404 protein-coding genes, 1 other RNA gene, 5 pseudogenes and 1 riboswitch (1 of these 411 only partly in view) are annotated in these 455,067 nt (G+C 64.6%); of the genes and pseudogenes, 171 read left to right on the top strand and 239 right to left on the bottom strand.

Features of this window, described 5'->3' with window-relative positions; translation table 11 throughout:
• From I3J27_RS28170 to I3J27_RS28190, 5 genes are all read left to right on the top strand, one after another.
• On the top strand, nucleotides 1-1,269 hold the 3' portion of the coding sequence (locus I3J27_RS28170; protein WP_270162137.1) for an epoxide hydrolase family protein. Its footprint begins 57 nt before the window's first position; the window shows 1,269 of its 1,326 coding nt (coding positions 58-1,326); its start codon lies off the left edge, out of view; it ends in the stop codon at nucleotides 1,267-1,269.
• A gap of 263 nt (nucleotides 1,270-1,532) precedes the next feature.
• Nucleotides 1,533-2,492, top strand: coding sequence for a helix-turn-helix transcriptional regulator (locus tag I3J27_RS28175; RefSeq protein ID WP_270162138.1), 960 nt, complete (start codon nucleotides 1,533-1,535; stop codon nucleotides 2,490-2,492).
• 97 nt (nucleotides 2,493-2,589) lie between these two features.
• Complete coding sequence (locus I3J27_RS28180; protein ID WP_270162139.1) at nucleotides 2,590-2,880, top strand: hypothetical protein; 291 nt, start codon at nucleotides 2,590-2,592, stop codon at nucleotides 2,878-2,880.
• Nucleotides 2,881-2,986: 106 nt separating this feature from the next.
• On the top strand, nucleotides 2,987-4,192 hold the full coding sequence (locus tag I3J27_RS28185) for an NAD(P)/FAD-dependent oxidoreductase (RefSeq protein WP_270162140.1): 1,206 nt from the start codon (nucleotides 2,987-2,989) through the stop codon (nucleotides 4,190-4,192).
• Nucleotides 4,193-4,243: 51 nt separating this feature from the next.
• Entirely contained in the window at nucleotides 4,244-5,161 is a 918-nt protein-coding gene (locus tag I3J27_RS28190; RefSeq protein WP_270162141.1) for an MBL fold metallo-hydrolase, read from the top strand.
• A gap of 97 nt (nucleotides 5,162-5,258) precedes the next feature.
• Here the strand turns inward: I3J27_RS28190 and I3J27_RS28195 are convergent, their stop codons facing one another.
• The 3 genes from I3J27_RS28195 to I3J27_RS28205 all read right to left on the bottom strand — a co-directional run bounded on the left by I3J27_RS28195 (nucleotide 5,259) and on the right by I3J27_RS28205 (nucleotide 11,873).
• On the bottom strand, nucleotides 5,259-7,844 hold the full coding sequence (locus tag I3J27_RS28195; protein WP_270162142.1) for an EAL domain-containing protein: 2,586 nt from the start codon (nucleotides 7,842-7,844) through the stop codon (nucleotides 5,259-5,261).
• A gap of 207 nt (nucleotides 7,845-8,051) precedes the next feature.
• Nucleotides 8,052-9,350: an MFS transporter gene (locus I3J27_RS28200; protein WP_270162143.1), complete on the bottom strand. Its 1,299-nt coding sequence runs from the start codon at nucleotides 9,348-9,350 to the stop codon at nucleotides 8,052-8,054.
• 93 nt (nucleotides 9,351-9,443) lie between these two features.
• Nucleotides 9,444-11,873, bottom strand: coding sequence for a bifunctional diguanylate cyclase/phosphodiesterase (locus I3J27_RS28205; protein ID WP_270172908.1), 2,430 nt, complete (start codon nucleotides 11,871-11,873; stop codon nucleotides 9,444-9,446).
• 286 nt (nucleotides 11,874-12,159) lie between these two features.
• On the opposite strand from I3J27_RS28205, the gene I3J27_RS28210 reads away from it, so the two are divergent.
• Nucleotides 12,160-13,326, top strand: a complete 1,167-nt coding sequence (locus tag I3J27_RS28210) for an ABC transporter substrate-binding protein (protein WP_270162144.1) — start codon at nucleotides 12,160-12,162, stop codon at nucleotides 13,324-13,326.
• Here the strand turns inward: I3J27_RS28210 and I3J27_RS28215 are convergent.
• From I3J27_RS28215 to I3J27_RS28225, 3 genes are read right to left on the bottom strand one after another with little or no spacing between them, the layout of a single operon-like run.
• Nucleotides 13,323-14,300: an NAD(P)-dependent oxidoreductase gene (locus tag I3J27_RS28215; protein WP_270162145.1), complete on the bottom strand. Its 978-nt coding sequence runs from the start codon at nucleotides 14,298-14,300 to the stop codon at nucleotides 13,323-13,325. The two genes, I3J27_RS28210 and I3J27_RS28215, sit on opposite strands and share 4 nt — an antisense overlap.
• Before the next feature lie 12 nt (nucleotides 14,301-14,312).
• Complete coding sequence (locus I3J27_RS28220) at nucleotides 14,313-16,166, bottom strand: TRAP transporter large permease (protein WP_270172909.1); 1,854 nt, start codon at nucleotides 16,164-16,166, stop codon at nucleotides 14,313-14,315.
• Between the two features lie 22 nt (nucleotides 16,167-16,188).
• Nucleotides 16,189-17,220, bottom strand: coding sequence for a TRAP transporter substrate-binding protein (locus I3J27_RS28225; RefSeq protein WP_270162146.1), 1,032 nt, complete (start codon nucleotides 17,218-17,220; stop codon nucleotides 16,189-16,191).
• A gap of 421 nt (nucleotides 17,221-17,641) precedes the next feature.
• On the opposite strand from I3J27_RS28225, the gene I3J27_RS28230 reads away from it, so the two are divergent.
• Both I3J27_RS28230 and I3J27_RS28235 read left to right on the top strand, forming a co-directional pair.
• Entirely contained in the window at nucleotides 17,642-19,132 is a 1,491-nt protein-coding gene (locus I3J27_RS28230) for a caspase family protein (protein WP_270162147.1), read from the top strand.
• Nucleotides 19,133-19,342: 210 nt separating this feature from the next.
• Nucleotides 19,343-21,016 carry a SulP family inorganic anion transporter gene (locus I3J27_RS28235; RefSeq protein WP_270162148.1) on the top strand — a complete coding sequence of 558 codons (1,674 nt, stop codon included), beginning with the start codon at nucleotides 19,343-19,345 and terminating at the stop codon, nucleotides 21,014-21,016.
• A gap of 179 nt (nucleotides 21,017-21,195) precedes the next feature.
• Here I3J27_RS28235 and I3J27_RS28240 read toward each other — a convergent pair whose 3' ends face one another.
• The 3 genes from I3J27_RS28240 to I3J27_RS28250 form a co-directional block, all read right to left on the bottom strand.
• Complete coding sequence (locus I3J27_RS28240) at nucleotides 21,196-21,552, bottom strand: hypothetical protein (RefSeq protein ID WP_270162149.1); 357 nt, start codon at nucleotides 21,550-21,552, stop codon at nucleotides 21,196-21,198.
• A 99-nt stretch (nucleotides 21,553-21,651) separates the two neighbouring features.
• A complete protein-coding gene (locus I3J27_RS28245; RefSeq protein ID WP_270162150.1) occupies nucleotides 21,652-22,962 on the bottom strand; it encodes a Spy/CpxP family protein refolding chaperone in 1,311 nt (436 codons plus the stop codon).
• Between the two features lie 100 nt (nucleotides 22,963-23,062).
• A complete protein-coding gene (locus tag I3J27_RS28250) occupies nucleotides 23,063-24,487 on the bottom strand; it encodes an FAD-binding oxidoreductase (RefSeq protein WP_270162151.1) in 1,425 nt (474 codons plus the stop codon).
• An 84-nt stretch (nucleotides 24,488-24,571) separates the two neighbouring features.
• On the opposite strand from I3J27_RS28250, the gene I3J27_RS28255 reads away from it, so the two are divergent.
• On the top strand, nucleotides 24,572-25,078 hold the full coding sequence (locus tag I3J27_RS28255; RefSeq protein WP_270162152.1) for a thioesterase family protein: 507 nt from the start codon (nucleotides 24,572-24,574) through the stop codon (nucleotides 25,076-25,078).
• A gap of 14 nt (nucleotides 25,079-25,092) precedes the next feature.
• On the opposite strand, the gene I3J27_RS28260 is transcribed toward I3J27_RS28255, so the two are convergent.
• Entirely contained in the window at nucleotides 25,093-25,263 is a 171-nt protein-coding gene (locus I3J27_RS28260; RefSeq protein ID WP_014493008.1) for a DUF1328 domain-containing protein, read from the bottom strand.
• 249 nt (nucleotides 25,264-25,512) lie between these two features.
• On the opposite strand from I3J27_RS28260, the gene I3J27_RS28265 reads away from it, so the two are divergent.
• The 9 genes from I3J27_RS28265 (at nucleotide 25,513) to I3J27_RS28305 (ending at nucleotide 33,885) form a co-directional block, all read left to right on the top strand.
• Nucleotides 25,513-28,092 (top strand): ATP-dependent helicase, encoded by a 2,580-nt coding sequence (locus I3J27_RS28265; RefSeq protein ID WP_270162153.1) that lies wholly within the window; start codon nucleotides 25,513-25,515, stop codon nucleotides 28,090-28,092.
• Entirely contained in the window at nucleotides 28,092-28,382 is a 291-nt protein-coding gene (locus I3J27_RS28270) for a type II toxin-antitoxin system HicB family antitoxin (RefSeq protein ID WP_270162154.1), read from the top strand. The genes I3J27_RS28265 and I3J27_RS28270 overlap by 1 nt, the downstream gene beginning before the upstream one ends.
• An 88-nt stretch (nucleotides 28,383-28,470) precedes the next feature.
• Complete coding sequence (locus tag I3J27_RS28275) at nucleotides 28,471-28,884, top strand: hypothetical protein (protein ID WP_306417029.1); 414 nt, start codon at nucleotides 28,471-28,473, stop codon at nucleotides 28,882-28,884.
• Nucleotides 28,884-29,555, top strand: a complete 672-nt coding sequence (locus tag I3J27_RS28280) for an OmpA family protein (RefSeq protein ID WP_270162156.1) — start codon at nucleotides 28,884-28,886, stop codon at nucleotides 29,553-29,555. The genes I3J27_RS28275 and I3J27_RS28280 overlap by 1 nt, the downstream gene beginning before the upstream one ends.
• Nucleotides 29,556-29,707: 152 nt before the next feature.
• Nucleotides 29,708-30,244: an Mpo1 family 2-hydroxy fatty acid dioxygenase gene (locus I3J27_RS28285; protein ID WP_270162157.1), complete on the top strand. Its 537-nt coding sequence runs from the start codon at nucleotides 29,708-29,710 to the stop codon at nucleotides 30,242-30,244.
• Between the two features lie 29 nt (nucleotides 30,245-30,273).
• Nucleotides 30,274-31,305 carry an NAD-dependent epimerase/dehydratase family protein gene (locus I3J27_RS28290; protein WP_270162158.1) on the top strand — a complete coding sequence of 344 codons (1,032 nt, stop codon included), beginning with the start codon at nucleotides 30,274-30,276 and terminating at the stop codon, nucleotides 31,303-31,305.
• A 27-nt stretch (nucleotides 31,306-31,332) separates the two neighbouring features.
• Nucleotides 31,333-31,959, top strand: coding sequence for a methyltransferase family protein (locus I3J27_RS28295; RefSeq protein WP_270162159.1), 627 nt, complete (start codon nucleotides 31,333-31,335; stop codon nucleotides 31,957-31,959).
• Nucleotides 31,960-32,228: 269 nt separating this feature from the next.
• Nucleotides 32,229-32,438 (top strand): hypothetical protein, encoded by a 210-nt coding sequence (locus I3J27_RS28300; protein WP_270162160.1) that lies wholly within the window; start codon nucleotides 32,229-32,231, stop codon nucleotides 32,436-32,438.
• Between the two features lie 142 nt (nucleotides 32,439-32,580).
• The gene (locus I3J27_RS28305) at nucleotides 32,581-33,885 is read left to right on the top strand and encodes a PQQ-dependent sugar dehydrogenase (RefSeq protein WP_270162161.1); all 1,305 of its coding nucleotides are present in this window, start codon (nucleotides 32,581-32,583) and stop codon (nucleotides 33,883-33,885) included.
• A gap of 3 nt (nucleotides 33,886-33,888) precedes the next feature.
• Here I3J27_RS28305 and I3J27_RS28310 read toward each other — a convergent pair whose 3' ends face one another.
• Both I3J27_RS28310 and I3J27_RS28315 read right to left on the bottom strand, forming a co-directional pair.
• A complete protein-coding gene (locus tag I3J27_RS28310) occupies nucleotides 33,889-34,713 on the bottom strand; it encodes an aspartate dehydrogenase (protein WP_270162162.1) in 825 nt (274 codons plus the stop codon).
• A 38-nt stretch (nucleotides 34,714-34,751) separates the two neighbouring features.
• Nucleotides 34,752-35,669 (bottom strand): LysR family transcriptional regulator, encoded by a 918-nt coding sequence (locus I3J27_RS28315; RefSeq protein WP_270162163.1) that lies wholly within the window; start codon nucleotides 35,667-35,669, stop codon nucleotides 34,752-34,754.
• A 126-nt stretch (nucleotides 35,670-35,795) separates the two neighbouring features.
• Here I3J27_RS28315 and I3J27_RS28320 point away from each other — a divergent pair, with 126 nt between their 5' ends.
• Entirely contained in the window at nucleotides 35,796-37,094 is a 1,299-nt protein-coding gene (locus I3J27_RS28320) for an MFS transporter (RefSeq protein WP_270162164.1), read from the top strand.
• A 21-nt stretch (nucleotides 37,095-37,115) separates the two neighbouring features.
• Nucleotides 37,116-38,189 (top strand): tartrate dehydrogenase, encoded by a 1,074-nt coding sequence (locus I3J27_RS28325; protein WP_270162165.1) that lies wholly within the window; start codon nucleotides 37,116-37,118, stop codon nucleotides 38,187-38,189.
• Nucleotides 38,190-38,230: 41 nt separating this feature from the next.
• On the opposite strand, the gene I3J27_RS28330 is transcribed toward I3J27_RS28325, so the two are convergent.
• Nucleotides 38,231-39,079 (bottom strand): tetratricopeptide repeat protein, encoded by an 849-nt coding sequence (locus tag I3J27_RS28330; RefSeq protein ID WP_270162166.1) that lies wholly within the window; start codon nucleotides 39,077-39,079, stop codon nucleotides 38,231-38,233.
• A gap of 79 nt (nucleotides 39,080-39,158) precedes the next feature.
• Nucleotides 39,159-39,782: a FecR family protein gene (locus I3J27_RS28335; protein ID WP_306417030.1), complete on the bottom strand. Its 624-nt coding sequence runs from the start codon at nucleotides 39,780-39,782 to the stop codon at nucleotides 39,159-39,161.
• Nucleotides 39,783-40,260: 478 nt separating this feature from the next.
• Here I3J27_RS28335 and I3J27_RS28340 point away from each other — a divergent pair, with 478 nt between their 5' ends.
• Nucleotides 40,261-44,352, top strand: coding sequence for a VCBS domain-containing protein (locus I3J27_RS28340; RefSeq protein ID WP_270162168.1), 4,092 nt, complete (start codon nucleotides 40,261-40,263; stop codon nucleotides 44,350-44,352).
• A 29-nt stretch (nucleotides 44,353-44,381) separates the two neighbouring features.
• On the opposite strand, the gene I3J27_RS28345 is transcribed toward I3J27_RS28340, so the two are convergent.
• Entirely contained in the window at nucleotides 44,382-45,308 is a 927-nt protein-coding gene (locus I3J27_RS28345; RefSeq protein WP_270162169.1) for a LysM peptidoglycan-binding domain-containing protein, read from the bottom strand.
• 168 nt (nucleotides 45,309-45,476) lie between these two features.
• Nucleotides 45,477-45,956 (bottom strand): MarR family winged helix-turn-helix transcriptional regulator, encoded by a 480-nt coding sequence (locus I3J27_RS28350; protein ID WP_270162170.1) that lies wholly within the window; start codon nucleotides 45,954-45,956, stop codon nucleotides 45,477-45,479.
• Between the two features lie 100 nt (nucleotides 45,957-46,056).
• Between I3J27_RS28350 and I3J27_RS28355 the strand changes: the two genes are divergently transcribed.
• Nucleotides 46,057-47,265 (top strand): ABC transporter substrate-binding protein, encoded by a 1,209-nt coding sequence (locus I3J27_RS28355; protein WP_270162171.1) that lies wholly within the window; start codon nucleotides 46,057-46,059, stop codon nucleotides 47,263-47,265.
• A gap of 15 nt (nucleotides 47,266-47,280) precedes the next feature.
• Nucleotides 47,281-48,459 (top strand): cytochrome P450, encoded by a 1,179-nt coding sequence (locus I3J27_RS28360; protein WP_270162172.1) that lies wholly within the window; start codon nucleotides 47,281-47,283, stop codon nucleotides 48,457-48,459.
• 129 nt (nucleotides 48,460-48,588) lie between these two features.
• Here the strand turns inward: I3J27_RS28360 and I3J27_RS28365 are convergent, their stop codons facing one another.
• A complete protein-coding gene (locus I3J27_RS28365) occupies nucleotides 48,589-49,209 on the bottom strand; it encodes a CGNR zinc finger domain-containing protein (RefSeq protein WP_270162173.1) in 621 nt (206 codons plus the stop codon).
• Nucleotides 49,210-49,331: 122 nt separating this feature from the next.
• On the opposite strand from I3J27_RS28365, the gene I3J27_RS28370 reads away from it, so the two are divergent.
• A complete protein-coding gene (locus tag I3J27_RS28370) occupies nucleotides 49,332-50,183 on the top strand; it encodes an alpha/beta fold hydrolase (protein WP_270162174.1) in 852 nt (283 codons plus the stop codon).
• Nucleotides 50,184-50,243: 60 nt separating this feature from the next.
• On the opposite strand, the gene I3J27_RS28375 is transcribed toward I3J27_RS28370, so the two are convergent.
• Nucleotides 50,244-50,963: a hypothetical protein gene (locus I3J27_RS28375; protein ID WP_270162175.1), complete on the bottom strand. Its 720-nt coding sequence runs from the start codon at nucleotides 50,961-50,963 to the stop codon at nucleotides 50,244-50,246.
• 288 nt (nucleotides 50,964-51,251) lie between these two features.
• On the opposite strand from I3J27_RS28375, the gene I3J27_RS28380 reads away from it, so the two are divergent.
• Both I3J27_RS28380 and I3J27_RS28385 read left to right on the top strand, forming a co-directional pair.
• Nucleotides 51,252-52,175 (top strand): ABC transporter ATP-binding protein, encoded by a 924-nt coding sequence (locus I3J27_RS28380; protein WP_270162176.1) that lies wholly within the window; start codon nucleotides 51,252-51,254, stop codon nucleotides 52,173-52,175.
• On the top strand, nucleotides 52,172-52,933 hold the full coding sequence (locus I3J27_RS28385) for an ABC transporter permease (protein WP_270162177.1): 762 nt from the start codon (nucleotides 52,172-52,174) through the stop codon (nucleotides 52,931-52,933). The genes I3J27_RS28380 and I3J27_RS28385 overlap by 4 nt, the downstream gene beginning before the upstream one ends.
• Nucleotides 52,934-53,018: 85 nt before the next feature.
• On the opposite strand, the gene I3J27_RS28390 is transcribed toward I3J27_RS28385, so the two are convergent.
• Nucleotides 53,019-53,342, bottom strand: a complete 324-nt coding sequence (locus I3J27_RS28390; RefSeq protein ID WP_270162178.1) for a hypothetical protein — start codon at nucleotides 53,340-53,342, stop codon at nucleotides 53,019-53,021.
• Between the two features lie 326 nt (nucleotides 53,343-53,668).
• Here I3J27_RS28390 and I3J27_RS28395 point away from each other — a divergent pair, with 326 nt between their 5' ends.
• Nucleotides 53,669-54,451 (top strand): L,D-transpeptidase, encoded by a 783-nt coding sequence (locus I3J27_RS28395; RefSeq protein ID WP_270162179.1) that lies wholly within the window; start codon nucleotides 53,669-53,671, stop codon nucleotides 54,449-54,451.
• Nucleotides 54,452-54,523: 72 nt separating this feature from the next.
• Nucleotides 54,524-55,507, top strand: coding sequence for a glycerophosphodiester phosphodiesterase (locus I3J27_RS28400; protein ID WP_270162180.1), 984 nt, complete (start codon nucleotides 54,524-54,526; stop codon nucleotides 55,505-55,507).
• A gap of 31 nt (nucleotides 55,508-55,538) precedes the next feature.
• On the opposite strand, the gene I3J27_RS28405 is transcribed toward I3J27_RS28400, so the two are convergent.
• Nucleotides 55,539-57,818, bottom strand: coding sequence for a spermidine synthase (locus tag I3J27_RS28405; protein ID WP_270162181.1), 2,280 nt, complete (start codon nucleotides 57,816-57,818; stop codon nucleotides 55,539-55,541).
• Between the two features lie 183 nt (nucleotides 57,819-58,001).
• On the opposite strand from I3J27_RS28405, the gene I3J27_RS28410 reads away from it, so the two are divergent.
• The 3 genes from I3J27_RS28410 to I3J27_RS28420 all read left to right on the top strand — a co-directional run bounded on the left by I3J27_RS28410 (nucleotide 58,002) and on the right by I3J27_RS28420 (nucleotide 60,151).
• Complete coding sequence (locus I3J27_RS28410) at nucleotides 58,002-59,612, top strand: phytoene desaturase family protein (protein WP_270162182.1); 1,611 nt, start codon at nucleotides 58,002-58,004, stop codon at nucleotides 59,610-59,612.
• A 139-nt stretch (nucleotides 59,613-59,751) separates the two neighbouring features.
• Nucleotides 59,752-59,910, top strand: coding sequence for a hypothetical protein (locus I3J27_RS28415; protein WP_270162183.1), 159 nt, complete (start codon nucleotides 59,752-59,754; stop codon nucleotides 59,908-59,910).
• Nucleotides 59,903-60,151 carry an RNA-binding protein gene (locus I3J27_RS28420; RefSeq protein ID WP_270162184.1) on the top strand — a complete coding sequence of 83 codons (249 nt, stop codon included), beginning with the start codon at nucleotides 59,903-59,905 and terminating at the stop codon, nucleotides 60,149-60,151. The genes I3J27_RS28415 and I3J27_RS28420 overlap by 8 nt, the downstream gene beginning before the upstream one ends.
• Here the strand turns inward: I3J27_RS28420 and I3J27_RS28425 are convergent.
• Nucleotides 60,111-61,388, bottom strand: a complete 1,278-nt coding sequence (locus I3J27_RS28425) for an nSTAND1 domain-containing NTPase (RefSeq protein WP_270162185.1) — start codon at nucleotides 61,386-61,388, stop codon at nucleotides 60,111-60,113. The genes I3J27_RS28420 and I3J27_RS28425 overlap by 41 nt on opposite strands.
• Nucleotides 61,389-61,515: 127 nt before the next feature.
• On the opposite strand from I3J27_RS28425, the gene I3J27_RS28430 reads away from it, so the two are divergent.
• Nucleotides 61,516-62,397, top strand: a complete 882-nt coding sequence (locus tag I3J27_RS28430; protein WP_270162186.1) for an IS1 family transposase — start codon at nucleotides 61,516-61,518, stop codon at nucleotides 62,395-62,397.
• 251 nt (nucleotides 62,398-62,648) lie between these two features.
• On the opposite strand, the gene I3J27_RS28435 is transcribed toward I3J27_RS28430, so the two are convergent.
• Nucleotides 62,649-62,804, bottom strand: coding sequence for a Flp family type IVb pilin (locus tag I3J27_RS28435; protein ID WP_249141939.1), 156 nt, complete (start codon nucleotides 62,802-62,804; stop codon nucleotides 62,649-62,651).
• Nucleotides 62,805-62,968: 164 nt separating this feature from the next.
• Here I3J27_RS28435 and I3J27_RS28440 point away from each other — a divergent pair, with 164 nt between their 5' ends.
• Nucleotides 62,969-63,856, top strand: coding sequence for a 50S ribosomal protein L11 methyltransferase (locus I3J27_RS28440; protein WP_270162187.1), 888 nt, complete (start codon nucleotides 62,969-62,971; stop codon nucleotides 63,854-63,856).
• 124 nt (nucleotides 63,857-63,980) lie between these two features.
• Here I3J27_RS28440 and I3J27_RS28445 read toward each other — a convergent pair whose 3' ends face one another.
• Nucleotides 63,981-64,160: a hypothetical protein gene (locus I3J27_RS28445; protein WP_270162188.1), complete on the bottom strand. Its 180-nt coding sequence runs from the start codon at nucleotides 64,158-64,160 to the stop codon at nucleotides 63,981-63,983.
• Nucleotides 64,161-64,347: 187 nt separating this feature from the next.
• Here I3J27_RS28445 and I3J27_RS28450 point away from each other — a divergent pair, with 187 nt between their 5' ends.
• Together I3J27_RS28450 and I3J27_RS28455 are read left to right on the top strand one after the other, a co-directional pair.
• Nucleotides 64,348-66,177 (top strand): aminopeptidase P family protein, encoded by a 1,830-nt coding sequence (locus I3J27_RS28450; protein ID WP_270162189.1) that lies wholly within the window; start codon nucleotides 64,348-64,350, stop codon nucleotides 66,175-66,177.
• Nucleotides 66,178-66,499: 322 nt separating this feature from the next.
• Complete coding sequence (locus tag I3J27_RS28455; RefSeq protein WP_270162190.1) at nucleotides 66,500-67,774, top strand: multidrug effflux MFS transporter; 1,275 nt, start codon at nucleotides 66,500-66,502, stop codon at nucleotides 67,772-67,774.
• 94 nt (nucleotides 67,775-67,868) lie between these two features.
• Here I3J27_RS28455 and ligA read toward each other — a convergent pair whose 3' ends face one another.
• The 19 genes from ligA to rsmH form a co-directional block, all read right to left on the bottom strand.
• The gene (gene ligA / locus I3J27_RS28460; protein WP_270162191.1) at nucleotides 67,869-70,016 is read right to left on the bottom strand and encodes an NAD-dependent DNA ligase LigA; all 2,148 of its coding nucleotides are present in this window, start codon (nucleotides 70,014-70,016) and stop codon (nucleotides 67,869-67,871) included.
• Between the two features lie 138 nt (nucleotides 70,017-70,154).
• The gene (gene recN / locus I3J27_RS28465) at nucleotides 70,155-71,828 is read right to left on the bottom strand and encodes a DNA repair protein RecN (RefSeq protein ID WP_270162192.1); all 1,674 of its coding nucleotides are present in this window, start codon (nucleotides 71,826-71,828) and stop codon (nucleotides 70,155-70,157) included.
• Nucleotides 71,829-71,852: 24 nt separating this feature from the next.
• Complete coding sequence (locus I3J27_RS28470; protein ID WP_270162193.1) at nucleotides 71,853-72,740, bottom strand: outer membrane protein assembly factor BamD; 888 nt, start codon at nucleotides 72,738-72,740, stop codon at nucleotides 71,853-71,855.
• Nucleotides 72,741-73,002: 262 nt separating this feature from the next.
• Complete coding sequence (gene lpxC / locus I3J27_RS28475) at nucleotides 73,003-73,965, bottom strand: UDP-3-O-acyl-N-acetylglucosamine deacetylase (RefSeq protein WP_270162194.1); 963 nt, start codon at nucleotides 73,963-73,965, stop codon at nucleotides 73,003-73,005.
• A 364-nt stretch (nucleotides 73,966-74,329) separates the two neighbouring features.
• Nucleotides 74,330-76,141: a cell division protein FtsZ gene (ftsZ, locus tag I3J27_RS28480; RefSeq protein ID WP_270162195.1), complete on the bottom strand. Its 1,812-nt coding sequence runs from the start codon at nucleotides 76,139-76,141 to the stop codon at nucleotides 74,330-74,332.
• Nucleotides 76,142-76,228: 87 nt separating this feature from the next.
• A complete protein-coding gene (gene ftsA, locus I3J27_RS28485; RefSeq protein ID WP_270162196.1) occupies nucleotides 76,229-77,551 on the bottom strand; it encodes a cell division protein FtsA in 1,323 nt (440 codons plus the stop codon).
• The gene (locus I3J27_RS28490; protein WP_270162197.1) at nucleotides 77,548-78,576 is read right to left on the bottom strand and encodes a cell division protein FtsQ/DivIB; all 1,029 of its coding nucleotides are present in this window, start codon (nucleotides 78,574-78,576) and stop codon (nucleotides 77,548-77,550) included. Before I3J27_RS28490 ends, ftsA begins: the two co-directional genes overlap by 4 nt.
• A 349-nt stretch (nucleotides 78,577-78,925) precedes the next feature.
• Nucleotides 78,926-79,912 (bottom strand): D-alanine--D-alanine ligase family protein, encoded by a 987-nt coding sequence (locus I3J27_RS28495; RefSeq protein ID WP_270162198.1) that lies wholly within the window; start codon nucleotides 79,910-79,912, stop codon nucleotides 78,926-78,928.
• 22 nt (nucleotides 79,913-79,934) lie between these two features.
• A complete protein-coding gene (gene murB / locus I3J27_RS28500) occupies nucleotides 79,935-80,855 on the bottom strand; it encodes a UDP-N-acetylmuramate dehydrogenase (protein WP_270162199.1) in 921 nt (306 codons plus the stop codon).
• A gap of 4 nt (nucleotides 80,856-80,859) precedes the next feature.
• Nucleotides 80,860-82,263 carry a UDP-N-acetylmuramate--L-alanine ligase gene (gene murC, locus I3J27_RS28505; protein WP_270162200.1) on the bottom strand — a complete coding sequence of 468 codons (1,404 nt, stop codon included), beginning with the start codon at nucleotides 82,261-82,263 and terminating at the stop codon, nucleotides 80,860-80,862.
• Nucleotides 82,264-82,384: 121 nt separating this feature from the next.
• Nucleotides 82,385-83,485 carry an undecaprenyldiphospho-muramoylpentapeptide beta-N-acetylglucosaminyltransferase gene (gene murG / locus I3J27_RS28510; RefSeq protein WP_270162201.1) on the bottom strand — a complete coding sequence of 367 codons (1,101 nt, stop codon included), beginning with the start codon at nucleotides 83,483-83,485 and terminating at the stop codon, nucleotides 82,385-82,387.
• 144 nt (nucleotides 83,486-83,629) lie between these two features.
• Nucleotides 83,630-84,781, bottom strand: a complete 1,152-nt coding sequence (ftsW, locus tag I3J27_RS28515; protein WP_270162202.1) for a putative lipid II flippase FtsW — start codon at nucleotides 84,779-84,781, stop codon at nucleotides 83,630-83,632.
• Between the two features lie 239 nt (nucleotides 84,782-85,020).
• Nucleotides 85,021-86,421 (bottom strand): UDP-N-acetylmuramoyl-L-alanine--D-glutamate ligase, encoded by a 1,401-nt coding sequence (gene murD, locus I3J27_RS28520; RefSeq protein ID WP_270162203.1) that lies wholly within the window; start codon nucleotides 86,419-86,421, stop codon nucleotides 85,021-85,023.
• A complete protein-coding gene (mraY, locus tag I3J27_RS28525; protein WP_014492955.1) occupies nucleotides 86,421-87,524 on the bottom strand; it encodes a phospho-N-acetylmuramoyl-pentapeptide-transferase in 1,104 nt (367 codons plus the stop codon). Before mraY ends, murD begins: the two co-directional genes overlap by 1 nt.
• Nucleotides 87,525-87,684: 160 nt before the next feature.
• Nucleotides 87,685-89,064, bottom strand: coding sequence for a UDP-N-acetylmuramoyl-tripeptide--D-alanyl-D-alanine ligase (locus I3J27_RS28530; protein ID WP_270162204.1), 1,380 nt, complete (start codon nucleotides 89,062-89,064; stop codon nucleotides 87,685-87,687).
• Nucleotides 89,061-90,533 carry a UDP-N-acetylmuramoyl-L-alanyl-D-glutamate--2,6-diaminopimelate ligase gene (locus tag I3J27_RS28535; protein ID WP_270162205.1) on the bottom strand — a complete coding sequence of 491 codons (1,473 nt, stop codon included), beginning with the start codon at nucleotides 90,531-90,533 and terminating at the stop codon, nucleotides 89,061-89,063. The genes I3J27_RS28530 and I3J27_RS28535 overlap by 4 nt, the downstream gene beginning before the upstream one ends.
• Nucleotides 90,534-90,616: 83 nt before the next feature.
• A complete protein-coding gene (locus tag I3J27_RS28540; RefSeq protein WP_270162206.1) occupies nucleotides 90,617-92,359 on the bottom strand; it encodes a peptidoglycan D,D-transpeptidase FtsI family protein in 1,743 nt (580 codons plus the stop codon).
• Nucleotides 92,356-92,748 (bottom strand): cell division protein FtsL, encoded by a 393-nt coding sequence (gene ftsL, locus I3J27_RS28545; protein WP_270162207.1) that lies wholly within the window; start codon nucleotides 92,746-92,748, stop codon nucleotides 92,356-92,358. The genes I3J27_RS28540 and ftsL overlap by 4 nt, the downstream gene beginning before the upstream one ends.
• A 3-nt stretch (nucleotides 92,749-92,751) precedes the next feature.
• On the bottom strand, nucleotides 92,752-93,741 hold the full coding sequence (gene rsmH, locus I3J27_RS28550; protein WP_270162208.1) for a 16S rRNA (cytosine(1402)-N(4))-methyltransferase RsmH: 990 nt from the start codon (nucleotides 93,739-93,741) through the stop codon (nucleotides 92,752-92,754).
• A 544-nt stretch (nucleotides 93,742-94,285) separates the two neighbouring features.
• Here rsmH and I3J27_RS28555 point away from each other — a divergent pair.
• Complete coding sequence (locus I3J27_RS28555) at nucleotides 94,286-95,068, top strand: N-acetylmuramoyl-L-alanine amidase (protein ID WP_270162209.1); 783 nt, start codon at nucleotides 94,286-94,288, stop codon at nucleotides 95,066-95,068.
• Nucleotides 95,069-95,109: 41 nt separating this feature from the next.
• On the opposite strand, the gene I3J27_RS28560 is transcribed toward I3J27_RS28555, so the two are convergent.
• A complete protein-coding gene (locus I3J27_RS28560; RefSeq protein WP_270162210.1) occupies nucleotides 95,110-96,342 on the bottom strand; it encodes an RNA polymerase sigma factor in 1,233 nt (410 codons plus the stop codon).
• A gap of 22 nt (nucleotides 96,343-96,364) precedes the next feature.
• On the bottom strand, nucleotides 96,365-96,718 hold the full coding sequence (locus tag I3J27_RS28565; RefSeq protein WP_270162211.1) for a YciI family protein: 354 nt from the start codon (nucleotides 96,716-96,718) through the stop codon (nucleotides 96,365-96,367).
• A gap of 149 nt (nucleotides 96,719-96,867) precedes the next feature.
• Between I3J27_RS28565 and rnpB the strand changes: the two genes are divergently transcribed.
• An RNA gene (rnpB, locus tag I3J27_RS28570) (RNase P RNA component class A) lies at nucleotides 96,868-97,298 on the top strand.
• Between the two features lie 57 nt (nucleotides 97,299-97,355).
• Here the strand turns inward: rnpB and I3J27_RS28575 are convergent.
• Both I3J27_RS28575 and I3J27_RS28580 read right to left on the bottom strand, forming a co-directional pair.
• Nucleotides 97,356-98,069 (bottom strand): alpha/beta fold hydrolase, encoded by a 714-nt coding sequence (locus I3J27_RS28575; RefSeq protein WP_270162212.1) that lies wholly within the window; start codon nucleotides 98,067-98,069, stop codon nucleotides 97,356-97,358.
• Nucleotides 98,070-98,141: 72 nt separating this feature from the next.
• Nucleotides 98,142-98,570 (bottom strand): DUF983 domain-containing protein, encoded by a 429-nt coding sequence (locus tag I3J27_RS28580; RefSeq protein WP_270162213.1) that lies wholly within the window; start codon nucleotides 98,568-98,570, stop codon nucleotides 98,142-98,144.
• 79 nt (nucleotides 98,571-98,649) lie between these two features.
• On the opposite strand from I3J27_RS28580, the gene I3J27_RS28585 reads away from it, so the two are divergent.
• Nucleotides 98,650-100,020, top strand: coding sequence for an aminotransferase-like domain-containing protein (locus I3J27_RS28585; protein ID WP_270162214.1), 1,371 nt, complete (start codon nucleotides 98,650-98,652; stop codon nucleotides 100,018-100,020).
• 290 nt (nucleotides 100,021-100,310) lie between these two features.
• Entirely contained in the window at nucleotides 100,311-101,054 is a 744-nt protein-coding gene (locus I3J27_RS28590) for a sulfite exporter TauE/SafE family protein (protein WP_270162215.1), read from the top strand.
• On the opposite strand, the gene I3J27_RS28595 is transcribed toward I3J27_RS28590, so the two are convergent.
• The 6 genes from I3J27_RS28595 to I3J27_RS28620 all read right to left on the bottom strand — a co-directional run bounded on the left by I3J27_RS28595 (nucleotide 101,051) and on the right by I3J27_RS28620 (nucleotide 110,550).
• A complete protein-coding gene (locus tag I3J27_RS28595) occupies nucleotides 101,051-102,331 on the bottom strand; it encodes an O-antigen ligase family protein (RefSeq protein WP_270162216.1) in 1,281 nt (426 codons plus the stop codon). The two genes, I3J27_RS28590 and I3J27_RS28595, sit on opposite strands and share 4 nt — an antisense overlap.
• Nucleotides 102,332-102,420: 89 nt before the next feature.
• Nucleotides 102,421-103,827 (bottom strand): MATE family efflux transporter, encoded by a 1,407-nt coding sequence (locus I3J27_RS28600; RefSeq protein ID WP_270162217.1) that lies wholly within the window; start codon nucleotides 103,825-103,827, stop codon nucleotides 102,421-102,423.
• A 57-nt stretch (nucleotides 103,828-103,884) separates the two neighbouring features.
• Entirely contained in the window at nucleotides 103,885-105,684 is a 1,800-nt protein-coding gene (locus tag I3J27_RS28605; protein WP_270162218.1) for an ABC transporter ATP-binding protein, read from the bottom strand.
• A gap of 477 nt (nucleotides 105,685-106,161) precedes the next feature.
• Nucleotides 106,162-107,340, bottom strand: a complete 1,179-nt coding sequence (locus tag I3J27_RS28610) for an IS481 family transposase (RefSeq protein WP_270162219.1) — start codon at nucleotides 107,338-107,340, stop codon at nucleotides 106,162-106,164.
• Nucleotides 107,341-107,462: 122 nt separating this feature from the next.
• Nucleotides 107,463-109,046: a DHA2 family efflux MFS transporter permease subunit gene (locus tag I3J27_RS28615; protein WP_270162220.1), complete on the bottom strand. Its 1,584-nt coding sequence runs from the start codon at nucleotides 109,044-109,046 to the stop codon at nucleotides 107,463-107,465.
• A 181-nt stretch (nucleotides 109,047-109,227) separates the two neighbouring features.
• Nucleotides 109,228-110,550, bottom strand: a complete 1,323-nt coding sequence (locus tag I3J27_RS28620) for an HlyD family secretion protein (RefSeq protein WP_270162221.1) — start codon at nucleotides 110,548-110,550, stop codon at nucleotides 109,228-109,230.
• A 195-nt stretch (nucleotides 110,551-110,745) separates the two neighbouring features.
• Between I3J27_RS28620 and I3J27_RS28625 the strand changes: the two genes are divergently transcribed.
• Nucleotides 110,746-111,381 carry a TetR/AcrR family transcriptional regulator gene (locus I3J27_RS28625; protein WP_270162222.1) on the top strand — a complete coding sequence of 212 codons (636 nt, stop codon included), beginning with the start codon at nucleotides 110,746-110,748 and terminating at the stop codon, nucleotides 111,379-111,381.
• 54 nt (nucleotides 111,382-111,435) lie between these two features.
• Complete coding sequence (locus I3J27_RS28630) at nucleotides 111,436-111,771, top strand: DUF6665 family protein (protein ID WP_270162224.1); 336 nt, start codon at nucleotides 111,436-111,438, stop codon at nucleotides 111,769-111,771.
• A 10-nt stretch (nucleotides 111,772-111,781) separates the two neighbouring features.
• On the opposite strand, the gene I3J27_RS28635 is transcribed toward I3J27_RS28630, so the two are convergent.
• From I3J27_RS28635 to I3J27_RS28645, 3 genes are all read right to left on the bottom strand, one after another.
• Nucleotides 111,782-112,369, bottom strand: coding sequence for a histidine phosphatase family protein (locus I3J27_RS28635; protein WP_270162225.1), 588 nt, complete (start codon nucleotides 112,367-112,369; stop codon nucleotides 111,782-111,784).
• A gap of 1 nt (nucleotide 112,370) precedes the next feature.
• Entirely contained in the window at nucleotides 112,371-113,582 is a 1,212-nt protein-coding gene (locus I3J27_RS28640; RefSeq protein WP_270162226.1) for an extensin-like domain-containing protein, read from the bottom strand.
• A 293-nt stretch (nucleotides 113,583-113,875) separates the two neighbouring features.
• Nucleotides 113,876-114,775: a DUF2147 domain-containing protein gene (locus I3J27_RS28645; protein WP_270162227.1), complete on the bottom strand. Its 900-nt coding sequence runs from the start codon at nucleotides 114,773-114,775 to the stop codon at nucleotides 113,876-113,878.
• A 195-nt stretch (nucleotides 114,776-114,970) separates the two neighbouring features.
• Here I3J27_RS28645 and I3J27_RS28650 point away from each other — a divergent pair, with 195 nt between their 5' ends.
• Both I3J27_RS28650 and I3J27_RS28655 read left to right on the top strand, forming a co-directional pair.
• Complete coding sequence (locus tag I3J27_RS28650) at nucleotides 114,971-115,756, top strand: DUF2147 domain-containing protein (RefSeq protein WP_270162228.1); 786 nt, start codon at nucleotides 114,971-114,973, stop codon at nucleotides 115,754-115,756.
• A gap of 274 nt (nucleotides 115,757-116,030) precedes the next feature.
• Nucleotides 116,031-117,500 (top strand): FecR family protein, encoded by a 1,470-nt coding sequence (locus tag I3J27_RS28655; protein ID WP_270172910.1) that lies wholly within the window; start codon nucleotides 116,031-116,033, stop codon nucleotides 117,498-117,500.
• A gap of 343 nt (nucleotides 117,501-117,843) precedes the next feature.
• Here the strand turns inward: I3J27_RS28655 and I3J27_RS28660 are convergent, their stop codons facing one another.
• Together I3J27_RS28660 and asd are read right to left on the bottom strand one after the other, a co-directional pair.
• Nucleotides 117,844-118,419, bottom strand: coding sequence for an NUDIX hydrolase (locus tag I3J27_RS28660; protein WP_270162229.1), 576 nt, complete (start codon nucleotides 118,417-118,419; stop codon nucleotides 117,844-117,846).
• 67 nt (nucleotides 118,420-118,486) lie between these two features.
• Nucleotides 118,487-119,350 (bottom strand): archaetidylserine decarboxylase, encoded by an 864-nt coding sequence (gene asd, locus I3J27_RS28665; protein WP_270162230.1) that lies wholly within the window; start codon nucleotides 119,348-119,350, stop codon nucleotides 118,487-118,489.
• 35 nt (nucleotides 119,351-119,385) lie between these two features.
• Between asd and I3J27_RS28670 the strand changes: the two genes are divergently transcribed.
• Complete coding sequence (locus I3J27_RS28670; RefSeq protein ID WP_270162231.1) at nucleotides 119,386-121,050, top strand: aminotransferase class III-fold pyridoxal phosphate-dependent enzyme; 1,665 nt, start codon at nucleotides 119,386-119,388, stop codon at nucleotides 121,048-121,050.
• A 317-nt stretch (nucleotides 121,051-121,367) separates the two neighbouring features.
• On the opposite strand, the gene I3J27_RS28675 is transcribed toward I3J27_RS28670, so the two are convergent.
• The 3 genes from I3J27_RS28675 to I3J27_RS28685 all read right to left on the bottom strand — a co-directional run bounded on the left by I3J27_RS28675 (nucleotide 121,368) and on the right by I3J27_RS28685 (nucleotide 123,931).
• On the bottom strand, nucleotides 121,368-122,027 hold the full coding sequence (locus I3J27_RS28675; protein WP_270162232.1) for a hypothetical protein: 660 nt from the start codon (nucleotides 122,025-122,027) through the stop codon (nucleotides 121,368-121,370).
• Nucleotides 122,028-122,153: 126 nt separating this feature from the next.
• Nucleotides 122,154-122,843, bottom strand: coding sequence for a class I SAM-dependent methyltransferase (locus tag I3J27_RS28680; RefSeq protein ID WP_270162233.1), 690 nt, complete (start codon nucleotides 122,841-122,843; stop codon nucleotides 122,154-122,156).
• Nucleotides 122,844-122,878: 35 nt separating this feature from the next.
• The gene (locus I3J27_RS28685) at nucleotides 122,879-123,931 is read right to left on the bottom strand and encodes a glycosyltransferase family 4 protein (protein ID WP_270162234.1); all 1,053 of its coding nucleotides are present in this window, start codon (nucleotides 123,929-123,931) and stop codon (nucleotides 122,879-122,881) included.
• 276 nt (nucleotides 123,932-124,207) lie between these two features.
• Between I3J27_RS28685 and I3J27_RS28690 the strand changes: the two genes are divergently transcribed.
• The 3 genes from I3J27_RS28690 to I3J27_RS28700 all read left to right on the top strand — a co-directional run bounded on the left by I3J27_RS28690 (nucleotide 124,208) and on the right by I3J27_RS28700 (nucleotide 125,996).
• Complete coding sequence (locus I3J27_RS28690; RefSeq protein WP_270162235.1) at nucleotides 124,208-124,924, top strand: L,D-transpeptidase; 717 nt, start codon at nucleotides 124,208-124,210, stop codon at nucleotides 124,922-124,924.
• A gap of 111 nt (nucleotides 124,925-125,035) precedes the next feature.
• Entirely contained in the window at nucleotides 125,036-125,455 is a 420-nt protein-coding gene (locus tag I3J27_RS28695) for a c-type cytochrome (protein WP_270162236.1), read from the top strand.
• A 202-nt stretch (nucleotides 125,456-125,657) separates the two neighbouring features.
• Entirely contained in the window at nucleotides 125,658-125,996 is a 339-nt protein-coding gene (locus I3J27_RS28700; RefSeq protein WP_270162237.1) for a GIY-YIG nuclease family protein, read from the top strand.
• Nucleotides 125,997-126,102: 106 nt separating this feature from the next.
• On the opposite strand, the gene I3J27_RS28705 is transcribed toward I3J27_RS28700, so the two are convergent.
• Nucleotides 126,103-126,375: a hypothetical protein gene (locus I3J27_RS28705; protein WP_270162238.1), complete on the bottom strand. Its 273-nt coding sequence runs from the start codon at nucleotides 126,373-126,375 to the stop codon at nucleotides 126,103-126,105.
• Nucleotides 126,368-127,162: a DUF899 domain-containing protein gene (locus I3J27_RS28710; RefSeq protein ID WP_270162239.1), complete on the bottom strand. Its 795-nt coding sequence runs from the start codon at nucleotides 127,160-127,162 to the stop codon at nucleotides 126,368-126,370. Before I3J27_RS28710 ends, I3J27_RS28705 begins: the two co-directional genes overlap by 8 nt.
• 144 nt (nucleotides 127,163-127,306) lie before the next feature.
• On the opposite strand from I3J27_RS28710, the gene I3J27_RS28715 reads away from it, so the two are divergent.
• The 7 genes from I3J27_RS28715 to I3J27_RS28745 all read left to right on the top strand — a co-directional run bounded on the left by I3J27_RS28715 (nucleotide 127,307) and on the right by I3J27_RS28745 (nucleotide 135,607).
• Nucleotides 127,307-128,527, top strand: coding sequence for a helix-turn-helix domain-containing protein (locus I3J27_RS28715; RefSeq protein ID WP_270162240.1), 1,221 nt, complete (start codon nucleotides 127,307-127,309; stop codon nucleotides 128,525-128,527).
• 28 nt (nucleotides 128,528-128,555) lie between these two features.
• Nucleotides 128,556-129,194 carry a Vgb family protein gene (locus tag I3J27_RS28720; RefSeq protein WP_270162241.1) on the top strand — a complete coding sequence of 213 codons (639 nt, stop codon included), beginning with the start codon at nucleotides 128,556-128,558 and terminating at the stop codon, nucleotides 129,192-129,194.
• A gap of 141 nt (nucleotides 129,195-129,335) precedes the next feature.
• Nucleotides 129,336-130,904: a DUF4403 family protein gene (locus I3J27_RS28725; protein ID WP_270162242.1), complete on the top strand. Its 1,569-nt coding sequence runs from the start codon at nucleotides 129,336-129,338 to the stop codon at nucleotides 130,902-130,904.
• Nucleotides 130,905-131,043: 139 nt separating this feature from the next.
• The gene (locus I3J27_RS28730; RefSeq protein ID WP_270162243.1) at nucleotides 131,044-132,141 is read left to right on the top strand and encodes an ABC transporter ATP-binding protein; all 1,098 of its coding nucleotides are present in this window, start codon (nucleotides 131,044-131,046) and stop codon (nucleotides 132,139-132,141) included.
• Nucleotides 132,142-132,189: 48 nt separating this feature from the next.
• On the top strand, nucleotides 132,190-133,248 hold the full coding sequence (locus I3J27_RS28735) for an ABC transporter substrate-binding protein (RefSeq protein ID WP_270162244.1): 1,059 nt from the start codon (nucleotides 132,190-132,192) through the stop codon (nucleotides 133,246-133,248).
• A gap of 269 nt (nucleotides 133,249-133,517) precedes the next feature.
• On the top strand, nucleotides 133,518-134,780 hold the full coding sequence (locus I3J27_RS28740; protein WP_270162245.1) for an ABC transporter permease: 1,263 nt from the start codon (nucleotides 133,518-133,520) through the stop codon (nucleotides 134,778-134,780).
• Entirely contained in the window at nucleotides 134,777-135,607 is an 831-nt protein-coding gene (locus tag I3J27_RS28745; RefSeq protein ID WP_270162246.1) for an ABC transporter permease, read from the top strand. The genes I3J27_RS28740 and I3J27_RS28745 overlap by 4 nt, the downstream gene beginning before the upstream one ends.
• A 78-nt stretch (nucleotides 135,608-135,685) precedes the next feature.
• Here I3J27_RS28745 and I3J27_RS28750 read toward each other — a convergent pair whose 3' ends face one another.
• Both I3J27_RS28750 and I3J27_RS28755 read right to left on the bottom strand, forming a co-directional pair.
• Nucleotides 135,686-136,213, bottom strand: coding sequence for a PRC-barrel domain-containing protein (locus I3J27_RS28750; protein WP_270162247.1), 528 nt, complete (start codon nucleotides 136,211-136,213; stop codon nucleotides 135,686-135,688).
• Nucleotides 136,214-136,436: 223 nt separating this feature from the next.
• Entirely contained in the window at nucleotides 136,437-136,988 is a 552-nt protein-coding gene (locus I3J27_RS28755; protein ID WP_270162248.1) for a hypothetical protein, read from the bottom strand.
• A 180-nt stretch (nucleotides 136,989-137,168) separates the two neighbouring features.
• On the opposite strand from I3J27_RS28755, the gene I3J27_RS28760 reads away from it, so the two are divergent.
• Both I3J27_RS28760 and I3J27_RS28765 read left to right on the top strand, forming a co-directional pair.
• A complete protein-coding gene (locus tag I3J27_RS28760) occupies nucleotides 137,169-137,924 on the top strand; it encodes a response regulator (protein WP_270162249.1) in 756 nt (251 codons plus the stop codon).
• A 13-nt stretch (nucleotides 137,925-137,937) separates the two neighbouring features.
• Nucleotides 137,938-139,266, top strand: coding sequence for an ATP-binding protein (locus I3J27_RS28765; RefSeq protein ID WP_270162250.1), 1,329 nt, complete (start codon nucleotides 137,938-137,940; stop codon nucleotides 139,264-139,266).
• Nucleotides 139,267-139,329: 63 nt separating this feature from the next.
• Here I3J27_RS28765 and I3J27_RS28770 read toward each other — a convergent pair whose 3' ends face one another.
• Nucleotides 139,330-139,545, bottom strand: a complete 216-nt coding sequence (locus I3J27_RS28770) for a hypothetical protein (protein WP_270162251.1) — start codon at nucleotides 139,543-139,545, stop codon at nucleotides 139,330-139,332.
• Between the two features lie 239 nt (nucleotides 139,546-139,784).
• On the opposite strand from I3J27_RS28770, the gene I3J27_RS28775 reads away from it, so the two are divergent.
• From I3J27_RS28775 to I3J27_RS28810, 8 genes are all read left to right on the top strand, one after another.
• Entirely contained in the window at nucleotides 139,785-140,333 is a 549-nt protein-coding gene (locus I3J27_RS28775; protein ID WP_270162252.1) for a lytic transglycosylase domain-containing protein, read from the top strand.
• 96 nt (nucleotides 140,334-140,429) lie between these two features.
• Nucleotides 140,430-140,558, top strand: a riboswitch (TPP riboswitch).
• The gene (locus I3J27_RS28780) at nucleotides 140,546-141,556 is read left to right on the top strand and encodes an FAD-dependent oxidoreductase (protein ID WP_270162253.1); all 1,011 of its coding nucleotides are present in this window, start codon (nucleotides 140,546-140,548) and stop codon (nucleotides 141,554-141,556) included. It overlaps the preceding riboswitch by 13 nt.
• Complete coding sequence (gene thiS / locus I3J27_RS28785; RefSeq protein ID WP_270162254.1) at nucleotides 141,547-141,744, top strand: sulfur carrier protein ThiS; 198 nt, start codon at nucleotides 141,547-141,549, stop codon at nucleotides 141,742-141,744. The genes I3J27_RS28780 and thiS overlap by 10 nt, the downstream gene beginning before the upstream one ends.
• 157 nt (nucleotides 141,745-141,901) lie before the next feature.
• Entirely contained in the window at nucleotides 141,902-142,684 is a 783-nt protein-coding gene (locus I3J27_RS28790) for a thiazole synthase (protein ID WP_270162255.1), read from the top strand.
• Nucleotides 142,671-143,279 (top strand): thiamine phosphate synthase, encoded by a 609-nt coding sequence (locus I3J27_RS28795; protein WP_270162256.1) that lies wholly within the window; start codon nucleotides 142,671-142,673, stop codon nucleotides 143,277-143,279. Before I3J27_RS28790 ends, I3J27_RS28795 begins: the two co-directional genes overlap by 14 nt.
• A gap of 178 nt (nucleotides 143,280-143,457) precedes the next feature.
• A complete protein-coding gene (gene thiC / locus I3J27_RS28800) occupies nucleotides 143,458-145,356 on the top strand; it encodes a phosphomethylpyrimidine synthase ThiC (protein ID WP_270162257.1) in 1,899 nt (632 codons plus the stop codon).
• A 100-nt stretch (nucleotides 145,357-145,456) separates the two neighbouring features.
• A complete protein-coding gene (locus I3J27_RS28805; protein ID WP_270162258.1) occupies nucleotides 145,457-145,978 on the top strand; it encodes a hypothetical protein in 522 nt (173 codons plus the stop codon).
• A gap of 51 nt (nucleotides 145,979-146,029) precedes the next feature.
• Nucleotides 146,030-146,569, top strand: a complete 540-nt coding sequence (locus tag I3J27_RS28810; protein ID WP_270162259.1) for a mismatch-specific DNA-glycosylase — start codon at nucleotides 146,030-146,032, stop codon at nucleotides 146,567-146,569.
• A gap of 226 nt (nucleotides 146,570-146,795) precedes the next feature.
• Here the strand turns inward: I3J27_RS28810 and I3J27_RS28815 are convergent, their stop codons facing one another.
• Complete coding sequence (locus I3J27_RS28815) at nucleotides 146,796-147,233, bottom strand: VOC family protein (RefSeq protein WP_270162260.1); 438 nt, start codon at nucleotides 147,231-147,233, stop codon at nucleotides 146,796-146,798.
• Nucleotides 147,234-147,428: 195 nt separating this feature from the next.
• On the opposite strand from I3J27_RS28815, the gene I3J27_RS28820 reads away from it, so the two are divergent.
• Nucleotides 147,429-148,079, top strand: coding sequence for a glutathione S-transferase family protein (locus I3J27_RS28820; RefSeq protein WP_270162261.1), 651 nt, complete (start codon nucleotides 147,429-147,431; stop codon nucleotides 148,077-148,079).
• Between the two features lie 11 nt (nucleotides 148,080-148,090).
• Here the strand turns inward: I3J27_RS28820 and I3J27_RS28825 are convergent, their stop codons facing one another.
• The gene (locus tag I3J27_RS28825) at nucleotides 148,091-148,636 is read right to left on the bottom strand and encodes an HD domain-containing protein (RefSeq protein WP_270162262.1); all 546 of its coding nucleotides are present in this window, start codon (nucleotides 148,634-148,636) and stop codon (nucleotides 148,091-148,093) included.
• 146 nt (nucleotides 148,637-148,782) lie between these two features.
• Here I3J27_RS28825 and I3J27_RS28830 point away from each other — a divergent pair, with 146 nt between their 5' ends.
• On the top strand, nucleotides 148,783-149,478 hold the full coding sequence (locus I3J27_RS28830; RefSeq protein WP_270162263.1) for a glutathione S-transferase family protein: 696 nt from the start codon (nucleotides 148,783-148,785) through the stop codon (nucleotides 149,476-149,478).
• A gap of 243 nt (nucleotides 149,479-149,721) precedes the next feature.
• Here the strand turns inward: I3J27_RS28830 and I3J27_RS28835 are convergent, their stop codons facing one another.
• Nucleotides 149,722-150,156, bottom strand: a complete 435-nt coding sequence (locus I3J27_RS28835) for a hypothetical protein (protein WP_270162264.1) — start codon at nucleotides 150,154-150,156, stop codon at nucleotides 149,722-149,724.
• A 517-nt stretch (nucleotides 150,157-150,673) separates the two neighbouring features.
• On the opposite strand from I3J27_RS28835, the gene I3J27_RS28840 reads away from it, so the two are divergent.
• From I3J27_RS28840 to I3J27_RS28850, 3 genes are all read left to right on the top strand, one after another.
• Nucleotides 150,674-151,057 (top strand): RidA family protein, encoded by a 384-nt coding sequence (locus I3J27_RS28840; RefSeq protein ID WP_270162265.1) that lies wholly within the window; start codon nucleotides 150,674-150,676, stop codon nucleotides 151,055-151,057.
• 153 nt (nucleotides 151,058-151,210) lie between these two features.
• Nucleotides 151,211-151,471, top strand: a complete 261-nt coding sequence (locus I3J27_RS28845; RefSeq protein ID WP_270162266.1) for a hypothetical protein — start codon at nucleotides 151,211-151,213, stop codon at nucleotides 151,469-151,471.
• Between the two features lie 244 nt (nucleotides 151,472-151,715).
• On the top strand, nucleotides 151,716-151,967 hold the full coding sequence (locus I3J27_RS28850) for a hypothetical protein (RefSeq protein ID WP_270162267.1): 252 nt from the start codon (nucleotides 151,716-151,718) through the stop codon (nucleotides 151,965-151,967).
• 82 nt (nucleotides 151,968-152,049) lie between these two features.
• On the opposite strand, the gene I3J27_RS28855 is transcribed toward I3J27_RS28850, so the two are convergent.
• Nucleotides 152,050-152,535 (bottom strand): J domain-containing protein, encoded by a 486-nt coding sequence (locus tag I3J27_RS28855; protein WP_270162268.1) that lies wholly within the window; start codon nucleotides 152,533-152,535, stop codon nucleotides 152,050-152,052.
• Between the two features lie 111 nt (nucleotides 152,536-152,646).
• On the opposite strand from I3J27_RS28855, the gene I3J27_RS28860 reads away from it, so the two are divergent.
• Both I3J27_RS28860 and I3J27_RS28865 read left to right on the top strand, forming a co-directional pair.
• Nucleotides 152,647-153,414 carry an SDR family NAD(P)-dependent oxidoreductase gene (locus I3J27_RS28860; RefSeq protein WP_270162269.1) on the top strand — a complete coding sequence of 256 codons (768 nt, stop codon included), beginning with the start codon at nucleotides 152,647-152,649 and terminating at the stop codon, nucleotides 153,412-153,414.
• 219 nt (nucleotides 153,415-153,633) lie between these two features.
• The gene (locus tag I3J27_RS28865; protein WP_270162270.1) at nucleotides 153,634-153,882 is read left to right on the top strand and encodes a helix-turn-helix domain-containing protein; all 249 of its coding nucleotides are present in this window, start codon (nucleotides 153,634-153,636) and stop codon (nucleotides 153,880-153,882) included.
• A 109-nt stretch (nucleotides 153,883-153,991) separates the two neighbouring features.
• On the opposite strand, the gene I3J27_RS28870 is transcribed toward I3J27_RS28865, so the two are convergent.
• On the bottom strand, nucleotides 153,992-154,240 hold the full coding sequence (locus tag I3J27_RS28870) for a hypothetical protein (RefSeq protein ID WP_270162271.1): 249 nt from the start codon (nucleotides 154,238-154,240) through the stop codon (nucleotides 153,992-153,994).
• Nucleotides 154,241-154,397: 157 nt separating this feature from the next.
• Here I3J27_RS28870 and I3J27_RS28875 point away from each other — a divergent pair, with 157 nt between their 5' ends.
• Nucleotides 154,398-154,886, top strand: a complete 489-nt coding sequence (locus tag I3J27_RS28875; RefSeq protein WP_270162272.1) for a collagen-like domain-containing protein — start codon at nucleotides 154,398-154,400, stop codon at nucleotides 154,884-154,886.
• A gap of 88 nt (nucleotides 154,887-154,974) precedes the next feature.
• On the opposite strand, the gene I3J27_RS28880 is transcribed toward I3J27_RS28875, so the two are convergent.
• Complete coding sequence (locus tag I3J27_RS28880; RefSeq protein ID WP_270162273.1) at nucleotides 154,975-155,196, bottom strand: hypothetical protein; 222 nt, start codon at nucleotides 155,194-155,196, stop codon at nucleotides 154,975-154,977.
• Between the two features lie 92 nt (nucleotides 155,197-155,288).
• Complete coding sequence (locus I3J27_RS28885) at nucleotides 155,289-155,555, bottom strand: DUF2277 domain-containing protein (RefSeq protein ID WP_270162274.1); 267 nt, start codon at nucleotides 155,553-155,555, stop codon at nucleotides 155,289-155,291.
• Between the two features lie 124 nt (nucleotides 155,556-155,679).
• On the opposite strand from I3J27_RS28885, the gene I3J27_RS28890 reads away from it, so the two are divergent.
• The 3 genes from I3J27_RS28890 to I3J27_RS28900 all read left to right on the top strand — a co-directional run bounded on the left by I3J27_RS28890 (nucleotide 155,680) and on the right by I3J27_RS28900 (nucleotide 157,580).
• Nucleotides 155,680-156,741 (top strand): alpha/beta fold hydrolase, encoded by a 1,062-nt coding sequence (locus tag I3J27_RS28890; protein ID WP_270162275.1) that lies wholly within the window; start codon nucleotides 155,680-155,682, stop codon nucleotides 156,739-156,741.
• Between the two features lie 17 nt (nucleotides 156,742-156,758).
• Nucleotides 156,759-157,100 carry an MmcQ/YjbR family DNA-binding protein gene (locus I3J27_RS28895; protein ID WP_270162276.1) on the top strand — a complete coding sequence of 114 codons (342 nt, stop codon included), beginning with the start codon at nucleotides 156,759-156,761 and terminating at the stop codon, nucleotides 157,098-157,100.
• 126 nt (nucleotides 157,101-157,226) lie between these two features.
• Nucleotides 157,227-157,580: a hypothetical protein gene (locus tag I3J27_RS28900; protein WP_270162277.1), complete on the top strand. Its 354-nt coding sequence runs from the start codon at nucleotides 157,227-157,229 to the stop codon at nucleotides 157,578-157,580.
• A gap of 5 nt (nucleotides 157,581-157,585) precedes the next feature.
• On the opposite strand, the gene I3J27_RS28905 is transcribed toward I3J27_RS28900, so the two are convergent.
• Both I3J27_RS28905 and I3J27_RS28910 read right to left on the bottom strand, forming a co-directional pair.
• Complete coding sequence (locus tag I3J27_RS28905) at nucleotides 157,586-157,828, bottom strand: hypothetical protein (RefSeq protein WP_270162278.1); 243 nt, start codon at nucleotides 157,826-157,828, stop codon at nucleotides 157,586-157,588.
• Between the two features lie 45 nt (nucleotides 157,829-157,873).
• Complete coding sequence (locus I3J27_RS28910) at nucleotides 157,874-159,280, bottom strand: S8 family peptidase (RefSeq protein ID WP_270162279.1); 1,407 nt, start codon at nucleotides 159,278-159,280, stop codon at nucleotides 157,874-157,876.
• A 192-nt stretch (nucleotides 159,281-159,472) separates the two neighbouring features.
• Here I3J27_RS28910 and I3J27_RS28915 point away from each other — a divergent pair, with 192 nt between their 5' ends.
• Nucleotides 159,473-160,075 (top strand): MSMEG_1061 family FMN-dependent PPOX-type flavoprotein, encoded by a 603-nt coding sequence (locus I3J27_RS28915; RefSeq protein ID WP_270162280.1) that lies wholly within the window; start codon nucleotides 159,473-159,475, stop codon nucleotides 160,073-160,075.
• Nucleotides 160,076-160,287: 212 nt separating this feature from the next.
• Here I3J27_RS28915 and bfr read toward each other — a convergent pair whose 3' ends face one another.
• From bfr to I3J27_RS28930, 3 genes are all read right to left on the bottom strand, one after another.
• Entirely contained in the window at nucleotides 160,288-160,776 is a 489-nt protein-coding gene (bfr, locus tag I3J27_RS28920; protein WP_027529403.1) for a bacterioferritin, read from the bottom strand.
• 133 nt (nucleotides 160,777-160,909) lie between these two features.
• On the bottom strand, nucleotides 160,910-161,182 hold the full coding sequence (locus tag I3J27_RS28925) for a (2Fe-2S)-binding protein (RefSeq protein WP_270162281.1): 273 nt from the start codon (nucleotides 161,180-161,182) through the stop codon (nucleotides 160,910-160,912).
• Between the two features lie 161 nt (nucleotides 161,183-161,343).
• Nucleotides 161,344-161,637, bottom strand: coding sequence for a hypothetical protein (locus tag I3J27_RS28930; protein WP_270162282.1), 294 nt, complete (start codon nucleotides 161,635-161,637; stop codon nucleotides 161,344-161,346).
• 136 nt (nucleotides 161,638-161,773) lie between these two features.
• On the opposite strand from I3J27_RS28930, the gene I3J27_RS28935 reads away from it, so the two are divergent.
• Both I3J27_RS28935 and I3J27_RS28940 read left to right on the top strand, forming a co-directional pair.
• A complete protein-coding gene (locus I3J27_RS28935; RefSeq protein WP_270162283.1) occupies nucleotides 161,774-162,097 on the top strand; it encodes a hypothetical protein in 324 nt (107 codons plus the stop codon).
• A gap of 211 nt (nucleotides 162,098-162,308) precedes the next feature.
• Nucleotides 162,309-162,593: a hypothetical protein gene (locus tag I3J27_RS28940; RefSeq protein ID WP_270162284.1), complete on the top strand. Its 285-nt coding sequence runs from the start codon at nucleotides 162,309-162,311 to the stop codon at nucleotides 162,591-162,593.
• Between the two features lie 92 nt (nucleotides 162,594-162,685).
• On the opposite strand, the gene I3J27_RS28945 is transcribed toward I3J27_RS28940, so the two are convergent.
• Nucleotides 162,686-163,912, bottom strand: coding sequence for a lytic murein transglycosylase (locus I3J27_RS28945; RefSeq protein ID WP_270162285.1), 1,227 nt, complete (start codon nucleotides 163,910-163,912; stop codon nucleotides 162,686-162,688).
• 7 nt (nucleotides 163,913-163,919) lie between these two features.
• Nucleotides 163,920-165,569: an energy-dependent translational throttle protein EttA gene (gene ettA, locus I3J27_RS28950; protein WP_270162286.1), complete on the bottom strand. Its 1,650-nt coding sequence runs from the start codon at nucleotides 165,567-165,569 to the stop codon at nucleotides 163,920-163,922.
• A 233-nt stretch (nucleotides 165,570-165,802) separates the two neighbouring features.
• Here ettA and I3J27_RS28955 point away from each other — a divergent pair, with 233 nt between their 5' ends.
• Both I3J27_RS28955 and I3J27_RS28960 read left to right on the top strand, forming a co-directional pair.
• Nucleotides 165,803-166,018 carry a hypothetical protein gene (locus I3J27_RS28955; protein WP_270162287.1) on the top strand — a complete coding sequence of 72 codons (216 nt, stop codon included), beginning with the start codon at nucleotides 165,803-165,805 and terminating at the stop codon, nucleotides 166,016-166,018.
• A gap of 144 nt (nucleotides 166,019-166,162) precedes the next feature.
• The gene (locus I3J27_RS28960) at nucleotides 166,163-167,125 is read left to right on the top strand and encodes a D-2-hydroxyacid dehydrogenase family protein (RefSeq protein WP_270162288.1); all 963 of its coding nucleotides are present in this window, start codon (nucleotides 166,163-166,165) and stop codon (nucleotides 167,123-167,125) included.
• A gap of 72 nt (nucleotides 167,126-167,197) precedes the next feature.
• Here the strand turns inward: I3J27_RS28960 and I3J27_RS28965 are convergent, their stop codons facing one another.
• Nucleotides 167,198-168,397: a L,D-transpeptidase family protein gene (locus I3J27_RS28965; RefSeq protein ID WP_270162289.1), complete on the bottom strand. Its 1,200-nt coding sequence runs from the start codon at nucleotides 168,395-168,397 to the stop codon at nucleotides 167,198-167,200.
• Between the two features lie 370 nt (nucleotides 168,398-168,767).
• Here I3J27_RS28965 and I3J27_RS28970 point away from each other — a divergent pair, with 370 nt between their 5' ends.
• A complete protein-coding gene (locus tag I3J27_RS28970; RefSeq protein ID WP_270162290.1) occupies nucleotides 168,768-169,523 on the top strand; it encodes a hypothetical protein in 756 nt (251 codons plus the stop codon).
• Nucleotides 169,524-169,708: 185 nt separating this feature from the next.
• Here the strand turns inward: I3J27_RS28970 and sseA are convergent, their stop codons facing one another.
• The 3 genes from sseA to I3J27_RS28985 form a co-directional block, all read right to left on the bottom strand.
• On the bottom strand, nucleotides 169,709-170,566 hold the full coding sequence (sseA, locus tag I3J27_RS28975; RefSeq protein ID WP_270162291.1) for a 3-mercaptopyruvate sulfurtransferase: 858 nt from the start codon (nucleotides 170,564-170,566) through the stop codon (nucleotides 169,709-169,711).
• Between the two features lie 214 nt (nucleotides 170,567-170,780).
• A complete protein-coding gene (locus I3J27_RS28980) occupies nucleotides 170,781-171,194 on the bottom strand; it encodes a rhodanese-like domain-containing protein (RefSeq protein WP_270162292.1) in 414 nt (137 codons plus the stop codon).
• A 37-nt stretch (nucleotides 171,195-171,231) separates the two neighbouring features.
• Nucleotides 171,232-172,407 carry a vWA domain-containing protein gene (locus I3J27_RS28985; protein WP_270162293.1) on the bottom strand — a complete coding sequence of 392 codons (1,176 nt, stop codon included), beginning with the start codon at nucleotides 172,405-172,407 and terminating at the stop codon, nucleotides 171,232-171,234.
• A gap of 123 nt (nucleotides 172,408-172,530) precedes the next feature.
• Here I3J27_RS28985 and I3J27_RS28990 point away from each other — a divergent pair, with 123 nt between their 5' ends.
• From I3J27_RS28990 to I3J27_RS29000, 3 genes are all read left to right on the top strand, one after another.
• Entirely contained in the window at nucleotides 172,531-172,776 is a 246-nt protein-coding gene (locus I3J27_RS28990) for a GlsB/YeaQ/YmgE family stress response membrane protein (protein WP_027519717.1), read from the top strand.
• A 96-nt stretch (nucleotides 172,777-172,872) separates the two neighbouring features.
• Nucleotides 172,873-173,715: an AAA family ATPase gene (locus I3J27_RS28995; protein WP_008140272.1), complete on the top strand. Its 843-nt coding sequence runs from the start codon at nucleotides 172,873-172,875 to the stop codon at nucleotides 173,713-173,715.
• Between the two features lie 120 nt (nucleotides 173,716-173,835).
• On the top strand, nucleotides 173,836-175,203 hold the full coding sequence (locus I3J27_RS29000; protein ID WP_270160737.1) for an IS30 family transposase: 1,368 nt from the start codon (nucleotides 173,836-173,838) through the stop codon (nucleotides 175,201-175,203).
• Between the two features lie 819 nt (nucleotides 175,204-176,022).
• Here the strand turns inward: I3J27_RS29000 and I3J27_RS29005 are convergent.
• The 5 genes from I3J27_RS29005 to I3J27_RS29025 form a co-directional block, all read right to left on the bottom strand.
• On the bottom strand, nucleotides 176,023-177,669 hold the full coding sequence (locus I3J27_RS29005) for a GMC family oxidoreductase (protein WP_270162294.1): 1,647 nt from the start codon (nucleotides 177,667-177,669) through the stop codon (nucleotides 176,023-176,025).
• A 14-nt stretch (nucleotides 177,670-177,683) separates the two neighbouring features.
• Nucleotides 177,684-178,277, bottom strand: coding sequence for a GNAT family N-acetyltransferase (locus tag I3J27_RS29010; protein ID WP_270162295.1), 594 nt, complete (start codon nucleotides 178,275-178,277; stop codon nucleotides 177,684-177,686).
• Nucleotides 178,278-178,477: 200 nt separating this feature from the next.
• A complete protein-coding gene (locus tag I3J27_RS29015) occupies nucleotides 178,478-179,404 on the bottom strand; it encodes an SMP-30/gluconolactonase/LRE family protein (protein WP_270162296.1) in 927 nt (308 codons plus the stop codon).
• A gap of 181 nt (nucleotides 179,405-179,585) precedes the next feature.
• On the bottom strand, nucleotides 179,586-180,419 hold the full coding sequence (locus I3J27_RS29020) for an AraC family transcriptional regulator (protein ID WP_270162297.1): 834 nt from the start codon (nucleotides 180,417-180,419) through the stop codon (nucleotides 179,586-179,588).
• Between the two features lie 199 nt (nucleotides 180,420-180,618).
• On the bottom strand, nucleotides 180,619-180,972 hold the full coding sequence (locus tag I3J27_RS29025; RefSeq protein WP_270162298.1) for a hypothetical protein: 354 nt from the start codon (nucleotides 180,970-180,972) through the stop codon (nucleotides 180,619-180,621).
• Nucleotides 180,973-181,156: 184 nt separating this feature from the next.
• On the opposite strand from I3J27_RS29025, the gene I3J27_RS29030 reads away from it, so the two are divergent.
• On the top strand, nucleotides 181,157-181,381 hold the full coding sequence (locus tag I3J27_RS29030) for a hypothetical protein (protein ID WP_270172911.1): 225 nt from the start codon (nucleotides 181,157-181,159) through the stop codon (nucleotides 181,379-181,381).
• A 281-nt stretch (nucleotides 181,382-181,662) separates the two neighbouring features.
• On the opposite strand, the gene I3J27_RS29035 is transcribed toward I3J27_RS29030, so the two are convergent.
• Complete coding sequence (locus I3J27_RS29035) at nucleotides 181,663-182,319, bottom strand: glutathione S-transferase family protein (RefSeq protein WP_270162299.1); 657 nt, start codon at nucleotides 182,317-182,319, stop codon at nucleotides 181,663-181,665.
• 162 nt (nucleotides 182,320-182,481) lie between these two features.
• Between I3J27_RS29035 and I3J27_RS29040 the strand changes: the two genes are divergently transcribed.
• Nucleotides 182,482-183,705, top strand: coding sequence for a polyhydroxyalkanoate depolymerase (locus I3J27_RS29040; protein WP_270162300.1), 1,224 nt, complete (start codon nucleotides 182,482-182,484; stop codon nucleotides 183,703-183,705).
• A 69-nt stretch (nucleotides 183,706-183,774) separates the two neighbouring features.
• Here the strand turns inward: I3J27_RS29040 and I3J27_RS29045 are convergent, their stop codons facing one another.
• From I3J27_RS29045 to I3J27_RS29070, 6 genes are all read right to left on the bottom strand, one after another.
• The gene (locus I3J27_RS29045; protein ID WP_270162301.1) at nucleotides 183,775-184,656 is read right to left on the bottom strand and encodes a hypothetical protein; all 882 of its coding nucleotides are present in this window, start codon (nucleotides 184,654-184,656) and stop codon (nucleotides 183,775-183,777) included.
• A gap of 39 nt (nucleotides 184,657-184,695) precedes the next feature.
• The gene (locus I3J27_RS29050; RefSeq protein WP_270162302.1) at nucleotides 184,696-186,705 is read right to left on the bottom strand and encodes a CHAP domain-containing protein; all 2,010 of its coding nucleotides are present in this window, start codon (nucleotides 186,703-186,705) and stop codon (nucleotides 184,696-184,698) included.
• Nucleotides 186,702-187,961: a hypothetical protein gene (locus tag I3J27_RS29055; protein WP_270162303.1), complete on the bottom strand. Its 1,260-nt coding sequence runs from the start codon at nucleotides 187,959-187,961 to the stop codon at nucleotides 186,702-186,704. Before I3J27_RS29055 ends, I3J27_RS29050 begins: the two co-directional genes overlap by 4 nt.
• 182 nt (nucleotides 187,962-188,143) lie before the next feature.
• Nucleotides 188,144-188,377, bottom strand: a complete 234-nt coding sequence (locus tag I3J27_RS29060; RefSeq protein ID WP_270162304.1) for a hypothetical protein — start codon at nucleotides 188,375-188,377, stop codon at nucleotides 188,144-188,146.
• 215 nt (nucleotides 188,378-188,592) lie between these two features.
• Nucleotides 188,593-189,228: a bacterial transcriptional activator domain-containing protein gene (locus I3J27_RS29065; protein ID WP_270162305.1), complete on the bottom strand. Its 636-nt coding sequence runs from the start codon at nucleotides 189,226-189,228 to the stop codon at nucleotides 188,593-188,595.
• Nucleotides 189,229-189,443: 215 nt separating this feature from the next.
• Nucleotides 189,444-189,743 (bottom strand): hypothetical protein, encoded by a 300-nt coding sequence (locus tag I3J27_RS29070; protein WP_270162306.1) that lies wholly within the window; start codon nucleotides 189,741-189,743, stop codon nucleotides 189,444-189,446.
• Nucleotides 189,744-189,787: 44 nt separating this feature from the next.
• Between I3J27_RS29070 and I3J27_RS29075 the strand changes: the two genes are divergently transcribed.
• Nucleotides 189,788-190,714, top strand: coding sequence for a catalase family peroxidase (locus I3J27_RS29075; RefSeq protein WP_270162307.1), 927 nt, complete (start codon nucleotides 189,788-189,790; stop codon nucleotides 190,712-190,714).
• Here the strand turns inward: I3J27_RS29075 and I3J27_RS29080 are convergent, their stop codons facing one another.
• The 9 genes from I3J27_RS29080 to I3J27_RS29120 form a co-directional block, all read right to left on the bottom strand.
• A complete protein-coding gene (locus tag I3J27_RS29080; protein WP_270162308.1) occupies nucleotides 190,715-191,644 on the bottom strand; it encodes a helix-turn-helix domain-containing protein in 930 nt (309 codons plus the stop codon).
• Nucleotides 191,645-192,009: 365 nt separating this feature from the next.
• Nucleotides 192,010-195,333, bottom strand: coding sequence for an adenylate/guanylate cyclase domain-containing protein (locus I3J27_RS29085; protein ID WP_270162309.1), 3,324 nt, complete (start codon nucleotides 195,331-195,333; stop codon nucleotides 192,010-192,012).
• Between the two features lie 300 nt (nucleotides 195,334-195,633).
• On the bottom strand, nucleotides 195,634-196,149 hold the full coding sequence (locus I3J27_RS29090) for a hypothetical protein (RefSeq protein WP_270162310.1): 516 nt from the start codon (nucleotides 196,147-196,149) through the stop codon (nucleotides 195,634-195,636).
• Nucleotides 196,150-196,486: 337 nt separating this feature from the next.
• Entirely contained in the window at nucleotides 196,487-198,355 is a 1,869-nt protein-coding gene (locus I3J27_RS29095; protein WP_270162311.1) for an ABC transporter ATP-binding protein, read from the bottom strand.
• Nucleotides 198,356-198,550: 195 nt separating this feature from the next.
• The gene (locus tag I3J27_RS29100) at nucleotides 198,551-199,477 is read right to left on the bottom strand and encodes a 2-hydroxyacid dehydrogenase (RefSeq protein WP_270162312.1); all 927 of its coding nucleotides are present in this window, start codon (nucleotides 199,475-199,477) and stop codon (nucleotides 198,551-198,553) included.
• 8 nt (nucleotides 199,478-199,485) lie between these two features.
• Nucleotides 199,486-200,814: an NAD(P)/FAD-dependent oxidoreductase gene (locus tag I3J27_RS29105; protein ID WP_270162313.1), complete on the bottom strand. Its 1,329-nt coding sequence runs from the start codon at nucleotides 200,812-200,814 to the stop codon at nucleotides 199,486-199,488.
• A 40-nt stretch (nucleotides 200,815-200,854) separates the two neighbouring features.
• Nucleotides 200,855-201,730, bottom strand: a complete 876-nt coding sequence (locus I3J27_RS29110; protein ID WP_270162314.1) for an ABC transporter permease — start codon at nucleotides 201,728-201,730, stop codon at nucleotides 200,855-200,857.
• Nucleotides 201,731-201,732: 2 nt separating this feature from the next.
• Nucleotides 201,733-202,683, bottom strand: coding sequence for an ABC transporter permease (locus I3J27_RS29115; RefSeq protein ID WP_270162315.1), 951 nt, complete (start codon nucleotides 202,681-202,683; stop codon nucleotides 201,733-201,735).
• A gap of 27 nt (nucleotides 202,684-202,710) precedes the next feature.
• Complete coding sequence (locus tag I3J27_RS29120) at nucleotides 202,711-204,399, bottom strand: peptide ABC transporter substrate-binding protein (RefSeq protein WP_270162316.1); 1,689 nt, start codon at nucleotides 204,397-204,399, stop codon at nucleotides 202,711-202,713.
• Nucleotides 204,400-204,617: 218 nt separating this feature from the next.
• Here I3J27_RS29120 and I3J27_RS29125 point away from each other — a divergent pair, with 218 nt between their 5' ends.
• Nucleotides 204,618-205,250, top strand: a complete 633-nt coding sequence (locus I3J27_RS29125; protein WP_270162317.1) for a helix-turn-helix domain-containing protein — start codon at nucleotides 204,618-204,620, stop codon at nucleotides 205,248-205,250.
• A 136-nt stretch (nucleotides 205,251-205,386) separates the two neighbouring features.
• A complete protein-coding gene (locus I3J27_RS29130; protein WP_270162318.1) occupies nucleotides 205,387-207,243 on the top strand; it encodes an ATP-binding protein in 1,857 nt (618 codons plus the stop codon).
• Between the two features lie 11 nt (nucleotides 207,244-207,254).
• On the opposite strand, the gene I3J27_RS29135 is transcribed toward I3J27_RS29130, so the two are convergent.
• A complete protein-coding gene (locus I3J27_RS29135) occupies nucleotides 207,255-208,280 on the bottom strand; it encodes an AraC family transcriptional regulator (RefSeq protein WP_270162319.1) in 1,026 nt (341 codons plus the stop codon).
• 187 nt (nucleotides 208,281-208,467) lie between these two features.
• Between I3J27_RS29135 and I3J27_RS29140 the strand changes: the two genes are divergently transcribed.
• The 3 genes from I3J27_RS29140 to I3J27_RS29150 all read left to right on the top strand — a co-directional run bounded on the left by I3J27_RS29140 (nucleotide 208,468) and on the right by I3J27_RS29150 (nucleotide 211,692).
• Nucleotides 208,468-208,917: a cupin domain-containing protein gene (locus tag I3J27_RS29140; protein WP_270162320.1), complete on the top strand. Its 450-nt coding sequence runs from the start codon at nucleotides 208,468-208,470 to the stop codon at nucleotides 208,915-208,917.
• 107 nt (nucleotides 208,918-209,024) lie between these two features.
• Nucleotides 209,025-210,518 carry a flavin-containing monooxygenase gene (locus I3J27_RS29145; protein ID WP_270162321.1) on the top strand — a complete coding sequence of 498 codons (1,494 nt, stop codon included), beginning with the start codon at nucleotides 209,025-209,027 and terminating at the stop codon, nucleotides 210,516-210,518.
• Between the two features lie 100 nt (nucleotides 210,519-210,618).
• A complete protein-coding gene (locus I3J27_RS29150; RefSeq protein ID WP_270162322.1) occupies nucleotides 210,619-211,692 on the top strand; it encodes a hypothetical protein in 1,074 nt (357 codons plus the stop codon).
• A gap of 139 nt (nucleotides 211,693-211,831) precedes the next feature.
• On the opposite strand, the gene I3J27_RS29155 is transcribed toward I3J27_RS29150, so the two are convergent.
• The 4 genes from I3J27_RS29155 to I3J27_RS29170 all read right to left on the bottom strand — a co-directional run bounded on the left by I3J27_RS29155 (nucleotide 211,832) and on the right by I3J27_RS29170 (nucleotide 216,832).
• Nucleotides 211,832-212,713 carry an alpha/beta hydrolase gene (locus I3J27_RS29155; protein ID WP_270162323.1) on the bottom strand — a complete coding sequence of 294 codons (882 nt, stop codon included), beginning with the start codon at nucleotides 212,711-212,713 and terminating at the stop codon, nucleotides 211,832-211,834.
• A gap of 93 nt (nucleotides 212,714-212,806) precedes the next feature.
• On the bottom strand, nucleotides 212,807-214,147 hold the full coding sequence (locus I3J27_RS29160) for a cytochrome-c peroxidase (protein WP_270162324.1): 1,341 nt from the start codon (nucleotides 214,145-214,147) through the stop codon (nucleotides 212,807-212,809).
• A 13-nt stretch (nucleotides 214,148-214,160) separates the two neighbouring features.
• Nucleotides 214,161-215,876, bottom strand: coding sequence for a phospholipase C (locus I3J27_RS29165; RefSeq protein ID WP_270162325.1), 1,716 nt, complete (start codon nucleotides 215,874-215,876; stop codon nucleotides 214,161-214,163).
• A 164-nt stretch (nucleotides 215,877-216,040) separates the two neighbouring features.
• Nucleotides 216,041-216,832: an ABC transporter substrate-binding protein gene (locus I3J27_RS29170; protein WP_270162326.1), complete on the bottom strand. Its 792-nt coding sequence runs from the start codon at nucleotides 216,830-216,832 to the stop codon at nucleotides 216,041-216,043.
• A gap of 248 nt (nucleotides 216,833-217,080) precedes the next feature.
• On the opposite strand from I3J27_RS29170, the gene I3J27_RS29175 reads away from it, so the two are divergent.
• From I3J27_RS29175 to I3J27_RS29190, 4 genes are all read left to right on the top strand, one after another.
• Nucleotides 217,081-218,265, top strand: a complete 1,185-nt coding sequence (locus I3J27_RS29175; RefSeq protein WP_270162327.1) for an efflux RND transporter periplasmic adaptor subunit — start codon at nucleotides 217,081-217,083, stop codon at nucleotides 218,263-218,265.
• A gap of 9 nt (nucleotides 218,266-218,274) precedes the next feature.
• A complete protein-coding gene (locus I3J27_RS29180; RefSeq protein ID WP_270162328.1) occupies nucleotides 218,275-221,433 on the top strand; it encodes an efflux RND transporter permease subunit in 3,159 nt (1,052 codons plus the stop codon).
• Nucleotides 221,434-221,528: 95 nt separating this feature from the next.
• Entirely contained in the window at nucleotides 221,529-222,308 is a 780-nt protein-coding gene (locus I3J27_RS29185) for a DUF4261 domain-containing protein (RefSeq protein WP_270162329.1), read from the top strand.
• A gap of 22 nt (nucleotides 222,309-222,330) precedes the next feature.
• A complete protein-coding gene (locus I3J27_RS29190) occupies nucleotides 222,331-222,741 on the top strand; it encodes a hypothetical protein (RefSeq protein ID WP_270162330.1) in 411 nt (136 codons plus the stop codon).
• Nucleotides 222,742-222,765: 24 nt separating this feature from the next.
• Here I3J27_RS29190 and I3J27_RS29195 read toward each other — a convergent pair whose 3' ends face one another.
• Nucleotides 222,766-225,027: a cation:proton antiporter domain-containing protein gene (locus tag I3J27_RS29195; RefSeq protein ID WP_270162331.1), complete on the bottom strand. Its 2,262-nt coding sequence runs from the start codon at nucleotides 225,025-225,027 to the stop codon at nucleotides 222,766-222,768.
• A 366-nt stretch (nucleotides 225,028-225,393) separates the two neighbouring features.
• Nucleotides 225,394-226,566, bottom strand: a complete 1,173-nt coding sequence (locus tag I3J27_RS29200; RefSeq protein WP_270162332.1) for an MFS transporter — start codon at nucleotides 226,564-226,566, stop codon at nucleotides 225,394-225,396.
• A gap of 60 nt (nucleotides 226,567-226,626) precedes the next feature.
• Between I3J27_RS29200 and I3J27_RS29205 the strand changes: the two genes are divergently transcribed.
• Complete coding sequence (locus tag I3J27_RS29205) at nucleotides 226,627-227,427, top strand: AraC family transcriptional regulator (RefSeq protein ID WP_270162333.1); 801 nt, start codon at nucleotides 226,627-226,629, stop codon at nucleotides 227,425-227,427.
• A 289-nt stretch (nucleotides 227,428-227,716) separates the two neighbouring features.
• Entirely contained in the window at nucleotides 227,717-229,069 is a 1,353-nt protein-coding gene (locus I3J27_RS29210; RefSeq protein WP_270162334.1) for a malonyl-CoA decarboxylase, read from the top strand.
• A 497-nt stretch (nucleotides 229,070-229,566) separates the two neighbouring features.
• On the opposite strand, the gene I3J27_RS29215 is transcribed toward I3J27_RS29210, so the two are convergent.
• The 6 genes from I3J27_RS29215 to I3J27_RS29240 all read right to left on the bottom strand — a co-directional run bounded on the left by I3J27_RS29215 (nucleotide 229,567) and on the right by I3J27_RS29240 (nucleotide 233,975).
• The gene (locus tag I3J27_RS29215) at nucleotides 229,567-229,854 is read right to left on the bottom strand and encodes a GIY-YIG nuclease family protein (protein WP_270162335.1); all 288 of its coding nucleotides are present in this window, start codon (nucleotides 229,852-229,854) and stop codon (nucleotides 229,567-229,569) included.
• A gap of 220 nt (nucleotides 229,855-230,074) precedes the next feature.
• A complete protein-coding gene (tarD, locus tag I3J27_RS29220; RefSeq protein WP_270162336.1) occupies nucleotides 230,075-231,244 on the bottom strand; it encodes a D(-)-tartrate dehydratase in 1,170 nt (389 codons plus the stop codon).
• A gap of 155 nt (nucleotides 231,245-231,399) precedes the next feature.
• Nucleotides 231,400-231,657, bottom strand: a complete 258-nt coding sequence (locus tag I3J27_RS29225) for a DUF3297 family protein (RefSeq protein WP_270162337.1) — start codon at nucleotides 231,655-231,657, stop codon at nucleotides 231,400-231,402.
• On the bottom strand, nucleotides 231,654-232,130 hold the full coding sequence (locus I3J27_RS29230) for a glutathione peroxidase (RefSeq protein ID WP_270162338.1): 477 nt from the start codon (nucleotides 232,128-232,130) through the stop codon (nucleotides 231,654-231,656). The genes I3J27_RS29225 and I3J27_RS29230 overlap by 4 nt, the downstream gene beginning before the upstream one ends.
• Nucleotides 232,131-232,132: 2 nt before the next feature.
• Entirely contained in the window at nucleotides 232,133-233,533 is a 1,401-nt protein-coding gene (locus I3J27_RS29235; protein WP_270162339.1) for an amidase family protein, read from the bottom strand.
• 184 nt (nucleotides 233,534-233,717) lie between these two features.
• A complete protein-coding gene (locus tag I3J27_RS29240) occupies nucleotides 233,718-233,975 on the bottom strand; it encodes a DUF6894 family protein (protein ID WP_270162340.1) in 258 nt (85 codons plus the stop codon).
• Nucleotides 233,976-234,223: 248 nt separating this feature from the next.
• Here I3J27_RS29240 and pqqA point away from each other — a divergent pair, with 248 nt between their 5' ends.
• The 10 genes from pqqA to I3J27_RS29290 all read left to right on the top strand — a co-directional run bounded on the left by pqqA (nucleotide 234,224) and on the right by I3J27_RS29290 (nucleotide 244,380).
• Nucleotides 234,224-234,304, top strand: a complete 81-nt coding sequence (pqqA, locus tag I3J27_RS29245; RefSeq protein ID WP_007595659.1) for a pyrroloquinoline quinone precursor peptide PqqA — start codon at nucleotides 234,224-234,226, stop codon at nucleotides 234,302-234,304.
• A 130-nt stretch (nucleotides 234,305-234,434) separates the two neighbouring features.
• A complete protein-coding gene (gene pqqB / locus I3J27_RS29250) occupies nucleotides 234,435-235,364 on the top strand; it encodes a pyrroloquinoline quinone biosynthesis protein PqqB (protein ID WP_270162341.1) in 930 nt (309 codons plus the stop codon).
• Nucleotides 235,365-235,384: 20 nt separating this feature from the next.
• Nucleotides 235,385-236,140 (top strand): pyrroloquinoline-quinone synthase PqqC, encoded by a 756-nt coding sequence (pqqC, locus tag I3J27_RS29255; RefSeq protein WP_370691987.1) that lies wholly within the window; start codon nucleotides 235,385-235,387, stop codon nucleotides 236,138-236,140.
• Between the two features lie 22 nt (nucleotides 236,141-236,162).
• Nucleotides 236,163-236,474, top strand: a complete 312-nt coding sequence (gene pqqD / locus I3J27_RS29260; protein ID WP_270162343.1) for a pyrroloquinoline quinone biosynthesis peptide chaperone PqqD — start codon at nucleotides 236,163-236,165, stop codon at nucleotides 236,472-236,474.
• Nucleotides 236,471-237,670 (top strand): pyrroloquinoline quinone biosynthesis protein PqqE, encoded by a 1,200-nt coding sequence (pqqE, locus tag I3J27_RS29265; RefSeq protein ID WP_270162344.1) that lies wholly within the window; start codon nucleotides 236,471-236,473, stop codon nucleotides 237,668-237,670. The genes pqqD and pqqE overlap by 4 nt, the downstream gene beginning before the upstream one ends.
• A complete protein-coding gene (pip, locus tag I3J27_RS29270) occupies nucleotides 237,660-238,646 on the top strand; it encodes a prolyl aminopeptidase (RefSeq protein ID WP_270162345.1) in 987 nt (328 codons plus the stop codon). Before pqqE ends, pip begins: the two co-directional genes overlap by 11 nt.
• A 150-nt stretch (nucleotides 238,647-238,796) precedes the next feature.
• Nucleotides 238,797-239,474 carry a DUF4286 family protein gene (locus tag I3J27_RS29275; RefSeq protein ID WP_270162346.1) on the top strand — a complete coding sequence of 226 codons (678 nt, stop codon included), beginning with the start codon at nucleotides 238,797-238,799 and terminating at the stop codon, nucleotides 239,472-239,474.
• Nucleotides 239,475-239,711: 237 nt separating this feature from the next.
• Nucleotides 239,712-241,511 carry an FAD-dependent oxidoreductase gene (locus I3J27_RS29280; protein ID WP_270162347.1) on the top strand — a complete coding sequence of 600 codons (1,800 nt, stop codon included), beginning with the start codon at nucleotides 239,712-239,714 and terminating at the stop codon, nucleotides 241,509-241,511.
• The gene (locus I3J27_RS29285) at nucleotides 241,481-243,328 is read left to right on the top strand and encodes a 2-oxoacid:acceptor oxidoreductase subunit alpha (RefSeq protein WP_270162348.1); all 1,848 of its coding nucleotides are present in this window, start codon (nucleotides 241,481-241,483) and stop codon (nucleotides 243,326-243,328) included. The genes I3J27_RS29280 and I3J27_RS29285 overlap by 31 nt, the downstream gene beginning before the upstream one ends.
• Nucleotides 243,325-244,380, top strand: coding sequence for a 2-oxoacid:ferredoxin oxidoreductase subunit beta (locus I3J27_RS29290; protein ID WP_270162349.1), 1,056 nt, complete (start codon nucleotides 243,325-243,327; stop codon nucleotides 244,378-244,380). Before I3J27_RS29285 ends, I3J27_RS29290 begins: the two co-directional genes overlap by 4 nt.
• Nucleotides 244,381-244,479: 99 nt before the next feature.
• Here I3J27_RS29290 and I3J27_RS29295 read toward each other — a convergent pair whose 3' ends face one another.
• From I3J27_RS29295 to I3J27_RS29305, 3 genes are all read right to left on the bottom strand, one after another.
• Nucleotides 244,480-244,923: a DUF4399 domain-containing protein gene (locus I3J27_RS29295; RefSeq protein WP_270162350.1), complete on the bottom strand. Its 444-nt coding sequence runs from the start codon at nucleotides 244,921-244,923 to the stop codon at nucleotides 244,480-244,482.
• A gap of 17 nt (nucleotides 244,924-244,940) precedes the next feature.
• Nucleotides 244,941-246,470 carry an SUMF1/EgtB/PvdO family nonheme iron enzyme gene (locus I3J27_RS29300; protein WP_270162351.1) on the bottom strand — a complete coding sequence of 510 codons (1,530 nt, stop codon included), beginning with the start codon at nucleotides 246,468-246,470 and terminating at the stop codon, nucleotides 244,941-244,943.
• Between the two features lie 251 nt (nucleotides 246,471-246,721).
• Nucleotides 246,722-247,306 carry an STM3941 family protein gene (locus I3J27_RS29305; protein ID WP_270162352.1) on the bottom strand — a complete coding sequence of 195 codons (585 nt, stop codon included), beginning with the start codon at nucleotides 247,304-247,306 and terminating at the stop codon, nucleotides 246,722-246,724.
• Between the two features lie 192 nt (nucleotides 247,307-247,498).
• Here I3J27_RS29305 and I3J27_RS29310 point away from each other — a divergent pair, with 192 nt between their 5' ends.
• The 6 genes from I3J27_RS29310 (at nucleotide 247,499) to I3J27_RS29335 (ending at nucleotide 250,180) form a co-directional block, all read left to right on the top strand.
• Nucleotides 247,499-248,119, top strand: coding sequence for a hypothetical protein (locus I3J27_RS29310; RefSeq protein ID WP_270162353.1), 621 nt, complete (start codon nucleotides 247,499-247,501; stop codon nucleotides 248,117-248,119).
• 42 nt (nucleotides 248,120-248,161) lie between these two features.
• Nucleotides 248,162-248,611 (top strand): DsrE family protein, encoded by a 450-nt coding sequence (locus I3J27_RS29315; RefSeq protein WP_270162354.1) that lies wholly within the window; start codon nucleotides 248,162-248,164, stop codon nucleotides 248,609-248,611.
• A gap of 114 nt (nucleotides 248,612-248,725) precedes the next feature.
• Nucleotides 248,726-249,049, top strand: a complete 324-nt coding sequence (locus tag I3J27_RS29320; protein ID WP_270162355.1) for an ArsR/SmtB family transcription factor — start codon at nucleotides 248,726-248,728, stop codon at nucleotides 249,047-249,049.
• Nucleotides 249,046-249,477 carry an SRPBCC family protein gene (locus I3J27_RS29325; protein WP_270162356.1) on the top strand — a complete coding sequence of 144 codons (432 nt, stop codon included), beginning with the start codon at nucleotides 249,046-249,048 and terminating at the stop codon, nucleotides 249,475-249,477. Before I3J27_RS29320 ends, I3J27_RS29325 begins: the two co-directional genes overlap by 4 nt.
• A gap of 41 nt (nucleotides 249,478-249,518) precedes the next feature.
• Nucleotides 249,519-249,743: a hypothetical protein gene (locus I3J27_RS29330; RefSeq protein WP_270162357.1), complete on the top strand. Its 225-nt coding sequence runs from the start codon at nucleotides 249,519-249,521 to the stop codon at nucleotides 249,741-249,743.
• Nucleotides 249,740-250,180 (top strand): DUF1801 domain-containing protein, encoded by a 441-nt coding sequence (locus I3J27_RS29335; RefSeq protein ID WP_270162358.1) that lies wholly within the window; start codon nucleotides 249,740-249,742, stop codon nucleotides 250,178-250,180. Before I3J27_RS29330 ends, I3J27_RS29335 begins: the two co-directional genes overlap by 4 nt.
• A gap of 232 nt (nucleotides 250,181-250,412) precedes the next feature.
• Here the strand turns inward: I3J27_RS29335 and I3J27_RS29340 are convergent, their stop codons facing one another.
• The 4 genes from I3J27_RS29340 to I3J27_RS29355 all read right to left on the bottom strand — a co-directional run bounded on the left by I3J27_RS29340 (nucleotide 250,413) and on the right by I3J27_RS29355 (nucleotide 256,180).
• A complete protein-coding gene (locus I3J27_RS29340) occupies nucleotides 250,413-251,948 on the bottom strand; it encodes a SpoVR family protein (RefSeq protein WP_270162359.1) in 1,536 nt (511 codons plus the stop codon).
• Nucleotides 251,945-253,222, bottom strand: a complete 1,278-nt coding sequence (locus I3J27_RS29345; RefSeq protein WP_270172912.1) for a YeaH/YhbH family protein — start codon at nucleotides 253,220-253,222, stop codon at nucleotides 251,945-251,947. Before I3J27_RS29345 ends, I3J27_RS29340 begins: the two co-directional genes overlap by 4 nt.
• 30 nt (nucleotides 253,223-253,252) lie before the next feature.
• The gene (locus tag I3J27_RS29350; protein WP_270162360.1) at nucleotides 253,253-255,196 is read right to left on the bottom strand and encodes a PrkA family serine protein kinase; all 1,944 of its coding nucleotides are present in this window, start codon (nucleotides 255,194-255,196) and stop codon (nucleotides 253,253-253,255) included.
• Nucleotides 255,197-255,496: 300 nt separating this feature from the next.
• The gene (locus I3J27_RS29355) at nucleotides 255,497-256,180 is read right to left on the bottom strand and encodes an STM3941 family protein (protein ID WP_270162361.1); all 684 of its coding nucleotides are present in this window, start codon (nucleotides 256,178-256,180) and stop codon (nucleotides 255,497-255,499) included.
• Nucleotides 256,181-256,504: 324 nt separating this feature from the next.
• Between I3J27_RS29355 and I3J27_RS29360 the strand changes: the two genes are divergently transcribed.
• The 6 genes from I3J27_RS29360 to I3J27_RS29385 are packed head-to-tail and all read left to right on the top strand — an operon-like array spanning nucleotide 256,505 to nucleotide 264,011.
• Nucleotides 256,505-259,354: a bifunctional transaldolase/phosoglucose isomerase gene (locus I3J27_RS29360; protein ID WP_270162362.1), complete on the top strand. Its 2,850-nt coding sequence runs from the start codon at nucleotides 256,505-256,507 to the stop codon at nucleotides 259,352-259,354.
• 13 nt (nucleotides 259,355-259,367) lie between these two features.
• Nucleotides 259,368-260,366, top strand: coding sequence for a phosphogluconate dehydrogenase (NAD(+)-dependent, decarboxylating) (gnd, locus tag I3J27_RS29365; protein ID WP_270162363.1), 999 nt, complete (start codon nucleotides 259,368-259,370; stop codon nucleotides 260,364-260,366).
• A gap of 27 nt (nucleotides 260,367-260,393) precedes the next feature.
• On the top strand, nucleotides 260,394-261,905 hold the full coding sequence (zwf, locus tag I3J27_RS29370) for a glucose-6-phosphate dehydrogenase (protein ID WP_270162364.1): 1,512 nt from the start codon (nucleotides 260,394-260,396) through the stop codon (nucleotides 261,903-261,905).
• Nucleotides 261,905-262,654, top strand: coding sequence for a 6-phosphogluconolactonase (gene pgl, locus I3J27_RS29375; protein ID WP_270172913.1), 750 nt, complete (start codon nucleotides 261,905-261,907; stop codon nucleotides 262,652-262,654). Before zwf ends, pgl begins: the two co-directional genes overlap by 1 nt.
• Nucleotides 262,641-263,171: a gluconokinase gene (locus tag I3J27_RS29380; protein ID WP_270162365.1), complete on the top strand. Its 531-nt coding sequence runs from the start codon at nucleotides 262,641-262,643 to the stop codon at nucleotides 263,169-263,171. Before pgl ends, I3J27_RS29380 begins: the two co-directional genes overlap by 14 nt.
• Before the next feature lie 27 nt (nucleotides 263,172-263,198).
• Complete coding sequence (locus I3J27_RS29385) at nucleotides 263,199-264,011, top strand: HAD family hydrolase (RefSeq protein ID WP_270162366.1); 813 nt, start codon at nucleotides 263,199-263,201, stop codon at nucleotides 264,009-264,011.
• 4 nt (nucleotides 264,012-264,015) lie between these two features.
• On the opposite strand, the gene I3J27_RS29390 is transcribed toward I3J27_RS29385, so the two are convergent.
• Entirely contained in the window at nucleotides 264,016-265,818 is a 1,803-nt protein-coding gene (locus I3J27_RS29390; protein WP_270162367.1) for a glycoside hydrolase family 15 protein, read from the bottom strand.
• Nucleotides 265,819-265,862: 44 nt separating this feature from the next.
• The gene (malQ, locus tag I3J27_RS29395; RefSeq protein WP_270162368.1) at nucleotides 265,863-267,842 is read right to left on the bottom strand and encodes a 4-alpha-glucanotransferase; all 1,980 of its coding nucleotides are present in this window, start codon (nucleotides 267,840-267,842) and stop codon (nucleotides 265,863-265,865) included.
• Nucleotides 267,843-268,046: 204 nt separating this feature from the next.
• Between malQ and I3J27_RS29400 the strand changes: the two genes are divergently transcribed.
• Genes I3J27_RS29400 through treY form a run of 6 tightly spaced genes read left to right on the top strand, consistent with a single transcriptional unit; the run spans nucleotide 268,047 to nucleotide 282,072 of the window.
• A complete protein-coding gene (locus I3J27_RS29400; protein ID WP_270162369.1) occupies nucleotides 268,047-270,005 on the top strand; it encodes a maltotransferase domain-containing protein in 1,959 nt (652 codons plus the stop codon).
• Nucleotides 270,006-270,017: 12 nt separating this feature from the next.
• Nucleotides 270,018-273,311 carry a maltose alpha-D-glucosyltransferase gene (gene treS, locus I3J27_RS29405; protein WP_270162370.1) on the top strand — a complete coding sequence of 1,098 codons (3,294 nt, stop codon included), beginning with the start codon at nucleotides 270,018-270,020 and terminating at the stop codon, nucleotides 273,309-273,311.
• Entirely contained in the window at nucleotides 273,304-275,451 is a 2,148-nt protein-coding gene (glgB, locus tag I3J27_RS29410; RefSeq protein ID WP_270162371.1) for a 1,4-alpha-glucan branching protein GlgB, read from the top strand. Before treS ends, glgB begins: the two co-directional genes overlap by 8 nt.
• Before the next feature lie 3 nt (nucleotides 275,452-275,454).
• Nucleotides 275,455-277,533 (top strand): glycogen debranching protein GlgX, encoded by a 2,079-nt coding sequence (gene glgX, locus I3J27_RS29415; RefSeq protein WP_270162372.1) that lies wholly within the window; start codon nucleotides 275,455-275,457, stop codon nucleotides 277,531-277,533.
• Nucleotides 277,530-279,284, top strand: a complete 1,755-nt coding sequence (treZ, locus tag I3J27_RS29420) for a malto-oligosyltrehalose trehalohydrolase (RefSeq protein ID WP_270162373.1) — start codon at nucleotides 277,530-277,532, stop codon at nucleotides 279,282-279,284. Before glgX ends, treZ begins: the two co-directional genes overlap by 4 nt.
• Before the next feature lies 1 nt (nucleotide 279,285).
• Nucleotides 279,286-282,072: a malto-oligosyltrehalose synthase gene (gene treY, locus I3J27_RS29425; protein ID WP_270162374.1), complete on the top strand. Its 2,787-nt coding sequence runs from the start codon at nucleotides 279,286-279,288 to the stop codon at nucleotides 282,070-282,072.
• A gap of 3 nt (nucleotides 282,073-282,075) precedes the next feature.
• Here treY and I3J27_RS29430 read toward each other — a convergent pair whose 3' ends face one another.
• Nucleotides 282,076-282,393, bottom strand: coding sequence for a polyhydroxyalkanoic acid system family protein (locus I3J27_RS29430; protein ID WP_270162375.1), 318 nt, complete (start codon nucleotides 282,391-282,393; stop codon nucleotides 282,076-282,078).
• A 181-nt stretch (nucleotides 282,394-282,574) separates the two neighbouring features.
• Here I3J27_RS29430 and I3J27_RS29435 point away from each other — a divergent pair, with 181 nt between their 5' ends.
• Nucleotides 282,575-282,739: a DUF3309 family protein gene (locus I3J27_RS29435; protein ID WP_007595743.1), complete on the top strand. Its 165-nt coding sequence runs from the start codon at nucleotides 282,575-282,577 to the stop codon at nucleotides 282,737-282,739.
• Nucleotides 282,740-282,892: 153 nt separating this feature from the next.
• Here the strand turns inward: I3J27_RS29435 and ligD are convergent, their stop codons facing one another.
• Nucleotides 282,893-285,553, bottom strand: a complete 2,661-nt coding sequence (gene ligD, locus I3J27_RS29440) for a DNA ligase D (protein ID WP_270162376.1) — start codon at nucleotides 285,551-285,553, stop codon at nucleotides 282,893-282,895.
• A gap of 119 nt (nucleotides 285,554-285,672) precedes the next feature.
• Between ligD and ku the strand changes: the two genes are divergently transcribed.
• Nucleotides 285,673-286,557, top strand: a complete 885-nt coding sequence (gene ku / locus I3J27_RS29445) for a non-homologous end joining protein Ku (RefSeq protein WP_270162377.1) — start codon at nucleotides 285,673-285,675, stop codon at nucleotides 286,555-286,557.
• Between the two features lie 125 nt (nucleotides 286,558-286,682).
• On the opposite strand, the gene I3J27_RS29450 is transcribed toward ku, so the two are convergent.
• The 8 genes from I3J27_RS29450 to I3J27_RS29485 form a co-directional block, all read right to left on the bottom strand.
• A complete protein-coding gene (locus I3J27_RS29450) occupies nucleotides 286,683-287,372 on the bottom strand; it encodes a response regulator (protein WP_270162378.1) in 690 nt (229 codons plus the stop codon).
• The gene (locus I3J27_RS29455; protein WP_270162379.1) at nucleotides 287,369-290,092 is read right to left on the bottom strand and encodes a DUF4118 domain-containing protein; all 2,724 of its coding nucleotides are present in this window, start codon (nucleotides 290,090-290,092) and stop codon (nucleotides 287,369-287,371) included. The genes I3J27_RS29450 and I3J27_RS29455 overlap by 4 nt, the downstream gene beginning before the upstream one ends.
• A gap of 40 nt (nucleotides 290,093-290,132) precedes the next feature.
• Nucleotides 290,133-290,738 carry a K(+)-transporting ATPase subunit C gene (locus I3J27_RS29460; RefSeq protein ID WP_270162380.1) on the bottom strand — a complete coding sequence of 202 codons (606 nt, stop codon included), beginning with the start codon at nucleotides 290,736-290,738 and terminating at the stop codon, nucleotides 290,133-290,135.
• Nucleotides 290,739-290,849: 111 nt separating this feature from the next.
• Nucleotides 290,850-292,964, bottom strand: a complete 2,115-nt coding sequence (gene kdpB, locus I3J27_RS29465; RefSeq protein ID WP_270162381.1) for a potassium-transporting ATPase subunit KdpB — start codon at nucleotides 292,962-292,964, stop codon at nucleotides 290,850-290,852.
• 17 nt (nucleotides 292,965-292,981) lie between these two features.
• Nucleotides 292,982-294,685, bottom strand: coding sequence for a potassium-transporting ATPase subunit KdpA (kdpA, locus tag I3J27_RS29470; protein ID WP_270162382.1), 1,704 nt, complete (start codon nucleotides 294,683-294,685; stop codon nucleotides 292,982-292,984).
• Nucleotides 294,682-294,810: a hypothetical protein gene (locus tag I3J27_RS29475; protein WP_270162383.1), complete on the bottom strand. Its 129-nt coding sequence runs from the start codon at nucleotides 294,808-294,810 to the stop codon at nucleotides 294,682-294,684. Before I3J27_RS29475 ends, kdpA begins: the two co-directional genes overlap by 4 nt.
• 4 nt (nucleotides 294,811-294,814) lie before the next feature.
• Nucleotides 294,815-294,904, bottom strand: coding sequence for a K(+)-transporting ATPase subunit F (locus I3J27_RS29480; RefSeq protein WP_035698142.1), 90 nt, complete (start codon nucleotides 294,902-294,904; stop codon nucleotides 294,815-294,817).
• Nucleotides 294,905-294,915: 11 nt separating this feature from the next.
• A complete protein-coding gene (locus tag I3J27_RS29485; RefSeq protein ID WP_270162384.1) occupies nucleotides 294,916-295,083 on the bottom strand; it encodes a hypothetical protein in 168 nt (55 codons plus the stop codon).
• A 251-nt stretch (nucleotides 295,084-295,334) separates the two neighbouring features.
• Between I3J27_RS29485 and I3J27_RS29490 the strand changes: the two genes are divergently transcribed.
• From I3J27_RS29490 to I3J27_RS29510, 5 genes are all read left to right on the top strand, one after another.
• Nucleotides 295,335-295,802, top strand: coding sequence for a hypothetical protein (locus I3J27_RS29490; RefSeq protein ID WP_270162385.1), 468 nt, complete (start codon nucleotides 295,335-295,337; stop codon nucleotides 295,800-295,802).
• Between the two features lie 28 nt (nucleotides 295,803-295,830).
• On the top strand, nucleotides 295,831-296,016 hold the full coding sequence (locus tag I3J27_RS29495; RefSeq protein WP_270162386.1) for a hypothetical protein: 186 nt from the start codon (nucleotides 295,831-295,833) through the stop codon (nucleotides 296,014-296,016).
• Nucleotides 296,017-296,114: 98 nt separating this feature from the next.
• Complete coding sequence (locus tag I3J27_RS29500; protein ID WP_270162387.1) at nucleotides 296,115-296,243, top strand: hypothetical protein; 129 nt, start codon at nucleotides 296,115-296,117, stop codon at nucleotides 296,241-296,243.
• A gap of 145 nt (nucleotides 296,244-296,388) precedes the next feature.
• Nucleotides 296,389-297,024, top strand: coding sequence for a uracil phosphoribosyltransferase (gene upp, locus I3J27_RS29505; protein WP_270162388.1), 636 nt, complete (start codon nucleotides 296,389-296,391; stop codon nucleotides 297,022-297,024).
• 33 nt (nucleotides 297,025-297,057) lie between these two features.
• A complete protein-coding gene (locus tag I3J27_RS29510; protein WP_270162389.1) occupies nucleotides 297,058-298,632 on the top strand; it encodes an AMP-binding protein in 1,575 nt (524 codons plus the stop codon).
• 167 nt (nucleotides 298,633-298,799) lie between these two features.
• Here I3J27_RS29510 and I3J27_RS29515 read toward each other — a convergent pair whose 3' ends face one another.
• The 11 genes from I3J27_RS29515 to I3J27_RS29565 form a co-directional block, all read right to left on the bottom strand.
• Nucleotides 298,800-299,711 (bottom strand): flagellin, encoded by a 912-nt coding sequence (locus I3J27_RS29515; RefSeq protein WP_270162390.1) that lies wholly within the window; start codon nucleotides 299,709-299,711, stop codon nucleotides 298,800-298,802.
• Between the two features lie 17 nt (nucleotides 299,712-299,728).
• Complete coding sequence (gene flgK, locus I3J27_RS29520) at nucleotides 299,729-301,501, bottom strand: flagellar hook-associated protein FlgK (protein ID WP_270162391.1); 1,773 nt, start codon at nucleotides 301,499-301,501, stop codon at nucleotides 299,729-299,731.
• Between the two features lie 18 nt (nucleotides 301,502-301,519).
• Complete coding sequence (locus tag I3J27_RS29525) at nucleotides 301,520-301,993, bottom strand: flagellar protein FlgN (protein ID WP_270162392.1); 474 nt, start codon at nucleotides 301,991-301,993, stop codon at nucleotides 301,520-301,522.
• Nucleotides 301,994-302,002: 9 nt separating this feature from the next.
• Complete coding sequence (locus I3J27_RS29530; RefSeq protein ID WP_270162393.1) at nucleotides 302,003-302,263, bottom strand: hypothetical protein; 261 nt, start codon at nucleotides 302,261-302,263, stop codon at nucleotides 302,003-302,005.
• A gap of 3 nt (nucleotides 302,264-302,266) precedes the next feature.
• Nucleotides 302,267-303,532 carry a flagellar hook protein FlgE gene (flgE, locus tag I3J27_RS29535; RefSeq protein ID WP_270162394.1) on the bottom strand — a complete coding sequence of 422 codons (1,266 nt, stop codon included), beginning with the start codon at nucleotides 303,530-303,532 and terminating at the stop codon, nucleotides 302,267-302,269.
• A 31-nt stretch (nucleotides 303,533-303,563) separates the two neighbouring features.
• The gene (locus tag I3J27_RS29540; RefSeq protein ID WP_270162395.1) at nucleotides 303,564-304,232 is read right to left on the bottom strand and encodes a flagellar hook assembly protein FlgD; all 669 of its coding nucleotides are present in this window, start codon (nucleotides 304,230-304,232) and stop codon (nucleotides 303,564-303,566) included.
• Between the two features lie 262 nt (nucleotides 304,233-304,494).
• Entirely contained in the window at nucleotides 304,495-304,767 is a 273-nt protein-coding gene (locus tag I3J27_RS29545) for a hypothetical protein (RefSeq protein ID WP_270162396.1), read from the bottom strand.
• Between the two features lie 171 nt (nucleotides 304,768-304,938).
• Nucleotides 304,939-305,367, bottom strand: coding sequence for a flagellar export chaperone FliS (locus I3J27_RS29550; RefSeq protein WP_270162397.1), 429 nt, complete (start codon nucleotides 305,365-305,367; stop codon nucleotides 304,939-304,941).
• 21 nt (nucleotides 305,368-305,388) lie between these two features.
• A complete protein-coding gene (fliD, locus tag I3J27_RS29555; RefSeq protein WP_270162398.1) occupies nucleotides 305,389-307,071 on the bottom strand; it encodes a flagellar filament capping protein FliD in 1,683 nt (560 codons plus the stop codon).
• A gap of 61 nt (nucleotides 307,072-307,132) precedes the next feature.
• Nucleotides 307,133-307,957, bottom strand: a complete 825-nt coding sequence (locus tag I3J27_RS29560; RefSeq protein ID WP_270162399.1) for a flagellin — start codon at nucleotides 307,955-307,957, stop codon at nucleotides 307,133-307,135.
• A 143-nt stretch (nucleotides 307,958-308,100) separates the two neighbouring features.
• The gene (locus I3J27_RS29565; RefSeq protein WP_270162400.1) at nucleotides 308,101-308,799 is read right to left on the bottom strand and encodes an RNA polymerase sigma factor; all 699 of its coding nucleotides are present in this window, start codon (nucleotides 308,797-308,799) and stop codon (nucleotides 308,101-308,103) included.
• 514 nt (nucleotides 308,800-309,313) lie between these two features.
• Between I3J27_RS29565 and I3J27_RS29570 the strand changes: the two genes are divergently transcribed.
• Genes I3J27_RS29570 through I3J27_RS29580 form a run of 3 tightly spaced genes read left to right on the top strand, consistent with a single transcriptional unit; the run spans nucleotide 309,314 to nucleotide 313,658 of the window.
• Complete coding sequence (locus tag I3J27_RS29570) at nucleotides 309,314-311,728, top strand: hypothetical protein (RefSeq protein WP_270162401.1); 2,415 nt, start codon at nucleotides 309,314-309,316, stop codon at nucleotides 311,726-311,728.
• Between the two features lie 60 nt (nucleotides 311,729-311,788).
• Entirely contained in the window at nucleotides 311,789-313,108 is a 1,320-nt protein-coding gene (locus tag I3J27_RS29575; RefSeq protein ID WP_270162402.1) for a hypothetical protein, read from the top strand.
• A gap of 13 nt (nucleotides 313,109-313,121) precedes the next feature.
• A complete protein-coding gene (locus tag I3J27_RS29580) occupies nucleotides 313,122-313,658 on the top strand; it encodes a hypothetical protein (RefSeq protein ID WP_270162403.1) in 537 nt (178 codons plus the stop codon).
• A 1-nt stretch (nucleotide 313,659) separates the two neighbouring features.
• Here the strand turns inward: I3J27_RS29580 and I3J27_RS29585 are convergent, their stop codons facing one another.
• From I3J27_RS29585 to I3J27_RS29605, 5 genes are all read right to left on the bottom strand, one after another.
• The gene (locus I3J27_RS29585; RefSeq protein ID WP_270162404.1) at nucleotides 313,660-314,907 is read right to left on the bottom strand and encodes an acetyl-CoA hydrolase/transferase family protein; all 1,248 of its coding nucleotides are present in this window, start codon (nucleotides 314,905-314,907) and stop codon (nucleotides 313,660-313,662) included.
• Between the two features lie 9 nt (nucleotides 314,908-314,916).
• Nucleotides 314,917-316,083 (bottom strand): acyl-CoA dehydrogenase family protein, encoded by a 1,167-nt coding sequence (locus tag I3J27_RS29590; protein WP_270162405.1) that lies wholly within the window; start codon nucleotides 316,081-316,083, stop codon nucleotides 314,917-314,919.
• Between the two features lie 111 nt (nucleotides 316,084-316,194).
• On the bottom strand, nucleotides 316,195-317,484 hold the full coding sequence (locus I3J27_RS29595) for a TRAP transporter large permease (protein ID WP_270162406.1): 1,290 nt from the start codon (nucleotides 317,482-317,484) through the stop codon (nucleotides 316,195-316,197).
• A gap of 11 nt (nucleotides 317,485-317,495) precedes the next feature.
• The gene (locus I3J27_RS29600; protein ID WP_270162407.1) at nucleotides 317,496-318,050 is read right to left on the bottom strand and encodes a TRAP transporter small permease; all 555 of its coding nucleotides are present in this window, start codon (nucleotides 318,048-318,050) and stop codon (nucleotides 317,496-317,498) included.
• A gap of 29 nt (nucleotides 318,051-318,079) precedes the next feature.
• Nucleotides 318,080-319,108, bottom strand: coding sequence for a TRAP transporter substrate-binding protein (locus tag I3J27_RS29605; protein WP_270162408.1), 1,029 nt, complete (start codon nucleotides 319,106-319,108; stop codon nucleotides 318,080-318,082).
• A 227-nt stretch (nucleotides 319,109-319,335) separates the two neighbouring features.
• On the opposite strand from I3J27_RS29605, the gene I3J27_RS29610 reads away from it, so the two are divergent.
• The 4 genes from I3J27_RS29610 to I3J27_RS29625 are packed head-to-tail and all read left to right on the top strand — an operon-like array spanning nucleotide 319,336 to nucleotide 322,646.
• Nucleotides 319,336-320,538 carry a CaiB/BaiF CoA transferase family protein gene (locus I3J27_RS29610; protein ID WP_270162409.1) on the top strand — a complete coding sequence of 401 codons (1,203 nt, stop codon included), beginning with the start codon at nucleotides 319,336-319,338 and terminating at the stop codon, nucleotides 320,536-320,538.
• A gap of 44 nt (nucleotides 320,539-320,582) precedes the next feature.
• On the top strand, nucleotides 320,583-321,035 hold the full coding sequence (locus I3J27_RS29615) for a MaoC family dehydratase (protein WP_270162410.1): 453 nt from the start codon (nucleotides 320,583-320,585) through the stop codon (nucleotides 321,033-321,035).
• Complete coding sequence (locus I3J27_RS29620; protein WP_270162411.1) at nucleotides 321,035-321,886, top strand: HpcH/HpaI aldolase/citrate lyase family protein; 852 nt, start codon at nucleotides 321,035-321,037, stop codon at nucleotides 321,884-321,886. Before I3J27_RS29615 ends, I3J27_RS29620 begins: the two co-directional genes overlap by 1 nt.
• Before the next feature lie 19 nt (nucleotides 321,887-321,905).
• The gene (locus I3J27_RS29625) at nucleotides 321,906-322,646 is read left to right on the top strand and encodes an IclR family transcriptional regulator (protein ID WP_270162412.1); all 741 of its coding nucleotides are present in this window, start codon (nucleotides 321,906-321,908) and stop codon (nucleotides 322,644-322,646) included.
• Nucleotides 322,647-323,222: 576 nt separating this feature from the next.
• Here I3J27_RS29625 and I3J27_RS29635 read toward each other — a convergent pair.
• On the bottom strand, nucleotides 323,223-324,023 hold the full coding sequence (locus I3J27_RS29635; protein ID WP_270162414.1) for a fumarylacetoacetate hydrolase family protein: 801 nt from the start codon (nucleotides 324,021-324,023) through the stop codon (nucleotides 323,223-323,225).
• 152 nt (nucleotides 324,024-324,175) lie between these two features.
• Between I3J27_RS29635 and I3J27_RS29640 the strand changes: the two genes are divergently transcribed.
• Nucleotides 324,176-325,663 carry a glycosyl hydrolase family 79 N-terminal domain-containing protein gene (locus tag I3J27_RS29640; protein WP_270162415.1) on the top strand — a complete coding sequence of 496 codons (1,488 nt, stop codon included), beginning with the start codon at nucleotides 324,176-324,178 and terminating at the stop codon, nucleotides 325,661-325,663.
• Nucleotides 325,664-325,668: 5 nt separating this feature from the next.
• Here the strand turns inward: I3J27_RS29640 and I3J27_RS29645 are convergent, their stop codons facing one another.
• The gene (locus I3J27_RS29645) at nucleotides 325,669-326,970 is read right to left on the bottom strand and encodes an MFS transporter (protein WP_270162416.1); all 1,302 of its coding nucleotides are present in this window, start codon (nucleotides 326,968-326,970) and stop codon (nucleotides 325,669-325,671) included.
• 360 nt (nucleotides 326,971-327,330) lie between these two features.
• Here I3J27_RS29645 and I3J27_RS29650 point away from each other — a divergent pair, with 360 nt between their 5' ends.
• Genes I3J27_RS29650 through I3J27_RS29660 form a run of 3 tightly spaced genes read left to right on the top strand, consistent with a single transcriptional unit; the run spans nucleotide 327,331 to nucleotide 331,097 of the window.
• Complete coding sequence (locus I3J27_RS29650; protein WP_270162417.1) at nucleotides 327,331-328,545, top strand: ABC transporter substrate-binding protein; 1,215 nt, start codon at nucleotides 327,331-327,333, stop codon at nucleotides 328,543-328,545.
• A 7-nt stretch (nucleotides 328,546-328,552) separates the two neighbouring features.
• Complete coding sequence (locus I3J27_RS29655; protein ID WP_270162418.1) at nucleotides 328,553-330,286, top strand: FAD-dependent oxidoreductase; 1,734 nt, start codon at nucleotides 328,553-328,555, stop codon at nucleotides 330,284-330,286.
• A 16-nt stretch (nucleotides 330,287-330,302) separates the two neighbouring features.
• Nucleotides 330,303-331,097, top strand: a complete 795-nt coding sequence (locus I3J27_RS29660; RefSeq protein ID WP_270162419.1) for an IclR family transcriptional regulator — start codon at nucleotides 330,303-330,305, stop codon at nucleotides 331,095-331,097.
• A gap of 161 nt (nucleotides 331,098-331,258) precedes the next feature.
• On the opposite strand, the gene I3J27_RS29665 is transcribed toward I3J27_RS29660, so the two are convergent.
• From I3J27_RS29665 to I3J27_RS29700, 8 genes and pseudogenes are all read right to left on the bottom strand, one after another.
• Nucleotides 331,259-332,038 carry an SDR family NAD(P)-dependent oxidoreductase gene (locus I3J27_RS29665; protein ID WP_270162420.1) on the bottom strand — a complete coding sequence of 260 codons (780 nt, stop codon included), beginning with the start codon at nucleotides 332,036-332,038 and terminating at the stop codon, nucleotides 331,259-331,261.
• 57 nt (nucleotides 332,039-332,095) lie between these two features.
• Nucleotides 332,096-332,686 carry a thiamine pyrophosphate-dependent enzyme gene (locus I3J27_RS29670; protein WP_270162421.1) on the bottom strand — a complete coding sequence of 197 codons (591 nt, stop codon included), beginning with the start codon at nucleotides 332,684-332,686 and terminating at the stop codon, nucleotides 332,096-332,098.
• Nucleotides 332,686-333,228, bottom strand: coding sequence for a thiamine pyrophosphate-binding protein (locus tag I3J27_RS29675; RefSeq protein WP_270162422.1), 543 nt, complete (start codon nucleotides 333,226-333,228; stop codon nucleotides 332,686-332,688). The genes I3J27_RS29670 and I3J27_RS29675 overlap by 1 nt, the downstream gene beginning before the upstream one ends.
• A gap of 401 nt (nucleotides 333,229-333,629) precedes the next feature.
• Nucleotides 333,630-334,373, bottom strand: coding sequence for an aspartate/glutamate racemase family protein (locus I3J27_RS29680; protein ID WP_270162423.1), 744 nt, complete (start codon nucleotides 334,371-334,373; stop codon nucleotides 333,630-333,632).
• Between the two features lie 9 nt (nucleotides 334,374-334,382).
• Nucleotides 334,383-335,648 carry an NAD(P)/FAD-dependent oxidoreductase gene (locus tag I3J27_RS29685; protein WP_270162424.1) on the bottom strand — a complete coding sequence of 422 codons (1,266 nt, stop codon included), beginning with the start codon at nucleotides 335,646-335,648 and terminating at the stop codon, nucleotides 334,383-334,385.
• Nucleotides 335,649-335,651: 3 nt separating this feature from the next.
• Nucleotides 335,652-337,313, bottom strand: coding sequence for a thiamine pyrophosphate-binding protein (locus I3J27_RS29690; RefSeq protein WP_270162425.1), 1,662 nt, complete (start codon nucleotides 337,311-337,313; stop codon nucleotides 335,652-335,654).
• Nucleotides 337,310-337,456, bottom strand: a pseudogene (locus I3J27_RS29695) (aminotransferase class I/II-fold pyridoxal phosphate-dependent enzyme); the annotation flags it as partial. The pseudogene I3J27_RS29695 and the gene I3J27_RS29690, both read right to left, overlap by 4 nt.
• Before the next feature lie 30 nt (nucleotides 337,457-337,486).
• The gene (locus I3J27_RS29700; protein WP_270162426.1) at nucleotides 337,487-338,233 is read right to left on the bottom strand and encodes a metallophosphoesterase family protein; all 747 of its coding nucleotides are present in this window, start codon (nucleotides 338,231-338,233) and stop codon (nucleotides 337,487-337,489) included.
• Nucleotides 338,234-338,495: 262 nt separating this feature from the next.
• Here I3J27_RS29700 and I3J27_RS29705 point away from each other — a divergent pair, with 262 nt between their 5' ends.
• Complete coding sequence (locus I3J27_RS29705; RefSeq protein ID WP_270162427.1) at nucleotides 338,496-340,193, top strand: GMC family oxidoreductase; 1,698 nt, start codon at nucleotides 338,496-338,498, stop codon at nucleotides 340,191-340,193.
• Between the two features lie 33 nt (nucleotides 340,194-340,226).
• Nucleotides 340,227-340,688, top strand: coding sequence for a GNAT family N-acetyltransferase (locus I3J27_RS29710; RefSeq protein WP_270162428.1), 462 nt, complete (start codon nucleotides 340,227-340,229; stop codon nucleotides 340,686-340,688).
• On the opposite strand, the gene I3J27_RS29715 is transcribed toward I3J27_RS29710, so the two are convergent.
• On the bottom strand, nucleotides 340,657-342,159 hold the full coding sequence (locus I3J27_RS29715) for a carboxylesterase family protein (RefSeq protein ID WP_270162429.1): 1,503 nt from the start codon (nucleotides 342,157-342,159) through the stop codon (nucleotides 340,657-340,659). The two genes, I3J27_RS29710 and I3J27_RS29715, sit on opposite strands and share 32 nt — an antisense overlap.
• 16 nt (nucleotides 342,160-342,175) lie before the next feature.
• On the bottom strand, nucleotides 342,176-343,516 hold the full coding sequence (locus tag I3J27_RS29720) for an MFS transporter (protein ID WP_270162430.1): 1,341 nt from the start codon (nucleotides 343,514-343,516) through the stop codon (nucleotides 342,176-342,178).
• Nucleotides 343,517-343,723: 207 nt separating this feature from the next.
• Between I3J27_RS29720 and I3J27_RS29725 the strand changes: the two genes are divergently transcribed.
• Entirely contained in the window at nucleotides 343,724-344,371 is a 648-nt protein-coding gene (locus tag I3J27_RS29725; RefSeq protein WP_270162431.1) for a TetR/AcrR family transcriptional regulator, read from the top strand.
• A 183-nt stretch (nucleotides 344,372-344,554) separates the two neighbouring features.
• Here the strand turns inward: I3J27_RS29725 and I3J27_RS29730 are convergent, their stop codons facing one another.
• The 6 genes from I3J27_RS29730 to I3J27_RS29755 form a co-directional block, all read right to left on the bottom strand.
• The gene (locus I3J27_RS29730) at nucleotides 344,555-345,340 is read right to left on the bottom strand and encodes an ABC transporter permease (RefSeq protein WP_270162432.1); all 786 of its coding nucleotides are present in this window, start codon (nucleotides 345,338-345,340) and stop codon (nucleotides 344,555-344,557) included.
• On the bottom strand, nucleotides 345,337-346,149 hold the full coding sequence (locus I3J27_RS29735) for an ABC transporter permease (protein ID WP_270162433.1): 813 nt from the start codon (nucleotides 346,147-346,149) through the stop codon (nucleotides 345,337-345,339). Before I3J27_RS29735 ends, I3J27_RS29730 begins: the two co-directional genes overlap by 4 nt.
• 68 nt (nucleotides 346,150-346,217) lie before the next feature.
• Nucleotides 346,218-347,264, bottom strand: a complete 1,047-nt coding sequence (locus tag I3J27_RS29740; protein ID WP_270162434.1) for an ABC transporter substrate-binding protein — start codon at nucleotides 347,262-347,264, stop codon at nucleotides 346,218-346,220.
• Between the two features lie 22 nt (nucleotides 347,265-347,286).
• Nucleotides 347,287-348,594: an NAD(P)/FAD-dependent oxidoreductase gene (locus I3J27_RS29745; RefSeq protein WP_270162435.1), complete on the bottom strand. Its 1,308-nt coding sequence runs from the start codon at nucleotides 348,592-348,594 to the stop codon at nucleotides 347,287-347,289.
• Between the two features lie 15 nt (nucleotides 348,595-348,609).
• On the bottom strand, nucleotides 348,610-349,326 hold the full coding sequence (locus tag I3J27_RS29750; protein ID WP_270162436.1) for an HAD family hydrolase: 717 nt from the start codon (nucleotides 349,324-349,326) through the stop codon (nucleotides 348,610-348,612).
• A gap of 38 nt (nucleotides 349,327-349,364) precedes the next feature.
• Nucleotides 349,365-350,447, bottom strand: a complete 1,083-nt coding sequence (locus I3J27_RS29755) for an ABC transporter ATP-binding protein (protein WP_270162437.1) — start codon at nucleotides 350,445-350,447, stop codon at nucleotides 349,365-349,367.
• 212 nt (nucleotides 350,448-350,659) lie between these two features.
• Between I3J27_RS29755 and I3J27_RS29760 the strand changes: the two genes are divergently transcribed.
• On the top strand, nucleotides 350,660-351,598 hold the full coding sequence (locus I3J27_RS29760; protein ID WP_270162438.1) for a LysR family transcriptional regulator: 939 nt from the start codon (nucleotides 350,660-350,662) through the stop codon (nucleotides 351,596-351,598).
• A 136-nt stretch (nucleotides 351,599-351,734) separates the two neighbouring features.
• Here the strand turns inward: I3J27_RS29760 and uxuA are convergent, their stop codons facing one another.
• The 6 genes from uxuA to I3J27_RS29790 form a co-directional block, all read right to left on the bottom strand.
• Entirely contained in the window at nucleotides 351,735-352,925 is a 1,191-nt protein-coding gene (uxuA, locus tag I3J27_RS29765; protein ID WP_270162439.1) for a mannonate dehydratase, read from the bottom strand.
• 72 nt (nucleotides 352,926-352,997) lie between these two features.
• A complete protein-coding gene (locus tag I3J27_RS29770; protein ID WP_270162440.1) occupies nucleotides 352,998-354,047 on the bottom strand; it encodes an L-idonate 5-dehydrogenase in 1,050 nt (349 codons plus the stop codon).
• Nucleotides 354,044-355,450: a TRAP transporter large permease gene (locus tag I3J27_RS29775; RefSeq protein ID WP_270162441.1), complete on the bottom strand. Its 1,407-nt coding sequence runs from the start codon at nucleotides 355,448-355,450 to the stop codon at nucleotides 354,044-354,046. The genes I3J27_RS29770 and I3J27_RS29775 overlap by 4 nt, the downstream gene beginning before the upstream one ends.
• 4 nt (nucleotides 355,451-355,454) lie before the next feature.
• Nucleotides 355,455-356,033, bottom strand: coding sequence for a TRAP transporter small permease (locus I3J27_RS29780; RefSeq protein WP_270162442.1), 579 nt, complete (start codon nucleotides 356,031-356,033; stop codon nucleotides 355,455-355,457).
• Between the two features lie 207 nt (nucleotides 356,034-356,240).
• Nucleotides 356,241-357,218, bottom strand: coding sequence for a sialic acid TRAP transporter substrate-binding protein SiaP (locus tag I3J27_RS29785; RefSeq protein ID WP_270162443.1), 978 nt, complete (start codon nucleotides 357,216-357,218; stop codon nucleotides 356,241-356,243).
• A gap of 70 nt (nucleotides 357,219-357,288) precedes the next feature.
• Nucleotides 357,289-358,104, bottom strand: coding sequence for a FadR/GntR family transcriptional regulator (locus I3J27_RS29790; protein WP_270162444.1), 816 nt, complete (start codon nucleotides 358,102-358,104; stop codon nucleotides 357,289-357,291).
• A gap of 143 nt (nucleotides 358,105-358,247) precedes the next feature.
• Between I3J27_RS29790 and I3J27_RS29795 the strand changes: the two genes are divergently transcribed.
• Both I3J27_RS29795 and I3J27_RS29800 read left to right on the top strand, forming a co-directional pair.
• Nucleotides 358,248-359,732, top strand: a complete 1,485-nt coding sequence (locus I3J27_RS29795) for a mannitol dehydrogenase family protein (protein WP_270162445.1) — start codon at nucleotides 358,248-358,250, stop codon at nucleotides 359,730-359,732.
• A gap of 107 nt (nucleotides 359,733-359,839) precedes the next feature.
• Complete coding sequence (locus tag I3J27_RS29800) at nucleotides 359,840-360,247, top strand: nuclear transport factor 2 family protein (RefSeq protein WP_270162446.1); 408 nt, start codon at nucleotides 359,840-359,842, stop codon at nucleotides 360,245-360,247.
• Nucleotides 360,248-360,271: 24 nt separating this feature from the next.
• Here the strand turns inward: I3J27_RS29800 and I3J27_RS29805 are convergent, their stop codons facing one another.
• The gene (locus I3J27_RS29805; protein ID WP_270162447.1) at nucleotides 360,272-361,027 is read right to left on the bottom strand and encodes an HAD family hydrolase; all 756 of its coding nucleotides are present in this window, start codon (nucleotides 361,025-361,027) and stop codon (nucleotides 360,272-360,274) included.
• A 145-nt stretch (nucleotides 361,028-361,172) separates the two neighbouring features.
• Here I3J27_RS29805 and I3J27_RS29810 point away from each other — a divergent pair, with 145 nt between their 5' ends.
• On the top strand, nucleotides 361,173-362,024 hold the full coding sequence (locus I3J27_RS29810) for an SDR family oxidoreductase (protein WP_270162448.1): 852 nt from the start codon (nucleotides 361,173-361,175) through the stop codon (nucleotides 362,022-362,024).
• Nucleotides 362,025-362,147: 123 nt separating this feature from the next.
• Nucleotides 362,148-363,416: a serine hydrolase domain-containing protein gene (locus I3J27_RS29815; RefSeq protein ID WP_270162449.1), complete on the top strand. Its 1,269-nt coding sequence runs from the start codon at nucleotides 362,148-362,150 to the stop codon at nucleotides 363,414-363,416.
• Between the two features lie 58 nt (nucleotides 363,417-363,474).
• Here I3J27_RS29815 and I3J27_RS29820 read toward each other — a convergent pair.
• Nucleotides 363,475-364,337, bottom strand: a pseudogene (locus I3J27_RS29820) (dienelactone hydrolase family protein).
• A 627-nt stretch (nucleotides 364,338-364,964) separates the two neighbouring features.
• On the opposite strand from I3J27_RS29820, the gene I3J27_RS29825 reads away from it, so the two are divergent.
• On the top strand, nucleotides 364,965-365,543 hold the full coding sequence (locus I3J27_RS29825; protein WP_270162450.1) for a MarR family winged helix-turn-helix transcriptional regulator: 579 nt from the start codon (nucleotides 364,965-364,967) through the stop codon (nucleotides 365,541-365,543).
• A gap of 13 nt (nucleotides 365,544-365,556) precedes the next feature.
• Here I3J27_RS29825 and I3J27_RS29830 read toward each other — a convergent pair whose 3' ends face one another.
• A complete protein-coding gene (locus I3J27_RS29830) occupies nucleotides 365,557-366,489 on the bottom strand; it encodes a hypothetical protein (RefSeq protein ID WP_270162451.1) in 933 nt (310 codons plus the stop codon).
• Between the two features lie 818 nt (nucleotides 366,490-367,307).
• Here I3J27_RS29830 and I3J27_RS29835 point away from each other — a divergent pair.
• Entirely contained in the window at nucleotides 367,308-368,078 is a 771-nt protein-coding gene (locus I3J27_RS29835; protein ID WP_270162452.1) for a response regulator transcription factor, read from the top strand.
• A 124-nt stretch (nucleotides 368,079-368,202) separates the two neighbouring features.
• On the opposite strand, the gene I3J27_RS29840 is transcribed toward I3J27_RS29835, so the two are convergent.
• The 38 genes from I3J27_RS29840 to motA all read right to left on the bottom strand — a co-directional run bounded on the left by I3J27_RS29840 (nucleotide 368,203) and on the right by motA (nucleotide 400,184).
• Nucleotides 368,203-368,661 (bottom strand): hypothetical protein, encoded by a 459-nt coding sequence (locus I3J27_RS29840; RefSeq protein WP_270162453.1) that lies wholly within the window; start codon nucleotides 368,659-368,661, stop codon nucleotides 368,203-368,205.
• Nucleotides 368,658-369,167 (bottom strand): flagellar biosynthesis protein FlgN, encoded by a 510-nt coding sequence (locus tag I3J27_RS29845; RefSeq protein WP_270162454.1) that lies wholly within the window; start codon nucleotides 369,165-369,167, stop codon nucleotides 368,658-368,660. The genes I3J27_RS29840 and I3J27_RS29845 overlap by 4 nt, the downstream gene beginning before the upstream one ends.
• A 39-nt stretch (nucleotides 369,168-369,206) precedes the next feature.
• Nucleotides 369,207-369,689, bottom strand: a complete 483-nt coding sequence (locus tag I3J27_RS29850; protein ID WP_270162455.1) for a rod-binding protein — start codon at nucleotides 369,687-369,689, stop codon at nucleotides 369,207-369,209.
• Complete coding sequence (locus I3J27_RS29855) at nucleotides 369,686-370,105, bottom strand: hypothetical protein (RefSeq protein ID WP_270162456.1); 420 nt, start codon at nucleotides 370,103-370,105, stop codon at nucleotides 369,686-369,688. Before I3J27_RS29855 ends, I3J27_RS29850 begins: the two co-directional genes overlap by 4 nt.
• Before the next feature lie 5 nt (nucleotides 370,106-370,110).
• On the bottom strand, nucleotides 370,111-370,863 hold the full coding sequence (gene fliR / locus I3J27_RS29860) for a flagellar biosynthesis protein FliR (protein WP_270162457.1): 753 nt from the start codon (nucleotides 370,861-370,863) through the stop codon (nucleotides 370,111-370,113).
• The gene (gene flhA, locus I3J27_RS29865; RefSeq protein WP_270162458.1) at nucleotides 370,860-372,941 is read right to left on the bottom strand and encodes a flagellar biosynthesis protein FlhA; all 2,082 of its coding nucleotides are present in this window, start codon (nucleotides 372,939-372,941) and stop codon (nucleotides 370,860-370,862) included. Before flhA ends, fliR begins: the two co-directional genes overlap by 4 nt.
• A gap of 78 nt (nucleotides 372,942-373,019) precedes the next feature.
• Nucleotides 373,020-373,286 carry a flagellar biosynthesis protein FliQ gene (gene fliQ, locus I3J27_RS29870; protein WP_014492683.1) on the bottom strand — a complete coding sequence of 89 codons (267 nt, stop codon included), beginning with the start codon at nucleotides 373,284-373,286 and terminating at the stop codon, nucleotides 373,020-373,022.
• Nucleotides 373,283-373,702 (bottom strand): flagellar hook assembly protein FlgD, encoded by a 420-nt coding sequence (gene flgD, locus I3J27_RS29875; protein WP_270162459.1) that lies wholly within the window; start codon nucleotides 373,700-373,702, stop codon nucleotides 373,283-373,285. The genes fliQ and flgD overlap by 4 nt, the downstream gene beginning before the upstream one ends.
• Before the next feature lie 15 nt (nucleotides 373,703-373,717).
• On the bottom strand, nucleotides 373,718-374,137 hold the full coding sequence (flbT, locus tag I3J27_RS29880) for a flagellar biosynthesis repressor FlbT (protein WP_270162460.1): 420 nt from the start codon (nucleotides 374,135-374,137) through the stop codon (nucleotides 373,718-373,720).
• The gene (gene flaF, locus I3J27_RS29885; RefSeq protein WP_270162461.1) at nucleotides 374,137-374,481 is read right to left on the bottom strand and encodes a flagellar biosynthesis regulator FlaF; all 345 of its coding nucleotides are present in this window, start codon (nucleotides 374,479-374,481) and stop codon (nucleotides 374,137-374,139) included. The genes flbT and flaF overlap by 1 nt, the downstream gene beginning before the upstream one ends.
• 61 nt (nucleotides 374,482-374,542) lie before the next feature.
• Nucleotides 374,543-375,589 (bottom strand): flagellar hook-associated family protein, encoded by a 1,047-nt coding sequence (locus I3J27_RS29890; protein ID WP_270162462.1) that lies wholly within the window; start codon nucleotides 375,587-375,589, stop codon nucleotides 374,543-374,545.
• A 3-nt stretch (nucleotides 375,590-375,592) separates the two neighbouring features.
• Nucleotides 375,593-377,068 carry a flagellar hook-associated protein FlgK gene (gene flgK / locus I3J27_RS29895; RefSeq protein ID WP_270162463.1) on the bottom strand — a complete coding sequence of 492 codons (1,476 nt, stop codon included), beginning with the start codon at nucleotides 377,066-377,068 and terminating at the stop codon, nucleotides 375,593-375,595.
• 34 nt (nucleotides 377,069-377,102) lie between these two features.
• Entirely contained in the window at nucleotides 377,103-378,335 is a 1,233-nt protein-coding gene (locus I3J27_RS29900) for a flagellar hook protein FlgE (protein ID WP_270162464.1), read from the bottom strand.
• A 90-nt stretch (nucleotides 378,336-378,425) separates the two neighbouring features.
• Complete coding sequence (locus tag I3J27_RS29905; protein WP_270162465.1) at nucleotides 378,426-379,010, bottom strand: transglycosylase SLT domain-containing protein; 585 nt, start codon at nucleotides 379,008-379,010, stop codon at nucleotides 378,426-378,428.
• Complete coding sequence (locus tag I3J27_RS29910) at nucleotides 378,961-380,289, bottom strand: flagellar hook-length control protein FliK (protein ID WP_270162466.1); 1,329 nt, start codon at nucleotides 380,287-380,289, stop codon at nucleotides 378,961-378,963. The genes I3J27_RS29905 and I3J27_RS29910 overlap by 50 nt, the downstream gene beginning before the upstream one ends.
• Entirely contained in the window at nucleotides 380,286-381,479 is a 1,194-nt protein-coding gene (locus I3J27_RS29915) for a chemotaxis protein (protein WP_270162467.1), read from the bottom strand. Before I3J27_RS29915 ends, I3J27_RS29910 begins: the two co-directional genes overlap by 4 nt.
• Nucleotides 381,476-382,801 carry a MotB family protein gene (locus I3J27_RS29920; RefSeq protein WP_270172914.1) on the bottom strand — a complete coding sequence of 442 codons (1,326 nt, stop codon included), beginning with the start codon at nucleotides 382,799-382,801 and terminating at the stop codon, nucleotides 381,476-381,478. The genes I3J27_RS29915 and I3J27_RS29920 overlap by 4 nt, the downstream gene beginning before the upstream one ends.
• Nucleotides 382,802-382,810: 9 nt before the next feature.
• On the bottom strand, nucleotides 382,811-383,503 hold the full coding sequence (locus I3J27_RS29925; protein WP_270162468.1) for a hypothetical protein: 693 nt from the start codon (nucleotides 383,501-383,503) through the stop codon (nucleotides 382,811-382,813).
• Nucleotides 383,500-385,128 (bottom strand): flagellar basal-body MS-ring/collar protein FliF, encoded by a 1,629-nt coding sequence (gene fliF / locus I3J27_RS29930; protein ID WP_270162469.1) that lies wholly within the window; start codon nucleotides 385,126-385,128, stop codon nucleotides 383,500-383,502. The genes I3J27_RS29925 and fliF overlap by 4 nt, the downstream gene beginning before the upstream one ends.
• Before the next feature lie 304 nt (nucleotides 385,129-385,432).
• Nucleotides 385,433-386,365, bottom strand: a complete 933-nt coding sequence (locus I3J27_RS29935) for a flagellin N-terminal helical domain-containing protein (protein ID WP_270162470.1) — start codon at nucleotides 386,363-386,365, stop codon at nucleotides 385,433-385,435.
• Nucleotides 386,366-386,660: 295 nt separating this feature from the next.
• The gene (locus I3J27_RS29940) at nucleotides 386,661-387,593 is read right to left on the bottom strand and encodes a flagellin N-terminal helical domain-containing protein (RefSeq protein ID WP_270162471.1); all 933 of its coding nucleotides are present in this window, start codon (nucleotides 387,591-387,593) and stop codon (nucleotides 386,661-386,663) included.
• A 270-nt stretch (nucleotides 387,594-387,863) separates the two neighbouring features.
• Nucleotides 387,864-388,793 (bottom strand): flagellin N-terminal helical domain-containing protein, encoded by a 930-nt coding sequence (locus tag I3J27_RS29945; protein ID WP_270162472.1) that lies wholly within the window; start codon nucleotides 388,791-388,793, stop codon nucleotides 387,864-387,866.
• A 264-nt stretch (nucleotides 388,794-389,057) separates the two neighbouring features.
• Nucleotides 389,058-389,798 (bottom strand): flagellar type III secretion system pore protein FliP, encoded by a 741-nt coding sequence (fliP, locus tag I3J27_RS29950; RefSeq protein ID WP_270162473.1) that lies wholly within the window; start codon nucleotides 389,796-389,798, stop codon nucleotides 389,058-389,060.
• Nucleotides 389,795-390,238 carry a flagellar basal body-associated FliL family protein gene (locus I3J27_RS29955; protein WP_270162474.1) on the bottom strand — a complete coding sequence of 148 codons (444 nt, stop codon included), beginning with the start codon at nucleotides 390,236-390,238 and terminating at the stop codon, nucleotides 389,795-389,797. Before I3J27_RS29955 ends, fliP begins: the two co-directional genes overlap by 4 nt.
• A 42-nt stretch (nucleotides 390,239-390,280) precedes the next feature.
• Nucleotides 390,281-390,976 (bottom strand): flagellar basal body L-ring protein FlgH, encoded by a 696-nt coding sequence (gene flgH / locus I3J27_RS29960; protein ID WP_270162475.1) that lies wholly within the window; start codon nucleotides 390,974-390,976, stop codon nucleotides 390,281-390,283.
• A complete protein-coding gene (locus I3J27_RS29965) occupies nucleotides 390,977-391,741 on the bottom strand; it encodes a MotE family protein (RefSeq protein ID WP_270162476.1) in 765 nt (254 codons plus the stop codon).
• A gap of 67 nt (nucleotides 391,742-391,808) precedes the next feature.
• Complete coding sequence (gene flgI / locus I3J27_RS29970) at nucleotides 391,809-392,939, bottom strand: flagellar basal body P-ring protein FlgI (RefSeq protein WP_270162477.1); 1,131 nt, start codon at nucleotides 392,937-392,939, stop codon at nucleotides 391,809-391,811.
• A complete protein-coding gene (flgA, locus tag I3J27_RS29975) occupies nucleotides 392,936-393,391 on the bottom strand; it encodes a flagellar basal body P-ring formation chaperone FlgA (RefSeq protein WP_270162478.1) in 456 nt (151 codons plus the stop codon). The genes flgI and flgA overlap by 4 nt, the downstream gene beginning before the upstream one ends.
• Before the next feature lie 34 nt (nucleotides 393,392-393,425).
• On the bottom strand, nucleotides 393,426-394,214 hold the full coding sequence (flgG, locus tag I3J27_RS29980) for a flagellar basal-body rod protein FlgG (protein WP_270162479.1): 789 nt from the start codon (nucleotides 394,212-394,214) through the stop codon (nucleotides 393,426-393,428).
• 18 nt (nucleotides 394,215-394,232) lie between these two features.
• Nucleotides 394,233-394,562, bottom strand: a complete 330-nt coding sequence (fliE, locus tag I3J27_RS29985) for a flagellar hook-basal body complex protein FliE (protein WP_270162480.1) — start codon at nucleotides 394,560-394,562, stop codon at nucleotides 394,233-394,235.
• Between the two features lie 2 nt (nucleotides 394,563-394,564).
• Nucleotides 394,565-394,981, bottom strand: coding sequence for a flagellar basal body rod protein FlgC (gene flgC / locus I3J27_RS29990; protein WP_270162481.1), 417 nt, complete (start codon nucleotides 394,979-394,981; stop codon nucleotides 394,565-394,567).
• An 11-nt stretch (nucleotides 394,982-394,992) separates the two neighbouring features.
• Entirely contained in the window at nucleotides 394,993-395,394 is a 402-nt protein-coding gene (gene flgB, locus I3J27_RS29995) for a flagellar basal body rod protein FlgB (RefSeq protein WP_270162482.1), read from the bottom strand.
• A gap of 64 nt (nucleotides 395,395-395,458) precedes the next feature.
• Nucleotides 395,459-396,544, bottom strand: a complete 1,086-nt coding sequence (gene flhB / locus I3J27_RS30000) for a flagellar biosynthesis protein FlhB (protein ID WP_270162483.1) — start codon at nucleotides 396,542-396,544, stop codon at nucleotides 395,459-395,461.
• A gap of 13 nt (nucleotides 396,545-396,557) precedes the next feature.
• A complete protein-coding gene (locus tag I3J27_RS30005; protein WP_270162484.1) occupies nucleotides 396,558-397,598 on the bottom strand; it encodes a flagellar motor switch protein FliG in 1,041 nt (346 codons plus the stop codon).
• 2 nt (nucleotides 397,599-397,600) lie between these two features.
• On the bottom strand, nucleotides 397,601-397,984 hold the full coding sequence (gene fliN / locus I3J27_RS30010) for a flagellar motor switch protein FliN (protein WP_270162485.1): 384 nt from the start codon (nucleotides 397,982-397,984) through the stop codon (nucleotides 397,601-397,603).
• Nucleotides 397,985-398,060: 76 nt separating this feature from the next.
• Nucleotides 398,061-398,375, bottom strand: coding sequence for a hypothetical protein (locus tag I3J27_RS30015; protein WP_270162486.1), 315 nt, complete (start codon nucleotides 398,373-398,375; stop codon nucleotides 398,061-398,063).
• On the bottom strand, nucleotides 398,356-399,291 hold the full coding sequence (locus I3J27_RS30020) for a flagellar motor switch protein FliM (RefSeq protein WP_270162487.1): 936 nt from the start codon (nucleotides 399,289-399,291) through the stop codon (nucleotides 398,356-398,358). The genes I3J27_RS30015 and I3J27_RS30020 overlap by 20 nt, the downstream gene beginning before the upstream one ends.
• Entirely contained in the window at nucleotides 399,288-400,184 is an 897-nt protein-coding gene (motA, locus tag I3J27_RS30025) for a flagellar motor stator protein MotA (protein ID WP_270162488.1), read from the bottom strand. Before motA ends, I3J27_RS30020 begins: the two co-directional genes overlap by 4 nt.
• Before the next feature lie 141 nt (nucleotides 400,185-400,325).
• On the opposite strand from motA, the gene I3J27_RS30030 reads away from it, so the two are divergent.
• The 7 genes from I3J27_RS30030 to I3J27_RS30060 all read left to right on the top strand — a co-directional run bounded on the left by I3J27_RS30030 (nucleotide 400,326) and on the right by I3J27_RS30060 (nucleotide 408,788).
• On the top strand, nucleotides 400,326-401,126 hold the full coding sequence (locus I3J27_RS30030; RefSeq protein WP_270162489.1) for a DUF1217 domain-containing protein: 801 nt from the start codon (nucleotides 400,326-400,328) through the stop codon (nucleotides 401,124-401,126).
• A gap of 3 nt (nucleotides 401,127-401,129) precedes the next feature.
• A complete protein-coding gene (gene flgF, locus I3J27_RS30035; RefSeq protein WP_270162490.1) occupies nucleotides 401,130-401,858 on the top strand; it encodes a flagellar basal-body rod protein FlgF in 729 nt (242 codons plus the stop codon).
• Between the two features lie 48 nt (nucleotides 401,859-401,906).
• Entirely contained in the window at nucleotides 401,907-403,232 is a 1,326-nt protein-coding gene (fliI, locus tag I3J27_RS30040) for a flagellar protein export ATPase FliI (RefSeq protein WP_270162491.1), read from the top strand.
• 3 nt (nucleotides 403,233-403,235) lie between these two features.
• A complete protein-coding gene (locus I3J27_RS30045) occupies nucleotides 403,236-403,541 on the top strand; it encodes a hypothetical protein (RefSeq protein WP_270162492.1) in 306 nt (101 codons plus the stop codon).
• A gap of 630 nt (nucleotides 403,542-404,171) precedes the next feature.
• Nucleotides 404,172-404,819: a MarR family winged helix-turn-helix transcriptional regulator gene (locus tag I3J27_RS30050; protein WP_270162493.1), complete on the top strand. Its 648-nt coding sequence runs from the start codon at nucleotides 404,172-404,174 to the stop codon at nucleotides 404,817-404,819.
• Nucleotides 404,820-405,934: 1,115 nt separating this feature from the next.
• Nucleotides 405,935-406,999: a ketopantoate reductase family protein gene (locus I3J27_RS30055; protein WP_270162494.1), complete on the top strand. Its 1,065-nt coding sequence runs from the start codon at nucleotides 405,935-405,937 to the stop codon at nucleotides 406,997-406,999.
• 274 nt (nucleotides 407,000-407,273) lie between these two features.
• A complete protein-coding gene (locus I3J27_RS30060) occupies nucleotides 407,274-408,788 on the top strand; it encodes a helicase HerA domain-containing protein (protein ID WP_270162495.1) in 1,515 nt (504 codons plus the stop codon).
• Between the two features lie 28 nt (nucleotides 408,789-408,816).
• Here I3J27_RS30060 and I3J27_RS30065 read toward each other — a convergent pair whose 3' ends face one another.
• From I3J27_RS30065 to I3J27_RS30105, 9 genes are all read right to left on the bottom strand, one after another.
• Nucleotides 408,817-409,884 carry a HoxN/HupN/NixA family nickel/cobalt transporter gene (locus I3J27_RS30065; RefSeq protein WP_270162496.1) on the bottom strand — a complete coding sequence of 356 codons (1,068 nt, stop codon included), beginning with the start codon at nucleotides 409,882-409,884 and terminating at the stop codon, nucleotides 408,817-408,819.
• A 101-nt stretch (nucleotides 409,885-409,985) separates the two neighbouring features.
• Nucleotides 409,986-410,726 (bottom strand): ABC transporter ATP-binding protein, encoded by a 741-nt coding sequence (locus tag I3J27_RS30070; RefSeq protein WP_270162497.1) that lies wholly within the window; start codon nucleotides 410,724-410,726, stop codon nucleotides 409,986-409,988.
• On the bottom strand, nucleotides 410,723-411,568 hold the full coding sequence (locus I3J27_RS30075) for an ABC transporter ATP-binding protein (RefSeq protein ID WP_270162498.1): 846 nt from the start codon (nucleotides 411,566-411,568) through the stop codon (nucleotides 410,723-410,725). Before I3J27_RS30075 ends, I3J27_RS30070 begins: the two co-directional genes overlap by 4 nt.
• Complete coding sequence (locus I3J27_RS30080) at nucleotides 411,568-413,391, bottom strand: ABC transporter permease (protein WP_270162499.1); 1,824 nt, start codon at nucleotides 413,389-413,391, stop codon at nucleotides 411,568-411,570. Before I3J27_RS30080 ends, I3J27_RS30075 begins: the two co-directional genes overlap by 1 nt.
• A gap of 25 nt (nucleotides 413,392-413,416) precedes the next feature.
• Nucleotides 413,417-414,571, bottom strand: a complete 1,155-nt coding sequence (locus I3J27_RS30085; protein WP_270162500.1) for an ABC transporter substrate-binding protein — start codon at nucleotides 414,569-414,571, stop codon at nucleotides 413,417-413,419.
• Nucleotides 414,572-414,632: 61 nt separating this feature from the next.
• Nucleotides 414,633-415,211 (bottom strand): alkylhydroperoxidase domain protein, encoded by a 579-nt coding sequence (locus tag I3J27_RS30090; RefSeq protein ID WP_270162501.1) that lies wholly within the window; start codon nucleotides 415,209-415,211, stop codon nucleotides 414,633-414,635.
• 14 nt (nucleotides 415,212-415,225) lie between these two features.
• On the bottom strand, nucleotides 415,226-415,825 hold the full coding sequence (locus I3J27_RS30095) for a CMD domain protein (RefSeq protein ID WP_270162502.1): 600 nt from the start codon (nucleotides 415,823-415,825) through the stop codon (nucleotides 415,226-415,228).
• A gap of 32 nt (nucleotides 415,826-415,857) precedes the next feature.
• On the bottom strand, nucleotides 415,858-416,892 hold the full coding sequence (locus tag I3J27_RS30100; protein WP_270162503.1) for a putative FMN-dependent luciferase-like monooxygenase: 1,035 nt from the start codon (nucleotides 416,890-416,892) through the stop codon (nucleotides 415,858-415,860).
• A 150-nt stretch (nucleotides 416,893-417,042) separates the two neighbouring features.
• A complete protein-coding gene (locus tag I3J27_RS30105; RefSeq protein WP_270162504.1) occupies nucleotides 417,043-417,825 on the bottom strand; it encodes a MetQ/NlpA family ABC transporter substrate-binding protein in 783 nt (260 codons plus the stop codon).
• A gap of 219 nt (nucleotides 417,826-418,044) precedes the next feature.
• Here I3J27_RS30105 and I3J27_RS30110 point away from each other — a divergent pair, with 219 nt between their 5' ends.
• Both I3J27_RS30110 and I3J27_RS30115 read left to right on the top strand, forming a co-directional pair.
• Entirely contained in the window at nucleotides 418,045-418,431 is a 387-nt protein-coding gene (locus I3J27_RS30110) for a hypothetical protein (RefSeq protein ID WP_270162505.1), read from the top strand.
• A 329-nt stretch (nucleotides 418,432-418,760) separates the two neighbouring features.
• The gene (locus tag I3J27_RS30115; protein WP_270162506.1) at nucleotides 418,761-420,551 is read left to right on the top strand and encodes a peptide ABC transporter substrate-binding protein; all 1,791 of its coding nucleotides are present in this window, start codon (nucleotides 418,761-418,763) and stop codon (nucleotides 420,549-420,551) included.
• 557 nt (nucleotides 420,552-421,108) lie between these two features.
• Here I3J27_RS30115 and I3J27_RS30120 read toward each other — a convergent pair.
• On the bottom strand, nucleotides 421,109-421,387 hold the full coding sequence (locus tag I3J27_RS30120; RefSeq protein WP_270162507.1) for a DUF2934 domain-containing protein: 279 nt from the start codon (nucleotides 421,385-421,387) through the stop codon (nucleotides 421,109-421,111).
• Between the two features lie 82 nt (nucleotides 421,388-421,469).
• Nucleotides 421,470-421,631 carry a DUF2934 domain-containing protein gene (locus tag I3J27_RS30125; protein ID WP_270162508.1) on the bottom strand — a complete coding sequence of 54 codons (162 nt, stop codon included), beginning with the start codon at nucleotides 421,629-421,631 and terminating at the stop codon, nucleotides 421,470-421,472.
• Nucleotides 421,632-422,008: 377 nt separating this feature from the next.
• Between I3J27_RS30125 and I3J27_RS30130 the strand changes: the two genes are divergently transcribed.
• The 4 genes from I3J27_RS30130 to I3J27_RS39215 all read left to right on the top strand — a co-directional run bounded on the left by I3J27_RS30130 (nucleotide 422,009) and on the right by I3J27_RS39215 (nucleotide 425,327).
• On the top strand, nucleotides 422,009-423,886 hold the full coding sequence (locus tag I3J27_RS30130; protein WP_270162509.1) for a tyrosine-type recombinase/integrase: 1,878 nt from the start codon (nucleotides 422,009-422,011) through the stop codon (nucleotides 423,884-423,886).
• Nucleotides 423,887-424,053: 167 nt separating this feature from the next.
• Nucleotides 424,054-424,239: a hypothetical protein gene (locus tag I3J27_RS30135; RefSeq protein ID WP_270162510.1), complete on the top strand. Its 186-nt coding sequence runs from the start codon at nucleotides 424,054-424,056 to the stop codon at nucleotides 424,237-424,239.
• A gap of 165 nt (nucleotides 424,240-424,404) precedes the next feature.
• Nucleotides 424,405-424,860 (top strand): hypothetical protein, encoded by a 456-nt coding sequence (locus I3J27_RS30140; protein WP_270162511.1) that lies wholly within the window; start codon nucleotides 424,405-424,407, stop codon nucleotides 424,858-424,860.
• Between the two features lie 266 nt (nucleotides 424,861-425,126).
• A complete protein-coding gene (locus I3J27_RS39215; RefSeq protein ID WP_370691988.1) occupies nucleotides 425,127-425,327 on the top strand; it encodes a hypothetical protein in 201 nt (66 codons plus the stop codon).
• Nucleotides 425,328-426,148: 821 nt separating this feature from the next.
• Here I3J27_RS39215 and I3J27_RS30145 read toward each other — a convergent pair.
• Both I3J27_RS30145 and I3J27_RS30150 read right to left on the bottom strand, forming a co-directional pair.
• A pseudogene (locus tag I3J27_RS30145) lies at nucleotides 426,149-426,498 on the bottom strand (hypothetical protein).
• 178 nt (nucleotides 426,499-426,676) lie between these two features.
• Nucleotides 426,677-429,271, bottom strand: coding sequence for a putative bifunctional diguanylate cyclase/phosphodiesterase (locus I3J27_RS30150; protein ID WP_270162512.1), 2,595 nt, complete (start codon nucleotides 429,269-429,271; stop codon nucleotides 426,677-426,679).
• 282 nt (nucleotides 429,272-429,553) lie between these two features.
• On the opposite strand from I3J27_RS30150, the gene I3J27_RS30155 reads away from it, so the two are divergent.
• The gene (locus I3J27_RS30155; protein ID WP_306417031.1) at nucleotides 429,554-430,357 is read left to right on the top strand and encodes a PstS family phosphate ABC transporter substrate-binding protein; all 804 of its coding nucleotides are present in this window, start codon (nucleotides 429,554-429,556) and stop codon (nucleotides 430,355-430,357) included.
• Nucleotides 430,358-430,387: 30 nt separating this feature from the next.
• Here I3J27_RS30155 and I3J27_RS30160 read toward each other — a convergent pair whose 3' ends face one another.
• From I3J27_RS30160 to I3J27_RS30170, 3 genes are all read right to left on the bottom strand, one after another.
• Nucleotides 430,388-431,398, bottom strand: coding sequence for a 2Fe-2S iron-sulfur cluster-binding protein (locus I3J27_RS30160; RefSeq protein WP_270162514.1), 1,011 nt, complete (start codon nucleotides 431,396-431,398; stop codon nucleotides 430,388-430,390).
• Between the two features lie 54 nt (nucleotides 431,399-431,452).
• Entirely contained in the window at nucleotides 431,453-433,195 is a 1,743-nt protein-coding gene (locus I3J27_RS30165; RefSeq protein WP_370691879.1) for an ethylbenzene dehydrogenase-related protein, read from the bottom strand.
• 1,244 nt (nucleotides 433,196-434,439) lie between these two features.
• A complete protein-coding gene (locus tag I3J27_RS30170; RefSeq protein WP_270162516.1) occupies nucleotides 434,440-446,733 on the bottom strand; it encodes an Ig-like domain-containing protein in 12,294 nt (4,097 codons plus the stop codon).
• Between the two features lie 311 nt (nucleotides 446,734-447,044).
• Between I3J27_RS30170 and I3J27_RS30175 the strand changes: the two are divergent.
• Nucleotides 447,045-447,139, top strand: a pseudogene (locus I3J27_RS30175) (transposase); the annotation flags it as partial.
• 54 nt (nucleotides 447,140-447,193) lie between these two features.
• Here I3J27_RS30175 and I3J27_RS39395 read toward each other — a convergent pair.
• The 5 genes from I3J27_RS39395 to I3J27_RS30195 form a co-directional block, all read right to left on the bottom strand.
• Entirely contained in the window at nucleotides 447,194-447,562 is a 369-nt protein-coding gene (locus I3J27_RS39395) for a hypothetical protein (protein ID WP_502868175.1), read from the bottom strand.
• A gap of 505 nt (nucleotides 447,563-448,067) precedes the next feature.
• Nucleotides 448,068-448,358 (bottom strand): hypothetical protein, encoded by a 291-nt coding sequence (locus tag I3J27_RS30180; protein WP_270162517.1) that lies wholly within the window; start codon nucleotides 448,356-448,358, stop codon nucleotides 448,068-448,070.
• Nucleotides 448,359-448,710: 352 nt separating this feature from the next.
• Nucleotides 448,711-448,842: a hypothetical protein gene (locus I3J27_RS30185; protein WP_270162518.1), complete on the bottom strand. Its 132-nt coding sequence runs from the start codon at nucleotides 448,840-448,842 to the stop codon at nucleotides 448,711-448,713.
• 35 nt (nucleotides 448,843-448,877) lie between these two features.
• Complete coding sequence (locus I3J27_RS30190; protein ID WP_270162519.1) at nucleotides 448,878-449,240, bottom strand: hypothetical protein; 363 nt, start codon at nucleotides 449,238-449,240, stop codon at nucleotides 448,878-448,880.
• Between the two features lie 447 nt (nucleotides 449,241-449,687).
• Nucleotides 449,688-449,933: a PilZ domain-containing protein gene (locus tag I3J27_RS30195; protein ID WP_270162520.1), complete on the bottom strand. Its 246-nt coding sequence runs from the start codon at nucleotides 449,931-449,933 to the stop codon at nucleotides 449,688-449,690.
• A 1,053-nt stretch (nucleotides 449,934-450,986) separates the two neighbouring features.
• Here I3J27_RS30195 and I3J27_RS30200 point away from each other — a divergent pair.
• Both I3J27_RS30200 and I3J27_RS30205 read left to right on the top strand, forming a co-directional pair.
• Nucleotides 450,987-452,046: pseudogene (locus I3J27_RS30200) on the top strand (IS110 family RNA-guided transposase).
• A 658-nt stretch (nucleotides 452,047-452,704) separates the two neighbouring features.
• Nucleotides 452,705-453,022: a hypothetical protein gene (locus I3J27_RS30205; protein ID WP_270162521.1), complete on the top strand. Its 318-nt coding sequence runs from the start codon at nucleotides 452,705-452,707 to the stop codon at nucleotides 453,020-453,022.
• A 466-nt stretch (nucleotides 453,023-453,488) separates the two neighbouring features.
• Here I3J27_RS30205 and I3J27_RS30210 read toward each other — a convergent pair whose 3' ends face one another.
• Nucleotides 453,489-453,698 carry a hypothetical protein gene (locus I3J27_RS30210; RefSeq protein WP_306417032.1) on the bottom strand — a complete coding sequence of 70 codons (210 nt, stop codon included), beginning with the start codon at nucleotides 453,696-453,698 and terminating at the stop codon, nucleotides 453,489-453,491.
• Nucleotides 453,699-455,067 lie beyond the last annotated feature (1,369 nt).

The raw sequence follows: 455,067 nt of genomic DNA on the forward strand, positions 1-455,067 counted from the left end.
AGCACCGCCGCGATTGGAATTGCAGCGGCGATTTCGGCGAGCGTGTTTCCCGTGCAGGAGGCGGCGGCCAACGAGAGTGCAATCAGCCCCTTCCGCATCGCTGTATCGGAGGAGGATCTCGTCGAGCTTCGACGGCGCGTGCTGGCGACACGATGGCCCGACCGCGAGACTGTTTCAGATCAGTCCCAAGGTATCCAATTGGCGAAGCTCAGGTCGCTCATGAACTATTGGGGCAAGGAGTACGACTGGCGGAAGATCGAGGCGAAGATGAACGCGCTTCCGCAATTCATCACCAATATCGACGGGATCGACATCCATTTCATCCACGTCCGCTCGAGGCATCCCAATGCGCTCCCCGTCATCATAACTCACGGCTGGCCGGGATCGGTATTCGAGCAGCTCAAGGTGATCGATCCGCTCACGGATCCAACGGCCCATGGCGGCCGGGCTGAAGACGCGTTCGACGCTGTGATCCCTTCGATGCCCGGCTACGGCTTCTCAGGGAAGCCGATCGATACGGGCTGGGGCCCCGAGCGCACGGCGCGCATCTGGGCAGAACTCATGACGCGCCTCGGTTATCGCCATTATGTAGCGCAGGGCGGCGACTGGGGTTCGCCCGTTTCAGGCGCGATGGCACGGCTGGCGCCCGCAGGTTTGCTTGGCATCCATATCAACTTGCCGGCGATCGTACCGCCCGAGATCGCCGCGATCCTCACCGCCGGCGGACCTGCCCCGGCGGGGCTTTCCGACAAGGAACGCGCAGCGTTCGACGCATTCAGTGCGGCCGCCAAAATGGGCAACCGCTCCTACGCGTTGATGATGGGGACACGGCCGCAAACCATCGGCTACGGCTTGACGGATTCTCCCGTGGGTCTGGCAGCCTGGATGCTCGGCCACCCAGGCTTCTCGCATTGGAATTATGACGGTACCGACCCGGAAAAGTCGCGCGACGAGGTGCTGGACGACGTCACGCTCTACTGGTTGACGAACAGCGCGACCTCGTCCGCGCGGCTCTACTGGGAATATAGCGGGCGCAGCCCCGCGCTTGCCGGCCCGGAGAAGACTGCAGAAATCTCGCTTCCGGTGGCCATCACGGTGTTTCCGGGCGAAAGCTATCAAGCCCCGGAGACGTGGGCCCGACAGGCCTATCGCAACCTGGTCTATTTCCACGAGGTCGACAAAGGCGGTCATTTTGCAGCCTGGGAGCAGCCGGAGCTTTTCTCCGCCGAGCTGCGCACCGCCTTCAGACCGCTTCGGCCCGCAATCTAGCCGAGCCGCTGCGAACGCGAGGGTCGCCCTGGCCTGCTCGACACAATGGGCGATCCAGCGGCGAAGGATTCGCGATCGACATTGCCGTATTTTGTTGGTTCCGCCAGCCCCGCCGTGCGTTCACGAAAGCGCGCGGCTGCCTGGAGCAGGATCAGGCAAAGCCGGGCCGATTCAGGCAAGACGACCAGCCGTTGCCGCGCATAGAACGCGCTCCGTTCCGTACAAATACGGATGACTGATCAGAGATCAGATGGAGCCACACTATGACCGGGAGCAACGCACTCATGCGCAATCCGTCGCACAAGGGCTTGCCACCCCTACCCAGCGCACAGCCTGACGATCGCACGACGGCCGAGCGGCGCGCCGCGGATGCGGAGATGGCGCGCGTGCTCAAGACGAAACCGCTTCGCATGGCCTCGGATTCCGACAGCGGCGCGATCGCTTATTGGAAGCACGAGCCGCTGCACGACGTGGTCGAGCCCATGGCCGATCACGTCATCATGACCTACCCTGCCGGCTCGCAGGCTCTGGAACGGCGCACGGGACAGACGGCGGCGATTTCAACGGCACGTCCCGGCGTCGTGACGATCATTCCAGCGGGCTCGACGTCCCGATGGGACATTCACCGGCCCATGCATGTCGTTCAGCTTTACCTGCCGCAAAGGACGCTGCTGCGCATCGCCGATGAAGCCAACGCGGCAAGCCCCGAGGATCTACTGGAACGAACCGGGCATCCCGACGCCATCACCTCGCGGCTGCTGCTGAGCGCGGCCGACGCGCTCGACGGCAGCGCCGCGCTGGACACGCTGTTCAGGCAGCAGTTGACCGATCTTCTCGCCACGCGCCTGCTGGCCGCGCATGTCGGCGTTGCGGCCATACCGCAGCCGACGATCGGCGGGCTGTCACCATCGATCCTGCGCCGCGCGATCGAACGTCTGCGTTCGGATTGCGATGCAGACGTCTCGCTCTCGGCGCTGGCGTCCGATGCCGGTCTGTCGCGCTTCCATTTCTGCCGGTCGTTCAAGGAGAGCACCGGACTCTCGCCACATGCCTGGCTGCGCCAACACCGGCTCGAGCAGGCCATGAACATGCTGCGGGAGAGCGACGAATCGGTCGTCTCGATCGCAGCAGCGCTCGGCTATTCCACGCAGACCGCCTTCGCCGCGGCGTTCAGGAAGCTGACGGGCGAGACGCCGAGCGATTGGCGCAGGCGCGTGCGTTAACAGCAATCCCGCGACAGGCACGGCAATCGCTCTGGGGCAACGGGCAATCTGGTTCGCTACACATCGCAACGTCAGATCATGCAGACGGAGGCAAACGATGAACTGGGAACGTCTTGCGATTGCGCCGCGGCGGAAAGCCATCTCGACGGCGCTCATCTACGGGCTCTCACTGACCGTGCGCTTGACCTCGCCGACAGCCGAGGAGGCCGGGCTACCGGCCGCGCCAAGCGCCCATCCCGCGACGTCGATCCTGATCGATCGGAGCTGGCCCAGCAAAACGACGCTGCCGGTCGCCCTGCGCGGCGGGCCATTGGGTCCGCGAAGCTGCCGCGCGGGATGTGACGGCCCTGCACTGCTGTCCTCGCTGCCGAACTGCACCGCGCAGTAACGGCGTCCCACCTCTCCGCGTCATCATCGATTGCACCAGCTCTGCTCGCATCGCGCGGCGGCGATGACGCGCGCATATCGAACCAACACACTCAGGAGACAACCACATGCGACTGCTCATCATCGGCGCCGGCTTCGCCGGCATGTACGCCGCCCTTTCCGCCGCGCGCCTGCGCGAGATCCAGGGCGCTACGCCGCAAGATCTGGAGATCGCGCTCATCGCGCCGGAGTCGACGCTGGTGGTCCGCCCGCGGCTCTATGAGCCGAAGCCGGAAACCCTGACGGCGCCGCTTCTTGATGTCCTCAATGCCGTCGACGTCGCCTACATCCAGGGCAGCGCCGAGACGGTCAACACCGAAGCGCGGACGGTGCAGATCGCGACGGCCACGGGCACGAAGAAAACCCTGTCCTACGACCGTCTCGTGGTCGCCACCGGCAGCCGCCTGTTCCGCCCCAACATTCCCGGCCTTGCCGAGCACGGCTTCAGTGTCGATTCGCTCGACGACGCCATCGCCCTCGACAGGCATCTGCATGGCCTCGCCGACCGGCCGGCCGTCAACGGCCGCGATACGGTCGTCGTCGCCGGCGGCGGTTTTACCGGCATCGAAGCCGCAACGGAACTGCCCGCGCGCCTGCGCGACATCCTCGGTCAAAACGCCAGGACACGCGTGATCATCGTCGAGCGCAACAGCGCGGTCGCGCCCGACATGGGCGAAGGGCCCCGCCCCCTGATCGAGGAAGCCTTGCGCAAGCTCGGCGTCGAGACAAGGCTCGGGGCCGGCGTCGCCTCGCTCGACAAATCAGGCGTCACGCTCTCGACCGGCGAGCACATCGAAACCGAGACAGTGGTCTGGGCGGCCGGCATTCGCGCAGCACCTTTGACGGCACAGATTCCCGCCGAGCGCGATAATTTCGGCCGGCTGCTGGTGGACCGCGATCTGCGCGTGCCGGGCGTTGCCGGCGTGTTCGCCACCGGCGACGCGGCGCGGGCCGCATGCGACGACGACGGCAATTACGCGCTGATGTCGTGCCAGCACGCCACGCGCATGGGCGCCTTTGCCGGCAACAATGCCGCCGCCGAGCTGCTCGGCGTCCCGACCAGGTCGTATCACCAGAAGGCTTACGTCACCTGCCTCGACCTCGGCGAAGCCGGCGCGCTGTTCACGCGCGGCTGGGAGCGGACGGTCGAGATGGTCGGCGACGTCGCCAAGAAGACCAAGCAGGAAATCAACACCGTCTGGATCTACCCGCCCCGCGCCGAGCGCGCCGCGGCGCTCGCATCCGCCGATCCGGAACGTGTGACCAGCCTCTAACGCAGAAGCCAGAGCTAACCAAGCACCTTCGTCATGAAACAGGAGACCAACATGAATCTGCACAACACCACGTACCCCGTTGCATCGAAACCCGAAGAGCTGGTGCCGTCGCGCTACGCGTTGAAGATCGGCGAGATCGACGTGCTGGTGGTCAGCGACGGCGTGCTGCCGCTGCCGACCACGATGCTGGCCCACAACGCCACTCCGGCCGACCGGGCGAACTGGCTGCACGACATGTTCCTGCCGCAGGACGCTTTCGACTGGGCGCTGAACGCGGTCATGGTCCGCAGCGGCGACAAGACCATCCTCATCGACGCGGGCCTCGGGTCCGACCCGGACCTGCATTTGCCGCGGGCCGGACAGTTGATCAAGCGACTGGCCGCCGCCGGCATCGATCTGTCGGCCGTGACCGATCTGGTGCTGACCCACATGCACATGGACCACATTGGCGGACTGCTCGTCGACGGGGTGAAGGAGCGGCTGCGCAAGGACCTGCGGATCCACGTCGCCGCTGCCGAGGTCAAATTCTGGGAGGCGCCCGATTTCTCCCGCGTCGCCATGCCGCCGGGCTTCCCCGACGCGCTTCGCGCCACCGCCAAGCGGTTCGCGAAGGAGTACCAAGGCCAGCTGCGGCCGTTCGACGAGCAGCACGAGGTTGCGCCGGGCGTCGTCGTCCGCCGCACCGGCGGTCACACGCCCGGACACAGCGTGGTTCGCGTCGCGTCCGGCGGCGAGGCGCTGACATTCGCCGGCGACGCCGTGTTCGCCGTCGGGTTCGAGCAACCCGAGTGGCCCAACGGCTTCGAGCACGACCCCGAGGAAGCCGCGCGCGTTCGTATCCGTCTGTTGCGACAGTTGGCCGACACCGGCGAGATGCTGGTGGCCACACACCTGCCGTTCCCGTCCATCGGCCGGGTCGCAGTCGACGGCGACGCCTTCCGCTGGGTCCCGGCCTTCTGGGACTACTGATCGCCTGTTGAGTTAAGGCCGGACCGGGGCGCGTACTCACCGAGCGAGTTCGCGCCCTGGTGTTGACGTTGCTTGTGAACAGAAGCCCTGGAGCCGACTACGCCGACCGCTTCACCGCGTCGCGACCGCTCGTCGCGACGTCGAGGCGCCCCAGCATCGCCCTCGCCTGCTCGGCGCAGTGCTCGATCAGCCAGCGCTCGAATGCGACGGGAGGAAGCGCGGGCGCGTAGAGGAAGCCCTGCACGACGTCGCAGCCGAGCTCGGCCAGCATCTTGCGCTGGCCTTCGGTCTCGACGCCTTCGGCGACGACGGTCATGCCGAGGCCCTGCCCGACCCGAACCACGGCGGTCGCGATCGCCAGCGCGCCGGCGTCCTGCTCGATGTCGCGCATGAAACTGCGGTCGATCTTGAGCTCGCGGATCGGCAGATGCGCAAGCCGGCTGAGGCTCGAATAGCCGGTGCCGAAATCGTCCACCGAAAGCCCGACGCCGAGCGCGCGGATCGCATGCATCGTCTCCAGCGCGGCGGCGCCGTCCTGCATGAAGGTCCCTTCGGTGATCTCCAGCATCAAGGCATCCGGCGGCAGCTCGTATTCGGCGAGGACGTCCTTGAGCCGCGCGGCGAGCGTGACGTTGCGGAAATTGATCGGTGACAAGTTCACCGACACGGAGGGAATGTCGAGCCCGGCACGGCGCCAGCTCGCCATCTGCCGGCAGGCCTCGCGCACCGACCACAGGCCGATCTGCTCGATCAGGCCGCATTCCTCGGCGAGCGGAATGAATTTTGCGGGCGAGACGTCGCCGAGCGCGGCATCGTGCCAGCGCGCCAGCGCCTCGACGCCGTGGATGGCGCCGTCGCAGCTGCGGATCTGCGGCTGGTAGCTCAGCGTCAGCGCACCCTCCGCGATGGCGCGGCGGAGCGCCGCGATCAGAGCGAGCCGCTGCTCGGCGAGCCCGTTCATCTCGGCGCTGAAGATGCGGTGCGTCGAACGTCCGGCCTGCTTGGCCATGTACATGGCGGCGTCGGCCTGTTGCATCAAGGTGTCGATGTCGGTCGCATGGTCGGGATAGAGACTGATGCCGATGCTCGCCGACATCTGCAATTGCCTGGAGCCAAGCCGCAGCGGCGCCGCCAGCGCCTCCGTGATCCCGGCCGCGACGCGCTCGGCGCTCGCGGCGTTGCGCTGCGGCAGCAGGATGACGAACTCGTCGCCGCCGAGCCGACCCAGCATGTCCTCGGGGCCGATCTGCTCGCGCAGGCGCTGCGCGAGCTGGACGAGCAGCTCGTCGCCCGCGGCGTGGCCGAGCGTGTCGTTGACGTCCTTGAAATGATCGACGTCGAGAAAAGCCAGCGCGACATGGCTGCCGGTCGGGCAGGCATCGATCGCCGTGGTGATCAGGTTGCGCAGTTGCGCGCGGTTCGGCAGGCCGGTGAGGATGTCGTGATAGGCGAGCCGCGCGATCTCGGCACGCGCTTCCTTGCGCTCGATCGCAAAGGCGCCGAGATTGACGCAGGCCTCGACGATGCGCCGGTGCCAGTTGCTCGGCGCGCGCGGCTCCCGATAGTAGAAGGCGAAGGTCGCGATGACCCGGCCGTCCTTGGCCTTGACCGGCGTCGACCAGCATGCGCGCAGGCCGATCGAAAGCGGCATCGCCTTGTAGGGCTGCCAGCGCGGATCGGTCTCCAGATCGGTCGCCAGCACCGGCTCGCCATGAAAAGCCGCACTTCCGCACGAGCCGACGTCGGGGCCGATGGCAACGCCGTCCAGCGCGCGGGAATAATCCTCGGGCAGGCTGGGGCCGCCGAGCGGATGGATCAGGCCGGTGGCATCGACGTGAAGCAGCGAGCAGACCACGTCGGGCGCGATCTCCTCGACGCGGCGGCACAGCCGGTCGGCGATGTCACCGATCGGGACCTCGTCGGCGAGCGCGCCCATGATGAGCTGCTGGAGCGAGCGCAACTGCTTGGTCTCGGTGATGTCCTCGAGCAGTGCGAAGATGTGCTTGACGCGGCCCTTCTTGTCGCGGAAGGCGTCGATCCGCGCACAGACCCAGATCTCCTCGCCGTCCTTGTCGTAGGCGAGCACCTCGACCTCGCCGCGGTGGCCGCCATGCATCAGGCGCTTGACGAGCTTCGCGACGGCCTTGCGATCGGTGTGGCGGCCGGCGATCAGGCCCCCGGCACGGCGGCCCTCGGCCTCCTCGCTGGTGTAGCCAAACAGCGTCGTGAAGGCGGAGTTGACGTAGACGATGTTCTGCTCGGTATCGGTGATGAGCACCGCGCGGTTGGTCTGGTCGGAGACGGCGTGGAGGAGCCCGATCCTGACGCGGCGTTCGGCTTCGGTGGTGACGTCGCGCGCGAACACGATGTGATGGGTCGCGCCATCGACGGTCGCGGAGGACATCGAGACCCGCACCTTGATCCGGCTGCCATCGCGCCGCACGAGGCTGATCTCATCGCGGAAGTCCGAGACCGGATCAGCCTGCAGGAATTTGAGTGTGAGAATTTCGGCATCGCAGCCGAGCACATCAGTGCGTGCCAACTTCCAGATCCGCTCGGCGCTCGCATTGAAATGCGTGATACGGCGCGAATCGTCGACGACGACGATGCCGTCGTCGGCGCATTCGAGCGCGGCGCGCAGCACGTCCGGCATTTCCATCACTGGGCGGTCGGAGGCAGACATCGTTGGACCCGGCGGCATCGGGAAGAAGCGGCAACGGGGCGAGGCTAGCGCTCCGATGGTGTCCAAGACGTTTTTGCAATCGGGTCGCGTCCGGCCAAGCCGCGACATGCTTAACGTTCCGCGAAAGATATGCAGGTAATCCGGTGCGTGCGGAAGCCGGATTTCTGACGCGTTTCTCCCAGCGCGACCACCTCGCTCGAAAGCGCTCTAGTCCGCGGTTCCGGACTTGAGCTTGTGCAGCCGGCCGGCCACGGCGCGCACCTTACGTGGCGCGGCCTGCCAGACCGAGAGTGCCGACAGTCCGCTCATGACAATGGCGATGGCAAAGGCGAGCGTGTAGTCGCCGGTGCGATCATAGAGAAAGCCTGTGAGCCAGGGCCCCGCGGCACCGCCGGCTAGGGCCGCCAGCATGATGGTGCCGAAAATGCTGCCCTGATGCTTGCCCTGGAAAATCTCGAACACCACTGCACCCATGATCGAGGTGAGGCCGTAGCCGAGCGCGCCCTGCGTGAACACCATGAGATAGACGAGCCACAGCGAGGGCTGGAATTTCAGCGCGATCAGCGCGGCGAAGCAGATCGCAAAGCCTGCGCAGCTGATCGCCCACACCCATTCCCGCCCGATCCGGTCGGAGACGTGACCGAGCAGGATCTGGCCGGGAATGCCGAGCAGGCTGACGATGCCGAGCGCCCAGACTGCAACGTTCGGGCTGAAGCCGATGTCGAGCAGAAACTTGGTCTGGTGCACCTGCACCGCGTACCAGATGTCCAGGCCGCTGAAATATCCGAGGGCGATCCACCAGAAGCGCGCGGTCCCGACCGCCCGCTTGAGCGTCCAGTCGGTACGGACCCAGGCGGGATCCACGATGTTGGAAACAGGTTGCGCCGCGCCCGAGGCGTGCGCGGCGTCGCCGTCTGCCTGGAGGCCGATATCCTCGGGGCGCTTGTACAGAAACAGATTGATCGGCGCCAGCACGACCAGGATGAGCAGGCCCATCGCCGTGCAGGCGGTGCGCCAGCCGGTCTGCTCGATCATGTGCTGCACCCACGGCAGCAGCGTCACTGAGCCGATGCCGACGCCGGCAAAGGCAATCCCGATGGCGAAGCCGCGCTTGCGGATGAACCAGTTCGGCAGGAACAGCGACTGGCCGGAATAGCCGAGACAGACCGAGCCGGCGCCGACCATGACGCCGATGGTGACGTAGAGATGCCAAGGCGTACTGGTGAGCGGCGCCAGCAGCAGCCCGCCGCCCATCAGCACGACGCCGAGCTCCATCACCGCGCGCGGGCCGGCGCGGTCCATCAGGCGGCCGATCAGCGGGCTGACGATGCCGGAGACGACGAAGCCGAAGGAGAAAGCACCTGCGGTGACGCCGCGCTCCCAGCCGAACTCCGAGATGATCGGCGGAAAGAACAGCGAGAATGCGGTGCGCGCGTTGACGCCGATGGCCATGGTGACGAAGGTCACGGCGACCACGACCCAGCCGTAGAAGAACGGAAGCCGCATGTTTTTCTTATTTCATCCCTGGACGATCCTAACGACCATCCGGGGCTGCCCGGGTCAAGCGATTTTCGCGTGACGTCCGTTGCGGCGAAGGGCTCAGGCCGCGTCGCGCTGCGAGGTGCGAGCGGACTCGTCGAATTCGATCCTGTCGACCGGCTGTGGGCGGCCGAACAGATAGCCTTGCGCAAAGTTGACACCGAGCGCCGTCAGCCGCTCGAACTCCTCGCGCGTTTCGACGCCTTCCGCGGTGACCGACATGTCGAGGCCGCGCGCCAGCGTCACGATCGAGGCGATGATCGCGGCGCTGCGCGGCTGATGCGTGAGGTTGCGGATGAAGGACTTGTCGATCTTGATCTTGTCGAACGGGAACACGGTGAGATAGCTCAGCGACGAATAGCCGGTGCCGAAATCGTCGAGCGCAAGCTCGATGCCGATGTGCTTCAGCCGCTCCATGAAGGCGAGGTTCTCGACGCCGCGCTCCAGCAGCACCGATTCCGTAATCTCGATCTCCAGCCGCTCGGGCGCCAGGCCTGAATCCGCCAGCGCCGCGCAGATCGTCTCGAACAGCTCGGCTTCCTTGAACTGGATCGGCGACAGGTTCACGGCAACGACGAGATCGGATGGCCAGTTGGCTGCGTCCGCACAGGCGCGCCGCAGCACGAATTCGCCGAGCGGCACGATCAGCCCGGTCTCCTCGGCAAGCCCGATGAACTGGTCCGGCGGGATCAGGCCGCGGCTCGGATGCCGCCAGCGCACCAGCGCCTCGAAGCCGCGACGACCACCGCCGGCGACGTCGACGAACGGCTGGTAGTGCACCTCCAGCTGGCACTGCGCGATGGCATCGCGCAGATCCCCTTCGAGGTTGTTGCGCGCCTCGAGCTCGGCCGACATCGCCTCGTCGTAGATGGTGAAGCAGTTGCGGCCGGCCGATTTCGAGCGGTAGAGCGCGAGGTCCGCCTTCTTCAGCAACTGCTCCTGGTCGCTGCCATGATCCGGCGCGATCGCGATGCCGATGCTGGTGCCGATCTCGACGCGATGGCCGGGCAGCAGGAACGGTTCGGCCACCAGTTTTGCGATCCGTGCCGCCAGCTCGGTCGCAGAGCTGCGCTGATCGTCGCAAGCTTCCTGAATGATCGCGAACTCGTCGCCGCCGAGCCGCGCCAGCACGTCGGTGTCGCGCAGTGCGGATCGCAGCCGCAGTGCCACCTGGCGCAGCAGCGCATCGCCGGCGCCGTGGCCGAGCGAGTCGTTGACGTTCTTGAAGCGGTCGAGATCGAGCATCAGGATCGAGAACGGCAGGCCGCTCACGCTCAACTGGCTGTTCATCAGGTCGAGCCGGGTGAGGAAGAAGGCACGGTTCGGCAAGCCCGTCAGGATGTCGGTCTGGGCGAGCTCCAGCACGCGCCGGTTCGCCAACGACAGCCGCCGCGAGTTGCGGCTTGCGAGCATGAGATAGGTTGCAAGCGACAGCGTCAGCAGCATGCCGACGACGATGACCGCGGCCGCGCGGTCATAAGAGGTCTCCAGCGATCCGCCGGCCGTCGGCACGGCGCGCACCTGCCAGTCGGTATCCCCGATCTTGAGGCTGCCCGACCAGTGCAGCGTCCGCGCGACGTCCCGCATCGACTGCGGCGAGGTGGCGGCCGACGCATAATCCGGCAAGGTTTCTGCCAAGCTGACAATCCGGCCCGTGAAGGGCGGGTAGACGTTCACGCTGACCGCGGGGCTTGCGCCCGTGGTGACGCGGATGGACTGGATCAGCAGCGGCAGGTCGAAGACGCCGACGACGAAGCCCGCCAGATTGCGCCGGCGGTCCACGACCGTGTCGCGCGACGTCCCCTTGGCATAGACGGGAATGGCAACGAGAGCGTCGGGCTGCCGGCCGCCCTCCTTCGGCTCGTACAGGCGCGTGCGAATGGCTGCGACCCGGTCGTTGTCGCGGGCGCGCTCGAGCACCGCGCGGCGCTCCGGAACGGTCGCGTAATCCATGCCGTAGACCGGCGAGGTCTTCGGCTGGGTCGAGTAGAACACCGGGAAATATTCGTCGCTTTGCGGCGCGGTCGCGAAAGCCTCGCCCTGCAGCGACTTGATGCGATAGCCCGACACGCCGTCCGTGATCGCGGCGGCCTCGTAGTCGGCGCGCTCCTTGCGGTTGACGCGTGGCAGCCAGGCGATGCGCAGCATGCCGGGATGACGCTCGAACAGCCGGGCGCTGAAGGTCTCGAACTCGCTGCGGGTGATTTCCTCGTTGGTCGATTCGAACAGCGTGCGCAGCGCGACGAGCCTGGAGATGTACTCGCTCATGCCGTTCTGCATGACGATGACTTCAGTCTCGGCCGCGTTCTCGAACTCGATCCTGTTGACGCGGTCTTCCCATCGCGCCACGGCGGCGGCGCCCACCAGCGAGAACAGCAGACCGACGCCGACCGCGACGAGCGCAGGGCGATAGAGGCCGAGCAGCGGCGCGGCACGCCACCATCCCGTCTTACGCCTCCGATCCTGATCGTTCTGATCCCGACCGCCCATCTTGATCCGCAAGTCCCCATCGCGCGACGGCCAGAACTTCTGGTTGAGCCGCCGATATCACTATCGGACAAGGACCGGGGTTAAGAACCGCACAATTTCGGAACCGGATCGTCCCGCATCACGCGGGTTAGTTAACGATTGCCCCCGCGAATTGCAGCAGTGTGGAGATAAGTTGCCGGTTTTCCCCGGTGTCTTACGGATCGTCGCCGCGGCGCAGGTTAGCGAGCTGTTCAGCCCGCAAGACCTATTGTTCCGGCAACGCCTCCCTCATCCGGCAAGCATCCTCATGACACGATCGCGATTCTCGGCCTGCGTCGCTCTGGCCGTCGCGCTACTCGCCACGGCCAATTTTGCAGCGAAAGGCGGCGAGACCGGGGTCAGCGACGATGCGATCCTGTTCGGCCAGGCCGCCGCGCTCGAGGGCCCCTCCTCCGCGCTCGGACAGCGGATGCGGCAAGGCATCGTCGCGGCGTTCACCGAGATCAACGCCAAGGGCGGCGTCCACGGCCGCAAGCTCCAGCTCGTCAGCCGCGACGACGGCTATGATCCCGATCGTTCGGTGGCGCAGACGCTGCGGCTGATCGAGGACGACAAGGTGTTCGCGCTGATCGGCGCGGTGGGTACGCCGACCGCCATGGCGACGATCCCGATCACCAGCGCCAGGAACATTCCCTTCATCGGCCCGTTCAGCGGCGCCGAATTCCTGCGTGACCTCGAACTTGCCAACGTCGTCAACATCCGCGCCAGCTACGGCGCGGAGGCCGAGGCATGGATCAAGCACCTCACCGAGGATCGCCACTTCACCCGCATCGGCATTTTCTACCAGGACGATTCCTTCGGCCGCGACGGTCTTGCCGGCGTGAAGCGCGCGCTCGCCAAGCGCGGCCTCGAGCTCGCCGCCGAAGGCACCTTCGAGCGCAACACCCGCGCGGTCGGCGCGGCCTGGCGCACGATCAAGCGCGCCGAGCCCGAAGCCGTCGTCATGGTCGGGACCTACGGTCCGTGCGCGGAATTCATCAAGCTCGCGCACCGCAGCGGCTCCTATCCGACGTTCGTCAACATCTCCTTCGTCGGCGCCAACGCGCTCGCCAGGGAGCTTGGCCCCGACGGCGAAGGCGTCATCGTCTCGCAGGTCGTGCCGTTCCCCTGGGATCACTCGCAAAGGCTCGTCGCCGACTACCAGGCGGCGCAGAAGGCATTCGACCCGGCGCTGACACCGGACTTCGTGTCGCTCGAAGGCTATCTCTCCGGCCGCCTCGCGGCCTCGGCGCTGGAAAAGGCCGGACTGAGCCCGACACGCGCGAGCCTGTTGCGCGCCATCAACGATGTCGGCCGCTTCGACATCAGCGGCAACGTCGTCACCGTCGGCATCCGCGCGATCGAGACGCCGCCGAAGGTGTTCCTGACGGTGATCCAGAAGGACGGGACGTTCAGGGCGGTGGATCGGCTTTAGGGCCGCCGCGTCCACCGCTCTGCGTTGACGGCGCCCGGCGGCACCTCGCCTTTGACAATGGCCTCGACCTGCCGCACGGTTTCCAGCGACTGGTATTCGATCGCCTGCGGCGTCAGCCCGCCGACATGCGGCGTCGCAATGACGTTGGGCAGCTTCGCCAGCTCCGGGCTCGGCATCTGGTCGGGTGCGCGGCCGACATCCATGGCCGCACCCGCAATGCGGTTCTCGAGTAACGCCTTGGCGAGCGCGGCCTCGTCTACGAGATTGCCGCGCGAGAGATTGATGAACACGGCATGCTTCTGCATGCGCGCCAGCGCCGCCTCGCCGATCAAATTCTCGGTCTGCTCGTTGGCGATCGCGAGGCAGACGACGTAGTCGGAGCCCGCGAGGAGCTCGTCGAGACTGACGCGCCGGATGGCGCTGTCGCTGACGGTGGCGAAGGGATCGGCCACCAGCACCTCCATGCGCATCACCTTTGCGATTTCGGCGAGGTAGCGCCCGATGCTGCCATAACCGATGATGCCGATCCGGCTGCCGGCAAGCTGGCGGCCCATCCGCGCCTCGACCTTGCGGCCGGCCTGGTAGTCAGCGGTCGCCCGCGACACGCCGCGGGAAAGATCGACCATGAAACCGAGCGCGAGCTCGGCCACGGCCTGCACGAAGCCGGGGCCGGCGCGGGTCACGAGCACGCCGGCTTGCGAGGCCGCCTCGACATCGACGTTGCGGATATCGACCGCGCAGCGGACGAAGGCCCGTAGGCGCGGCAGTTGCGCAAAAATCTCGCCGCGCCCTTCTGTCATGCGATCGGCGACGATGATGTCGGCATCAGCAGCCGCGCGGACGAGGCCGGCCGCATCGAGCGTCTCATCGCTCTCGTGCAGGATCACCTCGGCGGCCGCGCGCAGGCCGTTCAGGCTGCGGTCGCCATAATAATTGCGACGCATCTCCGGCGTATGGGCCAGCAGAACTTTCACGACAACACTCCGTCAGTAGCCGAATGCCCGCGGCAGCGCGGTCGAGAGCCATGGCACGAACGCGATGACGAGCAGGCAGAGGAACAGCAAGCCGAGATAGCCCATGATCGGCTTCACGGTCTGCTCGATCGGCACGTTGCCGATCAGGCAGGCGCCGTAGAGCCCGAGCCCGAGCGGCGGCGCGAACAGGCCGATGCCCATCGCGATGACCAGCACCACGCCGAAATGCAGGGGATCGACGCCGAGCTGCACCGCGACCGGCAGCAGCAGTGGACCGAAGATGATCAGCGCGGCGGCGCCTTCGAGCACCGAGCCCATCACGATCAGCACCGCGATCGCGAGCAGGATGAACAGCCAGGTGCCTGATGTCTTGGACAAGCCCAGCATGAAATCGCCGACCGCATGCGGTACCTGCTGCAAGGTCAGCGTGAACGCCAGCGACTGCGCCGCGGCGACGATGAACAGCACGAGCCCCGCGCGCGTCGCAGCCTGGACAAAACTGTGCGCGGCCGATTTGAAGCCGAGCTCGCGGAACACCACGCTGCCGACCACGAGCGCATAGGCCACGGCGAAGGCCGAGATTTCGGTCGCGGTGGCAAAGCCGCTCTTGAAGCCGAAGAAGATCATGAAGATCAGGCCGAACGAAGCGATCGCGCCGCTCCAGAGGCCCGACACAGGCATCTGCGGCTCGATCTCCTCGGCTTCGGCCGGGGTCTTGCCGAAGATGATGGAGACGACGATCAGGACCAGCGCCATCAGCGCCGCCGGCAACAGGCCGGCGACGAACAGGCCGCCGATCGACAGGTTCGCCACGAAGCCCAGGATGATCAGGTTGATGCACGGCGGAATGGTTTCCGCCATCACCGCGGAGGCCGCGAGCAGCGCCACCGCGCCGCCCGGATTCTGCTTCGAGCGGCGCGCCGCCGGGATCAGCACGGAGCCGACCGCGGCAACGTCGGCCATCTTCGAGCCCGAGATGCCCGAGAACAGCACCATCGAGGCGACCATCACGACGTTCAGGCCGCCGCGCATGCGCCCCACCGCGCGCTGCAGCAGCTCGATCAGGCGCACCGACATGCCGTTGGCTTCCATGAGGTAGCCGACCAGGATGAAGAAGGGGATCGCGAGCAGCACGAAATTGTCGATGCCGCGCGCCATCTGCTGGGCGAAGATTACGCCGGGCAGCGCGCCTTCGACCCAGATGAAAATGAGCGCAGCGAGCGCCAGTGCAAAACCGATCGGCAAGCCGCCGAACAGGGTTGCGAAGAACCCGATCAGCATCAGCGTGCCTGCCGACGGCACCGTGGACGGCGACAAATAATCCCAGGCCAGATACAGGCCGGTCACGATGGCAATCGCAATGACGCCCCTGACGATGACGGGCAGCGGCCTTGCGCAGAGATGGTCGACCGCAAACACCGTCATGAACAGCGCGCCGATCCCCATCGGGTAGAAGGTCAACTCCAGCGGCAGGCCGGATCCGGTGGTCTGCCCCGCCGTCAGCGAACCCAGCTTGACAGCATTGTACGCGACATAGCCGGAGATCAGCACGACCAGCAGCGCGCTCGCGGCATCGACCAGTGCCTGCAACCGCGACGGCAGCAGATCGCGGAAGAAGGACACGCCGACATTCTCGCCGCGCGCGAGCGCACTCGCCGCGCCGAAGAAGGCCGAGCCGACCATCAGGCCACGCGCGACGTCGTCGGACCATTCGACCGGCGCATTGAAGAAGAAGCGCAGCAGCACGGACGCGCACACCACCACGAGATCGGCAGCCAGCAGGACGGCCGCGATCGTGTCGCTGAGGCGAAGCAGCAACGCGATGCTCCCGTGGCGGCCGCCCGAGACGGGCACGGCGGCTGTCATCGCAAGCCCGGATTTGGTCATCTCAAGCTTGCGTCGCGCGGATGATGTCGATGACGGCCTTGGAGTCCGGCCGCGCCTTGATGAAGTTCTCGTGCTGCGGCGCCACGCGCTTCCTGAACGCCTCGCGGTCGCATTCAGCCACCGTCACGCCCTTCTCGGTCAAGGCCGCCAGCGCTTCCTTCTCGACCGCAAGCCCATGGGCGCGGGTGTCGACCGCGGCCTTCTTCGCGGCGTCGAGGAAGCCGTCGCGCAGCTTCGGGTCCATGCGGTTGTAGGTCATGTCGCTGAAGTAGATCGCGAGCGGCGAGAAATTGTGCTGCGTCAACGCATAGAATTTCGCGGTTTCGAAGAACTTGCTGGCCAGGATCGTCGGCGGATCGTGCTCGAGGCCATCCAGCACGCCGGCCTGCAACGCCGTGTAGATTTCGCCGAACGCCAGCGGCGTCGCGGCGGCGCCCATCAGCCGCAGGCATTCGGTGATGACGGGATTTGGCAGGGTGCGGATCTTGAGGCCGGCGAGATCCTCCGGCGTCTTCACCGGCTTCCTCGCCAGCACGCTGCGCGAGCCGAAATTATAGGCCCAGGCGATGATGCGGATGTTGCCGCCCTTGAGCAGCGCATCCTCGATCGGCTTGGCAGCGCCGGAATCGAACGCCTTGGTCTGCTGCGGAAAGCTCGAGAACAGGAAGCCGAGGTCGAAGGTGCCCACCAGCGGCACCAGATTGGCCGAGATCGACGAGCCCGACACCATGAGGTCGATGACGCCGAGCTTCACCGAATTGATGACGTCGATTTCCTGTCCGAGCTGGTTGTCGGGAAAGAAGGCGACCTCGACCTGCTCGCCGAGCCCGTTGCCCTTCAAATTCTTGACGAGGTTGTCGTAATAGACGCGGCCGTTGGCGTATTTGGGATCGTTCGGCAGCGAGGAGGAGCATTTCAGCTTCAGTGTCGCAGCTTCGGCGCGGCCGATGATGGCGGGGGAGAGCACGAGGCCGGCGCTGACCGCCGTCGATGACTTGATGAACGTGCGACGGCTCACGGGCACGATGGTCATGGTGCGGTCTCTCCCTGATTATTTTTTCTTCACCGCGGTCGTTGCCGCGGCCTGTTGCGCAGACTGTATGGCCAAAGCGACGGGGCAGGCAAGGGTAGCGGCCTGCCGCGACAGAACGGTGCCCGGCGACTATCGACAGCATGGGCGCGTGGTGAAGTGGCGGCCGTTTCCCGGGATTATCGATACGGACCCGCCTGCGGCTGGTCGTTGCGAGGCGGACATCGTCGCGCAGCACCGGCGATCGATCCAATCGGCGCATGGATCAATGCGCAATTCACATGGATGGCGCCAGAACGATGCTCCGGCAGACCCCCTGCCCCATTTTGCCGCGTTCGATGCGTGATCCAGCGCACAGACGGCGTCATCGCGAAGACGTAGAAAAGGTGACATCATCGCGCGCATTGCCGACGGAGGTGACATCATGCGCCGTCCAGCCTTTCACAATTTGTTCCTTGCCTCCGGTCTCCTTGCACTCACGCAATTGATGACGCCGACCGACGCCGCCGCCGAAGCCCGGCTCGCGCTGGTGATCGGTCAATCGGCCTATCGCACCGTGCCGGAGCTGCCCAATGCCGCCAACGATGCCAAGGGCATGACGGAACTGCTCGGCAATGCCGGCTTCACCGTCACCACGGCAGCCAACCTGGCGCAGAACGAGATGCGCGCAGCGATCTCGGATTTCGCCGGCAAGGTCAGCACCAGCGGCAGCGATACCGTCGCGCTGGTGTTCTATGCCGGCCACGGGCTGCAGATCGACGGCGAGAACTATCTGGTGCCGGTCGATCTCGATCCCAAGCGCGAGGCCGACATTCCGCTGCAGGGCGTGCGGCTGAACGATTTGCTCAACACGCTCGGCGCGCTGCCGACAAAGGCGCGCATCTTCATGCTGGATGCCTGCCGCAACAATCCGTTCCCGGCGCTCAGCGGCGCCGGCCACGGCCTCGCGATCGTCGACACCAAGGCCGGTGCGCCCGGCTCGTTCATCTCCTATTCGACCTCGCCCGGCGCGGAGGCCGAGGACGGCTCCGGCATCGACAGCCCCTACACCACGGCCGCGCTGACCGTGGCCAAGCAGCCCAATCTGCCGATCGAGGAAGTGTTCAAGCGCATCCGCGTCGCGGTGGCGCAATCGACCGACGGACGGCAGATCCCCTGGGAGAGCTCGTCGCTGACGACCGACTTCAAGTTCTTCGGCGACAGCAGCGGCAGTACGCCCGCTCTTCCGGGCGCCTCTGCCATGGCGCTGGCCAGCGGCACGCGCAGCGTCGCCGACTGGCGCAAGGACTTGCAGGGCAAGCCGGCCATGGTCGCCTATGAGCTGGTGATCACCGACGACACCGTGGAAGCCTATCAGGCCTATATCGAGCTGTACGCCCAGGACACGCGGACGCCACGTGTGCGCACGGTGCTCGAGCGCCGCCGCCAGATGCTGGCGTGGGAGCGCGCGACCGCGATCAACACCCGCGCCTCGTTCGAGGCTTATCTCAACAACTGGGACAACAGCGATCTCGCCACGACCGCGCGCCGGCTGCTGCTCCGCGTGCAGAACCGCAATTACGGCGTGCCCGTCGCAGCCGCGGCGACCCCCGCCCCCGTCGCGGTCGCGATGGCGCCGACCTGCCCGTGCTCGACGCCGCAGGCACCGGCAACGCCGGTCAATCCGAGCGTCGCTCCTGTCATCAAGAAGCGCGTCGACGACACGCCGCCGAAGCGCAAGGTGGTCGAAACGCCGCCGAAACGCCGGCCTGCGCCTCCGCCCGAGGAAGTGGTCTATGAGCGCGCGCCGCCCCCAGGCCCACCGCCCGGCGCCGTGATGCAAGGCATCGGCATCGGTGTCGGAATTGGTCTTGGCATGGGTGGCCATGGCGGTGGCGGCTACGGACGCGGCGACAACTATCGCAGCAGGTACTGAGTTCGTCGCTCCCGATACAAACGAATGTCCGCAGGTCTCCGGCCTGGGGACATTCGCGTTGATGGCGAAAGCAACGACTCTCGTGCCCCGGGCGCAGCGCCCCCGGCGATGCGAAGCGTCGTCCGGTGCGGGATGTTCGCCGTCTGTCGCCCGCGAAGCCGGAAATGCTGTAGTCTGATCGCACCAGGCTTTCCGGGGGATTCCACATCAATGCCGCACGACGCTCACGCCAGGCACGCATGGCCGCTCTTCCGCTCGCTGGCGCCCTACTCCCTGCCGGGCGATCTGATGGCGGGGCTGACGCTGGCGGCGATCGCCATCCCTGAGCAGATGGCTACGGCGCGGCTCGGCGGCTTTGCGCCGCAGATCGGCTTCTTCGCCTTCATGGCGGGATCGCTCGGCTTCGCGCTGCTCGGCGGCAACCGCTTCCTGTCATGCGGCGCCGATTCCACGATCACGCCGATCTTCGCCGGCGGGCTTGCCGCGCTCGCAGCAGCCGGCACGCCCGAATATCAGGGCCTTGCGATCGCGCTGGCGCTGATGGTGGGCGCGATGATGCTCGCCGGCGGCGCCTTCCGCCTCGGCGGCATCGCAAACCTTCTGTCGGTGCCGGTCATGGTCGGCTTCCTCGCCGGCATCTCCGTCCACATCATCGTCTCGCAGCTACCGGGCGTGCTCGGGCTTCCATCACCGGGCGGGCCGACGCTCGATCGCATCGGCGCGCTCGCAACTGAAATCGGCCGCACCAATCCCTTCACATTGTGCATCGGCTTCGGCGTGCTCGCCGTGGTCTTCATCTCCGAGAAGGTCAGCGCCAAAATTCCGGGCGCACTGATCGGGCTGGTCGCCGCGACGCTGGCGACGATCGCGCTCGGCCTCGAAAGCAGGGGCGTCAGCGTCGTCGGCACCGTGCCGGGCGCGCTGCCGCGGCCGACCTTTCCCGAGCTTGCGCCGGAGCTGTGGGTGCGCCTGGTGCCGCTGGCCTTCGTGATCACCGTCGTGGTGATGGTGCAGACGGCGGCAACGACGCGCTCGTTCCCGTCCGATCCTGACAGGCCCGCCGATGTCGACCGCGACTTCCTGGGCGCGGGTGCCGGCAGCGTGCTGTCCGGCCTGTTCGGCGCGTTTCCGGTCAATGCCAGTCCGCCGCGAACGGGCATCGTCGCCGAGACCGGCGGGCAGTCGCAGCTCGCGGGCCTTGCCGCTGCGGCAATCGTGCTGGCACTGCTCGCGTTCGGCACCGGCCTGTTGCAGCACGTACCGGACGCAGCCCTCGGCGGCATCCTGCTGTTCGTGGCGCTGCGCATCATCCGCGTCAAGCAGATCGTCACGATCTACCGGCAGTCCTTCAGCGAGTTTTTGCTGATCGTCGCGACCGCCGCGCTGATCATCGTGCTGCCGATCCAGCAGGGCGCGTTCCTCGGCATCGTGCTGTCGCTGCTGCACGGCATCTGGAGCACGACGCGCGCACGGCTCGTCGAGTTCGAGCGCGTGCCGGGCACCACGATCTGGTGGCCGGCGCATCCGCACATCAGCGGCGAGCGCATCGCCGGCGTGGCCGTGATCGGGCTGCAGGCGCCGCTGTCCTTTCTCAACGCGTCGGACTTCCGAAGCGACGTGGCGAAAGTCTTGGGCACATCGACGCCGCAACTGCTGGTGCTCGAGGCGAGCGGCATGGTCGAGATCGACTTCACCGCCGCGCAGATCTTGCTCGACATGTTCAAGGCATGCAGTGAGCAGGGCGTCACGGTGGCGCTGGCCCGCCTCGAATCGGTGCGCGCGCAGGCCGCATTCGAGCGCTTCAGATTGTTCGATGCCCTGCCCCGCGAGCACGTCTTCCACAGCGTCGACGAAGCCGTGCGCAAGCTGGCGAAAGTGGAATAGCTTTAGGTACTCCGGCGGAGCCGCGAACTCACTGTAACCTCTCCCGCTTGCGGGAGAGGTCGGCGCGTAGCGCCGGGTGAGGGCTTCCTCCTCTAGGGGGTTGTCCCGTTGCGGAGATACCCTCTCCCCAGCCCTCCCCCGCAGGCGAGGGAGGGAGCGCACCGTTCATGCCGCAACACTTATTGTGCCAAGGTCGGGTGATCCCGCTGCACGGTTTCGCGAATCCAGCCGGTGTGGATGGCGCGGAACAGGATCTGCGCGGTCTTGAGGTCGTTTGCCTTCATACAGAGATTCACGATGCGGTGGACCGCGTCGTCGCGCATCACGCCATCAGAGATCTTCATGGCGATTTCCATCGCGACCTTGGCCGCGCGCTCGTAACGCTGGCTTTCACGCTTGTCGCTCCGCGCCGAGCCGGCGGCGCTCGCGGCGGCGCAGATCGCGCGGATGCGTTCGGCGGCCTCGATGTCGCCGAGCGGCCCTTCGATCGCCTCGTCCCAGATGTCCCTCGGCGTTTGCCTCGCGAACCACTTCATCGTCCCGCCACCCGCGGTCTTGCAGACGCGCCCACCATATTGAACCGGATCGAGATCGGCGAGGCGGTTTTTTACGCCATGCCGTTTGGCTTGCGGCGCTCAGGACATGCGGCGCGGGCCGATCGCCTCGAACTGGGCCTTCTGCTCGTCGTTCAGCGTGGCGTAGAAATCGTCGAGCGCCGCCCGCACCGACTTGATGCCGGCCAGCATCATTTCGAGGCGCTTGCGGATTGCGGCCATGCGCGCCGGCGGCGTCATCAGGTCATTGGGCTCGCAGGCCGCCTTGAGCGATGCGCTGGCTTTGGCGCTGGTATCCTGGAGCACCTGGAGTGCCGCGCGCTGGGTGTCGCTCGGATGAATCCTCTCCTCGATCGCGGCGCCCGGCCAATCGAACGCGGCGGACGCGCTGCAATTCTGCACCGACGGACCGCCATTGCTCGATGCCGTCGCACGACGCTGATCGTCGGCCAGCGCATTGAAGCGCGCCTTCTGCTCGTCGGCGAGCGAACCATAGAACTTGTCGAGTGCAGGCTGAACCAGATCGACCGCCTTCTGCATCGCTTCGATCCGCTGCTGCATCGCCGCGAGCCGGCCGGGCGCCGTCGCGGCGGCCAGCGTCGGACAGGACGTGCGGATCAGCGCTGCCGCGTCAATCGAGGCGTTGGCCAGCGCATCAAGATCGGCGCCTTGCGCAACGCTTGGCTGCACCGCATCGGCGATCTGATCGATCGGCAGACCGACGATGGCACGGCGGTCGCTGCCGCAGAGCTGATCGAGCGGAGCGCTGCGCGCCCGCCGCCGTCCCTGCGGCTGTTGCGGCAGATAGGCTGACAACCGATCATAGCCATAGGGGCCGAATATGCCGGCATAGATGTCCGGATAGCCATAGCCCCAGAAGCCGAGCCCGTCGCCCCAGATCGTGTAGTCGTAAAGATCGTTGTAGGCGAACGGCCAGAACAGCGGTCCAACCCAGCCGTAGCCGCCACCCGCATGCTGCCACCATCCGCTGCTTGCCCCGCTCCAACCGGCGAGTGCGGCTGCGGTCGCGATTTGCGCACGCGCTGCGGGATTGCTGATCAGCCGGCCATTCCGGAATGCGCTGGAGTTCAAGGCATTGCGGAAGTTCGCCGGCCGTATTGCTGCATTCCGGATCTGACCGAAGTTCGGACCGCCACGTCGGGCGCCGGTCGCGAACCGCATCCCGCGATGATGTCCGCCGCCATGCGCGTGCCCGCCGCCGTGGCCGTGGAAATGGCCGCCGCCGTGATGACCGCCGCCATGCCCTCCTCCGTGGCCGCCTCCGTGGCCGCCTCCATGTCCGCCGCCATGTCCGCCGCCTTTGGCGACCGCAGCGCCTGCCAGCATGCAGGCAAATGCCACGGCGGCAATTGCAATGACCGGTCGCACCATCGCATCCTCCCGCGCAAAGTCCGGCCATTGAGGCATCGGAACCTGGCGGGAATTGGAACCGGCAAGACTGCCGAAAGTTCCCGGTCCCCGGGCTAGGGCCCTACGCTTCCGGCACAATCTTGCCGGGGTTGAAGATGTTTTGCGGATCGAGCGCCTTCTTCAGTGCCCGCATCGCGTCGAGCGCCTCGGTGCCGAGTTCCGCCTCGAGGTATTTCTGCTTGCCCTGGCCGATGCCGTGCTCGCCGGTGCAGGTGCCGTCCATCGCCTGCGCGCGCTCGACCAGGCGATGCATGAACTCCTCGCCGCGCGCCATCTCGGCCGCGTCGTTGGTGTCGCAGACCAGCGAGCAGTGGAAATTGCCGTCACCGACATGGCCGACGATCGGCGACAGCAGATTGAGCCGCTTGAGATCTTCCTCGGTCTCGCTGACGCAATCGGCAAGCCGCGAGATCGGCACGCAGACGTCGGTTGCAACCACGCCGATGCTGTCGCCGGGGCGCAGCGCCTTGACGGACCAGTAGGCATCGTGCCGCGCCTGCCACAGCTTGGTGCGATCTTCGGGCTTGGTGGTCCAGGAGAAATCGCCGCCGCCGCAGTCCTTTGCAATCTCGCCGAACGCCTTGGACTGCTCGGCGACCTCGATCTCGCTGCCGTGGAATTCCATCAGCAGCAGCGGCGTCTCCGGCAGCGTCAGCTTCGAATAGGCATTACAGGCCTTCACCTGCGCAGCGTTGAGCAGCTCGATGCGCGCCACGGGAATGCCGGTCTGGATCGCCAGGATCACCGCCTGACACGCCCCATGCACGGTCTCGAACGACACCGCGCCGGCCGCGATCGTCTCGGGGATACCGCGCAGGCGGATGGTCAATTCGGAGATGATGCCGAGCGTGCCTTCGGCGCCGATGAACAGATGCGTCAGGTCGTAGCCCGCGGATGATTTCTTGGCGCGCGTGCCTGTGGTGATGATCTCGCCGTCGCCGCGCACCACCTTCAGTGCCAGCACGCTGTCGCGCATGGTGCCGTAGCGCACCGCGTTGGTGCCGGAGGCGCGGGTCGAGGCCATGCCGCCGAGGGACGCGTCCGCGCCGGGATCGATCGGAAAGAACAGGCCCTGGTCGCGCAGATGCTCGTTGAGCGCCTTGCGGGTGACGCCGGGCTGGATCACGCAGTCGAGGTCCTCGGCATGAACCGCGAGCACCTTGTTCATGTCGCGCAGATCGATCGAGATGCCGCCGGCGGGCGCATTGACCTGGCCCTCCAGCGAAGTGCCGGTGCCGAAAGGAATGACGGGCACGCCGTTTTTGGCGCAGATCCGCACCACGTCCTGGATGTCGGCGGTCTCCTGCGCCATCACCACGCCATCCGGCGGCTGGTTGACGATCCACGTGGTGGTATGGCCGTGCTGCTCGCGGACGGCCTGCGAGGTGACGAGGCGGTTGCCGAAGCGCGCGGCAAGCTGCTCCAGCGCGCTCGCGAGGGCTTTCGGCTCCGGCCGCGGCGGATTATTGGTGATGGTCGTACCCACGGACAGTCCTCCCGACAGACGAAACCGTGGCAAAGGACATAAAACCGGTCAAGTCAAGCGACCGGATGCATAACAGGAAGAAACATGCCGGAGACTGCCGCCTCAGCGCCCAATGCAGAGCCCTTCCGCGCCTCGGTCATGCAGATCGAGCCGCAATGGATCGACTATAACGGCCACCTCAACATGGCCTATTACAACGTGATGTTCGACCGCGCGATCGACCAGCTCTGGCTCGAGCTCGGGATGGGGCCGGCCTACATGAAGGAGCGAGGCGGCTCGAGCTTCACCGCCGAATGCCATGTGCGGTACCTGCGCGAAATCCATCTCGGCGATCCCGTGCAGATCATCGTCTGGCTGCTGGAAGCCGACGACAAGCGGCTGCACACGTTCGAGGAGATGCGCCATGCCACCGAAGGCTGGCTCTCGGCCACGTCGGAGAACATGTCGCTCCACATGGACATGAATGCGCGGCGCGTTGCGCCGCTTCCGCCCGATATCCGTGAGCGCATCGCCGAGGTCACAAAAGCCCACAGCGCCGTCCCGCGGCCCGAGGGCATCGGCCGGAACGTGGCGATGCCCTCGAAGCGATAGCACGATCCGGCGCGCTAGATCCTTCGGCCGCGGGCAAGGCCGACCACGGCCGAGACCAGGAACAGAACGACCGCGATGAAGAAGATGATCTTGGCGATCTCGATCGAGGCGCCCGCGATGCCGCCGAAGCCCAGGATGCCGGCGATCAGTGCGATAACCAGAAACGTCACAACCCAGCCAAGCATGGTCAAACCCTCGTCTTGATGTTGTCAGCGTCGACGCGGCTGGCCGCGCCACCTGTCCAGACAATCTCGACGCGGGAACGATGGTTCCGGCCCGCGCAGGCGCGAAATTCGCGCCGGTGTCAGGAACAAATTGCCTTGCCGCGTACGTGGAAAACCTCCTCCTGCCGCCCCATATAGGCAGCAATATAGGCAGCAATCCCTGTTAAGAAGGCTCCCTTCCGCCACCCCGCGGTGCCAACGTGGGGCCAAATGATTCGCATGACCGAGCCGAGCAAAATCACTGACGTCCCCGACCACCAGCCCGCAGCCGGCGGCATCGCCGCGCGTGCGCGCGCCTCGGTGGGCCCGAAATATCTGTCCGGGCTCAATCCCGAGCAGCGCGAGGCCGTGGAGACGCTCGACGGCCCGGTCCTGGTGCTGGCCGGCGCCGGCACCGGCAAGACGCGCGTGCTGACCACGCGCATCGCCCACATCCTCAGCCAGGGCCGCGCCCGTCCCGCCGAGATCCTGTCGGTGACCTTCACCAACAAGGCCGCGCGCGAGATGAAGCATCGGCTCGGCCAGATGCTCGGCCATGCGGTCGAAGGCATGCCGTGGCTCGGCACCTTCCACTCCATCGGCGGCCGCATCCTGCGCACCCATGCCGAGCTGGCGCAGCTCAAGTCGAATTTTACCGTGCTCGACACCGACGACCAGGTGCGGCTCTTGAAGCAGCTCCTGCAAGCCGACAACATCGACGACAAGCGCTGGCCGGCGCGGATGCTGGCCGGCCTGATCGACGGCTGGAAGAACCGCGGCCTGACGCCGTCGCAGGTGCCGTCGGGCGAAGCCGCCGTCTTCGCCAACGGCAAGGGCGGCAAGCTCTATGCGAGCTACCAGGAGCGGCTGAAGATCCTGAACGCCGCCGATTTCGGCGATCTGCTGCTCGAGGACATCCGCATCTTCCGTGAGCATCCGGACATCCTGCGGCAGTACCAGCAGCGCTTCAAATTCATCCTGGTCGACGAATATCAGGACACCAACGTCGCGCAATATCTGTGGCTGCGGCTGCTGTCGCAGGCGCCGTCGAAGCCAACTGTGCCCGCAGTCATTCCGGAACGCATCGAAGAGGCGAGCTCCGACGTGCAATTGCACGTCGCAGAATCCGGCAGCGAGCCCGCAATGTCAGAGCGCGCGGCATTGGCGGCTGCTCCTGCAGGTCCCACCAAGAACATCTGCTGCGTCGGCGACGACGACCAGTCGATCTATGGCTGGCGCGGCGCCGAGGTCGACAACATCCTGCGCTTCGACCACGATTTCCCCGGCGCCAAGGTGATCCGCCTCGAGCGCAACTACCGCTCGACCGGCCATATCCTCGCCGCCGCCTCGCACCTGATCGCGCACAACGAAGGCCGGCTCGGCAAGACGCTGCGCACCGAGGACCACGACGGCGAGAAGGTCACGGTGACGGGCTCGTGGGATTCGGAAGAGGAAGCCCGCGGCATCGGCGAGGAGATCGAGCAGCTCCAGCGCCAGGGCGAGAAGCTCAACGAGGTCGCGATCCTGGTGCGCGCCTCCTACCAGATGCGCGAGTTCGAAGACCGTTTCGTCACGCTCGGCCTGCCCTATCGCGTGATCGGCGGCCCGCGCTTCTACGAGCGCGCCGAAATCCGCGACGCGCTGGCGTACTTGCGCGTCATCAACTCGCCGGCCGACGACCTCGCCTTCGAACGCATCGTCAACGTGCCCAAGCGGGGCTTGGGCGATGCCACCGTGCAGATGCTGCACGACCACGCCCGCAAGCGTCGCATCCCGCTGTTCGAGGCCGCGCGCGCGGTGGTGGAGACCGACGAGCTGAAGCCGAAGGCACGCGGCAGCTTGCGTGAGGTCGTCGCCCAGTTCGACCGCTGGCGCGCCCAGCGCGAGGTCACCGCGCATACCGATCTCGCCCAGATCGTGCTCGACGAGAGCGGCTACACCGAGATGTGGCAGAAGGACCGCTCGGCGGACGCCGCGGGCCGGCTGGAAAACCTCAAAGAGCTGGTGCGCTCGATGGAGGAATTCGAGAACCTGCAAGGATTCTTGGAGCACATCTCGCTGGTGATGGACCGCGACAGCGGCGCCGACGAGGATGCGGTGTCGCTGATGACGCTGCACTCGGCCAAGGGGCTCGAATTCGACAACGTGTTCCTGCCCGGCTGGGAGGAAGGCCTGTTCCCGAGCCAGCGCACGCTGGACGAACAGGGCCGCGCCGGCCTGGAGGAAGAGCGCCGGCTCGGCCATGTCGGCATCACCCGCGCCCGCCGCCGCGCCAAAATCTATTTCGCGACCAACCGCCGGATCCATGGCACCTGGTCGACCACGATTCCGTCGCGCTTCCTGGACGAATTGCCGGCCGCCAATGTCGAGATCACGGAATCCAAGGGCGGCTCGGCCTGGGGCGGCACCGGCGGCTACGGCGCCTCGCGCTTCGACGACATGGAGGCGTTCGGGTCGACCTATTCGACCCCGGGCTGGCAGCGCGCCCAGGCCAACCGCAATCGCGGCGGCGGGCGTACCGGCGGTGGAAGTGGCGGCTTCGAGGAACAGGCCTCGACCTTCTCGTCCTCCGCATCATCCGGACCCGATTTCGGCAGCTTCTCCTCGCGCCGCCGCGGCCCCCTGACCATCGAGGGGGAGCTGGTCGCCAAATCCACCGGCACGACCTCGGAATTCGCGCTCTCCGACCGCGTCTTCCACCAGAAATTCGGCTACGGCCGCGTCACCAGGATCGACGGCAACAAGCTCACCATCGCCTTCGACAAGGCCGGCGAGAAGAAGGTCGTGGACAGTTTTGTGCAGCGGGCGTGATGGCGCAGTACGTTGCCATCATCGAGGACGCGGACCCGGACGACGCCGTCAGCTTATGGTTTCCTGACCTGCCGGGCTGCATTTCCGGCGGCGACGACGTCGACGAGGCACTGGAGAGTGCGCCCGAGGCGCTCGCGTTCTATGCGCAGGAGCTGAGCGCGGACGGCCGCCAGCTTCCGCCGCCGCGGACACTGGACCAGCTCAAGGCCGACCCGGAATTTGCCGACGATCTTGGGAAACACACCGTCGTCCTGATCGAATGGCCGCCCCTCACCGAGGCCGAGGAGTGAGGACTGTTCGCCGCACTGGCCGGATGTTCGACGGTTCTCGCCCGAACAGCCCTTGACCACCGCGAACTTCCCCGTATCAGATGCGCCCATGGTCCGGGGCATCACACTGATCTTGCTGGCATTGGGGATGCCGTCGCTTAGCGCGGCGGAGACCATGAGCTTTGGCGATTCGATCGGGCTGCTGGCCAAGAGCTGCGGTGCGGAAATCGTCGCCAATTGCCGCGGCGTCAACCCGGACTCGACCCGCCTGAAGGAGTGTCTGTCGCGCAACCGCGACGTGCTATCCCCGCAATGCGCGAGCGACTATCTCGGCGCCTTCGACGCGATCCAGAAGCGCGTCGCCGCGCGCGTCACGGTGGCGAACGTCTGCCAGCGCGAGATCGTCAAGGTCTGCGGCGGCTCCACCAAGGAGACCAGCAAGTCGATCCCCTGCCTGGTCTCGACACCCAAGGGCATCAGCAACAACTGCCTGAAGGCCGTTGATGATGCGGGGTATCGCTGATGCGCGCGCCCGGAATGGCCATCACGCTCGGCCTTACACTTGGCCTGGTCCTGCTCGCGGGCACGGCACGCGCGCAGACGGCGGCACCGCCGACCCGCGACGACATCGTGGGCAAGCTCAACCATTTCGAGGAGGCCGCCGAGGTCGATCTTCCCGCGCTGAAGACGCAGGTGATGGAGCGCGCCAAGACCAGGATCAAGAACGATCCGGGTCCGGTGAACCGACCGCTGATCGCGCCTGATCTCGCCAAGCTGCCGACCTTCAACGCGCAGATCCAGTTCGATGCCGACACGCCGATCATCCAGCCGGCGTCCTACCAGACCGTCGGCCGCATCGCGGACGCGCTGGTTCATTCCTCGCTGCTGCCCTACACCTTCCTGATCGTCGGCCATGTCGAATCCAACACGAAGACGCGCGAGGCCAATGCGATCCTGAGCCAGCGCCGCGCCGACGCGATCCGCGACGTGCTGGTCAACACGTTCAAGATCTCGACCAAGCGACTGCACCCGATCGGCCTCGGCGAGGAGCAGCTTCTCGACCGGGCCAGGCCGACCTCGGCCGCCAACGGCCAGCTGCAAATCCAGACCTATGCCAAGCTGCCGGAGGAGGCGCCGGCGCATCCGGCTGCGGCGCCTGCGCCTGCGGCGAAAAAGCCCGCCAAGAAGCGCTGAGCGAACCGCGTCGGCGCGTCGCGGAACCCTTTGAAATCCTAACCCTTTGTGACCTGTCTCACAGCGCGGCTGCACTGTTCTGCGCGACACTCGCGCCGGTTTGTGCACCGCCCTGTCCGGTGCTATAGCCTGTTTTCGCCCTTCCCGCCCCCATGCTGCACGAGACCGACATGGCCAGTTATTTTCAACGCCAACTGGCCGACTACGTCGAATATCATCGCGATCCCTGGAACTGCGCGATGCACGTGGTCGGTATCCTCCTGCTCTTCACGGGCGCCGTGCTGCCGCTCACGCTCGTGCATTTTCCCGTTTTCGGGGTCGAGGTGAGCCTGGCGGTGATTTTGGCGCTGCCGGTGCTGGTCTACTGGCTGATGCTGGACACCGGGGTCGGGCTCGGCATCCTCGCCGCGATGATCGTGCTGCTATCGGTCGCAACCGCGATCGGCAATCAGGTCTCGATCGTCATGATGTGGTCGATTTTTGCGGTGTTGATCGCATCCGGCGTTGCATCGCAAATCGTCGGCCACAGGGTTTTCGAGGAGCGGCAGCCGTCGATGGTGGACCACCCCGCGCATTTCCTGCTTGGACCGATGTTTGTCATGGCAAAATTATTCATTGCATTGGGCTTCCGTCGCGACCTTGCCGCGATTCTGGCGCCTGTTCCGACCAATTCCCTTTCAACCCGATAGCTCTCGACGCGAAACAGCAAACCTTCTGCATGGCTCTCGTACTGGTTACCGGTGGCAGTGGCTTCATCGGACATCATCTCGTAGAAGCGCTCCGCGCCCGTGGGCAGCGGGTGCGTGTGCTCGATGTTCGTCCGCCGGCCGCGGCGAACGCGGAGGTTGAACACGTCGAGGGTTCGGTGCTCGACGGCGCCGCGGTCGATGCTGCGGTTGCGGGCGTCGATCAGGTCTATCACCTCGCCGGCCTGCCCGGCATGTGGGTCGCCAACAAGCAGGATTTTCACGAGGTCAATTGCCGCGGCACCGAGGTCGTGCTCGCAGCCGCGATGAAGCGCGGGGTCTCGCGCTTTTTGCACTGCTCGACGGAATCGATCCTGTTCCCCTATTCCAATCTGAATGGCGTGGCCGCCGAGGAGGCGCTGCAGCCGGCCGACGCGATGCCCGGCGCCTATACGCGGTCGAAGTCGCTCGCCGAGCATCACGCCGCCAAGGCCGCGGCCGCCGGCTTCCCGCTCGTGATCGGCACGCCGACCATGCCGATCGGTGCCGCCGACCACAATCTGACGCCGCCGACCGCGATGCTCTGGTACTTCCTCCAAAAGAAGGTGCAGCCGCATCTCAACTTCCTGGTCAATCTCGTCGACGTCCGCGACGTCGCGCTGGGCCTCGTGCTGACCATGGAGCGCGGCCGCCTCGGCCAGCGCTACATTCTCGGCGGCGACTGCGTTCCGCTCGGCAACATCCTCCGGATGATGTCGGCGATGAGCGGCCGCCGGCAGTTTCCGGTGGTCGTGCCCGGCAGGATCGCCGAGTTCTCCGCGATCATGCTCGAATCCATCTCCGATCACATCACGCGCCGGCCGCCCAACGGCACCGCCGAGGGCGTGCGCATCGCGCTGGCAGCGAGCGACCTCTCGATCGGCAAGGCCCGCACCGAGCTCGGCTACTCGCCGCGCCCGATCGAACCCGTGCTGCGCGAAACCATCACCCATCTGCTCGCCCGCAATGGCCAGCGGCCCTCCGGCGCCATCGAGCATCACGCGCTGTCCTCGCGCGCGAGCTGAGCTTCCCGCCCAACGCAAAGAACCTTCATGTCCTTCGATTTCAGCAAGCTTCTCTCTGTCGCCTGGGGTGGCTGGACCACCACCTGGCCGACGCAACTGCTCGCCCTGATCTGGCTCGCCTGGCTCGCCAGCTGGGTCGGCGCTTCGTTCTGGCAGGGCCGCACCCAGAAGCAGGTGATGACGCTGGAGTCCGGCCGCTACCGCATCCCGATCCTGGTCGGCGGCATCCTGTTCACGCCGTGGACCGCCGAAGTGCTCGGCGAGAAGCCGCTCTGGGTGTTCAGTAACCTGGCCGTCTACATCGTGGCGCTGATCGTGCTCGCCGGCATCTCCTTTACCTGGTGGGGCCGGCTGCATCTTGGCCAGTTCTGGTCGAACACCATCACCCACAAGGAAGATCACCGCGTCATCGACACCGGCCCCTACGGCATCGTGCGCCATCCGATCTACACCGGCCTGATCCTCGGCATGCTGGTGACCGGCATCGCAGTCGGCACGGTGACCGCAATGCTCGGCGCGATCCTGATCTCGCTCGGCATGTGGCAGAAGGGCCGGATGGAAGAAGTGTTCCTCTCCAAGGAGCTCGGCGAAGACGCCTACGGCGCCTACTGCCGCCGCGTGCCGATGATCATTCCGTTCCTGTCGCCGCGGTGAAGTTCAAGCTGCGCGTACTCCTGGCAAAACCCTGATGCCAAACCCGTCATCCTGAGGTCCGAGGTTCGCGATGCGCATGCATCGCGATCCGAGCCTCGAAGGATGCATGGCCGAAATGCAGCCGGGCCGCACATCCTTCGAGGCCTCCGCTACGCTCCGGCGCCTCAGGATGACGGGGATAGATCGGCGCGCCCGGAACCTTCCAAGGAACCACCCCTCCCCATACCCGTTACCCCTCGACACCTGCACCAACCGCAGAGCATCGAGCGATGTCGGACGCCTACGATTATTTTCGCGCGCATGCGATCGCCGCGCTCCGCAAGGCGCGGGCGCTGCCGCCCGGGCGGCCGAAGCAAAAACAACGCACGGTGGCGCGGGTCTATCATCTCCTGTCCAGGGAGGCCGCGCTCGCGCCGAATGTCCATCATCTGGATGATTTTCGCGCGGCACGGCGGCTGGAGCGGCAAATCGGCCGCTGATCCCCGGGCACAGGCCGTCGGCGTTCGTCCCATGCAAATTCGATCGGCTGCCATTCCACGGGAATAGGCCCCGGCGGCGTACCGCACAGGTTGACGTCCGCCCCATCAGCCAGTTGGATGCGCCCGCAAACAGGGGCTTCTCATGACTTTCTCGAGCATCTTCGCGCAGTTCGTTGCGCTCCTCGGCGGCATCGCGCTGCAATGGCGGAAGCTGTCGGGTACCGAGGCCGCACCGGCCTGGGGCCAGACCCCCGCCATTCCCGAAGCGAAACCGCAAGGTGCGATCCCGACGCTGAAGATGCCGACCGCGCGCGGCTGGAGCGAGGGGCAGAAGCCGACCGTCGCGCCCGGGCTCAAGGTCAACGCCTTCGCGACCGGCCTCGACCATCCGCGCTGGATCGAGGTGCTGCCCAATGGCGACGTGCTGATCGCGGAAGCGACGCAGATCGCGGGCGCGCCGAGGTCGGTGTTTCACTATGCGATGCAGGCGACGATGCGGCGCGCCGCGGCCCTCGGCGTGTCCGCCAACCGCATCACGCTGCTGCGCGACAAGGACGGTGACGGCGTCGCCGAGCATCGCGGCGCCTTCATGGAAAACCTCAACCAGCCCTTCGGCATGGCGCTGGTCGGCGACACCTTCTATGTCGGCAACACCGACGGCGTGATGGCCTTTCCTTACGTCGCCAATGCCGACAGCATCACCGCGCCGGGCAAGCGCCTCACGACGTTCAAGCCGAGCGGCCACTGGACCCGCAGCCTGCTCGCAAGCCCCGACGGCAAGAAGCTCTATGCCGGTGTCGGCTCGCTCAGCAACATCGCCGAGATGGGCATGGAGGTCGAGGAAGGCCGCGCCGCGGTCTATGAGCTCGATCTTGCCGCCGGCACGCATCGCATCTTCGGCGCAGGCCTGCGCAATCCCGTGGGTCTTGCCTGGGAGCCCAATACGAACGTGCTCTGGACCGTCGTCAACGAGCGCGACGGCCTCGGCGACGAGACCCCGCCGGATTATCTCACCTCGGTGCGTGACGGCGGCTTCTACGGCTGGCCCTATTGCTACTGGGGCAAGACGGTCGACGACCGCGTGCCGCAGGACCCGGCGATGGTCGCGAAAGCGCTTCAACCCGACTACGCGCTCGGTGGCCACACCGCTTCGCTCGGCCTGTGCTGGATGCCCGCAGGCACCTTGCCCGGCTTCGGAGACGGCATGGTGATCGGCCAGCACGGCTCGTGGAATCGCAGCAAGCTGTCCGGCTACAAGCTGGTGTTCATCCCGTTCGAGAACGGCAAGCCGTCCGGCCCGGGTCGCGACATCCTGTCGGGCTTCCTGTCCCCGGACGAGAAGGAATCCTACGGCCGCCCGGTCGGCGTCGTGATCGGCCCCGACAAGAAGTCGCTGCTGATGGCCGACGACGTCGGCAACGTGATCTGGCGCGTCACGGGAGCGTAAGAATCACGTCCCCACACACAGCGTGGCGCGCTGCTTGCGCAGCAGCGCGATTACCGACAATGCCGTGATCAGCCCGGTCTTGGGATTCTCGGACGGGATGTTCTCGATGCCCATCGAGAACCGCGCCGAATCCGCCTCGACCTCGATACGGTGAACGTTGCGCGTCACGGTGGGATCGGCCCAGACGTGGATCTGGGTGCGATCGGGCCCGATGCCCGCGAGCGACAGCGCAACGGCGACGTTGACGTTCGCCGGAAAGCCTTTTGCGGCTTCGCGCGCGCTGCCCTCGAACAGTTTGAGCGGCTCGCGCAGATTGTCGATGTCGATGTTGTTCTCGACGATGAACGGTGCGCCCTTCAAGCCGTCGATCGGCTTGCGCGTCACCATCTTCACCGAATGAATGGTGCCGACCGCCGCGGCGTTGACGGCATCGAGCCCGATCAGCGCGCCGGTCGGCACGAGAATGCGGCCGCCCTTGGCGCGGGCGAGATCGACGAGATCAAAATTGTCGAGCAGCCCCCCGACGCTGACGACGACGGCGGACCTGCCGCGCCTCACCGCGGGCTCGACGATCGCGCGCAACTGGCTGCTCGGCGCGCATTCGACCACGATGTCGGCGGCCTCGCCGAGTTGGTCGATCGGCAGGACTTTCGGCGTACGATGCAGGCCGTTGAGGAACGCCTGATGCTTGGCGGGATCACGCACAGCAACGGCAGAAAGCGCCAGCCCCTCGATGCCCTGATCGAGCGCGGTTGCGATCTTGGTGCCGATCGAGCCAAGGCCAGCAATGGCAACGCGCAACTCGTTCGAAGCTTTTTGATCCGTCATCGCATCTCACCTTCTCACCAGGCCAATGTCATAGCCGCTCACGCCTCACGCGCATAGCTGCGCAGGCGCGCTTCCAGCACCGCCAGCATGGCATCGCGGGCCGGATCGCGCGAGCCGCGCAGCCATGCCGCGGCGAGCGGCAGCCGGCCGACGGGGCCGCTCTGCTTCGGCCGCAGTGGCACGAAGCGCACGCCCGTCACCGCCATCCGCGTCGTCCAGCGCGGCACGATGGCAACGCCGAGCTTGGTTGCCACCAGATGGATGATGGTCTGCTTCTCGTCGGCGACCTGCACGATGCGCGGCGTCAGCCCGGCCTGCTCGAACAATTTGATGGTGAGGTCGTGACTGTGCGGTCGCGAGCGGCGGTCCGGCACCAGCATCGCCTCCTCGGCGATTTCCGCCAATGCGATCGACTTCTTTCCGGCCAGCGCATGCCGCTGCGGGAACGCCACGATGGCGGTTTCCTGGAGCAGGTCGCGGAATTCGAGCCGCTTGTCCGGCTGGACCGGCGGGCGGACGAAGGCGAGATCGAGCGCGCCGGTTAAAATCTTCGGCAGCAGCCGGATGGTCTTGTCTTCGAGGAGCTGGACCGCAATCTCAGGATGCTTGTCGCGGAAATCCCGCAGCAGCGGCGGCAGCAATCCCGCCGCCGCGCTGTCGATGGCGCCGACCCGCAGGCGCCGCGCGGCGCCCGCGCGCGAGCGATTGCGCAAATTGCTCTCGACCGCCTCGACCTTGGCGAGGATGGCGCGGGCGTCGCGCAGCAGCGTCGTGCCGTCTTCCGTGAGTGAAACGGCCCGCGTCGTCCGGGCGAACAGCCGCGTGCCCAGATCCTCTTCCAGCAGCCTGATCTGACGGCCGAGGGCGGACGGCAGCATCTGAAGCTGCTGCGCTGCACGGCCAAAATGCAACTGCTCGGCCGCCGTCACGAAGCATCGGAGCTGATGCAATTCCATCCTGGTCCTCTCGTCTTCCGGCCTGATTATATCATTTTTTTGTATAAACCAGCGCCAATTGAGTATGCCTCCCGCCCCCGCCTAGGCTCGCTGCCGCACAACGAAAACCGGTTTCAGGAGGTCAGGGTGACGAGCGAGATTCAGACGCGCGTGCTGCGCAAGATCACCTGGCGCATCGTTCCCTTCATCATGCTGCTGTACTTCGTGGCCTTCATCGACCGCGTCAATATCGGCTTCGCCTCGCTGACGATGAACAAGGACATCGGCCTGTCGCCCACCGTTTACGGTTTTGGTGCCGGCATCTTCTTCTGGGGCTATTTCCTGTTCGAGGTGCCCTCCAACATCATCCTGCACAAGGTCGGCGCGCGGATCTGGATCGCCCGGGTGATGATCACCTGGGGCCTCGTCTCGGCGGCGATGGCCTTCGTGCAGGGCGCGACCAGCTTCTACATCCTGCGCTTCCTGCTCGGCGTCGCCGAAGCCGGCTTCTTTCCGGGCATCATCCTCTACCTCTCCTACTGGTTCCCGGCGCGCCAGCGCGCCGCGGTGACCGCGCTGTTCATGGCCGCCGCCCCGCTCTCGACGGTGCTGGGCTCGCCGATCTCGGGCGCGCTGCTGGAGATGGACGGCCTGTTCGGCTTCAAGGGCTGGCAATGGCTGTTCGTGCTGGAGGCGCTGCCGGCCGTGCTGCTCGGCTTCGTCGTGCTGGCCTTCCTGACCGATCGCCCCGAGAAAGCGAAATGGCTTGCCGAGGACGAGCGCCGCTGGCTGGTCGAGACCATGAACGCTGAGACCACCCGCAAGGCTGCAACCGCGAGCCACAGCGTCTGGCGCGGGCTTGCCGATCCGCGCGTGCTGGCACTGGCACTGATCTATTTCGGCACCTCGGCCGGCCTCTACACGCTCGGCGTCTGGGCGCCGCAGATCATCAAGCAGTTCGGGCTGTCCTCGCTTCAGGTCGGTTTCCTCAATGCACTGCCGGCCACCGCCGCCGTCGTCGCCATGATCCTGTGGGCGCGGCATTCGGACCGCACCGGCGAACGCACCTGGCATGTCGTGTGGGCCTGCCTGATTGCGGCTGCGGGCCTCGCCTATGCAGGGCTCGCGGCCGGCGTCGTCGCCGTGCTGGTCGCGCTGGCGCTGGTCAACATCGGCATCTCCTCGGCAAAACCGCCGTTGTGGAGCATGCCGACGCTGTTCCTGTCCGGCCCCGCGGCCGCAGCCGGGATCGCCACCATCAACTCGATCGGCAATCTCGGCGGCTTCGTCGGTCCTGCCATGATCGGCTGGATCAAGGACCAGACCGGCAGTTTTGTCGGCGGACTCTATTTCGTCAGCGGCCTGCTCATTCTCTCGGCGGCCCTCACCCTGCTATTGTCGCGCGCGAAAACCGCGCCCGTCGAACCCGTCTCGCAATCCCACTGATCTCTCAAACGGAGCACCTCCATGCGCACCCATTCGATCGCAGCCATCCCCGCCGACGGCATCGGCCCCGAGGTGATCTCGGCCGGTGTCCGCGTGCTGGAGGCGCTGGCGAAACGCAGCGGCGACCTCGCCTTCACCATCAAGACGTTCGACTGGGGCTCGGACTATTACAAGAAGCACGGCGTGATGATGCCGGCCGACGGTCTCACTGAGCTGAAGAAGTTCGACGCGATCTATTTCGGCGCGGTCGGCGCGCCCGATGTGCCCGACCACATCACGCTGTGGGGCCTGCGCCTGCCGATCTGCCAGGGTTTTGACCAATACGCCAATGTGCGGCCGACCAAGATTTTGCCGGGCGTGGCATCGCCGCTGCGCAATGTCGGTGTCGGCGATCTCGACTGGGTGATCGTGCGCGAGAACTCGGAAGGCGAATATGCCGGCATGGGCGGCCGCGCGCACAAGGGCCTCCCCGAGGAGGTCGGCACCGAGGTCGCCGTGTTCACCCGCGTCGGCGTCACCCGGATCATGCGCTATGCGTTCCAGCTCGCGCAGTCGCGTCCGCGCAAATTCCTGACCGTCGTGACCAAGTCGAACGCGCAGCGCCATGGCATGGTGATGTGGGATGAGATCGCCGCCGAAGTCGCCGGCGAATTCCCCGACGTCACCTGGGACAAGATGCTGGTCGATGCCATGACGGTGCGCATGACGCTGCATCCGAAGAGCCTCGACACCATCGTCGCGACCAATCTCCACGCCGACATCCTCTCGGACCTCGCCGGCGCGCTGGCGGGGAGCCTCGGCGTGGCGCCGACCGGAAACATCGATCCGCAGCGCCGCTTCCCCTCGATGTTCGAGCCGATCCACGGCTCGGCCTTCGACATCACCGGCAAGGGCATCGCCAACCCGGTCGCGACGTTCTGGACCGGCGCACAGATGCTCGAGCATCTCGGCGAGAAGGACGCGGCCATGCGGCTGATGGCGGCGGTGGAGCGCGTCTGCGCGGCCGGCGTGCTCACGCCCGATGTCGGCGGCAAGGCGACGACAAAGGACGTGACGGATGCCGTGATCGACGCGATCCACGGGTCGAACCTCTAACGACTAATTCCAACCAGGCAGAGCCGTCCCGTCGCCCGACATCATTGTACGCCATGGCGGACGAAGTCGTCACCGACCGTGGCCTCGATGATCCTCGCTGCGGAGATGTCGCTATCACCACCGGCTTTGTCACCTCGCCTGAGCCTGGCAAGCCCGCGGCCGTAAAGCGCACTTGCCAGCCTTGGCTCGAGCCGCAGCGCTGAATCGTAGTCATCGATGGCCGCGGGAAGCTGGTTCATCTTCAAATGGATCAGCGCTCGCGAGTCGTAGGTCGCGGCACTGTTCGATCCCGCCTGAAGCGCCCTGTTGCAGTCGTCGAGTCCGGCCTGCAGATTGCCCAGCACCGCCCTGATCCAGCAGCGTCCGCTCCAGGCAAGACTCAAAGTCGGATCGAGACGAATGGCCTCGTCGAAATCGCGAGCGGCACGCTCGTACTGGCCCATTTTGAGGTAGGCTTCCGCGCGGTTGGCGAAGGCGCCGCCATATTTGGGGTTGAGCTTGATTGCCTGGTCGAATGCCTTGACCGCATCGTCATAGGCTCCCTTCCTGAGATACGCCACGCCGCGGTTGTTCACCGGCTTGACGTAATCTCGCGCGAGCTCGATCGCCCGATCGAAATCCCTGATCGCGCGGTCGTATTCCGCCGTTGCGGTATAAGCATTGCCACGATTGTTGTACGCCACAGCCAGCGCATCCGCCTTGGTCTCACCCGAATCAATGAGCGCCGTACAGCCGACGATCCGCGCTTGGGGCGAAATGCGGTCCGCACCGTTGCACTGTTCGATATTCTTGAGCTGCCCATTCTTCTGCGGCTGTTCCGCCAGCGCCGGCGAACAGAGCAACAGCAAGGCGAGAACGAGTGCGACGCGGTCGATGATGGCGGCGCTCATGGTCTTGTCCGTGTCAGGCCCTGCCGGAGCGTCCGCCTCGTTGCCCGACGGCGAGAAGAGATTCCGCCTGAAGATCGCTTCAGCATCCCCGGCAGATGTTCAGCTTGGGAGTGCCCCCCCGTCCGCCCTCGGGCTTCGCGGCAGTTGCGCGCTTCGCGAGCAATTTGCTTTTGCCCTCTTCGATAAGAGTCGAAAACCTGACAGCACCATCATCCGAAATTTCGATATGTGGCGTGGTGCCTCGGATTCCCATGGTTGCGACGGGCGTATCGACCTTCATATCGCCTGTCTCGGCGACCTTGCCGGCAACGAACGTGGCCGCCCCCTTGGTCAGATTGAAGAACGTCGCATTGGACTTGCCGGCCGGTTCGTATACGTACTCGTCCAAAATCATGCGAGCGTTGCTCAACAGATTGAACGACGAGCCATCGCTGAAGTTGATGCCGACCCGGCTGTCGGTTCCGGTTCGAACCACGTCGCCGAGATACACGACGTCGCCGACCTTGGCTTGAGCGGCCCGGCGGGGAAAGTTCGCCTGGACGACAACAGCACCTACGTGCTCGATCGTGACCTCCCCCGTGGCGGTTATGACTTTCCCGATGGGTTTTGGGGCCACATCCTGAACGCCGGGCTTCGCAGGATCGACTTGCGCCTGCGCTGGCACAGCGAGAACATTCGCGAATGCCCAAACGAAACCGGTCACCAAAGCTGCAATCGTGTGCCTGCACATGACCCGCCCTTTCCGAGAAGATCTGGTTCGCGTGGCCGCCTGATGGCTCGGTGAACCTTTCGCTAAGCCCGCACGTCGTGCATCGTGGGTATCTACGATCTAGATCGGGCCTGCGGCAGCCTTCCAGACGGGGTACCTCTTTTTTTCCTTGGACGTTAGTCCCAAGCCATTTGCCCGGCCACCGAAATTAAGTCACATTTCGCGCCGCTCAATCGTCAACTGTCCCCGAGAGACAATACCCGCTCACGTCGAGACGTTGCAACTCCCGTGAGCCCGTCATCCTCTTGGCTATGCCCATAAAGATCAATTTGCTTCATCAGACGTTTTCGGCGTGCAGGCCCAAGGTTGCCAACGCCAATAGATTCTGCCCCGTGGCGAAGGCAAAAACCAACAACAAGAAGACTGCGGCACCGCGCTGAGCCTGATTTGCCCGACCGGCGAGGCCAAAGCCATGTTAGTTGCGTCCGGCGTTGAACCCCGGGATGAGGTCAGCGCGATCCTCCCTCACCGGATCATCGGCATAGTTCAGACAGCGATTGGTTACGCCACTCTCACGCGTGACGCCGGCACCGCCGCTCAAGTCAGCGTTGGCGACCCTGTCTGTCATGGTGACATAATCGAGACTGCCGCGGACGCGCAGATCGGAATTCTGCTGATCGACAACACCGTTTTCAACGTGGGCGGCGGCTCTCGCGTCGAGCTGAGCGATTACGCTTACGATTCCGACGGCGCCGTGCATTCGATCGTGCTTGGGGTCACCCGGGGAAGCTTTTCCTTCGCGGCCGGCCGATTGGAAAACGGCGGCGCTCTGACGTTCGAGACACCGATTGGAAGCATTCGCGGGCGCTCCTATTCGAGCGGTTTCGGCATGTTGACGCTTGCGGCGTTGACCTTCTCGATGATGACGGACGCAAACGCCGCCGACCCGGACGCCACATTCCTGGATGATGACAGGATCACCTACAAGGACCTGCGGCACGGCGCCTTCGAGCTCATCACCAAGGAGCCGGTGCCGCGACACATCATCGTAGAAGATCCCGGCGAGACCGTTGTCCTGAAGAGGATCGGCTCCTCGGTCATCGTGAACCAGGTTGCCAACAGTGCGGCTCGCATGGAGGAGCTACAGGCGGCGCAACAGGACGTGCTCGCCAATCTCACGCGCGGTCCGACGGGATCCAGCACGCCCAATTTCGGCAGCTCGCTCGCGCTGCAGCACATCAACTTTACATCGGATAACACGACTGCGCCGCCAAACCAGCTTCCGCCACAGCCGGTGATCGTCCTCCCATTGGTCGAGCGGCCGTTGCCGACACTGATCCTGCCGGCCGGACCAGTCGAGATCGATACGATCACGTTCGACCAGTTTACCGAGACAAGCGGCACCTTCACCGCCAGCAGCCTGTTCGGCTCCACGCTGACCTACGGCCTCAGCGGAGGGACGGTCGGCACCACGGTCCTGAATGGAGCGACATACGATATCTCGCAGGCCGGTCCGTATGGCACCCTCTATCTCAACAGCACATCCGGCGCCTACATTTTTGTTCCGAACAGCGATGCGATCAATGCCTTGTCGGCGCCGACGACCACAAGCTTTATCGTCACGGTCTCGGACGGCGGGCTCACGGCGAGTCAGACCTTCACCATCGCGATTCATGGCGTCAACGACACTGCCACGATCTCAGGCAACGCCAGCGGCACGGCGGCGGAAGCGGGCGGCGTCGCCAACGCGGCACCGGGTACACCGACCGCGACCGGCACGCTCACGGACACGGACGTCGACAACCCGCCCAACACCTTCACGGCGGTCAGTTCACCGACCAGGAGCACCGGCGGCTACGGCCATTTCACGATGACGGCCGCCGGAGTGTGGACCTACACGCTCGACGACGGCAACAGCTCAGTACAGGCCTTGAATGCCGGCGATACCCTGATCGATACCTTTACAGTGACCAGCATCGACGGCACTCCCCAGGTCGTGACCATCACGATCCACGGCAGCAACGATGCCGCCGTCATCTCCGGCACCGCGACCGGTTCGGTCGTCGAGGCGAGCGGCGCTTCGCCCGGCGCGCCGGTCGCGACGGGCACCCTCGCCGCGGCGGATGTCGACAATCCGGCCAACACGTTCGCGGCCGTCGTCTCGCCGACGGCAAGCGCCCACGGCTATGGCAGCTTCACGATCACCGCGGCCGGGACGTGGACCTACGCACTCGACAATACCAACACCGTGGTGGCGGCGCTCAACAATGGCGACACGCTGACCGACAACTTCACGGTGACCACGGCCGACGGCACGGCACAGGTGGTGACGATCACCATCAACGGCAGCAACGATGCTGCGGTGGTTTCCGGAGCCACGACCGGCTCGGTGGTCGAGGCCGGAGGCATAGCCAATGGCACGCCTGGCACGCAAACTGCGGCTGGCACACTGACCGATGTCGATCCTGACAACACGTCGAACACCTTCACCCCGGTCGGTACGCCGAGGACGAGCGCGGGCGGCTTCGGCACCTTCACCATGACGGCGCTGGGCACGTGGACGTACACGCTCGACAACAGCAACAGCACCGTGCAGGCTCTCAATGTCGGCGATACCCAGACCGATCAGTTCACCGTCACGACTGTCGACGGCACGCCGCAGGTGGTGACGATCACGATCCACGGCACGAATGACGCTGCCGTCATTTCCGGAACCAAGACGGGCTCGGTGCTCGAAGCCGGCGGCATCTCCTCCGGCACGCCGGCTGCGACCGGCACGCTCACTGACACCGACCTCGACAATCCCGCCAATACCTTCACGGCGGTCACTTCGCGCACGGCAAGCGACGGCGGCTACGGCACCTTCACCATGACCGCATCCGGGGTTTGGACCTATACCCTCGACAACAACAACAGCGTGGTGGACGCACTCGATGTCGGCGACACGCTCACTGATCACTTCGCGGTGACGACGATCGACGGCACCACGCAAGAGGTGACGATCGCCATCCATGGCGCCAGCGACGCCGACCCCAACGACTTCGACAATTTGGCGACAGGCGCCACGGTCGTATCCGATGCCCCGTTTGTCTACGGCACTCCTGGAAGCGACAGTATCGCCGGTGGCGGCAACATTCCCCAAACCGTCTACGGGGGCGCCGGTGACGACACCATCAACGGCACCGGCGTGAACGACACCATCTTCGGCGGATCGGGCAACGATACGATCAAGGGCAATAACGGCGATGACGTCATCTACGGTGGATCGGGACAGGACAATATCGACGGCAGCAACGAGAACGACACCATCATCGGCGGGCTCGGCCCGGACAAGCTCACGGGCGGCAATGGCAGTGATGTCTTCGTTTATCTGTCGGCGGCAGATTCCAGTGCGGGCCGGTTCGACACGGTCAGTGACTTCAGATCAGGAACCGACAGGATCGATTTGACGGCCATAGGCGCGCTCGGATTCGTGATCCTGGCTCTGAGCTCCACAAGCACGTCCGTGCCGCCCCACACCATCGCCTGGGTCTACGACAGCTCAGCCAATGAAACCATCGTGTATGTCAATCCAACGGATCAAACTCTCCAGATCGGCGATTCCGGCCTGCTGGAAGTTCATCTCCAGGGCATCGCGACCGTCGATTCGTCGGACTTCATCGTGGACCAAAGCGCGGCACCGGCCCTGGCTGTGAGCGAAGCGATCGATCCGACCGTAGCGATGCAAAGTGACACGACGCTTGTGACGACCAGCACTTCCGACATCTCAACCGGAACGACGGACAGTACCGGCACTCTTTCGTTCGACTGGAGTTCAACCGCGCTCGATGTGAGCTATTCCCGCGATGATCAACCCTGGAGCCGGTGGAGCGACGAGAGCACCGCTTCCACCACGGGCGAGACCGCGACGCAATCCATCGTCTCCGAACCGGCGTACGTTTTGCTTTCGATGGACGGCTTCAGATTTGTCTTCGAACAGACCGAGACCAGCAACAACACCTATCCGAACGGAATTGGTGCGGGCGGCGCGGCGATGGAAAATCATGCCACGCTGGATATCTCTCTGGTCGTGCCGAACGAGCTCCTTGCGACCGACCAACATCTCGGCAATGGCAAGTCTGCCGAGGCTCCTGGCCATGCGCGTGCTGCCGATACCGGGAGTGCAGTTGATGCCGCCTCGCAGAAGGGCCTCGGGAACGGCGACGGCGCTCATTCGATTTCTCCTCAAGCAAGCGAGCACGGTCATGGTCCGACCGAGAGACCGGACGGGCCTCATTCTCAACTGCATTCTGCGGCAGATGGAGCACCCGGCACACACGGAAACTCGCAAGCAAATCCGCACGCGTCGGATGATTCCTTCAAATTCCTGAAGCCGGCGATCGAGAAATCGAGCATCACATTTTTGGACGATGTCCCGGCGCCACCCGGTCATCACGAACACATGGCAAAAGCCGACGAACATGGTGGCGCCGCTTCAGCCACCGACGTTTCGCAGCTGGACCATGGCCTTCACATTGCGGGCGGTTCAGCCGGGCATCATGTGCCGCACGATCTCATCGTGTGACCTTGGCCGGCTGACGGTGGTCTTCGGGGTTACCGCCGCGTCGGCGTCGCCATCGCGGCGGCAGGCTCAGGCGGCGTCAGGTGGCGTGGGACGATGATGGTCTGCCCCGGCGTGAGCTGCGCGTTCTCCGCCAGCGAGTTGCTCTGCGCCAGCGTCCACAGCGGTACGCGATTGGCGGCGGCGATGCTCGCCATGGTGTCGCCGGCGCGCACCGGCAGCCGCACGCCGCTGTCCCATAATTCGACCAGCGTATTCGCAGGCACGAGATAGCGCAGCGGCACGGCATCGGCCTGGCTCTGCACCGGGATGCGCGGCAACTGCGTCACCATGTCGACGATCTGGCGGTGGATCTCGTCCGACTTCTCGATGTTGATGTGCGAGACCCGGCTGTTTTCCTTCAGATCGTAGCTCGCGTAATGGCCGCGATAACCGGGCACGGCCACGACGTCGCCGCCGCCGAGCACGCTGTCGGAGAGGAAGATGTTGATGAAGCGCTCGACGTTGAGCGGCACGTCGCCGGTCGCATGCGCGGGATCGATGGCGATGACGAGGCTGATCGGGATGTTCTCCTTGGCCGCCATTTCGGAGATGACGACCGAGCACAGCCCGCCCATGGAGTGGCCGATCAGCACGATCGGCGCCGGGCTCTCCTTGTAGCTGGTGATGGCGCGATCGCCGATCCACCGGCAGATGGTGAATTCATAGACATTGGCCGAGAAGCCGGCCTTGGTCAGCTTCTCTTCGAGCCGGTCCATGCCGGTCGAGAAGATCGGGCCCATGGCGCCGCGGAACAGGTAGATCTTTGGCGGCGGCAGAGGCTCGACGGGAGCGGGAGGCGGCGCGGTGGCCGTCACGGCCTGGCGCTTCGACTTGGCGGGAGAGCCTGCGGCCGTGCCGATGCCCAGGGCGAGCAGCGCAACCGCTGCCAGCACCACAATTCGCCTTGGATCAAGCATCAGTCCAGCAGTCCCACCACGGGAGGCAAGGGCCTCTCCCAAACTGGCTTAGTGACGGCCGATTTGGCGGATTTTGGGGCATGGAAGCAGCCAGCAACGATCCGCCACACACATGCAGGACTTGACGGGACTTTGCGACGATTGGCCTCAGTTTGCGCTCGCAATCGGCTAAAACGGCAGCATTCGGTTCAGCAATTCGAGCAGCGTGCGCTGCTCGGCCTCGGTGAGCGGGGCCAGCATCTTCCGGTTATAGGGCTCCGTCAGCCTTGCCCCCTCGGCAATGAGCTTTGCGCCCTTCGGCGTGAGCACGAGCTCGACGGCGCGGCGATCGGACTTCGAGCGGTTGCGCTTGATGAAGCCCGACGATTCGAGCTCGTTCAGGATCTTGATCAAATTCGGCAACCGCAGCCGGAGCAGGCTGGCGAGACTGCTCGGCGGCACGCCGGGATTGTCGCGAATGACGGCGAAGATCGCATAGGTCGCGGGCGTCAGGCCCAAGGCGGCGAACTCCTCGTAAAACCCTTCGAAAAATTTCAGCTGCGCGAGGCGCAGCATGAAGCCGGGCGTCCGCTGCAGCGCGCGCAGGTCCAGCGAGTTCTCCATCTGCTGAGCAGGCTTCGCTCCGGGTCTGACGGTTTTCGGGCTCATGATTCTCAATCCAAGGGCGGGCCGAATTGACACTCTCAAAAATAGCTATAAAATATAACTATTATTCAGCGGCACCAAGACCGCACATGGGAGGGACACAATGAACAGCAAATTCCTGCATAAATTATGCATCTTGGCCGCAACTCTGACCGCCGCGCCGGCATTCGCACAGGACGCCGTGAAGATCGGCATCCTGAACGACCAGTCCGGTCCGTTCGCGAGCTATCAGGGCATTGGCTCAGTCGTCGCCGCTAAGATGGCGGTCGAGGATTATGGCGGAAAGGCCGCCGGCAAGCCGGTCGAGGTCGTCGCAGCCGACCACCAGAACAAGACCGACATCGGGATCGGCATCGCCCGGCGCTGGTACGAGAACGAGGGCGTCGATGCGATCTTCGACATCCCGAACTCGTCGATCGCGCTGGCAGTGGCCGGCATGAGCGCCGAGAAGAACAAGGTCTTCGTCGGATCTGGCGCCGGCACGGTGCTCCTGACCGGCGAGAAGTGCACGCCGAACACCGTGCACTGGACCTACGACACCTATGCCTACGGGCGCGGCCTCGGCAAGGCGATCGTGCAGCAGGGCGGCAAGAAGTGGTTCTTCATCACCGCCGACTATGCCTTCGGCCATGACCTGGAAAAGCAGGCGGCCGAGGCCGTCAAGGCATCCGGCGGCGAGGTCCTCGGCAGCGTGCGGCACCCGCTGGGAACGGCCGATTACGCCTCGTTCCTGCTCCAGGCCCAGGCCTCGGGCGCGAATGTCATCGGCTTTGCCAATGCCGGCGACGACACCATCACGTCAATGAAGCAGGCCGCCGAGTTCGGACTGACCAAGGACCACAAACTGGTCGGATTGATCCTGGGCATGAACGGCCTTCCCGCGCTCGGGCTGAAGTTTGCGCAAGGCGCGCAGATCATGAATCCGTTCTACTGGGATCTGAACGACGGCACACGTGCTTTCGCAAAACGCTTCGCCGAGCGCATTCCCTCGAAGGCCTATCCGAACGACATGCAGGCCGGCGTCTATGCCTCGATCATTCACTATCTCAAGGCGGTCGACAAGGCCGGCAGCGCCAAGGACGGCAAGGCCGTCGTCGCCGCGATGAAGGAGATGCCGACCGACGATCCTCTGTTCGGCAAGGGCTATATCCGCAAAGACGGACGCAAGATCCACCCGCTCTATTTGCTCCAGGTCAAGGCGCCCGAGGAGTCGAAATCCACCTGGGATCTGTTGAAGGTCGTCGCCACCATCAAGGGCGAGGACGCGTTCCGCGCCGAGAGCGAAGGCCAGTGCCCGCTGAGCAAGCAATAGGAAGCGGAGCTGATCATGAGCGGCATCGCCTCCAGTCCGGTCGACCCGTTCGCGCCTGACTTCCTGATGGACCCCTACCCTGCCTATGAGGCGTTGCGCGCGCTCGGGCCCGTATTCGCGCTGGAGCGCTATGGCGTGTGGGCGATGGCCGGCTATGCCGAGGTCGAGCCGGCCCTGAAGGACTGGAAGACGTTCATCAGCGGTGAGGGCGTCGGGCTGCACGGGATGAACCCTGCGCTGCCGAAGCCGCTCACGCTCCAGATCGACCCGCCCGACCACGACAAGGGCCGGCGGGTCCTCGGCCGCACGCTGTCTCCGGGCGTCGCAAGGAAGCTACGGGAGACGTTTCAACGGGAGGCGGAGAGGAAGGTCGCGGAGCTGATCGACAAGGGCACGTTTGATGCCGTGAGCGACCTGGCCGAAGCCTATCCCATGAAGGTGTTTCCGGATACGATCGGCATCCGGCCGGATGGCCGCGAGAAGCTGCTGGCCTGGAGCACGTTTGTGTTCGACAGCTTCGGCCCTGACAATGAAATGCTGGCCACATCGCGCAAGGCAGGCCTCGCCGCGCAAAGCTGGATCATGGAATGCTGCGCCCGAGATGCGCTACAGCCCGACAGCCTCGGCATGATGATCTACCAAGCGGCCGATGAGGGCGAAATCAGCGAGCACGAAGCAACCCATCTGGTGCGACCGTTCCTCACCGCCGGGATCGACACCACGGTCAACGGCATCGGCAACACCCTGCTCGCGCTCGCCACGCATCCGGATGAATATCGCAAGCTCCACCACAAGCCTGAGCTGGCGCGCAACGCCTTCGAGGAAGGCCTGCGCTATGATTCACCGGTGCAGACGTTCTTTCGCACCACCTCGCGCGACGTCGAGATCGGTGGCGGCGTGATCCCCGCCCACCGCAAGGTGCTGCTGTTCATGGCCTCCGCCAATCGCGATCCCGCGCGATGGGACGGAGCCGACCGCTTCGAGGTCGAGCGGGTTGCCACCGGGCATGTCGGCTTCGGCGCCGGCATTCACGCCTGCGTCGGCCAGATGATCGCGCGCCTGGAAGGCGAACTGATCTTCAGCGAGCTCGCAAGGCGCGTGAAGACCATCGAGCTCACGGCCGAGCCGAAGCGCAGGCTCAACAATTCCCTGCGCGGGCTGGAGAGCATGCCGATCCGAGTGACGGCTGCCTAAGGCGCGATGAGATTACGATGAATCGTCATCGCGCTTTAGGTTGTTGTTTGAGCATGATCTTTTCGGAAAACCGCTTCGCACTTTTCCGGATCATGCTCTAGGCTGCGCCGCATGTGGCACTGCCCTCGGTCAGTGCCTGTGCTTGAGCCTGTCGCGGTGCGCGGCCTGCTTGGCACGGTTGCCGCAGACCGCCATCGTGCACCATCGTCGCGCGCGTCTGCGGGTGTGGTCGACGAACAGCATCGTGCAGTTATGGCCTTCGCATGCCTTCACGTCGGCGAAATCCTCCTCGCAGACGAATTTCGCCAGCGCTTCGCCGATCGGCAGCAGCAGGGATTGCGGCGATTGCCAGCGCCGTGTCATCCGCAGCGCGAGGCCGTGATTGCCGTCATCATGCCGGGCTTCGATCCGGCTGTAGGCTTCGTCGCGCTCCAGCAGGCTGTTCAGCGGACCGAGCTCGCGCAACGCCTCCGCCGCGAGCGGCCGGCCCGCATGCTCCAGAACGAAGCCACGAAACCATTCGCGCAGGTCGCGCGCCTGATCGGCGGCTTTGTCCAGCTCCCCAGGCCTCGCGCGCGCCTTCAGCGCGTCGAGCTCGTCCGCAGGCACCAGCTTCGCCTGAGTCAGCCAGTCGATCAGACCATTGCCATCGTCGAGCCAATCCACGGGCGTATCGACCGGCGTCGCCACCGAGTTGAGGAAATCGAGACCGAGCGAGTCGGCAATGAACATGGCGGGCGGTCTGTCCATGGGCGGTCCTTGGCTGGCCCGATGAGGCAGCTTAAGTAACCTGTATAATGACGATTGACAAGTTACCCTAAGTTAGTAACCTGATAAATACGATTTGTCAGGTTACAAAAACGGAGACGGTCATGACCCCGACGACCTACCGCACCGCGGATGTCGATGGCTTCAAGGTGTTCTATCGCGAGGCCGGTGCCAAAGGCGCGCCGAAGCTTCTGCTGCTGCATGGCTTCCCGAGCGCCGGTCACATGTTCCGCGACCTGATCCCGTTGCTCGCAGACAGGTTTCACATCGTGGCGCCCGATCTTCCCGGCTTCGGGCAGTCCGACATGCCTGCGCGCGAAACATTCCGCTACACCTTCGACAATGTCGCGCACGTGATCGAGCGCTTCACCGAGGTGATCGGCTTCGACCGCTTCTCCGTCTATGTGTTCGATTATGGTGCGCCGACCGGCTTCCGGCTGGCGCTGCGCCACCCCGAGCGGATCACGGCGATCATCTCGCAGAATGGCAACGCCTATGAGGATGGCCTCAGCGACGGCTGGACCCCGATCAAGGCCTATTGGCAGGACCCGTCGCAGGCCAATCGCGAGGCTCTGCGCGGCTTCCTCACGCCGGAAGCAACGCGCTGGCAGTACACGCATGGCGTCCCCGATCCGACGATCGTGTCACCGGACGGCCAGAACCTCGACAATTTCTATCTCGCGCGCCCCGGCTCCGACGACGTGCAGCTCGACCTGTTCGGCGACTACAAGAGCAACGTTGCGCTCTATCCGGCCTTCCAGGACTATTTCCGCAACCACAAGCCGCCGTTCCTGGCGGTCTGGGGCAAGAACGACCCGTTCTTCATCCCGCCCGGCGCCGAAGCCTTCAAGCGCGACAATCCCAATGCGGTGGTGCAGTTCTTCGACACCGGCCATTTCGCGCTCGAGACGCATGCACGCGAGATCGCGGACGCCATTCGCGCGTTCTTGAGATGACGGGAGAGACGCGGCATCGCGCGCGCCCTCGTCGCGCGCGATGCCGAAGCGTAATGCGCCTTAGTTCCTGGCCGGGGCCGTGGCCGCCGCCGAGCGCGCCTGCCTAGGTGCGCCGGGCTCGGCGACCGGGGCTGCCGGGGCGCGCGAGCGCATGATGGCGGCATCGATCTCGGCGATGACGCGGCGCTGGATCGCCTCGTTCTTGTCGATCGAGATGTGGCCGACACCGGTGCCGCGCACGTCGACATTGTCGAGCTTGCCGCGCAGGCCGACCGCGGCCCGCACCGGCTCGCCGGGGCCGTCGCCGATATAGATGTTGATGTAGCGTTCGGCGCCGGTCGACAGCCTGGTCTTGAACACGGAATCGAGGCCGATCGCGAGCTTCACGGGCACGCCGAGCTGGTTGAGCTTGGCGATCATGTCCGGCAGCGCGGTCGCGCCCGAGGAATGCCCGACCAGCACGATGGTCTTGAGCCGGCCGGCCCTGTAGTTCGCCGCCGCTTCATCGGCGAGCGAGGACCAGGACACGAAATTGGCGACGGTCACCGGAATGCCCTGGGCCTGGAGGCGGGCACCGATCGTGTCGAGGCCGAGCGAGAAGATGTTGAGCACGCCCCGGAGCAGGTAGACATGCGTGGTCGCGGCGGCGGCCTGGCTCGGCGCCGCCCTTGCGGTGGTCGGGCTGATGGCAACAGCTGACAGCAGGAGCAGGCAAATCGCCCACACGCGGATGGCGGACAACTGGCTGGCGCCGGCGGTGTGACGGCCGTTCGGTCTCATCGATCTTTTCCCTGGGGACATGCGCTTTGCGATTGGCCGGAATCGTAGCCACGGCCTGCTCGCAGACGCAACAAAGAGGCGCGTGAGCGGCAAATGTTAGCCGCGGTCCGTGACCATCGCGCAACACTTGCCTGAAACCTGCCACCGAAGAGCCTGTTTTAAGACCATTTTTCTCCCGGCAATTGCGGCCGGGCAAGTGCATTCCTATTTCAGGGCTCCGCTGACCCGCCGCCGAGGTGGGTTCCAGCCTCCCCTCCCCAGCCTTTGCCCCTCTGACTTACGGCCATCATGTCCTCCATCATTTCCGTCGCCAATTTGTCGAAGACCTATGGGTCCGGCTTCAAGGCGCTCAAGAACGTCAATCTCGACATCAAGCGCGGCGAGATCTTTGCGCTGCTCGGCCCCAACGGCGCCGGCAAGACCACGCTGATCTCGATCATCTGCGGCATCGCCAATCCGAGCGAGGGCAAGGTCCTCGTCGGCGGCGAGAGCATCCAGACCTCCTACCGCAAGGCGCGCTCGCTGATCGGCCTCGTGCCGCAGGAATTGCACACCGACGCCTTCGAAAGCGTGTGGGCGACCGTGAGTTTCTCCCGCGGCCTGTTCGGCAAGCCGAAGAATCCCGCGCATATCGAGAAGGTGCTCAAGGACCTCTCGCTGTGGGACAAGAAGGACAACAAGATCATCACGCTCTCCGGCGGCATGAAGCGCCGCGTGATGATCGCGAAAGCGCTGTCGCACGAGCCGCAGATCCTGTTCCTGGACGAGCCCACCGCCGGCGTCGACGTCGAGCTTCGCAAGGGCATGTGGGAGGTGGTGCGCACGCTGCAGCAGTCCGGCGTCACCATCATCCTCACCACGCACTACATCGAGGAAGCCGAGGAGATGGCCGACCGCATCGGCGTCATCAACAAGGGCGAGATCGTGCTGGTCGAGGACAAGGCGACCTTGATGCAGAAGCTCGGCAAGAAACGGCTGACGCTGCATCTGCAGGGCAAGATCAATTCGCTGCCGGACAGCCTCAGCCATTACGAGCTCGACCTCTGCGACAATGGCGCGACGCTGGTCTACGACTACGACACCAAGGGCGAGCGCACCGGCATCACCAGCCTGCTCGGCGACCTCCGCACCGCCGGCATCCGCTTCAACGATCTCGACACGACGCAATCGTCGCTCGAGGACATCTTCGTCGACCTCGTGAGGACGTCATGAATCACCGCGCCATCCGCGCCATCTATCTGTTCGAAATGGCGCGCACCTGGCGCACGCTGCTGCAAAGCATCGTCTCGCCCGTCGTTTCGACCTCGCTCTATTTCGTGGTGTTCGGCGCCGCCATCGGCTCGCGCATCAGCCAGGTCGAGGGCGTCAGCTACGGCACCTTCATCGTGCCGGGCCTGATCATGCTCTCGGTGCTGACCCAGAGCATCGCCAACGCCTCGTTCGGCATCTACTTTCCGAAATTCACCGGCACAATCTACGAGATCCTGTCGGCGCCGATCTCCTATTTCGAGATCGTGCTCGGCTATGTCGGCGCCGCCGCGACCAAGTCGATCATTCTGGGCCTGATCATCCTCGCAACCGCGGGCCTGTTCGTGCCGCTGCACATCCACCATCCGGTCTGGATGCTGGCCTTCCTGGTGCTGACGGCGGTGACGTTCAGCCTGTTCGGCTTCATCATCGGCATCTGGGCCGACGGCTTCGAAAAGCTGCAGATGATCCCGATGCTGGTGGTGACGCCGCTGACCTTCCTCGGCGGCAGCTTCTATTCCATCGACATGCTGCCGCCGACCTGGCGCACGGTGGCGCTGCTCAATCCGGTGGTCTATCTGATCTCGGGCTTCCGCTGGAGCTTCTACGAGATTGCGGATGTCAGCATGTCCGTCAGCATCGGCATGACGCTGGCGTTCCTGGTGATCTGCCTCGCCGTGATCTGGTGGATTTTCCGCACCGGCTATCGGCTGAAGAACTGACGGCCGCCCGTAGCCCGGATGGAGCGCAAGCGTAATCCGGGACGGTTCGGCGTCTGGACGACGCTCCATCCGGGCGACGACGCCATCACCTGTAGCAATGAAAGCGGTGATAGCCGTCATAATAGCCGCGGCAGCGGCGATAGCCACGGTGGGGAATGCCGAACACGCCCTCCACCGCGCCGACGGCCCCACCGACACCGGCGCCGACCGCGCCTCCGACGACACCGCCCACCGGACCGGCGATGCGGTTGCCTTCGTGGGCTCCCTCCTGGGCACCGCGCACGATGCCCTGGGCGTGGCCGGCGTGCGGCAGCGACAACAGCGCGAGCAGGATGGCGGCGGCTGCGAACAGCAGGCGGAGTGGCAAACCGGCCGGCAATGACGCGGCGGCGATACGGGCTTTGTTCATCTTCGGTCCCAAGGGAAGCAAAGGGCAAAAGACGGCGGACGCCGCCTGTCGAGGCTGGTTACGATCAACGTCTGAAGCGGCCGAATGGTTGCACCTTTGTGACGAATTGTCGGCGTTGTGAACGCGCATCCGCTCGCGAAAATGTCAGCATCGCCGCTGTCAGCGCGGCACAAAGCGGCCTTGCTTACGCCGGGCGCCACGTTAACGATGGGCTCGCAGGCTGCTGGAACGAAAGCCGGATTGCAGGCATATTGCACGCCGGGGGACGGAGAGCCGCGGCGCTAGTGTGAACAGGCCCGGAGGCCAGAACTCAAATGCGTTTCCAGATGCGTTCATTTTTTATCGTTTTCACCTCCCTGATGCTTTTGAGCGCCGGCACCGCGCAAGCCAAGGTCGAGATCACCGTCGACAAGGACAATCAGCAGATGACCGTCGCGGTCGACGGCGTCGCGCGCTATCGCTGGCCGGTGTCGACCGGCATCCCCTCGCGCGAGACGCCGAGCGGCGCGTTCCGCACCTTCCGCATGGAAGAGGATCACTACTCCAAGGAATTCGACGACGCGCCGATGCCGCACGCGATCTTCTTCACGAAAGTTGGCCACGCCATCCACGGCACCGACTCGGTCGGCCGTCTCGGCTCGCCGGCGTCGCATGGCTGCGTGCGCCTGTCGCGCCAGAATGCCACGACGCTCTACGCGCTGGTGCAGCAGCAGGGCGTGCTCAACACCACGGTGACGCTGACCGGCTCGGCGCAGGTGGCGCTCGCCCGCAATCCGCGCGGCCGCAACAACAATGCAGTGGCCCGCGCGCCGCAGCAGCCGGCCGAAGAGCAGTACGCCACCACGGGCGATCCCGTGAACCTGACGCCGCCGCAGCAGCCCGCCCGCCCCTACATGCCGCAGGACGACAATTACATCTATCCGGCCGACGGCAGCGACACCGGCGCGCGCTATCCGGCGCCGCGTGGCACCCGCCCGCTCTATGACGCGCAGGTCCATCAGCAGCAGCCGCAACAATACTACAATCAAGGCTATGGCCAGCAGGGCACCTACTATCAGCCTCAGCCCCGGCAGGTTTACCAGCCGCGCGGCTACTACTATCAGAACTGACGCGGCCGTCCGCGGCCGCCGTCAACCGTCGTCGCCGGCCAGCATGAACAACAGATTTCCCTTCGAGGCGCCATGCCATCACGTGCCGCGGCCATTCTGACCGTGCTCTCGACTCTGATAGCGGGACAGGCCATGGGGTTCGACCTCGAGGCGCATCGCGGCGGCCGGGCGCTATTGCCGGAAAACACCCTGCCGGCCTTCGCCAACGCGCTGTCGATGGGCGTGGACACGCTAGAACTGGACGTCGGCGTCACCGCCGATGGCGAGGTCATCGTCTCGCATGAGCGCGGGCTCAATCCCGATCTGGCGCGGGATGCGAGCGGCGCCTATGTGGCCCCGCCTGGCACGCCGTTCGTCAAACTGCGGCTCGACGCGGTCAGGGCCTATGACGTCGGCCAGATCCGACCTGACAGCACCTACGCCAAGCAATTCCCCGATCAACGCGCCGTGCCGGGGACACGCATTCCCACGCTGGGCGAACTCTTCGCGCTGGTGCGCAAGTCCGGCAATACGCGCGTGCGCTTCAACATCGAGACCAAGATCGATCCGAACCGTCCGGACGAGACGCTTGATCCGCAGGGCTTCGTCACCAAGCTGCTGGGGCTGATCGAGGCCGAGGGATTTTCCGACCGCGTCATGATCCAGTCGTTCGACTGGCGGACCCTGAAGCTCGTCCAGCAGCAGGCACCGAAGATGCCGACGGTGTATCTGACGCTGCAGCGCGGCTCGAGCCCAACGGTAGCGCTCGACAAGACCACCAACTGGACGGCGGGATTCAATCCTGCCGATCACGGCGGCTCGCTGCCGCGGACGATCAAGGCCGCGGGCGGTGCGATCTGGTCGCCCTATTTCGGCGACGTGACTGCGGCGCTGATCGCCGAAGCTCATACCGTCGGATTGCGCGTCGTGGTGTGGACCGTCAACAAGCGTGAGGACATGGCGCGCATGATCGAGCTCGGCGTCGACGGCATCATCTCGGACAGGCCGGATTTGCTGCGGCAGGTCGCGGGCGAGAAGGGCATTGCATTGCCGGCGGGAACGCCGGTGGAGCCGTAGGTCTCGTGTCCCGGACGCAGTGCCGCGTCGCCTACTCCCCGTCCCTCAAGCGCCGGTACAGCGCGCCCAGGATGTTGGAATAGTCGTCGGTCCAGACACGCACCCTGTCGTCGGCTTCGGTCTGCTCCCATGATTTGGAGGAGGCGAGCCGGCCGATATCGGCGTCCTCGCGCGCGGAGATGACGACGTCGGTCGAGAAGATGTAATCGCCGTCGCGCCCGGAATCCTCGTTGAAGACCCAGCTCTTCAGATCGTTGGCGTCGGCGATGCCGACCACGACCGTCTCGAGATCGAGGTGCCGGTTGGAGACGTGCATCACCACGGCGCCGTGCGGGGCGAGCTTGTCCTTGTAGATATTCATCGCTTCTTCCGTCGCAAGATGGATCGGGATCGCATCGGACGAATAGGCATCGACGATGATGAGATCATAGGCGCCGTCCGGCTCCTTCGCGAAGGTGAGGCGCGCATCGCCGATCACCGGCTTCAGGCCCGGCATGCAGCTCGAGATGTAGCGGAAATTCTTCGGGTCGCTTGCGGCATCGACCATGGACTGGTCGATCTCGAAAAATTTCCAATCCTCGCCCGGTTCGGCGGCGCAAGTGAGCGTGCCGGAGCCGACGCCGATCGCGGCGACCTTCAGCGGCGCGCCCTTGCGCTCGCGGATCGCGGTGACGGCCTGACCGATGCCGCCGTCCTTGTGGTAATAGGTGATCGGCTCGGGGCGGCCGGTCACCGGCGTGCCGTCATTGTTGCGGAAGCGTTCGGCGCCGTGGATCGTGGTGCCGTGCATCAGCACGTGGAAATAGCCGCCGGGCGTCACCACGATCTTGTGCACGCCGAAGAAGCTGCGCACCGTCGTGACGCGGCCTTCGTCCGCCGGATAAATCCTCGCCAGCGCCAGCGCGAGCACGACGGTGGCAAAGATCTTCCAGCGGCCGGCATTGAGCGCGAGCGCCAGCAGCGCTGCGAACACACCGACGGCGCCGGCGACCCAGACGCGGTGATCCTCGAACCAGGTCGAGAGATTGCCGGTCGTCCAGGACGGCGCAACGAGCGCCACCGCGAACGCGGCGAGCGCCAGCCAGTACCATTTGAGGACACCGGCGAAACGTTCGCTGGCCGACGGGCGGCACAGCGCGGCGAGCGCAATCAGGATCGGATATTCGGCGATCCACGAGAATGTAAAGGGTGCGACGAGGCCGGCGAAGAGCCCGCCGACCATGCCGCCGAACGACAGCGCGACATAGAAGCCGGTGAGATATTTTGCGGCCGGCCGGGTCCGCGCCAGCTCGCCATGGCAGGCCATGGCGATGACGAAGAAGCACAATTGGTGGCCGCCGAGGGTCAGCAGCAGATTCTGCTCGCCGCCGAACGCCAGCAGGAAGATCACGCCCGCGATCGCAACCGGCTGCAGCATCAGCATCCATTTGTGCGGCAACAGCGGCCGCGACTGGAACACCACCACCCAGGTCAACAGATAGAGCGACAGCGGCAGCACCCAGAGCAGCGGCGCCGCCGCGACGTCGGTCGAGATATGCGCGGTGACGGCGATGAGCAGGCCCGACGGCACCGCGGCGAGGAAGATCCAGCGCAGTCGCGTCACCATGCCAGGCGCGGGCGCATTGACGTGCTCGGTTTGCGCGTCGACCATTGCGAGCTTCGGTGATCGCAGCAGCAGCACGCCGCACGCGGCAATCAGGACGATCAGCAGGCCATAGCCACCGGTCCAGAACCGGTTCTGCGTGTGCAGCGTAAATATCGGCTCCAGCAGGAACGGATAGGACAACAGCGCGAGGAAGCTGCCGATGTTGGAGGAGGCATAGAGAAAGTAGGGATCATGCCCGGCAGGATGGCCGGTGCGGACGAACCAGGCCTGCAGCAGAGGATTGTTGGCGGCGAGCGCGAAGAACGGCAGGCCGATCGAGACTACGAACAGGCCGAGCAGCCAGAATGCATAGCCTGACGCCGGCGGCTCGCCATAGGCGGTGGCGATGCCGAGCGGCAGCGTGGCGAAGGCCAGCACCAGCAACACGAGATGCACCGCCACCGGAACGATGCGGTTCCGGACTTGCATCAACAGATGCGCATAGGCATAGCCCGCCAGCAGCAGCGACTGGAAGAACACCATCGCCACCGACCACACCGCCGGCGAGCCGCCGAGCCGCGGCAGCACCATCTTCGTGAACAGCGGCTGCACCGAGAACAGCAAGAGCGCGCTGACGAAGATCGCAGCGGTGTAGACCGTCAGCAGCAGCCGGTTGCGCGATGAGGACGGCTGCTCCGTGGCGGCGGGTTGCACGATCGAATCCATGGAAGCTCCGGCACACAATCCTCCGGCGGGCGCCGGACGCGCGCAATGGAGCACACGGCGCCTGAACGGGCAATAAAGGGTCTCGTGATGTTGCGGCGAGAAATGCCTGATATACAGATGTCATTCCGGGGGCCGGCCCTTCGGACCATCCCGGAATGACAGTGGAACATTTTTGAATCCTGCATGAGCGAAACAGACGTCGTCATCATCGGTGCTGGCCATAACGGCCTCACCTGCGCGGCCTATCTCGCCATGGCCGGCCTGCGCGTGCGCGTGGTCGAGCGCCGCAAGGTGGTCGGCGGCGCCGCGGTCACGGAGGAGTTTCATCCGGGCTTCCGCAATTCGGTCGCGGCCTACACCGTGAGCCTGCTCAATCCGCAGGTGGTCCGCGACTTAGGGCTCGCCGAGCACGGCCTGCAAATCGTCGAACGGCGCGCGCAGAATTTCCTGCCCGCGCCGGATGGCAGCTATCTCCTCACCGGCGAGGGGCGAACGAAGGACTCCGTCGCACGGCTGAGCACGCATGACGCAAACGCGCTCGACGGTTTCTCGCGCGAGCTGGAAGACATCGCCGACGTGCTCAGGCAATTCGTGCTGCGCGCGCCGCCAAACCTGCTGGCCGGCATCGGCACGGCAGCAATCCGCGAGGCCGTGAACGCGCTCCAGAGCGCCAACATCCTGCGCGGATTGACGCTGGAGCAAAGCCGCAGCCTGCTCGACCTCTTCACCCGCTCCGCCGGCGAGATGCTCGACGAGCGTTTCGAGCATGACCTCGTCAAGGCGCTGTTCGGCTTCGATGCCATCGTCGGCAACTACGCCAGCCCTTATGCGGCGGGCTCGGCCTATGTGATGCTGCATCACGCCTTCGGCGAGGTGAACGGCAAGAAGGGCGTCTGGGGTCACGCCATCGGCGGCATGGGCGCGATCACGCAGGCGATGGCGCGCGCCGCGCGCGACCGCGGCGTTGCAATCGACACGGATGCGGGCGTGCGCGAGGTGATCGTCGAGCGCGACCGCGCGGTCGGCGTGATTCTGGAGAACGGCGAGACCATTCGCGCGAAGTATGTCGCGGCCAATGCGAACCCGAAACTGCTCTATACGCGGCTGATCGCAGCCGACGCCCTGCCCCAGGATTTTCTGGCCCGCATCCGGCACTGGAAGAACGGCTCCGGCACCTTCCGCATGAACGTGGCGCTGGACCGCCTGCCTTCCTTCACGGCACTGCCGGGCGACGGCGATCATCTCTCCTCCGGCATCATCCTGGCACCGAGCCTTCCCTACATGGACCGCGCCTATCTCGACGCGCGCGCGCACGGCTGGAGCCGGGAGCCCGTCGTCGAGATGCTGATCCCCTCGACGCTCGACGACACGCTGGCGCCCGCTGGCAAACACGTCGCGAGCCTGTTCTGCCAGCACGTCGCGCCGGAGCTGCCCGACGGCAAGTCCTGGGACGACCATCGTGACGCGGTCGCCGATCTCATGATCGCGACGGTGGACACATACGCGCCGGGCTTTGCGGCCAGCGTGCTCGGCCGCCAGGTCCTGTCCCCGCTCGATCTCGAGCGGCAGTTCGGGCTGTTGGGCGGCGACATCTTCCACGGCGCATTGACGCTGAACCAGCTGTTCTCGGCCCGGCCGATGCTGGGCCACGCCGATTACCGCGGGCCGCTGAAGGGCCTCTATCACTGCGGCTCCGGCGCCCACCCCGGCGGCGGCGTTACCGGCGCCCCCGGCCACAACGCGGCACAGGCGATCCTGCGGGATCACAGGTCGCTGTTCGGAAGCCGTGGATAGGTCTGTGGAGGAGCTGTGGACAGGCTGTCGAGAAGCCTGTGCCAAAGCGGTAGTGTCTCAGTTTGAAATTTAGCTCTCTGGACGAGGGTCGCGCTTGGCTAGTTTCCATGCTATGCTTTGCGCTAAGCATGGATAGAAAATGAAGATCACCGTTCATATTCCAGACGACATCGTTGCTGAGGTCAAAGACCAGCTTCCGCCCCCGGAAATGGGAGTGCTCGAAGCTATCGCGCTGGACGCCATTCTCGGCTTCATTGATCGTCTAAAATCTCCTCCATCGGGAGGTACTGATGCCTAGAGGCCCTAAAGGCGAAAAGCGTCCCGCCGACGCTATCGGCAACGCCATCATGATCGCCAAGATCGCCACCGGCGAGATTGAGGACATGACCACGGATGACGGTAAGAGCGCCGCTGCCGTGGCGCTGGGGCGAATGGGCGGCAAGGTCAGGGCGGAAACGCTAACGCCTAAGCGACGCGTCGAGATCGCCAAGAAGGCGGCTAAGACACGATGGCGGAAAAAAGATCGGGCTGACGTTTAGGCCGGTTTTGCTCAACGATCTTGTTGGAGATAATTTTCCGATTCATGCCCTCCATGATGCAATATGCTTCCATCATGGCTTCTACAAACCTAAACGTGAAACGCCTTGTCTGCCCAATTTTTTTCAAGATTGGCCCTCGCGTAGGCTCGCAAAACTCATTCAAGTGGTACGAGAACGCGGGAACATCGAACTTTTCTCCCGTGATTTCGGAAAGAATGCGGGCGACCGATTTTGCGGTAAACTGTCCAAAGCTATCTTTTTGCGCCAGCGCGCACGCGATAAGTACGTGTTTAAAAATATTGTCCGGCCGCTCTGAGTATACAGCTCGTTCAAAACCGGCCTTGATCGACTGATTGGCATCCAACAGCGCTCGCTTGGATGCCTCTTCGATGTCCTTTCGTTCGATTATAATCGCCTTTCGATCGCAAACGCTCTGCATCGCATGGAGGCCGAGCAAATGGGCGTAGTGAGGCAAGCCCTTGCATATGAAAACGCAATCCCAAATAGCCTCCGAAGTAACTTTTATTCCAGCGCGCTTCAGTCGTCGATTGACGATGTCGATTATTTCACCATCGGACATTCTTGGCATTTCGACTTGCGACAGCGCTCTACCGATAGATTCGTGCCCATGCAGCAAATCTTCCACTGCGTCTGAGACACCTACGATGAAAAACGTGGCATTCACGGCTTCGTCCGAGATCAATTTGATTGTGTCGGAAACCAGATTTTTTGCTCGCTGATCTTTCAGCCGGTCAAATTCATCAACTACGATAATTGGGATGGTTGAGCCTGAAAAATTCTCAAACTCCAGCAGCACATCATCGGGAGTTATTTGGCGTCCTTCGTATAGATCTGAAAGACGGTTTTTCTTTCCGTCCTCCTCAAGAACCATCCGCTTAAATATCTTGGAAAAGAGCGCATTGTAGTCATCGCCATCAGTAACAGCGACGCGGATGTACTGAACTCTGCTTGGACTGGCGTCCGCGACGTACCTAAAAATATTGACGAGAGATGATTTACCGACCCCTCGCTCGCCATAAATCACGGCGTGGCCGCCGGAAAGCCTGATCCGTTGAGCCAGTTTGGCTATCTGTTCTTGCCTACCGGCAAAAAGGTCTTGTTCTTTGATCGCGGTACCTGGGGTGAAAAGCTGCTCCGCTTCACTTCTAAGAGCGGCCCAATCGCCATCGTCCATCGCTTTAATATCTCGAACCATCTGAAAAGGCTGTGGCGCCATGTTCGCCGCCCTTGAATCGCCGTCCGCACTTTAAAATAGCACTAAATAACGGCCGCGCCGCTGTTAAATCGACCAATCAACAGCAAAACATGCTTGACGCTAAGCATAAAAGTTCAGATAGTAGGGCATGAACAAGTTGCCCCTCCAGACCCGCGTTCAAATCCTCCAGATGCTCTGCGAGGGGTCATCCATGCGGTCCATCTCGCGGATCACTGGGGCTTCGATCAACACCGTTTCCAAGCTTCTGATTGACGCCGGGCTGGCTTGCGCCCGCTTCCACGACGAGACGGTGCGCGGCGTGACCGCCAAGGCCGTCCAGTGCGATGAGATTTGGTCGTTCAGTTACGCCAAGCAAAAGAACGTCAAATTCGCCAAGGCCGCCCCGGAGGCCGCTGGCGACGTTTGGACGTGGACGGCGCTGGACGCGGACTCCAAGCTGATCGTTTCTTGGCACGTTGGCGACCGCAGCCAGCATACCGGCATTTCGTTCATGGGTGACTTGAAGGCTCGGCTTGCCAACCGCGTCCAGCTCACCACGGACGGCCACAAGGCCTATTTGAAGGCCGTGGCAGCGGTCGATTTCGACGCCGACTATGCAATGCTGAACAAGATTTTCGCTACGGACTACGCTGGCGCGGGCCGCTACAGCCCGCCCAAGTGCATTGGCGCGATCAAGAACCCGATCATGGGCAATCCGGACCCTGACCTTATCAATACGTCGTTTGTCGAGCGGCAGAACCTGACCATGCGCATGTCCATGCGCCGGTTCACCCGTCTCACCAACGCGTTCAGCAAGAAGTTCGAGAACCACTGCCACGCGCTGGCGCTCTACTTCGTGTTCTACAACTTCTGCCGCGTCCACAAGACGCTGGGCGCGACCCCGGCGATGGCTGCGGGTCTTGTGGACAAGGTGTTGAAGATGACGGACGTGGTTGCGCTGATCGATGCCGCCAACCCGGTCCCGGCTGTTCGCGGCCCGTACAAAAAGGCGGCCGAGATTTCAAACTGAGACACTACCGCCAAAGCGGTAGACGCCTGAACCAGGCTGATCCGGACATCCTGGGGAGAGAGGTCGGTGGAAAACTGCGGGGTCAGCAGGGGATAAGCCAGTGAACAAGCGGGCGGGTGGCCTGTGGACACCCCGAGGCGCGGCCTCCAAAAACGACCTCGCCCGCCAGGGGGGCAACTCCCCGTGCGGGCGATCGTCTGGAAACAGCCTCTAAGGAAAAAACAGCCCCGCTGGGAAAAGGGAGGCGGAAATTACTTCAAGGAGCTGCTAATCGAACCGAACTTGTCGTTCATCGTGGTGCCCAGGCTGTTCACCACGGTGATGATCGCCAGCGCGATACCCGCTGCAATCAGGCCGTATTCGATCGCGGTCGCACCAGACTCGTCCGACCAGAACTTCAAAACCATGCGCTTCAAGACTCGCCTCCGTTTCAATTCCAAGATGCGTTGGCTGGATCCAACATCCGCAAATCTACGGGGCACAAACTGCGGTCAGGTTAACTCGGGAACCGCAAGTTATATGGAAAATCGGGAACAAAAGTTCCAAGAATTGAACCTAATGGAACCCTTGAATGCAGCTTTCCCCTACCCATCGCGCCAGCTTTTCGATCGGGACCGAGCTTGCGGCCAGGCGCGTCGTCGACGTTCTGACAGAGGTGTTTTTCGAGGGCGATGCGGCGGTCGCCGCGTTCGAGCGACCGGACGGACAATGGGATGTCACGCTCCATTTCGCCGAGGCGCCCGACCAGGCCTGGCTGCGCGAACTCGTTGCAACTTCAGCAGGAAATGAGATCGCGGACACCCTCACCTTCGACATTGTCGAGGCCAAGGACTGGGTCAAGGCGAGCCTGGAAGATCTCGTCCCGGTGCCGGCCGGGCGCTTTGTCGTCCATGGCAGCCATGACCGCGACCGGGTGGCGCCGAACAAGCTCAATATCGAGATCGAGGCGGCGCTGGCCTTCGGCACCGGTCATCACGGCACGACGCGCGGCTGTTTACTGCTGCTTGACCATATTCTGAAGAGTTCCCGGCCGCGGAACTTGCTCGACCTCGGCACCGGCACCGGTGTGCTCGCAATCGCGGCGGCGAAAGCGCTGCATCGCGCGGTGCTCGCCTCCGACATCGACCCGCCTTCGGTGCGGGTGGCGGCCGAGAACGCGACGCTGAACGAAGTCGGCACCTGCGTCCGGGTGATCCGCGCCACCGGCTTCGCCGCACCGGATTTTGCCCGATGCGGTCCATTCGACCTGGTGCTGGCCAACATCCTTGCCAACCCGTTAAGGCAATTGGCCGGCCCGATGGTGCGGCATCTCGCCCCCGGCGCCCGTGTCATCCTCTCCGGCCTGTTGACGCATCAGGCTCCTGCCGTGATCGCCGCCTACCGCGCGCGCGGCCTCGTGCCGCTGCGGCACCTCAGGATCGAGGAGTGGAGCAGTCTGTTGCTGCGGAAGGTGTCGTAGGCCAGCACGGGTGCCGTAGGATGGGCAAAGCGAAGCGTGCCCGCCAACTCAATGTCTGATCGATGAAGATGGTGGGCACGGCGCTGCGCGCCTTTGCCCACCCTAAGGCATCACCCTCGCCGCCCTACTCCGCCGGCTTCTCGTCCGGACGCGCCGCGCGCTCGCCCTGCAACGCGCGCTTGGCGCGACGCTCGGCGATGCGATCGATCATCTGGCTGATCAGGCCCCGCGGCTTCTTCGGTCGCGTCGCAGCCGGGGCGCGGCGCGCCGGCGGCGAAATCTTCTCAAACGTAAACGCAGGCATCGTGTGTCCCCTCGCCGTTGAGATGAACCACTTGCTCGAATTTCCCTGTTATCCGGACGAAGCGCAACTGCCGCATCCCTTAACTCCACTCAATTCGAATGGAACATTTTCAAGCACGCTCCATGCCAGATGCGATGCGAATGCGTCTACATTGCGGACTGACCCTCCTGATCCTAAAGTGATCCACATGTTCGAAGCGCATTTCCAGACATTCGAGGAGCCCGAGGCCGGCGTCGCATTGACGGCGCGCCTTTCCGCGCTCCGTGAAGAACTCGCCCGCCGCAAGCTGACCGGCTTCGTCGTTCCGCGCGCCGACCAGCAGCAGAACGAATATGTGCCCCCCTCGGAAGAGCGGCTGGCCTGGCTGACCGGCTTTACCGGTTCGGCGGGATTGGCGGTGGTGCTGACGCATGAGGCCGCGGTCTTCGTCGACGGCCGCTACACGATCCAGGCCGCCAAACAGGTCGATGCCAAGGCGTGGGCCGTGGAATCGCTGATCGATCCGCCGCCGGAAAGCTGGGTGTCGGCGCATTTGAAAGCTGGCGACCGCCTCGGATTTGATCCGTGGCTGCACACTTCTTCGGCAGCCGAGCGCCTCGCCGCCGCCTGCACCAGGGCCGGCGCCGAGCTCGTTGCCGTCGACAGCAATCCGGTCGACGCGATCTGGCAGGACCGGCCACAGCCGCCGCTCGCGCCGGTCGCGGTGCACAGCCTGCAAAATGCCGGGGTCGCCGAGGCCGACAAGCTGGCGCAGATCAAGAGCGAGATCGACAAGCTCGGCGTCGAGGCGCTGGTGCTGTCCGACAGCCATGCCGTGGCCTGGACCTTCAACATCCGCGGCGCCGACGTCGCGCATACGCCGCTGCCGCTGTCTTACGCGCTGGTGCCGAAGGACGGCCGTCCCACCATCTTCATCGACCACCGCAAGCTCTCCAACCTCTCGCGCGACCATCTCGAGCAGTCCGCCGACGTGCGCGATCCCGATGCCATGGCGCCGACGCTGATGGCGCTCGCCAAAAGCGGCGCGGCGATCGCGCTCGACAATGCCACTGCGGCCGACGCGCTCAGCCGGCTGATCGCCGGCGCCGGCGGCAAGCCGGTGCGCGGCAGCGATCCGATTGCGCTGCTGAAAGCGGTCAAGAACGCGACCGAGATCAAGGGCACCAGGACGGCCCACGTGCGCGATGCCGTGGCGCTGGCGCGCTTTCTCGCATGGGTCGATCGCGAGGCACCCAGCGGCAAGCTCACCGAGATCGACGCGGTCGAGGCGCTCGAGACGTTTCGCCGCGACACCGGTGCGCTGAAGGACGTCTCGTTCCCGACCATATCAGGCACCGGCCCGAACGGCGCCATCGTGCACTACCGCGTCACCCGCAAGAGCAACCGGCGCATCGCGCCCGGCGATCTCCTGCTGATCGATTCCGGCGCGCAATATGAAGACGGCACCACCGACGTCACCCGCACCATGGCCGTGGGCGAGCCGACGGCCGAGATGCGCGACCGCTTCACCCGCGTGCTGCGCGGCCACATCGCAATCGCGCGCGCGGTGTTTCCCGACGGCGCCACCGGCGCGCAGCTCGATACGCTGGCCCGGCAATATCTCTGGGCTGCCGGCGTCGATTTCGAGCACGGCACCGGCCACGGCGTCGGCAGCTATCTCAGTGTGCACGAAGGGCCCGCGCGGATCTCAAAACTCGGCACCACGCCGCTGAAACGCGGCATGATCCTCTCCAACGAGCCCGGCTATTACAAGACCGACGGCTTCGGCATCCGCATCGAGAACCTCGAGCTGGTCGTCGCCGCCGAGATCGAGGGCGCCGAGAAGCCGATGAACGCATTCGAGACGCTGACGCTCGCCCCGATCGACCGCCGGCTGATCGATGTCGCGATGCTGAGCCGTGACGAGCTCGGCTGGCTCAATGCCTACCACGCGCGCGTCCGGGCCGAGGTCCGGCCGGCGCTGGACGAGGCGACCAGGGCGTGGCTCGATCAGGCCACGGCGGAGCTGAAGGCGTAGCGCATAGCGCTACGCGAATGGCGCAAGGCTGCTTCCCCACCCCCAGCTGTCATGCCCCGCCTAGTGCGCAATTGCGCACGGGGGCGGGGCATCCAGTACGCCGCGGCCCCTCGATTCAATCACGACGGCCTCTGGAATACTGGATTCCCCGCTTTCGCGGGGAATGACACCGACCTTGTGGTGCGAGTTATCGCGCCCAATCGGTCGCCATCACGCCATCATCATAACCATCCCGAAATCCGTATAGCCGCATTCCGAAACGCCGATATCCGTCTTGCGCGAGCACGCTACAGTCGGATTCGACTTCGAGAGACGGACAATTATGCACGGCATGATCAGCAGGCCGCCGGAAACGGCGAAGAACATCGCGACCTCGCGCGTCGTGTTGTTGCTGCTCGTCGTCATGACCGGGATCGCGCCGATCTCGCTCTACATGCTGGTTCCGGCGCTGCCGGTGCTGGCGACGAATTTCGGCAGCGACATCTCGATCGCGCAGATGACGGTGTCGCTCTACATGGTCGGCATCGCGCTGTCGCAGCTGATCATGGGGCCGCTGTCGGACAGGTTCGGGCGGCGTCCCGTGCTGCTCAGCGGGCTGACGCTGATGGTCGCGGCCAGCATCGGCTGCATCTTCGCGCAAACCCTGCCGCAGCTGATCGCCGCGCGTTTCTTCCAGGCGCTGGGCGGCGCCGCCGGCATGGTGATCAGCCGCGCCATCATCCGCGACATCTACGAGCGCGATCGCGTCGCCTCGATGATCAGCCTCGTGATCGCGGCGCTGATGATCGGGCAGATGGTGTCGCCGCTGACCGGCGGCCTGATCGAAACCGCATTCGGCTGGCGCGCGATCTTCTATGCCATCACGATCGGCGCGATCGTTGTCGCCGTCGGCATCGCATTCGCGCTGCCGGAGACACGCCGCAGCCGCGCCGCCGGCAGCGGCTTCCGCCGCGACATCGGCGTCCTCATTCGCAACCGCGCCTTCGTCGGTTACGTGATGTGCCAGGTGCTGGCCTCGCAGATCATCTTCACCTTTGCCGGCGGCGGTCCCTACATCGTGGTGACGCAGATGGGCCGCAGCAGCGCCGAATACGGCGCCTGGTTCGCAACGACCGGATTCGCGTATCTCGTCGGCAATCTGCTCTGCGTGCGCTTTGCGCCCAGGCATTCGCTGGAGAAGCTGATCTGGTTCGGGCTCGCCCTCCAGCTCTGCGGCAGCCTCGCGAACCTGCTGTGGAGTTTCACCGGCTGGAACGAGGCGCCCATCTGGCTGTTCGGTACCCAGATGATCGTGATGGCCGGCAACGCCTTCGTGATGGCGAATTCCGCGGCCGGCGCCATCAGCATCCGTCCCGAAGCCGCCGGCACCGCCTCAGGCGCGATGGGCTTCCTCCAGCAGGGCATCGGCGCGCTGATGTCGCAGTTCGGCGCCTATCTCGGCGGCCATTCCGCAACGACGCTGCCACTCACCTCCGCGGTGCTCGCGATCTCGCTGCTCTGCGCCTGCATGATGATTTTCGTCGTCCCCCGCCGCGAGGTGATGGTGAGCGAGGCGTTGATCGAGCAGGCGGAGGAGGAAGAGAGCGGGATGATGTGATCCGTCGCGACGCGACGGCTGTCACAACACACTCGGTGTCATCCCCCGCGAAGGCGGGGAATGACGGCGGAGTGCAGGCACGAAGCGCGCCCCCTCACTCCCCGATCAGCGTCAGCCATTCGTCCTCGGTCAGCACCTTGACGCCATGCTTGTTGGCTTCCGCGAGCTTCGAGCCCGCACCGGGGCCGGCGACGACGAGATCCGTCTTCTTCGACACCGAACCCGACACCTTGGCGCCCAACCGCTCCGCGGTGGCCTTGGCTTCATCCCGCGTCATTTTCTCAAGCGATCCCGTGAACACCACGGTCTTGCCGGCGACAGCGGAGTTGCTTTTGGGCTTCTCGGCGTCGACGATCTCGACCTCCTTCGTCAGCCGCTCGACGATGCCGCGATTGTGGCTCTCGCCGAAATAATCGGCGATGCTCTTGATCACGGTGTCGCCGATCTGGTCGAGCGCGTCCATCTCCGCCATCGCCTCCTCGTCGCCCTTGGCGACCTTGAGACAGGCGTCGTGGAAGGCCTCCCACGAGCCGTAGCCGCGCGCCAGCGCCAGCGCCGTGGTCTCGCCGACATGACGCATGCCGAGCGCATAGATGAAGCGCTCCAGCGCGATTCTGCGCCGGCTCTCGATGGCACCGAACAGATTGCGCACCGAGGTTTCGCCGTAGCCTTCAATCTCCTCGAGCTTGAGTTTCGAGTTACGCTTTTCCAGCGTGAAGATTTCGGCGGGCTCCCGCACCCACTCCTCGTCGAAGAAATGCTGAAGCTGCTTCTCGCCGAGGCCGTCGATGTCGAAGGCGCGGCGCGACACGAACAGCTTGAGATGCTCGATCTTCTGATAGGGGCAGGCGAACTCGCCGGTGCAGCGGGCGCGCGATTCTTCCTCGCCGGCGGCCGTCTCCCCGCGGGTGACGTCGGTGTGCAGCGGGCACGGGCACTTTTTCGGGAAGTGGAATTCCTTGGCGGTCTTCGGCCGCTTGTCGAGCACGACGTCGACCACCTGCGGAATGACGTCGCCGGCGCGCTGGATCACGACGGTGTCGCCGATCCGGATGTCGCGGCCCTCGCGCAGCACCTCGCCCTTGTTGCCGATGCCCTTGATGTAGTCCTCGTTGTGCAGCGTGACGTTCTGAACGATCACGCCGCCGACGCCGACCGGCTCGAGCTTGCCGACCGGCGTGAACGAGCCGGTGCGGCCGACCTGGATCTCGATGTCGCGCAGCACCGTCATGGCGCGCTCGGCCGGGAATTTGTGCGCAATGCCCCAGCGCGGCGTGCGTGAGACGAAGCCGAGGCGCTCCTGCCAGTCGATGCGGTCGACCTTATAGACGACGCCGTCGATGTCGTAGTCGAGCCGTGCGCGCTGCTCCTCGATCGCGTGATGGAACGCGAGCAGCTCTTCGACGGAGTGACACAGCTTGGTCAGCGGATTGGTCTTGAAGCCGCAGCGCTCGAACCAGCCGATCATGCCGCTCTGCGTGCCCTCGGGCATCGCACTCATCTCGCCCCAGGCATAGGCGAAGAAGCCCAGGGGACGCGAGGCGGTGATGGTCGGGTCCTTCTGCCGCAGCGAGCCCGCGGCAGAGTTGCGCGGATTGGCGAAGATGGTGTCGCCTGCCGCCTTCTGCCGCTCGTTGAGCGCGAGGAACGCCTTCTTGGTCATGTAGACCTCGCCGCGCACCTCGCAGATGTCGGGGACGTTGCGCCCCCCAAGCTTCTGCGGCACGTCTTCGAGCGTGCGGATATTTGCGGTGACGTCCTCGCCTACCGCACCGTCCCCGCGCGTCGCGGCGGTGACGAGCTCGCCGCCCTCATAGCGCAGCGACATCGAGAGGCCGTCGATCTTCGGTTCGGCGGAGAAGTCGACCTTGTCGTCGTCGAGCTTCAGGAAACGCACGATGCGGCCGACGAAGTCGCGGACGTCCTCTTCGGCAAAGGCGTTGTCGAGCGACAGCATCGGAACGGAGTGCCGCACCTTCTTGAAGCGGCCCGAGGGCGCCGCGCCGACCTTCTGCGAAGGCGATTCCGCGCTGGCGAATTCCGGAAAGCGCTTTTCGATCGCATTGAGACGCTGACGCAGCGCGTCGTATTCGGCGTCGGTAACGCTGGGCGCGTCCTCCTGGTAGTAGCGCTCGTTGTGCCCCTCGATCTCGAGCGCGAGCCGCATATGCTCGACCTTGGCCTGCGGCTTGGTCAGGTCGGCGACGTCGCGAAGCGGTTTGGATTTTGCTGCTCTTGCCATGGTGCTTGGATACGACGGAGCGGGCGGGAGGGTAAAGGCGAGTTCGGCGCTTTGTTCCCCGGATGCTGTGCAGCGACGCTCCGGGTCCCGGGTCTGCGAAGCAGCGCTGCGCGCTGCACCGCGTCCGGGACACGAGACCTAAGCCGTCGCCGCCTTGAGCAGCCGGTCTGCGGCGGCCCTCGCCTCGGCCGTGATCTCGGCGCCGGCGAGCATGCGGGCGATTTCCTCGCGGCGGTGGTCGGCGGCCAATGCATTGACGCGGGTGGCGACGCGCTTGCCTTTGTCCAGCGCGTCCTTGGAGATCAGCAGATGCTGGTCGGCACGGGCGGCGACCTGCGGGGCGTGGGTCACGGCCATCACCTGGACCTTGCCGGCCAGCCGCGCCAGACGGCCGCCGATGGCGTCCGCCACTGCACCGCCGACACCGGTGTCGATCTCGTCGAACACGAGCGTCGGCGCCGAGCCGCGGTCGGACAGCACGACCTTGAGCGCCAGCAGGAAGCGCGACAGCTCGCCGCCGGAGGCGACCTTCATCATCGGACCCGGCTTGGTGCCCGGATTGGTCTGCACCCAGAACTCGACGCGGTCGAAACCTTGCGGGCCGGGCGCGGCCTCGTCGGTCGCGACCTGGGTCATGAATTTCGCGCGTTCGAGCTTGAGCGGGGCGAGCTCGGCATTGACGGCCTTGTTGAGCTTCTCGGCCGATTTCTGCCGCCCGAGCGACAGCTTCTTGGCGGCAGCCGCATAATGCGCGTCGGCCTCGATCGCGGCCTGCTCCAGCTTTTTCAGGCGCGAGGCACCGGCATCGATCAGCACGACGTCGGCGGCATATCTAGCGGCGAGCGTGGCGAGCCCATCGACCGGCGTCGAATATTTGCGAGACGCTGCACGCAGAGCAAAGAGTCGCTCCTCGATGCGTTCGAGCTCGGCCGGGTCGAAGTCGGTGGCGGCAAGCGCGGCCTGGAGATGCTGGTCGGCTTCCTCCAGCGCGTTGATCGCGGTGTCGATCGCCCGCACGGCAGGCTCGACCAGCGCCGGCGAGTTGACGCCGCGGCGCTCCAGCCGGCGCACCGCTGCCGACAACGTCGCGACCGGAGAATGATTGCCGCCGACCGCTTCCTGCGCCTCGCGCAGATCGGAGGCGATCTTCTCGCCCTGCATCATGGTGGTGCGACGGGACGCCAGCGAGGTCTCCTCGCCGTCCTTGGGCGCGAGCTGCTTCAGCTCGTCGGAGGCGTGGCGCAGATAATCGGCTTCGCGCGCGGCGCGCTCCATGCCGGCGCGATGCTCCTCCAGCGCGGTGTTGGCGGTGCGGCGCGCATCCCAAAGCGTCTCAACGGCCGCGACGTCCTTTTCGAGGCCGGCAAAGGCATCGAGCAGGCGGCGGTGGGTGGCGGCATCGACCAGCGCGCGCTCGTCGTGCTGGCCGTGGATCTCGACCAGGGCGGCGCCGACCGCCTTCAGCGTCTGGACGCTGATCGACTGGTCGTTGATGAAGGCCCGGGTGCGGCCGTCGGCGAGTTGCACCCGGCGGAGAATCATCTCGCCGGTATCGTCGAGCCCGTTCTCGGCGAGGATCTTTGCCGCGGGGTGATTTTTGGGGATATCGAAGACGGCGGTGACCTGTCCCTGCTCCGCGCCATGGCGCACGAGGCCGGCGTCGCCGCGGCCTCCGAGCGCCAGTGCAAAGGCATCGAGCAGGATGGATTTGCCCGCACCGGTCTCGCCGGTCAGAACCGCAAGTCCGGTGGCGAATTCGATATCGAGCCGTTCGATCAGGACGATGTCACGGATCGACAGACGCGCCAGCATGGAACCAGATTTCCTAGCCGAGACCTAGAGGCCAATCTTCTTGAAGGTCCGGCTGATCCAGGACCCCTGATTCTCGCTCGGTTCGAGACCGCCGGATTTTACAAGATTATAGGCGTCCTTGTACCAGCGGCTGTCAGGAAAATTGTGCCCGAGCACGGCCGCCGCGGTCTGCGCCTCGCCGACGATGCCGATCGACATATAGGCCTCAGTGAGCCGGAACAGCGCTTCCTCGACGTGGCGGGTGGTCTGGTACTGCGTGACGACGGCCTTGTAGCGGTTGATCGCCGCCGTGTAGTCGCGCTTCTGCATGTAGTAGCGGCCGACATTCATTTCCTTGCCGGCGAGCTGGTCGCGCGCGCCCTCGATCTTGGCCTTGGCCGAGGTCGCATATTCCGAGTTCGGATATTTGCGGTTCACCTCTTCCAGCGCGGCGATCGCCTTCTCGGTGCGGGCCTGGTCGCGGCTGATGTCCGGGATCTGGTCGTAATGGGAGGCGGCGATCAGATATTGCGCATAGGCCGCGTCCGGGCTGCCGGGATGCAGCGTGACGTAGCGGGTCGCGGCGCCGATGCAGCCGTCATAATCGCCGCCCTGGTAGGACGCATAGGCCGACATCAGCAGCGATTTGCGGGCCCAATCGGAATAAGGATGCTGGCGGTCGACCTCTTCGAACTTCTTGTTCGCCGCCTTCATGTCCTTCTTCTCGTTCATGAGGTACAGGCCCTCATTGTAGATCTTGTCGGCGGGCTCCTCGACGAAGGTGTCGTCCTTGGCAGTGAACTTGTCCCACAGCGCCCCGGTGCCGCAGCCGGCCAGCGGCAGCGCGAGCATGATGAAGGTGGCAGCGTGAAGCAGCCCGCGGACTCGAGACGAGACCGGGAGATATCCGCGCGTCATACGCTGTGCCGACATGAATTTAAGCCCTGACGCCCTGTGATGCGGTGTCCGCCAGCCCATGAACCCCGTCACAGGCGCGAAATGGTGCCGTGGTGCCTGCCATGCGACCACGCCGGTGTAACCGAAAAACGATCTTGAACCAACCGGATAGGCAGGCATTTCGCCCGGATTAAGGCGAATGCGCCGCAATCCTAGCCGATCATTGTTACCCGGAGTTTCCCGGAGAAAGCCGCCGCGAAACGACCCCCGGCACAGGGCTCTTCAGGAAAAGGTTTCTTCAGGACACGTCCGGCCCGAAGGCCGCGGCCACCCGGCCGCCGACGATGCTGCGACCGACGTCGCCCACGGGACGCGTGGTGCGGCGGGCCGCCTCGCCCTCGACCACCCGCCAGGCGGTACGGTCGGCGAGCAGCGCGGTCAGGACGGCGTGGTTGAGCTTGTGGCCGCCACGCACCGAGCGGTAGGCGCCGAGCAGGGGCAGGCCGGCCAGCGCGAGATCGCCGATCACGTCCAGCACCTTGTGGCGGACGCATTCGTCGGCGTAGCGCAGGCCTTCGGTGTTGAGCAGCCGCTCCTCGTCGAACACGACGGTGTTATCGAAGGAGGACCCGAGCGCATAGCCCGCGCTCCAGAGCCGGGCAACGTCGGACATCAGGCCGAAGGTCCGGGCGCGGCCGACTTCGCGGCGGAAGCGTTCCGGGCTCAGCTCGAAGTCGTAGCTCTGCTGGCCGATGACGGGATTGGTGAAGTCGATCTCGACCTCGGCACGGAACCCGTTGGCGTAGGGCCGGATCTCGCCGAAGGAGTCGCCGATCTTGACTGAGATCGGCTTCAAAACCTGAATGAAGCGGCGCTGCGCCGGCTGGCTGACTATGCCGGCCTGCTCGATCGCCGCAACGAAGGCCGCGGCGCTGCCGTCCATGATCGGCACTTCCGGACCGTCGATCTCGATGGTGGCGTTGTCGACGCCCATGCCCCGCAGCGCAGCAAGCACGTGCTCGGCGGTGGACACCAGCGGGCCGGTACGATCGCCGAGGACGGTGGCGAAATCGGTTGCGATCACCTGGTCGGCGGTCGCCTGAACTTCGCGGTCACTTCCCTCAAGTCCGGTGCGGACAAAAATAAAACCTGCGTCGACAGGCGCAGGCCCAAGCGTGAGGGTGACGGGAAGACCGGAATGAACGCCTACGCCTGCCACAGAGGCTTGCGCACGAAGCGTTGTTTGCCGGCTAAATTTCATCAGGAACCCGCCCCACTACGACCCACTGCGACTTATACGAGACCCGCCTGGTCGGCCAGTGCCGACGCTTCCGAATCTCCGTATCCCCAAGTCACGGCAAACCATAGTCACTGCCCCAAACAGCGCCAACTCACGCTTTTTTACCGATTGTTACCCCAAACCCGCCGTATTCGCGCCAAGGCTTAACCAAATTGCACCTCGGTTTGGGACCGTTATCGGCAGTTTTACTGAACCATCGAATACGTAATTAATGATTTAAAATCAGTTGTTTGGGCGTGCAATCCGGATATGCACGGGACAAAAGGAAAGGTCCCGGCAAGCTTCCCGCCGGGACCTTTTTTCGTCTGCCTTATTGTAACAATCCTCAGGTCGCCTGGCGCCGCAGGAAGGCCGGGATATCAAGATGGTCGTCACCCTGTGGCGCCGGTGCAACAGGAGCCGGGCGACCATGCACGTCCAGGCCCTGAGGCGCGGGACGGCGGGCATACTCAGATACCGGCTCGCTGGCCGCGATCTGCTGTGCCACGCTCTTCTGCGGGCGACGATCGGGCAGCGGCGGCATCGCGGGACCCGCGGTGCGGGCGGCGACCGGCGGCTCGCTCTCCTCGTCACGGCGGCCGAGGCCGACATTGGCGAGGCGCTGCAGCAGCGACAGGCGGGTCTTTTGCGGGGTCTCTTCTTCAGCCTCGCCGCGGGCCTGGCGAAGCTCGTTCTGGGCCGGCATCGGCAATTCGTCGATACGGGGCATCCGCGGTGCACGGACCGGCGCACGCTCGGCCTGCGGTGGGATGAAGGTATCCGGCGTCATCGGCTCCTGCATCGCGACCGGGGCCATGTCGGGCTCCGGAAACAGGGTCGGCTTCTGCGCGATCGGGCGCACGGTGACGTCGCCATAGGTCTGCGGGGCGGATGCCTGCGGGACCTCGGCAACGGCAGCCGCGATGGCGGCAAGCGCGGCACGCTCGACATTCGGACGCGGCGCGACAGGGGCGGCAGCCTGAGCCGGTGCTGCGGCCGGGATCTGCCCTTCCAACTTCTGGGCGCGTTCGGCCATGCGCTGATTGTCGGCACGCAGACGTGCGGTCAGGTCGGCGAGACGGCTCTCGGCGGCCGCGGCCGGAGCAGCGGGAGCCTGCTGCCCTTGTTGAATCTGCTGCGGCGCTGCGTTCGCGACCGGGGCGCTGGTGGCCTGGCTGTTGCGGGCGATCGCAGCCTGCTCGATGCCGGTGGCGACGACCGAGACGCGGATCAGGCCGTCGAGCGCTTCGTCGAAGGTCGCGCCGACGATGATGTTGGCGTCCTGGTCGACTTCCTCGCGGATGCGGGTCGCGGCTTCGTCGACCTCGAACAGGGTGAGGTCCTTGCCGCCGGTGATCGAGATGAGAAGGCCCTTGGCGCCCTTCATCGAGCTGTCGTCGATCAGCGGGTTGGCGATCGCAGCTTCAGCAGCGGTCAGCGCGCGCTTGTCGCCGGAGGCTTCGCCCGTGCCCATCATCGCCTTGCCCATTTCCCTCATCACCGCTCTCACGTCAGCGAAGTCGAGGTTGATCAGGCCTTCCTTGACCATCAGGTCGGTGATGCAGGCGACGCCCGAGTAGAGCACCTGGTCGGCCATCGCGAAGGCATCGGCGAAGGTGGTCTTCTCGTTGGCGACCCGGAACAGGTTCTGGTTCGGGATGATCAACAGCGTGTCGACCACCTTGTGCAGCTCGTTGATGCCGGCTTCGGCGGTGCGCATGCGGCGGCCGCCTTCGAAGTGGAACGGCTTGGTGACGACGCCGACGGTGAGGATGCCCATGTCGCGCGCGGTCTTGGCGATGACGGGAGCAGCACCCGTGCCGGTGCCGCCGCCCATGCCGGCGGTGACGAACACCATGTTGGCGCCGGAGAGATGGTCGCGCAATTCGTCGATCACCTCTTCCGCCGCCGCCGCGCCGACGTTCGGCTGCGAACCCGCGCCGAGGCCTTGCGTGACCGCCGTGCCCATCTGCACGATGCGCTGCGCCTTCGACATCGTCAGCGCCTGCGCGTCGGTGTTGGCGACCACGAAGTCGACGCCCTGGAGGCCCGCCGTGATCATGTTGTTGACGGCGTTGCCACCGGCGCCGCCGACGCCGAACACGGTGATGCGGGGCTTCAATTCGTGAATATCAGGAACATTGATGCTGATGGTCATGTTTGCCTCTCGATCACGCGCGCGTGGGTTCGCCCCGGCCGTCGGCCGCGGGAGTTGGTGAAATTCGAAGATTGCGGAACCGGTTCATCAGAAGCCCTCGCGTAGCCATCGTCCGACCTTTCCAAAATAGCCGCCCGTCCCTGTCCTGACCTGCTGCCGCGTATGTCGCGGTTCGACATGTTCGTGGTGAACATATTGCGGGTAGACGAGGAGCCCGGCCGGCACCGCGAACGCGGCGTTCTTCGCCTCGTTGGGCAGCCGGCCAAAACCGAGCGGACGTCCGACCCGCACGGGCCGGCCGAGAATCTGGGTGCCGAGTTCGACGAGACCCGTGAGCTGCGAGGCCCCGCCCGAGAGCACGACGCGGCCGTTGGGCTCCGAGGCGAAGGGCGAATCCTTCAACTTGTCCCGAACCATTTCGAAGACTTCCTCGGCACGGTGCTTGACGATGTTGGCGATGGTGGCGCGGGAGACGATCTGCGGCAGATCCTGCTCGTCACCGGCCGTCGGCACAGACATCAGCTCACGCGAGTCCGATCCGCCGGTGATGACGGTCCCGTATAACGTCTTGATTCGCTCGGCATCGGCAATGGTCGCCGAGAGTCCGCGCGCAAGATCCATCGTGATGTGTTGCCCGCCGACCGCAAAACCGGCCGCGTGCACGAAGCGGCCGCCGGAATAGACCGCAATCGTGGTGGTGCCCGCACCCATCTCGACGACGGCCGCGCCGAGATCGGCCTCGTCGTCGGTCAGCACCGACAGGCCGGCCACATAGGGGCTCGCCGCCATGGCTTCGACATTGATGTGGCAGCGCTCCACCGCCAGCATCAGGTTCCGCGCCACGGTGGCGTCGCAGGTGACGACGTTCATGTCGACGCCGAACTGATGCGCGACCATGCCGCGCGGATCGCGGATGCCTTTGACGCCGTCGAGCGTGTAGCCGACCGGCAGCGCGTGCAGCACGGTGCGGCCCTCGCCGGTGGCATGGCGCATGCCGGTGGAGGTGACGCGGCTGACATCGGCCGGGGTCACGGCGCCGCCGCGAATGTCGGCGGCGGCTTCAACCAGCTGGCCGGAAAGCCGGCCGCCGGAAACCGACAGCAGCACGGACTCGACCCGCACCTTGGCCATTTTCTCCGCAAGCCCGACCGCCTGGCGGACCGCCTGCTCGCATTCGCCGAGATCGATCACCGCGCCGGCTTTCATGCCGCGCGACTGGATCTGGCTGTAACCGATCAGTTCCACCGCATGGGTGCGGCCGCGCAGCGCGTCGCTCGGCGCCGACGGCTTCAGCCGCGCGATCATGCAGGCGATCTTGCTGGTGCCGATATCGAGGCAGGCGACGAGGCCGCCGCGCTTGTGCGGCATCGGGCGCGTCTTCGGCGTCTGGGTGCGATCGAGACCGGTCATGCGGCGTCCCCGGCCTTCTTTTTCTTCTTGTCCTTGAACAGGTCCTCGCGCGCCTTGGCGGCGTCGTCGGACAGCTGCACCACCAGACGATCGGGCAGGCGCATGTCGACGGCGACGATGTCGCGGGAGAACAGCCTGTCCTCCTTGTCGAGCTTCGACAGCATCGCCAGCGCGTTGCCGACGTCCTGCTCGGGCAGGCGGATGTCGAGGCCGTCCTTGAGCCTCAGGTTCCAGCGCCGTTCGCCGACATAGATCGCGGCCTTGGTCACCGAATTGATCTGCGGATAGCGCGCCAGCAGCGCCAGGAAATCGCGCGCCTGGGTGTCGGCGCCCTTGCCGACGACGAGCGGCAGCGACAGGAACCGGCGCGAGACATAGGGCTCGAGCACGGCGCCGTCGTCGGCGATGACCGAGAGCCGGCCGGCTTCCTGCCACAGCGCGTACGCCTTGCGCTCGGTGAGCTCGATCATGAGCTGGCCCGGATAGAGCTTCAGCACGGTCGCATCCGCGATCCAGGGATTGGCCTTGAGCTTGTCGCGAACGGCGTCGGCGTCGAGGAACAGCAGTGAGGAACGGCCGCTGACGCCGCCGATCGCCAGAATCTCGTCCTGGCTGAGCTGCTTGCGGCCGTTGATCACGACGGAGGTGATGCGGAAGCCGGCGGAATTGGCCAGCGCATTGCGGGTATCGCTGACCGCCGTGATGAAATCCTGGAGATGGCCGCCCTTGACGATGCCGAAACCGCAGCTCCCCATCAGCAGCAGCACGGTCATGGTGATCCCGACCCGGCGCGGCGCATAGCGCTCGACCAGCGCGACGACGCGCGGCGGCGGCTCGCGCTCGATGGCGGGCCTGGCCTTGGTCCTGGATTTGATCTTGTTCTGGGCAGCAGCGCGCTTTTCAGCGTGCTTGTCCTGCACCCACTCGCGCAGAAGCACGACCGCTCCGATAGCGGCCGCCTTCAGGTCAGCTTGGGGCCTCAGCGATCTGAAAAGCGACCGGGTGAGGCTTCCTGCACGATCCATTGCACGAGCTCGTCAACAGTTTTCCCGCGATACCGCGCGGGTCCTGGCGAATGTGACGTCTCGGTCTTGCCGGGCCGGGTGCTGGTCTTCGGCAGAAGAAGCCTCTCCCCATCAAAGCGTTCGCTGGAGGTGACATCACCCGGGACAGCTCACGCGCCGGCAGCCAAAACGCCATATGCGCCGCCAGCGTTAACCTTCGGACGTCCTGGTAAACAAAAGGTAAAGTTCGTTAACGCCGGATGCGTTTTGCCGAGGCCAGTGAGGCATTTATGCCGCGATCTCCGGCATTTTACCGGATTTGGACCCCAAACCGGGCCATTTCGCCGGTTCGGCCGTTAACCAGTCCTAACTATTTCCGCACGCCCCGCCCGGCGAGCTCGACCAGGCCGCGCAGGAAGTCGACGAATGCGATGCCCTCGGCTTTCAGCGCCTTGGGGTAGAGCGACGACTTGGTCAACCCGGGCAGCGTGTTGGTTTCAAGATAGACCAGGCCCTTGTCGGAGACGATGAAGTCCGAGCGGGAATAGCCGGTGCAGGACATTGCGCGATGCGCCAGCATCGCCTGCTCCTTCAGCGCGGCGGTGATCTCGGGTGCGAAACGCCCGGGGCAGATCTCCTGGGTCGACTTCAGAAGATATTTTGCGGCGTAGTCGAAACTCCCCTCGCCCGGAATGATCTCGATCGGCGGCAGCGCGACGATCGAGCCGTCGGCGCGTTCCAGCACGCCGCAGGTGGCCTCGACGCCGGCGACGTAGGGCTCGATCACATAGTCTTCATGCTGGGCCGCATTGCGGACGGCGACGAGATCCTGCCTGGCGTTGACGAAGATCAGGCCGTAGCTCGAGCCGTCGCGCGCCGGCTTTGCGATCAGCCGGCCGTATTCGGCGAAGGCCTCGTCGATCTTGTCCAGCGCAATGTTTTCAGGCGGCGTCACGCCGCCGAGCGCGGCGAAATGCTTGGCCGCGATCTTGTCGAAGGCGAGATGCGAGGAGGCCGAGCCCGATCCGGTGAAGGGCACGCCGCGCGCCTCGCACATCAGCTGCAATTCGCCGTTCTCCGCGCGCCCGCCATGCAGGCCGAGTACCAGCACGCGCCCTTCCGCCTTGGCCCGGTCGAGTGCCTGCTCCAGCGGAATGCCCGACGTGCCGGGCTTGAACTCGTCCTCGAACGGGCGGGCATGTTCGAGCAGCTGCTTCGATTGCACCACATGCACCTTGTCCTCGACGTCCCACCACCAGAGGTCGGCCTCGGGCAGCGCCTGATGCAGAGCCTGGGCCGAGGCGACCGAAACCAGACGCTCCCGGTTGGAGCCGCCGAAGAGGATGGTGATGCGCATGTTCTCTCGTCGCCTGTCCAAATTAGCCGGGAATTCCGATCCGCTTGATTTCCCAGTGTAGCTCAATTCCGGAATTTGCCTTCACCCGCTCGCGCACGGTCTCGCCCAGCGTCTCGATGTCGTGCGCGGTGGCATCGCCATTGTTGATCAGGAAGTTGCAGTGCATCTGCGAGACCTGCGCGCCGCCGACGCGCAAGCCGCGGCAGCCGGCGGCATCGACCAGCTTCCAGGCGGAATGGCCGGGCGGATTCTTGAAAGTCGAGCCGCCGGTCTTTTCGCGGATCGGCTGCGCGGTCTCGCGATGGGTCTGCACCTCCGCCATGCGCGCGCGGATCGCATCGGTATCCCTGATCTCGCCGCGAAACCGCGCGGAGGTGAAGATGATGGAGGGATCGACGCCGCTGTTGCGATAGACGAACTTCATGTCCGCATTGGAGAAGACATGCTTCGTGCCGTCGCGCCCGACGCCTCGCGCCTCGATCAGAACGTCCTTGGTCTCGCCGCCATTGGCGCCCGCATTCATGCGCAGCGCGCCGCCGATGGTGCCGGGAATGCCGAAGTAGAATTCGAGCCCGCCGATATTCTCGCTCGCGGCCACTTCCGCCACGCGCTTGTCGAGCGCCGCCGCTCCAGCGGTGACGACGTCACCGCTCGCGACTGCGTCGCCAAAGGCACGCGGCGCAAGGCGGATCACCACGCCCGCGATGCCGCCGTCGCGCACGATCAAATTGGAGCCGACGCCGACGACATAGACGGAAACGTCGGACGCGAGATGCGCGAGGAAGTAAGCGAGATCGTCCTCGTCCGCCGGCGTGAACAGCACCTGCGCGGGACCGCCGACGCGAAACCAGGTGAGCTCGGCGAGCGACTGGTTCGCCAGCAGCCGGCCGCGCAACTCCGGCATCGCGGCTTTGAGGTCTGGCGTGATGTCGGGGAAGCTCACCGCCCTACCCCAGCGCCTTCAACTGGTCCGGCAGTGTATACGCCCATTGCGTGATGTTGCCGGCCCCTAAGCACACGACGAGATCACCCGACTTCGCCACGCCCTTGACGATGCCCGCAAGCTCCGATGCCCCCGGCAACGGCACCACCTCGCGGTGACCGTGCGCGCGCAGGCCGGCAACGAAATGGTCGCGGTCGATGCCGTCGATCGGCGCTTCGCCGGCGGCATAGACGTCGGCGACAACAACCGCATCGGCGTCGTTGAAGCAGGTGCAGAACTCCTCGAACAGCGATTGCAGGCGGGTGTAGCGATGCGGCTGCACCACGGCGACGATCTTGCCGTTGGTGGATTCCCGCGCCGCCTTCAGCACCGCGGCGATCTCGACGGGATGATGGCCGTAATCGTCGATCACGGTGACGCCGTTCCATTCACCCGTCTTGGTGAAGCGGCGCTTGACGCCGCCGAAGCCGGCGATGGCCTTGCGGATCGCATCGTCGGACACGCCGAGCTCGCGCGCGACCGCAATCGCGGCCGTCGCGTTGGAGGCATTGTGGCGCCCCGGCATCGGCAGCATCAGATCAGCGATCTCGTGCACGGCGCCGGTCTTGCGATCGCGGAACGCAACCTTGAACTTGGAGCCACCGCCCATCGGGGTCAGATCGACGAACCGCACGTCGGCCTGCGGGTTTTCGCCGTAGGTGATGATGCGGCGATCCTCGATCTTGCCAACGAGGCTCTGCACCACGGGATGATCGATGCACATCACGGCGAAGCCGTAGAACGGCAGGTTCTCGACGAAGTTTCGGAACGCGTCCTGCACGGCCTCGAAGGTCTTGAAGTGGTCGAGATGCTCGGGGTCGACATTGGTGACGATCGCGACATCGGTCGGCAGCTTCAGGAACGTGCCGTCGCTCTCGTCGGCTTCAACCACCATCCAGTCGCCGGCCCCGAGCCGCGCGTTGGAGCCATAGGCATTGATGATGCCGCCGTTGATCACGGTGGGATCGAGCCCGCCGGCGTCGAGCAGAGTCGCGACCATCGTGGTCGTGGTGGTCTTGCCGTGCGTGCCGGCGATGGCGATGCAACTCTTGAGCCGCATCAGCTCGGCCAGCATCTCGGCGCGCCGCACCACGGGAATGCGCCGCTCGCGCGCCGCCATCAGTTCCGGATTGTCGCGCTTGATCGCGGTGGACACGACCACGACCTCGGCGCCATCGACGTTCTCGGCCTTGTGGCCGACGGAGACCTTCGCGCCCTTCTTGCGCAAGCGGTCGAGATTGTAGTTGTCGGAGGCGTCCGAGCCCTGCACGGCATAGCCGAGATTGACCAGCACCTCGGCGATGCCGCTCATGCCGATCCCGCCGATCCCGACGAAGTGGATGGGTCCGATCTCGCGCGGCAGTCTCATGCTCTGTTCCCTGACCTCGCCGCCGGAGAAGGCGGCATCTGGCGAAGGTCACGGCCAAATCAGCCGCGCCGTTCCTACTGGATGCCCCGCTTTGGAAGACGAAGACAAGGGCTTTTTCGCGTCAGATTCCAGCGACTTTGACCACGAGATCGGCGAGCCGCTCGGCGGCATCGAGCCGGCCGGCACCGCGGGCAGCGGTGGCCATGGCCGCGAGGCGCGCGGGCTCGGCGGCGAAGGCGGAGATCTCTGACGCCAACCGGTCGGACGTGAACTCGGTCTGCGGGATGCGGATGGCACCGTCGACCTTGGACAGCACGCCAGCATTGGCGAACTGGTCCTGGTCAATCGAACCGGGCAGCGGCACCAAAATCGAGGGCCGTCCGATTGCGGCGAGCTCGGCCACGGTGCCGGCGCCGGACCGCGACACCACGAGATGGTTGGAGGCAAGCCGCGCGGGCAAATCCTTGAAGAACGGCGCCAGCTCGGCATTGACCTTGAGCTTGTCGTAGACCGCGCGGACGCGGCTCATGTCCTCGTCGCGGACTTGCTGGGTCAGGATCAGCCGGCTCCACAGCGCAGGCTCGAGCCGCTCGATCGCGCCGGGCACGATGTCGGCCATGATGCGTGCGCCCTGGCTGCCGCCGACGACGAGCAGGCGCAGCGGGCCGTTCGCCTCGGGCGCGGCATATGGCACGGCGGCTGCCGCGAGAACCGCCGGCCGCATTGGCGTACCGACGGTCGTGGTCTTGCCCGATAGTGCGGGATCGCGGTCGAGCACGCCGGGCAAGGACGTTGCGATGGCGCGGACGCGGCCCGACAGGAACCGGTTGGCGCGGCCGAGCACGGCATTGGCATCGTGGATGATGCCGGGCACGCCGGCGAATTTTGCCGCGACCAGCGGCGGCAACGTCGGATAGCCGCCGAAGCCGACGACGGCGACGGGCGTCAGCCGCTTGATCAGGCGATACGCAGAGAGCGTGCCGGCAGCCAGCGTGAGGCCGGCATAAGCGAGCTGCAACGGATTGCGGCCGCGCGCGGTCTCGCTCGAGACGACGTCGATCATGTCCTTGCTGAACAGCCCGCTATAGCGCAGCGCGCGTTCGTCGGTGACGAGGCGGACACGAAAGCCGCGCCGGATCAGCTCGACGCCGAGTGCCTCGGCCGGAAACAAATGGCCGCCGGTGCCGCCCGCGGCGAGAAGAATCAGGGGGGACGTGGTCATGGTGGGGGAGTTTTACAGCGTCTCTCTCGTCATTGCGAGCGAAGCGAAGCAATCCAGAGTGCCGCCGCGGAGACAGCCTGGATTGCTTCGTCGCCAGCACAAAATTGCTCCGCAATTTTGTCGCGGGCTCCTCGCAATGACGGCTTAAGCGTAACTCCGCATCGCCTCGGCATGGCCGCTGGCCTCGACCTCGGTGCGCGGGCGCAGGCGCGTCAGGGCCAGCATCATGCCGACGCCATAGGCGAGCGACACGATCGAGGAGCCGCCATAGGAGATGAACGGCAGCGTCATGCCCTTGGCAGGGATGAGCTGGAGGTTGACCGACATGTTGATCGCCGCCTGCACGCCGAACAGGATGGCGAGACCCGACGCGGCGAAGCGCGAGAACATGTCCTCATTGGCATAAGCGCGCGACAGCGTGCGGATGACGACGAAGGCGAACAGCGTCAGCATGGCAAGGCACAGGATGATGCCGAACTCTTCGGCGGCAACCGCGAACACGAAGTCGGTGTGGCTGTCCGGCAGGCTGCGCTTGGCGATGCCCTCGCCCGGCCCGAGGCCGAACCATCCCCCGTTGTAGAAGGCCTCCATGGCGGTATCGACCTGGAAGGTGTCGCCGGAGGCCGGATTCATGAAGCGCTTGATGCGGCCCGCGACATGCGGGACGAACAGATAGGCGCTGAACAGGCCGGCGGCGCCGAGACCTGCCAGACCGAACACCCAGATCATGCGCATGCCCGCAATGAAGAACAGCGAGCCCCACACCATCAGGATCAGCATGGTCTGACCGAAATCCGGCTCCATCACCAGCAGCGAGACCAGCATCAAGAGCAGCACCAGCGCCATCGAGGTCGCGGGCATCTCGGGCCGCTTGGTCGATTCCGCGAACAGCCAGGCCGCGATGACGACGAAGGAAGGCTTGGCGACTTCGGAGGCCTGGATGTTGACGCCGATCAGCGTGATCCAGCGCCGCGAGCCCTTCACCTCCGGGCCGATCGCGAGCGTCAGCACGATCAGGATGATGCTGGCTGCGAAGATGATCAGCGCACTACGGCGGATCGCGCGCGGCGACAGGAAGGAGACCCCGAGCAGCACCAGGCAGGACGGGAGGAGGAACAGCACGTGGCGGCTGAAGAAATGGAAGGGATCGAGCCCGATCCGGGTCGCGACCGGCGGGCTCGCCGCCAGCGACAGGATCACGCCGGTCAGCATCAGCGCCAGGATCGCGCCCATCAGCGGCTTGTCGACGGTCCACCACCACTCGGAAAAGGGGGTGCGTTCTTCACGGGAGAGCATGGGCGGCCGCTTTCGGACAGAGGTCGGTCCATTGGTCGCCGAGGTTGGTTACCGGGGGGTTAAGGAATTGCGGATGGTTGGAGACGATCTCCGCTGCCGCCGCACAACACAATGTCATGCCCCGCGAAGGCGGGGCATCCAGTACGCCGCGGCCCCTCGGCTCAAGCGCGGTCTCTGGAATACTGGGTCGCCCGGTCGAGCCGGGCGACGACAGCGGAGCAAAAGGGCAGTGACCTGCCCTACACCACCGGCTTCACGCCCGGCAGCGCCTGCACCAGTTCGCGGAACTTTGTGCCGCGGATTTCGAAGTTGCGGTACTGGTCGAACGAGGCGCAGGCTGGTGACAGCAGCACGACCGCATCAGTGAGACCTGACGCCTCTGCATCGCGCGCGGCGTGTTCGACGGCGACGTCGAGGGTCTGGCTGATCTCGTGCGCCACCTGCGTGCCGAGCGTGCCCGAAAACTCCTGCGCGGCCTCGCCGATCAGATAGGCCTTGCGGATGCGCGGGAAGTAGCCGGTGAGGCCAGTGATGCCGCCGGCCTTGGGCTTGCCGCCGGCGATCCAGAAGATGTCCGCAAAGGACGACAACGCATGCGCGGTAGCGTCGGCGTTGGTGCCCTTGGAGTCGTTGACGAACAGCACGTTGCCGCAGCGGCCGACCTGCTCCATGCGATGCGCGAGGCCGGGAAAGCTGCGCAAGCCGTTCTGGAGCACCTCCAGGCTGATGCCCATCGCGAGCGCGGCAGCGGCGGCGCAGGCGGCGTTCTGCGCATTGTGCTGGCCGCGTAGCGAGCCGATGCCGCCGAGCTTTGCGACCTCGCTGCGCGCACCGCCCGCAGTGCGCACGATGGTGCCATGCTCGACATGGATGCCGCTCGCCAGCGGATTCCTGACGGAGACGCGCTCGACCTTCTTGCCGGCGCGGTCGAGCCGGTCGGCGATGTCGCGGCAAAAGCCGTCATCGACGCCGACGATCGCGGTGCCGCTTCCTTGCACGCCCGCGACGAGGCGCTCCTTCACCGCGGCGTAATGCGCGATGGTGCCGTGACGGTCGATGTGGTCCTCGCTGACATTGAGCAGGATGCCGACGGAGGGATCGAGCGAGGGCGTGAGGTCGATCTGGTAGGACGACATCTCGATGACGTGAACGCGGCCCATGCGCGGCGGCTCCAGCGACAGGATCGCGGTGCCGATATTGCCGCCCATCTGGGTGTCGTAGCCCGCGACCTTGGTCAGGTGCGCGATCAGCGCCGTCGTGGTCGATTTGCCGTTGGTGCCGGTGATGGCGACGAACGGTGCGTTCGGCGCGTGCCGGCGCCGTTCGCGGCAGAACAGCTCGATGTCGCCGATCACCTCGACCCCGGCCTCGCGCGCCTTCAGTACGCTCCAGTGCGGCACCGGATGGGTCAGCGGCACGCCGGGCGCGAGCACGAGTGCGGCAAAATTCGCCCAGGAGACGTTGCGCAGATCCGCGGTGATGAGGCCGGCCTGCGCCGCCTTGGCGACGTTCTCGGCATTGTCGTCGGCGGCGATCACCTCGGCGCCGCCGGCTTTCAGCGCGTGGCAGGAGGCGAGCCCCGAGCCGCCGAGGCCGAACACCGCGACCGTCTTGCCGGCGAAGGATGTGACCGGAATCATCAGCGCAGCTTCAGCGTCGACAGGCCGGCCAGCGCCAACATCACCGAGATGATCCAGAACCGGATCACGATCTGCGGCTCGGTCCAGCCGAGCTGCTCGAAATGGTGATGGATCGGCGCCATCCGGAAGATGCGCTTGCCCGTGAGCTTGAACGACACCACCTGGACGATGACGGAGACCGCCTCCAGCACGAACAGACCGCCGATCACCGCGAGCACGATCTCGTGCTTCACCGCGACGGCAATTGCGCCGAGCATGCCGCCGAGCGCGAGCGAGCCGGTGTCGCCCATGAAGATCGAGGCCGGCGGCGCGTTGAACCAGAGGAAGCCGAGGCCGGCGCCCAAGAGCGCGCCGCAGAGCACCGCGAGCTCGCCGGTGCCCGCGACATATTTGATCTGGAGATAATCGGCAAACACCGCGTTGCCGGCGAGATAGGCGATCATCGCAAAGCTCGCGGTCGCAATCATAACCGGCACGATGGCAAGGCCGTCGAGACCGTCGGTGAGGTTCACCGCATTGCCGGCGCCGACGATGACGAAGGCGCCGAACACGACGAAGAACCAGCCGAAATGCAGCACGGTGTCCTTGAGGAAGGGTATCGTCAGCGCGGTCGAGGCGGGATCGCGGTTCAACCGCACCAGCGCATAGCAGGCCACCAGCGCGATCGCCGCTTCGATCAGCAGGCGAAGCTTGCTGCCGAACCCGGTCGTGGTCTGCTTGGTCACCTTGAGATAGTCGTCATAGAAGCCGACGAAGCCGAAGCCGAGCGTCACCGCCAGCACGATCCAGACATAGGGGTTGAGCGGATTGGCCCACAGCACTGTACCGACCGTGAGGCCGGACAGGATCATCAGGCCGCCCATCGTGGGCGTGCCTTTCTTGGCGAGATGCGATTGCGGGCCATCGGTCCGGATTGGCTGGCCCTTGCCCTGGCGGATGCGCAGATGGTCGATGATCCAGGGTCCGAACAGGAACACGAACAACGCGCCGGTGACGACGGCGCCGCCGGTCCGGAAGGTGATGTAGCGGAAGACGTTCAGGAAGGTGCGGACGGCACCGAAGCCCGGAAATGTGTTGGAGAGCTCGATCAGCCAGTAAAACATTCAGACGGTCCTATGGCGCCTTTCGCACGCAGCCTTGATCTTGATCCTGGCGTGCCTCACGCGCATTCGCTGGTCTTCATCATGGGGTCGGGCGACCTCCGGGAAAACGACCGGCTTCGCGCCGCAAGGTGGGATTCGGGAACAGCGCCTTCCAAGCAGTTTACGCCTTTGCCTGCAAGGCGGCCACTAGGCCCGGCACAAACTTGTTGACCCAGAACATCTTCTTGCTGCCCTTGACAACCACGACATCGCCTGCCCTCAGCAGATTTGCGACCTCGCTGGCTTTCAGCGTGGCGGGATCGTCGTGCCAGCCGAGGGCCTTGCCAGCCGGCAACACGTCGCGGAGGTGGCGCATCAGGGGGCCGACGCAGTAGACGCCGTCGATGCCTTCGAGATGCTTGACCAGACCGGTATGATAGGTTGGCGCGTCATCGCCGAGCTCCAGCATGTCGCCGAGCACCGCAATGCGGCGGCCACCGGTCACGTTGCGGGCCTGGAGGCTTTGCAGTGCAGCAGCCACGCTGGCCGGATTGCCGTTGAAGCTGTCGTCGATCACGGTGACGCCGCCGACCGCCTGCTCGACGCCGCGGCCGGTCATGATGCCGACCCGGTCGAGCTTGATCGCGAGCGTCGCCGCATCGAGGTTCGCCGCACGGATCGAGGCGAGCGCGGCGAGCGCATTCTGCACGCGGTGCGGCGCGCCCGGCGTCAGGCTGAAGGCGATCTCCTTCTTGCCGATCATGGCCACGACCTGCCAGCTCTCGCCATGCGGCGCGTGCGCGACCTCGTGCACCTCGGCATGCTCGCCGAAACGCACCACCTTGCCCTTCCATTCGGACGCCTTGAGTCCGGCGGGCAGCACCAGCACGCCATCCTCGGGCAGGCCGAGCGCGATCGACACTTTCTCGCGCCTGATGGCTTCGAGGGAGCCGAGCTTCTCCAGATGCACGGGCTGGACGTTGACGACGAGCGCGACCGTCGGCCGCGTCAATTCGCTGAGCCGCGCGATCTCGCCAGTCTGGTTCATGCCCATCTCGACGACCCAGAGGCTGGCATCGGGCTTTGCATTGCACAGCGTCAGCGGCACGCCCCAGAAATTGTTGAAGCTCGATGGGCTCGCATAGGCGCCGGGGTAAGCCGCGAGGAATTCCTTGGTGCTGGTCTTGCCCGCGCTGCCGGTGAGCCCGATCACCGGCCCGCTGAAGCGTGCGCGTGCGGCCCGCGCGAGACCCCAGAGCCCGTCGATCAGCGTGTCCTTGACGACGATCTGGGGAATGCGGATGCCGGCGATCTCGTGCGGCACGATCATCGCGACTGCGCCGGAAGCTTCCGCCTTGTCCGCGAACTCCCAGCCGTCACGCGCGCTGGCGAAGGCCGAGGTGAAGCCGCCGCTCGGCGTGCCGCTCAGCGCGACGAACAGGCTGCCCGGCTTCACCAGCCGGCTGTCCTGGGTGACGAAATCGATCGGCGTGTCCGGAAATGATCCGGCAGCGCCCAGCGCGCGCGCCACCTCGGCAACCGTCCATATTGGCCCGCTCATCTCGTCCTCGACGCTAATGCGGCGGCGACCGCCTCGTGATCACTGAAGGGCAGCACCTCGCTGCCGACGATCTGCCCGGTCTCGTGTCCCTTGCCGGCGACGAGCAGTGCATCGCCTTCTTGAAGTTCCTCGATCGCGGTTCGGATCGCCGCGGCACGGTCGCCGATCTCGCGGGCGCCTTTTGCGGCGGCGAGGATTTCGGCGCGAATGGCTTCCGGCTTCTCGCTGCGCGGATTGTCGTCGGTGATGATGATGCCGTCGGCGTTCTCGGCCGCGATCGCGCCCATGATCGGACGCTTGCCGGCATCGCGGTCGCCGCCGGCGCCGAACACGACGACCAGTCTCCGTTTGGCGTAGGGCCGCAGCGCCTGCAACGCCTTCGCCAGCGCATCGGGCTTGTGCGCGTAGTCGACGAAAACAGGCGCGCCGTTGCGCTCGCCGACCCGTTCCAGACGTCCCTTGGCGCCTTCGAGATGTTCCAAGCTGGCAAGCACATTGGCCGCATCGCTGCCGGTGCCGATGGCAAGTCCGGCCGACACCAGCGCGTTCTCGATCTGGAATTCGCCGACCAGCGGCAACCGGACGGAATAGCGCTTGCCGCGATGCTCGAGCGCGAGCACTTGCGAAAAGCCTTCGACGTCCGCGCCCATAAGGCGAATACCCTCGCCTGCCCCATCGCCGGCGCGGCCAACGGCCATAACGCGCAAGCCGCGCGACTTCGCCGCATCGATCGCTTCCGCCGAGCAATCATGATCGGCCGAGATCACCGCCGCGCCGCCGGGCGCGACCAGCTCGCGGAACAGACGCAGCTTCGCCGCGAGGTAATGCGCGACGGTCGGATGGTAATCCATGTGGTCGCGCGAGAGATTGGTGAAGCCGCCGGCGGAGACGCGCACGCCGTCGAGGCGATACTGGTCGAGCCCGTGCGAGGACGCTTCGAAGGCGAGATGCGTCACGCCCTCGCGCGCGATCTCATCGAGCTGCCGGTGCAGCGCTATCGGATCCGGCGTCGTCAGCGAGCCATAGACCGTGCGCTTCGGCGAGACCAGACCGATGGTGCCGATGCTGGCGGAGGCGTGCCCCAGCCGCTCCCAGATCTGGCGCGTGAACGCCGCGACCGAGGTCTTGCCGCTGGTGCCGGTCACCGCGGCAATCGTCGCGGGCTGCGCGGGGAAGATTTTCGCCGCCGCCAGCGCCAGCGCGCGGCGCGGATTAGCCACCGCGACGAACGGCACCCTGGAGCTGGCTGGCGCATGATCGCCGACGACCGCCACCGCGCCTGCGGCAATCGCGGCATCGACGAAGCGCGCGCCGTCGGTCTTGCTGCCCGCGAGCGCGAAGAAGAGATCGCCCGGCTTGACCGCGCGGCTGTCGAGCGCAACGCCGGTCACCTCGAGCGCCGCGACAGCGGGCTCGAGTGCAGCATCATTGCTCAAAACGTTCTGGCCTAGAAGGTCGCGCAGCTTCATGGTCTTCCAGTCGACATGCCGCGCCGGAAAGCCGAATCGTCAGGAAAAGCCGAATCAGCACCGGCGATGGCCACCCCGGTTGATTACTGGGTTGTCCTGGATGCTGCAAGAATAAGGCGCTCGGACGGCGGCAGGTTGAAACGGGGCTCGATCCCGAGCAGCGGCCCGATGCGGGCAATGACGCTGCCCCCCGTCGGCACCGCATTAAAGCCCGACGTGATGAAGCCATACGTCTCCTTCAGCGGCTGTGGCTCGTCGAGCATGATGAGAATCTGATACTTCGGATCGTCGGAGGGCATGATCGCGGTGAAGGAGTTGAGCACCCGCTTCTTGGCATAGCGGCCGTTGATGACCTTCTCTGATGTGCCGGTCTTGCCGCCGATATAGTAGCCGGGAACATCGGCCTTCTTGGCGGTGCCTATCTCGGCGTTGAGCCGCATCAGATAGCGCATCTTGTCGGAGGTCTCCGTCTTGACCACGCGCTTGGCCATCGCCGCGGCTTCTTCTTCGCTGCGCTTGAGGAACGTCGGAGGAATCAGATAGCCGCCGTTCACCAGTGCGTTGATGCCCATCACCGCCTGTAGAGGCGCCACGGAGAGGCCCTGGCCGAATGCGATGGTCACCGTGTTCAACTCACCCCAACGGCGCGGCACCAGCGGAGCCGCGCTCTCCGGCAACTCGGTACGCAACCGCGTCAACTGGCCCATTTTGGCCAGGAACGCCTTGTGCGCCTCGACGCCCTGGCCGAGCGCAATTCGCGCAGCGCCGATATTGGACGAGTAGGTGAATACTTCCTTGGTGTTGATGAAACGCCCGAGCGAGTGGCTGTCATGGATGGTGAACTTGCCGTAGTGCAGGTTTCCGCGCGCATCCCACATCGAGTTCAGGTTGATCTTTCCGGAATCGAGCGCCATCGCCAGCGTGAAGGCCTTGAAGGTCGAGCCCATCTCGTAGACGCCGGTGGTCAGGCGGTTGATGCGATCAGGATCGTGCGCTTCCTTCGGGCTGTTGGGATCGAAGTCCGGCAGCGAGACCATCGCCACGATCTCGCCGGTCTTGACGTTGGAGATGATCCCGGACGCCGCCTTGGCGTGGTACTTGTCCTTGGCCTTCAGCAACTCGTCACGCAGGGCGTGCTCGACGCGCAGATCGACCGACAGCTCAATCGGCTTCTGCAGGCGGTCGATGGCAAAGCCGGCGCGGTGGAGATCGGCGAGCCCTTGATTATCGAGCCACTTCTCCATGCCGGCGATGCCCTGGTTGTCGATGTTGACGAGACCGATGAGGTGGGCGACCTCGTTGCCGGTCGGGTAGACGCGCTTGTTCTCGCGCAGGAAGCCGACGCCGGGAATGCCCAGCTTGTGGATGTCCTGCTGCTGCTTCGGCGTGATCTCGCGCTTGAGCCAGACGAAGCCCTTGCGCGACTTCAGGCGTTCGCGCACCTCGGCTTCATCGAGGTCCGGCACGGTCGCGGTCAGAAGCTCGATCGCCTCGTCCTTGTCGATGATGCGGCGTGGCTCGCCGAACAGGCTCGACGCCTTGACGTCGGTCGCCAGGATCGCACCGTTGCGGTCGACGATGTCGGGTCGCGCGGTCGCAACCACTTCCTGCGCGGCAGCACGGCGCGCGCTGTGGGCGTCGGCACCGATCGCGAACATCACGAGCCGGCCGCCGATCAGGGCGTAGACCGAGGCAAAGGCGAGCATTGCGAGGCCGACGCGCGCGCGCGCCTTCGCGGCGCGGTCGACATTGCGCCCGTAAAGCAGGCTGCGGATCAGCCGCTGTCGCCAGGGTTCTGTTGGCTTGGCCGGAGTCGCAGCACTCATTGCTTGTCCTCGGACTCGGATACGGAGCCCGTCACCGTATCCGGGTCGCTTGCGGCTTCGATGGTGTTGAGCATGGCCCCGATCGGGTCGGGCTCGCCCGGCCTGAACATCCGCGGCGGACGCTCCGGCAGGTTCTTCAGCTGGTCATATTGCGTGCCGTTGACCGGCTTGAGCGGCAGATGCCGCTCGGACAGACCTTGCAGCCGCAAGGGCGCATCGAGCTTGGCCCATTCGGAACGCAACGAGGCGATCGCGTCGCGCTGCTCGCGGATCTCCGCATGCAGCCGCAGCACCTTCTCGGTGCGCGCCGTGGAGTCCATCTTGATCCGGTAGACATAGGCCGCCGCGAAGATCAGCGCGCCGATGACGAGGAGGTGGATGAAGCGCATGTGCTAGCCGCCCCTCATCACGTCGGAGAGTTTGGGCCAGGACGATGGCTCGTCGTCATCATGCGCGGGCGCCGGGGTGCGCTCGGCGGCGCGCAGCTTTGCGGACCGTGCGCGCGGATTGTTTGCAACTTCCTCGTCTCCGGCAACGACAGGCCGCCGCGTCAGCAGCTGGAAGCTCGGAGCGACTTGCGCCACTTCGGGCAGATGCCGCGAGCCGCCGCCGGTTTTGGAACGCAGGCCAAGGAAATTCTTGACGATGCGGTCTTCCAGCGAATGGAACGAGACGACGACAAGGCGGCCGCCCGGCTTGAGCACACGCTCGGCCGCAGCCAGCGCAGTCTGAAGCTCCTCGAGCTCTTCATTGACGAAGATGCGGAGGGCCTGGAAGGTCCGCGTCGCCGGATGAATGTCGCCGGGCTTGGAACGCACCACCCTGCCGACGAGATCGGCGAGCGCGCGCGTGGTCGTGAACGGTGTCTCCTGCCGGTCCGCGACGATGGCGCGGGCGACGCGGCGCGAATGCCGCTCCTCGCCGAGGAGATAGATGATGTCGGCGAGATCGCCTTCCGAGGCGCGCGCGACGACATCGGCCGCGGTCGGCCCGGCCTGCCCCATCCGCATGTCGAGCGGACCGTCGAGACGGAACGAGAAGCCACGACCGGCCTGGTCGAGCTGCATCGAGGAGACCCCGACATCCATCACGACGCCGTCGACGGCATCGACGCCTTGCGCCGCGCAAACTTCGGCGAGATTGGAGAAGCGGTCCTCGACCAGCGTCAGCCGGCCCGAGGAGCGTTCGACCAGTTCGGCACCACCCGCAATGGCGGTGCGGTCACGGTCGATCGCGATCACGCGGGTTCCCGGCACGTCGAGGATGGCGCGGCTGTAGCCGCCGGCACCGAAGGTGGCGTCGACATAGATCCCGCCCGCGCGCGGCGCGAGATGATCGACGGCCTCGCGGCCGAGAACGGGGATGTGCGGAGCCGAGCTCATGCGCCAAGCCTTCCGACACCAGGCCTTCCGACACCAGGCCTGCCGAACGTCCATGCGCGATTGAGGACGAACAAGCCCATAACGCCTCGAATAATTCCGCGTCGCGGCGGTTCCACGACAAAGCCCTCGTCCAGCACGGTCACCAAGCCCGGTCATCCCGGGCCGCAAACCCAGTGTTCCCAGGGGAATTTGTCGGGCAGCCATGGGATTTCGAGCCAAAAATGCGCTTCGGCCGCCTCAGGACGCGGGTCGGCTCTTCATCTCTCAGTAACGGCCCTTAGCGTTAAGAAAGCGTTGATCGGCGCGCGACAAGTCGAAAAGGTGGCGGGGTGGGTGATGCTTCATCCACACACACAGGCCAAAATGCATCCGTTAACCGCGTCGCACGATTGCGCAGGGTGAAGGGTAAAGGAATAGTAAAGAGAAGGGCTTGGCCCACTCTTCTGTCCCGCTTGAGCTGTTCATGTCATCCGGTTCGTCCACACCGTCTGGATCTGATTCGAAGCGCCAGCGCGTTCTCCCGGTTCCCAAGGCCGCGGCGAACATGCGGACGTTCGAGCCGGATTCCTCGATCGTCTCCGACATCATCCCCTCGCCGAACCATGGCGAGCGCAACAAGGGACGGCAGCCGGACATGATCCTGCTGCACTACACCGGCATGCCCGACGTCGAGGGCGCGCTGGCGCGGCTGTGCACCGCGGGCACCGAAGTGTCGGCGCATTACGTCGTGCTGGAGGACGGCCGCATCGTGCAATGCGTGCCCGAGACCAGGCGCGCCTGGCACGCCGGCGTCTCGTCCTGGGCCGGCGAGGACGACATCAACTCCTGCTCGATCGGCATCGAGATCATCAACCGCGGCCATGACTGGGGCTATCCGGAATATCCGCTGCGCCAGATCGCCGCCGTGATCACGCTGTGCCGCGGCATCATGCTCCGCCGCAAGGTGCCGGCGCACCGGGTGCTCGGGCATTCCGACGTCGCACCCGCGCGCAAGAAGGACCCCGGCGAAAAATTTCCGTGGCATTCGCTGGCCAATTCCGGCGTCGGTCACTGGGTGACGCCCGCCCCCGTCGTGCGCGGCGAGACCCTGATGCTCGGCACCATCAGCGACGAGGTGCTGAGCCTGCAGCAGGCGCTCGCACGATACGGCTACGGCGTGCCGCTGACCGGCAAATACGACGCCGCCACCATGGAAGTCGTCACCGCGTTCCAACGGCACTTCCGCCCGGCGCGGCTGGATGGTGTCGCGGATCATTCGACGCTGTCGACATTGCAGGCGTTGCTCGGGAGCTTGCCGGCGGACGGGACGACGGTCGCGTCGAAGTGACGGCCAAAGAGGCGCTGCGCTGCGTCCGGGGCACGAGTGTCCTACCCCATCTCCCTCACCCGTCGCGCATACAGCCGCCGCAACGGCTCGAGCTGCGTCGCCTCCGTCGCCGCGCGGTACGCCTCGCGCGCTTCGTTTGTGCGGCCGAGCCGGCGCAACAGATCCGCGCGCACCGCGGGTAATAGCTCATAACCGCGCAGCCCGCCGCGCGCAGCGATCGCATCGACGAGATCGAGCGCGCGCGCAGGCCCGTCGACCATCGACACCGCCGCGGCGTGGTTGAGCTCGACCACAGGCGACGGGTTGGTGCGCAGCAGCACCTCATAGAGTCCGGCGATCTGCGGCCAGTCAGTCTCGTCATAGCTCGGCGCACGCGCATGCAGCGCGGCGATCGCAGCCTGCACCGCATAGGCTTGCGGCCGCCCGGGCATCCGTAGCGCGTCCTCGACCAGATGCAGCCCCTCCTCGATCTGCACGCGATCCCAGAGCGAGCGGTCCTGCTCTTCCAGCAACACGACGTCGCCCGCCGAGGTCGCGCGCCCGGCGCGGCGCGCATCGTGCAGCAGCATCAAGGCCAGGAGGCCTTTGATACTGCTGCGATCAGGCATCAGCCGGTCGAGCAAGCGGCCGAGCCGGATGGCCTCGACGGCGAGATCGGGCCGCATCAAATCCGCACCCTCGGTTGCGACATAGCCTTCGGTGAAGACCAGATAGATCACCGCGAGCACGCCATCGAGCCGCGGCTCCATCGCGTCGCGCTCGGGCACTTCATAGGGAATGCCGGCGAGCCTGATCTTCTGCTTGGCGCGGACGAGCCGCTGCGCCATCGCCTCCTCGCTGACCAGGAAGGCGCGCGCGACCTGCGACGTCGAGAGCCCGCCGACGGTGCGCAGCGTCAATGCGACCTGGACCTCGGGCGCGAACGCCGGATGGCAGCAGGTGAAGATCAGCCGCAGCATGTCGTCATCGAGCATGGCCGGCGGCTCGTCGGCGGCCTGCGCGTTCGGCTCGAGCTCGTGCACGAGCGCCTGCTGCTTGCCGCGGAAGGCAATCTGACGGCGGACCCGATCAATCGCCTTGTGCCTGGCGACATTGACCAGCCAGGCACGCGGATTGTCTGGTAGCTCGTTTGCCGGCCAGCGCTCCAGCGCGACCGCAAAGGCATCCTGGAGCGCATCCTCGGCGAGATCGAAGTCGCCGACGAGGCGGATCAGCGTGGCCAGCGCCCGCCCCGCCTCGTCGCGAAAGATCGTGTCAATTTCACCCGGAGTCATGTGTCGGCGCGCGGCCTGGCCGTCACTTGTCGTAGACCCAGATCGGCCGCACCTCGATCGAGCCGATGCGCGCGCTCGGAATGCGCGCGGCAATCTCGATCGCGGCATTGAGATCCTTGGCCTCGACCAGGTAATAGCCGCCGAGCTGCTCGCGCGTTTCCGCGAACGGGCCGTCGGTCGTCAGCGTCTTGCCGTCGCGCACGCGCACGGTCGTCGCGGTCGTGGTCGGCTGGAGCCGGTCGCCGGCCTTGAAATTGCCGTTCTGAATGATGGACTGAGTGAAGGTCTGATATTCCTCCGTCATCTGCTGGCCGGCCGCCGGGCGCATGTTCGCGTACTCGGCTTCGTTCTGGTAGATCATCAGCAAATACTGCATCACTTAACTCCTGTTGCACGGCTGGATCGCCGACATCCAGTCGAACGGGGCACGCTCCCAACGACATCTTCAGGATAAATTATTTGCAGGAAGCGGGCACGGCGATATCGGCTTGACGGAACCGTCACAAATGCCCCATGCGTAAGGCGTCAGTCGGCCGGACGGCCGCTCCGGCAAGCGCCGAAAGGCCGCCGGGGAGGAAAGTCCGGGCTCCCTTGACATACGGTGCCGGATAACGTCCGGCGGGGGCAACCCCAGGGAAAGTGCCACAGAGAACGAACCGCCCGCCGTCGCTGCGCAAGCAGCGTAGGCGGGTAAGGGTGAAAAGGTGCGGTAAGAGCGCACCGCGGCTGCGGCAACGGAGCCGGCATGGTAAACCCCACCGGGAGCAAAACCGAATAGGGACGGCGTAGCGGGCTGTTCGCGAAAGCGATAACGCCGCGGGGCGATGTCAGGCCCGCCGTCCGGGTAGGTTGCTCGAGGCCATGTGCAAACATGGTCCCAGAGGAATGGTCGTCACGTATCGTTCGCGCAAGCGGGCGGTGCCCTACAGAACCCGGCTTACAGGCCGGCTGATATCTTGCAACGAGGGGTTCGATTCTAGCGCATCGGACCCCTCACCAATTTCACCGCTGCTTTACGCCGTGATTTCCTGCAGCGTCTGCATCAGCGCCTCCGGCGCCGTCACATTCGGCGCGTGGCTGGCATCGAGCTCGACATAGCGCCAGCCGTCCTCGCTCTTCGTCCGCTTCGCAAACTGCCCGAACACGTCGCCCGGCGGAATGCGCGTGCAATAGATGTAGCTGCGCGGCACCGCCGCCTCGCCATGCGCGAGCTTCAATCTCGTCTCGAAACATTTGATCGGCATGGCAACGCGGCGCGCGTTGAGCCAGTCGAGATCGGTTTGCGGCGTGTCCGGCGGCGGCGGATTCGGCGGGATGCGGTAGCCGTCGCCGGAGCTTGCTGCCTTGCGCATCGGCTCGCGCCCGCCCTCGTTGAGATCGAACAGCGACTGGCCGTCGCGCGGCACGAAGGCGTCGAGATAGATCAACTGCGTCACGCGTTCACGCGCCCGGTCGGCGACGCCGGTCGCGACCATGCCGCCATAGCTGTGGCCGAGCAGCACGACGTCGCCGAGGTCCTCGAACTTGATGACGTTGATGATGTCCTGGATATGCGTGTCGAGATCGACCGCGGGACTTGCGAGATGCGCGCGCTCGCCGAGGCCGGTATAGGTCGGCGCCACCAGGCGGTGGCCGGCCTGCGCCATCAGCGGATGCATCTTCTTCCAGGCCCACCCGCCGGACCAGGCGCCATGACAGAGCAGAAAAGTCCTCGCGCGTGCAGCCATCGGCGTTTCCATCGTTCTTGTTGATACGATGGAGTGTAGCGGCCGAATGCGCGATGTAAACGCCGCGGCCCGTCAGGCCGCGCGGGTGTTCACCTTCACAAGGACGGGCGCAACCGCCTCGCGCCGCAGCTTGCCCGCCTCAAAGCCGTGCATGCCGATCTGCCATTGCAGGCCGACGATCGAGCCTTTGGTCGGTTGCAGCAGCGCGAGCGAGGCGAACAGCGTCACCGGCAGCCACACGGCCAGTTGCAGCCAGACCGCCGGCGCATAGGCCGTCTCGACCGCGAGGATCGCCGGCACCACGAGATGGCCGACCACGACCATCACGAGATAGGCCGGGAAATCATCGGCGCGCTGGTGAAACAGCTCCTCGCCGCAATGGTCGCAAGCGTCTGCGACCTTCAGGAAGCGCCCGAACATATGTCCTTCGCCGCAGTTCGGGCACTTGCCCAGGAAGCCGCGCCACATCGCCTTCGTGAGAGAGACTGAACCGGCCGCCATGACCACACCTCTTCCTTTTCGACGATCCATACAATAATATCTTGCATCCATACATTCAAAGGATATGGGCCAAAATTGCATGGATTGGACCCCTACAATCTCGGAGCTGAGCGGCCCGCGCTACCAGCGCATCGTCGAGGCCATGGAAGCCGACATCGCCGCCGGCCGGCTGGTGCGCGGCCAGCAGCTCCCGACGCAGCGCGCGCTGGCAAAAGCCCTCGGCATCGACCTCACCACGGTGACGCGCGCCTACACCGAAGCGCGGCGCCGCGGCATCATGGAAGCCCGGGTCGGACAGGGCTCGTTCGTGTCGGAGACCAGCGCGCGCCGCGCGATCGACCTGCCGCATCCGGTCGCGATCGACCTCTCGATGAACGTGCCGCCGCATCCGCTCGAGGCGCAACTCGACGAGCGCATCATCGCAGGAATGGAAGCGATCCGCGCGCAATCGGGCCTGACCGCCCATCTCAACTACCAGCCGCCCGGCGGCAGCGCGCATGAGCGCGAGGTCGCGGCGCGCTGGATGCGCGCCCGCGTTCCGCATGCGCATGTCGACAGGCTCGTGATCTTCCCCGGCACGCAGACGATCCTGTTCAACCTGCTCGCCCACCTTGCGAGGCCAGGCGACGTCGTGCTGACGGAGGCCCTGACCTTCCCCGGCATCAAGGCCGCAGCAGTGCGGCTCGGCGTCAAGCTCGTCGGCGTCGCGATGGACGACGGCGGCATCCTGCCCGATGCGCTGGCGAAGGCGTGCCGCACGCACAGGCCGAAGGCGGTCTATCTCATCCCGACGCTGCACAATCCGACCACCGCGACGCTTCTCCCCGAGCGACGCAACGCGATCGCGAAGATCATTGGGGATGCCGGTACTTTTCTGATCGAGGACGACGCCTACGGCCTGCTCGACCGCGCGGCGTCGCCGATCGCGAACCTCATTCCCGAGCGGACCTATCTCGCAACCACGCTGTCAAAATGCATCGTCCCGGCGCTGCGCGTCGCCTATCTCGTGACGCCCGACAGCGCCGCGCAGCAGGAGATGCGGACTTACCTGCAGGCGACCGTGCAGATGCCGGCGCCGCTGATGGTTGCGCTGGTGACGCATTGGATCGAGACCGGCATCGCCGATCGCATCATCACCGCCATCCGCAACGAGGCGATCGGCCGCCAGCAGCTTGCGCAGCGCGCACTCAAGGGCTTTCAGTTCCTGGCCAAGCCCGCCGCCCATCATCTGTGGCTCCGGCTGCCGGAGGGCCGACCCGACGTCGCGGCTCATCTCCTGCGCAATGGACTCGCGGTCGTCGCCGGCGATGCCTTCACCGTCGACGGAACGCCGCCGCATGCGGCGCGCGTCTCGCTCGGCGCGGCGCGCAACCGGGCGGAATTGACGGAGGCGCTACGTATCCTGGTCGGCGCGCTGCACAGGCCCGCCGACACCAGGCAAATCGTCTAGAGCATGATCCGGACCCGAGGGGCCGCGTCAGCGCAAAGTGTGAAGCGGTTTTCCGACAAGCGCGCGCCGCCGGCGTAAGCTGGCCGCCGTTCAGCACGTCACGACCGGGATGCGCGGCCTGATAGGCCGCGGGCTCGGAAAACTGCGCCTGCGCCATCGTCTTTTGCGAGCGCTCGACCACCGCAGATCACGCTTGCGTGCAGCGCGGATTGACCTGCCCGGCCGCAGCCGTGCTATGCGGACGATGGCGGTCGACAATTCGGGATCGCCCAGGCAACAAGGACGATCCGTTGGGAACGCTCACCTACGTGCTGCTGCTGTTCGGCGCGCTGGCCGGCGGCTTCGTCTCGGGCCTGGCCGGCTTCGGCACGGCGCTGATGGCGCTCGGCATCTGGCTCTACGTGCTGCCGCCTTCGCTGGCCGTGCCGCTGGTGCTGATCTGCTCGGTGATTGCGCAGACCTCGACGCTGCCGTCGATGTGGAAGAGTTTTGATCTTTCGTTGGTCTGGCCGTTCCTGATCGGAGGACTGATCGGCGTGCCGCTCGGAACCATGCTGGTCGCCTCCGCCGATCCCAAAGTGTTCAAGCTGAGCGTCGGCGTCCTGATCCTGATCTTCTCGACCGCTCTCTATCTCAACAAGAAGCCGCTCGCCGTCACGTTCGGCGGCCGGATCGCCGACGGCGCGATCGGCTTTGCCGGCGGCATTTTGGGCGGCCTCGCCGGGTTGTCCGGACCGCTGCCGATCCTGTGGGCCAACATCCGCGGCTGGAACAAACACGAGCGGCGCGGCATCTTCCAGCTCTTCAATTTCACCGTGCTCACCACCGCGCTGGTGTTGCAGACCGCGTCCGGCCTCGTCGAATTCAAGGTGGTCTGGCTCGCAGCTGTCGCCTTTCCGGGCACGCTGATCGGTGCATGGGCCGGCGCGCGCGTCTATCACGCGCTGAACGACAAGCATTTTGGCGACGTCGTGCTCGGCCTCTTGTTCCTGTCGGGCCTGACTCTCGTCTGGAACAGTATCGGCGCGTTCTAGCTGTGTGATTTCCTCGCGGCGAGCGCCATGCCGCCGGCGACGCCGACACCGAGCACGTAGATCCAGCCCGAGGTGAAATCGAACAGATGCGTGTTGAGCAGCGAGGAGAGCATGTTCTGCACCACGACCAGCATGCCGATCCAGCAGGCCAGCCCCTCGCCGCGGAACATCAGGAGATGCGCGATCCACAGCGCGTAGAGGACCAGCACGCCGACGATGCCCCACTGCACGGCATTGCTGAGCGTCTGGTTGTGCGGATTGCTGACGATCTCGCCGCGCAGCGGGTCGATGTCCGCATCGACGGCCACGCTCGCGAACAGGCCGCGGATCGAGCCTGTGCCATGACCGATCAGCGGCGCGTCGGCGATGAAGCGCAAAGACTTTCGCCAGTATTCGAGACGTGAGCCCATGCCGCTGATCGAATTGTTCTCGGCCTCCATGCTCCTTTCATAGTCGCTCTGGAATTTTGCGACGGTCGCGCGCAGATGCGGCGAGACGGCCCACAGCAACACCGCGACCAGCGCCGTCGCCCCGACGGCGATGAGGGCCGCACGCCAGCGCAGATGCAGCAGCGCAAATACCAAGACCAGCACCGGAAGCGTCACCAGTGCCGTGCGCGAAACCACGACGAACATCATGTTGGCGAGAAAGCCGATCGACAGGAGCGCGAACAGCGCCGCAAGCCGGAGACGGCCCTGGCGGACCAGCGCCGCGATCGGATAGACGAGCGCGAGAGCGCAGAGCGCGAACTCCTGGCTCTGGTCGATATAGTTGCGCACCGCGATCCCGCTCTCGACCTGATAAGGGCCGCGCGACAGATAGAGTTTGAGCGACAGCCTGGGATCGATCGCGACCGCGAACGAGTAGAGCATCAGCAGCGCGCAGGAGACCAGGAACGCCGCGAACACCCATTTGCCGTAGGGCCAGCGCTCGAACTGGTAGATCAGCAGCGGGATCACCAGCAGCTTTGCCGGCGGCCCGAGCGCGTGCAGCCGCTCGGCCCAGGGCGCATCCGACCAGAGCGTACCGACCAGCGCCAGGACGAACAACGCGATCGGCAGCAGGCAGACCGGACGCAGCAGCGAGCGGGGGAACTCACGGAGATCGACGAACGCGAAGGCGATCAGCCAGGGCACGAGTGCGAAGGTCACACCCGTCGTGCTCCAGGGCAGCAGCAAGGCGACCAGCGCGACGAAACGGGCCGGCGTGCGGTAGCGCGCCGCCCAGATCGCGGAGAGCCAGGACGCTCGCCCTTGCTCGTTCAACACCTCGGTCATGCCGTTCCTTGCAGATTCGCGGCCCACCCACGGCGCGGCAAACTAGCCGGAGCCGTGGGGCGGGGACAAGCGCGCGTCCACTCGGTCTGCTACGCGGGTTCGCGCATGGGAGGCGCAACCGGCTCGGGACTTGTCGGCTCCGCAACTTTCTCCTGCGCTGGCAGCGCAAGGCGCTTTCCGAACTCGCGGCGCAACAGCCACACGCTCAGGGCGGCCTGGAGCGAGGTCGTCGCGATCGACAAATACCAGACGTGCTCCATCCGGAAGCCCGGCCGCGTCGAGAGCCAGATCGACGGCAGGGAATAGGTGAGGACCCGCATGGCCGAGGTCCACAACACCGGCCTGGTGTTGCCAAGCCCCTGGAACATGCTGGAGCAAGTGAAGATCAGCCCCTGCGCCACCATGTTGAGCGAGACGATGCGCAGAAACAGCGCGGCAACCGCCATCGTCTCCTGATCCCTGGAGAAGCCGGCAAGCAACAGACCAGGCACCAGCTGCGCGAGGATCAGGAAAACAATCATCACGGCGGTCGCGATCAGCGCCGCCTTGACAAAGGTCTCCCGCACCCGCGCGCCATTGCCGGCGCCGAAATTCTGGCCGGCGATGGGTCCCGCAGCAAGGGCGATGGCGAGCGCCGGCATCTGGATCAGGCCGAGGAGACGCGTCCCGATGCCAAATCCTGCCTGGGCAGCCGGGCTGAAAACGCTCAGCACGTAATAACCCACGGCCATGATGACGAAGACCATCACGAACTCGCCGCCGGCAGGCAGGCCGACATTGAGGATCCTCTTCCATTGCCGAAGCTGCGGACGCCATTGCGCAGGCCGGAACGCGACGTAGCGCTCCAGCTTGAGAAAATAGCCGAGCAGCATCAGCACGCCGATGAAGACGGCGATCGAGCTGGCAAGGCCTGCGCCGGCCACACCGAACGCGTGTCCGGTGCCCCAGCCCAGGATCAGGACCGGCGCCAGCGCAATATTGATCGCCACGGCAAGCGCCTGCACCAGCATGCTCGGCCGCACGATGCCGGTCGCCCGCAATGCGGATCCCATCACCTGTGTCGCGAATTGCAGCGCCAGCGCCGGCATGAACCAGAGAAGATAGGTCACGCCGGCGTCGATGGTGGCCTCATCGGCGGCGACTGCCCGCATGTAAGGGCGCGACAATGCAAAGCCCGCGACCAGGGTGAGCACCCCGAACAGCACCGACAGGACGACCGACTGGTTGAAGACGAGGTTGGCGTCGCCGCGGTCCTTGCGGCCGACGGCATGCGCGATCAGCGCCACCGCGCCGACGCCGAGCACCTGCATCAGGGCGTTGACGAGAAAGCCCGCATTGCCCGCCGCAGCGACGCCCGCAATCGCGGCCTCGCCGAGGCCCGAGACGAAGTACAGGTCGACCAGCTGGCAGATCATGATCGTGATCATGCCGACCATGATCGGGGGCGCCATGTGCAGGATGTGTCTGACGATGGAGCCGTGTGTCAGGTCGTTCATGTCATTCCATCCTTTGGCAACGTGACAGCGGGACGTTCCGTCCCGCTGCCGTGCGCCTCACTCCGCTGCTGCGACATGCCCGAGCTCCACCACCTGGCGCTCGAACAGGCCGCGATAGATTCCGCCCGGCTTGTTCGCGAGCACGGCATGGGTGCCTTGCTCGACGATCTCGCCGCGGTCGAACACCAGGATGCGATCGAGGCTGCGCACCGTCGACAGCCGGTGCGCGATCACGATCGAGGTGCGGCCCTTCATCAGCCGCTCCATCGCCTGCTGGATCAGCGCCTCCGATTCCGAATCGAGGCTCGATGTCGCCTCGTCCAGGATCAGCACTGGCGCGTCCGCCAGGAAGGCACGCGCCAGCGCCACCCGCTGCCGCTCGCCGCCCGACAGCTTCACGCCGCGCTCGCCGACTAGGGTGCCGTAGCCCTTCGGCAGGCGCAGGATGAAGTCGTGCGCATTCGCCAGCCGCGCCGCCTGCTCGATCGCCTCCAGGCTGGCGCCAGGCCGGCCATAGGCGATGTTTTCGGCGAGCGAGCGGTGAAACAGGATCGGGTCCTGCTGCACGATCGCGATCTGGCTGCGCAGCGAGTGCTGCGTCGCCAGCGCGATGTCCTGCCCGTCGATCAGCACGCGTCCATCCGTGACGTCGTAGAGCCGCTGCACCAGCTTGACGAAGGTGGTCTTGCCGGAGCCGGAGCGGCCAACGAGACCGACGCGTTCGCCGGCGCGGATCGTCAGCGACAGTCCGTCATAGAGCGGCGCGCGATGGCCGCCATAATGGAACGTGACGTCGTCGAACACGATCTCGCCGCCCTCGATCGCGATCGGCCGCGCCTCGGTCGCGTCGGCAATGCCGATCGGCTCGTCGTGGATCGCCACCAGCTCCTCCATGTCGTTGACCGACCGCTGGAGATTGTTGATGTGCATGCCGACGTCGCGCAGGTACGCGTGGATGACGTAGTAGCTGGTCAGCACATAGGTGACGTCGCCGGGCGAGGCATGCCCTGACATCCACAGCAGCACCGAGCCGCCGATCACGGAGCCCCGCAGGCACAGCAGCAGCGAGAGCTGCGCCATGGCGGTGTAGTTGTAGCGAAACCAGGTCCGCCGCACCCGCACGCGCCAGCGGTTGATGACGCGGCCAAGCCGCGCATCCTCGCGCGCTTCGGCGCCGAAGGATTTCACCACGGCGTTGCATGTCAGCGCGTCCGCCAGCGTGCCGCCGACCTTGGTGTCCCAGGCATTGGAGACACGCGCGGCCGGCGCGATGTAGCGCGTCGAGAACAGCACCGTCATCGTGACATAGACCAGCGCGCCGAGCGCGATCACCCCGCCGAGCGCGGTCCAATGCACGCCGAGCAGGATCATCGATCCGATCAGCACGACCAGCGACGGCAGCAGCGCCAGCAGGATGGTGTCGTTCAAGAGGTCGAGCGCCCACATGCCGCGCGTGATCTTGCGCACGGTGGAGCCGGCGAAGGAATTGGCGTGCCAGTCGGTCGAGAAGCGCTGCACGCGCATGAAGGCGTCCTGCGCGACCTCGGACATGATCTTCAGCGTGAACGGCACGATCGCCTGGAGACCTGCGAGCCGCAGCGCCATCGAGGCCGCGCCGAGCGCCACGATGGCGCCGAATGCGACCAGCGCAGCGTGGCGCGCTTCGGGATCGGACGGCCCGCGCGTCAGCGCATCGATCAGGTGCCCCGAGAACACCGGCATGAACAGGTCGGCGGCGGTCGCCCCCAGCAGGCCGATGACGATGGCAAACGTCCGCCCCGGCTGCTTCAGCCAGTGCCGGAACACGAAGGGCAGCACCACGCGTATCGCCGCGGGCTTCTTTGACAGAGCGGTCATGACATCATCCGGCCGCTTTGGCGCGGGCCGGCTCCATCGATGGACGCAGGCCGGCCGCGAGGGCCGAAACGGCGTCACTTAAGACTGATTTTGACTTGGGAAGCGGAGCGATCGGGACACAAAACCCAATCGAAGCTGGCGGAAAGGGCCTCTAGGAGGCCGAGCAGGTACCGAGCCAGAACATCATCGAGCGCGGGCGTACGATCTGCGAATGCGACGAAATCATGCAAATCTCTCCCCGGTTCGATTGAATGAGGTACGCTTTATAGATGTGCTGTTCGCGATTTGCAACGGGGCTTGCGCGAGATCACGCACGAGTGTTGCATTTTGGTGCGGGGAGCTTGGTGCCTACGCCGCCGCCTCAACCTCCGCTGTCATCCTCCGCGAAAGCGGGGGGATCCAGTACGCCGCAGCGGCTGTGGTGAGAGCGAGCTCGCCAACGCCGGTCTCTGGAATACTGGATCGCCCGCCTTCTGTTCAGACCGGGGACATAGCTGACACCTGTTCGGACACATCACTGACAGGTTGGCCATTGGTCAAGTCGATTGATGCGACCTGCCAGCTGGCGAAGAAGATTCCGTAGCGACCGTCGCGGTCGAGCTGCCTGATGGCCAACTGCTCGCCGCAGAAGGCTTGAGGGACTTTCCACATCTGCCCTTTGAAGGCGATGTAGCTCCGGGTCGAGGAGGCGGTGCGAACGATCTCCCCGGCGTCGTATTGCACCTTCGGCACACGATCGGGCATGGCGCGAGAACTCGGCCGGTAGCGATCGGCGGGGATACCCATGCCGAGGCTTTCATGTGGCCGCTCCAGATTGTAGATCGTGCGCCAGTTGTCGAGGGCGCGCTGAACTTCCGCCAGGGTGCGGAACGTGTGCAGAGCGAACACTTCCGCTTTCAAGCTGCGATGGAAGCGTTCGTTCTTGCCTCGGCCCTGAGGATGGCGTGGCCTGGCGTGGATCACCCTGACGCCGAGCTTGAGCAGCCATACCTTCAGCGAGGTCCAGCGAGCGCCGGACGTGTCGCCCCAGGGAGATCCATTGTCGAGGTAAAAGGCCTCTGGCATCCCATAGCGTCGAAAAGTGTCGGTCAGGTGTTTCTGCACGTCTGGGCGCTGCTCGTTGGCGCATGCCTTCAGACACAGGGCATAGCGCGAGTGGTCATCGACCATGGTGAGCGGATGGCAACGCCTCCCGTCGGCAAGCGGCATGTGACCCTTGAAGTCCATCTGCCAAAGCTGATTGGGCGCATCCTTCTCGAACCGGTGGTCTGAAGGGCTTGGCGAAGCCTTCTCGCTCGGCTTGATCCGCTCATTCCGGCACAGGATCTGATGGACCGTCGAAGGCACAGGCACAGCCTGGCCGTCGCGCTTCAGGCAATGGGCAATCTTGCGCGCCCCCCAGGCTGGATGCTTGTCCCGCACAGCCAGGATTTGCGCCTCCACCGCAGGCTCGCTGCGCCTGGGCATGCTCTTCGGACGACGCGGCTGATCCGCCAGATCATGGTCGCCAGCCTGCCAACGCCGCAACCATTTATAGCCCACGTCAGGGCTGATTCCGAACCGCCGGCACAACTCTCGCCGGTTCGCTCCTTCCTGTAAGGCAAGCCGCACAAACTCGCGTCGCTGATCCATTACCGACACCTCGTTCCAGGGCATGGACGGCCTCCCAAATCGACCAATCCAGCCCATTGTGATGTGTCAGCTATGTCTCCGAACACCCGTCAGTGATCTGTCCGGTCTAAACAGCAGGCGGGCGATGACACCGAGGGTGGGCTGCGTCAATGCGCGTCGCCGCCGCCGGTCAGCGCGGCCGGCTTGTTCAGGAGCGTGACCAGCAGGCTGAGGCCGAGATAGAACAGCGTCAATATGAAGAAGGCATCGCCAAAGCTCATCACAACGGCCTGGCGATGCACCAACTGGGACAGCTGCTTCATCGCCATCAGCGTGGAGTCGCCGAGCCCCTGAAACTTCTGCATGAACATGGTCAGGGTTTCGGTTGCCGTCGCGTTGCCCCAGGTCACGCGCTCCTGGAGGCGGGTGATGTGCAGATCGGTGCGGTCGTTGAGCACGGTGTTGATGACGGCGAGGCCCACGGCGCCGCCGAGATTGCGCATCAGGTTGAACAGGCCGCTCGCATTCTTCACCCGATCGGGCGCCAGCGTGCCGAGCGCGATGTTGTTGGTCGGCACCATCGCGAACATCATGCCGACGCCGCGCAGGATCTGCGGCACCAGCAATTCGTAGAAATCGTAGTCGCGCGTGATCCACGTCATCTGGTAGGAGCCGATCGCGAACACGACGAGGCCGAACGCGATCATGTAGCGCATGTCGAGCTTCACCATGAGGCGGCCGACCAGCGGCGCGACCAGGAACATGGTGATGCCGGAGACGACAATGGTCTCGCCGATCATCAGCGCGCTGTAGCCGCGCACTTCGGCCAGATAGCGCGGATAGATGTAGGTCAGGCCGTAGAGGCCGATGCCGATGCAGAATTGCAGGACGCAGCCGATCGCGAAATTGCGGTTGGAGAAAGTGCGTAAGTTGACGATCGGCTCGGCCGCCGTGAAGACGCGCCAGAAGAAGGCGATCGCCGAGACCGCGCAGATCCAGGCACAGATCGCCACCGAGGTGTCCTGCATCCATTCATATTGCGGGCCTTCCTCCAGCACATATTCCAGCGTGCCGAGGAAGGCGGCCATGAACAGCAGGCCCCACCAGTCGAAGCGGTCGAGCAGCTCGAAATGCGGCTCGTCGAAGTCGACCAGGGCCAGCACGCCCAGGGTGATGCCGATGCCCGGCACGACGTTGATGAAGAACAGCCAGTTCCACGACATCAGATCGGTGATGTAGCCGCCGACGGTCGGCCCGATGGTCGGCGCCAGCGTCGCGACCAGCCCGATGATGGGACCGACGATGTGGAATTTCGTGCGCGGGAACACGGTGTAGGCCGAGGCGAACACCGTCGGGATCATGCCGGCGCCCAAAAAGCCCTGAAGCGCGCGCCAGAGGATCATCTCCTCGATCGTCGTGGCGAAGCCGCAGAGCAGGCTCGAAGCGGTGAAGCCGGCCGCCGAGATCGCAAACAGCAGCCGCGTGCCGAAGGCGCGCGACAAAAACCCCGACAGCGGGATCGCGATGACTTCGGCGATCAGATAGGCGGTCTGCACCCAGGAGACTTCGCTGGAGCTCGCCGACAGGCCGGCCTGGATCTCGCTCAAGGAGGCCGAGACGATCTGGATGTCCAGGATCGACATGAACATCCCGAACACCATGATGATGAAGGCGAACAGCCGCTTCGGCGCAATAGTTTCCGAAGCGGGGTTCGCCATCATGGCGGGTGAAGCGGTGGTGGCGTTGGCCATGTGTCAGCTCGGACTCTTCTCACCTCTCCCGCTTGCGGGAGAGGTCGGCGCGAAGCGCCGGGTGAGGGTTTTCTCCTCTTGGGGAGTCTCCCTGGAGGAAACACCCTCTCCCCAGCCCTCTCCCGCGAGCGGGAGAGGGAGCGCACCGGCGCTTGGGGCAAGCATCGGCATTGCAGCAGTCCTATTGCGGGTGGATGGCGGTGGGATCGTCGAGATCGATCTCGCTGTCGGCGTCGGCCGCGCCCTTGTTGGTGTCGACGGTCGCATAGACCGACATGCCGGCACGCAGCAGGCTCTGCTTCGCCACCGATTTCGGCACGCGGATGCGGACCGGCACGCGCTGCACGATCTTGGTGAAATTGCCGGTGGCGTTGTCGGGCGGCAACAGCGTGAACACCGAGCCCGCGCCCGCCGCGATACTGTCGACGACACCGGAGAACTTGCGCATGCCGTAGGCATCGACCTTGATCGTCACCGGCTGGCCGGAGCGGATGCGCTTGAGCTGCGTCTCCTTGAAATTGGCGTCGATGTAGACGTCGTCGAGCGGCACGATGTTGCCGAGGCGCTGGCCGACCGCGACGAAATCGCCGGCGCTGACGAGACGGTTCGAGAACGTGCCGTCGACCGGCGCGCGCACCGCGGTGAAGGCAAGATCGCGCTCGGCCTTGGCGAGCGAGGTCTTGAGCTCGGCGAGTTGCGCCTTGGCTTCGGCCTGCTGCGCCTTGGTGACGTCGACATTGCTGACGGCGACGTCGTAGGCGGCCTGCGCGGCCTTGACCGCGGCGGCGCCCTGGTCGCGTCCGGCTTCGGAGCTTTCGAACGTGGCCCGCGAAGCAAAGCCCTTGCTGCTCAGCGCCTGCTGGCGCTCATAGTCGAGATCGGCGCGCTTGAGGCCGGCTTCGGCGGAGACGAGTTGCGCCTTGGCCTGCGCGACCTGGCTGTCGAGCGCGGCGATCTGGCGGCCGATGCGATCGATGGTGGCCTGCTGGGTTGCGATCCTGGTCGCGGCGGCATCGACCGCGATCCTGTAGTCGCCGTCGTCGATGCGGAAGACGATGTCGCCGGCGCGCACCGGCGTGTTGTCGCCGGCGAGGATCGAGGAAATGTGTCCGGCAACGCGCGCGCCCAGCATGGTGTTGTTGGCGCGGACATAGGCGTCGTCGGTGGAGATGTAGAAGCGGCCGACCAGCGTGTAGTAGCCGGCGTAGCTCGCGGCGGCGAGCGCCAGCACGAGGCCAACGCCCATCAGGACGAATTTGCGCTTGCCGGACTTCGGCGCGCCGCCTGCGGCGGGCGCATCCGGTGAAGGTGCGGCCGGCTTGTCGGTGGCCGGCTTCTCCGGCGCCTCATTGGTGCGGCGCTTGGTTTCCTCGGCCACGTGAGAGCGCAACTGCTCGGCAAGGGCGGCAGGTTTCTCGGTCGCAGCTTCACTGCCCGCCTGCTCCGTCGTCTCCACCGCCTCCTGGCGAAGGACTCGCGCAGCCTGGTCTCTCGATACGGCCATAGAGGCCTCCTCAAAAAAGCGCGACCAGGGACGGCCGCCCCGCGGCCTGTTCCCCCTCGCTTATCCCTAAATACCATTGACCGAACGGTTCGGTCAATATACAAATGTTCCTGATCGGACCCTACTGGCCCGAATCCTTTATTTGCGTTTCATAGTCCGGCACCGCGTCCAGAAAGCTTCCGAGATCCTGAACCAATGGTTGTAGCTGCCAGCGAACATCTGCACGTCATCCAGGAGGAGGACAGCTCCAAGCGCCGCCAGATCCTGGACGGCGCCCGCAAGGTGTTCATGGATCTCGGCTTCGACGGTGCCAGCATGGGCGAGATCGCGCGCGCGGCGCAGGTGTCCAAGGGCACGCTCTACGTCTACTTCGCCGACAAATGCGCGCTGTTCGAGGCCATCCTCGAGCAGGAAGCGCTTCAGCACGGCCAGGTCGTGTTCAATTTCGACCCCGCGCGCGACGCCGAGACCACGCTGAAGGATTTTGGCCGGGCCTACATCCATCTGCTCTGCCGGCCCGGCGGGGGATCAGCGATCCGCACCGTGATGGCGATCGCCGAGCGCATGCCCGATGTCGGCCGCCGCTATTACGCACGGGTGCTGGACAAGACCATCAACCGGCTCTCCGAATATCTCAAAGCCCATGTCGCCTCCGGCGATCTCGGGATCGACGATTGCGATCTTGCGGCGTCACAGTTCATGGAACTGTGCAAGGCCTCGCTCTTCCTGCCCTTCGTGTTCCAGGCCGCGCCCGCACCGTCGGAACAGCGCATGACCGAGGTGGTCGACAGCGCGACGCGGATGTTTCTGGCGGCGTACCGGGCGAAGTAGCAACGGCCGGCGACGCGTTGCGCGGGCCGGTCACGCTCCACTATATTCAGTGCCATGTCCCGTGATCTTCGCCCGCCAGTCGATATCCTTCATTATGAAATCGTCCAGGAACAGGCTTCAGCGCTTGGACGGATGGGCCGCACGCTCGAACAGGCGCTGACGCGCTTGCGCGAGTTCGATGCCGCCCACGCGGAGACACCGGCCGCGATGCAGGCGGCGAGGCGCGAACTGGTGATGGAAGCCGGCCAGGCGCTCTGGATGTTCGTGGTGCAACGTGAGGCGACCGGCTTGCGCGACAGCCGCCACATCATGCGCACCTACAACGTCCCCGGCGAGGTGCAGCGGTGCATGGGGCTGGCCCCCGCCCCGCTCAAGCCAACCTCGAGATAGCTTCGCCGGGCTACGCCCCGATCTCTTCCATTCTGCGCCATCCATGCAGAACACGGCGCCCGTCCCGAGCGAACGCAAAACAATTGCCGCCGCCGCCCGGCTGATCGTGGACGCGGTCGATGGGATGGCCGGCAGTGTGGCAGAACAGCAGCGTGCCGACGGCACCATGGCCGACGAAGAGAATATCGCCGGGACGATTGCACGTCAGCACCACTTCGGCCTCGCGCACGATGCGTGCCTGCGCATCGATCGCGCGCTCCCAGCCGCGAACGCTGAGATGCGGCTCTGCGAAAAATTGATCGGCGACTTGCTCGAACTCGGCCGGCTTCAGGAAGCCCGTCGCCGAGCGGTCGTTCTCGTGCATCGCCTCGCGGATCTCGATCATGATGCCGAGCTTTGCGGCGATGATCTCCGCAGTCTCGATCGCCTTGCGCTCGGCGCTGGAAATGATCTGCGTGGTGTTTGCAAACCAGCTTGCATTCGCGAGCGCTTCAGTGCGCGCACGGCCGACCGCGCTGAGGCCCCATTGCGGCACGGGCACGTCGGGATCGATCTGCACCTGCGGGTGGGTGAGATAGCGGACGATATCGGCGGACATCTTATTCGTCGGCGTATTCGTCTTCTTCGCGCTTCTGCGCGGCGCTCCTGCGACCGAGCGAGCCGGTCACGGAGGGATCGCGCGCATTCGCGTATGGCCTGCGCGATTGCGCACGCGAGGCGACCTCGTCACCGGAGACGGCGGCCGGCTGGCAGATCAAACGGCGGCTGGCGCGGCGCATCAGGTCCACATGGATGTGATCGTAATGATAGACGTTCGAGCCCGGCGCGAGCACCGTGGTGAAATGCGCGCACGCGCCCGACTGCACGTCGCGCAAAAATCCCTGCTCTTCCGGCATGCCGCGCCAGCCATCCTTCACGGTGACGCGGCGGCCGTCGGCGAGCACGAAGGCGGCGATGTCGAGCGCGTTGCCGAAGGCGTGCTCGGAGATATGGGCATGCGAGTTGCCGTTCATGCCGCGGCAGGAATAGGCGGAGATCTGCTTGATCTCGGCGACGCGGACGCCGAACCAGCGCATCGCCGAAGGCTGCACGGTGTCGGCGAGCCAGCGGTCGAGCTCGGACACGATCGGACAGGCCAGCGTCGCGGTCGGCTTGATCGCAACAGGACCGACCGAAGCGACGGGATTGCCCTGCGCCGGGCCGAGACGCGGCAGCGGCGGCTGTGCGGGCGCCTGCGAGTAAGGCGCCGGACCGGGCTGCCGCGCCGGATAGCTCGGCGAATTCATGTAGCGCGCCGCGCCCGCGGCATCGGTGCCCTCGGGCGGCAGGTCGATCTCATCCTCTTGCTGTGCGACGCCGGGCGCGTTCAGCGACATCGGCCCGGACGACGCACCATAGCCGGAGGGCTGGCGCGCCGCGCTGTCGGGATAGTTCGGCCGCTGCGGATAGGACGATGCCGGATAATTCTGGCTCTGCGGATAGGTCGATCGCGGCTGCGTCACCGGCCATCGCGGCTGATTGCCGATGCTGCCGGGCGGGCGCAGTTCCTCATCGGCAAAACCGTAGCTGCTCGAGCCTTCGCCTATTGCGGCGACCTTGAGCGGAAACTCGGCGCCGCACTGGCCGGGACCGGAGATCGGGTCGATGCGGACGATGTCCGCGCTCTCCTTGACCGCCCCCGATTTCAGGCATGCGGCTTCGGCCTCGGCCCGCCACGGTTCACGTTCGGCCTGGAAAAAGCCGCGTCCGCAACCCGCAAGCGAAACAAGGACGATGGAGCCGACGAGATACAAACGAACTCCGCGCGTCATGCACGCACGTTCGGTGAATTTACTTAAAGACTCTTCAACGTGTTGATTTCAGGGTTCTTTAACCATGTTGGCGCGCGAACACGCGCCCGCGATCCGGCATGAGCGGCAGCTAGGCTGACTTTTTCGAAAAGCCACTTTCTGTTAACCATGACGTTGCGCGCCAGGCAGCGCGCATGGAGGGAGCGACCTCATGACGTTCGCCGGGAAACTGAGCGTTGTCACCGCATACCTCGCCATGGCCTTCGTCGGCGCCATCGTGCTCGGCATGATCTAGAACCTCACCGACGGCAGAGCTACGACCGCGCACTCCATTGCCGTGACGTCGTGATCATCTGCTCACGCGGTGCGTCGATGCGCGTCCAGTCGTTGCCGGAGCACCAGAAGCGGCCGAACGCGCAGGCTTCGACGTGGAGCTTGCCGGAGGCCTTCAGGGTCATCGTCCCGTAATAGGTGCTGCCGCTGGAGCGGCTGTAGATGCTGCCGGTCCAGACGTCGTGCGTCTTCGGCTTCATGTTGACGAGCACGCTCTCGCCCCGGTTGGAGGCTTCCGTGAGCGCGAAACCGCACAATGCGGGACCGCAGCGTTCGATGCGAACCGTGCCCTTGGCGCCGGTGCTCTCCCATTCGCCGAGCGGCGAATAGGCCGGCTCATCGTCACTGCGCTGTGCGATCGGTGCCGCTGGCTTGATCTCGGGCCGCGGGGCGGCGACCGGCGGATCGAGCGTAACAGCCTTCGGCGGATCGACGCGCTGCAGATCGACCCGCGGCGGACTGGGGCTCGGCGCCTCGGCCCTTGGCGCCTCTAACCTTGGCGCCTCTAACCTTGGTGCCTCCAATCTTGGCGCAGGCGGCGGCACGACAGACTGCGACGTCGTTGCGGCAAGGACGGGGACCGGCGGCGCCGGCGGTGCGGCAATTGTCGCCTGTGGCGGCCGAACCGGGGCGGCCGGATAAACCGGCTGCGGCGGCTGGACAATTGGCGCAGGCGGCGGTGTGGATGCCGTGCCGACATCGTCCGTTGTCCGCAAGCGGCGATCGGACACCGAAACACAGGACGTGGACCGGCAATTGCGCGGCGCTTCGACATGGAACCGGTGACCGCCGATCGAGAAGGAGTAGGAACCGGCCTCGGCTGAAGGCGCCATCGCCAGCAGTGCGATCAATGTGCCAAGCGAAGTCACAAGCCGCGTCATCGGCGCCTCCCTCTGTGTCGCGACGACGTTACGCGGGATGGACCACGGCTGAATGTGCGCTGGCTCACCCAGGCGGCGCGAGCCGTAGTGACGTCCATCACAGAAAGCCGGAGGGAGCAGGCGTAGGGTCGAACCACGCTTCATCCACCCGCGACACCAGTCCATACCGGGACCGCACAAATTTCGGAGGTTGTCATGAACAAGCTCACCATCGCCGCCACCGCGCTCTTCCTCGCCTCGACCGCCGCCGCGCATGCCGGCAATACGATCTCGTTCCAGATCGAGGGCCAGCACATCCGCATCGAGACGCCGCGCAATTGCGCCTCGCTCAACTGCGTGACCATCGTCGCGCCGGGCCTGTCGGACAAGCCGATCAAGCTGAACAACATCAACCTCAAGGGCCTTGGCGGCTCCAAGGACGACGACGTCGACAATACGCCGGCTCCGGCCACGACCGCACAGCCCGCGCCGGCTCCGGTGCAGCAGCAGCCCGTGCAGCAGGCCCCGGTGCAGGCGACCGCGCCGGCCGCGCCTCCGGCGCCCGCTCCGGCCACGACGGTTGCCGCCGCGCCGACCACCACCTACGACAACACCGCACAGCCCGCGCCTGTTGCGGCTCCGGCTCCCGTTGCTGCGCCCGCCCCTGTCGCGGCTGCTCCCGCGCCGGCTCCGGTGGCCGCCGCGCCCGTGGCGGTTGCCAACTCGCCGATCGGCGTCTGGGCGACCGAGGAGAACAAGGGCAATGTCCGCGTCGAGCAGTGCGGTGCCAACCTTTGCGGTTACGCCCAGAAGACCAACGAGCGCATCCTGATCAACATGAAGCCCGAAGGCTCGAAGTGGAGTGGCCGCATCCATGATCCCGACTCCGGCCGCAACTACGACTCGACCATCGCGATGAAGGGCCCGAATGCGATGCGCGTGCAGGGCTGCGCCTTCGGCGGCATGTTCTGCGGCGGCCAGACCTGGAAGCGCGTGAGCTGACACCGCAGGTGTCATCCCTTACTATCGAGATCCCGGGTGATGCAAACCATCAACCCGGGATTTCGCGCGACAGCTCCACTTTATCTCCTCACCCTGAGGAGCCTGCGCAGCAGGCGTCTCGAAGGGCGCGGCCCGGCTCTCGATCATGAGGAGAGAGAGCTTCGTTTGAACGTTCACCGCCCCGTGCGACACATGTTCATCCGCCATTCAGCTACTCCCGGCTGAAATCCCAGATCTCGCCTCGCGTTCTCACCGGGACCTCCTCGTGACTTCATTGGTCGTCTGGCGCCGCTTCGTCGTCGCGCTTGCTTTGCTGGCCTTGCCGCCGGCCGGCACGAATGTGGCATTCGCATCCGAGACAATCGAGCTTGCGCAAGCGCAACCACAGGCGCAGCCACAAGCGCAGCCGACACCGGCCCCCTCCCCGACGCCATCGGCTTCGCCGACACCAGCCGCGGATGCGCAGCCCGCCGCCGTCGAGCCGATCGGCAACGTCGCGACCGTGACGGGAATCGCAACCGTGATCCGCGACAAGAATTCGTATCCGCTGCGCGTGCGGGACGACATCTATCTCAACGACGTCGTGCAGACCTCGTCGAACTCCTCGCTCGGCATCACCTTCGACGACGCGACCACGTTCAATCTCTCGGCCAGTTCGAAGATCACCATCGACAGTTACGTCTATGAGGACGGCGGCAAGCAGAACGCCGGCGTCTTCGACATCGGCAAGGGCACGGTCGCGTTCGTCGCAGCGGCGGTGGCGAAGACCGGCAGCATGAAGATCACGACGCCGACCGCGACGCTCGGCATCCGCGGCACCACCGGTGTCGTCGACGTGCCCGAAAATGCGGCCGCCGGCAGCAGGAACAACGTCAACATCAAGCTCTATCCCGATGCCGACGGCCGGGTCGGACATATCGACGTCGACGACCGCACCAGCGGCACGCGGCTCGGCGCGCTGACGCAAGGCGCGAGCGGCTTTGCGATCCGGCCCGGCGCGGCCGCCGCCGGAATCATGCGCTTTGCCGCGGTGCCGATCACGATCGCCCCGCAGCAGATCGCGCGCGACCGCGGCTTCGTCGGCCAGGTGCATCTGGCGCAGACCACGGGCCGGCAGATCGTCACCGAGCAGCGCGACTTCCGTCGCGCCAATCCGGCCGCGAGCCCGCGCCTCCCGCGGCCGTTCCAGCCGCAACAGCAGCAATTGCGGCCGAACACGCCGCCCGGACAACAGCCGCAGCGGCCGAACGGCCAGCCCGGTCAGAACAACCGGCCGGGCCAGCAGCAGCCGGGCGCACCGGACCGCCAGGGAACGCAGACGCCGCAACGGCAGGGCCAGGGACAAGGTGGCGCGGTGCAGCCGGGCAACCCGCGCGCGGGCCAGGGTCAGCAGCAGCGAGGCCAGCAGCAACAGGGGCAGCAGCAGCCCGGCCAGCAACAGCAAGGTGCGGGACGTCCAGGTGCACCGCGTGCCGGACAAGCCACCCAGCCCAACGGCACGCCGCAAACCCAGCCGCAGCGAGGCGGACAGATTCAGCCCGGTGGTATCGTGCCGCCACAGCAAGGTGGAACACCGCAGCCGCAACAGCCGCGCACCGGCATGCAGCCTGGACAACCGCCCGCTGCTCAACAGCCGGGCCTGCAGCGCCCTGGCGGATTCCAGCAGCGCCTCCCCGCCGCGCCGCGCCCCGCGGCGCCGCGCAGACCGGCGCCTGCTCCGAAGGAGAAGAAGGAGCGGCGGTGACTCTTTCTTCCTTCTCCCCTTGCGGGAGAAGGTGGCATAGGTGGCCTTCGGCCGCCGTTCTTAAGAACGCCGAAGTGGAGCTTCGGCTATGGCGCCGGATGAGGGGGTGGTTCGGCAAGCTCTCATGCAAGAGGCTCGCGTGCGGAGACATACCCCTCACCCGTCTCGCCGCTTCGCGGCGAGCAACCCTCTCCCGCAAGGGGAGAGGGTACAGCATCAGCGCGGCAGCCCTCTCCTCCGTCATTGCGAGCGCAGCGAAGCAATCCAGAGTCTTTCCGCGGAGGGATTCTGGATTGCTTCGCTGCGCTCGCAATGACTGCTTGGAGAGAGCGAGTGCGAGACCTCACGCCTCGCCGCGCAGCCAGGCCTTCACCTTCTGCAACAGACCGTGCCGCAGCTCGTCGACGGAGGCCGCTTCAGCCGGCGTCAGCGTCTGCAAGGCCGCATCGATGTCGTCGGCCGTCGGTTCAGGAGTGGGCGTCGGCTCGACCGCCGGCGGCGACGCCAGTCCTGCCGCCGCGAGCGCGATCGGGCCGACTTGCGTCAGGAACGCGCGCTCATATTCGCGCGACAGGCGCGCGAGCGCGTCGTCCAGTGTCAGCCAATCGACCGCCTTGATGTCGTTCATCAGCTTGCGGACCGGACCGCCTTCGGCCTCCATCCGCCAGAAATGCACGACCTTGGAGCGCCCGCCCGACCGGTAGACGAGTGTGCCGAGGAATTCGTGGATGGCCACATTGTGGCCCGTCTCCTCCAGCACCTCGCGATGCGCGGCTTCTTTCGGTGTCTCGCCGTCGTCGAGCTTGCCCTTGGGCAAGACCCATTCATTGCGCTTGCGCTGGCGCACGACTGCAACCAGCGGCGGCGCCCCACGCCGCAACACAATACCACCCGCCGCCATCACCGGCGCCCGCGCCATCACCAAACCCGTGTCGTCAAATCGTCCCCGAGAGACGATATAGGCGGCGGGGACGGCGGATTGAAGGCTACTTTTTGCTCAACAGCGCTTGACCGGCGCGGATGCGCGTACCTTCGGCGATGCCGTCGCAGAACGAAAAATCGCCGGGCGCGAGGATGATGATGGTCGAGCCGTGCTCGAACCAGCCGAGCTCCTCGCCCTTGGTCACGTTGACGTCGCAGGGGAAATTGACCGGGCCCTTCGTCTGCGCGTTCAGCACCATGTCGAGGAAGTGCAGGCGGATGCTCGCAACCAGGATCGCGGCAACCGGCACGAGTGTCACCGCCTCGCCTGTCGACAAATGCGTGCGGATCACCGCGCGCTCGTTCTTGCAGAACAGCCGCTCGACCCGCTTCAGCGCGATCGGGTTGACGTTCCAGACGTCGCCATGGATCAGCGTGACGCGTTCGATATGCGCGTCAAACGGCGCATGGAAGCGGTGATACATGCTCGAGGTCAGCCGCAGCGTGACGAAGGAGCCGTTGCGGTGCTGATCGACCAGCGCGGAATCGCCGAGCAAATCGAGCAGCGAATAGGGCGCGCCCTTGACCTGGAACAGCTCGGTGTCGGCGATCCGGCCATGGGCGCCGACGATGCCGTCCGAGGGGCTGGCGACAACGGATGGATCCGGATCAAAGGGGCGCAGGCCCGGCTTCAGCTCCCGGGTGAAGCAATCGTGCAGGCTCTTGAAGTGGGTCTTGCGCGCCTCCGACAGATCAAGGTCGGAGAACAGCTTCCACAGCGCGATCGAGGCGTCCCGCACCAGGGGATTCTCGATCTTGGAGAACCAGCCCATGAAGCGGGTCAGGGCCGCGCGGGGGATGCGGTTGGTCAACAGGAAGTTGAGGTCTTCCTGCTGGGTGAAAGAGGCGATGAGGGCTTTGACTGTCATGAATCTGTCAGCTCACAGTATTAGCGCTTGTTGTCATGGAAACGACACTCCCGATTCTCTCATTTTCCGTGGCCGCCGCAGCGTCCGCTGCCGCCGTCCTCCCGAAGATCAAGGCGCGGGTCGAGTTGTCCCGCGCCAAGCATCGCTCGCTCGCCGGGCACTCCAAGATGTCGCGGCGGGTGGCAAAGCTGCTGCCGTTCTACGAGTTCGAGGGTGACAAATATTTCGGCTGCGACGGCGCGCCGGCGAATGTGGTGATGCAGCGCAAGGACGCCTTCTTCCGGCTCGCGCGAATCTACGCCGATCGCTACCCCAAGGGCCGCGCGATGACGAAGGAGGCGGCGGAGACGATCTCCGACCTGAACTTCACCGAGAGCTACCGCGTGCCGTTCCAGTTCTCGCGTCTCGTCCGCGAACATCTGGGCACCTCGACCTTCATGGAATCGTCGAGCGGCGTCACCGTCACCGATGTCGACGGCAACACCTCCTACGACCTCACGGGCTCCTACGGCGTCAACATCTTCGGCAACGACTTCTACAAGGAGTGCATCGAGGGCTCGGAGAAGCGGGCGCATGCGCTCGGCCCGGTGCTCGGCCCCTACCATCCCGTCATCCTCGAGAACGTGCAGCGGCTCCGCCAGATCTCGGGTCTCGACGAAGTCTCGTTCCACATGTCCGGCACCGAGGCCGTGATGCAGGCGGTGCGCCTGGCGCGCTACCACACCAAGCGCACGCATCTGGTTCGTTTCGCCGGCGCCTATCACGGCTGGTGGGGCGACGTGCAGCCCGGCGTCGGCAATCCGATCGCCGCGCACGAGACCTACACGCTCTCCGAGATGTCCGAGAAAACGCTGCACGTGCTGCGCACGCGGAAGGACATTGCCTGCGTGCTGGTCAATCCGCTGCAGGGTCTGCATCCGAACGGTAACGCGCCCGGCGATTCCTCGCTGGTCGATAGCTCCCGCGGCGGCAACTTCGATCGCGCGGCGTACACCGAATGGCTCAAGAAGCTGCGCGAAGTCTGCACCGAGCGCGGCATCGTGCTGATCTTCGACGAGGTCTTCGTCGGCTTCCGTCTCGCTGCCGGCGGTGCCCAGGAATATTTCGGCGTCAAGGCCGACATGGTGACCTACGGCAAGAGCCTTGCCGGCGGCCTCCCGGTCGGCGTTGTCTGCGGCAAGAAGGAGCTCATGCGCCGCTTCCGCGACGACCGCCCCGCCGACATCTGTTTCGCCCGCGGCACCTTCAACTCGCATCCCTACGTCATGACGGCGATGGACGAGTTCCTGAGTCGGCTCGCCAGCCCGAACTTCCGCGCCATCTATGACGGCCTGGATGCGACCTGGAACGGCCGCGTCCAGAAGCTCAACCAGATGATGACCGACGCCAAGCTGCCGGTGCAGTTCGCCAACTTCTCGTCGATCTGGACGGTGAAATACACCACCCCGTCCCGCTACAACTGGATGCTGCAATATTATCTGCGCGCCGAAGGCCTGTCGCTGAGCTGGGTCGGCACCGGACGGCTGATCTTCAGCCTGAACTACACCGACGCCGACTTCACCGAGGTCGCCGAGCGTTTCGTCCGCGCCGCCGAAAAGATGAAGGCCGACGGCTTCTGGTGGCACGACGGCGTGCTCACCAACAAGCAGATCAAGCGGCAGATCCTGAAAGAGATGCTGGCCAAGCGTTTTGGCCGCTGAGGCCGACACGGACACTGCTCTTCCGTCCCCTCGCGCGCGGCGAGTGCATCGCTCTTGGAAAAAGCTTGGCGAAGAGTTCGCTCGCGGCCATCCTTCGAGACGCCCGCCTTTGGAGGGCTCCTCAGGATGAGGACTGGCTTCGCGGGAAAATCCTTGACCCTCATGGTGAGGAGCCCGCGATAGCGGGCGTCTCGAACCATGCAGGCCGAGTTCGTCCGGCATCATAGGCGAAGCAGCCCCCAAGACGTGGATGCCCGGCACGAAGCCGGGCATGACGCAACCATCAGACATCGGAGTGTTCAGTGAGACCGGCGCGCTCAGGCGTGCTGCTCTTCGAGCGTGGGTTCGTCGATGAAGCCCAGCGTGTGCTCGGGGTTGAGGTGCAGGCCGGGGTCCATCAGTTCGCCGCGCATCAGAGCGAGCGGAGCATTACGATAGAGCATCAGGTCGTGGAACGGGTCGGTCAGGATCTTGGTCATCCAGACGAGGCCGGTCTCGACGTCGCGGATGAAGAACAGGTGCACGGTGCGGAACAAGAGACCGCCGCCACCGATCACCAGCCAGATCTTGGCGACCTGCCGCATGAAGTCGGTCGCGGAAGCCCAGGGCGTGAACAGGCCGAACAGCGTGGGGTCGACGAACAGCACCAGCGGCGATGCCGCCCAGATCGCCATCAGCACGACCTTGCGCTGAAGGTTGTAGCCGACCTTGATGTCTTCCTTGTACTCGTGCGTCGCCTGGTTGATGTGGTCGTAATCGTGCGGCTCGAAGAAGAAGTGACCGGCCTGGCGCGAGGTCATCGAGACCAGCCAGCCGACCAGGGCGGAGATCATGGGATCGACGAACAGCCAGACATAGGCGAAGAGAAAGCTCAGCGCGCTGACGAAGTGCAGGCTCTGATTGATGCGGCTGTGGTGATAGTAGCGATGGTCGTCCCAGCGCTGGATCCGCAGCTGCTCGAGATAATTCTTGATCATGCTCTCCCCCAAAATGCTTTCGGGTTCAGGATTTACAGGGATTCGATGTAGGCCGTGTGACATCATCATTTTGTCATGTGACGATGTGCAGCGGCGCGATGACGCACGCGACACGTGAGCTTCAGGTCAGGCTGCCTTGGCGATGTCGACCTTGCGGAAGCGCACCAGTGAGAAATGGCCGAACGGCGGAATCAGGCGACGCTCGGCGAGCTCGATGCCGCTCGCGCCCGAGAGCCACTTGGCGTAGCGCGACCAGGCGAACTCGGCGGTGCGGAAGCCGAGCGGACGCACCACCGGCTGGAGCTTCTGCTCGATGAAGCGGCGCATGCCGGTGTCGGCGCTGACGCGGGTGAGGATGATCAGCTCGCCGCCCGGACGCAGCACGCGGGCGAATTCGTCGAGCGCCGTCTCCGGGTTCGGTACGGCGGTGACGACATACTGCGCCATCACGACGTCGAAGGAATTGTCGGGGAATTCGAGCTTCTCGGCATCCATCACCGCGAGGCCCTCGACGTTCTTCAGATTGCCCTCGCTGACGCGGCGGCGCGCCTTGTCGAGCATCGCCTCCGAAATGTCGGTGCCGAAGATGCGCAGGTTCGGCGCATAGAGCGGCAGCGAGATGCCGGTGCCGACGCCGACCTCGAGCACGCGCCCGCCGATCTTGTTGGTGGCCGCGATCGCGGCCTGCCGGCCCTTGGCGAACACACCGCCGAACACGAGATCGTAGACGGGGGCCCAGCGGTCATAGGCCTGCTCGACCGTGCCGCGGGTGAGGTCAAGCTGCTGGGTGCCGTCAAGGTTCATGATCTTAGCCATCGATGAGGTTCTCGCTGTGGTTCAAACAAAAAGGGTCAACCGCGCACCGGCCGCCGCGCCATGCGAGGCGAGGCACGCAGGACGCGACTGGGCTGAAGTGAGGTGAGATTGCCGACGAACTGGCGCGCGCTGTTCTCCCAGGAGCGCTCCAGCGCGAAGTTGCGGCAGGTCTCGCGCGACATGGTGAGTGCGCGCAGGCACGCGGTACGCAGATCATGGTCGATCGCGCCGATCGGGTGATCGGCGATGACGTCCTTCGGGCCCGTCACCGGAAACGCCGCAACCGGCGTGCCGCAAGCGAGCGCCTCGAGCTGCACGACGCCGAAGGTGTCGGTCAGGCTGGGAAACACGAACACGTCGGCGGCGGCGAGATGCGCAGTGAGATCCGCGCCCTTCTTCTCGCCGAGGAAGACGACATCGGGGTATTTCTTTTCGAGCGCCGCCTTCTGCGGGCCGTCGCCGACGACGACCTTGGTGCCGGGCAAATCGAGCGAGAGGAACGCTTCGAGGTTTTTCTCCACGGCGACGCGGCCCATGGTCATGAAGATCGGACCGGGCAGATCGAGCTTGGCCGGATGATCCGGGTGGAACAGCTCGGTGTTGACGCCGCGCGTCCAGAAGCCGAGCCGCTTGAAGCCGCGCTCGGACAGCTCCTGCCGCAGCGAGGGCGTCGCCACCATGGTCATGGCGGCGGCATCGTGGAAGTGGCGCAGCACGGCATAGCCGACGCTCGCGGGGATACCGGTTCGCACCGAGACGTATTCCGGAAAGCGCGTCGTATAGGACGTCGTGAAGGCGAGCCCGTTGCGGCGGCAATAAGCGCGCGCGGCCCAGCCGATCGGGCCTTCGGTCGCAATGTGCAACGCTTCCGGCGCCGCCTTCTCGATCCGCCGCGCGATCTCCTTGCGGCTCGGCAGCGCGATACGCAGGCCCGGATAGGTCGGCAGCGGCCAGGACGGAAAGCCGTCCGGGGTCAGGAAGTCGATCTCGACATCGAGGGCCTTGGCCGCGTTCGCCAGCGAGGTCAGCGTCCGGACCACACCGTTGACCTGCGGATGCCAGGCGTCGGTCGCGATTAATACCCGCATGGGGAAATCCCGAGAGTTTGATGATTCTCGGTTTACGACCATCAACGAAGGATATTTCAGGCGTGTGACGTCACAGAAGTGTCGGCCCGCTGTTTTGTTCGTTAACGGACCCCTGCGGCCACGAAACTGTCATGAAACAATCCTTGCCGCCATGAAACCGTTTTCGGTTTTCCGCGCAAACGTCCCGAAACTTCTTTCCGTTAGTGATCCAGGCAACAGAGCACCGCAACGGTGCCGCGGTGGTCATTGAAACACCGAGCAAACAGGGGCGATCACATGTTCAATCTGGATACTTTCAGGAATTATTCGCGCGCCGTTGCCTTCGGTGCAGTTGCGGTCTCCGCGATCGCGTTCGCAGGTGCAGCCGAGGCGGCGCCGGTGCAGCTCTTCCCGTTCTTCCAGCCGCTGCCGCCGATGACCGCGCCGCAGCCGATGCAGCCCTATCAGCCCTATCAGGCGCCGACCTATCAGACCGAGCCGTCCGAGGACCAGGATGCGGTCGAGATGCCGGCGCGCTTCCGCCGCCAGACCGTCTCCTACGCGACGCGCGAAGCGCCGGGCACCATCATCATCGATACGCCGAACACCTATCTCTATTACGTGCTCGGCAACGGCCAGGCGCTGCGCTACGGCATCGGCGTCGGCCGCGACGGCTTCACCTGGTCCGGCGTCCAGTCCGTGACCCGCAAGGCCGAATGGCCGGCCTGGACTCCGCCGCCGGAGATGATTGCCCGCCAGCCCTATCTGCCGCGCCACATGGCCGGCGGCCCGGGCAACCCGTTAGGCGCCCGCGCCATGTATCTCGGCGGCACCATCTACCGCATCCACGGCACCAACGCCCCCGACACCATCGGCAAGCGCGTCTCGTCCGGCTGTATCCGCCTGACCAACGACGACGTCTCGGACCTCTATTCCCGCGTCAACGTCGGCACCAAGGTGATCGTGCTGCCGATGACGGAGCGCCGCGCGGATCTCGGAGCTGCGACGCGCTGAGCGACAGGACATTGTGACGCAAACGGCCCCGGAACCCACCGGGGCCGTTTTCGTTTGCCCTCAGCATCTCGACGCGCGCGTGTTGCGGCGCGATCCCCGATGGAGGCGCCGATGCAATCACGCCTGCAAACCTCGCCAAGCCCATGGCTGCGCACGATCGCAGCCGCCGGAGCATTGACGCTGCTCCTCTCCGCCTCCGCCTTGCTCGCACAGCAGCCGGCGGGCGATGAGGCGGGCCAGCAGGCCTTCAACAATTCCTGCCGCACCTGCCACTCCGTGAAGGAAGGCGACAACCGCCTCGGTCCCAACCTCAGCAAGATCGTCGGCCGCAAGGCCGGCGCACTGCCGAACTACAACTACTCCCAGTCGATGAAAGAGGCCGGCTTCGTCTGGGACCACGACAAGCTCACCCGCTTCATGGTCAAGCCGGACGAGGTCGTATCCGGCAACAAGATGCAGCCCTATGGCGGCGTCTCGGCGGAGGAGGCGGCCAAGGTGGCTGCTTATTTGCAGGCGGCAGGCGGGCAATAGGATCGCGGCGATGCCAGACATTTAGTGTCGGTGCTCGCGGCCATCCTTCGAGACGCCCGCCTCCGGCGGACCCTCAGGATGAGGACTGAGCTGGTGGCCTTGAGACGACGAACCATCGATCTTGCACCTATACGCAACTGCCGGTTAGCCTCATCTTGAGGAGCGCGCTCTTGCGCGCGTCTCGAAGGATGGGGCGGGCACGATGACAGACGGCGCGTGGCTCTACATTCTCAAATGCGCCGATGGCAGTTACTACATCGGCATAACGCGAACCGAGCTCGAAATCAGGATCGCGCAACACAACGCCGGCACGTTTGCTGGCTATACGAAGTCGCGCAGACCCGTAACGCTCGTCTTCTCGCAATGGTTCGATCGGATCACCGACGCGATTGAATGCGAACGCAAGCTCAAGAAATGGAGCCGCGCCAAGAAGGAAGCATTCATACGGGGAGATTTTGTCGAGCTCCATGAATTGGCGAAGCGCGGATCTCATCATCCTTCGAGACGCCCGCCTATGGCGGGCCCTCAGGATGAGGGTTGAATGCGGATCAGCAATTTCGCCGCGGGGCCGGTGCCGGTTAGCCTCATCCTGAGGAGCGCGCTCTTGCGCGCGTCTCGAAGGACGAGGCGTTCACACCGGCGGTCCCTTAGCCACGACCTCCCCGCCGCTCCGCAATCAACCGCAGCCACGCCGCCGAATGAAATGCGCTCATCAGGAGATACATCGGCACCATCCCGCCGAGCACAGATCCGCGCCCGGCGGCGCAGAGCATGTCCGCCGGGCCACCGATCACGGCCGTCAGCACGGCCATGATCGCAAAGGTCGGTGTGGCCGCCAAAGCCAGCCATCTGGCGAGGTGGCGCGCGGCCACCACGCCGTCGCGGCCGGCGCCGGCAGTTGCGCTGACGGGACTAGTCACGACCGTCCGCCGCCTCCTCGCGAAAAGCCTTCTCGCCGGCGTCCGAGATCTCCACCCATTTCTTGTCGGGGGCAGCGCCTTCCGTGTAGCTGTCGTGCCAGTTCCACCATTTGTAAGTCGGCGTCTGCGGATAGCCTTTTGGCGAATCTTCCCAGACCTCCTGCCGGCCGAGCGGGGTGATGTCGAGATAGTTCCAGGTACCGCCCATCTGCTCGTCGCCCCGGCTCTTGACGAAGTAAGTGCGGAAGATCCGGTCGCCGTCGCGGTAGAACACGTTGGTGCCGTGCCATTCGTCGACGCCGAAATCGGCATCAAAGCTGTCGGTGACGGTGACCCACGGCATGGTCCAGCCCATCCGCTTCTTCAGCCGCGCAATGTCCGCTTGCGGCGCGCGCGAGGCGAACACCAGCGTGGTGTCGCGGGCGTTGAGATGCGCGACATGGGCGACCTGGTCGGCCACCATCGAGCAGCCGCGGCAGGCATGATCGGGCCAGCCGAACACGCCGGGCTCGAAGAAGGCGCGATAGACGATCAACTGCCGCCGGCCCTGGAACAGATCAGTCAGACTGACCTTGCCGCCGGGGCCCTCGAACGCATAGGTTTTGGTGACTTCCATCCACGGCATGCGCCGGCGCTCGGCGGCCAGGGCATCGCGGGCACGGGTATGCGCCTTTTCCTTCACGAGCAGTTGCTGACGGGCCGCTTCCCAGTCCTGTGGCGACACCACCGGCGGTGCCTGCATGGCGGTTTGTCCGTTGGTCGCTGCTTTGTCTGCTGAAGTCATCATGGTTCTCCAAACTTCTTGTCCGGGCGACCATTCCGCGTCTCACAGATGCGGAACCGCTCGCCCCTCGCCGCATAGTGTCGGCCGTCAACGATTTCTGGCACCGGACGGTTGCGCGGTGGGAGTAACAAGTGTGGCGGGATTGTCATGGAGTCGCTGATCACGGCCGCGGCGCGTGCGCTAGAGGCCGGCGATCCGCTCGGCGCGCTGAACCGTGTCGCACTGCGCAACGATGCGCCATCGCTGGCGCTACGCGGCATCGCGATGGCGCAGCTCGGCGATCTCGCGAAAGCGAAGACGCTGCTGCGCAGCGCCGCACGCGCCTTCGGTCCGCGCGAAGCGGTGGCGCGCGCGAGATGCGTGGTGGCCGAAGCCGAGATCGCGCTGGTCTCACGCGACCTGGGCTGGCCGGCGAAAACGCTCGCGGCAGCGCGCGCGACGCTCGAAAAGCACGGCGATCTCGCCAATGCTGCCCATGCGGGGCACATCGAGGCGCGCCGTCTTCTCCTTCTCGGGCGGCTCGACGAGGCCGACCGCGCGCTGGCCGAGCTTGCCTCCGCCCCGCTCCCGCCCGCATCGCAAGTCGTCCGCGAGCTCATAGTCGCCGGCATCGCAATCAGGCGACTCAGAACGACAGACGCGCGCGCGGCGCTCGGCCGTGCGGCGCAGGCCGCCCGGCTGGCGAATATCCCGGCGCTCCTGGCCGAGGTCGACAGCGCAAATCTCGTGCTCGACACCCCCGCGGCGCGCCTGATCACGCGCGGCAGCGAGCACCCGCTGTTGCTCGGGGAGGTCGAAAGGCTCGCGACCTCGACGGCGCTCGTCGTCGACACCTTTCATCATGCGCTGCGCAGGCAAGGCCGCATCGTATCGCTCGGAACACGGCCGGTGCTGTTCGCGCTCGCCCGTCTGCTGGCGCAGGCCTGGCCCGCGGATGTCTCGCGGGAGGCTCTGATCGCCGGCGCGTTCCGGGCCAGGCACGCCGATGAATCGCATCGCGCGCGTTTGCGCGTCGAGATCGGGCGGCTCCGCGCCGAGCTGACGACGCTGGCCGAGATCAGCGCAACGAAGCAGGGCTTTGTGCTGTCGCCGCGAAAGACGCGCGACGTCCTCGTGCTGGCGCGGCCTGTCGAGGAAAAGCACGCCGATGTCCTCGCCTTCCTCTCCGATGGCGAACCCTGGTCGAGCTCGGCGCTCGCGCTCGCGCTTGGCATGAGCCCGCGCACGGTGCAGCGGGCGCTCGACGAGCTGGCGCGGTCGAACAAGGTGCAGTCGTTCGGACACGGCCGGGCGCGGCGCTGGATGACCCCGCCCGTGCCGGGTTTCCCGACAGGCTTGTTACTCCCCGGACCGCTCCTGAAGACGTAGGATGATCCGCGTCACAGGGAGCAAGCACATGAAACGTTCAGCCGCCGAGATCGTCAGGGAGTACGGACCATTTCCAGGCGTCGAAGCCGTGCATGGCGTCACCTATGACGGCACCCATGTCTGGTTCGCATCCGGCGACAGGCTGAACGCGGTCGATCCGGACAGCGGCAAGATCGCCCGCTCCATCGACGTCGCCGCGCATGCCGGAACGGCGTTCGACGGCCGGCACCTGTTCCAGATCGCCGAGGACCGCATCCAGAAGATCGACGCCGCGACCGGCAAGGTGCTCTCCACCATTCCGGCGCCCGGCGGCGGCGGTGACTCTGGATTGGCCTGGGCCGAGGGTTCGCTCTGGGTCGGTCAATATCGCGAGCGCAAGATCCATCAGGTCGATCCCGAAACGGGGAAGGTCCTCCGCACCATCGAAAGCAAGCGCTTCGTGACCGGGGTGACCTGGGTCGACGGCGAGCTCTGGCATGGCACCTGGGAAGGCGAGGACAGCGACATCAGGCGGATCGACCCGGAGACCGGCACGGTGCTCGAGCAGCTCGACCTGCCCGCAGGGACAATGGTTTCAGGCCTGGAGTCCGATGGCGGCGATCGCTTGTTCTGCGGCGGGGGAGATCGCGGCAATGTGAGAGCGGTCCGCCGTCCGCGGCGCGGCTAGCCCCGCGCCGACGGCCTGACGACGCGGCAACGGCGCGGTCACAGCCGTTAACCTGTTCGCCCCAATTCCACCCCACCGGTACGCTCTAGCACCCTCCTCGCCCGCCCTGTAAAATCCCCGCCGGGGCGGCTTGGGGGAGTGATGCGTCTGACGTTGAATTTCAAGACTATCCTGATCGCCGTGGTGGTGCTCGCGGCGTCGTTTTTCATCAGCCTGAAGGCGATGGACCTGCTGTCGCCGCGCGCCACGAATCCCGCGCCGCCGGTCGCGCAATTGCCGCCGCTGCCGCCGGTCGCGAAGAGCTCGATCGTGGTGGCGCCGGTCGCGATCGCGATCTCGGCGATCCGCGAGCAGGCCGAGAAGGCCGCGCCGCGCAATTTCGCCGGCAAGGCCGACAACCCGATCTCGCAGATCCTGGAGAACGCCGATATCGGCTGGAGCGCCGTGCGCGGGCCGATGGCGGCTGCCGGCGACAAGGACGTGCTGACGATCTCGACGCCGCTCAACGGCAAGCTGAACGTGACGGGCTCGCTGTCGTCGAAGGCGACCGGCGCGCTCGGCGATGCGCTCGGCAGCGTGCTCGGCGGTGACGCGGCGAAACGGATCGGCGCGGTCAACATCAAGAATTTGAATGCCAGCGCCGAGATCAAGGGCAACGTGCTCGTGACGTCGCGCCCGAAGCTCGCGGCCAACTGGCATCTGGAGCCCAATCTCGGCGCCCAGGTCAATCTCGGCGACACCAATCTTGCGGTCGCCGGCGCCAAGGTCAACGTGCCGGCGCAGGTCAAGCCGCTGATCGACAAGAATGTCGGCGAGCAGATCAACATCGTCTCCGAGCGCATCCGCAACGATCCGTCGCTGCGGGAGAATGCGAAGCTGCAATGGGCCAAGGCCTGCCGCTCGATCCCGCTGCAAGGCTCGGGCTCCTCGGGCGCACTGCCGCCGCTCTGGCTCGAGATGAAGCCGACCCGCGCCATCGCGGCGCAGCCGCGTGTCGACGCGCAGAACGTGACGCTGCTGCTCGGCCTCGAGCTCGAGACGCGCGTCACCTCGACGCAGTCCAAGCCGGACTGCCCGTTCCCCGACAAGATCTCGATCGTGCCGCCGACCGGCACCGGCGTGAACATCGGCGTGCCGATCGACGTGCCCTTCACCGAGATCAACAAGCTGATCGCGGCGCAGATGGTCGGCAAGACCTATCCCGAGGACGGCTCCGGCCCGGTCGACGTCACCGTGAAGAGCGTCAACGTGATCCCGTCGGGCGACCGGCTGCTGATCTCGCTGCTGGTGCGCGCCAAGGAAAAGAAGAGCTGGCTCGGCCTCGATGCCGAGGCGACCGTGCACATCTGGGGCCGGCCGATGCTCGACCAGGGGCAGCAGACGCTGCGGCTCGCCGACATCCAGCTTGCGGTGGAATCCGAGGCCGCCTTCGGCCTGCCCGGCGCGGCCGCTCGCGCAGTGGTGCCGCAGATGCAGCAGGCCTTGGTGCAGAAAGCGACGCTCGATCTGAAACCGATCGCCGCCAATGCGCGCGAGAAGATCGCGGCTGCCATCGCCGACTACCAGAAGAGCGAGGACGGCCTCAAGGTCGACGCGAAGATCGACAGCCTGACGCTGGCCGACATTGCCTTCGATTCCAAGACGCTGCGCATCGTCGCGGAAGCCGGCGGCTCGGTGAACGTGTCCGTGACGAAGCTGTCGGGGATGTAGCGCGCCTTCACTCTCCGGACCCTCGGGTCTTCGTCGCTTGCACCGCTTGCCCCCTCGCCGGAGGATGCTAAGCTGTTCCTCGCAACCTCGAACGAGGTGCCGACAGCACTGGTGCTGACAACGCGAGGACGACATCGGCATGGTCACGCCTGCGCCAACACTGGCGCGCTTTTCCGGCATCCAGAAGACCTACGATGGCGAGCACCTCGTGGTGAAGAACCTCGACCTCGACATCAGGAAGGGCGAGTTCATCACCCTGCTCGGCCCGTCGGGCTCGGGCAAGACGACCACGCTGATGATGCTGGCCGGCTTCGAGGTTCCAACCCATGGCGAGATCTATCTCGCGGAACGGCCGATCAAGAACGTGCCGCCCCATAAGCGCGACATCGGCATGGTGTTCCAGAACTATGCCTTGTTTCCGCACCTGACGATCGCGGAGAATATCGCCTTCCCGCTCTCCGTTCGCAAGACGAACAAGGCGGAAACGCAGGAGCGGGTCAAAGCGGCACTGCGCATGATCAAGATGGAAACGCTGGCACAGCGGCGACCCGGGCAGCTGTCCGGCGGCCAGCAGCAGCGCGTGGCGCTGGCTCGCGCGCTGGTTTTCAATCCGCAGCTCGTGCTGATGGACGAGCCGCTGGGCGCCCTCGACAAGCGCCTGCGGGAGCAGATGCAGCTGGAGATCAAGCAGCTGCACGAAACGATGGGCATCACCATCGTCTACGTCACCCACGACCAGAGCGAAGCGCTCACCATGTCGGACCGCATCGCCGTGTTCAACGACGGCATCGTGCAGCAGATCGACAGACCCGACGCGCTGTACGAGCAGCCGGTGAACAGCTTCGTCGCCCATTTCATCGGCGAGAACAATGTGCTGGCCGGTACCGTCGAGACGCTCGACAAGGACTATTGCCGCGTCGCGCTGGCTGGCGGCGGCGCCGTGACTGCACGGGCGGTCAATGTATCAGGCCCAGGCGCCGCCACCTCCCTGTCGGTGCGACCGGAACGGATCGCCATTGTCAGCGATGGCACCTCGAGCGACGGATCGAACCGGCTGCCGGCCAGGGTGCAGAACACCATCTATCTCGGCGACCACGCGCTGGCCGTGCTCGATGTCTGTGGGAATGCCGAGTTCATGGTCAAGCTTCAGCCGGGCACGCATCACAGTCTCACGCCCGGCGAAGACGCGTTCGTCACCTTCCGCCCCGAGGACTGCCTGGCCCTCGATCCCGCCTGATCCAGCGATCAACATCAACGCAACGCAGATGAAGAAGGAACAACGACCATGCTGAAGCGCAAGACCGGCAAGATTGCTCTGGGTTTCGCAGCAGTGCTCAGCGCCAGCGCGGCGCTGGCCACGGTCGCGCAGGCGCGTGACCTCACGGTCGTGTCGTGGGGCGGCGCGTATCAGGATGCCCAGAAGAAGGTCTATTTCGAGCCCTTCAAGAAGGCAGCCAACATTCCCATGAACGACGAGTCCTGGGACGGCGGCGTCGGCGTGTTGCGCGCCAAGGTGCAGGGTGGTGCCGCCACCTGGGACGTCGTCCAGGTCGAGAGCGACGAACTGGCGGTCGGCTGCGAGGAAGGCCTGTTCGAGAAGCTGGACTATTCCAAGATCGGCGGCGAGGCCGCCTATATCCCGCCATCGGTCAATCCCTGCGGCGTCGGCGCCATCCTTTACGACTTCGTACTCGGCTACGACAAGGACAAACTGAAGGACGCTCCGAAGGGCTGGGCCGATTTCTTCGACACCAAGAAGATTCCGGGCAAGCGCGGCTTGCGTCAGGGCCCGAAGACCACGCTGGAGATCGCCCTCATGGCCGACGGCGTCGCACCGAAGGACGTCTACAAGGTGCTGGCGACCGACGAGGGGATCGAGCGCGCGTTCAAGAAGCTGGACAGCATCAAGGGCGACATCGTCTGGTGGAAGGCCGGCGCCCAGCCGCCGCAATTGCTCGCCTCCGGCGAGGTGGCGATGACCTCGGTCTACAACGGCCGCATCGACACTGCGAACAAGAACGAGAAGAAGAATTTCGGCATGGTGTGGGACGGAGCGCTCTTCACCCTCGACAGCTGGGTCATCCTGAAGGGCAGCCCGAACAAGGACGCCGCCTACAAGTTCCTGGACTTCGTCGGCAAGGCGGAGAACCAGTCAAAACTGTCGGAAAACATTGCCTACGGCACCTCGAACAAGGACGCAGCCGCTCTGATCGCGCCCGCCGTTCTGAAGGATCTGCCAACGGCGCCTGACAACATCAAGAATGCGGTCGAGATCAACGTGGGCTTCTGGCTCGAGAACATCGACCGCCTCACCGAGCGCTTCAACAAATGGGCCGCGAAGTAGCGCGCGATCGAATGGGCGCTGAGGAAAAGGCGTGGCGGATAGCGCCCGCGGCGCATCCTTCGAGACGCCCGCCTGCGGCGGGCGCTCAGGACGAGGTCTGAATCTGTGGCAGCGACTCTACAGGCGCCGTTGTCGATCAGCCTCGTCCTGAGGAGACGGCGAAGCGGTCGTCTCGAAGGACGCGGCGCTTGCTCGGGCCGCTCCAAAAGGACACATGCGATTGACCTCCCAGAATTGGCGAGGGCAATCCGTCCAGAGGCGCTCATGCCATGACGGCAGCGTCCCCGACCGGCGCCGATGCGCCGACCGAAATGCCGCTCAAGCGCCGATTGAAGCGTGCAGAGCGGACACGTCAGGTCAGGGCATTGGCGCTGGTCGCGCCGCTTCTCGTCTTTCTGCTCTTCACCTTCGCCGGGCCGATCGCCGGCATGCTGTGGCGCGCGGTCGATGACCGCGAGGTGCGTCAGGTTCTGCCGCAAACCGTCGCTGCTCTCGCCAGTTGGGACGGCAAGGACCTGCCGGACGAGACGGCCTACGCGGCGCTGGCCAGCGACATCCTGGCGGCGCGCGCCGCCGGCACCATCGCCATCGCGGCCAAGCGGCTCAATTACGCGCTGAACGGTTTTCGCACCATCCTGACCAGCACCGCACGCAATCTGAAGACGGCGCCAGAGCCGGGCACCGCAAAGGAGACGCTGGGCAAGATCAACCCGGCCTGGCGCGAACGCACCACCTGGACGACGATCAAGGACGCCGGTGGCCCCGTGACCGGCTTCTACCTCCTGGCGGCGCTCGACCTGACCCGGAACGTGGACGGCGCGATCATCGCGGCACCACCGGATCAGGCCATCTACCGCGACATTTTCATCCGCACCTTCCTCATCAGTCTCGCTGTCACCGCGCTCTGCCTGATCCTTGGCTTCCCGGTCGCCTACCTGCTGGCGGCGCTGCCGCCGGGCCGGTCGAACCTCTTGATGATCTTCGTCCTGCTGCCGTTCTGGACATCGCTCCTGGTCCGCACCTGCGCCTGGATCGTGCTGTTGCAGAGCCAGGGCGTCGTGAACGACAGCCTGCACTGGCTTGGCATCATCGACGCGCCGCTGCGCCTGATCTACAACCGCTTCGGCGTCTGCGTGGCGATGACCCACGTTCTCCTGCCGTTCATGATCCTGCCGCTGTACAGCAGCATGAAGGCGATCTCGCCTGCCTACATGCGTGCCGCTGCCTCGCTGGGTGCGCCACCACTCACCGCCTTCCTGCGGATCTATCTGCCGCAAACCCTGCCCGGCATCGGCGCGGGAAGCCTGCTCGTCTTCATCCTGGCACTCGGCTACTACATCACGCCGGCCCTCGTCGGCGGCGCCGCCGACCAGATGATCAGCTACTTCATCGCACTCTACACGACCGAGACGGCGAACTGGGGCCTTGCTTCGGCATTGGGTGCGGTGCTGCTGCTGGCCACTGTTCTGCTTGCGCTCGTCTACGGCAAGCTGGTGCAGGGACAGCAGGTCACGGGAGGCATGAAGAATTGAGCGACAGCCCCTCCCTCCGCACCCCCAGCCAGCGCATCGCGTGGATCGCGACCATCGTCATCTCGACGCTCGTGTTCATTTTCTTGATCGCGCCGATCCTGGCGATCATGCCGCTGTCGCTCAGCTCGGGCTCGTACCTCACCTATCCGCTGCCGGGCCTCTCCTTGCGCTGGTACGATGACTTCATCAATTCGCCGCGCTGGATGAATTCGCTGAAGAACAGCATGATCATCGGCGTCGCCTCGACTATGCTGTCGATGGTGCTTGGTACGCTGGCTGCGCTGGGGCTGGCGCAGTGGAAGAGCCGGTTCAAGCCGCTCGTGCTGGCTTTCGTGCTGTCGCCAGTCGTCGTGCCCGGCGTCATCACCGCGGTGGGTCTGTATTTCTTCTTCGCGCCGATCGGACTGACCGGCAGTTATCTCGGCTTGATCCTGGCCCACACTGCGCTCGCGACGCCATTCGTGGTGATCACGGTCGGCGCGACGCTGCAAAGCTTCGACACCAATCTGGCGCGCGCTGCCGCCTCGCTCGGCGCCTCGCCGCTTGACGCGTTCCGCCGCGTGATCCTGCCGCTGATCCTGCCGGGCCTCGCCTCAGGCGCGCTGTTCGCCTTCGCGACCAGCTTCGATGAGGTGGTGATCGTGCTGTTCATGGCAGGTCCCGAACAACGAACCCTGCCGCGCGAAATGTTCAGCGGCATCCGCGAGAATATCAGCCCGACCATCACGGCAGCGGCCGTGATCCTGACGACGGTATCGGTCATCCTCCTCGCCACCCTGGAAGGCCTGCGACGGCGCAACGAACGGCTCAAGGGCAGCGAAGGCTGACGACGAAAACGAAAAAGGCACGACAGCGCGCCCGGTGAGAACCGGGCGCGCCTCGTTTAGATGGTCACACGAGCCGCATTACTCCGAATACTTGAACTCCGGCATGTTCTTCAGCTCGTCCTTGCTCGCATTGAACACGGCGTGATCCGGATACCATTTCGACCCTGACGGGGCGGCCGTCGCGGTCTTGTCCGTACCGGTCGCAGCGCCGGTCGTCGTGGATGCCGCAGGCTTGGCGCCCGGGTTCGTGCCGGCGCCGGTGTAGGCCACGGCCTCGTTGACGAACTTCAGCTTCTCGTAGGGCACGGCGACCAGATGCTCGCCCATGCCGAGGAAGCCGCCGACGCCGATCACGGCGATCTTGATGTTGCCGCTCTTGTCCATCAGCAGGTCGTTGACCGAGCCGATGTTCTCGTTGGCCTCGTTGTAGACCTTCAGACCCGACATCTTCGAGGCACGCCAATCGCCGGAAGCGGTCGTGGTCGTCGCGGTGGCGGCGGCCGCGGTCGGCGCCTTGTCGGTGGTGGCGGTCGGCGATTGCGCGAACGCAACGGTCGCAATCAGTGCGGTGCCGGCGAGGCCGGCGGCGATCGATTTGATCAACATCTTGTCCTCTCCTTCAGCAGAAAACTCGTGTGGAGAGAACAGCGCCGATCACGTGCAGTTCCTGTGATGCGGCAATTTCGTCGCGCAATAATGGCGCTGCATTGCGATGAGAGTTCCTCGCTCGCGCGGAAACGTGCGGGACGCACAGTTCCCCGCCGACGATCATGCGCCCTGGGTGAAGCACGATCGCGGCGAGGAACGTGCCGGCCTGCGTCGCTTCAGGTCAGCTCTTGTAGTCGATCAGAAGTGCCGAGAAGTCCGAGCTGCTGGACGAGCTGCCGTTGGCGCCATAAGACGACGCCGAGGATTGCGACTGCTGAAGCGCCTGGAGGAACTGCTGGAGGATCTCCGCCGTCGTCTGATCGCTCGACGTGCTGCTGGTCGAGTTCGTGGTCGACGACGAATCCGAGCTGTCATCCGGCGGCGGGCCGGGCGGCGGTCCGCCCGCGCCGCCGGGACCGCTGGCGAAGGCGGACTGAAACACGTTCTTCAACTCCTCGGCCTGGTCCGAGGTCAGCGTCCCGTTCGACACCTCGTCGGAAATGAGGTCGTCGATCTTCGACTGCATCTCGTCCTTGGAGGGACGCGTGCCGCTCGACTGGTCGCTGGACCGGCCCGACTGCAAGGCCGTGTCGATGTCGGTGAGCGCCGTCGAGAGCGCCGACTGGTCCGACGACGAGATGGTGCCGGCGGAAACTTCCGATTGCAGTTCCTGCTGAAGCCGCTGCAAGGGCGACTGGTAGTTGCCGGCGGAAGCCGCCGAAATCGAGGTCATGATGGCTCCGTGGTTCTTGCGGGGTTTCTTGTGTGACGCCGCCACGGTATGGTTAACGGCCTTAACGAGACCTTGCTGCTTCCCTGCCCAGGTGTTGCCCTGTGTTGCGCCCAGGCGGACGGAAACAATCTGAAACAAAAATCTTCGCCATTTGGCCCGAATCTTGGACAAACAAAGCTCATGGCCATTCCCAATCCCAACATCCTGGTCGTCGAGGACGACCGCGAAACCCGGACGTTGATTGCGAAGTATCTCCGCAACAACGCCTGCAACGTCACCGCCGTGAGCGATGGCCGCGAGATGTCGCGCGCCATGGCCGATCACAGGGTCGACCTCATCATCCTCGACGTCATGCTGCCCGGCGAGGACGGCTTGAGCCTCTGCCGCAAGGTGCGCTCGGAGGCGCAGACGCCGATCATCATGCTGACCGCGCGCGGCGAGGACGTCGACCGCATCGTCGGCCTCGAGATGGGCGCGGACGACTATCTGCCGAAGCCCTTCAACCCGCGCGAGCTGCTCGCGCGCATCAACGCGGTGCTGCGCCGCCAGGCGGCCGCGCAGGCCGCGAGCTCGATCGAGGGTGCCTCCACGCTCACCTTCGAAGGCTGGCGCATCGACCTGCGCCTGCGCGAGCTGCGCAATCCCGAAGGCGCGCGGGTCGCGGTGACCAGCGCCGAGTTCGATCTGCTTCGCACGTTCTGCGAGCGCCCCGGTCGCGTGCTGTCGCGCGACAGCCTGCTCGACCTCACGCAGGGGCGCAACACCGGCTCGTTCGAGCGCTCCATCGACGTTCTGGTCAGCCGCATCCGCCGCAAGATCGAGCCCAATCCCGCCGATCCCACCATCATCAAGACGGTGCGCTCCGGCGGTTATCTGTTCACGCCGAGGACTGAAGCAGCGAGCAACGAAGCGATCGCGGCGACCCTGGGCGCCTAGTGGAGCGGCCGTCATGACGCCGTTCCGCTTCTTCCACCTCAAAAGCATCGGCGGACAGATCGCAGCCCTGGTGGTGGCCTCGATCGTCGCGCTGCATCTGATCCTCACCGTCAGCTTCCTGATCAGCCGGCCGGACCGCGCCGAGCCGCCGCCCGACAGCGCGCATCAGCTCGCGGATGCCGCCCTGCTGCTGAGCGGTGCCGACGCAAGCGCGCGTCCGCGCCTCCTCGGCGATATCACGCGGGCGTTTCCGAAGGCCGGGATCGAGCTGCTCGCGCCGGGGACCGCCGCCGTCACCGAGGACGGAGACAGCCCGCATCTGCGCAGCGTGCGCCGGCATCTCGGCCATCAGTACAAGATACTCGCGCTGGCGCCGGACGGCGGCGTGCACCGGGTCGCGGTCGAGCTCCCCGATGGCAGCATGATCGCCGGCCGCGTCGAGCAGGGCCAGCATCCGCCGCGGTTCTGGGGCGGCCCCTGGATGATGACGCTGCTGTTCGCGCTGATCAGCGTCACCATGCTGGGCCTGTGGGCAGCCTATGCGCTGGCCGCGCCGCTGTCCTCCTTCGCCAAGGCGGCCGAGAATTTCAGTCTCGACGTCGCCGGCGAGCCGTTGCCCGAGCGCGGCCCGGAAGAGATCCGCTCGGTCGCGCGCGCGCTCAACCGCATGCACGAGCGGATCGCGCGGCTGATGTCGGACCGCACCAAGATGCTGGCGGCGATCAGCCACGATCTGCGCACGCCGATCACGCGGCTGCGGCTGCGCGCCGAGTTCATCGAGGACGAGGGCAACCGCAAGCGCATGCTGATCGATCTCGACCAGATGCGCTCGATGCTGGAAAGCGTGCTGTCGCTGCTGCGCAACGACCGCAGGATCGAGGCGGTGACCTTGGTCGACATCGCCAGCACGCTCCAGCTGATCGCCGACCAGTTCGGCGACATGGGCCATGTCGTGCATTATGACGGCCCGCTATCTGCAACCGCCGCCGGGCGGCCCGACGATCTGCATCGCGGCATCACCAACCTCGTCGAGAACGCGGTGCGCTTCGGCGCCGAGGTGACGATCCGCCTCGATGTCGCCGGCACGAAACTCGTCATCGACGTCGAGGATGACGGCCCCGGCATCTCGGATGCGCGCAAGCAGGAGATGCTGGAGCCGTTCGTGCGCGGCGACGATGCGCGCACGATGGACGATTCCACCGGCTTCGGCCTCGGCCTGTCGATCGCACGCGCGATCGCCCTCGCCCATGGCGGCGAGCTGTCGCTGCACGACCGCGAGCCGCACGGGCTGATCGTGCGGATGCAATTGCCGGTGTGGCAGCAGCCGCGGCTGGCGGCTTAGGGCATGATCCGGAAAAGTGTGAAGCGGTTTTCCGAAAAGATCATGCCCTCTTGAGAAGACGCTTCAGGCCGCGAGCGGCGGATGCGCGATGATGTCGTGATCGAAGATCGCGACCGCCTCGAAGCGATAATTGCAGGCGTGGCACGTCCAGAGATAGGAGACGCGCCCCTCGCCCGGCTCGATCCAGTCGGGTTTTGGGATCGGCGTGCCGCACTGGGCACAGGGATTCTGTCTGGGGGTGTCGCCGAAATGTAGCTTGGCCATGTCCGTTTTTGTCATGGCACCTCTCCCGATTTGCAGCGCCTTCTTACTCGCTTTCGCAAGTCCACGCGAATAGACAACCTTGCTGTCGCGAGCGGGCGTGTGGGCTCGGGAGACCACTAAGCCAGCATTGAGTCGCAATGACGGCTCGGCGCCGCAAAATCGTCCGCGGCGGCGTTTGGTCACATCATCGCCGCGTTCGCGAGGCCTAACGGACGCCGGGCGCAGGTCACTTACTGGACCTCAGGGAATATCTGATGAAAATTTTACGCGTTGCCGCGCTGCTCACGGCCGGACTGATGTTGCCGCAGGCCGCATTCGCCGGCGAAGCCGAATATGCCGAGATGGTCGCGATGCATGCGCGCGCCAACGGCGTGCCGGAAGCGCTGGTGCATCGCGTCATCATGCGCGAGAGCCGCTACCAGCCCGGTCTCGTCGGCCATGGCGGCACCATCGGCCTGATGCAGATCAAGCTCGCGACCGCCCGTGGGGTCGGCTACACCGGCGATGCCGCAGGCCTGCGCGATCCCAACACCAATCTCACCTATGCGGTGAAATACCTCGCCGGCGCCTATCGCGCCGCCAACGGCGACCACACCCGAGCCGTGCGTTATTTCGCGGGCGGCTATTACTACGTTGCAAAGCGGCAGCGCCAGGAGACGGTGCAGCTCGCCAATATGGGCGACACCAATATGGGCGCCCCCTGGCTCGAGCCGAACGGCAACCCGCAGCCCATGTTCGGCACTGTGCCGCACAGGAAGCTGGCCCAGCGCGTCCGCAATGCGCGGGCGCAGGCCTTGAAGTAGCCTCTCATGTCCCGGGCGCACGGCGCCGCGTCCGGGCACGAACAGTGGGGTTCCCGGCAACATGCGTTGACACGGCCTCCCACTGGCATACATTAGAGCCGTTCCGAGGGGTGCTCCGAGGAGGAGCTGAGATACCGCTAAATGGGCAAATCCGCCCAGGACCGCGGTGACCCTTTGAACCTGATCCGGGTCATGCCGGCGAAGGGACAGGGATGTTGCAGACGACCAAGCGACCGGATTCACCGGTATCCATCATCGGCGCAGGCATTGCAGGCGCCTGGCAGGCGCTATTGTTCGCGCAGGCCGGCCACGCCGTGACCTTACACGAGCGCGGTGACGCCGCCATGACCGACTCCACCAGCCATTGGGCCGGCGGCATGCTCGCGCCCTGGTGCGAGGCGGAGGTCGCCGAACCCATCATCTCCAGGCTCGGCCAGCGCTCCCTCGACATCTGGCGGCGCGAGCTGCCCGATACCCCCTTCAACGGCTCGCTGGTCGTCGCCCATCCGCGCGAGCGCAACGATTTCGAGCGCTTCGCCCGGATGACCGAAGGCCACCGCCGGCTCGATGCCGCAGCTCTCGCCGAGCTCGAGCCGTCGCTGGAGGGCCGCTTCCGCGACGCGCTGTTCTTCCCGACCGAAGGCCATGTCGAGCCGCGCCGCGTGCTGCCGAAGCTGCACGAGCGCATCAAAGCCGCCGGCGGCACCATCAAGTTCTCCAGCGACGTCACGGCTGCCGATCTCGACGGCATCGTAATCGACTGTCGCGGCTTGTCCGCGCGCGACGAGCAGAGCGAGCTTCGCGGCGTCAAGGGCGAGATGATCCTGATCGAGACCTCCGAGGTGCAGCTTTCGCGCCCGGTGCGGCTGATCCATCCGCGCTGGCCGCTCTACGTGATCCCGCGCGAGGGCAATCTGTTCATGCTGGGCGCGACCTCGATCGAGGCCGAGGACACCGGCGTCAGCGTGCGCTCGGCGCTGGAGCTGCTGGGTGCGGCCTACGCCGTGCATCCGGCCTTCGGCGAAGCGCGCATCGTCGAATTCGGCTCGGGGCTTCGTCCCGCCTTCCCCGACAATCTGCCGCGCATCGGCATTCGCGGCGGCCAGATCAGCGTCAACGGGCTCTACCGCCACGGCTTCCTGATCGCGCCGGCACTCGCCGAGCTGACGCTCAGCTTTGTCCAGCGCGGCCAGATCGACAACGAGGTGATGCAATGCTTGTGACCGTGAACGGCGAGCAGCGCGAGGTGAATTCCGCGAGCGTCGATGCGCTGCTCAGCGAGCTCGACTACGAGGGCACGCATTTCGCGATTGCGCTCAACTACGACGTCGTGCCGAAGAGCCGCTGGGCCGAGACGAACCTCAAGGCCGGCGACGAGATCGAGATCATCACGCCGCGGCAGGGAGGGTGATGGAGATGATACGCCCGCCGCACACTCCGCTGTCATCGCCCGGCTTGACCGGGCGATCCAGTACGCCGCGGCTTCACGTTTCCAGCCGCGCCGCCGCGGCGTACTGGATCCCCGCTTTCGCGGGGATGACACTGTCATTCAAGGAGACACCTTCGCCATGGTGACCTTCTACGGCCAGACCTTCGCCTCGCGCCTCCTCATCGGCAGCGCGCTCTATCCTTCGCCTGCGATCATGCAGTCGGCGATCCGCGCCTCCGGCTCGAACATCGTCACGGTGTCGCTGCGCCGCGAATCCGCCGGCGGTAAGTCGGGCGATGCATTCTGGAAGCTGATCCGCGAGCTCGACGTCACCGTGCTGCCGAACACCGCCGGCTGCCGCAGCGTGCGCGAAGCCGTGACCACCGCAAAACTCGCGCGCGAATTGTTCGGCACGAACTGGATCAAGCTGGAAGTCATCGCCGACAACGACACGCTGCAGCCTGACGTCGTCGGCCTGGTCGAGGCCGCCGCCATCCTGATCAAGGACGGCTTTGAAGTGTTCCCCTATTGCACCGAGGACCTCTCGGTCGCGAACCGGCTGGTCGATGCCGGCTGCAAGGTGGTGATGCCGTGGGCGGCTCCGATCGGCAGCGCGAAGGGCATCACCAACCGTGACGCGCTCAAGCTGCTGCGCGAGCGGCTGCCCGACATCACGCTGGTGGTCGACGCCGGCCTAGGGGCGCCCTCGCACGCGGCACACGCGCTCGAGCTCGGCTACGACGCCGTGCTGCTCAACACTGCGATCGCCAAGGCCGCCGATCCCGTCGCGATGGCGAACGCCTTCCGTCTCGGCGTCGAGGCCGGCCGCACCGCTTACGAAGCCGGGCTGATGAACGCCCGCGACTTCGCCTCCCCTTCCACCCCTGTCGTTGGGACCCCGTTCTGGCATGCCGTATCCTGATCGCTTCTATCCCGTCGTCGACAGCCTTGCGTGGGTCGAACGCCTGACCAAGCTCGGCGTCGGCACCATCCAGCTGCGCGCGAAAGATCTCGATGACTCGCAAGCGCTCCAGATCGTCACCGACGCGCTGGCGATCACCGCGGGCACGCAGGCCAAGCTGGTCGTGAACGACTATTGGCGCGCCGCGGTCGTCGCCGGCGCGAAGTACCTGCATCTCGGCCAGGAAGACCTCGCGGACGCGGACCTCAACGCCATCCGCGAAGCGGGCCTTCTCCTCGGCATCTCCACCCACGACGACGCCGAGCTTGCGACCGCGCTCGACGCCAGGCCCGACTATGTCGCGCTCGGCCCGATCTTCTTCACCACGCTCAAATCGATGCGCTTCGAGCCGCAGGGCATTCCAAAGATCACGGAATGGAAGAAGCGCATCGGCGATATCCCGCTGGTCGCGATCGGCGGCATCAAGTTCGAGCACGCCGCGGAGATCTTTGCCGCGGGCGCGGATTCGATCGCCGTGGTGTCCGACGTGACGCAAAACGACGACCCCGATGCGCGGGTACGGCAATGGCTCGGCCAATCGGCGGAGGCTGCGTGATGCGCGCGCTCTCTCCACGCACTCCGCCGTCATCGCCCGGCTTGACCGGGCGATCCAGTACGCCGCGGCCTCTCCGTATCCCACTACAGTCTCTGGAATACTGGATCCCCGCTTTCGCGGGGATGACAGCTGCAATCGACGCTCGCGCAGCGAATCTAACGAATTAAAGGAGGATCCCATGAACATCCGCTCCAACCCCGAAAAGACCGTCCCCGCCGTCACCACCGGCCCGCTGCCTTCCTCGCGAAAGATCTTCGCGTCGCCCGATGCCGCGCCGGACATCCGCGTGCCCTTGCGGGAGATCATCCTGTCCGAAGGCGCCGGCGAGCCGAACCTGCCGGTCTACGACACTTCGGGCCCCTACACCGACCCGTCCGTCACCATCGACGTCAACGCCGGCCTTGCCCGCAACCGCAAAACCTGGGTGCTGGAGCGCGGCGGCGTCGAGGAATATGACGGACGCCAGATCAAGCCGGAGGACAATGGCAGCGTCTCCGCCGACAAGGCCGCGCGCGCGTTCAGCGCCTATCACAAGCCGCTGCGCGGCCTCGACGGCCACAAGATCACCCAGCTCGAATTCGCCCGCGCCGGCATCATCACCAAGGAGATGATCTACGTCGCCGCCCGCGAGAATCTTGGCCGAAAGGCACAGCTCGAGCGCGCGGAAGCAGCCCTTGCCGACGGCGAGAGCTTTGGCGCATCGGTGCCCGCCTTCATCACGCCGGAGTTCGTGCGCGACGAGATCGCGCGCGGCCGCGCCATCATCCCCTCCAACATCAACCACTCCGAACTCGAGCCGATGATCATCGGCCGCAACTTCCTGACCAAGATCAACGCCAATATCGGCAACTCGGCGGTGACGTCGTCGGTCGAGGAGGAGGTCGAGAAGATGGTGTGGGCGATCCGCTGGGGCGCCGACACCGTGATGGACCTCTCGACGGGCCGCAACATCCACACCACCCGCGAATGGATCCTGCGCAATTCGCCGGTGCCGATCGGCACCGTTCCCATCTATCAGGCACTGGAGAAGTGCGACGGCGATCCGGTCAAGCTGACCTGGGAGCTGTACAAGGACACCTTGATCGAGCAGTGCGAGCAGGGCGTCGACTATTTCACCATCCACGCCGGCGTGCGGCTGCAATACATCCACCTCACCGCCAATCGCGTCACCGGCATCGTCTCGCGCGGCGGCTCGATCATGGCGAAGTGGTGCCTCGCCCATCACAAGGAGAGCTTCCTCTATACGCATTTCGACGAGATCTGCGACCTCATGCGCAAGTATGACGTCTCGTTCTCGCTCGGCGACGGCCTGCGCCCCGGCTCGATCGCCGACGCCAACGACCGCGCACAGTTTGCCGAGCTGGAGACGCTCGGCGAACTCACGAAGATCGCGTGGGACAAGGGCTGCCAGGTCATGATCGAAGGCCCCGGCCACGTGCCGATGCACAAGATCAAGATCAACATGGACAAGCAGCTCAAGGAATGCGGCGAAGCGCCGTTCTACACCCTCGGGCCCCTGACCACCGACATCGCGCCGGGCTATGACCACATCACCTCGGGCATCGGTGCGGCCATGATCGGCTGGTTCGGCTGCGCCATGCTCTGCTACGTCACGCCGAAGGAGCATCTCGGCCTGCCCGATCGCAACGACGTCAAGGTCGGCGTCATCACCTACAAGATCGCCGCGCATGCGAGCGACCTCGCCAAGGGTCACCCCGCAGCCCAGCTCCGCGACGACGCGCTCTCCCGCGCCCGTTTCGACTTCCGCTGGACAGACCAGTTCAACCTCGGCCTCGACCCCGATACCGCGAAGAACTTCCACGACGAGACCCTTCCGAAGGAAGCCCATAAGGTCGCCCATTTCTGCTCGATGTGCGGACCAAAGTTCTGCTCGATGAAGATCACGCAGGACGTGCGGGATTATGCGGCGACGCTGAACGACCCGAACAGCGTGGGGATGTCGATGGCCGGCACCGCCGAGGACGGCATGGCCAGGATGAGCGAGAAGTTCAAGGAGATGGGGAGCAGCGTTTATCTGGATGCGGAGAAGGTGAAGGAGAGTAATCGGGTGTTGTGAGGGACGGAGACGCTTTCAACAAGACATGGCGGTCCCGCAAGGCGGTAGCGCCATGTCTTCAGCTTTCGTAGATCCCGAGCAGCCTAGTTCGGACCGGACGATGAATGAAGCTGAGCTCAACGCCTATGGCCAAATGGCGCTAGCGCTTGCGCGCCATGCGGATGGTTGGGCCAAGAGCTGGGATTTCAAATTTCCAGGGATTACCAAGCCCGTCTATTACCACTTATCGGATTCGACATTTGAAAGTGTGGCGAACTGCCTCTGGAAGCTGAAGGTATTTAGGGCTCTCGATGAGGAGAACGGCGGCGCAGCCTATTTTGTTATCGATTGCGAATTAGAAGATGCTTTCCGCATCGCGATTGCCAATTACGATGTTGGCCCCTCTTTCAAGGAGCTGCTCTATACGCTGATCTATTTGTTTGGCGATTATGGCACCCAATACTGGGGATTTTCGACACGTCGGGATCTTGCGTTCGGGAAAGATGGACGATTGACGTCGGTGCTCGACGCGCTCGTTCCACTTGGCTACGCGGAAAGAACCGAAGCCGGGTATATCTGGACCGAACGCGTTGCACCGATCATGCGCGAAGCAGGTTATGAGGATGAATGGCCGGTAGGCTAGATACCTTGAGGTGCGCCGCATCAGCGCAGACCGGAGATAAGCAGAACTGATTTGCCCGAGACTCCGCACCGCCTCCTCGACCAGCTCCGCCCCGACCTCCGCCTCGTCTTCGTCGGCACCGCGGCCTCGACGCGATCGGCCGAGCTCGGGCATTACTACGCCCATCCCGGCAACCGCTTCTGGCGCGCGCTGCATGAGGCCGGGATCACGCCGCGGCGCTACCAGCCGGAGGAGTTCGCATCGCTGATCGCGCTCGGAATCGGCTTCACCGATCTCTGCAAGTCGGGCGCGGGGATGGATCACCAGATCGCGGCGGAGACGATCGACGTGCCCGGCTTCAGGGCCAAGATCGAGAGGTATCGGCCGCGGACGATTGCGTTCACGAGCAAGAAGGCGGCGAGCTTGTTTTATGGCAGGCCGTCAAGCGGGATTACGCTCGGGCGGCAGCAGCGCGATGAGAGCTTGCCCGAGATATTCGTGCTGCCGTCGCCGTCGGGCGCGGCGTCCGGGCACTGGACGCTGGAGCCGTGGCGGGAGCTTGCGGCTTGGATTGCTGCGTTGGACGTCCAACACCAACAGACCTCATCCTGAGGAGCCCGCCAACGGCGGGCGTCTCGAAGGATGGCCGCGGGCGAGATGCGGGCCTTTCATGGTTCGAGACGGCGCTTCGCGCCTCCTCACCATGAGGGTCTGGCTTCCGTAGGGTGGGCAAAGGCGCGCTGGCGCCGTGCCCACGATTTCTCCATGAGTGCCGGCAGTACGTGGGCACGGCGCGCGAAGAGCGCGCCTTTGCCCACCCTACGAGACCGTCACCGCCTCACCCCGCATACGCCTTGTCCAGATCCGCGATCACGATCTTCCGCATCCCCATCATCGCCTCCATGACGCGGTTCGCCTTGGTGCGGTCTTTGTCGCCGAGATAGCGGCCGAGCGCTGACGGGATCACCTGCCAGGAGAGGCCGAACTTGTCCTTGAGCCAGCCGCAGCGGGACTCTTCGCCACCGTCCGCGATCAAGCGGCTCCAGAAATAGTCCACCTCGCCTTGCGTCTCCACGCTGACGAAGAACGACACCGCCTCATTGAAGCGGTATTGCGGGCCGCCGTTGAGCGCGTGGAAGCGCTGGCCTTCGAGCTCGAACACCGCCATGAAGTCGCTGACGGTCTCGACCTTGGCGTTGGGAAACACCGATTTGTAGAAGGCGACGGCTTCCGGGACGTTGTTGTCGAACCAGAGAAACGGCGTGATGGAGGTCATGAACTTGTATCCTTTCGGCTCGGGCCGGACGCGCGACCGCACGCCGCAATCCCAAGGACGCGGCAGGGCGCGACGTTCCGACAGTTGGGCAAGATTTTTTGGGCCCAGCAGCTCGCAGGAAATCGAGATAGCCTGTCGGAGCCCTCTCCGGCCATTCGTCCTCTGACCCGAAGCCATCAACCCGGAGCCGCCCATATGCCGCCCACCATCACCGCCTTCGAAAACTCGCCCGACCGCGGCAAGGGACAGGCGCGCGACATGCGCCTGCGCTGGGCGCTCGAAGAGGTCGGCCAGCCCTATGACGTTCGCCTCGTCTCGTTCACGGCGATGAAGCAACCGGCGCATCTTGCGCTGCATCCGTTCGGACAGATCCCGACCTATGAGGACGGTGATCTCGCCCTGTTCGAAACCGGAGCGATCGTGCTCCATATCGCCGAGCGCCATGCCGGATTGCTGCCCGTCGCGCCGAGCGCCCGCGCTCGTGCGATCGCGTGGATGTTCGCCGCGCTGAGCACGCTGGAGCCGCCGATCGTCGAGCTCACCATGGCGATGCTGTTCGAGCGCGACAGCAGCTGGTACGCGGAGCGCCTGCCCATGCTCCAGGACCGCGTCCGTACCCGCCTCGGCGAATTGTCCCGCCACATCAGTGGGGCCGACTGGCTCGATGGCGCGTTCAGCGCCGGCGATCTCATGATGGTGACAGTGCTGCGGCGGTTGAATACATCGGGCCTGCTGGACGAATACCCCGATATCGCCGCCTATGTCGCCCGCGGCGAAGCGCGGCCGGCTTTCAGGCGGGCGTTCGATGCGCAATTGGCGGTGTTCAACGCAGCATCGCGTTCATAGCAACCATCGCTTCACCCCAGCGACGCCAGCTCACGCGCGAGGTTGGCGCGGGCTTGCCGGTCGAAGCTCGCCGCGAAGTCCGGATCGGGAAAGATCACCTCGCGTGCCGCGAAGTGGCGGAGCACCCGGGCACGGCCGATGCGATAGTCGTCCTCGCCGACATGGATGAACTCCCGGCGGATCGCAGCCGCATAGGCGTCGTATCGCACGGGCTCGGTGCCGAGAATGCTGAGGTCGATCGAGATCAGGATCGCCCCGAGGCGATCGCCGGCGGCCACGTCGTGCGTTTTCGTCAGGCGGATCAGGCGGCCGACCTCCTGGCGCAATTCAGCGCGGACGTGCTGCTCGGCAAGCTCCGCGCTCTTCTCCTCGTTGTCCGGCCGGGTCGGGTCGTAGACGACGTCGTGCCACCAGATCGCCTCCGACAGGGTCTCGCGCTCGGCCGCCGAAAGACCGCCGACACGCGTGAGCGCGGCCAGGCAATCCTCGATATGCGAGAGATTGTGATAGTGGCGGCTCGGCACCGCGTAGGCGGCGGGCAGTTCTTTGCGGTTCATCTCGAAAGTATAGGGCCGAAATCGCGGAGGCGATAGCGGCCGGGCATATGGTCTGCGCTTGCCCTGCCGCATCAAAACGAGGCGGCGGCCCATTGCGTCCGCCACGGCACCCCTGCATGCTGGCCTCCGCCAACAGAGGAGCCGCCATGCTGACCCTCTATTCCTATCCGGACCTGTTCGGCGTCGCCGACAACAACGGCTACGGCCTCAAGGTCTATGCCTTCTTCAAGCTAGCGGGCGTAGAGTTCGTGCACCAGCATATCTTCGATGCCTCCGCCGCGCCGCGCGGGCAGCTGCCCTATATCGTCGACGACGGCGAGACCATCGGCGACAGCGAGACCATCATCGCGCATGTGATCGCAAAGCATCTCCTCACCATCGATGCCCTGCTCTCGACCGAGCAGCGGCGGACCAACCTCCTCATCACGCGCATGCTGGACGATCTCTATTGGGTGATGTCGTATTCACGCTGGAAGGACGAGCGCTTCTATCCGGCGTTCCGCGACGGCTTCATCGTGCAGCACAAGCAGATCGATGCCGAGGGGTTCGAGAAGGCGAAGGCGTATAACGCGCAGCGCTATCACTTCCAGGGCATCGGCCGCTACACGCCCGACCAGGCCTACGCGCGCGGGCTCGCCGATTTGCAGGTGCTGGCCGAGATCGTGCCGGCCACAGGTTTCGTCCACGGCGCGGCGCCGACCAGTATCGATGCCGGCATCTACGGCTTCATCGCCAACATCCATTATTTTCCGATCCCGACGCCGCTGAAGGTCTTCGTCGACGCGCACGACAATCTCGTCGCGCATTGCGAGCGGGTGCATGCGATGGTGAGCGGAGCGTGACGGGATCGTAGGGTGGGCAAAGGCGCTCTTGCGCCGTGCCCACCATCTCTCGGCGATCGCGATGTAAGATCCTCATGGTGAGGAGACGCGAAGCGCCGTCTCGAACCATGCAGGCCCGCTCCTCGTCCGCGGCCATCCTTCGAGACGACCGCTTCGCGGTCTCCTCAGGATGAGGTCTGTGTTCGCGGGGGCGTTGGTGGGCACGGCGCTTGCGCGCCTTTGCCCACCCTACGGCACCGTCTGCTACCGCATCGTGATCGCGAGCCCGCTGAGATCCGCATTCGCCATCAGGCCGACCTGCGTGCCGGTCAATTCCAGCACCGCGCCCTTCTGGTTGGTGAGCACGATGGCGCGGGCACCGCGGCCCACCGCGAGGCCGGCACCGGCGGCGCCGTAGACGCCGGCGACATCGGAGGGACGATTGATGTTGGAGACGCGGCCGCGCAGCACGGTCTTGGAGCCGCCGAAGACGAGGCCGTAATCGAGCCCGCCGGTCGAGAGCGAATAGGCGCGGCCGCGGAAGTTCAGCACGCCCGAGCCGCCGGAACCGCCGATGATCCAGCCCGCCTTGTAGATCGTCAGCACCACGGTGCCGCCATCGGCCATCGCCGAGGTCGAAAGGCCGGCCAGAGCGGCAATGCCGACCAGCGCGGCGCGAAAGGTGGAAGCGAGCTTCATGGGTGTCTCCGGGGGCTATTTTTCAAGGGAGGAAACGAATCAGACGGCCTGAATCTATCCGATGGATCGCGGCGGCAACATGATGGAGCGCAGTGGACGTCAATCGTGCTCTTCGCCACGCACTCAACTGTCATCGCCCGGTTCAACCGGGCGATCCAGCATTCCAGAGGCCCGTGTTGGAAAGCTCGCTCTCGCCACGTCTGCCGCAGCGTACTGGATGCCCCGGTCAAGCCGGGGCATGACAGCGGAGTTTAAGGCCGCACGCGGCGGAGTTCGGGGCCGCAGCACAGGCCAAGCACCACCCTGCCATTCTGCTCCTGTTTTGCCCGACGGAGCAAACGAATACTTCGCCCTACCCGAATTTTGAAAAGGCCAATGATTTCCGCATGGTTTCTACTGTGCATGGGGTTGTTTTCGCCGTTTTTGTTTTTGCCCCCTCTCTCGTTGCCGATTGCAACTTCCCCGCATGCCGCTACGCTCGTGCGGACGACGCGACCGTTCCATCCGAGGTGTTCCCATGCCGATCCAGCATTTCGCGCCCCCGCCGCACGTCAAGGCGCCGCCGCTGTCCTTTGCGACGCGTGTCGGCGACCTGCTGTTCGTCTCCGGCATTCCCGGCTTCGACGCCAATGGCGCGCTGCCTGACGGCTTCGAGGCGCAGTTCGCCAATGTCGTCGTCAACATCAAGCGTGTGCTCGACGAGGCGGGCGCGAGCGTTCGCGACCTCGCCAAGGTCAACGTGCTGCTGACCCGCGCCTCCGACGTCGCCGCCATGAACGCACTCTATGCCGGCGCCTTCGGCCCGCCGCCCTACCCGGCGCGCACCACCTGCGTGGTGCAGGCGCTGCCGGATCCGAAAATGCTGATCGAGATCGAGGCAGTGGCCTCGCTTTCGAAGTGAGCCATGCCTTCGCGTGTGGCTTGCCGGGCACGCGGCCGAACCAAGTGCGCGACTCCGTCTGACATATCCGTGAACGGCCGCTCCCCGGCTTGCAAAGGACCTGCTTTTACCGCACGAATTTTCCGGTCACCCTTCCCCCACAGGAGATATTTCATGCGTCGCGTTCTCGCCCTCTGTGCCGTTGCCGGCATCGCTTCGTCGGTCTTCGCCGTGCCCGCATCCGCGGCGGTCGGCTATTACGTGATCCGCTGGGACAACACCGGCATCTGCCAGGTCTGGAACGAGGACCTGAAGTACAAGCCGTTCCAGATCGGCGTCTCGACCTACAAGGTCGTCAGCAAGCCGCTCCCGACCTTCCAGGCCGCTTCGGATCTCCAGATCAAGATGCGCGCGGAGCGCCGCTGCACGCTCTGAGCGTCACGCGCAAGGACTGGATTTCGAGGGCGGGTCGCACCAGCGATCCGCCCTTTTCCTTTTGGCAGAGTGCTGCCGGTTTTCCGGCCGAAATCACGCAATTTCCCACGCCCCGCGCTTTGAACCTCATCGGCATACGGAACTACTCACATCTTGTCCGGGGCGCATCCCCAAAAGCGCCCCGCACCACCCCTCCCCTCATTGTCGGGAGGCGCATCACATCATTCATTTTGAGGAGCTGATCATGCGTCGTATGTCCATGCTGTGCGCTGCCGCCGGACTTGCCGTCACTGCGTTCGTCGCTGCGAGCCCTGCGGAGGCCAGCTATCACCTGATCCGTTGGCAGGACACCGGCTTCTGCCAGATCTGGGACGAGAGCATCCCGACCACGCCGTGGCCGGCCGGCTATGCCCGCGTCAGCGCGACCGTGCCGACCTTCGTCGACGCACTCGTGCTGAAGGACGCGTCGCTGAAGAACGGCCACTGCACCTGGTAGGAATTCGATCGGCGGACGAAGAGCCGGGCAAGGCCGCGAGACCTCGCGTCCTTGCCCGCTCGTTTTTGTCCGAGCTGAAAACTCACGCGTCCTTATGGGCGCCGGGATGGATCAGGATGTCGCGCGCGGCGGCGAGGTCGATGAAGGCTTCGGCGCTGCCGCCCCGGTCCGGATGCATGCCCTTGGCGGCGCGGCGATAGGCCTGGTTGATGTCGTCGCAGGTGAGCTGCACCGCGAGCGGCAGGCCTAGCATCCTGCGGGCGCGATCCTCGCTGGACAGTTTCTTCGGCATGGCGTTGCGGCGACCGAAGCGCGGCGCGGTGAGATCATGCACGACATCGAGGATCACGCCGATGCGGCGCCGGGCCGCCAGCGTGACGCTGTGATCGTCATTGTCCACGGCCTGGCGCAACACGGGCAGCGCCTGCCCGGCCGCCTGCCGCAGCGTCGCCTCCGTGCTCATCCGCGCGATCTCGGCGACGAGCCGGCCCGCCTCGGCCCAATCTGCCGGCTCCGACGACCGCAGGCGCTCAAGCGCCAGTTTCCAGGATTCAAGCCGTTCCATCATGCGCGCAACGTTTAGCAATCAGGATCAGTATGCCAAGGCTGCCGTTTCCGACCCCTTAATTTCGAGTTAGCTTTTCGAGAAACTTCACAAAGAAATCGGGAGGAAATTGTCATGGCATTGCTCGCAAACCACATCGCCGTCGTCACGGGCGCCGGTTCCGGCATCGGCCGGGCGATCGCGGCCGGCTACGCCCGCGAAGGCGCGCAAGTGGTCATGCTCGACGTCAATGCCGAGACGGTCGCGGAGGCCGCCCGGGAGATTCGAACAGCGGGCGGCAAGGCCGAGAGCTTTGCGCTCGACGTGACCCGGCGCGAGGATTGCTTTGCGCTGGCAAAGCAGGTCGCCGACAAGGTCGGGCAGGTCTCGATCCTCGTCAACAATGCCGGCATCACCCGCCGCAACGCCTTCACCGCCGAGCCCGAGACGGTGGCGAAGGACTGGAACGACATCATCTCGCTCAACCTCAACGGCGTCTTCAACATGACGCAAGCGTTCCTCAGCCCCCTGCGCGCGAGCAAGGGCCGCATCGTCAATATCGGCTCGATCCAGTCCTTTGTGCATCTGCGCACGCCGAGCTCGGCGGCTTATACGACCTCGAAACACGGCGTGCTCGGCTTCACCAAGGCGCTCGCGGTCGAGCTCGGCAAGGAAGGCGTGCGCGTCAACGCGATCGGGCCGGGCTTCATCGAGACCAACATCAACGCCAATGTGCGCGCGACCAATCCCGCGCTGGTGCAGGCCTTCGTCGATCACACCCCGCTGGCGCGCACCGGCAAGCCCGAGGACATCGTCGGCCCCGCGATCTTCCTGGCGTCGGACCTCTCGGCCTACGTCACGGGAACGATCGTGATGGTGGATGGCGGATACCGGACGGTGTGAGACGCAGCGCGGCACTCGCGCGCACGAGATCGTCCCGCATCGCTATGCATCCCGTGCCAATCGCGGCGCCTTCGCGGCATTCCTGAGGTCATCTGGTGCGATGGTCCGCGATTAACCTTTCGTTAACCAAACCCGGCCACCGTAGATCTACGGCTTGGGGGTCGTTTGTTCTCGATCGCTTCCAACGATGGAAGCGGGCGTTGATCGGGAGGTGTGTTGATGACCACTGTTCATGTCGCTGCGTCCGAGCCGGGCGCGCAATTCCTTTCCCCGGACCAGATCGTTCCGCTGCTGATCGGCGCGACTGTCGACGAGGTCGAGCGCGAGCTCGTGCTCCAGACGTTGGCCCGCTGCGATGGTAACCGCACGCGCGCATCGCGCGTGCTCGGCCTGTCGGTGCGCACGCTGCGCAACAAGATCAGGATCTATGCTGCGTCCGGCATCGAGGTGCCCGCGTATCACGACTAAAGCGCGACGAGATGACGATGAATCGTCATCGCTCTTCAGTTGTCGTTTGAGCATGATCTTTTCGGAAAACGCTTCGCACTTTGCGTTAGCGCGGCCCTTCGGGTCCGGATCATGCTCTGGCGCGTGACCATGCGAGATGGATCAGTCCGCCGGCGAGAGCCGCAAGCGCGGCGATCGCGACGCCGGCCGCGATCAGCTCGATGGCACGGAGCATGAAGGCTGTCATGACAGCCCATGACGATTGCGGCTCCTCGGCAAAAGCGACCGGCACGACATCGGGCACGAGCAGCTCGGCGAGACCGAGCGCGACGGCAAGAACGGCAGCCGACAGGCAGAACATCGTCCACGCTGCGCGCATCGGTCGCTCCTCGCAGGGTTTGGCCACGCGTCATTCAATGACACGGCGTCCGGCGACGTCGATTGATGTTGATCAAGCCCGCCGCGATCCGTCGGCGGAATTGCTGCCGTCGTCAAACGCGGCTAAGTAGCTTGCTTGCGCGAGAGGGAGCAGTGGCGTGGCAGACGAACAGAAACGGCAGGGACCTCAGGGACCACGCGGGCGACAGGGCGAGCCGGGGCGGCCGGGACCGCAGGGTCATCCGGGCAAGCGCGGGCCGGACGGGGCGCGCGGCAAGCCGGGCCCGCAGGGCAAGCCGGGGCCTGCCGGAAAGGCTGGTCCACAGGGCAAGGCCGGCCTGCCTGGCAAGCTCGGTGAAGCCGGTGCGCGCGGACCTGCGGGGCCGCAAGGGCCGGCCGGCCCGCAAGGCCCGCGCGGCGAGGCCGGTCCGCCCGGCCAGCTGCCGTCGATCGAGAAGGTGCTGCCGTGGCTCGAGCAACTCTTCGACGCCTGGGACGAACGCCGCCGCCAGCGCGAGCAGGAAGCGGCCGAGCGTGCGGCGCTGGAGACCGCGGTGCAGGAGGCTGATGCGGCGGCCGTCGATGACGAGACCGACGACGGCGACGATCAGAGGAAAAAGAAGAAAAAGAAGAAGCACGGCCATTAGGATTAGCCGCCGAGTTTGAATGGTTGCGTGCCCCCGGCTCTGCGGAGCGGCACGTCGCTCCGCACCGCGTCCGGGACACGAGTCCGGATCAAGACGCCTCGGAGGAATCGTCGTTGCGCGGCAGCATGCCCATGCGCTCGAACTGCCAGCGCATGGCACGGTACCAGAGATAGCCGACCAGCGTGCCCGGCAGCGTCAGGATGACGAGGCTGACGCTGCTGTAGGAGCCGCTCCACCACATCATCCATGCAGTCCACAGCGCCGTGAAGGTGACGGCACCTGCTTTGAGAGGAATAAGGGGGCGGCTCATGATCGTCTCCGGGCTGTCAAAACCCCGGCAGGCATCATCGCAAGTCGAGGCCGCTCTCACCGTGAGCCAGATCACGGAACCTCCGTGACCAGCTAACCGAACCGCAGCCGCGAACGCTCCTTGGCCTTCTCCGCCTCGACCTCACGGTCGCGCGCCGGCGCATGGGTGTGCAGCGAGGTCAGCAGCCTTCGCGCCGCCTCCGAGACTTCAGCCACCGCGCGCTCGAACGCCTCCTCATTGGCTTGCGACGGCTTGTTGAAACCCGACAATTTGCGCACAAACTGCAAGGCTGAGGCGAGAATCTCGTCCTCCGTCGCGGGCGGCTCGAAGTTGAACAGCGTCTTGATGTTGCGGCACATGCAGTCTCTCCCGATGCTTGCCTCAAGGACGATCGACCGAGCCGAAATCCTACATCCTTCCGGACAGTTCTGCTAAGGTTCCCATAACGCGGCCGTCGACCATGAGCCGCATGGGGAGAGAGACATGAGAGCTTCTTGCGCGGTGCTGTCGGCCGTTCTGCTGTCCATCGCAACATCGGCGACAGCCGCCGACTATCCGGCTCCCAAACAAGGCGACTGGATCGCCAAGGATTTCAAGTTCCACACCGGCGAGACCATGCCGGAGCTGAAGCTGCACTACACCACCATCGGCGAGCCCAGCGGCCAGCCCGTGCTGGTGTTGCACGGCACCGGCGGCTCGGGCGCGAGCATGCTGTCGCCGGCCTTCGCCGGCGAGTTGTTCGGCGCGGGGCAGCCGCTCGACGCCTCCAAATACTACATCGTCATTCCCGATAGTATCGGCCACGGTAAATCGTCAAAGCCGTCCGACGGCATGAAGACGAGCTTCCCGAAATACGATTACGACGACATGGTCGAGGCGCAGTATCGCCTGGTGACCGAAGGCCTCGGCATCAAGCATCTGCGGCTCGTCATCGGCAATTCGATGGGCGGCATGCACACCTGGCTGTGGGGCGAGAAATATCCGAAGGCGATGGACGCGCTGATCCCGATGGCCTCGCAGCCGACCGAGATGGCGTCGCGCAACTGGATGATGCGGCGGATCATGCTCGACACCATCCGCAACGACCCCGACTACAATGGCGGCAACTACACCAGCCAGCCGCGCATGATGAAATATGCCATCACCGCCTACGGCATCGCCAGCATCGGCGGCACGCTGGCCTATCAGCAACAGGCGCCGACCGCGGCGAAGGCCGACAAGATCGTCGACGAGCGGCTGGCGATGCCGATCACGGCGGATGCCAACGACTTCGTCTACCAATGGGCTTCCTCGCAAGACTACAACGCCGGCGAGAAGCTCGAGCAGATCGAGGCGACGCTGCTGCTGATCAATTCCGCCGACGACGAGCGCAATCCGCCGGAGACGGGCCTCACCGACGCCGCGATGAAGCGAATCAAGAACGGCCGCCTGTATCTCATCCCTGCAAGCACCGAGACACGCGGGCACGGCACCACCGGCAACGCGAAATTCTACGTCGAGCAGGTCAGGCAATTGCTGCAAACGGCGCCGCAGCGGACGATGTAGGCGAGCAGCAAGACAGCATGTCGAAAGCCCGTTTTCGCAAGGCTGCACTGGCGCTTCCCGGCGTCATCGAGGGCGCGCATCACGGCCATGCCGACTTCCGCGTCGGCAAGCGCGTGTTCGCGACGCTGGGTTATCCCGATGACACATGGGGCATGGTAAAGCTCACTCCGGACCAGCAGACCATGCTCGTCGACGCGGAGCCGGAGATGTTTCGCCCCGTGCCCGGCGCCTGGGGTAAGAGCGGCAGCACGAATGTGAAGCTGGCGAAGACCGATCCGGTGACGCTGCGGAGTGCGCTTGAGATAGCCTGGCGCAACGTCGCACCGAAAACTCTGCTCACGTCGATCGAGACGCGATAGCGAAGATGATACCGCATCGCATCATGCGCTGCGCTTCTGGCGCCGCATATTATTTGAGCATGCAATGCGCCGACAGCTCGGGCTTAATCGTGACAACCGGAATCACGACGGGACGAGGAGGATCGCATGCACAGGCTCGCACTGTGCGTCTGGCTGGCCGCAATGACGGCGTCGACGAGCGCCGCGTTCGCGTTCGACAACGGCCAATATGACCACGTTCCGCCCGACATCCGCGCCTGGTTCAAGAGCGTGATCGCGCCGAACGGCGTCCCGTGCTGCGACATTTCCGACGGCCATCGCACCGACTACGACGTACGTAACGGCGCCTATTGGGTGCCGATCGAAGGACAATGGATGGAGGTGCCCGAACGCGCCATCATCCGAGATCGCGGCAATCCGGTCGGCCAGGCCGTAGTGTGGTATGTCCACCACCGCGGCGCGATCATCATCAGCTGCTTCGTACCGGCGGATGCCGTGTAGGCAAGTCAGGCCTTGAGATCTCGCTGGGGCGAGGCCTCGACATACTCGATGTCATCGCCGAAATCATCGAGCGCCGCACGAACCGATTTGGCGTCAGCCTCGGCGACGGTGAAGATCGCGGCGAGGTTTTGCCGCTTCTGTCCCGGAAACAGGCTCTCGGCGGCATAGCCGGCATCGCCGAGCATCTTGATGATCTCGCGCCGCCGGCGCTGATCGACGCGATCGTGGAATTTGAACTGCACGGACATGCTGAGAAGCTAGCTGTTCGCGGCGCCCGATCAAGATCGTGGAGTCTATTTTCGCGCCTTTCTCTTCGGCTTCGCCTTGGCGGTCTTCCTGCCCGATTTCCTTGCCGCCTTGGCGCGGGGCATCGCAGCCGCAACGTCCAGAAGGCCGGCGCCGTATTCCGGCGTAAAGTCCCGTCCCCGCATCGCCGGCAATTTCGTCGCAGTCGCGATCAGGCGCCTGGCAACCGCAAGTCCGGCCGCCCTGGATTTCGGCCTGTGGATATAGACGAGTGCAGCGGCGCCCGTGACATGCGGCGTTGCCATCGAGGTCCCGGGCCAGGAATCGTAGTCGGTGTGATCGGCGAAGCTGGCCTTCACCCGGGGCACCGTCGACAGGATATTGACACCCGGCGCGACCAGCTTGATGTGTTTCCCCGTATTGGAGAACGAGGCGCGGCGATGGGACTCATCGACGGCGCCGACGCCGATCGTGTCCGCGTAGCCCGCCGGATACTCCTTCGGATTGCCGTCCTCGAACTCGTTGCCCATCGCGGTGGAGATGACGACGCCGGCATCGATCAGTTCGGCGAAGATCGTCGCTTCCGCCTTCGAGTGATCCTCGCCGCCAATGCTGAGGTTGATGACCTTGATGTTGGAATCGAGCGCGGCCGCGAGCGCCTTGCTATAGAATTCGAAGTTGAAGTTCTCGTCGTCGCCTGCCCGCTTGGGATCGTCGAATACCTTCCAGCAGTGCAGCCGGCAATTGGCCACGCCCGCGATGCCGGCCGAGTTATTGACCACGGCCGCGATCGTGCCGCTGACATGTGTGCCATGGCCGAGAAAATCGCGCTCTCCGTTGCCGTCGTGACGGTATTCCTCGATCGCGTCCGCGAGATCGGGATGTCGGGCGTCGACCCCGCTATCGAGCACAGCGACGTGAACCCGTCCCGCACCCGGCCGCGGTCGATCGAACCATCTGATGGCGCGAAGCCCCCACTGCCGAATCTTCATGGGATCGGCGGCGATACTGAGCCACCGGTTGGGAACGGGCTCGACCAGATCCATCGCCCTGGAGGCACGCAGGCGCTTCAGGACGCCTGCATCTATCTTTCTGTCCTTCACCTGCACGATCTGATATCCGGCCAGCGCCTCCCGCGGCGCCGACGTTGCGGAGCGTGCTATCGAGCGATGAACCGCAGCCATCGCCCGCGACTGCGCGGGTGCATCGTCGCCGCCGACCACGAACAGCGGCTTCATCGACTGAAGTCCGAGACTGTCGTGCAGGAAATCGATCGGACCTCTGACGTCATCGGGCATCGCAGCCATCAGCGCGCGTGGCGTCGTCGCCTGAAGTGAGGTCGCCGCGATCTGCCGGGCTGCGGCGGGCTTCAACCGGACGATCAACTGTCCCGGGACATGCTTGCGACGGCGCGGCCGATCGCCCGCGACCCGCATTGCCTGCGTTGGGGCCATGACGAATTCCTTCCTTGAAAAGCCATAAAATACGTCACGCGTTATAAGCGAAATTCCGGATCAGCGCTACCTGCACCATCCGGGCGTTCCTGGTCCCGATCGGAGCGCAGTCCAGTGGCTACTCCAGGCCACGCATGCTATTTTGCCGATGGAATCCGATCTCGCCGATGCCCCTCAATCAGGGAGACCTTCGTGACCGACCTTTGCGCCGAAGACCTCGCCACCATCTATGCGAAGCCGAGCCCGCGCGTGATCGCGAAAGCGCGTCCCGCGATCGATGCACATGCGAAGAAGTTCATCGAGATGTCGCCGTTCTGCGTGCTCGCGACATCAGGGGCGGATGGCAGCGTCGATGCCTCGCCACGCGGCGGCGGCACCGGCTTCGTCCACGTCGCCGGTCCCAACCAGTTGCTGATGCCCGACCGCTCCGGCAACAACCGGATCGACAGTTTTCGCAACGTCGTCGAAGGCTCGGGGTTCGTGCATCTGTTGTTCTTCGTGCCGGGGATCGACGAGACGCTGCGCGTCGGCGGACGCGGCACGCTGTCGGCCGATCCGGACCTGCTCGCCGCGATGGTGGAGTTCGGCAAGCCGCCTCGCGCGGTGCTGAACGTCGCCGTCAGCGAAGTCTATTTTCACTGCGGCAAGGCGCTGATGCGCTCGAAGCTGTGGTCGGGAGAGAAGGTGCAGCGCTCGGTCATGCCCAGCATCGTCGAAATCGTCCACGAGCAGACCAGCCTCGGGGAGCCGCAGAGTCAGGAGATCGTGGAAGAACTCTACAAGACGCAGCTTTAGGCGTACGCGACAAGATTAGCTGTCGTCCCGGACAAGCGCAGCGAAGCGGAGCGCTGATCCGGGAACTCCGCGCGAGCGCTTGCGCTCGCCGCGATAACCACAGGAAGTCATTTGTTGCGTGGTACTAGCCACGTCATGCCACGGAAAGATTCCGCGGTATGGGTCCCGGCTTTCGCCGGGACGACATGGGAGTGCGCGGCTACAGCCGGAGCTTAGTGCCCCTCGCCCTCGAGCCCGCCGACGTGCTTCTGGGTGTAGAGCTCGAGGCCGATGCGGCCGATCAGGTCGAGCTGGGTCTCGAGGAAGTCGATGTGGTGCTCCTCGTCGCTCATCAACTTCTCGAACAGGTCGCGCGTGACGTAGTCCTTGACGCCGTGGCAGTAGGTGGCCGCTTCCTGGTAGAGCGCCCGCGCGCTCATCTCGGCGGCGAGATCGCATTCGATGATCTCCTTGACGTTCTGGCCGATGCGCAGGGGATCGAGCACCTGCATGTTCGGAAAGCCGTCGAGGAACAGGATGCGCGCGGTGAGCTTGTCGGCGTGCTCCATCTCCTCGATGGACTCCTTGCGCCAGACCTTGGCCATGTCGAGGAGGCCCCAATTGTCGAGGAAGCGGTAGTGCAGCCAGTACTGGTTGATCGCAGTCAGCTCGTGACGCAGTGACTTGTTGAGATAGTCGATGACTTTTGCGTCGCCCTGCATGGTTCACTCCAGCTCTTGCAGTCCAATTCGGCCCTAAACCGAATTTAGAACGCTTCTAAATGACTTTGGGGACGAGGGCAACCGGCTGCGGGGATGCAGCCGGGGAAAAGCTCAGCCGAGATTGCGGAAGTCCTCAGCAGGCCGCGAGAGCGAACTGGGCGGGCTCGGCCGTCTCGTCATTGGCGGCCACGGTGTGGCTGTGCGGGCAGCCGGAACAGCAGGATTTGGCACAGGGGCCAAGCGCTTCGTCGATGATGGTCTTGATCGTGCGAGCGCAGCGGCCGCATTCGGCGCTACAGCCGAGGCATCCATAGACCTGCTTGGCATAACGCACGGCATCGTCGGACTCGGCGACGGCGGCGCGGATGTCGTCATCGCTCAGCACGTTACAGGAACAAACGATCATGGAAGCGGTAGGCCCTTCGGTGATGCGCCATCATCGATATTTAAGGGGCCGTCCGGATGCAAAGGGAAAAACCGGTATTTGAAGCTATTCCAAACTGGCCCGGAAACAGCCTAGAACGGCTCTAAAACAAGGTGTTGCGCTGGATCAAGATTGCGGCCGACCTAGTCGCCACCACCGCCTCCACCATCGCCTCCGCAATCCCCGCCGCTGCTGCCACTATCGCTGCTGGAACAACTGCCGCTGTCGGTCGAGCTGCCCGAGCTGTCATTGGAAAACCAGCTGCCCAGCGAGAAGCCATCGCTGGTCCCTGAATAGCTGTCGCCGCTACTGCCTCCGTCATTCCCGGCTCCCGCGCGCGAGCGCCGACCGCGGTTCTGGAGATAGGTGAACCAGCCATAGCCAATCCCGAAAATGACGCCGGCAGCGATCAAGGCATTGATCATCGCATTACCCATCCGTTGCCTCCCTGGTGGACCTGCGATCCACACCAATTGGTCGCACCGGCAAAGGTGCCGTTCATTGATCATTCAAACGAAGTATGGAACTCTGCCCCCAAAGAGTTCCCGCGTGATTGTGCGAAAGGTCAAGCCAATGAAAAAATCGCTCCTGGCAGTTGCTGCCGTTGCCATCCTGGCGCTTGGGGCCGGAACGCCAGCCCATGCGCAGCGCGGCGTCGCTGCCGGCGTGGCGGCCGGGATCATTGGCGGCGCCATTGTCGGCGGCGCGATCGCCTCTCCGTATTATTACGGACCCGGGCCGGGCTATTACGACCCCGGCTACTACCCGCCCCGCTATTACGCCCCGAGCCCCGGCTATGTCGCCGACGACTATTACGGCGGCGGCTGCGTCTGGCAGAAGCAGCGCTTCTGGGACGGCTATGCCTGGCGCGTCCGCCGCGTGAGGGTCTGCGGCTAAGTCGCCCTAAACCGATTCACTACGGATGCGCCGTTCATCTCGGGGCCTGAAAAAGACCGCTTTTTCTCGTCACAGCTCCGTGTGCGTTTACCGTGGATTGACCAATTGCGCGCTTCCTAGCTGCACGGTCAATTTCATCAGAGTGTGCGTGAACCTTTGAAACCCGGACGCTCCTAACAAGGGACGTCCATCTCCCAGGAGAGCCAAGAGCATGAAGAAGACTTTTGTTGCCGCCCTCACGGTCGCGACGATCGCCGGTTCGCTGGTGACCGCCACTCCGTCCGCGAAGGCCCATGACGGCGTCGGCGCCGGCATCGCAGCCGGCCTGATCGGCGGCGCCATCGTCGGCGGCGCCATCGCGTCGAGCCGTCCCGCCTATGGCGGACCCGTTTACGTCGCCGAGCCCGGCCCGCCGCCCCCGCCCTGCTACTGGCAGCGCCAGCGTTATTGGGACGGCTACGGCTGGGTCGTTCGCCCGGTCCGCGTTTGCTACTGATCTGATCGCACGACGCTCATGAGCGCCGCGATCGAAGCCCGGCCGAGACCATCGGCCGGGCTTTTTTCTTTTTGTCGAGAAGACCGGACCCGCTAGTGCGCCGCCTGGATCGAGCGCAGCACTTCCTCGCTCGGCCAGCAATCGACCTTGAGGCCTGCCGACTTCTGATAGGCGCCGAGCGCGGCGCGCGTCTGCATGCCGGCCTTGCCGTCGATCTTGTCCTTGTAGAGCCCGACACGCGTGAGACCGCGCTGCATGGTCTCGACATCCCTGGTGCGCAATTGCTTCGTGGCCGCCCAAGGCGTCGCGAACGGTTGCGGGCTCGTCATGCGATCGCTGAGATGGCCGACGAACAACACGTAGAGATCCGAGAAATTGTATTCCTTGATGACGAAGTAGTTCTTCGTCGTCAGGAATGACGGGCCGTAGACTCCCTCCGGCTGGAGCAGCGAGGCCGGCTGCGCCTGCTCGGCGGCACTCAGCTTCGCGCCGCGCACCGGCACAAAGCCCTCGCGCAACCACTGGCCGATCGGCTTCGTCATCTCCGGCACACCGCTGGTGCAATCCGCCTTGGCCGGCGCCTGCACCTCGTAGGCCCAGCGCACGCCGCTCTGCCAGCCCTTGTTGACGAGTTGTTGCGCGGCGGACGCGAGCGCATCCGGCACCGAATGCCAGATGTCGATGCGGCCATCGCCGTCGAAATCGACGCCGTGCTTGTAATATTCGGATGGCAGGAACTGCGTGAGCCCGGTGGCCCCCGCCCATGACGAGCGCATGTCCTTGCGCGTCACCACGCCCTCGCCCAGGATCTTCAGCGCGAGAATGAACTCGCCCCGATAGGTGTCCTTGCGCCGTCCGACATAGGCCTGCGTCGCCAGCACGCGAACGAGATCATAGGGCAGCGTGTAGCGGCCGTAGTCCGTCTCGCGGCCCCAGATCGCCAGCATGACGGTGGCGGGCACGCCGGACTTCTTCTCGATCTCGCTGAGCGAGGTGCGATATTTTTGCAGCAGCCGCTGCCCCTCGCCCGCGAGCCGCGCAATCGAGGTTTCCCTGACGTAGTCGGCCGGCACCTGCACGAACTCGGCCTGCGACGGCGCGCCGGTGGCGGGCCGTCCGGGCAGGATGAGATCGGGGAGCTTGTAGTCAGGCTCGAGCCCGCGCGTCTGCTCGTCGAACGTCTTGCGCGACACGCCTTCGGCCTGCGCCTCCGGCCAGAGCGAAGCGACGAACTGGGTGAAGGCGGCGTCGGCGGCGCGGGCGGACGACCATCCGCAGGTGACCACGATCACTGCAGCGATGAGCGCCCGCCGCATCATGCCGCCATCACCGCGTCAGCTTCTTGTACTTCACGCGGTGCGGGATGATGCTGTCCTGGCCGAGCCGGCGCATCTTGTCCTTCTCGTAGTCCTGGAAGTTGCCTTCGAACCATTCGACATGGCTGTCGCCTTCGAAGGCCAGCATGTGGGTCGCGATGCGGTCGAGAAACCAGCGATCATGGCTGATGATCACGGCGCAGCCGGCAAAATCTTCCAGCGCCTCTTCGAGCGCGCGCAGCGTGTCGACGTCGAGATCGTTGGTCGGCTCGTCGAGCAGCAGGACGTTGGCGCCGGACTTCAGCATCTTGGCGAGATGCACGCGGTTGCGTTCACCGCCGGAGAGCGCGCCGACCTTCTTCTGCTGGTCGGCGCCCTTGAAGTTGAACGACGAGCAATAGCCGCGCGAGTTGACTTCCTTCTTGCCGAGCAGGATCAGCTCGTTGCCGCCGGAGATCTCCTCCCACACGTTCTTGTTGCCGTCGAGCGCGTCGCGCGACTGGTCGACATAGCCGAGATGCACGGTCTCGCCGACCGTGATGGTGCCCTTGTCCGGCTTCTCCTGCCCCGTGATCATCTTGAACAGGGTGGTCTTGCCGGCGCCGTTGGCGCCGATCACGCCGACAATGCCGCCGGGCGGCAGCTTGAAGGTGAGATCGTCGATGAGGAGACGATCGCCATAGCCTTTGCTGAGCGCTTCGAAATCGACCACGTTGGCGCCGAGCCGCTCGGCGACGGGGATGATGATCTGCGCGGTCTGGGTCTGCTTGTCGCTCGCCTGCTTGAGCAGCTCCTCATAGCGCTGGTAGCGCGCCTTGGACTTGGCCTGGCGTGCCTTCGGCGAGGACGCGACCCATTCCTGCTCGCGCGCGATCGTCTTCTGATGCGCGGCGTCTTCGCGGCCTTCCTGCTCCAGCCGCTTCTGCTTCTGCACCAGCCAGGACGAGTAATTGCCCTCGTAGGGAATGCCCTTGCCGCGATCGAGCTCGAGGATCCAGCTCGTGACGTTGTCGAGGAAGTAGCGGTCGTGGGTCACGATCAGGATCGCGCCGGGATAGTTGCGCAAATGGCCTTCGAGCCACGACACCGACTCGGCGTCGAGATGGTTGGTCGGTTCGTCCAGCAGCAGCAGTTCGGGCTGGTCGAGCAGCAGCTTGCACAGCGCGACGCGGCGGCGCTCACCGCCTGACAGCTTGGTCACATCGGCATCGTCGGGCGGGCAGCGCAGCGCGTCCATGGCCTGGTCGACCTTGCTGTCGAGATCCCAGAGGCCCTGGGCCTCGATCTCGTCCTGCAGCTTGGTCATCTCGTCGGCGGTTTCCTCGGAATAATTCATCGCCAGTTCGTTGTAGCGATCGAGGATGGCCTTCTGCTTGGCGACGCCCAGCATGACGTTCTCGCGCACGCTGAGCGCGGGATCGAGATGCGGCTCCTGCTCGAGATAGCCGACGCGGGCGCCCTGGGCGACCCAGGCCTCGCCGTTATACTCCTTGTCGAGACCGGCCATGATCTTGAGCAGCGTCGACTTGCCCGAGCCGTTGACGCCGAGCACGCCGATCTTGGCGTCCGGGTAGAAGCTCAGATGGATGTTATCGAGCACCTTCCGGGTCGGGTAGCTCTTGGTCAGGCCCTGCATGAAATAGATGAACTGGCGCGCCATCGGTCCCGAATACCTTCGATTTGAGGAGATTTGCTTGCCGCCGATGTAACGATCCCGCCCCCAAAGGGCAATGTTTTCCCTCCGTTCACCACGGATGAATACTGGGCGGACACCATCCGGAGCCCGATCCGGACAATTGAAACCATTTTTTAATAAAGCAGGCCAAAGCTCGGTCATGCGCGGACATAAGCGCCCCCTGCTCAGAATGAACGGGGAGAACAGCGAGGCCCATCATGGCTTTGATCGAGACCCACTCTTTTCCCGTTCCGGCCGAAACCGGGAACGCGTCAGGATTCGTGTCCGAGGTCAGGGGCTTCTGGAAGCGCTTCTTCGCCACCGCCTTCAATCCCTACCGGCCCGAGCTGCACTACATGCGCGGCCCCGGCCCCGCCTGGCGCGCCAAGCACGGCATGGATGCGCCGTTGCGACTGAAGCCCCGCGATATCTGAGCTCCTCTTTCCTAGCGGATTTTTGAAGATCCAAGCGGCTTGCGCGTCGCTCTGATTGCGCGCAACCATGGCCCCGGTTCCGACGATGGCGCCCCGCTCGCGCCGTCACCTCTCGCCGTCGATTCTGGCCCTGGATGAACGCTGATGACGCAGCTGCGCTGTGCAATTCTCGACGACTATTTCAACCTCGCCCTCGACGTCGCCGACTGGCCGAAACTGTCGGACCGCGTCGACGTCACCGTGTTCAGCCATCCCTTCGCCTCGGAACAGGCCGCAGCCAGCGCGCTGGCCGACTTCGAGATCGTCTGTGCGATGCGCGAGCGGACCGCGTTCCCCAAGAGCCTGTTCGACAAGCTGCCCAAGCTGAAGCTGCTGCTCACGTCGGGCATGCGCAACGCCGCGATCGACGTGGAGGCCGCGAAGGCGCGCGGCATCACCATCGGCGGCACGCAATATTCGCGCGATCCGACTGCTCCCCTCGCCATGGGCCTGATCCTGGAACTGACCCGCGGTATCGGCCGCGAGAATGCGCGTATGCATGCAGGCGAGCCGTGGCAGACCTTTGCCGGCGTCGAGATCGAAGGCCTGACGCTCGGTATCGTCGGGCTCGGCAAGCTCGGCAGCAAGATGGCCGGCATCGCCAAGGCCTTCGGCATGAACGTGATCGCCTGGAGCCCGAACCTCACACCGGAGAAGTGTGCGGCGGCCGGCGTCGGCTACGCCACCAAGCAGGAGCTGTTCGCCAAGGCCGACATCATCACCATCCACGTCGTGCTGAGCGAGCGCTCGCGGGGCCTCGTCGACCGCGACGACCTCGCGCGGATGAAGCCGACGGCGTTCCTCGTCAACACCGCGCGCGGGCCGATCGTGGACGAGCAGGCGCTGCTGGAAGCCTTGCAGCAGCGGAAGATCGCGGGCGCAGGCCTGGATGTGTTTTCGGTCGAGCCGCTGCCGGTCGACCATCCCTTCCGCAAGCTCGACAATCTCGTGCTGACGCCGCATCTCGGCTACGCGACCGAGGACGGCTTGCGCATTCATTACGGCCAGATGGTCGAGGCGATCGACGCCTTTACCAAAGGCGGCGAACTGCCGCGCAAGCTGGCCTGAAACGACAATGCCCTGAAACGACAATGGGCGTGCCAAGGCACGCCCATTGCAATTCGAACTCTCTCGCAGCGCTTAGCGCACGGTGACCGGTGCGGGCAGCGGCGGCACCACGGTCGGCTGGGTGCCCGGGACCGGACCAGCCTGCGCGGCCACCGGAGCCGGACCAGCAGCGCTGGGCGGCGGCGCGGCGGACGCGGTCGCCGTTCCCGGCGGCGGGCCACCGGGCATCACCACCACGCGGGTGCCGACCTTGACGCGATCGAACAGGTCGGAGACGTCCTCGTTCAGCATGCCGATACAGCCCGACGACACGAACTTGCCGATGGTCGAAGGCTGGTTGGTGCCGTGGATGCGGTAGACGGTCGAGCCGAGATACATCGCGCGGGCGCCGAGCGGATTGCCGGGACCGCCGGCCATGAAGCGCGGCAGATAGGGCTGACGCTCGATCATCTCCGTCGGCGGATGCCAATCCGGCCACTCGGCCTTGCGGGTGATCTTCTGCACGCCGGTCCAGGTGAAGCCGTCGCGGCCGACGCGGACGCCGTAGCGGATCGCGCGACCGTTGCCGAGCACGTAATAGAGATAGGTGTTGGGCGTATCGACGATGAGCGTTCCGGCCGGCTCCTTGGTCGCCAGCGAAACCTCCTGGCGGCGCAGGTTCTGCGGCAATTGCGCGGGAGCGGCGTCGGGCTGCTCCTCGGGCGGCAGCGAAGCGATCGCCATCGGCCGGCCATCGTTGCCGACGGGCGGCTGGCCGGACTGGATCGTTCCGGTCGCGGCGGGCCCACCAACGGCCTCCGGCGGACGCAGGCCGTCATTGGCGGGGGCCTGTCCCTGCTGGCCCGGACGATTGGCATAGATCACCGGCGGCGGGCCGGCGGGGCGGCCGTAGCGGGGATCGTCGGGCGACATCACGGGGCCCTGTGCGGGCGCGGCCGAATAGACCGGAGCGCCAGCCGGGCGGCCATAGCGGGGATCATCCGGCGACATCACCGGGCCCTGCGGCGGGGCGGCGGAGTAGACCGGCGGGCCGGCGGGGCGGCCGTAGCGCGGATCGTCAACCGGGCCGGGCGGCGGCAGCGAGGCCTGCGGCATCGCGTCGTCGTCATCTTCCAGCGCGTCGAAATTCGGGGTGCGGTCCCCGGGGCGATATTCGGCCGGGGCGCCGTAGCTCGGCGCCTGCTGGACCGGATAGCTTTGGGCCTGTGCGAGCGAGGTTCCCGCCGCAGCGACTGTTGCGGCAGCGCATATCGTCAGAAAATGTTTGATCATCATCGCTCTTGTATAGTCCCCGGGCCCCGTCCGGACCGTTAACGGCCAGATGACCGAAGATAGCGGCACATTCAAGACATTGCAGGCCCATTTGCGCCCGATTTAGCGATTTGTGATGCAGGCGCATACAGTTGCCCCGTTGCATCACGGGGCGGAAATCAACTCATGCCGTAGATTGCCGGAGTCTCCGGCCCCGATTTTTACGGAACGGGTCGGAATCGTTGCGGTATGTTCGAATCAGCCTGATTCGCCTCCGCTTTGAGCTTCCATCCCCGCGTGGCGAACGCGGCAAGCAGTACCGTCACCGCGTTCAGATGGCTCATGGGCCCTGGCTACCCACGCCGCCGGGGCGGAAATTCGCAATCCTTCGATGCTTCCCGGCGTTCGCTTCCTGTTTGCCGCGATCCTGCTGTCAACCTCCATCCTGGTGTTCGGCCTGGGCGCCGCCGCGCTGCTGCGGGCAACCCATGAGCAGTATGTCAGCAATCCCTCCTGGCGGAACGGCCCGCAGGAGCAGGTGTTTGCGCAAGCCCCCGAGCCGGCCCAACCTGTTCTGGCGGTCCTTCGCGCCGAGCCGGAGGTGGCTGCCGAGCCCGCACCGTCGCTGCGGGACCAGGTGCCTACCATCGGCTTGCCGATGAGCGAGCCCGAACAGGTTGCCGCGCTGACGACCGAGACCGATGCGCAGCCGCAGCTCGCCGCGCCTCCGGCTGAAGTCGCAGCCGCCGAGCCGACGACGGAGGCCGCCGCGCCAGCCGCCACCGACACGCTCACCCCAGCCGACACCACGGCCTCGATCTCCGAGGCCAAGCCTGACTTTAAGCCTGCCGTCACCGCCAGCGAGCCGGCGCCAGTTGACCCCAGCGCGGCCCTCGCGTCCTCGGCGCTCGACATGGCCACAGCCAAGGTGGCCGCGCTGAACGAGCCGGCGACGACGGCTGTGAAGGATGCGCCGGCGAAGGCCAAGGCCGAGAGCAAGGCCGACGATAAGGTGACCACGCGCAAGGTGAAGGCGAAGAAGCGGCACCGCGTGGTGCGGCGTCCGCCGCCTCAGCAATTGCAGCAGCAGCTCGATCCGTTCGGACAGCAGCAGACGTTCGCAACGACGACCGCACGCGCGCGGTGACTTTCCTTCGCCTCTCCCCCGCTTGCGGGGAGAGGCCGGATCGCCCCCGGCGATGCGAAGCATCGTCCGGCGCGATCCGGGTGAGGGGGTACAGGTCCCTCGATAAGCTCATCGTGTGGAGAGAGGCCCCTCACCCCAAACCTCCCCGTAAGAACGGGGCGAGGGAGCGCACTGTCATCGTGGCTTCACGCCGGCCCGGTCGCGACCGGCGGGCCGCCGGCCTGGCCCCATTCCGACCATGAGCCGTCATAGAGCGCGGTGTCGGTGATGCCGAGGCGGTAGAGCGCGAGCGTCAGCACGCCGGCGGAGACGCCGGAGCCGCAGCTCGTCACGATCGGCGCGTCGAGCTTGACGCCGGCGCCGGTGAAGGCGGCGCGCAGATCCTCGAGCGGCTTCATCGTGCCGGTCGCGGCATCGAACAGCAGATTGTAAGGCACGTTGCGGGCGCCGGGGATGTGGCCGGAGCGGATGCCCGGCCGCGGCTCCGGCGCGCGGCCCTCGAAACGGTCGGCCGCGCGTGCGTCGATCACCTGCTCGGCATGGCTGGCGACGTTCGCGATCAGCTGCTGCATGCTGCGCACGCGCCTTGAATCGTAGCTCGCCTTGAACGTCGCCGGCTGCGGCTTCACCTCGCCGGTCTCGACGGTGCGCCCTTCAGCGCGCCACTTCTTCAGGCCGCCATTGAGGATGCGCACATTGGCGTGGCCGTAGGACAGGAACATCCACCATGCGCGCGGCGCGGCAACCCAGCCGCCGGCGTCGTAGATGACGACGGTGTCGGCGTTGGAGATGCCGAGATTGCCGACGTCGCGGCCGAACTGCTCGGCGCTCGGAAACATGTGCGGCAGCGGGTTGGAATGGTCCGACACCGCGTCGACATCGAAGAACACCGCGCCCGGCAGATGCGCGGCGAGATAGTCGTCCTTCGGCAGCGGCAGCACGCCTGGGAGCTTGAAGCTGGCGTCGAGCACCTTGACGTTGGCATCGTTGATGTGGGCGGCGAGCCATTCGGTGGAGACGAGGGGGTCGGTGGCGGTGGTCATTGGCTTTTCCTTGCAGTCATTCCGGAGTCCGCGCGCAGCACGAGTGAGGCTGAAGCAGCGCGCGTCAAACTCTGCTGTCATCGCCCGGCCAGTGCGCAATTGCGCACCAGGAACGGGCGATCCAGTACTCCGAGACGGTTGTGATTGAACCGATAGGCTGCGGCGTACTGGATTCCCCGCCTGCGCGGGGAATGACGGGTGGAGAGAGCGAGGCTCACCCCTTCTTCTTCGGCTCCCACTGCTCCGTCGGACCACCGGCGTCGCGCCAGGCGGCGTAGCCGCCGGCGATGTGGGCGACGGGTTTCAGGCCCATGTCCTTCGCGGTCTTGGCCGCGAGCGCGGAGCGCAGGCCCCCGGCGCAGTGGAAGACGAACTTCTTGTCTTCCTGGAAGATCGGCTTGGCGTAGGGACTCTGCGGATCGATCCAGAATTCGAGCATGCCGCGGGTGCAGGCGAACGCGCCGGGGATGCGGCCGTCGCGCTCGATCTCGCGGGGATCGCGGATGTCGACGATGACGACGTCGCCGTTCTTGGAGATCTCGATGGCGTCCTTGGCGTTGAGCGTCTCGATCTCGGCATTGGCCTCGTCGATCAGCGCCTTGATGCCGCGGGTGATGGTCTGGGGCATGCGGTTCTCCCTCTTGTTGTCATTCCGGGGCGCGCAGCTAGTGCGTCAATTCCTTCATCGCCCCTTCGAGACCTTCGATCGTGATCGGGTACATGCGGTTCGCAAAGATGCGTTTGATGATGGTGGTCGATTCCGAATAATCCCAGTGCTTCTGCTGCACCGGGTTCAGCCACACCGCATGCGGATAGGTATGGATGATACGGTCGAGCCAAACCGAGCCCGGCTCCTCGTTGACGTGCTCGACCGAGCCGCCCGGCACCATGATCTCGTAAGGCGACATCGAGGCGTCGCCGACGAACACGATCTTGTAGTCGTGCGGGTATTTGTGCAGCACGTCCCAGGTCGGGGTGCGGTCGGTGAAGCGGCGCTTGTTCTGCTTCCACACGCCTTCATAGAGGCAGTTGTGGAAGTAGAAATACTCCATGTGCTTGAACTCGCTCTTCGCCGCCGAGAACAGCTCCTCGACCTGCTCGATATGCGCGTCCATTGAGCCGCCGATGTCGAAGAACACCAGCAGCTTCACCGCATTGCGCCGCTCGGGCCGCATGTGCACGTCGAGATAGCCGTGATTGGCGGTCTCGCGGATCGTCGTATCGAGATCGAGTTCGTCGGGCGCGCCGGTGCGCGCGAACTTGCGCAGGCGCCGCAGCGCCACCTTGATGTTGCGGATGCCGAGCTCGACATCGCCGTCGAGATCTTTGAACTCGCGCTTGTCCCACACCTTCACGGCGCGGTTGTTGCGGTTCTTCTCCTGGCCGATGCGCACGCCTTCGGGATTGTAGCCGTGGGCGCCGAACGGCGAGGTGCCGGCGGTGCCGATCCACTTCGAGCCGCCCTGGTGGCGCCCCTTCTGCTCCTCGAGGCGCTTCTTCAGCGTCTCCATGAGCTTGTCCCAGCCCATGGCCTCGATCTGCTTCTTCTCTTCCTCGGAGAGGTATTTCTCGGCGAGCTTCTTCAGCCACTCCTCGGGAATCTCCGCCTTCTCCATGGCGTCGAGCAGGCTTTCCAGCCCCTTGAACACCGTGCCGAAGACGCGATCGAACTTGTCGAGATTGCGCTCGTCCTTCACCAGCGAGGTGCGGGACAGATAGTAGAAATTCTCGACCGAATAATCCGACAGGTCAGCGTCGAGCGCCTCCATCAGCGTGAGGTATTCGCGCAGCGTCACGGGGACCTGCGCATCGCGCAGAGAAGTGAAGAATTGCAGGAACATGGGTGACAGATTGCCCGTCGGGTGGCTGACGTCAAGGGGCGGAGACCGCCGCCGGGCGCTGGACCGGTCGGCTTTTTGCTCTAGAATTGGCGGTCTCACGGGGTTGTTTTGGGGACGTTTGCAATGGGAATTCTCGCAGCACTCATCATCGGCGCGATCGCAGGCTGGCTTGCGGGCAAGATTGTCCACGGGGCGGGATTTGGACTGATCGGCAACATCGTCGTCGGCATCATCGGGGCGCTGGTCGCAAGCTGGGTGCTGCCCCAGCTGCACATTCAGCTGGCAACGGGCACGGTCGGCGCCATCGTGGACGCCACGATCGGCGCGGTGATTGTGCTCGTCATCCTTTCGCTGATAAAACGGGTCTGAAAGCCTGACCGAACCAGGAACGGCCGCCGCAAGCGGCCGTTCGCTTGTCGCGACCGGGGCCAGCGCCTCGCGCCGACGATTATTCAAGGACACGCAATGAAATTTACCGGCACCAAGGACTATGTTGCGACCGATGATCTCAAGGTCGCGGTCAATGCCTCGATCGTGCTGGAGCGCCCGCTGCTCATCAAGGGCGAGCCCGGCACCGGCAAGACGGTGCTGGCCGAGGAAGTGGCGAAGGCGCTGAACGCGCCGCTTCTGACCTGGCACATCAAGTCCACCACCAAGGCGCAGCAGGGCCTCTACGAATACGACGCGGTGTCGCGCCTGCGCGACAGCCAGCTCGGCGATGCGCGCGTGTCCGACATCAAGAACTACATCAAGCGCGGCAAGCTGTGGGAGGCCTTCACCGCCGAGCAGCGCCCGGTGCTGCTGATCGACGAGATCGACAAGGCCGACATCGAATTCCCGAACGACCTCCTGCTCGAGCTCGACCGCATGGAATTCCATGTCTACGAGACCGGTGAGACGATCAAGGCCAAGCAGCGCCCGATCATGATGATCACCTCCAACAACGAGAAGGAGCTGCCGGACGCCTTCCTGCGCCGCTGCTTCTTCCACTACATCAAATTCCCCGACGCCGACACGATGGGCCGCATCGTCGACGTCCACTTCCCAGGCATCAAGAAGCGCCTGGTCGAAGAAGCCTTGCGCATCTTCTTCGAGGTTCGCGAGGTGCCCGGCCTGAAGAAGAAGCCGTCGACGTCGGAGCTGCTGGACTGGCTCAAGCTGCTGCTCAACGAGGACATGAGCGTCGAGCAGCTCCGCGAACGCGACCCGCGCAAACTGATCCCACCGCTGCACGGCGCGCTGCTCAAGAACGAGCAGGACGTGCATCTGTTCGAGCGGCTGGCGTTCTTGAGCCGAAGGGAAGTGTAGGGACCTCGCTCGCGATAGCGCTCCGCCGTCGCCTCACCATCGGTGTCATGCCTCGGCTTGACCGGGGCATCCTGGGCGGATTCAACCGCTCGTCGCAACACCCTGAACAAGGAGGTTGCGATGGAGAGCCGTGCGCGAGCAAGTCGTCCTCAAGAGGCCCGACGAGAGGATTGTAGACGGTTCTGGGCTGCGATTGCCTCGGGGCGATCGAGCGAAGATGCTGCGGTTGAGGCCGGGGTATCGCCTTCGGTTGGAGTGCGCTGGTTCCGGAGGGCGGGCGGCATGCCGCCAACACATTTGTCACCGTCGTCAAGGCTTCCATCGGAGCGCTATCTCTCGTTCGCCGAGCGCGAGGAGATCGCCATCTTGCGTGTGCAGGGTCATGGGGTGCGAGCCATCGCTCGTCAGCTTGATCGAGCTCCCTGCACGATCTCTCGTGAACTCCGTCGTAATGTGGCGCGCCGCCACGGCGCCCCACAGTACCGAGCAACCACGGCACAATGGCACGCTGATCGGTCCGCCCGACGGCCCAAGCCGGCGAAGTTGGCGATCAATCCGCCCCTGCGGGATTACGTGCAGGACAGGCTTGCCGGTATGATCGCCAAGCCGGACGGGGAGCTCCTGGCTGGCCCGAAGGTCGTGTGGAAGGGACGCCGGGCTGTGCATCGGCAAAACCGGCGCTGGGCCAGGGCATGGAGCCCGGAACAGATTTCTCGGCGACTTCGGCTGGACTTTCCCGAGGATGAGACGATGCGCATCAGTCACGAGGCGATCTATCAGGCACTTTATGTGCAGGGTCGAGGAGCTTTGCGCCGCGAACTGACGGCCTGCTTGCGCACCGGGCGGGTGTTGCGGATGCCGAGGGCGCGCGTCCGCAAAGGCAGAAGCTTCATTCCTTCCGAGATCATGATCAGTCAACGTCCGGCGGAAGCCGCCGATCGAGCTGTGCCGGGCCACTGGGAAGGTGATCTCATTATGGGTCTTGGAAGTTCCGCGATCGGCACCTTGGTGGAGCGCACGACCCGCTTTACCATTCTGCTGCATCTGCCGCGTATCACAGGCCATGAACAGGAAGCTCGCGTGAAGAACGGACCTGCACTCGCCGGACATGGCGCTGAGGCAGTGCGCGACGCCATCACCCGCGCAATCGTCAGCATGCCCGAACAGCTGCGTCGATCGCTGACCTGGGATCAAGGAGCTGAACTGGCTCAGCATGCACGCCTGAGGATCGATGCAGGCCTGCAGGTCTACTTCTGTGACCCTCATAGCCCATGGCAGCGCGGCACCAACGAGAACACAAATGGGTTGCTGCGCCAGTACTTTCCAAAAGGGACCGATCTTAGCCTGCACAACTCTGGTGATCTCGAGGCCGTGGCTCTCGCACTCAACACCAGGCCCAGGAAAACCCTCGGCTGGAAAACACCGGCCGAAACTCTCGACCAATTGCTACAAGTGAACGATACACAGGGTGTTGCGACGAGCGGTTGAATCCGCCCTGTACGCCGCGGCTTCTCGGCTCAATCATATCCGCCTCTGGAATACTGGATCGCCCGGTCCTAGTGCGTAATTGCGCACTGGCCGGGCGATGACAGTGAGTGCGTAGATGCAGACACGCCTTTGCATCCTCGCGGCTCATTTCGCCCGAGCTTTGCTTCGTCTCTCGCCCCCTCTTCAAACAGAGGGCGCAGGGAAGGCCGGGTGCCGGCTTGGCACCCACGGTCCGCTGTGCGCGTGTAGCGCAATGAGAAATGCACAGCGGCATACAGGTGAAGCCAAACACACGGCCTTCCCTGCGCAGTGGTCGGACGGCTTATGCCGTGCTCTCCCGGGAGCCGAACTTTCCTTCTGGCCTCCCTCACCCCGCGAATTGACGATGCCGTCTACCCGGTTGGGCTCGCGCACATCTCCGCAAAGGCTCGACCGTAGCAACGACGGCCAGGACCACACGATTTTGCCGTACGCGCTCAGCGCCGTTCGTCCACACGTGGCCGCGGACTCACAGGGACTACCCGCCCTGCCCGCTACCGGTCGTGCCGCCGCTGCCGCGTCCACCGCAACCCGGCCCGCGTTTCGAACGACTCGCGAACCGCCCCTCTTCGTCGGGCCGGGCTGCGTCGACTTATGCCGTAATTCCGAATTCCGGTAAAGTGGAATATTTTCGCGGGAAGGGGTTGACGGGGTGGCGGGTGTTTTGCCCGACGGGCAGGCTTGTCGGATGGGTAGAGCGAAGCGAAACCCATCGCGCCTTCAGATATCGCGGCACGATCATGGGTTTCGCTTCGCTCTACCCATCCTACGAAGATGCCGTCACGCCACCGCTGCGTCCGGAATCCGCGCGGCTTCCATCGGCTGCTTGCCGCGGATCAGGTCCGAGGCGCGGTCGGCGATCATCATCGTAGAAGCGTTGAGGTTCGCCGAGATCATGCGCGGCATCACGGAGGCGTCGATGACGCGGAGGCCTTCGAGGCCGTGGACGCGGAGCTGGTCGTCGACCACCGCCCACGTCGAGTCCGCCGGGCCCATGCGGCAGGTGCAGCCGGGGTGGAAGGTGGTGGTGCCGCGTTCGGTCGCGGCGGCCAGGAATTCGTCGTCGGTGTTGATGTTGGGACCGGGGAAATCCTCGTAGGCATAATAGGGCGACAGCGGCGCCGACTTCAGCAGCCTGCGCGCGAGCTTCATGCCGCCGACGATGACGCGGCGGTCGAGCTCGGCATCGAGATAGTTGGTCTGGATGATCGGCGGCGCGAACGGATCGTTGGAGCGAATGCGGACATAGCCGCGGCTCTCCGGGCGCTGCTGCCAGGACGCCACCGTCATGCCGGGCTCGTCCTCGAGCTGGCCCTGCACGCCTTCCTTGTAGGACGCCGGCGTGAAGGTGAGCTGAAGGTCGGAGCTGTCGGCGCTCTCGCCGGAGTGCCAGAAGCAATAAACCATGGTCGGCGACAGCGAGAGCAGGCCGCGGCGCGTGGTGGCCCATTTCAGCGCCTCGATCCAGAGCGAGAAGCCGCGGCGCAGTTCGTTGATGGTCTTGATGTCTTTGACGCGCGCCACGGTGCGCGGGGCGTAATGGTCCTGCAGGCCTTCGCCGACCGGCAGCGCGTGACGCACCTGGATGCCATGGGCGCTCAGCAGATCGGGCGAGCCGATGCCGGAGAGCTGAAGCAGCTGCGGCGAATTATAGGTGCCGCCGGAGAGGATGACTTCCTTGTTGGCGCGCACCTCCACCGGCGTGCCGCCGCGCCCGCCCTTCATATAGCGCACGCCGACGGCGCGCTTGCCTTCGAAGATGATCTCGGTCGCGTGAGCATGCGTATGCACATGCACGTTGGGCCGCTTCATCGCGGGCTTGAGGAACGCGGTCGAGCCGGAGACGCGCAGGCCCTTGTCGATGGTGCGCTGGCAGTAGGAGACGCCCTCCTGAATCCTGCCGTTGTAGTCGGGGTTGCGGGGAATGCCGAGCGAGACCGCGCCTTCCATGAAGGCCTCGCAGAGCGGATCGCGCCAATCCATCGTGGTGACCGTGAGGTTGCCATCGCGCCCGCGGAAGGTGTCATCGCCCTCGCCCACGCGCTTCTCCAGCCGCCGGAAGTAAGGCAGCACGTCGGCATAGCCCCAGCCGCGATTGCCCATCTGCGCCCAGGTGTCGAAATCCATGCGCTGGCCGCGGTTGTAGATGTGGCCGTTGATCGAGGACGAGCCGCCGAGCGTCTTGCCGCGCGGCGCGTAGATGCTGCGCCCGCCGGTGTAAGGTCCCACCTCCTGCTGGTAGGCCCAGTTGATGCTCTTCATGTGGAAGGTCTTGATGAAGCCCGCCGGCAGATGGATGTAGGGATGCCAGTCGCTGGGCCCGGCCTCGAGCACGCAGACGCTGGTGTTGGGATCCTCGCTCAGCCGGCTGGTGAGCACGCAACCGGCCGAACCCGCGCCGACGATCACATAATCAAATCTATCCATGGTGCCTCGGCCGCTCAGCGCGGCTTGTCGTTGAGTTGATAATTCAAATGCGCCTGCACCGTCGGCCATTCGGCGGCGGTGATGCTGTAAACCACGGTGTCGCGCAGCGTGCCGTTCGGCGCGACCTGGTGGCTGCGCAGGACGCCGTCCTGCTTGGCCCCGAGGCGCTCGATGGCGCGGCGGCTCTGGTGGTTGAAGAAATGCGTGCGGAATTCCACCGCGATGCAGTTCAGCGTCTCGAAGGCGTGGGTGAGCAGCAGCAATTTGCATTGCGTGTTGAGCGGGCCGCGCTGCGCGCTCTTGCCGTACCAGGTCGAGCCGATCTCGACGCGGCGGTTGGCGGCATCGATGTTCATGTAAGTGGTCTGTCCCACGATCTTGCCGCCGGCGTCGAACACCGTGAAGGGCAGCATCGAGCCCGCAGCCTGCAAGGCCAGACGGCGATCGATCTCCTTGGCGACGTTCTCCGGCGTCGGGATCGCGGTGTACCAGATCGTGTAGAGCTCGCCGTCCTTCACGGCCTCCACCAGCCCCTCGCGGTGCTCTTTCGACAGCGGCTCCAGACGGGCGTGCTGTCCACGCAGGGTGACGGGATCAGGCCAGGGCATTGAAAATCTCTCCTTGCGTCATTGCGAGCGAAGCGAAGCAATCCAGACTGCCTGACCCTCATCCTGAGGAGCGCGGAACGCCCGTCTCGAAGGATGAAGGCCCGGCTGGTGGCCTCGCCCTTCGAGACGCGCGCGAAGGGCGCGCTCCTCAGGGTGAGGGTCCGAGAGTTGCCTCGCCTCCCGTACGATGACGGCTTGGCTCACTTGTTCAAAAAGTTCAACGGCAAACCGCCGCGCGGCCAGTCCATGGCGATCAGCTCGCCCTTTCCCGACAGCGTGATATAGGCGGTCTTCAACTCGGGGCCGCCAAAGGCGATGTTGGTGGTGACGCGGTCGCCGGTCGGGACCTGCTCGACCAGGGTACCGTCCGGCGCTATCACCGAGATGCAGCCGGAGACGAGGGTGGCGACACAGACATTGCCGCCTCCTTCGACCGCGAGCGAGTCGAACATCTGGTAGCCGCCGAGGCCGCAGATCGGCTTGCCCCGCTCACCGCGATAGATCACCTCGCGCGGCTTCAGCGTGCCGGGCGCGGAGAGCTCGTAAGCCCAGAGCCGCCCCGTCGGCGTCTCCGCGATGTAGACGGTGTTCTCGTCCGGCGACAGGCCGATGCCGTTGGCCGGCAGCACGCCGTGCACGACCTCGACGATCTCCTTCATGCCGGGCTTGAGATAATACATGCCGCCGACATCCATCTCGCGCGGGCGGCGCTTGCCGAGGTCGGAGAACCACAAGCCGCCGTGCCTGTCGAAGACCAGATCGTTCGGCCCGCGCAGATCGTGCTCGCCGCATTTGGTGACGACGGTCTCGACCTTGCCGGATTGCAGGTCGACGCGCTGGATCGAGCCGCCGAGATAATCGTCGGGCTGCGGGCCCGGCATGATCATCTGGCCGGTCGGGATCCAGGAGAACCCGCCATTGTTGCAGATGTAGATTTTGCCGTCGGGGCCGAGGGCCGCGCCGTTCGGGCCGCCCGGCACCTTGGCGACGATTTCCTTCCGCCCGTCGGGATAAACCCGGGTCAGGCGCTGGCCGCGAATTTCCACCAGCACCACCGAGCCGTCCGGCATCACGACCGGCCCTTCGGGAAATTCGAGGTCGGTGGCGAGAACGCGGACGTTGGACATTGTGAGACCCTCCCGGCTGCTTGTTATGGCTTGCACGGGATGTCCGGCACGGGCCCCACACGCAAGATTTGCCTGCGGTTATGACAAAGTCATTAGGGCTTGCCAAGCAAGCGCGATGGTATGCCAGCGTTGCGCCGCAAAGCGCGATGAGGGTCATCGCGCCTTGCTCGTCCGGATCACGCTACTGCCGCACCGGCACCCAGATTTCGAAGCCGCCATTGCCGGTTGCGGGATCGAATTTTTCGTCATAGCGCTCGAAATTCGGCGCGTCGGCCGCCTTCAGACCGGAGGCCGGCAGCCACTGATTCCAGATCGTGTTGACGGTGCGGCGGACCGAGGCGACGTGCTCGGTGTGGGTGAACACCGCATAGCGCTGCTCGGGGATGCGGACGCGGCCGAACCGGCGCGGCAGGTCGGAGAATTCGGCGACCTCGACGCCGGCGATATAGTCGAAATTGCCGGCATCATCGCCATTGCAGCAGACGCCGTAAGCAACGTTACCGACGCGCGCGGGAATGTCCGCAACGTCCTGATGGAAGCGTTGCCACAGGCCTGGAATGGCAGCGCCATTGTCGCAGGAGATGCGCTCGGCGGTGCCGGCCACGAGGAATGCTTTTGCCGTCTCGAAGCGCGGGGCTTTGAGGTTGTCGATCATTGTGGAGTCCATGAGGATCGGCTCCTGAAGCTCGAGGTGGTTGACGCATCTCGCGGCCCGCACTGCTTCGGGCGTGGCGCCGAACTGGTCGCGGAACGCGCGGGTGAATGCTTCGTGCGAGCCGTAATCCGCCTCCAGCGCCAGCGACAGAATGTCCGGCGCGCCGTTCGCAAGACTGCGCGCCGCCTCGCTCAGCCGCCGTGCGCGCACGTAACGCATCACCGGCAAGCCGGTGGCTGCGCCAAACGCACGCACCAGATGGAACCGCGACACGCCCGAGATCGCAGCGATCTCGTCGAGCGTCATCGACTCGACCAGATGGCTCTCGATGTACCAGAGCGCGCGCTGGGCTGGGTTCATGACGGTTCGGCCCTCGTTCGAAACGTGGCGATGATGCGCCAGCCGGCGTCGCCGCGCTTGATCGGCATTGCTATCGTGCCCAGACGATCAACTCGTAGGGTGGGCAAAGGCGCATTAGCGCCGTGCCCACCATTTCTTTCTTGTTCGTCGTGGAATGGTGGGTACGTCGCTTGCGCTCCTTATGCCCACCCTACAGCACCTACTTCGCATCCTTCGGCGGCGGCGCGTCCTGCTTCTTCTTCAGATCGTCCGCCGTCTTCGCCTGCGCGGCCTGGAGATCGCCGAGCGTCTTCTGCAGGCCGGCGATCGTCGTCTTCAAGGCGTCGATCTGGCGACCCGCGGCGTCCAGCTTCTGCTGGTGATCGAGGTTGAGCTTGGTGATCGTCTTCTGGAGGAAGTCGACGTTGCTCTGGAGGCAGCTCGTGCGCCGTTCCATGGTCTTCTCGACGGTGCAGATCTCGATGCCGGGCACGTCCTGCGCGCGGAGCGGCAGAGACGCCAGCGTGGCGAGCAGCAACATCGCGAAACAGACGCCGACGGTTCGAAGCAGCATGCGAGGTTCCCCGTCAAATCAATCACGGCAATGTGCGCTTTTTGCGCGCAGTCGCGTGACGCTACCACACTCGTACCGCATTCTCGCGTTGAGCTTGCGCTGTTCCCTCGGACGGGGAACGATGATCCGCACGCGGAAGAACTGGGCGCTCTTTCCGCTGCTTTGTTTAGGGGAGATTTTTGGAATGGCAACGCGCGACAGACGACTGGCGGAATTCGATGGCGCCGGCGAACCACCACCTGGCCTTGCGGTCGAAGTGCTGTGCGAGGACCACAGCGGAACGTATCAACTCCCGTTCGCCTGCCGCTATGTCGAGGGACGCTGGCAGAACCACACGGCTGGCGTCGCGGTCGAAGCAACCGTGATCGGCTGGCGCGTACCGCGCGCGAAGCATTCGGGCGTGGCCTGAAACACCAATGCCTGTCTCAATATGCGACGGGGCCGCGCTCCGCTTTAACCTTGGGAACGCGGCCCGAACGAATCAGGTCCGAATCGGCCGACAGGCCTCGTACGCAGCTGTTCACGGCTAGATGTCGCAACCCGCGCGCACATGTACACAATATCTGCGCAGGGCGTGAGCAGGTCCGAGCCGGCCCCAGGGGCTAAACGTTAACGGCTTCAATGGCATGGCTGCCGGATGCGGTAGCTCGAGCCTCCGCCCCCGAAACAGGCAGGGCGAGGCGGACTTGCCTAATATTCGACCTCGAGCTCCTCGATCTCGGCCGGCTCGTCCTTTGCCGCCGCGATCCATTCCTGCATCTCGGGCATGGCCATGATGGTATCGGCATAGGCCTTCAGCAGCGGCTCGAGCTTGACGTCATAGGTCACGAAGCGCGTCACCACCGGGGCGTACATCGCATCCGCCATGGTGCGCGTCGTGCCGAACAGGAACGGCCCGCCCGATTTCTCCAGGCAGTCGCGCCAGATGAACCAGACGCGGTCGATGTCGGCCTGCGCGCGCGACCAGATCTTGAAGCCGGGGAAATGTCCCTTCAGATTCACCGGCAGCGAGGCGCGTAGCGTGGTGAAGCCGGAATGGATTTCGCCTGAGATCGAGCGGCAATGCGCGCGCTGGACGCGGTCCGCAGGCAACAGGCCTGCATCGGGCATCGCCTCGTTGAGATATTCGGCGATCGCCAGCGTGTCCCAGACGGTGGCGCCCTCGTGGCGCAGGCACGGCACCAGGATCGACGACGACAGCAAGAGGATTTCGGCACGCGCCGACGCGTCATCCGGCGCGGTCACGATCTCCTCGAAGTCGAGCCCGGAGAATTTCGTCAGCAGCCAGCCACGCAGCGACCAGGACGAATAGTTCTTGCTGCTGATGGTCAGTGTCGCCTTCGCCATATGGCCCTTCCTTAACGCCTGCACCCCGCCCGGCCCGCGGGCGTGCTCATGACCTGTGCTTCCCGCAAAATGAGGAGCAAGCGATGTGCCAGTTTCGAGGGCGGTCAGCTCCCGCTTGGCTTCGATATTGCATGACAGCACGCGACAGGTGGGCGTTTCAGTATGATGTCGATGTATTATCAGGCCTTTCAGAACCATATGGACCTCACCGCGCCGTGGCGTGCGGGGGCCTCGTCCGCGCTCAAATTCCTCAATCTGGTGCCGCAGGGCCTGTCGGATCAGGTCGTCGGCCGGCTCTCGGCCGCGCTGGAGCTGATCTCGCGCTCCACCCTCACCTATGACCGTCCGGCCTACGGCATCGACAGCGTCATGGTCGGCAATCGCGAAGTCGGCATCACCGAGGAGGTCGCCTACGCGACGCCGTTCGGCTCGCTGCTGCACTTCAAGAAGGATGGCGGAGCGGAGCAGCCGCGCATGCTGCTGGTGGCGCCGATGTCCGGACACTTCGCCACGCTGCTGCGCGGCACGGTGAAGACGCTGCTTCAGGATCACGACGTCTACATCACCGACTGGCACAATCCGCGCGACATCCCGCGCAGCGAAGGCCGCTTCGGGCTCGACGACTACACCGATCACCTCATCGATTTCCTGGGACAGCTCGGCCCGCGCCCGCACATGGTCGCGATCTGCCAGCCGTCGGTCTCGGCCCTCGCGGCCGCCGCGGTGATGTGCGAGGGCAACCACCCGGCGCGGCCGGCGACGCTGACGCTGATGGCGGGCCCGATCGACACCCGCATCCAGCCGACCAGGGTCAACGAGTTCGCCAAGAGCAGGCCGATCGACTGGTTCGAGAAGAACCTGATCAACTACGTGCCGATGCAATGCCGCGGCGCGCTGCGGAAAGTCTATCCCGGCTTCGTGCAGCTCACCGCGTTCGTCTCGATGAATCTCGAGCGCCACATCAAGCAGCACATGGATCTCGCCAATCACATCGCCAAAGGCGAGAAGGAGAAGGCGGCCAGCATCAAGACCTTCTACGACGAATATTTCGCCGTGATGGACCTGCCGGCCGAGTTCTACATCGAGACCGTGCGCGACGTTTTCCAGGAGCACCTGCTGCCGCAAGGCAAGCTGATACATCGGGGCCGTCCGGTGAACACCAAGGCCGTCAGCCGCATGGGGCTGATGACGGTCGAGGGCGAGAAGGACGACATCTGCTCGATCGGCCAGACGCTGGCGGCGCAGGACCTCTGTACCGGCGTGCGCGCCTATCGCCGCGTCCACCACATGCAGGCCGGCGTCGGCCATTACGGCGTGTTCTCGGGCAAGCGCTGGAATGGCGAGATCTATCCGCTGCTACGGGACTTCGTCCACGTCAATTCGTGAGGCGCGCTGACATCATCCGGCAGCGCGCCATCTCTTCCGCAAGGCATTCGGCATCGCCACGCGCGAGGATCAGCTCTCGACAAAAAGTCCGCCCGAGAGCTTGGCCGTCTTGCCGGTTCCGTCCGAGACCACGATGTCCCACGCGCCGGTTGGCGCGCTGAGGTCCATGGCGAGCGAACATTTCACGCCGCTGGCGCTCGAGGTGACGTCCGTCGCGAGCACCTGGCGGTCATTGGAGACGGCCTTCACCTCCTTGACCGTGTCGAGCCCGTCGCCGGTGATCTCCAGCTTGGTCAGCACACCGCGTCTCACCTTCGACGGATTGATCGACCGGATCACGGGAATTCCGCCGGGCTTGTCCGGACTCGATTGGCTCGCAATCGCCGTTTTCGACCCGAAATAGAAGCTGGAGACCGCCGTCACCAGCGTGCCGATGATCGCCAGGAGCTGTTTTGCAAAATCGTCGCTCGCCGGATTCTGTGTGTCCCGGTATTGCACCGTGACAGTCGCATTCGTGCCGTCGCCGACCTGCTGTTCGAGCACGAATTGCCCGGGCAGCAAACGCTCCTTCAGTTGCGCGCTGGCCTCTTTGGTCAGCCCCTTCGCCTCGAATATCTTTCCGCGAGACGCCATGCTGCTGTACAGGTAGACTGCCAGGATCGCGAACAGCAGCACGAGGCTGAGGGCGATCACCGAGCGCACCGAGCCTTCCGGCAGACCGAGCGCCTGCGTCTTGTCCGTGAGATCGACGCCGGAGAACACGAAGGCCGTCAGCGCGAGCGTGACCAGCAGCATCATGACGCCGCTGATGATCAAGAGCGGCAGCATGAACTCCGGCGGGCCCTTGCCGCTGGCCAGGGTTGCGGCAACGCCCAGACAGGCGATCACCAGCAAGATGACGGCTGCCCAAATGATGAGTTTCGTCGGCCCCTTCTTCCACTCCAACTCCATGATCGCCTCGCTGATGATTGTTCAAAATTATGGACGCCGCTACGCGACCGGCATGGTGGCAAGGCCCTGCTCGAACAACTGGGCTTCCTTCTCGCGCCGCGTCTGGAGGCCGGGCACGGTGGGCCAATGGCGCCTCATGCGGCGGAATTCGTCCGGGATCAGCCGAAACTCCCGGTTCGTCATGTGCGCCTTGATAGCGCGCATCTCCGCGTAGCGGGATCCGGACCGCGAGAACGACGGTCCGCGGTTATAGGCGAGCGACACCAGGGCGCCGAGGCAATCCCCATCGAGCAGGTTGCAATTCGGCAGCGCGTCCTGCACCGTCTTGACCCAGCGCGGGATGTCGGTGTCCTTGAACACCGACATCGCCGCCTCGATGGGAACATCGACAACCCCTCCCAATTGCCGCGCCAGCGCCGATGCAGTCGATCCCCTAACACCCACGGCTTGCCCCAGCGCCTGGATCATCGCGCCCGGTATTTTGCCGGTCCAGTCGTTGACGAGATGCCCCTCTGCATAGCCGACGTCATAACCGATACCGATGGTGACACCTGACCTTCCGCCCGGCCATGTCGGCTTCCGATACTTTTTCTCGTAGAACGCTGGGCTCGAGACTTCGAAGAACACGATCAGGTCGATCGCCTTCGGCGAGATCTGGTTCTTGGGATCGTTGGGATTCCCGGGCGTGACATCGAAGCCGGTCCGGGCATTGCTCGACTCGAGGTCGAGCCAGCGGATGGCGTGAATGCGCGAGGTCGGAAAGGTCGAGCGCTGAACGCAATCGCTCTGATTGCCCCCGAGCAGCTGGATGCTGTTGCCGTTGTCGGAGAGGTCGGCGCAAAAGCCGACATGTCCGCTGCCGTCGACCCCCGGCGAAGGCTGCATCACGACGATCGCGCCTTGCGGAATGACATCCGACCGCACCGACAAGCCTCGTCCCCAGCCGGCCCAGGTCACGGCCAGCGCCGAGTCGGTGGCCGGAATCGAGGCGGCGGCCTCCGGGCTTCCCGACTTCTGCAGACAGTAGGCAACGAACGCGGCGCACCACGGCGCCATCTTGCTCTGTGGACCGAGACTGGTGGCTGCAAAATATTCCTTCGTGATGACGTCGGAATTGTCGGCCTCGGAAATGTGCTTGGCCTCTTCCTGCACCGCAATGTCGAACCAGGGGGCCTCCGCCTGCTTCATCTCGGGAATGGCTTCCGGAACAAACTGCTTGATCAGGCCGAACGCCTCCTTCAGCGCCTGATCCAGCGCAGCGCCTGTCGACGCGAACAGTTCGGCGACCGTCTTCGGTTGCAGCGCGGTTCCGAAGAAGCTGCCGCGATTGGCGAAAATCTGCGCCGACTGCGCAGCATCGATGCCCCTGAAGAAATCCGAGACCGGCTTGGTGCGCCCCGCATCGTCGTCCACAGCGCGAAGCAGCTCCGCCGCGGTTTCCGGATTGGTGTAGTAGGCGTGCAGCACATTCAGATAGCTCGGAATGAAAGGATCCTTCTCCGTGCTGCCTGTGATCTTTTTCACGGCCTCGCTGATCGCCTTGGTATCCGCCGACATGGTGAAGCCGGCGGCGTAGATCTGGGTGAGCCAGTTGTCGAAGGCATCCGGCTGGCGCGTCACCTGCAACGCCGGGTCGGCTCCGGCCACGAAGCGCTGCCACTCCTTCGAGGAGACCAGCAGCGGACCGACCGTATCCGTCCCCGGGGACGGGCCGACATTGACGATCTTGGTTTCGAGCAGCGCCCGCGCGATCAGATAGTCGGCGGCAACGTACCAGGGCGCCGTCGACGCGATCTCGTTGAACGCGCGTTCGACTCCGATGCATGTATCGACGAAGAAGGCGGCAACGGCGACAGGTCGGGCGCTGGTATCGGGGCCACAGTCCGCCTTGGCGACCCAGCCCTTGTCCTCGCTTTCAAGGGTCACTTCGATGAGCAGGCCGCTCTCATTCCCGGTCGATGTGATGGGATCGCCCGGGAGCAGCCGGGTGAGCCGCTGGCCACCGGGCGCCTTGAAGAAATCCGTCATGTTGAGAATAATGAGCTTCATCTTGTCTGCCCCGGTATCGGCGCTGGTGTCTGGACGGGTGCTGGCGCTGCCGGCGCTGGCGTCTGAGCTGGTGCCTGCGGCACTAGCGCTTCAGCCAACGCTTCGTCGAAGTCGCGGGTCAGCTGATCCGACACGTTGATCCCGTAGTCTCTCAGGCTTACCGTTTTGCCCAGCTTCTGGCGTGCGAGCGCAATCTTGTCCCTCACAGGCTTCGTGAGAGCGGTGGGTGTGCCCAGGGGATTCTCGGGAATGAACCTATCGAGATTGCGGCCCAGCGCACCGAACCTCGCTTGTGCGTTCGGCTTGTAGTTGACCTTCTCGTAATAGTTCTTCGCCGTATCCGGACACTCTCCGGACGTCTTGATTTTGCGTATTTCATCCGGGCTCAGTTGTTTCCCTTCCCGGCGGGGGTCGTCCGGGAGGACATACGTCGCGATCTTGAAAACTCCGATTTCGGCCTTCGTCAAAGCACCGACCACGCCGTTGTCCGCCTTCGCGCACAATGCGCTTTGCAGCTGATTGAGATCGCTCTGACCGCGGAGCTCCGGATTGTCCTTGGCCGTGATGTCCGTAAGGCCGGGAATTGTCGGCAGCACCGGACGTTCGATCTGCACGACCTTCTGGCTGGAGACGAGCGGCACCGCTCCGACCGGCGCGTTCCTGGTCACCGTGCGGGGATCGATCAGCGGATTGTCGCGCTTGATCGCGACGCCGGTCACGCCAGCCTGCTCGTAGATCGTGATGGTCGTATTGATCTGCATCTCGATCGTCATCGGCATGCAGATGCGCAAATAGGAGCGCAGGGCGTAGACGGCTTCCGCGCGCGTCACCACGCGCTGCTTCATCAGGCCGTCGCGATATTCCTTCTGCCGCGACAGCACGATCGACTGCACCGTGGAATGGTTCGCTTCCAGCAACAGGCGCGAGCGGATGTTGGTGAACGTATTCGAGGCGAGACCGAAGGCCAGCCCGACCATCGTGATCGGGTCGGCACCGACCCCGGCCACACGCATCAGGGCCTGCGAGGTCGTTTGCAGCGCATTGATCTCGCTCAGGATCGGCTCCTGCGAGCGCCGCTTGTCGTCGAGCCATGCCAGATACGCGTCGCACCGCGCGTCGATGTCGTTCATGCCGGCTTCGGCGATCACACCCCAATTTGGCGTGATGCCAACCGGGTTACAAACGCCCTCCACCATGGGAACCATTCCGGTCTGGCGGCAGAGCTCCGACAGATACAGGTCCTGAAGCGCGGTCACGGTCGTGATGTCCGGCCTGGTGATCTCGGTCCCGACGCCTTCCTTGTAGTACTTCTGCTCGAGCGCCGGATCGCAGGCCGCGAGCGAGACCATCGCGGCCGGCAGCAGAGCGGCAAGTGCAACGCGTCGTGAGGCGGCGCGGCCCATGATCGAGAACCAGCTGGACAATCCTGCTCTCAGCTTCATTTTGGCTGCTCGTCTGTCAGTGGATCTGTGGGCGTTTCCCCGGCGACTGCGGCATTCAAGCTGGAAGCAACGACTGCGAATGCGCGCTGCACGTCGTCGACGACTTCCCCGCGCTGGCTGTTGATGTTGCGGACGAGCACCCGCCAGTGCCCCTGCTCGCCGACACCGGCGTCCTCCCGCCAGAAGCGCAAGATGAAGACCTGATCCAGCCATCGCGATTGCGAACTCATGCGAAGACGATCGCACAGCCGCTCCACGGCAGGATCGCGCGATCGTCAGGCGACGATCGCCTCCCGTTCCCGGATGGATCGGCAATGGCTCGGGCCCCAATCACGGCAGGATCACGACGTGGATGGCGTGCACGCGTGCGCCGCGCCAGCCGAGGATGATCGGCGGACCAAAAATCCTGCTGGTTCAGCGATTTCAGATGATGGTGAGGATGGCCTCAGAACAAAGCGAGATGCTTTTCGGCACGGCCGACCAGCCGCTCGCGCAAATGCTGCACGTTTTCGGCGTTGTGCAGGTTCCTGATCTCTTCAATGAGGGCCCGCGTCGCCGGCAGCGGCGAAATCCCCAGTTCCTTGCGGATCAGGTTGATCCAGGAATCATAGTAGCGGATCGCCTCTATGCGCCTTTCACTCAGCGCGAGCAGGATGAGAAGATGACGGACGAGTTCCTCTCGATAGGGATCGAACCGCAGGGCGTGACGCGCGAGCCGGATCGCATCATGATCGTAGCCGTCCAGGCCGAGCCGGCGAACCAGCATGGCCGAAGACTGTATGAACAGCGAATGCAGCCGCTCCCGTTCCTCCAGGATCCACTCTGCATCCTCACCGTCCAGAAACGGCCCTTCGTATCGATAGAGCACGCGCAGAGCGTCCTTCATGTCCGACGGAGACAGCCCTACGCCCGCGCTCTCAATGATGGTCGTCGCCGCCTGATGCAACGCCCAGGTATCGACATCCAGCCACAGCATCCGCCGGAACAATGTCTCAGAACCGACCGTTCGGAGGCTCTGCCCCTCAATATAGTCAGGGGACGACGCCAGCAGCTTCCTGATGCGCCAGACCGCGGAGTTCATGGCACGGCGACCTCGCACGGCGTCAAGATCCGGCCAGAACAGGTCGATCAGTCTCTCTCTGCGGTGCGGGCGATCTGGAAATGTAACGAGGTAACCGGCCAAACGACGCCCCGCCGGACCGAGATCCGACCAAGTCTGCTCGTCACCACTACCAACACGACTCGAACCCAACAAACTAACCGTTAGCAAGGACCCCCTCCCCGCGAACGTGTGAACTAACCAGCAATTTGAACTGCAAAATATTCAGCTTGAAATTGTATCATTGCAAGAAATCCCCCGTTGTCAAGCTGCGACATCCCGCGTTGAACATCTGCGGAATGCAACCAGCGGAACCGATGCAGCATGTGCTCGCCGGAATCGGCTGTTGCGGCGTGTTCTCCGGCAAGCGCTGAAACGACGATATCAATCCGCTGCTGCGCGATGTCGTGCACGTGAACTGGTAACGCCCCCCGCAAAATTCCTTCAGCAGGATCAGGCAAAGCATCGCGGCTTTGGAAAAGACGCCAATCCTGCACGACACCTACAACACGGACGTGCCGCTCGAGCCGGAGGCTTTGCCATGTCCGAATTGCCAGCCCCTGCCGCAACGCCGGCTGCGATCGTGGATGCACTGAAGGCGGTCGCGGGCAATCCGCCAAAGGTGCGCGCAAGCTTTGCCAAGGGCCGGTGCGTGCGCGGCACCTACACCCCGTCCGAGCGCGCCGGAGAGATCACGCGCTCGCTCAGCTTCACAAAGCCCTCGCGCGTGCTGGCGCGTTTTTCCATCGGCGGCGGCAATCCGGACGTGGCCGACACCAACAACCTCGTGCTGCGCGGCTTCAGCTTCAAGCTTGGCGATGCCGATCATCGCTCGGATATTTTGGCGGAGAGCGCGCCGGTGCATTTTGCACGGACACCCGACCAGATGCTGGCGTTCCTGAGCGCACGCATTCCGGGCGTGGACGGCACGCCCGATATGGAGAAGGTCAAGGCGTTCTCCGCAGCCAATCCGGAAACGCTGAACCAGGCGAAATACATCGCCGCACGCCGGCTGCCCGCAAGCTTCGCCGGCACGACCTATTGGGGCGTACACGCATTTCCAGCGACGAATGCCGCGGGTGAGACGCGGTTCATCAAGTTCAGGATCGCGCCCGTCGGCGGCGACATCACGCTGAGCGAGGACGAGGCCAGGGTGAAGTCCGCCGACTTCCTGCATGACGATCTCGCGCGGCAGATCGCAGCCGGCGACGTCCGCTTCAACGTGATGGTCCTGCTCGACCGTCCGGGCGATCCCATCCTGGACGTGACCCTGCGATGGCCCGACGAGGACAATCGCGAGGAGCTGCGACTGGGGACGATCGTCATCACCAGTCTTGAAGCCGATGAGGCCTGCGACGGGACGATCTTCAATCCGGCCAATCTCGCCGACGGCATCGGCCATCCCCAGGACGAGATTTTCGCGGCACGCCGCGCGGCCTACGCGACCTCGCTGGCGAAGCGCCGCTGATTACTTCTCGTCGCCCGGGCCGCCATGCGTTTCGCGGCGCCACGCGCCCGGGCTGACGCCGACCATCTGCGAGAACACCCGCGTGAAATGGCTCTGATTGGCAAATCCGGCCGAGATCGCAATCTCCGACAACGGCAGGTCGCGGACCGTCATCAGCTGCTTGGCCGCCTTCACCCGCTGCTGGAGCAGCCATTGATGCGGCGGCAGGCCGGTGGAGATCCGGAATGCGCGTGAGAAGTGGCTGACCGAAAGGCCGAGCTCGGCCGCGAGCTGCTGCAACGCGACCTTGCCCGAGAGATCGGAGTCGAGCCGGTCACATGCGCGCTTCACCTGCCACGGCGCGAGGCCGCCGCGGTTCGGCTCTGCCGCGGGCTTCAACCCGCCATAGGCCTGGGCGACGTGGGCGGTGAGCGCGAGCATCATGTGATCGACGAAAAGCTGGTTGGTCTCGTCCGGGCGATGCAGTCCTTGCTGCAAGGTGGCGCCGATATGACGGATGATTCCGTCGTCATGTCCCACGCCGGGCGCGTAGCTGAGCTCGCCAACGCGCGGCGCACTCGGCTGACGGGCGATGTCGCCAAAGGCCGAGCGCGGCAGATAGAAGAATAGCGAGTGAAACGGCTTGTCGATCACATAGCGCGGATCGCGCTTGAGGTCGTACAGATAGGTCGCACCTGCACGAATATCCTCCTTGGCGACGTGGCGGCCCTCCTCCCAACATTCGCAAGCGGGATAGTCGCGGAGTTTCAGGCTGACCAGGTACGCATCTTCAGCCGGCAAAGAGCCGGAGAGATCCGGCGTCGGATTGTCATTGCGCACTTCCGTGACCGCGAGCTCGGCGCTGCGCAGCGAGCGCGTGATCAGAACCGGCGCTTCCTTGACGTGAAGGCCACGCCCGAGCCTCTGCCCGTAGACGCCTGCTTGTGTCATTTCGATAAACCCATCCGTAACGCTCGTCTTCGCCGGCCCTCCCGAGATTCGCACACTATCGGAGATCGCCGGCCGACGGTCCAGTAATACCGCATAACACGAAGCTGTCGCGGCGGGCCTCGCGCCGAACGCCACGAGATGATTTCATCGTGATTTCAGCGTGATGTCACAGGCTCGGGCCCGGTGAAGGACAGCAGCGCTAACCTGCTCGGGCAAATTCCTGCGCGATTTCATCGTGCGTTCTCGAAAGGATTCGCAGCCGTGCCGAGAGCTTCGGTTCTAATTGAATCAGAACCGAAGCTCTACATTCTTGTCTTGACGCGTTCTCTTCACGCGAACCGGTATCCACTTCGCTCGAAAACGCTCTAGTGCTCGGACCCGAGCAGCTCTATCGCTTCTTCGACTTCGGGAAGATTTCGTTCCACATCGAATTCAGAAAGGACCGGAGCGAGCACCTCGGAGACCGCGCCCGTTCGGCCATTTTTCCTGTGCAGGCGTGCAAGTCCAAGTGCGCTGCGTAACTCGAAAGTCTTCGCCTGTTGGTGTCGTGCGATGTTGAGCGCTCGCTTGAGAGCATTTTCGGCGCTGGATTCGTCGGAATGACGCGACAAGAGTTCCCCGTAGACGCGATGCAGCTCGGCATCAAGCCAATGCTGACCGGATTGCCCCGTCCATGCGATCAATTCGCTCAAGGTCTCCAGCCCGTTTTCGAGTTGGCCCGACTCTGCGTCCGCCATGGCGACATGCATCCCCCAAAACGGCTCACAGAGGTAGCAGTCATTCTCGTGCAGCAGGGTCCAGCCGCGACGCATTTCCGTCTGTCCGGCCATGCGGTCGCCGGCACGCCACTTGGCCAGCCCATTCAGATAGGTGCCGGCGGCCACATACAGCGGCATCGTGTGATCGCGCGCGAGACCGAGCGCCAGGATCGTCTCGGTCTGCTGCAACATGCCCCCGCGTAGTCCGTCGAACACGGCGCGGTGAACGAGCGCATTGGCCCGGGAAAGCGCCCGCTGCTCTCCGGAAGCCCTGACGGCTTCGGCGGCGAGCCGGCGCGCGCGAGCGATCCCGCCGAGCGGCCAAAGCACCAGGGCAAGGAACCTCATGATCACGAACGGCAGATCCAGCGCGGATGCCCTGAACGTCGATGGATCCGGTTCCGCACCATAGATATCCAGTGCCTGCTCGAGATGAACCCTCGCGTTCAGGTAGTCACCCCCGAACCAGGAGGTGACCCCACCTGTCCAATGTGCAACGACCGCGGCGACCGGCGAGTCCGGTCGTCGGTCGGCGGCGCTCCTGATGGCATCCGCCAGCTCCCGCATCGGAGCGAGCTCGCCGTGGGTCAGGCATGCATTGAAGAGCCCCGAATGAACCGGCGCAAGTTCGACGGGATCATCGATGTCGGCTGCGAACCGTCGGGCGCGCGTCCATGCGGCGACCGTTTCGTGTGCGCTGTGACCGAGGCTGCCCCGCAATGCACGGCCATATGCGATTTGAAGATGCAGCCTCCCCATCATCCGGCGGGAATCGTCAGGCAGCTCATCCGCGATCGCGACCGCCTTGCCGAGATGGGCGATCGCCTCGGAATAGGCCGAGCGTCTCAGCGCCTGCTGGCCCGCCTTGCGCCACCATTCGAGGGCATCCTCGCTCAGCCCCGCCTCGGTGAAGTGATGCGCCAGAACTTCCGGCTCGGTCTCGGCGACGCCGGGAAACTTCTCGCGCAGGGCATCGCCGATGCGCTTGTGAAGCACCTGCCGTTTGCTCCTGAGCAGGCCCTCATACGCTGCCTCCTGAACGAGAGCGTGCCTGAAGCTATAATTTGCTTCGGGCGGAGCCCCGCGACGCACCAGCAGTTCCGCCTCTTCGAGTTGCGCCAGCGCTGCACTCAACGTCAGATCATCGCGTCCCGCCACATATCTCAGCAGCGCGTACGAGAAGTCGCGGCCGATGGCGGCGCCTATTTGCGCCACCTCCTTCACAGGAGCCAGTCGATCGAGCCGCGCCATCAGCGAATCCTGCAGCGTCGCCGGAATGGCGAGCGGCGGGAGTGGACTATCGAGGCGATAGCGCCCGGAATCCTCGACGAGCAATCCGGACTCCAGCACCATCTTGGTCAGTTCCTCGACGAAGAGCGGGATGCCATCCGTCTTGTCGATGATCCGTTTCATCATCTCGCGTGGCAGCTCGCGACCAACGGTCACCTGCTCGACCAGCGCACGTGTGTCCTGTCGGTCCAATCGATCGAGCCGCAACAGACTGACATTGGCAAGTCCCGACCACGAAGGCTCGAATTCCGGCCTGGATGTCATGAGCACGAGGATCGGCAGTCCCCTGATCCGGTCGACCGCGAGGTCGAACAATTCAAGCGTCGTGGCATCGGCCCAATGCATGTCCTCGCAGATGATCAGCAGGGGCTGTTCTCGCGCCAAACCCTCGAGCTGATCGAGCAGGGTGGCAAATGTCTGTCGCCGCTGCTGCGCCGGGCTCAGGCCAAGCGGCGGACAATGCTCGCCGGTTGGTATCGACAGGAGAGCCGCAATGAGCGGCGTCGCCTGGGCAACCTGCTGCGTTCCAAGAGCCAGCATCGCCTCGAGCTTCTCAAGCTTTTGCCCCGGCGTGTCGTGCGAGCGGATGCCGGCGGCGCGCTCGAGCTGCGCGACAAAGGGATGAAGCGCGCTATTGGTGTGGTAGGGCGAACATTGATATCGCACCCGGCGGTGCGCCCCCAACGCGGGGCTTTCGCACAGCGTTGCGACGAAGCGCGACTTGCCGATGCCTGCTTCGCCGCAAATCAATACTATCTGGCCGTGGCCTTGCCATGCCAGATGCTGGCGCGAGAGCGTGAGTTCGATCTCCTGCTTGCGGCCGACGAAGCCGATCGAGCGCGCGGCGCGGACCGCCTCGAAGCGACTCTCCGATGCGGTCGCTCCCTCCACCGCCCAGACTGCGATGGGTTCGTCTATTCCCTTGACCTCACGGCGGCCGAGATTGCGAAACGTGAAGAGATCGCCAAGCAGCCTGCGCGTCGACGAGGCAACGACGACCGCTCCCGGTTCGGCCAGGCTCTGGAGCCGCGCAGCGAGATTTGGCGTATCGCCGACCGTTGCGTGCTCCTCCGACGCATCTCCGCTGATGAGGTCGCCGACCACCACGAGCCCGGTCGCGATTGCGATCCGCAGTTCAACCCGTTCGTCAGTGCCCGTCCTGAGTTGCCCAATCGCAGAGATGGCGTCGAGGCCCGCCCGCACTGCCCGCTCGGCATCATCCTCATGGGCGCGGGGATAGCCGAAATAGACCAGTATCCCGTCGCCGACGAACCTGGCAATCCTGCCGTCGTAAGCAGCAACGACGCTCGCGCAGGCGGCGCGGTAGGCCCGGATCACTTCCCACATATCCTCGGGATCGAGACGCGCCGAGAGCGCAGTCGAGCCGACCAGATCGCAAAACATCATGGTGAGATGACGCCGCTCCGCGTCATGAGGAGGCGCCCGCGATGCGATCAACGCGGCTGGATCGAGGTCGGCGATAGCGCGAAGCATCTTGCGACGATGGCCGAGCAGGACGCCGATCTTTTCGAAGTCCTGGTCCATCAATTCGGGAAGGACGCCCATGTCGATCCCATTCTGGGCAAAACGCTCTGCGTATTGCCCAAGCCCCAGCGTATTGAGCCACTCCGCAATCTGCATGGGCTCCACCGATCGCGCGGTTGGCGGTTCGCAGAATTTTGGACCACGGCGCGCGGGGACAATATCCCAACGCCACCACGATGGCACGTCTTGTTGCTGTGCGACAACTTAGGTTGCTCGGTACCGGCACCGCTTCGAGGCAGCGACATTGCTCGATGCGAAAGACCGCGCTACTCAAAGTCGTCTGTCCGCGACGCTGGGCGACAACGGTTGCGATGAGCTGTCAGCTATTCGCATTCAGGCTGGCTTGTGCCCACGTCGCGACGCCGAGCACACGCCTTTCCGTGAGCATAGCCGTCTTCATTCCTTGCCCATCGGCACTTCATGGTTGCGTGCCATCGTTCCCGCCGCGACTTGGAGCGAAGAACCAACCACCCAGCAGCCGGCGACAAAACCTATCAGGCCGTTGGGTAGATTTTGATCAAGGACAAGGATGCTGACGGACAGAGTTGCGGCAATGGCCGCGCCGAATGTTCCCGCCGCACTCATGATCTCAGCCGGCTCGGAGCCGGACCATTCTTCCGAGATGCTCGATGTCGGCTTCCGTGCGACATTGCCGGACAAATCAATTCCGACATAATAGCTGACAGCTCCGTAGAGCATTGTCAGCAGCACAATCCAGCCGCTTTCAAACAGTCCGCCTTTCTGACGCAACAGGGTCGCCCCCACGTAAAGGCCGCAAGAGGCCCCAACGGCCGCAAGCCCAATTCTTTCAAGGATATGGGCCGACTTGATCAGACTGGAACGGGCGATCCCAAGACTGCCGACGTGCCTTTTGAGGGAGAATGCGCTGGAAATTGCGCTGCTAATCTTCATTGGGGGCCTCCTTCTGAGTAATTGGCAGCCCTACTGGCTGACCCCAAATAGAATCTGCCTGGACGAGTTTCTCGATGCCCTCGATTCCAATTTCGAAAAGTCTTGCTGAGTGATGGGGCTGGCTTGCTCGTGAGCAAGACGAGGAGCCCAAAGCTGCGAGCACGCGGCTGCGCAGGCATTGCATCTCACCCGCGTTCGTCAATCAGGTCCGGGTGCGGCAATTTCTTACGGGAGTGGTAGTTCAGAAGAGAGTGATGGACTATGAAGCGGTTCACATACCGCTGCTTCCTGTTGCTCCATCCGGTCACGATTTCCGGAGGACACGTGAAGCTCGCAGTCAGGCCGACCACTCCTCGCCCCAGACCTGGACGACGTGTCCTGGCGATACTTCGCGATATTGCCGCACGGGCGGCTGGTAATCCGGTGCGCGCACCGGACTTCTAATCTCGTCGTTGGAGGCTTCGCGGCGAGTGCCGCGGCGCGATGGATCGGGCACCGGCACCGCGGCCATCAGCTTCTTCGTGTAGGGATGCTGCGGATTGCAGAACACGGACGCACGCGGCCCGATCTCGACGATCTCGCCGAGATACATCACCGCGACGCGGTGGCTCATGCGCTCGACCACCGCGATGTCGTGGGAGATGAAGAGGTAAGCGAGGCCCATGCTGGCCTGGAGATCGAGCATCAGGTTCACGACCTGCGCCTTGACCGAGACGTCGAGCGCAGAGACCGCCTCATCCGCAACGATCAGTTTTGGTCCAAGCGCGAGCGCGCGCGCGATGCAGATGCGCTGGCGCTGGCCGCCGGAGAATTCGTGCGGAAAGCGCGCGGCCATGTCGGCGGTCAGGCCGACACGGACCAGCAGATCGGCGACCTTCTCGCGCGCCTGCGCGGCGGTGGCAAGGCCGTTGGCGAGCAGCGGGGCCGCGATCGCCGTTCCCACCGACATGCGCGGATTGAGGCTCGCGAACGGATCCTGAAACACGATCTGCATCTGCTTGCGGAAGTCGCGCAAGGTGCGGCGGTTCATGGCGAGGACGTCCTGACCGTCGATCAGGACAGTCCCGCTGTCCGGCTCCGTCAGCTTGAGAATCGAGCGGCCCGTGGTCGACTTGCCGCATCCGGATTCGCCGACCAGTGCCAGCGTCTCGCCGGCGCGCAAGGTGAAGGAGATGTTCTCGACCGCATGGACGCGGCCAGAGACCTTGCCGAACAGGCCCGAGCGGATCGGAAAGCGCGTGGTGAGGCCCGCGACTTCGAGCAGCGGGCGCTCGGCGACGGAGACCGTATCCGGTGTTTCGGTCGGCTCGTCCGAAGTGCCCGTCACCTTGTCCACGATCGGAAAGCGCATCGGCCGCGCACGACCGTCCATCGAGCCGAGGCGCGGCACCGCCGCGAGCAGCGCCCTTGTATAGGGATGCGAGGGCTCCGCGAAGATGCGCGCGGTGGCGTCCGTCTCCACGGCCTGCCCGCCATACATCACCACGGTGCGGTCGGCGATCTCGGCAACCACGCCCATGTCGTGGGTGATGAAGAGGATCGACATCCCCTCCTCCTCCTGGAGCTCTTTCAAGAGCTCCAGGATTTGCGCCTGGATGGTGACGTCGAGCGCGGTGGTCGGTTCGTCCGCGATCAGGAGCTTCGGCTTGCAGGCGAGCGCCATCGCGATCATCACACGCTGGCGCATGCCGCCGGAGAAGCGATGCGGATGCTCGTGGAAGCGGGATTTCGCCGCGGGAATGCGCACGCGATCGAGCAGGCGGACGGTCTCGGCCTCGGCCGCCGCGCGCGACAGGCCACGATGCTGGATCAGCGCTTCCGCGATCTGGAAGCCGATGGTGAGCACCGGATTGAGGCTCGTCATCGGCTCCTGGAAGATCATGGCGACGTCGTTGCCGCGGATGTCCTTCATGCTGCTCTCGGGCAGCGCCGTCAGATCGCGCCCGGCCAGCATGACGCGGCCCTCGACGCGGCCGATCTCCTGCGGGATCAGCCGCATGATCGAGAGCGCAGTGACGCTCTTGCCCGAACCGGATTCGCCGACGATCGCGACGGTTTCACGCGGCGCGACGTCGAAGGAGACGTTGCGGACGACAGGAATCCATTGCCGCTCGAGCATGAAGGAGGTGGTGAGGCCGGAGACCGACAGCACCGGGGCCTGCGTGTCGGCAACGACTGGGTTAGATGCATGTGCGCCTTTGCTCATGCGTAGACCCCGAGGCCAGCCACGGAAAAGCTGCGCTCCCTCCCCCGCTTGCGGGGGAGGGTTGGGGAGAGGGTGCATCCACTAGCGAGATCCCCCAAGAGGAGAGAGCCCTCACCCGCGCCTTTGGCGCAACCTCTCCCGCAAGCGGGAGAGGTAAGAGGAGCCCGGAGCTGCGCTGATGTTCCCATCATCACCTCAGTAACCACGGCTACGATCGACGCGTCCCGGCAGCTCTTCGCCGCGCCGGTGGCGTGCGATCACGTCGAGCACGAAGTCGACGGCCGTGTCCGGCGTCGTCATGCTGGCATTGTGCGGCGTCAGCAGGATGCGCGGATGGCTCCAGAACGGATGTCCCGCGGGCAGCGGCTCGGGATCTGTGACGTCGAGCACCGCACCCGACAACGCACCGCTGTCGAGTGCGGCGAGAAAATCGGCTTCGACCAGATGCGGGCCGCGGCCGACATTGACGAGCGAAGCCCCGCGCGGCAGGCGCGCGAACAGATCGGCATTGAGGATGCCGCGGGTCTCATCGGTCAGCGGCAGCAGGCAGACGAGGATGTCGGCCTTCGCGAGAAATTCCGGCAGCGCCTCCGCACCGGCGTAGCAGGTGACGCCCGCGATCTCGCGCGGCGAGCGGTTCCAGCCGAGCAGCGGGAAGTCGAATGACCTGAGGCGTTCGAGCACGGCCTGGCCGAGCTGGCCGAGCCCCATCACGCCGACACGCCGACGCTTGGCCGGCGTGATCCGGATCTCGCGCCAGACCTGCTCCTTCTGCTGATTGATGAAGTGCAGGAGGTCGCGATGCAGGGCGAGCACGGCCATGGTGACGTATTCCACCATGGTCTCGGCAATGCCGGGCTCCAGCATGCGCACCAGCGGAATATGTGCCGGAACTTTCGTGGCGTCGAACTGGTCGACGCCGGCGCCGACCGAGAAGACCAGCCCGAGGTTAGGGAACGTCGTCGCGATGTCGTCCGGCGGCACCCACGCCACGAGATAACGCACCTCGGCGGGATCGCCGATGTCGGGCCAGAGCCGGAACGGGACGTCGGGCGCGCGCTCCGCGAAGAAGCGCGCCCATTCGGCGCCACGCACCATGTTGGCCTTGTAGAGAACCGTCATGCGGCCCCTCAGAACGGGCTGACCGGCGCGAGCCGCCGGCCGTCGATCATGCGCTTGTGGCTGTAGGCCGCGGGATCGACCAGCGGCGTCGCGCCGGTGACAATGTCGGCGGCAAGCTTGCCGGCCGCGGGGCCGATGCCGAAGCCGTGGCCGGAGAAGCCGGTCGCGAGGAAGAAGCCCGGCAGGGCGTCCACCGGCGAGATCACCGGGATCGTGTCCGGCGTGCAATCGATCGTGCCGCCCCAGGCTTCGGCGATTTCGATGTCCTTCAATTCCGGGTTCGCCTTGATCAGCGAGGCCAGCGCCGCATTGACCAGCGACATGTCGGGCTCGGGATCGCGCACACGCTCGGTCTCGAACGGCGACGGCTTGTCGAAACTCCAGCTCGTGCCGCGCACGATCTGGTCGAAGAACGACTTGCCGAACGAGAGTTTCAGTCCGTTCTTGCGATGCAGATAGGTCGGCCAGAAGGTGCGCGCGTAGCGAAACAGATCGGGCGACAGCTCGACCGTGCCGCGGTTGCGCAGCGCCAGCGTGAAGCCGCCGTCGAGACGGCGGCGGATGCAGTAGAGATCGGTGCCGAGCGCGCCCGAGGTGATCTCCGGTGCCGGCGTGGTCCGGCATGCGGTGGCGTTGACGAGGCCGATCGACAGCTCGATGCCGTGGCGGCGGCAGAACAGCGACGACCACGCGCCGCCCGACAGCAGCACGGCTTGCGTGCGAATGGTGCCCCTCTCGGTGACGACGGCGCTGACCTTTCCGCCTGTCGTCTCCAGCCCGCGCGCGGCACAGCCCTGATGGATGGTGACGCCGTGCTTTCGCGCGGCAGTCGCGAGCGCGGGCACGGCCATCGACGGCTCGGCACGGCCGTCGCTCGGCGTGTACAGGCCGCCGACCCATGTGTCGGTATTCCCGGGCATGCGCGCGGCGACCTCGGCCGGGGTCAGCACCGTCGAGTGGACCTGCATCTCGCGCGCGACCGCGGCCCAGCGCTCCCAGCTTGCGAGCTCGTCCTTGCTCTTGGTCAGGAACAGCACGCCGGTGCGGCGGAAGCCGGCATCGACGCCGGCGTCGTTCTGCATGTCCTCCCACAGAAGCAGCGCCTCGCGGGCGAGCGGAATTTCCTCGCGCGCGCGGCCCTGCTGGCGGCACCAGCCCCAATTGCGGCTCGACTGCTCGCCGCCGACATGGCCCTTCTCGACCAGCGCGACGGAAAGGCCCTTCTTTGCGAGATGATAGGCCGCGGACACGCCGATGACGCCGCCGCCGATGACGACGACATCCGCCTGTGCCGGCAGGCGTTCGTCGCTGTTTATACGGTTGAGCGGCGGGGACATGATGCACTCCTGCACTTCAGTTCGATCGAATTCTTGCTCGTCATGAGATGTTCATTCGCGGGTCGAGCGCATCGCGCAGGCCGTCGCCGAGGAAGTTGAAGCTGGTCACGGCAAGCGTGATGACGAGGCCCGGCGCGATGGCGAGCCAGGGCGCGCTGGTGAGATAGATCTGCGCGTTGTTGAGCATGTTGCCCAAACTCGCGGCCGGCGGCTGGATGCCGTAGCCGAGATAGCTGAGATAGGATTCCAGCAGGATCGCCTTGGCGACGTTCAGCGTCGCCGCCACCACGATCGGCGCGACCGCATTGGGCACGAGCTCGCGGAACATGATCCGCAGGTTCGACGAGCCGAAGGCGAGTGCCGCAACGGCGAACTCGCGTTCCCGCAGCGAGCGCACCTGGGCCTCGACGACGCGGGCCACCCACATCCAGGCGGTCGCCGCGATCAGCACGGTGGTGGTGAAGAGGCCCGGCTCGGTGAGGGCCGCGAGCGTGAGCAGCAGAAAGATGGTCGGGAAGCACAGCACGGCATCGACGAACCGCATCAGGACCGCGCCGATCACGCCGCCATAGAAGCCGGCGAAGGCGCCGACGGCGATGCCGACCGCCGTCGCGAGCACCATCGCGACGATGCCGATCGACAGCGAGACGCGTCCGCCCATCATCAGACGCGCCAGCACGTCGCGGCCGAGCTCGTCGGTGCCGAGGATATGCGCGCCCGACAGCGGCGGCGCGAACCGCTTCATGATGTCGATATAGGTGTCGTCGTACGGCAGCAGATAAGGACCGAACACCGAGCCGAGGACGAGCACCAGAATGATCACGGCGCCCGCGAGTGCGAGGCGATGCCGGCGGAAGCGCCGCCAGGCGGCCTGGCCGGGCGCGAGCTGAACGGAGGAGAGGGTCGCAGCCGTCATTCCTAGCCCACCCGGATGCGTGGATCGACGACGGCATAGAGCATGTCGGCGAGCAGCGAGCCGATCAGCACCATGGTTGCCGAGAACATCAGGATGCCCATCACCACGGGATAGTCGCGGTAGCCGATGGAATCCAGGAACAACCGGCCCATGCCGGGCCAGGTGAACACGGTCTCGGCGACCAGCGCGCCGCCGAGCAGCGTCGGCAACTGGAGGCCGGCCACCGTGATCATCGGCAAGAGCGCATTGCGAAGCGCGTGCACGGTGAGGATGCGCCATTCCAGCATGCCCTTGGCGCGCGCGGTGCGGATGTAGTCCTGGTTGATCACCTCCAGCATGGAGGAGCGCATGAAGCGGCCCCACATCGCGGTCTCGACCAGCGCCAGCACCAGCGCCGGCGCGATCAGGTGATGCAGCAGGTCGAGGAAGGAGCCGTCGCCGACGGTCTGCCGGTTGCCGGCCGGCAGCCAGCCGAGTTTTACCGAGAACACGTAGATGGTGACGAGGCCGAACCAGAAGGTCGGGATCGACAGCGCGATCATGGCGCCGACGGTGGCGAGCGTGTCGAACAGCGAATAGCGGCGCAGCGCGCCAAGTACGCCGATCCAGCAGCCGAGCAGCACCGCGATGATGGTCGCCGTCGCCATCAGCTCGAGCGTCGCACCGAGATGCGAAGTGATCACCGACAGCACCGCCTCGCCGTCGCGATACGACTTGCCCCAGTCGCCTTTGAGCATGCGGCCGAACCAGTCGAGATACTGGATCGGCAGCGGGCGATCGAGGCCGAGCTGTTTGGTGACGCGGTCGAGATCCTCCTGCGTCATCTGCGCGGAGGCCGCGAACTGCGACAGTGGACCACCGGGCGCCAGATGCAGGATGGCAAAGCCGATCGCGGAGACGATCACCAGCAGCATGATCGCCTGCGCCAGGCGATTGGCGACGTAACGGGCCATCTCAGATGATCTCGCGGGCGAGAGGCATCAGGCCCAGTACCATTCGCGGATGTTCCAGCAGTTGATCGAGGTGTTGATATTGGGACGGAAGCCCTGCAGCCCCTCCTTCACGCCCTCGGCGATGAAGCCCTGGAACAGCGGCAGGATGGCGAGGTCGTTACGGATGAGCTTTTGCAAATCGCCATAGGTTGTCTTGCGCTCCGCGAGATCGAATTGCTTGGCACCCTGCGCGAGCAGCCGATCGGCCTCGACGCTCTGGTATTGATAGGTGTTGTAACCGCGGCCGCCCTTGGCGGGAGTGGCGCCGGAGCCGAACCGCGGCGTCACATCAGGATCGCTGCCGAGCATGAAGTTCACGCCCACGATCACCGAATTGAACTTCGACTGCTGCCAGAAGTCGCCCCAGATCACGGCCGCCGGCATGTTGTTGACGCGCATCGCGGCACCGATCGCGCGCCAGTCCTGGATCAGGAGCTGCTGGGTTTGCTCGCGCACGGCATTGCCTGACGTCGTCGAGTTGGTGAATTCGAGCTTGACGCCGCCCTTCTCGCGCACGCCACCGGAGCCGCGAACCCATCCCGCGGCATCGAGCAGCGCGTTGGCCTTGGCCGGATCGTATTTGTGCTGCGGCAAGCCCTGCTGGAACGACCACGCCTGCTGCGGCACGAAGCTCTCGGTCTGCGTCGGCAGGCCGTAGTTCAGCGCATCGATGATCGCCTGCTTGTTGATCGCGAGATAAAGCGCCTCGCGCACGGTGCGGTCCGCGAAGGGACCGAATTCGAGATTGGGCGCGACATGCTCCACCGAGGACGTCGACGAGACGAAGATCTTGCGGCCCTTCAGCGTCTTCGCCTCCTGCACGAAGTTCGGCAGGATGCCTTGCAGGCCGGTGTAGTCGACCTGGCCGGTGCGGAACTGGGTGTAGAGCACGGTGAGATCGGGAATGTATTTGAAAACCACGCGTTCGACGTAAGGTCCTTTGCCGTGATAGCCGGCGTGAGCATTCAACTGAATGTGGTCGCCGGGCACGCGCTCGCCCCAGCGGAACGGCCCGGTGCCGACAGGCGCGTTGTGGAACGGCGAGGCGTTCGGGTCCGGCACCTTGTCCAGGATGTGCTTGGGCACGATGAAGGTGAGCGACAGGATCGACATGTAAGGCGAATAGGGAGCCTCCATTCGCCAATGGATCTCGTCGGGCGCGACGATCTTGATGTCCTTCACCAGGCTGTGGCCGACGCGGCTGCGGGCGCGAAAATCGGGATTGTTGTTCAGCTCCAGCGAGAACTTGACGTCCTCGGCCGTGAACGGCGTGCCGTCGTGCCACTTCACGTCGCTGCGCAGCTTGATCTTCCAGGTCAGGCCGTCGGCCGACAGCCCGCCATTCTCGATGGTCGGCACTTCGCGCGCGAGATCGGGGACGAACTTGCCGTCGGGCTCGATGAACCAGAGCGGTGAGAACACCTGCCACCAGAGGCCCTGGTCGACCTCGATGCCCGGCATCAGCGGATGAAAGACGGTCGGCTCCTGCGACAGCGCGGCGATCACCTGCCCGCGCGGCTTGTCCGGCGGATTGGTTGGGCGTTCGGTCTGCGCAAACGCGTTACCTGAAAGTGTCCACCCCGCTGCGGCGCCCGCGCCGAGCTGGAAGAATTGTCGGCGATTCGGAATGCCGGGATGCACTGACCCAACGCCGAACTTGCCGGTGCTGTCTGCCATGACCACTCTCCGTTTTCGCACGCGGCACCGTCCCCCGCGCCCCGAGACCCCGGCAAAGGGACAGGAGTGGGCTTTAGTGCTTCTAAATTTTTCAATCAAAAGGTCATCATGACTAAATACAGCTGTCAATCACATTGCTAGGATGCGCGACCTTTTCACTCCGACTGAAGCTCCGGACCGCTGTGGTCCGGAGCTGAGACGATGCATGGGAGAGCGACATGGATGGTCGCGGCGATACGAACGGTCCGAAGGACGCGCCGGCGGCCGAGGCCGACGATGCAGTCGACCAGCGGCTCGGCGAAACCGTGCGGCTGCTGCGTCAGCGCGCCGGGCTCTCGATCCAGGACGTCGCCAACAAGACCGGCCTCTCCAACGGCATGATCAGCCAGCTCGAACGCGCGCGCGCCATGCCGTCGATCCGCACGCTGCGCCTGCTCAGCATCGCGCTCGAAGTCCCCATCTCCTACTTCTTCGAGACCAGCGATCCCGCCGACGTGCAGCGCTACATCGTGCGCAAGGGCAGCCGGCGGCTGCTGCGGCTCACCGCCAGCGGCGTCGTCAAGGAAGCCCTCACGCCGGAAGGCAAGGGCCAGCTCGAACTCTACGAGCTCACGCTCAATCCCGGCGCCTCGTCCGGCACGGATTTCCTGCAGCACACCGGCGAGAAGGCCGGCTACATCCTGTCCGGCAGCCTGCGGCTGTGGCTCGACAACCAGGCTCATCTGCTGGAAGCCGGCGACAGTTTCCGGTTTCCGAGCATCGTGCCGCACATGTTCGACAACCCGACCCAGCAGGTCGCGCGCGCGATCTGGGTCACGACGCTGCACCAGACCGATTCGCCGGCAGGTTGAGGCGCCGAGGAACGCCTGCGGCTGGTCGGAAATTGCCTCTCGACGCAGGCTCAGGGAATCTGTAGCCACATGAAACCGGACTCCATTTGCGGGGGCGGACGTGGGAGTCCGTAACTGACGTCGTGGGTGTGAGACCATGAAACCCAGGGGGCTTCTGACACTCGCGATGGCCGCACAGGTCGTCGTGACCGCCGTGGCCCTCCTTGGCTCCTATGCCGTCACCGGAAGCGGGTTCGGCATTGCCCAGATCGTCGCCCTGATCGCAAGCGGCATCGTTGCGGTGCTGCTCGTGCGGTTCTGCGCGCGCGCGATCGAGACGACGCAGGACGAGCGCATGGCTGCGCAGCTCGCCGAGCGAGCGCAGGCCAGCGCGCAAATCACGCAAGCCGTCATCAAGACCGCGCTCGATGCCTTCGTTCAGACCGATGCGGACGGCATCGTCCTGGAGTGGAGTGTTCAGGCCGAGGCGCTGACCGGATGGACGCGCAAGGAGGCGCTCGGCGCTGATGTCGTCAACCTCCTGATCGCCGAGCCGCTTCGCGACGGCTTCAGGCAACGCATGATGCGGCTGCTGCCGGAACTGTCGAATACCCCGATCGGCATCCGGTTCGAGGCGACGCTGCTGCACCGGAACGGCGACAAGATCCTGATCGAGGCGTCGAGCACTGCGCTTCAGATCGGCGGGCGCACAATCATCAACAATTTCATCAAGGACGTCACCCAGAAGCGCGCCGCCGAGGAGCAGTTGATCCAGGCCCAGAAGATGGAGGCGGTCGGCCAGCTCACCGGCGGCATCGCGCACGAATTCAACAACATGCTCACCGTGATCACGGGCACGATCGAGATCCTCGCCGACGCTGTCAAGGACAACCCGCCGCTCGCCACCATCACCAAGCTGATCAGCGAAGCGGCCGACCGCGGCGCCGCGCTGACGTCGAGCCTGCTGTCCTTTGCGCGCAAGCAGGCGCTCCATCCCGCCGAGATCGACGTCAACGAATTGCTCGAAGAGCTCGCAAAGCTGCTGCTGGCGACCTTCGACAAGAAGATCGAGATCGTCACCAGGCTCGACCGCAACGTCTGGCTCGCCTTCGCCGACCGCGGCCAGTTGAGCTCGGCGCTACTCAACCTCGCGATCAACGCGCGCGATGCGATGCTGGATGGCGGCAGGCTGACGCTGACGACGCGCAACGTCGTGTTCGGCGTGCGCGAGGCCGTCGCGGTCGGCGCCGGCTATGCCGGCCACTATGTCGAGATCGAGATCGCCGACAGCGGCACCGGCATTCCGCAGGCCATCCTCGAACGCATCTTCGATCCCTTCTTCTCGACCAAGGACGTCGGCAAAGGTACGGGCCTCGGCCTCAGCATGGTGTTCGGCTTCGTCAAGCAATCCGGCGGCGGCATCAAGGTCAGCTCCGTCGAAGGCGGCGGCACCATTTTCACGATCTATCTGCCGAAGGCCGAGACCAGCACGCTGCGTCCGGCCGGCTATGACGAGCGCAAGGTCGTCGGGGGTAAGGAAACCATCCTGTGCGTCGAGGACGATCGCGACGTCCGCCAATACGTCACGGTCCAGCTCGAAAGCCTCGGCTACAAGGTCATCCAAGCCGCCAACGCGGCCGAAGCGCTCGCCATCGCGGCCGCGGGCACGCCGTTCGACCTGCTCTTCACCGATATCGTGATGGCCGGTGCCTTGAATGGACGGGAGCTCGCCGTCGAGATGGTCGCCGCGCGACCCTCGCTGCGGGTGCTGTTCACGTCGGGTTATGCCCACGACGCCCCGCATGGGCCGGCAGGCGCCACGATGGGCGCGCCGCTCCTGACGAAGCCCTATCGCAAGGCCGAGCTCGCGCGCATGCTGCGCCGCTCCCTCGACACGGCGGTCGATGCCGCCGGTGATGCGATCCCGACACCCTATTCGGTGCAGGCCGATCTCGAGGGCTTTCTGCGCAGGCAGGCGGCCGAAGACAACGCCACGAGGAGGCCGCGGAGATAGCCGTCTTGCGGCTAGCTCATTCTTCGCCGCAGCGTGGCCGACGGCGTCTCGCCGAATTTTTCGCGGTAGGCTCCGGCCATGCGGCTGAGATGGGTGAAGCCGAGATCGAATGCGATGTCGGTGATGGAGGCATCGGGCGAAGCCTGCGCGAGCCGGGCGTGCAGACCGGCAAGTCGCATGTCGAGCAGCATCTGCGAGATCGACACCCCGAAATGACGACGGAAGCCGAGCTGAAGCGCGCGGATGCCGATCCCGGATGCGCAGGCAAGCTGCGCGAGGTCGAGCGGCTCACCGGCAGTGTCCGCAAGATGGTCGCGTGCGGCACGGAGCGCGCGTGGCAGCCGCTCAGCTTGCCCCGAGAACGTTCTGATCGCATCCGACAGGCCATGGCGCTGGCCGTTGAGGAGATGATCGAGCAGTCCCTCGCGCCAATCGGCCATCGCGACCGGTGAAAGCCTGCCGGACGGCCCGAGACGCTCGGCGAGCGTCATCAATTCGGCAAGGCTGGTTCGGAGGCCCTGCCCGGACGGCGCATCCAGAGCGATGATCGGATCGAACTCGACGGGGCCGGCCGCTTTGCCCGACAGCGCCGCAGCACGCTGCTCGACCATGCGGCGGTCGAGCAGCAGGATCGCCTGCGCACAATCCGTCCAGACCATTCGGGTCGGAATCGTCGGCGACAGCAGCGACGCCGTCCTGTCCGGCGCGGCATCGAGCTCGCTGGCGCCGGCACGAATGTGGGCGCTGCCGCTGAGCGGAACCTGCACCAGGAAGAAGCGATCGAGGCAGCCGGGATCGATGCTGACCGATCCGCCATAGGCGACGTAGTTGATGGAAAAGCCGTCGAATGCCGCGCAATTGTGCCGGGCGGAGAAGCCGGCCGCCCGCGGCTGTGCCGGCTTGAGATCGTGCGGGCAGAAAATGCGCCCGATCTGCTCGGCCGCCTCGTCGACATCGTCGGTAGTGACGCGGGCAAAGTCCGCGAGCCGGTCGGCTGCGAAAATTGTTGCGCTCATTTCCAGCTCGGCTGCGGACATCGTCGACCACGCTTCGCGTCACGAAGTTGTTTTAAACCTATAATAGTTCCCCGGTCGCGAAAAGGGCCGCACCCGCAAAATCGTCGTGCTGCATGGCAGCAGCCGCGTGCGGATTCGTTTAGCGGATAGACAGGTGCCCATGACCGGCCGATGCTCCGTCCCCGCCGGAATCCATGAGGAGGCGAGCATGACTGCACTCGAAAAGGGCATTACCGCAAACGGCACGGGCTATGGCGGCAAGACCTGGAACATCCTGGGTCAGGTCTATTTCCCCAAGGCCGTCACCGAGTCCACCTTCGCGTTCGAGACCAACAGCGATCCCGGCCAGTTCGTGCCGGTGCACATCCATCCGACCCAGGACGAGTTCATCCTGGTGCAGGAAGGCACGCTCGACCTCAAGCTCGACGGCCAATGGGTCAAGGCCCACGCCGGCGATCTCGTGCGCATGCCGCGCGGCATCCCGCACGGCTATTTCAACAAGTCCGACAAGCCGTGCCGCGCGCTGTTCTGGGTCTCGCCAATGCAGAAGCTGGAGGCGTTGTTCGAGCAGCTCCACAATCTGACCGACCCGGCCGAGGTCGTGCGCATCTCGGCGCTGCACGAGGTCGACTTCCTGCCGCCCGAGGCCAACGACTAGGCGTAGCCTCCTCGATCCATTTTCATCCGCTTGCAGGTCCCGCCGGCCGCGCCTTGCGGCCGAACGTGGCCGCTTGCGCGCGAAACACATTGATTGCGAGCCATCCCATGGTCAGCCCAAAACATGTCTGCGTGATCGGCGCCGGTATCTCCGGCCTTGCTGCCGCCAAGGCGTTCTCCATCCGCGGCCACCGCGTCACCATCGTCGAGCGCAGCGGCGATCTCGGCGGCGTCTGGGAGCCGGCGCGCTCCTATCCCGACGTGCAGACGCAGAGCCCGAAGGAGCTCTACCGCTACACCGATCGCGCGATGCCGGACGCCTATCCGGAATGGCCGACCGGGCCGCAGGTCCATGCCTATCTCGCCGACTATGCGAAGAGCTTCGGCCTCGACCGCATGCTGCGCCTCAACACCGCCGTCGCGGGCATGGCGCGCCGCGCCGACGGCAAGCCGGGCTGGTCGCTCGCGCTAACGGCCAGGGATGGCGCAACCACGAACGAGGACTTCGATTTCGTCGCGGTCTGCACCGGGCAGTTCAACGAGCCGCGCGAGCTGCATTGCCCGGGCGAGGAGGGCTTTCTGGCGCAAGGAGGCCAGATCCTGCATTCGTCGACATACAGCGATCCTTCGCTGGTGAAAGGGCGCCGCGTCGTCGTGCTCGGCGGATCGAAGTCGGCGACCGACATCGCGGTGAACGCGGTGAAATCGGGCGCGCGCGAGGTCACCATCGTGATGCGCGAGCCGGTCTGGCGCATTCCCTATTTCATCGGCGGCCTCGTGAACTTCAAGCGCATCCTCTACATCCGCGCGCAGGAGGAGATGTTTCCGGGCTGGGGCGCGAGCGCCACGGCACGGCTCGCGCTTCGTCTCGCCGCGCCGCTGATCTGGGCGAACTGGCGCGGGCTCGAGAGCCTGTTGAAGGCGCAGCTCAAGCTGAAGCAATGCGGGATGGTGCCGAAGGAGCGGATCGAGGACGGCGTCAACTGCTCGGTGCCGATCGCAACGCCCGGCTTCCACCCGATGGTCGCCGACGGCCGCATCAAGGCGGTGTTCGGCAGCTTCGATCAGTATGAGGGCGACAGCATCGTGATGAGCGGCGGCGAGCGCGTCGGTGCCGACGTCGCCGTGCTTGCGATCGGCTACAAGCTCGGCGTGCCCTTCCTGCCCGCGGCGTATCAACAGAAGCTGGTCGATGAAGACGGGCAGTACCGGCTCTACCGCCTGATCGCCAACCCCGATCTGCCCGAGCTCGGCTTCGTCGGCTTCAACTCGTCGTTCTGCACCGTGCTCTGCGCCGACCTCGCCGCGAACTGGCTGGTGCGCTATGCCGACGGCCAGCTCGCCAACCAGCCGACGGCGCAAGCGATGCGCGACAACATCGAGATGATGCTGCACTTCAAGCGCGTCGAGCGTCCGGCTGCCGGCGTCTATGGCGGCCTGTGCGTCGCGCCCTATCACTATCGCCATTTCGACGAGCTGATGGCCGACATCGGCGCGAAGAACCAGAAGCGTGGCGGGCTTGCCGGGCACTTCCAGCCGCCGGACGCGGATGCCTATGCGAAGTTCCTGGCCACGGCGCCGGAGTACCGGGTGGCGTCCTGAGCCCGGATAATCCGGCGGGACGAGATTTGTCCCTCGCCAGCCTGCGCCGCGATGCCTACGATTCCCGTCGCCGCCGAATCGACAGGCCTGGGAGCTCGCGATGGAACCACGACGTCACGCCGCCGCAGCCATGGTGGCGCTTGGGCTGATCCTCGCGACGATCGCCATGAGCCAGGCACAAACGCTCACGGCGAAGCAGTCGGAGGCGCTCGCGACCTACAATCGCGCGCTCGGCGACTTCAAGGCCATTCTCGCCGAGCGGCGCAAGCAGATCGACGCGAAGCAGCCGCTGCCAAACCTGCCGGGCCAGGCGCTGTATCTCGCGCGCGTTGCCGTGATCAGCAGCTACAAGGATCTCACCGACGCCATGCCGTCGCGGATCGGCCGGCCCAACAAGTTCGAGATACCGCCGGCCTATTTCGATGCCGACATCGAGCCGCTGATCGACGAATATGCCGGGCTCTTCGACATCATGGAGGCGCCGCCGGCCGGAGCACAGAACTCGCCGACGCCGTTCAAGGACGTCGTCGATCTCGCGGTCGCGATCGCGCGCGCCAAGGGGCTCGCGCCACCTCACGCGGCGGCCGCAGGACGCATCAGCCTCGGGCTGTTCTTCGCGGAAACCAACGGCAAGCAGAATGTCCGCAACGGGCGCTCGAACACCTATATGGGCAGCTTCCAGACCGGCCCCTCCGAGGACCGCAACGGCCGCAGGAAATGGGAGGCGATCAAGGGCGAAGTCGCGGCGATCGATCCGGGACTGGGTGCGCGCGACGACAAGGAAGAGGCGCGGGCCCGCGGCACCGATCACCGCTTCAATCACTGGACCAACGTGCGCGACGGCCTGATGAACGCGCATGCGGATCTCTTTCGGGAGATTCCGGGAATCGTGAAGACGCTGCCCGACCCGATCGACCAGATGAAGCTGTTCGAGCTGATCCAGATCGTTCCCACCCCGACGCGGTCCGCGCTCAAATCGGGCGACCTGCTGAACTACAGGGTGTCCAGCCCCACAATCATGAAGCATCTGCGCAACAACAGCATTTTCGCGTTCGGACAGGCCGACCGGGCGAGGACCTCCGCAAGCTTCCGCGAGATCATGGGGGCGATGTGGCTGTTCAACCGGAAGTTCGAGAAGGCGATGACGAAATATGCGGAGATCAGGCCGCGCTGAGGGATCGGCTGTATCGGCCGTTCGACGCAGGCGAAGAAAGGTCAAGCTCACGCGCGCCAATGGGCGGCGGACCGACTTAGGACAGTGCACTCGCATGGCTGTTGGCGCGTCCGCCAATGGCACGATGCGCAGAGACGCATCATGGCTCGCGCTTGCTGTTGGCCGAGATGAATTCCGCAATCCCGTCGACCGCCTGCGTCTCAACGCCGTAGTAGCCATGTGCTGCGAAAGCCTCGCACGGGTCGGATCTCGGTGGGTCGCCGCCGCTGACCAGAACAACCGCCACCTTGGCTGCTCGCGTCAGGCGTTTTGCGAGCGCCGGCGCGTCAACGGCGGGCGTGAACTCGCAGGCATCTTCGCTATGCGACACAATAAGCGTGGGGACCTTGATCTCGGGCAGCGCCATGCTGATGACGCCGTCCGGGTAGTCCCTGGCGACGTCGGGGAAGAGTTTTGCCAAGGACGAGCCTGGTGCAATGCGGGTAACGGTCGACGTCAACACGAGGCCATCGATCGAACCGGCCGCGATGCCGTCGCGGCCAGCAGCGATGGCGCCGCGTGCCGCCGACCAGCTGCCCGCGCTGGTGCCGACCAGCCACACCGGCACGTCGGCCTGGCGCTTCAAGTAGTCGGCGACGGCACCGATATCGATCGCGTGGTCGCTGCTGAGACGAAACGATCCGCTCATGCCCCTCGGTTGATCGGACGGAGCATCCATCACAGCCACGATGAGATCATGCGCGGCGAACTTCACGCGGCTGCGCACGAGGAAGTTTCCGGCCACGAAAGCGTACGGCCCCACTTGCGGAGATGGGACCCTACTCAATCGCAGATTTCCGCTGCCGCCAGCGAACAGGATGACGGATGCAGTTGCGTGGTCCGGTTTGATCAGGATGAAGGATTGCTGGACGCCGCGCGGCGTCGTGATGGAGACGATCGAAGCGTCTTCTCCAAAGGCGAGGTTCCAAGTTGCGAGCGACAGAATTCCGAGCTGGACCATCAGGTGAAGCGCGCGATTCATGGAATGGCTCCAACAATCCATTGTCGCTTTCTTGGTCGGGCACGGAAAGGCCAGGACAGCGTAACACGACTTTGCGCGTCGATCAGCCTCGTCCTAATTCTCCGGCCGGTAACCGTCCGTCAACGTCTTCAGGAACGCGATGATATCAGCCTCGTCCTGTTCCGTCATCGCCGGCCTGTCACCGGGATGACGATCGAACGGCGGATCGGTGACGTCGACATTGGCGTGATATTTTTGCGGCAGGTCGTCGTACTTCCGCACCGTGCCGTCGGCAGCGCGCGGAAACACCTTGTCCGGATTGATGTCACGGAAATTGTAGAAATCGAGCACCTGCTCGAGGGTGCGGAAGACGCCGTTGTGGAAGAAGGCGTGGCGCGTCGCCGTGTTGCGCAGCGTCGGGGTCAGGAACATGCCGCAATATTGCGTCTGCTCGGGGATGTCGGTGCGATGCGGGCCGCAGACGCCGAGGTCGAAATAATTGGGATCGCGGTTGCCGGCAAGCGCGGCATTGCGCGGCGCGCCGAGCGCCTCGTATTGGTGGTCGGTGAACAGCGGCGGCAGGCCGTCGCGGGTCGGCGCCGAGGTGTGGCATCCCGCGCAATTGGCCTTGTCGGGATCGTTGAACATCTGCAAGCCGCGCAGCTCGCTCTCGGACAGCCGCGCCTTGCCCTCGAGCCAGTAATCGTACTTGCTGGTATAGGGATGGAAGCTCGGCTCCTCGACCTGATAGCGCGCCACCGCGAACATCGCCTCCGCGATCAGGAGCCGCTGATTTCTCAGCACGCCGGCGCCGAACAGCTCGACGAAGCGGTTGGCGTAAGGCGCCCCGCGCAGCTTGTCCGCGACGACCTCCGCACTGCCGCCGTCCATCTCGTTGGGATCGAGCAGAGGAAACAGCGCCTGATCCTGCAGCGTGTCGGCGCGGCCGTCCCAGAACAGGCCGCCTTGCGGCACGATGTTCGCCGACGCTCCGGTGCCGCCCGCGGTCTTCGTCGTGCGCGCGGCTTGCTGACCGATTGCGGCCATCTGCGCGAGATCGACGACGTTGTCGTCGTCGCCCTTGTCGGGGCCGATGCTGAAATTCGGATGGCGATCGAGATAGGTCAGCGACGGCACCGCGCGCACGCCTTGGCGCGACAGGGCCTTGCCGCCGAGCATGACCGGTCCGTCATTGGGCGGGCCGTAGGCATGATCCGGGCTGTGGCAGGAGGCACATGACAGCGTACCGGACGAGGACAGTGACGCGTCGTAAAAAATCTCCTTGCCGAGCTGCGCCATCGCGGAGAGCGGCGCAACGGGCGGACGCATGAGACGGACCGGGTTCGGGTTCGCACCCGCCGCCGTGGAGGTCTCTGCATGCGACCCGACCGCAAAAACGGCGCCGGCCAGACAGAGCAGGCCGGCGCCGAGAAGCCACATGGTGCGGCTGTTCATGTCTCCAGACGTCCTAGTGGTGATGATGATGCTCATCCGGCGGGCTGGTGATCACCGTGCCGGAGGTCGGATCGAGGAACAGCGCGTCCACCCGGAGGTCGTGGCGATGATCCTGATCGAAATCGAACAGGTCCATGATCGACCCGGCGTTCGCATCGAACGAGCCGCCGCCGAGGCGCCGACCGCGCAGCCAATTGTCCTCGATGAACCGCACCACGGAAGCCTGCGAGATGTAGCTGCGGCTGACGAAGTTCGTCCTGGCGTAGGGCGAGACCACGATGAAGGGAATGCGCGTGCCCGGACCGCAGCGTCCGTTCACCGGCTGGCCGCCGAGCCCCTTCGGGGCCGGCTGCTTCTGTGCGCCGAGGCCGCACAGGCCCGGACCGTTGACCTGATCCGCGGTTGCGTCATACGAGGCGCTCTTCGGCGCAACGTATTGGTGGTCGTACCAGCCGTCGGAATCGTCATAGGTGATGATGATTGCGGTCTCACGCCATTCCGGCTGCTTCTGGAGGAAGTTGATCAGCTCGACGTTGCCGGTCTGCTCGTCGAGCGGGTCGGAGTTGCCGGCATGCCCGTCCTGGAAGGCCGGCATCTTGATGTAGGAGACGGCCGGAAAATTACCGGCCGTCACAGCCGCGTAGAAGTCCTCGAGATCATAGCCGTGGTTGGCTGGATCGACCTTGCCGTCCATTGCATAGGTGTGGCCGATCGCCCGCACCGAGCTCGGCCGCGCGTGGGTCGGGTTGGCGGTCGACTTGTAGTACTGGAACCAGGCGTGGTGCGGAATGTAGTCGACGATGGTGCCGTTGACGTTGCTGGAGAAGGTGCTGCGGCCGCAGCCGGTGGTGCCGTTGGCGTTCTTGAGCGTCAGGTCGAAGCCGCCCATGAAGCTGCCCCAGCTGATGTGCTCGGCATTGAGCAGGTCGCCGATGTTCTTGCCGTCCATCAGGATCGTGCTGGTGGTGCTCGAGCAGGGATCGCTGCCCGGATCGGTATCGCCGATCAGCGTCAGCCCGCCCTGCCCGTCGGGAACGGTTTGTGTCGACGTGCCGACGACGTTCTGCGCGCCGTTGGTCTGTCCGGAGATCACTTCGAGCATGCCCGGCGTCGACGGACCGAAGGTGTCGGTCCAGGCATTGTCGCTCATCGAGAAATGCTGCGCGTAGTTCCAGAGGGCCGTGACGGTGTTGCCGTCGAAATAGCCCATCACCTGACCGTTGGTGCCGAACGCGCCGGCGCCGCCGGCGGTGCCGCGGCCGGTGAATTTCGGGAACAGGTCTTCCTTGCCATTGTCCACGGCCTGCTGCTCGGGCGTGTAGGCGTGGTTCTGCGAGCGCGTGTTGGCCTGGGTGCGGTCGAGGCGGAACGGGTCCGTCGCGCCGGCGCCGTTGGCCGGGCTGTCGTTGGGGTTATTGACCAGCAGGTTCGCCGTGACGAGGTTGTTCACCCTCGGCGTACGCGGCTTCGGCACGAACGGGATCGAGCCCGACGGATTGGCCGCGATCGGATAGGTCGCGAAGTAATGATCGAACGAACGGTTCTCGTTGAAGATGATCACGAGATGCTTGATCGGCGTCTCGGTGTGGATGTTGTGCGGATGTCGATGATGATCGTCCTGGTCGTGCCCGTGATCGCGGTCGAAATCATCCGCCAGGACCGGAATGCTGCACGCGAGTGCCGTCGCGGCCGCGAAAAACGCGACCGTCGTCAGGAATCTATTTTTCATTGGGTGTTGCCCCGAAGGAATGACGCCGACCTTCGGGACATTAATGGCGCGCAATGACAAAGGTGTGTCAACTTGACGCACGAGACACTTTGCGTAGTGGCCGAGACAAGATTCTTTACACAGCCGCCAGGCCGAACGCTCGCTGGCCATGAAGCCGCCTGCCGCTACTCCGTCCGGATCGGCGAGTCCTTCAGGCCATTGTTGTCATAGGCCTTGCGCAAGGTGCCGTTCGTCACCGCCTCGTTCATGAATTTCGTGACGAAGGCAAGCGACTGCTGATGGCCGAGCGGGACGGCGACGGCCGTCACCGTTTTCTTGAAGGTTTCGTCCAGCACCTTTGTCCCCGGAATCTTCAGCGCCATCTTGTTGAGCTGGTCGCGCGACAGCGCGAAGGCGTCGATCTCGCCGCTCTTCAGAAGGCCGAAGATCTCGTCATAGGTCTGATAGCCCGTGACCTTGGCATTCTTCAGATGCGCGACGGCGCCGCGCATGGTGGTGGTGGCGTTGACGGCTGCGACCTTGACGCCCGCCTGGTCGAGACTGGCGAAATTGGTGACGCTCGAGCCGGGCTTGACGATGTAGGTGGCGTCCGCGACCTCGTAGATCGGGCCGAACATCATCCTGGTCTCGCGCTCGGGATCCTTGGGCAGCCATGTGACGTCCCAGCTGCCTTTCGACGCCGCGTCGGTGATCTGCCCGGAATTCTGGTGCACGACATATTCGACGGGCACGCCGAGCTGCGCGGCCATCTCCTTGCCGAGATCGACCGGCACGCCGGCATAGCCGGCTTCCGTCCTGGTCGACCAGAATGCGCCGCCCGCCGGGCTGATCGCAATCGCGACCCGCAGCTTGCCGGTCGGCGCGATGTCGTCCTTCAGGCCATCGGCTAGCGCGGGCATGGCGAGGGCCGCTGCGAGGACGAGGCCGGCAAGGGCCGAGTGGAAGGACGTTGGCATGTCATGCTCTCCTGACCTTTTCTTCTTCTCTTCTGACCGGTTCGAGCGCTTCGCCTCTGTCGCGCGGCGTTTGACACAATTCTGGTCGATCGTGCGCGCGATGAAAAGCCATTTGTCATGACAAACCTGTCAAGGGCCACAGCGCGGTGTGCAGTGCAAGGCCGGCGACCGCCATGGCTATGGTGTTCCACGCCCGGTCATTTGTTGCTAGCCTGCCGCACCGACAGACAATCATCGGGGGCCATCGAATGACCTGCGCGAATCCCGCACACCGCAATGGAGCGTGGCGACCTATCGGGCGGTCAATGGCCGCAGCAATGGCCGTGGTCGCGCTCGCGGGCTGCGAGGACAAGAACACGTTCGTGGCGCCGCCGCCGCCCAAGGTGGACGTCGCAACACCCGTGCAGCGCCCGGTCACCCGCTATATCGAGGCCACCGGCAACACCGCGCCGATCAAGAGCGTCGACCTGGTCGCGCGTGTGCAAGGCTTCCTGCAATCGATCGACTACCAGGACGGCAGCTTCGTCAAACAGGGCACCCAGCTGTTCACGATCGAGCCCGAGACCTACAAGCTCAAGCTCGAACAGGCGAAGGCCGCGGAGGTCGGTGCGCAAGCCACGGTCAAGCAGACCGAAGCCGATTACAAGCGGCAGGTCGAGCTCGTGCAGCGCCAGGCGGTCTCGCAGTCCACCCTCGACACCTCGACATCGACCCGCGACAACGCTCAGGCCAACCTCCAGCAGGCCCAGGTCAATACGAGGCTGGCCGAGGTCAATTACGGCTACACCAACGTGACGGCGCCGTTCGACGGCATCGTCAGCGCGCATATGGTCTCGATCGGCGAGCTCGTCGGCGTCTCCTCCCCGACCCAGCTCGCCTCGATCGTCGCGATGGACCCGATCTATGTGAACTTCACCGTCAACGAGCAGGACGTGCTGCGCATCCGCGCCGAGGCGGCCCGCCGGGGACTGACGCCGGCCGACCTCAAGCAATTTCCGATCCAGCTCGGCCTTCAGACCGAGACCGGCTATCCCCATGAGGGCCATCTCGACTACGTTTCGCCGACCATCAACCAGTCGACCGGCACGCTCGCGGTGCGCGGCCTCGTGCCCAACGACAAACGGGTGCTGGTGCCCGGCTATTTCGTCCGGATCCGCGTACCCTTCACCCAGGAGAAGGACGCCCTCCTCGTCCCCGACACCGCGCTCGGCAGCGACCAGGGCGGCCGCTATCTCCTGGTGGTCAATGGCGACAATACGGTCGAGCAGCGCAAGGTGCAGATCGGCCCTGCCGACAACGGCTTGCGCGTGATCGAAAGCGGCTTGAAGCCCGACGATCGCGTGGTGATCGCGGGGCTGCTGCGCGTGATCCCGGGCCAGAAGATCGATCCGCAAGTCACAAAGATCGAGCAGCCGCAGGCCGCTGCCAAGTAGGAGCTGGCCATGATCTCAAAATTCTTCATCGAGCGGCCGGTCCTCTCGAACGTCATCGCGCTGCTGATGATCCTGATCGGCGGCGTCGCGCTGTTCAACCTCGCGATCGCACAATATCCCGACGTGGTGCCGCCAACCGTGCAGGTCACCACGCGCTATCCCGGCGCTTCCGCCAAGACCGTGATCGACACGGTGGCCCTGCCGATCGAGCAACAGGTCAACGGCGTCGAGGACATGCTCTACATGCAGTCCTACAGCGGCTCCGACGGCACCTATACGCTGACGGTGACCTTCAAGATCGGCACCGACCTCAACTTCGCGCAGGTGCTGGTGCAGAACCGCGTCTCCAGCGCACTGTCGCAACTGCCGTCCGCCGTGCAGAACCAGGGCGTCACCGTGCAGAAGCGGTCGACCTCGATCCTGTTGTTCGTGACGCTGACCTCGCCGGACAGGACCTTCGACAGTCTGTATTTGAGCAACTACGCCACCATCAACATCCGCGACGAGCTCTCGCGCCTGCCCGGCGTCGGCAACGTCACGGTGTTCGGCGCCGGCCAGTATTCGATGCGGGTGTGGCTCGATCCGAACAAGCTGCAGGTCCGTGGCCTCGTGCCACAGGACGTCATCCAGGCGATCCAGCAGCAGAGCCAGCAGGTCTCCGCCGGCCAGGTCGGCGCGCCGCCGACGCCGGCGGGACAGGCGTTCCAATACACGCTCAACGTCAACGGCCGGCTCGACGACACCACCCAGTTCGAGAACATCATCGTCAAGTCCGGCACCAGCGGCGACGTCACGCGGGTGCGCGACGTCGGCTGGGTCGAGCTCGGCGCGCAGACCTACAGCCAGATCTTCTCGCTGAACAAGCAGCCCGCCACCGGCATCGGCGTGTTCCAGTCGCCCGGAGCGAACGCGCTCCAGGTCGAGCAGGCCGTCGAGAAGAAGATGGCCGAGCTCGCCAAGGCGTTCCCGCAAGGCATGAAGTACGACACGCCGTTCGACACCACCAAGTTCGTGCAGGCCTCGGTGCACGAGGTCTACATGACGCTGATCGAGGCCGGCCTCTTGGTGCTGGTCGTGATCCTGGTGTTCTTGCAGGACTGGCGCGCGATGCTGGTGCCGGCGACCACCGTGCCCGTCACCATCATCGGCGCGTTCGCGGCGATGGCCGCGCTCGGCTTCACCATCAACATGTCGACGCTGTTCGCGATCGTGCTGGCGATCGGCATCGTCGTCGACGACGCCATCGTTGTAGTGGAAGGCGCCGCGCACAACATCGAGCAAGGCATGAACGGCCACGATGCCGCGATCAAGGCGATGGACCAGCTCTTTGCCCCGATCGTCGGCATCACGCTGGTGCTGATCTCGGTGTTTTTGCCGGCCTCGTTCCTCGCCGGCCTTACCGGGCGTATCTATTCACAGTTCGCGCTGGTGATCGCGGCGACGGCGCTGCTCTCCGCCATCAACGCGGCGACGCTGAAGCCGACGCAATGCGCGCTCTGGCTGCGGCCCACGGTGCCGCCCGAACAGCGCAATTTCTTCTATCGCGGCTTCAACGCGGTCTATGACCGGGTCGAGCGCGGCTATACACGGCTGATCACCTTCCTGTGCCGGCACGCGACGGTCTCGGTCGCGTTCGCGCTGCTGGTGATCGGGCTGAGCGGCTACGGCCTGTCGCGGGTACCGACCGGCTTCCTGCCGATCGAGGACCAGGGCTATCTGATCGCCGCGGTGCAGCTGCCCGACGGCGCCTCGCTGGAGCGGACCCAGACGGTGCTCGACAAGGCCGCCGATATCATCAAGGACACGCCCGGCGTCCAGCAGGTCATCACCATCGCCGGCATCTCCGCGCTCGACAACAGCGCGAGCCTTGCCAATGCCGGCGTCGCCTACATCATCCTGAAGGACTGGGAGGCGCGCAAAGGCCCCGGCGAGGATCTGCGCTCGCTGGTCTACGGGCTCAACGACAAGGTCGCGACCATCATGGAAGCGCGCACGCTGGTGCTGCCACCGCCGCCGATCCAGGGCATCGGCAACGCCGCCGGTTTCTCGATGCAGGTCGAGTTGCGCGACGGCAACAGCGATTTCGCAAAACTCCAGGCGATCACGGGTGCGATGGTCTCCAACGGGCAGAGCCAGAGCGCGCTCCAGCGCGTGCAATCCTCGTTCCGCTCCTCGGTGCCGCAATTCAACGTCGAGATCGACCGTATCAAGACGCAGACCCTGCATGTGACGACGGACCAGGTGTTCGCGGCACTGTCGACCTATCTCGGCTCGTCCTACGTCAACCAGTTCAACAAGTTCGGCCGCGTGTTCCAGGTCTACACCCAGGCCGACCCCGCGTTCCGCGTTACCGAGCGCGACATCGCCAACATGCAGGTGCGCAACTCGAACGGCGACATGATCCCGATCGGCACGGTCGCAACGATCACGCCGGCGACCGGCCCGTCGCTGATCAGCCTCTACAATCTCTATCCGTCCTCGACCATCATCGGCCTGCCGGCGCAAGGCTATTCCTCCGGCCAGTCGCTGACGCTGATGGAAGACATCGCGGCGAAGACGCTGCCGCCGGGCACCGGCTATGAATGGACCGCGATGTCGTATCAGGAGAAAGCCGTCTCCAACCAGATCTACTGGGTGTTCGGCCTTGCCATGTTGCTGGTCTATCTCGTGCTCGCCGGCCAGTACGAGAGCTGGTACGCACCGATCTCGGTGATCCTCGCGGTGCCGCTGTCGCTGCTCGGGCCGATGCTGATCCTCTCTGGCCTCAAGATCGACAACAACCTCTATTGCCAGATCGGCCTGATCCTCTTGATCGCGCTGTCGGCCAAGAACGCGATCCTGATCGTCGAAGTCGGGTTGGAATTGCACGGCCGCGACGGCAAGCCGATCCTGGACTCCGCGATCGAGGCCGCGCGCGCCCGCTTCCGCCCGATCCTGATGACCTCGTTCGCCTTCATCCTCGGCGTGGTGCCGCTGGTGATCGCGACCGGCGCCGGCGCCAGCGCGCGCAAGTCGATCGGCATCACCGTGTTCTCGGGCATGCTGGCCTCGACCTGCCTCGCGGTGCTGTTCGTGCCCGCGTTCTTCGTGGTGGTGCAGCGCTTCGAGAACTGGCGTTCCTCGAAGAAGGCGCCGAAGGCACAGCCGGTCGCGGAAGTGAAGTCCTAGGCGGATCTGGTTCGCAAAAATTCGTCCGGAAGTTGAACCGGAACGCTCCGCCCGCGTTGGAGCTACTTGCGCTGGGAAACATGAGGGACGTGGCCATGACGGATCGTCACCTGGCCTTCGCTCTGTTCGACCGGCCCGTCGTGCTCGATCTCGCGGCGGTCGTGGATGTCTTGCGCAAACGACATCCCGGAATCGAGATCGACCTGCCCGAAGCTGCAGCGGGACAGGCGGCGCCGGTGATCCGTTGCGCCGGTCAGAACATCCTGCTGATGGTCATGTCAATGCCGGTCCCGCGCGAGAGCTGGGACTTGCCCGGCCGGCGCACCGTCGCGACCTGGCCGGCTGCGCTCGAGGTGCTCGGCGGGCATGCCGCTCACGTCGTGATATCGACGGTCGGGCGGGTCGGGACACCTGCAGAGCGGCTGCAGGCCGCGCGCACCGTGACCGCGGTCACCGGCGGTTTGATTGCGACCATCCCGGCCGTGGCGGTTTTATGGAATGGGCTTGTCGCCCACCCCGCCGAGCGATGGGAGCTGTTTGCACGCGAGGCTTTCGCCGAATATCCGCGCATTCCGTTTCCGCTGTGGGTCAGCATTCATCCGTTCCGCGACGGCGAGATCACCGGCGCGATTACGTTCGGCCTGGCGCCGTTCGGCGACCGCGAGATCGAGTTCGAAGGCAAAGGCGCCGATCCGAACGAGATCATGATCACGGTCGCCCGCCTCATCGTCTACGTGCTCGAACATGGTGCCGTGCTGCGCGACGGCGACACGCTTGGCGCCGGCGAGTCCGACCGCATCAAAATCCACCACATCGTGTCGCGTCGTGTTCAGGGCCTGCCGGTGCTGCAGGCCACCGTGCCCGGCGCAGCCTAGGCCAGAAGCATCAGGTGGCGATATGTCCGATGCGGCAAAGGTCGGCGACGATCTCGGACGTCTCACGGTCGATCACTATGCCGGCGAATCCCGGCCGGACATGCTCTCGCCGGATCAGGACTATATCGGCTATTATCGGGTCGTGACGCCGCTGCGCGTGCTGTTCGTCAGCGCCGTGCATCGGGCCGAAAGATCGGACGGCCGGATCGAACGCCTCCACATCAACGTCAATGTCCGGGACGGCCGCGGCGAGTTCAAATATCTCGGGCGGCGATCGGACCATTTCAACGAGGCCGAAAAGCGCGCCATCGCGGAGCGCCTCGAGACCGAGTTCAAGCGCGACCGCAAACTGTTGTTTGCTCTGCATGTCCCCGGCGCACGGCGCGACGACGAGATCGACGTTGCCTCGTCTTATGAGGTCAAGCGCGCATAGCCCGTTTCTCCAACGCGTCGCGCGCTAGGCATTCTCCGCCGGAGCCTGCCGTGCCTCGCCGCTCGACACCAGCAGCACCGAGACCTTGGACTGCCTGAGCACCGCGTCGGCAACGCCGCCGAAGGAGAGATGATTGGCCTCGATCCGGTCGACGCCCATCACCACGAGATCGACGTCGGTGGTGTCGATCTCGCGCAGGATCGCGGCCTCCGGCGCCCGGTTTACGCGCAGGGTCGTGGTGATGTCGACGTCGTAGCGGGCGGCGAGATCGCTGGCGTCCTTCAGGATGCCGGCCTCCTGGCCCAGGCCGCGAGAGGCGCCGCGCTGCGCGCCCTTGTCCCGGGTCGTCGCGACATAGATCACCCGCAGCGAGCCTGAGCCGGCCTGCGTCAGCGCGACCGCGACCTCGGCGCCGCGCTTGGAGACGCCGCTGCCGGAGACCGGAACGAGGATGTTGAGCCCTTCCGGCACGGGCTGCTTCAAGTGCTTACCCTTGGCCGCCACGATCGCGAGAGGCCCCTCGAATTTGGCCGCGATGTCCTCGATCTTGCGGTCGAAGCGATCCTTGGCGGCGGTGACCTTGTCGACGCCGACGACGAGGAGGTCGAAGCCCTTGCGCGCCTCGTCGGCAATGGTTTCGCCGAGCTCCGCCCGCCTAGCACGGGTAACGACATCGACGCTGCCGGCATCGCCACTGGCGGAGACGGTTTCGGCGGCCTTCTTTACCACGGCCTCGTGGCTTTCCTGCTCGTCGCGGCCCTGCTCCTGCTCCCCGGCGCGCTTGCCGATATGGAGCACGGTGATCGGCAGGCCACGCATGCCGGCGATCAGGCCGGCGATATGGGCGGCGAAGGTGGCGTTGACGCTCTCGTCTACCGCCAGCAGAGGGCGTTCGAGATTGGCGATGAAGCCGCGCTTCTCGAATTCCTCCCGCTCCAGGCGCGCCTTCTCCTCCGCGTTCATCGGCAGCCTGGCCAGCGCCGCGCGCAGCATCGGCGGCATCGCCATCGTGGTCACGATCGCCATGGTGACGATCATCGTGAACAGGTTCTGGCTGAGCACGCCGATGGACAGGCCAATGGTCGCGATGATGACCTCGGTCGAGCCGCGCGCGTTCATCCCGCTCGCGAGCGCCAGTGACTCTCGATAGTTCAGCCCGCCCAGCGTGCCGCCGACAAAGGCGCCGCCGAACTTGCCCACACTGGCGATCACGACCAGCAGGCCGGTCAGCATCAGCAGATCGGGATCGCGCAGCACCGAGAGATCGGCACTGAGGCCCGCGAGGCCGAAGAACACCGGCATGAAGAAGCTCGAGATCAATCCGCGCAGGCGCTCGTCGATCTGCCGCGTCAGGATCGGGGATTCCCCGACCAGAATGCCGGCGACGAAGGCCCCGAGCACGGTGTGGACACCGATCAGGTGCGTGATCAGCGCCATCATGGACATCAGCAGCAGGATGACGGTAATGACTGCCGCCGCGCTGACGAGATTGTCGTTGGCCCAGCGGATGAGCCGAAACACCAGCCGGCGGCCGATGGTGAAACTGATGGCGAGGAAGGCGAGCGTGCCGAGCACGGCCCTCGCCACCGAGGCGATGTCCAGCGTGCCATGCGAGGCGAGGCTGAAGATGACGGCGATGATGATCCAGCCGATGGTATCGTCGATGACCGCGGTCGCGACGATGATCTGACCGACATTGCGGCGCATGAAATTCATCTCGCGCACGACCACGGCGACGATCTTCACCGAGGAGATCGACAGCGCCGTGCCCATGAACAGCGAGGCCACGAGGCGCGCTTGCGGATTCGGCAGCAGCGCATCGGGCAGAAACTCACCGAGCGCGAAACCGCAGGCGAAGGGCACGAGGATGCCGGCGATCGAGATCGCGATCGCGGCCTTGCCGACCTTCCTGACCAGCTTGAGGTCGGTCTCCATGCCGGTGAGCAAGAGCAGCAGCAGGATGCCGAACTGGGCGATGCCGTCGATCATCGCCTTCTGCTCGGGTGTCTTGGGGAAGATCGCGGCTTGCGCCTCCGGCCAGATCCAGCCGAACAGCGACGGCCCCAGTAAAATGCCGGCGAGCAGCTCGCCGATCACCGAGGGCTGGCCGATGCGCTGCATGATCTCGCCGAGGCCGCGGCCGACCGCGATCAGCAGCACGATCTGCGCCACCAGCAGGAATTCGGACGGGCCGGCCGATTTGCCGCCCTCGGCACTGGCCGCAATGGTGGTGAGGACGAGCGCCGCGGGGACAAGGCCGACCGGTCGGAGCAGGCGCCATGGCATGCAGGTGGTTTTCCCCCTTCATCCGCCCCGGTGTCGGGGCCACAGCGGATAGAACCCGCGGGAGGTGGAGCGGGTTCCCACCTCACCCGGCGGGTCGAAAAACGAAAAGTGCGAAAACAACCCCATGCACAGTAGCGATGGTGTTGAAAAGGCTCGAGAAAATTTCGGCCTACCCGAATCGGCTTGCGCCGTCGGGCAAATCACTGGCAGAATGGCATGATCGGCGGGGTGCGTGACGGTGGAGTTGCGCGAGCTGCCGCCACGCTCTCCGTCATTGCGAGCGCCGCGAAGCAATCCAGAGTCCCCCCGCGGAAGGATTCTGGATTGCTTCGTCGCTGGGCTCCTCGCAATGACGGTGGAGAGAGGTTAGGCCGCCTGCGGCGTCCGGATCTCGCGCGGGAGGATGATCGCGGCGGCGATCGCGAGCAGGCAGAGGGCGGCGAAGGCATGCAGCATCGTCACGAAGCCGCCCTGCTCGTAGAGCCAGGCGACCAGGCCGACGGAGGCGCCGGCCGCGGTGAAGCCGATGAAATAGCGCACCGCATAGGCGCGCGAGCGCCATTCCTCGCTGGTGTATTTGCCGACCATGGCGTCGTTGACCGTGACCTGCCCGAACGCGCCCATGACGATGCCGATCGAGACCAGGATCAGCGGCAGATTGGACAGGCTCGCGGCGAGATAGAGGAAGGGCGCCAGCATGAAGGACAGCGGCAGCGCCACCGCCTTCAGCGAGTAGCGGTCGAGCAGCCGGCCGATCGTGTATTGCGTCATCGCGCCGAACACGTAGACGCAGGCCGCGATCACGCCTAACAGCGCCGGGCTCTTGGTCAGGTCCGCAAGCCGCTCCGCGAACAGTTTTGGCAGCGCGACGGTGACCGCGTTGAACGTGGTCGAGATCGCGATCACGACGATCAGCAGCGACAGGATCACGCGCCACATGTCCTGTTTTGCGACCCGCGCCTGCGCGGCCGCCTGCCTGGAGCCCTTGCGGTCTTCGTGCACGACCATCATCGCGAACGCGATGCCGATCAGGATGGTGACGATGCCGGGGACGATGAAGGCAAAGCGCCAGCCGAGATATTGCCCGATCACGCCCGTCACCAGCGCGGAGGAGGCAACGCCGAGATTGCCCCAGACGCCGTTGATGCCCATCTCGCGGCCGAGCCTGTCGGCATAGGACACGATCATCGCGGTGCCGACTGGATGGTAGATCGAGGCGAAGATGCCGATGGCGAACAGCGCCGCGCCGAGCTGCGCCGGGGTCTGGACGAAGCCGACCGAGATCATGGACAGGCCGATGCCGACGAAGAAGATCAGCATCATGTGGCGGCGGCTCCAGCGGTCGCCGAGCCAGCCCGTCAGCAGTGAGCCGGCACCGAATGCCACGAAGCCAGGTGTCGCGTAAGGCAAGAGTTCCGAATAGGCCATGCCGAGCGCCGGCCCCATGATGATCACGGCGGCGGCGAAGATCAGCATCGCATAATGGTCGATGAAATGGCCTGCGTTGACGAAACTGATCACCCGGCTGGGATTGTTCATTCCGAATCCTCTCCTGCTCCGAAATGAGTTATATGTCCTGGCCATGACGGGATGCTGCCAATGACTGTCTTGGAAACGCCAATCCTTCGGGAGGTCCGGAGCAACCATTTCTCGCCCGCAGGCGTGCATCTGGTCGCGCGCGACTATCCCAAGGGGATGCGGATCGATCCGCACCTGCACCGCGAGGCGCAGCTGATCTATGCGGCCAAGGGCACCATGCAGGTGACGACGCCCGAGGGGCGCTGGCTGGTGCCGCCGGACCGTGCGGTCTGGGTGCCGGCCGGGCTCGAGCACGCCCTCGATTTGCTCGCCGACATCGAGATGCGCACGCTGTATTTCGACCTCGCCTGGCTGAAGCGCGAGAAGCGCTATGAGGGGCTGACCAGGGAATTCGTGGTGCGGGTGTCGCCCCTGCTGAACCAGGCGATCCTCGCTTTGTTCGACGCGCGCAACACCGAGGAACGGACCGGGCTCTTGGTGCGCCTGGTGATGCTGGAATTGCACCAGGCGGAGGATTCCGCGACCTTCGTGCCGCTGCCGCACGAGCCGCGCTGCCGCCGCGCCGCGATGATCGTGCTCGACGATCCCACCGGCCTGCACGACATCGACACGCTGGCGCGCGAGGTCGGAACCTCCGCGCGTACCTTGTCGCGGTTGTTCTCCACGGAGACGCAGCTCAGCTTCAAGAGCTGGTGCCAGCGCGCGCGGATTGCAGCCGCGATCCAGCGGTTGTCGACCGATGCGAGCGTGTCGGTGAAGCAGCTCGCGACCCAGCTCGGCTATGCCAGCGTGCCGGCGTTCTCGGCGGCCTTCCGCCAGGTGACCGGGCGGACGCCGACGGAGTTTGCGAGGAAAGCTTAGCCACCCACTCGGTGTCATTGCCCGCGAAAGCGGGCAATCCAGTATTCCACCAGCGCCGGTGATTGAACCGATGGGCTGCGGCGTACTGGATGCCCCGCCTTCGCGGGGCATGACAGCGCGTTTGAGATGAACGCGACCCAGTGCATCCCCGCCCACACCGGGCATGACGGCATTCTCCAAAACGCACGGCCCAACTAAAGATGCCGCATTCCCCTGCTTGATTGTGATCGGTTTCCGCCTAAATCCCGTGTAAGCTTCCCGCACCGCACAAACCGGACTGAAAGCACAGATGGCCAATGCCTTCTTCTCCGACCTGCTCGCCACCATCTCCGAGCGCGGCCGCACGCTGCTGCGCCGCGGGGATTCCGCCGATACCAAGCAGGATGCCGATGGGCTGCTCGAACTCTGCGGCGCGCTGCTGTCGGGCCGTGGCGAAGCATCCGGCACCGCCCTGGCGCGTGAGGTGCTCGACATCTACGGGGAGCTGGATGCGGCGGGCCGCCGCGCCTTCTTCGAGGGCCTCGTGCGCGATTTCGGTCCGGACCGGGAGCGCCTGTCCAAGGCGATCGAGAAATGGCGCGCCAAGCCGAGCGACGAGGACGCAAGCTCGCTGCATTTCGCCTCCGAGCCGCGCCGGCAGGAACTGATCCGCCGCCTCAACCGCGCGCCGGGTGGTACCGGCGATCTCGTCGCCATGCGTGCCGACCTGCTCGGCATGATGAACGGACACACCGATCTCGCCGCGCTCGATCGCGACGTCTCGCATCTTCTCTCGTCGTGGTTCAACAGGGGGTTTCTCGTGCTGCGCCGGATTGACTGGTCGACCCCGGCCAACATCCTCGAAAAGATCATCCGTTACGAAGCCGTGCACGAGATCAGCGACTGGGACGATCTGCGCCGCCGCATCGATCCGGTCGACCGGCGCTGCTACGCCTTCTTCCATCCCGCGATGGTGGACGAGCCGCTGATCTTCGTCGAGGTGGCGCTGACCGAGACGATCCCCGGCGCGATCGCGCCGCTGCTCGCGGTCGATCGCCAGCATCTGCCGATCGAACGAGCGCGCACCGCCGTGTTCTATTCGATCTCCAACACCCAGCGCGGTCTCGGCGGCATCTCCTTCGGCAGTTTCCTGATCAAGCAGGTGGTCGAGGAGCTCAGGCGCGAGACGCCGAAGCTCGACACCTTCGTGACGCTGTCGCCGGTGCCCGGCTTCATGCCATGGGTGAAGCAGGACAAGGATTTGCCGCTGTCGGACGAGGACCGCGAGGTGCTGAAGCGCCTCGACGATCCCAAATGGTTCGAGAACCCCGAGACGACGACGCTGCTCCGCGCCTTGATCGAGCCGCTCGCAGCGCACTATTTCCTCAAGGCGCGCACGCCGAAGGGCAAGCTGATCGATTCCGTCGCCCGCTTCCATCTCGGCAACGGCGCGCGGCTCGAACGCATCAACTGGCTGGGAGACCTCTCGCCGAAGGGCGTGCGCGAATCCGCCGGCGTGATGGTCAACTACCTCTACCGCCTCGACGACATCGAGAAGAACCACGAAGCCTACGCCAATGACGGCGAGGTCGTGGCCTCGAGCGCGGTGAAGAAGCTGCTCAAGGGCGAAGGGCGAAGGCTCTTGGACATGCGGCTGTCGTAAGGGCGACGCTCGCTCCACACCGTCATTGCGAGGAGCCCTTGCGACGAAGCAATCCAGACTGCCGCCGCGGAAAGAGTCTGGATTGCTTCGCTCCGCTCGCAATGACGGAGTGTGTGGCGACGCCTCGGACTCATCTGACCTGCCGCCCGCTGCGGGACCAGACGCCTACGAGTGGCTCCACTCCCTCCACCGTCATTGCGAGGAGCCCTTGCGACGAAGCAATCCAGACTGCCGCCGCGGAAAGAGTCTGGATTGCTTCGCTCCGCTCGCAATGACGGAGTGTGTGGCGACGCCTTAGGCAATTCCAGCGACCCGCCCCCGCAGCAGACAAGACGTCCGTCGAAAGCACCGCCCTCTCCACCGTCATTGCGAGGAGCCCTTGCGACGAAGCAATCCAGGCTGCTTCCGCGGAAAGAGTCTGGATTGCTTCGCTCCGCTCGCAATGACGGAGTGTGTGGCGACACTCTCGCAACCGACTGACAGCGCTCTGCAAGTGCTCAGATCAGCGTCTCGTACAGATCGGTCCAGTCCGGATTGACGCTTTCGATCAGCGCCAGCTTATTCGCCCGGCTGCCGCCCTTGATCTGCTTCTCGCGCGTAATCGCGTCGGTCATTGTCGCGTGCAGCTCGTACCAGACGAGGAGCTTGCAGCCGTACTTGGACGAGAAGCCCTTCGCGAGACCCTCGCGGTGCTCGAACGCGCGGCGCGGCGGGTTCGAGGTGACACCGACGTAGATCGTGCCATTGCGGCGATTTGCGAACATGTAAACGCAAGGCTGTTTCATGATCGTGCTCGGCTGAGAGTGCGTTCACGATACCACAACCGGGAGATGATCGCGAGCAGCATCTGCAATTGGCTAAGAAACGCAGCCGTCGCCACACCGTCATTGCGAGGAGCGCTTGCGACGAAGCAATCCAGGCTGCTGCCGCGGAAAGAGTCTGGATTGCTTCGCTGCGTTCGCAATGACGGAGCGTGTGGCGCGGCCGTCGCGCCTCAGCGCCCCCCTACTCCGCCAGCGCCTTCATCTCCTCGTAGAGATCGGACTTGCCTTCGAAGCCGATGCCCGGAAGCTCCGGCATGGTGATGTGGCCGTTCTCGACGCGCACGCCATCCGGGAAGCCGCCGTAGGGCTGGAACAGGTCGGGGTAGCTCTCGTTGCCGCCAAGGCCGAGGCCGGCCGCGATGTTCAGCGACATCTGGTGTCCGCCGTGGGGGATGCAGCGGCTGGGTGACCAGCCGTGGGTCTTCAGCACCTCCAGCGTGCGCTGGTATTCGCACAGGCCGTAGGACAGCGCGCAGTCGAACTGCAGCCAGTCGCGATCGGGGCGCATGCCGCCGTAGCGGATCAGATTGCGGGCGTCCTGGTGGCTGAACAGATTCTCGCCTGTGGCCATCGGGCCGGGATAGAATTCGGCGAGCGCGGCCTGCAGCGCGTAGTCGAGGGGATCGCCGACCTCCTCGTACCAGAACAGCGGATAATCACGCAGCATTTTTGCGTAGGCGATGCCGGTCTCCAGGTTGAAGCGGCCGTTGGCGTCAACGGCGAGCTGCGCGTCCTTGCCGATCTCCTTCAGCACCGCCTCGATGCGGGTGCGGTCCTCCTCGATCGGTGCGCCGCCGATCTTCATCTTCACGACGTTGTAGCCGCGGTCGAGATAGCCGCGCATCTCGGCCCGCAGCATCGAGAGATCCTTGCCGGGATAGTAATAGCCGCCGGCGGCGTAGACGAAGACGCGCGGATTGGCGGTGAGGCCATGCCGCTCGGCAAGCAGCCGAAACAGCGGCTTGCCCGCGATCTTCGCCACGGCGTCCCACACTGCCATGTCGATGGTGCCGACGGCGACCGAGCGCTCGCCGTGGCCGCCCGGTTTCTCATTGGTCATCATCGCGGCCCAGACCTTGTCGGGGTCGAGATTGTCGCCCGCTGCATCAAGCAGCGACTTCGGATCGGCTTCCGTGATGCGCGCGGCGAAGCGCTCGCGGATCAGCCCGCCCTGCCCGTAGCGGCCGTTGGAGTTGAAGCCGTAGCCGACGACACGCTTGCCGTTGCGGACGACGTCGGTGACGACGGCGACAAGGCTCGTCGTCATTTTGGTGAAGTCGATATAGGCGTTGCGGATCGGCGATGAGATCGGCTTGGTGATCTCGCGGACGTCGACGATGCGGACGGACATGGGGGCCTCGGTGGCTATTGTCGTCATTGCGAGGAGCTCTTGCGACGAAGCAATCCAGACAGCCTCTGCGGAAAGATTCTGGATTGCTTCGCTTCGCTCGCAATGACGAGGAGAGAGTGTGCTCCTCGCAATGACGAGGAGAGCGCGCGCCGTGCTTACGTCTTATCCCGGAAATACGGCTCCACCGGCCCGTGCACCTTGATGGTCAGCGGGTTGCCGTGGCGGTCCTTGGCGTTGCCGGCGGTGACGCGGACCCAGCCTTCGCTGATGCAGTACTCCTCGACATTGGTCTTCTCGACGCCCTTGAAGCGGATGCCGACGTCGCGCGACAGGATGTCCGCGTTGTAATAGGGGCTGTTCGGATCGACCGAGAGGCGGTCAGGAAATTCGTCGCTCATGATTGTCTCGCTCATAACAGGGTCTCGATTTGATTCCGCAGTCCTTCGGGCCGCGCGGTCGGCGCGTAGCGCGCGATCACCTTGCCGGCACGGTCCACCAGGAATTTGGTGAAATTCCATTTGATGGAAGCCCCTAACAGGCCGGATTGCTGGCGTTTCAGGTACTCGTACAGAGGGTGTGCGTTGCTTCCGTTGACGTCGATCTTCTCGAACAGGGGGAAGGTGACGTCGTAATTGGTCGAACAGAACGCCTGGATCTCAGCCGCCGGCCCCGGCTCCTGCGCGCCGAACTGGTTGCAGGGAAAGCCGAGCACGGAGAAGCCGCGCGGCGACAGATCGCGGTGCAGATCCTCGAGGCCCCGATATTGCGGCGTGAAGCCGCATTTGCTCGCGGTGTTGACGATCAGCAGCACCTGCCCTTCGAAGCGGCGCATCGGCACTTCGTCGCCGGCGAGCGAGTTGGCCTTGAAGTCGTAGATCACGGACATCGCTAACCCACGGGATCGATCGGCGACGGCGGCACGCCGCCCGCCTCGATCGCTTCGCCTGCGAGCAGACACAAATCCTCGCGATAACGGCCGGAGACGATGTGCACGCCGACGGGCGCCTTGCCGACCAGACCGGTGGAGACCACGAGGCCCGGCAATCCCATGAAGGGGGTGGCGATCTGCGGCAGCTGCGCCTCCCAGACGCGCTTGAAGGAGGCGTCGTCCTTGCGGTCGAGATGATCGGGGAATGGCAATTCGCCGGAGACCGGCGTCAGCAGCACCGCGTATGTCTCGAAGAACAGCATCCAGTCGCGGGTCAGCGTGGCCCGACGCGTCAGCGCCTTGGCGTAATTGGCCTGGTCCATTGGCGTGACCCTACTGCGATTGCCGCGCAGGCACGCCAGCGCGCCGGGATCGCCCTCACGCTCGGCCATCTCCAGCTGCGCCTCGTAGCCGTCACCGAGCCAGAGTTTTATTTGCCACTCGACCGCCTCGCGCATCGGCGGCGTATCTTCGATGATTTCGACGGTCCAGCCGGCGCGCTCCAGCCGCTTGCCGGCATCGGTCACCGCGGCCTTCACCTCCGGCGTGGTGGCAAGACCGTTCGGGTTGAGGCAGAGCGCGGCGCGCTTGGGCCTTGGGGGTCCGTCCAGCGGCGCCGGCACAAACCAGGGGTCGCGAATGTCGCGGGCCGACATCGCGGCGAGCGAAATCCTGATGTCGTTGACGGTCCGCGCCAGCGGGCCCGACACCGCCATGATCTGCGGCCCGATCGGGCGTTCCGGCAGCGCCGGATTGAAGGCAGGGATGCGGCCGAGGGTCGGACGCAGGCCGTGCACGCCGCAGGCATAGGCGGGGTAGCGGATCGAGCCGGCGATGTCGGTGCCGTGGGCGATGTGGCCGATGCCGGCCGCGACCGCCGAGCCGGCGCCGCCGGAGGAGCCGCCCGGCGTCAGCGCGGCGTCGCGGGGGTTCTTGGTGTCGCCGTGGACCAGATTGGTGGTGAACCAGCGATAGGAGAAGGCCGGGCAATTGGTGCGCCCAAGGAGAATGGCGCCGGCTTTGCGGAAATTGGCGACCACCGGATTGTCCTCGCGCGCGATCAAATCACGCTGGAGTTTCAGGCCGTTGGTGGTGGCAAAGCCCTCCTGGTCGACATTGGCCTTGATGGTGACGGGCACGCCGGCGAGCAAGCCGGGGTCCTCGCCCTTCGCGATGGCGGCATCGACCGCGTCAGCCTGCTTGAGCACGTCCTCGGGCCGGTGGTCGATCACGGCGTTGAGCGCGGGATTGACCGCGTCGAGGCGGGCGAGACCGGCCTTGGCCGCCTCCCTGGCGGAGACCTTTTTGGATTTGACGAGGGCGGCGAGGTCGGCGGCCGACAGGCGCCAGAGGTCTTGCATGGCTTGCTCCGTATGACCGGCGTCTTTTAGCGCCGGGAACGCGGCAAAGCCATGCGGATTTCGCAGGGGTACTGCCGTCATAGCGAGCGAAGCGAAGCAATCCAGAGTCCCTCCAAGGAGACAGTCTGGATTGCTTCGTCGCAAGGACTCCTCGCAATGACGGGGGAGAGAGCGGTGGGCTCTCTTAATGCCGCGTCGCGGACTGGTCCGGGATGTCCAGCAAGGCCTCGGTAAAGGGGAATTCCAGCACGATCTCCCCGTCATCGTCGGTGACCTCGATCACCGCCTCCATCAGGGCCGGCTGGGCGCCTTCCGACTTCACCACCTCCAGGATCATCTGGCGGGCGACCTCCCAGGCGCGATCGGGGTTCCGCAGGTCCTCGCCTTCGGGATCCACGATCAGTTCGTCGCCGATACGGGTGTTGAAGAAATATCTGGGCATCACCGAATTCCAGTTGGCCCGCCTGTACCGGATTGAAAGCTGCACTGCACTCACAACTGCTTTATCAGGACAGGGTTCGCGACCGAATGCGCCAGGCGCAAGGCCGTATCACCAGAAAGTACTGTTCCCCTCGTAAGTTTCGCAGCGCAACATGTCCATGCTCGGGAAAATTTCACTGGCGAACTTTTGCGCCGGCAGTAATTTAACCCCCGGGCGGATACGTCCGAATTCGCGAAATGGAGAGCCAAATGGCCTGGAAAGCCCCCAAGATCGTCGAAGTGCCCTGCGGCATGGAAATCAACATGTATGTGAGCGCCACCCGCAAGTAAGCGGTTGGCGAGTATGCGTTCTGCGCCGGTGGATCTTTCGGTCACGATACGTTTCCGGAAGACATGTTCTTTGTCGGCATCCGTGTTGGCCTGAGATCCACCTCGCGACGTTGCCTCCAGGAGACGTATCATGCTTCGCGTCGTCGTCCTGGGCGCCGGGGCTGGCGGCGGAGTCCCGCAATGGAATTGCGGGTGTGAGGGTTGCCGGGCGGCCCGTGCTGGCGGACATGAGCTTCATCGAACCCAGGCCTCGGTCGCCTTCAGTGGCGACGGCGAGCACTGGTTCCTGATCAACGCCTCGCCCGATCTTCGCCAGCAATTGAATGCGACGCCGCAGCTGCATCCGAAGGAAGGCAGCCTGCGCCATACGCCTGTTGCAGGCGTGATCCTGACCAACAGCGAAGTCGACGCGGTGGCGGGCCTGCTCTCGATGCGCGAAGGCTCGCCCTTCACGGTCTATGCGCATGAGAAGGTGCTGGCGATCCTGGCGAGCAACAGCATCTTCAACGTGCTGAACGAAAAAAACGTCAAGCGCCAGCCGATCGGGATCGGCGAGCCGTTCGAGCCGCGATTGCCCGATGGCGCGCGCTCGGGGCTGGAGGTGCTGCCCTTCGCGGTGCCGGGCAAATCGGCCTGGTATCTGGAAGGCAAGGCGCATCCCGGCGGCGAGAGCGGCGACGGCGATACGCTGGGCCTGAAGATCACGGACAAGGCCACCGGCAAGTGCTTCTACTTCATCGCCGCCTGCGCCGAAATCACCGATGCGCTCAAGGCCGAGATCGATGGTGCTGCACTGGTGTTCTTCGACGGCACGGTCTGGCAGGACGACGAGATGATCAGGGCCGGGCTCGGCCACAAGACCGGCAAGAGCATGGGACATGTCGCAATGTCCGGCGGCGACGGCGCGATCGCCCGGCTGGCCGATCTCACACTCGACAGGAAGATGTTTCTGCATATCAATAACTCGAATCCGGCGCTGCTGCCTGATACGCCCGAGCGCAAGGCCACGGAGGCGGCGGGCTGGCAGATACCGGCGGATGGAACGGAGATCGTGCTGTGAATGCCGCGTCACTGACTGGAATGACTGCGCTCTCGATCGGCAAGGACATCAAGCTCACCAGCGCCGAGGAGCTGGAAGCGACGCTGCGCCATATCGGCGCGACGCGCTATCACAGCCTGCATCCGTTCCATAAGCTGCTGCACGGCGGCAAGCTCAACAAGGGCCAGGTGCAGGCCTGGGCGCTGAACCGCTACTATTACCAGAGCACGATCCCGATCAAGGACGCGGTGGTGATCTCGCGCTTCCGCGACCGCGCCACGCGCGTCGAATGGCGCCATCGCATCGAGGACCATGACGGCGATGTCGGCAGCGAGGGCGGCATCGAGCGCTGGCTCAAGCTGACCGAAGGCCTCGGCCTCGACACGGCTTACGTGGAATCGACCGAAGGCATTCTGCCGGCGACGCGCTTCGCGGTGGAGGCTTACGTCCATTATTGCCGCGAGAAGAGCCCGCTGGAGGCGATCGCATCGTCGCTGACCGAGTTGTTCGCGCCGAACCTGCACGAGGAGCGCATCTCCGGCATGCTGGCGCATTACGACTTCGTCAATCCTGACATCATGAGCTACTTCAAGCGCCGCCTGACCCAGGCGCCGCGCGATGCCGGCTTCGCGCTCGACTACGTCAAGGCGCATGCCACGACGCCGGAGCAGCGCGCGCAGGTGTGCAACGCGCTGATCTTCAAGACCAACGTGCTGTGGGTGCAGCTCGATGCGCTCCAGCATGCCTATGTCGAGGGCCACATTCCGCCGGGCGCGTTCGTGCCCAAAGAGCACTAAAAAGGCGAGCTGAGGAACAACAATGGCCGGGCCGCGGAACATCAGCGTCAGCGAGGCAAGCCGCCCGGTGCTGCCGCGGCATGCCAAGCTGAAATACGACGAGACGCGGAAGGTCTGGGTGATCCTGGCGCCGGAACGGGTGCTGGCGCCCGACGAGATCGCAGTCGAGGTCTTGCAGCTCTGCAACGGCGAGCGCAGTGTCGGCGACGTGTCCGACCAACTTGCGGCGAAATATGCCGCGCCGCGCGAGGCGATCCTGGCCGACGTCATCGTCATGTTGCAGGATCTCGCCGACAAGGGCTTCCTCACGGAGGCCCGGGAGAAGACGTCATGAGCGATGTGCTCGGCAATCCTACCATCCCACCCGACGCCAGCGACAGCCTCGCGGTGCTGGAGAAGCAACGCTCGACGGCGGAGACGTTCGGCATTCCGCTCGCGGTGCTGCTGGAGATCACCCATCGCTGCCCGCTGCAATGCCCCTATTGCTCCAACCCGGTCGAGCTCGACCGCTCCGGCAAGGAGCTGACCACGGATGAGTGGAAGAAGGTGCTGAGCGAGCTCGCCGAGATCGGCGTGCTGCAGGTCCATTTCTCCGGCGGCGAGCCGACGGCGCGCAAGGACCTCGTCGAGCTGGTCAAGCATGCCAGCGACGTGGGACTCTACACCAACCTCATCACCTCCGCCGTGCTGCTGACGCGCGAGCGGCTGAGCGATCTGGCCGATGCCGGGCTCTGCCACGTGCAGATCAGTTTCCAGGGCATCGAGGAAGGCCTCGCCGACCGCGTTGCCGGCTACAAAGGCGGGCATCGCAAGAAGCTCGAAGTGGCGAAATGGACGCGCGAGCTCGATCTGCCGCTCACCGTGAACGCGGTGATGCATCGCCAGAACCTGCACCAGCTCCCCGACATCATCCAGATGTCCGTCGACCTGGATGCAGACCGGCTCGAAGTCGCCAATGTGCAATATTACGGCTGGGCGCTGAAGAACCGCGCCGCGCTGATGCCGACGGTGGCGCAGCTCGACGAATGCACCCGCTTGGTCGAGGCCGCGCGCGAGCGGCTGAAGGGCACGCTTGCAATCGACTATGTCGTTCCCGACTATTACGCGCTGCGGCCGAAGAAGTGCATGGGCGGCTGGGGCCGGCAGTTCTTCAACATCTCCCCTGCCGGCAAGGTGCTGCCCTGCCATGCCGCCGAGAGCATCACCGGGCTCGATTTCGAATCCGTGCGCTCCAACCATTCGATCGCCTGGATCTGGCAGAACTCCGATGCCTTCAACCGCTATCGCGGCACCGGCTGGATGAAGGAGCCGTGCAAATCTTGCGAATTCCGCGAGATCGATTTCGGCGGCTGCCGCTGCCAGGCCTTCGCGCTGACGGGCGATGCCGCCAACACCGATCCGGCCTGCGCGCTGTCGCCGCTGCACGAGACCATCTTCAAGCAGGCCGAACGCGAGGCCGAGGGCGAGACCAACCGCTTCCTCTACCGCAACTTCGCCGGCGGCACTCTGGAATCCGAGAATGGTGCCTGACGCCGACGCAGGCACAGCCGCCAAACGTGCCGATCCCTTTGCACCGCTGACCTCCGACACGCTCGATGTCGGCGACGGCCATGAGCTCTATGTCGAGAGCGTCGGCCGCGCGGACGGTATCCCAGCGATCTATCTGCATGGCGGCCCCGGCTCCGGCTGCCAACCCGATCACCGCCGGCTGTTCGATCCTGACCGTTTTCAGGCCGTGCTGTTCGACCAGCGCGGCTGCGGCCGCAGCCGTCCCAAGGGATCGCGCGAGCACAACACGACGGCGCATCTCATCGCCGACATGGAGAAGATCCGCGAAAAATTCGGCATCGCGCGCTGGATGGTGGTCGGCGGCTCCTGGGGCGCGACGCTGGCGCTGGCCTATGCACAGGCGCACCCCGAGCGGGTGTCCGGCATTGCGCTGCGTGCGACCTTTCTGGGCACGCGCGCCGAGGTCGAGACGGCCTTCACCTCGCGCCTGTCGCAATTCTATCCCGCGCTCCATGAGGACTTCCTGAGCGTGCTGCCGCCAGAGGAGCGCGCCCATCCGGTGGACGCCTATTGGCGCCGCATCCTCGATGCCGATCCGGCCGTGCACGGGCCCGCCGCGCGCGCATGGCACGACACCGAGCGCGCCTTGTCGGAGCACAAGGCGGCCAAGGCCCGGCTGGACCTGACCTCTCTGAACGTCTGGCGCACGCTGCCGGCGACGCCGTTCATGGAGGCGCATTATTTCGTCAACAATTCCTTCATGAGCGTAGACCAGTTGTTGCGAAACGCGGACCGGCTGTCCGGCATTCCTGGCATCATCGTCCAGGGCCGCTACGATTTGTTGTGCCCTCCTGAGACATCGCAGCGGCTCGCGAAAGTTTGGCCCGGTTCCGAGGTCAGGATCGTGGAAGAAGCCGGACATTCGCTCTATGATGCCGGCGTGAGGGACGCGGTCATGAAGTCGATCGCGGATCTTGCCTCTAAAATCCCGCGCTAGAGATCTAAACCCTCATCCAGCGCCCTCAGCGCGCGTCTTGAAGGATGAAGGCCGAGATGCAGCAGCGGGGACCTTCATGGTTCACCCGGCGATGCGTAGCATCGTCCGGATGCTTTCACCATGAGGGGTGGACTGGGAAGGACAAGAACAATGCCGCTCGCCGGGCAAGGCATGCTGCTGACGTCGATGAATATCGACGCGGCCGACGAGGCCGAATTCAACCGCTGGTACGATCGCGAGCATCTGGAAGAGCGTGTCGCGATCGAAGGCTTCCTGGAAGCGCGGCGCTATGTCGCGCACGCCGCCAATCCCAAATATCTCTCGCTGTACTCGACCGCGACGTTAGAGGTGCTCGACAGTCCGGCCTACCGGGCGCGGCTCGCCAACCAGACCGAATGGTCGCGGCGAAGCATGGCGCATTTCAAGGACATGCTCCGCGTGGTCGCGCGCATCACCATCAGCCAGGGCACCGGCCGCGGCGCTGCGCTCGGTCTGGTGCGGCTACGCCCCACAGCCGACAATGCCGGTGCGTGGCGTGATGCACTGCAAGAAAAGTTGGCTCCGGCGGATCGCGAAGGCATCATCTCGATGCATCTGCTCGAGAGCGAGCCCGAATTGTCCGGCGCAACAGCCGACATTCCGGCCGTGCGCAACGAGGGCGCGCGCGACTGGTTCGTGCTGATCGACGGCACGCGTGTCGGCGCGGTCTCGGCCGTCATGGCCGAACGCTTCACCGGACCTGCAGCGGCGCCCTTCCCGCTGCCTGTCTCCGTCGGCACTTATGCGCTGATGTGGGACCTCGCGAAGAGCGACATCGCGCGGAGCTGAAACGCTATCCGCATCGCAACATATTGCACCGCACGCATCACCGCGCGTGGCGTTAATGCGGTGCGCGCGCAGCTCCCATGAAAGCGGGGAAGCGCGGAAATTTGCCGTTGTACTTCGGAGCGGTTCTAATAAGCTAACCTAATGACGTCATTCAGAAACCAGATCGACGCGCGTTAAGCGTTCGCCAAGCTCAAGAAAAGGCCGCGGGGTCTTTGGGCCTGCGCGGACAGGGTAGGAATGAAACCGACCGATATCGCGGCCCCCGACTACTTTCACAAAGTGGTCGATTGCCAATGGGCCTGTCCTGCACACACCCCGGTTCCCGAATACATCCGACTGATCGCACAAGGCCGCTACAGCGACGCCTACATGATCAATTGGAAATCGAACGTGTTTCCCGGAATCCTGGGGCGCACCTGCGATCGTCCCTGCGAGCCGGCGTGCCGGCGCGGACGCGTCGAGGAAACGCCGGTCGCGATCTGCCGCCTCAAGCGCGTCGCCGCGGACTTCAAGGACGACATCAAGCAGCGCCTGCCGCGGCCCTCGCCGAAGAACGGCAAGCGCGTTGCGTTCGTCGGCGGCGGCCCGGCTTCGCTGACGGTGGCACGCGATCTCGCGCCGCTCGGCTATCACTGCACCGTGTTCGACGCCGATCCGGAAGCCGGCGGCATGATGCGCACGCAGATCCCGAAATTCCGCCTGCCCAATTCGGTCATCGACGAGGAGACCGGCTACATCCTGGGTCTCGGCGTCGACTTCAAGGGCGGTCATCGCGTCGAGAGCATGAAGGCGCTGCTCGCGGAGAAATACGACGCGATCTTCGTCGGCTCCGGCGCGCCGCGCGGCCGCGAGCTCGACATTCCCGGCCGCAAGGAAGCCGCCGCCAACATCCATATCGGCATCGAATGGCTGGCCAACGTGTCGTTCGGCCACACCGACAGAATAGGCAAGCGCGTCATCGTGCTCGGCGGCGGCAACACCGCGATGGATTGCTGCCGCACCGCGCGCCGGCTCGGCGGCGAGAAAGTCACGGTGGTCGTCCGCTCCGGCTTCGAGGAGATGAAAGCCTCGCCCTGGGAGAAGGAAGACGCGATCCACGAGGATATTCCGATCCTCAACTACATGGTGCCGGTTGAATTCAAACATGTTGCCGGCAAGCTCATCGGCGTGACCTTCCAGCACGTCAAAGCCGAATTCGACGCCAAAGGCCGCCGCAATCTGGTGCCTTCGGGCGACCCCGATCAGACCATTCCCTGCGACGACGTGCTGGTCGCGGTCGGCCAGGAGAATGCCTTCCCCTGGATCGAGCAGGACTGCGGCATCGAGTTCGACAAATGGCACATGCCCAAGGTCGACCCCAAGACCTTCGCCTCGACCAATCCAAAGGTGTTCTTCGGCGGCGACGCCGCGTTCGGGCCGAAGAACATCATCTGGGCAGTCGCGCACGGCCACGACGCCGCGCTATCGATCCACAAGATGCTGTCGGGCGAGGACATCACCGAGCGCCCCCTGCCGGAGGTGCAAATCTCCTCGCAGAAGATGGGCATCCACGAATGGAGCTATGACAACGACATTTCCAACGACAAGCGCTTCAAGGTTCCGCATCGCGACAAGGTGATCGCGCTGAAGGACATCCGCGCCGAGGTCGAGCTGGGCTACGACGTCAAGCTGGCGCTGGGCGAAGCCGAGCGCTGCCTGAACTGCGACGTCCAGACGGTGTTCTCGACCTCGCTCTGCATCGAGTGCGATGCCTGCGCCGACATCTGCCCGATGGACTGCATCACCTTCACGGGCAACGGCGACGAAGACCATCTGCGCCAGCGCCTGAAAGCGCCCTCGCCGCATCCGGACCAGGACCTCTACGTTTCGTCCGATCTCAAGACCGGACGCGTGATGGTCAAGGACGAGGACGTCTGCCTGCATTGCGGGCTGTGCGCCGAGCGCTGCCCCACCGGCGCCTGGGACATGCAGAAATATTTCATCGAGATGACTTACGCAGGTTCGACATGTCCGACAAAAAGCCGATCAGCAGCGTAAACGACTTCGTCGTCCGCTTTGCCAACGTCAACGGCTCGGGTTCGGCTAGCGCCAACGAGATGTTCGCACGTGCGATCCTGCGCCATGGCGTGCCGGTGAGCCCGCGCAATATCTTCCCCTCCAACATCCAGGGCCTGCCGACCTGGTACGAGGTGCGGGTGACGGAAGACGGCCATCTCGGCGCCCGCGGCGGCGTCGACATGATGGTGGCGATGAACCCGCAGACCTGGGACAAGGACGTCGCCGGCATCGAGCCCGGCGGCTATCTGTTCTACGATTCCACCAAGCCGATGCCGTCGACCAAATTCCGCGACGACATCACCGTGATCGGCGTGCCCTTAACCGCCATCACCAACTCGACCTACACCGACCCGCGCCAGCGCCAGCTGTTCAAGAACATCATCTATCTCGGCGCGCTCAGTGCGCTGCTCGAGATGGACCCGAAGCTGATCGAGCAACTGATCGGCGAGCAGTACAAGGGCAAGGAGAAGCTGCTCTCTTCCAACGTCCATGCGCTGCATCTTGGCCGCGACTGGGCGCTGCAAAATCTGAAATGCCCGATCGGGCTGCGGGTAAAGAAGTCCGACAAGGTCGGCGACCGCATCTTCATCGAGGGCAACAGCGCCGCCGCGCTCGGCGCGGTCTATGGCGGCGCGACTGTGTGCGCATGGTACCCGATCACGCCGTCCTCGTCGGTGGCGGAGGCGTTCACCGCTCACTGCAAGAAGTACCGGCACGATCCTGAGACCGGCAAGGCGAAATACGCCATCGTGCAGGGCGAGGACGAGCTGGCCTCGATCGGCATCGTGATCGGCGCGTCCTGGAACGGCGCCCGCGCCTTCACTGCGACATCAGGCCCCGGCATCTCCTTGATGACCGAGTTCATCGGCCTGTCATACTTCGCCGAGATCCCGGCCGTGATCATGAACATCCAGCGCGCCGGTCCATCGACGGGCATGCCGACCCGCACCCAGCAATGCGACATCATCGCCTGCGCCTACGCCTCGCATGGCGACACCAAGCATGTGCTGCTGTTCCCGGAAGATCCGGCCGAGGCCTTCGAATTCGCGGCCGCCGCCTTCGATCTCGCCGAGCGGCTTCAGACCACGATCTTCCTGATGCTCGACCTCGACATCGGCATGAACCACCGGCTCTGCCGTCCGCTGAAATGGGACGACGCCAAACAGTATGACCGCGGCAAGGTGATGACCGAGGAGATGCTGGAGGAAGGCCGCGACTTCGGCCGCTATCTCGACGTCGACGGCGACGGCATTCCCTACCGCACCTATCCCGGCACGCATCCGACCAAGGGCTCATATTTCACCCGCGGCACGTCGCGTGATCGCTATGCGCGCTACTCGGAGGAAGGCTCGGTCTATGCCGACAACATGCAGCGCCTGGTGCGCAAGTTCGAGACCGCGCAGGACCTCGTGCCGCGACCGCTGCAGGCCAACGCGGAACGGCCGACCAAATATGGCGTGATCTATTTCGGCTCGACTTCGCCCGCGATGGACGAGGCGATCAGCATGTTGGAAGCGCGCGGGCATCAGCTCGACCGCCTGCGCATCCGCGCCTTCCCGTTCCACTCCAGCGTCGCGAGCTTCCTCGCCGAGCACGATTTCGTCTACGTGGTCGAGCAGAACCGCGATGCCCAGCTCCGCCAGCTCATCGTCAACGAGAACGGCATCGATCCGGTGCGCCTCGTGCCGATCGTCCACTATGACGGCTCGCCCATCACCGCCCGCTTCATCGCGAAAGCCATTGGCGACCACCAGGATCACCTCAAGGTGACGCCGCTCCGCAAGGCCGTATCATGACCTACATCGCAAAACCGAAATTCCATCATCCGGGCCTCAAGAAGAACGATCTCGGCTACACGCATCGCGACTACGAGGGCAAGATCTCGACGCTGTGCGCCGGCTGCGGCCATGACTCGATCACGGCCTCGATCATCGAGGCCTGCTACGAGCTCTCGATCGAACCGCACCGGGTGGCGAAGATCTCCGGCATCGGCTGCTCCTCGAAGACGCCGGACTATTTCCTCGGCAATTCGCACGGCTTCAACTCGGTGCACGGCCGCATGCCCAGCGTCTTGACCGGCGCCAACCTCGCCAACCGCGATCTGATCTATCTCGGCGTCTCCGGCGACGGCGACAGCGCCTCGATCGGTTTCGGCCAGTTCGCGCATTCGATCCGGCGCGGCGTCAACATGACCTATATCGTCGAGAACAACGGCGTCTACGGCCTGACCAAGGGCCAGTTCTCGGCGACCGCCGACCGCGGCTCGAAATCCAAGAAGGGCGTGACCAATACCGACAACGCCATCGACCTCGTCGCCATCGCGCTACAGCTGGGGGCCACCTTCGTCGCGCGCAGCTTCTCCGGCGACAAGACCCAGCTGGTGCCGCTGATTGCCGCCGCGATCCGCCACAAGGGCGCGTCCTTCATCGACGTCATCAGCCCCTGCATCGCCTTCAATAACCACGCCGGCTCGACCAAGAGCTTCGACTATGTCCGCGAGCACAATGACGCGGTGAACCGGCTCGACGTGCTGGTCGGCCGCGACCCGATCGCGGTCGATTACGCACCGGGCACCGTGCAAATGGTCGAGCAGCACGACGGCAGCAAGATCGCGCTGCGCAAGATCGACGCCGATTACGATCCGCATGACCGGTTAGGGGCGCAAACCTTCCTCGCGCGGCACGCCGCCAAGGGCCAGATCGTTACCGGCCTCCTCTATGTCGACCCCGATGCGGAAGACCTGCACGAGCACCTCGACACGGTCGAAACGCCGCTCAATACGCTGGAAGCGGACACGCTGTGCCCGGGCTCGGCCGTGCTGGACAAGATCAACGCCAGCCTGCGCTGAACAGTCTTCGCTGCGAAGCGATCCGGAGTCATCTCGCGGTGGCAATCTGGATTGCTTCGCTGCGCTCGCAATGACGCAAGAGATGGTCGCCCAGCGCTTCTATCGCGCTGCAACCGGCTGCCTGACGCGGACGGTGACCTTCTCCGAGACGAGCGGCGGCTCGAACGGATAATGCTTCGCATCGCCCAACACCAACTGCAGCGTGTGCGTCCCGGGTGGAAGCTCGAGGAAGGTTTCGGTCTGCCCTGCCCCGAAATGCTGATGCGACTTGTCCTGAGGGATCGGCTCCTTGGGATCAAGCGGATCGCTGACGTCGATCAGCAAGTGGTGATGACCGGCGTTCTGATAGTCATCGCCGGCATGAGTGACTCCCATATTGCGCAAACCAAATCGGACCCAGAAGCCAGCGCGAACCTTCTGTCCGTCATGCGGCGTGATGAAATACAGCTTCGCGTCCTTGGGGGCGGTCTTGCCTTGCGCAACAGCTGCGCCGGGAAGCAACGCGAGCGCCGCTGACAGCGCGATGCAGCGAAAGATTTGCATCAAACCTGCTCCTGCATTCAAGGACTGAGCGCGACGCGGAATCCATGCGTCGGGTAACGAACATTGGTATCGTAACCGTCGCGATTGGACGGCCGCACATATCTCGAATCGTTCTTCCATGAGCCTGAGCGCAGGACATGGGACGAGCAGTCACCACCGGTCCAGGCCGAGCCGTCATTGGGTGCGCCCTGATAGGACTTGCGCCAGCAGTCCTCGACCCACTGATCGATACTGCCTCCCATATCGTGGAGGCCGAACGGATTCGGCTTGAAGCTGCCGACCTTCGCGGGTTGCTCGGCCGCAAGGCCGCCGCAGTCCTTGCATCCGGCCATACCAGGCTGGAGCTTGTCGCCCCACCAATATTTCGTCTGCGTTCCACCGCGCGCGGCGTATTCCCATTCGGCTTCGCTGGGAAGCCGATACGGCTTCTTCGTTGCCTGCGCGAGATAGGCCACATATTGCTGTGCGTCGGTCCAGCTCACATTGCTGACCGGCGCGTCGTCTTTGCCTGTGGCGGTGAAGCCGCACGCCTTTGCCGCGGCGCATTCATTCCATTCCTGCACCGTCACCGGATATTTGGCGATCGAGAACGGCTTGATCGTGACCTGGTGAACCGGGCGTTCGGTCGGATCGTCATTGCTTCCCATCGCAAAGCTGCCGCCGCGAATGGCGATCATCTCGGGCTCGCGAAGCGGCGCCGCCGCTGGACTTGGCGCGGGAGCGGGCGATGGAGATGACGCCGTCAGTGACGGAGACGGCTGCGGCGTTTGCGTCGCGGCTTCTCGCGGCGGAGGTTGCGGGCTCGGTGATGCGACCGGAGCAACGGCCGGCGCGGCGGCCTGCTCGTTCACCCTGCCCGGCGGCTGCGCCAGCAGATACCACAGTACACCGGCAGCGATCACGATGAGCGTGACGCTCAGAAGAAAGAGCAGGCTGTTCTCGCGCCGGCCTCGTGTCCTCCCGACCGCATCTGCGTCCGGCAGCACGCGATAGATGCGCACCGGGTCGGTAATGTTCTTGACCTTGCGGTCCCCGAGCGATTCATAGCCGCACACGACCTTGTGCTTGATCTGCTCGTAAATTGCGCCGGAGATGAAGACCTGACCGGGTTGGGCAATACCCTCGATGCGCGTGGCGATGTTGACGCCGTCGCCATAGACGTCGTCCGGCTCCACGATGACGTCGCCAAGATTGACGCCAATCCGGTATTCGATCCGGGAGTCCTTCGGAACCGAAGCGTTGCGTCCGACGAGATTCTGCTGAATGACGATGCTGCAGCGAACGGCCTCGACGGGACTGTCGAAGATCGCGATGAAGCCGTCTCCCGTCGTCTTCACCAGACTTCCGTGGTGTTCGACGATGCTGGGCTGGATGAGATCCCGTTCGATCCGCTTGACGCGAACATGCGTGCCCTCCTCGTCGGCCTGCATCAAGCGGCTGTAGGAAGCGATGTCACCGACGATGATTGCAGCGAGACGACGAGGCATCGGGCCGTGTGGAGGCGGCTCATCGTGATTTCCGGATCTGAAGTTGCGAATTTCGCCCATAGCCGGGCTCCACAAACTTGCAAAGACGGTCAGCTTACGACTTCGTAGCGCGGCTGTCTGTGAAGACTATCACAGTGATGCACCTCGACAATGTCGTCGACGGGTTCCCAAGCGAAACCGCAAGGGTTGAACCTTCCCGGCTCGACAGCGACTAAGGCAGATCCGTGCGCACCGGCAGTTTGGCCTGTGCCTGCGTCGTCTGACGCTGCGATCTGCGGCATCTTATCCGATGGCAGGGATTCCGCGCCGCCTTAGTTGACGGGCTCCGGCGCAGGTTCAGGCTCCGGCACGCCGTGGTCCACATGGGCCGGTCGTCCGGCACCCCAATATTGCTTGCAGGTCTCGAGCAATTTGTCGGTGTCCATGGTCAGGCCGCCCGTATTGATGATCACGCCGTCGGCGCCAAGCGCCTTGTTGATCAGCGACACGGTGCGCGTCAGAAGGCCGCCTGAAAATCGCGCGGCGATGAGGGGATCGACCTTGAGCACCACGAACTTCTGCGCGTGCTTCTCCCAAAACAAGATCTTCCGCACGGCGCTCCAGGCGATGGTCTCGTCGGCGAGCCTGGTGTCGCGAATGCCGACACGGCTGATGAAGACCACCGGCTGCCTCGCGGCGATCAGCCTCCAGAGCATTCTGCAGGTGGCAAGGCCGAAGAACACCGCACCGATATAGCAGGCGGCGACCTCGAACGTGGTGACGTTCTTGCCTTCCTGCCAGCTGAATGCGAACCCCGCGCAGAGCAGCGTCAGCAGCAGACTGCCACCGAAAAACATCAGCAGCCGGGCCCGGGAATAGCCGATCGCAAGATTGGGCAAGTTCTGACTTTCGGACATTTTTGACTGCCTCCAGCCATTTGCAGCAATCCGGGGGTTTATCCGCGCTCCTCCGGCAAGGATTAAGCCTGGAACCTTGCGTGGGGCTGCCCGCAGGGGTGGTTGAACGCCGGGCGCGCGGCTTGCGACTAACCGCAAGTTGGGCCCCACCATCCCGATGCGGCCCGTCAATGACTGACCGCCGGTGCGATCATGAAGCTTGCCCTTGTTCTTCCGCTTGTCTTTGCCGCGCTCGTCAGTGCCGCCCACGCGCAGGACGACGTCCATATCCGCGCAGCCACCACGGCCGAGGCCGGGGCCTTCAGCGAGCGGGTGTTCGCCGGTCCGCCCGGCAGGAAGCTCTATGCCTGCTTCGTCCGCCGTTACGATGCGGATCATCTCGCGCGACATCCGAAGCAGAAAGTCGCTTCGATGAAGCTGCTGATGTCGGCCGAATACGATAACGAGGTCAGGGACCTCCGCTATTCCTTCCGTCTGGGCTTCAAATACCGCCACCGCTCCGGCGATTTCGACTCCAGCGGGTCGTGCAGCCACGCCGTGTTCGAAGACAGCGGCAACGAGGTTCGTTTCGGCTGCGGCGTCGATTGCGAGGGCGGCGGCATCGGCGTTGCGCTGTCCCGGCACGACAAGTCGGCCATCGTGCGGCTGGCGCGAGTCCGGGTCTGGCAGAACAACAAGCCGGACGACGATGCCGAGCAGTCGCTGGTCGCCGGCGCCGACGACGGGATCTTCCGTCTCGACCGCACCGACAACCGCGAATGCGCTTCGCTGGTGACCGACCGCAAGGAACTCGCCGCGCTGCGCCACAAATGATATGCGTCCCTTCGAATTCAGGCTCAGTCGAGGGAGATCGCCATGAACCGCCGGAGCATCTTGTGGAGCGCCGTGTCGGCTTTGGGCGCGGCGTTCGGCGCCTCGCGTGCACAGGCCGCCACTGAAGCCGGCACGGGCAGCAAGCTCAAGGTGGTCTATCACCTCAGCGACGCCGAGAAGGTCAACTTCGTGCTCGGCAACATCCAGAACCATATCGACGGTGTCGGCGGGCCCGAGCACGTGACGGTCGCATTGGTGATCCACGGGCCGGCGCTGAAGGCTTTTCACCGGGCGCAGGCCAACCCTGACGTCAGCAAGCGCCTCAGCGATTTCTCCAAGGACGGCGTCGAGCTTGCCGCGTGCGGCAACACGATGAAGGCGCAGAACGTCACGCTCACGGATTTGCTGCCAGGCTTCGTCAGTGCGGAAAACGGCGGCGTGGTGCGCATCGCCGAGCTTCAGTCGCAGGGGTATCTGTATCTGCGGCCTTAGGGTTGCGCGCCGGCGCCGCGGCATTCTCCACAATGACGATGGAGAGAGCGCACTTGACTTACCCATAACTCTACGGTTATGAGTTTTCCATAACCTACGAGTTATGGATTTCGCATGTCCGCCGCGCACGACCTCCTGTTCAGGACGCTCGCCGACCCGACCCGGCGGGCGCTCTTCGAGCGGCTGTGCCGCGAGGGCGAGCAGACGGTGGGGGCACTGACGGTGCGATCGGGCGTTTCCCAGCCGGCGGTCTCGAAGCATCTCGGCGCGCTGAAGCAGGCCGGCCTCGTGCGCGACCGCCATGAGGGACGCCAGACCCATTACAGCGCGCAGCCCGGTGCGCTCGATCCGCTGATCGACTGGACCAGCCAGATGGCCTCCTTCTGGCAGAACCGGCTCGATGCGCTCGATGATCTGCTGAAGAGGATGGACCAATGAACGAGACCTCAAGCGAGACGCGCTCCGTCATCGTCGAACGCGAATTTGCGTTTCCGGCCGAGCGGATCTGGCGCGCGCTGACGCAGCCGCATCTGATCGAGGAATGGCTGATGAAGAACGATTTCAAGCCTGATGTCGGTCACCGCTTCAACCTGCGCGGCGAATGGGGCGGCGTGCTGGACTGCGAGGTGCTCACCATCGAGCCGCAGAAGACGCTCGCCTACACCTGGAATTTCTCGCACGAGGAAGCGGCGTTCGATCTCAAGAGCGTCGTCACGTTCACGCTGACGCCGACGGGTGCAGGCACGCATTTGCGCGTCGAGCAGGCGGGCTTCAGCCCGACGCAGAAGCAGGCTTTTGGCGGCGCGCATGCCGGCTGGAAGCAGTTCCTGGCAAAACTGGACGAGGTGCTGGCGCGGGCAGGCTAGCTCCGCCGGCGTTCATTCGATCGTATCAAGAGGAGGTTTCATTGACCGGCAATATGTGGGTTCGGCAGATCCATCGTTGGCTGTCGATCGCTTTTACCCTTGCCGTCATCGCCAACATCGTCGCGATGACAATGCAGGTCGAAGCCAATTGGATTGGCTTCCTCGCGCTCGTGCCGCTGATCCCGTTACTCGCGACGGGGCTCTATTTGTTCGCGCTGCCCCATATCGGCCAGAGCGACGGCGTCCGGCGCGAGGCGCAATCATGAAGAAGGCTACGACCGCGAAGAGGGCCGGCGCGACGAAAGCGGACGGCATTTCGCCCTCCAGGATGATCGACGGCAGGATCAAGGAGCTCGGCGACTGGCGCGGCGAGATGCTGGGGCGGATCCGCGGCCTGATCAAGCAGGCCGATCCTGATGTCGTCGAGGAATGGAAATGGCGCGGCGTTCCCGTCTGGGAGCATGACGGCATCATCTGCACCGGCGAGACCTACAAGGACGTGGTGAAGATGACCTTTGCCAAGGGCGCGGCGCTGGATGATCCTTCCGGCCTGTTCAATTCGAGCCTCGACGGCAACGTCCGGCGCGCGATCGACATTCGCGAAGGCGAGACAATCAACGAGAAGGCGTTGAAGGCGCTGATCCGCGCGGCGGTGGAGCTGAATGCGTCGAAGAAGAAGCCGGCCAAGAAGCGATCGGCCTAGAGCACCGCGGGTTCATGTCGATCGCGCTAGTCGCCGCGGGCTCGCTTCGACCTCTCCCGCTTGCGGGAGAGGTCGGCGCGCAGCGCCGGGTGAGGGTTCTCTCCTCTGGGGGACCCCCACTGTGGAGACACCCCTCTCCCCAGCCCTCCCCCGCAAGCGGGGGAGGGAGCGCACCTTCGTCGGAGCGCTGGCTGAGCCTCACCCGATTAGGCGTCAAGGATCGCCAGCCGCCTCAGGCGGCCACCGGGATCGGGCGCGGGCTCACGACGTATTCGCGCAGAACCTTGTCGTTGGCATCGACCTCGATCAGCGCGACGTCGTAGGTCCAGAGATCGGCGAGATGCTGGAGCACACGCTTGGCGTCGGTCTCGTTGAGCTGCGATCCCTTGATGACGTGGTGATGCAGGATCAGCCGGCGGTCGCCGGAGAGGTCGACGTCGACCACCTCGATATTGGCGTCGATGTAGCCGACATCGTGCTGCCGCGCCAGCTCGCGGCGGACGCGACGGAAGCCGCGTTCGTCATGGATCGCATCGACCCGGATGCCGGCGCGCTCCTCGGGATCGTCGTGCAGATGGAACATGCGGAGTTGCCGCATCAGCTTCGGGCTCAGGAACTGGGCGATGAAACTTTCGTCGCGGTAATTGGCCCAGACGTCGCGCAGGACGCCCATCACGTCGTTCTTGCCCGCGATATCCGGGAACCACTCGCGGTCCTCGTCTTCCGGCCGGGTGACGATGCGCTCGATGTCCTGCATCATGGCGAAGCCGAGCGCATAGGGATTGAAGCCGGAGAAGCGCTGATCGTCGAATTCAGGCTGGAACACCACGTTGGTGTGCGATCCCAGGAATTCGAGGAAGTTGCCGTCGGTGATGCGGCCCTGCTCATGCAGCTTGGTCATGATGCGATAGTGGACGTAGGTCGCCGTCCCCTCGTTCATCACCTTGGTCTGGCTCTGCGGATAGAAATATTGCGCGATGTGGCGGACGATGCGCAGGAGCTCGCGCTGCCAGGGCGCCAGCCGCGGCGCGCTCTTCTCCAGGAAATAGAGCAGGTTTTCCTGCGGCAGGCCGAGCAGCTTGCGGCGGCGCTCGAGGCTGAGCGCGGACTTGCTCTTGGCGGCGCCCTTGGGGACGGTGCGCCAGAGATCGTTGAAGACCTCCTCCTCGTGCTGGCGGCGGCGCCCTGCCCGCTTCTCCTCGGCGCGCAGGTCGAGCTTCTTCTTGCCGGGATAGCGGTCGATGCCGTGCGACATCAGCGCATGCGCGGCGTCGAGCGTGCGCTCGACCTCGGTGCGGCCGTAGCGCTCCTCGCATTGCATCACGTAGGTCTTGGCGAAGTCGAGATAATCCAGAATGCCCTCGGCATCGGTCCACTGCTTGAATAGATAGTTGTTCTTGAAGAAGTGGTTGTGGCCGAAGGCGGCGTGCGCGATCACCAGCGTCTGCATCGTCGCCGTGTTCTCCTCCATCAGATAGGAGATGCAGGGCGAGGAGTTGATCACGATCTCATAGGCGAGCCCCATCAGGCCCTTGCGGTAGGAGGCTTCGTGGTAGGCGAACTGCTTGCCGAAGGACCAGTGCTTGTAGAACAGCGGCATGCCGACCGACGAATAGGCATCCAGCATCTGCTCGGCGGTGATGACCTCGATCTGGTTCGGATAGACGTCGAGCCCGAGATCGTTCTTCGCCACCGCCTCGCAGGCATCGGTGATGCGCTGCAAGGTGTGAAAATCCCAATCCGCGCCTTCGAACAATCTTTCCGTCATGGAGCAGCTTTCTCCTGGGCAGTTTCGCGGCGCTGGAACAGGTCGTGGAACACCGGAAAGATCTCGCTGCGCTCGCTGACCTTGCGCATCGAGAGCGGTGCGCCGCTGTTGCGCAGGCGCTCATAGAGGGTCCAGAGCGAGGAATCGGAGAGATCGAAGGCGCTGCCGCCGGACTCGCCAACCTCGAGATAGGCAAAGAACTGACAGACCGGCAAGATCTTGTCGGTCAGCAGCAGGCCCGTGAGCTCGCCGTCGGAATAGGAATTGTCGCCGTCGGAGGCCTGGGCTGCGTAGATATTCCAGTCCGATGGATTGAAGCGCTCGCGCACGATCTCGTGCATCGCCTGGAGCGCGCTGGAGACCAGCGTGCCGCCGGAGGCCGGGCCGTAGAAGAAGGTCTGCTCGTCCACTTCCTCGGCGCGGTCGGTGTGGCGGATGAAGACGATCTCGACATGCTTGTAGCGGCGCTTCAGGAACACGTAGAGCAGCATGTAGAATCGCTTGGCGAGATCCTTCATGTGCTCGGACATCGAGCCCGAGACGTCCATCAGACAGAACATCACCGCCTGCGCGACCGGCCGCGGCACCTTCTCGTAGCGGCGGTAGCGGATGTCGAGCGGGTCGATGAAGGGAATGCGCTTGGTCTTCGCCTTCAGCTTTTCGAGCTGGGCGAGCAGCACCACACGCTCGTCCTCGTCCGTGCACGCGGCGATCGCGGCTTCCAGCTCCTCGATCTCCTCCTTGCGGGGACGCTTGAGCGCGATCCGGCGCGCCAGCGCGAGCCGCACCGTCCGGCTCACCGAGATATTGGCGGGCGAACCTGCCGTGGTGTAGCCGGCGCGCTGGATGCCCTCGCTCTCGGTCTGCGCGATCTTGCGCTTGGCGAGATCCGGCAGTTCGAGATCGTCGAGGAAGAGATCGACGAACTCGTCGCGGCTGAGCACGAAGCGGAAGGCGTCTTCGCTGTCGCCTTCGCCGGGACCGGAATCCTTGGCGCTGCCCTGGCCGGAGCGCTGGAGATAGTCGCCCTCGATGAACTTCTTGTTCCCGGGCAGCACCATGTCGCGCGTTCCGCCTTCGCGGCGGAAACGCGGCTCGTGCATGCCGTCCAGCGGGATCGTGACTTCACCCCCCTCGAGGACGTCCTTGATGTCGCGTTCCTGCGAGGTCTTCTTGACGGCGCCCTGCACCAGGGATTTGGCCCGACGCAAGAACCGCTGCCGGTTCTCAAGACTCTTGCCGCCTGGATTCAGGCGCCTGTCAATAATGTGAATGGGCACTTTACCATTCGCCTCCCATCCGCCTCAACCGGCCTGCTTCACGCGCATGTACCATTCGACGAGCCGGCGAACCTGACGCTCGGTGTAGCCGCGCTCCACCATGCGTGCGACGAATTCGCCGTGCTTCTTCTCCGTCTCGCCGTCCTTCTTCGACCCGAAGGAGATGACCGGAAGCAGGTCCTCGACCTGGGAGAATATCCGCTTTTCGATCACGTCGCGAATCTTCTCGTAGGAAATCCAGGTCGGATTCTTGCCGCCGTTCTGGGCCCGCGACCGTAACGAGAATTTGACCACCTCGTTGCGGAAGTCCTTGGGGTTGGCGATGCCCGCCGGCTTCTCGATTTTCGTCAATTCCTGGTTCAACAATTCGCGATCGAGCAGTTGGCCGGTGTCGGCGTCCTTGAAGTCCTGGTCCTCGATCCAGGCGTCGGCATAGTCGACGTAACGGTCGAACAGGTTCTGGCCGTAATCCGAGTAGGATTCCAGATAGGCCTTCTGGATCTCGTTGCCGATGAACTCGGCGTAGCGCGGCGCAAGGTCCGCCTTAATGAATTCGAGGTAGCGCTTCTCGACTTCCTCGGGCAGCTGCTCGCGGCGGATCGACTGCTCCAGCGCGTACATCAGATGCACGGCGTCGGCGGCGACTTCCTGCGGATCATGGTTGAAGGTCGCGGCCAGGATCTTGAAGGCGAAGCGGGTGGAGACGCCGTCCATGCCTTCGTCGACGCCGGCGGCGTCGCGATATTCCTGGACGCTGCGCGCCTTCGGATCGGATTCCTTCAGGCTTTCGCCGTCGTAAACCCGCATCTTGGCGAACACCGTGGAATTCTCGTGCTTGCGCAGCCGCGACATCACCGAGAACCGCGCCAGCGTCTCCAGCGTCGAGGGCGCGCACGGCGCGGCCGCGAGCTCGGAGCCCTGGATCAGCTTCTCGTAGATCTTCTGCTCTTCGGTGATCCGCAGGCAGTACGGCACCTTGATCACGCAGATGCGGTCGATGAAGGCCTCGTTGTTCTTGTTGGCCTTGAAGCTCGACCACTCCGCTTCGTTGGAATGCGCGAGGATCACGCCCGTGAACGGGATCGCGCCGATGTTCTCGGTGCCGATGTAGTTGCCTTCCTGCGTCGCGGTCAGCAGCGGATGCAGCATCTTGATCGGCGCCTTGAACATCTCGACGAACTCGAGCACGCCCTGGTTGGCGCGGTTGAGGCCGCCGGAATAGCTGTAGGCGTCGGGATCGTTCTGCGCGTAGGTCTCGAGCTTGCGGATGTCGACCTTGCCGACCAGCGAGGAGATGTCCTGGTTGTTCTCGTCACCTGGCTCGGTCTTGGAGATCGCGATCTGACGCAGCCGCGACGGCTGGATTTTTGCGACGCGAAACTGCGAAATATCGCCGCCGAAGGCTTCGAGCCGCTTATAACACCACGGGCTCATCAGGCCGGTGAGGCGGCGGCGCGGAATGCCGTACTTCTCTTCCAGCATCGGCCCGAGGTGATCGGGATCGAACAGGCTCAGCGGGCTCTCGAACACCGGCGAGAGTTCATCGCCGGCCTTCAGCACGTAGATGGGGTGGACTTCCATCAGCGACTTGAGCCGCTCGGCGAGCGAGGATTTGCCGCCGCCGACCGGGCCGAGCAGATAGAGGATCTGCTTGCGTTCTTCGAGACCTTGAGCTGCGTGGCGGAAGAAGCCGACGATGCGCTCGATGGTCTCTTCCATGCCGTAGAAGCCGGCAAAGGCCGGATAGGTGCGGATCGTGCGGTTCAAAAAAATACGGCCAAGGCGGGTATCCTTGGCCGTGTCAATCGTCTGGGGGTCACCGATGGCAGCTAGCAGTCGTTCGGCCGCGTTCGCGTATTTCATGGGATCGCTTCGACACGATTCCAGATATTCCGCCATCGACATGTCGTGCTGGCTTCTCGCCTCGAACGACCGAGCGAAAGCGTTGAATAGAGAATCGTTGTACATGATCCCTCTCCGCGTGAGTTCCGCTACAAGCTGAAACGAAAGCAGTTACTGGACCGTTCCTCAGGCCGCTTCTCGAATCAGCGTGAGCACATGCCGATCATTGGACACCCTGGTGCCGACGCGACGCAACGCACAAGGTAGGCACTCGGTGAATTACGAACAGGCACTTGCCTGTAATTTGTGCGAATCTCTATCTATCTTCGCTCATTTCCAGAATTTGTCACTCGCTCGCCACATCCGGGCAATACCGGGGATTCCTCCCCGGGCACCGCAACATAAGGCGATCTGCGCGCGGCGATCTTATGACGCTTGTACGGCGAAGCCTTGAGCTCCGTCTCGCGTGCGGCGTTCATCTTCGTGCTGCAATGCGGCGCGTTGGCTGCTTGCAGCATGACAATCGCGGCAGGCGCGCAGCAGTGTCTCAAAATCGGTCGCCAAACCCTCCGAGCGGATGACAACCCGATCGTTCTGCCGATCGTTTTGCGCGCCGCGCGCCATGGTGTGGACGGCGCCGAGCTGGCGCTGCAAGGCTGGCGTCGGCGTCAGCACGATCATCTTGTGCCCGCGGCACTCCTCGGCCGAAATCTCCGCAATCGCGTCCCACAGCAGAAATTCATTACCGATGCGGAGGTCGCGGATGCCATAGGGGGTGACGATCACCACCGGCCCTCGTTCGGCGGGCAGCATCCAGATCAGCCAGCTGGTGATCAGGCCAAAGAGTGCGACGCCGGCATAGCCGATGGTCGTGTCGTAGTCGCCGACCCCCCAAAGCCCGTCCCACCAGTCGAAGGCAAGGGTCGCGCTGAGCAGGGTCATCGCGAAGCCCGCCGCGACCAGCAGCCGCAGTTGGGTCGTACATGGACTGATTTCGAGATCGTGGGACGCGTCGATGCCGGTGGTCGACGCGACCGATGGCGGACTGTCTGCGACAGCGAGCACCGGGCCGTCATGATGTGCGTGCATGCTTTTCCCCAGCATGGCCATTCGCGGCCGAGCCACGATGCATCAGACGGACCGGAATCCGCTGACGGCACTCCACCCAGCCACTAGACGACAAGACGAAGCGGCCGACGTTACGCAACCAGACGCTGGTCAATTCAAGACCTTGGCCAATTCCTCCCGGCCAACGACTTTTTACGCAACACGGCAACTTCCGCCTGGATCGCCAAGATCGCGACGGAGTTAGACTGAGAGTATGACGCTCGTACCCTTGATTGGTTCCCTCCCGGGAGCATGTAGGCTAGAGGATAGCGCGTCAGGACCGGCGCGGAAACCCCTCGCCCGCAGGCTTGGAGATAAATAGGCATCATGAATCCCGTCAAAGAACTGGAAAAGCACGGCCAAGCCGTCTGGCTGGACTTCCTGGCCCGCGGCTTCATCGCCAAGGGCGACCTGAAGCGGCTGATCGACACCGACGGCGTCAAGGGCGTCACCTCCAACCCCTCGATCTTCGAGAAGGCGATCGGCAGCTCGGACGAATACGACGCCCCGATCGGCAAGGCGCTGAAGCGCGGCGACCGGGCCGTGGCCGATTTGTTCGAGGCCGTCGCAATCGAGGACATCCAGGCCGCCGCCGACGTGCTCCGCCCGGTCTATGACCGCCTCAAGGGCGGCGACGGTTATGTCAGCCTGGAAGTCTCACCGTATCTGGCGATGGACACCGCCGGCACGGTCGCTGAAGCGCGGCGGCTCTGGAAGGACGTCAAGCGCAAGAACCTGATGGTGAAGGTGCCGGCGACGCCGGAAGGCCTGCCGGCGATCGAGACGCTGATCGGCGACGGCATCAGCATCAACATCACGCTGCTGTTCTCCAGGACGGTCTACCTCGAGGTCGCCGAGGCCTACATCGCCGGTCTGGAAAAATACGTCGCGGGCGGCGGCGATCCCTCGCATGTGGCCAGTGTCGCGAGCTTCTTCGTCAGCCGCATCGACTCGGTCGTCGACAAGCAGCTCGACGAGAAGATCGCGCGCGCCAACGATCCGAGCGAAAAGGAACGGCTCGCGGCGCTGAAGGGCAAGGTCGCGATCGCCAACGCCAAGGTCGCCTACCAGGATTACAAGCGCCTGTTCTCCGGTGCGCGCTGGGAGAAGCTTGCCGCCAAGGGCGCCAAGCCGCAGCGCATGCTGTGGGCCTCGACCGGCACCAAGAACAAGGACTACAGCGACGTTCTCTATGTCGAGGAGCTGATCGGTCCCGACACCGTCAACACGGTGCCGCCGGCAACGCTCGATGCATTCCGCGACCACGGCAAGCCGCGCGACAGTCTCGAGGAGAATGTCGACGACGCCCGCCGCGTGCTGGAAGAGCTGGAACGCTCCGGCGTCTCGCTCGATGCGATTACCGAGGAGCTGGTCAAGGACGGCGTCAAGCAGTTTGCGGATGCCGCCGACAAGCTCTACGGCGCGGTCGCCCACAAGCGCGCGACCGTGCTCGGGCCTGCGATCGACCGTCAGCAGTTCTCGCTGGGTGACGGGCTCGGCAAGGCCGTGGCGAAGAGCACCGAGGAATGGCGCGCATCGGCGAAGATCCGCAGGCTATGGCAGCGCGACAAGTCGGTCTGGACCGGCGCCGATGAGAACAAATGGCTCGGCTGGCTCGACAGCGCGGCGAAGGCCGATGTTGCGGACTATGAGGACTATGCTGGCCGCGTGAAGGGCCAGAAATTCTCCGACGCCGTCGTGCTTGGCATGGGCGGATCGAGCCTTGGCCCTGAGGTGTTGGCCGAGACCTATGGGAAAAAACCCGGCTTCCCCAAGCTGCACGTGCTGGACTCCACCGATCCGGCGCAGGTGCGGGCGATGGAGGCGAAGATCGACATCGCCAACACCGTGTTCATCGTCTCCAGCAAGTCCGGCGGCACCACCGAGCCGAACGCGATGAAGGACTATTTCCACGAGCGCGTCGCGCAAGCGGTCGGGCCGAAGGTCAAGACCGGCCATCGCTTCATCGCGGTGACCGATCCCGGCTCGTCGCTCGAGAAGGCGGCCAAAAGCCTGAACTACGCCCGCATCTTCCATGGCGAACCCTCGATCGGCGGCCGCTATTCGGTGCTCTCGCCATTCGGCCTCGTGCCGGCGGCAACCGCGGGCATCGACGTCAAGACCTTCGTCAAGCATGCGCTGGCAATGGCCCGCTCCTGCGGGCCGGACGTGCCGCCAAGTGAGAACCCCGGCGTGCAGCTCGGCCTCGCCATGGGCCTTGCCGGCCTCGAAGGCCGGGACAAGGTGACGATCCTGTCGTCGAAGAAGATCGCCGATTTCGGCGCCTGGGCCGAACAGCTCATCGCGGAATCGACCGGCAAGGAAGGCAAGGGCCTGATCCCGATCGACGGCGAGCCGCTCGGTGAGCCCGCGCTTTACGGCAACGACCGCTTCTTCATCGACATCCGCATCGAGGGTGAGGCCGACGCCGCCCACGACTCCCAGCTTGCCGCGATCGAAGCGGCCGGCCATCCCGTGGTGCGCATCGTCATGAAGTCGATCGACCATCTCGGCCAGGAATTCTTCCGCTTCGAGATGGCGACGGCAGTGGCCGGCAGCATCCTCGGCATCAACCCGTTCGACCAGCCGGACGTGGAAGCGGCCAAGATCAAGACCCGCGAGCTCAGCGCATCGTTCGAGAAGTCCGGCGCGCTGCCTGAGGAAGAGCCCGTGGTCAGCACCGCGGAAGCTGACCTCTTCACCGACGAGCACAATGCCGCCGCGCTGCGCGCGATGGGCGCCAACGGCGACCTCACCTCCTGGCTGAGGGCACATATCACCCGCTCGCGGCGCGGCGACTATTTTGCCCTGCTCGGCTACATCGCGCGCGACAAGGCCACGATCGAGGCGCTTCAGGAGATGCGGACTGCGGTGCTCGTGAAGCGGCATCTGGCGACCGCAGCCGAGTTCGGACCGCGCTTCCTGCATTCGACCGGGCAGGCCTACAAGGGCGGGCCCGACAGCGGCGTATTCCTTCAGATCACCGCAGACGACGCCAAGGACTTGGCCGTGCCGGGCCAGAAGGCCAGCTTCGGCGTGATCAAGGCGGCGCAGGCGCGCGGCGATTTCGACGTGCTCACCGAGCGCGGCCGGCGCGCGCTGCGCGTCCACCTGAAAGGTCCGCTCAAGAAAGGTCTCGCGGCGCTCAATGCCGCGCTCAACGACGCACTGAATTAAGGGAATCTCTCACATGCAACTCGGCATGATCGGCCTCGGCCGAATGGGCGGCAACATCGTTCGCCGCGTGATGCGCCAGGGACATTCGACCGTGGTCTATGACAAGGATGCGAAGGCCGTCGCGGGCCTCGCCGCCGACGGCGCGGTGGGCTCGGCGACGCTCGAGGAATTCATCGCGAAACTCGAGCGGCCGCGCACGGCCTGGGTGATGCTGCCGGCGGGGCGCATCACCGAGACGACGATCGACACCATCGCGGGCGTGATGCAGGAAGGCGACGTCATCATCGACGGCGGCAACACCTTCTGGCAGGACGACGTCCGCCGCGGCAAGGCGCTGAAAGCGCGCGGCATCCACTATGTCGACGTCGGCACGTCCGGCGGCGTCTGGGGGCTCGACCGCGGCTATTGCATGATGATCGGCGGCGAGAAGCAGGTGGTGGACCGGCTCGATCCGATCTTCGCCGCGCTCGCGCCCGGCGCCGGCGACATCCCGCGCACGGAGGGACGCGAGGGACGCGATCCCCGCATCGAGCAGGGCTACATCCATGCCGGCCCTGTCGGTGCCGGTCATTTCGTCAAGATGATCCACAACGGCATCGAATACGGCCTGATGCAGGCCTATGCCGAAGGGTTCGACATCCTCAAGAACGCCAATATCGAGGCGCTGCCGCCGGACCATCGCTACGATTTCGATCTCGCCGACATCGCCGAGGTGTGGCGGCGCGGCAGCGTGATCCCGTCCTGGCTACTCGATCTCACCTCCACCGCGCTCGCCGACAGTCCGGCATTGGCGGAATATTCCGGCTTCGTGGAGGATTCCGGCGAAGGACGCTGGACCGTGAATGCCGCGATCGACGAGGCCGTGCCGGCCGAAGTCCTGACCGCGGCGCTCTACACACGTTTCCGTTCCCGCAAGGAACACACCTTCGCCGAAAAAATTCTCTCCGCGATGCGCGCGGGGTTCGGCGGCCACAAGGAGCCGAAGCAGCCGGACGCCACCAAGCCGAAATAAGAGCAACAAAGCGAAGGCCAATCGTTCGTGACAAAAGACCCGCAAGCCAAGCGCAAGCCGGAAAATTGCGCCTTCGTCATCTTCGGCGTGACTGGCGACCTCACCCATCGGCTGGTGATGCCGTCGCTCTACAATCTCGCCGCCGAGCATCTGCTGCCGGAAAAATTCTGCGTGGTCGGCGTGGCCCGCAGGGGCCAGTCCGATGACGAGCTGCGCGACAGTCTGATGAAGGGCCTGCGCCAGTTCGCAACGCGGCCCATTGACGACGACATCGCCCGGAAGCTCCTGGAATGCGTGACCTTCGTCGAGGCCGATCCGAAGGACCCGCCGTCGTTCGACCGCCTGCGCGTGCATCTGGATTCGCTGGAATGCGCGCAGGAGACCGGCGGCAACCGCCTGTTCTACCTGGCGACCCCGCCCGCCGCGTTCGCGCCGACCGCGCGCGAGCTCGGCCGCACCGGCATGATGAAGCAGAACGGCGCCTGGCGGCGGCTGGTGATCGAGAAGCCGTTCGGCACCGACCTCGCCTCGGCCAAGGCGCTGAACGCCGAGCTCCTGAAGATCATGGACGAGCACCAGATCTACCGGATCGATCATTATCTCGGCAAGGAGACGGTGCAGAACATCCTGGTGCTGCGCTTCGCCAACGGCATGTTCGAGCCGATCTGGAATCGCAACCACATCGACCACATCCAGATCACGGTGGAAGAGAAGCTCGGCGTCGGCCACCGCGGCGGCTTCTACGACGCTACCGGCGCGCTGCGCGACATGGTGCCGAACCATTTGTTCCAGCTGATGTCGCTGGTGGCCATGGAGCCGCCGGCACGCTTCGACGCGCATTCCGTGCGCTCCGAGAAGGCCGAGGTGCTGACCTCGATCCAGCAGCCGAGCCGAGAGGACGCGCTGAAGAATTCGGTGCGCGCGCAATATCTCGCGGGGCGCATCGGCGACGATGAGATCATCGACTATCGCAAGACCGAGGACGTCAAGCCCGGCAGCACCACCGAGACCTTTGTCGCGCTGAAACTGATGATCGACAATTGGCGCTGGGCCGGCGTTCCCTTCTATTTGCGCACCGGCAAGGCGCTGGGTCACAAGCGCACCGAAGTCGCGATCAAGTTCAAGCAGGCGCCGCTGTCGATGTTTTCTGGAACGACGGTCGATCGCCTGTCGCAGAACTTCCTCACCATCGGGATCGCGCCAACCGAGACCATCGAGCTTCAGTTCAACGCCAAGATTCCGGGGCCAAGCATCACCATCGACGGCGTCGAGATGAAGTTCAAATACGGCGACTATTTCCGCGCCGATCCCTCGACCGGCTACGAGACGCTGATCTACGACTGCATGATCGGCGACAACATCCTGTTCCAGCGTGCCGACGGCATCGAGGCCGGCTGGCAGGCGGTTCAGCCGTTCCTGGACGCGTGGAAGCAGGCCGGCGGCAACGGCATCGAGACCTACGAAGCCGGCAGCGACGGCCCGGCCTGCGCCGACGAGCTGCTGCGGCGCGACGGGCGAAGCTGGCGGAAATTTTCGTGATGGCGGCGGCCGGACAGCCGAAGCTGATCGTGGCGGCCGATGCCGAGGCGCTGGCACGGGCCGCAGCCGAGCGGGTGATGGCGCGGATCGAAGCCAACCCCTCGCGGATCGCGATTTGCCTGACCGGCGGCTCCAGCCCGAAGACGCTCTATCAATTGCTCGGCAGCGATAGCTGGTGCGGCAGGATCCCGTGGGAGCGTGTGCACTGGTTCATCGGCGACGAGCGCTTCGTGCCCGCCAGCGATCCCCTCAACAACATGGCGGTCGCGCGCGCGAGCTTTCTCGACCGCAATGCGCCGTCTAGCCATATCCACCCGATCCCAACTGCGGCTGAAAGCCCCGAGGCGAGCGCCGAGACCTATGCGCGCGAGCTACAAGCCTTCTACGGTTCTGAGAGCCTCGATCCGGCCAGGCCGCTGTTCGACATGGTTTTGATGGGCGCGGGCCCTGACGGCCACACCGCCTCGCTCTTCCCGGGCTATCCCGCGATCGACGAAACCACGCGCTGGGTCGTTGGCGTGCCCAAGGCCAATGTCGCCCCTTTCGTGCCGCGGGTCTCGCTCACCCTGCCCGCTTTGGCCTCTTGCCACGAAATGCTGTTCGAGATTGCCGGGCACGACAAGCAGCCGATCTTGACGCGCCTCCTCAATGGCGAGACTTTGCCGGCCTTACGCGCGCGCTCGAATGGTGAGACCGTCTGGCTGGTCGACCAGGCCGCGCTTCCGGAGGGAATTCGTGGCGGGCGTTGAAGCACCTTGTGCATTGATCGTGATGGGCGTGTCGGGTTCGGGCAAAAGCACGGTTGCGGGGGCGCTGGGCGAGCGGCTCGGCTGGCGCTTCGAGGACGGCGACAGCTTTCACCCCGCCAGCAATGTCGAGAAGATGCGGGCCGGCCATCCCCTGACCGACGAGGATCGCTGGCCCTGGCTCAACGCCATCGCCGACGAGATCGCGCGGGTCTGCGACAAGGGCGAGCATGTCATCATCGCCTGCTCGGCGCTGAAGCACACCTATCGTGACGTGCTGCTGCGCGGCCGCGACGACGTCCGCTTCGTCTTCCTGAGGGGCACCAAGGAACTGATCGCCGCCCGCCTCGCCGGGCGCAAGGGGCACTTCATGCCGCCCGGGCTGCTGGCCAGCCAGTTCGACACGCTGGAGCCGCCGGAGGCCGGCGAGCACGTCATCACCGTCTCGATCGACGAATCCGTCGAGGCGATCGTGGACGGCGTGGTACGGCAATTGAGACTGGGCGGGGCGAAACGCTAAAGGCCGAAAAACCCTGGGGATCCTGCCATGACGAAAATCTCACTGGTCGTGTCCGACGTCGACGGCACGCTGCTGACCAAGGACAAGACGCTGACCGAGCGCGCGAGGAGCGCGGTGCAGCGGCTGCACCAGGCCGGCATCGGCTTCACCATCACCTCCAGCCGCCCCGCGATCGGCATGCGCTTCCTGATCGAGCCGCTGGCGCTGTGGCTGCCGGTCGGCCCGTTCAACGGCTCCTCGATCGTCGATCCCGAGATGAAGCCGGTCGAGCAGCACCTCATCCCCGCGAGCGCCGCCGAGCGCAGCTTGCAAATCCTCCGCGAGTTCGGCGCCGATATCTGGCTGTTCACCACCGACCAATGGCTGATCGATAATCCAAGCGGAAAATACGTCGCGCATGAACAGCACACGATCCGCTCAGCCCCCACCATCGTGACCGATTTCACCCCGTATCTTTCCAGCGCCTGCAAGATCGTCGGCGCCAGCGCCGATGCCGCGGGGCTCGAAGCTTGCGAAAAAGCGATGCAGGAGGCGCTGGGCAGTGAGGCGACCGCAGTCCGCTCGCAGACCTACTATCTCGACATCACCCCGCCCGGCTTCAACAAGGGCACCTTCGTGCAGGCGATGGCCAAGCGCCTCGGCATTGCGACCGACACCGTCGCCACCATCGGCGACATGCAGAATGACCTCGCCATGTTCGCCGTCAGCGGCGTCTCGATCGCCATGGGCAATGCCACCGACAACGTCAAGGACCAGGCCACCCACGTCACCGCAACCAACGAGCAGGACGGTTTTGCGGAAGCGATGGAGATGATTTTGAAGCGGAATGGGGTGGGTTGAATTACTACTTCGACCGCTGCACCGCCGGCTTCTCACTCTCCTGCCTTGCCGCGGAGAGATTGTGGGCGGTGTTGATCAGCGCGATGTGGGTCAGCGCCTGCGGGAAATTGCCGGTCTGGCGCCGGGCGTTTGAATCATACTCCTCGGCCAGCAGCCCGACGTCGTTCGCGACGCCGACCACGCGATCCAGCAGGACTTGCGCCTTGTCGAGATCACCCGACAGCACATAGGCATCAGCCAGCCACAGGCTGCAGGCCAGGAACGCGCCTTCGAGCGGCGGCTGTCCTGCAGGCAACTCGCGCGGATCGTGCCGCAGCACGAAACCGTCGCGCACCAGGCATTTCTCGACCGCCGCGATGGTGCCGCGGATGCGCGGGTCCGACGGCGGCAGGAAGCCGACGGCGGGCAGCAGCAGCACGCTCGCATCGAGCAGCTTCGAGCCGTAGGACTCGACGAAGGCATTTTCCTCCGCGTCAAAGCCGTTGTTGCAGACGTCGCGATGAATCGCCTCGCGCAGAGCGTGCCAATGCAAGAGCGGCGCCTTGAAGCCAAAGGTCTCGGCGCTCTTGATGCCGCGGTCGAACGCGACCCAGGTCATGACCTTGGAGAAGACGTAGTGCTTCGGCTGCCCACGCCGCTCCCAGATGCCGTGATCGGGCTGGTCCCAGACCTCGGCGAGATGGTTGAGCACGGCGCATTCCAGCGACCATGTCGTCTCATCGTCGAGCTTGAGCTTGGCCATGCGCGACTGGTGGAAGGCGTCGATCAACTCGCCATAGACGTCGAGCTGGAGCTGCGCATGCGCAGCGTTGCCGATTCGCACCGGCTGCGAGCCCTCATAGCCGTCGAGCCAGCCCGCCTCCCATTCCAGGAGGCGCCGCTGGCCCCAGATACCATACATGATCTGCATGTTGGCGGGCGAGCCGGCCGCCGCGCGCAGCAGCCAATTGTGCCAGGCCGAGGCTTCCTCGGTATAGCCCGAGTTCATCAGCGCCAGCAGCGTGAAAGTGGCATCGCGCAGCCAGCAGAAGCGGTAGTCCCAGTTCCTGCCGCCGCCGAGCTTCTCCGGCAGCGAGGTGGTCGGCGCGGCGACAATGCCGCCGGTCGGGCCGAAGGTCAGCGCCTTCAGCGTGATCAGCGAGCGCATGATGAGATCGTGATAGTCCCCGTCGCGGGTGCATTGGCCGCACCAGTCCTGCCAGAATTTCTCGGTCTCCTCGAGCGCGATCTCCGGATCGATCGGCCCGGGCGGCTCGAGATGCGAGGGGCCGTAGGTCAGGACGAAGGGCACGGTCTCGCCGGCCTTGACCTCGAAGTCCGACACCGTGGTCAGATCCTCGCCGCGGGTCTCGACCGGCGTGCGCAGCACGGTCATGTCCTGGCCGGCGATGGCCATCAGGGAATGGTCGATCCGCCGCACCCAGGGAATGTCGGCGCCGAAACCGAAGCGGATGACGAGCTCCATCCGCATCTTCACCGCACCGCTGACGCCGCGCACCAGCCGCACGATGTCCGAGGCCTTGCCGCGCGGCGGCATGAAGTCGATCAGCGCGACGGTGCCGCTCTTCGTCTCGAAGCGCGTTTCGAGGATGAGGGTGTCGCCGAGATAGCGGCGCGACGTTTTTGTGACGTCCTCGCCCGGTGCGATCAGCCAGCGGCCGTTCCTGTGCGTGCCGAGGATCGCGGCAAAGCAGGCGTCGGAATCGAAGGCCGGCCAGCACAGCCAGTCGATCGAGCCGTTGCGCCCGACCAGCGCCGCGGTCTCGCAGTCGCCGATCAACGCATAGTCCTCGATCCTCTGAGACAATGTCGTGCGAGCCTTCGGAAATCGCCCCTGGATATCCCGGCCGATCAACTCCCGCCGGTCAACGAACGTTCCCGCGTCGCGGCCTTCAAAGCCGCGAGATCGACCTTCGAGGCAATCTTGTCGAGCGCAACAGGCAGGCGCTGGCGCCAGTTCGGATGCTCGTCGATCGTGCCGGGAATGTTGGGCTGGTCGATCACGCCGAGCAGATCCTCCAGCGATATCGCCAGAAGCCGCGACGGCGTGCGCGACAGGAAGGCGAGCACCGAATAGAGATCGTTGGCCTTGATGCCGTTCTGGTGCAGAATCTCGTCGAGCGCACCGAGCGCATCCCAGCGCGCCTGGTCGTCCTCGCCGGGATCGAGCCCGAGCGAGCGCTTCATCTTGAGATCGCCGAAGGAGCGCCAGCCGGCATAGGTGCACAGATCATGCGTGTTCAGCGTCACCAGCGCATTGGGACGGTAATGGTCGGTGTTGCGGAAATGGCCGGCCTCGTCGCGCTCGAACATCATGACGAGATAGGACCAGATGCCGAAATCCTGCATCATCTCGCGGAAGCCTTCTGGCACGGTGCCGAGGTCCTCGCCGATGACGATGCACTTGTGGGCGGCGCTCTCGCGCACCACGGCGCCAAGCAGCGCCTCGAATGGCATCTGCACATAGGCGCCGTTGTCAGGCTTGAAGCCGCGCGGCACCAGATAAAGGCGCTTCAAGCCCAGCACGTGGTCGAGCCGGATGGCGCCGGCATGGCGCATCGAGGCCGCTAGCATGTCCGCGAACGGCACGAAGGACTGCGCTTCGAGGCCGCCGGAATTGAAGCCGGCAAGACCCCAGTCCTGTCCGATGGTGTTGAGCACGTCTGGCGGCGCGCCGACGGCGAGCTCGCGCGAGATCGCCGTCTGCTCGTTCCATGCATCGAAGCCGTTGGATTGCACGCCGACGGCGACATCGAGATAAAGCCCGACCCGCATGCCGAGCTGGCCGGCCAGCTCCTTGGCCGCATGCAATTGCGAATCAGCCGTCCACTGCACGAATTCGACGAACTCGACCTCGCGCTTGTCGGGCCCGTTGCGCAGCTCGGCGCATTTGGCCTCATCCGGCCGCTGCCATTCCTGCGGCCACTCCCACCACGGCCCGTTGAAGCGATGGCGCAGCGCTTCGAAGCAGGCAAAGCGGGACAATAGCGGCGCGCGGTCGGCGCGAAAGGCGTCGAACTGATTGCGGCGGACACCGCTCGCGCTCGTCATGAAGCTGTTGAAGGCGGCGCGCAGGGCCAGCCATTTCAACGCCGCCATGTCGGCATAGGGGACGCGGTCGCCTTCCCGCAGCCGCGCGGCGGTCGCAGCCGCGTCGGGGACGAGGTCGGGGGAAAATTCCGGGATCGCCTCGACGTCGATATAGAGCGGGTTGAGGAACAGCCGGCTGTTCGGCGAATAGGGGCTGCAATCGGCCGGATGGTCGTCGAACAGGACGTGGAGCGGATTGAGCCCGACACCATCGGCGCCGAGTTGCTTGGCGAGCCGGACGAGACCTGCGAGGTCGGTGAAATCGCCGATGCCCCAGTTGCGGTCGGAGCGGACGCTGTAGAGCTGCACGGCGAGCAGCCAGCCGCGGTCGAAATCGCCGCCGAAGGCGCGCTCGGGCGCCACGATCATCGGCACCTCTTCGCTCACGCCTCCGGCATCGGTCAGCGACAACCGGTGATAGCCGAGCGGCAGGCCGTCGGGCCAGGCGATGACGGGCTCGCGCGTCTCGCCTTGCGCGATCACATTGGGTTTGCCGTTGGCCTGGTCACTGCCGGTGATCTTCCATTTGAGCGGCGGCGCGCCCATGGCCGCCAATTCCGTGCGCGGATGTCCCAGGGCGCGAACCACCACGGGCCCGCCGACGAAGCGATAAACCCGCTTCTCCGGCAGGGCGTCGAGGATGGATTTGAGCGCTTCGGGCGCGGTGACCCGCAGCTTTCCGAGCGCATCGACGAATTCAGACTGAACGCCCTTGATCCGGGCTTGAGCTAAAAGATCCATTCGGCACGCAGCTTGCAGGCCATAGTTTGGCCGGGGGCATCGATTTTAACGAGGCGGAGGAAGACGTTAGTCAGGCTTAACTCGCAAACCGCGCTGGCCGTTCCCGAGGGAACTAATGCCACACAACCGGCTTTCTATAGTGGTACCAAGCGTAGGTTCCCGACAAGGGAAACGGGCTCCTGCTTTCTTGTCAATGGCATCACCGTGAACAAGACAATTCAAACTGTCGAGAGTGCCGCAGCCGGCAGCGCTTTCCTCATCGAAGACGTCTATCCGTTGGTCGATGGCGGCCGCTTCGCCGTGAAGCGAATCGCGGGCGAGCGGGTCGAGGTCTGGGCCGACATCTATCGCGACGGCGACGCCGTCGTCAGTGCCGCGCTGATCTGGCGCCGCGAGCAGGACCGGGAATGGCGGAGCGAGCCGATGATCCCTCACGGCAATGACCGCTGGTCCGGCGTGTTCACACCCGTCGAGCCCGGCCCATATGTCTATGCCATCGAAGCCTGGACCGACGAATTCGCCACCTGGTCCCACGGTGTCGCGCGAAAACAGCGCCTCGGCGCCGATGTCAGTCTCGATGCCGTCGAGGGCGCCGGCCTCCTGACCAAGGCGCATGGCGCGCGGCAGGACGCCGCGGCGCTCATCATCAGGCAGTGCGAGGGTTATCTTCAGACCGGCGACGTCACCCCTCTGCTTGCAACCGAGCTCGGCGAGGCCATGGCCCAGAGCCAGCCGCGGCCTGATCTGACCCGCTCGCCGAATTTCCCGCTGATCGTCGATCGCGACAAGGCACGCTTCGGCGCCTGGTATCAGATGATGCCGCGCAGCCAGAGCCAGGACTTCAGCGGAGGCGCCGGCCGGCATGGCACGCTCCGCGACTGCATCGCGCGCGTCCCCGACATCGCCGCGATGGGCTTCGACGTGCTCTATTTCACGCCGATCCACCCGATCGGCCACACAAGCCGCAAGGGCCGCAACAATGCGCCGGTGGCAACCGCTGGCGAGCCCGGCTCGCCCTATGCGATCGGCTCGGCCGAGGGCGGGCACGATGCGCTGCATCCCGAGCTCGGCACCATCGAGGATTTCCGCGCGCTGGTCGCGACCTGTCTCGAATACGGCCTCGAGCTTGCGCTCGACTTTGCCGTGCAATGCTCGCCGGACCATCCCTGGCTGACGCAGCACCCGGAATGGTTCAAATGGCGGCCGGACCGTTCGGTGCGGACGGCGGATAGCCCCTATTCGGATATCGTCATCCCCGATTTCGCCTCCGTCGACCGGAGCGGGCTGTGGAATGCCTTCCGAGATGCGATGCTGTTCTGGATCGACCAGGGCGTCACCATCTTCGCCATCGACAACCACGACACCGCACCGCTTGCCTTCTGGGAGTGGCTGATCAGCGACATCCGCCGCCGGCATCCCCAGGTGATCCTGTTTTCCAAGACGTTTGCGAGGCCAAAGCTGATGAAGGGCCTCGCCAAGCTCGGCTTTGCGCAATCCTTCACTTATTTCCCCTGGCGCACGGCGAAGTGGGAGCTGGAGCAATATCTGGGCGAGCTGACGCGCTATCCCGAACGCGACTTCTATCGGCCGAACCTGTTCGTGAGCACGCCGGACCTGCTGCCCTATCATCTCCAGAGCGGCGAACCCTGGGCATTCAAGTCGCGCGTGGCACTGGCGGCGACGCTGTCCGGCAGCTTCGGAATCTACAGCGGCTTCGAGTTGCTGGAGCATCAAGCCGTGCCCGGCCGCGAAGAATATCTCGATTCCGAAAAGTACGAGATCAAGCAGCGCGACTGGAACAAGCCCGGCAACATCAAGCCCTACATCGCCGCGCTCAATCGCATCCGCAACGGCAATCCGGCGCTTCGGCAGACGGCAAACCTCCGCTTCCTCGGCATCGAGGACGGCGAGACGATTGCCTTCGCCAAGGAGGCGGCCGATCCCGCGAGCACGATCATCGCGGTCATCGCGCTGTCGCGCCGTGCGCGCGAATCCTGGTTGCCGCTCGGCGACTTCACCATCGATGCCGGTGGCGAACGCCGCCACGTCACCGCACTCGAAAATCTCCTCACCGGCGAACAGTCCCGCATCGAATGGGGCGGGATCAAATTGCGTATCGATCCCGACCGTGATCCGGCGCTGCTGTTCCGCTGCCTGGCGTAAGAGGCGCACGCCATGAACGTTTTGTCTTCCGTCGACACCAAGAAGGCCGAGGCTGCCGAGATCGTGGATGAGCTCTGGTACAAGGACGCCATCATCTACCAGCTCCACGTCAAGGCGTTTGCCGACAGCAACCAGGACGGCATCGGCGACTTCGCCGGGCTGACCGAGAAGCTGCCCTATCTGCAGGAGCTCGGCGTCACCGCGCTGTGGCTGCTGCCGTTCTATCCCTCGCCCGGCCGCGACGACGGCTACGACATCGCCGACTACGGCTCGGTCAATCCCGATTTCGGGACGATGAAGGATTTCAAGCGCTTCATCCAGGAAGCGCAGAAGCGCGGCCTGCGCGTCATCACCGAGCTCGTCGTCAACCACACCTCCGACCAGCACAATTGGTTCAAGCGCGCGCGCCGCAGCCCGGCGGGCTCGAGCGCCCGCAACTGGTATGTCTGGAGCGACACCGACCAGAAATACCAGGGCACGCGCATCATCTTCACCGACACGGAGAAGTCGAACTGGACCTGGGATCACGAGGCCGGCGCGTTCTACTGGCACCGCTTCTTCTCGCACCAGCCGGATCTGAATTTCGATAATCCGCGCGTCGTCAGCGCGCTGATCCAGGTGATGAAGCGCTGGCTCGATGCCGGCGTCGACGGCTTCCGCCTGGACGCCATTCCCTATCTCTGCGAACGCGACGGCACCAACAACGAGAACCTCCCCGAGACGCATGCCATCATCAAGCGGCTGCGCCAGGAGCTGGATTCCTACTCCAAGGGCAAGCTGCTGCTGGCCGAGGCCAATCAATGGCCGGAGGACGTGCAGGAATATTTCGGCCGCGGCGACGAATGCCACATGGCCTACCACTTCCCGCTGATGCCGCGCATCTACATGGCGATCGCGCAGGAGGACCGCTTCCCGATCACCGACATCCTGCGCCAGACGCCGGACATCCCGGCGAGCTGCCAATGGGCGCTGTTCCTGCGCAACCATGACGAGCTGACGCTGGAGATGGTCACCGACGTCGAGCGCGACTATCTCTGGACCACCTACGCCAACGATCCACGCGCCCGCATCAATGTCGGCATCCGCCGGCGCCTTGCGCCGCTGATGGACAATGACCGCCGCAAGATCGAGCTGATGAACTCGCTGCTGCTGTCGTTCCCGGGCACGCCGATCATCTATTACGGCGACGAGATCGGGATGGGCGACAACATCTATCTCGGCGACCGCAACGGCGTGCGCACGCCGATGCAGTGGAGCCCGGACCGCAATGGCGGCTTCTCGCGCTGCGACCCCGCCCGCCTCTACGCGCCGCTGATCATGGATCCCGTCTACGGCTATGAGTCCGTGAACGTGGAGGCGCAGTCGCGCAGCCTGTCCTCGTTGCTCAGCGCCACCAAGCGGCTGATCTCGGTGCGCAAGTCGACGCTCGCCTTCGGCCGCGGCACCATGACCTTTATCCGCCCGGCCAACCGCGCCGTGCTGGCCTATGTCCGGCAGTACCGCGACGAGGTGATCCTCTGCGTCGCCAACCTCTCGCGCGCCGCGCAGGCGACCGAGCTCGACCTGTCGCCCTGGAAGGACCGCATCCCGCAGGAAATGCTCGGCCGCACGCGCTTCCCTCCGATCGGCGAACTGCCATACATGGTCACGCTGGGGCCATACGGCTTCTACTGGTTCCAGCTTCAGGAGCGCGACAAGTCCGAGCCGGTGACGCCGCGCGCGGTGCCGGAGTTCGAGACCCTGGTGGTGCCGGTGAACTCGAACTGGGTGTCGCTCGCCCGCGAGCGCGGCGTGTTCGAGCGCGACGTGCTGCCGGGCTTCCTGTCGCGGACACGCTGGTATCCCGAGCACAATCCCAAGCATATCAAGGCCACGCTGACCTCGGCGGTACCTTTCAGCGACATCGGCGACAACAGGCCGTGGATCGCGTTCTTCGAGGCGGCGCAGGATGACGTCACGACGCGCTATGTGCTGCCGATGCAGATCGAGTGGGTGCGCTTCGACCGCGAACGCTTCAACCCGAAGGCGCTTGCCGCCGTGCGCCAGGGCGCGCGCGAGGGCACGCTGCTCGACGTCGCGACCGAGCAGATCTTCATCGGGCTTTTCTTGCGGGGTCTGTCGCAAAACCTGGTGGTGGAAGAAAATAACTTGCGCCTGGAGTTCAAGGCCACCAGCCGGTTTGCCGATCACATCGTCAAGGAGCCCGAACGCATCCGCGCGATCGAGCAGTCGAACAGCACCGCGCTGGTCGACAACCAGTATGTCGCGAAGATCTATCGCCGGCTCGAACGCGGCATCAGTCCCGAGATCGAGATCGGAGCCTACCTCACCGAAATCGCCTGCTTCGCCAACACACCGGCGCTGCTCGGCAGCGTCGCGCTGGTCGAAGGCGATAGAAGCAGCGCTCTCGGCGTACTGCACGCCTATGTCGAGAACCAGGGCGACGGCTGGGCCGTGACCACGGGCTATCTCGACCGCTACATCGACGAGCAGCGGGTGCTGCCGCCGGGCGAGAGGCTTCGCGAGACCCAGGAGCAGGCGCCCTATCTGCACTTCATGGCGCAGACCGGCCGGCGGCTTGCCGAGCTGCACGTCGCTCTCGCCGCCGCAAAGCCCGACAATCTCGCCCCGGAACCGATCGGCCCCGCACATGTCGAGCGCTGGACATCCGACCTCAGGGCACGGGCCGGACGGATATTGGAACGGCTGGCCGACATCCGCGAGGGCCTGCGCGAGAGCGACCGTCTTCTGGTCGACCAGCTCGCCGCGGTGCGCGCGACCCTGTCCGACCATCTGAATGCACTCTTGCCATCCGACATCGGCGGGTTGAACATCCGTCATCATGGCGACTTCCGCCTTGGGCAAACTCTGATCGTGAAGGACGACATCTTCATCATCGACTTGGACGGTGATCCGCGTCTGCCGCTGGCCGACAAGCGGCGCAAGCTGCCTGCCGCGCGCGACGTCGCGGGCCTGATCCGCTCGATCGATCTTTCGGTCAACGCCGCGCTCAGCCGCGCATTCACCGGCGCATCCGACGAACAGGACCGGCTCGCGACCGCACTCGGCGAATGGCGCGAGCGCGCCACCGCGACATTCCTCAACGCCTACCGCGACGCCATGACCGATCGCCGGCTGTGGCCGGAAGACCGGCGGCACGCGGAAGGCCTGTTAAGGTTTTTCCTGCTTGATCATGCCTTCGACGAAGTAGAGTACGAGCTGTCCCACCGGCCTGAGGGGCTCCATGCGCCGCTGACCGGACTGCTTCGCATTCTGTCCAGTGCCGGGAGCGAAGCCCATGCCTAAATTGCCAGCCGAGGCCTACGCCATCATCGAGGGCCGTCACTCCGACCCCTTCCATTATCTCGGACTGCATCCGGAGGGCGGCAAGAGCGTGGTCCGCGCCTTTCTGCCCGAGGCGTCCAACGTCGAGGCGGTGGGCGAACATGGCGAGGTCGCAAAGCTCGACCGCGTCCACGATTCCGGCCTGTTCATCGGCGCCCTGCCCAACGGCTCGAAGCACTACCAGCTGCGCGCGAAGTTCGGGAACGACGTCGTCGAGTTCGAGGACGCCTATCGTTTTCCGCCGATCCTGACCGATTTCGATCTTTATCTGCTCGGCGAGGGTACCCACCAGCGCCTCTATGACAAGCTCGGCGCGCATCCGATGCGGCTCGAGGGCATCGACGGCATCGGATTCGTCGTGCTGGCGCCGAATGCGCGGCGCGTGTCCGTGGTCGGCGATTTCAATTTCTGGGATGGGCGGCGCCATCCCATGCGGGTGCGCGGTGGTGGCTATTGGGAATTGTTCATCCCGCATGCCAAGGCCGGCAATCACTACAAGTTCGAGATCATCGGCCCGCATGGCCATCTGCTTCCGCTGAAGTCAGATCCGATGGCGTTTGCGAGCGAAGTGCGCCCGAAGACGGCCTCCATCGTGTTCGACGAGGCACATCTGCCGCGTCCGCGACCGGCGCCTGACGGCATCAACGCGCTGTCGGCGCCGATGTCGATCTACGAGGTCCATCTCGGCTCGTGGCGGCGCAAGAACGGCGACGAATGGCTCACCTATCGCGAGCTGGCCGAGCAATTGCCGGCCTATGCCCGCGACATGGGCTTCACCCATCTCGAATTCCTGCCCGTCAGCGAGCATCCGTTCGACGGCTCCTGGGGCTATCAGCCGACCGGCCTCTATGCGCCGACCAGCCGCTTCGGCACGCCGGAGGATTTTGCCGCGTTGGTCGATGCCTGCCATCGCGAGGGCGTCGGCGTGCTGCTCGACTGGGTGCCCGGCCATTTCCCGGACGATCCGCACGGGCTCGGCAGCTTCGACGGCACCTCGCTCTACGAGCACGCCAACCCGCTCCAGGGCCGCCATCTCGACTGGGGCACGCTGATCTACAATTACGGCCGCACCGAAGTGACGAACTTCCTGGTATCGAACGCGCTGTTCTGGCTGGAGCGTTACGCGATCGACGGCCTGCGCGTCGATGCGGTCGCGTCCATGCTCTATCTCGACTACAGCCGCCCGCCCGGCGCCTGGATTCCGAACCAGTATGGCGGCCGCGAGAACATCGAGGCGATCAACTTCCTGCGCCGCTTCAACACCGAGCTGTTCGCGCGCTTCCCGCAGGCGACCACGGCCGCCGAGGAATCCACCGCTTGGCCGCAGGTCTCGCGCCCGGTCGAATTCGGCGGGCTCGGCTTCGGCTACAAGTGGAACATGGGCTGGATGCACGACACGCTGAACTACATCAGCAAGGATCCGATCCACCGCAAGCATCATCACGGCGAGATCCTGTTCGGCCTGCACTACGCATTCTCGGAAAACTTCATCCTGCCGCTGTCGCATGACGAGGTCGTGCACGGCAAACGTTCGATCCTCGGCCGCATGCCCGGCGACGAATGGCAGCGCTTTGCGAATCTGCGCGCCTATTACAGCTTCATGTTCGGCCATCCCGGCAAGAAGCTGCTGTTCATGGGCGCGGAGATCGCGCAGAGCCGCGAATGGAATCACGACCAGTCGCTCGACTGGCACCTGCTCGAATACAAGTACCATTCCGGCATCCAGGCGCTGATCCGCGATCTCAACCGGCTCTACCGTGCGGTGCCGGCGCTGCACCAGATGGATTGCGAGCAGGCCGGCTTCGAATGGGTGATCACGGACGATGCCAACCGCAACGTGTTCGCCTGGCTGCGCAAGGGATTTGACGAACACGCGCGCTGTCTCGTGATCATCAACTTCTCACCCAACGTCTATCGCAACTACCGCGTTCGCGTGCCCTTCGCCGGCAAGTGGAAAGAGGTGTTCAACTCGGACTCCGCCCATTATGGCGGCACCAATGTCGGGAACATCGGCGAGGTTCATGCCGTTGACGGCAAGACGCCCGAGCTCCGTCTCACCATTCCGCCGCTCGCCGCGATCTTCCTCGTTCCGGAAAGCTGACCGATGCGCCTCACTGTTGGATCGCCCGCACGCCTCGGTGCAAGCTGGGACGGACGCGGCACCAATTTCGCGTTGTTCTCGGCCAACGCGCAGAAGGTCGAGCTCTGCCTGTTCGACACGCAGGGACGCCGCGAGCTCGAGCGCATCGAGCTGCCTGAAAGAACCGAGGACGTCTGGCACGGCTATCTCAACGACGTCTCGCCGGGCCAGCTTTACGGCTATCGCGTGCACGGCCCCTATGAGCCCGAGCAAGGCCACCGCTTCAACGCCAACAAGCTGGTGCTCGACCCCTATGCCAAGCGGCTTGCCGGGCGGCTGGTCTGGAGCGATGCGCATTTCGCCTATCGCACCGGAAGCGCGCGCGAGGATCTGTCGTTCGACCGGCGCGACAACGCGCGCGGCATGCCCAAGGCCGTCGTCGTCGACGAGACCTTCAACTGGGGCCGCCGCGAGATCCGGCCTAACATCCCGTGGGAAGACACCATCATCTACGAAGCCCACGTCAAGGGCCTGACCCAGAAGCGCGACGACGTGCCGCCGAATCTGCGCGGCACCTATGGCGGGCTGTCGTCGCCGGCGATCATCGAGCATCTGAGGAAGCTCGGCGTCACCACCGTGGAGCTGCTGCCGATCCACAGCTTCGTCGACGACCGCATCCTGGTCGAGAAGAAGCTCGCCAATTACTGGGGCTACAACACGCTGTCCTTCTTCGCGCCGGAGCAGCGCTACGCCCAGGACAATGCGCTCGATTCCTTCCGCACCACGGTGGCGCGGCTACACGATGCCGGCATCGAGGTGATGCTCGACGTCGTCTACAACCACACCGCCGAGGGCAATCATCTCGGCCCGACGCTGTGTTACCGCGGCATCGACAACGCCTCCTATTACTGGCTGAACCGCGAGAACCCGCGCTATTACGACGACTTCACCGGCTGCGGCTCCTCGGTGAACCTCACCCATCCGCGCGTCCTCCAGATGGTGATGGATTCCTTGCGCTACTGGGTCGAGGTCTGCCATGTCGACGGCTTCCGCTTCGACCTCGCCACCACGCTGGCGCGCGGGCCGAACGGCTTTGATCGCGGCATCTCGTTCCTGACCGCGATCCGGCAGGATCCGGTGCTGGCGAGCGTCAAGCTCGTCGCCGAGCCCTGGGATCTCGGCCTCGGCGGCTATCAGGTCGGCGCATTCCCCTCGCAATGGTCGGAGTGGAACGACCGCTATCGCAGCGCCATGCGCCGCTACTGGAGCGGCGAAGGCAGCCTGATCGGCGACATCTCCAGCCGCATGACGGCCTCCTCCGACCTGTTCAACCATGACGGACGGCGGCCGCGCGCCAGCATCAACCACATCACCGTGCATGACGGCTTCACGCTCGCCGACCTCTTCAGCTACAACGAGAAGCACAACGAGGCCAATGGCGAGGACAATCGCGACGGCTCCAGCGACAACCACAGCAACAATTGCGGTGTCGAGGGTCCGACCGACGATCCCCAAATCATCGGCCTGCGCCGGCAGCTTCGCAAGAACGTGCTGGCCTGCCTGATGCTCGCGCAGGGCATTCCGCTGATCCTCGCCGGCGACGAGGTCGGCAATTCGCAATCCGGCAACAACAACGCCTATTGCCAGGACAACGAGGTCGGCTGGGTCGGCTGGGACAATCTCGGCAAGGAGGGCGACGACATGAGCGATTTCGTCGCCGGTCTCGCCGACATCCGCCGGCGGTTCTCGCAGCTTCGCAGCCATCGCTGGCTCGACGGCCGCCCCAAAGACGGCCTCTCCTACGGCGCGCTGTGGCTGACGCCCGCGGGCGACGAGATGACGGAGAGCGACTGGAATTTCCCGGAAGGGCGGTTCCTTTCCTATGTGATGGGACCCATGGAACCGGGACGCGCTGCGATCTTTATCGTACTGAACGCCGCCCCCGAAGAGATCGCATTCAAATTGCCCAAAATGACCGAATACAAGAGCTGGCAGCAGATCCTGAACACGACGGATGCCATGCTGAACAGCGTTGATTTCCTGCCCGGAAGCGACAGCAAGGCGCCGCCGCGCTCCGTGCTCGCCTTCGCGGGGGCGCTATGAGGCCATCCTTCGGGGCGAGGCCGACCAAGGACGGCGTGTCGTTCCGGCTGTGGGCGCCCGGTGCGCGCCGTGTCGATCTCCTGCTCGACAGACGGCATGCAATGCAGCGCCGGCAGGATGGCTGGTATGTCGCCGAGATTGCCGCCCTGCCCGTCGGCAGCAATTACAAGTTCAGGGTTGACGACGCGATCGACGTGCCCGATCCGGCCTCGGCCTTCCAGCCCGACGACGTGTTCGGCCCGAGCGAGGTGATCGATCACGATGCCTTCGCGTGGCGCGCGCGGGACTGGCGCGGTCGTCCCTGGGAAGAGACGGTGCTGATCGAAACCCATGTCGGCACCTTCACCGCTGAGGGCACCTACCGCGCCATGATCGACAAGCTCGATCACCTCGCCGCCACCGGCATCACCGCGCTGGAATTGATGCCGCTGGCCGATTTCGCCGGCCGCCGCGGCTGGGGCTATGACGGCGTGCTCTGGTACGCGCCCGACAGCGCCTATGGCCGGCCCGAAGACCTGAAGACGCTGATCGACGAGGCGCATCTGCGCGGGCTGATGGTCTTCCTCGACGTCGTCTACAATCATTTCGGCCCGGAGGGGAATTACCTCGGCCGCTATGCGCCGACCTTCTTCACCGACGCCCACACGCCTTGGGGGAGCGCGATCGACTATCGCGTGCCGCAGGTCCGCGCCTTCGCGGTCGAGAACGCGCTGTCATGGCTGACCGACTATCGCTTCGACGGTTTGAGGCTGGATGCAGCCAACCACATCATGGCGATCCCCGGCGAGCAATCGATGCTGCAGGACCTCAGTGTCGCCGCCGGCGAGCTTGCCAAGGCCACGGGCCGGCACATCCATCTGGTGCTGGAGAACGGCGACAACCGCGCCAGCCTGCTCGATGCCGCGCAGGAGACGCCGAACGGCAAATATCGCGCACAGTGGAACGACGACTATCACCACGTCTGGCACGTGATGCTGACCGGCGAGCTCGCCGGCTATTACGCCGACTACCAGACGCCGCGCATGGACCTTGCGCGTGCGCTCGCCTCAGGCTTCGTCTATCAGGGCGAGGTCTCGGAATTCTGGGGCAAGAAGCCGCGCGGCGAGCCGAGCGGCGAGCTGCCGCCTGCGACCTTCGTCAACTTCCTGCAAAATCACGACCAGATCGGCAATCGCCCGCTCGGCGACCGGCTCGAGAGCCTGGCATCGCGCAAGCAGATCGAGGCCGCACTCGCCGTCACCCTGCTGGCGCCGATGGTGCCGATGCTGTTTCAGGGCGAGGAATGGGGCTCGACGGCACCATTCCCGTTCTTCTGTGATTTCCAGGGCGGCCTTGCCGATGCCGTGCGCAAGGGCCGCAAGCAGGAATATGCCTGGGCCTACGAGACATACGGCGACGAGGTGCCCGATCCGCTCGATCCGGCCACGATGCAATCGGCCGTGCTCGACTGGACCGGCCGCACGCCGGAGCAGGATGCGCGGCTCGAACTGGTACGGGAGCTGCTCACGCTCCGCAGCAAAGAGATTGCGCCACGATTGAAGCACGCGAAGTTCGGCGACGCCATTGCGGCCGATAACGGGCTGCTCACCGCATATTGGCGCATGGGCCACGGCGCGACGCTGCGCCTGACCGCCAATCTCTCCGACGAGGACATTGCAGCTCCCGGCGACGCTACGGGCACGCCTATCTGGGGCGAGACCAGCGGCGACCGGCTCGCACCGTGGTCGGTGATCTGGCATCTCGGAGGTTAACATGCCTCCTGCCATTCCTCTTGCGACCTATCGGCTTCAGCTCACCGCGGATTTCGACTTCGACAAGGCCGCCGCGGTGGTGCCTTATCTGAAGGCGCTAGGGATCACGCATCTCTACGCCTCGCCGGTGATGAAGGCCCGCAAGGGCTCGACCCATGGCTACGACACCGTCGATCACAGCCAGTTCAATCCCGAGCTCGGCGGCGAGGCCGGCTTCGCAAGGCTGAGCGAGGCGCTGGTCAGGCACGGCCTCGGCCTCATCATCGACTTCGTGCCGAACCATGTCGGCGTGCATTTTGCCGACAATCCCTGGTGGCTCGACGTGCTGGAATGGGGCCAGGCCTCGCCGCATGCGGTATCCTTCGATATCGACTGGGATCAATTGGCCTATCGCGCGCGTGGCGGCGTGCTGCTGCCGATCCTCGGCTCGTCCTACGGCGAGGCGCTGGAGCGCGGCGACATCGCGCTGCGCTACGATGTCGACGAGGGCAGCTTTTCAGCGTGGTATTTCGAGCATCGCCTGCCGATCGCGCCGGAGCGCTATGGCGAGCTGCTGCGCATGATCGTGAAGGAAGCGGACGCGAGCGAGACGGAAGCCGGCGAGCGCCTGCTGTCGCTCGCGGCGCGCTACACCGGGCTGCGCCGTCCCAACCGCAAGGAAGCGCCGGCCTTCAAGGCGGAGCTGAAGGAGATCGCAGGCGCTCCCGACATCATCGATCGCGGCCTCGCCGCCTATCGCGCCGCCAAGGATCGCCCGGCGCAGATACTGGCCTTGCATCATCTTCTGGAGCGCCAGCACTACAAGCTCGGGCACTGGCGGCTCGCCTCCAGCGACATCAACTATCGCCGCTTCTTCGACGTCAACGGGCTGGCGGGCCTGCGCGTCGAAGACCCCGGCACGTTCGCCGCGACGCACCGGCTGGTGAAGCAGCTCGTTGTCGACGGCAAGCTGCAAGGCATCCGCCTCGATCACATCGATGGCCTGCGCGATCCCGCGCAATATTGCCAGCGGCTCCGCCGGCTGGTGCGCGACGCGCAAGGCAACACAAAGCCGTTCTACACGGTGATCGAAAAAATCCTGTGCGAGCATGAGCGGCTGCCGCACTTCGCCGGCGTTCAGGGCACTACCGGCTATAAATGGATGAACGTCATCACGCAAGTTCTGGTCGACGCCAAGGGGCTGGAGGCGCTGAACGAGACCTGGCGGCAGATCAGCAACCGGCCGCCCCGGCTTGCCCCTTACGTCAAGGAGGCCAAACGGCGCGTGCTGGAGACCTTGCTCACCAGCGAATTCACCGTGCTGACGCGCCTGCTCGCGCGGATCGCCAACGGCCATTACTCGACCCGCGACTTCTCCGCCGACAGCCTGCGGCAGGCGCTCGAGCTCTATGTGCTGCACTTCCCGGTCTATCGCACCTATCTGACGCATAGCGGCCCGACCGCACTCGACCGCAAGCTGATCGACGACACCATCGCGCACGCCCGCGCCGAATGGTTCGCCGCGGACGAAGGCATTTTCGACTTCCTGCGCGATGCCCTGACCATGGACCTGCTCAAGCCCGGCCGTCCCCCGCACAGCGCCCCGCGCGTGCGCCGCTTCGCGCTGAAGGTGCAGCAATTCACCGGCCCGGTGATGGCGAAGTCGCTGGAGGATACCGCGTTCTACCAGTTCCACCGGCTGCTCGCCCTGAACGAGGTCGGCGGCGATCCCGCCAGCAATGGCCTCACGATTGCGGCTTTTCACGAAGCGATGAGGACCCGCGCCAAGGAGTGGCCGCTGGGGATGACGGCGACCGCCACCCACGACACCAAGCGCGGCGAGGACGCCCGCGCGCGGATCGCAGCGCTCAGCGAGATTCCCGGCGAATGGACCAGCACGGTTTCGCGCTGGAAGGTGCTGAACGCGTCGCACCTCGCGCTCAACGGCAATCTGCGCGCGCCATCGGCGACGTTCGAATACATGATCTACCAGACCCTGCTCGGCGCCTGGCCGCTCGACGGCACGGCCGATGCGGGCTTCGTCGAGCGCATCCAGGCCTATGCGCTCAAGGCGGCGCGTGAGGGCAAGGAGGAGACGAGCTGGCTCAATCCGCACGAGGCGTATGAGAACGGCGTCAAAAGTTTTATCGAGAAGATCCTCGACCCCGCGCAATCCGGCGAATTCCTGGAGGCGCTGCAAACCATCGCCCGCCGCGTCGCGCTGCTCGGTGCGTTGAATTCGCTGAGCCAGCTCACGCTCAAGGCGACGCTGCCCGGCGTGCCCGACTTCTACCAGGGCACAGAACATTGGGACCTGTCGCTGGTCGATCCGGACAATCGCCGCCCCGTGGATTTTGCCGCGCGCAGCACAGTGCTGGCGTCGCTGGAATCGCCGGATTGGCGTCACCTGATCAAGACCTGGCCTGACGGCCAGCTCAAGCTGGCCTGGACGCGGCATCTGCTCAAGTTGCGCAACGAGCTCGACGACGTCTTCGCGCAGGGCGACTATCAGCCGCTTCAGGTGCGCGGCGCACACGCCGATCATGTCGTCGCCTTTGCCCGCCGTCACGGCCGCAGGGCGGCGATCGTCGTGGTCGGACGCCAGTTCGCGCCCTTTACGCAAGCCGGCCGGGAATGGCCGGTGCTCGAGGGTTTTGACGCGACCGTCGATATCGCCGGCCACACCGCACCGGACCTTGCGGGCAACGAATTGGCGCTCGCGCAGGCCTTTCGTGATTTTCCGGCTGCGGTCATCGAGGCGCGCGCAGCCAACGCCATCAGGCCTGCGCGGCAGCGCGCTCGCGCCTGACAGCTACTTTTCGCCGTCCTTGGTCAGCAGCAACTGGCCGCGCCTCTTGATCGTCGCCTGCGCCATCTCGGCAAAGCGCTGCAGCAGCCACGGCAACACCACCTGCACCTCGACGTGATCGTCGGTGACATCGACCTGTCCGGTCGCGATCTGCCCGAGTGCGCGGATGCGAAAGGCCAGAGTGTCGCCATTCCAGCGCTCCTCTTCCACTTGCATCACCGGAATGCTCGCTGCGGCGCGGCCAAGCCCGGTCTTGAGCCGGCGGACCGCCTCCTCGCGGCCGAGACGATGCGGAATGGAAACGACAAGCGGTGCTGACATGGATCCCGGCCCGTGCTGTTGATCCTCACATAATCATGCCGGCGGGATAGGCAAAGGTTCCATGCAAGTTGGGACTTGTCGCCCTGTTTCAAAACCGGAACTTTAAAACATGCGGCAAGTTGCCTCCGCACCACGGGACAGGTGCAACGACCCTTGCAACCAAGGGCTGGAGGAGATTCGCATGTCTATCGGTACGATCATTTTGATCATTCTGGTCATCGCCCTGCTGGGCGGCTTCAGCGGCATCGGCGGCGGACCGTTCTACGGCACCGGCTATTACGGCGGCGGCGGCCTCGGGCTCGTCATCGTCATCCTGCTGATATTGCTGTTGCTCGGACGGATCTAGGCGCGAACTCGTAGGGTGGGCAAACGCGCAAGGCGCCGTGCCCACCTTTTCTCTCTGAACGAAGATGGTGGGCACGCTTCCGCCTTCGCTCTTCGAGCTGCGGCGGACAATTCGCTTTGCCCACCCTACGGAAGTTGCGCCCGTAGCAGAGACCTACTTCATCTTCCCCGCCAGCTTCTTCATCGCCGCCTTGATCGACGACGCCGCATCATCATAGCCCTCCCACGCTTTCGATCGCGCCAGCAGGCCCGGCACCGTCCGCACCGTATAGCGCTTCGGATCGAGATCGCCCTTCACCTGTGCCCATGTCACAGGCATCGACACTGTCGCGCCATCGCGCGCACGCGGAGACAGCGGTGCCACCGCCGTCGACATCCGGTCGTTGCGAAGATAGTCGAGAAAGATCTTTCCGTTGCGCAGCTTCTTCGACATGTTGAGCAGATAGCGCTCGGGATCGTCATCGGCCATCCATTGGCAGACGCCTTGCGCGAACGCCTTGGCCTCCTTCCAGCTCACCTTGTCGCGCGCGCCATGGAGCAGCGGCACAACCACATGCAGGCCCTTGCCGCCGGTGGTCTTGCAAAAGCTGTCCATGCCGACGTCGGTGAGGCGCTGCCGCATCTCCTTGGCCGCGTCCACGACATCGGCGAACTTGACGTCCGGCGCCGGATCGAGGTCGAACACCAGCCGGCCCGGCGTGTCATAGGCATCCGGGGCACAATTCCAGGGATGCAGCTCGACGCCGCCGATCTGCGCGACGGCGGCAAGCCCCTCGACGCGATCGATCTGCAAATACGGCTTGCGGTCGCCGGAGACCTTTGCGAGTTCGAGCAGGCTCGATGTGCCCTGCATGGCATGGCGCTGGAAGAACTTTTCGCCGCCAATGCCGTCGGGAGCACGCAGGATCGAGCAGGGCCGCCCCTTCAGATGGACGATCATCCAGCCGCCGACCGCCTCGAAGAAGCGCGCGAGATCGAGCTTTGTGACGCCCTCGCCGTCGCCGCCGTCCGGCCATAGCTCCTTGTCCGGCTTCGAGATGACGACGCCCATCACCTCGGCCGTGCCGGTATCCTTCCGCTTGGCGGTCTTCGGCGCGGCGCGTTTCCTGGCCGAGGGTTTTGCGAGCTCGGTGTCGGCGGGCGTTTCCGCCTCGACCTCCTCGGCCGGCTTGTCCTGCCGCAGGCCCTTGAAGGCCGCCTGGCGGATATTGCCGTCGGCGGTGAAGCCTGCGAATTCGATCTCGGCGACGAGTTCAGGCTTGACCCAGTGCACATCGCGCGTCTTCTTCGGCACATTCTTGCCGCCGAACGGGCTTTCGCTCGACGCCGCCTCCTTCAGCAGCGGCATGATGCGCTTGACCTTGTCAGCACCAAAGCCGGTGCCGACCATGCCGACGAAGGCGAGATGATCGCCGCGATAGACGCCGGCCATCAGCGAGCGGAATTTCCCCGCCGTCGTCTTCCAGCCGCCGATCACGACCTCATGCCCTGCGCGGCATTTTGCCTTGGTCCAGCTCTCGGTGCGGCCCGACCGGTACGGCGCATCGAGCTTCTTCGACACCACGCCTTCGAGCTCGAGCTTGCAGGCCGATTGCAGCACCGCATCGCCGCCGCTCTCGAAATGCTCGACATAGCGGATCTGGCCGCCCTTCTTCTTGCGCGCTTCCAGCAATTCCTTGAGGCGCTGCTTGCGCTCGCCGAGCGGCAGGCGGCGATGGTCCAGCCCTTCTGCGAACAGGAGATCGAAGGCGAAGAAGATGAGCTCCTCGGTCTTGCCGTCCGACAGCGCCGCCTGAAGCGAGGAGAAGTTCGGCGCACCGTTATGGTCGAGCGCGACGATCTCGCCGTCGATTATGACGTCCGGCAGCACGGCTGCCTCCTTGGCAATGGAGCCAAACTTGCCGGTCCAGTCGAGACCCTTGCGCGTCTTCAGCGCCACCTCGCCGTCCTCGACCCGGAGCTGCACGCGATACCCATCGAACTTGATCTCGTGGCACCAGCCCTCGCCGGCCGGCGGCCGCTCGACCAGCGTGCAGAGTTGTGGCGCCACGAAGTCCGGCATCTCGGCGACCTTTTTGGCGTTCGCTGCTGTCGTGGCCGTCTTCTTCGCCGTTCTTCCGGCCTTCAGCGCCACGCGCGGCGCCGGCTTGACGGTGCGCCCTTTCGGCTCCTCCGCGCGATTGGACTGCCAGACCGCATCGGCCTTGCCCGCGCCTTTCGCCAGCATGAACGGCTTTGGCGCGCGCCCCTTGCCATCCGCGATCTGCGCCATGGCACGGCCGGACGCGACGGACTTGTCCTCCGCCAGAATATCCTCGCCCTCGCTGGCATATTCGTCGCGATGCTTGATCAGGAGCCAGTTGGTGCGTTTTTCGCCGCCACGATTACGCATCCGCACCAGCACCCAGCTGCCATGCAGCTTGTCGCCATGCAGCGTGAATTTCAGGTCGCCCTTCTTGAAGCCGGCTTCCGGATCGTCCGATTCCCAGGTGCCGCGGTCCCACAGCATCACGGTGCCACCGCCATACTGCCCTTCCGGAATCGTTCCTTCGAAATCGCCATAGTCGAGCGGATGATCCTCCACCTCGACGGCCAGCCGTTTGTCTTGCGGATCGAGCGAGGGGCCCTTCGTCACGGCCCAGGACTTGAAGACGCCATCGAACTCAAGCCGGAGATCGTAGTGCAGCCGTGACGCATCGTGCTTCTGGATCACGAAGCGCCGCTGCTTCGATGGCGCCACGGCGGACTTACCCGATGGCTCGGGTGTCTTCTCGAAGTCACGCTTCCGTCGGTAGGTGGAGAGTTTCTGCAGCACGAGCGGTCCCGCTTTTTCTTTCGGGGATTCAAGCCTAACACGCCCAAAGTCCCATCCGGAACCAAAACCCTGCGGGAGGGTTGGGGTTCCAAAATGCCCTGAAAACGCTGGAGAATGGAATGGCCCCGCGCGCCTATTGGAAGGGAACGTTGAAACTGTCGCTGGTCAGCTGCCCGGTCGTACTTTATCCCGCGACCACCGCCGCCGAGAAGACGCGGTTTCACATGATCAACCGCGAGACCGGCAACCGGCTCAAGCAGCAGATGGTGGACTCCGAGACCGGCGACGTCGTCGAGAGCGACCAGAAGGGGCGCGGCTACGAGCTGCGCAAGGGCAAATATGTCGAGATCGAGCCGGAAGAGCTCGAGGCCGTCCAGATCGAGAGCAATCACACCATCGACATCGAGAGCTTCGTGCCGAGCGAGGAGATCGATCAGCGCTATCTCAACCACCCCTATTACATCGCGCCGGACGGAAAAGCCGCCATTGACGCCTTTGCCGTGATCCGCGACGCCATGAAGGATCAGGATCGCGTGGCGCTGGCAAAGATCGTGCTCACCAATCGCGAGCACATCATTGCGATCGAACCGCTCGGCAAGGGCCTGCTCGGCACCACGCTGCGCTTCCCCTACGAGCTGCGCGAGGAGGACCAGTTCTTCGACGACATCAAGAGCCCGAAGATCAGCAAGGATATGGTCGAGCTGGCCGGCCACATCCTCCACACCAAGGCGGCGCATTTCGATCCCGGCAAGTTCAAGGACGAGTATGAGAATGCGCTGAAGGCGCTGGTTAAGCGCAAGGCAAGCGGCAAGAAGATTGAACTTCCCGAGCCGGAGGAGCGTCCGAGCAACGTCGTCAGCCTGATGGACGCGCTGAAGCAGAGCCTGAAGGGACGCGGCGCGAAGAAGACGGCGGCGAAGTCGCATGCGCGGCGTGCGACCGGGCGGCGGCAGGCTGCGAAGAAGGCACACCGGTCGACGGCACGGCACAGGAAGGCGGGGTAACTGCTCGCCTGGTACTCGACATCGTAGAGTGGGCAAAGCGAAGCGTGCCCACCACCTTTATCGAAATCGAGAGAATGGTGGGCACGGCGCTTTGCGCCTTTGCCCACCCTACGGGTCTGTGGAAATCAATCCCCTGCCTTCAACCGGTACCCGATCCCCGTCTCCGTCAGCACGTATTGCGGCCGTTCCGGATCGGCCTCGATCTTCTGGCGGAGCTGGCGGACATAGACGCGAAGATATTGCGCGTCGGTGAGCTCGTCCCAGAGCTCTTTCAGCAGGAAACGATGGGTCAGCACCTTGCCGGCGTGCTGCACCAGCACGCGCAAGAGATCGTATTCCTTCGGCGACAGCTTCACCTCGCGCTCGCCGAGCTTGACGATACGGCGGACGAGATCGACCGAGAGATCGCCGGTGCGGAATATCGGGCGTTCGCCCTGCACTTGAAGCTGATGGCGTAGCGCGGCGCGCAGGCGGGCCAGAAGTTCGTCCATGCCGAACGGCTTCGTCAGGTAATCGTCGGCGCCGAGATCGAGCGCCTGCACCTTGCCGGCCTCGTCGCCGCGGCTCGACAGCACCACGATCGGCACGGCTTCGTTGCGGGCGCGGATGGTGCGCAGAAGCTCGTGGCCCTGGATGTCGGGCAGGCCGAGATCGAGAATGATCAACGCGGGTCCCTCGGTGAGCTTCTCCAGCGCGGTCTTGCCGTTCGACGCTTCAAGAATCTCGTAGCCCTGCGTTGAAAGCCCCATCCGCAGCAATTTTCGGATCGGCGGCTCGTCATCGATGACCAGGACCTTGATCGGGGCGGCACTCATGCGGCTGTATCCAGTGCTTGGGTCTGTGCCGGAACAGGCAATCGGATGGTGAGGACAGCCCCGCTCCGGTCGCTGCGGTTGGCGGCCGAGATCGTGCCCCGCATCGCCTCGACGAAGCCGCGCGAGATGGCAAGGCCGAGCCCGGTGCCGGGACGGACATGGTCGCCCTTCTGCACGCGATAGAACTTGTCGAACACGCTCTCGAGCTCGTCGGGTGGAATCCCGCCGCCTTCGTCGGCAACCTCGAGCACAACCTGATGATTTTCGCGCTGGCCCCGGATCGAGATCGTGGTCTCCAGCGGTGAGTATTTGGCAGCATTGTCGAGCAGATTGAACAGCACCTGCTCGAACAGCACCGCATCGAGCTGAAGCATCGGCAGGTCGGCAGCCAGCACTAGTTCGACCTTGTGCGAGGTCAGGATCTTGCTCGCACGCCGAAGCGCGCTGCCGACGATCTCGCCGAGATCGTGCAGCGCCGTGTTGGGCACGATGGCGCCGGATTCGAGCTTGGTCATGTCGAGCAGATTGGCGATGAAACGGTTGAGCCGCTCGGACTCGTCGATCACGGTAGCGAGCAGATCGCGCTTCTCGGTGTCGGAGAGCGCGCCGGCGAGATCACGCATGGTGGAGGCCGCACCCAGCACGGACGCGAGCGGCGTCTTCAAGTCATGCGAGATCGAGGTCAGGAGCGCGGCGCGCAGCCGCTCGGATTCGACGGTCCGCTTGACGCGATCCATGTCCTCGACGAGCAGCACGCGTTCGATCGCCAGCGCACCCTGGTCGACCAGCGCGTCGAGCAGCCGGCGCTGGTCCGGGGTCAGCAACGGGCCGGTGCGATCATTGTCGATGCCGATGACGCCGATCGGGCCGCGCCCGGTGCGCATCGGCAGGAACAGCCGTTTTGCGCCCGGCAGCGTATCCGAGCCGCGCCCGGCCGGACGATCGTTGCTCCAGGCCCAGTTGGCGGCGGCGAGGTCGGCCTGATCGAGCTCGTCCTCGGGCGGATAGCCGGATTTGACCGTGAGCAGGCCTTCTTCCGGCAACAGCAGCACCACCCGGACTTTCAGCATCAACGCGATCTGATAGGCCGTCGCCCACAATACGTCGTCGAGCGTGGCGGTGCCGGCGAGCTTGCGGCTGAAGGCATGGAGCTGCTCGGTCATCCTGATCCGGCCGATGGCGGCATCGGCCTGGGTGCGCACGCGCGCCGCGACATTGGAGACGATCATCGCCACCACCATGAACAGGACGAAGGCCGCGACGTTGGTCGGATCGGTGATCGTGAACGTGTAGATCGGCGGCAGGAAGAAGAAATTATAGGAGAGCGAGGCCGCGACCGTCGCAAGCAGCGACGGCCACAGGCCATAACGGACCGCAACTGCCACCACCGCCGTCAGCAGCACGAGGTCGACGTTCTCGATGCCGAACCGCGGCTGAATCAGCTCTGCGGCGCCGAGGCCGATCAACACGACGCCGAGGGCCTTCAGATATGGCAGCGGATTGAACGGTTCCGACCGCGCAGCGGTCTGCACCGCGGTCTTGGGCGCCGCCTCGCCCGGCAGCTCGTCACCGGCGATGACATGAACCGTGATGTTGCCGGCACGGCGCACCAGATCGTGCACGACCGAGCCACGCGTCATCTCGAACCAGCGCGAGCGCGTCGACTTCCCGATCACGATCTGGGTGACGTTGGCGCCTTGCGCAAAATTGACGACGTCGTCGGCGATGCGGCGGCCGACGGCGGGAATCGTCAGCGCCTCGCCGCCGAGGGATTCGGCGAGCCGCAGCGTATCGGCCAGCCGGTCACGCTCCTCATCGGACAATTGCAGCGACCGCCGCGTCTCGATCGACACCGCGGTGAACGGCGCATGCAGCCGGTCGGCCAGCCGCTTGGTGTAGCGCACGAGGCCGGCCGCGCGCGGATCCTCGCTGACACAGACGAGGATGCGCTCGCCGGCGGCCCAGGGACCGGCGATGGCATTGGCCTGCATGTGATTGAGCAGCTGCTCGTCGACCCGCTCGGCCGTACGCCGCAGCGCCAGCTCGCGCAGCGCGGTCAGATTGCCCGGCGAGAAATAATGCTCCAGCGCTCGCTCGGCCTGCCTGGGGACGTAGACCTTGCCCTCCTTCAGCCGCTGGATCAGATCGTCGGGCGTGAGATCAATCAGCTCGATCGCGTCGGCACGGTCGAACACCGAATCCGGAACGGTCTCGCGCACCCGCACATGGGTGATCTGGGCGACGACGTCGTTCAGGCTTTCGATGTGCTGGATATTGACGGCCGTATAGACGTCGATGCCGTGGGAGAGCAGTTCCTCGACGTCGAGATAGCGCTTGGGATGGCGGCAAAGGGGCGCATTGGTGTGGGCGAGCTCGTCGACCAGAGCGATCTTCGGCCGCCGCGCGATCACGGCATCGAGGTCCATCTCCTCGACGATCTGGCCGCGGTAATCGATCCTCTTGCGCGGGATCATTTCGAGCCCGCGCACCAGCGCCTCGGTCTCGGCGCGGCCATGGGTCTCGACGAAGCCGACCACGACGTCGACGCCAGCCTTGCGCCTCGCGTGGGCGCTTTGCAGCATCTCGTAGGTCTTGCCGACGCCGGGAGCGGCGCCGACGAAGATCTTCAGCTTGCCGCCGGTCCCCTCCTCGCGCCGCGCCGCTTCCAGCAGCGCCTCGGGGGACGGACGTTGTTCGGGATCGCGGCGCTCTCGGACCATGTTGCCAATATAATCAACGGGGCGCCGCGAGCCTAGACCGCTACTTCGCGGCCGTGCGATCGAGCGCGAGGTTCAGTGCCAGTACGTTAACGCGGGGTTCGCCAAGCAGGCCGCCCAGACGTCCCTGCGTGGCGGAAGCCACGAGCTGCTTCACGGCCTCTTCCGGCATATTCCGCGCCTTGGCGACGCGCGGCACCTGGAATTGCGCCGCTTCCGGCGAGATGTCGGGGTCGAGGCCGCTCGCCGAGGTCGTCACCAGATCCACGGGCACCGCAGCGTTCGGGTTCTCCGCCTTCAGCTTGTCCACATCCTCCTTCAGCCGATCGGCCAGCGCCTTGCTGGTCGGGCCGAGATTGGAGCCGCCGGAGTTGGCCGCGTTGTAGGGCGCCGACACCGTCTTGGTCGAATCGTTCGGGTCGGGCGCCAGCGTCGCCGAGGGGCGGCCGTGGAAATATTTGTCGTCCTTGAACTCCTGCCCGATCAGGGCGGACCCGACCACCTTGCCGTCCTTCTCGATCAGGCTGCCTTGCGCCTTTTCGGGGAAGATCGCGCCGGCAATGGCGGTCATCGCGAGCGGATAGGCGAGGCCCGTGATGGCGGTGAGCACCAGCAACAGGACAATGGCGGGGCGGATTTCTCTGAGCATGATGGGTCTCCTATGTCTGTTGTCATTGCGAGGAGCGAAGCGACGAAGCAATCCAGACTGTCAGCCGTAGAAACATTTCTGGATTGCTTCGCTTCGCTCGCAACGACGGCGTTAAGCCAGATGCAGGGCAACAACGACGAGGTCGATCGCCTTGATGCCGATGAAGGGGATGACGATGCCGCCGAGGCCGTAGACCAAGAGGTTGCGACGAAGCAACGCGCCGGCACCGACCGCGCGATAGGCCACGCCCTTCAATGCAAGCGGAATCAGCCCGATGATAACCAGCGCGTTGAAGATGATCGCCGACAGGATGGCGCTCTGCGGGCTCGACAGGTTCATGACGTTGAGCACGTTGAGTTGGGGGTAGAACGCCAAAAACATCGCCGGGATGATGGCAAAATACTTGGCGACGTCGTTGGCGATCGAGAATGTCGTCAGCGCACCGCGTGTCATCAGCAGCTGCTTGCCGATCTCGACCACCTCGATCAGCTTGGTCGGGTTGGAATCGAGGTCGACCATGTTGCCGGCCTCGCGGGCGGCCTGGGTGCCGGTGTTCATGGCGACACCGACGTCGGCCTGCGCGAGCGCCGGCGCGTCGTTGGTGCCGTCGCCGCACATGGCGACCAGCTTGCCCTTGGCCTGCTCGTCGCGGATCAGCTTGAGCTTGTCCTCGGGCGTTGCCTGCGCAAGAAAGTCGTCGACGCCGGCTTCCGCCGCGATCGCCGCGGCCGTCATCGGATTATCGCCGGTGATCATGACGGTGCGGATACCCATGCGACGCAGCTCCGCGAAACGCTCGCGGATGCCGCCCTTGACGATGTCCTTGAGCTGGATCACGCCGAGCAGTTTTCCATCCTTGGCAACAGCAAGCGGCGTACCACCGGCCTTCGAGATATCGTCGGCAATGGTCTGAATCTCCCGGCCAACGTCCGACAGCGCGGTCGGCTGGATGGCGCGGGCCGTGTTGCCGGAGGCCACGGCCAGCGGCGCGCCGCCACCGACATAGTTCAGCATGGCATCGACCGCGCCCTTGCGCACCGACGAGCCGCCGGCATCGACGCCGCTCATGCGGGTCTGCGCCGTGAACGGGATGAAGGTGGCGCCAAGTTCGGCCATGTCGCGGCCACGGATGCCATACTTCTCCTTCGCCAGCACGACGATGGAGCGGCCTTCCGGAGTCTCGTCGGCGAGCGAGGCGAGCTGGGCGGCGTCCGCCAGCTCCTGCTCGGTCACGCCGCGCACGGGACGGAACGCGGTTGCCTGCCGGTTGCCGAGCGTGATGGTGCCGGTCTTGTCGAGCAGCAGCGTATCGACATCGCCGGCGGCTTCGACCGCGCGGCCCGACATCGCCAGCACGTTGAAGCGGACGAGGCGGTCCATGCCGGCGATGCCGATCGCCGACAGCAGCGCGCCGATCGTGGTCGGGATCAGCGTCACGAACAGCGCCACCAGCACGATCACCGAGATCGAGCCGCCAGCATAGGCCGCATAGCTCGGAATGGTGACGGTGGCGAACACGAAGATGATGGTGAGGCCGGCCAAGAGGATGTTGAGCGCGATCTCGTTCGGTGTCTTCGTGCGCTCGGCGCCCTCGACCAGCTTGATCATGCGGTCGATGAAGGTCGAGCCCTGGGCTGCCGTGATGCGGACGCGGATCCAGTCGGACAGCACCTGCGTGCCGCCGGTCACAGCCGAACGGTCGCCGCCGGATTCGCGGATCACGGGCGCGGACTCGCCGGTGATGGCCGCCTCGTTGACGGAGGCCACGCCCTCGATCACCTCGCCATCGGAGGGGATGGTGTCGCCCGCCTCGACCAGCACGATGTCGCCGACCTTCAGGCTGGTACCCGGCACCAGCGTGAAGGCCCGGCCGGCCCCGGTCAGCAGCTTGGCCTGGCTCTCGGTGCGGGTCTTGCGCAGCGAGTCGGCCTGCGCCTTGCCACGGCCTTCGGCGACCGCTTCGGCGAAATTGGCGAACAGCACCGTGAACCAGAGCCAGAGAATGATCTGGAAGGTGAAGCCGAGGCCGGCACCGCCCGTGACAACATCGCGCAGAAAAATCACGGTGGTGAGCGCGGCCACGATCTCGACGACGAACATCACGGGATTCTTCACCATCAGCCGCGGATCGAGCTTGGCGAAGGAGGCGCGGATTGCCGGCACCACGATCTTCGGATCGAGCATGGCCGACATCGGCGCACGCTTTTGCAGTTTCATCGTATCCATGAAGGTCACTCCAACAATCAGAACAGGTTGCCGGCGTTCATCGCGAGGTGCTCGACGATGGGTCCGAGTGCGAGTGCCGGGAAGAAGGTGAGGCCGCCGATGATCAGGATCACGCCGACGACGAGGCCGACGAACAACCCGCCCGTGGTCGGGAACGTGCCCGCCGACGGCGGGATCGATTTCTTGGCGGCGAGCGAGCCCGCGATCGCCATCGCCGGAACGATCATGAAGAAGCGGCCGACGAACATCGCGCTCGCGAGCGTGAGGTTGTAGAACAAGGTATTGCCGGTGAGGCCCGCGAACGCCGAGCCGTTGTTGCCAGTCGCGGAGGTGAAGGCGTAGAGCACCTCGGTGAAGCCGTGCGGACCGGCATTCGCCATCGAGGCGACCGCCGCCGGGTAGACCACGCCGACCGCGGTCCAGCCGAGGATCATCAGCGGCAGCACCAGGATGGCCAGCATCGCCATCTTGACCTCGCGCGCCTCGATCTTCTTGCCGACATATTCAGGCGTGCGGCCGACCATGAGCCCCGCAACGAAGATCGCGAGAATGACGAACAGCAGCATGCCGTACATGCCGGCGCCGACGCCGCCGACGATGATCTCGCCGAGCTCGATGTTGATCAGCGGGATCATGCCTCCGAGCGCGGTGAAGCTGTCATGCATCGCGTTGACCGCGCCGCACGAAGCGGCGGTGGTGACGACGGCGAACAGCGATGAGGCCACGATGCCGAAGCGGACTTCCTTGCCCTCCATGTTACCGCCGGTCAGGCCGAGCGCCTGGAGCGTCGCGGTGCCATTGGCTTCCGCCCAATAGGTGATGGCGACGCCGGCGACGAACAGCACGCCCATCACGGCGAGGATCGCCCAGCCCTGGCGCTGGTTGCCGACCATGCGGCCGAACACGTTGGTCAGCGCGGCGCCGAGCGTGAAGATCGACAGCATCTGCACGAAGTTCGACAGCGCCGTCGGGTTCTCGAAGGGGTGCGCGGCGTTGGCATTGAAGAAACCGCCGCCATTGGTGCCGAGCATCTTGATCGCGACCTGTGAGGCGACCGGGCCGACCGCGATGGTCTGCTTGGCGCCTTCGAGGGTCGTCGCTTCAACATAGTCGCCGAGCGTCTGCGGCATGCCTTGCGACACCAGGAACAGACAGTACACGACACAGATCGGCAGCAGCACGTAGAGCGTACAGCGGGTGACGTCGACCCAGAAATTGCCGACCGTGCGCATCGAGGCGCGCGAGAAGCCGCGGATCAGGGCCACCGCCAGCGCAATGCCGGTTGCCGCCGACAGGAAGTTCTGGTGCGTCAGGCCGAGCATCTGCACGAGATAGGACAGCGTGCTTTCGCCGCCGTAGTTCTGCCAGTTGGTGTTGGTGATGAAGGAGATCGCCGTGTTGAAGGAGAGGTCCTCCGCGACCGCCGATTGCCCGGCCGGGTTGAACGGCAATATCGCCTGAAGCCGCATCACGCCGTAGATGACGAGGAAGCCGCCGACATGGAACAGCAGCATCGCGACCGTATAGGTCAGCCAATGCTGCTCGCGCTTCTCGTCGACGCCGGAGAACCAGTAAATGCCGGCCTCGATCGGCCGCAGCACCGGCGACAGGAAGGTCCGCTCGCCGTTGAATACGCGCGTCATGTACCAGCCGAGCGGCTTTGCGAACGCGACGATAATGACGCAAAAGAGAATGATCTGGAGCCAACCGATCATGGTCATGGAATCAACCCTTCAGGCATGGTGCAATCCTTCAGATTTTTTGCCCGCAGGAGCAGCAGGAGCACCGTCAGCAGGCCGGCGACGAGCACGACGTCCGCCAGCAGCAATTCGAGAAGCAGCAGCACGGGATCAGAACCGCTCGGGCCGCAGCAGCGCGTAGGTGAGATAGATCAGGAGGCCAAACGAGACGGCACCGGCGAGCGCATAATCGAAGATCATGGTCCGCTCCGTCACAGCCGTTCGCAGGCGTAGGTGTAGCCGATCGCCAGCGCGAAGAACGCGGCAACCAGCGCCAGCATCAGAATGTCCATCATGGTGATACTCCTCGTTGCAGCCCTAGTGTCCGGCGCAACCGTTTCCCGGAGTCCCGGCGGATAAGGTGAAACAGGGAAGCGCAACGCATTTCCACGGCACCAGCCCGGACTTTTGACCGCGCTGAAGTGCCACCACAGCCATAGGTTTTCGAGATGAGGGCTATGGCGACGTTATAGGAATCTCATAAAGGCCGAGGGCTCGCTCCGCGGGCGAAAGCCCCACACTTATGAGATCCCTATATCTCGCACCCCGTCTCCATCTCGTTTTCAAATGCCCTTTTGGCCATCTTGGAGAGGCCGGCCGACTGACCGACGCCAAATCCAGGAGGCCTGACATGACCGCTGCTCTCCGACGCCTCGATCCACCCTCCCTCAACCAGCGGCTTCGCGCGGCACCGACAACGACGCGGCCGTTGATGCTCGACATCATCGATCACGCCTGCCGGCGCTTCCCTTCGCTCGGACAGAGTGAGCGTACGGCACGCGTCATGCGCCTGGTCGACGTCGAGGCCTGGGCCGATGCCGCGCTGGCGCTGATGGAGCTCGAGCTGCCGATGTGGCAGGTCCGCCGCATCGCCTATGACGAGGGCGAGTGGCATTGCGCGCTCTCGCGCGCGCGGGAATTGCCGGAGTGGCTGGACGCCGCTGTCGAGGCTCGGCATGCCGACCTCGCACTCGCTCTGCTGTCGGCCTTCATCGAGGTGCAGGCGTTGGCCATGGAGGTCTCGCGGCCAAGCGTTCCCACCGTCCGCCCGGCGCTCGATCCGCTTTACGAGCCGATCGCCTGCGACAATTTCGGCTAGACCGACCAGGACAGAAGGACACCAGACAATGTCGACGCTGACTCAACGTCTTGAGCGGCCCCTTCAGTGGCCGGCACGGCGGCTCCGGATATCGAAGCTGCGCAAGGCCCGGCTCAGGCGCATCGCCCTGCATGGGCTGGCCTTGCTCTCGATGGGCAGCGTGCTCACCGCACTGATTGCGCTGAGGACTGCAATTCTGTGTTTCGCGAGGTAACGACATGATCGAGCTCAAGATCATCATCCTGGTCGCATTGAAGGGCGCACTTCTGCTCGGCATGCGCGTCACCGCGCGCCCGGCCGCGGACGGCTAGCATGCAGCCGTTCAAGGGAAATCTGGAGCAGGCGGTCACCGTGACCATCCTGACGATGACCTTGAGCCTGATCTGGGGCGGCATCCTGACGCTCGTGATCACGCTCCTCGCGCGCGGTCTCGGCGTCTAGGGCTAGGCCCCGCGATCGACCGCGAGTTGACCATGGCTGCCTACGAGGCGAGCAGCCCGGTCGCGCCTCCCGGTTGAGGCGCATATCCGGCGGAAAAAACCCGGTCGATCTGGCGCAAATTCATGGAACCGTGTAGATCGGTTTCATGAGCACCAGCACCGTCAACGTCGTCGCCCATCCCCTGGTCCAGCACAAGCTCTCGCTGATGCGGGAGAAGGACCGCTCGACCAAGAGCTTTCGCGAAATCCTGAACGAGATCGGGATGCTGCTCGGCTACGAGGTGACGCGCGACCTGCCGCTGGAGCTGGTCGGGATCGAGACGCCGATCGCGCCGATGCAGGCGCCGAAGATCGCCGGCAAGAAGCTCACGCTGGCGCCGATCCTGCGCGCCGGCGTCGGCTTCCTCGACGGCATGCAGGCGCTGATGCCTTCCGCACGCATCGCCCATATCGGACTCTACCGCGACCCCGAGACGTTGCAGGCCGTGGAATATTACTTCAAGGCGCCGCAGGACCTGTCCGACCGCACCGTGATCCTGATGGATCCGATGCTGGCGACCGGCAATTCGGCCTGCGCGGGCGCATCCCTGCTCAAGGCGCGCGGCGCCCGCGACATCCGCTTCGTCTGCCTGCTGGCCGCCCCCGAAGGCATCGCGCAATTCCAGAGCGAGCATCCGGACGTGCCGGTCTGGACCGCCGCGATCGACGAGCGGCTCAACGACCACGGCTACATCGTGCCGGGCCTCGGCGATGCCGGCGACCGGATGTTCGGCACCAAGTAGACAGATTTGCGCGATCGGGTTACTCCGGTTGCCATGAGTGCCAACCAATTTTCGCTGCAATCTCTGATTGACGTCGAGCCTGCCGCCGATCCCGCCTTCGTATTCGACGGCACGCCAGTCTCGCGCGCGGAGTTCTCTGCACAGGTCGAGCGGACGGCCGCATGGCTCGCCGCGCAAGGCATCGGCAAGGGTGATGTCGTCGCGGTCTGGCTGGTCAACCGGGTCGAATGGCTCGCGCTGCTGTTCGCCGCCGCCCGCCTTGGCGCCGTGGTCGCTGCCGTCAACACGCGCTACCGCAGCGCGGAGGTCGCGCACCTGCTCAAGCTGTCCGGCGCGAAGCTGATGGTGGTCGAGGCCGCGTTCCGCGCGATCGACTTTGCCGCCATCCTCGCCGACGTCGCCAGGAACGAAGTGCCTGCCCTGCAAAGGCTCGCGGTGGTCGGCACGGATGAGATTCCGGGCCAATGGCCCTGTGTGCGGTTCGATGCCTTCGACAAGCCTTACCCACCGGCGCCGCCGGCACAGGGCGATGTCGATCTGCCGGTGCTGCTCTACACGACATCGGGCACGACCAAGGGACCAAAGCTCGTCGTGCATTCGCAGCGGACGTTGGCCACGCACGCCGTCTCCGTCGCCAGAGCGCTAAACCTCTCGCCGCAGCGTCACTCGCTACTGGCCATGCTGCCATTCTGCGGCACTTTCGGCATGACTAGCCTGCTCGGCTTCGTCGCCGCGGGCGCGACCATCCATATGCTCGACGCCTTCGAGGCGGCACCGGCGCTGGAGATTCTCGGTAAGCACAAGATCACGCACTCCTTCGGCTCGGACGAGATGTTCCGCCGCATCCTCGCCCTCACTGATGCACCACGGCCGTTCCCGCATCTCGAGATCTGCGGCTTCGCCGCGTTCCAGCCCGGCTGGCGCGAGCTTGCCGCGGAGGCCGAGGCACGCGGCCTGCCGCTGTTCGGCCTCTACGGTTCGAGCGAGGTGCAGGCGCTGTTCTCGATCGCCCGCGCCAGCGACGCCTTCGCCGATCGCATCGAGGGCGGCGGCTGGCCGATGTCCCCGGAAGCACTGGTGCGCGTGCGCAATATCGAGACCGGCGAGCTTGCGGCCCAAGGTGTCTCCGGCGAGATCGAGATCAGCGCGCCGTCGCGCTTCCTCGGCTACTTCAACAATCCCGGGGCGACGCGCGAGGCGATCACTGCCGACGGCTTCTTTCGCACCGGCGACATCGGCCGGCTGCGGGGCGACGGCGCCTTCGTCTACGAGACCCGCGCCGGCGATGCGATGCGGCTCGGCGGCTTCCTGGTCGCGCCCGGCGAGATCGAGGACGAGCTCAAAGCCTGCACCGGGGTGGCCGATGCCCAGGTCGTCGCCGTCGATCTGAAGGGGTCCGCGCGCTGCATCGCCTTCGTGATTCCGACAAGCGAGCCGCCACAACACGAGCAGCTGACTGCGCGTCTGCGCGATCGGCTCGCCGGCTACAAGGTGCCGGCACGGATCTACCTCGTGGACGCCTTCCCGGTCACCGACAGCGCCAATGGCGTGAAGATCCAGCGCGCCCGGCTGCGCGCCATGGCGATGGAGCGGATCGCTGCCGAATAGCGACCGGCGAGGCGCATCCACACAACGCGCTGTCATGCACCGCCTGGTCCGCAATTGCGCACGGGGGCGGGGCATCCAGTATTCCCGAGACAGCGGTGATAGAGCCGCGAGGCTGCGGCTTATTGGATTACCCGCCTTCGCGGGGAATGACACCGAGAGTGTTGAGCCTATTTCAGGTAACTTGCGAGATTGATGCTCAGGATCTTGGCGAGCGCCGAATAGGACGCCGTGAGCTGTGCCTGGTAAGTCGAGAGCTGCGCCGTGACGGCGGCGACGTCGACGCCGGTGAGGTCGTTCGACAGCGTCTCAGCATAGCTCTTGTAGTCGGTCTGGCGCGCGCTCGCCGTCTCGATCGAGGACGCGGCGTTCGACAGCTTGGCCTGCACCGCCGCAGTGTCGTCCAGCGCCGTGCCAGCGAGATCGAGTGCGCTGGAGATGTCCGAGGACGACAGCGTGGTGCTATTGGCCACGAATTTGAGCACCCGCATCACCTCTTCGAACGCCGAATTGTCCGCGGTGACGCCGTACGACACCGTCTCGTCGGAGGCGACCCGTACCGAGGCGATCTCGTCGTCACCGTTGTAGTAGCTGGTGTCAGTCGCGGTCAGGGAGCCGCTGCCGGACGAGAAGCCGGTGAGGTCGACCGGCGCGGTGTCGGTCTTGCCCCCGGCGAACACATACTGGCCGTCATATTGCGTGTTCATCAGCGACCCCATCTCCTCCAGCATCTGCTGGGCGGTGGTGATCACCGAATTCGTCTCGGTCGAGCTGCCGGTCGAGGCCGCGCTGAGCTGGGAGCGGAGCTGCGTCAGGATGTCGGTCATCGATCCGATCGCCGAATACATCACCTGCACCTTGCTGTCGGCGAGCGTCGCGGCGTCGACATAGGATTGCGCGCGCGTCACCGAGACCTGAAGGTTGACGAGATGTTGCGCATCCGAGCCGTAGCCGCCGAAATCGCTCGAGACCACGCCCGACGATTCCTGGATCTGCTTGTTGGCCATGACCGTCTCGACGCGCATCGCGTCGGCGATCATCTTGTTCGACTGCGCGAAGGTGGCGACCCGCATCGCGGCCATGAGCCCGCTCCCGCCCGTTACGACTGCACGGCGGACAACAACGCCGAGTACATGGTGTTGATGGCCTGGATCAGCGCGGAAGCCGCGGTATATTTGTTCTGGAGCGTGCTGAGCTTGGCGGACTCCTCGTCGAGGTTGACGCCGGATTGCGAGGACAGCGAGCTCGCATAGGTCGACTGTGCGGTCTCCTTCGCGGTGTAATCGGTCGATGCCTGCGAGGCCTTGCTGGCGACGTCGGCCACGATGGCCGACGCATAATCGGCCAGCGAACCGGTGGTGGCGGCAAGCCCGCCGGTGGCGGCGAAGGTCCGGGAATCCGTCAGCGCATCATAGAAGGCGTTGACGACGCTGGCCGACCCCGACGACAGCACGGTGCTGCCCACCGTCAGGCTCGACGAGGAATCCAGGGTCCCGAGCTGGAGCTCGTTGGTGCCGGACAGGATCTTGCTGTTGACCGCGATGTCCGAAGCACTGGTGCCGGTCACGAGGTCGTTGAGACCGAAATACTCCGAGAATCCCTCCCCCGAGCTTCCCACCGAGCTCGTCATCTCGTTGATGGCGACGCCGTTGCCGGATCCTGTCGCGGCGATCGAGAGATGGCCGTCCGCATCGACCGAGGCCGACAGTCCGGAGATGCCGTTGATGGCGGTGACGAGATCGCCGACGGTGGAATAGGACGACAGGTCGAGATCGCTGTAGGAGACCAGATTGCCGCTCTGGTCGGTCACGGCAAGGCGCACCGTACCCGTCGCGGACAGTGCCGTAGAGCTGGTGACGCTCGCCGTCCCGGTGAGGCTCGTCGGCGCCGGCACCGCGGAGGCGCTGTTCGAGACGCTGTTCATCGCGGAGGCGAGCTGCTGAGCGAGCTGGTCGAGCTGGGACTGTGCGTTCGGCAGCGTCGTGTCGCGAAGCGTGATCAGCGCCCCGATGTCGCCGCCTGTGATCTGCGAGGTGACGTCGACGCCGTTCACCGTGATCGCGCTGAAACCGCTCGACGAAGAGCCCGCGGTATAGGTCGTCGCCGCCGTCACATTGGCCGCGGCGGTATAGCTGATCGTATGGGCGGAGCTGTCGACCAGCGCCTGGCCGGACTTGGTGTAGATCTGAATGTCGCCGTTCGACGCCGTGAAATAGTTGATGTTCATCTTGGACGCGAGGTCCTGGAGCGCGGTGTTGCGCTGGTCCTCCAGATCCGCGGTCGACTGGCCGGCCGCCGCCGTCTGCTTGATCTGCGCATTCAGATCCGCGATCTGCTGCAAGTCCGTATTGACGTCGTCGATCGAGGACGCGATGTCCTGGTCGGCATCGGAGCGGAGCTTCTGGATGCTGCTCGACGTCTCTCGCAACTGGCTCGCGACGTCGTCGAGCGCGCTGACGACGTTGGATTGCAGCGAGGCGCTGCTCGGCGTGCTCGCCAGCGACGACAGCGCCGATTCCAGCGAGGCGATGCTGTTGGCGAGCGACGTCCCGGTCGACGCGTCGTCTGTGCTGCTGGTCGAGCCGTAGAGCTTTTCGAGCGACGTCAGATAGGTGTTGGTGGTGTCGGCCGAGCCGAGGTCGGAGGTCGCAGAGATCAGCGACTTCAACAGCAGCTTGTCGACCGTCGAGGTGATGCCCGTTACCGTGACGCCGGTGCCGACGCCATTGGTGACGCTGCTCGACTGGTTCGCAGTCTTGGTCGTATAGCCCGTCGTGTCGGCGTTCGAGATGTTCGACGACGTCACGCTGATCTGCACCGACGTGGCCGACAGGCCGCTGAAGGCGATCGATCGTGCGATATCGAGCGACACGGCGGGCTCCTTTCGTCGTCAGGCGCTGCGGCTGGTGCCGCTGGAGACCGCGCGCGCGGCAAGCCGGCCGGACGCGCCATAGGGCGACACCGCCGCGATCTGCTCGCGGATCGCCTGCATGACGGCCTCGATCCGGCGGTTGCTGGCCTCGATGGCCGCGCGCAGGCGCACCAGATTCTCGTCCATCGCCCCGCGCAGCTTCAGGATCCGCTCCATCAGCTGCTCGCGCAGCATCCGGTCGCGCACGTCCAGGCTGGTCGTGCCTGCCGCGCATTCGGCGACGGTCCGCTCGAACATCTCCGCCAACCGGTTCTTCTCGTCGACCTGCTTCAGGCGCGAGGCCGGCAGGCCCTTGGCCAGCTCCGCATTCTCCTCCGCGACCAGCGCGGTCAGCGTATCGATCAACGTGATCAGCGACTTGATCCGCGCGTCGCCGTTCGCGGCGTTCGTCCTCGTGGCTTTGCTCGTGGCTTGAGCTACAGTCATGGTCATCGCCTTCTTCTAGTTATGCCGTTTGCCGCGGCCGGCCTGCGCGTTGCGCAGATAGGCGCCGATCGCAGTCGTCCTGACGGTTGCCTGCCTCATCTCGCCCTCGATCTCCGCACATTCGCGCAAGAGGCCGCGCCGGGTCGTCTCGAAATCGTCGAGCAGCGCGAGCAATTGCTTGCGGTCGCTGCCCCTGACGGTCGCGGCTCGCGCCACCAGCCGCCTCAACCGGCGCAGCAGTGCTTCTCCTGCCGCGCTCGCCTCCGGGCTGCGCATCGCTCACCTCATCGCCGAGATCAGGGTGTCGTACATCTTGTTGACGGTGGAGATGACCTGGGACGCGGCGGAATAGGCCTGCTGCGCCGAGATCATGCTCGAGAACTGGCTGGAGGTGTCGGTGGTCGAGGATTCCAGCTCGCTGCCGTAGATCGTACCCGCGCCGTTCTCGCCGGAAGCCTGCAAGGAGGCATTCCCCGACGTCACGGTCGCCGAGTAGAGTCCGTTGCTGGACGCGGAGAGCCCGTTGGGATCGGCGAAGGTCGCCACCGCGATCTTGTAGATCGCGATGGTCTCGCCGTTGGAGTAGGTCGCGTCGACAACGCCGTCGGTGCCGATCGAGATGCTGGACAGCTTGCCGTAGGACAAACCATCGGAGTCGATGCTGGTGACGTTGACGGAGGGCGTGGTCTCGCCGGAGGCATATTGCGTCAGGCCATCGGTGCCGCCGACCGTGCCGAGGTCCATGGTGACGGTGCTGTCGGCCGCGCCGTCGGTCCAGCCCGTGATCGAGATGGTTGCCGGGTCAGGGCTGGTGCTGGCCAGCGAGCCGTCGCTGTTGAAGGTGATGTCGATCGTGCCGGAGGCCGTGCCGGTCGCGGTCGTGGTGTCCGACGACGAGGTCGGTTCGGCAAAGCTCGCGCTCCAGCTGTTGGTGCCGGTCTTGCTCCAGGTGATCTGCATCGTGTTTGCAGCACCGAGAGAGTCATACACCGTCATCGAGCTGGTATAGGTGTCGCCGGTGGCGGCATCCGACGGCAAATTGGCCGCGATCGTGGTCTTGGTGGTGGCGCTGCCGCTGGTCGAGGCGATCTGGGTGTTGATGGCCGACAGGTTGCTGGCCGACTCGCTGCCGACGACATTGCCGTCCGCGTCGGTGCGCCAGCCCTCGAGGTAGCTGCCGTTGTTCTCGAGATAGCCGGCATTGTTGATCGTGAAGGCACCGTTGCGGGTATAGGACGTGGTGCCGCCGGATGCGGCGCTGGTCACCACGAAGAAGCCCGAGCCCTGGATGGCGACGTCGGTGGCATTCGAGGTCGCGGCCAGCAGGCCCTGCTGGGTGATGTTGGCGCGGCCCGCGACGGTGACACCGCCCGACGCGTAGGAGGTGGTGTTGCTCGAAGCCGTCACGAGCGAATCGAACATCGCCGACGTCGTCTTGTAACCGGTCGTATCGGAGTTGGCGATGTTGTCGCTGATCATCGACAGGGACTGGCTCTGGGCGCTGAGCGCCGAGATCGCCGAGGACAATGCACCGGTGAGACTCATGATGAAACTCCGAGGAAATCAGGGCGTGGGGTCAGGACGTGACGCCGAGGATGTTGGCGGCGCTGACAGCGACGCCGTTCACCGTGAGCGAGGGCGTGGAGGTCGAGGTGTCGATGCCGGTCACCGTGCCGGTGACGGTGGTGTAGTTGAGCACCGAGTTGCCGGCGCTATCGGTCGCGGTCACCGAGATGGTGTACTTGCCGCCGTCGGCGAGCTGATTGCCGCTGGAATCCTTGCCGTCCCAGGTGAAGCTGTTGGAGCCGGAATTGCCGGTCCCGGTGCCGGTGAAGACGACGTTGCCGGAAGAATCCGAGATGCTGATCGAAACGTTCGATGCGGCCGAGGACAGCGAGTAGCCGAACGTCGCCGAGCCGTTGCTCAAGGTCGAGGTGTCGGTCTTCGCCTCGACGGTGTGGCCGATATAGTTCACCGAGTTGAGCGTCACGAGGCTCGAGAACGAGCTCGCCAGCGACGACATGTTGGAGTTGATCGACTCCTGCTGGGTGAAATTGGCGTAGGAGGTGAGCTGATTGATGAAGTCGGTGGTCGAGGTCGCGTTCAGCGGATCCTGGTTCTGAAGCTCGCTGACGAGCAGGCTCAGGAAATCGCTGGAGGTCAGCGACGAACTGGATGACGTGCTCGAGGACGACGAGGTCGTCGTGGTCGCAGTCGTTGCAGAACTCGTGGCGGAAACGGTCATCAGAAGCTCCGGCTTTCCTGCGCTGCCGGCGACGGATGTCGGCCGGCAGCGCTTGAAATCTGTGTGCTGATGAAACGGGTGGGCGCGCGGATTCAGGCGGGGATTCGCGCGCGCCAAAACGGCATTCGACACGGCAAAATCTGCCGTGCGCGTGCGTTAGAGGAGCGATGATGTTGAGCTGATCTGTCGCGGCGGCGGCAGTGCGCTCCCTCGCCCCGCAAACGGCGAGGTAAAGTGAAGCGACAATGTCGGAAAGAGCCGCTCAGCTCTCCGCGGTCTCGCCTTCGGTGCGCGGCTCGGCGGTGTCGCCTTTCATCTTCGCAGCGGCGGCGACGATGCGGTCGGCAAGGCCTGCGGGCGCGCGGACCGGAGGCGCGGCGAGCGCGTGGCGCAAGGCGCGCGCCTCGTCCAGCACGGCTTGCGCGGCGGACGAGCGCGCCAGCAGCTCTTCGGCGGGCAAACGCCGATCGTCGGGCCAGAGGGAGAGATCCTCGCCCAGCCGATCGATCAGTTCCTCAAACTCGGTGACGTCCATCGCCCGCCGGTCCCGCCTCGGTCAGGCCACGTCATAAAGCATTGCAGGCACGGCGGAAACCGGATTTCGGCGGGGAAGCCCGCCGAGAGCGCCCGAAGCATTACGGAAAATGGCCGAATCGGTCGTCCGGACGATCGCCGGAACCCTGCGCGGCCGGAGCGACCGAGCCTCTCAGCGCTTGCCGGCCGAATCGGCCGAGACGGCCTTGCCGCCCCGCACGGCGGTATCGACGAATTCCCACGCCTCGCGCATTTCGGTCAGGCCGGCGATGATCCGCCGAAAGCCTTCGCGCGCATGCGGCCGGCCGTAGGCCTTCAGGCTCGCCATGATCAGGGCGTTGTAGGTCTGGTAGAGCCGCTCGGCCACCGCCCCGCCGTTGACGAAATCGAGATTGTGGCTGAGCCCACGCAGGATCGCGGTCGCCTTCATCAGGTATTCGTGTCCCTCCTCGAAACGCCGTGCCTCCTGAGCGGCAAGCGACTTCTGGAGGAAGTTGATCGCGCCGCCCAGCAGCATCGAGACCGCCTTGAGCGGCGGCACGCTGGTGGCGGCTCCCCGATAGGCCTGATTGGCCGTGTACGCCATCGGATTATGCATCATCAATCGCTCGATTTCCCGTTGTCAGTCACTCGACGAACTGTTCAGCAATGCCTTGAGATATGTCAGCGTGCTGTTGGCGCTCTCGATCGCGGCCTGGTATTTCGCGTATTGCGTCTCCAGCTGCGACTGCAGGGTCGACGCCGCGCTGTTGATGTCATCGACTTTCTGCTGGAGCTCTTCGTCGCGCGTTGTGAGGTTGGTGATCAGCGTTTGCAGCGCGCCTGATGACGACGAGTAATTCTTCGCGACCTGATAGAGCTGCGCCGCGATGCCCGACGTCGATGTCACGGTGATCGACTGGGAGGTCGACCCGCTATAGGTGAAGGCCATGCCGGCATAGATCGAGCCGGAGGCACCGATGATCGTGTTGCCGCTGATCGTGAAGAGCGACGAGTCGCCGCCGATCGAAGCCGAGCTGAGGTTTCCGTCCGAATCGACCGTCAGATCCAGGGTGAAGGATTGCGGCGACGTCCCGGTATTGACGACGCTGAGCTGGCTCGATGACGTCGTCGTCTGCGCCGACAGCAGCTTGGTCACACCGCTCAGATTCGTGGTCAGGATATCCGAGAGCGTGCTGGTGTCGAGCTCAAGCTCGTTGTTCTCGTTGAACGACAGGCCGAGGTCGGCCATCGTCAGTCCGCCCACGGTGCTGTTCAGCGCATTCTGGAGCGCATCCATGATGTTGCGCATGGTTCCGTCGCCGAACAGGACCGCGCTCGAGTCCGCGGTGCCGTCGGTCGCCGTCGCCTGCTGGGCGATGACCTCGTCGCGAAACGCATTGTAATTGGTGACGAACGTCTCGATCGCCGATTCGATCTGGCTGGTATCGGTCTCGATGCTGATGTTGAGCGACGTTCCGTCCGGCGTCGCCTGGAGCAGGCTGAAGGTGACCCCGCTGAGGACGTCGGAGATGTCGTTGGTGTCGCGGGTCATCGCGATGCCGTCGAGCGTGAACTCCGCGGACTGCGCCTCCTGGATCACGTCGGCGAAACTCCCCGAACTGTCGGTCACACCGAGCTCGTTCAGGATGTCGTCGCCGGACGTGCTGGAATAGGTGATATCGGCAGCCTCCTCGGTGCCCGTCAGCACCATCTCGTACGAACCGCTGGAGACCTGCACGATCGAGGCCTGGACGTTTGTCGTCGAGGTCTGGGCATTGACGGCATCGACGATGTCCTGGAGCGACATCGTGCTGGTGACGGTGATGTCGGCCGTGCTGCCGCCTTCGAGGCCGATCGAAAACGCGCCGGAATAGCCGAGTTCGTCGGTCTGGCTCGACTGCGAGGTGCCGATCACCTTCTGGGCGGTCGCGAGTTGACTGATCGTCAGCGTATGGTCGCCGGTCGCGGCGCCGCTCTGGAGCGTCATGGAGAGCGCCGAGGAGGCACTCACGTCTCCGGTCGAACCGATGCTCGCCGAGCGCGTGGCAAATGCGCTGGTGGACAGCGAGTTGACCACCGCCGTCGCGAGCGAAGCCAGCCCCGAATACAGCGTCTTCAGGTCGCTCTGGAGCGTCTGATAGGCCGAGATCTTGGCCTCGTTGTTCGTGATCGAGGTCGAGATCGTGTCCGCCTGCGCGGTCTTGGCGTCGACGGCCGCCTGGATCAGCGCCGACCAATCGATGCTGCTCGAATTGGTCGTTCCGCTCGTGGTGACGGAGACCGCCGAACTTGTGCTGCTGGTGCTCGAACTGACGGAGGCCACTTTGCGTACCGGTCCCTGATAGAGCGCGGGCCGGCATCATGCCGGCCCGCTTGGGTCTTCATCAGCCCAGCAGCTTGAGCAGGTACTGAGGCATCTGGTTCGCCGCGGCGAGCGCGGACACCGCGGCCTGGGTCTTCACTTCCGCGGAGGAGAGCTTGGACTGCTCGGCCGCGATGTCGACGTCCTTGATCGCCGAATTGGCCGACTGCAGATTCTGGGTCTGGGTCGAGATCGAGTCCGCGCTGAAGTTGAAGCGCGACTCCTGGGCGCCGATGCTGGCGCGGGCAGCGGAGACGGTGTCGATCGCCGTATCCAGCGCGGTCAACGCCGAGGTCGCGTCCGACAGCGAAGAGACGTCGAGCGAAGAGACGCCGAGCGAAGACGAGGTGAGGCTGGTGAGCGTGATGGTGATGGTGTCCGAGCCGGAAGAGCCGACCAGGACCGAGACGCCCGAGGCGAACACGCTCGAGCCATCCAGAAGGCTCTGGCTGGAGTAGCGGGTGCCGGACGCGATCGAATCGATTTCGCTCGTGAGCTGCGTGAATTCCGAGTTGATGTAGGCGCGGCTGGAATCGGTCGTGGTGCCCGAGGCGGACTCCGAGGCCAGCGACTTCATGCGTGCCAGGATGTCGGAGATGTTCGAGGCACCGCCGTCGGCAGTCTGGAGGATCGAGGTGGCCTGTGAGGCGTTGGTCGCGGCCTGCTGGAGCGTGGTGACGTCCGAGGAGATGCGGGTGGAGATCGCGAGGCCGGCGGCGTCGTCGGAGGCGGACGTGATGCGCGAGCCGCTCGACAGCTTCGAGAGCGAGCTGGTTTCCTGCGAGGAGTTGATGTTGAGGTAACGGACCGCGGCGTTGGCGGCGGTATTGGTATTGATTGCGGGCATTGGAAGCTCCTGTGCTGATGGGCAAGCGTGCCGCATCCTTGAAATCGACTTACGACGACGCGGACCGCAGCCCCGTCCGTTCGCTCAAACGGCGCAGCGCAATCAGATCAGGCGCGGAAATTTTCGCGAGGCGATTTTTATGGTTAGCAATCGGTAAACGCGGTGCGGATGTCGCGTTCGTGCTTGCGCAGCAATTGGCGAAGCTGCTGACGGCCGCGCTTGAGCAGCGACTCCACTGCGGCGACGGTCGTGTCCATCACCTGGGCGATCTCGCCGTTGCTCATGCTCTCGTGGTAGGACAGGATCACCGCGATGCGCTGCTGCTCGGGCAGGCGCTGCATCGCCAGCTCCAGCATGTCGTTGAGCTCGTTGCGCTCGATGATCTCGACGGCGCCTGGCTGACCGTCGGCGACCTCAGGCACGGTCTCGACATTCTCGTTGCGCGGCTTGCGGCGCAGATCGATGCAGCGGTTGGAGATGACACGGTAGAGCCAGGTCGAGAATTTGGCGCGGCCGTGCTGCCAGCGGCCGCGATGGCTCCAGATCTTGAGCATGGTGTCCTGCACCACGTCTTCGGCATCCGCCGCGTTGCCGACGATGCGCAGCGCAATCGCATAGGCGCGGTCGATGTGACGTTCGACCAGCATGCGGAACGCGGCCTCGTCGCCGGCGGCGAGCTTGTCGAGAAGCTCGCTGTCCTCGTCATAAACGACGTCGGCGGTAACGGGTGCGCTGTCCGGCGCGAGCGGCACCGACGGCATCACCGGCACGACCGCATCGACCCGCACCGTCGTCGTGATCTCGGCCTCGGCGGGAGCCCAGACATCAGCAGCGTAACTCATCCCGCAACCTCCAACCCGCAATACCGGCGGCGTACATGCCACACGGCTTCCAGGCGTTGAACGCGGCACCAAAACAATCCAGGCGGAGATTTTTTGTTATTTTTCAAGATGTTAGCCGGTATCTTTTGCCGAGCATCGGGCAATAATTGCCGACTGCGCGCAAGCTTCGCGCGTCCACATCTGCAATCGTCACATCGTCTCGCGCCATGGCGGATCATCCATCCTGAACAGATGTATGTGAGAGAAAACGCTGACATTACGCGGCACTAGGTGATCGAACGCGACACACGCATCGCGCGCGAGGCAGCGATTGTTTCCGAGTGTGAACGAACGCGGGACGACTTTCGCACTCGGCAATTTTTTCCGAATCACCTTTTTCGAACCTAGCGATTTTTTTGAATCTGTCAGTCGCGATGGATGCGATTTCGAATCGCGCGCGAACTTTTTTCGTCGTTGTGGCGCCTGACTCCGCACATGCGCACGTTAATCGTCATGGTGGACGGGGAATTACTGCATGAAGATCGCAACGGCCGGGCTCGAGCCCCGCGCGAAAATTGTTTCTGCTTGGTCGTTCGATGTTTTCGATACATTTCTGCTTCGCGCCTGCACGACGCCGGATGGCGTATTTGAAAGGACTTACGAGCTTTCCGGCATTTCAAGAACTTGTCCGAATGTTTCTGCGAGTTTCGTTCAGCATCGAATCCAGGCCGAATCGCGCGCACGCCGGACCGCAAAAGAAAAGCGCGGCGCGAGCGAAGTACACATTGCGGAAATCTATTCTTACTTTCCCTTCAAGCTGTTCGGCCTTTCACGGCGCGACCTGAGCGACCTCGTCGAATCGGAGTTCTCCGCTGAACTCGAGCTCTGCCGCGCCAATCCGGACATGCTTCGGCAATATCTGGACATGAAGTGCACGGGCCATCGCGTCGGTTTCATCTCCGACACCTATTGGGACTCCGACCGGCTGGCGCGGCTGCTGCGGGCCTGCCGCCCCGGGCTCACATGGCACTTCCTCTATGCGTCCTGCGACCATGGCAGCAGCAAGAGCGAAGCCTTGTTCGCTACATATCTCTCGGAGCAGGGTGTCGACGCCAGCTCCTCCTATCACGTGGGCGACAACGAGAAAGCCGACATCAAGGGGGCGAAGCGCCACGGCATTCGTCCTCGCTATTATCCGCAGGCAACGCCGCTACTGGCATCGACGTTTCAGCGCGAGACCGCTCTGTTCGAACTGCTGTGCCAGGGTGCGCCGTCGCGGCTCGACCACGGCGCACGCACCCTGCGGCGCATGGTCGCCGCGCGCAGCGCCGAGAAGTCACCGGCCTTCCACCTCGGCGTGACCGTGCTCGGCCCGATGATGACGGCATTCGATGCGTTCATCGCTCGGCGCTGCGAGGAAGCCTCCGGCCCCGGCCGCAAGGTTGCCCTCGGCTTCCTCGGCCGCGACGGCTTCCTGTCACACCGGATCTGGCAGGAGCTGCATGGTCCGACGGCTGCCTATCTCGAGATCAACCGCCGCGTCAGCCTGATTGCCTCGGCCGACACGATGCAGCCGCTCGTCGACCTCCTCAGCAAGGTCTTCAAGATCGACGCGCCGACATTCGGCGACATGCTCAAGATCATGCCGGCCAAGGTTGCCGCATTCTTTGCCGGTTTCCCGGATGGGATTGCCTCCGGCGAGGAGCTCGCCGAGGCGCTTCCGGGACTGATGAATCCGGCCGAGATCGTCGCGCTCGCCGCCGGCCTGCGCGCCCGTCTCGTCGCCTATCTGCGTCAGGCCATCCCGGACTTCGACGACTGCACCGATCTCGTCCTCGCCGATCTCGGTTATTCCGGCAGCGTGCAGAAGGCACTGCGCCGCATCTTCGACCTCGAAGGCATCAAGATCCGCGTCCACGGCGCCTATCTGATGTCGCTCGACGACGCCTTCGACGACCTCACTGAAGAGGACAGCGCCGAAGGATTTATCTCCGACCTGGTGGTCACCCCTCACGTCAAGCGCATGCTGATCCGCAACGTCGCGCTGCTGGAGCAGATCTGTTGCTCCGCCGATGGCTCGGTACGCGACTATGACGGCAACCAGGTGCTGCGCGAGATCAATCCGCGCCCCGAAGGCCAGATCGCGCTGGCCGCCGAGATCCAGGCCGGCGCCCTCGCCTTTGCAGAAACCGCCGAGGAGGTCGCGCTCGATTTCTGTCTGAGCCCCTATGCCGCACCCGACATTGCCGCGCGCTGGTGCACGGCGACATTGGCGCGCCTCCTGCTGCTGCCCGACGAAGACGAGCTGGCGCTGCTCGGCGATTTGAAGCATGACGTCAATCTCGGCACCCATGCGCTGGCGCCGATGATCGACGGCGCCTTCATCCGCCGCCAGATCACCGCCCGCGGCCTCTCCGCCGCGTGCACGGCATCGGCGCCGCCGATGTGGCTCGCAGGCTGCTTTGCGCGGCTATCGCCGTCCCATGCCTATCTCTATACGCTGTTCGGTGCCAACCGCCTGCCCGCCGACGTCTTCGAGGAGAGCCCCTGCGATCCGGTCCAGATCGGCCTGTTCCGCGGGAATGGCGAAGCGACGCTGGAGACGGTGACCGTTCACCGCACCGGGCTCGGTGAACTGCGCCTGCGCATCCCCCTCTCGCGCGCCATGGGCATCGCCACGATCACGCTGCCGCTGGCGAAATTCGCCGCCGAGGGTCTGCTGCACGGCGTGACCGTCCAGTCCGCCGACGACGTTCGCGACGCCGCCGAGAGCCAGGACGTGCTCGGCATCACAGCTGAAAGCCTGGTCTATGCCGGCATTCAGCGAAACGGCGACCATTATCGCGCCGAGACCGAGGACGGCTGCCTGCTGATCCCGGTCGCCCCGATGACGCAGAACATCGCGATCTATTCCATCGCGATCACTCCGCTCGGAGCCGGCCCCAAATAGTGCGCCTGATAGCACCCCTCTGGACGTTGAAGTCCAAGGGCTGCGACTGGGGGTACGGAATTGACGGACGGGACGCGCGGAAATCTTGATCGGCTGCTGCTAACAGGCGGCGTCAGGCTCGGCCGCGCCCAGCGCGATCGCCTAGACTGGCTGGTCGGCGAATACGGCGCGCCGACGTTCGACAATGTGCCGGACATGAGGCGAAACGGCGTCATCATCCTCAAGGAGCCACTGAGCGGCGCGGCGGCCGAGCTGTTCTACCGCTCGCTCACGCCCGGCTGCGCCGTCGTCATCCCCAGAAGCGAGAATCCCGGCTTCGACTTCCTCAAGTCCAAGCTGACCGAATTCGGCACCGTCGGCCCCTGCGGCGCGGAGGGCCCGCACGAGATGTGGTGGGGCGGCATCGGCTGGTCGAAATTCCTCTCCGCCGCCAATGCATCCTCGGTCCGCCCCCGGATCGTCTCCTGCTATCCACGCGGCGGCGATGCAACCGCGGCCGCAGCGCTGCGGCACTTGCTCGAACGGTTCGAGCTCGCCTGCCATATCGAACAGATCCCGACGGAGTTCAACGACCGCATCCTCTGCTTCGAGAAAGCGGAGTTCATGGTGCGGATGTGGAACAAATATCGCGAACCGCTGCTGTACGTCGAGACCGGCGCGACCCTGCGCGAAGCGCCGCTGCTGCCGTCCTACCTCGGCTGCGACGTCGCGCTCCACAAGTGGAATCGCTGGGAGATGTCGACGCGTACGCTCTATCTCGGCCGCACCCATCGCACCGAAGCGCTGCTGCACACCTGGCAGCAGCTCGCCGCGTCGTATCCTGCGATCTGGGAGGGCTATCTGCTCGACCAGGCCTGGAGCCTGACGTCCTCGCAGGTGCCGCTCGACACCGTATGGCTGCCGCGCTCCTATCACGCGCTGAAGGGGGATCTCGGCGCGATGCGCGCCACCATCCTGCATGACCAGCAGACGACGACGTTGGAGCTCGGGCCCGATCCGGCCTTTGCAAGCATCGTGCGCACGGCTCGCCGTGCCGGCCGCACCGGTGCCCGCGACGCCTTCATGGTGATGACTGCGAAGGCCGAGACCGGTAACGGCATCGCCGTGATCCTGCGCGACATCTCGGCCAGCGACGCCGGCGCGGTGGCGGCGACCGTGGAGGCCGTGACCGGCGCCTATGCCGCCGATTGCGGCGGATACGGCCGGCTCGAGCTGTCGCTCTGCGCCTGGCAGGACGACGTCGGAGCCGCCCGCGACGCCGCGGCCCTTGCGCGCTACCGTATCCTGGAGATCGCGCCGGGACAGCACATCGCCAACGATTTCTTCGCATCCCATGCCGCCGACGACGCGGTCATGACCGCCCGCCAACTCTTTCCCTGACGGACACCTCACGATGCTCAAGACCATCATCCTGCTCACCGACACCGTGCAACAGCAGCAGCCGCTGGCCAATCTGCTCCGCGAACACAATCGCGACCTCGCCTTCTGCTCGGCGCTGCGCGCATCGGACCTCGGCGCGATCGATCCGGAGGTGCTGAGCGAAGCCCGTCTGGTGTCCTTTGCCGCCGACATCGCGGTCTCCGAAAAATTCCTGCTCCAGCTCGGCTACGGCGCCTACAAGTTTTTCGCCGCGCCGGTGCAATATCCCGGCTTGCCGCCGGCGCCCGACGACAGCGACGAAGATCCGCGGTGTTACTCCGTGGTCGCGCAGTCGATGACGATCTGGCCCGACTTCAAGAAGGTGGTCGGCCTCGAAACCGTGACGATCCCCGATGGTACCGTTGCGACCGAACGCGAGCGGCTGGTGTTCTCCCGCCTCGCCCATCTGTTCTGGCAGATGTCGGGCATGATCGCCGGCGATGCGACCGATCTTCCCGGGATCATCGAATCCAGCGAGAGCCAGCGTCCGACGTTCGCGATGATGAACTGAATTAGCGCGCGGGAGCGCGGAACCGCGCCGAGAGCGCGTCACGATGTTCCGGCGCTGCAATCGAGATCATGCGGTGCGCCCGCTCGGCAAGACCGCAGCCGCGCAGCTCCGCAACACCCCATTCGGTGACGATGGCATCGACGTCGGCGCGGGGCGTCGTCACGGTCTCGACATTGGCGACGATCCGACTGATCCCGTCGGATGCCGTCGCCGGCAGCGCGATGATCGCCCTGCCCCCGGGCGACGCATTGGCGCCGCGCACGAAATCGAGCTGCCCGCCGATGGCCCCGATGGTGACGCCATTCAGCGTCTCGGAATTCACACTGCCATCGAGCCCGACCTGAAGCGCCGAGTTGATCGCGACCAGCCGGTTGATCCGCGCCAGCACGTCCTGGCCGTGTGTGTAGGACGTCGGCCGCACTGAAACAGCCTCGTTCTCATGCACGAAGCGGTAGAGCCGCTGCGTGCCGATCACCTGGTTTGTGACCGTGATCCCGGCATCGATCCCCTTCTCCGCATTCGTCACCGCGCCGCATTCGATCAGATCGACCACGGCGTCGTTGATCAGGCCGGAATGGATGCCGAGATTGCGCGCATGCGACAGCGAGGACAGGATCGCATCCGGAATCCGCCCCACGCCGAACTGGAGCGTGCTGCCGTCGGCGATCAGGCCCGCCGCACGGGCGGCGATGCGGCGCGAAACATCGTCGGGCGGTGGTGAGGCCAATTCAACCGGCGGACGGCGGGCGGACACGCGGACATGGATCGGCACGTCCCCGGGCCATTCCGCGCCAAAGGTAAAGGGCGCATCCGGGTTGATCTCGGCGATGACGAGGCGCGCGCCGCGCGCGGCATCGATGACATAGTCGTTGGAGAGGCTGGCGCTGAGCCGTCCGCTGGATTCCGCAAGCTGGACCAGCACGACATCGGCCTTGTGGCGACGCGCAGCGAAGTCGGCATAGAAGGCACTGTAATTGCTCGGGATGACGTCGAGCCGCCCGGCTTTCGCAAGCCGCCGCGCATTGCCGATCACGCCATAGCTCTGGAACGCGACGTTGGGCGAGCTCGCTGTCGAGAACGTTTCCGAGAAGATCGGCCCGATCATCATGCGGAACGGCGGAAGTCGAGGTGCTTGCGCCATCAATGCTTCGGTCAGGGTGGCCGGTTCGGCCGTCGCCTGCCCGCACACCACGAGATCGCCGTCCCGGATCAGGCCGGCGAAGTCGATGGGCGGTGCGTTATCGGACACGCCCTGGGCCTAGTACGACTTGGCGAGGCCCAGCACCTTTTCCGCAATAAAACTGAGCGCGAGCTGCGGGCTCACCGGCGCAATGCGAGGGATCAGGACTTCGCGTAAATAGCGCTCGACGTGAAATTCCTTGGCGTAGCCGAAGCCGCCATGGGTCATCACAGCCTGCTCGCAAGCATGGTAGCCGGCTTCGCCTGCGAAATATTTCGCGGCGTTCGCGCCAGCGCCGCAGGGCAAGCCCTTGTCGTACTGCCAGGCCGCCTGCATCACCATCAGCCAGGCCGCCTCGAGCTCGACCCAGTTCACCGCGAGCGGATGCTGGATACCCTGGTTCTTGCCGATCGGGCGGTTGAACACCACGCGGGTCTTGGCGTACTCGGTGGCGCGCGCCAGCGCGAGTTTTCCCAAGCCGACCGCCTCGGCCGCGATGAGAATCCGCTCCGGGTTCATGCCTTCGAGGATGTACTGGAAGCCTTTGCCCTCTTCGCCGATCCGGTCCTCCATCGGAATTTCAAAGTCCTCGAAGAACAGCTCGTTGGAATCGACGATCTTGCGGCCCATCTTCTCGATCTCGTGGACCTTGATCTTGTTGCGGTCGAAGTCCGTATAGAACAGGCTGAGGCCGTGGGTGGGCGAGCGCACCTCCTCCAGCGGCGTGGTGCGCGCCAGCAGCAAAATCTTGTGCGCGACCTGCGCGGTCGAGATCCACACCTTCTGGCCATTGACGATATAGCGGTCGTTCTTGGCGACCGCGCGGGTCTTGAGCTGGGTGGTGTTGAGGCCGGTGTTGGGCTCGGTGACGGCGAAGCACGCCTTCTCGCGGCCCTCCACCATCGGTGGCAGCATACGCTTGCGCTGCTCCTCGGTGCCGAACACGACGACGGGATTGAGGCCGAACACGTTGATATGCACGGCTGATGCGCCGGACATGCCGGCGCCTGACTCCGCGATGGTGCGCATCATGATCGCGGCTTCGGTGATGCCGAGGCCGGAGCCGCCATATTCTTCGGGAACGCAGATGCCGAGCCAGCCGGCGTCGGCAAGCGCTTTATGAAAATCGTGCGGGAAGCCACCGTCGTGGTCCTTCTTCAGCCAATAGGCATCGGGAAAGCCTTCGCAGATCTTGGCGATGGCGTCGCGAATGGCTTCCTGCTGATCGGTGAGCGCGAAATCCATGATGGTCTCCTTGTGGAGGCTCTCAATCGCAATGTCATTGCGCTCGAGTTTTTTGGTTACGCAGAATATTCGGAAAGCCGCTACACACTTTTCCGGATCATGCTGTGGTGGCTAGCGCCCCATCTGCGAGGGCAGCCAGAGAATGATAGACGGAAACGCCACCAGAATCGCGATCGCAATCAGGTGCGCGATGAAGTGCGGGAAGGTGCCGTGGAACACCTCGGCGACCGGCCGCTTGGCGTAGCGGGCGACAATGAAGCAGTTCAGCCCGACCGGCGGCGTGATCATGCCAACCTCAGCAGTGACGATCTTGATGACACCGAACCAGATCGGATCGAAGCCGAGCGTCTTGATCAGCGGCAGCACGATCGGCACGGTCAGCACCAGGATCGCGATCTGATCCATGAAGGAGCCGAGCACGATGTAGCCGAACAAAATCAGCGTGATGATCACCCAGCGCGAGGTCTGCAACGAGCCGATCCAGGCGACGAGGTCCTGCGTGACGTGGGTGAGCGTGAAGAAGTAACCGAAGATCGAGGCGCCGACGAGGATCGTCACGATCATGCAGGTGCCGTGGCAGGCGCTGAGCAGCGCGCGGTAGAGCGTGGCCGGTGTCACCCTGCGCTTGGCAATGGCAAGCGCCAGCGCTCCGGCGGCGCCGAGAGCCGAGGCCTCGGTCGGCGTCGCCACACCCAGATAGATCGTGCCGGTGACGAGCGAGAACAGCAGCACCATCGGGCCGACCTGCCACAGCAACGAAAACCGTTCCCGCCACGAGACCGGCTCGACGCGCGGCGCGCGCGAGGGGTCCTGCCAGACCAGGAAGTAGATGGTCGCCATGATCGTCGCGGTCACGAGCATCGCCGGAATGATGCCGCCGATCAGAAGTTGGCCGATGTTGACCTCGGCGAGCAGGCCAAAGATCACGAGCGCCACGCTGGGCGGGATCAGCATCGCCAGTGTCCCCGAGATGGCGACGACCCCGGCCGCCATTTTCGGCTCATAGCCCTGCCGGATCATCGCTGGCAAGCTTGTCGATGAGAGCGTTGCAGCCGATGCCGTCGAGGTGCCGCAGATCGCGCCGAAGCCTGCTCCTGCCAGCGCGGTCGCCATGCCGAGGCCACCGGGAATCCGGCCGACCCAGGCAGAAGCCGTCTTGAACATGTCGTCGGCGACGCCCGACAGCAACACCAGATCCGCCATCAGCAGGAACATCGGGATGGTGATCAGTTCGTAGGACGAGACCGTCGAGAGCGGCGCGGTCTGCAAGATACCGAACAGGGTGCCGGTGCCGCCCACCATCAGCAGGCCCACCGAGCCGGCGAAGCCCATGGCGAAGCCGACCGGCGTACCGATCGCCAGCAGGAGAAAAAGCAGTCCGAGCACGACGATGACTGTCATTGGTCCTGCCGTTATTCGAAGGAGCGCGCTTCGCCGGCCTCATGGAGAGGCGGCAAAGGAAACAGATCACGCCCGGAGATCAGGCTGAGGATGTTGCCGAGGAGCTGCAGCGCCAGCCGCAGGACGAGCACGCCGCAGCCGAACGGCACCAGCGCGGCCGATATCCAGGTCGGCCACGCAATCGCGCCGGCGAGCACGTCGTTCTGCTCGTAATTGTCCAGCGCGCGCTCGAACCCGACCTTGCTGATCAGGACGAAGACGAACAATCCGGTGAGCGCCGTGACGATCTCCGAGAGCCTCCGCCCCGCCGGAGGAAAACGCATCAGCAGCACGTCGACGCCGACATGCGCATGCACACGCAAGGTGTCAGACAGCGTCAGGAAGAACACGGCCGCCAGCAGATAGAGCCCGATCAGATCATAGGTGAAAGAGAACGGGCTGTTCAGGACATAGCGCATGAACACGTCGGCCACGACCAGCGCCATGATCGCGAAGAGAGCGATGGCCGCGATCACCGTCAGCGCGCGCTCGAGCACGCCGAGTACATCTTCTGCCCGTTTGATCACCCGGCGTCCCCCTCTCGATATCGTGCTGACTACTTTGCGCCGCCGGTGGCGAGCAATCCCTCGAACTCCTTCAGGGCCGCAGAAGCCTGCTTGCCGCGGCTGTCGAGCCCGGCCGCCCATTCCTGCGCAACGCCCTTGAGCTTGTCCTTCATCTCGGCACGCGTCGCATCCGACAGCGGAACGAAGGCGATGCCCTGCTCCTTCATCTTCTGCTGCGTGACCTGCTGCTCCTTGTCGACATCAGCGCAGGCCTTCGGCGTGATCGCCTCCGAGGCCTCGTTCATCGCCTTCTTCACGTCATCAGGCAGCTTGTCCCAGACCGACTGATTGATGGAGTAGGCAACGATGAAGCTGCCGAAGCTGACGCCTTCGGTCGCATACTTGACGAGCTTGTCCAGCCCATAAGCGGCGACGCTGTCCATCGGGAATAGCAGCCCGTCCATGGTGCCGCGGGACAGCGACTCGTAGGCATCCGGCGCGGCCATGCGCACCGGCACCGCGCCCAGCGTGCGCACGGTGAGATCCTGCGCGCCGCCGGTGGTGCGCAGCTTCAGGCCCTGCATGTCCTTGATGGTCTCGACCTTCGCCTTGGCGGTCCACACCTGGTAGGGCGGCAGCACCACGGCCATCAGCAGCTTGATCTTGTTGGGCGCATATTCGCGGCTGGCCAGGACGCCTTCCCGCGCAGACTTCCAATAGGCCAGCGTTCCCTGGCAACTCGTCTGGAACGCATCCGGTAATTGCGCGACCTCGGAGAGTGGCATCTTGTCCGAGACATAGGACGGTCCGATGTAGCCGATGTCGATCACGCCGGACTGGGTGAGCCGCAGCATATCGGTGGCCTTGCCGATCTGCTGGTTCGGATAGTGCGTGAAGGTGACCGCGCCATTGGTCCGCTTGGTGACATCGTCCATCCAGGGCTTCAGCATCAGACGGACGAGATAGTGGTCTCCGGGGAAGCTATCGGCGACCTTCAGCTCCAGCGCTTGGGCCGACATTGTCGAAACCGGCAGCGAAAGCGCGAGCACGGCGGCAGCCCGGACCAGATTTATCTTCATCTCATTCTCCCTGACGCGTCCCACGCCGAAGGCGGCAGCGACTTGCTGCGGCACCGTCCGGCCCTCACTCCATTTCTTGCTTGAGGAAAATGTACATATATGTGAATTTATCTGTCAAGTATATGAACTATGCATACGGCTATGCGCGACGGAGCGGGGTCATCGAATTGACACTCGGGTTTTCTGAACCCTAACTCCACATATATGAATTCATCGAACGAGGCTCCATGGGACCGCTCGCCGGCTTCACCATTCTCGATCTGACCTCGGTGCTGATGGGTCCCTACGGCACACAGGTGCTGGCGGACATGGGCGCCGATGTCATCAAGGTCGAAAGTCCCGAGGGCGACATCGTCCGCCAGATCGGTCCCGGCCGCACGCCCGGCATGGGCGGGATGTTTCACAATGCCAATCGCGGCAAGCGCAGCATCGTCCTCGACCTCAAGAAGAAGGAAGGCCGCGCCGCGCTGCTGCGGTTGGCCGAGCGCGCCAACGCACTGGTCTACAATGTACGCCCGCAGGCGATGGCGCGGCTCGGCCTCGACTACGAGACGCTTGCCGAGCTCAATCCCGCTCTCGTCTATGTCGGCGCGTTCGGCTACGGCCAGTCCGGCCCCTATGCCGCCAAGCCTGCTTACGACGATCTGATCCAGGGCGCCGCGACCATTCCGACGCTGCTCGCGGCCGCCGGCGACGGAACGCCGCGCTACGTTCCCGTCACCATCGCCGACCGCATTGTCGGCCTGATGATGGTCAACGCCATTATGGGCGGGCTGATGCACCAGCAGCGCACGGGCGTCGGCCAGCGCATCGACGTGCCGATGTTCGAATCCATGACCGAGTTCGTGCTGGTCGATCATCTGGGCGGACTCACCTACGAGCCGCCGCTCGACCATGGCGGCTATGCCCGCCTGCTCTCGCGCTACCGCCGCCCCTACAAAACCAGCGACGGCTATCTCTGCGTCCTCATCTACAACGACAAGCACTGGCGCAGCTTCTTCGAGGCGATCGGACAGCCTTATTTCCTCGATCAGCCGCGCTTCGCCAACCACGCCGCACGCACCAAGCATATCGACGAGATCTACGAAGAGATCGGCCATATCTTCGCAATGCGCACCACCGCGGAATGGCGTGAGCTGCTGGAGCGCGCCGACATTCCGGTGATGCCGATGCACACGCTGGAGACGATTTTGGACGATCCGCATCTCAACGCGGTCGACTTCTTCAAGACCGTCGAGCACCCCGTGGAAGGCCGCATCCGACAGATGCGGGTGCCCTCGACCTGGAGCGTGACCCAGCCGGAAGCCGCCGGTCCCGCACCGACGCTCGGTCAGCACGGCCGCGACATTTTGCGCGAGGCGGGCTTCTCGACTGATGAGATCGAGCAGCTCGCGGAGCAAAAGGCAGTTCATCTGGCCGCGCCGCCCTAAAGGCGGCACGGGCAAAATCGCAAAGACACAGGGAGGAAACCGCGATGGCCGGACTTTATTTCGAAGACTTTTCCGTCGGCCAGGAGTTCAGGCATCCGCTGACCCGGACCGTCACGGAAATGGACAACACCATGTTCAGCCTGTTGACGCTCAATCCGCAGCCGCTGCACATCGACGCGCATTTCTCCGAAAAGACCGAGTTCGGCCAGCGCATTTTCAACAGCCTTTACACCCTCGGCATCATGATCGGCATGACGGTCTATGATACGACCATGGGCACCACCGTCGCCAATCTCGGCATGACCGACGTGACGTTTCCAAAACCGGTCTTCCATGGCGACACCTTGCGGGCGACGACGAAGGTGCTTTCGTTGCGGGAATCCAAATCGCGCCCGAAGGCGGGCATCGTCGAGTTCGAGCACCACGCTCTTAACCAGCACGACGAGATCGTCGGCAAATGCCGCCGCATGGCGATGATGCACAAGAGGCCGGTCTGATGCGTTCCATGCTGTTCGTGCCGGGCGATTCCCCGCGCAAATTCGAGAAGGCGAGCGAAGGCAAGGCCGACGCGCTGATCATCGATCTCGAAGATTCCGTCGTCACCGACAAGAAGCTGGAAGCGCGCGAGCTGACGCTTGCGATGCTGAAGGGTCGCCCTGGGCCGCACCGGCTCTATGTCCGCGTCAACGCGCTCGACACCGGCATGACGCTCGCTGATCTCGCCGCGGTGATGCCGGGCAAACCCGACGGAATCGTGCTGCCGAAATCGCAGGGCGGCGACGACGTGCGCCAGGTCGCAACCTGGCTCGAAGCCCTGGAAGCGGCGGCCGGCATCACGGTCGGCACGACCCGCATCGTCTGTGTCGCGACCGAGACCGCGAGTTCGATCTTCGGGCTCGGCAGCTACAAGGGCTGCTCCCCTCGCCTCGCCGGCCTGATGTGGGGCGCGGAAGATCTCTCGGCTTCGCTGGGAGCCACCGAAAAAGCTTCCGGCGGCGTGTTCCACAGCCCCTACCGCCTCGCGCGCGACCTCTGCCTGATGGCGGCGGCCGCAGCCGAGGTCGCGCCGATCGACACCGTCTACACCGACATCGACAATCTCGCCGGCCTCGAGCAGGAAACGCGCGCGGCTCGGCGCGACGGTTTTTCGGCGAAGGCGCTGATCCACCCCAAGCACGTCGATGTCGTCAACGCGGCGTTCGCGCCGACCGACGCCGAGCGCAGCTGGGCGGAGAAGGTGATCGCGGCGTTCGCGAGCAATCCGAACTCCGGCACGCTCCGGCTCGACGGCCAGATGATCGACAAGCCGCATCTTCGCGCCGCGAAGAAGATCCTCGGCCAGCCCTAGACCAGGACATCGCCCCACCATGATCGTTCGCCAAGCCGCAAACGTCCTGGAGATCATGGAATTCTTCGCGCAAACGAGGAAGCCGGCGACGCTTGCCGAGATCGCCGATCATTTCGGCTGGCCGCGCTCGTCGACCTTCAACCTGCTCGCGACGCTGTCGGAGAAGGGCTATCTCTACGAACCGCGGCCGCGCGCCGGCTTCTATCCGACGCCGCGCTGGCTGGCGATGGCGCGGATGATCTCCGAGGTCGAGCCGCTGCCGCCGTGGACGCATCAGCTGATCGCCGATCTCTCTTCGGAAACAGGCGAGACCGCGTCGATCGTGGCGCCCGCGGGCGTGATGGCCGTGTTCATCGACGTCGTCGAGTCCCAGGCCGCGATCCGTTATTTCGCGACCATCGGCCACCGCGTGCCGATCCACGCCACCGCAAGCGGCCGTGCGCTGCTGCTGCAATATTCGCAGGAGGAACGCGACTCCGTTTATCGCAAGATCGAGTTCAAGCAGTATGGACCGTCGACGCCGATCAGCATCGAGGCCGTCGAGACCGAGCTGCGCAATTCCATCGCGCGCGGCTTTTGCCAGAGTTTTGCGGATTATAGCCGCGATCTCGCCGGCGCCGCGATTCCGCTGCCGATCGGCGACCGCAGATTGTCGGTCGTCGTGGCGGGGCCGGAATTTCGCATCGGCCCGAAGGTGCCCGAGGTGGCCGCGCTGATCGCGCGGACGGTCGACCGGCTGCGGCCGAAGACGGCGGCGTAGGATAACTTCAGTCGAATCCCTGAACGGGCGGCGTCGAGGTCTGCGCCGGCACCGCTGGAGCAGCTTGAACCGGCTGCACCGCAGGCGGGGCTTGTAGCGGCGGAGTGCTGGCAGCTCGCATCTGGCCGTTGGCGGCCATCGCGTCGCGCGGGCGCGGCGGAGCGCCATTCGCGGCTGCGCGATACGCCTCGCGGCGTGGCGGCTGCCGATGTCTCGCCGAGTGCGAGCCTCTCACGCCCCAGGACCGGGCGATTGCAGGTCCCGCGGTATAACCGACTACCGCGCCCGCGACGGCACCGATCGGCCCCAACACGACGGCGCCTGACACGGCTCCCAACGCTGCAGCGCCGGCGCGCTCTTGCGCAATGGCGCTTGCAGGCACGCCAGCTAGCATCACGACGGCCGCTATCAGAGCTTTCTTCATTCGAGCGCCTCCCTCACGGGAGATCACTCCTGCTCAAATATGGCTGCACGAGGTTTGCTTGCCGGCCAACAGAAGGCAATCAGCGGTGGAACTCCGCCTTCGCAGGGATTTCACCCTCAACCGGGGTTCGCGCTGGCCACTCGGTGCAACTGCTACACGATCTTGATCGACATGTCCGGCAAGCCTTCGAGCTTGCACAGCAAAACGTCACCCTTCACGACGGGCCCGACATTCTCCGGCGTGCCGGAATAGATGATGTCGCCGGCCTTGAGCTCGAACGCTTCCGACAGCTTTGCGATCTGCTCGGCGACGCTCCAGATCATCTTGCTGAGATCCGAGTTCTGCTTCACCGTGCCGTTGATCGCCAGCGAAATCCCGCCCTTCTCGAAATGACCTGTCTTGCTCGCGGGGTGGATCGGGCCGAGCACAGCGGCGTGATCAAAACTCTTGCCGATCTCCCAGGGCTTCTTCTCCGCGGCCATGCCGTTCTGGAGATCGCGCCGGGTCATGTCGAGGCCGAGCGCGTAGCCATAGACGTGCTCGAGCGCCTTGTCGGCCGGGATGTTGGTGCCGCCGGATTTCAGTGCGGCCACCAGCTCGACCTCATGATGATAGTTCTTGGTCAGCGACGGATAAGGATGGTCGGCGACCTCGCCAACCGCGACGTTCTGGATCGCGTCGGTCGGCTTCTGGAAGAAGAACGGCGGCTCGCGGTTCGGATCCGAACCGCGCTCGATCGCGTGCGCGGCGTAGTTGCGGCCGATGCAGTAGATGCGGCGGACCTGGAACACCTGGGTCTTGCCGACGATCGGGATCGTGACCATCGGCACCGGGAAGATCGGCTTGGGTGCGGCCTGCGCGGCGGCCGGCACGACGTCCGCCATGGTGGCTGCGGTCGCAACCGCGGCGGTTGCGAGCAGATCGCGTCGCGTGGGTGAGGAGGTGTTCTTCATGTGTTTTGCTCCCTGACGGCCATTTGCGCCGGATCGACCGATAGTGGATCGGGCAGGGCCGGGCAACGTCTTTGGCCTTGATTATCGCAGCGCATCATGCGGATCGCGCGCTAGGATCGGTGCTCCAACAAGGCCGGGCCAGGGCGAGCGTCATGCGGACGATCAGCAGAATTGCCTTCGCACTGCTCATCAGCGCGACGTCGCCGGGATCCGGCAATAGCGCGGACATCATCGCGCCTACGCGCATGAAAGTATCAGGCACGATCGACGCCCGCTTCCAATCCTACAATGTCGAGATGGTCGAGGTGACCGGCGGCCGGTTCTGGAAACCCTACGCACAGAAGGACATGCGTCGTGATCGCTACGCTTATCGGCCGCCGGTAGATCTCGCCAACCCGCGCCTGCGCAGGCTCGCCGCGGCACTCGGGCCCGCCTACATGCGGGTCAGCGGCACCTGGGCGAATGCGACTTTTTTCGCCGACACCGACAGTGCGGGGTCCGCGCCACCCACCGGCTTCAACAGCGTGCTCACCCGCGCGCAATGGCGCGGGGCCGTCGATTTTGCCCGCGCGGTCAATGCGGAGATCGTGACGTCCTTTGCCGTCAGTCCCGGCATCCGCCGCCCGGACGGCGTGTGGACGCCGGACCAGGCGCAGAGTCTCATTGACTACACGCGGCAACTCGGTGGCCGGATCGCTGCCGCCGAATTCATGAATGAGCCGACGCTCGCGGCGACCAACGGGCCCCCACCGGGATATGACGCAAAGGCCTATGGCCGCGACTTCAGGGTCTTTCGCGACTGGATGCGGCGATCGGCACCGGAGACGCTCATCGTCGGCCCGGGCGCCGCAGGCGACACCACGTCCTCATCCGGCGGCATTCGCACGCGCGATCTGCTCGCAGCGTCCGGTTCCGGCGTCGATCGCTTCTCCTATCATCACTACAACACGCTCTCGGCCCGCTGCGGCGGGCACGACGATCCGGTGCAGTCGCTATCCGAAGACTGGCTGTCGCGGACCAACGCCGCGCTAAACATCTACCGCGACCTGCGCGACGCATTCGAGCCGGGCAAGCCGATCTGGCTGACGGAGACGGCGAATGCCGCCTGCGGTGGCAACAAGTCGGATGCGACCTTCCTCGACACGTTCCGCTATCTCGATCAGCTAGGCCGCCTTGCGAAGGCCGGCGTGCAGGTCGTCATGCACAACACGCTCACGGCCAGCGACTACGGCTTGCTCGACGAAAGGACCTTCCGTCCGCGGCCGAATTACTGGGGCGCCCTGCTCTGGCGCCGGTTGATGGGATCGACAGTGCTCGACCCGGGCATGGCCTCGACACCCGGTCTCCACGCCTATGCACATTGCCATGCCGCGACGAAGGGCGCGGCATCCGTACTCCTCATCAACACGTCGCGGCACGAGTCACGTTCCGTAACGCTGGCTGTTTCGGCCGAGCGCTACACGCTTCAAGCGGAGCGTCCTCAGGACACGAATGTGCAGTTGAACGGCAAGGGACTCTCGCTGACGGACGACGACGACCTGCCCCGCTTCGAAGCGCGCGCGACGTCGCCGGGTCAAGTTCGCCTGCCACCAGCGAGCATCACCTTCCTGGTGATGCCCGACGCCGCCGCCTGCCGTTGAGGTGCTCAGGACTTCAGCGAATCCCGCGCCGTTTCCGGCGCCATCAGCGTCGCGATGATCGTGATGACCGACAGCGCGATGATGTAGACCGACACCGGCCAGTACGAGCCGACCCATGCGAGCAGTGCCGTCGCAATCAGCGGCGAGAAGCCGCCGCTGAGCGCAGCCGCGACATTGGCGCCGAGCGAGGCGCCGCTGTAGCGCACCTGGGTGCGGAACAGTTCCGGCATGAACGCGGCCTTGGGGCCGAACAGCAGCGCGTGCGTCAGCGTCATCGTGACGACGAGCGCGAAAATGATCAGCGCCGGCTCCTTGGAGTCGAGGAACCAGAACAGCGGAAACGCCAGCGCCACCGAGAACACCCCGCCGGCGAGATACAGCGCCTTGCGGCCGAAGATGTCGGACAGCCACCCCGCAAGCGGCAATGTCGCGAACTCGACGATCGCCGCATAGACCACTGCATTGAGGATCACCTGGCGCGGCAGGCCGAGCTTGGTCGTGGCATAGTGCACCGTGAAGACGGTGAGGAGATAAGCGAGCCCAACCTCCGACACCGTGATGCCGATCGCGAGCAGGAAGCTGCGCCAGTCACGGCGCAACACTTCCCACACCGGCTGCGCCAGCACCTCCTTGCGCTCGACCACCTCCTTGAAGTGCGGCGTCTCCGCGAGCTTGAGCCGCACGATGAAGCCGACGCCGACCAGCAAGATGCTGATCCAGAATGGCACGCGCCAGCCCCAGCTCAGGAAGTCGGCCTCCGGGAGCTGAGTCATCAAGGCGAAGATACCGGTGGAGGCGGCGACGCCGACGGGAAAACCGATTTGCACCAGGCTGCCGTAGAAGCCCCGGCGGTTGCCGGCGTGCTCGATCACCATCACGACCGCACCGCTCCATTCGCCCCCGAGACCGATGCCCTGGATGAAGCGCAGGATGATGAGCAGGATCGGCGCCCAGACACCGATCTGGCTGTAGGTCGGCAGGCAGCCGATCAGGAAGGTGCCGAGCCCCATCGCGATCATGGTCGCGACCAGCATGGTCTTGCGGCCGAGCCGGTCGCCGTAATGCCCGATGATCGCGCCGCCGATCGGGCGCGCCACGAAGCCGACCGCATAGGTCGAGAATGCCGCCAGCGTTCCGACGAAGGGATCGAAGTTCGGAAAGAACAGCTTGCTGAACACGAGGGCCGCAGCGGTGTTGTAGATCAGGAAGTCGTACCACTCGATCGCAGTGCCCAGCGCGCTCGCCCACACCACATGCGCCGTCGTCGACTTCTCCGCCGAAGCGGAGACCCCCGTTGCTACCGTCATGCCCTGCCCCAAACGATTCCGGATGGCATCATGGCCAATCGTGGTGGCGGTTGCAACCTGCAGGGGTGCTCGCTCTCGCAGGATAACGGCGCGAGATTTGTGCGCGGCTGCTCCCACACCCGTCATTGCGAGGAGCTCCTGCGACGAAGCAATCCAGACTGCTTCCGCGGAGAGAGTCTGGATTGCTTCGCGGAGCCTGTCACCGGGCCGCGCCTCGCGCGGACCCGGTGGCGTCGCCCGCTGCAATCACGGAACCCTCCCGAGGGCATTATTCGCCATTGACAAATTGATTAGCTAATATCTAATTTACCGCCAGAATAACCGGCCGCGCCAAGCGGTCCACAAAGAGAGGGAACGACGATGAGAGGGCTTCTGGCCTGCGCCATGCTCGCGGCCATGACTTCGGCTGCCGTAACCACCGTTGCGCGCGCGCAAGTCTCCGACGACGCGGTGCGGATCGGCGTGCTGACGGATCTATCCAGCTGGGGCCGCGACAACAGCGGGCCGGGCTCGGTCGAGGCAGCCAAAATGGCGGTGGAGGAATTCGGGCCGACCGTGCTCGGCAAGCCGATCGAGATCATCAGCGCCGACCACCAGATGAAGACCGACGTCGGCGTGCAGATCGTGCGCGGCTGGTTCGACAACGGCAAGGTCGACGCCGTCGTCGACATCCCCAATTCCGGCATCGCGATCGCCGTGCACAACATGGTGCGCGAGCGCAACAGGATCGCGCTGCTCTCCGGGCCCGGCGCGAGCTCGCTGACCGACGAGTTGTGTAGCCCCAACACCGTGCATTTCACTTATGACACCTATGCGCTGTCGAAGGTGACGGCCTCCGCCGTGATCAAGGAAGGCGGAAAATCCTGGTACTTCATCACCGCGGACTACGCCTTCGGCCAGCAGCTCGAGAAGGATGCGACGCGCTTCATCAATGAGATGGGCGGGAAGGTCTTGGGCGGCGTGAAACATCCGACCAACACCGCGGACTTCTCCTCCTTCGCGCTGCAGGCCCAGAGCTCGAAATCGGACGTCGTCGCCTTTGCCAATGCCGGTCAGGACACCGACAACGCCATCAAGCAATCCGGCGAGTTCGGTCTCGTCCAGGGCGGCCAGAAGCTGGTCGGCCTGTTGATGTTCGACACCGACGTGCATGCGGTCGGCCTCAAGGCCGCGCAGGGTACCTACATGACCACGGCGTCGTACTGGGCCATGGACGAGGCGACGCGGGCCTGGTCCAAGAAGTTCTATGAGCGTACCAAGGTGATGCCGACCATGATCCATACCGGTGTCTACGGCTCCGTCCTGCATTATCTGAAAGGAATCAAGGCGGCCGGCACCGACGATCCCGCCAAGGTGATGGCCAGGATGCGCGAGCTGCCGATCGAGGATACATTCGTCCATGGCGGACGCTTGCGCGAGGACGGCCGCGTCATCCGCGACATGTATCTGGCCAAGGTGAAGTCGCCCGAGCAGTCCAAGGAGCCCTGGGACTATCTCGAGATCGTCAAGACCGTGAAGGGCGAGGACGCCTTCCGTCCGGTCTCCGAGTCCAAATGTCCGCTGCTGAAGAAGTGAGGCCCGCATGATTGGCAACGAGCGCAACGCAAGCGAAACATACGAGTGCGATGTGCTCGTGGCCGGATCGGGAGCCTCCGGCATGTCGGCCGCGATCACGGCGCGTTATCGCGGCCTCGACGTGCTGATCGCCGAGAAGGAGCCGCGCTTCGGCGGCACCACCGCCCGCTCCGGCGGTTGGCTCTGGATCCCCGGCACGTCGCTGGCGAAGGCCTATGGCATCGCCGAGACGCCGGAACAGGCCCGCACCTATCTGCGGCACGAAGCCGGCAACAATTTCGATGCCGCGCGGGTCGATGCGTTCTTGAGCGCCGGCCCCGAAGCGGTGGATTTCTTCACCACCAAGACGGCGCTGCGCTTCGACATGCCGCTGGTGTTTCCCGACTATCACGCCGAAGCGCCCGGCGGCGCTCAGGGCGGCCGCTCCATGGTGACGCGTCCGTTCGACGGCCGCGAGCTTGGCGAGCAGATCAAGACACTGGGCATGCCGCTGCCCGAGCTCACCGTGTTCGGCATGATGCTCGGAAGCGGCAAGGAGATCATCCATTTCATGCGCGTGACGAAATCGCTGACCTCGGCGGTCTATGTCGCCAAGCGCCTGTCGCGGCATTTGATGGACGTTCTGCGCTACGGCCGCGGCATGACCCTGACCAACGGCAATGCGCTGGCCGGGCGCCTCGCAAAATCCGCGCAGGACTTGAATATCCCGATGTGGCTGTCGTCGCCGGTACGCGAGCTAACGGTCGAGAACGGCGCGGTGACCGGCGCCATCGTTTCGCGTGAGGGGCGCGACGTGCGTGTCCGTGCCCGCCAGGGCGTCGTGCTCGCCTGCGGCGGCTTCCCGCACGATGTCGAGCGCCGCAAAAAGATGTTTCCGCATGCGCCGACCGGCCATGAGCATTTTTCGCCGGGACCGACCGGCAACACCGGCGACGGCCTGCGCCTTGCGGAGAGCGCCGGCGGACATGTCGAGGACCGCCTGCCCAACGCGGCGGCCTGGGTGCCGGTGTCGCTGACGACGCGCAAGGACGGCTCGAAGGGCGTGATGCCCCACTTCATCGACCGCGCCAAGCCCGGCGTGATCGCGGTGATGCGCGACGGCAGGCGTTTTGCCAATGAAGGCAATTCCTACCACGACTTCGTCCAGGCCATGGTCAAGGCGGCAAAGCCCGGCGAAGAGATCGCGGCCTATCTCGTCTGCGATCACAAGACGCTGCGCAAATACGGCCTCGGCTGCGTGCCGCCTTTCCCGATGCCGCTGGGTCATCATCTCGAGACCGGCTATCTCATGCGCGGCGACACGCTGGAGGCGCTGGCGGCGAAGGCCGGCATCGATGCGAATGCGTTCGCCGAGACGGTCAGGCAGTTCAATGCGACCGCGCCGCTGGGGCACGATGCCGCCTTCGGCAAGGGCTCGAAGGCCTACAACCGCTACCAGGGCGACGCGATGCACGGCCCCAACCCTTGCGTCGCGCCGATCGAGAACGGCCCGTTCTACGCCATCAAGATGGTGATCGGCGATCTCGGCACCTATGCCGGCATCGTCACCGACGAGAACGCGCGGGCGCTCGATGCGGAGGGACGGGTGATTCCCGGGCTCTATGCCGCCGGCAACGACATGGCAAGCATCATGGGCGGCAATTATCCCGGCGCCGGCATCACGCTTGGGCCCGCGCTGACCTTCGGTTACATTGCCGGCCGTCATCTCGCCGACAGCGCCGTCACGCGCAACGCGGCGTAGCCACGCCAGGAGGCGCATGAAGAAAGAAAGCCGCGGCATCCAGTCGATCGAGGTCGGCGGCGAATTGCTCCGCGCGCTCGCAAGGAGTGGCGAGCCAATGATGCTGCGCGATCTCGCGCGCGAGGCCGGCATGTCGCCCGCCAAGGCGCATCCTTATCTCGCCAGCTTCTCGCGTATCGGCCTGATCGAGCAGGACGAGACCACCGGCCGCTACGAGATCGGCGCGCTGGCGCTCGAGCTCGGCCTGATCAGCCTCCGCCGCCTCTCCGGCGTGCGCATCGCACGTCCCAAGATTGCGGCGCTCGCAAGCCAGATCGGCCATGCCGTCTCGCTCGCGGTCTGGGGCACGCATGGGCCGACCGTGGTGCAGCTCGAGGAGCCCGGCCAGCCCGTGCACATCGTGATGCGCGCCGGCTCGGTGATGGCGCTGCTGGAGACCGCAACCGGCCGCGCCTTCGCGGCCTTCCTGCCGGAGAAGACGATCAATGCCGCACTCGAAAGCGGGCTCGATCGTCACGGCGTTGGCTACGATCCGAAGCGCGCCGTGAAAGGCGCGAAGGTCGCCGAGATGCTCACCGAGGTCCGCAAGCATGGCCTGGCCCGCGCGCTCGGCGATCCCCTGCCCGGCGTCAATGCATTCTCGGCGCCCGTGTTCGATCATTCCGGCCATGTCGCGCTGGTGATCACCGCGATGGGGCCGGAAGGCACCTTTGACGCGCGCTGGGACAGCCCGATCGCGCATGCCTTGCGCGACTGCGCCGGCGGCATCTCGAAGCGGCTGGGTTACGGGATGACGGTTGCGGCGGAGTGAGAATGCGGCACAGGTCCGCCCCACACTCTCCTGTCATCGCCCGGCCTTGACCGGGCGATCCAGTACGCCGCGCAGCCAGAGTGTTGCGGAAAGGCCGCGGAGTACTGGATGCCCGCCTTCGCAGGGCATGACAGCGGTGGTTATGCGCGACCTCCCGCCCGCTACTTCTCCTTCACCGGGACCGTGTAGTTCAGGATCAACCGCCCGCCATCGGGATAGATCGTCTGCCCGGTGATGTAGGAGGCATCGTCGCTGGCAAGGAACGCCACGACGGAGGCGACCTCGCTCGGCTCGCCGCCGCGACCCGCCGGCGTACGCGACATCACGGTTTTCCGCGCATCTTCGGACGTGTAGATCGACGACGCCACCATGTCCGTCAAAATCGTGCCCGGTCCGACCGCGACGACGCGGATGTTGTGCGGGGCGAGCGCGACGGCGGCAACCGAAGTCAATTGCTTCATGCCGCCCTTGGACATCGCATAGGTCGCCAGCGCCGGGATCGCCAGCAGCGCATTCACCGATGACATGTTGATGATGACCCCGCCGCCGCCTTGCGCGATCATCTGCCTCGCGGCGGCCTGCACGCCGAAGAAGGCACCCTTCAGGTTGATGCCGATGATTTCGTCGAATTCCGCCTCGGAAATTTCGAGGATGTCCCGGTTACGAGCGACGCCGGCATTGTTGACCATGATGTCGAGCCGGCCGAACTCCTTCACTGCGGTGGCAACGAGCTGATCGACATCCGTGCGCTTGGCGACATTGCCGACCACGGTGTGCAACACGTCCGGCCGCCGGAGCTCGGCGGCCGTCGCGGCAAGGCCTTCGGCATCGACATCGGAGATGACGACCTTGACGCCGTCGTCCAGGAATCTCTTAGCACAGGCCTTGCCGATGCCGCGCGCCGCGCCGGTGATGGCGGCGACCTTGCCGGATAGTTTCATGGGGCTCACTCCAGAATAGCTGCTCGCGGCAGGCCGGCTCGGAGCGAGAACTCCGGATCAGGCCGCCGCAAACCCGAGATGAGCACGGAACCGGTTCTTGATAAAGACGGCATCGCGCGAGGGCAGCGAGCGCGGCGGATTTTCGGCCAGAACCTTGATGACGAACAGCCGCGGGCCATCGGCGGGGCTGGCGATCTCAGCGGCGAGTCGATCCACCTCGGCCAGTGTCCGTACAGTTCCTGTCGCGGCAAAACCGCAAGCCGTTGCGATCGTCGTGAGATCGACACCGCGGCCGGTATGGCTCGCCTGCATTCCGGTCTCGCCAAAATGCTGGTTGTCGATCACGACGATGTCGAGGTTGCGCGGTCGCGCGACGCCGATGGTGGCGATGCCACCGAGACCCATGAGCTGCTCGCCGTCGCCGGTCAAGGCGAGGACCCGCTTGCCCGGCTGTGCCTGCGCGAGCCCAAGGCCGATCAGCGCGGCACCGCCCATGGCGCCCCAGAGATAGAAATTGCCGTCGTGATCCCCGACGGAATGCAAATCGTAGGTGGGCGAGCCAAGGCCGGAGACCACCAGGGTATCCTTGCGATCCCCAAGGAGCGCGGCGACGGCGGCGCGACGATCGAGTTGAGCTTGCATTGGCATCACCACTTCTTCTTGCCGATCAGGCGCTGACCGATCAGCACCGCGATCTGCTGGTCGGACTCGTAGGCGAGAGCCGCGGCCGATTCGACGGTATCGACCAGATCCTCCGCCGTCTCCGCCCGCATCACCTTCAGACCGATCGCCTCCAGCGAGGGCTGCGTCGCCCGGCTCATCGGCACCTGCCAGGGATTGAACTCCGCCCACTCACCGCGCATCGTTACCAGCATCAGAAGCGGAAAGCGGCCGATCGCCGACAGCGACAGCATGTTGATGCAATTGCCGACCCCGCTCGACTGCATCAGCAGCACGCTGCGCTGGCCGCCGAGCCAGGCACCTGCGGCGACGGCGATGCCCTCTTCCTCCGTCGTCAGCACGTTGGTGGTGACGTCGCGGTCGGCGGAGAACAAGCGGATCAGCTGGCTGTGGCCGGCGTCCGGCACATACGACATCTGCCCGACGCCAGCGGCTTTCAGGATACGATAAAGCTCGGACGGCCAGTCCTCGCTGCCGCGCGCTTCGGGATTGGGCTTGGGGCTGTGCACCGCGTGTCTCCGTGAATTTCGAGCGGCACGCTAGCGATGTTAGCGCGTGAAAGCTCTGACCGTCTGGCACGATCAGATATCGACGGATTGTATAGCTGGGGAATAGCGCGATGCGCGTGGCTGCGCCCTCTCCCCTTGCGGGAGAGGGCATCACCGCAGGTCGACACATACTCGCTGGGGTGAGGGGTATGTCTCCGCGTATTCAGACGCGTCGATGTGCACCGAGAGATACCCCTCATCCGGCGCTTCGCGCCACCTTCTCCCGCAAGGGGAGAAGGGAAGAAGCACCGCGCTCGGGATTGCTACTCAGTTCGCCGCACGGGCCTATACCGGGGCTACGCAGTCGCTGGCAATGCAAACGAGACGCTAGCACATCTTGTTCAGAGCTCTGCGGGCCGGCATCAGGTAAAGACGCGCGGGCGCAGTCCGGCATGAAACCAGGTGATCATGGAATAGATGTCGTAGACCGGCAGGCCAACTTCGGCCTGCAACGCGGCCGCATAGGGCGGCATGTTGGTGCATTCCAGCACGATGGCGCCGACGTCAGGGTTTTTGGCGACAAGCTGCTTGCCCGCCTCGACCACGTCGCGTTCCGCCTGCGCAACGTCCATGTCGTCCTTCTCGGCCTTGATCAGGACGCGGAAGAACTCCTTGCCATTCTCGGTGCCGACCAGCGGCGTGTCGAGCGGCACGCCGGCACCTTCGAGATGGGCCGGCGTCAGGGTCGAGCCCGACACCGTGACGAGGCCGACGCGCTTGCCCGGCGGCAAGGTCGCCTGCACCCACGGCACCTGCATCAGCGACGAGGTCGCGACGGGAACGCCGACGGCGGCGGCGATCTCCTTCTGGAACAGCGAGAGGAAGCCGCAATTGGTGGTGATGGCTTCGGCCCCGAGCCGCACCAGATCCTTGGCCGCATCGATGAAGTCGGGCAGCAGGCCGGCGGCGCCCTTCAGCACCACTTTCTCCGGCGAGGCCCCGCTCACCACGCGATAGAGCACGGGAAACGGCCAGGTCGTGCCGTTGCCCATGTCGCCGGGAATGCGGGGGAAGCGCGCTTCCAGCATCAGGATGCCGAGCGGCGCGCCGTAGATGGCCTTGCCGCCGCGGGCGATGCGAGAGGACGAGTTGGCTGATGAGGTCATGGTGCGATCTCAGAGGAAGCGAGTGGGCGAAAACGGCGCGAGCGGAATTTCCGGCTGCTTGCCGCTCAGGAGCTGGGCGACGAGACGGCCGGTACGGGCCGAGCCGACCAGGCCGACATGGCCATGGCCGAAAGCATAGACGATGTCGCGCGAGGCGCGCGCATGGCCGATGCAGGGAAGACCATCAGGCATGCTCGGCCGATGACCGAACCAGCTCTTGATGCGCGAGGGCGGAATGTCCTTCGGCAGTTTCGGGAACATGCTGAGGAGATGATCGCGCAGGATCTCGGCGCGCTTCCAGTTCGGCGCGGCCTCGAGGCCCGCGATCTCGACGGTGCCGGCGGCGCGCAAGCCCTTGTCGGTCCAGTTCACCACCATCTTGGCGTCCGACGCCATCATCGAGCTGCGCGGACCCGATTCCGGATTCTCGATCATGACGTGATAGCCGCGCTCGGTTTCGAGCGGCAGGGGATCGCCGACCGATGCGGTGAGCCGCTTCGAATGCGCGCCGGCGGCAACCACCGCGGCGTCGCAAGGAATCTCGCCGGTCTCCGTGACGACGGCGACGAGCTTGTTGCCGGAAAGCTTGAGCCCGGTCGCCTTCGCATGGACGAGCTTGGCGCCGCTCGCCAGCGCGTGCTGGGCAAGCGCCGCAACGTAAGCGCCGGGATCACGGCAGCGTCCGGCCTCCTCCACCACCACTCCAAAGGTATAGCGCGGATGCAGCTCAGGCTCGCGCTGGCGCATCTCGTCGGCGTTAAGCTCCATCCATTGAACGCCGACCTTCTTGCGCAGGCGCCAGCCGAGATCGTTGTCAAAGTTTCCGCGCGACGGGAAGACGTGCATCACGCCGTTGCGTTCGACCAATTCAGGGACGCCCGCTTCTTCCGCAAGCTTCCTGTGCAGCAGCGGCGCGTCCTTCAGGAGGTCGCGCAGCGCAAACGCCGTCTTCTCGACCCGCGCCTCGGTCCAGCCTGACAGCAAATACTTGATCAACCAAGGCAGTGCTTTCGGCAGATAAGACCAGCGGATCGCAAGCGGGCCGAGCGGGTCCATCAGATAGCCCGGCACCTTCTTCCAGATGCCCGGCTCGGCCGGCGGGATCACCGAATGCGAGGAGAGCCAGCCGGCATTGCCGTAGCTCGCCGCCTGTTCGCCACCCGGTTCGCCCGCATCGATCAGCGTGACGCGATGTCCTTCGCGCAGCGCCTCGATGGCGCTGATCACGCCGACCGCGCCGGCTCCGATGATGGCGACGTGGCGGCCTTCCGACATCGGCTAGGCCTTTGCCTGCGGCACAAAGTCCTTGCCGACCGACATCGCCCGGGAATCGATGATGCAGTGGAGGATCGACGGCTTGCCTGAGGCGAGCGCACGCTCGAAGGCCGGTGCGAACTCCTCAGTGCGTTCGACACGCTCGCCGTGGCCGCCGAACGCCTTGGCGTACATCGCGAAGTCGGGGTTCTTGAGCTGGGTGCCGACGACGCGACCGGGATAGTCGCGCTCCTGATGCATGCGGATGGTGCCGTATTGCGAATTGTCGACGACGATCACGACCAGCGGCGCGTCATACTGCACGGCGGTCGCGAATTCCTGGCCGTTCATCAGGAAGCAGCCGTCGCCGGCGAAAGCGACGACGGTACGATCCGGATATTGCCGCTTGGCGAGCACGCCCGCCGGCACGCCGTAGCCCATCGAACCCGAGGTCGGCGCCAGTTGTGACGCAAAGCTGTGGAAGCGGTGATGGCGATGGATCCAGCCGGCGTAATTGCCAGCGCCGTTGCAGACGATGGCATCCTTGGGCAGGCGGTCGCGCAGCCAGGTCATGACCTGGCCGTACTGGAAATTGCCCGGCAGCTCGCGCGCCTTGTCGGTCCAGGCGAGATAATCGGCATGCGCCTTGGCGGCTTCGCCCTTCCACGCCACTGCGCCCGCGGGCTTCAGCGTCTCGACGGCGGCGGCGAATGCGGCGGGCGTCGCCTGGATCGCGAGCGTCGGCTGATAGACGCGGCCGAGCTCTTCCGAGCCCGGATGCACGTGGATCAGCTTCTGCTGCGGCGAGGGAATGTCGAGCAGCGTGTAGGACGAGGACGGCATCTCCGACATGCGGCCGCCGATGAGGAGAACGACGTCGGCGTTATCGATGCGCGTCTTCAGGCCCGGGCTCGGCCCGATGCCGAGATCGCCGGCATAATGCGAGTGGTCGGCGTCGATCAGCGAGGCCCGGCGGAACGAGGTTGCGACCGGCAGGTCGAACCGTTCGGCGAACCGCGCGATGCTTTTGGTTGCTTCATCGGTCCAGCGCGAACCGCCGAGGATCACGAGCGGCGCCTTGGCGGTCGCGAGCATCGCACCGACGCGTTCGATATCTGAAGGCGCCGGCCAGCTCACGGCGGGCTCGATGCGCATCGCATCGGCCACCGCGGCCGTTTCGGTCAGCATGTTCTCCGGCAGCGAGATCACGACGGGGCCCGGACGGCCCTGCATGGCGACGCGGAAGGCGCGGGCGACCAGCTCCGGAATGCGGTCAGGGCGATCGATCTCGACGGCCCATTTCGCCATGGTGCCGAACACCGCCTTGTAGTCGAGCTCCTGGAACGCCTCGCGCTCGCGCATGCCGGTGTCGACCTGGCCGACGAACAGGATCATCGGCGTGGAGTCCTGCATCGCGATGTGAACGCCGTGGCTGGCATTGGTCGCGCCGGGGCCGCGGGTGACGAAGCAGATTCCCGGGCGGCCCGTGAGCTTGCCATAGGCTTCCGCCATCATCGCGGCGCCGCCTTCGGCGCGGCAGATCACGACGTCGATCGGGCTGTCGTGCAGCGCGTCGAGCGCCGCGAGATAGCTCTCGCCCGGCACGCAGGTGACGCGGTCGACGCCCTGGGCGACGAGCTGATCGATCAGGATCTGGCCCCCGGTGCGGGTGTTGCGAATGGTCATGACGGCTCCCTGCAGGCTTTGGCGACGCGCATCATGGCCTCGCGCAAGTTTTGTTCCGAGGTGGCGTAGGACAGGCGGAAATAAGGTGCAAGGCCGAAACAGCTGCCCGGCACCACGGCCACGTCATGCCTCTCCAGCAGAAAGCGGCCTTCTTTGTCGCAGGGGGCGCGGGCCTAGCGCCCCTCCCTTTGCACCCAGCCCGTCGCAATCGCGTTCGCCCAGCTGAGCATGCCCTTGCTGCGCGCCAGTGCGGCCATGGCCGTGGTGTCGTACGGCACGTAGCGGAGCGTCGCGCACCAGCCTCCTCCGGCATGCTCTAAAATCGCGTAGCACGCATGCGGCGTGCCGACCTCGACCACATAGGGAACGGGCGCCTTCCCGTCATAGCCTGGCAACCCGACGCTGCCGGGATTCACGACCAGCCGGCCATCCCGCAGGCGCACCACGCGCGGAATGTGCGTGTGAGCGCACAGGATGAGCTCGGCGTCGATCCCTTCAGCCCCGGCCTCGATGAAATCAATCCCGCTCGGACGCGCGCTGCCGTCGTCAGCGATATGGTCGAGCCAGAACGCCGCGTCGTGCCTCGGCGATCCGTGGCACAGGAACACCCGTTCCTTATACGTGAGCGTGGGCGGCATGCTTGCCATCCACTCGAAATGCTTACGCTCGAGCTCACGGAAATCGCTGCGCGCCGAGCCGCCGGCCTGCCAGAGCTCCAGCAGGATTCGATCCTGATCGCCCCGTATGGACGGAAAGCCCCGCGCCATCAGCAGGTCCGCGGTTCGGGCCGCCTCGAGCGGACCGCTGACATGGTCGCCAAGGTTCACGATCTCCTCGAGGCCGAGCGTGGCGATGTCCGCGAGGACGGCTTCGAGTGCCGGTCGATTCCCGTGCACATCCGCGATGGCAGCAAATCTCATATGGCCCTCCCATTCGGAATGGCCGATCGGTCTCGCGATGCGGGAGGATGCAGGACTGCCAAATCTATCTAGCTGCGTCTCTTTAGCTGCATTTGTAGAAGCGCCCGCAAGCTGAGGATCAAATCGGCGCTGGCAGAAGGATTACACAATCGATGTGGCCGGGCAAGCGATGCGAGCTGCGAACTGTCGCGGCAATGGCGGCGTGACCTCCGGGCCATAACGCGCTAGCCTTCCCGGACAAGAACAAGAGGAAACGCCAATCGTGTACGACTTCATCATCGTGGGCGGCGGCTCGGCGGGGTCCGTGCTGGCCCACCGGCTCTCCGCCAAGAGCGCCAACAAGGTCCTGCTGTGCGAGGCCGGACAGGACACACCGCCGGGCAACGAGCCGGCCGAGATCAGGGACAGTTATCCGGGCACGGCCTATTTCGACCCCCGCTTCCACTGGACCGACCTGAAGGTCACGACCCAGGTCGTCAGCCACAACAATCCAAACGAAGGGCGTCCTCCGTTACGCAAATACGAGCAGGCGCGCGTGCTCGGCGGCGGCTCGTCGATCAACGGCCAGATGGCCAATCGCGGTGCTCCGACCGACTACGACGAATGGGACGCACGCGGCGCCGAGGGGTGGAGCTGGAACGAGGTGCTGCCCTTCTTCAGGAAGGTCGAGCGCGACCTCGATTTCGACGGCCCGTACCACGGCAAGGACGGCAAGATTCCGGTGCGCAGAATTCCGCGCGAGCACTGGACGCGGCATTCTCAGGCGTTCGCCGACGCCTTCCAGCAGGCCGGCCATCAGTTCTTGCCGGACCAGAACGGCGAGTTCGTCGACGGCTTTTTTCCGGTGACACACTCCAACCAGGCCGAGCAGCGCGTCTCCGCCGCGATGGGCTATCTCGACCGCGACACGCGCAAGCGCGGCAACCTCACGATCTCCACCAGCACGCAGGTGCGCGAGCTGCTGTTCGAGGGCACGCAATGCGTCGGCGTGAAGGCCATGGTCGACGGACATGAGCAGGAATTCCGGGGACGCGAGATCATCCTCTCCAGCGGCGCCATTCATTCGCCGGCGCATCTGCTGCGCGCAGGCATCGGCCCGGTCGGCCACCTCAAGGATATGGGCATTCCTGTGCTGATGGGCCTCGCAGGCGTCGGCCAGCGCTTGATGGATCATCCTTCGATTTCGCTGTCGTCCTTTGTCCGCCGCGGTGCGCGCATGAACGAGCACACCAGACGCCACATGCAGCTTGGCCTGCGCTACTCCTCCGGGCTCGAGGGCGTGCCGAAGGGCGACATGTTCGTCGTCCTGCTCAGCAAGTCGGCCTGGCACGCGGTCGGCGAGCAGATCGGCTCGCTGCTGACCTTCGTCAACAAGACCTACTCCGAGACTGGACAGGTCAAGCTCGCCTCGCGCGATCCTTCCGCAGAGCCGATCGTCGAGTTCAATCTGCTGTCGGACCGGCGCGATCTCGATCGCCTGATGAGCGGCTTCCGCAAGATGGCGGCGGTGCAGATGAGCGACATCGTGAAGGCGGTGACGGACAAGCCGTTCCCGGCCGCCTATACCGACAAGGTCCGCAAGATCGGCGTGGTCAATACCAGGAACAGGATTCTGACCAGGATCGCCGCGACGCTGATGGACGGACCGGCGGCGCTGCGCCACTATATGATCGACAATTTCGTGGTCGAAGGTTTCACCTTCGACCAGGTGATCAACGACGACGAGGCGCTGGAAGCCTTCGTGCGCAAGGCGACCATCGGGGTGTGGCACGCCTCATGCTCGTGCCGCATGGGCCGGGCCGACGATCCGATGGCGGTGGTCGACAACCAAGGCCGCGTCAAGGGCATCCAGGGCCTGCGCGTCGTCGATGCCTCGATCTTCCCGGTGGTGCCATGCGCCAATACCAATTTTCCGGTGCTGATGTCGGCGGAGAAGATTGCGGCGGCGATGGTGCAGTGAGTGATAACGACCGCCGGGTCGAAGGAGCGATTCATGGAATGCACCATCCGCCCGGCGCTCGAAGATGACGCTGGCGAAATCAGCGCCGTCATTTTGCGTGCATTACGCGAAACGAATGCGAAGGACTACACGGACGAGATCATCGCAAGGGTCGAGCGCGGCTTCAGTCCCGATGCCGTTCTGCAGTTGATCGGCAAGCGTACGGTCCTTGTTGCTGCCGTTGGCAACCGGATCGTCGGCACGGCAAGCCTCGACGGAAGCGTCGTCCGTACGGTCTTCGTGGCTCCCGACGTTCAGGCCCAAGGGATCGGCAAGCGGCTGATGGCCGAGATCGAGCGCATCGCGCACGGGCGAAACATCGCTTTGTTGACAGTCCCCTCCTCCGTCACCGCCGAGCCCTTCTACGCGCGGCTCGGGTTCAGAGCTGTGCGCGACAGCTATCATGGCGACGAACGTACGATCATCATGGAGCGATCGCTCGCTGCTGGTTTGTAAGGCCGGATTGCGCCTCAAGCTCCGCCCACACGCGAGCGCGCGCGCCATCATTGAGCGGCACAATATGGAACGGTTGGCCGAAGATCGCGAGCGGCTCCTTAGCCGGCGCGAACCGCGGCCAGGCTTCCGCGACATCCGGGATGCCGGTCGCAACGAACCGCAGCACGTTCGCCTGAAACCGCGCGGCGACGTCGATGTCGGCCGGCGTCATCGGTCCGCCCTTGCGCTTGAGGATCGGGCGATCGATGAAATCAGGCAGGTGCGCCCACAGGCAGGCGTTGTCGGCACCATGGGTCGGCCCCTGCGACAGGAACGGCTCCAGCGCCGGGCGATGGTCGAACCGGCTCAACCACACCGCGCCGCCCGCCGCTGCATGAAGCCGCGCCAGATCGGCCATCGGCCGGTGCCAGAACGCGTCCGACAGCAGCGCCTCGTACGGATCCTCGTCGAGGCGGGCCGTGGCGCGGTAATAGGACAACAGGCGACACCAGCCGGCATCGCCAAAGGCAGTGCGCACCTGCCGCTCGGTGGTGCGGATCATCGCGGCCGGCGGCGTGCTATTGAGGAACACCACCATCTCGTCGCGGCAGGAGCCGAGCCAGAGCGGAATGTCGCGCAAGCTGCCGTCGGCGAAAACATCGCGCGGCTCGCGCGGGATCTCGGTGCCGTCGAGCACCGGACCGAACACGGTGCCCGCCTCTGTCTCGTCCGCGAGCGTGCGGCTGACGCGCTCCACCGCCGCGAAGAGCTTTGGCAGCGGCACGGCCGCGATCGCGCCGGGATCGCGCGACAACACGAGTTCATCGAGCACACGGCGCGCGACGTCGTCGGCATGATCGGCCCCCATGATGTTGCGCCCGGGCGCACTGAGCGCGAGCGCGCGAATGAACTTGCCCTTCGCCTGCGGCAGGGTTGCCAGCGCAAGCACCATGGAGGCGCCGGCTGACTGGCCCGACAGCGTGATCGCTTCCGGATCGCCGCCGAAATTGGCGACGTTGGCGCGCACCCAGTCGAGCGCGGCGAGCGTATCCTGGAGCGCGAGATTGTTGGCTTCGGTGAGGCCATGGCGATGCAGCTGCAGGAAGCCGAGCGGCCCGAGCCGGTAGTTGATGGTGACGATCACCGCCGGACCGTGCGCGGCCAGAAAGGAACCGTCGTAATCGGCGCCACCGCCGGTGACGAAGGCACCGCCATGGATGAAGAACAGCACCGGCAACGGGCGATCGGCCCCTGCCGGTGCAAAAATGTTCAGGCTGAGACAGGACTCTTCGTCAGCGTGATCGAGGTGACCGGGCTGCGGCGCGTAAACGCCGCAGTCCGTGCATTGGCGCGGCTCCGTCCACGCGACCGGCGGCGTTGCCCTGGCAAAGCGCCGCGCAGTCCCGAACGGCACGCCCTTGAAAGCGCGGACGCCGTCCTGCTCGGCGCCGACAACTGGCCCGCGCGTAGTCGAAACTGCGTTGGTCAACATGCGACTGTCACTCTGCTCAAGCGCGCCGCTTGCCGAGATCGGCGATGTCGACGGTGTGGGTTTCGCGCGCGGTTGCGGCCGATGCCGCCGAGACGATGCAGCAGCAGGCGACGAAGATCGCCACGGGAAGCCAGCCGTTCGCCCCCTCGCCGACCAGGCTCGCGCTCACCAGCGGCGTGAAGCCGGCGGCGAGAAAGCCGAGCTGCGTGCCGATCGCGGTGCCGGAATAGCGCACGCGTGCCTCGAACATCTCGGCATAGAAGGACGGCCAGATCGCGTTCGGCGCGGCATAGATGATGCCCGAGAGGATCATCGCCGCAGCGAAGATCGCCGGCGTATTCCCCGATGTCACCAGCATGAAATAGGGGAACACCAGCACGGCGCAGCCGAGCACGCCGCCGATGAACACTGGCTTGCGGCCGATCCTGTCGGCCAGCAGGGCCCACAGCGGCTGGGTGATCAGCGCCGTGACGTTGCCGAGCACGCCGGCCCACAGCATGGTCGGACGCGCGACGCCGAACTTGCTGGTGGCATAGCCGAGCGCGAACACGGCGGTCATCGTGCTTACCGTGGCGATCAGCGCACAGGTGATCACGCGCAGCACGTCGGGCCAGTAGTCGCGCAGCAGCGTGACGACCGGGAAGCGCGCCACCTGCGCCTTGTCCTTGATGTTCTCGAACACGGGCGTCTCCGGCATGGTCCGCCGCACCAGATAGGCGACCACGAGCACGACGAACGACAGCAGGAACGGAATGCGCCAACCCCAGCTCAGCAATTGCTCCTCCGGCAGGCCCGACACCGGGATGAACACCAGCGTTGCGAGGATCGCGCCGGCCTGGGTGCCGCTCAGGGTCCAGCTCGTGAAGAAGGCGCGATTGGAATTGGCGGAGTGCTCCAGCGTCAGCGAATTCGCCCCACTCTGCTCGCCGGCGGCCGAGAGACCCTGCAACAGGCGCAGCAGCGTCAGGATGACGGGCGCGGCATTGCCGATTGCCTTGGCGTCCGGCAACAGGCCGATGGCGAGCGTCGAGCCGCCCATCAGGACCAGCGTGAACAGCAGTACCGTCTTGCGGCCGATGCGGTCGCCAAAATGGCCGAGAATGACCGCGCCGACCGGGCGCGCGATGTAACCGATGCCGAAGGAGAGCAGCGCGAGCAGCGTCGCCGTCGAGGGATCGACATTGGCAAAGAACACTTTTGGAAAGATCAGCGCCGCCGCGGTGCCGTAGATGAAGAAGTCGTAGTATTCGAGCATGCTGCCGACGAAGCTGACCAGCGCCGCGCGCTTGGGCAGCTTGCTCGGCGTGGCCTCCGCGCGGGATGAGGCGTGCAGCGGTGCGGTTGACGTCAACGTCATTGAATCTTCCTCCCCATGTGTCCGGTGCGTTGCGCGTCAGGCGATCGCCTTGCGCGCATTTTCTGGTTGTTGTTGCCGCAACCTTGGTTTGGATCCATAATGTACGAACTAGTACGTTTATGCAATACGCATTGGATCAACGCCTGAACGGACGAAATTTGCCTTCACCTTCAAGGTGATCCGTGGAAACTGGCGGGAGAAACAGTGATGCTCGAGCGCATGCCGCCCCCATCCAAGCGCACCAACGATCCTGAGCGCACCAAGCGCGACATCCTCGAAGTGGCGATGGCCGAATTCGCCTCGGAGGGCTATTCCGGCGCCCGCGTCGATGCGATCGCGGCGCGCACGCGCACGTCGAAGCGGATGATCTATTACTATTTCGGCGGCAAGGAGCAGCTCTACCTTGCGGTGCTGGAAGAAGCCTATCGCAGCATCCGCGCGCTGGAGGACCAGCTCGACATCGAAAGCTGCGACGCCCGCGAGGGTTTGCGCCGGCTGATCGAGGCCACATTCGACCATGACGAGCGCAACCCCAACTTCATCCGCCTCGTCTCAATCGAGAACATCCACCACGGCAAGCACCTGAAGCAGAATCTGCAATTGCGCCAGCTCAACGCCAGCGTGATCGCAACCCTCGACGGCATCCTCGAGCGTGGCCGCAGAGAGGGCGCCTTCCGCGACGACGTCGACGCCATCGACCTGCATCTCGCCATAAGCTCCTACTGCTTCTTCCGCGTCGCCAACCGCCACACGTTCGGGGCGCTGTTCGACCGCGACCTCAGCGAGCCAAAAGTGCTGGCGAAGAGCCGGACGCAGATCGTGGAGATGATCTTGGCGTGGCTGGAGGCGAAGTGAGGCCGCGGGGGGCCGAGCAAGCCGCTACACACTCGCTGTCATTCCCCGCGAAGGCGGGGAATCCAGTACGCCGCGGCTTCCCGGCTCCTGCCGCACTGCCTCCGGAATACTGGATCACCCGCCTTCGCGGGTGATGACAGCGGAGGACTTGGGGCGCGTGCCACAAGCCGGTCATTGCGCCGCTCAGCCGCCCCTTTTCTGCCGCGTGCTCGCCAGCAGCACCAGCATGAAGGAGGCCGCCGTCATTAGCGTCGAGATCGCGGCAATGGTCGGGTCGATCTCGTCGCGGAGCGCAGTGAACATGCGCTTGGTCAGCGGCTGATACTGGCCGCCGGAGATGAACAGGGCGACGATGGTCTCGTCCATCGCCGAGATGAAGGCGAAGATGCCGCCGGCGACCACGCTCGACTTGATCTGCGGCAGCGTCACCGCGAAGAAGCTGCGCAGCCGGTTCATGCCGAGGCTGCGCGCCACCATCTCCTGCGCGGGATCGAAACTCTGCAGGCCCGCCAGCACCGAGATGACGACGTAAGGCAAGCCCAGCATCACATTCGCCAGCACGAGGCCGGGCATGGTCGCGACCAGGCCGACCTTGGCATAGACGAAAAAGATGCCGACCGCCGTGATGATGATCGGCACCACCAGCGGCAAGAGCAGCGCCATGTGAATGATGCGCATGATCCGCAGCTTCGACTGGCTGATGGCATAGGCGGCGGCAACCCCACACGGCGTTGCGATCAGCACCGTCAGAAGCGCGACCGTCAGCGTTACCTTTGTCGCCTGCATCCAGGCCGGATTGGCGAAATATTGCTGGTACCAGCGCAGCGAGAAGGACGGCGGCGGGAACGTCAGGAAGCGCGCGCTGGAGAACGAGATCGGCGCGATGATCAGCACCGGCAGGATCAGATAGACCAGCACCAGCGCGCTGATCACGTAGAGGACAATCCGTGCGGGCGATGTGCGCGTCATTTCTGCCCCAGCACGCGATCGAGCGAGATGAAGCGGCTGACGACGAAGAAGATCGCGAGCACGCTCAGGAGCAGCACCACCGCGACGGCGCTGGCAGCCCCGAACTGGTTGTAGAGCTCGACATTGCGGCTCACCAGCATCGACACCATCACGGTGCGGCCGCCGCCGAGCAGCTCGGGCGTGATGTAGAAGCCGAGGCAGAGCACGAACACCATGGTGCAGCCCGCGAGCACACCCGGCAGTGACAGGGGCAGGAACACGCGCATGAAGGTGAGCGACGGGCTCGCGCCAAGGCTGGCGCCGGCCTGCATCAGGTCGCCCGGAATCTTCTGCATGGTCGCATAGAGCGGGAGCACCATGAACGGCAGCAGGATGTGCACTGTCGCTACCACCGTGCCGAAGGTGTTGTGGACCAGCGCGAGCGGCTCGGAGATCACATCGAGATAGCGCAAAAACTGGTTGATCACGCCGGTGCGCTGGAGCAGCGCCAGCCAGGCATAGGCGCGCACCAGCACGCTGGTCCAGAACGGCAGCACGACCAGCGACAGGATGAGGATACTCCATCCCTTCGGCAATGAATTGGCGAGATAGGCCACGGGATAGCCGAGCAGCAACGCGATCAGTGTGACCGCAAGGCTGATCTCGAAGGTCAGCGCAAAGCTGCGCCAGTAGATGTCCTCGGTGAAGACGCGGCGATAGTTCTCCAGCGTGAAGCCGTCATGGTAGATCGACTGCCAGGCGAGCCAGCCGACCGGCAGCACGATCAGAGCCAGGATCACCAGCAGCGCCGGCGACACCAATGCCAGCATCAGGCCGTGCTCCCGGCGCCGATGTCTTCGAGAGGAATCCGGCACGGATATCATCGACGCTGCCTCGCCTACTTCTGCATGAACGACGCCCAGCGCTTCTCGGCGGCTTCGCCCGCGGACGAGGACCACCACGCATAGGACATCAGCGCCTGCTTGGCCGCGTTCGCGGGCTCGCTTGGCAATTGCGCGGCGCGCTCGGGCTTGATCACGCCCGTCTCGAACGCCTTGGGATTGCCCGGGCCGTAGTCGATGTTGAGCGGCAAATTGGCCTGGTGCACGGGATCGACGGCTTCGTTGAGGAACTTCACTGCCGTGGCGAGGTTCGGCGCGCCCTTGAGGATGCACAGCGAGGTGCTCTGCAAAATGCCCTGGTTGTAGGTGAAGGACACCTTCGCGCCCTCCTTGGCGACCGCGCTGACGCGGCCGTTCCAGGCCATCTCCATGTCGACCTCGCCGTCGTTGAGGAGCTGCGCCGACTGCGCGCCCGAGGTCCACCACACCGTGATATGCGGCTTGATCTCCTCGAGCTTCTTGAAAGCGCGGTCGACGTCGAGCGGATAGAGCTTGTCGGGCGCGACGCCGTCGGCCATCAGCGCCGCCTCCAGCGTGGCGAACGGGTGGTTGCGCAGCGCGCGGCGGCCAGGGAATTTCTTGACGTCCCAGAAATCGGCCCAGCTGTTCGGCGCGTCCTTCGGGAACGTCTTCTGGCTGTAGGACAGCACGCTGGAATAGAACTCATAGGATACCGAATAAGGACTGCGATAGGCCTCCGGCATTGCCGCGCCGTTGGGAATCTTCGAGAAGTCGAGCTTCTCCATCAGCCCCTGCTCGCCGCCACGCAGGCAGTTGCCGGTGGGCGTGTCGACGACGTCCCAGATCGGCTTGCCGCTGCCGACCTGGGTCTTGATCGCGGGCCAGGCGTCGGGGATGGAATCCTGGTTGATGGTGATGCCGAGCTTCTTGGCGGAGGGATCGAGGATCGCCACCGTCTGCGCCTGCTGATAGGCGCCGCCCTGCGAGACGAAGGTGATCTGCTCGGCGGCATCAGCCGCATTGGTCAAGCCGATTGCGCCCAGCAGCGCGCAACCCAAACCAAAACTCTGCTTCATCGTCATCCTCGCCTCCTCCAAAGTGATCCTACCGACCGATCGCATCGAGAAACTGGTACCAGCCGGCGACCATGCGCACGGCGGGCTCGCGCAGCGGATAGAACGGGATCGCCTTCATGCGCCCGATATCGAGCAGCCCGACCTCGGGGCTCTCGCCGCGCACGAAGGCGACGAGATAGCGGCCCATCAGGCTCGACATCGCAACGCCGGCGCCGTTGTAGCCCATGGAGACCAGCGTGCGGTCGTCGAGCCGGCCGATATGCGGCACCGAATCCAGCGTCATGCCGACGAGGCCCGACCATTTGTAGGCGAGCGGCACATCGGCCAGATCCGGGAAGATGCCGACCATCGCCTTGCGCAGCGCATCGAACGAGGCTTGCGAGTCCTGCTTGCCGAAAGCGCCGCGGCCACCAAAGATCACGCGGTTGTCGACCATGCGGAACCAGCGCATCATGCGCTTGGTCTCGGTGTAGGTCCGCCCGGTCGGCATCAGGCGTCCTGCGAGATTACGCGGCAATTGTTCGGTTGCGACCATGGCGCTGCGGAACGGGATCAGCGTGCGCTGCATATGCGCAGTCGCGCCGGTGAGATCGGAATAGCTGTTGGTGGCGATGATCGCCTGTTTGGCGCGCACCGCGCCTCGCGGCGTCTCCGCGACGATGCCGCCGTTCTCGCGCCGGAGCTTGATCACCGGCGACTCCTGGAAGATGGAAACGCCGCGGCGCGCGACACCGTCGGCGAGCCCGCGCAGATAGTTCAGCGGATGAATGCCGCCGGAGCCGGGATTGAGCACGCCGCCGACGAAGATGTCGGAACCCGTCTCGTCACGCACGCCGTGCTTATCGAGGACGCGGACCTCCGCATCGCCCATCTCGCGCGTCATCCAGCTGGCCTCGTCGATCGCGGCCTTCAGGGTCGTCTCGTTGTGCGCGGCCTTGACCTGACCGGTGCGCGTCAGGTTTGCGCTGGTGATGCCGAACTCGGACACCAGCTCCTCGACCATGTCGGTCGATTCATGCGCGATCTCGTACATCCGCTTCGCCATGGCGCGGCCATGCACGGCGTCGATCTCGCGGAACGACAGGCGAAACTTTGCGGTGATCACGCCGCCATTGCGCCCGCTGGCACCCCAGCCAGGGCGGTTGGCTTCGAGCACGACCGGAGCAAGCCCGCTCTTGGCGATGTGATGCGCAGCGGACAGGCCCGTATAGCCCGCACCGATGATCACCACATCGGCCTGTTGCTCACCCGACAGCACGGGAAACGCACGCGCGGGCTCCGCCGTGGCTTCCCACAGCGAATTGACCGATGGCAGCGCGCTCCAGTCCCGTGTCATGCCGGCGCTCATCCGTTACGCCGCCGGCCCGATCGCCGCGTCGGCCAGTGCCTTCAGCGTCGGGAAGTGGAAGTCCGGTTTTGTCAATGTCTCGACCGCAGGCGTGCCGCCGAAGCCGGCGATACCCTGACGGCGCTCGATCCAGCACACCTTGTAGCCGAGCTTCCGCGCAATCCCGATGTCGTGGTACTGGCTCTGCGCGACATGCAAGATGTCGGACTGCTTGTAGCCGAACGCGGACTGACGGCCCTTGTTGTAGGCGAAGAACTCCGGATTCGGCTTGGCCACGCCGGTGTCGTCGGCGCAGACGGTGTCGTCGAAGGGATCGCCGAGCGCGTGCGCGTAGCAGGACAGCGCGACCCGGTCGGCATTGGTCATCGCGACCAGCCGAAACTTCGTGCGCAAGCGCTTCAGCGCCTCGACCGAATCGGAAAACGGCCCCCAGCGCAGCACGGCAAGCTGGAACATGTCGCAGGACGCATCCTCGGCCGGCAGCCCGAGCTCCTTGGCGAGATAGCGGTAGACGTGGAACATCACCTCGCTCGAACGCTCATAATGTTTGTCACGGCCACGCTTGTAGGATTCGAAGATCTTGTCGTCGCTGAGCTCGGCCGGCGACTTGCCCGAGATCCTGCGCACCGCGGCGAGCACACCGGTCTCGAAATCGATCAAGGTGCCGACGACATCGAAGGTGAGAACCTTGAAATTGCTGAACGAGGCTGCTGACGACATTTTTGGCTTCTTCTCTCAGGTTGACACAAGGCTTGGGTTCAGTCCCCCACCCTGGGCACGACGATGGTGTCTTCGGGATGAAGGGTGACGGTGAGGCTGCCGCCGAGCGCCGGAATCCGGCTATAGGCCTGGTGATAGCTCGGCTGGCGCAGGCTGAGGGCGATGCCATCGGCGAGCGCGAGAAAAATGCGCAGGCTCTCGCCCTGATACACGATATCCGTGACCGTGCCGGTCAGGCGGTTGCAGGCGGCATCCTGCGCGCCATCGTCGATCAGCAGCTTTTCGCTGTGAACGGCCAGCATCAGGGCATCGCCGTCGGGGATGGCGCGGGCGCTGCGCAGCAGCGCATTGCCGAGCGCGACGCTGGCCGCATCGACACGGCGGACCGGCAGCATCGTGGCTTCGCCGATGAAGCTCGCCACGAAGGAATCCGCGGGATGATCGTGCAGCCGCTCGGGCTCGTCGATCTGGATCAGGCGGCCGTCCTTCATCACGGCGACGCGGTCGCTCATGGTCAGCGCCTCGCGCTGGTCGTGGGTGACGTAGATGATGGTGGCGCCGATGCGCCGGTGCAGCGCGCGCAGCTCGATCTGCATGGATTCGCGAAGCTGCTTGTCGAGCGCGGAGAGCGGCTCGTCCATCAGGATCAGGCGCGGCTCGAAGATCATGGCGCGCGCGAGCGCGACGCGCTGGCGCTGGCCGCCGGAGAGCTGCGCGATGCCGCGCTCCTCATAACCGGCGAGGCCGACCATCGAAAGCGCGGCGCGCACCTTGTCGGGCCAGCTTGCTTTTGGCAGGCGCCGCGCGCGTAGGGGAAAGGCGACGTTCTCGCCGACGCTCATATGCGGGAACAGCGCGTAGTTCTGGAACACGACGCCGATGTCGCGCTTGTGCGGTGGCATCCAGGTGACGTCGCGGCCGCCGAACAGGATCGTACCTGACGATGGCAGGATGAAGCCGCCGAGAATGCCGAGCAGCGTGGTCTTGCCGGAGCCGGAGGGGCCGAGCAGCGAGACGAACTCGCCGGCGCCGACATTGAGGGAGACGTCGTCGAGAGCGCGAACGGCGCCGTACGCCTTGCTCGCGGACCTGATCTCGACGCTTTCCGCTCGTTTGTCCAACGATCGACCTCGCCTCGTTCCCTGCAATGGCGTGCCTCACTGCGCGCCATAAGCCTGCTTTATAGACAGGGAAGTTGACACACTCGCAGCGAAGCGTGCATTGCACCAAATCTTCGCTCGCAAGCCCTGTCTTTAGGCTGTGATGCCAATGACACCAGACTTGGCAAAATCCGGCAATTGCCAAATTCTCACCGCGCTCATAACATGGCGTTATGCCCGAGCTGCGCCGGATGCTGCCCTCCAGTAACGCCCTGTTCGTCTTCGACGCAGCGGCGCGCAATGGCAGCTTCACGGCCGCGGCCGCCGAATTGAACGTCACGCAGCCGGCGGTGAGCCGGATGCTCGGTCAGTTCGAGGAGCATCTCGGCGTGCGCCTGTTCGATCGCAAAGCGGGCCGCGCGGTGCTCACCGAGGAAGGCGAGCTGCTCTATCGCCGCGTGCTCGACGGCTTTCGCAGCATCGAGACCGGGCTCGTCGAGATCGAGCGGCGCCGCAAGGGCACTGAGACGGTGACGCTGTCGGTGTCCTCCGCCTTCACCACGCATTGGCTGATGCCGCGCATCGACAAGCTCCAGAAGCAGTTTCCGCAGGTCGATCTGCGTTTCCAGCTCATCTCCGGCGCGCTGCGCGGACCGGTCGAGAATGTCGATCTCGGCATGCGCTTTCGCGACCGCGACGAGCCGTCGTCGGGCGGCATGCTGGTGATGAAGGAGGTCATGCTGCCGATGTGCAGCCCTGCCTATCTCGGCGAGACCGATCCCGCTGAAGGCAATACCATCATCCGCCTTGCCGAGACGCCGGGCGACTGGGCCGCGGATTACGCCTCGCTTCTCACCGGACGTCGCGGTGCGGCCAAGGGGCTTAGCTTCAGCGATTATGCCGTCGTGATGCAGGCCGCCCTGCTCGGCCAGGGCATCGCGCTCGGCTGGCTCACGGTGGCCTCGCACTGGCTTTTGACCGGCGCGCTGGTGCCGGCCTCCGACCGGCTCACCACCACAAGCCGCATCTGCGAATTCCTGCCACCGCGCAACCGGCCGATGCGCCCCATCGCCGCCGAGATCCGCGACTGGATCATCGCGCAGATGAAAAGCGAGATCGCCGCGCTCGACCGGCTCTATCCGCAGCTCGGCGCGATGGCGGCGTGCTACTAATGCGGGCGAGTAGTCGCTGCTCCCTCCGTGTCATTGCGAGGAGCGTAGCGACGAAGCAATCCAGACTGCCTCGACGGAAAGATTCTGGATTGCTTCGCTGCGCTCGCAATGACGATGCGGATGGAGTTTCACACCCTCAACGATGCTCGATCGCGCGGATCGCGCCGCGGAGCTCGGCGAGGCCGCGGAGGCGGCCGATCGCGGTGTAGCCGGGATTGGTGCGCTTGGTGGCGGCGAGATCATCGAGCATGCGGTGGCCGTGATCGGGGCGGAACACGATTTGGTTGTCGGCTGACCGCCGCGCGTTCTCCTTCAGCAACGCCTTCAGCACCGCGACCATGTCGACGTCACCATCGAGATGGTCGGACTCGTAGAACGACAGGCCGTCGGCCTCGCGCTTGGTCGCACGCAGATGCGCAAACGCGATGCGCGGGCCGAAGCGTTCGGCCATCGCGGGCAAGTCGTTCTCGGCGCGCACGCCAAGCGAGCCCGTGCACAGGCAGATGCCGTTGGCCTTGGACGGCACGGCATCGAACAGCGCCTGATAGTCCTCCGCGCTGGATGCGACACGCGGCAGGCCGAACAGCGGCCGCGGCGGATCGTCGGGGTGCAGCGTCAGCGACACGCCGAGCTGCTCCGCGACGGGTGCGACGCGGCCCAGGAACTCGGCGAGATGCTGCCGCAAGATCTTTGGCGTGATGTCGCGATAGGTTTCCAGCCGGCCACGGAATTGCGGGATGGTCATCGGCTCGGTGGTGGAGCCCGGCAGCGCGCTGGCGATGACCATGACGAGATAGTCGATATCGGCCTGGCTCATCTGGTCGAACAGCTTTTTCGCCCGTGCCTGCTGCTCGGGCGAATATTCCTGCACTGCGGCCGGGCGCTTGAGGATATGCAGCTCGAACGCGGCAAAGCGGTCCTGGTCGAAGCGCATGGCGCGGGCGCCGTTCGGCAGCTCCCATTCCAGATCGGTGCGGCACCAGTCGACGACAGGCATGAAATTATAGCAGATGATCTTGATGCCGGCGGCCGCGACCGCCTCCAGGCTCGCGATCCAGGCGTCGATGGATTTCGTTGCCTTGGCTCCGAGGCGCTTGACGTCGTCGGGGATCGGAATCGACTCCACCACCGACCAGGTCAGCTTTGAGCGGCCGGGCTGGCCGTTCTCGATGAAATTCTTGCGCTCCTCGACCGCCTTGCGCGTCCAGGCTTCCCCGATCGGAACCTGATGCAGCGCCGAGACGATATCGGTCGCCCCGGCCTGCCTGACATCGTCGAGCGAGACCGGATCATCCGGCCCGTACCAGCGCCAACCTTCGAGCATCATCGAAATTCTCCCAAAGCGTTTTCAAGCGAAGTGGGTACCGGTTCGCGTAAAGAAAACGCGTCAAAGCAAGCGTCAGTTCGCGGTCAGCACGACCTTGACGCTCTGCGAGCGGTCGAGCGCCAGCCGCAGCGCATCCGGCGCAGTCGACAGCGGCCGCTCGGCGGTGACCAGCGACAGCACGTCAACGCTGCCGTTGCCGATCAGCTCCACCGCAGTCATGAACTCGAAGCCGAAGCGGAACGAGCCGCGCAGGTCGATCTCCTTCGCCATCACCGCATTCGACGGCGTCGGGATCTGGCCGCCCGGCAGGTTGCCGATCTGCACCACGACGCCACCGCGCCTGACGATGCCGATGGCGCTCGCGAGCCCCGCCGCCGTGCCCGAGACTTCGAACGCCACGTCATAGGGACGTGAGGCGGCCTGCTCCTTCAGGCCCTCCTCGCCGCCCGAGACATTCTCGACGTGGGATGCACCGAGCCGGGTCGCAAAGGCGAGCGGTGCCGGCGCGATGTCGGCGACGGTGATGTCGGCCATACCGGCGCGATGTGCGGCGAGCATGGTCAGTAGCCCGATCGGGCCGGCACCAAAGATGATGCCGCGCTTGCCCTCGATATTGCCGGCGCGCGCGACCGCGTGCAGGCAGACCGCGAGCGGCTCGGCGAGCGCCGCAGCCTGATAGGACACATGGTCCGGAATCTTCACGCACTGCGCCGGCACCGCGTCGAAATAATTGGCAAAGCCGCCCTGCATGTGCGGCGTCTTCGACGCCGAGCCCATGAAATAGATGTTCTCGCACAGATTCGGCCGGCCCTCGCGGCAGGCGACGCAATGGCCGCACCAGCGCGACGGGTTGACCGCGACGCGGTCACCGATCTTGAGGTTCGCGGCCGAGCCCGCGATCTCCACGACCTCGCCCGAAATCTCATGACCGAGCACCAATGGCGACTTCACGACGAAATCGCCGGTCCGGGCATGACGGAAATAATGCATGTCCGAGCCGCAGATGCCGCCGGCACCGAAGCGGATACGCACCATGCCGTCTGCGAGCTTGTCGAGCGGATGCTCGATCATGCGCAGGTCTTCGGGGCCGAACAGGGTCGCGGCGAGAGCTGTGGAGGTCATTTGGAAAGTCCCATGTATTTTGGCAGCCAGAGGGTCAGTTCGGGAATGTAGGTGATCGCGATCAGCGCGAGCATCAGCGGCACCAGCCAGGGCAGGATCGCGACCGTCGTGCGCTCGACCGAGAGCTTTGCGACGCGGGCAAGCACGAACAGCACCATGCCGAGCGGCGGGTGCAGCAGCCCGATCATCAGGTTCAGTGTCATGATCAGACCGAAATGGATGGGGTCGATGCCGAGCTTGAGCACGATCGGCAGCAGGATCGGCACCAGGATGGTGATCGCCGCCGTGGTGTCGATGAAGCAGCCGACAAACAGGATCAGCACGTTGGCGAGCGCCAGAAACACCCATTTGTTGTGGGTGATGCTGAGCATCCAGTCCGACAGCATCTGGGCGGCCTGCGACACCGTCAGCAGCCAGGCGAAGATCGAGGCGGCCGTGACGATGAACAGCACCGAAGCCGTGGTCTCGATGGTGTCGAAGGTCGCCTTGGCGACGGTCTGGAACGTCATGGTGCGGTAGCGGACGAGGCCGAGGAACAGCGACCAGATCACGGCGGCAACCGCCGCTTCCGTCGGTGTGAACCAGCCGAGCGTCATGCCGCCGATCAGGATCACCGGCGCCATCAGCGCCATCACCGCCGAGAAATCGAAATACCAGTCGATCACCAGCAGCGTGCCAAGACCGATCACGACCGCGACGTTGACCGAGAGACCGGCGAGCGTCATCAGCCAGATCGCCATCGGGAACGACAGCACGATGACGATCTCGATCGCCGCCGAGCCGAGCTGCGGCCAGGAGAACGGCGTGTCGCTGCCCCATTTGTTCTTGTGCGCAAAGTAGGTGACGGTGGCCATCATGAACAGCGTCAGGACGATGCCGGGAATGACGCCGCCGAGGAACAACGCGCCGATCGAGACATTCGCCATCATGCCGTAGATCACGAAGGGCAGCGACGGCGGGATGATCGGCCCGAGCGTCGCGGAGGCCGCGGTGACGCCGACCGAGAACTCGGTGGAATAGCCGTGATCCTTCATCGCCTTGATCTCGATGGTGCCGAGACCGGCGGCATCCGCGATCGCGGTGCCGGACATGCCGGAGAAGATCACCGAGCCGATGATGTTGACGTGGCCGAGGCCGCCGCGCATCCAGCCGACGAGGGCGACGGCGAATTTGTAGATGCGCCCGGTGACACCGGCGATATTCATGAGGTTGCCGGCCAGGATGAAGAACGGCACCGCGAGCAGCGGAAAGCTCTCGACACCGGCGATCATGCGCTGCGCCAGCGTGACGTCGGGCGTCACACCGCTGACCAGGATGTAGAGCAGCGACGACGCGGCCATGGCGATCGCCACGGGAACGCCGAGCAACATCAGGACGAGAAAGCCTCCGAGCAACAGCAGCATGATGTTATATCTCCGACCCGTCGTAGGCACCGGGACGTTCGAGGACCGAATAACCCTGCCGCCAATGTTGCAGCGCGGCCTGCAACGAACGCAGGAACATCAGCACGAAACCGAGCAGCACCGCGTAATAGACGTAGTTCTTGGGGAAGTTGATCGTGGTCATCTGCTCGTCACCGATGATCTGGATGTAGGTCCAGACCAGCTTGGTGGCGTAGCCGAAGAAGGCGATCCGGATCAGGTCGATGACCGTCGACAGCGCGCGCCCCACGGGTTGCGGCAGATAGCGGTAGACGAGGTCGACCTGGATGTGCCGCGACAGCCGCACGCACATCGAGGCGCCGATGAAGACCACGCCGATCAGGCAATAGGTCGCGATCTCCTCGGTCCAGGCATAGCTATCGTTGAGCACGTAGCGGGTGAAGAACTGGAGGAAGACGGCGAGCGCCATCACCCAGAAGATCGCGAGCGCCACCCAGTCCTCGAAGGCGTAAACGCCGAGATCGACCTTCGGCGTCGCCTCCTCCTCGAAGGTATGGGCGATCTCATCCCCGGTGATCTGCCGGTGCACTTCGACGCTCGACATGGCTTACCTCTCTCCAAATCGTCGTTCCGGGGCGCCGCGCGAGCGTCGAGCCCGGAATGACGTCTTTGTCCTACCGTCTCACACTCGCTCCGCTCCTCATCCTGAGGAGCTTGCGAAGCAAGCGTCTCGAAGGATGGCCCCGGGGCGACACTGGGGCCTTCATGGTTCGAGACGCGCGTTCCGCGCTCCTCACCATGAGGGTCTTGCTTATTTCACCGCCTGGATCTTTTCCCAGTCCGCCTTGCGATACCCAAAGGTCTCGAACGCGACGTTCTTCAGCACGGTGTCGCGGAACTCGTTCTTGTCGACCTCGGTCACGGTCAGGCCCTTATCCTTGAAGAAGGCGACCAGCTTGGCTTCGTTCTGCTTGATCTCGCCGGTGGCTTTCGCTGCGGCCTCCTGCGCCACGTCGGTGAAGATCTTCTTGTCCTCGTCAGAGAGCTTCTTCCACAGCGCGCCAGCGATCACGGTGTTGAGGTGATCGACGATATGGCCGGTCAGCACAATGTGCTTCTGCACCTCGTAGAACTTCTTGGCCTCGATCGTGGTCAGCGGGTTCTCCTGCGCCTCGACGGTGCCGTTCTGGAGCGCGAGATAGACCTCGGCGAAGGCAATCGGCGCGGTGTTGGCGCCGCATGCGCGCGGCATGGCGAGATAGGCCGGCACGTCGGGCACCCGCATCTTCAGGCCCTTCATGTCGGCGCAAGTCTTGATCGGCTTGTTCGACGAGGTCTGGCGCACGCCGTAATAGGTCACCGCGACGATGTGATGGCCGCTCTTGTCCTCGTAGCCCTTGGCGAGTTCCTTGAAGATGTCGCTCTTGGTGTAGGCGAGCAGATGGTCGGCGTCGCGGAAGGTGTAGGGATAATAGGTCACGCCGATCGGCGGAAAGCTCTTGGCCGCGAAGCTCGAGCCGGAGATGATGATGTCGACCGAGCCGAGCGACAGGCCCTGGTTGATGTCGGCTTCCTTGCCGAGCTGAGACGCCGGATAGACGTCGATCGCATAGCGCCCGTTGGTGCGCTTGCCGATCTCCTGCGCGGCCCAGACCGAAGCGGTATGGAACGGCTCCGAGGTCTCGTAGACATGGGCCCATTTGAGCTTGGTCTGCGCGATGCCGGCATGGGTCGTCGCAAACATCGCCGCGGCGGAAACCGCGAGCACCGTTGTCATCTTCTTCAACATCGACTTTTCCTCCATCTCTCAAGTCTGCTTCTTGTTCGCCCGCCCCAACGCGGATGCGGACCGCCCAATCTCATCGCCGTCGCGCAACTCTGCTCTCGGCCCGCTTCTTCTTCGGCGCATGTTTCGGTTTTGATGGTTTTGCCGGCGATCGCTCCGGGCGGCTGCGCCCGGACGACGATCCCGCTGCGTTCTCGGCGCCGAAATTCTGCGCAAAGCGCTCCTGCGAACGCGCCAGATGGTTTCGCATGGCCTCGCGCGCAGTGTCAGGGTCGCGCGCGGCAATCGCGTCGCGCACGGCGCGATGCTCGTCGAGCGCGGTGCGCCAGGTGCCCGGGCTCTCGAAATAATGCGCAAGCTGCGCGAAATAGGGGTTGAGGCGCTGATCGAACAACTCGCCGACCACGCGCACCAGAACGGCATTGCCGAGACTTCCGGCGATCGCGACGTGGAAGGCACGGTCGTGCACCATCGAGGCTTCGCCGGGATGCTCGACATTCTCCATCGCGACAAGCGACGCATCGATGCGGGCGACGTCGTCCTTCGTTGCCACGCGCGCGGCCTGTTCGGCGATGGCGCTTTCCAGGAATTCACGGGCGCGGAGCAGCTCGAACGGACCCTCGATGACGGAAGCGGGTGCGGGCGCGGCAATTGCGGCGGGCTCGATCACATAGATGCCGGAGCCGACGCGGATGCGCAGGCGGCCTTCGACCTCGAGCGCGATCAGGGCTTCGCGTACGGTCGGCCGCGAGATCTTGAGCTGTTCGGCGAGCTCGCGCTCGGTCGGCAAGCGGCTGCCGACCGCGTACTCGCCGCTGTCGATCAGGCTTCGCAATTGATCGGCGACCTGGCGATAGAGCCGTCTCGCCTCCACAGCTTCCAGCGGCACGCTGGTCCTCCCGAAAGGGTCGCGTCGGGCACCCGAATGCCCGCGGCCTGCCAATTTTGGAAAATTGGTCTTACCAATTGACCGGAGCATTGACCTGATACGGGCGCCATGTCAAGCAGCGGCAAAGCAAAGGGGAGACGTCCATGCGCCATATTTCAACGCGCGTTGGCCGCGCCAATCTCGACCGGCTGCCGCCAGCGATCCGCCGCCCGGCCTATGACCGTTCGCGCGTCACGCCCGGCATCGTGCATCTCGGCCTTGGGGCGTTTCATCGCGCCCATCAGGCCGTGGTCATCGACGATTGCCTTGCCGCAGGTAGCTCGTCCTGGGGCATCATCGGCGCGAGCCTGCGCAGCCCCGATACGCGCGACGCCCTCGCTCCGCAGGATCATCTTTATACTGTGGCGGTCCGCGCCGCCGAAGGCACCGAGCACCGCGTCATCGGCGCGCTGCTCGACAGCGTCGTCGCGCGCGAGAAGCCGGCAGCCTTGGTCGAGCGGATGGCCGATCCCGCCATTCGCATCGTCTCGCTCACCGTCACCGAGAAGGGCTATTGCCACACGCCGCAGACCGGCGACCTCGACGAGCGGCATCCTGATGTCGTGCACGATCTGAATAATTTTGACGCGCCGCGCTCGGCGCCGGGCTTCATCGTCGCGGCTCTGGCGCGGCGCCGGGCGCAAGGCCTTGCCCCCTTCACCGTGCTCTGCTGCGACAATCTCGCCGCCAACGGCCACACTGTGCAGCGGATCGTGACGCAGTTCGCGGCGCTTCGCTCCAAGGACCTCGGCAAATGGATTGCGGATAACGCCGCCTTCCCCTCGACCATGGTCGACCGCATCGTACCGGAAACCACGGATGCCGACCGCGATGCGGTGTCATCCGCCCTCGGCCTACGCGACGCTTGGCCGGTGATGACCGAACCGTTCACGCAATGGGTGGTCGAGGACCGTTTCACGGCGGGCCGGCCCGATCTTGCCGCAGCCGGCGTCGAGCTCGTCACCGACGTCAAGCCGTTCGAGCTGATGAAGCTGCGGCTGCTCAACGCCAGCCATTCCGCGCTGGCCTATCTCGGCTATCTCGCGGGCCACGAGACCATCGCCGACACCATGCAGGATCCGCATTTCGCGCGCCTCGCCGCGCAGGTGATGGAGGAGGCCGCGGTGACACTGACCATGCCGTCAGGCACTGATCTTTCCGCCTACCGCGCTTCGCTGCTCAAGCGTTTTTCCAATCCGGCGCTGCATCACCGCACCTGGCAGATCGCAATGGACGGCTCGCAAAAGCTGCCGCAGCGCCTGCTCGGCGCGATGCAGGACCGCCTCGCCAAGGGCCTGCCGATCGCGACGCATGCGCTCGCGGTGGCCGGCTGGATGCGCTACGTCAGCGGCCTCGACGAGCACGGCCGCGCCATCGACGTGCGCGATCCCCTCGCCGCCGAGTTCGCCGCGCTGGCGCGCGAGGCGGGTCCTGTGGCCGAGCGGCTCGCGCCCGCATTGCTCGGCGTGGAAAAAGTGTTCGGGCCGCTGGGCGCCGATCTGCGCCTGCGCGAGGCCGTGACTGCGGCGCTTGGCCGCCTTTATAAGGACGGTGCGCGGCGGGCGGTGGAGACATCAGTCTCGGCGTGATCACAAAGCAGGCAGCATCATGAATGCTGCACTGCGGTCAAAAGCGAACGCAAAATCGATCGGAAGTCGCGCTTGATTTTTGCCTGTCATTGCCGCACCCGAGAGGCATGGCAAAGGACAGCAAGGTCATCGCCGCGAACGCGGCCTTTTACGCCGCCTTTTCAGCCGGCGACTTCGACGGCATGGAACGGATGTGGGCGGATGACGACGCCATCTCCTGCATCCATCCCGGCTGGCCGGCCATCATCGGCCGCGCCACCGTGATCGGAAGCTGGCGCGACATCCTGCAAAATCCGGAACGGCCCCAGATCACCTGTGCCGAACCCCAGGCCATCATCGACGGCGACAGCGCCCGCGTGCTCTGCATCGAGATCGTCGACGGTACCGCTTTGGCCGCCGCAAACCATTTTCGGCGTGTCGGCGACGACTGGCGCCTGGTGCATCACCAGTCGAGCCCGATTGCGCAGATTGTCGAGCAGGCCGAGGACGATAGAGCAAGTCACCGGGTGCACTGACCGCGCCGCTCACGCCGGCGTGATCTACTGTGCATGGGGTTGTTTTTCAGTTTTTTGTATTGAGCCCTCGAGTTCCGACAAATCATCCAGGACCGCTTGCGCCGCGCCGAAGTCATCGTCCCGAAAAAACATGCTTCGGGTGATGAGGACGGGGATGCCGGCCCGCGAGGCCGCGATCAGCCCATTGCCGGAATCCTCGATCGCAACGCAGTCGGATGCGTCCAGCTTCAGTCGCGCCAGGATCTCGAGATAGACATCCGGCGCCGGCTTCTTGTGCCTGACATCGTCGCCTGCGACGATCGCATCAAAATCCGCGGCCCAGCGCCTTCCCAGCGCCTGCGAGAGCAGCGCATCGATGTTGCCGTGCGAGGTCGTGGTCGCGATCGCAAGCCGCTGGCCGCGCGCCTTTGCCGCGGCGAGCAAATCGGTCACACCGGGCCTCAGGGGGCAGCAGCCGGACTCGACCAGCTCGGCATAATGCGCGGTCTTGATGCGGTGGAGTTTTGCGACGTCCGCGTCCGGCAATGGCGGGGCGATCCCCAGCTGCGCGTGGTAGGCGCGCATGCGTTCCTTGCCGCCCGTGACCCGCAGCAGGTCCTTGTAGACGGCACGGTCCCAATGCCAGCCGAGCCCGTGATGGACGAAGGCATGGTTGAAAGCCTGCCGATGCAGCTCCTCGGTCTCGGCGAGGGTCCCGTCGACATCGAAGATCAGCGCGGCCGCGCGGCGGATCAGTTCGGCGGCATCCGCCGGCGCCAGAGCGAACGCTTCTGCCTGCATGATCGATGCCTCCCTTTGAGAGGCGAGCATCGCCCGAGGCCGCAGGCGAGACAAATCGCAATATCTTTTGCCGGACCCAAAAATCTCTTATGAGCGGGGACGCGCAGCTGGCGCGGACGGGAACTCCGACCTGCACGGGAGATTCATGCGGCTCTTCATCCTCGGCCTCGGCTATAGCGCCCGGCACTTCATCCGCAGGTTCGGCGGCACCTTCTCGCATATTGCCGGCACCGTGCGCGATCCCGCGAAGCAGGATGACCTTGGCGAGATCGAGGTGCATGCCTTTTCCGCCAGCACTCCTCCGGCACGGGAGACGATCGAACGTATCGGCGACGCGGATGCCCTTTTGGTGTCGATCCCGCCCGACAGCACCGGCGATCCCGCGCTCGCGGCATTCGGCGACGCATTGGCGGCGGGCCGCCGCAAAATCGTCTATCTCTCGACCATCGGCGTGTATGGCGATCACGCCGGCGGATGGGTCGGCGAAAGCACGCCGCCGCAAGCGACGCTCGAGCGCACGCGGATGCGGATCGCTGCGGAGCAGGCCTGGACGGAGATGGCGCACGGCGATGTCGCGATCCTGCGGCTCGCGGGAATCTACGGCCCCGGCCGCAACGCCCTGGCGACGCTGCGCGCGGGGACGGCCAGGCGCATCATCAAGCCGGGGCAGGTCTTCAACCGCATCCACGCCGACGACATCGCCAGCACGATCATGGCCGCGCTTCGTCATCAGGGCGGCGGCATCTTCAACGTCTGCGACGACGAGCCCGCACCGCCGCAGGACGTGATCGTCTATGCTGCACAGCTGATGGGCATGGCACCGCCGCCCGAGGAAGCCTTCGCAACCGCCGAGATGTCGGCGATGGCGCGCAGCTTCTATGCCAGCAGCGCGCGCGTCTCCAATGCGAAATTGAAGCGCGAACTCGGCGTCACGCTTGCCCATCCGACCTACCGGCATGGCCTGGACGCGCTGTGGCGCGCCGGCGAAGGACGATAGGGTTCCGGCGTCCCATACGCGTTCCAGACATGCCCTGCCCGCGCTTGACTTCGCCTCGGCGTGGTCGTGATCTGGACGCTCAGCGAGCCACGACATAACGAGCTCGCGCCTTGGGAGGATGCAATGAACAAGACGATCGCCATGATCGCGGCGGTGGCTGCCGTCATCACATTCGGTGCAGCGCACGCCGCACCGCTGCCCGAAGTCAATCCCGACGACGCCGGCTTCTCGAAGCAGGGCCTAGCACGGCTCGACAGTTTCTTCGCGCGCGAGATCGCCGCCAAGCGCGTCCCCGGCGCGGTCGTCGCCATCGCGCGGGACGGCAAGCTCGTGCATTACAAGGCCTATGGCATGCTCGATCCGGACAAGGGCACGCCGATGCCGGTCGATGCGATCTTCGCGCTGGCCTCGATGACCAAGCCGATGGCGGCGGTGGCGGGCCTGACGCTGATGGAGCAAGGCAAGCTGCCGCTCCAGGCCAAGTTGTCCGATTACTATCCCGGCTTTGCCGACATGAAGGTCGGCGTGCCCCAGGCCGACGGCTCGCTCAAACTGGAGCCGCAGGCCTCGCCGATCTTCATCCATGATCTCTACCGGCATACATCGGGATTGATGTATGGCGGTCGTCCCGACAGTTCGAGCCCGGTCGCACGGCAATACCCCGATGGTGTCGCGCCGGCGATCGAGGGCGACACTCAGGCCTTCATCGACCGCATGACAAAGCTGCCGCTGGCGCATCAGCCATCGACCGAGTTCGAATACGGCTTCTCGATCGACGTGCTCGGCGCCGTGGTCGAGAAGGTGAGCGAGCAGAAGCTCGGCGACTATCTCGCCGCCAATGTCTGGCAGCCGCTCGGCATGAAGGACGCGACCTTCCACCCGACCGACGCGCAGCGCCCTCGCCTCGCCCGCCCGTTCGCCAACGATCCGCTGACCGGCAAGCCGCAGGCTATCAAGCTCCTGGACACGCCGACCCAGTTCGATTGCGGCGGGGCCTGCTCGTTTGCGACGATCGGCGACTACGTCCGCTTCGGGCAGATGCTGCTTAACGGCGGCGAGCTCGACGGCCAGCGTATCCTCGGACCGAAGACCGTGCATCACATGACGACCAATCATCTCGGCCCCGAGATCAAGAACAACGTGGCCAACGTCGAGCCGCATCGCGCCGGCTTCGGCTTCGGCCTGTCGGTCGCGGTCCGCACCGGCGAGGGCCTGTCGTCGGTGCCCGGCAATCCCGGCGAATTCACCTGGAACGGCGCCTACGGGACGCAGTTCTTCTGCGATCCCAAGGAGCGTCTCGTCGTGGTGGTGGGGACGGCCGCGCCTGGCGAGCTGCGCAAGTACTATCGCGAGCAGGTGCAGGACATCGTCTATGGCGCGATGACGAAGTGAGACCTGCGTTGCTTGACAGAGAAAGGGCGGCCACTCCGGCCGCCCTTGATATTCAGCCTCAGCTCAACACGCCGTATTTCCTAAACCAGGCCTGCGCCTGCTTCCAGGCGTCTTCCGCGGCATCCTTGCGGTAGCTGCCGCGGTAATCGGCATGGAAGCCGTGCGGCGCTTCCGGATAGATCTTGAATTCGGCCGTCTTCTCGTTCTGCTCGAGCGCCGCCTTCATCTGCTCGACCTGCGCCACGGGAATGCCGGTATCGGCACCGCCATAGAGGCCGAGCACCGGCGCCTTCATCTCAGGCGCAAGCTGCATCGGGCTCTTCGGCCACAGCGGATTGGCGGGGTCGACCATCGTGCCGTAGAAGGCAACACCGGCCTTGAGCATGCCGCTATGGGCGGCATATTCCCAGACGGTACGCCCGCCTCGGCAGAAGCCGATGATGCCGAGCTTCGCCGTATCGCCGCCCTGCGATCCCGCCCAGGCCACGACCGCGTCGAGATCGGACAGCAGCTCGGCGTCCGGCTTGGCATTGACGATCGGCAGCAGGTCCTTGATGTCGGCGATCTTGGTCAGATCAGTGCCCTTGCGGAAGTAATAGTCGGGGGCGATCGCGAACGCGCCGAGCTTGGCAAGCCTCCGCGTCACATCCTTGATGTACTCATGCAGGCCGAAAATCTCCATCGCCACGATGATCACCGGGCGAAATAAGCAGGCATCTCCTCGGAGCCGACCTTGATCCTGGCATCGCCGGCCTGGAGGCCGCTGCTGTCGGTCGCGATCGACTCGGCGCGGACCGGGCCGGCCGCAAGCGTGTAGCCGGCGGCGACGGCCGCGGTGGCGCTCATGAATCCGCGGCGCGAGACTGGGGCGACCTTGGTCAGCCCCACGACGTCGGACGTCATGGTGGTTTCAATGCTCATCTATCCCATCCTTCCTGATGCCTGGCCCTGAATCCTTCAGGCGACGCATTCGCCGATAGTTGCCGGCCAAACGCAAATCACCAGCCTGCGAGCGCGCAGCTTTCAGGCTCGCCTCGACGATGGGGAAGGCCCGCACCGGCGACCGAATACAGCCTGTTCAGCGCATGACCGAACGTATTGCGGATTTAACCGTCTGGCTGCGTTGCGCCGCAACATCCATTAACCGAAAAGCGTCGTTCTCTCGCCACCGTTTGCGCTGCCACGGGTTGCAGGCCCTCCGCCCGTTTCGCGCGATCCGAAACGTTCGCCGCAACAAACGGGTTCCGCAGTGGCCATCACGCCACATCATGTTGCGCAGGCGTGGCACCTGATCGGAATTTCGCGCACCAGCCTCGGTCATTTGACTGAAATTTTCAGAAGAGTTGAGCCGTGCGATTTACTCGAACTTTCTTTGTGACGCTCTAGTTCCACTTCCGAAACTTCCATCTCCAGAACGGAGAAGCGTCTTCCAAGCGCGGTTAGTCGTCCTCTTCGAGCGAAGCATCACCTCACGGCTTCATTCCCGCCCGCCCAGATTGCGCGACCGAGAACCCAATTGAATAAAGCTTTATCCGATCCGGACTTGAGATGATTTTAGCTCGCGAAGCGATTGAATTGTTGGGGCAGATGGCCCGCATCCTGTGGTTCGAAGGCGCCAAGCATGGCCTGCGCGACCGCGAATGGATGGCGTTGCGCTTTCTCTCCCGCGCCAACCGTTTCTCGCGGACGCCCTCGGCGCTCGCGAGCTATGTCGGCACCACGCGCGGCACCGCGTCCTTCATCATCGGCGAGCTCGAGCGGCTCGGATATCTGGAACGAAAGCGCTCCGCCACCGACAAGCGATCGGTGATGCTGAGCGTGACGCAGCAGGGCAAGAAGTTCCTGGTGCGCGACCCCATCAGCGTTCTCCTCGAGGCGATCGCCGTCCTCGACGACGAAGCCAAGATCCGCTTTCGCGACACGCTCCGGCACGTGCTCGATCAGGCGGACGCCGCCGAGCAGCGGCATCACACCGACGTTTGCAAGCGCTGCATCTTCCTGCGTGAAGACCGCACCGCGACGGACAGCAAGGCGACGGCCGAATTCAGTTGCCGTCTGTTCCGCGCGCCGATCGCGGAGGCGGAGATCGATCTGCTATGCACCAGCTTCGAGCATCACCGCCAGTAACGGCAGTGCTCGATCAGGGCGTCGCCTTGCGTGACGAATAGATGACACCCCCGCTGGACTCCACCACCAGACGGCCGTTCTCGTTCCTGATCTCCTCGATGCGGCCGAGGCCGGGCACCTGCTGTCCGAGCACGGCCTCGATGACGCCGTTCGGGCCTTGCAGGATGGCAATCCCCTCATAGGCCTGGCGGACCGACCAGCCCTTGACCGCCTTGCGCGGCGCCGAAGGAGGAACCGAACCCGTGATCTCGGGCGCGGCGACCGAGGCCATCATCGGCATCGTCTGCGACGGCGGCTGCGCGGCAACGGTTGCCGGCGCCTGGGCCTGGGCTTGCGCCTGGGCGAGCTTGTCGAGCTTCACCGTCGAGGACGAGCTCACGCGCTCGATCCGGTCGAGGTTTTCGGCGAACCTGCCGAAGCGGTCGTTGGTCGCCTTGCTCGACTGATCGACCGCGGTGCGCAGGCCGTCGAGATTTTCGGACACGCCGGACACCTGCTTGCGCAGCTGCGCGACGGTCTCGCGCAGGTTCCTGATCTCCGTATTGGCCGCAACGTTGCTCTGGGCGGGCTGCGTGGTGAGATAGGCGATGACGCCGGTGCAGGCGCACACCACCAGGATCGCGGCGACCGCCAACGTCGCGAGCGGCGCGACCCATGTCGGACGCGGCGGCGGCGGCTTGGCCACGATCACGGCGGGCTTGATCACGGTCGGCGTGGGCTTGGGTATCGCCATCTTGTCGAGGCGCGCCTTGGCGCGAATACGCTTCAACCCTTCGAGCGCTTCCTTCGCCAGAGTTTCGTCGTTCGCCGCAGCCGACACACGCTTTGTATTTGCAGCGGGCTTGGCCGTCCGCGTCGTGTTGGTATCGCGCGCTTCCGGAGCCGGCTTCGTCGCCGCAGAAACATCAGCGGCCACGTTGGGACGAGCTTGTCCATCGGACAACATGTGAAAATGCTCCGTTCGGTTCGATCTATCGAACAGTGAAGTTATTTGCCGAAGCTTGCCTGAAACGTGCGCATCGAAAAACTTTTCGTCACGTCAGATGCGACGTCGAATGAGTCGAGCGCGTCATGCACGTGTCGAAAGTGCGACTCGAAAGACACACACTCGCCAAGATTTCGCCAAGCTGGAGTCGCCTCGCCACACATGAGTCGAATTGTCGCACATGGGAACACGAGTAGACGAGTCAATCCGGGGTTGAAAACCCCTCCATACACCTCACCGGCAACACCGCCCAAAATAGCTGTGATTATACGGGGATGCGGAACTTTAGAACCGCCACGGTGCAAAACTAGTTCGAATTTCAAACCAACTGATGCGGCTGGATATACAAAGAAACAATCCGAAACCAATCAACAGCATCAAGCACACGTAGCAATCGCTTTGCTGCGCACGCTTGATCGGAAATCGGCAATTGTTACGGTCCTACTCAAGTGATTCTCGCCAGTTGGCGAGGAGATCGACAAAGTTCAGGTGCGTTCGGACGCGATAAGCAACTTGGCGCAACTATTCTAGGTCGTTTCTCGATCCGCTCCGCGAGGTGATCCGTAAGACACCCGCCGAGCCTCACGCAGTAAGCGTTCAGTATCGAGTCGAAGTAGCAGGCCCGCACAGGTGGGCACTGAATGCGTAGGGCTGCCCGCGAATATCGAAACCATAACAACGGTTCGCGGGATGGAATGTCGTCAAACAGCATCGTTGCCGCGCCGGGCATCACAATAAACATCCGGCCGCAACAAGTGCGAAACAGGGGCGAAAGACTGATGTATATTATCGTTGATGATCGCGAGAGCGTCACGAACAGCTACGTTGGAGGGCTCGTTCGCGAAGGTGTATCGTCGATCGGGTTCTCCTCCGGAGAATTCTGGGACTGGATGCAATCTGCGAGTGAATCGGATCTGGCAGCGGTCGACGCCTTCCTCCTCGGGGATTGCGATGCCCGCGGAAGCCTGCCGCGGGCGATGCGCAAGCGTTCCTCGGCTCCCATCATCGCCATGAGCGGCCAGAAGATGCTCAAGAACACGCTCGAGCTGTTCGAATCGGGTGTCGACGACGTCGTGCACGTGCCGATTCACCTGCGTGAAATCCTCGCCCGAACGGCCGCGATCGCGCGCCGCCGGGTGGGCGAGCTGCCGAGACCCTGCGAGACCAGGATCCAGGTCTTCTTCAACGGACGTGACCCCGAGATCGCGGGCCACGCCCTCACCCTGCCCCGCCGCGAGCTGCGCATTCTCGAATATATGGTCAGCAATCACGGCAAGTGGATCACCAAGACGCAGATCTTCAACGCGGTCTACGGCATCTTCGAATCGACCTTCGACGAGAGCGTGATCGAGAGCCACGTCAGCAAGCTGCGCAAGAAACTCCGCGACCGCCTCGGCTTCGATGCGATCGTGGCCCGGCGCTACGTCGGATACCGCCTCAACATCCCGGCCGGCGAGACCATCGACGTGCCGATGCAGGAACTCGGCGAGGTCGGCATCCTCCTGAACAGGGCGCATGCCGCCCCGGCGGCGTACCCGGCCGGAAACTGACACGGCAGGACACCGCCACGAAACCGACAACGGCCTCTGCGAAGCATCCTTCGCAGAGGCCGTTGCACTTTCAGTGGCAGGAATGGCGGAACAGAGGCCTCGCGACGCAGGCGCCGCGATATGCTTACGGCTTCTGCTGGAATTCTTCCTTTGAAACGTAGTTGAAGTCCTCGACCAGAACGTCCTGGACGATCTCGGCCTGCATCCGCTCGTTGACGCGCTGCTTGATGGCCGTCGTGAGAATGGAGAGGTCGTAGCGGGCTAGCTTCCTGAAATCGAGGCGGTCGTCGGCATAGATCCTGCGGAAGGCCTCGTCGACCACGAACGGCTCCGGCGGGACGTTGAGCTGGTGCATGGTCCGCGCCTCGACCGTGTAGACGAAGCGCGCCACGATGTAGCCCTGCACGCTGCCGCCCTCGACCATGGGCACGCTCAGCGCCCGCGTCTTCTGGTATTGCAGCCCGTCGAGATATTCGTCCTTCGCCGGCAACAGGCTGCCGTTTTCCTTCCAATAGGCCACGGCATAGCTCGTGCCTGCGGTGAGGATGCATACCCAGAGCCCGGCCAGCACGAGTCTGATCATTTTCCGTCCTGTGTTGTGCGGCCGGTATAGGTGCCGTCCGACTCGGCGTCCTTGATCGCCTTGACGATGATGGTCGCAACCTCGCGCACCGCATCGTAATGCATTTCGAGGAGGGAACGGTTTCGCTCGAGCTTCTCGCGCAACCGCTGGATCTCCTCGGTGATCTCGACCTCGGCGCCGAGATGCATCCGTGCCCGCATCAGGCGGACAAATTCGAGCATGCTCCGGCTCTTCCGGGCGCTGAAATCGTCGAAATCGATCTTCTTGCCCGTCGCGAGCGCGACCGTCTCTTCCTCGACGATGGTCTCGAGCCGGCGGATCGCAGACATCAGACCGCGCACCTCGTCCGGTCTCGCCGCGTCACCCCCGTCGGTCACCACGTCACTTCCGGCAATCGGCAGAAGCACGGGCAACAGCGCATTGCCTGCTGCTTCCGTCGTCATCGCCTCGGTGTCCACGGCCGGCTGCTCCATCACCAGGGCCGCCGCGCCTTCTTGTGCCTGCATAGGAAATTCACTCCTCAACTTCTGTCACCCGTTCCCGGATCATGATCCGGCCTTCTCCGTAGCCTCAGGCCCCGCCGAACGCGCAGCGGCGAGTTGCTTGGCAATGCCGATGCCCTTGCCCTTGGCGAGCTGAGCGCCGAGCTGCTCCGCCAGCATCGACTTCCAGACGCCGCCGGCCGTGCCCTTGCCGAAGACTTCCTCCGACTCCTTCGGCAACATCGTCTCGACGAAGGTCTGGAGAATGAACGCCTCGAACTTCCGGTACACCTCGCCGGATGCGGGCGCCTTGATCACCTGCACCGGCGCCCCGTTCACCGCAGTCGACTGCGGCTCGGTCGCCTTCGCCGTGGATTGATCGACAGCCGCCGCCCTGGCCTTGCCGACCTCAGCGTCCATCGTCGCGGCGAAATCGGCCTCCGACGATTTCAGTGCATCGAGCTTCGCCGTCGCCGCGCGCTGCGTCACGGGGTCGGCCGCCTCGAGGACGTCGAGAACGAGGTCGGGTGTCGCTGTCACGATCATGGCTTGTTCCGGTTGGCTGGCCGTGGCGTCCACTCGCGCACGGCGGGGCTTATTCCCGTCATCTCCTCGAGCGCGCGTGCTTCCGCGTCGCGAAGCTTGTCTGCGAGCGCGGCCTTGGCGACCTGTTCGAGCTGCTTTACGCGGCGGGTCTCCGAGCGGACCTGGTCGAGCTGCTGGGTGGCCTGCGCCTGGACCGCGCGCGCGCCGACGCTCGCCCTGTTCAGGCGCCGCGCGATCGAGTCGCTCGACGAGCCCGCCGGCGGCTTGCCCTCGTTCAGGGCTCCGACCAGCCATTCCTGCTCGTCCTGCAAGCTGCGCTCCTGCTGCCGCAGATGCGCAAGCTGCCATTCGGACAGCCGGAGCTGGAGCTTCACCAGCGAGACCATCCGGCCGAGCTTGTCCGCGCGCGACGCCATGCCGGTCACTCCGCCAGCCACGACGAGACGCCGAGCATGAACTGCGTCAGGAGCTCGTCGCTGGTGAGGTAGAGCAACAGGAAGCCGCCGAACAGCACGAAGGGCACCGAGATGAAATAGACCGGAATCGCCGGCGTCAGCTTGTTGATCAGCCCGACAGCAAAATTGACGATGACCGAATAGACGATGAAGGGGCTCGTGATCCGCAGTGTCAGCACGAACGCCTCCGACAGGCGGCTGACGAGCTGCTCGAGCGCCATGCCACCGCCGATCCTGTTGCCGGGCTGCCATACGTCGTAGGAATTCATCAGCCCGCGCAGGACCTGCCAGTGCTGGTCGGTCATGAAGAACAGCGTGGTGACGGCCGCCATGATCAGCGGCACCAGCGCCGGCGCCGGATCGGTGTCGCCGACTGGCGTGCCCGGGATGTTGCTGAGGCCAATCGCGCTCGCCATCACGGTCGCCATGGTCTGGAGCGCGAGGAAGAACACGCGCCCGCCGAGCCCGATGACGCTGCCGACCAGGAGCTCGGAGCAGATCAGGAGCGCCAGCGTCAGCGGCGCGGCATTGTCGGTGAGAGGCTTCAGGACTGCGATCAGGATCGGCGTCAGCGCAAACGTCGTGACGAGCGCGACGAACAGGCGGACCTGGGCCGGAACGTTGACGCTGGAATAGCCGGGTACGAGCATCAGGCAGGCGCCGATGCGGCAGAACACGATGAACGTGACCAGCACGCTGTCGGCGAGGCCGCTGATCACGATATGGCTCCGAGCGCCCGGATTTCGGCGCTGCGCGCGACTTCGACATGCGACAGGATCGGCAAGGTCGGGAACACGCGCTCCAGGATCATCCGGACATAGGGACGGGCTTCCGGGGTCACCGCCAGAACCACGCTGGTGCCGTTCTCGGTGAACTTGCGGATCGCGGCGCTGGCTTCGGTCGCGAACTGCTCGATCAGGCGCGGATCGGCGTCGAATTCGACGACGTCGCCCTTGCCGTCGCGCTTCAGGCTCTGATGGAACGCGAGGTCCCAGCGATTGCCGAGGCGGACGACGTTCAGCACGCCGTTGTCGGAGAGGTCGCCGCAGATCTGCTGGGCGAGGCGCGTGCGCACATGCTCGGCGACCTGCTCGGACCGCCGCACATGCGGCGCGATCTCGGCGATGGCCTCGAGGATCAGATGGAGGTTGCGGATCGACACGCGCTCGGCCAGCAGAATCTTCAGGATCGCCAGCAGGCCCGAATAGGAGATCTGCGACGGGCAGATATCCTCGACCAGGCGCTTATATTCGGGATCGAGACGATCGAGCAGCGCGCGCATGTCCCTGTACGACAGGAGCTGGGCGAGGTTCGCCCTGAGCACTTCGCTCAGATGCGTGAGCAGCACCGACAGATTGTCGACCGGCTTGCAGCCCTGACGCTTGACCTCGTCGGTGAAGGCCTCCGTCACCCACAGCGCCTTCATGCCGAAAGCGGGCTCGATCACCTCTTCGCCGGGCACGTCGGGCTTGCCGTCCTTGTCGACGAGCACCAGCACCTCGCCGAGCCTGAGCTCGCCATGGGCGACACGCGTATCGTGGATCCGGATCTGGTATCCCTTGGGATCGATCGACAGATTGTCGCTGAGCTTGATGTCGGGAATGACGAAGCCGTATTGCTTGGCGAACTTCTTGCGGATCTTGCTGACACGGTGCGCAAGCTCGGTGCGCGAGCCCAGCAGATGGACCGAGAGATGGCCGCCGAGCGACAGCTCGATCTCCGCGGTCTTGAGCGATTCCTTGACGGAGTCCTTGGCCTCGGCCTGGGCGCGCTCGTCGGCCTTGCGCGCATCCTCTTTGCGTTCCCGCGCCGCCTGCCGCCTCGGCAGCGAGTAGCCGACGAAGGCCATGGCGCCGCCGAGCAGAAGGAACGGCGCCATCGGCAGTCCCGGCATCAGGGCGAGCACGAACATCATCAGCGCGGCGGCGGAGACCGCACGCGGATAACCGCTGAGCTGCCGCAGCACCGCCTGCTCCGCCGAGCCGCGGGTGCCTCCCTTCGAGACCAGCAGGCCCGCCGACAGCGACACGATGAGAGCCGGCATCTGCGACACCAGACCGTCGCCGACGGAGAGCTTGGTGTAGACGTCGGCGGCGCGGGCCAGCGTCAATCCGTGATGCGTCACGCCGATGATGATGCCGCCGAAGATGTTGATCGCGGTGATGATCAGGCCGGCGATGGCGTCGCCGCGGACGAATTTCGAGGCACCGTCCATGGCGCCGAAAAACGCGCTCTCCTCTTCGAGCTCGCGGCGCCGGCGCTGGGCCTCCTTGTCGTCGATCAGGCCTGCGGACAGATCGGCGTCGATCGCCATCTGCTTGCCCGGGATGGCGTCCAGGGTGAAGCGGGCACCGACTTCGGCGATACGCGTCGCACCCTTGGTGATCACGACGAAATTCACCGTGACCAGGATGGCGAAGATGATCAGACCGATCACGAAGTCGCCGCCCATGACGAACTTCGAGAAGCCGGCAACGACATGGCCTGCGGCTTGCTCGCCCTCCCCGCCCCGCGACAGGATCAGGCGGGTGGTCGCAACGTTGAGCGCCAGCCGCAGGATCGTCGCGATCAGCAGCACGGTCGGGAAGGCGGAGAAGTCGAGCGGCCGCTGGATCCACAGCGCGACCATCAGGATCAGCGCCGACAATGCGATCGAGAACGCAAGGCCAAGGTCGATCAGGATCGGCGGAATTGGCAGGAACAGGATCGTGAGCATGGCCACGATGCCGCCTGCGAAAAAGGCGTCGGCCCCCAATCGTCGCGGGGTGGGCAGGCTAGCAGCTAATGTATCGGCCATGGGTCACCGGCAGAGGATCCGCCCCGTAATCTGCCGTGCAAAGCTTACGCGAGGGTGGTGGCCCGGGGCTCTCGCGGATCAGAAGCCGTGCTCGATCCGCGAATAGACCATCTCGGTGAAGGTAGAGAGATGCGCGCCGATGAAGGAGCCGGAGACGGCAACGACCAGGAGAATGACGATGATCTTCGGCACGAAGGTCAGCGTCACCTCCTGAACCTGGGTCAGGGCCTGGATCAGTGCAATGGCGGTTCCGACGAGCATCGCGGCGCCGACGGCGGGGCCGGAGGCGACGATGATGGTCCAGATCGCCGCCTGGACGATGTCGAGGGCGTCCCTCTCGTTCATGACTGGCTGATCGTGAGCCCGGGCCCGACCGCGACCTTCGTGCCGTTCTCGAGGGTCGCGATGGAGCCGTCGCTATTGATGGAGACCGAAGCGACCTTGCCGCTGAAGGTGGCTCCGGTCGAGTCGGTGAAGCTCACGGTCTTTCCGATCAGCCCGTTGGCCTGCGACAGCGACTGCGAGGACAGCAGCGCATCCAGCTTCGTATTGGTCTGCATCGCCTGCTCGACCGTCGAGAGCTGGGCGAACTGGCTCATATATTGCGATGTGTCCATCGGATTGGTCGGATCCTGGTTCTTCATCTCGGCGACGAGAAGCTGAAGAAACGTGTTGTAGTCGACGCTGTTGCTCGCCGTGGTCGTGGTGGAGTTGGTCGAACTGGACTTGCTGGTGCTGTCGGTCGCGCTTGTGACGTTCATGTAGCCTCTCCGCTGTCAGGCAGCCTCGAATGGGATCTCGGTGATGGTGCCGGCCAGATTGGCCAGGATTGCGTCTTCCACCGGAAACAGCGCCCGGATCCGCTTGAGCGCCTCGAAGTAGCGGGTCGCCCCGACCAGCTCGTCGACCGCGCCAAGGCCGGCCAGCATCTCGTGGCTCTCGCACACCGCGAGCAGCGCCGCATGGTGCTGCGCGTAGAGCGCCGCAGCGTCCCGGACATCGGTCGGATTCATCAACATGAGCTGGACGATAAAGTAGAGCTGCCGCAGCGCCGTGGTGGCGTCGGACGCCTGCATGACCTGCCCTTCGAGCAGGAACATCACGTCGTTGACGAGCTCGACGGAGACCTTGCGGTCCACGCGCAGCACCGCGCCGTTGATGTAGATCCGTTCGCCCGCCCGCAAGGAGATTTTCATCAGAGCGCGTCTCGGATCAGGCGGTTGATTTCGATGAGCTGCATCACGTCGTTCGACCTCTCCTCGCGAAGGCGATCGGCTTCCTTGACGACCCACAGGCCGATCGAGATGATGTCGGCACGCAGCTTCTCGGGAAGTCCGTTCTCCGGATGGGCGAGATCCTCGATGAAGATCGTCCACAGCCGCCGCACGTAGAGCAGGCTCTCGACCAGGTCCTCGCGGCTGAAGCGCGCTCCCTGGAGCCGCTCGAGCCGGTCGATGCCGAGACTGAGCGCCTGCCGTTCGCGGCCCCGCGCCTCATAGCCGCTATCATCGACGACCGCTTCATAGGCTTCAAACGTCATCAGGACCACTCTGCGCAGAAAATCGAACAACGAGACAAAGGTTACGAGCCCTACAAATGGCTCAGAGATAGTTGATGAGGCTGATCTTCTGGAGCTGCGAGGTCAGCGCCAGCGCCGTCTGGATCTGGGTCTGCAAGGTGTTGACCCGGACCGAGGCCTCGGTCGGGTCGACCGCCTCCATGCCGACGATCTGATTGTTCAGAATGTCCTGCTGCGTCTTGAGCTTTTCGGTGGCGCCGGTGATCCGCTGCTGGACTGTGCCGACGCCGCCGCCGAGCGCAGCGAGGTCCGTGATGGCGCTGCCGACGAGGCCGATGGCCTTGTCCACGACGACCTCGAACGTCTCCTGGCTCAGGTTCGTGTTCCCGAGATCCGCCATCATGGTGTAGGCCTCGGCGAGCTTGCGGAAGCCGATCTGGTTGGCGCTTACGGACGTATCGGCGACCTCGGTCGTGGAGATACGGCTCTGCATGGTCTGGTCGGTTGCCGACGACCAATTGGTGTTCCAGGCCGGGCTCGCGAACTCGGCATCGAAGGTGGTGTCGAGGAAGCTCTGCATTTGGGCCGGAGTAATGCTGCTCACGCTGGCCGAGGACTGCGAAAAGCCGAAGGTCGAAAGGAAATCGGAGTCGACCTGGTTCTTGCTGGCCGAACCCGCGGCGTAAGCCGTGATCGGCGCGTTCTGCGTGTTGATGCCCGAGAAAAGATACGAGCCGTTATAGGAGACGTTCAGCGCGCCGATCAGATCCTGGAGGTTCGAGGACGCAGGCGGCAGGATGATGCGCCCGCCGCCGTCGGTGCTGCGGGCCGCGATCAGGTCCTTGAGAAAGGACGTTGCGGTCGTGTTGAGCTGGGTGATCCGGTTCTGCGTCGTGTCCAGACGTCCCGAGACGAGCGCGTTGGTATCGACGAGCTGATCGGCGAAGCTCAGGTCCGCCCGCAGGCCGACGTCGTTTCCCGTCGTGGCGCCAAGCTGGAGGCCGACATCGGCGAAGCGACCAGTGGTGGCTTCCTTCGAGGCCTTGGTCAGCGCTGCCTGATTGCTCGTGATCGAAGACCTCAGGGACGAAGACAGCATCAAGGTCGAGATGTAGTTGGCGCTCATCATGACTTAGTTCCCCACGGCAGCCAGCAGGCTCTGCAACATTTCGTCGACGGTCGAGATGATCTTCGACGACGCCGAATAGGTACGCTCGACCTGAAGCATCAAGGACATCTCGTCGTCCATGTTGACGCCGCTGACGTTCGACAGCGCCGCGGTGCTGCGGTCGAGCAGCGTGTTCTGGTAGGTGGCGTTGTCATCCGCGGTCTTGCGCTGGTTTTCGATCCAGCTCGTCGACGAAGCCGCGAAATCGATCAGGCTGCCGCTCGGCTTGCCTTGCGTGGTTGCATCGAACGGCTGCGACGCATCCATGTCGCCGATCAGCTCCTGCAGACGGGTCGAGTAGCCGGCGTTGCCGGCGGTGTTGTATCGGTATGCGGCGTTGCCGCTGATCGCGCCGTCACGCAGCAGATTGGGGTTGCCGCCCTGGGCCGGATCGACCGACGCGGCGACACTGATCAAGCCGGCAAGGCCGACCGAGACGGTGGCGCTCGCGGGCATCGCCGGCGCGCCCGGATAGGTGAAGAGGCCCGGCACGTCGGGCAGCGCGGCGCCGGACTGGTCGACTTCCTTGAAGGCTTCGACCAGGCCGCGCGCGATTTCGTCGAGCTGGCTCTGATACGTGACCGTAGCGTTGTCGCGCAATTCGGCGAGGCCCGCGAGCTTGCCGGTCTTGATCGGCATCACGGAATTGGCGCCGGTGACCGGGACACCGTCGATATAGACGGCATTGCCGGTGGTCCCGGCCGTATAGATGTTGGTCGCCGTGAAGCTGACCGAGCGCGCCGTCTTGTCGAACAGCACGACGCCGCTGTCGGTGTAGAGCGCCGCGTCGCCGTTGGCGCGGAGCGTCATCGAGACACCGACCTCCTGCGACATCTTCGAAACGATGGTGTCGCGCTGGTCCAGATAGTCGGTGACGTCGTCACCGGTGACCGTACCCTTCACGATCGCCGTGTTGACCTTTTCGAACTGGCTCAGCAGCTGGTTGATATTGGCGACCGACGTCGCCATGTCGGCGTCCGCTCCCTCGCGTACCGTCTGCACGGTCTTGGTCGCCTGGTTGAGTGCGGTCGCCATGTCCTTGGCGGAGGTGACCGCCGCCTGCGCCAGCGTGGTGTTATCAGGAGCGTTGGCATATTGCTGCAGCGCCTTCTTCAGCGCATTGAGCTGCGCCGTCGGCGACTGGTCAAGCTCCGGATCGTCGACCGTGGCAGATGCGATCTTCTGGAGACCGTCAAAGATCGCGCTCTGCTTGGCCGACGACGAGGTCGCGATCAGGACGTTGTTGTAGAGACCCGAGCTGGCGGCGCGCTGGATCGCCGCCACATAGACGCCGGCCCCGGGGAGATTGTCCAGCACGGCGATCTTGCGCGAATAGCCGGCGGCGCTGGCACCGGCGATGTTGCGCGAGATGGTCGACGACTGGATGCCCGACGCCATGAGCGAGGCGCGAGCGGAGTCGAGAGCAGCGGTAAGGGACATGATTGACTCTTGCCCGGGATGCGCGCCTGAGGATTCAGCGCTTCAGGTTGACGACGACGTCGAGCAGGTCGGCGCCGGTCTGGAACGATTTCGAGTTCGCGGTGAAGCCGCGCTGCGCCTCGATCATGCCGGTGAGTTCGTCCGCGAGATCGACGTTGGAATCTTCCAGCGCGCCGGACTGGATCGTGCCGAGCCCGCCGGTGCCGGCATTTCCGGCCTGCGCATTGCCGGAATTCGCGTTGGTCGAATAGACGTTACCCGGTTCGGGCGTCAGATTGTCGGGGCTCTGAACGTCGGCGAGCATGAGCGTATAGAGCGTCAGTTGCTGGCCGTTCGTGAGCACGGCCGTCACGTGGCCCGCCTCGTCGACATCGACCTTGTCGATCGCCGCCGGGACGCTGCCATTGACAGTGGTCTTGAAGCTGAAGTCGGTGCCGACCTGCGTCAGGTTCGACAGGTCCAGAGTCATGGCCGCACCGCCAGGAACGGTCACGGTGAGGCCCGTCGGGCTGGCCGCGGCCAGCGCACCCTTTCCGGTCGCCGTGGTGTCGAAGGTGAACGTGGAGGCGGCACCAAGCGAGGTACCCGTCGCGGAGTCATAGACCTGAACCTGCCAGGTATCCGAGCCGGCGGCCGTCGCGGTGTGGGACATGTAGACGTCGAGCGTCACGGCCTGGCCGATATTGTTGTAGGCCACGATCGAGCTTTTCGATGAATAAGACGCCGGGCCGGGCGGACCGGCAATGACCGCCGCTTTCGGATCCAGATTGCCGGTCGTGAGCGTCCCCGCCGTGGACGGCACGGGCACCTGCGAGACCTGGGCGATGTTCACGATCTGCATTCCCGCCAGGCTGTTCTGCGAGAAATTGGTCACGAGGCCGGGCTGTCCGAGAAGGTAGTAGCCGGCCGCGTTGACCAGATTGCCCTGGCTGTCCGGCACGAACGAGCCTGCGCGCGTCAGGAACTGCTGCGTGTTGTTGGCGTTCGAGACCACGAAGAAGCCATTGCCCTGAACGGCGAGGTCCGTGGTCGACGTGGTGAACTGCGTATGTCCGGCGTCGCTGATGGCGTAGCGGACGGTGGTCTCGACCGCGCCGGAATCGTAATTGCCCGAGCCGCTCTTCAGGATCAGCGAGGAGAATTCGGTCGAAGCCCGCTTGTAACCGGTGGTGTTGACGTTCGCGATGTTGTCCGAGACCGTCGACAGCTTGTTGGACTGCGCGGACATGCCGGAAACGCCGGTGCGCATAACGCCGTAGAGGCTCATGGATTGGGCTCCTGTGATAGGTTGCAGTTACAATGAGGGTTCTTGCTTGCGCGGGGCTGATGATTTGGAACCATGCACAACTTCATGCCGTCACGAGGTTGCCTTGGGCTGACAGAACGAGCGCGCCTTGTCGGTCCACGCGCCGAAGCCGCTGGAGACGAGATGCGCGACGATGTGACAGACGTAGCGCTTCTGCGCGGGCTGATTGTTGGGGCCCGCATTGTAGCGGGCGACCGCCATGGTCCAGCTGCCCTCGCGCTGCTTCAGCTCTTTCAGGAAGCGCGCGGCGTAGTCGACGTTCCTCGCGGGATCGAACATCGCGCGCACCGAGGCGAACTTGTCGCCGTGATAGTAATGGTTGACCTGCATGCAGCCGAGGTCGATCAGCTTGATGCCCTTGGCTCGCATCGCCTCGAAATTCGCGATCGCATCGTTGATGTCCCTGGCGAACACGGTCTGGCCGTCGGCGCCGAGCGCGTAAGGGTAGAGCGAACCGCGCCGTCCGGTCTCGGTGAGGCCGACCGCATAGAGAATACCGAGCGGGATCCCGTGCTGCCGGGACGCACGCGCCATCTCGCGCTCGCAGGGGCGCGAATTGTCGGTCGCCGCCGCCGCGGCGCCCGCGCTACAGATAAACAGGGCCGCGGCGAGTATGCGGCCCCACGTCCTGCTCATGACGCGTCTCCTGGTTGGACTGGTGCTCCTGCCGGGCCTGCTTGCCGCTGCCGTCGGATTGCCCCGAGGAGCTGCGCGCGCCGTCGAACGAGCCTTGCGACTGCGACGATGGCTGTTGCTGGCCCGCCAGCTGCGGCTGCGACTGGCCTGAGCCGCTCTGAAATCCGTCCAGCGAGCCGTGCTGCACGGGCGCGACGTCGGCGACATAGCCCGCCGATTGCATGAGATCGCGGATCGAGTCGCGCTGCTGGTCCAGCATCTGGCTGGTGTCCTTGCGCTCGGCCGCGAGATGGACGGAGACTTCCGAACCGACGAGACGAAGCCGCACGGTGACATTGCCCAGCGCCGGCGGCTCGAGATTGATGGTCAGGATCTTGAGCGGCTCGGGCGCGCTGGCCTGCGAGGTCGCGAGATCGGGGGCCATCGACGCTGCCGGAGCCGGCGTTTCCTTCAGCTCGGCGACGACTGCGTTGGCGACCTGCTGCGTGGCGCCGAACTGCGCCGGCGGCAGATGGGTCTCCTGCTGGACCACGGTGACCTTGGTCGTCTCGGGCAACGCGTCCCGCGCCGAAGCCTTGACAGCGCGTTCGACATTGGCCGTGACGGCCTCGAAGCCCGGTGCTGCGGGGATCGCCTTCGAGGATGCATCGTCGCCTTGCTGCGCAATTGTCGCAGCCTGTGAGCGCGAGCTTGCCGGAGCGGGAACGGATGGCGCGGACTCGGCGGTGGCGGTCTTTGCCGCACCCGTGGCCTGAACCTCACGCTTCGCCGTGGACGAACGTTCATCGCGCGCGGGCACGTCTTTGTTGCCGCCCACCGGCGATTGCAGCTGTGGCTTCACGGCCGGTACGGCGGCGAGTTCCTGGCCGACGATCGCGGAACTAGTCGGTCGATCCGAAACGTCGGCTTTCGCGACATTGTCGATCGGAGCTGGCAGCTCCGGCGATTTGTCGGCTTTATCGGCGGACGATTTGTGGCTCGACTTGGTGTCGTCAGCCGTCTCGGTGCGGTCGTGCACCGTCTCATCCTTCGTCTTGTCCTGTCCGGTCGGGTGCGCCAGACGCGTCCGCAACGATCCGGCCTTCAAGGTCGTATCACCGCTCTCGTCGCTGATCGCCTTCTTCGCGAGGTTCGAGACGGTGTGCAGCAGATCGTTGAACGACGAATCTGCCGACGACTTCGCCCCCGCGCTCTTGCCGGAGCGCGATGTGGCGCGCATGTTGAGGCCTTCGGCGAGGCCCGAGAAAACCTGTCCGGAGGTTCCACTGAGCTTGGTCATGGACGGCGATCCCTGGTGAGCAGTTCGAGTTCGCCGAGCTGCTTCTGCGCGCGTGCGAGCGTCGCAGTCGACGACGCGAGATCGAGCCGCGCCGGCGTGACCGGCGGCTTCTCGGCTGCGGCGGCGGAGCCGCCCGAAAACGACTTGCGGATATCGAGGGCGAGCTGCAACGTTGCGTTCAGCAACGGAACGTCGCGCTCGGGCAGCTTCGAGCGGTCGAGTGCCTTCAGCTCGGCGAGGCCACCGTCATACTCGTCGGTGAGCGCCCGCGAGACGCCACGGAAGAAATGCGCCCGCTCGCGATCCGCCGAGGCATCCGCGCTGAGTGTCAGCGCGCGCTCGCCGGCAAGCCGGGTCACGGCCAGCCGTCCTTGCATCATCGCCGTCCGCGCGATCACGAGATAGAGCTTGAGGCGGCTCGCGCGATCGATCTGTTCCAGCAGCGTAACGATCCGCGCAAAGCGGCGCTCGTCGAGCGCGAGGCTCGACTGCGTCAGGCCGGAGGAGAAACGCTGCCAGAAGTCCCCGCCATAGACCGAGTTGCGGTAATGGCGGATATAGGCCAGCGTCAGGAACTCGAACTTGTCGAAATCCTCGGCCTGCCCGACCAGCAGGATCTCGCGCCGCAGCGCTGCCTCCTCCACCAGCGTGCCTGGCAGGAGCAGGCGCGCGTCGTCCAGGCGCTCGATTGCGAGCGATGCCTCGCTCCGCGCGAACAGCGCACCCTGAACCAGCGCAACCTGTCCGCCGAGGCCCGATGGAAGCGTGCGCGGCTTGACGTCCTTGAGCAGCTCACGCGCTTCGTCCTGACGTCCCTCGACATAGGCCAGAGCACCGTTGAGCAGCCGCTCGTCGACGTTCAACCTGTCACGCGGCAGCTTTCGGACGATCTGCGGCCCGCCGCCGCTGAGCAAATAGATGACGACGGCCTGGCCGTTCTGTGCGTTGCTCCACACGCCCGCATCGGCGGCGAGAAATTTCTCGCCGACCTGCCGGATCAGCGCGATGTGACTGCCATGCGCCGCCGTGTCACCACGGGCAATGCCGTCCTGCACCGCCTGCAATGTGCGCACGAGCTCATATGGCTCGCCCGAGGTCGGCGCCGACGCCGATGCTGGTTCGGCAAACACGCGTACCGTCGTGAGCGGCAGCAGCATCAGCAGCGCGGCGCACAGCAGCGGCCTGGTCAAGGGCGCTTCTCCCGGATCAGGATCTCGATCCGGCGGTTCTGTGCAGCCGCAGGATCGTTCGGCAGTTTCGGCCGCCGGTCGGCGTAGCCTTCGACATGCTCGATCCGCTGCGCATCGACGCCGGACCGAACGAGCATGTAGTAGGCCATCTGCGCGCGCGCCGTCGACAGCCGCCAATTGTCGTAGGTCTCCGACTTATACGGCCGATTGTCGGTGTGGCCGCGGACGATGATCATGCCCGGGCGCTTCGTCAGCAGCGGCCCGATCTTGTCGATCACGCGGATCAGTTCGGGCCGCGGCTCGGCCGAGCCGACCGCGAACATGCCGAAGCTCGCATCGTCGGTCAGGCTGACCAGAAGGCCTTCCTCGACCTGGCGCACCTCGGCCACCGGGCCTGCTCCGGCCTTGATGTCCGACAGTGCATCCGCGATCGCGGACTGAAGCTGCTTGACGGTCGGCTGCTGGGTCTGCGCCGCATCACGCGGATCGGAATTCTTCGCTGCATCGCCGGGACGCGGCTGCGCTGCGGCATTCGCCTGGGTGCCCGGTTGCGTATTGGCCTGGGCACTGCCATCGCGAGAAGCCTGTGAAGGCGCAGGCCCCGGCGGCAGCAGGGGCGACAGGCTTGCAGACGACGCATCCGCATTCGGGGCGACGCTTCCGCCGGCATCGTCCTGTCTCGCACGGCGCGCCTGCGGCTCGCCCTGGCCCGTTCCGGAGGCGCTATCGCGCGCGGACGCATTCGGCTTTGGCTCGCTGTCGACGAAGCGGTCCGCATCCTTGGACGTCTGCGGCGCCAGCTTCCAATAGCCGGGATCGAACGGATCGCGGTAGGCGTCGCCGCCCTTGAGGCCATCCTCTTCGGCCGACGTCAGAGCACCGGCGCGACGCTGGCCCGAGGCCTGGTTCGCGCTGTTCGCGATCTCGGCGAGCGTCGCATAGGGATCGCGGAACAGGACTTTCTCTTCGAACGAGGCCGGCTTCTCCGCCGTCGGCGAATCGCCGCGACGCTCTTCGTTCGGCCCCGCCGGCTGGCGCTTGCCATCCTGGCCTTCGAACTGCGTCGGCTCCTTCTTGGTGAGATCCTTGAGGCCTTTGGGAGCAGGCGCATTCTCCGCGAGCTTGATCGGATTGAAATAGCTCGCGACCACCTGCTTCTGGTCCTGGTTGAGCGCATTGAGCAGCCACATGACGAGGAAGAACGCCATCATCGCGGTCATGAAGTCCGCATAGGCGATCTTCCAGACGCCGCCGTGATGCGCCTCCTCGGCGAAGGCGCTGCGCCTGCGGATGATCACCAGCTCGTGCTTGACTTCTTCCACCATGGCGAACTACCGGCGCGCCTCGTTCAGGCGTTCGCTCCACGCCGCAATCCGCGTCTCGATCACGGTCTGATCGGCGACGACGCGGACCTCGAACGTCTCGGCAGCCTCGTATTCGATGCCCGTTCGCCTGCTGGCTTCGAGCTGCGTCCGCACGAGGTCGAGCAATTCGCCCGGACCGGTGATCTTGAACACCGGCACCGGCGAATTGCCGGTCAGCGCCGCGATCTGCTCGACCAGCGATCCGATTGCTTTGTCGCGGACCGCGTCGGCGAGGAAAGGCAGCAATATCCGCGCCACGGAGCTAGCGATGTTGGTTTCGATCTCGCGGCAGGCCGACTCGAAGCCGCCGACGATCGCGACGGCCTGCTGATCGGACCATTTGGCCCGCTCCTCGCCGAGCCGGATCGCGCTGCGGACGCGCTCCTCGGCAAGCCTGGCGTCGCCCTCCGCAACACCGGCGGCGTAGCCGCGTCGGTAGGCGTCGTCGAGAAGATTGACCGGGGCATCCTCCTTTGCCGCCGCGGGCGGCAACTGAGGCTGGGGCTGCGGTTGAGCCTGGGACTGAGGCTGCAGCTCGCGCCGGGCCTCCTTCGGCCTCGTCAGCACGTCCTGGATCTCGGGCGATGGAGGCGGCGGTGGGGCCTTGGCCCGGCCGTTCGCGTCGAACTGCGTCAGGAGCTTTCCGATTGCCGCGTTCATGCCGCCTCCTCGCGTCGCATCCAGTCTTTAAGGATCGCTGCCGCCTGCATCTGATCGAGGCGGACGATCTGCTCCAGCCGCTTCTGCGGCGTTCGCTGCATCTTGCCTTCGAGGTCTTCGACGAGGTTGAGCTCGGGGTCTTGACTGTCGGCCAATGCAAGAGCCGTGGCCGCTTCGAGCTCGGCGGCCTCGGCGGCCTCGGTCTGCTCCTGCGCCGCGCGGTGGGTCAGGATGCCGTTGACCGCAGGGCGAAGACCGAACCAGACCAGCATCGAAGCGACGGCCAGGATCGTCACCGCGTTGATGACGCTGCCGAGCTGCTTGTTGATCATCTCGACGAAGCTGATCGGCGGCACCGGCGCCAATTCGCGCGAGCCTTCGATGAAGTCGACGGCCGTGACCTGGATCTGGTCGCCGCGCTGCTTGTCCAGCCCGCCGGCCGTAGCCGCGAGCTGGCTGATCTCGGCGAGCTTGCTGTCGACGATGGCCTGGTTGCTCTTGTCGCCGAGATCGGCGACGAGCCGCGCGCGGTTGACCAGCACCGCGATGAAGAGCTTCTTGACCGAATAGCCGTCGCTCACCGTCGTCGTGGTCTTGGACGACACCTCGAAATTGGTGACGTCCTCGCGGCGGGTCTTGTCCTCGCTCGAGTTCTTGCTGCCGCCGGCGTTCACCTGCTGGTCGGGAAGGTTCTGCTGCACCGTGGTCGGCGTCGAACGGTCCGCGTTCTGGGACGATTCCTTCTCGCGCACGTTCCGAACCGACCGCTCGGCGCGGCTCTCCGGGTCATAGACCGTCTCGTTGATCTGCCGCTTGTCGGTGGAGAGCTGCGGCGCGACGCTCACCTCGAAATTGTCCAGACCGAGATAGGGCGTCAACGCCTTGCGGATGTTCTCCTGCACCATGCCGCCGACCGTCTTCTGGAGGCTCGCCATCTTGGTCGGCGCGGCGCTCGCCTCGTCCTCCTCGGCGAGCAGCATCGAGCCGTCGGCGTCCAGCACCGTCACCTTGTCCCGGCTCATGCCTGGAATCGCGGCGGCGACCAGATGACGGATCGACTGGGCCGTGCGCGCCTCGATCGCGCCGTCGGTGCGAAGTACCACCGAGGCCGAAGGCGGCTGCTGCGTCGCGCGGAACGAGCCGCGCACCGGCAGCACGATATGCACCCGCGCCGCCTTCACGCCCTTCATCAACTGCACGGTGCGCGCGATCTCGCCTTCGAGCGCCCGGAGCTTGGTGACCTCCTGCATGAACGAGGTCAGGCCGAGCGAGCCGATCTTGTCGAACAGCTCGTAGCCGGAATTGGCGCTGGTCGGCAGCCCCTTCTCGGCGAGCAGCATCCGCGCCTGCATGGTCTGGCTCGGGCGCACCGAGACGGCATCCCCGGCTGTATTGACGTCGAAGGCGATGTTCTGCTCGCGCAGCGCAGCGCCGATGCGCGTCACGTCTTCGCGGTTGAGGCCGGTATAGAGCGTCTCGAATTCGGGGCGGCTCAGGTAATAGGCGCCGCCGACGACGGTGACGAGAACGGCAAAGCCGATCAGTCCCAGGGCCATCAGGCGTCGCGGCCCGAGCTCCAGCAGATTATTGAGCAGTTGCTGTATCTGCGCACGACTGAGCAGCATATGACCTCGTACCAATGCGAACGTATGGGACACTCCGCTGCCAACCTTGTCTGAAGGTTGCGCGAAGGCGCGAATGTGTCAGTTCGCAGGCACGGCGTTGCAATTTTACAAGAAACTCGGGCGACGCATTCAGTTCGCCAGCAACAGGCGGCGCGCGGGCGCATGGCAGCGCGATCGGCTGCGGCGTGCCGGATGAAGTCTGGCGTCAGGAGGCCGATTGCGGGCACGTCATGTGCCATCGAACCCGCCGTTCAAGGCGGGGACCGTGCTCCCATGGGGAGCACGGTCGTGTCCAAAGCCGAAGTTACTTGAACAGCGAGAGGATGCTCTGGCTGTTCTGGTTGGCGATCGAGAGCGCCTGAACGCCGAGCTGCTGCTGGGTCTGCAGCGCCTGGAGGCGGGTCGATTCCGCGTTCATGTCGGCGTCGACGAGCTGGCCGACACCGCGATCCACCGAGTCCATCAGGGTCTTGACGAATTCCGTGTTGGTCGCGATGCGGTTCTTGACGGCACCGAGATTTGCGGCGGCCGACGCCACCGAGTTGATCGCAGTGGTGACCTGCTTGATGTAGCCGTCGAGCGTGGTCTGGTCAGCCGCCGAGTCGGTCAGCGTGGAGATGGTCATATTGGCGACGGACACACCGGAGGTCTGCGTGTCCAGAATGCCGGTGTTGGATGCGCCGCCGGTGGTGAAGAGCGCGTAGTCGGCGGTCGTCACCGTGATCGAACCAATGGTCGGCGTGCCACCAACGCGGGAGTACGACGACACCAGCTTGAAGGTCGCCGGCGTGGCCGTGGTCGAGGCCGAGGTGTCGATGCTCAGCCAGTTGATGCCGTTGAAGGTCGCCGAGTTGGCCTTCAGATTCATATCCTGCTGGATCTGGGTGATATCAGCCTGGATCTTGGCGCGGTCGATACCGGCGGTCTTGGCTTCGACCAGCAGCGCCTGGAGCTTGGTCAGGCCGGAGTCCTTGTCGCCGATAACCGAGCCCAGAGCGGTATATTCGGTATCGACGGTCGCAGCCGACAGTCCGAGCGAGTCGGAGACGGCGGAGAGCGCGGCGTTGTCGGAGCGCATCGAGGTTGCGATCGACCAGTAGGCGGCATTGTCCGAAGCGGTCGAGACGCGCTGGCCGGTGGAGATCCGGTTCTGCGTGGTGGCGAGCTGGGAGCTGACAGACCGCAGCGTCTGCAGCGCGGTCATGGCAGAGGAGTTGGTGAGCAGGCTAGAACTCATTTTTGACGTCCCTTTGAAACGGATTGGATTTTTGGGGACATACCGGGCTTGCACCGGTACGACAGGGCGGCATCATGCCTTTGAGCTGCGAAATGCGCGCTCAACCTGACGTAACGGCGGCGATAGCACGCGAAGTTTGTGCGAGGCTTGCGGCTCCGTGACCGGACCGCGACGGGGTGAGCCAGATCAATGCGAAGAGCCGGCGCGCCAAGGCATGGTGCGTGACCAACGCACGCCCAAATGAAAAGGGCCGCGCTTCGCAAGAAGCGCGGCCCTCCTCAGATGGTTTCGAGGCTTAGCGGAACAGCGAGAGGATGCTCTGGCTGTTCTGGTTGGCGATCGAGAGCGCCTGAACGCCGAGCTGCTGCTGGGTCTGCAGCGCCTGGAGACGGGTCGATTCCGCATTCATGTCGGCGTCGACGAGCTGGCCGACACCGCGGTCCACAGAGTCCATCAAGGTCTTGACGAATTCCGTGTTGGTCGCGATGCGGTTCTTGACGGCGCCGAGATTGGCAGCAGCCGAGGCCACCGAGTTGATCGCAGTGGTGACCTGCTTGATGTAGCCATCGAGCGTGGTCTGGTCGGCCGCCGAGTCGGTCAGCGTGCCGATGGTCATGTTGGAAACCGACACGCCGGAGGTCTGCGTGTCCAGAATGCCGGTGTTGGATGCACCGCCGGTGGTGTAGAGCGCGTAGTCGGCGGTCGTCACGGTGATCGAACCGATGGTCGGCGTGCCGCCGACGCGGGAGTACGACGACACCAGCTTGAAGGTCGCCGGCGTGGCCGTGGTCGAGGCCGAGGTGTCGATGCTCAGCCAGTTGATGCCGTTGAAGGTCGCGGAGCCGGCCTTGAGGTTCATATCCTGCTGGATCTGGGTGATATCAGCCTGGATCTTGGTGCGGTCGATACCGGCGGTCTTGGCTTCGACCAGCAGCGCCTGGAGCTTGGTCAGACCGGAATCCTTGTCGCCGATGACCGAGGTCAGAGCGGTGTATTCGGTGTCGACGGTCGCGGCCGACAGACCGAGCGAGTCGGACACCGCGGAGAGCGCGGCGTTGTCGGAGCGCATCGAGGTTGCGATCGACCAGTAGGCGGCGTTGTCCGAAGCGGTCGAGACACGCTGGCCGGTCGAGATCCGGTTCTGCGTGGTGGCGAGCTGCGTGCTGACATACCGCAGCGTCTGCAGCGCGGTCATGGCGGAGGAGTTGGTGAGGAGGCTAGAACCCATTTTGATGTCCCTTTGAAGATTGGATTGATTGGGGACATACCGGGCTTGCACCGGTACGACAGGGCGGCGTCATGCCTTTGGGCCGCGGAAAAGCGGGTATACCCAACCTGTCGTAGCGGCGAGATTAGCGGGCGAAGCTTGTGCGAGGCTTGTGGCTCTGTGGCCCTGCCGCAACAGGGCCGCCGAAGTTACGGTGTGCGCGTGGCCTCACACCAAACGAAAGGGCCGCGCTTCTCGCGAAGCGCGGCCCTCCCCCGATGGTTTTGAGGCTTAGCGGAACAGCGACAGGATGCTCTGGCTGTTGTTGTTGGCGATCGAGAGCGCCTGAACACCGAGCTGCTGCTGGACCTGGAGGGCCGCCAAACGGGTGGACTCCTGGTTCATGTCGGCGTCGACGAGCTGGCCGACACCGCGGTCAACCGAGTCCATCAGCGACTTCACGAATTCCGTGTTGGTCGCGAGGCGGTTCTTGACGGCACCGAGATTGGCGGCGGCCGAGGCCACCGAGTTGATCGCAGTGGTGACCTGCGCGATGTAGCCATCGAGCGTGGTCTGGTCGGCCGCCGAGTCGGTCAGCGTGCCGATGGCCATGTTGGAAACCGACACGCCGGAGGTCTGCTTGTCCAGGATGCCGGTGTTGGATGCGCCGCCGGTGGTGTAGAGCGCGTAGTCGGCGGTCGTCACCGTGATCGAACCAATGGTCGGCGTGCCGCCGACGCGGGAGTACGACGACACCAGCTTGAAGGTCGCCGGCGTGGCCGTGGTCGAGGCCGAGGTGTCGATGTTCAGCCAGTTGATGCCGTTGAAGGTCGCCGAGTTGGCCTTCAGGTTCATATCCTGCTGGATCTGGGTGACGTCCGCCTGGATCTTGGCGCGGTCGATACCGGCCGTCTTGGCTTCGACCAGCAGCGCCTGGAGCTTGGTCAGACCGGAGTCCTTGTCGCCGATGACCGAGGTCAGAGCGGTGTATTCGGTGTCGACCGTCGCAGCCGACAGACCGAGCGAGTCGGACACCGCGGAGAGCGCGGCGTTGTCGGAGCGCATCGAGGTTGCGATCGACCAGTAGGCGGCGTTGTCCGAAGCGGTCGAGACACGCTGGCCGGTCGAGATCCGGGTCTGCGTGGTGGAGAGCTGCGAGCTGACAGACCGCAGGGTCTGGAGCGCGGTCATGGCGGACGAGTTCGTAAGCAGGCTTGACATTGCAAATGTCCCTTTATGTACGCGTTACATTTTCACGAGGGGACATACCGGGCTTTCACCGGTACGGAGGGGCGGCATCATGCCTTTGGACCGATGTGGGTAGGGTCCAATCCGCCGTGCCGCATTGCTAGCACGCCGAATCTTGCTTCCGGATTAAGATCGCCTTGAATTTCGTAGCAAAATCATATGGTTAACATTAGTCCACGCTAACCATAAACCGCTACGTCCCGCTAACCATAACCAGTCGGCCAGCGGCCGCCGCGCCTACGAGAACGACCGCACCAGTCCGGAGGCGAGCAGATTCCAACCGTCGATCAGCACGAAGAACAGCATCTTGAACGGCAGCGCCAGGATCGTCGGCGGCATCATCATCATGCCCATCGACATGGTCAGCGTCGCCACGATCATGTCGATGACGAGGAACGGCAGGATGATGAGAAATCCGATCTCGAACGAACGCCTGAGTTCGGAGATCATGAAGGCCGGAATGATGACGCGCATGTCGATGCGCTTGTCGTCGAACTTCCTGCGGAAGCTCTCGGCGGCCAGCGCCTCGAAGGTCTGAAGATCCTTGTCGCGGACATGGGCCAGCATGAACTCGCGGAACGGATCGGTGATCTTCAGATAGGCCTCTTCCTCCGAAATCTCGTTCTTCATCAGCGGCTGGACGCCGGTTTCCCAGGCCCGGTCGAAGGTCGGCGCCATCACGTAGAAGGTCATGAACAGCGCGAGACTGATCAACACCAGATTGGCCGGCGTGGTCTGGAGGCCGAGGCCGGCACGCAGGAACGACAGCGCCACCGCAAATCGCGTGAAGCTCGTCACCATGATCAGCAGTCCCGGCGCCACCGACAGCACCGTGATCAGCGCCATCAGCTGGATGATCCGGCCGCTGGTGGAGCCGTTGCCCGGCGGCAGCAGCGAGTTGAGGTCCGGAATCTGGGCCAGCGCCACCTCGGGCAGCACGACCAGAACCAGCGCGAGCAGCAGGACCCTCACTCTCACTGAATCACCAACGTCTCAATGATCAATTCGCGCACCTTGCCCGAGGATCGGATATTGGCGCGCTCGGCGAGGTCGTCGCGCAGGTGCTGGAGCCCGCGCGATCCCTCGAACTGGCCGACCGATGCCGACCGCAGATAGGTCACGATGTCCTCGCTGATGTGCGCGGCCAGGATGCCGGCATCCTCGTCGCTCATGCTCTCGGTCACCATGGAAGCCTCGACACGCGCCCAGTTGTTGGCCGGCGCGGCGAGATTGGTCACGATCGGGGACAGTTTTCGGAGCCGCGCACTGCCGGCGTAGCTCGAGGCAACGGGCGGCGGCGCTGCGCTCTTCTTCGCATCGGCGACGCGTTCTGCCGCCGCGAACAGATGCAGGCCGGCGACCGCGCCTGCACCAATCGCGATCAGGGTCAGCACCACAATGGCCGCAATCAGGCGCATCACGTCCCCTGCCCTCGCGGCGCGGCCCGGCCTGCGCCGCCCTCAGAATGGTGCCACGGCGTCATAGATCCGATGTCCCCATCCAGGCTGCTGCACGTCAGACAGATTTCCACGACCACCATAGGACACGCGCGCCTCGGCGATCTTCTCGTAGGAGATGGTATTGGTGCGCGAGATATCGCGCGGGCGCACGATGCCGCCGACGTTGAGCACCCGCATCTCCGTGTTGACCTTGAACTCCTGCGAGCCGCTGATCATCATATTGCCGTTCGGCAACACGTCGGTGACGACGGCGGCGATCGACAGCTTGATGTCCTCGGTGCGGTCGATCTGGCCGTTGCCCTTGATCTGGGTGTTGGTGTTGAGATTGGCGCTGGTCGAGCCCTTGTCCTGCCATCCCGCCACATCCATCAGCCAGTCGAGGCCGAACTTGATCTGCGAATCGCGCGAGCGGTCGGTCTTGTTGTCGAGCTTGGCTTTGTCCTGCATCGAGATGATCACCGTCACGACGTCGCCGGTGCGTCTGGCGCGGGGATCGCGGTAGAGGTCGGTGCCGTCGTCCCAGGTCGAGCGATAGCTGACGGGCGAGCGCAAGCGTGGCGTCACGGGAATCGGATCGGCCTGCGTCCGCAAGCCGCTCCCGACCGGCGATAAGCGCGGACCAGTCAGGACCTCGGCCGGATCGTTGACGCATCCGGCAAGCGAGAACAGCAACGGGATGAGGATCAGATTCTTCATCTATTTGGTCTTTCCGTCATCCACGCGACGCATGCCGCCGAGCAGATCGGCGAGGTGCGCCGCACGTGCCGTTTCCATCTCGTTGAAGATCGCGCTCGAGCTCCTCGGGCTGAGCTTGGCGAGCACGGCTGCGGCGGTCTCGTCCGCCATGCCGGCGATCTGGGTCGCGGCGGCGTCCGGCTTCATGCGCGAATAGATCTCGACGACCTGCGCTTCGGCCTTCTTCAGGAAGTCGTCGCGCAGCGCCATCCACTTCTCGTATTCGGCGCGCTTGGCCTCGACCTCGGCGATCCGCTCGCGGAGCTGGCTCTCGGCCTTCTCCAGCTCCTTGAGCTGCCACGCCAGCCGCGAATCGACGGCCGGATCGGACACATTGCTACAGAACAGGGCGACCTCGTTGTCCGCAGGTACGGCAGCCTGTGCAGGTGCGGCGGGCTTCGGCGGCACCGTGACGGTGCCGGGCTTGGCCGGGCGCACAGGCGCCGCGGCGGGCGTCGGCGCAGGCTTCTCGGGAGCAGGCACGGCACCCGTGATCGCGGGTCCCGAATCTTCGGCGGCCCACGCCGTCGCCCGGATCGACGCATTGTCGCCCGGTATCGGCGACGCCGGCTTCTGCGGTCCAGGCGCGCGGGCGCGCGCAAAGGACAGCAGGTTGAGCGGCCTCGACGGCCTGGCCTCGTCCAGCGCCAGCACGGGCGACGCGCATCCGAGCGCGGAGGCCGCGACCAGGAGGAGGAGTTTGGCTTTGTGATCCAGCTTCAGCATCGGGCCGCGTGCGATTCTCGGTCGAGACCTGAGCATTGAGCGACCAAGCTTGCACGACGCTTGTGCATCATTGCACGATGACGTCGGCCTGGAGGGCGCCAGCCGTTTTGATCGCCTGGAGGATCGCGATGATGCCCGATGGTTTCAGGCCGATCTGGTTCAGCCCGCGCACCAGGCGCTGAAGATCGACGCCGCTCAGGATCGCCACCTGCGATCCGGCCTCGTTGGCTTCGACGATGGTCTGGGGAACGACGACCGTCTTTCCCTGCGAGAACGGCGCTGGCTGCGACACCACGGGCATCTCCGTGACACGGACCGTCAGATTGCCGTGCGTCACGGCAACGGTCGATATCCGCACGTCGCGCCCGATCACCACGGTGCCGGTGCGCTCGTTGATCACCACCCGCGCCGGCGTGTCCGGCTCGACCGTCAGCTCGCCGATTTCGGCGAGGAAACGGACCGGACCGATGTGGCGCGGCTTCGACAGCACGATGGTGCGGTAATCCCGCTCGAAGGCGATCTGCGCGCGATAACGGCCGCCGGCGTAACGGTTGATCGCATCGAGGATGCGCGTTGCGGTGACGAAATCGGGATTCTTGAGCTCCAGCACCAGGAATTCCATCTCGTGGAGGCTTCCCTGCACCTCGCGCTCGACCAGCGCACCGTTCGGGATCCTGCCCGCCGTCGGCGTGCCCTGGCTGACGTTCTGCGCCTGCCCTCCCACACTGTAACCGGCGACCGTGACCGCGCCTTGCGCCACCGCGTAGACGGCACCGTCCGCCGCGCGCAGCGACGTCATCACCAGTGTGCCGCCGAGCAGCGAGGTCGCATCGCCGAGCGACGACACGGTTACGTCCATGCGCTCGCCCGCACCGATCGACGGTTGCAGATCCGCGGTCACCATCACCGCCGCGACGTTGCGCGTGCGCAGCGTCGTCGGACGCGGGGGGTTGTTGGTGCTGGTGGTCTCGTTCCTGACATTGATGCCCATGTTCTCGAGCATCGATTGCAGGGACTGCTCCGTGAACGGGGCGTTGCGAAGCGTGTCGCCGGTGCCGTTCAGGCCGATGACGAGGCCATAGCCGACGATCTGGTTTTCGCGCAGTCCCTTGATGTCCGCGATGTCCTTGATGCGGACGGCGGCCTGGGCGCTGGCGGCGGAAACCAGCAGGATAAGCGCAAGCAGGACTCTGGTCATGATCCGTCCACGACCTTGACGGTACCGTCCGGCTGGACGACGCCCCGGATGATCACGCCGGTGTCGGTGTTTCGCACCGGAATGAGCGCCCCGGCCGCGCCGGACTGCATCGCGGCGCCGTAAGTGACGATCGACAGGCCGCTGTCTTCCACCACGACCTTGACCATGGCGCCGCGCGCAATGGTCCAGGGATCCTCCACCGAATTGGACGGGATCGGCTGGCCCGGCAGCAATGCGCGTCGCGCCATGCGGCCGACCAGAACCTGCCGTGCCTCGATGAACATGGCAACGCCGAGCACGTTCGGCGCGAAGGCGCGTTCCGTGATCATGTCGTCCCGGATCAGCTCGCCGGCGCGGATCGACACGGCCGGCACCGGAAGCCGCTTCTCCTCGGCCGCAGCGCCGCGCGCCGCGACGAGAACCAGCAGCACGGCGGCCAACCCGCGCACCATCAAGCCCATCCTGTTCAACATCGAGACACCGGAACTAGCGCATGCCCTTCGAGACCGTCGAGGCCATTTCATCCGAGGCCTGAATGACCTTGGCATTCATTTCGTAGGCACGCTGCGCCGAGATCAACTCGGTGATTTCCTTCACCGGGTCGACGTTCGAGGCTTCGAGATATTGCTGATTGATCTTGCCGTAGCCGGAATCGCCCGGCAGTCCGACGACCGGCGTGCCGGACGCCGTGGTCTCGCGATAGAGGTTGCTGCCGAGCGGCTCGAGACCCGCTTCGTTGGCGAAGTTGGCGAGGTTGAGCTGGCCGATCTGCCGCGGGTTGATTTCCGTGTCCAGCTTGGCAAACATCTGGCCGGTCTGGTTGACCGTGACCTGAACCGTTCCCTGCGGCACGGTGATGGCGGGATCCAGCAGATAGCCGTCGATCGTGACGAGCTGGCCGTTGGCATTGGTGTTGAACGAGCCCGCGCGAGTGTATTGCACCTCGTTGTTCGGGCCGAGCACCTGAAACCAGCCGCGGCCGTTGATCGCGAGGTCGTAGGGATTGCCGGTCTGCGTCAGCGCGCCCTGGATGTGCAGCTTGCGGATCGCCGCCGACTTGACGCCGAGGCCGAGATTGGAACCTTCCGGAATCGGCGAGGAGCCGTTGACGTTCGCGACGCCCTGCATGCGGTCCATCTGGTAGAACAGATCGGTGAATTCCGCACGCGCACGCTTGTACGACGTCGAGTTGATGTTGGCGATGTTGTTGGCGATGACTTCGATGTTGGTCTGCTGGGCGTTCATGCCCGTAGCCGCAATGGCGAGCGATTTCACTTACGTCACTCCTTCAGATCAAATCGACATCCGAACGACTTCCTGGTAGGCCTGCACGACCTTGTCGCGAACCGCGACCGCCGTCTGCAAGGCCTGCTCGGCCGACATCAGCGCCTCCACGACGCGCCGGGTCGATTCCTTGCCCTGCATCGCCGAGATCGACGCAGCTTCGCCCGTCTTCAGCGTGCCGATCGCGTCCGTCGTCACCTGCTTCATCACGGATTCGAATCCGACGTCGTCGGTGGACTGGATCGCGGTCGGCGCCGTCGGCGCGATGGCCTGCGCTTCGGTCGCGCGGGATGCGGCCTGGCCGGCGGAAATCGCGGTGGATGAAATCGCCTCAAGCATTGTCAGCTCCTCAGCAGGTCGATGGTCATGCCGAGCATCGACCTCACCTGTTTCACGACCTGGAGATTGGCCTCATAGGACCGGTTGACTTCGCGCATGTCCGCCATCTCGATCATCATGTTGACGTTCGGCAGCTTGACGTAGCCGGCCTTGTCGGCGGCGGGATGCCCCGGATCGTACTCCACGCGGTACGGCGTGGTGTCGACCCCGATCTCCTTGACCTTCGCAAGCTGCGCGCCCGAGGCGCGGTCCATGGCGGCATCGAAGGTGATGGTCTTGCGCTGATAGGGATCGGCACCGGCGACACGCCCCGTCGACGTCGCGTTGGCGAGGTTTTCCGAAACGATGCGCATGCGCGTCGACTGCGATTCGAGCCCGGAGCTCGCGACCGTCAATGACGCCTGCAGGGAGTCCAGCATGTCAATTCACCTCAGCTCTTCGCGCTCGACAACACCATGCGGTGGAACGACCGCACGATCGCCGAGTTCATCGAATAGTCGCGACTGACGTCGCTGCCCTTGATCATTTCCTGCTCGAGGCTGACGGAGTTGCCGGAATGAACGACTTCCCAGCTGTCCTTCTTCGCGGTCTTTCTCGTGTCGGTCTCGGCTGCGGACAATTGCATATGCGAGGGCGATGTCGTCGCAAGCCTGACCGGCATGCCGTCGAGCACCTTGTTGAAGGGCTCGACGTCGCGCGCCTTGAAGCCCGGCGTGTTGGCGTTGGCGACGTTGGTCGCGATGGTCGACTGACGAAGTTCGAGATACCGCGCCTGCGACGATGCGAGTTCGAAGAGATAAAGCGGTCCCACGGCAGCCCCGTTATGATCCATTGGAAAGAAGCTTAGGGCTGCAAGCTTTCGTCAGGCTGATGCGCGAGACGCCATCCTCGGAAATCTACTGAACCTTCTCGGAGCGCGGCGCCTGCTTGGACTGGAGGAAGTAGATGATCTCGGCGACGGGGCGGAAGAACTCCGCCGGAATCACCTGATCGACCTGGACCGCCTCGTAGAGCGCGCGCGCCAGCGCCTTGTTCTCGATCACCGGGATCCGGTTCTGCTCCGCGACTTCGCGGATCTTCAGCGCGATCACGTCCATGCCCTTGGCGACGACCATGGGCGCTGCGTTCTCCTCGCGCTTGTAGCGCAGCGCGATCGCAAAGTGCGTCGGGTTCGCGATCACCAGCGTCGCGCGCGAGGCGGAGGCGATCATGCGCTGGCGCGAGCGGTCGCGCGCCAGCGAGCGCAGGCGTGCCTTGATCAGCGGATCGCCCTCCGCCTGCTTGTGCTCGTCCTTGATCTCCTGCTTGGTCATGCGCAGCTCGCGCCGCCAGTGGAAGCGCGACCAGGCCAGATCGATCGCGACCAGGACGATGGTGGCGATACAGATCGCCGAGACGATCCGCATCGCAATGCTGAGAATCATCTCCGGCAGTGCGACCGGATCGGTGTACATCGCCTCGAACGCCCTCGCTTCCGACGAGCGCAGCACGAAGACGACGACGACCGTCACCGAGACAAGCTTGAACAGAGATTTGGCGAACTCCACGAGCCCCTGCGTTCCGAACAGCCGGCTCCAGCCGCTGATCGGAGAGATTCGCGACAGGTCCGGCTGGATACGGGTCAGCACCAGGCGCGGCGCATTTTGCAGCAGCGATGCGGCGAGACCGAACACCGCCAGGATGACGACGAGCGGCACCAGGAATCGCAGCGCCTGGAGCCCCACCACCGTGAGCAGGTTCTGCGCGTCCGCGCCGTTGCCGAGCGGGAAGCCTTCGGGATCGTCGAGCAGGCTCTTCAGCGTCGGCGTCAATTGCTGCACGCCCTGGCCGATCAGGAACGACATGATCACCATCAGCGCCGCCATCGAGGCAAAGATGGATGCCTCCCGAGAGACCGGGATTTTGCCCTGTTCGAGCGAATCGCGGACTTTCTTCTCGGTCGGCTCTTCTGTCCTGCTCTCCTGATCGGATGTTTCTGCCATGCCCGTTCAGCGGTCAGCGGAAGACCAGCTCATCCTCCTGGTCGGGGTTGAGCTCGATTTCACCCTTCTCCGCGAGGTCGAGTGCGAGGTCGGTGATGACGCGGCGCGCCTCCAGCACGTCGCGCTGGTTCGACGGCTCGCCGATCGCGAGCTCGTGCTCGACGACGCGGCGGACGCGCGAGGCGACCGAAGTCAGGATCGTTTCGCGGAAATGCTTGTCGGTTCCCTTCAACGCGACGACGATGCGATCGGTCGGCACCTGGTCGAAGATCATGGTGCGCGCCTTCGGCGTCAGGTGGATGACGTCGTCGAAGGTGAACAGAAGCTCCTTCAGCACTTCGGCCGATTTCGGCCGCTTCTCCGACAGGCTCTTCAGCATGTCCTCGATGTGGCCGCGCTCCATCTTGTTGATGATGTCGGCGACGCGGGCGTAGGTGTCCGCGCCGAGGTTGCGGGCGAAGTTCAGCGTCAGATCCTCGTGCAGCGTCTTCTCGAGGACCTTCATGGCGTCGTCGACGATCGGCTTGAGGCTGAGTACGCGCCGCATCAGCTCGTTGCGCAGGCTCGAGGGCAGCTGGCTCATCACCTTGGCGGCGCAGGACGGCTTGACCTTGGACAGGATCAGGGCTGCGGTCTGCGGATGCTCCTTGGACAGGTAGGTCGCCAGTGAATTTTCCGACACCGACGAGACACGGTCCCACACCGACCGGCTCGAATTGCCGAGCAGGTCCGACATGATCGCCGAGACCTGGTCGGCGGGAAGCACGTCGCCGAGCACGGCTTCCAGGCCACCGATGGTGCCGAGGATGTTGGCGCCCATCGAAAACTGCTGGGCGAACTCCTCGACGATCGACTCGAGTTCCTGTGCGGTGATCGGCCGCAGCTCGGCCGCAGCCTTGGTGACGATGCGGATATCCTGCGGCTCGAACTGCGAGAGCACGCTCGCGGCCGCCTGCCGGCCCATGGCCAGCAGGAGTGCCGCGACCTTTTCCGTTCCACCCAGCGTGGCAACGCCTCGCTGCTTGATGGGCGCGATACCGACCTGTGCCGCCATGGTCAGGTATCACCCTGCCCCAGCGGTCCGACGATCTCCGTGAGCGAGACGCCGAAGCGGGAATTGTCCTCTTCGACGACGACCACCTCGCCGCGCGCGACGACGCGGCCGTTGACCACGACGTCGACGGGCTCGCCGACGCGGTGATCCAGCGGAACCACCGCGCCGCGACCGAGCTTCATCAGGTTTGCGACCGGAATGGTCGCAGATCCCAGCACGACCTGCATGGTGACGGGAATGCGCAGGATGGCATCGACATTGGCGAACTTGCCGGTTTCCTCCGCGGTGCGCGCGGCGATCTCCGCCAGCCGCTCCAGCGGAGACGCATCGGTGTGCCCCTCGTCGGGGGTCTGGGTGACAGAGTCGTAGTCGAAGGATTGCGCCATTTGGTATCGCCTCTTGGTATTTCGGCTGCCGGAGCGCCGCGACGCTCCGATCGTATCTGTTCCGCCAGTCCCGGCTTCAATGCTTGTTCACGTCAACACCGCTCGCGACCGCAGCCGATTGGAGTCCGCTGCGCGCATCGAGCGCCGCGATCGCCTCGTGGGCCTGGTCGATCTTCGTGCTCAGCACGTTGGCGAGCCGGCCCAGATTTGCGGTGGAATCATGCGCCGCGGTGATGACCGTATCGAAGGCGCCCGCCGTCTCGTGGACGATGGTCGAGAACTCGCCCTGGTAGCTGCGCAGCCGTGCCAGCTCGCGGTGCATCCGCGTCACCCGCATGCTGGTGAAGGCCAGCGCAATCAACAGCACGGCATCAACGAGATAGGATATCATCGACGAACTCCCGTTTCTGATCGACGGGATCTGCCACCTGCATGGCGTAATAGCCATCCAGCTGACCGATCTGACACCAGAACAGCACCTGATTGTTGCTCTCGAGCCGGGCCAGCGTGCGCGGCGTCGCCTCGAGCTCGAGCACCTGTCCGACATGGAATTTCACGACGTCGTCGAGGGATATCATCTTCTCGTCGAGCACCGCGCTCAGCGTGACCTCGGTGCGATGAACCTCGCTCTCCATCTGCTCGCGCCAGCGCGGATCGGCCGCGCGACCGTCGCTGACGACGACGTGCGCGAGCTTCTGGCGCAGCGGGTTGAGCGCAGAGTGCGGAATGATCAGGAACATCTGCCCGCCGCGATAGAGCGCCTGCACCATCATGTTCGCGCAGATCGACATGTTGCTGGCGCGCCCGATCGCCAGCGACGCCATGGCCGTCTCGACCCTCTCGACCCGGAAGGTGACGTTGGACGTGCCGGCGAAGGCGCCTTGCAGCGCCTTGGCGAACCGCTCGAACAGCGCCTGGACCAGCCGGATCTCGATGTTCGAGAAGGTGCGCTCCACATCGAGCGGCGGCTCGGCGCCATCGGAGCCGAACATCGCCTCGACCATCGTGAACACGAAGTCGCGGTCCAGCATGATGATGACGCGCGAGTCCCACTGCTCGGCATAGAGCACGGCGGCAACCGCGTTGCCCTCGTAGTCCTTGATGATGTCGCCAAGCGGGTCGTTGGTGATGCCGTTGACCGAGAAGTAGCAGGGCGTTCCGGCCATCGGCTGCAGGCTGTCGGTGCACGATGCCGCCATGCGATCGAAGATCACATTGAGCATCGGCATGCGCTCGATCGATATGCCGGCAGCGTCCAGCAGATAGTTCGGCAGTTGCTTGCGCTGGTCGACGTCTTCCATCATCATGCGCGTGCCGCCTTCGGTTCAGCCTCGGCGACGACGGCCTTGGGACCTGCAATCGTCTCGTTCTCGACGACATCGATCGAGGGCCGCTCACTGCTCGCGATCATCTTTCGGCCGTGCTCGACGGCGATCTGCGGCATGGCGCCGTTCATGAATGCCAGCAGCGTCTGCTTGACGATGATGTAGGGCCGGCATCGCTTCTCGCGCGTCATCTTGATCTTGATCGCAAAGGGCGAAAGGACGCCGTAGGACAGGAAGATGCCGGCAAAGGTACCGACGAGCGCCGCGCCGATGAAGCCGCCGAGCAGCTTCGGCGACTGGTCGAGTGCGCCCATGGCCTTGATCACGCCGAGCACGGCGGCGACGATGCCGAGCGCCGGCAGCGCCTCGGACACGACCACTATCGAATTGTAGGGGGCGAGCTTGGCCTTCACGATGGTGTGGATCTCTTCGTCCATCAGCGCTTCGATCTCGTGGGTACGCGCATTGCCCATGATGATGAGGCGGACATAGTCGCAGATGAATTGGAGCAGCGGCGGGTCGCCGAGCACGCTCGGGAACGCCTTGAAGATTTCCGAGGACGCGGGATCGTCGATATGCGCCTCGACCTCGTTGCGGCCCTTGCCCCGCAGCTCGCGCATCAGGGCGTGGAGCGCTCCGAGCAGATCGAGGTAATAGCGCTCACCCGGCACGGCGCCGGTGATGGCCTGCATGCAGGCCACCCCGGTGTCCACGACCGTTTTCCACGGATTGGCCACGATGAAGGTGCCGACCGCGGTGCCCATGATGATCACGAACTCCCACGGCTGCATGAGCACGGCCAGATGCCCGCCCATGGCGGCAAAACCGCCGAGCAGTGCCGCCACCGTGATGAAAATCCCCACGAAACTGCCCAACGCGCCGCTCCATCGCCAATCCCACCGGGAATATCTAGTCGGCGACGCTTGCGCGAAGCTGGCTTCGCGGTCGCCAGCCCCGCGCAAGCATTTCGCGGCAGCTTGAGGGAGGTCGCAAGAGCGGCCAGAGGGGCGCGTGCCATGCTATCCACCATCGCGGACTACACCAGGCTGACCAACGACATGGGCAAGTCGCTGACGCAGGTCGCGACGCAGCCGGATGTCAGCCGCGAGACGGATTATTTCCTCGGCCATATCGGCAACGTGAAGACCATCGACGATTTCCTGAAGGACTATCGCCTCTACTCCTACGCAATGAAGGCCTTTGGTCTCAGCGACATGACCTATGCCAAGGCGTTCATGCGCAAGGTGCTGACCGAGGGCGTCACCGACACCAAGAGCTTCGCCAACAAGCTGACCGACACCCGCTATCGGGAATTCGCCACCGCCTTCAATTTCGCCGCCCTCGGCGACCAGGCAACCCAGACCACCGCGGCCACGACCGGCGTGGCAACCCAATACGTCACGCAGACGATGGAGCAGAAGGCCGGAGATCAGAACGAGGGCCTGCGGCTGGCGCTCTATTTCACCCGCAAGGCCTCCACCGTCACCACGGCCTACCAGATCCTCGCCGACAAGGCGCTGACGCAGGTGGTTCAGACCGCGCTTGGCCTGCCGTCGACGATCAGCGCGGCCGACATCGATGCCCAGGCCAAGATGATCTCGAGCAAGATCAAGCTCACCGATTTCCAGGACCCGGCCAAGGTCACCAAATTCGTGCAGCGCTTCGCGGCGATGTGGGATGCGACCCAGGCCCAGAACGACATCAACAACGGCACCTCGACCAATCCCGCGCTGGTCCTGATCGCCGGTGCCTCGACCTCGATCAGCATGGATACCAACGTGCTCACGACACTTCAGAACATCAAGTTCAACAGGTAAGTCATGCAATCGGCTCTCTATGTGGGATTGTCGGCCCAGGTCGCCCTCGAAAAGCGCCTCCAGACGATCGCCAACAACGTCGCCAACGTGAATACGGCGGCGTTCCGCACCGACGTCGTGAAGTTCGAGACCGTGCTGTCCAAGGCGGGCGCGAACCCGGTCGCGTTCTCCTCGCCCGGCGACAACATCATCTCGCGCGAGCAGGGCAGCATCACCGAGAGCGGCAATCCGCTCGACGTCGCGGTGGTCGGACAGGGCTGGATCGCCTTCGCCGGCCCGAACGGCACGGTCTATACGCGCGACGGCCGCCTCCAGATCGCCCCCAACGGCGATCTCCAGACGGTGTCCGGCTTCCCCGTCATCGATGCCGGCGGCGCGCAGATCACGCTCGACCCGAACGGCGGACCGATCTCGATCGCGCGCAGCGGCGCGATCACCCAGGACAACAACGAGATCGGTTCCATCGGGCTGTTCAACATTCCGGCCGACGCCAGTCTCGACCGCTACGGCAATTCCGGCGTGACGCCCGACCGGCCCGCGACCGCCATCGCCGATTTCTCCCGCGACGGCTTCAAGCAGGGCTATGTCGAGGGCTCCGGCGCCAATCCGATGATGGAATTGACCAAGCTGATCGCGGCCTCGCGCGCCTTCGACGGCACCAATTCGATGATCGAGGGCACCGAGAGCTCGCTCCAGAACGCAATCCGGACGCTGGGCGAGCCGGGCAAATAGACTTGCAAATAGACTGCGCCGCGTGCGCATTGATGGTGGACGGTTTCCTTGAACGCTCTTCGGCAACTCGAGTGGGCGCTGCTGGAGCTTCAGCAGAGCACTCCCCTGGCCAGCGTCAGCGGCGCGATCTCCGAGATCGCGCCGACGCATTTCCGCGTCTCCGGCCTGTCGCGCTTCGTCAGGCTTGGTGAACTGATCGGCGTCAACTCCGGCGGCAAGCCGCAGATCGGCGAGGTGGTGCGGATCGACAGCGAGGGCATCATCGCCAAGCCGTTCGACCGGCAATTCGCCGGCGGCCTCGGCTCGGTCGCCTACCGGATGCCGCCCTTGTCCTTTGCGCCCGATCCGAGCTGGAAGGGCCGCGTCATCAACGCGCTCGGCGCACCGCTGGACGGGCAAGGTCCGCTCACGCCGGGATCGCGCACCGTCTCGGCGGAAGCCGAGGCACCTTCGGCCATGAAGCGCGCGCGCGTCCACAAGCCGCTGCGCACCGGCGTACGCGTGATCGACCTGTTCGCCCCGATTTGCGCCGGCCAGCGCGTCGGCATCTTTGCCGGCTCCGGCGTCGGCAAGTCGACGCTGCTTGCGATGCTGGCCCGCAGCCAGGGCTTTGACACCGTCGTGCTGGCGCTCGTCGGCGAACGCGGCCGCGAGGTACGCGAATTCATCGAGGACGTGCTTGGCGCCAACCGGAGCCGCGCCGTCACCATCGTATCGACGGGAGATGAAAGCCCGATGATGCGGCGGCTGGCGCCGAAGACCGCCATGGCGGTCGCCGAATATTTCCGCGACCGGGGCGAATCAGTCCTGCTGGTGGTCGATTCGATCACCCGTTTCGCCCACGCCGCCCGCGAGGTTGCCCTTGCCGCCGGCGAGCCCGCGGTGGCGCGCGGTTATGCACCGACGGTCTTCACCGACCTGCCCCGCCTCCTGGAGCGCGCCGGCCCCGGCGAGGAGGGATCCGGCACGATCACCGGCATTTTCTCCGTGCTGGTCGATGGCGACGACCACAACGAGCCGATCGCCGACACCATCCGCAGCACACTCGATGGGCACATCGTGCTCTCGAGGCACATCGCCGACCAGGCGCGCTATCCTGCCGTCGACGTTCTGGCCTCGGTTTCCCGTCTCGCCCACAACGTCTGGGACCCCGAAGAACGCGAACTGGTGAGCAAGCTGCGCACCATGATCGCCAAGTACGAGGACACGCGCGACCTTCGCCTGATGGGCGGATATCAGTCGGGACGTGATTCGGGCCTCGACCAGGCCGTCGACCTGGTTCCGCGAATCTACAGCGCGATGCGGCAAGACATGTTGGCCGCGCCAAGCGCCGATCCGTTCCGCGAGTTGCGAGACATGCTCAAGGGCGAGTAGAGCATGATCGGTTCTGATCGAATCAGAACCGAAGCTCCAGGTTTCTTGTTTGACGCGTTTTCTTCACGCGAAGCGGGATCCACTTTGCTCGAAAACGCGCCAGCGGGACGAAATCCCATCGGCGCCCTGCTCATTATTTCATTATTGCGACAGCCGATCACGCATGCCGCCACGCTTCCGGCGCATGCGCATCCGTTGCCACCGCCGTTTCGATCGGGCGCGCGAATCCCCCGTTCGATGGAGGATCGCGCCTCCGAGACGAAAACAGTCCGCCGGACACGTCATCGCCACAACAACCGCCACGTGTAATCCTTACGAGTTCCCTCGACGATTCTCCAAGGGATCGCACAAGTTGTGGACGACGCGCCGTTGCTCGTCGTCGTCATGCACAAGCTTCCATCAATTTGCATCAACGGCAGACAGCGACATGCGTGCAATCAATCTGTAGCCTGATCGTGCGCAAGTAGCTTGTTATGCTGAGTATTGCGATCACCATCATGTGTCTTGGCGAGCGAGATTGTCTTGAACATTACAATCGCATCGAACGACATCCAGTCTCCGAGAGCGTCTCTACTTGATTTTGTTGAGAAGCTCATTCATCGTTTCAATGGAAGAAGAAACGTCTGCGTGTGACTTGAACTTCAGGGGCTACGGTTGAACAATTCCGATCCATCGTCCGGCTGTGACGGCAATTCGGGCTTTCGTTCGACGACGCCACGATTGGCATACCATCATCGACACTGCTTCTCGCGCCGTATCTCGCAGTACCCATCGGTCCAAGTCGGGTGCCGAGCAGCCCGTGCTTTCGCGCGAGAGACGGGCATGGCGTACGCGTCGGACGTTGCAGGTGGTACGGCTTCTCGCGAAGAACGCGCGCGCAGCGGCGGAAGGCGACTTCGGGGCGCCGCAGACGTGATACCCGGAGCAAGGTAGGAATTCATGCCGTTGGCACGCGAGGCCGTCGAGCTGCTGGTTCAGGCGGCCAGAGCCTGGTATTTCGAAGGCAATCAGCACGGGTTGCGCGACCGGGAATGGATGGCGCTGCGCTTTCTCGGCCGCGCCAACAGATTCTCGCGCACGCCGTCGGCGCTCGCCGGCTTCATCGGCGCGACCAGAGCCACCGCGTCGCAGATTGTGAAGACGCTGGAGAGCAGATCTTTCCTGGTGCGAAAGCCCTCGCATGAGGACAAGCGGTCCGTCGTGCTCCACGTCACCACGCAAGGCGAGAAATGCCTGAGCCAGCACGACCCGATCAATCACGTCGTGAATGCGGTGACGTCGCTCGGCACCGACGAGTGCATCAGGCTGCGCGACTCGCTCCGCGAGATCCTCAATCACCTCGACACGGCCCATCAGCGGCTCGACGCCAGCGTCTGCCGCGACTGCATGTTTCTCGCCGAACGCAGTCCCGGCTTCGGCCCGTCCGCTGCAAAGGGGCGCGCAAGCGCCGAGTTCATGTGCCGGCTGTATCGCGCTCCCGTCTCCCTCGAGGAGACGGAACTGCTGTGCACCAGCTTCGAACGCACCCGCGACCGTCCGAAGATCGAGGGGCATTTCGAACGCGCGCGTGTCGCGAGCCAAGGATAAAGCAGGTACAAGGGGTGCGCAACCCGACCGCGCACGCAATTTCCGCGCGATTGCAGTGGCTGGAGCTTGTGTAAAATTTCGCGGTGGTGTGCGTCTCCGGCGACGATGGCTTCGCCATCGAGCAGCGGTGGTGAGAGATCGGGATCCGTAATTTCCACATCGCCATGAACCTGAAAAACGTTCTTCACCAGGTCCAAACCCATCGAGCCAGTCTCCGACATGAACGGCTCCCTTTGTCCGGTTCGACTCAACATCACCAGCCGGGCGATGACGGGGCCGCAGACACACCTTCACATCCTCGCGGCGCATTTCGCCCGAGCTTTGTTTCGTCGGTCCCCCCTCTCTTAGCCAAGAGGGCGCAGGGAAGGCCGGGTGCCAGCTCGCACCCGCGGTCCGCTGCGCGAAGATGGTGCGCAAGAGAACCGCACAGCAGCATACAGGTGTAGCCAATCACTCGGCCTTCCCTGCGCGATGGTCGGACGGCTTATGCCGTGCTCTCCCGGGAGCCGAACTTTCCCTCTGGCCTCCCTCGCCCCGCGAATTTGATGATGCAGTCTGCCCGGTTGGGCTCGCTCGCACCTTCGCGAAGACTTGACCGTAGCAACGACGGCCAGGACCACACGGTTTTGCCGTACGCGCATTCGCCATTTCGCCGCAGGGTTCGACGGCATCGTGCACGTAGCCATCGAAATACGGACGAGACGAACTTGACAGCGCCGCTCATCCGCACGCGGTTTCGGGCTCACAGGGACTACCCGCCCTGCCCGCACCATCTCGTGCCGACGCTGCCGCGTCCACCGCAACCCGGCTCGCGCATCGTGACGACAACATGATCGCCCCTCAAGGATGAGCCGGGATGGCCGACACATACGACAAATCCGAATTTCGGTAAAGCGGAATATTTTTACGAAAGTGGATTGACAGCATCCGGGGTGTTTTGCCCGTCGGGTAGGGTCCCGCAGCCCGAATGGAGCGCAGCGTAATCCGGGCTACGGAGTCCCCTTGTATGCATTATCCCAGTTGCCATCACCCGGCAGTTCGCTTTACATGCCGCCAACCCGCCCTCAGGCCACGGCCGGGGCGCAAAAATCACATGACATTCCACGGGACGAAACATGGCGCGTAACATATTGATTCTCGGGGCCTCCTACGGTTCCCTGCTGGGCACGAAGCTGCTGATGGCAGGGCACAACGTGACCCTGGTCTGCCGTGCCAAGACTGCCGAGCTGATCAACCGCGACGGTACCGAGGTGCGCATCAAGCTGCGCGACGAGGCGGTGCACCGGGCGATCTTCTCGCGCGACCTGCCCGGCAAGCTCGACGCGGTGACGCCCGCCAATGTGGACCTCTCCCGCTACGACATGGTCGGCCTTGCGATGCAGGAGCCGCAATACACCAACCACACCGTGCGCGTTCTCATGGTCAAGATCGCCGCAGCGAAGCTGCCCTGCCTGTCGATCATGAACATGCCGCCGCTGCCTTACCTCAAGCGGATTCCCTCGCTCGCCGGCATGGATCTGGAAGAGGCCTACACCAATGCGCAGGTGTGGGAGCGGTTCGAGCCAGGCCTCGTGACGCTGTGCTCGCCCGACCCGCAGGCCTTCCGTCCGCCGGAAGAAGCCGCGAATGTGCTGCATGTCGGCCTGCCCACCAACTTCAAGGCGTCGGTGTTCGCCGACGAGACGCACAACAAGCTGCTGCGCGAGCTCGAAGCCGACATCGACGCGGTCACCCTCGACGGCCACGACGTGCCGGTGAAGCTGAAAGTGTTCGATTCGCTGTTCGTGCCGCTGGCAAAATGGTCGATGCTGCTGACCGGCAATTACCGCTGCATCACACCGAACGAACCGCAGTCGATCCGCGACGCCGTGCACGGCGACCTCCAGCGCTCGCAGACGATCTACGATCATGTCGACGCGATCGCCCGCCGCCTCGGCGCCGACCCGCAGGATCAGGTGCCGTTCGCGAAATACGCCAAGGCCGCCGAGAGCCTGCTCAAGCCGTCCTCGGCCGCACGCGCGGTGGCGAGCGGCGCGCCCTTCATCGAGCGCGTGGACCTCCTGGTGAAGCTGATCTCGCATCAGCTCGGTACGCCCAATGCCGAGATCGACCGCACGGTCGAGACCGTGGATTTCAAGCTGAACGAGAAGATCGTGCAGGGCGGATCGGGCGCGCAGTAGCGCTCTCGTAGCCCGGATGGAGCGCAGCGCGATCCGGGAACGGTGCCCCCACCGGGCGAGCGGCCCCGGATTACGCTGCGCTCGATTCGAGCTACATTCAATCGCCCCGCGGCAATGTGCGGGAACGACGATCCGCTAACCCCTACGGCCCCGCACTTATACGGCCGTCGAATCCACCGTGGGCAACACATCGTGATTCGCACCGTGGCGCTCGACGCGCAGCGGCCGGGTTGATAAGCCCCTGTCCGCGAATGGTGGGGACTTGAGTCGGGACATGACGGTTGCGATCGAGATGGGGCAGACCACGGCGGGCGCCGCGGCGGCCATGGACCTCGAGGAACTCCTAGCGACCCGTCTCCTGGTGCAGGGCAATTCGGGCTCCGGCAAGTCACATCTCTTGCGGCGGCTGCTGGAGCAGAGCGCGCCCTGGGTGCAGCAGGCCATCATCGACGCCGAAGGCGACTTCGTCACGCTGGCCGAGCGTTTTGGCCATCTGGTGATCGAGGCCGAGGACCACACCGAGCGCGGCCTTCAGGTCGCCGGCGAGCGCGCGCGGCTGCATCGCGTCTCCACCGTGCTCAATCTCGAAGGGCTCGACGCCGAGAACCAGATGCGGCGCGCGGCGGCGTTCCTCGGCGGCCTGTTCGACGTCGACCGCGACCATTGGTACCCGATGCTGGTGGTGGTGGACGAGGCGCAGCTGTTCGCGCCAGCGGTGGCCGGCGAAGTCTCCGACGAGGCGCGAAAGCTCTCGCTCGGCGCGATGACCAATCTGATGTGCCGCGGCCGCAAGCGCGGGCTTGCCGGCATCATCGCGACCCAGCGCCTGGCCAAGCTCGCCAAGAACGTCGCGGCGGAAGCCTCCAACTTCCTGATGGGCCGGACCTTCCTCGACATCGACATGGCGCGCGCCGCCGACCTGCTCGGCATGGAGCGGCGGCAGGCCGAATCCTTTCGCGATCTCGAACGCGGACAGTTCATGGCGCTGGGACCTGCGCTGTCGCGACGCCCGTTGCGTCTGCATATCGGCCCGACCGACACTCACGCGCGCAATTCGACGCCGCGGCTGATGCCGCTGCCGGAATCCACGATGGAGGATATGCGCGCCGTGATCCTGGCCGCGCCGCCGCCCGATGCCAGCCGGCCGCAGCGCCGGCCCGCGCCTGATCTGCTCGAGCAGCTCCGCGCTGCAAAGGCGGCCGCCACGCCGGAGATCCGGCCGGAAGTGGTCGAGGTGCCTGTCAGCGCCGAAAAGCTCGCAGAGCGGCGCGAGCGCGTCGATCGCACCTTGCGCGCCGTGCTCGCCGCGCCCGACGCCGGCTTCCGTGCCGTCGGCGTGCTCTATCAGGAGTTCGTGGTCCGCTGCCGCATCGAGGGGCTCGGGACGGCCGTGCCCGACCTCACCGAATTCCGCCGCATGCTGACGCATGCGCGCGCCGGGCTCGGCACCGATCTCGCCGAGGACGACGCCTGGCAGGACGTGTCGCTGCGCGCCTCGATCCTGCCCGACGACATGCAGGGCGTGTTCATGATGATCGCGCGCGCCGCGAAGGAAGGCTGGCCCTGTCCCGGCGATGCCGCGATCGCCCGTGCCTATGGCTCGCATTCGCTGCGCCGGGCGCAACGCCTGCTCGGCTACATGGAGGAGCAGGGCCTGATCGTCGTCCAGCTCGACGGCGGCGGCCGCCGGATCGTGACGCTGGTGGAATTGGCCTGGGCGACCGCGCCGGGCGATCCCAATGGCGACGATCTGCCGGCGGAGCAGGTCGTGAGCGCGGCGTCGGCCTGAGCCGGCGGATTTAGAACGGGCAGGTCACTCACATTGCCTCGGTTGCATTGATGCCCACGAGCGCATCCGGCGAACGGCGCCCGTCATCCGCAAACATGCGGCGATAGAGCACCACCGAAACCAGCCATGCGATCGCGAACAGCGCGATCACGACCAAGCCGACATTCGCGAGCGACTCGTTGAGGCCATCGACCAGCGACCATACGCCGCCGGTCAGACCAAGCCGGTCGGCGATCAGGCCGAACGCCTCGATGCCGCCGATGAGCAGCGCGACCGCGAGGGAGGCGCCGGTGATGGTGAGGTTGTACCAGAGCTTGCGCAAGGGATCGACGAAGGCCCAGCGATAGGCGCTGACCATCAGCGCGGAATCGGCGGTGTCGACCAGCGCCATGCCGGCTGCGAACAGCGCGGGAAAGACCATGACATCGGCAAGCGATGCGCCGCGCACAGCTTCGCTCGCGGAGATGCTGAGCAGGCCGATCTCGGTCGCGGTGTCGAAGCCGAGGCCGAACAGGAAGCCAAGAGGGTACATATGCCCCGGCTTTGTCACCAGGCGGAACATCGGGCCGAGCAGCCGCGCCAGGACTCCGCGATTGGCGAGCAGTGCATCGAGACCTTCGGCGTCGTGAACGCCCTGCTCGCGCGCCGCGCGGAACGTCCGCCACAGGCCGGCGAAGATGACGAGATTGATCGTCGCGATCACTAGCAAAAACAGCGCCGACACGGAGGTGCCGATCAAGCCGCCGATGTCCTTGAGCAGGCTGCCGCCGCCAAGACTCACCACGCCGAGCGCAAGCAGCATGGTCGCGACCATGACGACCGTGGAATGGCCCAGCGCGAAATACAGACCGACGCCGCGCGGCCCGCCACCCGCATGCATCAGCTTGCGCACGACATTGTCGATCGCGGCGATGTGGTCGGCATCGACGGCGTGACGGAGGCCGAACACCCAGGCCAGCAGCGCGGTCGCCATCACCGTGGGGCGGTCGCCGAATGCCGCGAAGGCCCAGGCCCAGGCAGCGACGTTGGCGGCGATGAGCCCGCCGAACAGCAGCAGCAGTCCGGGCTCGACCGCCCGCAAAGACCATCTCGTCACGCAACCCGTTCCCGTCGTCCGCGCCTCAGGTATGATCTTTCCATAGAATGATCACACCGACCAGTGCAATTCCGGCCGACCGGGACGGGTCTTGCGCAGAGCTAGGCCGCCTCAGACCCACCGAGATAGGCGTCGCGCACCCTGGGATCGTCCTTCAGCGCCCTCGCCGGGCCTGACAGCACGATCTTGCCGGTCTGGAGCACATAGGCTTCGTGTGCGATCTCGAGCGCGAGGCTGGCGTTCTGCTCGACCATGAACACCGACACGCCTTCCTGGTTGATAGTACGGATCAGCTCCAGCACACGGTCGACATAGAGCGGCGACAGACCCATGGTCGGCTCGTCCATCACGATCATGCGCGGACGGCTCATCAGCGCGCGCGCCATCGCGACCATCTGCTGCTCGCCGCCGGAGAGCGAGCCGGCGCGCTGCGACAGCCGCTGACCGAGCTTCGGGAACAGCGTGAGCATCTTGTCGAGATCCTGCGCCACCGCGTCGCGGTCGTTGCGCACGAAGGCACCCATCAGGATGTTCTCGCGCACGCTCATGTCCGCGAACAGCCGCCGCGCCTCCGGTACCGAGGCGATGCCGCGGCGGACGATCTGCGGCGTGGTGAGCCCGATCAACGACGCGCCATCGAATGTCACCTCGCCCGAGCGCGGCTTCACCAGGCCCAGGATGATCTTCATCGTCGTCGACTTGCCGCTGGCATTACCGCCGAGCAGGCAGACGATGTGGCCGCGACCGACCGTGATCGACAGGTCGAAATGCACCTGGGCCTGGCCGTAGAAGGTGTTGACGTCCGAGAGCGCTAGCAGCGGTTCGTGTGTACTTGTCGTCATGCCACGCTCTCCGGCTCCGGCGTCCCCGACAGGCCGTGGCCGAGATAGGCCTCAATCACCTTGGGATCGACACGCACGTCTTCGCCCGGCCCCTCCGCGATCTTCTTGCCCTCGTCCATGACGATGACGCGATCGGAGAGGCGCATCACCATCTCCAGCTTGTGCTCGATCAGGAGGATGGTCAGCCCTTGCGCCTTCAGCTCGGCGACGAGGCCTTGCATCTCCGCGGTCTCGGTCGGGTTCATGCCGGCGGTGGGCTCGTCGAGCAGCAAGAGACGCGGCTTGAGCGCGAGCGCGCGCGCGATCTCGACGCGGCGGCGATTGGCATAGGAGAGGCTGTAGGCGGGCTGGTCGATCCGCGGCAGCAGCCGCTCGCCGAACCGCGCCAAGATGGCTTTCACCTCCTCACGCAGCCGCTCCTCCTCGGCCTTGACGCTTGAAGGGCGCAGCAGTGCGAGGCCCAGCTCCAGCAGTGGGCCGATCACCGGCACCGCCGGCTTCACGGCGCGCAACCGCGTGTGGGCGCCGATCAGAACATTGTCCATGACACTGAGATTGCCGAAGACGCGGCCGAGCTGGAAGGTGCGCGCGATGCCTTCGGCCGCCAGCCGTTCAGGCGAAAGACCCGTGATGTCCTGGCCTTCGAACCGGACGTTGCCGGCATCCGGCCGGTCGAGCCCGGTCACGAGATTGAACAGCGTGGTCTTGCCGGCACCGTTCGGGCCGATGATGCTGATCAGCTCGCCTCTGGCGAGGTCGAGATCGATGGCATTGACCGCGGTCAGGCCGCCGAAGCGGCGCGTCAGCCCGCGCAGGGACAGCATGGAGGACTGCTCCGCCATCAGATCGTCCCCAGCAGGCCCTGCGGCCTGAACCGCACGAGCAGCAGCAGCACGATGCCGTAGATCAGGATGCGGTACTCCGCCGCAATCCGGAACACTTCCGGCAGGCCGACCAGCGCGACAGCCCCAACAATGGCCCCGACGACATTGCCGAGACCGCCGAGGATCACGACCGTCAGCGCCAGAATGGATTGCTGTGTGTTGAAGGTCTCATGGTTGATGTAGGAATAGAGATGCGCCGCGATGCCGCCGCTGACGCCGGCGGCGAAGCCGCCGAAGATGAAGGCCAGCGACTTGTAGCGGTTCAGGCTGAGGCCATAGGCACGCGCGGCAACGTCGTCGTCGCGAATGGCGCGGAAGCTGCGGCCGAGATGGGAGCCGAGCAACCGGCCCTGCAGCAGCGCCAGTACGACCATCACGATGAAACTGAACCAGTAGATCGATGTCGGGCTGATCAGCTCGTAGCCGAACAGCGACAACGGCGGAATGCCGGAGATGCCGATCGGGCCGCGTGTGACGCTTTCCCAATTCAGGATCACCAGCGACACGATCTCGCCGATGGCGAGCGTGGCAATCGAGACATAGTGTCCGCGCAGGCGGAACGACGGCGAGATCAGCGCAGTGCCGAGCGCAGCGCTCATCAGGCCGCCGCCGATGATGGCGAGACCAACGGGCACATTCAATGTCAGCGACAGCAGCGCGGAAGTGTAGGCGCCGATCGCGAGCAGCGCGGCATGTCCGAGCGAGACCTGACCGATCGTGCCCGCAACCAGCGTCAGGCTCAGCGCGAGCATGCCGAGCAGCCAGGCGTTGATCAGGGTCTGGAGCACATAGAACGATACCGGGAACAGCGGCAGGATCGCGAAGATCCCGGCCGCGGCAAGCAGGGCCCAGCGCGGGATGCGCACGGGACGGCTTGGCGCAATGAAGGTGCCGGTGAGAGGCTCGGGCGGCGCCTGCCGCGCGCTGGCGAACAGGCCATTTGGGCGCAGCACGAGCACGACGACCAGCAGCAGGAATGCGAACAGATTGCGATAGCTGGTGCCGAACACGGCGACGCCGTAGCTTTCGACCAGTCCGAGCAACAAGCTCCCGATGACCGCGCCGGGCACGTTGCCGGCGCCGCCGACGACTTCGGCGACGACGCCCTTGAGCGTCGCCTGAAGGCTCATCGCGGTGTCGATCTGGTTGTAGTACATGCCGACCAGCATGCCGGAGACGCCGCCGAGCGCCGCCGCAATGCCGAACACCGCCTGATTGACCCGGTTGACATCGACGCCCATCTGCATCGCGGCGTCGCGGTCCTGCGCGGTGGCGCGCACCGCCCAGCCGAGCTTGGAGTAGCGCAGGAACACGAACAGCAAGAGCGCGCTGGTGAGGCCGACGCCGGCGATGAGCAGATCCAGCGGTCCGATGGTGCCGCCACCGACCTGGAAGCGGACATCCGGCAACTGGCTCGGTAGCGCCCGCGGGTTGGGCGAGAAGGTCAGCATCACCAGCTGGTCGAGCACGAAGCTGATGCCGATGGTCGCGAGCAACGGCGCGATGCGCACGGAGTTCTGCAGCGGACGCAGACCGAACCGCTCGATGATCAGCCCGACGATCGCGGCGGCGACCGCGACCACGACGATGGTGAGCGGCAGCGGCGTATGCAGCTGCACCACCGCGACCCAGCCGATATAGGCCCCGACGAGGTAGATCGAGCCTTGCGCAAAGTTGATCAGCCGGCTGACGCCGAAGATCAGCGCGAGCCCGACCGCAACGAGGGCGTAGACGTTACCGACGATCAGCCCGTTGATGGTGTAGTCGAGCCAGGAAGACACGCAGCGTTCCTACCGAGGAGGGAGATCAGGTCGGCTTGCCGTCCCAGAGCGCGAACTGGCCCTTGCGCACGACGAGCTCGGCATTCATGGCGCCCTTGACGCGGCGGGTCGCGACGTCGAACGTCGCGGTGCCGAAGATCACGCTCGGGACGTCCTTGACCTTGGTGAAGGCATCGCGGATGGCGCGGCGGTCGGTGCCGCCGATCTTCACCACGGCGGCCGCCATGTTCATCGCATCATAGGCGTAGGCGTTGAAGGCATCGGGCTCCTGCCCGTTGTATTTCTTCTTGAAGCCCGTAATGAATTTTTGCACCTCTTGCCGCGGGTCTTCCGGGAAATAGCGCGTGCCGACATGGACCTCCTCGACGGCCTCACCGCCGAGCTCCAGAAACTTCGGCGAGTAGACCGAGCTTGCCGCGCAGATCACCTGCTTCAGCCCGACCTGGCGTGCCTGACGCGCAATCAGCGCGCCGTCGGAATAATAGGAGATCAGGATCAGACCGTCCGGATTGGCATCGCGCACGCGCACCAAGGTGGAGCGGAAGTCGCGCTCTTCGGCGATATAGCCCTCGGTGACCGCGATCTCCGCGCCATATTCCTTGGCGGCGTTGACGAAATAGTCGCGGCTGGTGCGCCCCCAATCGGTGTTGAGGTGCAGCACGGCGAGCTTCTTCAGGTTGAGGCGCCTCACGGCATAGGACGCCAGCAACGGCTGCTCGTCGGCCTGGCTGACCGACGTGCTCCACATGAAGTCGCCGCCCTTGGTGAAGTCGGGGTGCGAGTTGGTGAAGCCGAACTGCACCAGACCCGCGCGCTGATAGATTGGGGATGCCGCCATCGAGGCCGGACTGGAGAAGTCGCCGAGCTCCAGCACGATGCGGGGATCGGACACGAATTTCTGCGCGATCGCCACCGACTGGCGCGGATCGCTCTGGCTGTCCTCGAAATTGTAGGCGAGCTTGCGGCCGTTGATGCCGCCGGCCGCCAGGATTTCGTCGAGCGCGAGATCAAAGCCCTGCTTCCACTGCGTGCCATATTGCGCGTTCGGCCCGGTCAGGGGACCGCTGACGCCGAGCAGGATTGGCTCGGACGATTGCGCGAAGGCGGCACGCGCGGCTGCGCCGGCCATCACGGCGGCGAGCGAGCTCTTGATCAGGCTACGGCGATCGATGTTGCTCATGAAAGGCTCCATCCACTCAGGTGTTGAAACAAAGCAGCAATTCTTGTGCCGGTGAGATTGCCTATGTCGAGGGCTCACCGAGCGACAGCATCAGACGGTTCGCCCAGTTGAAGAACGCGGCGCCGTTGATGACGTCGACGATCTCGGCATCGTCGAGGCCTGCACGGCGCAGTTCCTCGATATTGTCAGGGCCGAAGGCAATCGGCGTCGCGGCCAGCGCGACGGAGGCCTTGACGACGGCATTCCAGCGCTCGCCGAGATCGGCCTTGACACCTTCGTCGAGCAGGCGCTGCACGTCGTCGCGGCGCTTGGAATAGGTGCTGGCGAAGCGCGCATGCACCGAGGCGCAGTAGATGCAGCCGTTGTAGCGCGAGGTCGCCGCGGCCGCGAGCTCGCGCTCGGCGCGCGGCAGGCCGTCCGCGACGTTGTAGAAGATGTCCTTGTCGGTCTTGGTGCGGGCCTCAAGGACTTCAGGGTCGCGCACCAGCAGGCGAAAATATTCCGACTTGGCGCGGGCGCGATCGACGAGGCCGGCGTAATGCCGCTCGGTCAGCTCGGCCTCGGGCAGCGGCTCGATCCATGACACCCAGCCGAGTTCATCCTGGGTAAAGACGACGGGCGGATTGACGGTGGCGCTCATGATGCAGCCTCCTCTTATGCGTTCGCGGCGGCGAGCGTGCGCAAGCCGCTGACGACCCGCACCTGGAACGACAGGAACGCGACGAGCTGGGAGAAGGTGACGATGCCGGTGTCCGACCAGCCGGCGGCGAGCAGCGCCTTCATGTCGGCGGACGCGGCATCGCGCGGGCGGAATACCAGCAGATGCGCATGCTCGAGCGCGGCGACGAGCCTGATGCCGAGAGCGGACTTGCTTGCCGCGCTGACGCGATAGATCAGGCCGGCGGTGTTCTCGACCGACAGCGGACCGGCCGGATACGAACCATACGGACCCGAGGTCCTGCCCCGCGCGATCTCAGCGTCGATCGCTTCCAACAGGCGCGCGCCGTCCGCATTCGCGGCAAGCTTCTCGCGATAGAAGGTGGCAACGGGCGACTCTCCGTGGAGCCCGGTCACGAAAGCCGCGACCGCCGCGCGCTCGGCGAGCGAGAAATCACCCGTGTCGACCGGCTCGAACAGCGAGAGATAGCTCTTCTGTGCATTCTCGCGCGCCTGAATGCGACGGGCGCGGATGGCGTCCAGCGCCGAGCCCGGCTCGATCCCGGCGAGCGTGTCGATGATATCCGTTGGCGCCATGATTCAGCCTCGTGCAATCACATTCATCTCGACTAGCCTGCCAGCGCCACGTCGGGCGCCGTCCTGGTCCAGCCCAGCGCCGGCGCGACCTTCTCGGCGACGAGCTCGATCGAGCGCAGGATATAGGGGTGCGGCGCATCGACCGAATGCGCCTGGAAGACGAGATCAGTGATCCGTTCCAGCGTCGCGTCGGCACGGAGCGAGGCGACGACGGCGTCGGCCGCGCCGACATGCGTATCGAACGCCGTGATCATCTCCTCCAGCGTCTCGCCCGGGGGAAGGTGACCGCCCTTCATGAATTGCGGAAGCGCGCGCCGCAATCCAATGTCCGCAAGCCGCATGGCCTCGACATGGTCGTCGGCGACGAAGACGCTGCGCGAGGCCATGATGCGGGGCTCGGCGCCCTTGGGCAGCGCTGCGAGATAGGCATCGATGATGGGGTTCTGGATTTCGGCGAGCGTCGCCGCCGGCGCCTCCTTGGTCCGCGGCTGGGTGCGCGACAGCAGCAAGCCGTCGCCAGCCTTGCCCGCGCGCGCGCCGCCGGCGACCGAGAAGGTTGCCTGCCAGATCCGACCGTCGAGTTGCGGCCGCTGCGGATAGAGCGTATCGCCGCCGTCGAGCGGCTTGCCGGTCAGCGCGGCGCGGACGATCTCCAGGTTGCGGGCGAAAATCTCGTTGCGCTGGGTGCTGTCGAGGCCGAAGGCGGCGAAGGCCGACGGGTTGCCGCCGGTGCCGACGCCGAGCTCGAAGCGGCCGTTGCAGATGAGATCGAGCACCGCGGCGTCCTCGGCCACCCGCACCGCATTTTCCAGCGGCAGCGTCACGATGCCGGTGCCGAGGCGGATGCGCGAGGTCTGGGCTGCGACATAGCCGAGAAAGGTGAAGGGCGATGGAAGGCCGCCCTCGCGCTCGTGGAAATGATGCTGCGCGATCCACGCGGAATCGAGGCCCGCCTTTTCGGCGCGCACGATCTGCTCGGCGGCGAAGCGGTAGCGCTCGGCCGGCGGGGCCTCGTCGAGCAGCCGCGTGAAGAATCCCAGTCGTTTCAGGTTTGCAAAGCGCTTCATACGACCCCTGTCGGGTGAGGATGGGCCCCGATGATGTCGGTTGCCGCGGCTCCAGACAAGCGGGCATTGCGCAAGGCTCATATCCAAGATTCCTGCGCAAGGCTGCCCGTCGGGATCACCCCCGCGCTGGACTAAGGCTGGGCAGTTTGCCTACCAGCTCGGCAGCACCGCGCCCTTGAACTTGGTCAGGACGAACTCCTTCACCTCAGGCGTGTGATAGCTGTCCACCAGCAACTTGACCCAGGGCTTGTCCTTGTCCGCGGTGCGAACCGCGATCAAATTGACATAGGGGCCCTTCGGGTCCTCGCGCAGGATCGGGTCCTTGACCGGATCGAGGCCCGCCTGGGTTGCGTAATTGGTGTTGATCGCGGCGGCGTCGACGTCGTCGAGCGCGCGCGGCGCCTGCGCCGCGTCGACCTCGATGAACTTCAGCTTCTTCGGATTCTCGGTGATGTCGAGCACCGTCGGCTTGAAGCCGGTGCCGTCCTTCAGCTTGATCACGCCCTTGTCGCGCAGCAGCAGCAGAACGCGGCCGCCATTGGTCGGATCGTTCGGGATCGAGACCTTGCCGCCCTCGGGAATGTCGGCGAAGGCCTTGTGCTTCTTCGAATAGACGCCGATCGGGAAGTTCACGGTGAGTCCGACGGCCTCGATCTTGTAGCCGCGGTCGGCCTTCTGGTTGTCGAGGTAAGGCTGGTTCTGGAACGAATTGGCCTGGATCTCGCCGGCATCGAGCGCGGCGTTCGGCACGACATAGTCGGAGAATTCGAGAAGCTGGATGTCGAGGCCGTTCTTCGCCGCGATCGGCTTCACCGCCTCGAGGATCTGCGCATGCGGACCCGGCGTCACGCCGATCTTGATGGTCTCGGCGGAGGCTGCTGCCGACCAGGCGGCGAGCACGGCCGAAAGGATCAGGGGAAAGCGAAACGACATCTGTGGTCTCCAAAGTCTGCAATGACTGGAACCGTATTCGCTTCTCCGCCGGGCGAAATCAATGAAATTGAAATCCATATTTTCCGGCTGGCGCGGACGACGCTTCTCCGTTCGATCGGATGTGGGGAACGAACGCGCCCGCGCAAGCGTGAGGCGCATCACGGCATGGTGGCGCCCGCGGCGCGAGATTGCCAGGCACGACCAGCCAGGAGTTTCGCCATGACCACTCTCGCCGCTCCCAAGCCCACCAGCCGGAACCGCCTCGAATGCTTCGTGCTCTATGCCGTGCTCCAGGGCCTGCCGATCTATTCCGGCGTCGCGCTGATGATCAAGCTGATCAATGCGTCCGAATTCGCCGGCGAGCCGTTCGGCGCCGCCATCTTCATTGCGATGCTGATGATCTTCCACGGCCTCGTGACGCCCGGGCTCGGGCCGAGATTTCCGCACTTCTTCAGGCATAATTTCGAGCCGCTGTTCGCCGATCCGGCGCTGTCCTTCTCCGAGAAGGTCTCGCGCTGGCTGGCGCAACCGAAGACGGCCCTGCAGTTGCTGAGCAACGCGTTGCTGCTGTCGGTGCTGGCGGTCGGCGTCGCCAGCATCCAGTGATGCATTGGGCTCACCAAGGGCTCATGTGTGGCAATTTGCCGGCGGCTGCAATCAATCTCCGGCCGGGGCAACATCGCGAAACTTGATGCGCCGGCAGCGGGCGGGGTAGCGTTCGCTCGCGGCCTTAGAACTTCCCCAAGTTCACCCAAGTTCGCACCGGATCGCCGCCCGGGTCTCTCGGGCGGCGGTCCGGATCCTTGCCCACCGGGCCTTCCTCATCTCGTCATTTCGTCGCATGGCTTTGCCGCATGGCCGGCATTGCCGGCTCGCCCGTCATGAAACATGATGGGTGGCCGTTGACGACTTGTCTTCGAGGTGGAGGCCATCCGATGAACGAAAACGAAATCCGTGAACGCATCGCAGAGGTGAAGCAAGGCACGCTGACGCGGCGCTCGTTCATCCGGACCATGGCGGCGGCGGGGATCGCAGCCCCGATCGCGAGCCAGATCCTGCTCTGGAACGACGTCGCGATGGCGGATGCCACGCTCGCGTACAAGCCGACCAAGGCCGGCGGCGGCGGCGCGCTGAAGATCCTGCTGTGGCAGGCCCCGACCCTGCTCAATCCGCATTTCGCGCTCGGCACCAAGGACCAGATCGCCTCGCGCATCTTCTTCGAGCCGCTCGCCGGCTGGGACAGGGACGGCAACCTCGTCCCCTGCCTCGCAGCCGAGATCCCGACCAAGGCGAACGGCGGCCTCTCCGCGGACGGCATGAGCGTGATCTGGAAGCTGAAGCAGGGCGTGAAATGGCATGACGGCAAGCCCTTCACCGCCGACGACGTCGTCTTCACCTGGCAGTACGCCGCGGATCTCGCGACCGCGGCCTTCACCACGGGATCCTACAAGGACATCACGGTCGAGAAGATCGACGATAACACCGTCAAGCTGATCTTCAAGGCGCCGACGCCGTTCTGGGCCGACCCGTTCGTTGGCGGCCAGGTCGGCCAGATCCTGCCGAAGCATCATTTCGGCGATTATATCGGCGCCAAGTCGCGCGAGGCGCCGGGCAATCTGAAGCCGGTCGGCACCGGCCCGTACAAGTTCGTCGAGTTCAAGCCGGGCGACATGATCCGGGCCGAACGCAACCCCGATTATCACGTCAAGAACCAGCCGCACTTCGACACGGTCGAGGTCAAGGGCGGCGGCGATGCGGTGTCCGCGGCGCGCGCCGTGCTGCAGACCGGCGAATACGACTTTGCCTGGAACATGCAGGTGGAGGAGGAGGTCCTCAAGCGCATGGAGGCGGGCGGCAAGGGCAAGCTCGACATCACGCCGTCCGGAAACGTCGAGTTCATCATCCTCAACACGACGGACCCGTGGACCGAGATCGACGGTGAGCGCTCCAGCGTCAAGTCCAAGCACCCGACGCTGTCCGATCCCGCGGTGCGCCGCGCGATCAACCTGCTGATCGATCGCGATTCGATCCAGAAATTCATCTACGGCCGCGGCGGCATCGCAACAGCGAGCTTCGTCAACGCGCCCAAGCAGTTCAAGTCGCCCAAGCTCAAATACGAGTTCGACGTCGACAAGGCGAGCAAGATCCTCGACGAAGCCGGCTGGACCAGGGGCGCGGACGGCATCCGCGAGAAGGACGGCAAGAAGCTCAAATACGTGTTCCAGACCTCGACCAACGCCCCGCGCCAGAAGACGCAGGCCATCATCAAGCAGGCCTGCCAGAAGGCCGGCATCGAGATCGAGGTCAAGGCGGTCACCGCATCGGTGTTCTTCTCCTCCGACGTCGGCAACCCCGACACCTACTCGAAATTCTATGCCGACATCGAGATGTACAACACCACGCAGCCGCAACCCGACCCCGAGCGCTTGCTGAACCAGTGCGTCTCCTGGGAGATCGCGACCAAGGACAACAAATGGCTGGGCCGCAACAACTCGCGCTATTCCGATCCCGAAGCCGACAAGGCGTACAAGGCCGCGCAACACGAGCTCGATCCGGTCAAGCGCGCCGCGCTGCTGATGAAGGTCGACGAGATCTTCTGCGACGCCCACGTGCTCCTGCCGCTGCTCTCACGCCCCATCGTCAACGCCGCCGTCAACAACCTCATGATCGACATGTCGGGCTGGGACACCATCACGTGGAATCTGGCGGCGTGGTATCGGGCCTGAGGGGAGCTCGGCGAGCGCTGTCTCACGGCCGTCATTGCTTGGGGCACTCTCTTGTCCCGGACAAGCTGCAACGCGTAAGCTTTGTGGCGCAGAGCCAGGCCCCAGTAGGGGCCACACGGTAGGGCGCCGCGATGACGGGGTATGAGGCAGCAACGCAATTCTCGACGTGTTCTCGTAGGATGGGTAGAGCGCAGCGAACCCATCAACGCTTTCGTCCTCGCGGATACATGATGGGTTTCGCAAGAGCTCTACCCATCCTACTGCCCCGGCCTCCCACGCTGCACTTTCCAAGCCCCCGCATCATCCTTCCACTGTGTGTTTCCAATCACAGCAGAATCAGCCGCGCTCCCCTACAAAGATCAGGCATGGCCGCAAACAAGGTAACGGCGGTACGCACGAGGCTGGGCAGGCGATCAACAGCTACGGACTTTTTCGAAGCCGCCAGGGTGAAGAACCCGGCGGCTTTTTTCTGTCTAGCAAAGCGAAACGGGCGACTGGAGACAGCGACGCGGCTCGAGGCGGATGGGGATACCGCATGGAGCCGACACCTCTCGCCTCTATGAAGCGCCCGGGCCCTTTCGCTCCTCGTGTTCGTCCTCGATCTGCCGTTCGGCTTCGACCCAGAACTCCAGCTCGCGATCGATCGGCCGGCCGGCCTGCTCCCAGAGCTCGTAGGCACGCGCGCGCACCTGGCCGCGCCGCATGATGCGACGGAGCTTTCGCTTCAACTCGTCGGCGAAGCTCTTGAAGCGCTGGACGGTGGTCTCGTCCCTGACGAGCGCGGCCGCTCGCGTTGCGAGTTCGATCTGGTGCTCGATCTTTTGCTGCTCGTCCACTGCAAGCACTGCCGTAGGAACGGATGTTTCAGGGGCCCATGCCGTTCAGAGATTGAATTCGTTTCCGGGAAGTTCTGTTCCCTCACAGCGTATCCGGCGTCCGCAATGTGTTCGACTTACCCTCGTTGCGCAGCTCCTGCTCGGCCGCGTGCCAAAACTCGTCCTCGCGGCCTTCAGGCTTGCCGGCTTGCTCCCACAAGCGGTGCGCGCGTTCTTTGATCTCTTGCTCGGTCGGCTCGGACAATTGCATCTCCTGCTCTGAGCACGGCCCACCCTGGGGGGTATGGGGGGGCTTGGAGGCGGGCCGTGCAGGCCAGCGATCGGCGGCGATTTCTGGCCCACGGATTCAAGCCTTGATCGTGCGCGGGAGTTCCTAATCGCGCGCAGCTACGCCACGCGGCCTGTGCCAGACCTCGTTGAGGATGCTTTGGGACGCTGTGGCGCCTGACAGATATCGGGAGGGGATATGATTGGTAGCGGGAGAGGGACGCGCTACCACATCCACCAGAAGGGTAAATCCTTAGATTTTCCAGAAGCTTGCCCGGATCGGGGTAGCGGAAATGAGGGTGTTACATCCCACCGGGATGTAACACCCTCGCCGCCCCCGGAAAGGCTCATTCCGTGGCCCGCCCTTCCTACCTCGCCCGGCGTGCCGGCGGCCGCTATTTCCTGCAGATCCGGCTGGGGAAACGGGCCGCCGAACTCTTCCAGCTTCCCCTTCTCCGTGTCAGCCTTCGAACCTCGGATTTTGCAGAGGCCCGGAGGCGGCTGGTGGACAATCTCGGATGGGTACTGGAGCTGATTGAGGCTCCCGACCTCGAGGCTATAGGGACCGTGTTCGACGTACGCCTGCGGGCCTATGTCGACCGCGGTTCGCCGGCTGACGAGCGGCTTTTGGCTGAGCGCTGCGCCTTCGAGAACGAGGTCAGGCGGTATTTTACCCGGGCGCAAGAACGCGGATATGCCTACCAGAAGCGTTTTCCGGAGATCCCGGGCCGGTGGGTCGATTTTGTCGACCAGAACAAGGCGGCCGAGAGCAGCATCACCCGCTTGACGGCTCGGCGCTCCTATGAGGCCGGCCGCCGTGAGGCCCGAGAGGCCTTCAACGAAGGCTGGGAGCCCGCGCCCAACAAGGCACCCGCGCTCCGGCCGGAGACACTTGACCCGATCGCCATGCTCGACCGCCTCGTCCAGGATGCCGTAGGCCGACGTATGGCTCAGCTTGCCCCCGGCAACCTCGCGCCCGTGGCGGCGCCGACCATCGTCCCGGCGGAGACCGGCAATCCCAACGAGCCGGCCAAGTCCGATGGCTCAACTGCAACCACTCCCGACCGCATGTCCATCCTGCTGCAGGAGTTTCTCCGCCCCGCTGGGCGCAAACGTCAGCACACCATGAAAGGGCGTGGCGAAGCCGAGGCCGTTGTGCAGTTCGCGATCGACTTCCTGGGCGACCCCCGTATCGACGAGCTCACCGAGGAAAAGTGGAAGCTGCTCGACGACGCCCTTCCGGACATTCCAAATCGCGACAATATCCCGCGCGAGTTCTCCCAGACGCTCTTCCAGCGATTTAAATATGCCGAGACGCACGGCTGGAAGGACCTCGTCCGGGTCACCACCACGACGATCCAGAGCCGATACTGGGGCGGCCTCTATAAATTCCTCGATTTCGTCATCGAGCAGAAGCTTTATGCCGGTCCTCGGCCCAAATTCGTATGTATCGATCCGGAAAATCTCGCTCCACTTCCGCGAGACGCCTTCGACGACACGGAACTTCTCCAGCTCCTGCAGCAGCCCCTCTTCACCGGCTGCAAGAATCGACTGCACGTCTGGCAGCCGGGCGGCTATTTTGTGCAGTCGCACATTTATTGGGGCTTCCTGATTTGCATTTTGACCGGCATGCGACCGGGCGAGGTCGGCCAGCTCAAATGCGCCGACATCCGTACCGACGGCGAGTTTTATTATTTCGACCTCAGACCATTTGACGCCCGGAGCGGACGTGTCGCCCTAAAGGATCTTCGCAATCTGAAAACCAATGCCGCCGGTCGCGTAATTCCGATCCACCCCATTCTTATTGAGCTGGGTCTGCTCGATCGAATGCAGGACCTGATAGACAAGAAAGAGGAGCGGCTCTTCCCCGAATGGGAAGCCTACATCAGAAAGGATGGTACGGTGCGCTGGTCACAGCCGCTCAGCAAATCCTGGCAGTACGTAAAAAAGCTTCTGAAGCTCAGCCGGGCCGACCTGACGCTGTACAGCACCAGGCATCTCATGGCGGATTGGCTCGACAATGAAGCCATCGCTCAACGCACGCGCGACCGCATCTTGGGACACGCCAACGATGTTCGCGGCCGCTACGGCCGCAAAGGGATTCTCGACCCGGAAATTGCGGCGAAGATCGAGGCGCTCGAGCCTGCGGTGATCAAGCAGATGCGAAAAATGTTGCTTAGTGCAAAGAACCGCGCCGACGCAGGCGGGCTCACCGTACTGAAGACATACTGAAATTCGAGGTTTGCTCACCCTGTGCTAAATCGCGTGTCGGATCATTTCGTCTGCGACATCTGGGTCGCACCGTGAGCGTCGGATTGCCGATGCGGCCGCCACCAGAACGTCGACGCGCCGGACGTGAGCGGCATCGGTCTAGTCTATCAGGAAGGAGCAACAAATGGATGACGAACGAAAATCATCAAAAGCCGGGGGAACGGGCCACTGAAGGCTTGCGGAAGGTAACTGCCAAGGAAGGAGCGAAAAACGAGAGCAAGACGGGGCACGATCTAGCCAAGGGCGCTGATCGCTTCGAAGAACGCTCTAAAAGCTCCGATGGAAAAAGCGCAGAAGAAAAACAAAAAGGCTAAATGCAAACAGCAGACCCGACGCCGCGTTTCCTAGCAAAGGGCCTCCGTAATGACGCTGGAGGCCTTTACTCACGAAGGGTACATCCTCCCTCGCTAGTTACTCGTTCTCTTATTGGCTTGAGAAAGAGGACGATTCGCGGGTGAAGCGCGCCTAAGCAAGCAAGGATGCCGACGCGCGGCCGTGGCAGGCAGGTTCCGGAATTAACGCGCCGGGGCAACATCAAGCTTAATCCGCGTCTTCGATTGCACTGGGGCGACTGTGCGATAGCCTCTCTGCACCGGACATTGCTCTTGGTCCGGGTCCCCAGTGGCGAAGCCGTCGCGCCAATATACTCGGCGCGTCGGCTTCGTTTGACTGTAGAACGGTCGCGCGAGTTTCATTTGATAAAGCAGTCAGGCCGCGAAACCATCGATCTCATTGAGATGCGTCGGCAACTCACAGCGCTGCGTTCGCAACACTCCGACAATCGTCTAATTGCGACTCTGTTGAACCGATTTCTCGTGAAGATCGCCTTTCTGACCGAGCCAACAAACCTCGCGCACGAGCAATATCTCCGGTCGGAATTCGAAAGAACGTTGACGAAGGTCGAAGAGATTAATGCACAGACAAAATCCGGCTGAGCCACCTCCATAGACATTGGTCCAACCTTCCTCGGTAACTTTAACAATCGGATTGTGTTGCGGCTTCCAGCGCGGAGTTCGATGCTCGATACAGTCGTGAGGGTGTCGATGTCTCGCGTACCGGCGCCTTGGCGGCAAGGGGTCGCCAGCCCCCTTGGTCGGCGACCCCGCCCTGTGACGCTGAACCTTGAGGAGCCGAAGTGTCTAGTAAATGGACGGGTGTTGAGCGGCGACGCGTCACACGCAAGACGGTCGACCAGATAGTTATGCTCTCGCTCTCCGGCGGAGCAACAGTCACGCCCTGTGCAATGCAAAACCTCTCGGTTCTTGGCGCCGGCATCCTGCTAAAAGATAGTCCGATCCCGTCGACTGACTTCGACCTATCCTTCGACCAATTTCGAACGAGCTTCGCTTGCCGCCTCGTATGGCGTCGCGATGCTTTCGCCGGCGTGGAGTTTGTCCATTAGCGTGCCGCGATCTGACGCCGGCGCAGCGGGCGAAGCTGATCGCGAAGGGGAAGGCGGCCTATGAAGTCGTGCATCCGGAGACAAAGCACGGCGCTACCGGGCGGGGTCGAAGGAGTTCTCAGGTTGAGAAGTCTAACCGCTTCACCGGGGATAGGCGGCAAAGGCCGGCCGGTCCGTCGCATCCATCGCTCGCGACGCGACCCGCGCCAACGCGCTTGGCGCCGATCTAGACTGGTCGCTGCGACGCAATCAGGTACCGCGGTGCAGCATCTAATTGTGTTTATTCTCACCGATTGCCGAAGCTAACGTCGGATCGCACTTTTTAGTGGGGCGTTTTCATGAGTGCTTTTCAGGCTAAACTAGAACGTTTCGAATGCCTTGCCACCGAGTGCGAGGAGATTGCAAAAAGGTCAGAGGAAAGTAACCGGCACCTGTATCTGAGGGCGGCACAGCACTATCGGGACCTCGCAAGCGATGTTCGCGCGTTGATTGCGTCGTTTGACGTCGCCGCGTAGGTTCGCCGATCACCTTATGCAACTCTCTTAGCTTAGCGATAACCTCAACGGGAAGAGGAGCATCGCTAGAAGCTAAATCCTTGCGTTTCGCCAGCTCGTTTTCAATAACGGCCTCAGCTGCCTCGTCCTCCGAATGTGCTTGATCAGCATCGGCGATGGCGGCATCTAATTCCGCCTCGCTGCGGGTCGGATTATGTCCGGAATTGCGTGATGCTGGCGCACCAAGTTCAAGGCCGCCCGCTCCCTTGTGCGCACAATCTGCGGGGTGCAGTACACCCAGAACCCGGGGTACAACCTTGCTCGCAGTTAGCTCATGCTGCCAGGCATGAAGCAGCGGATGCCGGGACCATCCGCTGGGTCCAAAGGCCAAACCATCGTCCGACCAGCGCGGTTCGGTTCCGTAACTACTGCTTCGTCGGGAACATCGATCCACTCGCCGCTTAACGGACGCGATAATGCCCGTCCTTGGAATCCCAATCCGTCTCCGCGACAGCGTGGCCATCGGCGACGGAGCAACAACGGCCCCCGCCGCTGGTTAGCTGATCAAACCAGGCTTCAAGACGCGAGCCAGCATACCGCCGCCCGGATCGCGCGCCCACACGTTGCCAATCGAGAGCGCTGTTATGACGCCAAGGACTAACCGGTGCGCGGTGAATTTCATCTCACTTGCCACGATGCCGCTACCATCAACCAACATACATCGGGGTGACGAAAGCGCAGAACACGAATCCAATAAATGAAGTACAAAACCTCGGACTACTGCAAACTGAGGCGCAAGCTGTCGATGTCGGTTTTGGGCCCCTGCAGGACTCTGTCGGGATTGTCGCCGACGCTTCAGCGGATCGCAGCCTGCCGCTCCCCTCCGTGTCGCCTGGGCGCCCTTTCGATCGCCGAAGCCAAAAGGCTCGGCTGGAGCAGGACGGTGAACTCTTCGAGCGGCAGCGGCGGAGAGAAAATATAACCTTGCGCCATCGTCGCGCCGTTTTCGGCCGCGAACCGAAGGTCTTCGGCCGTTTCGATGCCTTCCACCACCGTTTCGAACCCCAATTCATCCGCAAGTCCGAGCGCCAGGCGAAGGATCGTCTGCTTCTCACGGTCTTCCGCGACTCCCGCGACGAGCGTGCGATCGAGCTTCACGGCGTCGAAGGGGAGCCTCGCCATCGTCGAAAGATTCGAATAGCCGGCTCCGAAATCGTCCATTGCAAAGCGAATGCCCAACTGCCTGAGCAGGCTTATTCTCTCGCGCACGACATCTGGATTGCGCATCGCGACCGACTCTGTGATCTCGATCTCGAGGTGTCGCGGCGGGAAGTCGGCCTCGCGAACGGTCGTGACGATATCCTTGATGAACAGCGGGTCCTCGATGTCCGTCGCCGCGACATTTACGGCGAGCACGAGGTTCGAACCAGCCCGGATCAGGCCCCCGATTTCGGCGAGCGCGCGCCTGAGCACGAAGCGGTCGATCTCCATGATAAGACCGATCTCTTCCGCGATCTTGATGAAGCGCTGAGGAGGAATGTTGCCCTCCTTCGGGTGATGCCAGCGCGCCAGCGCCTCCACCCCCAGGATGCGGCCATCCGCGCAGGACACCTTGGGCTGGTAATGGACGACGAGCGCTTCATTGCGGATCGCTAGGGCAAGATCGGTTTCGAGCCCATGGCGGGCACGCGCGACCTCTGCGAGATCCGGAGTGAAGAACGCGTGGGTATTGCGTCCCGAGCTTTTCGCGACATACATCGCAAGATCGGCGCGGATCAGGAGATCGTCATAGTTTGTGCCGTGGGTGGGACAGATCGCAATGCCGATGCTGACGCCGATAGTTGCATGGTTGCTCTGGAGCTTGAAGGAAACCTGCAGCGCCTCGATCATCTCGCGGGCACAGAGGCTCGCGGCCTCGACCGTCTTCACCCCGGCGATGATGGCAACGAACTCGTCGCCCCCGACCCGGGCGAGCAGACTTTTGCCGGCAGCGACCTTGGACGTCAGCAAATTGCTCAAGCGCTCGGCCACCATCCTGAGCAACTCGTCGCCAGCCTTGTGCCCGAAAGTGTCGTTGATGGATTTGAAGCCATCGAGGTCGAGGAAGAACAGTGCTGCGCCTTGTTCCGCGTCGATGAGCGCCGGCGCGTCCACGCGCATCTTCTCCCGATTGGGAAGGCGGCTCACCGTATCGTAGAAGGCGAGCTGACGAATTCTTCGCGTGCTGGCCCGCAAATGCGTCAGCATGCGCTCGAATGCAAAGCCGAGGCTGCGAACCTCGCCGATGCCCGTTGCGCGGAACGGAACATCGAGATTGCCTCCCGCGATTTCCTGGGCGGTCCTGGCGAGCGCCGAAAGTCCTTTCGTGAGGTGCCTCACGGCGGCCAATAGCGCGACGACCAGGGCACCGAGCGCCAGCGCCGCGGATGCCAGGAACTGCCACATCAGCGTGCGGGTATGGGTTGCGCCGATCTGGAACATCTGATCACGTGTCGTCGTCACGAGCGATGCGCTCGCGAACGTACACACCTTGAGCGTCGCCTCATATTCGACACAGCGCGCGACGTAGTTGCCGTCATCTGAGCGCTGCAGCCCGCCCAAACGCGCCGTGGCGCTGCTGAATTTCACCCCTTCAGGCCCCGCGGAAGACACGATCTCGTTGTCACCCGTGATGATGACCACGCCGGCATTAGCCAGGGACGTGAAGTTCTCGAGAGTCTTCTCCGAGCGCCCGAGCGGTCGGATGGCGACAAGCGCGCCGATGAGGTCGCCGAAGTCGTCGAACACGGGCTCGATTGCGGTGTGCGCTATAGTGTGGCGCTGCGGCAGGCCGAGCGCTGACAATTCACCTAATTTGAGCTCGTAGGTGCCTTCCTCACCCCGCGGGTGCGAGCGGCTATTGTCCTTGAGGATCGCCCTGAGATTGACGGAGAGGTCGGTCCCCTCGATCGCCCCGTTCAGAGCGAGGAGGTCGAGGGGCGTGTTGGCACCGATCACGCGGCCGCTTTCGTCGAAGGTGATCAGCCTTTCAAAGCCGGAGGTCGAAGCAACGATGCTGAGCAGATCGCGGATAGTCACATCATTGTTCGAGGCGACCGCCTTGGCGACATCGGCGCGCTGAGCGATCTGACGCAGGCGTGATGCGGTTTCGGCGCCGAGGACCTCGATTCGCGCTCGCGCCAACTGCGCCTCGCCGTCGAGGCGATGAGCGAGCTGGTCTTCCGAGAGTTCACCCAGCGCCGCAGCCTGCTGTGTCAGTTGCTGCTGCAGGCGCAGCGCCGTGAAGCCACCGATGAGGCCGAGCCCGATCACGCCGGTCGCGAGCACGACGGCAACAAGGCGCATGGCGATAGACGAGGGGAAACCTGGAAGCCAGGACGGAACGGCCCAACGACGCCAGGGGGGCGGCGCCCTCGATGCCTTCGCCATATCGGTGTCAGTCGCCGCCACTGCCAGCACCCTTAACTTACGGGGGCCGATCAATGTCGCTCACCGAGGCCCCACTGAGTTGTCTTCCAGGCGCCGAATTTAGGCGAGTGGTACCCTCTAAATCGTCTATTTGCCGTCCATTTGTAGCTAGTTGATTACCAAATGGTTTTTCGAAACCATCAGATTGTGCGCTTTCACCTTCTGTTCGCCACACTGATGATTCCAAAAGGCACGGCGTTGCGACAACAGAAGGTTTAGGTTTCTTTGCCAGACTGTGCACCTCGTGGTTCGAAGGGGTTGCAAATGGCACTTTCGAGGATAATGGCAGCCCTTTTGGGCCTTTGCCTTGCGGGGGTGAATGCCGCTGGCGCCGAAACACGCAGGCTCGACATCGTCGGGACCGGAGACGGTATCGATGTCCTGCGCGCCATCGCCGCGAGCTTCATGCAGCAGGAAGGATCCGCACAGGTCGAGGTCCCGCCGAGCATCGGTTCTGGCGGGGGCATCGCGGCCGTGGGGTCCGGCAAGGCGATCTTAGGGCGCGTCGCACGCCGCCTAACCGACGCCGAAGCGGCTTCCGGCATCGTCTACAAGGCGATCGCCCGCCTGCCCTCGGCTTTCATCGTCCATCCCGGCTGCGGAGTGAGTGCCGTCACAAGCGCGCAGCTCGTTGCGATCTATTCGGGCCGCCTTGCGAATTGGAAGGACCTGGGGGGCGCGGATATGCGCATCCGCGTCGTGCGGCGCGAGGACCAGGACAGCACTCTCAGCGTTCTGCGGGCCAGCATGCCCGGCTGGCACGATCTCCAGATCGCCGAGAAATCGAAGATGGCAACGACCACTCAGGAAGCGATCGACACGGTTCGCGATGTTCAAGGCGCGATCGGCTTCGGTCCTTTCTCGCGGCCATTGGAACAGGGGCTCACGGTGCTTCGCGTGGACGGCCACTACCCGACGGACGCGGATTATCCCTCGAGCGTGGTGCTGGCGCTAATCTATCTAAACACGTTGCAGGATCCGGACGCCCTGGCCTTTCTACGCTTTGCCGATGAACGGAAGGCAGCCGACGTCATCACCAGCCTCGGTAGTCTGCCCGTCAAGCCCTGAGGCGCCGGGGCTCGGCCGGCGCTGCTGAACTCACAGGCCGGGGCGATGAGGCTGCTCCCGGCTTCGCCATAGACGGGTGACTTTGTCCATCAGCGATGGGGTTTGAGAGCTCGGCAGGAAAGGATCGGCATAGCATTGCGCATTGGCCGAGTGCGCCTTGTTCTTCACGATCTCGACGAGACCAACGGGGCCGGCGACGTAGACCGTATCCTCCAGCCCAAGCAGGGGCAGGTAGTGCGATGGACGCCCGGGCCTGATCGCCAGGTTAGACCCGACCTCCGTCGTCGCAATGACGTCGCGGACACCGTCGTCGATCAGCCACTGCAACGAGGGAAGCATATAGAGATTGTCCGCATCCCGGCTGCCGGCGACGACCACCATCTCGCGGTTGCGCTGGGTCGAGCGCGCCGAGCGGGCCAGCGCCCAGATCGGGGCCCAACCTGCTCCGCCGGCGACCAGCACCAGCGGCCCCTGGCCCTGTCGTAGATAGGCTTGTCCGAAGGGGCCTTGCACATGCGCCGCATGGCCGGGCCTGATGGCTTTGCCGAGCTGCCCCGACACGGTGCCGTCAGGCAGGCACCGGATGTGGAAGACCAGTTCGATTTGCTTGAAGGAACCATCGAGCCTGAAGGTCGGGCTGAACTCGCGCGCAGGATAGCCGGAAAACTTGACGCGCACATATTGGCCCGGCCGAAACTCGAGCGGCGCTGACGTCGTCAGCACGACTTCGGCGATCTCCGACGAGAGCTGGTTGATCTCGGTGACAGCGCCCGCCCGCTTCACCGGGAGCGGCAATTCTTCGAATTCGATCTCAGCATCGCCTGCGACCGCTGCCTGGCAGGCCAGCACAGTGCGGCCATGGCCCGAGCCGCCGTCATCGACCGAACCCGAAACGACCGTCACCCGGCAGCTCTGACATTGTCCCGATCTGCAGTCGTGTGGAACGAGAATCGAGCCGCCGAGCGCCGCGTCGATCAGGCTTTCGCCGGCGCGGGCTTCGACAAGCTTGCCGTTGATGACGAGCTGACAATGCCTCTTCATCGCGAGGCCTCTGGGAGTGGCCGCCGGTCGAGCTCGTCGCCCCCGATGAGACGCCTATTTCTGCGGCACGACACGCACCGGGCGGTTATGGCTCGCATGCCGCGTCTGTGCATGGTCGAAGACAGCGACCCACATGTAGAGATCGCGGCCTGGCACGAAGGCTTTGTCATATCTGCCATCGCTTTTCATGTTGCGCGTCAGCTCGAGCGTCCAATGTCCGTTGCTCCATTTTGAAACCCCGGCGACATTGGCTCGCTCCCCTTCGGTGTCGCCGGCGATAATCACGCCGGGCAGGATCGTGCCAACGGGGATCCTCGCGTCGGCCTCTGGAGTGTAGGGTTCGCTCTCCGAGTCGAACATGTACCAGCGGCCGTTCTCGTCGTCGCTGCTGTTGGGATCAAGATCGAATTTGCCGAGGGCTGCGACTTGCGCCTTCCAGTCCTTGGGAAGCCGCAGAACTGTGACGGGCCCTTTGTCGCTCCGGTGGATGAACTTGAAATTATACGAATAAAGAGAGTGGCCAGGCTTATTCCAATAGCCGCCCTGATAGCGGGCATCGTAATTCTGCTCGTCCAGGGTCGGGGCGTAGGGCGGGCCGATATATTGGCTGTCGACACGCCCGAGCATGCCCCCGCGCGACGCCTTCCACTGCCACATGTCGATGTAGCTGCCATCCGTCGTGGAGTGGAAGCCCCGGCCGTTGATCGGCATCGGCTTGCCGGGCAGCGGGTTGGCCCCGAGACCCGTCGCGCCTGCGCCGCCGAGCGATGCATTATCCGAGAAAATGACCGCCAGTTTATCCTCGTAGAAGTCGGCGGCGTCTTGCAGACCCGCACGCTCGTCGAGGGCGTGCCAGCCATCCTCTCGCTTGATGATCGGAATGCGGCGGAGGGAGCGCGTAGGATCCTCCCAGCGGAAGGCAAAATAGATCTTCTGCCCGTCGTGCAGGGCGCGCACCTCCACGAGCGATTCGCCCGATCCGCCGAGATTGGCACCTTGCTGCGTGCGAATGAAGACGGGGAGCGCGCGCGACCAGACGGGATCTCCCATGGCGCCGTCGAGCTTGGGCGCGGCGCTCACCCGCGCGATGACGAGCGTATCGCGCGTCGCCCAGTCGAGCCCGGCGACGGCGCACGTGACGGCCACCCCGATTGCAGCGGCGACGAGGACAGGCCTCGGCCGCACGGCCTTCGTGATCGCGAGCTGCGTCGGTCGAAACACGCGAAAAATCTGCTGCCAACCGCCATGGAGATAATGCGCGGCGACATGCGCGAAGATATAGACGAGCCCGACGAAGGCGGCGGTCGAGTGGAGATAAGCCCACCAGCCGCCATAGCCGAGATACATCATGACGCCCGTCCCCGTGAGGAAGATCACGAGCGCATAGACGAACCAGTGCAGGATGACGTTGACGGCTCCCCACTTGAGGCGAGCCGGAGCGCGCATCGCGAGGATCCGCGTCTTCTTGGGGCTGTTGCGCTCGACGAGGCCGCTGCGCGCGAGGTAGGCGACGTAGGCCGACCCGCAGAAGAAGACGGCGAGCCCTGCGAGGAAATGCCAGGAAAAGATCTCGCCCTGCGGCAGAACCGGAGCGAGCCATTTCGAGAAGGGGGCGTGCAGCGCGTCCGCTGCGATGCGTATGCCGGTAACGAGGCTCACGACGAACGCGAGCGCGGTCGCCCAATGGAGGATTATCGTCCCGACATCGGTGCGGGGCGGGCTTTCTCGGGACTTTGTTTGAGCGAGTCTTCTCTCGGTCAAGGCATCGGCGTTCGTTCGGGCGTTGACATCGTTCATTGCATAAAGCTTGCCCGCGGTAAACCAGCGGTTGCGCCAGAAAGGCTGCGAAGCAGGGGTTAGTTAATGCGGCCGGCCAACGAGCCGCCCTCGGGGCATACACCAGTCTCGAAGTCCGGTCTCTCACCCTGCTTAGCTCTGGTGCTGGGCAGCCCAGAGCGCGGCCGCCGCGCGGGTCGCTTAGGCGCGTCCTTCACGAACTCGGCGGAAACCGTTGGGACGATTTTGGTCGCCGATGCTCCCACGCAACTTGAATTTATATTGTAATTTCAATTATATATGAGTTCGCGGCTTTGTTCTGAACGGCGCGCAATTCAGAATAAACCTGCGAACTCGTATGTTAATGGAATTGCTGTACCCTTGGCTGACAATCTGGACATGTTTGAACGAGGTCAGCTTTCCCGCTTCCAACAGAGATCGTTCGCCCGACCTACATCAGATGGGACCACGGTTGCCAGGTTTGGCATTCTCTCGCTGGAAGGAGAGAATCTCTCCTCGCTAAAGCAAGCTGCGCCTGCTTCAACATGCTCTCCAAATGCGTCCGGCGCACGAGCAATCCGCGATAACAGCTTATTGGCGGCCGGCTGATATCGGTTACGAATGAGACTATCGGCGTGCCACCCTAAGGTTCAGCTTCCGGGCACAAGAAACGCACGTGAAGGGTCATGCAGTGCTTGGAGCTGTCCAGCTGAACCCTGACTTGGTTTATGGTCGCGCCATTTCCAACGACGAGCCCGTGCTTGCCGGCAAGCCTCGGCCCAGCTGATGGCGCCACAACTATGCGGCTGCCCTTGCCCAGCCTCCCGGCCACGGGACCCTGCTCGGCTGTGGACCTCGATATGCAACTGCTCAGTGGCATGATCTCCCAACCTCTTCGATCACTCTCCTAGATGCTTGGGTCTCCGGCATCTCACAGTCTGGCCGGCGGGCGCTGATCCGGAGTTGATTCAGATCTTCTTTCGAACGTAAAGCTACGCCGCCCTTTTCACAGCAAGCGAAAAACACGTTCGTGCTCGATTGTTCTGTTTGGATGCCGTTCATATCAAACAGGGAACTTGTATGAATCGCCGTTCTAGATTTGGAGCTTCTGAAGAGGGTTGTCCATCTGTTTTAGAATCGTACAGCACACAACTGGATAATCCTCGCGTTCACCAGATCGGGGCGTAGCAACTCGATGAGAGTGGTCGCGCCACGGATAGGTCCGACTCAGCACAAAGAGCCAGCCACAATCGATGCGTCCAAATCTAGGTAGCAAAGAGATAATCGCTGCTATGAACACCAGCGGACGTAGCGATGCCCTTCAGCGTAATTAGTTCGTTGTGACCGTCCAATCCGGAGTGGATTTGCCAAATAGAATCAGCACCTGCGGCGCTGAAGAAGGTAAATGTCGCACCTTGCGCTGCCGTACCGAAACCCTCAAAATCGATAGAGTCTCCAGCTGCGGCGCCATTGCCGGCAAAGTCAGAGATTGTGGCACCATTGGCAAGAGCTGCTTTGAACTTAAATTGGTCGTTGCCCTCTCCCCCGATAAGGGTGTTCGCTCCTCCATTTGCAACGAGGATATCGTCGCCGCCGCGGCCGTCCAATATTACACTTCCCGATTTGCCGCTAATCTGATCGCCAAAATCTGAGCCGCGCACTGCAGCAACTCCTGTGAACGTGTCAGTCCCGACGTGTGCGAGGTCACCACTTGCAAGGCTCGTGGAAGTTCCAGTGCTGAGGTCTACGTTGACGCCGCCGGCAGCGTGATAGAACGCGATACGAGTGTTGCCGTTTCCCGTGATGGTGTCGTTGCCTGCCTCCCCCTCAAACTCGTTTAGCGTGCCATTGCTGCCGGCGTTCACGCTTGAACCGCTGAAGCCCGTTGCAGTAAAAGTGTCAGCGAAATTGGTCCCCCGGATGGATTCGATCGATTTCAATGTATCGCTGCCTACCGAGGCATCGCCAGACACCGTGCCCGCTGCAAGATCGACTACAACTCCTCCTGTTGTTGCATCATCAGATGATGCCGAATACATGGCACGATCAAATCCGCCCCGTCCGTCAATTGCGTCGTTGCCGGCGCCGCCGATAAATTCCTCTGCACCGGTGGCATTGTTGCTACCAAATAGCGTGTCGTTGAAATTTGAACCCCGTATGGAGTTTACTCCACCCGTGAAAGTATCGAAGCCGACGCCTGCAACATCACCTGCGGCGACGCCTTGTCCCGTTCCGGCAGTCAGATCAACAGTGACTGCGGCGAGTGCGTGCGAGTAATCAACCCGGGTGTTCCCGTTTCCTGTAACGGTGTCGTTGCCCGCCATGCCTTCGAAGGTATTGAAGGTATCGTACGAACCTGCGTTTGTGCTGCTGCCATTGAAGCCGGTGGCATCAAACGTGTCGGCAAACCTGGTGCCTCGAACGAGCTCGACGCCCTGCAATATGTCACTACCCACCGAGCTATCGCCCACAACAGTTCCGGCTGCAAGATCAACAATAATTGCCGCGGAAATGCTGCTGTCGTTATAGTTTGCGAGGTCGTAGCCGCCACGACCATTTATTGTGTCGTTACCACCGCCTCCGAAATAGACGTCCGTGACGGTCGCATTGTTTGTCCCAGAAATCACATCGTCGAAGTTGGATCCGACGACAGAGTTGACGCCGCCCGTAATGGTGTCCGTTCCAACCGAGCCGTTGCCAATCGCAGTACCTGCGATCAGGTCGATCGTCACGCTGGAGGTGGCATTGCTATACTGAACCTGGGTCGAGCCGTTGCCGGTGATGGTATCGTTGCCGCCATTGCCCTGGAACGAATTGAAGCCGGCATTGAAACCGCTTGCGTTATAGCTATCGGCAGAGTTGCTGCCGATCGCGCTGTTGACGCCGCCGGTGAAGGTGTCGTGCCCCGTCGAGACATCGCCCGATGCCGAACCGGTGCCGCCAGCTCCGATCGTGACGTTCACCGGGCCGGTAGCGTTGCTGTAAAGCACGCGCGTGTTGCCGTTGCCGGTGATGCTGTCGTCGCCGCCAAGACCCTCGAACTGGTTGAAGTTGCCGTTGCTGGTCGAGACGTTCAGCGCGCCCGCCAGGCCATAGCCGGTGGCATCATAGGTATCGACATAGCCGGTGCCCTGAACCGCCTCGATGTTGCGCAGCGTATCGGTGCCGCTCGAGGCATCGCCCGTCACGGTGCCAGCCGCCATGTTGACGGCAACCCCGCCCGTCACCGTGTTCAGGTTGTTGTAATTTGCCGTATCGAACCCGCCACGGCCGTCGATGTAGTCGTCTCCCCCCAGGGCCGTGAACGTATTGTTGTAACTGCTGCCCAGCAGCGTGTCGGCGAAGACCGAGGCTTGAACGGCGTTGACACCGGTGAAGGTATCGGTGCCCTCGGTCGCGCCCGTGGCGCTGCCGGCCACCGTGACGGCCGTGCCGGCGGTGATCTGAAGGTCAACCGTAATGGCGGCCTGCGCGATCGAGTAATTAAGGCGCGTGTTGCCGTTGCCGATGATGGTGTCGTTGCCGCCGGCGCCTGCGAAGTCGTTGAAGGTGCCGTTGGTCGAAGAGGCGTTCAGGGCGCCGGCAAGGCCGTAGCCGGTCGCGTCGAAGGCGTCGTCGAAGTTGGTGCCCCGCACCGCCTCCACGTCGCGGAGCGTGTCGGTCCCCACAGTGCCGTCACCCGACACCGTGCCCGCCGCAAGCTGAACCGTGATGCCCGTAGCCGTCGCAGGATCGTTGTTGTAGGTGACGATGTCGTAACCGCCACGGCCATCGATATAGTCGTTGCCTCCCCGGCCTTCGAAGACCTCGTAGGTGAAATTGACGTTGTTGCTGCCGTAAAGCGTGTCGTTGTAGGCCGACCCATACACGCCCTGCAAGGCGTTGGTGAACGTGTCGTGGCCGACATTGGCCACATCGCCGGCCGCCGTGCCCTGTCCTGTGCGGGCGGCAAGATCGACCGTCACCGCAGCCGAGGCGCTGAGATACTCAACCCGCGTCAACGATTGACCCAGATCGTTGATGCGCCCGGTGATCACGTCGTCGCCGCCCCGGCCCTCGAAAGCGCTTTGGCCCAAGGCCACACCGGGCTGCGTGCTCGATCCCGTAAAGCCGGTCGCATCGAATGTGTCGGCAAAATCGCCGCCCATGGCCGCTTCAATGCTGATGAGCGTATCGCTGCCGACCCCTGCCCCGGAGCCAATTCCAGCCGCAAGGTTCACGGTGACCGGGCCGGCCGCATCTGAATAAACCGCGCGATCAAACCCGTTGCCACCGTCCAGCGTGTCGTTGCCCCCAAGACCCTGCAGCCGATCATTCCCGCCAAGGCCGAAGATGCCGTCGGCTTGACTGGTGCCGACCAGCACGTCATTGGCGGATGTGCCGGTGATGCTGTTGTTGAAGATGAAGTCGCTGGCAACCAGGCTTCCGACAGTGACATTGGCCAGCGTGATAGTATTGCCGCTGCCAAAATCGATCAGCGTATCGGACGCCTGCTGCGTCGCACGGGCCTGGATGTCGGCGAGGGTGAAGATCCCCGTCACCCCGGTCAGGTCGATCCGGTCGCCCTCGCTGCGATCGAAGTCGCCGATATAGTCGGCGCCGCCACCGTTGGCGTAGACAAACGTGTCCGCACCTGACCCTCCGGCCAAATAGTCGTTGCCGTCTGCGCCAGCCAGCGTGTCATTGCCGCCGTTGCCGAACAGGGAGTCGTTGACCAGGCTGCCGGTGATGATGTCGGCGAAGTTCGATCCCTCCACGCTACTGACGCCGCCGGTGATCGTGTCGGTTCCGACCGAAGCGTTGCCCGAGGCAATACCCGTAGTCAGGTTGACGTTCACGCCGGCGGTGGCGCCAAAATACTCGATCTGGGTCGAGCCATTGCCGGTAATGGTATCGTTACCACCATTGCCATGGAATGAATTGAACTGTCCGGCGTTGAACGCCGATGCGTTATAGGTATCGTCGAAATTGCTACCGAGCGCGCTGTTCACTCCGGTGAAGCTGTCGGTGCCAACCGAGCTGTTCCCCGAGGCAGACCCGGTGCCGCCCGCCCCGATCGTGATCGTCACGCTCGAGGTGGCGCTGTTGTACTGCACCTGCGTTGAGCCGTTGCCGGTGATGGTGTCGTTGCCAGCATTACCCTGGAACGAATTGTACAACCCGATGCCGTAACCGGACGCATTGTAAGTATCGTTCGAGTTGCCACCGAGCGCGCTGTTCACGCCGCTGACGAAGGTATCTGATCCGACCGAGCTGTCACCGGATGCAGAACCTGCGCCGCCGGCGGTGATCGTGATCGTCACGCTCGAGGTGGCGTTGTTGTACTGTGCCTGGGTTGATCCGTTGCCGGTGATGGTGTCGTTGCCACCATTGCCCTGGAACGAATTGTACAACCCGGTGCCGTAACCGGAGGCATTGTAAGTATCGGTCAGGTTGCCGCCGGCGGCGCTGTTGACGCCGCTGACGAAGGTATCGGATCCGACGGAGCCGTCGCCGGATGCAGAACCTGCTCCGCCCGCCCCGATCGTGATCGTCACGCCGGAGGTGGCATTGCTATACTGAACCTGGGTCGAGCCGTTGCCGGTGATGGTATCGTTGCCGCCATTGCCCTGGAACGAATTGAAGCCGGCATTGAAACCGCTTGCGTTATAGCTATCGGCAGAGTTGCTGCCGATCACGCTGTTGACGCCGCCGGTGAAGGTGTCGTGCCCCGTCGAGACATCGCCCGATGCCGAACCGGTGCCGCCAGCTCCGATCGTGACGTTCACCGGGCCGGTAGCGTTGCTGTAAAGCACGCGCGTGTTGCCGTTGCCGGTGATGCTGTCGTCGCCGCCAAGACCCTCGAACTGGTTGAAGTTGCCGTTGCTGGTCGAGACGTTCAGCGCGCCCGCCAGGCCATAGCCGGTGGCATCATAGGTATCGACATAGCCGGTGCCCTGAACCGCCTCGATGTTGCGCAGCGTATCGGTGCCGCTCGAGGCATCGCCCGTCACGGTGCCAGCCGCCATGTTGACGGCAACCCCGCCCGTCACCGTGTTCAGGTTGTTGTAATTTGCCGTATCGAACCCGCCACGGCCGTCGATGTAGTCGTCTCCCCCCAGGGCCGTGAACGTATTGTTGTAACTGCTGCCCAGCAGCGTGTCGGCGAAGACCGAGGCTTGAACGGCGTTGACACCGGTGAAGGTATCGGTGCCCTCGGTCGCGCCCGTGGCGCTGCCGGCCACCGTGACGGCCGTGCCGGCGGTGATCTGAAGGTCAACCGTAATGGCGGCCTGCGCGATCGAGTAATTAAGGCGCGTGTTGCCGTTGCCGATGATGGTGTCGTTGCCGCCGGCGCCTGCGAAGTCGTTGAAGGTGCCGTTGGTCGAAGAGGCGTTCAGGGCGCCGGCAAGGCCGTAGCCGGTCGCGTCGAAGGCGTCGTCGAAGTTGGTGCCCCGCACCGCCTCCACGTCGCGGAGCGTGTCGGTCCCCACAGTGCCGTCACCCGACACCGTGCCCGCCGCAAGCTGAACCGTGATGCCCGTAGCCGTCGCAGGATCGTTGTTGTAGGTGACGATGTCGTAACCGCCACGGCCATCGATATAGTCGTTGCCTCCCCGGCCTTCGAAGACCTCGTAGGTGAAATTGACGTTGTTGCTGCCGTAAAGCGTGTCGTTGTAGGCCGACCCATACACGCCCTGCAAGGCGTTGGTGAACGTGTCGTGGCCGACATTGGCCACATCGCCGGCCGCCGTGCCCTGCCCTGTGCGGGCGGCAAGATCGACCGTCACCGCAGCCGAGGCGCTGAGATACTCAACCCGCGTCAACGATTGACCCAGATCGTTGATGCGCCCGGTGATCACGTCGTCGCCGCCCCGGCCCTCGAAAGCGCTTTGGCCCAAGGCCACACCGGGCTGCGTGCTCGATCCCGTAAAGCCGGTCGCATCGAATGTGTCGGCAAAATCGCCGCCCATGGCCGCTTCAATGCTGATGAGCGTATCGCTGCCGACCCCTGCCCCGGAGCCAGTTCCAGCCGCAAGGTTCACGGTGACCGGGCCGGCCGCATCTGAATAAACCGCGCGATCAAACCCGTTGCCACCGTCCAGCGTGTCGTTGCCCCCAAGACCCTGCAGCCGATCATTCCCGCCAAGGCCATTCAAAGTATCGGCCTCGGGTGTACCTACGAGCACGTTCGCGCCAGCGTCACCATTTAATGTGACGCCGGCGACATCGGTAACAAACACCGTCAGCGTTTTGTCGAAGGTGTTACCGGCTGAGTCCGTCACCCGCGCCGTAATCTGATGCGATTGAGCAGTCTCGTAGTCGAGGCTGCCCACTACCACTAGATTGCCACTAGTGATCGCAAACCGACCAGCAGCATCGTCAAGAAGCGTAAAACTCGCAGTTCCGGTGGCACCTAAATCGACATCCGAAAACGATCCGACCACCGTGCCAACCGCGCTATTCTCGGCAACACTGGCGTTAGACAAAGTAATATCGGTGGGCGATACGCTATCAATGCCCACGTGGAACGCCGTGGAAGCCACACCCTGGTTGCCGGCGGCATCCGTCGCCTTGGCCGTCAGCGTATGGCTGCCCTCGCCCAGCGCCGAGGTCGTGATCGAGTAGCTGCCGCCGGTGGCGACTGCGCTTCCCAGTACCGTCGTGCCGTCCGTGTCGTAGATCGTCACCGTGCTGCCGGCTTCCGCCGTGCCGGCAATCGTCAGCGTGGTGTCGTTCGAGGAGCCGTTATCGGCAACCGTCCCCGTCACCGGCGTTACATCGTCCGTCACCGTACTGATCACCGGCGCGGACGGAGCTGTAGTGTCTAGCGTAAAGGTCAGCGACGCGCTGCCTGTATTGTTAAACGTGTCCGTTTGGCTCGCCACGATGGTGTGCAGTCCATCACCGAGACCGCTCGGTGTGAACGACCAGTTCCCGCTCCCATCCGCCAGAGTGGTGGTTGTGACCAAGGTCCCATCAATGGTGAAGTGCACCGTCGTGTTAGCCAGGCCCGTGCCGCTCAGCGCAGGGTTCGAGGTGATCTGGTCGAGCGCCGAAGAGCCGGTATCGGAGGTCAGATGCTCCGTCACTGCCGGGCCGGTCGTGCTCAGCGTGTAGACAACGGCGTTGCTGGTCGTCGTGTTGCCGGCAAGATCGCTCACCTTGGCCGTCAGCGAGTTGCTGCCATTTGCGAGCGTGACCTGGGCGCTCCAGCTGCCGTCACCCTGAACGATGGCCGTCCTGATAGCCGTGCTGCCGTCATAAACAGTCACTGTGGCGCCGGCATCGGCGACGTCGACCATACCGGTAATAGTCTGGTTCGCCTGATTGGTCGGGCCCCCAACATTGGAGATCGTGATAGTCGGCGCCGTGGCATCGATCGTCACCGCCTGACTGGCGGTGGTGCCGACGTTGCCGGCGCTGTCGATGATCCGGGTCACATCGGCCCAGGTCGCGCCGCCATTGCTGGAGACCTGGATCTTCTCGTCGGACGCCAGCGCCTCGTTGGTGCCCGAGACCGTCAATGTCGTGTCGTTAGTGATGAAGTCGCCGGCGGTGCCGGTGTCCTGATTGATCGCCGTGATCGCCACGGCCTCCGACGGCGCCGTGGTATCAATCGTCACCGCCTGGCTGGCGGTGGTGCCGATATTGCCGGCGCTGTCGATGATCCGGGTCTGGTAGGTGAAGCTGCTGGCATGCGGCGCCGGGTCGAGATAGCTCCAGCTTGTCGCCGTCGACTGCGTGACGTCGGCCCAGGTGGCTCCGTTGTCACTGGAGACCTGGATCTTCTCACCCGAGGCCAGCGCCCCGTTGGTGCCCGAGACCGTCAGCGTGGTATCGCTGGTGATGAAGTCGCCGGCTGTGCCGGTGTCCTGGTTGATCGCCGTGATCGCCACGGCCTCCGACGGCGCCGTGGTGTCGATCGTCACCGCCTGGCTGGCGGTGGTGCCGACGTTGCCGGCGCTGTCGATGATCCGGGTCTGGTAGGTGAAGCTGCTGGCATGCGGCGCCGGGTCGAGATAGCTCCAGCTTGTCGCCGTCGACTGCGTGACGTCGGCCCAGGTGGCTCCGTTGTCACTGGAGACCTGGATCTTCTCACCCGAGGCCAGCGCCCCGTTGGTGCCCGAGACCGTCAGCGTGGTATCGCTGGTGATGAAGTCGCCGGCTGTGCCGGTGTCCTGGTTGATCGCCGTGATCGCCACGGCCTCCGACGGCGCCGTGGTGTCGATCGTCACCGCCTGGCTGGCGGTGGTGCCGACGTTGCCGGCGCTGTCGATGATCCGGGTCTGGTAGGTGAAGCTGCTGGCATGCGGCTCCGGGTCGAGATAGCTCCAGCTCGTCGCCGTCGACTGCGTGACGTCGGCCCAGGTCGTGCCGCCATCGCTGGAGAGCTGGATCTTCTCGCCGGCGCCGAGCGCGCCGTTGCTGCCCGACACCGTCAACGTGGTGTCGCTGGTGACGAAGTCGCCGGCGGTGCCAGTGTCCTGGGTGATAGCGGTGATCGCCACCGCCTCCGACGACGCTGTGGTATCGATCGTCACCACCTGGCTGGCGGTGGTGCCGATGTTGCCGGCGGTGTCGACGATCCGGACCTGGTAGGTGAAGCTCGCAGCATGCGTTGCCGGGTCGACATAGCTCCAGCTCGTCGCTGTCGCCTGGGTCACATCAACCCAGCTCGTGCCGCCATCGCTGGAGAGCTGGATCTTCTCGCCGGCGCCGAGCGCGCCGTTGCTGCCCGACACCGTCAGCGTGGCGTCGCTGGTGACGAAGTCGCCGGCGGTGCCGGTGTCCTGATTGATGGCGGTGATCGCCATCGCCGCGGTCGGTGCCGTGGTGTCGATCGTCACCGCCTGGCTGGCGGTGGTGCCGATGTTGCCGGCGGTGTCGACGATCCGGACCTGGTAGGTGAAGCTTGAAGGATGGGCTGTACCGTCAACCAGGCTCCAGCTCGTTGTCGTGTTCTGAACGACATCAACCCAGCTCGTGCCGCTATCGCTGGAGAGCTGGATCTTCTCGCCGGCGCCGAGCGCGCCGTTGCTGCCCGACACCGTCAGCGTGGCGTCGCTGGTGACGAAGTCGCCGGCGGTGCCGGTGTCCTGGGTGATGGCGGTGATCGCCATCGCCGCGGTCGGTGCCGTGTTGTCGATCGTCACCGCCTGGCTGGCGGTGGTGCCGATGTTGCCGGCGGTGTCGACGATCCGGACCTGGTAGGTGAAGCTTGAAGGATGGGCGATACCGTCAACCAGGCTCCAGCTCGTTGTCGTGTTCTGAACGACATCAACCCAGGTGGCGCCGCCATTGCTGGAGAGCTGGATCTTCTCGCCGGCGCCGAGCGCGCCGTTGCTGCCCGACACCGTCAACGTGGTGTCGCTGGTGACGAAGTCACCGGCGGTGCCAGTGTCCTGGGTGATAGCGGTGATCGCAACCGCCGCCGTCGGCGCCGTGGTGTCGACGACGACAGCCTGACTCGTCGAATTGATCGTAACGTTCCCGGAGTCTATGACCCGCGCCTGGTACGTAAAATTCGTGGCGTGCGAGATCGGATCCGCCAAACTCCATGTCGTCGCACTCGTCTGCACGACATCAAACCAGATCCCGCCGTTGTCGCTACTAATCTGGATCCTTTCGCCGGCAAAAAGCGTCCCATTCGTTCCAGAAACGGTCAAATTTCCGCTGTTGGTGATGAAATCTCCATTCACTCCACTGTCCGGGGCGATCGAGACAATCGCCAGCGGCAATGCAATGTCCAGGCTGGCAGTCGAAGCCGCACTCTTGATCGAGTCTGTGACTCCGTAGTCGAACATGACGCGGCCACTGAATCCGGGGTCCGGGGTATAGCTCCACGTCTGACCGTCAACCTGAGACAGACTTCCGCTACCGCTTCGAAGCGATAGTGACGAGATCGACAGGGAAGGACCATCAACGTCGACAACCCCAGCAAGCAATGCACTGGATGTAATCGTATACGACGCGTCCTGCTGACCATCTTGCAACGTGACCGGTTTCGCGACCGGCGCGAAATCAGCAACATTGATGCTGGGCTGGATGCCGTTATGTACCGTTACGAAGACAGGAATTGTGACTGAGCCATCATCGGCCGAGAGCGTTATGACGAACTTTTGCGTTGCGTCTTGTCCATAAGACAGCGGGGCGACGCCGCTATTTTCGTCGAAGTCGCTTTTTGGTTCGGTGAAAGTCCAACGAATGTTCCCAAGCTGATCAATTTCTGCCTTGAAATGCGGGGTTGCGACTCCAAATTGATCGGCGGCAGCTATTTTGACTCCTGTGTAGTCACCCGTGACGGCTATCGAGCCCTTCGCGGTCAGAATCTCGGGAGAATTCGCGGTCTCGGTAATGACCGCGCTATGCCCCGATGTGGGATCCGCGAAGAATATATGGCTGCTGCTGCCGAATGCGACGTATTGACCGCCCGCACTGATGGCGACGCCGCCGGCAGAAGACAGGCCACTTCCTTCCGATACAAGCCTATACGCGGGTGCCGCCGGATGCGTGACATCCACGATGTAGACGTCAGCGATTGCATTGTCATCCTCGGCAGTCAGCGCCGCATCGCTCGTGAAGACTATGAAATGACCGTCGGGACTGAGAACGGGGCTGTAGCTGCTGGAAGCCCCGGCGGTCTGAAAGACGACAGCACCGACATTTAGATCGTACAGATAGATTTGCGAATGACCCGTGGCATCCGTGCTCTGATAGGCAATCAGGTGGCCATCGGCACTGACCGTGGGTGCCGTCGCCCCAGCGCCAACAGACGTATCACCAATATGAGTGAATTGCCCGGACGAAAAATCGAACGAGAACAGGTGCCCTGCACCGCCGGCAGCGCCGGAATCTGAATTCCAGAAGACAACGACATGGCCGTCGGCGCTAATGGCCGGCGTCCACAGGGCGCCGGAGCTGCCCACGGCGGCGGGCGTAATCGTCCCTTTCAGATTGCCTTGTAAGCCGTAGATCGCGATGCTGCCATCGGCGCTGTGGGCCAGAATCGTGCTGCCGTCGCCGTTGGTTGCCGGGGCGTCGCCTGGGGCGAGTTCTGTCTGAACACGATAGTGAATGGAATCGGACGAATCTGTTCCATAGACAAAGATGTAGCTGCCATTGCCGTTGGACCCCTGGTAGAGGATGTAACGGCCATCGGAGCTGATCGTCGGCAAACCGTAGGTCCAACCGCCCACGGGCGAGGCGATCGTCGTCGTGGTATTTGCTGCGCGATCGTAGAAGTAGATCGCACCGTCGGGATCATAGACCACGTCACCACTGGCGCTCATGACGGGGCCCTTATGGTCTCCCGGTCCGGAAGTGATGGCGGTCACGTGACCCGGGGTCACCACGAAGGGAAGCGAGGTCAACTTTACTGGGATCGGGGGCTCGCCGGCAGCATCGAGCGATGTTGATGTTGACACAGGCGCACCCGCAGCCGGACTCGCATTTATCGTGACCGAGATCGTCGGCGGCGTTTCCGTGCTCGTGGTCTGAGGCGTTGCTGCCGGAGGGTGATACTCCGTTCCGGGCGGATTGAGCGGCGCGCTGCTGGCGAACCTTGTGACCTCTTTTGGATTGGCGTCATTACCGTTCTGACGATCGCTGTTGTCCGTGTGCTGAGGCAGATTCGGAAATATCTGCTTGGCCGCATCGTAAGTGCTCAGCACCTGCTGAAATACGTTGAACTCCCGTGCCACCTGGTCCGCTGTCTTGTCGATCTGCTGGGCGAGCACATCGAAGGTTGCGGTGGGAGTGAGCGTTAGCGACGCGCCGTTGCTCGTCACAGTGCCGATGAGCACGCCCGCGTTGTTGAAGACCTGGACCGCGTGCAGGGCACCGTCGCGTTGATCAACAACGGAGATCGATACTGTTCCATCAGTCGAAGAAATCTCGAGATTGACCGCGGTCCCGCGGATACCGATCGAGGCAACGGGTGTTGCAATCCGCATGTCACCCGTCTTGGCCACTTGACCCGCAACGAAGCTCGCCGCGCCTTGCACCAGAGTCAGAAAAGCGCTGTTGGACGTGCTGTTTGGGTCAAACGTGAGATCGCCAAGCAGGAAACGAGAATTGGCAGACAGATTGAAGGTCGACCCGTCATCGAGCACCAGGCCGATCGTCGAGCTGCTGCCCGTTTGGACAACGTCGCTTTGATAGACGACGTCGCCGACGTTCGCGACGATCGTGACGCCGTTGCGAACGATGCTCGCGCTGCCGGTCATCTTAATGATGTGACCGACCACCTTGCCTGCGACGTTTTGCGGGTCCGCCTGAGCGTAAGCCGTGTAGCCGGTCAGAGCGTCGACGACTTCGGATGAGATCGGTGCCCCGTCGGACGAAACCAGCAATGGGCGGGACTGGCTGTGTCCTTTGAAATAGTCGGGGACCACAATTCTGGTCAGATGATTCGAGATGATCAGATCTGAACCAACGCGCAGGTAGTCGCCTGAGAACAACAGGTGAGCGTCTGGGACCTGAAAGGTCGGAACGCCGGGGACCTGAACGGGGTCAATTGCGAAGTGAGTAGCCGGGCCATGCGAGGCACCTGGCAAAAACTTGCCGCTGTAATTCACGAGAGCCCCTGGAAATGGTTAAAAAATCTTTAAAACTGCGACAATCTTGCACATGATTTCCGTCCAGAAAAGAACGTAGTTGCACTTATTCAGAAATGTGGTTGCCGAGAACGGCGGGCCGCGGGCGCAAGATTTTACCGCTCCCCGGTGTGTTTGTACCGCTCGCCGCCCTTGACAAGCGTGCGCCAAATTAAAGAAGACGCTGATCGATCCCATCGATGCCGCAACAATGCGGCCAATCTTCAAACCCTACCGCAACAGTTATGCCTCGTCCGGCGCGCTCGGCGTCAAAGGTTGTGAATGGCTCCGCGGCTGCAGTCATTGTCGCGGGCGGTGTCAATAGCGACGGCCGGCGCGAAGTTCTCAGCATCGACATTGGCCATCGGAAGCCGAGACGTTCTGGACGGCGTTGTGAATCGGCGCCCAAGGTTGACCCCACGTATTGCCGCATCTGCGGTTGTTACCCTGATGGCGCCCTTGCCGATGGCGATCCGATGTCGATTGATCGGCCGCGCCAGATGGCTTTCCCGGCTTGCTCGACGAGAGGGGCTGTGGGCGGGTGGGGCCCTACATAGCCCGAGCCGTCCACAACCCCGAGCAATTGGACAGCGGTCGTGGCGTCGCCGAGCGGGCCCTGGGCGACCAACTGTTCCGCAGCCCTCCGTCTAGGCGCCCTCAGCAGACGTTGCACAATCGAATGCTGTCTCTTCCCGAACTCCTCGGGGTATTTCTTGCTCAGCCGGCCGACGATTGCGAGCGCCGTCAGCTGCGGCTGCTCTGCGGGCCAGTCTTCGATCGACGCAATATGCGGGTCGAGCTTGGACGGCATGCGAACTCTGGTCTTTTAGGCCGACGAGTTCGCCGGTGCGTGGCACGCGGCTCGCCGACCTCACCGTCTTGCCGAGCGTCTTCGCAAACGTCGCCGCGGTCGCTGGCAGGGGTGCTAGTGTGAGCGGGTTGCAGGCCGCGCGCCTGTCCGGCACGACGATCGACCCGATTGCCTAGTTCCTCCTGGGTGGCGCGAATCTCCGCCAATAGCGCGACCGGATCGGGCGAGCGATACTGGTCGCGTAGCCGTTTCTTCACGGCCGAGGTCACCTTGGGATGCGCCAATGCACAGGGCGTCGAGGGCAGATGAAAGCGCGCTTGATGCCCCTTCGCGACGCTTCTTCTTCAGCTTGAACGACGGCTGGAAGAAGTTGACGTAGAGCCGTGCCGCCGCATAGAGGCGGCCCATCATACGCGCCGTCTCGACGCCATCGAAGCGGCCATAGCCCATGAGGCGGCGGACGACGGCACCATTCTTCTGCTCGACGAACGCCTGATCGTTCTTTTTATAGGCGCGCGAGCGTGTGACTTCGAGCGTCTGTTCGCGACACCATCGGCACGACGACATCGTTCATGAAGGCGCTGTCGTTGTCGGAGTCAAAGCCGCGCAACAGCCATGGGAACAGGGTCTGTGCGCGGTTGATCGCCTCCACGACCAGCGAACCTTCCCGCGTCAGCAACGGCAGGCACTCCGTCCAGCCGGTGGCGACATCGACCATCGTCAGCGTTTGGATGAACGAGCCAGCCACCGAGCTGCCGCCATGGGCGACCATGTCGACCTCGCAGAAGCCGGGCACCGGGCTGTTCCAGTCATTGAACGTGCGGATCGGGACCTCGCGAATCCGGTACGGCGCCGCCTGCCGCCGCTCGCCGCGATCTTCACATCGACGAGCAGACGATCGATGGTGGCGGCGCTGATGGCAAGAACACGATCCCGGTCCGACCGGACAAGCCGCAATCGGCCATGTTGCTCAAGAGCAGGCAGCAAGGTCGGGATCATCAGCTTGAGCCGCTTGCCGCACACCCGATCCGACGCCTCCCACAGCGCCATCATCGCGTCCTTATCATGGTCACAGAATGTCGCAGACTTCATCATAAACACCGTCTGCACTGGAGGCGCCAGCTCAGGCGCGGGAAAAGAGAACCGGCTCAATCACCGGGATCGGCCCCGACGCCGTCGTGGATCGCGTCCACCACGCCGCGCATCTCTTTGATAGAAATCGAGGTGGCAACCTCAATTTGCGAAGAAACGTTGGCAACAAAGGTCCCCAGCTGCATCATTTCGAAGTGAAAACGAAGCGGCCCCAATGCGCTGGTCAGGCGGCGAGCCGCTTCAAGATAATTCGGCAGCGCTTGTTCGATGACACCCAGATCGCGCGCCAGCTTTTCACTCGCTCGGCAGCAAAGCGCTCGGAAGCAAGCTTTTGTTCGAGTTCCGCGATGTTCGTCTGCACCTGCACCAACGCATCCGCGAAACCGTCACGGGTGAACGCGGATGTCGCGAGCGCCGCCTCTAACTTGGCGCGGACCTTGTCATCGGCGTCCAAATCGCCTTCGAGGTGGTGAGCTTGGAGCTTTGACTTCGCGTACGAGAACGCCGCGTCAGCGGCGGCCTTGCGGCTCTTCAAGGTCTCGGCGCGCGAACGCAACGAGGCCAGCTCGGCTTCGAGTTTGTTCATGGGAGATTTTAGTCCGAAAAATGCTTTCATGCCTCCGAGCGTACGAAAAGCGACGCAATTTGCGAAGGCGAGACTTCTGGCGTGCGCCAAATAGCGCTGCCCTACAGCATGATTGTTGTGGCGCCCGCCCAATAGTTGAACGGAGGAGAGTTAGATCGCTGGAGGCTTGACTAACCGGCCCATTGCGGGAAAAGACGCCCGCCAGTGCGGCTTACTCGGCGTTGCTGTTTGCGGAAGCGCTGCAATCGACCGTAGACCGCCAGGCGAGTGCGGCCTAACCGCTGTCCAATCTCGCTTGCAGTCATGCCACTTTCGATGAGCGCAAGGAGATACGCCTCTTCCTCGGGCGACCACGGACGTGTTTCCAGTCTATTGTTGGACATCGCCTATCCATCCCAGCGACAGCATAGCAAATATCGTCCACGCTCACGCAGGGTTATCAACCGTTCAGAGGTCCTCGAACGCAACGCCGATAAGATTGTCACTCGACCAGATTAGTCGGCAACTTCGAATGATGCGATCTTTTTCCAGCATCAGTTTGAATGTGGGCGTCACGTATCGCTTCGACGGAAGCTCGATTGCTGCGCCTTGATCCGACATGTTGACCACGCGGCAGCGTAAACTGGCGCCGTCGCCTGAAATGTAGGCGACCTCGTCCACATCAATGCGCTCAAGCTTTCGACGCTCTGTCATTTCATGCTGCCCGCAACGAACTCATTCGTCCAAAGTGCACCTTGTCTCTAGCAGTCGAAGTTGTCGCGCGATCAGCGTTGCCAAGTTCGATCGTTCCTTGGCGAGACTTCCTCTTTGCTCAACCATGTCGTGTCCGTCACGTTCAAGCACCTCAATCAAGATAGTTTGGCTTTCAATGTGGAGTTGCTTGGCTGCAATTTCTCGGGAGATAGTTGTTAATTCATCGTCGCAATGTGAGGTCATGGCAATCTCAAGGCTGGGCCTGTCGGCGAGTAAAGCTTCATCCTACCTAGCCTTACCTGCGAAACAGTTACCTGATCCGCTACGGGTCTCTCAACCTCACGGATACCGACCGTAACTTCGGCAGGGGTGCGTGATGAAGCGCTCGCCGATGCAAGGCGACGCAGGACCGGCTTCATCCAAGGCACATCATTTTACCGCCGCGCCGCTTCGCAGCGGTCACACGCGGGATTTTTTTGACTGACCAAGACGTTACGCTCGGCTTTCAAAAGCGACACTCATTCGATCAGTCTGTGTCGCCATCATCCTCACGATCAACATTCAAAGGCGCCTGCGGCCGCGCCCATCCCTTCGGGCTCGCTCCTCCGCTCGCTGGCGGACCGCCGGACCGCGACGGCTTTATCCCTCTTCTGAGCCCTGTCGCAGGCCATCGAGGCTCGGTTCCGTGCCGCAGCTATCTGAGCCAAACCAAACTTCGCCATCGGGCCGATTTTATTGCAAAAGTCGGCTGTACAGCTTCGAGCGTTTCGGTCTTTAGAACGGCCTTCGCCTGCTTGGCCATATTGGCGAGTTGTGCTCGATCGGAACCGCTGTTCGTCACCTCGTAAGTAAGACACTTTTGATGGAAGTCTTTGTTAAACGGACGGTCGCTGGTTGATAGAGGCATTTCACAACGTCGACGTTGCGGCGCTAAAATAAGCGGGGCGTTGGGAGGAGACAGACTGATTTTTCCGCTAATGGGATGGTCCGGCCGTGCTCCCGCCCCGCCAGCAAGCGAAGCTGGCAAGGGGCGCCAAAGACAAGGAGCACGCTATGTCTCAGACACCCAATACCGCGGTCGCCGTGATCGGGATCGATATCGGCAAGAACTCGTTCCACGTCGTGGGCCACGATGCGCGCGGCGCCATCGTGCTGCGGCAAAGGTGGTCGCGTGGCCAAGTGGAAGCGCGGCTCGCCAATCTGCCGCGTTGCCTGATCGGCATGGAAGCCTGCGTCGGCGCACATCACCTGAGCCGCAAACTCGCATCGCTTGGTCACGATAGGTTGATGCCGGCCAAATATGTCCGCCCCTATAGCAAGGGGCAGAAGAACGACTTCAATGATGCCGAAGCGATTGCTGAAGCCGTGCAGCGCCCCGCGATGAAGTTCGTGGCGACCAAGACCGCGGAGCAACTGGACCTGCAGGCGCTGCACTGGGTGCGCGAGCGGCTGGTGTCGCAACGCATCGGCATCATCAACCAGATTCGTGCCTTCATGCTGGAACGCGGGATCGCGGTGAGCCAGGGTATCGGCTTCTTGCGTACGGAACGCCCACCATCCTTGCTACGCGCACCGATGCCCTGTCGCCACGCATGTTGCGTGTCATCGAGGAGTTGGCAGGCGACTGGCGCCGGCTGGATCAGCGCATCGATGGCCTCTCCGGCGAGATCGAAGCACTGGCCCGTCAAGATCAGGCATGTTCGCGCCTGATGACGGTGCCTGGCATCGGGCCGATCATTTCAAGCGCTATGGTGGCCGCGATCGGCACTGGAGACGTATTCTCCAAAGGCCGCGACTTCGGCGCCTGGCTCGGACTGGTGCCTAAGCAGATCTCGACGGGAGACCGCACGATCCTCGGCAAAATCTCGAGGCGCGGCAATCGCTACCTGCGCGTTCTGTTCGTGCAGGCGGCATGGGTTGTGCTGGTCAGGATCAAGAACTGGGAACGCTACGGGCTCAAATCCTGGATCGAAGCCGCCAAGAGGCGCTTGCACCACAACGTGCTGGCAATCGCGCTCGCCAACAAGCTTGCCCGTATCGCCTGGGCGGTGCTGGCCAAAGGCGCGCCTTCGAACTGACGAGGACCGACGATGCAGGCGTCCGATCCGCGTGATCCTTGCGCCGTGCGCGGCGTGGTCAGGCGCAGCCTGGCAACGCCGGAGCCAGCCGCAAGCCAAGCGCGACGGCCGGCCTTGACCGCCCCTGCGCGCGTCGCGATCGACGTTCTACGGGTCGGGACGAAGGAACGGCCCTTGGCTCGAACACAGGAACTGCGCGATATGAGGAGCAAGCGATGACGTAACCCCATCAACAGTTTCCAGCCGAGGTCTGCGAGAGGAATGAGACGAGATGGAGGTTCGGTCTTCCGGGCACGTGCGAACACTGGTGACCCAAATGGTCCAATCGAGGCCTGTCCGCTAATGAGAACGCGCGCGCGCTGATATCCATGATGGCCCGGAGCACATGCTCCAATCAGAGGCCGGATACATTGATGCAAGACCGCTTACCACCAGATCGACGAAACTCTTGCAACGCACGGCCGGACCATACAGGGTCAGAAGACTAAGAACTCAGGTTGAGCAAATCTTTTCCGGTATGCCCGAATAAGCGGACCTTCATCGACGGGGCGTTACTTCTCTGATGGGCCAATAGGCGGATTGGTGCGCAGCCCATCTGAACGCACGATGAGTCTTTCGAAAATAGCGACTGAAACTAGGAAACCTTCAGAAGTTCGCGCGTTTAGGGGCCGGAGCAGGCCGTGGAGGAGAAGCATGCGAACAGCAATTCTCGCGTTGATTGTAGTTGCCGGAAGCGCAATTACCTTCCAAGCAGCGGCCCAACAGCAAAAGGCCGCCCCCAGTGACCAAACCAAGGAGGAGATGCAGCGTGATGTAGATCAAGGGCGCAAGGCTGCCGAGCCCAACGAGCAGATGCAGCAGGATGCGGACAAAGGGGTCAAGACGCGCAACTCCGGAGCGTCTGGATACGTGGCCGATCAAGACAAGTCGGGCGCTTCCGCGCATCCGCCGGGCCGACCGGGAGGTGAGCAGACCACGGGTTCGGGTGGCCAGACCAGCACTCCGAAATAGTGATCCCTATTGATTCCTAATGGCAGGGCGAAGTCGTAGTTGACCCGGAAAACATTTCCGATGGAAACGATGCCCGCTTCAGGTCACTAGCAGACCGGGCCTCGAGCAAGGGACAAGTGCGGTGGTCCCACAGAACCGCACCGAACTCGCGGAGGCGACGGTTTGGGTCGACCACTCCTCGGCGCTTTCTCGATGGCCTGAGCAACAGCGGAAGCTGATAGCTGAGCGGCGCCGAGACTGAAACCGGCAAAACGGTTTCGGTGATGTGGTGATAACCTGATGCGACTGATCCGAGCCCTATGGGCGCTCCAGCGGCTCAGGTGGGCACGCTGGCGTGCTGAGCGGCGTTTGCCACGCTGAAGCCCAACTGCGTTGCTAAGGATCTCAGCGGCGACCGCAGCCCGGTCGCTTTATCTCCAGTCTCAAACTCCCGCCGTCTCGCAAGATCGGCGGGATTTTTTTGGGGCTAGCCGTCTCGGCAGGTGATGCCGAAGCTATCGCAAGCATCTGCAAAGGATTCTTTCGCTTTGGCATCCTCAAAGCAGAACCGGGTGCCGATATCCGCACGGTCGGTCCACCAGCCCTGTTTGCTCGATAGTGCTATGCGGGCTGCCTCTCCGCGAAGCAGATCCAATTGTCTTCCGGAGGCATGCACGACGAGGCAATTTTCGGCCATCACTTGCTCCCTGAAATGTCAGTCAAACGCAAAGGCCGCAGCCTGGGGGCAGGCTGCGGCCCGCGCATTGTCAAAAAATCCGGGTGAAAAACGATCTAAGTGAAATATGCAGCCAGCCCCGGTAAGCGCAATCTACAGCAGCTCTGCTGCAGCACAATGTTATCCAGGACACACTTGGAAACGTATTTAATGCGGAACCATTGAGGGAAGGCCCGCCAAGGGCTGGCCGCTATCGGCGGGCCTTCACCTCTGAGCAAGGCCGCGCATGTCCCCACGGCCCCGTCCCAAGGCAAACTGGCAGATTCTCGCTAATGAGAGGCTAAGATCTTCGCCTGGAGCGCTCCAGTGTGCTTAGTTCTGGCCGCCGCGCCGATCGTGCGGAACGCCGCGGCACGGGCCGCAGGAGCCCTTTTCAGAAGGGCGGCCTGCGGCCTTCATTTATGGCACCTTCGTGAGGGCGGCGGGTTTGTATGCCATGGACCACGACGCTGCGAGATACTTCCGTCAAGCGAAGGACTGCCTCGACGAGGCGCAGAACGCATCTCGGCCTGCCGACAAGGAGGCGTGGCTGAAGCTGGGCGAACAGTGGCTAGCCATGGCCGAGAAGGCTCAGCGGGTGCCGGTCTCACAACGATTATTTGATGCCTTTTCTTGGACGTGCCAGCACTGGCCTGTTTCCGACCTCCAGGGGCCCAGTTTGAGAATGCGGTGGCCTAATTTGGCCGTGCGTATCTTTTGATACTTTGCAGGCGAAGGAATATTGCTACCGTTTCCCCAACAAGGGGGCGGGCAATGGAGCGGCTAAAGGACTCGCTGGGGCACTTCGAAGCCCCCGTCTGCCCCAATTGCAACGTCGGCATGAGATGGTTTCGATCCGAGCTGGTGCAAGACGACGCACAGCCGCTAATCGCTCACCTCTTCGTTTGTCCTAATTGCAAGAGCGCTGAGCGGCGAGACAGAAGGCTTACGCCAGTTCGTATCCCTCCTGAAAAACTATTGAGCCCGCGCTTACGTGTGGTCGGAGGATAGGGTCGCCACGGTTGGCGGCCTTTCATTTTGGAACCAGTGGCCAGGGAGGGCTTGGTCCTTGCTCTGGGCGATAGCCCCCTGCCGTACCAGAGCACAACGGCCCCAGCCGCCCGCCCGTGGCTGAGGCCGTTTTTATGCGCAGAACTAATACGTGCAGGAACTAAAAGCCCGCGAGTGCATCAAGGTTGCAGCTTTCCTGAGCTGGTTGCTGCCATGCGATATGTTGCGTACGCGGTGGATTTATCCGGCGTTTCTCGCGCGGTTTACGAAATCGATTGCCCGACGGACAAAGACGCCCGGGCTCGAGCCGAGAAATTCTTAGAAGCCCACGCCTCTGTTG

This window comes from Bradyrhizobium xenonodulans (assembly GCF_027594865.1).
GTDB lineage: Bacteria > Pseudomonadota > Alphaproteobacteria > Rhizobiales > Xanthobacteraceae > Bradyrhizobium > Bradyrhizobium xenonodulans.

Excerpts from the sequence above, each read along its gene's own strand:
- I3J27_RS28175 (WP_270162138.1), top strand. The coding sequence starts at position 1,533 with ATGACCGGGAGCAACGCACTCATGCGCAATCCGTCGCACAAGGGCTTG.
- I3J27_RS28180 (WP_270162139.1), top strand. The coding sequence starts at position 2,590 with ATGAACTGGGAACGTCTTGCGATTGCGCCGCGGCGGAAAGCCATCTCG.
- I3J27_RS28185 (WP_270162140.1), top strand. The coding sequence starts at position 2,987 with ATGCGACTGCTCATCATCGGCGCCGGCTTCGCCGGCATGTACGCCGCC.
- I3J27_RS28190 (WP_270162141.1), top strand. The coding sequence starts at position 4,244 with ATGAATCTGCACAACACCACGTACCCCGTTGCATCGAAACCCGAAGAG.
- I3J27_RS28195 (WP_270162142.1), bottom strand. The coding sequence starts at position 7,844 with ATGTCTGCCTCCGACCGCCCAGTGATGGAAATGCCGGACGTGCTGCGC.
- I3J27_RS28200 (WP_270162143.1), bottom strand. The coding sequence starts at position 9,350 with ATGCGGCTTCCGTTCTTCTACGGCTGGGTCGTGGTCGCCGTGACCTTC.
- I3J27_RS28205 (WP_270172908.1), bottom strand. The coding sequence starts at position 11,873 with ATGGGCGGTCGGGATCAGAACGATCAGGATCGGAGGCGTAAGACGGGA.
- I3J27_RS28210 (WP_270162144.1), top strand. The coding sequence starts at position 12,160 with ATGACACGATCGCGATTCTCGGCCTGCGTCGCTCTGGCCGTCGCGCTA.
- I3J27_RS28220 (WP_270172909.1), bottom strand. The coding sequence starts at position 16,166 with ATGACAGCCGCCGTGCCCGTCTCGGGCGGCCGCCACGGGAGCATCGCG.
- I3J27_RS28225 (WP_270162146.1), bottom strand. The coding sequence starts at position 17,220 with ATGACCATCGTGCCCGTGAGCCGTCGCACGTTCATCAAGTCATCGACG.
- I3J27_RS28230 (WP_270162147.1), top strand. The coding sequence starts at position 17,642 with ATGCGCCGTCCAGCCTTTCACAATTTGTTCCTTGCCTCCGGTCTCCTT.
- I3J27_RS28235 (WP_270162148.1), top strand. The coding sequence starts at position 19,343 with ATGCCGCACGACGCTCACGCCAGGCACGCATGGCCGCTCTTCCGCTCG.
- I3J27_RS28240 (WP_270162149.1), bottom strand. The coding sequence starts at position 21,552 with ATGAAGTGGTTCGCGAGGCAAACGCCGAGGGACATCTGGGACGAGGCG.
- I3J27_RS28245 (WP_270162150.1), bottom strand. The coding sequence starts at position 22,962 with ATGGTGCGACCGGTCATTGCAATTGCCGCCGTGGCATTTGCCTGCATG.
- I3J27_RS28255 (WP_270162152.1), top strand. The coding sequence starts at position 24,572 with ATGCCGGAGACTGCCGCCTCAGCGCCCAATGCAGAGCCCTTCCGCGCC.
- I3J27_RS28260 (WP_014493008.1), bottom strand. The coding sequence starts at position 25,263 with ATGCTTGGCTGGGTTGTGACGTTTCTGGTTATCGCACTGATCGCCGGC.
- I3J27_RS28265 (WP_270162153.1), top strand. The coding sequence starts at position 25,513 with ATGATTCGCATGACCGAGCCGAGCAAAATCACTGACGTCCCCGACCAC.
- I3J27_RS28270 (WP_270162154.1), top strand. The coding sequence starts at position 28,092 with ATGGCGCAGTACGTTGCCATCATCGAGGACGCGGACCCGGACGACGCC.
- I3J27_RS28275 (WP_306417029.1), top strand. The coding sequence starts at position 28,471 with ATGGTCCGGGGCATCACACTGATCTTGCTGGCATTGGGGATGCCGTCG.
- I3J27_RS28280 (WP_270162156.1), top strand. The coding sequence starts at position 28,884 with ATGCGCGCGCCCGGAATGGCCATCACGCTCGGCCTTACACTTGGCCTG.
- I3J27_RS28285 (WP_270162157.1), top strand. The coding sequence starts at position 29,708 with ATGCTGCACGAGACCGACATGGCCAGTTATTTTCAACGCCAACTGGCC.
- I3J27_RS28290 (WP_270162158.1), top strand. The coding sequence starts at position 30,274 with ATGGCTCTCGTACTGGTTACCGGTGGCAGTGGCTTCATCGGACATCAT.
- I3J27_RS28295 (WP_270162159.1), top strand. The coding sequence starts at position 31,333 with ATGTCCTTCGATTTCAGCAAGCTTCTCTCTGTCGCCTGGGGTGGCTGG.
- I3J27_RS28300 (WP_270162160.1), top strand. The coding sequence starts at position 32,229 with ATGTCGGACGCCTACGATTATTTTCGCGCGCATGCGATCGCCGCGCTC.
- I3J27_RS28305 (WP_270162161.1), top strand. The coding sequence starts at position 32,581 with ATGACTTTCTCGAGCATCTTCGCGCAGTTCGTTGCGCTCCTCGGCGGC.
- I3J27_RS28310 (WP_270162162.1), bottom strand. The coding sequence starts at position 34,713 with ATGACGGATCAAAAAGCTTCGAACGAGTTGCGCGTTGCCATTGCTGGC.
- I3J27_RS28315 (WP_270162163.1), bottom strand. The coding sequence starts at position 35,669 with ATGGAATTGCATCAGCTCCGATGCTTCGTGACGGCGGCCGAGCAGTTG.
- I3J27_RS28325 (WP_270162165.1), top strand. The coding sequence starts at position 37,116 with ATGCGCACCCATTCGATCGCAGCCATCCCCGCCGACGGCATCGGCCCC.
- I3J27_RS28330 (WP_270162166.1), bottom strand. The coding sequence starts at position 39,079 with ATGAGCGCCGCCATCATCGACCGCGTCGCACTCGTTCTCGCCTTGCTG.
- I3J27_RS28340 (WP_270162168.1), top strand. The coding sequence starts at position 40,261 with ATGTTAGTTGCGTCCGGCGTTGAACCCCGGGATGAGGTCAGCGCGATC.
- I3J27_RS28345 (WP_270162169.1), bottom strand. The coding sequence starts at position 45,308 with ATGCTTGATCCAAGGCGAATTGTGGTGCTGGCAGCGGTTGCGCTGCTC.
- I3J27_RS28350 (WP_270162170.1), bottom strand. The coding sequence starts at position 45,956 with ATGAGCCCGAAAACCGTCAGACCCGGAGCGAAGCCTGCTCAGCAGATG.
- I3J27_RS28355 (WP_270162171.1), top strand. The coding sequence starts at position 46,057 with ATGAACAGCAAATTCCTGCATAAATTATGCATCTTGGCCGCAACTCTG.
- I3J27_RS28360 (WP_270162172.1), top strand. The coding sequence starts at position 47,281 with ATGAGCGGCATCGCCTCCAGTCCGGTCGACCCGTTCGCGCCTGACTTC.
- I3J27_RS28365 (WP_270162173.1), bottom strand. The coding sequence starts at position 49,209 with ATGGACAGACCGCCCGCCATGTTCATTGCCGACTCGCTCGGTCTCGAT.
- I3J27_RS28370 (WP_270162174.1), top strand. The coding sequence starts at position 49,332 with ATGACCCCGACGACCTACCGCACCGCGGATGTCGATGGCTTCAAGGTG.
- I3J27_RS28375 (WP_270162175.1), bottom strand. The coding sequence starts at position 50,963 with ATGAGACCGAACGGCCGTCACACCGCCGGCGCCAGCCAGTTGTCCGCC.
- I3J27_RS28380 (WP_270162176.1), top strand. The coding sequence starts at position 51,252 with ATGTCCTCCATCATTTCCGTCGCCAATTTGTCGAAGACCTATGGGTCC.
- I3J27_RS28385 (WP_270162177.1), top strand. The coding sequence starts at position 52,172 with ATGAATCACCGCGCCATCCGCGCCATCTATCTGTTCGAAATGGCGCGC.
- I3J27_RS28390 (WP_270162178.1), bottom strand. The coding sequence starts at position 53,342 with ATGAACAAAGCCCGTATCGCCGCCGCGTCATTGCCGGCCGGTTTGCCA.
- I3J27_RS28395 (WP_270162179.1), top strand. The coding sequence starts at position 53,669 with ATGCGTTCATTTTTTATCGTTTTCACCTCCCTGATGCTTTTGAGCGCC.
- I3J27_RS28400 (WP_270162180.1), top strand. The coding sequence starts at position 54,524 with ATGCCATCACGTGCCGCGGCCATTCTGACCGTGCTCTCGACTCTGATA.
- I3J27_RS28405 (WP_270162181.1), bottom strand. The coding sequence starts at position 57,818 with ATGGATTCGATCGTGCAACCCGCCGCCACGGAGCAGCCGTCCTCATCG.
- I3J27_RS28410 (WP_270162182.1), top strand. The coding sequence starts at position 58,002 with ATGAGCGAAACAGACGTCGTCATCATCGGTGCTGGCCATAACGGCCTC.
- I3J27_RS28415 (WP_270162183.1), top strand. The coding sequence starts at position 59,752 with ATGAAGATCACCGTTCATATTCCAGACGACATCGTTGCTGAGGTCAAA.
- I3J27_RS28420 (WP_270162184.1), top strand. The coding sequence starts at position 59,903 with ATGCCTAGAGGCCCTAAAGGCGAAAAGCGTCCCGCCGACGCTATCGGC.
- I3J27_RS28425 (WP_270162185.1), bottom strand. The coding sequence starts at position 61,388 with ATGGCGCCACAGCCTTTTCAGATGGTTCGAGATATTAAAGCGATGGAC.
- I3J27_RS28430 (WP_270162186.1), top strand. The coding sequence starts at position 61,516 with ATGAACAAGTTGCCCCTCCAGACCCGCGTTCAAATCCTCCAGATGCTC.
- I3J27_RS28435 (WP_249141939.1), bottom strand. The coding sequence starts at position 62,804 with ATGGTTTTGAAGTTCTGGTCGGACGAGTCTGGTGCGACCGCGATCGAA.
- I3J27_RS28440 (WP_270162187.1), top strand. The coding sequence starts at position 62,969 with ATGCAGCTTTCCCCTACCCATCGCGCCAGCTTTTCGATCGGGACCGAG.
- I3J27_RS28445 (WP_270162188.1), bottom strand. The coding sequence starts at position 64,160 with ATGCCTGCGTTTACGTTTGAGAAGATTTCGCCGCCGGCGCGCCGCGCC.
- I3J27_RS28450 (WP_270162189.1), top strand. The coding sequence starts at position 64,348 with ATGTTCGAAGCGCATTTCCAGACATTCGAGGAGCCCGAGGCCGGCGTC.
- I3J27_RS28455 (WP_270162190.1), top strand. The coding sequence starts at position 66,500 with ATGCACGGCATGATCAGCAGGCCGCCGGAAACGGCGAAGAACATCGCG.
- ligA (WP_270162191.1), bottom strand. The coding sequence starts at position 70,016 with ATGGCAAGAGCAGCAAAATCCAAACCGCTTCGCGACGTCGCCGACCTG.
- recN (WP_270162192.1), bottom strand. The coding sequence starts at position 71,828 with ATGCTGGCGCGTCTGTCGATCCGTGACATCGTCCTGATCGAACGGCTC.
- I3J27_RS28470 (WP_270162193.1), bottom strand. The coding sequence starts at position 72,740 with ATGTCGGCACAGCGTATGACGCGCGGATATCTCCCGGTCTCGTCTCGA.
- lpxC (WP_270162194.1), bottom strand. The coding sequence starts at position 73,965 with ATGAAATTTAGCCGGCAAACAACGCTTCGTGCGCAAGCCTCTGTGGCA.
- ftsZ (WP_270162195.1), bottom strand. The coding sequence starts at position 76,141 with ATGACCATCAGCATCAATGTTCCTGATATTCACGAATTGAAGCCCCGC.
- ftsA (WP_270162196.1), bottom strand. The coding sequence starts at position 77,551 with ATGACCGGTCTCGATCGCACCCAGACGCCGAAGACGCGCCCGATGCCG.
- I3J27_RS28490 (WP_270162197.1), bottom strand. The coding sequence starts at position 78,576 with ATGGATCGTGCAGGAAGCCTCACCCGGTCGCTTTTCAGATCGCTGAGG.
- I3J27_RS28495 (WP_270162198.1), bottom strand. The coding sequence starts at position 79,912 with ATGCGCATCACCATCCTCTTCGGCGGCTCCAACCGGGAGCGTCTGGTT.
- murC (WP_270162200.1), bottom strand. The coding sequence starts at position 82,263 with ATGAGACTGCCGCGCGAGATCGGACCCATCCACTTCGTCGGGATCGGC.
- murG (WP_270162201.1), bottom strand. The coding sequence starts at position 83,485 with ATGACCACGTCCCCCCTGATTCTTCTCGCCGCGGGCGGCACCGGCGGC.
- ftsW (WP_270162202.1), bottom strand. The coding sequence starts at position 84,781 with ATGCTCTCCCGTGAAGAACGCACCCCCTTTTCCGAGTGGTGGTGGACC.
- murD (WP_270162203.1), bottom strand. The coding sequence starts at position 86,421 with ATGATTCCGGTCACATCCTTCGCCGGCAAGACGGTCGCGGTGTTCGGC.
- mraY (WP_014492955.1), bottom strand. The coding sequence starts at position 87,524 with ATGTTTTACTGGCTGATCGAGCTCTCCAACACATTTCCGGGCTTCGGT.
- I3J27_RS28530 (WP_270162204.1), bottom strand. The coding sequence starts at position 89,064 with ATGAGCGGGCCAATATGGACGGTTGCCGAGGTGGCGCGCGCGCTGGGC.
- I3J27_RS28535 (WP_270162205.1), bottom strand. The coding sequence starts at position 90,533 with ATGAAGCTGCGCGACCTTCTAGGCCAGAACGTTTTGAGCAATGATGCT.
- I3J27_RS28540 (WP_270162206.1), bottom strand. The coding sequence starts at position 92,359 with ATGAGTGCTGCGACTCCGGCCAAGCCAACAGAACCCTGGCGACAGCGG.
- ftsL (WP_270162207.1), bottom strand. The coding sequence starts at position 92,748 with ATGCGCTTCATCCACCTCCTCGTCATCGGCGCGCTGATCTTCGCGGCG.
- rsmH (WP_270162208.1), bottom strand. The coding sequence starts at position 93,741 with ATGAGCTCGGCTCCGCACATCCCCGTTCTCGGCCGCGAGGCCGTCGAT.
- I3J27_RS28555 (WP_270162209.1), top strand. The coding sequence starts at position 94,286 with ATGCGGACGTTCGAGCCGGATTCCTCGATCGTCTCCGACATCATCCCC.
- I3J27_RS28560 (WP_270162210.1), bottom strand. The coding sequence starts at position 96,342 with ATGACTCCGGGTGAAATTGACACGATCTTTCGCGACGAGGCGGGGCGG.
- I3J27_RS28565 (WP_270162211.1), bottom strand. The coding sequence starts at position 96,718 with ATGCAGTATTTGCTGATGATCTACCAGAACGAAGCCGAGTACGCGAAC.
- I3J27_RS28575 (WP_270162212.1), bottom strand. The coding sequence starts at position 98,069 with ATGGCTGCACGCGCGAGGACTTTTCTGCTCTGTCATGGCGCCTGGTCC.
- I3J27_RS28580 (WP_270162213.1), bottom strand. The coding sequence starts at position 98,570 with ATGGCGGCCGGTTCAGTCTCTCTCACGAAGGCGATGTGGCGCGGCTTC.
- I3J27_RS28585 (WP_270162214.1), top strand. The coding sequence starts at position 98,650 with ATGGATTGGACCCCTACAATCTCGGAGCTGAGCGGCCCGCGCTACCAG.
- I3J27_RS28595 (WP_270162216.1), bottom strand. The coding sequence starts at position 102,331 with ATGACCGAGGTGTTGAACGAGCAAGGGCGAGCGTCCTGGCTCTCCGCG.
- I3J27_RS28600 (WP_270162217.1), bottom strand. The coding sequence starts at position 103,827 with ATGAACGACCTGACACACGGCTCCATCGTCAGACACATCCTGCACATG.
- I3J27_RS28605 (WP_270162218.1), bottom strand. The coding sequence starts at position 105,684 with ATGACCGCTCTGTCAAAGAAGCCCGCGGCGATACGCGTGGTGCTGCCC.
- I3J27_RS28610 (WP_270162219.1), bottom strand. The coding sequence starts at position 107,340 with ATGCCCTGGAACGAGGTGTCGGTAATGGATCAGCGACGCGAGTTTGTG.
- I3J27_RS28615 (WP_270162220.1), bottom strand. The coding sequence starts at position 109,046 with ATGGCCAACGCCACCACCGCTTCACCCGCCATGATGGCGAACCCCGCT.
- I3J27_RS28620 (WP_270162221.1), bottom strand. The coding sequence starts at position 110,550 with ATGGCCGTATCGAGAGACCAGGCTGCGCGAGTCCTTCGCCAGGAGGCG.
- I3J27_RS28625 (WP_270162222.1), top strand. The coding sequence starts at position 110,746 with ATGGTTGTAGCTGCCAGCGAACATCTGCACGTCATCCAGGAGGAGGAC.
- I3J27_RS28630 (WP_270162224.1), top strand. The coding sequence starts at position 111,436 with ATGTCCCGTGATCTTCGCCCGCCAGTCGATATCCTTCATTATGAAATC.
- I3J27_RS28635 (WP_270162225.1), bottom strand. The coding sequence starts at position 112,369 with ATGTCCGCCGATATCGTCCGCTATCTCACCCACCCGCAGGTGCAGATC.
- I3J27_RS28640 (WP_270162226.1), bottom strand. The coding sequence starts at position 113,582 with ATGACGCGCGGAGTTCGTTTGTATCTCGTCGGCTCCATCGTCCTTGTT.
- I3J27_RS28645 (WP_270162227.1), bottom strand. The coding sequence starts at position 114,775 with ATGACGCGGCTTGTGACTTCGCTTGGCACATTGATCGCACTGCTGGCG.
- I3J27_RS28650 (WP_270162228.1), top strand. The coding sequence starts at position 114,971 with ATGAACAAGCTCACCATCGCCGCCACCGCGCTCTTCCTCGCCTCGACC.
- I3J27_RS28660 (WP_270162229.1), bottom strand. The coding sequence starts at position 118,419 with ATGGCGCGGGCGCCGGTGATGGCGGCGGGTGGTATTGTGTTGCGGCGT.
- asd (WP_270162230.1), bottom strand. The coding sequence starts at position 119,350 with ATGACAGTCAAAGCCCTCATCGCCTCTTTCACCCAGCAGGAAGACCTC.
- I3J27_RS28670 (WP_270162231.1), top strand. The coding sequence starts at position 119,386 with ATGGAAACGACACTCCCGATTCTCTCATTTTCCGTGGCCGCCGCAGCG.
- I3J27_RS28675 (WP_270162232.1), bottom strand. The coding sequence starts at position 122,027 with ATGATCAAGAATTATCTCGAGCAGCTGCGGATCCAGCGCTGGGACGAC.
- I3J27_RS28680 (WP_270162233.1), bottom strand. The coding sequence starts at position 122,843 with ATGGCTAAGATCATGAACCTTGACGGCACCCAGCAGCTTGACCTCACC.
- I3J27_RS28685 (WP_270162234.1), bottom strand. The coding sequence starts at position 123,931 with ATGCGGGTATTAATCGCGACCGACGCCTGGCATCCGCAGGTCAACGGT.
- I3J27_RS28690 (WP_270162235.1), top strand. The coding sequence starts at position 124,208 with ATGTTCAATCTGGATACTTTCAGGAATTATTCGCGCGCCGTTGCCTTC.
- I3J27_RS28695 (WP_270162236.1), top strand. The coding sequence starts at position 125,036 with ATGCAATCACGCCTGCAAACCTCGCCAAGCCCATGGCTGCGCACGATC.
- I3J27_RS28700 (WP_270162237.1), top strand. The coding sequence starts at position 125,658 with ATGACAGACGGCGCGTGGCTCTACATTCTCAAATGCGCCGATGGCAGT.
- I3J27_RS28710 (WP_270162239.1), bottom strand. The coding sequence starts at position 127,162 with ATGATGACTTCAGCAGACAAAGCAGCGACCAACGGACAAACCGCCATG.
- I3J27_RS28715 (WP_270162240.1), top strand. The coding sequence starts at position 127,307 with ATGGAGTCGCTGATCACGGCCGCGGCGCGTGCGCTAGAGGCCGGCGAT.
- I3J27_RS28720 (WP_270162241.1), top strand. The coding sequence starts at position 128,556 with ATGAAACGTTCAGCCGCCGAGATCGTCAGGGAGTACGGACCATTTCCA.
- I3J27_RS28725 (WP_270162242.1), top strand. The coding sequence starts at position 129,336 with ATGCGTCTGACGTTGAATTTCAAGACTATCCTGATCGCCGTGGTGGTG.
- I3J27_RS28730 (WP_270162243.1), top strand. The coding sequence starts at position 131,044 with ATGGTCACGCCTGCGCCAACACTGGCGCGCTTTTCCGGCATCCAGAAG.
- I3J27_RS28735 (WP_270162244.1), top strand. The coding sequence starts at position 132,190 with ATGCTGAAGCGCAAGACCGGCAAGATTGCTCTGGGTTTCGCAGCAGTG.
- I3J27_RS28740 (WP_270162245.1), top strand. The coding sequence starts at position 133,518 with ATGACGGCAGCGTCCCCGACCGGCGCCGATGCGCCGACCGAAATGCCG.
- I3J27_RS28750 (WP_270162247.1), bottom strand. The coding sequence starts at position 136,213 with ATGTTGATCAAATCGATCGCCGCCGGCCTCGCCGGCACCGCACTGATT.
- I3J27_RS28755 (WP_270162248.1), bottom strand. The coding sequence starts at position 136,988 with ATGACCTCGATTTCGGCGGCTTCCGCCGGCAACTACCAGTCGCCCTTG.
- I3J27_RS28760 (WP_270162249.1), top strand. The coding sequence starts at position 137,169 with ATGGCCATTCCCAATCCCAACATCCTGGTCGTCGAGGACGACCGCGAA.
- I3J27_RS28765 (WP_270162250.1), top strand. The coding sequence starts at position 137,938 with ATGACGCCGTTCCGCTTCTTCCACCTCAAAAGCATCGGCGGACAGATC.
- I3J27_RS28770 (WP_270162251.1), bottom strand. The coding sequence starts at position 139,545 with ATGACAAAAACGGACATGGCCAAGCTACATTTCGGCGACACCCCCAGA.
- I3J27_RS28775 (WP_270162252.1), top strand. The coding sequence starts at position 139,785 with ATGAAAATTTTACGCGTTGCCGCGCTGCTCACGGCCGGACTGATGTTG.
- I3J27_RS28780 (WP_270162253.1), top strand. The coding sequence starts at position 140,546 with ATGTTGCAGACGACCAAGCGACCGGATTCACCGGTATCCATCATCGGC.
- thiS (WP_270162254.1), top strand. The coding sequence starts at position 141,547 with ATGCTTGTGACCGTGAACGGCGAGCAGCGCGAGGTGAATTCCGCGAGC.
- I3J27_RS28790 (WP_270162255.1), top strand. The coding sequence starts at position 141,902 with ATGGTGACCTTCTACGGCCAGACCTTCGCCTCGCGCCTCCTCATCGGC.
- I3J27_RS28795 (WP_270162256.1), top strand. The coding sequence starts at position 142,671 with ATGCCGTATCCTGATCGCTTCTATCCCGTCGTCGACAGCCTTGCGTGG.
- thiC (WP_270162257.1), top strand. The coding sequence starts at position 143,458 with ATGAACATCCGCTCCAACCCCGAAAAGACCGTCCCCGCCGTCACCACC.
- I3J27_RS28805 (WP_270162258.1), top strand. The coding sequence starts at position 145,457 with ATGAATGAAGCTGAGCTCAACGCCTATGGCCAAATGGCGCTAGCGCTT.
- I3J27_RS28815 (WP_270162260.1), bottom strand. The coding sequence starts at position 147,233 with ATGACCTCCATCACGCCGTTTCTCTGGTTCGACAACAACGTCCCGGAA.
- I3J27_RS28820 (WP_270162261.1), top strand. The coding sequence starts at position 147,429 with ATGCCGCCCACCATCACCGCCTTCGAAAACTCGCCCGACCGCGGCAAG.
- I3J27_RS28825 (WP_270162262.1), bottom strand. The coding sequence starts at position 148,636 with ATGAACCGCAAAGAACTGCCCGCCGCCTACGCGGTGCCGAGCCGCCAC.
- I3J27_RS28830 (WP_270162263.1), top strand. The coding sequence starts at position 148,783 with ATGCTGACCCTCTATTCCTATCCGGACCTGTTCGGCGTCGCCGACAAC.
- I3J27_RS28835 (WP_270162264.1), bottom strand. The coding sequence starts at position 150,156 with ATGAAGCTCGCTTCCACCTTTCGCGCCGCGCTGGTCGGCATTGCCGCT.
- I3J27_RS28840 (WP_270162265.1), top strand. The coding sequence starts at position 150,674 with ATGCCGATCCAGCATTTCGCGCCCCCGCCGCACGTCAAGGCGCCGCCG.
- I3J27_RS28845 (WP_270162266.1), top strand. The coding sequence starts at position 151,211 with ATGCGTCGCGTTCTCGCCCTCTGTGCCGTTGCCGGCATCGCTTCGTCG.
- I3J27_RS28850 (WP_270162267.1), top strand. The coding sequence starts at position 151,716 with ATGCGTCGTATGTCCATGCTGTGCGCTGCCGCCGGACTTGCCGTCACT.
- I3J27_RS28855 (WP_270162268.1), bottom strand. The coding sequence starts at position 152,535 with ATGATGGAACGGCTTGAATCCTGGAAACTGGCGCTTGAGCGCCTGCGG.
- I3J27_RS28860 (WP_270162269.1), top strand. The coding sequence starts at position 152,647 with ATGGCATTGCTCGCAAACCACATCGCCGTCGTCACGGGCGCCGGTTCC.
- I3J27_RS28865 (WP_270162270.1), top strand. The coding sequence starts at position 153,634 with ATGACCACTGTTCATGTCGCTGCGTCCGAGCCGGGCGCGCAATTCCTT.
- I3J27_RS28870 (WP_270162271.1), bottom strand. The coding sequence starts at position 154,240 with ATGCGCGCAGCGTGGACGATGTTCTGCCTGTCGGCTGCCGTTCTTGCC.
- I3J27_RS28880 (WP_270162273.1), bottom strand. The coding sequence starts at position 155,196 with ATGAGCCGCCCCCTTATTCCTCTCAAAGCAGGTGCCGTCACCTTCACG.
- I3J27_RS28885 (WP_270162274.1), bottom strand. The coding sequence starts at position 155,555 with ATGTGCCGCAACATCAAGACGCTGTTCAACTTCGAGCCGCCCGCGACG.
- I3J27_RS28890 (WP_270162275.1), top strand. The coding sequence starts at position 155,680 with ATGAGAGCTTCTTGCGCGGTGCTGTCGGCCGTTCTGCTGTCCATCGCA.
- I3J27_RS28895 (WP_270162276.1), top strand. The coding sequence starts at position 156,759 with ATGTCGAAAGCCCGTTTTCGCAAGGCTGCACTGGCGCTTCCCGGCGTC.
- I3J27_RS28900 (WP_270162277.1), top strand. The coding sequence starts at position 157,227 with ATGCACAGGCTCGCACTGTGCGTCTGGCTGGCCGCAATGACGGCGTCG.
- I3J27_RS28905 (WP_270162278.1), bottom strand. The coding sequence starts at position 157,828 with ATGTCCGTGCAGTTCAAATTCCACGATCGCGTCGATCAGCGCCGGCGG.
- I3J27_RS28910 (WP_270162279.1), bottom strand. The coding sequence starts at position 159,280 with ATGGCCCCAACGCAGGCAATGCGGGTCGCGGGCGATCGGCCGCGCCGT.
- bfr (WP_027529403.1), bottom strand. The coding sequence starts at position 160,776 with ATGCAGGGCGACGCAAAAGTCATCGACTATCTCAACAAGTCACTGCGT.
- I3J27_RS28925 (WP_270162281.1), bottom strand. The coding sequence starts at position 161,182 with ATGATCGTTTGTTCCTGTAACGTGCTGAGCGATGACGACATCCGCGCC.
- I3J27_RS28930 (WP_270162282.1), bottom strand. The coding sequence starts at position 161,637 with ATGGGTAATGCGATGATCAATGCCTTGATCGCTGCCGGCGTCATTTTC.
- I3J27_RS28935 (WP_270162283.1), top strand. The coding sequence starts at position 161,774 with ATGAAAAAATCGCTCCTGGCAGTTGCTGCCGTTGCCATCCTGGCGCTT.
- I3J27_RS28940 (WP_270162284.1), top strand. The coding sequence starts at position 162,309 with ATGAAGAAGACTTTTGTTGCCGCCCTCACGGTCGCGACGATCGCCGGT.
- I3J27_RS28945 (WP_270162285.1), bottom strand. The coding sequence starts at position 163,912 with ATGATGCGGCGGGCGCTCATCGCTGCAGTGATCGTGGTCACCTGCGGA.
- ettA (WP_270162286.1), bottom strand. The coding sequence starts at position 165,569 with ATGGCGCGCCAGTTCATCTATTTCATGCAGGGCCTGACCAAGAGCTAC.
- I3J27_RS28955 (WP_270162287.1), top strand. The coding sequence starts at position 165,803 with ATGGCTTTGATCGAGACCCACTCTTTTCCCGTTCCGGCCGAAACCGGG.
- I3J27_RS28960 (WP_270162288.1), top strand. The coding sequence starts at position 166,163 with ATGACGCAGCTGCGCTGTGCAATTCTCGACGACTATTTCAACCTCGCC.
- I3J27_RS28965 (WP_270162289.1), bottom strand. The coding sequence starts at position 168,397 with ATGATCAAACATTTTCTGACGATATGCGCTGCCGCAACAGTCGCTGCG.
- I3J27_RS28970 (WP_270162290.1), top strand. The coding sequence starts at position 168,768 with ATGCTTCCCGGCGTTCGCTTCCTGTTTGCCGCGATCCTGCTGTCAACC.
- sseA (WP_270162291.1), bottom strand. The coding sequence starts at position 170,566 with ATGACCACCGCCACCGACCCCCTCGTCTCCACCGAATGGCTCGCCGCC.
- I3J27_RS28980 (WP_270162292.1), bottom strand. The coding sequence starts at position 171,194 with ATGCCCCAGACCATCACCCGCGGCATCAAGGCGCTGATCGACGAGGCC.
- I3J27_RS28985 (WP_270162293.1), bottom strand. The coding sequence starts at position 172,407 with ATGTTCCTGCAATTCTTCACTTCTCTGCGCGATGCGCAGGTCCCCGTG.
- I3J27_RS28990 (WP_027519717.1), top strand. The coding sequence starts at position 172,531 with ATGGGAATTCTCGCAGCACTCATCATCGGCGCGATCGCAGGCTGGCTT.
- I3J27_RS28995 (WP_008140272.1), top strand. The coding sequence starts at position 172,873 with ATGAAATTTACCGGCACCAAGGACTATGTTGCGACCGATGATCTCAAG.
- I3J27_RS29000 (WP_270160737.1), top strand. The coding sequence starts at position 173,836 with ATGGAGAGCCGTGCGCGAGCAAGTCGTCCTCAAGAGGCCCGACGAGAG.
- I3J27_RS29005 (WP_270162294.1), bottom strand. The coding sequence starts at position 177,669 with ATGGATAGATTTGATTATGTGATCGTCGGCGCGGGTTCGGCCGGTTGC.
- I3J27_RS29010 (WP_270162295.1), bottom strand. The coding sequence starts at position 178,277 with ATGCCCTGGCCTGATCCCGTCACCCTGCGTGGACAGCACGCCCGTCTG.
- I3J27_RS29015 (WP_270162296.1), bottom strand. The coding sequence starts at position 179,404 with ATGTCCAACGTCCGCGTTCTCGCCACCGACCTCGAATTTCCCGAAGGG.
- I3J27_RS29020 (WP_270162297.1), bottom strand. The coding sequence starts at position 180,419 with ATGAACCCAGCCCAGCGCGCGCTCTGGTACATCGAGAGCCATCTGGTC.
- I3J27_RS29025 (WP_270162298.1), bottom strand. The coding sequence starts at position 180,972 with ATGCTGCTTCGAACCGTCGGCGTCTGTTTCGCGATGTTGCTGCTCGCC.
- I3J27_RS29030 (WP_270172911.1), top strand. The coding sequence starts at position 181,157 with ATGGCAACGCGCGACAGACGACTGGCGGAATTCGATGGCGCCGGCGAA.
- I3J27_RS29035 (WP_270162299.1), bottom strand. The coding sequence starts at position 182,319 with ATGGCGAAGGCGACACTGACCATCAGCAGCAAGAACTATTCGTCCTGG.
- I3J27_RS29040 (WP_270162300.1), top strand. The coding sequence starts at position 182,482 with ATGATGTCGATGTATTATCAGGCCTTTCAGAACCATATGGACCTCACC.
- I3J27_RS29045 (WP_270162301.1), bottom strand. The coding sequence starts at position 184,656 with ATGGAGTTGGAGTGGAAGAAGGGGCCGACGAAACTCATCATTTGGGCA.
- I3J27_RS29050 (WP_270162302.1), bottom strand. The coding sequence starts at position 186,705 with ATGAAGCTCATTATTCTCAACATGACGGATTTCTTCAAGGCGCCCGGT.
- I3J27_RS29060 (WP_270162304.1), bottom strand. The coding sequence starts at position 188,377 with ATGAGTTCGCAATCGCGATGGCTGGATCAGGTCTTCATCTTGCGCTTC.
- I3J27_RS29065 (WP_270162305.1), bottom strand. The coding sequence starts at position 189,228 with ATGAACTCCGCGGTCTGGCGCATCAGGAAGCTGCTGGCGTCGTCCCCT.
- I3J27_RS29075 (WP_270162307.1), top strand. The coding sequence starts at position 189,788 with ATGTCCGAATTGCCAGCCCCTGCCGCAACGCCGGCTGCGATCGTGGAT.
- I3J27_RS29080 (WP_270162308.1), bottom strand. The coding sequence starts at position 191,644 with ATGACACAAGCAGGCGTCTACGGGCAGAGGCTCGGGCGTGGCCTTCAC.
- I3J27_RS29085 (WP_270162309.1), bottom strand. The coding sequence starts at position 195,333 with ATGCAGATTGCGGAGTGGCTCAATACGCTGGGGCTTGGGCAATACGCA.
- I3J27_RS29090 (WP_270162310.1), bottom strand. The coding sequence starts at position 196,149 with ATGAAGATTAGCAGCGCAATTTCCAGCGCATTCTCCCTCAAAAGGCAC.
- I3J27_RS29095 (WP_270162311.1), bottom strand. The coding sequence starts at position 198,355 with ATGAGCAAAGGCGCACATGCATCTAACCCAGTCGTTGCCGACACGCAG.
- I3J27_RS29100 (WP_270162312.1), bottom strand. The coding sequence starts at position 199,477 with ATGACGGTTCTCTACAAGGCCAACATGGTGCGTGGCGCCGAATGGGCG.
- I3J27_RS29105 (WP_270162313.1), bottom strand. The coding sequence starts at position 200,814 with ATGTCCCCGCCGCTCAACCGTATAAACAGCGACGAACGCCTGCCGGCA.
- I3J27_RS29110 (WP_270162314.1), bottom strand. The coding sequence starts at position 201,730 with ATGACGGCTGCGACCCTCTCCTCCGTTCAGCTCGCGCCCGGCCAGGCC.
- I3J27_RS29115 (WP_270162315.1), bottom strand. The coding sequence starts at position 202,683 with ATGGCCCGTTACGTCGCCAATCGCCTGGCGCAGGCGATCATGCTGCTG.
- I3J27_RS29120 (WP_270162316.1), bottom strand. The coding sequence starts at position 204,399 with ATGGCAGACAGCACCGGCAAGTTCGGCGTTGGGTCAGTGCATCCCGGC.
- I3J27_RS29125 (WP_270162317.1), top strand. The coding sequence starts at position 204,618 with ATGGATGGTCGCGGCGATACGAACGGTCCGAAGGACGCGCCGGCGGCC.
- I3J27_RS29130 (WP_270162318.1), top strand. The coding sequence starts at position 205,387 with ATGAAACCCAGGGGGCTTCTGACACTCGCGATGGCCGCACAGGTCGTC.
- I3J27_RS29135 (WP_270162319.1), bottom strand. The coding sequence starts at position 208,280 with ATGTCCGCAGCCGAGCTGGAAATGAGCGCAACAATTTTCGCAGCCGAC.
- I3J27_RS29140 (WP_270162320.1), top strand. The coding sequence starts at position 208,468 with ATGACTGCACTCGAAAAGGGCATTACCGCAAACGGCACGGGCTATGGC.
- I3J27_RS29145 (WP_270162321.1), top strand. The coding sequence starts at position 209,025 with ATGGTCAGCCCAAAACATGTCTGCGTGATCGGCGCCGGTATCTCCGGC.
- I3J27_RS29150 (WP_270162322.1), top strand. The coding sequence starts at position 210,619 with ATGGAACCACGACGTCACGCCGCCGCAGCCATGGTGGCGCTTGGGCTG.
- I3J27_RS29155 (WP_270162323.1), bottom strand. The coding sequence starts at position 212,713 with ATGAATCGCGCGCTTCACCTGATGGTCCAGCTCGGAATTCTGTCGCTC.
- I3J27_RS29160 (WP_270162324.1), bottom strand. The coding sequence starts at position 214,147 with ATGAACAGCCGCACCATGTGGCTTCTCGGCGCCGGCCTGCTCTGTCTG.
- I3J27_RS29165 (WP_270162325.1), bottom strand. The coding sequence starts at position 215,876 with ATGAAAAATAGATTCCTGACGACGGTCGCGTTTTTCGCGGCCGCGACG.
- I3J27_RS29170 (WP_270162326.1), bottom strand. The coding sequence starts at position 216,832 with ATGCCAACGTCCTTCCACTCGGCCCTTGCCGGCCTCGTCCTCGCAGCG.
- I3J27_RS29175 (WP_270162327.1), top strand. The coding sequence starts at position 217,081 with ATGACCTGCGCGAATCCCGCACACCGCAATGGAGCGTGGCGACCTATC.
- I3J27_RS29180 (WP_270162328.1), top strand. The coding sequence starts at position 218,275 with ATGATCTCAAAATTCTTCATCGAGCGGCCGGTCCTCTCGAACGTCATC.
- I3J27_RS29185 (WP_270162329.1), top strand. The coding sequence starts at position 221,529 with ATGACGGATCGTCACCTGGCCTTCGCTCTGTTCGACCGGCCCGTCGTG.
- I3J27_RS29190 (WP_270162330.1), top strand. The coding sequence starts at position 222,331 with ATGTCCGATGCGGCAAAGGTCGGCGACGATCTCGGACGTCTCACGGTC.
- I3J27_RS29195 (WP_270162331.1), bottom strand. The coding sequence starts at position 225,027 with ATGCCATGGCGCCTGCTCCGACCGGTCGGCCTTGTCCCCGCGGCGCTC.
- I3J27_RS29200 (WP_270162332.1), bottom strand. The coding sequence starts at position 226,566 with ATGAACAATCCCAGCCGGGTGATCAGTTTCGTCAACGCAGGCCATTTC.
- I3J27_RS29205 (WP_270162333.1), top strand. The coding sequence starts at position 226,627 with ATGACTGTCTTGGAAACGCCAATCCTTCGGGAGGTCCGGAGCAACCAT.
- I3J27_RS29210 (WP_270162334.1), top strand. The coding sequence starts at position 227,717 with ATGGCCAATGCCTTCTTCTCCGACCTGCTCGCCACCATCTCCGAGCGC.
- I3J27_RS29215 (WP_270162335.1), bottom strand. The coding sequence starts at position 229,854 with ATGAAACAGCCTTGCGTTTACATGTTCGCAAATCGCCGCAATGGCACG.
- tarD (WP_270162336.1), bottom strand. The coding sequence starts at position 231,244 with ATGTCCGTCCGCATCGTCGACGTCCGCGAGATCACCAAGCCGATCTCA.
- I3J27_RS29225 (WP_270162337.1), bottom strand. The coding sequence starts at position 231,657 with ATGAGCGAGACAATCATGAGCGACGAATTTCCTGACCGCCTCTCGGTC.
- I3J27_RS29230 (WP_270162338.1), bottom strand. The coding sequence starts at position 232,130 with ATGTCCGTGATCTACGACTTCAAGGCCAACTCGCTCGCCGGCGACGAA.
- I3J27_RS29235 (WP_270162339.1), bottom strand. The coding sequence starts at position 233,533 with ATGCAAGACCTCTGGCGCCTGTCGGCCGCCGACCTCGCCGCCCTCGTC.
- I3J27_RS29240 (WP_270162340.1), bottom strand. The coding sequence starts at position 233,975 with ATGCCCAGATATTTCTTCAACACCCGTATCGGCGACGAACTGATCGTG.
- pqqA (WP_007595659.1), top strand. The coding sequence starts at position 234,224 with ATGGCCTGGAAAGCCCCCAAGATCGTCGAAGTGCCCTGCGGCATGGAA.
- pqqB (WP_270162341.1), top strand. The coding sequence starts at position 234,435 with ATGCTTCGCGTCGTCGTCCTGGGCGCCGGGGCTGGCGGCGGAGTCCCG.
- pqqC (WP_370691987.1), top strand. The coding sequence starts at position 235,385 with ATGACTGCGCTCTCGATCGGCAAGGACATCAAGCTCACCAGCGCCGAG.
- pqqD (WP_270162343.1), top strand. The coding sequence starts at position 236,163 with ATGGCCGGGCCGCGGAACATCAGCGTCAGCGAGGCAAGCCGCCCGGTG.
- pqqE (WP_270162344.1), top strand. The coding sequence starts at position 236,471 with ATGAGCGATGTGCTCGGCAATCCTACCATCCCACCCGACGCCAGCGAC.
- pip (WP_270162345.1), top strand. The coding sequence starts at position 237,660 with ATGGTGCCTGACGCCGACGCAGGCACAGCCGCCAAACGTGCCGATCCC.
- I3J27_RS29275 (WP_270162346.1), top strand. The coding sequence starts at position 238,797 with ATGCCGCTCGCCGGGCAAGGCATGCTGCTGACGTCGATGAATATCGAC.
- I3J27_RS29280 (WP_270162347.1), top strand. The coding sequence starts at position 239,712 with ATGAAACCGACCGATATCGCGGCCCCCGACTACTTTCACAAAGTGGTC.
- I3J27_RS29285 (WP_270162348.1), top strand. The coding sequence starts at position 241,481 with ATGTCCGACAAAAAGCCGATCAGCAGCGTAAACGACTTCGTCGTCCGC.
- I3J27_RS29290 (WP_270162349.1), top strand. The coding sequence starts at position 243,325 with ATGACCTACATCGCAAAACCGAAATTCCATCATCCGGGCCTCAAGAAG.
- I3J27_RS29295 (WP_270162350.1), bottom strand. The coding sequence starts at position 244,923 with ATGCAAATCTTTCGCTGCATCGCGCTGTCAGCGGCGCTCGCGTTGCTT.
- I3J27_RS29300 (WP_270162351.1), bottom strand. The coding sequence starts at position 246,470 with ATGGGCGAAATTCGCAACTTCAGATCCGGAAATCACGATGAGCCGCCT.
- I3J27_RS29305 (WP_270162352.1), bottom strand. The coding sequence starts at position 247,306 with ATGTCCGAAAGTCAGAACTTGCCCAATCTTGCGATCGGCTATTCCCGG.
- I3J27_RS29310 (WP_270162353.1), top strand. The coding sequence starts at position 247,499 with ATGAAGCTTGCCCTTGTTCTTCCGCTTGTCTTTGCCGCGCTCGTCAGT.
- I3J27_RS29315 (WP_270162354.1), top strand. The coding sequence starts at position 248,162 with ATGAACCGCCGGAGCATCTTGTGGAGCGCCGTGTCGGCTTTGGGCGCG.
- I3J27_RS29320 (WP_270162355.1), top strand. The coding sequence starts at position 248,726 with ATGTCCGCCGCGCACGACCTCCTGTTCAGGACGCTCGCCGACCCGACC.
- I3J27_RS29325 (WP_270162356.1), top strand. The coding sequence starts at position 249,046 with ATGAACGAGACCTCAAGCGAGACGCGCTCCGTCATCGTCGAACGCGAA.
- I3J27_RS29335 (WP_270162358.1), top strand. The coding sequence starts at position 249,740 with ATGAAGAAGGCTACGACCGCGAAGAGGGCCGGCGCGACGAAAGCGGAC.
- I3J27_RS29340 (WP_270162359.1), bottom strand. The coding sequence starts at position 251,948 with ATGACGGAAAGATTGTTCGAAGGCGCGGATTGGGATTTTCACACCTTG.
- I3J27_RS29350 (WP_270162360.1), bottom strand. The coding sequence starts at position 255,196 with ATGTACAACGATTCTCTATTCAACGCTTTCGCTCGGTCGTTCGAGGCG.
- I3J27_RS29355 (WP_270162361.1), bottom strand. The coding sequence starts at position 256,180 with ATGGCCATGCTGGGGAAAAGCATGCACGCACATCATGACGGCCCGGTG.
- I3J27_RS29360 (WP_270162362.1), top strand. The coding sequence starts at position 256,505 with ATGAATCCCGTCAAAGAACTGGAAAAGCACGGCCAAGCCGTCTGGCTG.
- gnd (WP_270162363.1), top strand. The coding sequence starts at position 259,368 with ATGCAACTCGGCATGATCGGCCTCGGCCGAATGGGCGGCAACATCGTT.
- pgl (WP_270172913.1), top strand. The coding sequence starts at position 261,905 with ATGGCGGCGGCCGGACAGCCGAAGCTGATCGTGGCGGCCGATGCCGAG.
- I3J27_RS29385 (WP_270162366.1), top strand. The coding sequence starts at position 263,199 with ATGACGAAAATCTCACTGGTCGTGTCCGACGTCGACGGCACGCTGCTG.
- malQ (WP_270162368.1), bottom strand. The coding sequence starts at position 267,842 with ATGGATCTTTTAGCTCAAGCCCGGATCAAGGGCGTTCAGTCTGAATTC.
- treS (WP_270162370.1), top strand. The coding sequence starts at position 270,018 with ATGAACGTTTTGTCTTCCGTCGACACCAAGAAGGCCGAGGCTGCCGAG.
- glgB (WP_270162371.1), top strand. The coding sequence starts at position 273,304 with ATGCCTAAATTGCCAGCCGAGGCCTACGCCATCATCGAGGGCCGTCAC.
- glgX (WP_270162372.1), top strand. The coding sequence starts at position 275,455 with ATGCGCCTCACTGTTGGATCGCCCGCACGCCTCGGTGCAAGCTGGGAC.
- treZ (WP_270162373.1), top strand. The coding sequence starts at position 277,530 with ATGAGGCCATCCTTCGGGGCGAGGCCGACCAAGGACGGCGTGTCGTTC.
- treY (WP_270162374.1), top strand. The coding sequence starts at position 279,286 with ATGCCTCCTGCCATTCCTCTTGCGACCTATCGGCTTCAGCTCACCGCG.
- I3J27_RS29430 (WP_270162375.1), bottom strand. The coding sequence starts at position 282,393 with ATGTCAGCACCGCTTGTCGTTTCCATTCCGCATCGTCTCGGCCGCGAG.
- I3J27_RS29435 (WP_007595743.1), top strand. The coding sequence starts at position 282,575 with ATGTCTATCGGTACGATCATTTTGATCATTCTGGTCATCGCCCTGCTG.
- ku (WP_270162377.1), top strand. The coding sequence starts at position 285,673 with ATGGCCCCGCGCGCCTATTGGAAGGGAACGTTGAAACTGTCGCTGGTC.
- I3J27_RS29450 (WP_270162378.1), bottom strand. The coding sequence starts at position 287,372 with ATGAGTGCCGCCCCGATCAAGGTCCTGGTCATCGATGACGAGCCGCCG.
- I3J27_RS29455 (WP_270162379.1), bottom strand. The coding sequence starts at position 290,092 with ATGGTCCGAGAGCGCCGCGATCCCGAACAACGTCCGTCCCCCGAGGCG.
- I3J27_RS29460 (WP_270162380.1), bottom strand. The coding sequence starts at position 290,738 with ATGCTCAGAGAAATCCGCCCCGCCATTGTCCTGTTGCTGGTGCTCACC.
- kdpB (WP_270162381.1), bottom strand. The coding sequence starts at position 292,964 with ATGGATACGATGAAACTGCAAAAGCGTGCGCCGATGTCGGCCATGCTC.
- kdpA (WP_270162382.1), bottom strand. The coding sequence starts at position 294,685 with ATGACCATGATCGGTTGGCTCCAGATCATTCTCTTTTGCGTCATTATC.
- I3J27_RS29480 (WP_035698142.1), bottom strand. The coding sequence starts at position 294,904 with ATGATCTTCGATTATGCGCTCGCCGGTGCCGTCTCGTTTGGCCTCCTG.
- I3J27_RS29490 (WP_270162385.1), top strand. The coding sequence starts at position 295,335 with ATGACCGCTGCTCTCCGACGCCTCGATCCACCCTCCCTCAACCAGCGG.
- I3J27_RS29495 (WP_270162386.1), top strand. The coding sequence starts at position 295,831 with ATGTCGACGCTGACTCAACGTCTTGAGCGGCCCCTTCAGTGGCCGGCA.
- I3J27_RS29500 (WP_270162387.1), top strand. The coding sequence starts at position 296,115 with ATGCAGCCGTTCAAGGGAAATCTGGAGCAGGCGGTCACCGTGACCATC.
- upp (WP_270162388.1), top strand. The coding sequence starts at position 296,389 with ATGAGCACCAGCACCGTCAACGTCGTCGCCCATCCCCTGGTCCAGCAC.
- I3J27_RS29510 (WP_270162389.1), top strand. The coding sequence starts at position 297,058 with ATGAGTGCCAACCAATTTTCGCTGCAATCTCTGATTGACGTCGAGCCT.
- I3J27_RS29515 (WP_270162390.1), bottom strand. The coding sequence starts at position 299,711 with ATGGCCGCGATGCGGGTCGCCACCTTCGCGCAGTCGAACAAGATGATC.
- I3J27_RS29525 (WP_270162392.1), bottom strand. The coding sequence starts at position 301,993 with ATGACCATGACTGTAGCTCAAGCCACGAGCAAAGCCACGAGGACGAAC.
- I3J27_RS29530 (WP_270162393.1), bottom strand. The coding sequence starts at position 302,263 with ATGCGCAGCCCGGAGGCGAGCGCGGCAGGAGAAGCACTGCTGCGCCGG.
- flgE (WP_270162394.1), bottom strand. The coding sequence starts at position 303,532 with ATGAGTCTCACCGGTGCATTGTCCTCGGCGATCTCGGCGCTCAGCGCC.
- I3J27_RS29540 (WP_270162395.1), bottom strand. The coding sequence starts at position 304,232 with ATGACCGTTTCCGCCACGAGTTCTGCAACGACTGCGACCACGACGACC.
- I3J27_RS29545 (WP_270162396.1), bottom strand. The coding sequence starts at position 304,767 with ATGGACGTCACCGAGTTTGAGGAACTGATCGATCGGCTGGGCGAGGAT.
- I3J27_RS29550 (WP_270162397.1), bottom strand. The coding sequence starts at position 305,367 with ATGATGCATAATCCGATGGCGTACACGGCCAATCAGGCCTATCGGGGA.
- I3J27_RS29560 (WP_270162399.1), bottom strand. The coding sequence starts at position 307,957 with ATGCCCGCAATCAATACCAATACCGCCGCCAACGCCGCGGTCCGTTAC.
- I3J27_RS29565 (WP_270162400.1), bottom strand. The coding sequence starts at position 308,799 with ATGAGTTACGCTGCTGATGTCTGGGCTCCCGCCGAGGCCGAGATCACG.
- I3J27_RS29570 (WP_270162401.1), top strand. The coding sequence starts at position 309,314 with ATGAAGATCGCAACGGCCGGGCTCGAGCCCCGCGCGAAAATTGTTTCT.
- I3J27_RS29580 (WP_270162403.1), top strand. The coding sequence starts at position 313,122 with ATGCTCAAGACCATCATCCTGCTCACCGACACCGTGCAACAGCAGCAG.
- I3J27_RS29590 (WP_270162405.1), bottom strand. The coding sequence starts at position 316,083 with ATGGATTTCGCGCTCACCGATCAGCAGGAAGCCATTCGCGACGCCATC.
- I3J27_RS29595 (WP_270162406.1), bottom strand. The coding sequence starts at position 317,484 with ATGACAGTCATCGTCGTGCTCGGACTGCTTTTTCTCCTGCTGGCGATC.
- I3J27_RS29605 (WP_270162408.1), bottom strand. The coding sequence starts at position 319,108 with ATGAAGATAAATCTGGTCCGGGCTGCCGCCGTGCTCGCGCTTTCGCTG.
- I3J27_RS29610 (WP_270162409.1), top strand. The coding sequence starts at position 319,336 with ATGGGACCGCTCGCCGGCTTCACCATTCTCGATCTGACCTCGGTGCTG.
- I3J27_RS29615 (WP_270162410.1), top strand. The coding sequence starts at position 320,583 with ATGGCCGGACTTTATTTCGAAGACTTTTCCGTCGGCCAGGAGTTCAGG.
- I3J27_RS29620 (WP_270162411.1), top strand. The coding sequence starts at position 321,035 with ATGCGTTCCATGCTGTTCGTGCCGGGCGATTCCCCGCGCAAATTCGAG.
- I3J27_RS29625 (WP_270162412.1), top strand. The coding sequence starts at position 321,906 with ATGATCGTTCGCCAAGCCGCAAACGTCCTGGAGATCATGGAATTCTTC.
- I3J27_RS29635 (WP_270162414.1), bottom strand. The coding sequence starts at position 324,023 with ATGAAGAACACCTCCTCACCCACGCGACGCGATCTGCTCGCAACCGCC.
- I3J27_RS29640 (WP_270162415.1), top strand. The coding sequence starts at position 324,176 with ATGCGGACGATCAGCAGAATTGCCTTCGCACTGCTCATCAGCGCGACG.
- I3J27_RS29645 (WP_270162416.1), bottom strand. The coding sequence starts at position 326,970 with ATGACGGTAGCAACGGGGGTCTCCGCTTCGGCGGAGAAGTCGACGACG.
- I3J27_RS29650 (WP_270162417.1), top strand. The coding sequence starts at position 327,331 with ATGAGAGGGCTTCTGGCCTGCGCCATGCTCGCGGCCATGACTTCGGCT.
- I3J27_RS29655 (WP_270162418.1), top strand. The coding sequence starts at position 328,553 with ATGATTGGCAACGAGCGCAACGCAAGCGAAACATACGAGTGCGATGTG.
- I3J27_RS29660 (WP_270162419.1), top strand. The coding sequence starts at position 330,303 with ATGAAGAAAGAAAGCCGCGGCATCCAGTCGATCGAGGTCGGCGGCGAA.
- I3J27_RS29665 (WP_270162420.1), bottom strand. The coding sequence starts at position 332,038 with ATGAAACTATCCGGCAAGGTCGCCGCCATCACCGGCGCGGCGCGCGGC.
- I3J27_RS29670 (WP_270162421.1), bottom strand. The coding sequence starts at position 332,686 with ATGCCAATGCAAGCTCAACTCGATCGTCGCGCCGCCGTCGCCGCGCTC.
- I3J27_RS29680 (WP_270162423.1), bottom strand. The coding sequence starts at position 334,373 with ATGACCTCATCAGCCAACTCGTCCTCTCGCATCGCCCGCGGCGGCAAG.
- I3J27_RS29685 (WP_270162424.1), bottom strand. The coding sequence starts at position 335,648 with ATGTCGGAAGGCCGCCACGTCGCCATCATCGGAGCCGGCGCGGTCGGC.
- I3J27_RS29690 (WP_270162425.1), bottom strand. The coding sequence starts at position 337,313 with ATGACCATTCGCAACACCCGCACCGGGGGCCAGATCCTGATCGATCAG.
- I3J27_RS29700 (WP_270162426.1), bottom strand. The coding sequence starts at position 338,233 with ATGAGATTTGCTGCCATCGCGGATGTGCACGGGAATCGACCGGCACTC.
- I3J27_RS29710 (WP_270162428.1), top strand. The coding sequence starts at position 340,227 with ATGGAATGCACCATCCGCCCGGCGCTCGAAGATGACGCTGGCGAAATC.
- I3J27_RS29715 (WP_270162429.1), bottom strand. The coding sequence starts at position 342,159 with ATGTTGACCAACGCAGTTTCGACTACGCGCGGGCCAGTTGTCGGCGCC.
- I3J27_RS29720 (WP_270162430.1), bottom strand. The coding sequence starts at position 343,516 with ATGACGTTGACGTCAACCGCACCGCTGCACGCCTCATCCCGCGCGGAG.
- I3J27_RS29725 (WP_270162431.1), top strand. The coding sequence starts at position 343,724 with ATGCTCGAGCGCATGCCGCCCCCATCCAAGCGCACCAACGATCCTGAG.
- I3J27_RS29730 (WP_270162432.1), bottom strand. The coding sequence starts at position 345,340 with ATGACGCGCACATCGCCCGCACGGATTGTCCTCTACGTGATCAGCGCG.
- I3J27_RS29735 (WP_270162433.1), bottom strand. The coding sequence starts at position 346,149 with ATGCTGGCATTGGTGTCGCCGGCGCTGCTGGTGATCCTGGCTCTGATC.
- I3J27_RS29740 (WP_270162434.1), bottom strand. The coding sequence starts at position 347,264 with ATGACGATGAAGCAGAGTTTTGGTTTGGGTTGCGCGCTGCTGGGCGCA.
- I3J27_RS29745 (WP_270162435.1), bottom strand. The coding sequence starts at position 348,594 with ATGACACGGGACTGGAGCGCGCTGCCATCGGTCAATTCGCTGTGGGAA.
- I3J27_RS29750 (WP_270162436.1), bottom strand. The coding sequence starts at position 349,326 with ATGTCGTCAGCAGCCTCGTTCAGCAATTTCAAGGTTCTCACCTTCGAT.
- I3J27_RS29760 (WP_270162438.1), top strand. The coding sequence starts at position 350,660 with ATGCCCGAGCTGCGCCGGATGCTGCCCTCCAGTAACGCCCTGTTCGTC.
- uxuA (WP_270162439.1), bottom strand. The coding sequence starts at position 352,925 with ATGATGCTCGAAGGTTGGCGCTGGTACGGGCCGGATGATCCGGTCTCG.
- I3J27_RS29770 (WP_270162440.1), bottom strand. The coding sequence starts at position 354,047 with ATGACCTCCACAGCTCTCGCCGCGACCCTGTTCGGCCCCGAAGACCTG.
- I3J27_RS29775 (WP_270162441.1), bottom strand. The coding sequence starts at position 355,450 with ATGCTGCTGTTGCTCGGAGGCTTTCTCGTCCTGATGTTGCTCGGCGTT.
- I3J27_RS29780 (WP_270162442.1), bottom strand. The coding sequence starts at position 356,033 with ATGTCGAGCGTCGAAGTGCACCGGCAGATCACCGGGGATGAGATCGCC.
- I3J27_RS29785 (WP_270162443.1), bottom strand. The coding sequence starts at position 357,218 with ATGTTGAAGAAGATGACAACGGTGCTCGCGGTTTCCGCCGCGGCGATG.
- I3J27_RS29795 (WP_270162445.1), top strand. The coding sequence starts at position 358,248 with ATGCGCCATATTTCAACGCGCGTTGGCCGCGCCAATCTCGACCGGCTG.
- I3J27_RS29800 (WP_270162446.1), top strand. The coding sequence starts at position 359,840 with ATGGCAAAGGACAGCAAGGTCATCGCCGCGAACGCGGCCTTTTACGCC.
- I3J27_RS29805 (WP_270162447.1), bottom strand. The coding sequence starts at position 361,027 with ATGCAGGCAGAAGCGTTCGCTCTGGCGCCGGCGGATGCCGCCGAACTG.
- I3J27_RS29810 (WP_270162448.1), top strand. The coding sequence starts at position 361,173 with ATGCGGCTCTTCATCCTCGGCCTCGGCTATAGCGCCCGGCACTTCATC.
- I3J27_RS29815 (WP_270162449.1), top strand. The coding sequence starts at position 362,148 with ATGAACAAGACGATCGCCATGATCGCGGCGGTGGCTGCCGTCATCACA.
- I3J27_RS29825 (WP_270162450.1), top strand. The coding sequence starts at position 364,965 with ATGATTTTAGCTCGCGAAGCGATTGAATTGTTGGGGCAGATGGCCCGC.
- I3J27_RS29830 (WP_270162451.1), bottom strand. The coding sequence starts at position 366,489 with ATGTTGTCCGATGGACAAGCTCGTCCCAACGTGGCCGCTGATGTTTCT.
- I3J27_RS29835 (WP_270162452.1), top strand. The coding sequence starts at position 367,308 with ATGTATATTATCGTTGATGATCGCGAGAGCGTCACGAACAGCTACGTT.
- I3J27_RS29840 (WP_270162453.1), bottom strand. The coding sequence starts at position 368,661 with ATGATCAGACTCGTGCTGGCCGGGCTCTGGGTATGCATCCTCACCGCA.
- I3J27_RS29845 (WP_270162454.1), bottom strand. The coding sequence starts at position 369,167 with ATGCAGGCACAAGAAGGCGCGGCGGCCCTGGTGATGGAGCAGCCGGCC.
- I3J27_RS29850 (WP_270162455.1), bottom strand. The coding sequence starts at position 369,689 with ATGATCGTGACAGCGACACCCGACCTCGTTCTCGACGTCCTCGAGGCG.
- I3J27_RS29855 (WP_270162456.1), bottom strand. The coding sequence starts at position 370,105 with ATGGCGTCGCGCGCGGACAAGCTCGGCCGGATGGTCTCGCTGGTGAAG.
- flhA (WP_270162458.1), bottom strand. The coding sequence starts at position 372,941 with ATGGCCGATACATTAGCTGCTAGCCTGCCCACCCCGCGACGATTGGGG.
- fliQ (WP_014492683.1), bottom strand. The coding sequence starts at position 373,286 with ATGAACGAGAGGGACGCCCTCGACATCGTCCAGGCGGCGATCTGGACC.
- flgD (WP_270162459.1), bottom strand. The coding sequence starts at position 373,702 with ATGAACGTCACAAGCGCGACCGACAGCACCAGCAAGTCCAGTTCGACC.
- flbT (WP_270162460.1), bottom strand. The coding sequence starts at position 374,137 with ATGAAAATCTCCTTGCGGGCGGGCGAACGGATCTACATCAACGGCGCG.
- flaF (WP_270162461.1), bottom strand. The coding sequence starts at position 374,481 with ATGACGTTTGAAGCCTATGAAGCGGTCGTCGATGATAGCGGCTATGAG.
- I3J27_RS29890 (WP_270162462.1), bottom strand. The coding sequence starts at position 375,589 with ATGATGAGCGCCAACTACATCTCGACCTTGATGCTGTCTTCGTCCCTG.
- flgK (WP_270162463.1), bottom strand. The coding sequence starts at position 377,068 with ATGTCCCTTACCGCTGCTCTCGACTCCGCTCGCGCCTCGCTCATGGCG.
- I3J27_RS29900 (WP_270162464.1), bottom strand. The coding sequence starts at position 378,335 with ATGAGCCTCTACGGCGTTATGCGCACCGGCGTTTCCGGCATGTCCGCG.
- I3J27_RS29905 (WP_270162465.1), bottom strand. The coding sequence starts at position 379,010 with ATGAGCAGGACGTGGGGCCGCATACTCGCCGCGGCCCTGTTTATCTGT.
- I3J27_RS29910 (WP_270162466.1), bottom strand. The coding sequence starts at position 380,289 with ATGACCAAGCTCAGTGGAACCTCCGGACAGGTTTTCTCGGGCCTCGCC.
- I3J27_RS29925 (WP_270162468.1), bottom strand. The coding sequence starts at position 383,503 with ATGAACGCGGCAATCGGAAAGCTCCTGACGCAGTTCGACGCGAACGGC.
- fliF (WP_270162469.1), bottom strand. The coding sequence starts at position 385,128 with ATGCTGCTCAGTCGTGCGCAGATACAGCAACTGCTCAATAATCTGCTG.
- I3J27_RS29935 (WP_270162470.1), bottom strand. The coding sequence starts at position 386,365 with ATGAGTTCTAGCCTGCTCACCAACTCCTCTGCCATGACCGCGCTGCAG.
- I3J27_RS29940 (WP_270162471.1), bottom strand. The coding sequence starts at position 387,593 with ATGGGTTCTAGCCTCCTCACCAACTCCTCCGCCATGACCGCGCTGCAG.
- I3J27_RS29945 (WP_270162472.1), bottom strand. The coding sequence starts at position 388,793 with ATGTCAAGCCTGCTTACGAACTCGTCCGCCATGACCGCGCTCCAGACC.
- I3J27_RS29955 (WP_270162474.1), bottom strand. The coding sequence starts at position 390,238 with ATGCGCCTGATTGCGGCCATTGTGGTGCTGACCCTGATCGCGATTGGT.
- flgH (WP_270162475.1), bottom strand. The coding sequence starts at position 390,976 with ATGAAGAATCTGATCCTCATCCCGTTGCTGTTCTCGCTTGCCGGATGC.
- I3J27_RS29965 (WP_270162476.1), bottom strand. The coding sequence starts at position 391,741 with ATGCTGAAGCTGGATCACAAAGCCAAACTCCTCCTCCTGGTCGCGGCC.
- flgI (WP_270162477.1), bottom strand. The coding sequence starts at position 392,939 with ATGACCAGAGTCCTGCTTGCGCTTATCCTGCTGGTTTCCGCCGCCAGC.
- flgA (WP_270162478.1), bottom strand. The coding sequence starts at position 393,391 with ATGGTGCGCGGGTTGGCCGCCGTGCTGCTGGTTCTCGTCGCGGCGCGC.
- fliE (WP_270162480.1), bottom strand. The coding sequence starts at position 394,562 with ATGCTTGAGGCGATTTCATCCACCGCGATTTCCGCCGGCCAGGCCGCA.
- flgC (WP_270162481.1), bottom strand. The coding sequence starts at position 394,981 with ATGCTGGACTCCCTGCAGGCGTCATTGACGGTCGCGAGCTCCGGGCTC.
- flgB (WP_270162482.1), bottom strand. The coding sequence starts at position 395,394 with ATGGATCATAACGGGGCTGCCGTGGGACCGCTTTATCTCTTCGAACTC.
- flhB (WP_270162483.1), bottom strand. The coding sequence starts at position 396,544 with ATGGCAGAAACATCCGATCAGGAGAGCAGGACAGAAGAGCCGACCGAG.
- I3J27_RS30005 (WP_270162484.1), bottom strand. The coding sequence starts at position 397,598 with ATGGCGGCACAGGTCGGTATCGCGCCCATCAAGCAGCGAGGCGTTGCC.
- fliN (WP_270162485.1), bottom strand. The coding sequence starts at position 397,984 with ATGGCGCAATCCTTCGACTACGACTCTGTCACCCAGACCCCCGACGAG.
- I3J27_RS30015 (WP_270162486.1), bottom strand. The coding sequence starts at position 398,375 with ATGATATCCTATCTCGTTGATGCCGTGCTGTTGATTGCGCTGGCCTTC.
- I3J27_RS30020 (WP_270162487.1), bottom strand. The coding sequence starts at position 399,291 with ATGATGATGGAAGACGTCGACCAGCGCAAGCAACTGCCGAACTATCTG.
- I3J27_RS30030 (WP_270162489.1), top strand. The coding sequence starts at position 400,326 with ATGCTATCCACCATCGCGGACTACACCAGGCTGACCAACGACATGGGC.
- flgF (WP_270162490.1), top strand. The coding sequence starts at position 401,130 with ATGCAATCGGCTCTCTATGTGGGATTGTCGGCCCAGGTCGCCCTCGAA.
- I3J27_RS30045 (WP_270162492.1), top strand. The coding sequence starts at position 403,236 with ATGATCGGTTCTGATCGAATCAGAACCGAAGCTCCAGGTTTCTTGTTT.
- I3J27_RS30050 (WP_270162493.1), top strand. The coding sequence starts at position 404,172 with ATGCCGTTGGCACGCGAGGCCGTCGAGCTGCTGGTTCAGGCGGCCAGA.
- I3J27_RS30055 (WP_270162494.1), top strand. The coding sequence starts at position 405,935 with ATGGCGCGTAACATATTGATTCTCGGGGCCTCCTACGGTTCCCTGCTG.
- I3J27_RS30060 (WP_270162495.1), top strand. The coding sequence starts at position 407,274 with ATGACGGTTGCGATCGAGATGGGGCAGACCACGGCGGGCGCCGCGGCG.
- I3J27_RS30070 (WP_270162497.1), bottom strand. The coding sequence starts at position 410,726 with ATGACGACAAGTACACACGAACCGCTGCTAGCGCTCTCGGACGTCAAC.
- I3J27_RS30075 (WP_270162498.1), bottom strand. The coding sequence starts at position 411,568 with ATGGCGGAGCAGTCCTCCATGCTGTCCCTGCGCGGGCTGACGCGCCGC.
- I3J27_RS30085 (WP_270162500.1), bottom strand. The coding sequence starts at position 414,571 with ATGAGCAACATCGATCGCCGTAGCCTGATCAAGAGCTCGCTCGCCGCC.
- I3J27_RS30090 (WP_270162501.1), bottom strand. The coding sequence starts at position 415,211 with ATGAGCGCCACCGTCAATCCGCCCGTCGTCTTTACCCAGGATGAACTC.
- I3J27_RS30095 (WP_270162502.1), bottom strand. The coding sequence starts at position 415,825 with ATGGCGCCAACGGATATCATCGACACGCTCGCCGGGATCGAGCCGGGC.
- I3J27_RS30100 (WP_270162503.1), bottom strand. The coding sequence starts at position 416,892 with ATGAAGCGCTTTGCAAACCTGAAACGACTGGGATTCTTCACGCGGCTG.
- I3J27_RS30105 (WP_270162504.1), bottom strand. The coding sequence starts at position 417,825 with ATGTCGTTTCGCTTTCCCCTGATCCTTTCGGCCGTGCTCGCCGCCTGG.
- I3J27_RS30110 (WP_270162505.1), top strand. The coding sequence starts at position 418,045 with ATGACCACTCTCGCCGCTCCCAAGCCCACCAGCCGGAACCGCCTCGAA.
- I3J27_RS30115 (WP_270162506.1), top strand. The coding sequence starts at position 418,761 with ATGAACGAAAACGAAATCCGTGAACGCATCGCAGAGGTGAAGCAAGGC.
- I3J27_RS30135 (WP_270162510.1), top strand. The coding sequence starts at position 424,054 with ATGACGAACGAAAATCATCAAAAGCCGGGGGAACGGGCCACTGAAGGC.
- I3J27_RS30140 (WP_270162511.1), top strand. The coding sequence starts at position 424,405 with ATGCCGACGCGCGGCCGTGGCAGGCAGGTTCCGGAATTAACGCGCCGG.
- I3J27_RS39215 (WP_370691988.1), top strand. The coding sequence starts at position 425,127 with ATGCTCTCGCTCTCCGGCGGAGCAACAGTCACGCCCTGTGCAATGCAA.
- I3J27_RS30155 (WP_306417031.1), top strand. The coding sequence starts at position 429,554 with ATGGCACTTTCGAGGATAATGGCAGCCCTTTTGGGCCTTTGCCTTGCG.
- I3J27_RS30160 (WP_270162514.1), bottom strand. The coding sequence starts at position 431,398 with ATGAAGAGGCATTGTCAGCTCGTCATCAACGGCAAGCTTGTCGAAGCC.
- I3J27_RS30165 (WP_370691879.1), bottom strand. The coding sequence starts at position 433,195 with ATGAACGATGTCAACGCCCGAACGAACGCCGATGCCTTGACCGAGAGA.
- I3J27_RS39395 (WP_502868175.1), bottom strand. The coding sequence starts at position 447,562 with ATGCCGTCCAAGCTCGACCCGCATATTGCGTCGATCGAAGACTGGCCC.
- I3J27_RS30185 (WP_270162518.1), bottom strand. The coding sequence starts at position 448,842 with ATGATGCAGCTGGGGACCTTTGTTGCCAACGTTTCTTCGCAAATTGAG.
- I3J27_RS30190 (WP_270162519.1), bottom strand. The coding sequence starts at position 449,240 with ATGAACAAACTCGAAGCCGAGCTGGCCTCGTTGCGTTCGCGCGCCGAG.
- I3J27_RS30195 (WP_270162520.1), bottom strand. The coding sequence starts at position 449,933 with ATGACAGAGCGTCGAAAGCTTGAGCGCATTGATGTGGACGAGGTCGCC.
- I3J27_RS30205 (WP_270162521.1), top strand. The coding sequence starts at position 452,705 with ATGCGAACAGCAATTCTCGCGTTGATTGTAGTTGCCGGAAGCGCAATT.
- I3J27_RS30210 (WP_306417032.1), bottom strand. The coding sequence starts at position 453,698 with ATGGCCGAAAATTGCCTCGTCGTGCATGCCTCCGGAAGACAATTGGAT.